This is a genomic window from Mycobacterium sp. UNC410CL29Cvi84 (assembly GCF_000686745.1).
GTDB lineage: Bacteria > Actinomycetota > Actinomycetes > Mycobacteriales > Mycobacteriaceae > Mycobacterium > Mycobacterium mucogenicum_B.
On sequence record NZ_JMLM01000003.1, the window covers coordinates 114355 to 499500 of the forward strand.

324 protein-coding genes, 6 tRNA genes, 1 other RNA gene and 2 pseudogenes (1 of these 333 only partly in view) are annotated in these 385146 nt (G+C 67.6%); 154 read left to right on the forward strand and 179 right to left on the reverse strand.

Annotated elements, in window-relative coordinates; translation table 11 throughout:
- Together BR47_RS0106755 and nth are read right to left on the reverse strand one after the other, a co-directional pair.
- A protein-coding gene (locus BR47_RS0106755; protein ID WP_029105114.1) for a TlpA family protein disulfide reductase crosses the window boundary here: on the reverse strand, nt 1-250 show its 5' end (the start). 404 nt of this gene lie to the left of the window's left edge; the window shows 250 of its 654 coding nt (coding positions 1-250); it begins with the start codon at nt 248-250; its stop codon lies beyond the left edge, outside the window.
- A complete protein-coding gene (gene nth / locus BR47_RS0106760; protein WP_029119001.1) occupies nt 247-933 on the reverse strand; it encodes an endonuclease III in 687 nt (228 codons plus the stop codon). The genes BR47_RS0106755 and nth overlap by 4 nt, the downstream gene beginning before the upstream one ends.
- Nucleotides 934-1098: 165 nt before the next feature.
- Here nth and BR47_RS0106765 point away from each other — a divergent pair, with 165 nt between their 5' ends.
- Entirely contained in the window at nt 1099-1449 is a 351-nt protein-coding gene (locus tag BR47_RS0106765) for a hypothetical protein (protein ID WP_020100981.1), read from the forward strand.
- A 103-nt stretch (nt 1450-1552) separates the two neighbouring features.
- Complete coding sequence (gene crp / locus BR47_RS0106770) at nt 1553-2227, forward strand: cAMP-activated global transcriptional regulator CRP (RefSeq protein ID WP_020100982.1); 675 nt, start codon at nt 1553-1555, stop codon at nt 2225-2227.
- A 60-nt stretch (nt 2228-2287) separates the two neighbouring features.
- On the opposite strand, the gene BR47_RS0106775 is transcribed toward crp, so the two are convergent.
- Genes BR47_RS0106775 through sp36 form a run of 3 tightly spaced genes read right to left on the reverse strand, consistent with a single transcriptional unit; the run spans nt 2288 to nt 3671 of the window.
- On the reverse strand, nt 2288-3061 hold the full coding sequence (locus BR47_RS0106775) for an MBL fold metallo-hydrolase (protein WP_029119002.1): 774 nt from the start codon (nt 3059-3061) through the stop codon (nt 2288-2290).
- Nucleotides 3058-3513 (reverse strand): RidA family protein, encoded by a 456-nt coding sequence (locus BR47_RS0106780; RefSeq protein WP_029119003.1) that lies wholly within the window; start codon nt 3511-3513, stop codon nt 3058-3060. The genes BR47_RS0106775 and BR47_RS0106780 overlap by 4 nt, the downstream gene beginning before the upstream one ends.
- Nucleotides 3510-3671 carry a Sp36 family protein gene (gene sp36 / locus BR47_RS29905; protein ID WP_090562576.1) on the reverse strand — a complete coding sequence of 54 codons (162 nt, stop codon included), beginning with the start codon at nt 3669-3671 and terminating at the stop codon, nt 3510-3512. The genes BR47_RS0106780 and sp36 overlap by 4 nt, the downstream gene beginning before the upstream one ends.
- Nucleotides 3672-3719: 48 nt before the next feature.
- Between sp36 and bagA the strand changes: the two genes are divergently transcribed.
- On the forward strand, nt 3720-4760 hold the full coding sequence (gene bagA, locus BR47_RS0106790) for an ATPase BagA (RefSeq protein WP_020100986.1): 1041 nt from the start codon (nt 3720-3722) through the stop codon (nt 4758-4760).
- Nucleotides 4757-5893: an ATPase BagB gene (gene bagB / locus BR47_RS0106795; protein ID WP_020100987.1), complete on the forward strand. Its 1137-nt coding sequence runs from the start codon at nt 4757-4759 to the stop codon at nt 5891-5893. Before bagA ends, bagB begins: the two co-directional genes overlap by 4 nt.
- A 64-nt stretch (nt 5894-5957) precedes the next feature.
- Here bagB and BR47_RS29910 read toward each other — a convergent pair whose 3' ends face one another.
- Nucleotides 5958-6263: a WhiB family transcriptional regulator gene (locus tag BR47_RS29910; RefSeq protein WP_020100988.1), complete on the reverse strand. Its 306-nt coding sequence runs from the start codon at nt 6261-6263 to the stop codon at nt 5958-5960.
- A gap of 341 nt (nt 6264-6604) precedes the next feature.
- Here BR47_RS29910 and ponA2 point away from each other — a divergent pair, with 341 nt between their 5' ends.
- The 6 genes from ponA2 to lfrA all read left to right on the forward strand — a co-directional run bounded on the left by ponA2 (nt 6605) and on the right by lfrA (nt 14096).
- On the forward strand, nt 6605-9040 hold the full coding sequence (gene ponA2 / locus BR47_RS0106805) for a transglycosylase/D,D-transpeptidase PonA2 (protein ID WP_020100989.1): 2436 nt from the start codon (nt 6605-6607) through the stop codon (nt 9038-9040).
- 103 nt (nt 9041-9143) lie between these two features.
- Nucleotides 9144-10094, forward strand: a complete 951-nt coding sequence (locus BR47_RS0106810) for a metallophosphoesterase (protein WP_020100990.1) — start codon at nt 9144-9146, stop codon at nt 10092-10094.
- Complete coding sequence (gene cds1 / locus BR47_RS0106815; RefSeq protein WP_020100991.1) at nt 10091-11191, forward strand: L-cysteine desulfhydrase Cds1; 1101 nt, start codon at nt 10091-10093, stop codon at nt 11189-11191. Before BR47_RS0106810 ends, cds1 begins: the two co-directional genes overlap by 4 nt.
- A 296-nt stretch (nt 11192-11487) precedes the next feature.
- Nucleotides 11488-11561 (forward strand) — tRNA-Pro (locus BR47_RS0106820).
- Nucleotides 11562-11956: 395 nt separating this feature from the next.
- On the forward strand, nt 11957-12532 hold the full coding sequence (locus tag BR47_RS0106825) for a TetR/AcrR family transcriptional regulator (protein ID WP_029119004.1): 576 nt from the start codon (nt 11957-11959) through the stop codon (nt 12530-12532).
- Between the two features lie 43 nt (nt 12533-12575).
- Nucleotides 12576-14096, forward strand: a complete 1521-nt coding sequence (gene lfrA, locus BR47_RS0106830; RefSeq protein ID WP_029119005.1) for an efflux MFS transporter LfrA — start codon at nt 12576-12578, stop codon at nt 14094-14096.
- Nucleotides 14097-14155: 59 nt separating this feature from the next.
- On the opposite strand, the gene BR47_RS0106835 is transcribed toward lfrA, so the two are convergent.
- Together BR47_RS0106835 and BR47_RS0106840 are read right to left on the reverse strand one after the other, a co-directional pair.
- Nucleotides 14156-15439 carry a hypothetical protein gene (locus BR47_RS0106835; RefSeq protein ID WP_141772190.1) on the reverse strand — a complete coding sequence of 428 codons (1284 nt, stop codon included), beginning with the start codon at nt 15437-15439 and terminating at the stop codon, nt 14156-14158.
- Nucleotides 15440-15941: 502 nt separating this feature from the next.
- Nucleotides 15942-17087 carry a cation:proton antiporter gene (locus BR47_RS0106840; protein WP_029119007.1) on the reverse strand — a complete coding sequence of 382 codons (1146 nt, stop codon included), beginning with the start codon at nt 17085-17087 and terminating at the stop codon, nt 15942-15944.
- 193 nt (nt 17088-17280) lie between these two features.
- On the opposite strand from BR47_RS0106840, the gene BR47_RS0106845 reads away from it, so the two are divergent.
- The 4 genes from BR47_RS0106845 to BR47_RS0106860 are packed head-to-tail and all read left to right on the forward strand — an operon-like array spanning nt 17281 to nt 20418.
- Nucleotides 17281-18069 (forward strand): PadR family transcriptional regulator, encoded by a 789-nt coding sequence (locus tag BR47_RS0106845; protein ID WP_029119008.1) that lies wholly within the window; start codon nt 17281-17283, stop codon nt 18067-18069.
- Nucleotides 18070-18084: 15 nt separating this feature from the next.
- The gene (locus tag BR47_RS0106850; protein WP_029119009.1) at nt 18085-18954 is read left to right on the forward strand and encodes an oxidoreductase; all 870 of its coding nucleotides are present in this window, start codon (nt 18085-18087) and stop codon (nt 18952-18954) included.
- Nucleotides 18951-19688: a class I SAM-dependent methyltransferase gene (locus tag BR47_RS0106855; protein WP_029119010.1), complete on the forward strand. Its 738-nt coding sequence runs from the start codon at nt 18951-18953 to the stop codon at nt 19686-19688. The genes BR47_RS0106850 and BR47_RS0106855 overlap by 4 nt, the downstream gene beginning before the upstream one ends.
- Nucleotides 19689-19722: 34 nt before the next feature.
- Nucleotides 19723-20418, forward strand: a complete 696-nt coding sequence (locus BR47_RS0106860; RefSeq protein WP_036426884.1) for a class I SAM-dependent methyltransferase — start codon at nt 19723-19725, stop codon at nt 20416-20418.
- 3 nt (nt 20419-20421) lie between these two features.
- On the opposite strand, the gene egtE is transcribed toward BR47_RS0106860, so the two are convergent.
- From egtE to BR47_RS0106910, 10 genes are all read right to left on the reverse strand, one after another.
- Complete coding sequence (gene egtE / locus BR47_RS0106865; protein WP_029119012.1) at nt 20422-21555, reverse strand: ergothioneine biosynthesis PLP-dependent enzyme EgtE; 1134 nt, start codon at nt 21553-21555, stop codon at nt 20422-20424.
- Entirely contained in the window at nt 21552-22547 is a 996-nt protein-coding gene (gene egtD / locus BR47_RS0106870; protein ID WP_029119013.1) for an L-histidine N(alpha)-methyltransferase, read from the reverse strand. The genes egtE and egtD overlap by 4 nt, the downstream gene beginning before the upstream one ends.
- A 14-nt stretch (nt 22548-22561) precedes the next feature.
- Nucleotides 22562-23245 (reverse strand): ergothioneine biosynthesis protein EgtC, encoded by a 684-nt coding sequence (egtC, locus tag BR47_RS0106875; RefSeq protein WP_029119014.1) that lies wholly within the window; start codon nt 23243-23245, stop codon nt 22562-22564.
- Nucleotides 23245-24552: an ergothioneine biosynthesis protein EgtB gene (gene egtB, locus BR47_RS0106880; protein WP_029119015.1), complete on the reverse strand. Its 1308-nt coding sequence runs from the start codon at nt 24550-24552 to the stop codon at nt 23245-23247. Before egtB ends, egtC begins: the two co-directional genes overlap by 1 nt.
- Nucleotides 24549-25835 (reverse strand): ergothioneine biosynthesis glutamate--cysteine ligase EgtA, encoded by a 1287-nt coding sequence (egtA, locus tag BR47_RS0106885; RefSeq protein WP_051634658.1) that lies wholly within the window; start codon nt 25833-25835, stop codon nt 24549-24551. The genes egtB and egtA overlap by 4 nt, the downstream gene beginning before the upstream one ends.
- Nucleotides 25836-26019: 184 nt before the next feature.
- The gene (locus BR47_RS0106890) at nt 26020-26664 is read right to left on the reverse strand and encodes a sensor domain-containing protein (protein WP_029119017.1); all 645 of its coding nucleotides are present in this window, start codon (nt 26662-26664) and stop codon (nt 26020-26022) included.
- 31 nt (nt 26665-26695) lie between these two features.
- Complete coding sequence (locus BR47_RS0106895) at nt 26696-27532, reverse strand: mycofactocin-coupled SDR family oxidoreductase (protein ID WP_029119018.1); 837 nt, start codon at nt 27530-27532, stop codon at nt 26696-26698.
- A gap of 12 nt (nt 27533-27544) precedes the next feature.
- A complete protein-coding gene (locus BR47_RS0106900) occupies nt 27545-28717 on the reverse strand; it encodes an NADH:flavin oxidoreductase (RefSeq protein WP_029119019.1) in 1173 nt (390 codons plus the stop codon).
- 44 nt (nt 28718-28761) lie between these two features.
- A complete protein-coding gene (locus tag BR47_RS0106905) occupies nt 28762-29934 on the reverse strand; it encodes an MCE family protein (protein WP_029119020.1) in 1173 nt (390 codons plus the stop codon).
- Nucleotides 29927-30952, reverse strand: coding sequence for an MCE family protein (locus tag BR47_RS0106910; protein ID WP_029119021.1), 1026 nt, complete (start codon nt 30950-30952; stop codon nt 29927-29929). Before BR47_RS0106910 ends, BR47_RS0106905 begins: the two co-directional genes overlap by 8 nt.
- Nucleotides 30953-31046: 94 nt before the next feature.
- Between BR47_RS0106910 and BR47_RS0106915 the strand changes: the two genes are divergently transcribed.
- On the forward strand, nt 31047-31664 hold the full coding sequence (locus BR47_RS0106915; protein ID WP_029105119.1) for a TetR/AcrR family transcriptional regulator: 618 nt from the start codon (nt 31047-31049) through the stop codon (nt 31662-31664).
- Between the two features lie 64 nt (nt 31665-31728).
- On the opposite strand, the gene BR47_RS0106920 is transcribed toward BR47_RS0106915, so the two are convergent.
- Complete coding sequence (locus BR47_RS0106920; protein WP_029119022.1) at nt 31729-32181, reverse strand: hypothetical protein; 453 nt, start codon at nt 32179-32181, stop codon at nt 31729-31731.
- Nucleotides 32182-32342: 161 nt separating this feature from the next.
- Here BR47_RS0106920 and BR47_RS0106925 point away from each other — a divergent pair, with 161 nt between their 5' ends.
- The gene (locus tag BR47_RS0106925; protein WP_029119023.1) at nt 32343-32813 is read left to right on the forward strand and encodes a guanyl-specific ribonuclease; all 471 of its coding nucleotides are present in this window, start codon (nt 32343-32345) and stop codon (nt 32811-32813) included.
- On the forward strand, nt 32810-33085 hold the full coding sequence (locus tag BR47_RS0106930; RefSeq protein ID WP_029119024.1) for a barstar family protein: 276 nt from the start codon (nt 32810-32812) through the stop codon (nt 33083-33085). Before BR47_RS0106925 ends, BR47_RS0106930 begins: the two co-directional genes overlap by 4 nt.
- A 9-nt stretch (nt 33086-33094) precedes the next feature.
- Here the strand turns inward: BR47_RS0106930 and BR47_RS0106935 are convergent, their stop codons facing one another.
- From BR47_RS0106935 to BR47_RS0106950, 4 genes are all read right to left on the reverse strand, one after another.
- On the reverse strand, nt 33095-34165 hold the full coding sequence (locus BR47_RS0106935) for a DUF4185 domain-containing protein (protein ID WP_051634681.1): 1071 nt from the start codon (nt 34163-34165) through the stop codon (nt 33095-33097).
- A gap of 50 nt (nt 34166-34215) precedes the next feature.
- Nucleotides 34216-35253 carry an aspartate-semialdehyde dehydrogenase gene (locus BR47_RS0106940; RefSeq protein ID WP_029119026.1) on the reverse strand — a complete coding sequence of 346 codons (1038 nt, stop codon included), beginning with the start codon at nt 35251-35253 and terminating at the stop codon, nt 34216-34218.
- A gap of 2 nt (nt 35254-35255) precedes the next feature.
- Entirely contained in the window at nt 35256-36521 is a 1266-nt protein-coding gene (locus BR47_RS0106945; protein WP_020101018.1) for an aspartate kinase, read from the reverse strand.
- A gap of 141 nt (nt 36522-36662) precedes the next feature.
- Nucleotides 36663-37163, reverse strand: a complete 501-nt coding sequence (locus tag BR47_RS0106950; RefSeq protein WP_225433761.1) for a hypothetical protein — start codon at nt 37161-37163, stop codon at nt 36663-36665.
- A gap of 252 nt (nt 37164-37415) precedes the next feature.
- Between BR47_RS0106950 and leuA the strand changes: the two genes are divergently transcribed.
- Entirely contained in the window at nt 37416-39239 is a 1824-nt protein-coding gene (leuA, locus tag BR47_RS0106955) for a 2-isopropylmalate synthase (RefSeq protein WP_029119028.1), read from the forward strand.
- Nucleotides 39240-39249: 10 nt separating this feature from the next.
- Here the strand turns inward: leuA and BR47_RS31945 are convergent, their stop codons facing one another.
- Nucleotides 39250-39903: a TetR/AcrR family transcriptional regulator gene (locus BR47_RS31945; protein ID WP_081633381.1), complete on the reverse strand. Its 654-nt coding sequence runs from the start codon at nt 39901-39903 to the stop codon at nt 39250-39252.
- Between the two features lie 138 nt (nt 39904-40041).
- On the opposite strand from BR47_RS31945, the gene BR47_RS0106965 reads away from it, so the two are divergent.
- The 5 genes from BR47_RS0106965 to BR47_RS0106985 all read left to right on the forward strand — a co-directional run bounded on the left by BR47_RS0106965 (nt 40042) and on the right by BR47_RS0106985 (nt 45256).
- A complete protein-coding gene (locus BR47_RS0106965; protein WP_029119029.1) occupies nt 40042-41877 on the forward strand; it encodes a hypothetical protein in 1836 nt (611 codons plus the stop codon).
- The gene (locus tag BR47_RS33475) at nt 41874-42047 is read left to right on the forward strand and encodes a hypothetical protein (protein WP_020101023.1); all 174 of its coding nucleotides are present in this window, start codon (nt 41874-41876) and stop codon (nt 42045-42047) included. The genes BR47_RS0106965 and BR47_RS33475 overlap by 4 nt, the downstream gene beginning before the upstream one ends.
- Nucleotides 42044-42457, forward strand: coding sequence for a hypothetical protein (locus tag BR47_RS0106975; RefSeq protein WP_020101024.1), 414 nt, complete (start codon nt 42044-42046; stop codon nt 42455-42457). The genes BR47_RS33475 and BR47_RS0106975 overlap by 4 nt, the downstream gene beginning before the upstream one ends.
- Nucleotides 42454-43734, forward strand: coding sequence for a hypothetical protein (locus tag BR47_RS0106980; protein WP_029119030.1), 1281 nt, complete (start codon nt 42454-42456; stop codon nt 43732-43734). The genes BR47_RS0106975 and BR47_RS0106980 overlap by 4 nt, the downstream gene beginning before the upstream one ends.
- A gap of 70 nt (nt 43735-43804) precedes the next feature.
- A complete protein-coding gene (locus tag BR47_RS0106985; protein WP_029119031.1) occupies nt 43805-45256 on the forward strand; it encodes a carotenoid oxygenase family protein in 1452 nt (483 codons plus the stop codon).
- Between the two features lie 75 nt (nt 45257-45331).
- On the opposite strand, the gene BR47_RS29920 is transcribed toward BR47_RS0106985, so the two are convergent.
- Together BR47_RS29920 and BR47_RS0106995 are read right to left on the reverse strand one after the other, a co-directional pair.
- Complete coding sequence (locus BR47_RS29920) at nt 45332-46735, reverse strand: HNH endonuclease signature motif containing protein (RefSeq protein WP_036426886.1); 1404 nt, start codon at nt 46733-46735, stop codon at nt 45332-45334.
- A 129-nt stretch (nt 46736-46864) separates the two neighbouring features.
- Nucleotides 46865-47863: a DEDDh family exonuclease gene (locus BR47_RS0106995; protein WP_029119032.1), complete on the reverse strand. Its 999-nt coding sequence runs from the start codon at nt 47861-47863 to the stop codon at nt 46865-46867.
- Between the two features lie 113 nt (nt 47864-47976).
- On the opposite strand from BR47_RS0106995, the gene BR47_RS0107000 reads away from it, so the two are divergent.
- The 5 genes and pseudogenes from BR47_RS0107000 to BR47_RS32450 form a co-directional block, all read left to right on the forward strand.
- Nucleotides 47977-49056, forward strand: a complete 1080-nt coding sequence (locus tag BR47_RS0107000) for an SDR family oxidoreductase (protein ID WP_225433782.1) — start codon at nt 47977-47979, stop codon at nt 49054-49056.
- Between the two features lie 55 nt (nt 49057-49111).
- Nucleotides 49112-50338: a Mur ligase family protein gene (locus BR47_RS0107005; protein ID WP_029119034.1), complete on the forward strand. Its 1227-nt coding sequence runs from the start codon at nt 49112-49114 to the stop codon at nt 50336-50338.
- A complete protein-coding gene (locus BR47_RS0107010) occupies nt 50335-51045 on the forward strand; it encodes a type 1 glutamine amidotransferase (protein ID WP_036426887.1) in 711 nt (236 codons plus the stop codon). Before BR47_RS0107005 ends, BR47_RS0107010 begins: the two co-directional genes overlap by 4 nt.
- A gap of 455 nt (nt 51046-51500) precedes the next feature.
- Entirely contained in the window at nt 51501-52031 is a 531-nt protein-coding gene (locus BR47_RS29925) for a chorismate--pyruvate lyase family protein (protein WP_036426889.1), read from the forward strand.
- A pseudogene (locus BR47_RS32450) lies at nt 52028-59926 on the forward strand (SDR family NAD(P)-dependent oxidoreductase); the annotation flags it as partial. The gene BR47_RS29925 and the pseudogene BR47_RS32450, both read left to right, overlap by 4 nt.
- Nucleotides 59927-61284: 1358 nt before the next feature.
- Here BR47_RS32450 and BR47_RS0107030 read toward each other — a convergent pair.
- From BR47_RS0107030 to BR47_RS0107050, 5 genes are read right to left on the reverse strand one after another with little or no spacing between them, the layout of a single operon-like run.
- On the reverse strand, nt 61285-62196 hold the full coding sequence (locus BR47_RS0107030; RefSeq protein ID WP_029119036.1) for a metal-dependent hydrolase: 912 nt from the start codon (nt 62194-62196) through the stop codon (nt 61285-61287).
- Nucleotides 62197-62230: 34 nt separating this feature from the next.
- Nucleotides 62231-62971 (reverse strand): GAP family protein, encoded by a 741-nt coding sequence (locus tag BR47_RS0107035; RefSeq protein ID WP_029105126.1) that lies wholly within the window; start codon nt 62969-62971, stop codon nt 62231-62233.
- Nucleotides 62972-63001: 30 nt separating this feature from the next.
- The gene (locus BR47_RS0107040; RefSeq protein WP_020101037.1) at nt 63002-64885 is read right to left on the reverse strand and encodes a propionyl-CoA synthetase; all 1884 of its coding nucleotides are present in this window, start codon (nt 64883-64885) and stop codon (nt 63002-63004) included.
- Complete coding sequence (locus BR47_RS0107045) at nt 64882-66207, reverse strand: aspartate aminotransferase family protein (RefSeq protein ID WP_020101038.1); 1326 nt, start codon at nt 66205-66207, stop codon at nt 64882-64884. The genes BR47_RS0107040 and BR47_RS0107045 overlap by 4 nt, the downstream gene beginning before the upstream one ends.
- Nucleotides 66208-66258: 51 nt before the next feature.
- Nucleotides 66259-67839: an APC family permease gene (locus BR47_RS0107050; RefSeq protein ID WP_029119037.1), complete on the reverse strand. Its 1581-nt coding sequence runs from the start codon at nt 67837-67839 to the stop codon at nt 66259-66261.
- A gap of 342 nt (nt 67840-68181) precedes the next feature.
- On the opposite strand from BR47_RS0107050, the gene BR47_RS0107055 reads away from it, so the two are divergent.
- From BR47_RS0107055 to BR47_RS0107065, 3 genes are read left to right on the forward strand one after another with little or no spacing between them, the layout of a single operon-like run.
- A complete protein-coding gene (locus BR47_RS0107055) occupies nt 68182-69198 on the forward strand; it encodes a phosphotransferase enzyme family protein (RefSeq protein ID WP_020101040.1) in 1017 nt (338 codons plus the stop codon).
- Between the two features lie 15 nt (nt 69199-69213).
- Nucleotides 69214-69990, forward strand: a complete 777-nt coding sequence (fabG, locus tag BR47_RS0107060) for a 3-oxoacyl-ACP reductase FabG (protein ID WP_029119038.1) — start codon at nt 69214-69216, stop codon at nt 69988-69990.
- A 24-nt stretch (nt 69991-70014) separates the two neighbouring features.
- Nucleotides 70015-70800 (forward strand): GntR family transcriptional regulator, encoded by a 786-nt coding sequence (locus tag BR47_RS0107065; RefSeq protein ID WP_036426919.1) that lies wholly within the window; start codon nt 70015-70017, stop codon nt 70798-70800.
- 51 nt (nt 70801-70851) lie between these two features.
- Here the strand turns inward: BR47_RS0107065 and BR47_RS0107070 are convergent, their stop codons facing one another.
- The 9 genes from BR47_RS0107070 to BR47_RS0107110 all read right to left on the reverse strand — a co-directional run bounded on the left by BR47_RS0107070 (nt 70852) and on the right by BR47_RS0107110 (nt 110206).
- Nucleotides 70852-72177: a 9-bladed beta-propeller domain-containing protein gene (locus BR47_RS0107070; protein ID WP_141772189.1), complete on the reverse strand. Its 1326-nt coding sequence runs from the start codon at nt 72175-72177 to the stop codon at nt 70852-70854.
- A 32-nt stretch (nt 72178-72209) separates the two neighbouring features.
- The gene (locus tag BR47_RS32950) at nt 72210-72965 is read right to left on the reverse strand and encodes a hypothetical protein (RefSeq protein ID WP_141772188.1); all 756 of its coding nucleotides are present in this window, start codon (nt 72963-72965) and stop codon (nt 72210-72212) included.
- Nucleotides 72966-73433: 468 nt separating this feature from the next.
- Nucleotides 73434-74144 carry an MBL fold metallo-hydrolase gene (locus BR47_RS0107080; protein WP_029119041.1) on the reverse strand — a complete coding sequence of 237 codons (711 nt, stop codon included), beginning with the start codon at nt 74142-74144 and terminating at the stop codon, nt 73434-73436.
- 9 nt (nt 74145-74153) lie between these two features.
- On the reverse strand, nt 74154-77111 hold the full coding sequence (locus BR47_RS29940) for an MMPL/RND family transporter (protein WP_231506674.1): 2958 nt from the start codon (nt 77109-77111) through the stop codon (nt 74154-74156).
- Entirely contained in the window at nt 77108-108046 is a 30939-nt protein-coding gene (locus BR47_RS0107090; RefSeq protein WP_029119042.1) for a non-ribosomal peptide synthase/polyketide synthase, read from the reverse strand. Before BR47_RS0107090 ends, BR47_RS29940 begins: the two co-directional genes overlap by 4 nt.
- A gap of 43 nt (nt 108047-108089) precedes the next feature.
- Entirely contained in the window at nt 108090-108314 is a 225-nt protein-coding gene (locus tag BR47_RS0107095) for an MbtH family protein (protein ID WP_020101048.1), read from the reverse strand.
- 377 nt (nt 108315-108691) lie between these two features.
- Nucleotides 108692-109303 (reverse strand): recombination mediator RecR, encoded by a 612-nt coding sequence (gene recR / locus BR47_RS0107100; RefSeq protein WP_029105128.1) that lies wholly within the window; start codon nt 109301-109303, stop codon nt 108692-108694.
- 1 nt (nt 109304) lies between these two features.
- Nucleotides 109305-109637, reverse strand: a complete 333-nt coding sequence (locus BR47_RS0107105) for a YbaB/EbfC family nucleoid-associated protein (protein WP_029119043.1) — start codon at nt 109635-109637, stop codon at nt 109305-109307.
- Between the two features lie 131 nt (nt 109638-109768).
- A complete protein-coding gene (locus BR47_RS0107110) occupies nt 109769-110206 on the reverse strand; it encodes an SRPBCC family protein (RefSeq protein WP_020101051.1) in 438 nt (145 codons plus the stop codon).
- 71 nt (nt 110207-110277) lie between these two features.
- On the opposite strand from BR47_RS0107110, the gene BR47_RS0107115 reads away from it, so the two are divergent.
- Together BR47_RS0107115 and BR47_RS0107120 are read left to right on the forward strand one after the other, a co-directional pair.
- Entirely contained in the window at nt 110278-111669 is a 1392-nt protein-coding gene (locus BR47_RS0107115) for an FAD-binding oxidoreductase (RefSeq protein ID WP_029119044.1), read from the forward strand.
- Nucleotides 111666-112970 (forward strand): class I SAM-dependent methyltransferase, encoded by a 1305-nt coding sequence (locus tag BR47_RS0107120; protein WP_020101053.1) that lies wholly within the window; start codon nt 111666-111668, stop codon nt 112968-112970. Before BR47_RS0107115 ends, BR47_RS0107120 begins: the two co-directional genes overlap by 4 nt.
- Here BR47_RS0107120 and BR47_RS0107125 read toward each other — a convergent pair whose 3' ends face one another.
- On the reverse strand, nt 112971-114974 hold the full coding sequence (locus tag BR47_RS0107125) for a DNA polymerase III subunits gamma/tau (RefSeq protein ID WP_029119045.1): 2004 nt from the start codon (nt 114972-114974) through the stop codon (nt 112971-112973).
- 138 nt (nt 114975-115112) lie between these two features.
- Here BR47_RS0107125 and BR47_RS34105 point away from each other — a divergent pair, with 138 nt between their 5' ends.
- On the forward strand, nt 115113-115391 hold the full coding sequence (locus BR47_RS34105) for a ribosomal protein bL12 (protein WP_029119046.1): 279 nt from the start codon (nt 115113-115115) through the stop codon (nt 115389-115391).
- Nucleotides 115392-115660: 269 nt separating this feature from the next.
- Here the strand turns inward: BR47_RS34105 and BR47_RS0107135 are convergent, their stop codons facing one another.
- On the reverse strand, nt 115661-116944 hold the full coding sequence (locus BR47_RS0107135; protein WP_020101056.1) for an aspartate aminotransferase type Ic: 1284 nt from the start codon (nt 116942-116944) through the stop codon (nt 115661-115663).
- Nucleotides 116945-116972: 28 nt separating this feature from the next.
- Nucleotides 116973-117069, reverse strand: an RNA gene (gene ffs, locus BR47_RS32455) — signal recognition particle sRNA small type.
- A 68-nt stretch (nt 117070-117137) separates the two neighbouring features.
- Between ffs and BR47_RS0107140 the strand changes: the two genes are divergently transcribed.
- From BR47_RS0107140 to BR47_RS0107155, 4 genes are all read left to right on the forward strand, one after another.
- Nucleotides 117138-117223 (forward strand) — tRNA-Ser (locus BR47_RS0107140).
- 80 nt (nt 117224-117303) lie between these two features.
- The gene (gene lucA, locus BR47_RS0107145) at nt 117304-118104 is read left to right on the forward strand and encodes a lipid uptake coordinator LucA (RefSeq protein ID WP_029119047.1); all 801 of its coding nucleotides are present in this window, start codon (nt 117304-117306) and stop codon (nt 118102-118104) included.
- Nucleotides 118105-118149: 45 nt separating this feature from the next.
- On the forward strand, nt 118150-119163 hold the full coding sequence (locus tag BR47_RS0107150) for a S1C family serine protease (RefSeq protein WP_029119048.1): 1014 nt from the start codon (nt 118150-118152) through the stop codon (nt 119161-119163).
- A 245-nt stretch (nt 119164-119408) separates the two neighbouring features.
- A complete protein-coding gene (locus BR47_RS0107155) occupies nt 119409-119672 on the forward strand; it encodes a hypothetical protein (protein WP_029119049.1) in 264 nt (87 codons plus the stop codon).
- A 10-nt stretch (nt 119673-119682) separates the two neighbouring features.
- On the opposite strand, the gene BR47_RS0107160 is transcribed toward BR47_RS0107155, so the two are convergent.
- Complete coding sequence (locus BR47_RS0107160; protein ID WP_029119050.1) at nt 119683-120903, reverse strand: oxygenase MpaB family protein; 1221 nt, start codon at nt 120901-120903, stop codon at nt 119683-119685.
- Nucleotides 120904-121049: 146 nt separating this feature from the next.
- Between BR47_RS0107160 and BR47_RS31955 the strand changes: the two genes are divergently transcribed.
- Nucleotides 121050-121439: a DUF3887 domain-containing protein gene (locus BR47_RS31955; RefSeq protein WP_029119051.1), complete on the forward strand. Its 390-nt coding sequence runs from the start codon at nt 121050-121052 to the stop codon at nt 121437-121439.
- A 3-nt stretch (nt 121440-121442) separates the two neighbouring features.
- Here the strand turns inward: BR47_RS31955 and BR47_RS0107170 are convergent, their stop codons facing one another.
- Genes BR47_RS0107170 through BR47_RS0107190 form a run of 5 tightly spaced genes read right to left on the reverse strand, consistent with a single transcriptional unit; the run spans nt 121443 to nt 127363 of the window.
- On the reverse strand, nt 121443-122486 hold the full coding sequence (locus BR47_RS0107170; RefSeq protein WP_029119052.1) for a zinc-binding dehydrogenase: 1044 nt from the start codon (nt 122484-122486) through the stop codon (nt 121443-121445).
- Complete coding sequence (locus tag BR47_RS0107175) at nt 122486-124066, reverse strand: dipeptide ABC transporter ATP-binding protein (RefSeq protein WP_029119053.1); 1581 nt, start codon at nt 124064-124066, stop codon at nt 122486-122488. Before BR47_RS0107175 ends, BR47_RS0107170 begins: the two co-directional genes overlap by 1 nt.
- On the reverse strand, nt 124063-124902 hold the full coding sequence (locus tag BR47_RS0107180) for an ABC transporter permease (RefSeq protein WP_029119054.1): 840 nt from the start codon (nt 124900-124902) through the stop codon (nt 124063-124065). The genes BR47_RS0107175 and BR47_RS0107180 overlap by 4 nt, the downstream gene beginning before the upstream one ends.
- Nucleotides 124899-125849 carry an ABC transporter permease gene (locus tag BR47_RS0107185; RefSeq protein WP_029119055.1) on the reverse strand — a complete coding sequence of 317 codons (951 nt, stop codon included), beginning with the start codon at nt 125847-125849 and terminating at the stop codon, nt 124899-124901. Before BR47_RS0107185 ends, BR47_RS0107180 begins: the two co-directional genes overlap by 4 nt.
- A complete protein-coding gene (locus BR47_RS0107190) occupies nt 125846-127363 on the reverse strand; it encodes an ABC transporter substrate-binding protein (protein WP_029119056.1) in 1518 nt (505 codons plus the stop codon). Before BR47_RS0107190 ends, BR47_RS0107185 begins: the two co-directional genes overlap by 4 nt.
- Before the next feature lie 195 nt (nt 127364-127558).
- Here BR47_RS0107190 and cspE point away from each other — a divergent pair, with 195 nt between their 5' ends.
- Nucleotides 127559-127762 (forward strand): transcription antiterminator/RNA stability regulator CspE, encoded by a 204-nt coding sequence (gene cspE, locus BR47_RS0107195; protein ID WP_020101067.1) that lies wholly within the window; start codon nt 127559-127561, stop codon nt 127760-127762.
- Between the two features lie 159 nt (nt 127763-127921).
- Here the strand turns inward: cspE and BR47_RS0107200 are convergent, their stop codons facing one another.
- The gene (locus BR47_RS0107200; protein ID WP_029119057.1) at nt 127922-128611 is read right to left on the reverse strand and encodes a GAP family protein; all 690 of its coding nucleotides are present in this window, start codon (nt 128609-128611) and stop codon (nt 127922-127924) included.
- A 216-nt stretch (nt 128612-128827) separates the two neighbouring features.
- Between BR47_RS0107200 and BR47_RS32955 the strand changes: the two genes are divergently transcribed.
- Nucleotides 128828-128974 (forward strand): hypothetical protein, encoded by a 147-nt coding sequence (locus BR47_RS32955; protein WP_155987059.1) that lies wholly within the window; start codon nt 128828-128830, stop codon nt 128972-128974.
- Between the two features lie 10 nt (nt 128975-128984).
- On the opposite strand, the gene ligD is transcribed toward BR47_RS32955, so the two are convergent.
- Nucleotides 128985-130010 (reverse strand): non-homologous end-joining DNA ligase, encoded by a 1026-nt coding sequence (gene ligD / locus BR47_RS0107210; RefSeq protein WP_029119058.1) that lies wholly within the window; start codon nt 130008-130010, stop codon nt 128985-128987.
- On the reverse strand, nt 130010-131062 hold the full coding sequence (locus tag BR47_RS0107215) for an ATP-dependent DNA ligase (RefSeq protein ID WP_029119059.1): 1053 nt from the start codon (nt 131060-131062) through the stop codon (nt 130010-130012). Before BR47_RS0107215 ends, ligD begins: the two co-directional genes overlap by 1 nt.
- A 58-nt stretch (nt 131063-131120) precedes the next feature.
- Between BR47_RS0107215 and gluQRS the strand changes: the two genes are divergently transcribed.
- The gene (gluQRS, locus tag BR47_RS0107220) at nt 131121-132002 is read left to right on the forward strand and encodes a tRNA glutamyl-Q(34) synthetase GluQRS (RefSeq protein WP_029119060.1); all 882 of its coding nucleotides are present in this window, start codon (nt 131121-131123) and stop codon (nt 132000-132002) included.
- Between the two features lie 195 nt (nt 132003-132197).
- On the opposite strand, the gene BR47_RS0107225 is transcribed toward gluQRS, so the two are convergent.
- Genes BR47_RS0107225 through tgt form a run of 3 tightly spaced genes read right to left on the reverse strand, consistent with a single transcriptional unit; the run spans nt 132198 to nt 135559 of the window.
- A complete protein-coding gene (locus BR47_RS0107225) occupies nt 132198-133037 on the reverse strand; it encodes an SDR family NAD(P)-dependent oxidoreductase (RefSeq protein ID WP_029119061.1) in 840 nt (279 codons plus the stop codon).
- A gap of 23 nt (nt 133038-133060) precedes the next feature.
- Entirely contained in the window at nt 133061-134290 is a 1230-nt protein-coding gene (locus BR47_RS0107230; protein WP_029119062.1) for a cytochrome P450, read from the reverse strand.
- Between the two features lie 42 nt (nt 134291-134332).
- Nucleotides 134333-135559 (reverse strand): tRNA guanosine(34) transglycosylase Tgt, encoded by a 1227-nt coding sequence (tgt, locus tag BR47_RS0107235; protein ID WP_029119063.1) that lies wholly within the window; start codon nt 135557-135559, stop codon nt 134333-134335.
- Between the two features lie 180 nt (nt 135560-135739).
- Here tgt and BR47_RS0107240 point away from each other — a divergent pair, with 180 nt between their 5' ends.
- Together BR47_RS0107240 and BR47_RS31960 are read left to right on the forward strand one after the other, a co-directional pair.
- Nucleotides 135740-136231 (forward strand): lipoprotein LpqH, encoded by a 492-nt coding sequence (locus BR47_RS0107240; RefSeq protein ID WP_020099430.1) that lies wholly within the window; start codon nt 135740-135742, stop codon nt 136229-136231.
- 142 nt (nt 136232-136373) lie between these two features.
- Nucleotides 136374-137912, forward strand: a complete 1539-nt coding sequence (locus BR47_RS31960; RefSeq protein WP_177127347.1) for a PE-PPE domain-containing protein — start codon at nt 136374-136376, stop codon at nt 137910-137912.
- A gap of 18 nt (nt 137913-137930) precedes the next feature.
- Here BR47_RS31960 and BR47_RS0107250 read toward each other — a convergent pair whose 3' ends face one another.
- Together BR47_RS0107250 and BR47_RS0107255 are read right to left on the reverse strand one after the other, a co-directional pair.
- Complete coding sequence (locus BR47_RS0107250; protein ID WP_036426894.1) at nt 137931-140681, reverse strand: LuxR C-terminal-related transcriptional regulator; 2751 nt, start codon at nt 140679-140681, stop codon at nt 137931-137933.
- 54 nt (nt 140682-140735) lie between these two features.
- The gene (locus BR47_RS0107255; RefSeq protein WP_029119065.1) at nt 140736-141017 is read right to left on the reverse strand and encodes a hypothetical protein; all 282 of its coding nucleotides are present in this window, start codon (nt 141015-141017) and stop codon (nt 140736-140738) included.
- 278 nt (nt 141018-141295) lie between these two features.
- Here BR47_RS0107255 and BR47_RS33985 point away from each other — a divergent pair, with 278 nt between their 5' ends.
- From BR47_RS33985 to BR47_RS0107270, 3 genes are all read left to right on the forward strand, one after another.
- Entirely contained in the window at nt 141296-143680 is a 2385-nt protein-coding gene (locus BR47_RS33985) for a hypothetical protein (protein WP_051634662.1), read from the forward strand.
- Nucleotides 143681-143897: 217 nt separating this feature from the next.
- Nucleotides 143898-145001 carry a helix-turn-helix transcriptional regulator gene (locus BR47_RS0107265; RefSeq protein WP_020099432.1) on the forward strand — a complete coding sequence of 368 codons (1104 nt, stop codon included), beginning with the start codon at nt 143898-143900 and terminating at the stop codon, nt 144999-145001.
- Between the two features lie 81 nt (nt 145002-145082).
- Nucleotides 145083-146603, forward strand: a complete 1521-nt coding sequence (locus tag BR47_RS0107270) for an FAD-dependent oxidoreductase (protein ID WP_020099433.1) — start codon at nt 145083-145085, stop codon at nt 146601-146603.
- Here the strand turns inward: BR47_RS0107270 and BR47_RS0107275 are convergent.
- From BR47_RS0107275 to BR47_RS0107285, 3 genes are all read right to left on the reverse strand, one after another.
- Nucleotides 146554-147900: an APC family permease gene (locus tag BR47_RS0107275; protein ID WP_036426895.1), complete on the reverse strand. Its 1347-nt coding sequence runs from the start codon at nt 147898-147900 to the stop codon at nt 146554-146556. The genes BR47_RS0107270 and BR47_RS0107275 overlap by 50 nt on opposite strands.
- Nucleotides 147897-148787 carry a carbon-nitrogen hydrolase family protein gene (locus BR47_RS0107280; protein WP_029119067.1) on the reverse strand — a complete coding sequence of 297 codons (891 nt, stop codon included), beginning with the start codon at nt 148785-148787 and terminating at the stop codon, nt 147897-147899. The genes BR47_RS0107275 and BR47_RS0107280 overlap by 4 nt, the downstream gene beginning before the upstream one ends.
- Before the next feature lie 116 nt (nt 148788-148903).
- Complete coding sequence (locus BR47_RS0107285; RefSeq protein ID WP_029119068.1) at nt 148904-149827, reverse strand: extracellular catalytic domain type 1 short-chain-length polyhydroxyalkanoate depolymerase; 924 nt, start codon at nt 149825-149827, stop codon at nt 148904-148906.
- Nucleotides 149828-149869: 42 nt separating this feature from the next.
- Here BR47_RS0107285 and BR47_RS0107290 point away from each other — a divergent pair, with 42 nt between their 5' ends.
- A complete protein-coding gene (locus BR47_RS0107290; protein WP_090562569.1) occupies nt 149870-150616 on the forward strand; it encodes a pirin family protein in 747 nt (248 codons plus the stop codon).
- Here BR47_RS0107290 and BR47_RS0107295 read toward each other — a convergent pair whose 3' ends face one another.
- The 3 genes from BR47_RS0107295 to BR47_RS0107305 are packed head-to-tail and all read right to left on the reverse strand — an operon-like array spanning nt 150617 to nt 155286.
- Nucleotides 150617-152032 carry a phytoene desaturase family protein gene (locus tag BR47_RS0107295; RefSeq protein WP_029119070.1) on the reverse strand — a complete coding sequence of 472 codons (1416 nt, stop codon included), beginning with the start codon at nt 152030-152032 and terminating at the stop codon, nt 150617-150619.
- A complete protein-coding gene (locus BR47_RS0107300; RefSeq protein ID WP_029119071.1) occupies nt 152029-153798 on the reverse strand; it encodes a DUF3556 domain-containing protein in 1770 nt (589 codons plus the stop codon). Before BR47_RS0107300 ends, BR47_RS0107295 begins: the two co-directional genes overlap by 4 nt.
- Nucleotides 153799-153825: 27 nt before the next feature.
- Nucleotides 153826-155286, reverse strand: a complete 1461-nt coding sequence (locus BR47_RS0107305; RefSeq protein WP_036420192.1) for a class I adenylate-forming enzyme family protein — start codon at nt 155284-155286, stop codon at nt 153826-153828.
- A gap of 105 nt (nt 155287-155391) precedes the next feature.
- On the opposite strand from BR47_RS0107305, the gene BR47_RS0107310 reads away from it, so the two are divergent.
- Both BR47_RS0107310 and BR47_RS0107315 read left to right on the forward strand, forming a co-directional pair.
- On the forward strand, nt 155392-156669 hold the full coding sequence (locus BR47_RS0107310) for a PucR family transcriptional regulator (RefSeq protein WP_029119073.1): 1278 nt from the start codon (nt 155392-155394) through the stop codon (nt 156667-156669).
- A gap of 227 nt (nt 156670-156896) precedes the next feature.
- Nucleotides 156897-157622: a hypothetical protein gene (locus BR47_RS0107315; RefSeq protein WP_036426896.1), complete on the forward strand. Its 726-nt coding sequence runs from the start codon at nt 156897-156899 to the stop codon at nt 157620-157622.
- A 116-nt stretch (nt 157623-157738) separates the two neighbouring features.
- Here BR47_RS0107315 and BR47_RS0107320 read toward each other — a convergent pair.
- The 3 genes from BR47_RS0107320 to BR47_RS0107330 form a co-directional block, all read right to left on the reverse strand.
- A tRNA-Ser gene (locus tag BR47_RS0107320) sits at nt 157739-157829 on the reverse strand.
- A 59-nt stretch (nt 157830-157888) separates the two neighbouring features.
- Entirely contained in the window at nt 157889-158347 is a 459-nt protein-coding gene (locus tag BR47_RS0107325; protein ID WP_029119075.1) for a nucleoside deaminase, read from the reverse strand.
- Nucleotides 158348-158367: 20 nt separating this feature from the next.
- Nucleotides 158368-158886, reverse strand: coding sequence for a tRNA adenosine deaminase-associated protein (locus tag BR47_RS0107330; RefSeq protein WP_029119076.1), 519 nt, complete (start codon nt 158884-158886; stop codon nt 158368-158370).
- 94 nt (nt 158887-158980) lie between these two features.
- Between BR47_RS0107330 and BR47_RS0107335 the strand changes: the two genes are divergently transcribed.
- Nucleotides 158981-159925, forward strand: a complete 945-nt coding sequence (locus tag BR47_RS0107335) for a prephenate dehydrogenase (RefSeq protein WP_029119077.1) — start codon at nt 158981-158983, stop codon at nt 159923-159925.
- Here BR47_RS0107335 and BR47_RS0107340 read toward each other — a convergent pair.
- Genes BR47_RS0107340 through BR47_RS0107360 form a run of 5 tightly spaced genes read right to left on the reverse strand, consistent with a single transcriptional unit; the run spans nt 159888 to nt 163857 of the window.
- Complete coding sequence (locus tag BR47_RS0107340) at nt 159888-160490, reverse strand: putative glycolipid-binding domain-containing protein (RefSeq protein ID WP_020099446.1); 603 nt, start codon at nt 160488-160490, stop codon at nt 159888-159890. The two genes, BR47_RS0107335 and BR47_RS0107340, sit on opposite strands and share 38 nt — an antisense overlap.
- A 4-nt stretch (nt 160491-160494) precedes the next feature.
- A complete protein-coding gene (locus tag BR47_RS29960) occupies nt 160495-161196 on the reverse strand; it encodes an ABC transporter permease (RefSeq protein WP_036420196.1) in 702 nt (233 codons plus the stop codon).
- Nucleotides 161193-161837 carry an ABC transporter permease gene (locus tag BR47_RS0107350; RefSeq protein ID WP_029119078.1) on the reverse strand — a complete coding sequence of 215 codons (645 nt, stop codon included), beginning with the start codon at nt 161835-161837 and terminating at the stop codon, nt 161193-161195. Before BR47_RS0107350 ends, BR47_RS29960 begins: the two co-directional genes overlap by 4 nt.
- Nucleotides 161834-162931, reverse strand: coding sequence for an ABC transporter ATP-binding protein (locus BR47_RS0107355; RefSeq protein ID WP_020099449.1), 1098 nt, complete (start codon nt 162929-162931; stop codon nt 161834-161836). The genes BR47_RS0107350 and BR47_RS0107355 overlap by 4 nt, the downstream gene beginning before the upstream one ends.
- Entirely contained in the window at nt 162928-163857 is a 930-nt protein-coding gene (locus BR47_RS0107360) for an ABC transporter substrate-binding protein (RefSeq protein ID WP_029119079.1), read from the reverse strand. Before BR47_RS0107360 ends, BR47_RS0107355 begins: the two co-directional genes overlap by 4 nt.
- Nucleotides 163858-163963: 106 nt before the next feature.
- On the opposite strand from BR47_RS0107360, the gene BR47_RS29965 reads away from it, so the two are divergent.
- The gene (locus BR47_RS29965) at nt 163964-164359 is read left to right on the forward strand and encodes a LapA family protein (protein WP_029119080.1); all 396 of its coding nucleotides are present in this window, start codon (nt 163964-163966) and stop codon (nt 164357-164359) included.
- Here BR47_RS29965 and BR47_RS0107370 read toward each other — a convergent pair.
- Together BR47_RS0107370 and BR47_RS0107375 are read right to left on the reverse strand one after the other, a co-directional pair.
- Entirely contained in the window at nt 164356-165375 is a 1020-nt protein-coding gene (locus tag BR47_RS0107370) for a phosphotransferase family protein (protein WP_029119081.1), read from the reverse strand. The two genes, BR47_RS29965 and BR47_RS0107370, sit on opposite strands and share 4 nt — an antisense overlap.
- A gap of 9 nt (nt 165376-165384) precedes the next feature.
- Nucleotides 165385-165993 (reverse strand): histidine phosphatase family protein, encoded by a 609-nt coding sequence (locus tag BR47_RS0107375; RefSeq protein WP_029119082.1) that lies wholly within the window; start codon nt 165991-165993, stop codon nt 165385-165387.
- A gap of 87 nt (nt 165994-166080) precedes the next feature.
- On the opposite strand from BR47_RS0107375, the gene BR47_RS0107380 reads away from it, so the two are divergent.
- Nucleotides 166081-166812 (forward strand): GntR family transcriptional regulator, encoded by a 732-nt coding sequence (locus tag BR47_RS0107380; protein WP_020099454.1) that lies wholly within the window; start codon nt 166081-166083, stop codon nt 166810-166812.
- A gap of 48 nt (nt 166813-166860) precedes the next feature.
- On the opposite strand, the gene BR47_RS0107385 is transcribed toward BR47_RS0107380, so the two are convergent.
- The 3 genes from BR47_RS0107385 to BR47_RS0107395 all read right to left on the reverse strand — a co-directional run bounded on the left by BR47_RS0107385 (nt 166861) and on the right by BR47_RS0107395 (nt 170277).
- Nucleotides 166861-168195 carry an MFS transporter gene (locus BR47_RS0107385; RefSeq protein WP_029119083.1) on the reverse strand — a complete coding sequence of 445 codons (1335 nt, stop codon included), beginning with the start codon at nt 168193-168195 and terminating at the stop codon, nt 166861-166863.
- A 194-nt stretch (nt 168196-168389) separates the two neighbouring features.
- Nucleotides 168390-169043 (reverse strand): phosphonatase-like hydrolase, encoded by a 654-nt coding sequence (locus BR47_RS0107390; RefSeq protein ID WP_051634683.1) that lies wholly within the window; start codon nt 169041-169043, stop codon nt 168390-168392.
- A gap of 88 nt (nt 169044-169131) precedes the next feature.
- Entirely contained in the window at nt 169132-170277 is a 1146-nt protein-coding gene (locus BR47_RS0107395; protein ID WP_029119085.1) for a TIGR03364 family FAD-dependent oxidoreductase, read from the reverse strand.
- A 187-nt stretch (nt 170278-170464) separates the two neighbouring features.
- On the opposite strand from BR47_RS0107395, the gene BR47_RS0107400 reads away from it, so the two are divergent.
- Complete coding sequence (locus tag BR47_RS0107400; protein ID WP_029119086.1) at nt 170465-171223, forward strand: SDR family NAD(P)-dependent oxidoreductase; 759 nt, start codon at nt 170465-170467, stop codon at nt 171221-171223.
- 1 nt (nt 171224) lies between these two features.
- On the opposite strand, the gene BR47_RS0107405 is transcribed toward BR47_RS0107400, so the two are convergent.
- Nucleotides 171225-171887 carry a TetR/AcrR family transcriptional regulator gene (locus BR47_RS0107405; RefSeq protein WP_029119087.1) on the reverse strand — a complete coding sequence of 221 codons (663 nt, stop codon included), beginning with the start codon at nt 171885-171887 and terminating at the stop codon, nt 171225-171227.
- Between the two features lie 70 nt (nt 171888-171957).
- Here BR47_RS0107405 and BR47_RS0107410 point away from each other — a divergent pair, with 70 nt between their 5' ends.
- Nucleotides 171958-173403 (forward strand): carotenoid oxygenase family protein, encoded by a 1446-nt coding sequence (locus BR47_RS0107410; protein ID WP_029119088.1) that lies wholly within the window; start codon nt 171958-171960, stop codon nt 173401-173403.
- Nucleotides 173404-173420: 17 nt separating this feature from the next.
- Here the strand turns inward: BR47_RS0107410 and BR47_RS0107415 are convergent, their stop codons facing one another.
- The 3 genes from BR47_RS0107415 to BR47_RS0107425 are packed head-to-tail and all read right to left on the reverse strand — an operon-like array spanning nt 173421 to nt 176826.
- Nucleotides 173421-175310: an alkyl/aryl-sulfatase gene (locus BR47_RS0107415; protein WP_020099461.1), complete on the reverse strand. Its 1890-nt coding sequence runs from the start codon at nt 175308-175310 to the stop codon at nt 173421-173423.
- Nucleotides 175311-175342: 32 nt separating this feature from the next.
- The gene (locus BR47_RS0107420; protein ID WP_029119089.1) at nt 175343-175834 is read right to left on the reverse strand and encodes a metallophosphoesterase family protein; all 492 of its coding nucleotides are present in this window, start codon (nt 175832-175834) and stop codon (nt 175343-175345) included.
- Between the two features lie 11 nt (nt 175835-175845).
- On the reverse strand, nt 175846-176826 hold the full coding sequence (locus BR47_RS0107425) for a phosphotriesterase family protein (protein ID WP_029119090.1): 981 nt from the start codon (nt 176824-176826) through the stop codon (nt 175846-175848).
- A 127-nt stretch (nt 176827-176953) separates the two neighbouring features.
- Between BR47_RS0107425 and BR47_RS0107430 the strand changes: the two genes are divergently transcribed.
- The 3 genes from BR47_RS0107430 to BR47_RS29970 all read left to right on the forward strand — a co-directional run bounded on the left by BR47_RS0107430 (nt 176954) and on the right by BR47_RS29970 (nt 180884).
- Nucleotides 176954-177418 (forward strand): hypothetical protein, encoded by a 465-nt coding sequence (locus BR47_RS0107430; protein ID WP_029119091.1) that lies wholly within the window; start codon nt 176954-176956, stop codon nt 177416-177418.
- Nucleotides 177419-177597: 179 nt separating this feature from the next.
- Nucleotides 177598-177996 carry an MmpS family transport accessory protein gene (locus BR47_RS0107435; protein ID WP_029119092.1) on the forward strand — a complete coding sequence of 133 codons (399 nt, stop codon included), beginning with the start codon at nt 177598-177600 and terminating at the stop codon, nt 177994-177996.
- A gap of 68 nt (nt 177997-178064) precedes the next feature.
- Nucleotides 178065-180884, forward strand: coding sequence for an MMPL/RND family transporter (locus BR47_RS29970; RefSeq protein WP_036426932.1), 2820 nt, complete (start codon nt 178065-178067; stop codon nt 180882-180884).
- Here BR47_RS29970 and BR47_RS0107445 read toward each other — a convergent pair.
- Nucleotides 180841-181629 (reverse strand): MBL fold metallo-hydrolase, encoded by a 789-nt coding sequence (locus BR47_RS0107445; protein WP_029119093.1) that lies wholly within the window; start codon nt 181627-181629, stop codon nt 180841-180843. The genes BR47_RS29970 and BR47_RS0107445 overlap by 44 nt on opposite strands.
- The gene (locus BR47_RS0107450) at nt 181626-182183 is read right to left on the reverse strand and encodes an ester cyclase (protein ID WP_029119094.1); all 558 of its coding nucleotides are present in this window, start codon (nt 182181-182183) and stop codon (nt 181626-181628) included. The genes BR47_RS0107445 and BR47_RS0107450 overlap by 4 nt, the downstream gene beginning before the upstream one ends.
- Before the next feature lie 100 nt (nt 182184-182283).
- Between BR47_RS0107450 and BR47_RS0107455 the strand changes: the two genes are divergently transcribed.
- Both BR47_RS0107455 and BR47_RS0107460 read left to right on the forward strand, forming a co-directional pair.
- Nucleotides 182284-182967 carry a TetR/AcrR family transcriptional regulator gene (locus BR47_RS0107455; protein WP_036426933.1) on the forward strand — a complete coding sequence of 228 codons (684 nt, stop codon included), beginning with the start codon at nt 182284-182286 and terminating at the stop codon, nt 182965-182967.
- Between the two features lie 7 nt (nt 182968-182974).
- Complete coding sequence (locus BR47_RS0107460; protein WP_029119096.1) at nt 182975-184312, forward strand: WS/DGAT/MGAT family O-acyltransferase; 1338 nt, start codon at nt 182975-182977, stop codon at nt 184310-184312.
- Here BR47_RS0107460 and BR47_RS0107465 read toward each other — a convergent pair.
- The 5 genes from BR47_RS0107465 to BR47_RS0107485 all read right to left on the reverse strand — a co-directional run bounded on the left by BR47_RS0107465 (nt 184267) and on the right by BR47_RS0107485 (nt 188949).
- A complete protein-coding gene (locus tag BR47_RS0107465) occupies nt 184267-185499 on the reverse strand; it encodes an adenylate/guanylate cyclase domain-containing protein (protein WP_051128387.1) in 1233 nt (410 codons plus the stop codon). The genes BR47_RS0107460 and BR47_RS0107465 overlap by 46 nt on opposite strands.
- Before the next feature lie 65 nt (nt 185500-185564).
- Nucleotides 185565-186029, reverse strand: a complete 465-nt coding sequence (locus BR47_RS0107470) for an SRPBCC family protein (protein WP_036420112.1) — start codon at nt 186027-186029, stop codon at nt 185565-185567.
- 9 nt (nt 186030-186038) lie between these two features.
- Nucleotides 186039-186905: an oxygenase MpaB family protein gene (locus BR47_RS0107475; RefSeq protein WP_029119097.1), complete on the reverse strand. Its 867-nt coding sequence runs from the start codon at nt 186903-186905 to the stop codon at nt 186039-186041.
- Nucleotides 186902-187522, reverse strand: a complete 621-nt coding sequence (locus tag BR47_RS0107480; protein ID WP_502685819.1) for a nuclear transport factor 2 family protein — start codon at nt 187520-187522, stop codon at nt 186902-186904. The genes BR47_RS0107475 and BR47_RS0107480 overlap by 4 nt, the downstream gene beginning before the upstream one ends.
- 98 nt (nt 187523-187620) lie before the next feature.
- Complete coding sequence (locus tag BR47_RS0107485; RefSeq protein WP_051634664.1) at nt 187621-188949, reverse strand: cytochrome P450; 1329 nt, start codon at nt 188947-188949, stop codon at nt 187621-187623.
- 182 nt (nt 188950-189131) lie between these two features.
- Here BR47_RS0107485 and BR47_RS0107490 point away from each other — a divergent pair, with 182 nt between their 5' ends.
- On the forward strand, nt 189132-189749 hold the full coding sequence (locus BR47_RS0107490) for a TetR/AcrR family transcriptional regulator (protein WP_029119100.1): 618 nt from the start codon (nt 189132-189134) through the stop codon (nt 189747-189749).
- A gap of 56 nt (nt 189750-189805) precedes the next feature.
- On the opposite strand, the gene BR47_RS0107495 is transcribed toward BR47_RS0107490, so the two are convergent.
- Both BR47_RS0107495 and BR47_RS0107500 read right to left on the reverse strand, forming a co-directional pair.
- Nucleotides 189806-189881 (reverse strand) — tRNA-Arg (locus BR47_RS0107495).
- A gap of 24 nt (nt 189882-189905) precedes the next feature.
- Nucleotides 189906-189997: transfer RNA gene (locus BR47_RS0107500), tRNA-Ser, on the reverse strand.
- A gap of 127 nt (nt 189998-190124) precedes the next feature.
- Here BR47_RS0107500 and hisC point away from each other — a divergent pair.
- Nucleotides 190125-191183 carry a histidinol-phosphate transaminase gene (gene hisC / locus BR47_RS0107505; protein WP_029119101.1) on the forward strand — a complete coding sequence of 353 codons (1059 nt, stop codon included), beginning with the start codon at nt 190125-190127 and terminating at the stop codon, nt 191181-191183.
- Here hisC and BR47_RS0107510 read toward each other — a convergent pair.
- Nucleotides 191161-191715: a TIGR03086 family metal-binding protein gene (locus BR47_RS0107510; protein WP_029119102.1), complete on the reverse strand. Its 555-nt coding sequence runs from the start codon at nt 191713-191715 to the stop codon at nt 191161-191163. The two genes, hisC and BR47_RS0107510, sit on opposite strands and share 23 nt — an antisense overlap.
- Before the next feature lie 43 nt (nt 191716-191758).
- Here BR47_RS0107510 and BR47_RS0107515 point away from each other — a divergent pair, with 43 nt between their 5' ends.
- The 4 genes from BR47_RS0107515 (at nt 191759) to BR47_RS0107530 (ending at nt 194587) form a co-directional block, all read left to right on the forward strand.
- Nucleotides 191759-192589 carry a crotonase/enoyl-CoA hydratase family protein gene (locus BR47_RS0107515; protein WP_029119103.1) on the forward strand — a complete coding sequence of 277 codons (831 nt, stop codon included), beginning with the start codon at nt 191759-191761 and terminating at the stop codon, nt 192587-192589.
- 6 nt (nt 192590-192595) lie between these two features.
- Nucleotides 192596-193498, forward strand: a complete 903-nt coding sequence (locus tag BR47_RS0107520; RefSeq protein WP_029119104.1) for an undecaprenyl-diphosphate phosphatase — start codon at nt 192596-192598, stop codon at nt 193496-193498.
- 117 nt (nt 193499-193615) lie between these two features.
- Complete coding sequence (locus BR47_RS0107525) at nt 193616-194245, forward strand: hypothetical protein (protein WP_029119105.1); 630 nt, start codon at nt 193616-193618, stop codon at nt 194243-194245.
- Between the two features lie 30 nt (nt 194246-194275).
- Nucleotides 194276-194587: a hypothetical protein gene (locus BR47_RS0107530; RefSeq protein ID WP_029119106.1), complete on the forward strand. Its 312-nt coding sequence runs from the start codon at nt 194276-194278 to the stop codon at nt 194585-194587.
- On the opposite strand, the gene BR47_RS0107535 is transcribed toward BR47_RS0107530, so the two are convergent.
- From BR47_RS0107535 to BR47_RS0107550, 4 genes are all read right to left on the reverse strand, one after another.
- Nucleotides 194588-195256: a sterol desaturase family protein gene (locus BR47_RS0107535; protein ID WP_029119107.1), complete on the reverse strand. Its 669-nt coding sequence runs from the start codon at nt 195254-195256 to the stop codon at nt 194588-194590.
- Entirely contained in the window at nt 195253-195978 is a 726-nt protein-coding gene (locus tag BR47_RS0107540) for a FadR/GntR family transcriptional regulator (RefSeq protein ID WP_029119108.1), read from the reverse strand. Before BR47_RS0107540 ends, BR47_RS0107535 begins: the two co-directional genes overlap by 4 nt.
- Nucleotides 195979-196094: 116 nt before the next feature.
- Complete coding sequence (locus BR47_RS0107545) at nt 196095-197153, reverse strand: hypothetical protein (RefSeq protein WP_029119109.1); 1059 nt, start codon at nt 197151-197153, stop codon at nt 196095-196097.
- A gap of 9 nt (nt 197154-197162) precedes the next feature.
- A complete protein-coding gene (locus BR47_RS0107550) occupies nt 197163-197633 on the reverse strand; it encodes a PPOX class F420-dependent oxidoreductase (RefSeq protein ID WP_177127346.1) in 471 nt (156 codons plus the stop codon).
- Nucleotides 197634-197763: 130 nt separating this feature from the next.
- Here BR47_RS0107550 and BR47_RS0107555 point away from each other — a divergent pair, with 130 nt between their 5' ends.
- Nucleotides 197764-198276 (forward strand): OsmC family protein, encoded by a 513-nt coding sequence (locus BR47_RS0107555; protein WP_020099488.1) that lies wholly within the window; start codon nt 197764-197766, stop codon nt 198274-198276.
- On the opposite strand, the gene BR47_RS0107560 is transcribed toward BR47_RS0107555, so the two are convergent.
- Entirely contained in the window at nt 198277-199290 is a 1014-nt protein-coding gene (locus tag BR47_RS0107560) for an AraC family transcriptional regulator (RefSeq protein WP_029119111.1), read from the reverse strand. It abuts the gene before it with no gap.
- A gap of 222 nt (nt 199291-199512) precedes the next feature.
- Between BR47_RS0107560 and BR47_RS0107565 the strand changes: the two genes are divergently transcribed.
- Nucleotides 199513-200289 (forward strand): SDR family oxidoreductase, encoded by a 777-nt coding sequence (locus BR47_RS0107565; RefSeq protein WP_029119112.1) that lies wholly within the window; start codon nt 199513-199515, stop codon nt 200287-200289.
- Complete coding sequence (locus BR47_RS0107570) at nt 200282-200692, forward strand: GlcG/HbpS family heme-binding protein (protein ID WP_029119113.1); 411 nt, start codon at nt 200282-200284, stop codon at nt 200690-200692. Before BR47_RS0107565 ends, BR47_RS0107570 begins: the two co-directional genes overlap by 8 nt.
- Before the next feature lie 419 nt (nt 200693-201111).
- Here the strand turns inward: BR47_RS0107570 and BR47_RS31965 are convergent, their stop codons facing one another.
- A complete protein-coding gene (locus BR47_RS31965; protein ID WP_029119114.1) occupies nt 201112-201522 on the reverse strand; it encodes a DUF6188 family protein in 411 nt (136 codons plus the stop codon).
- Nucleotides 201509-203602 (reverse strand): hypothetical protein, encoded by a 2094-nt coding sequence (locus tag BR47_RS32965; protein ID WP_141772186.1) that lies wholly within the window; start codon nt 203600-203602, stop codon nt 201509-201511. Before BR47_RS32965 ends, BR47_RS31965 begins: the two co-directional genes overlap by 14 nt.
- 418 nt (nt 203603-204020) lie before the next feature.
- Between BR47_RS32965 and BR47_RS0107595 the strand changes: the two genes are divergently transcribed.
- Nucleotides 204021-204332, forward strand: a complete 312-nt coding sequence (locus BR47_RS0107595) for a hypothetical protein (RefSeq protein WP_029119116.1) — start codon at nt 204021-204023, stop codon at nt 204330-204332.
- Between the two features lie 231 nt (nt 204333-204563).
- On the opposite strand, the gene BR47_RS0107600 is transcribed toward BR47_RS0107595, so the two are convergent.
- Nucleotides 204564-204653, reverse strand: a tRNA-Ser gene (locus tag BR47_RS0107600).
- A 64-nt stretch (nt 204654-204717) separates the two neighbouring features.
- On the opposite strand from BR47_RS0107600, the gene BR47_RS0107605 reads away from it, so the two are divergent.
- Together BR47_RS0107605 and BR47_RS0107610 are read left to right on the forward strand one after the other, a co-directional pair.
- Nucleotides 204718-205689 (forward strand): NAD(P)H-quinone oxidoreductase, encoded by a 972-nt coding sequence (locus BR47_RS0107605; protein WP_020099499.1) that lies wholly within the window; start codon nt 204718-204720, stop codon nt 205687-205689.
- A 156-nt stretch (nt 205690-205845) separates the two neighbouring features.
- Nucleotides 205846-206244 (forward strand): acyl-CoA thioesterase, encoded by a 399-nt coding sequence (locus BR47_RS0107610; protein ID WP_029119117.1) that lies wholly within the window; start codon nt 205846-205848, stop codon nt 206242-206244.
- Here the strand turns inward: BR47_RS0107610 and BR47_RS0107615 are convergent, their stop codons facing one another.
- The gene (locus BR47_RS0107615) at nt 206245-207441 is read right to left on the reverse strand and encodes a cysteine desulfurase-like protein (protein ID WP_020099501.1); all 1197 of its coding nucleotides are present in this window, start codon (nt 207439-207441) and stop codon (nt 206245-206247) included. It lies immediately after the preceding gene.
- Nucleotides 207442-207550: 109 nt separating this feature from the next.
- Here BR47_RS0107615 and BR47_RS0107620 point away from each other — a divergent pair, with 109 nt between their 5' ends.
- The 6 genes from BR47_RS0107620 (at nt 207551) to BR47_RS0107645 (ending at nt 213454) form a co-directional block, all read left to right on the forward strand.
- Nucleotides 207551-209512 (forward strand): DUF6541 family protein, encoded by a 1962-nt coding sequence (locus BR47_RS0107620; RefSeq protein WP_029119118.1) that lies wholly within the window; start codon nt 207551-207553, stop codon nt 209510-209512.
- 13 nt (nt 209513-209525) lie between these two features.
- Nucleotides 209526-210056 (forward strand): bacterial proteasome activator family protein, encoded by a 531-nt coding sequence (locus BR47_RS0107625; protein ID WP_020099503.1) that lies wholly within the window; start codon nt 209526-209528, stop codon nt 210054-210056.
- A 3-nt stretch (nt 210057-210059) separates the two neighbouring features.
- Nucleotides 210060-210863 (forward strand): galactan export ABC transporter ATP-binding subunit Wzt/RfbE, encoded by an 804-nt coding sequence (gene wzt, locus BR47_RS0107630; RefSeq protein ID WP_020099504.1) that lies wholly within the window; start codon nt 210060-210062, stop codon nt 210861-210863.
- 5 nt (nt 210864-210868) lie between these two features.
- Nucleotides 210869-211807, forward strand: a complete 939-nt coding sequence (gene glfT1 / locus BR47_RS29980) for a galactofuranosyltransferase GlfT1 (RefSeq protein ID WP_051634684.1) — start codon at nt 210869-210871, stop codon at nt 211805-211807.
- Complete coding sequence (gene wzm / locus BR47_RS0107640; protein WP_029119119.1) at nt 211804-212634, forward strand: galactan export ABC transporter permease subunit Wzm/RfbD; 831 nt, start codon at nt 211804-211806, stop codon at nt 212632-212634. Before glfT1 ends, wzm begins: the two co-directional genes overlap by 4 nt.
- A gap of 184 nt (nt 212635-212818) precedes the next feature.
- Nucleotides 212819-213454 (forward strand): hypothetical protein, encoded by a 636-nt coding sequence (locus BR47_RS0107645; RefSeq protein WP_029119120.1) that lies wholly within the window; start codon nt 212819-212821, stop codon nt 213452-213454.
- An 82-nt stretch (nt 213455-213536) separates the two neighbouring features.
- On the opposite strand, the gene BR47_RS0107650 is transcribed toward BR47_RS0107645, so the two are convergent.
- Complete coding sequence (locus BR47_RS0107650; RefSeq protein ID WP_029119121.1) at nt 213537-214988, reverse strand: hypothetical protein; 1452 nt, start codon at nt 214986-214988, stop codon at nt 213537-213539.
- Nucleotides 214989-215444: 456 nt separating this feature from the next.
- Nucleotides 215445-216074: a winged helix-turn-helix transcriptional regulator gene (locus BR47_RS0107655; RefSeq protein ID WP_029119122.1), complete on the reverse strand. Its 630-nt coding sequence runs from the start codon at nt 216072-216074 to the stop codon at nt 215445-215447.
- An 81-nt stretch (nt 216075-216155) separates the two neighbouring features.
- Between BR47_RS0107655 and BR47_RS0107660 the strand changes: the two genes are divergently transcribed.
- The gene (locus tag BR47_RS0107660) at nt 216156-217055 is read left to right on the forward strand and encodes an alpha/beta fold hydrolase (protein ID WP_029119123.1); all 900 of its coding nucleotides are present in this window, start codon (nt 216156-216158) and stop codon (nt 217053-217055) included.
- Here the strand turns inward: BR47_RS0107660 and BR47_RS0107665 are convergent.
- Complete coding sequence (locus BR47_RS0107665) at nt 217024-217506, reverse strand: carboxymuconolactone decarboxylase family protein (RefSeq protein WP_029104774.1); 483 nt, start codon at nt 217504-217506, stop codon at nt 217024-217026. The two genes, BR47_RS0107660 and BR47_RS0107665, sit on opposite strands and share 32 nt — an antisense overlap.
- 49 nt (nt 217507-217555) lie before the next feature.
- Here BR47_RS0107665 and pdxR point away from each other — a divergent pair, with 49 nt between their 5' ends.
- The gene (gene pdxR / locus BR47_RS0107670; RefSeq protein ID WP_029119124.1) at nt 217556-218977 is read left to right on the forward strand and encodes a MocR-like pyridoxine biosynthesis transcription factor PdxR; all 1422 of its coding nucleotides are present in this window, start codon (nt 217556-217558) and stop codon (nt 218975-218977) included.
- Here pdxR and BR47_RS0107675 read toward each other — a convergent pair.
- Nucleotides 218967-219590: an HD domain-containing protein gene (locus tag BR47_RS0107675; protein WP_029119125.1), complete on the reverse strand. Its 624-nt coding sequence runs from the start codon at nt 219588-219590 to the stop codon at nt 218967-218969. The two genes, pdxR and BR47_RS0107675, sit on opposite strands and share 11 nt — an antisense overlap.
- Nucleotides 219591-219636: 46 nt before the next feature.
- On the opposite strand from BR47_RS0107675, the gene BR47_RS0107680 reads away from it, so the two are divergent.
- Genes BR47_RS0107680 through BR47_RS0107700 form a run of 5 tightly spaced genes read left to right on the forward strand, consistent with a single transcriptional unit; the run spans nt 219637 to nt 227395 of the window.
- The gene (locus BR47_RS0107680; RefSeq protein WP_081831236.1) at nt 219637-220098 is read left to right on the forward strand and encodes a GtrA family protein; all 462 of its coding nucleotides are present in this window, start codon (nt 219637-219639) and stop codon (nt 220096-220098) included.
- Nucleotides 220099-220123: 25 nt separating this feature from the next.
- Nucleotides 220124-221536 (forward strand): decaprenylphosphoryl-beta-D-ribose oxidase, encoded by a 1413-nt coding sequence (gene dprE1 / locus BR47_RS0107685; protein WP_020099515.1) that lies wholly within the window; start codon nt 220124-220126, stop codon nt 221534-221536.
- Nucleotides 221537-221544: 8 nt separating this feature from the next.
- Nucleotides 221545-222324 (forward strand): decaprenylphospho-beta-D-erythro-pentofuranosid-2-ulose 2-reductase, encoded by a 780-nt coding sequence (dprE2, locus tag BR47_RS0107690; protein ID WP_029119127.1) that lies wholly within the window; start codon nt 221545-221547, stop codon nt 222322-222324.
- Nucleotides 222324-224186: a galactan 5-O-arabinofuranosyltransferase gene (locus BR47_RS0107695; protein WP_029119128.1), complete on the forward strand. Its 1863-nt coding sequence runs from the start codon at nt 222324-222326 to the stop codon at nt 224184-224186. Before dprE2 ends, BR47_RS0107695 begins: the two co-directional genes overlap by 1 nt.
- A gap of 11 nt (nt 224187-224197) precedes the next feature.
- Entirely contained in the window at nt 224198-227395 is a 3198-nt protein-coding gene (locus BR47_RS0107700; protein WP_020099518.1) for an arabinosyltransferase domain-containing protein, read from the forward strand.
- Between the two features lie 4 nt (nt 227396-227399).
- Here the strand turns inward: BR47_RS0107700 and BR47_RS0107705 are convergent, their stop codons facing one another.
- Genes BR47_RS0107705 through BR47_RS0107715 form a run of 3 tightly spaced genes read right to left on the reverse strand, consistent with a single transcriptional unit; the run spans nt 227400 to nt 230157 of the window.
- Nucleotides 227400-228224, reverse strand: a complete 825-nt coding sequence (locus tag BR47_RS0107705) for an ABC transporter ATP-binding protein (protein WP_020099519.1) — start codon at nt 228222-228224, stop codon at nt 227400-227402.
- Nucleotides 228221-229273 carry a taurine ABC transporter substrate-binding protein gene (locus tag BR47_RS0107710; protein WP_036426899.1) on the reverse strand — a complete coding sequence of 351 codons (1053 nt, stop codon included), beginning with the start codon at nt 229271-229273 and terminating at the stop codon, nt 228221-228223. The genes BR47_RS0107705 and BR47_RS0107710 overlap by 4 nt, the downstream gene beginning before the upstream one ends.
- Nucleotides 229270-230157, reverse strand: a complete 888-nt coding sequence (locus BR47_RS0107715) for an ABC transporter permease (protein WP_029119130.1) — start codon at nt 230155-230157, stop codon at nt 229270-229272. The genes BR47_RS0107710 and BR47_RS0107715 overlap by 4 nt, the downstream gene beginning before the upstream one ends.
- 210 nt (nt 230158-230367) lie before the next feature.
- Here BR47_RS0107715 and BR47_RS0107720 point away from each other — a divergent pair, with 210 nt between their 5' ends.
- Nucleotides 230368-233616: an arabinosyltransferase domain-containing protein gene (locus BR47_RS0107720; protein ID WP_029119131.1), complete on the forward strand. Its 3249-nt coding sequence runs from the start codon at nt 230368-230370 to the stop codon at nt 233614-233616.
- Nucleotides 233617-233636: 20 nt separating this feature from the next.
- Nucleotides 233637-236831 (forward strand): arabinosyltransferase domain-containing protein, encoded by a 3195-nt coding sequence (locus tag BR47_RS0107725; RefSeq protein ID WP_029119132.1) that lies wholly within the window; start codon nt 233637-233639, stop codon nt 236829-236831.
- Nucleotides 236832-236879: 48 nt separating this feature from the next.
- Here the strand turns inward: BR47_RS0107725 and BR47_RS0107730 are convergent, their stop codons facing one another.
- Nucleotides 236880-237356 carry a hypothetical protein gene (locus tag BR47_RS0107730; protein ID WP_138158618.1) on the reverse strand — a complete coding sequence of 159 codons (477 nt, stop codon included), beginning with the start codon at nt 237354-237356 and terminating at the stop codon, nt 236880-236882.
- 125 nt (nt 237357-237481) lie between these two features.
- On the opposite strand from BR47_RS0107730, the gene BR47_RS0107735 reads away from it, so the two are divergent.
- From BR47_RS0107735 to BR47_RS32970, 4 genes are all read left to right on the forward strand, one after another.
- A complete protein-coding gene (locus BR47_RS0107735; protein ID WP_029119134.1) occupies nt 237482-238282 on the forward strand; it encodes a DeoR/GlpR family DNA-binding transcription regulator in 801 nt (266 codons plus the stop codon).
- A gap of 78 nt (nt 238283-238360) precedes the next feature.
- Nucleotides 238361-239599, forward strand: a complete 1239-nt coding sequence (glgC, locus tag BR47_RS0107740) for a glucose-1-phosphate adenylyltransferase (RefSeq protein ID WP_029119135.1) — start codon at nt 238361-238363, stop codon at nt 239597-239599.
- Between the two features lie 53 nt (nt 239600-239652).
- Entirely contained in the window at nt 239653-240009 is a 357-nt protein-coding gene (locus BR47_RS32475) for a WhiB family transcriptional regulator (protein WP_404822241.1), read from the forward strand.
- A 43-nt stretch (nt 240010-240052) separates the two neighbouring features.
- A complete protein-coding gene (locus BR47_RS32970; protein WP_138158620.1) occupies nt 240053-240283 on the forward strand; it encodes a hypothetical protein in 231 nt (76 codons plus the stop codon).
- A 2-nt stretch (nt 240284-240285) separates the two neighbouring features.
- Here BR47_RS32970 and BR47_RS0107750 read toward each other — a convergent pair whose 3' ends face one another.
- Nucleotides 240286-241200 (reverse strand): LysR substrate-binding domain-containing protein, encoded by a 915-nt coding sequence (locus BR47_RS0107750; RefSeq protein ID WP_029119136.1) that lies wholly within the window; start codon nt 241198-241200, stop codon nt 240286-240288.
- A gap of 58 nt (nt 241201-241258) precedes the next feature.
- On the opposite strand from BR47_RS0107750, the gene BR47_RS0107755 reads away from it, so the two are divergent.
- The gene (locus BR47_RS0107755; protein ID WP_029119137.1) at nt 241259-242023 is read left to right on the forward strand and encodes an SDR family oxidoreductase; all 765 of its coding nucleotides are present in this window, start codon (nt 241259-241261) and stop codon (nt 242021-242023) included.
- Between the two features lie 13 nt (nt 242024-242036).
- Here the strand turns inward: BR47_RS0107755 and BR47_RS0107760 are convergent, their stop codons facing one another.
- The 5 genes from BR47_RS0107760 to BR47_RS0107780 all read right to left on the reverse strand — a co-directional run bounded on the left by BR47_RS0107760 (nt 242037) and on the right by BR47_RS0107780 (nt 250240).
- On the reverse strand, nt 242037-243434 hold the full coding sequence (locus tag BR47_RS0107760; RefSeq protein WP_029119138.1) for a nitrate/nitrite transporter: 1398 nt from the start codon (nt 243432-243434) through the stop codon (nt 242037-242039).
- A 127-nt stretch (nt 243435-243561) separates the two neighbouring features.
- Nucleotides 243562-244305 carry a respiratory nitrate reductase subunit gamma gene (narI, locus tag BR47_RS0107765; protein WP_029119139.1) on the reverse strand — a complete coding sequence of 248 codons (744 nt, stop codon included), beginning with the start codon at nt 244303-244305 and terminating at the stop codon, nt 243562-243564.
- Nucleotides 244302-244988 carry a nitrate reductase molybdenum cofactor assembly chaperone gene (narJ, locus tag BR47_RS0107770; protein WP_029119140.1) on the reverse strand — a complete coding sequence of 229 codons (687 nt, stop codon included), beginning with the start codon at nt 244986-244988 and terminating at the stop codon, nt 244302-244304. The genes narI and narJ overlap by 4 nt, the downstream gene beginning before the upstream one ends.
- Nucleotides 244985-246580, reverse strand: coding sequence for a nitrate reductase subunit beta (narH, locus tag BR47_RS0107775; protein ID WP_029119141.1), 1596 nt, complete (start codon nt 246578-246580; stop codon nt 244985-244987). Before narH ends, narJ begins: the two co-directional genes overlap by 4 nt.
- Before the next feature lie 12 nt (nt 246581-246592).
- Nucleotides 246593-250240 (reverse strand): nitrate reductase subunit alpha, encoded by a 3648-nt coding sequence (locus tag BR47_RS0107780; RefSeq protein ID WP_020099534.1) that lies wholly within the window; start codon nt 250238-250240, stop codon nt 246593-246595.
- A 403-nt stretch (nt 250241-250643) separates the two neighbouring features.
- Here BR47_RS0107780 and BR47_RS0107785 point away from each other — a divergent pair, with 403 nt between their 5' ends.
- Nucleotides 250644-251882: an HNH endonuclease gene (locus BR47_RS0107785; RefSeq protein WP_029119142.1), complete on the forward strand. Its 1239-nt coding sequence runs from the start codon at nt 250644-250646 to the stop codon at nt 251880-251882.
- Nucleotides 251883-252012: 130 nt separating this feature from the next.
- Here BR47_RS0107785 and BR47_RS0107790 read toward each other — a convergent pair whose 3' ends face one another.
- From BR47_RS0107790 to glf, 14 genes are all read right to left on the reverse strand, one after another.
- The gene (locus tag BR47_RS0107790) at nt 252013-252939 is read right to left on the reverse strand and encodes an alpha/beta fold hydrolase (RefSeq protein WP_029119143.1); all 927 of its coding nucleotides are present in this window, start codon (nt 252937-252939) and stop codon (nt 252013-252015) included.
- Entirely contained in the window at nt 252930-253352 is a 423-nt protein-coding gene (locus BR47_RS0107795) for an RDD family protein (RefSeq protein ID WP_020099537.1), read from the reverse strand. The genes BR47_RS0107790 and BR47_RS0107795 overlap by 10 nt, the downstream gene beginning before the upstream one ends.
- Nucleotides 253349-253795, reverse strand: coding sequence for a hypothetical protein (locus BR47_RS0107800; protein WP_020099538.1), 447 nt, complete (start codon nt 253793-253795; stop codon nt 253349-253351). The genes BR47_RS0107795 and BR47_RS0107800 overlap by 4 nt, the downstream gene beginning before the upstream one ends.
- A gap of 76 nt (nt 253796-253871) precedes the next feature.
- A complete protein-coding gene (locus BR47_RS0107805; RefSeq protein ID WP_020099539.1) occupies nt 253872-255446 on the reverse strand; it encodes an acyl-CoA carboxylase subunit beta in 1575 nt (524 codons plus the stop codon).
- A 10-nt stretch (nt 255447-255456) separates the two neighbouring features.
- Nucleotides 255457-260895 carry a polyketide synthase Pks13 gene (gene pks13, locus BR47_RS0107810; RefSeq protein ID WP_029119144.1) on the reverse strand — a complete coding sequence of 1813 codons (5439 nt, stop codon included), beginning with the start codon at nt 260893-260895 and terminating at the stop codon, nt 255457-255459.
- Between the two features lie 45 nt (nt 260896-260940).
- Nucleotides 260941-262824 (reverse strand): long-chain-fatty-acid--AMP ligase FadD32, encoded by a 1884-nt coding sequence (gene fadD32, locus BR47_RS0107815; RefSeq protein WP_020099541.1) that lies wholly within the window; start codon nt 262822-262824, stop codon nt 260941-260943.
- Nucleotides 262825-263065: 241 nt separating this feature from the next.
- Nucleotides 263066-264082: a carboxylesterase Culp6 gene (culp6, locus tag BR47_RS0107820; protein ID WP_029119145.1), complete on the reverse strand. Its 1017-nt coding sequence runs from the start codon at nt 264080-264082 to the stop codon at nt 263066-263068.
- A gap of 114 nt (nt 264083-264196) precedes the next feature.
- Entirely contained in the window at nt 264197-265066 is an 870-nt protein-coding gene (locus BR47_RS0107825) for an alpha/beta hydrolase (protein WP_177127350.1), read from the reverse strand.
- Nucleotides 265067-265310: 244 nt separating this feature from the next.
- A complete protein-coding gene (locus BR47_RS0107830) occupies nt 265311-266312 on the reverse strand; it encodes an esterase family protein (RefSeq protein WP_029104783.1) in 1002 nt (333 codons plus the stop codon).
- Nucleotides 266313-266475: 163 nt separating this feature from the next.
- A complete protein-coding gene (gene aftB, locus BR47_RS0107835) occupies nt 266476-268470 on the reverse strand; it encodes a terminal beta-(1->2)-arabinofuranosyltransferase (protein ID WP_029119146.1) in 1995 nt (664 codons plus the stop codon).
- Complete coding sequence (locus BR47_RS0107840) at nt 268467-269381, reverse strand: decaprenyl-phosphate phosphoribosyltransferase (protein ID WP_020099546.1); 915 nt, start codon at nt 269379-269381, stop codon at nt 268467-268469. Before BR47_RS0107840 ends, aftB begins: the two co-directional genes overlap by 4 nt.
- Complete coding sequence (locus BR47_RS0107845) at nt 269378-269917, reverse strand: phosphatase PAP2 family protein (RefSeq protein ID WP_029104784.1); 540 nt, start codon at nt 269915-269917, stop codon at nt 269378-269380. Before BR47_RS0107845 ends, BR47_RS0107840 begins: the two co-directional genes overlap by 4 nt.
- Nucleotides 269918-269952: 35 nt before the next feature.
- Entirely contained in the window at nt 269953-271902 is a 1950-nt protein-coding gene (locus tag BR47_RS0107850; RefSeq protein ID WP_020099548.1) for a glycosyltransferase, read from the reverse strand.
- 5 nt (nt 271903-271907) lie between these two features.
- Nucleotides 271908-273137: a UDP-galactopyranose mutase gene (gene glf / locus BR47_RS0107855; RefSeq protein WP_020099549.1), complete on the reverse strand. Its 1230-nt coding sequence runs from the start codon at nt 273135-273137 to the stop codon at nt 271908-271910.
- Nucleotides 273138-273338: 201 nt separating this feature from the next.
- On the opposite strand from glf, the gene BR47_RS0107860 reads away from it, so the two are divergent.
- Together BR47_RS0107860 and BR47_RS0107865 are read left to right on the forward strand one after the other, a co-directional pair.
- Complete coding sequence (locus BR47_RS0107860) at nt 273339-274337, forward strand: hypothetical protein (RefSeq protein ID WP_029104785.1); 999 nt, start codon at nt 273339-273341, stop codon at nt 274335-274337.
- A 155-nt stretch (nt 274338-274492) separates the two neighbouring features.
- Entirely contained in the window at nt 274493-276109 is a 1617-nt protein-coding gene (locus tag BR47_RS0107865) for an N-acetylmuramoyl-L-alanine amidase (RefSeq protein WP_036420122.1), read from the forward strand.
- Between the two features lie 10 nt (nt 276110-276119).
- On the opposite strand, the gene BR47_RS0107870 is transcribed toward BR47_RS0107865, so the two are convergent.
- The 3 genes from BR47_RS0107870 to BR47_RS0107880 are packed head-to-tail and all read right to left on the reverse strand — an operon-like array spanning nt 276120 to nt 278447.
- Complete coding sequence (locus BR47_RS0107870; protein WP_020099552.1) at nt 276120-276932, reverse strand: Cof-type HAD-IIB family hydrolase; 813 nt, start codon at nt 276930-276932, stop codon at nt 276120-276122.
- Nucleotides 276932-277669, reverse strand: coding sequence for a lysophospholipid acyltransferase family protein (locus tag BR47_RS0107875; protein ID WP_029119147.1), 738 nt, complete (start codon nt 277667-277669; stop codon nt 276932-276934). The genes BR47_RS0107870 and BR47_RS0107875 overlap by 1 nt, the downstream gene beginning before the upstream one ends.
- 4 nt (nt 277670-277673) lie before the next feature.
- The gene (locus tag BR47_RS0107880) at nt 277674-278447 is read right to left on the reverse strand and encodes a lysophospholipid acyltransferase family protein (protein ID WP_020099554.1); all 774 of its coding nucleotides are present in this window, start codon (nt 278445-278447) and stop codon (nt 277674-277676) included.
- Nucleotides 278448-278499: 52 nt separating this feature from the next.
- Here BR47_RS0107880 and BR47_RS0107885 point away from each other — a divergent pair, with 52 nt between their 5' ends.
- From BR47_RS0107885 to BR47_RS0107895, 3 genes are read left to right on the forward strand one after another with little or no spacing between them, the layout of a single operon-like run.
- A complete protein-coding gene (locus BR47_RS0107885; protein ID WP_029119148.1) occupies nt 278500-279177 on the forward strand; it encodes an aminoglycoside phosphotransferase APH(3') in 678 nt (225 codons plus the stop codon).
- 38 nt (nt 279178-279215) lie between these two features.
- Nucleotides 279216-280766: a Rieske 2Fe-2S domain-containing protein gene (locus tag BR47_RS0107890; protein ID WP_029119149.1), complete on the forward strand. Its 1551-nt coding sequence runs from the start codon at nt 279216-279218 to the stop codon at nt 280764-280766.
- The gene (locus BR47_RS0107895) at nt 280763-281134 is read left to right on the forward strand and encodes a hypothetical protein (RefSeq protein ID WP_051634668.1); all 372 of its coding nucleotides are present in this window, start codon (nt 280763-280765) and stop codon (nt 281132-281134) included. The genes BR47_RS0107890 and BR47_RS0107895 overlap by 4 nt, the downstream gene beginning before the upstream one ends.
- 20 nt (nt 281135-281154) lie before the next feature.
- On the opposite strand, the gene BR47_RS0107900 is transcribed toward BR47_RS0107895, so the two are convergent.
- Entirely contained in the window at nt 281155-281403 is a 249-nt protein-coding gene (locus tag BR47_RS0107900) for a hypothetical protein (RefSeq protein ID WP_110772322.1), read from the reverse strand.
- A gap of 69 nt (nt 281404-281472) precedes the next feature.
- Entirely contained in the window at nt 281473-282282 is an 810-nt protein-coding gene (locus BR47_RS0107905) for a DUF5718 family protein (RefSeq protein ID WP_029119151.1), read from the reverse strand.
- 105 nt (nt 282283-282387) lie between these two features.
- Between BR47_RS0107905 and BR47_RS29990 the strand changes: the two genes are divergently transcribed.
- Nucleotides 282388-283113 carry a hemerythrin domain-containing protein gene (locus tag BR47_RS29990; protein WP_036426902.1) on the forward strand — a complete coding sequence of 242 codons (726 nt, stop codon included), beginning with the start codon at nt 282388-282390 and terminating at the stop codon, nt 283111-283113.
- On the opposite strand, the gene BR47_RS0107915 is transcribed toward BR47_RS29990, so the two are convergent.
- Both BR47_RS0107915 and serS read right to left on the reverse strand, forming a co-directional pair.
- A complete protein-coding gene (locus BR47_RS0107915) occupies nt 283110-286427 on the reverse strand; it encodes an ATP-binding protein (protein WP_029119152.1) in 3318 nt (1105 codons plus the stop codon). The two genes, BR47_RS29990 and BR47_RS0107915, sit on opposite strands and share 4 nt — an antisense overlap.
- A 21-nt stretch (nt 286428-286448) precedes the next feature.
- Nucleotides 286449-287705 (reverse strand): serine--tRNA ligase, encoded by a 1257-nt coding sequence (gene serS / locus BR47_RS0107920; protein ID WP_029119153.1) that lies wholly within the window; start codon nt 287703-287705, stop codon nt 286449-286451.
- 122 nt (nt 287706-287827) lie between these two features.
- Between serS and BR47_RS0107925 the strand changes: the two genes are divergently transcribed.
- The 3 genes from BR47_RS0107925 to BR47_RS0107935 are packed head-to-tail and all read left to right on the forward strand — an operon-like array spanning nt 287828 to nt 289894.
- Nucleotides 287828-289294 (forward strand): septum formation family protein, encoded by a 1467-nt coding sequence (locus BR47_RS0107925; protein WP_029119154.1) that lies wholly within the window; start codon nt 287828-287830, stop codon nt 289292-289294.
- A gap of 2 nt (nt 289295-289296) precedes the next feature.
- Complete coding sequence (locus BR47_RS0107930) at nt 289297-289647, forward strand: metallopeptidase family protein (RefSeq protein WP_020099564.1); 351 nt, start codon at nt 289297-289299, stop codon at nt 289645-289647.
- 49 nt (nt 289648-289696) lie between these two features.
- Nucleotides 289697-289894: a hypothetical protein gene (locus tag BR47_RS0107935; RefSeq protein ID WP_020099565.1), complete on the forward strand. Its 198-nt coding sequence runs from the start codon at nt 289697-289699 to the stop codon at nt 289892-289894.
- Here BR47_RS0107935 and BR47_RS0107940 read toward each other — a convergent pair whose 3' ends face one another.
- Both BR47_RS0107940 and pheA read right to left on the reverse strand, forming a co-directional pair.
- Entirely contained in the window at nt 289895-290569 is a 675-nt protein-coding gene (locus BR47_RS0107940; protein ID WP_020099566.1) for a histidine phosphatase family protein, read from the reverse strand. It lies immediately after the preceding gene.
- Nucleotides 290566-291471, reverse strand: coding sequence for a prephenate dehydratase (pheA, locus tag BR47_RS0107945; protein ID WP_020099567.1), 906 nt, complete (start codon nt 291469-291471; stop codon nt 290566-290568). Before pheA ends, BR47_RS0107940 begins: the two co-directional genes overlap by 4 nt.
- A gap of 121 nt (nt 291472-291592) precedes the next feature.
- On the opposite strand from pheA, the pseudogene BR47_RS29995 reads away from it, so the two are divergent.
- The 3 genes and pseudogenes from BR47_RS29995 (at nt 291593) to BR47_RS0107960 (ending at nt 293927) form a co-directional block, all read left to right on the forward strand.
- Nucleotides 291593-292397, forward strand: a pseudogene (locus BR47_RS29995) (DUF2470 domain-containing protein).
- Between the two features lie 60 nt (nt 292398-292457).
- Nucleotides 292458-293225, forward strand: coding sequence for a CPBP family intramembrane glutamic endopeptidase (locus tag BR47_RS0107955; RefSeq protein ID WP_020099569.1), 768 nt, complete (start codon nt 292458-292460; stop codon nt 293223-293225).
- Nucleotides 293226-293378: 153 nt separating this feature from the next.
- On the forward strand, nt 293379-293927 hold the full coding sequence (locus BR47_RS0107960) for a ferritin (protein WP_020099570.1): 549 nt from the start codon (nt 293379-293381) through the stop codon (nt 293925-293927).
- 3 nt (nt 293928-293930) lie between these two features.
- On the opposite strand, the gene BR47_RS0107965 is transcribed toward BR47_RS0107960, so the two are convergent.
- The 3 genes from BR47_RS0107965 to BR47_RS0107975 are packed head-to-tail and all read right to left on the reverse strand — an operon-like array spanning nt 293931 to nt 296138.
- Entirely contained in the window at nt 293931-294785 is an 855-nt protein-coding gene (locus BR47_RS0107965) for a glycerophosphodiester phosphodiesterase (protein WP_029119155.1), read from the reverse strand.
- Between the two features lie 4 nt (nt 294786-294789).
- Nucleotides 294790-295776, reverse strand: coding sequence for a DUF4328 domain-containing protein (locus BR47_RS0107970; RefSeq protein WP_029119156.1), 987 nt, complete (start codon nt 295774-295776; stop codon nt 294790-294792).
- Nucleotides 295777-295796: 20 nt separating this feature from the next.
- The gene (locus tag BR47_RS0107975) at nt 295797-296138 is read right to left on the reverse strand and encodes a rhodanese-like domain-containing protein (protein WP_029119157.1); all 342 of its coding nucleotides are present in this window, start codon (nt 296136-296138) and stop codon (nt 295797-295799) included.
- Between the two features lie 396 nt (nt 296139-296534).
- On the opposite strand from BR47_RS0107975, the gene BR47_RS33480 reads away from it, so the two are divergent.
- From BR47_RS33480 to BR47_RS0107995, 4 genes are all read left to right on the forward strand, one after another.
- Nucleotides 296535-296690 (forward strand): hypothetical protein, encoded by a 156-nt coding sequence (locus tag BR47_RS33480; RefSeq protein WP_020099574.1) that lies wholly within the window; start codon nt 296535-296537, stop codon nt 296688-296690.
- Between the two features lie 144 nt (nt 296691-296834).
- Nucleotides 296835-297458, forward strand: a complete 624-nt coding sequence (locus BR47_RS0107985; RefSeq protein WP_020099575.1) for a superoxide dismutase — start codon at nt 296835-296837, stop codon at nt 297456-297458.
- A gap of 218 nt (nt 297459-297676) precedes the next feature.
- The gene (locus tag BR47_RS0107990; RefSeq protein WP_029119158.1) at nt 297677-298207 is read left to right on the forward strand and encodes a hypothetical protein; all 531 of its coding nucleotides are present in this window, start codon (nt 297677-297679) and stop codon (nt 298205-298207) included.
- Nucleotides 298208-298654: 447 nt separating this feature from the next.
- Nucleotides 298655-299053, forward strand: coding sequence for a helix-turn-helix domain-containing protein (locus BR47_RS0107995; RefSeq protein ID WP_020099577.1), 399 nt, complete (start codon nt 298655-298657; stop codon nt 299051-299053).
- A gap of 48 nt (nt 299054-299101) precedes the next feature.
- On the opposite strand, the gene BR47_RS0108000 is transcribed toward BR47_RS0107995, so the two are convergent.
- The 3 genes from BR47_RS0108000 to BR47_RS32975 all read right to left on the reverse strand — a co-directional run bounded on the left by BR47_RS0108000 (nt 299102) and on the right by BR47_RS32975 (nt 301703).
- Nucleotides 299102-300265, reverse strand: a complete 1164-nt coding sequence (locus BR47_RS0108000; RefSeq protein ID WP_029119159.1) for a hypothetical protein — start codon at nt 300263-300265, stop codon at nt 299102-299104.
- Nucleotides 300262-300753: an ImmA/IrrE family metallo-endopeptidase gene (locus tag BR47_RS0108005; protein ID WP_020099579.1), complete on the reverse strand. Its 492-nt coding sequence runs from the start codon at nt 300751-300753 to the stop codon at nt 300262-300264. Before BR47_RS0108005 ends, BR47_RS0108000 begins: the two co-directional genes overlap by 4 nt.
- Nucleotides 300754-300815: 62 nt before the next feature.
- Nucleotides 300816-301703, reverse strand: a complete 888-nt coding sequence (locus BR47_RS32975; protein WP_155987060.1) for a hypothetical protein — start codon at nt 301701-301703, stop codon at nt 300816-300818.
- 25 nt (nt 301704-301728) lie between these two features.
- On the opposite strand from BR47_RS32975, the gene BR47_RS32980 reads away from it, so the two are divergent.
- From BR47_RS32980 to rraA, 4 genes are all read left to right on the forward strand, one after another.
- Nucleotides 301729-301866, forward strand: coding sequence for a hypothetical protein (locus BR47_RS32980; RefSeq protein WP_155987061.1), 138 nt, complete (start codon nt 301729-301731; stop codon nt 301864-301866).
- 723 nt (nt 301867-302589) lie between these two features.
- Nucleotides 302590-303246 carry a DUF6474 family protein gene (locus tag BR47_RS0108015; RefSeq protein WP_020099581.1) on the forward strand — a complete coding sequence of 219 codons (657 nt, stop codon included), beginning with the start codon at nt 302590-302592 and terminating at the stop codon, nt 303244-303246.
- 20 nt (nt 303247-303266) lie between these two features.
- Complete coding sequence (locus BR47_RS0108020; RefSeq protein WP_029119161.1) at nt 303267-303710, forward strand: hypothetical protein; 444 nt, start codon at nt 303267-303269, stop codon at nt 303708-303710.
- A gap of 24 nt (nt 303711-303734) precedes the next feature.
- A complete protein-coding gene (gene rraA, locus BR47_RS0108025; RefSeq protein WP_029119162.1) occupies nt 303735-304214 on the forward strand; it encodes a ribonuclease E activity regulator RraA in 480 nt (159 codons plus the stop codon).
- A gap of 71 nt (nt 304215-304285) precedes the next feature.
- Here the strand turns inward: rraA and BR47_RS0108030 are convergent, their stop codons facing one another.
- The gene (locus BR47_RS0108030) at nt 304286-305755 is read right to left on the reverse strand and encodes a flavin-containing monooxygenase (RefSeq protein ID WP_029119163.1); all 1470 of its coding nucleotides are present in this window, start codon (nt 305753-305755) and stop codon (nt 304286-304288) included.
- Nucleotides 305756-305833: 78 nt separating this feature from the next.
- On the opposite strand from BR47_RS0108030, the gene BR47_RS0108035 reads away from it, so the two are divergent.
- Nucleotides 305834-306466, forward strand: coding sequence for a TetR/AcrR family transcriptional regulator (locus BR47_RS0108035; protein ID WP_029119164.1), 633 nt, complete (start codon nt 305834-305836; stop codon nt 306464-306466).
- 15 nt (nt 306467-306481) lie between these two features.
- Here BR47_RS0108035 and BR47_RS0108040 read toward each other — a convergent pair whose 3' ends face one another.
- From BR47_RS0108040 to BR47_RS0108050, 3 genes are read right to left on the reverse strand one after another with little or no spacing between them, the layout of a single operon-like run.
- Nucleotides 306482-307663 carry an FAD-binding domain gene (locus tag BR47_RS0108040; protein WP_029119165.1) on the reverse strand — a complete coding sequence of 394 codons (1182 nt, stop codon included), beginning with the start codon at nt 307661-307663 and terminating at the stop codon, nt 306482-306484.
- Nucleotides 307660-308169 carry a nitroreductase family deazaflavin-dependent oxidoreductase gene (locus BR47_RS0108045; protein ID WP_051634669.1) on the reverse strand — a complete coding sequence of 170 codons (510 nt, stop codon included), beginning with the start codon at nt 308167-308169 and terminating at the stop codon, nt 307660-307662. Before BR47_RS0108045 ends, BR47_RS0108040 begins: the two co-directional genes overlap by 4 nt.
- A 42-nt stretch (nt 308170-308211) precedes the next feature.
- The gene (locus BR47_RS0108050) at nt 308212-308838 is read right to left on the reverse strand and encodes a TetR/AcrR family transcriptional regulator (protein WP_029104791.1); all 627 of its coding nucleotides are present in this window, start codon (nt 308836-308838) and stop codon (nt 308212-308214) included.
- Nucleotides 308839-308913: 75 nt separating this feature from the next.
- On the opposite strand from BR47_RS0108050, the gene dinB reads away from it, so the two are divergent.
- Nucleotides 308914-310119: a DNA polymerase IV gene (gene dinB, locus BR47_RS0108055; RefSeq protein ID WP_029119167.1), complete on the forward strand. Its 1206-nt coding sequence runs from the start codon at nt 308914-308916 to the stop codon at nt 310117-310119.
- Between the two features lie 28 nt (nt 310120-310147).
- Nucleotides 310148-310579, forward strand: a complete 432-nt coding sequence (locus BR47_RS0108060) for a pyridoxamine 5'-phosphate oxidase family protein (protein ID WP_020099590.1) — start codon at nt 310148-310150, stop codon at nt 310577-310579.
- Here the strand turns inward: BR47_RS0108060 and BR47_RS0108065 are convergent.
- Genes BR47_RS0108065 through BR47_RS0108080 form a run of 4 tightly spaced genes read right to left on the reverse strand, consistent with a single transcriptional unit; the run spans nt 310576 to nt 312750 of the window.
- Nucleotides 310576-310998, reverse strand: coding sequence for a hypothetical protein (locus BR47_RS0108065; protein WP_177127345.1), 423 nt, complete (start codon nt 310996-310998; stop codon nt 310576-310578). The genes BR47_RS0108060 and BR47_RS0108065 overlap by 4 nt on opposite strands.
- Complete coding sequence (locus BR47_RS30000; RefSeq protein ID WP_081633308.1) at nt 310964-311284, reverse strand: DUF4333 domain-containing protein; 321 nt, start codon at nt 311282-311284, stop codon at nt 310964-310966. The genes BR47_RS0108065 and BR47_RS30000 overlap by 35 nt, the downstream gene beginning before the upstream one ends.
- A 28-nt stretch (nt 311285-311312) precedes the next feature.
- Nucleotides 311313-311735 carry a hypothetical protein gene (locus tag BR47_RS0108075; protein WP_029119169.1) on the reverse strand — a complete coding sequence of 141 codons (423 nt, stop codon included), beginning with the start codon at nt 311733-311735 and terminating at the stop codon, nt 311313-311315.
- A 10-nt stretch (nt 311736-311745) separates the two neighbouring features.
- Complete coding sequence (locus BR47_RS0108080; protein WP_029119170.1) at nt 311746-312750, reverse strand: PHP domain-containing protein; 1005 nt, start codon at nt 312748-312750, stop codon at nt 311746-311748.
- A gap of 72 nt (nt 312751-312822) precedes the next feature.
- Between BR47_RS0108080 and BR47_RS0108085 the strand changes: the two genes are divergently transcribed.
- Complete coding sequence (locus tag BR47_RS0108085) at nt 312823-313674, forward strand: LLM class F420-dependent oxidoreductase (protein ID WP_029119171.1); 852 nt, start codon at nt 312823-312825, stop codon at nt 313672-313674.
- A 531-nt stretch (nt 313675-314205) separates the two neighbouring features.
- Here BR47_RS0108085 and BR47_RS0108095 read toward each other — a convergent pair.
- Complete coding sequence (locus BR47_RS0108095; protein WP_029119172.1) at nt 314206-314997, reverse strand: polysaccharide deacetylase family protein; 792 nt, start codon at nt 314995-314997, stop codon at nt 314206-314208.
- Between the two features lie 248 nt (nt 314998-315245).
- Here BR47_RS0108095 and BR47_RS32990 point away from each other — a divergent pair, with 248 nt between their 5' ends.
- The 4 genes from BR47_RS32990 to BR47_RS0108110 are packed head-to-tail and all read left to right on the forward strand — an operon-like array spanning nt 315246 to nt 318807.
- Nucleotides 315246-316616: an EspA/EspE family type VII secretion system effector gene (locus BR47_RS32990; RefSeq protein WP_141772184.1), complete on the forward strand. Its 1371-nt coding sequence runs from the start codon at nt 315246-315248 to the stop codon at nt 316614-316616.
- On the forward strand, nt 316606-316932 hold the full coding sequence (locus tag BR47_RS0108100) for an ESX-1 secretion-associated protein (RefSeq protein ID WP_029119173.1): 327 nt from the start codon (nt 316606-316608) through the stop codon (nt 316930-316932). The genes BR47_RS32990 and BR47_RS0108100 overlap by 11 nt, the downstream gene beginning before the upstream one ends.
- Nucleotides 316929-317408, forward strand: coding sequence for a hypothetical protein (locus BR47_RS30005; protein ID WP_051634670.1), 480 nt, complete (start codon nt 316929-316931; stop codon nt 317406-317408). The genes BR47_RS0108100 and BR47_RS30005 overlap by 4 nt, the downstream gene beginning before the upstream one ends.
- A complete protein-coding gene (locus BR47_RS0108110; protein WP_141772183.1) occupies nt 317395-318807 on the forward strand; it encodes a 9-bladed beta-propeller domain-containing protein in 1413 nt (470 codons plus the stop codon). The genes BR47_RS30005 and BR47_RS0108110 overlap by 14 nt, the downstream gene beginning before the upstream one ends.
- Nucleotides 318808-318907: 100 nt before the next feature.
- Here the strand turns inward: BR47_RS0108110 and BR47_RS0108115 are convergent, their stop codons facing one another.
- Both BR47_RS0108115 and gltB read right to left on the reverse strand, forming a co-directional pair.
- Nucleotides 318908-320374 carry a glutamate synthase subunit beta gene (locus BR47_RS0108115; protein WP_020099605.1) on the reverse strand — a complete coding sequence of 489 codons (1467 nt, stop codon included), beginning with the start codon at nt 320372-320374 and terminating at the stop codon, nt 318908-318910.
- Nucleotides 320367-324974, reverse strand: coding sequence for a glutamate synthase large subunit (gene gltB / locus BR47_RS0108120; RefSeq protein ID WP_020099606.1), 4608 nt, complete (start codon nt 324972-324974; stop codon nt 320367-320369). The genes BR47_RS0108115 and gltB overlap by 8 nt, the downstream gene beginning before the upstream one ends.
- A 564-nt stretch (nt 324975-325538) precedes the next feature.
- On the opposite strand from gltB, the gene aqpZ reads away from it, so the two are divergent.
- Nucleotides 325539-326255, forward strand: coding sequence for an aquaporin Z (gene aqpZ / locus BR47_RS30010; protein ID WP_036426905.1), 717 nt, complete (start codon nt 325539-325541; stop codon nt 326253-326255).
- Here the strand turns inward: aqpZ and BR47_RS0108130 are convergent.
- The 3 genes from BR47_RS0108130 to BR47_RS32480 form a co-directional block, all read right to left on the reverse strand.
- Nucleotides 326252-327148: a DNA-3-methyladenine glycosylase family protein gene (locus tag BR47_RS0108130; protein WP_029119175.1), complete on the reverse strand. Its 897-nt coding sequence runs from the start codon at nt 327146-327148 to the stop codon at nt 326252-326254. The two genes, aqpZ and BR47_RS0108130, sit on opposite strands and share 4 nt — an antisense overlap.
- 9 nt (nt 327149-327157) lie before the next feature.
- Nucleotides 327158-327523 (reverse strand): DUF427 domain-containing protein, encoded by a 366-nt coding sequence (locus tag BR47_RS0108135; RefSeq protein WP_029104794.1) that lies wholly within the window; start codon nt 327521-327523, stop codon nt 327158-327160.
- Between the two features lie 99 nt (nt 327524-327622).
- Nucleotides 327623-328225, reverse strand: a complete 603-nt coding sequence (locus BR47_RS32480) for a hypothetical protein (protein WP_081831227.1) — start codon at nt 328223-328225, stop codon at nt 327623-327625.
- Between the two features lie 151 nt (nt 328226-328376).
- Here BR47_RS32480 and BR47_RS0108145 point away from each other — a divergent pair, with 151 nt between their 5' ends.
- Nucleotides 328377-328847 (forward strand): SRPBCC family protein, encoded by a 471-nt coding sequence (locus BR47_RS0108145; RefSeq protein ID WP_029119176.1) that lies wholly within the window; start codon nt 328377-328379, stop codon nt 328845-328847.
- 12 nt (nt 328848-328859) lie between these two features.
- Here BR47_RS0108145 and BR47_RS0108150 read toward each other — a convergent pair whose 3' ends face one another.
- The 3 genes from BR47_RS0108150 to BR47_RS0108160 form a co-directional block, all read right to left on the reverse strand.
- Nucleotides 328860-329681: a class I SAM-dependent methyltransferase gene (locus tag BR47_RS0108150; RefSeq protein WP_029119177.1), complete on the reverse strand. Its 822-nt coding sequence runs from the start codon at nt 329679-329681 to the stop codon at nt 328860-328862.
- A gap of 63 nt (nt 329682-329744) precedes the next feature.
- A complete protein-coding gene (locus BR47_RS0108155; RefSeq protein ID WP_029119178.1) occupies nt 329745-330764 on the reverse strand; it encodes an NAD-dependent epimerase/dehydratase family protein in 1020 nt (339 codons plus the stop codon).
- Nucleotides 330761-331273 carry a nuclear transport factor 2 family protein gene (locus tag BR47_RS0108160; RefSeq protein ID WP_029119179.1) on the reverse strand — a complete coding sequence of 171 codons (513 nt, stop codon included), beginning with the start codon at nt 331271-331273 and terminating at the stop codon, nt 330761-330763. Before BR47_RS0108160 ends, BR47_RS0108155 begins: the two co-directional genes overlap by 4 nt.
- Before the next feature lie 67 nt (nt 331274-331340).
- On the opposite strand from BR47_RS0108160, the gene msrA reads away from it, so the two are divergent.
- Entirely contained in the window at nt 331341-331844 is a 504-nt protein-coding gene (gene msrA / locus BR47_RS0108165) for a peptide-methionine (S)-S-oxide reductase MsrA (RefSeq protein WP_029119180.1), read from the forward strand.
- A 45-nt stretch (nt 331845-331889) separates the two neighbouring features.
- Here the strand turns inward: msrA and BR47_RS0108170 are convergent, their stop codons facing one another.
- Both BR47_RS0108170 and BR47_RS0108175 read right to left on the reverse strand, forming a co-directional pair.
- The gene (locus tag BR47_RS0108170; protein WP_029119181.1) at nt 331890-332708 is read right to left on the reverse strand and encodes an alpha/beta fold hydrolase; all 819 of its coding nucleotides are present in this window, start codon (nt 332706-332708) and stop codon (nt 331890-331892) included.
- A gap of 9 nt (nt 332709-332717) precedes the next feature.
- Nucleotides 332718-334061, reverse strand: coding sequence for a cytochrome P450 (locus BR47_RS0108175; RefSeq protein ID WP_029119182.1), 1344 nt, complete (start codon nt 334059-334061; stop codon nt 332718-332720).
- 101 nt (nt 334062-334162) lie between these two features.
- On the opposite strand from BR47_RS0108175, the gene BR47_RS0108180 reads away from it, so the two are divergent.
- The gene (locus BR47_RS0108180) at nt 334163-334789 is read left to right on the forward strand and encodes a TetR/AcrR family transcriptional regulator (RefSeq protein WP_020099618.1); all 627 of its coding nucleotides are present in this window, start codon (nt 334163-334165) and stop codon (nt 334787-334789) included.
- On the opposite strand, the gene BR47_RS0108185 is transcribed toward BR47_RS0108180, so the two are convergent.
- Nucleotides 334766-335335 (reverse strand): TetR/AcrR family transcriptional regulator, encoded by a 570-nt coding sequence (locus BR47_RS0108185; RefSeq protein ID WP_029119183.1) that lies wholly within the window; start codon nt 335333-335335, stop codon nt 334766-334768. The genes BR47_RS0108180 and BR47_RS0108185 overlap by 24 nt on opposite strands.
- Nucleotides 335336-335390: 55 nt before the next feature.
- Between BR47_RS0108185 and BR47_RS0108190 the strand changes: the two genes are divergently transcribed.
- Nucleotides 335391-335939 carry a nicotinamidase gene (locus BR47_RS0108190; protein WP_029119184.1) on the forward strand — a complete coding sequence of 183 codons (549 nt, stop codon included), beginning with the start codon at nt 335391-335393 and terminating at the stop codon, nt 335937-335939.
- On the opposite strand, the gene BR47_RS0108195 is transcribed toward BR47_RS0108190, so the two are convergent.
- Nucleotides 335936-336736 (reverse strand): enoyl-CoA hydratase/isomerase family protein, encoded by an 801-nt coding sequence (locus BR47_RS0108195; protein WP_029119185.1) that lies wholly within the window; start codon nt 336734-336736, stop codon nt 335936-335938. The two genes, BR47_RS0108190 and BR47_RS0108195, sit on opposite strands and share 4 nt — an antisense overlap.
- Before the next feature lie 55 nt (nt 336737-336791).
- Here BR47_RS0108195 and BR47_RS0108200 point away from each other — a divergent pair, with 55 nt between their 5' ends.
- The 5 genes from BR47_RS0108200 to BR47_RS30020 all read left to right on the forward strand — a co-directional run bounded on the left by BR47_RS0108200 (nt 336792) and on the right by BR47_RS30020 (nt 340345).
- Complete coding sequence (locus BR47_RS0108200) at nt 336792-337250, forward strand: MarR family winged helix-turn-helix transcriptional regulator (RefSeq protein WP_029119186.1); 459 nt, start codon at nt 336792-336794, stop codon at nt 337248-337250.
- Complete coding sequence (locus BR47_RS0108205) at nt 337247-338056, forward strand: ATP-binding cassette domain-containing protein (RefSeq protein ID WP_029119187.1); 810 nt, start codon at nt 337247-337249, stop codon at nt 338054-338056. Before BR47_RS0108200 ends, BR47_RS0108205 begins: the two co-directional genes overlap by 4 nt.
- Nucleotides 338057-338114: 58 nt before the next feature.
- Complete coding sequence (locus BR47_RS0108210) at nt 338115-338855, forward strand: ABC transporter permease (RefSeq protein WP_036426907.1); 741 nt, start codon at nt 338115-338117, stop codon at nt 338853-338855.
- A 66-nt stretch (nt 338856-338921) separates the two neighbouring features.
- Nucleotides 338922-339215, forward strand: coding sequence for an SDR family NAD(P)-dependent oxidoreductase (locus BR47_RS30015; protein WP_051634672.1), 294 nt, complete (start codon nt 338922-338924; stop codon nt 339213-339215).
- A 56-nt stretch (nt 339216-339271) separates the two neighbouring features.
- Entirely contained in the window at nt 339272-340345 is a 1074-nt protein-coding gene (locus BR47_RS30020) for a cellulase family glycosylhydrolase (RefSeq protein ID WP_051634673.1), read from the forward strand.
- On the opposite strand, the gene BR47_RS0108225 is transcribed toward BR47_RS30020, so the two are convergent.
- Nucleotides 340342-341607, reverse strand: coding sequence for a maltokinase N-terminal cap-like domain-containing protein (locus BR47_RS0108225; protein ID WP_029119189.1), 1266 nt, complete (start codon nt 341605-341607; stop codon nt 340342-340344). The genes BR47_RS30020 and BR47_RS0108225 overlap by 4 nt on opposite strands.
- On the reverse strand, nt 341607-343346 hold the full coding sequence (gene treS / locus BR47_RS0108230; protein WP_029119190.1) for a maltose alpha-D-glucosyltransferase: 1740 nt from the start codon (nt 343344-343346) through the stop codon (nt 341607-341609). Before treS ends, BR47_RS0108225 begins: the two co-directional genes overlap by 1 nt.
- Nucleotides 343347-343384: 38 nt before the next feature.
- Here treS and BR47_RS0108235 point away from each other — a divergent pair, with 38 nt between their 5' ends.
- From BR47_RS0108235 to BR47_RS0108265, 7 genes are all read left to right on the forward strand, one after another.
- The gene (locus BR47_RS0108235; protein ID WP_029119191.1) at nt 343385-344185 is read left to right on the forward strand and encodes a HugZ family pyridoxamine 5'-phosphate oxidase; all 801 of its coding nucleotides are present in this window, start codon (nt 343385-343387) and stop codon (nt 344183-344185) included.
- A 10-nt stretch (nt 344186-344195) separates the two neighbouring features.
- On the forward strand, nt 344196-344765 hold the full coding sequence (locus tag BR47_RS0108240) for an orotate phosphoribosyltransferase (RefSeq protein WP_020099630.1): 570 nt from the start codon (nt 344196-344198) through the stop codon (nt 344763-344765).
- 60 nt (nt 344766-344825) lie between these two features.
- Nucleotides 344826-345425: a hypothetical protein gene (locus tag BR47_RS30025; RefSeq protein WP_051634674.1), complete on the forward strand. Its 600-nt coding sequence runs from the start codon at nt 344826-344828 to the stop codon at nt 345423-345425.
- Nucleotides 345425-345826, forward strand: coding sequence for a TIGR03668 family PPOX class F420-dependent oxidoreductase (locus tag BR47_RS0108250; RefSeq protein WP_020099632.1), 402 nt, complete (start codon nt 345425-345427; stop codon nt 345824-345826). The genes BR47_RS30025 and BR47_RS0108250 overlap by 1 nt, the downstream gene beginning before the upstream one ends.
- A 70-nt stretch (nt 345827-345896) precedes the next feature.
- A complete protein-coding gene (locus BR47_RS0108255) occupies nt 345897-347945 on the forward strand; it encodes an elongation factor G (protein WP_029119192.1) in 2049 nt (682 codons plus the stop codon).
- Nucleotides 347946-348065: 120 nt separating this feature from the next.
- Nucleotides 348066-349871: a hypothetical protein gene (locus BR47_RS0108260; RefSeq protein ID WP_353582938.1), complete on the forward strand. Its 1806-nt coding sequence runs from the start codon at nt 348066-348068 to the stop codon at nt 349869-349871.
- A 98-nt stretch (nt 349872-349969) separates the two neighbouring features.
- The gene (locus tag BR47_RS0108265) at nt 349970-350839 is read left to right on the forward strand and encodes a type IV toxin-antitoxin system AbiEi family antitoxin domain-containing protein (protein ID WP_029119194.1); all 870 of its coding nucleotides are present in this window, start codon (nt 349970-349972) and stop codon (nt 350837-350839) included.
- A gap of 56 nt (nt 350840-350895) precedes the next feature.
- On the opposite strand, the gene car (BR47_RS0108270) is transcribed toward BR47_RS0108265, so the two are convergent.
- The 3 genes from car (BR47_RS0108270) to BR47_RS0108280 all read right to left on the reverse strand — a co-directional run bounded on the left by car (BR47_RS0108270) (nt 350896) and on the right by BR47_RS0108280 (nt 359131).
- Entirely contained in the window at nt 350896-354414 is a 3519-nt protein-coding gene (car, locus tag BR47_RS0108270; RefSeq protein WP_029119195.1) for a carboxylic acid reductase, read from the reverse strand.
- A gap of 172 nt (nt 354415-354586) precedes the next feature.
- A complete protein-coding gene (gene car, locus BR47_RS0108275; protein ID WP_029119196.1) occupies nt 354587-358108 on the reverse strand; it encodes a carboxylic acid reductase in 3522 nt (1173 codons plus the stop codon).
- A 99-nt stretch (nt 358109-358207) separates the two neighbouring features.
- A complete protein-coding gene (locus tag BR47_RS0108280; RefSeq protein ID WP_196809982.1) occupies nt 358208-359131 on the reverse strand; it encodes a DMT family transporter in 924 nt (307 codons plus the stop codon).
- Nucleotides 359132-359416: 285 nt separating this feature from the next.
- On the opposite strand from BR47_RS0108280, the gene BR47_RS0108285 reads away from it, so the two are divergent.
- Nucleotides 359417-360151, forward strand: a complete 735-nt coding sequence (locus tag BR47_RS0108285; protein ID WP_029119197.1) for an SDR family oxidoreductase — start codon at nt 359417-359419, stop codon at nt 360149-360151.
- Here BR47_RS0108285 and BR47_RS0108290 read toward each other — a convergent pair whose 3' ends face one another.
- The 3 genes from BR47_RS0108290 to mrf all read right to left on the reverse strand — a co-directional run bounded on the left by BR47_RS0108290 (nt 360152) and on the right by mrf (nt 363760).
- Nucleotides 360152-361201 carry a zinc-dependent alcohol dehydrogenase family protein gene (locus BR47_RS0108290; RefSeq protein ID WP_029119198.1) on the reverse strand — a complete coding sequence of 350 codons (1050 nt, stop codon included), beginning with the start codon at nt 361199-361201 and terminating at the stop codon, nt 360152-360154.
- 50 nt (nt 361202-361251) lie between these two features.
- A complete protein-coding gene (locus tag BR47_RS0108295) occupies nt 361252-362388 on the reverse strand; it encodes an esterase family protein (RefSeq protein WP_231506680.1) in 1137 nt (378 codons plus the stop codon).
- Nucleotides 362389-362572: 184 nt separating this feature from the next.
- The gene (gene mrf / locus BR47_RS0108300) at nt 362573-363760 is read right to left on the reverse strand and encodes a ribosome hibernation factor-recruiting GTPase MRF (RefSeq protein WP_020099642.1); all 1188 of its coding nucleotides are present in this window, start codon (nt 363758-363760) and stop codon (nt 362573-362575) included.
- A 105-nt stretch (nt 363761-363865) separates the two neighbouring features.
- Here mrf and rpmB point away from each other — a divergent pair, with 105 nt between their 5' ends.
- From rpmB to rpsR, 4 genes are read left to right on the forward strand one after another with little or no spacing between them, the layout of a single operon-like run.
- A complete protein-coding gene (gene rpmB / locus BR47_RS0108305; RefSeq protein WP_029119200.1) occupies nt 363866-364102 on the forward strand; it encodes a 50S ribosomal protein L28 in 237 nt (78 codons plus the stop codon).
- Nucleotides 364103-364267 (forward strand): 50S ribosomal protein L33, encoded by a 165-nt coding sequence (gene rpmG / locus BR47_RS0108310; protein ID WP_020099644.1) that lies wholly within the window; start codon nt 364103-364105, stop codon nt 364265-364267.
- 2 nt (nt 364268-364269) lie between these two features.
- Nucleotides 364270-364575: a 30S ribosomal protein S14 gene (gene rpsN, locus BR47_RS0108315; RefSeq protein WP_020099645.1), complete on the forward strand. Its 306-nt coding sequence runs from the start codon at nt 364270-364272 to the stop codon at nt 364573-364575.
- On the forward strand, nt 364575-364823 hold the full coding sequence (gene rpsR / locus BR47_RS0108320; protein ID WP_020099646.1) for a 30S ribosomal protein S18: 249 nt from the start codon (nt 364575-364577) through the stop codon (nt 364821-364823). Before rpsN ends, rpsR begins: the two co-directional genes overlap by 1 nt.
- On the opposite strand, the gene BR47_RS0108325 is transcribed toward rpsR, so the two are convergent.
- Together BR47_RS0108325 and BR47_RS0108330 are read right to left on the reverse strand one after the other, a co-directional pair.
- Nucleotides 364816-365652, reverse strand: coding sequence for a rhomboid family intramembrane serine protease (locus BR47_RS0108325; RefSeq protein WP_036420130.1), 837 nt, complete (start codon nt 365650-365652; stop codon nt 364816-364818). The genes rpsR and BR47_RS0108325 overlap by 8 nt on opposite strands.
- Before the next feature lie 22 nt (nt 365653-365674).
- A complete protein-coding gene (locus tag BR47_RS0108330) occupies nt 365675-366460 on the reverse strand; it encodes an acyl-CoA thioesterase (RefSeq protein WP_029119201.1) in 786 nt (261 codons plus the stop codon).
- A 56-nt stretch (nt 366461-366516) separates the two neighbouring features.
- Here BR47_RS0108330 and BR47_RS0108335 point away from each other — a divergent pair, with 56 nt between their 5' ends.
- The 3 genes from BR47_RS0108335 to lipE are packed head-to-tail and all read left to right on the forward strand — an operon-like array spanning nt 366517 to nt 368890.
- Complete coding sequence (locus tag BR47_RS0108335) at nt 366517-367143, forward strand: class I SAM-dependent methyltransferase (RefSeq protein WP_029119202.1); 627 nt, start codon at nt 366517-366519, stop codon at nt 367141-367143.
- A gap of 5 nt (nt 367144-367148) precedes the next feature.
- Complete coding sequence (locus BR47_RS0108340; protein ID WP_029119203.1) at nt 367149-367631, forward strand: peroxynitrite isomerase; 483 nt, start codon at nt 367149-367151, stop codon at nt 367629-367631.
- Entirely contained in the window at nt 367628-368890 is a 1263-nt protein-coding gene (gene lipE, locus BR47_RS0108345; protein WP_029119204.1) for a lipase LipE, read from the forward strand. Before BR47_RS0108340 ends, lipE begins: the two co-directional genes overlap by 4 nt.
- A 189-nt stretch (nt 368891-369079) precedes the next feature.
- Here the strand turns inward: lipE and BR47_RS0108350 are convergent, their stop codons facing one another.
- Entirely contained in the window at nt 369080-369499 is a 420-nt protein-coding gene (locus BR47_RS0108350) for an SRPBCC family protein (protein ID WP_020099652.1), read from the reverse strand.
- Between the two features lie 61 nt (nt 369500-369560).
- Between BR47_RS0108350 and BR47_RS0108355 the strand changes: the two genes are divergently transcribed.
- Nucleotides 369561-371105, forward strand: a complete 1545-nt coding sequence (locus BR47_RS0108355; protein WP_029119205.1) for an acyl-CoA carboxylase subunit beta — start codon at nt 369561-369563, stop codon at nt 371103-371105.
- On the opposite strand, the gene BR47_RS0108360 is transcribed toward BR47_RS0108355, so the two are convergent.
- Both BR47_RS0108360 and BR47_RS0108365 read right to left on the reverse strand, forming a co-directional pair.
- Nucleotides 371106-372206, reverse strand: coding sequence for an NAD(P)/FAD-dependent oxidoreductase (locus BR47_RS0108360; RefSeq protein WP_020099654.1), 1101 nt, complete (start codon nt 372204-372206; stop codon nt 371106-371108).
- Nucleotide 372207: 1 nt separating this feature from the next.
- Entirely contained in the window at nt 372208-372999 is a 792-nt protein-coding gene (locus BR47_RS0108365; protein ID WP_020099655.1) for an SDR family NAD(P)-dependent oxidoreductase, read from the reverse strand.
- 63 nt (nt 373000-373062) lie between these two features.
- On the opposite strand from BR47_RS0108365, the gene BR47_RS0108370 reads away from it, so the two are divergent.
- Together BR47_RS0108370 and BR47_RS0108375 are read left to right on the forward strand one after the other, a co-directional pair.
- A complete protein-coding gene (locus BR47_RS0108370) occupies nt 373063-373956 on the forward strand; it encodes a hypothetical protein (RefSeq protein WP_029119206.1) in 894 nt (297 codons plus the stop codon).
- A gap of 210 nt (nt 373957-374166) precedes the next feature.
- Nucleotides 374167-375603 carry an amidase gene (locus tag BR47_RS0108375; protein WP_029119207.1) on the forward strand — a complete coding sequence of 479 codons (1437 nt, stop codon included), beginning with the start codon at nt 374167-374169 and terminating at the stop codon, nt 375601-375603.
- A gap of 40 nt (nt 375604-375643) precedes the next feature.
- Here the strand turns inward: BR47_RS0108375 and BR47_RS0108380 are convergent, their stop codons facing one another.
- On the reverse strand, nt 375644-376339 hold the full coding sequence (locus tag BR47_RS0108380) for a FadR/GntR family transcriptional regulator (protein ID WP_020099658.1): 696 nt from the start codon (nt 376337-376339) through the stop codon (nt 375644-375646).
- Between the two features lie 303 nt (nt 376340-376642).
- Between BR47_RS0108380 and BR47_RS30030 the strand changes: the two genes are divergently transcribed.
- The 4 genes from BR47_RS30030 to BR47_RS0108400 all read left to right on the forward strand — a co-directional run bounded on the left by BR47_RS30030 (nt 376643) and on the right by BR47_RS0108400 (nt 381240).
- Entirely contained in the window at nt 376643-378043 is a 1401-nt protein-coding gene (locus BR47_RS30030) for an APC family permease (protein WP_020099659.1), read from the forward strand.
- 74 nt (nt 378044-378117) lie between these two features.
- On the forward strand, nt 378118-378402 hold the full coding sequence (locus BR47_RS0108390; RefSeq protein WP_020099660.1) for a hypothetical protein: 285 nt from the start codon (nt 378118-378120) through the stop codon (nt 378400-378402).
- 3 nt (nt 378403-378405) lie between these two features.
- Nucleotides 378406-379710 (forward strand): alanine racemase, encoded by a 1305-nt coding sequence (locus BR47_RS0108395; RefSeq protein ID WP_020099661.1) that lies wholly within the window; start codon nt 378406-378408, stop codon nt 379708-379710.
- Between the two features lie 9 nt (nt 379711-379719).
- Nucleotides 379720-381240 (forward strand): aldehyde dehydrogenase family protein, encoded by a 1521-nt coding sequence (locus BR47_RS0108400; protein WP_502685694.1) that lies wholly within the window; start codon nt 379720-379722, stop codon nt 381238-381240.
- Here the strand turns inward: BR47_RS0108400 and ilvD are convergent.
- Nucleotides 381224-383137 carry a dihydroxy-acid dehydratase gene (gene ilvD / locus BR47_RS0108405; RefSeq protein ID WP_051128408.1) on the reverse strand — a complete coding sequence of 638 codons (1914 nt, stop codon included), beginning with the start codon at nt 383135-383137 and terminating at the stop codon, nt 381224-381226. The genes BR47_RS0108400 and ilvD overlap by 17 nt on opposite strands.
- A gap of 83 nt (nt 383138-383220) precedes the next feature.
- Between ilvD and BR47_RS0108410 the strand changes: the two genes are divergently transcribed.
- Nucleotides 383221-384048, forward strand: coding sequence for a helix-turn-helix transcriptional regulator (locus BR47_RS0108410; protein ID WP_029119208.1), 828 nt, complete (start codon nt 383221-383223; stop codon nt 384046-384048).
- Here BR47_RS0108410 and BR47_RS0108415 read toward each other — a convergent pair.
- Nucleotides 384045-385034 carry an IS481 family transposase gene (locus BR47_RS0108415; RefSeq protein ID WP_029119209.1) on the reverse strand — a complete coding sequence of 330 codons (990 nt, stop codon included), beginning with the start codon at nt 385032-385034 and terminating at the stop codon, nt 384045-384047. The two genes, BR47_RS0108410 and BR47_RS0108415, sit on opposite strands and share 4 nt — an antisense overlap.
- Nucleotides 385035-385146 lie beyond the last annotated feature (112 nt).

Sequence of the window (385146 nt, forward strand, 5' to 3'; positions counted from 1 at the left end):
CCGTGATGCCCTGCAGGACTTGTGGTCCGGGGCCACCCTGCGGCGCCGGACAGGGCGGCAGGGCCGCCTTGGCCCGGGGCGCGGCCAGCGCGGCCGGGGTGTCGGCGTCACGATGGGCCCGGGCCTGGCCGGCCGGCTGGCCCGACGGCCCCGGACCCGACGGCTGCTCACCGAGCTGCCGCCACAGCGCCACCCCCAGCACGACGAAGACGGCCAGAACCACAACGGTCCAGCGGGCAGACCGACTCACTCGGTGATCCCGGCCAGCGCCAGCAGGTGCTCGGTCTCGGGTCCTCTGACCAGTGCCGCGGCGGTCGCCAGATCCGTCGGCCCGAGGCCGTAGGACGGGCAGTCGCGGGCCAGCACGCACACGCCGCAGGCCGGGGTCCGGGAATGGCAGACGCGGCGGCCGTGGAAGATCACGCGGTGCGACAGCAGGGTCCACTCCTTGCGCGGGATCAGTTCGCCGACGGCGTGTTCCACCTTGACCGGGTCTTCCTCGGCGGTCCAGCGCCAGCGTCGCACCAGCCGGCCGAAGTGGGTGTCCACCGTGATGCCCGGGATGTCGAAGGCGTTGCCCAGGATGACGTTGGCGGTCTTGCGGCCCACGCCGGGCAGTGTGACCAGCTCGTCCAGGGTGTCCGGCACCTCGCCGTCGAAGCGGGTGACCAGCTCCTGGCCCAGTCCGATGATCGACGTCGCCTTGTTGCGGTAGAAGCCGGTGGGCCGGATCAGCTCCTCGAGTTCGGTCCGGTTGGCCTGCGCATAGTCCAGCGCCGTCGGGTATTTGGCGAACAGCGCGGGCGTCGTGAGGTTCACCCTCTTGTCCGTGCACTGCGCCGACAGGATGGTGGCCACCGCCAACTCGAGCGGGTTGGTGAAATCCAGCTCGCAGTAGACGTGCGGGAACGCCTGCGCGAGTTCACGATTCATTCGCCGAGCGCGCCGCACCAGACCCAGGTGGGTTTCGTTGTCGAATTTTGCGGTGGATCGTCGCGCAGGCACGCCGGTAAGCGTACTGAGAGAAGTCGGTAAGGATACTTTGACCGGCGTCGTTTCGTGATCACCCTGAGACATTCGGCGTGTTTACTTCTGCGTGTGTCCTGGTTGCTCGTGGTGTGCATTCCCGGGTTGCTCATGCTGGCAACCTTCGGGTTGAGCCGCCTGGAAGCGATGCTCGATACGTCCAAGGAGACGTACACCGCGGCCGACGTCAAAGCCTTTGTCGACAAGGTCAAGACGGCGTGGTCGCAGCAGAGTGCACCCTCGGACACACTGCCGCACCGATCGGCGCCCCGATTCGAGGAACCTCGTGCACTGGCGGCCCCGTCGCCGACGCGCGACAACCCGCTCGGGGCCTTCGGTGAACCCGAATTACCCAGCCGCGCGTATGCCCACTATGCGAGCAATCCGCAATTTCGCGACACTCGCCATGCAAATCGTGTGTAGCGTGGCTGGTTGCGAAACGGCTTACCACTAGACTGACTTTGTTAACCAGTTCACTGGCTAGCTTGCGCGCGTTTTTTATCACTCACCAGCCTTAGGGAGCAACGTGGACGAGATCCTGGCGAGGGCCGGAATCTTCCAGGGTGTCGAGCCCACCGCGGTATCCGCACTGACCAAACAGCTGCAGCCTGTCGACTTTCCTCGCGGACACACCGTGTTCGCCGAAGGCGAGCCCGGCGACCGCCTCTACATCATCATCTCCGGCAAGGTGAAGATCGGCCGCCGGTCGCCCGACGGCCGTGAGAACCTGCTGACGATCATGGGTCCGTCGGACATGTTCGGTGAGCTGTCGATCTTCGACCCAGGCCCCCGGACGTCGAGCGCCATCACCATCACCGAGGTGCGCGCGGTCTCGATGGACCGCGAAGCGCTGCGGGCGTGGATCGCGGACCGCCCGGAGATCGCCGAGCAGCTGCTGCGCGTGCTCGCCCGCCGGTTGCGCCGCACCAACAACAACCTGGCCGACCTGATCTTCACCGACGTGCCCGGTCGTGTGGCCAAGCAGCTGCTGCAGCTGGCCCAGCGGTTCGGCACGCAGGAGGGCGGCGCCCTGCGCGTCACCCACGACCTGACGCAGGAAGAGATCGCCCAGCTGGTCGGCGCCTCCCGCGAGACCGTGAACAAGGCACTCGCCGACTTCGCGCACCGCGGCTGGATTCGCCTGGAAGGCAAGAGCGTGCTGATCTCCGACTCGGAGCGTCTGGCGCGCCGAGCTCGCTAGCAGTGACGCAGAGATGCCCCCGCACGCACAGCGTGTCGGGGGCATCTTGTATTCGTGGCGCTAGGCCGTCCGCAGGTAATCCAGCTGGGCCTGAACGGACTTCTCGGCGGCGTCCCACAGCTTCTGGTCGACGTCGGTGTAGACGTGCTCGACCACCTGCCGCGCCGACGCCTCGTCACCGAGCACCTGCAAGGCGCCGCGCACCTGGTCGAGCCGTTCCTCCCGGTGCGCGAGGTACATGGCGGCCACCGCCGACAGATCCGGTAGATCGGGTCCGTGCCCCGGCAGGACCGTCCGTCCGCGCAGCCCCTGCAGGCGCCGCAGCGATTCCAGGTAGTCGCGCAGGCTGCCGTCCTCGTTGTCGATGACGGTGGTGCCACGGCCCAGCACGGTGTCGGCGGTCAGGACGGCATCGTCGACGACGAACGACAGCGAATCGGCCGTGTGCCCCGGCGTGGCCAGGACCGTGATCCGCAGGCCCGCGGCGTCGATCACCTCGCCGTCGGTGAGCGGTCCGCCCAGCCCGCGCAGAAAACCACTGCCAACCGAGCGCACCACCGCCCCCGTCAGCGCGACGAGCTTGTCGATGCCGCCGGTGTGGTCGTCGTGCTTGTGACTGATCAGCACCAGCGGGATCTTGCCCAGTGCCGCGATCCGCTCGAGGTGCGCATCGTCGTCGGGTCCCGGGTCGACGATGACCATCTCGTCACTACCGCGCCCGCGCAGCACCCAGGTGTTGGTGCCGTCGAGCGTCATGATCCCCGGGTTGTCGCACAGCAGTACCGAGGCCGATTCGGTTACCGGCCTCAGCACGCCGTACGCCGGATGGGTCATCCGACCTCGACGATCAACTCCACCTCGACCGGCGCGTTCAGAGGCAACTCCGAGACTCCGACCGCCGAGCGGGCGTGCGCGCCGGCGGGGCCGAACACCTCGCCCAGCAATTCGGACGCACCGTTGATCACCGCGGGCTGGCCGTTGAAGCCCGGTGCCGAGGCGACGAAGCCGACGACCTTGACGATCCGCACCACCGAGTCGATGCCGACCAGCGCGTGCACGGCGGCCAGCGCGTTGAGACCGCAGAGCCGGGCCAGGGCCTTGCCGTCTTCGGCACTGACCTCGCCGCCGACCTTGCCCTCGGCCAGCAGACTGCCGGCCTGCATCGGCAGCTGTCCCGAGGTGTAGACGAGGTTTCCGGTCCGGACTGCGGGAACGTAAGCGGCAAGGGGCGCAACGACTTCCGGCAGCTCGATGCCGAGCTCGGCCAACCGGTCCGAGACGCTCACTTCGGCCGCTTCAGGTACGCGACGTGCTGCTCACCGCTCGGGTTGGCCAACACCGACACCAGCTCCCACCCGTCCTGGCCCCACTGGTCCAGGATCTGCTTGGTGGCGTGGATCAGCAACGGGACGGTGGCGTACTCCCACCGGGTCGGTTCGCTCATGCCGCCGAGCTTATCGGCCGAGGGGTACCGCATGGTTAACATGCTGGGGTGACCTCCGAATCGACGGGCCAAACCCATACCGGTTGGCCCGCGCGCCTGGACCAGGCGCGCCTCCATTTCGTCACCGGCAAGGGCGGTACCGGCAAAACCACCGTCGCTGCCGCGCTGGCGCTGGCGCTGGCCGCAGGCGGCCGCAGCGTCCTGCTGGTCGAGGTCGAGGGGCGGCAGGGCATCGCCCAGCTTTTCGACGTGCCACCGCTGCCGTACGGGGAGCAGAAGATCGCCACCGCCGAGGGCGGTGGGCTGGTCAACGCGCTGGCCATCGACACCGAGGCCGCGTTCCTGGAATACCTGGACATGTTCTACAACCTCGGCATCGCCGGCCGCGCCATGAAGCGCATCGGCGCGGTCGAGTTCGCCACCACGATCGCGCCCGGCCTGCGTGACGTCCTGCTCACCGGCAAGATCAAAGAGGTCGTCGTCCGCAACGGCAAAACCGCCAAGGAACTGAAGGGACAGCGGCCCTACGACGCCGTCGTGGTCGACGCCCCGCCGACGGGTCGCATCTCGCGCTTCCTCGACGTCACCAAGGCCGTCTCGGATCTCGCCAAGGGCGGGCCCGTGCACTCCCAGGCCGACGGCGTCGTGAAGCTGCTGCACTCGGAGCTCACCGCCATCCACCTGGTCACGCTGCTGGAGGCGCTGCCCGTGCAGGAGACGCTGGAGGCCATCGAGGAACTACGGGAGCTGGAGCTGCCGATCGGCAGCGTCATCGTCAACCGCAACATCCCGGCCTACCTGTCGCAGGACGATCTGGCGAAGGCCGCCGAGGGCGTCGTCGACGCCGACGCGGTGCGCGCGGGACTGGCCGACGCGGGAATCACGTTGTCCGACACCGACTTCGCCGGACTGCTGACCGAGACCATCCAGCACGCGACGCGCATGATGGCGCGCGCCGAGAGCGCCGAGGCGCTCGACGCCCTCGAAGTGCCCCGCCTCGAACTGCCCGCCCTGCCCGACGGGGTCGATCTGGGCAGCCTGTACGAACTCGCCGAAGCACTCGAACAGCAAGGGGTTGGCACAAAATGAGCGGCAAGCCCTTGAAGCTCGACATGCACGCGATCCTGTCGGACACCGCGAACCGCGTCGTGGTGTGCTGCGGCGCGGGCGGCGTCGGCAAGACCACGACGGCCGCCGCGATGGCGCTGCGGGCCGCCGAGTACGGCCGCACCGTCGTGGTGCTGACGATCGACCCGGCCAAGCGCCTGGCGCAGGCCCTCGGCATCAAGGACCTCGGCAACACCCCGCAGCGGGTGCCACTGGCGCCGGAGGTACCGGGTGAGCTCTACGCGATGATGCTGGACATGCGCCGCACCTTCGACGAGATGGTGGTGCAGTACTCCGGTGAAGACCGCGCCGACGCGATCTTGGAGAACCAGTTCTACCAAACCGTCGCGACGTCGCTCTCGGGCACGCAGGAGTACATGGCGATGGAGAAGCTCGGCCAGCTGCTGGCCGAGGACAAGTGGGATCTGGTCGTCGTCGACACCCCGCCGTCGCGCAACGCGCTGGACTTCCTGGACGCCCCGAAGCGCCTCGGCAACTTCATGGACAGCCGCCTGTGGAAGCTGCTGCTCGGACCGGGCCGCGGCATCGGCCGCCTCGTCACCGGCGCCATGGGCCTGGCGATGAAGGCACTGTCCACCGTGCTGGGTTCGCAGATGCTCTCCGACGCAGCCAGTTTCGTCCAGTCGCTGGACTCGACGTTCGGCGGTTTCCGGGAGAAGGCCGACCGCACGTACGAACTGCTCAAGCGCCCTGGCACCCGGTTCGTCGTGGTCTCGGCCGCCGAGCCCGACGCGCTGCGCGAGGCGTCGTTCTTCGTCGACCGGCTGTCGCAGGAGCAGATGCCGCTGGCCGGCCTGATCCTCAACCGCACGCACCCCATGCTGTGCGACCTCACCGCCGATGCCGCCGACGAGGCGGCGGGCAAGCTGGAGAAGTCCGGCCAGGACGCCGACGCGCTGGCCGCGGCGACGCTGCGGATCCACGCGAACCGCACCGTCATCTCCAAGCGTGAGGTGCGGCTGCTGTCGCGGTTCACCGGGGCCAACCCGCACGTGGCGTTGGTGGGCGTGCCGTCACTGCCGTTCGAGGTGTCAGACCTCGAGGCGCTGCGGGCCATCGCCGATCAGATCACCGGCGACATCGTCAAGGCGTAAAGCCCGAACCCGAACAACGGAAGTCCGCAGAAAACTGCGGACTTCTGTTGTGTCAGAAGGAAAATCAGACCGCGTTGCGGTGCTTGCGCTGGGTCGCGAAGAACTCGGCCCAGGACACCACCTCGGGGTGCTGCTTGAGAAGGGCGCGGCGCTGACGCTCGGTCATGCCGCCCCACACGCCGAACTCGACGCGGTTGTCGAGGGCGTCGGCGCCGCACTCGACGATCACCGGGCAGTGCCGGCAGATGACTGCGGCCTTGCGCTGTGCGGCGCCCCGGACGAACAGCTCGTCGGGGTCGGCCTGCCGGCATCGGGCCTGCGAAACCCAGGCGATCCTGGCTTCGGCTTCAGGTTGGACCACACCCTGCATCGCGCCGTTTCCGGCCTTGGGAGCGATTGTCGCGCGAACTACTGGCTGTGTACCTGTCACCAGCGATCCCTTCGTCACACCGTCTCCCGACGGCCGAGTCCTCCCGAGTAGGTCGCTGATGCGATCTACGCCACATTGCGGCTAGTAGTGTTACCTAGATCGCATTGTGTGTTCAAGTTAGGTGGTCAGGGGCCTATTGCGCAATGGGTCTGGGGCCGCTTTTTTGGGACGTGTGTCCAAACGTTAATTTTTGCCCGTGTCGCAGCCCCCTAGATGCCCTGGGGACGTGGTAATCGACCAGCACTCAGCTGCTGGCCACCACGGTCGCTAGGCTGTACCCCATGTCCGAGCGACCGCAGAACCGTCCGCCGACCGCGGTCACCGTCATCAAGTTGACGTGGTGCGTTCTGCTCGCTGCCGTGGTGCTTGCCGCGATGATGTTCCCGCTCATCGGGGGTGCCGGCCTGATGTCCAACCGGGCATCCGACGTCGTCGCCAACGGTTCGGCCCAGCTGGTCGAAGGTGATGCGCCCGCCGTATCCACCATGGTCGACGCCAAGGGCAACCCCATCGCGTGGCTGTATTCGCAGCGTCGCTTCGAGGTTCCGAGCGATCAGATCGCCAACACCATGAAGCTGGCCATCGTCTCGATCGAGGACAAACGGTTTGCCGAGCACAACGGGGTTGACTGGAAGGGCACGCTGACGGGCCTGTCGGGCTACATGTCCGGCTCCGCCGATACGCGTGGTGGATCGACCCTCGAGCAGCAGTACGTGAAGAACTACCAGCTGCTCGTGGTCGCGCAGAGCGACGCCGAACGGCGGGCCGCCATCGAGACCACCCCGGCACGCAAGCTGCGCGAAATCCGGATGGCGCTGACCCTGGACAAGACGTTCACCAAGTCCGAGATCCTGACGCGCTACCTGAACCTGGTGTCGTTCGGTAACGGCGCGTTCGGCATCCAGGACGCCGCCCAGACGTACTTCGGCATCAACGCCAACCAGCTGAACTGGCAGCAGGCCGCGCTGCTCGCCGGCATGGTGCAGTCGACCAGCGGACTGGATCCGTACGTCAACCCCGACGGCGCCCTGGCACGCCGAAACCTGGTGCTGGACACCATGATCCAGAACGTCCCCCAGGAAGCCGACGCCCTGCGCGCCGCCAAGGCCGAGCCGCTCGGCATCCTGCCGCAGCCCAACCAGCTGCCCCGCGGCTGCATCGCCGCCGGTGACCGCGCCTTCTTCTGCGACTACGTCCTCGACTATCTGTCGAAGGCCGGCATCAGCAAGGACCAGGTGGCCAAGGGCGGCTACCTGATCCGCACGACGATCGACCCCGACATCCAGAACTCGGTCAAGTCGTCGATCGACGGCATCGCGTCCCCGTCCATCGACGGCATCGCCAGCGTCATGAGCGTCATCCGCCCCGGCAAGGACAACCACCAGGTGGTGGCGATGGCCAGCAACCGGACCTACGGCCTGAACACCGCGGCCGGGGAAACCATGCAGCCACAACCGTTTTCGTTGGTCGGTGACGGCGCCGGCTCCATCTTCAAGCTGTTCACCACGGCCGCCGCCCTGGACATGGGCATGGGCATCAACGCGCAGCTGGACGTGCCCGGCCGGTTCGAGGCCAAGGGCCTGGGCAGTGGTGGCGCCAAGGGCTGCCCCAAGGACAAGTGGTGCGTCGAGAACGACGGCCGCTACCGGGGCAGCATGAACGTCACCGAAGCGCTGGCGTCGTCGCCGAACACCGGGTTCGCCAAACTCATCTCGCAGATCGGTGTCCCGCGGACCGTCGACATGGCGGTCAAGCTGGGGCTGCGGTCCTACGCCGCGCCGGGCACCGCCCGCCCGTACGACCCGAACAGCAACGAGAGCCTGGCCGACTTCATCAAGCGCCAGAACATCGGCTCGTTCACCCTGGGACCGTTCGAGGTCAACGCCCTCGAGCTGTCCAACGTCGCGGCGACGCTGGCGTCGGGCGGCACGTGGTGCCCGCCCAACCCGGTGGACAAGGTGTTCGACCGGCACGGCAACGAGGTCTCGGTGACCACCCAGACCTGCGAGCAGGCGGTCCCCGAGGGTCTGGCCAACACCCTCGCCAATGCGATGAACAAGGACGCCATCAGCGGCACCGGCGCCGCGGCCGCACAGTCGGTGGGCTGGACCTTGCCGGTATCGGGCAAGACCGGCACCACCGAGGCCCACCGGTCGTCGGCGTTCCTGGGCTTCACCAGTGCCTACGCCGCCGCCAACTACATCTACGACGACTCGCCCACCCCGTCCGACCTGTGCTCGTTCCCGCTGCGCCAGTGCGGCCGCGGTGATCTCTACGGCGGCCACGAGCCGGCCCGCACCTGGTTCACGGCGATGAAGCAGTTCACGCCACCCAACGTGGTGATGCCGCCGACCGACCCGCGCTATGTCGACGGCGGGCCGGGCTCGAAGGTGCCGAGCGTCGCCGGCATGGACCTCGACCTGGCGCAGAACCGCATCAAGGAAGCCGGCTTCCAGTTGTCCGCGCAGCCGTCGTGGGTCAACAGCACCGCGCCGTCGGGTCAGGTGGTCGGAACGTCGCCGTCGGGGCAGACCATCCCCGGCTCGATCATCACGATCCAGGTCAGCAATGGCATCGCGCCGCCGCCTCCGCCGCCACCGCCAGTGGGGATTCCGGGCCTCGACGGCCTGCCGCCGGTGCAGATCGGGTCGACGGTCGTGGAGATTCCGGGCCTGCCGCCCATCACCGTGCCGGTCCTCGGCCCCCCGCCCCCATAGGCCCGGCCGAAACCTCAGAACGACCTAAGCCAACCCTGTGGGCTTTCTAACGATGACCAGCGACAACGGGCCAACTCCCGCGGTGAGCAAGTAGGCTGCCTGCATGTCTGCCATCGCCCGCAACGCAGCCGTCACCGTCGCCGGAACCCTGGCTGCGGGCCTCGCCTACGCGTCGCTCATCGAGCGCAACGCGTTCGTGGTCCGCGAGGTCACCATGCCGGTGCTGACGCCCGGTTCGTCGCCGCTGCGGGTGCTGCATCTGAGCGATCTGCACATGATGCCGGCGCAGCGTCGCAAGCAGGCGTGGCTGCGCGAGCTGGCCCGCTGGGAGCCCGATCTGGTGGTCAACACCGGCGACAACCTCTCGCACCCGAAGTCGGTGCCGGCCGTGGTGCAGGCGATGGGCGATCTGCTGGCGGTGCCCGGTGTGTTCGTGTTCGGCAGCAACGACTACTTCGCGCCGAAGCCCAAGAACCCCGCCAACTACCTGTTCAGCAAGCACAAGCGGATCACCGGTCGGCCGCTGCCGTGGCAGGACCTGCGCGCGGCGTTCACCGAGCGCGGCTGGCTGGACATGACCCACACGCGGCGCGAGATCGAAGTCAACGGGCAGCTCATCTCCGTCGCCGGGGTCGACGATCCGCACCTCAACCGCGACCGCTACGACACCATCGCCGGACGTCCCAACCCGGCCGCCAACCTGTCGCTGGGCGTCACCCACGCGCCGTACACCCGCGTGCTGGACCGCTTCGCCGACGACGGCTACCAGCTGGTGCTGGCCGGCCACACGCACGGCGGGCAGCTGTGCGTGCCGTTCTACGGCGCGCTGGTGACGAACTGCGACATCGACACCTCCCGGGTGAAGGGCCCGTCCCGCTGGGGTGCCCACACGCAGCTGCACGTGTCGGCCGGTCTGGGTACCTCGCCGTACACGCCGGTCCGCTTCTGCTGCCGGCCCGAGGTGACGCTGCTGACGCTGGTGGCCGCGCCCACCGGCGGTGGGCACACCGGTATCGGCGCCGACATGACGCAGCCGGCCGTCTCGGCACGGTGACCTCGCCGGTGGCGGAGCGCAGCGTCGACCGCGGCTGGGTCGACAACGCGGTGCGCCTCATCGAGGCCGACGCCCGGCGCAGCGCCGACACCCATCTCCTGCGCTATCCGTTGCCCGCTGCCTGGAGCGCGAGCGTCGACGTCCAGCTGTATCTGAAGGACGAGAGCACGCACATCACCGGCAGCCTCAAACACCGGCTGGCCCGGTCGCTGTTCCTGTACGGGTTGTGCAACGGCTGGATCGGTCCGCACACGACGGTCATCGAGGCGTCCTCCGGGTCCACCGCGGTGTCCGAGGCGTATTTCGCGGCGCTGCTGGGGCTGGAGTTCATCGCGGTGATGCCGTCGTCGACGAGCGCGGCCAAGATAGAACTCATCGAAAATCAGGGTGGCCGTTGCCATTTCGTCGAGCAGTCGTCACAGGTGTACGACGAGGCGGAGCGCCTGGCGCGCGAGACGGGCGGCCACTACCTGGATCAGTTCACCAACGCCGAGCGCGCCACCGACTGGCGGGGCAACAACAACATCGCGGAGTCGATCTTCTCGCAGCTGCGCGACGAGGCCCATCCGATTCCGGAGTGGATCGTGGTCGGTGCGGGCACCGGCGGCACCAGCGCCACGATCGGGCGGTTCCTGCGCTACCGGCGCCATGCCACCCGGCTCTGTGTGGTGGACCCGGAGAATTCGGCGTTCTATCCGTCGTGGGCCACAGGCGACCGGGAGGTGTTCACCGGGGCGTCGTCGCGCATCGAGGGCATCGGCCGGCCGCGGGTGGAGCCGTCGTTCCTGCCCGGCGTCGTGGACGCCATGGTGTGCGTGCCGGACGCGGCCTCAGTGGCCGCAGCGCGGCACGTGAGCAAGGTGCTGGGCCGACGAGTGGGGCCGTCCACGGGGACGAACATCTGGGGTGCGTTCGGGCTCCTGGCCGAGATGGTGGCGCAGGGCCGCAGCGGATCGGTGGTGACGCTCCTCGCCGACAGCGGTGACCGCTACGCCGACACCTACTTCGACGACGCGTGGGTCAGCAGCCGCGGGCTGGACTCGGCCGACGCCGCAGCGGCGCTGGCGGAGTTCGAGCGCTCCGGCCGCTGGGAGTGATCCTGACGACCCAGCCAGGCCGCCCGGTAGTCAGAAGTCGCGAACAGCCACAGCGCCGCCAGACCGAAGAATCCGCAGTAGAGCAAAGCTCCCAATCCGGTCATGTTCGTTCCTCGCTTTCTGGCGTTCGGTTGCCGTTCATCAGAGTTACCCGTTTTAACGCACGTTGCGCAAAAATCCATCCCGTGAATGGACGTGATCTTCGCCGCTAACCCCGCCCACCAGCGGCTATCTCTCCCGGCTAGGGCCGTTTGGCTTCTGAGGGCACCCGTGCGATAGGCTGTCGAAGCTTCACGCGGGGTGTGGCGCAGCTTGGTAGCGCGCTTCGTTCGGGACGAAGAGGTCGTGGGTTCGAATCCCGCCACCCCGACAAGTGAGCAAGGCCCTGACCAGGGAAATCTGGTCGGGGCCTGCTTCGTTCCCGGGCTCGCCGTTCGGTTGCGGGCACCTGCCCAGCGACGAGGTCGGTCCGTGCCATCACCGGCGAATCCCGCCGGAAAAGTACGTGAGTGCAATCGTGACTACGAACTGCCCGTGGTTACCGCGCTCAGGGACCTCTGCCGCCCGAAATAAGTACCTGGGTTCAATCAGCGGAGGCGCATGCGCCTGATGGTTGACGCTACGCACTCCTCCGGCCCAGTCCGACCGAGTGACCCATGCGCAGCTCGTCACCACCGACGTCCCCGCCGCGACGTGATCACTCTCACGAGCCTCATATTGGGACATCAATGTCCCATTTTCGGCTAATCGTGCTACTTTTGACACATGGCTGAATTGAAATCGTTCGACACTGGCGTGCGGTCGCGCACCCGGAAGGCGATTCTCGATGCCGCCACCGCCGTCCTGGCGACCAATCCCGCGGCGTCGCTGACCGACATCGCCACGGCCGCCAACGTCGGCCGCAGCACGTTGCACCGGTACTTCCCCGAGCGGTCCGAGCTGATCCGCGCCGTCGCGCTGTACGTGCACGAGATGTGCAACGCCGCCATCGACAAGGCCGAACCGGCCTGTGGTCCCCCACTCGCGGCGCTGCGCCGGGTGGTCGAATCCCAGCTGGACCTCGGACCCATCGTGCCCTTCGTCTACAACGAGCCGACCATCGTGGCTGATCCGGAGTTGTCCGCGATCCTCGATACCGGCGACGAGGCGATAGCCGAAGTGCTGGCGCGGGTTTCGGCACGACCGCAGACGAGCCCACCGGAGTGGCCGCGCCTGGTTTTCTGGGCCCTGCTCGACGCCGGATATGAGGCACTGCGCCGGAACATCGCGCCGCGGGTCGAGATCGTCGACGCCATCATGGCCAGCCTGACGGCCGGCACCATCACCCCGGATCAGTCCTGATCCCCACGAATCTGCTTTCATCTCAACAAGTTAGGTAGTTCTCATGTCCACCAGTCTCGTCACCAACGAGGTGACGAACCGGACCCCGCAACGCCATTGGTGGGCGCTGGCAGTGCTGATGCTGCCCGTGTTGCTCGTCTCCATCGACAACACGGTGCTGGCCTTCGCGCTGCCCCGCATCGCCGAAGACTTCCGCCCGTCGGCCGCCACCCAGTTGTGGCTCGTCGACATCTATTCACTGGTGCTGGCAACACTTTTGGTGACCATGGGCAGCCTCGGTGACCGGTTCGGCCGGCGCCGGCTGTTGCTCATCGGCGCCGTCGGGTTCGCCGTCATCTCGGCTGCCGCGGCATTCGCGCCCAGCGCCGGGTACCTGGTCGCCGCGCGCGCCGCACTCGCCGTGTTCGGCGCCATGCTGATGCCGTCGACGCTGTCACTGATCCGCAACATCTTCACCGAGGCCACGTCGCGCCGGCTCGCGATCGCCATCTGGGCGTCGTGCTTCGCGGCCGGCTCGGCCCTGGGCCCGATCGTCGGTGGCCTGCTGCTGCAGCACTTCCACTGGGGCGCGGTCTTCATGATCGCCGTGCCGATCCTGCTGCCGCTGCTGGTACTGGCGCCCAAGCTGGTGCCGGAATCGCGGGACCCGAACCCGGGCCCGATCGACGCGCTGAGCGTGCTGCTGTCACTGGTGGCCATGCTGCCGATCGTGTGGGCGATCAAGACCTCCGCACATGACGGCGTCTCGGCGGTGACGCTGGCGGCCGTCGTCCTGGGCGTCGCTGCGGGCGTCTGGTTCGTGCGTCGGCAGAACAGCAGTGCCACACCGATTCTCGACATGCGACTGTTCCGAAACGGCCCGTTCACGGCGTCGATCCTGGCCAACTTCCTGTCGATGGTGGGCCTCATCGGGTTCCTGTTCTTCGTCTCGCAGCACCTGCAGCTGGTACTCGGACTGGCCCCGCTGACCGCCGCGCTGGTCATGTTGCCGGGAGCGGCGGCCTCGACCATCTCGGGCATCGCCGTCGTGCGGCTGACCAAGCGGTTCGCGCCGCAGACGCTGATGGTCACCGGTCTGCTCCTGGTGGCCGCCGGCTTCCTGCTCATCGTGCTGTTCCGTCACGACCTGACGATGGTCGGCGTCATCGCGTCGTTCACCGTGCTGGAGCTGGGTGTCGGTGTGTCGCAGACGATCTCGAACGACACCATCGTGGCGTCGGTGCCGCCGGAGAAGGCCGGCGCGGCGTCCGCGGTGTCGGAGACCGCCTATGAGCTGGGCGCGGTGATCGGCACCGCCGGGCTGGGCACCATGTTCACCGCGTTCTACCGCGCGAACGTCGAACTGCCCGGCGCCCTGTCACCCGCGCAGTCGGCCGACGCCGGCGAGAGCATCGGCGGCGCGATCTCGGTGGCCCGGACCCTGCCCGCCGAGCTCGGCAACCACCTGATGGAGTCGGCACGCGTCGCCTTCGATTCGGGGATCGGCGCCACTGCGGCAACCGCCGCGACGCTGGTTCTGATCGCCGCGGCGATCGTGGGCGCCGCCTTCCGCGCCCGGCAGTAAACCCTGAATGCACTGTGGCCCCATCGCCTTTCGGCGGTGGGGCCACAGTCGCGTAGGAGTTACTTGCTGCCGGATTCGCCCTTGGCCGCCTTGGGCGCCTTCGGAGCCTTGGTGGCGCCCTTGATGGCGCCTGCGATCGACTTCGCGACCTTGGACACGGGGTTCTGCGCCTTCTTGGTCTTGGGCGCGGTGTCCTTGGGCGTGGTCACGGTGTCGGCATCCTTGTTCGCACCCTTGGTGTCCGTCGCCTTGGTGTCGGCGGCCTTGGTCGCGCCCGTGGCGTCGGTGCCCTTCGCGTCGGCGCCCTTGGCATCGGCATCCTTGGCGTCCGCCGCCTTGGTGTCAGCAGCCTTGGTGTCAGCAGCCTTGACGTCGGCGTCCTTGCTGGACGTGTCCTTCGCCGCGTCGGTCGGCGGTGCTGCCTCGGTCGAGGTCGCCGCGGTCGCCGTCGCTGCCTTCTTCGTCGTCGCCGTGTCGGTCGAACCGGCGGCAGAGGACTCCGTGGCCGTCTTCGTGGTCTCGGCCGCCGGCGCCGCTGCCAGAGCGGCAGTTGTCGTTGCGGCGACGGGGACGGTGACGCCGCCCGGTGCGTTCGGGTTCACGTTCAGCGCCGTGATGATCCGGTTGACGATGTACGGAACAGTGCCGGTCTCAAAATCGGTGACATTCTTCTGAATGTTCTGCACCAGGCTCACCACGTTGTTGAGCACGCCGTTGTAGATGGTGCCCGGATTCAGAGTGAGCACCGACTGCAGGATTCCCGTCACGCTCTTGACCACCTGCTGCACCACCGGCGTGGTTCCGAGGCACGAGCCGCAGCCGATTCCGACGGTCGAGATCGCCAGGCCGGCGACCAGAGCGGTCACCGAATCCAGCACCGCGGGCACCATGGCCTCCGCCACGGCCAACGGTTGCTGCAGGATGTTCTGCACCGGCCCGTTGATGCCGGTGATCAACTGCAGCCCGCCCGGGAGCAGACCACCCACCAGCGAGTCGATGGCGCCGTTGACGTTGAGCGTGCCGAGGTTCCCCAACACGTTGACGAGGGTGCCCGGCAACGCGCCACCGAGGGTGAACGTCGCGCCGGTGATGTTGCCGATCAACTGCATGCCCTGCTGCACGCCGTAGTTGGCGTCGAGCACCACCTGGCGCACCAGCGGGTTCACGCTGGTCTCCACCATGTAGCTGGTTTGCCCGACGGTCTCGGCCAGCGCGTTGTAGATGTTGCCCAGTGCCACGATCGGGTTGACCAATGCCGTCAGCTGCACATCGGAAACCTGCACGTGCGGAACGGCCGGCAGATGCGTTGGAGTCTGCGGCACCACCGGCGCCACAGCAATCACGCTCGCTCCTGCGAGGGCAATGCCCGCAGTGACATACGGCTTCATTGTGAGCTGCATTTGAGTCCTCCCAGTTATCGCGACACCCGTGTGGCGCAGAAATTTACCCCTAGTAGATAGGCATTTTTAACGAACCTACACATTTCCCAGCTAACCAAAATCGACCCGTCAGGAAATTGTCAACCTCGTTAGATTGCTACTCCAGCGGGCAAGTTAGCTGCGCTACCAATTCAGCAAATTGGTTGAGGAGAACCGCCCAAATCGCGACCATTCACGGCACAACGAGTTCACAGCGTGAGGAGACCCACGTCACACCATGCAGCGAACGGATTGTCCAGCACGCCACAAACGCGGTGCGTCGATAAATTGCAGTTTCAGCAAATTACGCTACGCGTAACTTGCGCACGCGTCAGTCGTAGCCGCGGACAGCCCACCGCGAACGCCTCGCGCAGACCCGGCGTCCACATGGTGAGACGGTGCGTCGAGCCTGAGCGCGCCGCGGGATTCATGCGGCCGAAGTTTGCCGGCGGCGGGCGATCCCGCCGGCCACCGACGTCGCCACGACGGTCAGCAGCGCGCCGAGAATCAGCGCCGACGGCTCGCCGGGACTCAGCAGCTGCTGCTGGGTCCCCAACGTGGCGGCGGCCACCGGAACACCCAGTTGCGCGGCCGCCAGCACCGCGAGCGACAGCGGCTGCCCGAACAGCCGGCCACTGAGATGCGCCAGCACCGCTCCCACGCCCAGCGCCACACCCAACCCGATCAGGTCCGGGTGCGCACCGAGTTCTCGCACCTGCAGCGATGCGCCGAGCCAGACGAAGAACAACGGTGCGAAGAACCCCTCGGTGATGCCGAACAACTGGCGCGCCAGCCGGCGCGGCTCGCCGATCGCCGACAGGCACAGGCCCAGCGCAAAACCCGCGAGCATGATCGACACGTGCGTCGACTTCGCCAGCGCAGCCAGGCCGAACAGCACGATCAGGCTGATCCTCAGCTCGAGCGCCAGGTGCCGGCTGTGCGAGTACTTGTGCATCCGCTTGAGCCACCCGCGTTTGGCTTCGTACCGCAGGAAGAAGTACAGGAGGACCGCGCACGCGGCGATCGCGAGGACGCCCACCGCCGCGCGCGGGGCACCGGCCGGATTGATGACCAACGGCAACAACACGATCGACGCGGCGTCGGCTATCGCGATCTGCGCGGTGACCGACAGCACCGACGGTCCCGTCAACCCCAGGGACTGGATGACCGGCAGCGCCAGCGCCGCCGAGGACGACGCCATGAGGACCGCGTACAGCGGGGCGTGGCCCGTGCCGAACAGGTGGGCGATGACCGTGCCCAACGCCGCGGCGAACGCGCCCACCACGACCGCCCGCAACAGTGCTCTGGGGAGGTCACCCCGTAATGACTTGTCGCGCACCGGTACATGGGTCCCGACGATGAACATCACCAGCGCGAAGCCGATGTCCGCCAGCAGCACGAACGTCGGGTTGTCCGCGTCGACGATGCCGAAACCGGTGCGGCCCACGACGATTCCGGCCGCAAGTTCGCCGACGATCAAGGGCACCCGCAGCTTCGGCACGGCCGCCAGCAGGGGCCCCACGAGGCCGATGACGGCCACCAGCGCCAGGGCATGGAATCCGAAGTCGCCCATCGTCAGCCGGCTGCCACCTGGGCCGGCTCGTCCAGCCACGTCATCGCCATCGCCACACCCTAAACGCGGCGGCTCCGGGGCGGGCGTGACGCAGCCAACTCCCAGCGGACTGTTGCAACTCGATAGTTTACGATATATCGTTAATGCATCGGAGGCGCACAGAGCGCCTCCCGCCGAAAGAGAGAACACATCTATGGAAACCCCATTCACCCCACCCGGCCGCCCGTTCGACGGCGGCCCCTTCAATCATCCCTCCCACGGCGGTGGCTTCGGCTTCACGCCCGGCGACCGTTCGCCGTTCGTCGGTCCCGCCGACCGGCGCGCCCGGCACGACGAACGTCGCGCCGCCCGTCGGGAGATGCGCGAACAGTTCCGTGACCACGTGCGCGACCACCGCGGCGAGAGCGGCTTCGGATTCGGACCGGGCTTCGGCCCTGGTTTCGGTTTCGGACCTGGTTTCGGCCCCGGCTTCGGTGCCGGTCCCTTCGGACCGGGCGGCCCCCGCGGACGCCGTCACGGTGGCCGCGGACGTACCAGTGGTCGCAGCCGGCGCGGCGACGTGCGTGCCGCGATCCTGAAGCTGCTCACCGAGCGGCCGATGCACGGCTACGAGATGACGCAGGAGATCGCCGCGCGCAGCGACGGTCTGTGGAAGCCCAGCCCGGGCTCGATCTACCCGACCCTGCAATTGCTGGAGGACGAGGGCCTGATCAAGCCCGCCGAAAGTCATGGCAGCAAAAAGACTTTCGAGCTGACGGAGGACGGCCGCACCGCCGCCGACGCGATCGAGACCGCACCCTGGGAAGAGATCGCCGAAGGCGCCGACCCGGCCGCCTTGAACCTGCGCAACGCGCTCGGTCAATTGTTCGGCGCCGTCGCGCAGTCGGTGCACTCGGCGAATGCCGAACAGCAGCAACGCATCCTGGACATCGTGAACAACGCCCGCCGCGAGATCTACCAGATTCTCGGCGAGTCCGACTAGCGTTAGCCTGGCTGCATGACGACGTACGCGCTCGGTCAGCACCAGGTCCACCGGATCGGATTCGGGGCCATGCAGCTGCCCGGGCCCGGCGTTTTCGGCCCACCACGTGACCATGACCAGGCGCTCGCCGTGTTGCGACGCGCGGTGGAACTCGGCGTCAACCACATCGACACCGCGCAGTTCTACGGCCCCGACGTGGCCAACCAGCTGATCCGCGAGGCCCTGCATCCCTATCCGCAGGGCCTCGCGCTGGTCAGCAAGGTCGGCGCCTGCCGGGACGACGCCGGCGGCTGGCTCCCGGCACAGCAGCCCGACGAACTGCGGTCCGCGATCGAGCAGAACCTGGAAACCCTCGGCACCGACCGGCTCGCGGCGGTGAACCTGCGGGTCATGGGACCCGATGGCGATCCCAGCGCGCCGGGCGAGGTCGACCGAGAGCTGTTCGACCGTCAGCTCACCACCATGATCGCCGCGCGCGACGAGGGGCTGATCGGCGGCATCGGCCTCAGCAGCATCTCCCTCGGACACCTCGAGATAGCGCTGCAGCGCACCGACATCGTGTGTGTTCAGAACGCCTACAACCTCCTCGAGCGGTCCTCGCAGCCCGTGCTGGACGCCTGCGCCGCACGCGGCATCGCGTTCGTCCCCTTCTTCCCGCTGGGATCGGCGTTCAATCCGGAGAACCCGGTGCTCGGTCACCCCGAAATCCGCAAGGCGGCAAGCGAACTCGGCCGGACGCCGGCGCAGGTCGCGTTGGCCTGGACCCTGGCCGCGGCGCCCAACATGCTGCTGATCCCCGGCACGTCGTCCGTCACGCATCTCGAGGAGAACCTCGCGGTGGCCGACATCGAGGTGCCCGCCACGTTGACCGAGGCACTCCGATGAGTGCCGACATCGACCGCATGCCGCGCGGCGGTCCGCGCGCGTCATGCCTCGATCGCGCGCTCGAGACGGACCAGCCGGAATACCTCGACCGTGACGACGTCGACCCCGCGATCAAGCGCAGTGTCGTGCGCGCGCTGGAGCTCACCGGCAACTGGTTCGGCCTCCATGAGCGCTTCGCCTACATCGTCATGGACGAAGTCGCCGACGTCCCCGATCCCCGCATCCTCGAACTGGGGGCCGGGCACGGGGGTCTGTCGAAGAAGGTGCTGGAGATGCACCCCACGGCAACGCTCACGGTCACCGATCTCGAGCCGGACTCGGTCGCGGCGATCACCGCCGGTGACCTGGGTTCCGATCCGCGCGTGACGGTGCGCGGCATGGACGCGACAGCCATCGACGCCGCCGACAGTGCTTATGCCCTGGCTGTTTTCGCGTTGTCGTTCCACCATCTGCCGCCGTCCGCCGCCGTCCGGGTGCTTGCCGAGGGCACCCGGGTGGCGGACAAGTTGCTCATCATCGACCTGCCCCGGCCACCGTCGCCTCTGCATCTCCTGCGGCTGGCCACCATGCTGCCGCTGGCGCCGTTCGTGCCGTTCGTGCACGACGGCGTCATCAGCTCACTGCGGACCTACAGTCCGGCCGCGCTGCGGGCGCTGGCCGACGCCGCCGGCGTCGACATCGAGTTGCGCGGCGGCGTGTGCACGCCGCAGATCGCGGTCGCCACCCGACGTTAGATTTGCGGCCAATTCCGCGGCGTACTTTGGACCCATGACGGAATCCAACGAAGTGATGGACTGGGATAGCGCCTACCGGGAAGAGGGCGGATTCGATGGACCGCCGCCGTGGAACATCGGTGAACCACAGCCCGAGTTGGCCGCGCTGATCGCGGCGGGCAAGGTCACCGGCGACGTGCTCGACGCGGGCTGTGGCCACGCGGAGCTGGCCCTCGCGCTGGGCGCGGCGGGACACACCGTGGTCGGTATCGAACTCTCCCCCACCGCGGTCGCCGCCGCGAAACAGGCTGCCGCCGAACGGAACCTGACCAACGCGACATTCGTCCAGGACGACATCACGTCGTTCACCGGATTCGACGGCCGCTTCGACACCATCTTGGATTCGACGCTGTTCCATTCGCTTCCCGTGGAAGCCCGCGACGCCTACCAGCAGGCCGTGTTCCGTGCCGCCGCGCCTGGCGCCAAGTACTACATCCTGGTCTTCGCCAAGGGCGCGTTCCCCGCCGAGGCCGACCAGAAGCCCAACGAGGTCACCGAGGACGAACTGCGCGAGGCCGTCGGCAAGTACTGGGCCATCGACGAAATCCGCCCGGCCTTCATCCATGCCAACATGCCCGCGCGGCTGCCCAGCGGCCCCGACCAGCCCACCTTCGAGATGCCGCCCCACGGCCTCGACGAGAAGGGCCGCATGAAGATGCCGGCATTCCTGCTCACGGCGCACAAGGCCTGACGGTCAGGTCGACGCAGCAGTCAGCGCACCGGCGAAGGACTCCAGTTCGTCTTCGGTGACGTCGACATGCGGCGAGACCCGCAGCACCGGAATCTTCATCTCGAACGGCGCCCGCTCGACGCCGGCCACGGTCGTGACGACGTGGTGTTCGGTAATCAGCTTGGTGCGCACGGAGTTCGGGTCGGCGCCACGCGTCGGCTCGAGCGTGGTGATGGCCGTCGGCTCATCGACATCCTCGACCACGCGCCATCCGGACAATCCGGCCAGCGCGGTGCGTGTCAGGCGTCCCACCTCGGCCAGCCGCGCCCGCACCAGTTCCGGACCGGCCACCAGATGTTCTTCGAGGGCCTTCGAAAAGGCTACGCGGGCAGCCACATTGGCCTCACCGAGGTCAAGCCGTTTCAGCACCGGCAGCGGTGTCCCCCATTCCGGCAAGGGAATGCGCGGCCGAAGCCGGTGCGACACAGACGAACTGATCGCCAGCACCCCGACGCCGCGCGGCCCGGCCAGCCATTTCCGCGACGACGCGTAGATGACGTCGGGAGCCACCGCGCAGTCCAGATGACCCAGCGCCTGTGCCGCGTCCACCGCCACCGGCACACCGATCGCATGACACGCCGCCACGAACTCCGACAATGGCTGGGCCACCCCGCGGTGGCTGCCGAGCGCCGTCAGATGGGCCAGCGCCGGCGGGTCACCCTGCATCAGCGCGACCGCCACTTCGACGTCGAGACGCCCCTGGCCGTCGACGGGCAGCTCGCGGACGGTGAATCCGTTGGCTTCCATCACCACCAGGTTGGGGCCGTATTCGCCCGGCAGACAGGCGACGGTCTTCTCGCCGTCCCAACTGCTGAGCAGGAGGTTGAGCGCATTGTTGGAACCCGTGGTGAACACCACGTCGCCGGCGGACATCCCGGTCAGCGTGGCCACCGCCGCCCGGCCGCCCTCCAACACGGGTTCTGCGGATTCGGCGGCGACATAGCCGCCGACCTGCGCTTCCAGCCGGGCATGCTGGGCCGCCGCGTCGATGACGGCGAAGCTCTGCCGCGAGCAGGCGGCGTTGTCGAGATGCAGGCCCGCCGGTGTGGGCCGGGCAGCGCGCCACAGACGCGCGACGGCGGAGTCGGCCCCGGTCACGTCCGCAGGTCCGGCTTGACCGCCAGCGACAGCCCGAAGTCCCCGGCGGGGTCGGTCCACCAGTCGGTCTGCTGCAGCCCGGCGGCCGCCAACTCGGCCGCGACGCCCTCGGGGCGGAACTTGCACGACACCTCGGTCAACATCTCCTCACCCGCCTCGAACTCCACCGACAGATCCAGCTCACGTATCTGAATCCGTTGCGCGGCAACGGACCTCAGCCACATCTCGATACGCTCGTTTTCGGTGTTCCATCGTGCCACATGTTCGAAGCGGTCGAGATCGAAATCGGCATCCAGCTCCCGGTTCACCACCGCGAGGACGTTGCGGTTGAACTGCGCGGTGACCCCGGCGCTGTCGTCGTAGGCGGCCACCAGTCTGGCGGTGTCCTTCACCAGGTCGGTGCCGAGCAGCAGCGTGTCGCCCGGCCGCATCGCCGCGGCCAGGCTCGCGAGGAACTCCGCGCGCGGACCGGCCGTCAGGTTGCCGATCGTCGACCCGAGGAACACGATCAGCCGCCGGCCCACGACCGGCAACTCGCCCAGGTGCTGCTCGAAATCACCTCGCACGCCGCTGATCTCGACGCCGTCGTACTCGTCGGACAACTGGGTGAGCGCGGCGCTGAGCACGTTCTCGTCGACATCGAACGCCACGAACCGGCGCAGCGCCGCGGCGTCCCGGAACGCGTCGAGCAGGATGCGCGTCTTCTCCGACGTGCCACTGCCGAGCTCGACGAGGGTGTCCGCGCCGGAGGCCGCCACGATCGCACCGGCCGCCTCGTGCAGGATGTGCGCCTCGGTGCGCGTCGGGTAGTACTCGGGCAGGCGGGTGATCTGATCGAACAGGTCACTGCCGACGGCGTCGTAGAACCACTTGGGCGGCAACGATTTCGGCGACTGCGACAAGCCGTCCCGAACATCACGCCGCAGCGCACGCGGCGCCCAGTCGGCGGCGAGATGGTTGGTCAGCAGCGGTGCCGTCTTGCTCGGTGTCATCGTGGTCCTCTTCTTCAGGTCAATGGTGTCAGTGCGACGCCGGCGGCCGTCACCTCGACGAGGTGACGGTCTGGGATGTCCTGCCAGTCCGGGTGGTCGTCGTAGGGCTCACTGGCCAGCACCACCCCGTCGGGCCGCCGCAGAATCGACAGCGTGTCGCCCCACACGGTGGCCAGCATCCGGGAACCGTTGGCGGCCAGGATGTTCAGTCGTGCCGACGGATCGGACTCCCCGACCCGGCGCACGGTGTCGCCCAGGTTGTCCAGTCCTTCGGCGAAGATGTGGGCGGCCAGGATCGCGCTGTCGACGGTCGATTCCGCGGTCCGGGACACCGGCAGCACCGCCCGGTCGACGACGCCGTTGTGCGACAACAGCCACTGGCCGTCGGTGAACGGCGCCGACGCCGACGGTTCGATCGGCATCCCGACGGTGGCCGACCGGACGGCGGCCACCACGCACCGGCTGCGTAACGCGGGCGCCACCGACGCCAGCGACGCGTCACCCCACAAGGGGGCGGCGCTGCGCCAGCGGCGGGGTGTCTCACCGTCGAAGAAGCCGACGCCCCAGCCGTCGGCGTTGAGCAACCCGTGCTTCTGCCGGCGGGGCGAATACGACTGCACCAGAAGCCCATTCGCGGGTTCCAGGATCAGCGACGACACCGAGACCGGGTCGCCGAGCCAGCCCAGATGGCGACACATCAGCCGCGCTCCTCGTCACCCGACCAGGCCAGCCGCACACCGGAGAAGATCTGGCGGCGGATCGGGTGGTCCCAGTTACGGAAGCTGGGACGCAGGATGTCGCCCGCCACCGCCCAGGAACCACCGCGCAGCACCCGGTAGTCCCCGCTACCGGTGCCGTCGAAGAACGGCTGCGAATAGCGGTCGTAGATCATCGGTGTGAAGCCCGGCCACGGCCGCAGCGGCGAGGTGGTCCACTCCCACACGTCGCCGAGCAGCTGCTCGACGCCGTAGGCCGAGGCACCCTCCGGAAAGGCCCCCACCGGTGCCGGGCGCAGCGCATCCCCACTGAGATTTGCCCGGCTCGTATCCGGTTCGGCTGCGCCCCATGGGAATCGGCGCCGCACCCCGGCGACGGGATCCCAGGCACAGGCCTTCTCCCACTCCACTTCGGTGGGCAGCCGCGCGCCGGCCCAGGCGGCGTAGGCCTCGGCTTCGTAGAAGCTGACGTGCTGCACGGGCTCGTCGGGTGGCAGTTCCTCGACATGGCCGAACCGGACCCGCGTGGTGCCGTCGGCACTCCAGAACTGTGGCGCCACGAGATCTGCCTGCTTCCGATGCGCCCAGCCGGCCGCCGACCACCATCGGGGCTGCCGATAGCCACCGTCGGCGATGAACTCGCGCCATTCGGCATTGGTGACCGGCACCCGGCCGATCCGGAACGACGGCACGTCGACGACATGCGCGGGGCCTTCGTTGTCGAGCGCGAAAGGTTCGTCGGCCTCGTCGACGCCGAGTACGAACGGCCCGCCGGGCACCAGCACCGAGGTACCGGCGACGCCGTCACGCCCCCGCGGCAGGACGACGCCCGGCCCCAGCAACGGCGGGCCGCTGCGCAAATTCAGAGCCTGCAGCATGGTCTCGTCGTGCTGGTTCTCGTGGCTGATCACCAAGGCGAACGGGAACTGTGCACCGGCCTCGTCGGGCGCCCGGTCAAGGGCATCAAGGGCTTTGGACCGGATGGTGCGGCAGAAGGCGCGCGCATCGGTCGGCGGCAACAGCGGCAGGGACACCCGGCTGGCGCGCGAATGCACGAACGCGTCGTACAGGCTGTCCACGTCGGGCGGCAGCAGTCCGGGACGATTGAGGTCGCCGCCGCGCAGCAGCCACAGTTCTTCCTGCTGACCGATGTGCGCGAGGTCCCAGACCAGCGGGCTCATGAGCGGGTCGTACTGGCGCAGCAGTTCGGCGTCGTCGAACTCGACGAGGGCCAGAGTCCGGTCCCGGGCCCTGGTCAGCCCCCGGGCCAACAGCTCGCGCGTACTCACACCCCACCTTTCAGCCGGTCATCACATGCCAACCCGGTGATCGCCGAATCGATTCCGTGCGCGACGACCCGGTCCGCGAAATCATCGGCCGCGCTGCGCCCTTGCCGCACCTGCCGCAGCAGCCGGTCCATCGAGTCCGCCACGTCTGGCGGCGCGACCTCGGCGGCCGCTTCCACACACTGCACCGCGGCCGCCTGCAGCCGCGGATCGGCCAGTCCCACCCGCGCCGCCTGATCCCATGCGGTGGCAACCGATTCCGTTGCTTCCCAGGCGATCTTCGACAGCCGGGCATCGTCCAGCAGCGTCACCAGGGTGAACACCACAGCGGGCCACAGCTCGTCGGACACGGCGTCGAGGTAGCGGATCTCCAGCCAGCGCCGCGGCCGAACCGGTGGGAACAGCGTCGTGAGGTGGTAGTCGAGGTCGGCCTCGGTGGGGCGGCGGCCGCCGAGCAGCGTCCGCCCGTCCGCCCAGTCGGCGAACGGCACCCATTCGGTGACCGGTTCGGCCTCCGGAGTGTGCACGAGCATGACCGGCGCCTTGAGCGCGTAACGCGCCCAGTCGTTGGCGGGATCATCGCCGCTGGCGCCGAGAACCGGTCCGCAGCGGGCGGTGTCGAGCTGGCCCCAGATCCGCTGGCGCGTGCTCTGCCATCCGGTGAATTCGCCGCCCAGCATCGGCGAACTCGCCGACACCGCGATCATGGTCGGGCCCAGGGCGTGGGCCAGCCGAACGCGGTCGGCCCAGCCCTCGCGCGGGCCGGCGTCGACATTGATCTGCAGCGAGGCGGTCGACGTCATCATCGCGGCCCCGGCGGCACCGGTTCCGCCGGCCGCGAAGAACGCCTCCATGGCCCGGTACCGACCGCCGGGGTTGACCCGCGCCTGCGGCCGGAGCGGATCCGCGCCGACCTGCAGCAGGCCCAGCCCGCGGCCCCGCAACGATTCCCGCAGCACGGCCTGATCGGCCTGCATCGCCGCGATGGCGGCCCCGGCGCCGTCCAGCGGCGGACCCGACAGTTCGATGGCGCCGCCGGGCTCCATGGTGATCGTGCTGCCGCCGGGCAGCTGCGATACGGCCTCGACGGCTTCGGTCAGTTCATCCCAGCCGGGACGACGCGTCAGGTCGGACAGATCGAAGCAGTGCGCCTCGAGTTCGAGGCCGACGCGGCCGACCGGTCCGTCCCGCAGGCACCCGCCGCCGGCCAGCAGCGCGGCGCTGTACGCGCTCGACAACTCGGGGTATTCGGCGTGCGGACGACACATGGCGGTAGCGGTGCCCATCTGAACATCCCCTTCCGGGATCGGGGGCCTGTCCCCGCATCCGTTGGTTGGTGTTCCCGGACCAAGTCTGCGTTACACAAAGGCAGACGCGTCCCGAGCATTACGTGTTCGTCCGACGATGCCATGAGGCACCGACAAAAATCTGCGCAATATGTGTGCGATACCTGACTCACCCCGGGCATCGTCATTGCCCCAATGCGTTCTGCATGGCGCCGGCCAGCACATTGACCGCGAGACCGGCGTTGCCGGATTGGCAGACTTTCGCCTGCAGCAGAACGTTCTCCCGCAGTCGGGTCTGCACGAAACAGCGGCGATCGGTGTCCGCTTCCTGCTTGACCCACGCTGCGTCCGCCGGGCCGGCCTGCGCACCCGCGAAGCTCCAGACCTCGGTCCGGCCGTTCTCGAGGTGCATCGCCGTGGTCTGCCCCGCGCAACCGGTGGTCCGGTCGACGACCCGGTGAAATGCCCGCGACGCGGCCTCGGCGGTGGCGAACACGCCCACCACCTGCTTGGCCGCGTGGCTGTCATCGGTGGCCGTCGTCTGCGCCACGGCGCCGTTGAACGACGCCAGGTCCGGGTCGCCGTACACCTCGGGCAGGCCGATGTCGCCCCAGTTGTTGCACGCCGGGAGGTCGACGTAGAAGCCTTGATACGGCGCGGTGAACGTGGACTCCCAGCCCATGGGCGCGCCGATCACGTTGCCGACCGATCCCTTGCCGAGGACCGCGTACGACACCACGCCCGGGTCCGACGGTTTGGCGGCCGCGGCGGGCGCCAGGGCGAGTGCCGCGGTGACGCAGGCTGTGAACCAGATCGGGCGCGCAGTCATGGCTTCGATGATGCCAGTTGCGGCCCTCGTGTCAGCCGGTCAACCGGGCGGTAGCCCCCGCGTCGACCGGCAGGACCGTCCCGGTGATGTGGGTGCTGTCCGGGTGCGCCAGAAACATGACCGCGCGTGTGATTTCCGCGGGCTTCATGAAGGGCACCGGCTGTAGGTGCAACGACGCGAAAACCGATTCCACGTCGGCGAGCGTCGGTTGCTCCAGATCCGGCCGCATGGCACCGAACAGGGCGTCGTTGAAGGTCATTGGGGTTTCGACGTTGCCGGGCGCCACGGCATTGACGGTGATGCCGTATCCGGCCAGATCGTGCGCGGCGACCTTGGTCAGTCCGATGACGCCCCATTTGGAGGCCGCGTACGCGGCCTGACCGAAATTGCCGCTGCGGCCCAACATCGAGGACACCGTGACGATCCGCCCGAACCGGCGCGCGATCATCCCCGGCGCCACCGCGGCGATCGTGTTGAACGTGCCGGTGAGGTTGGACCCGATCACTTCATCCCACTGCGCCGATGGAACATCGGGCAGCATCGCGATGGCACTGACGCCGGCGTTGGTGACGGCGATGTCCACGCGCCCGAGCTCCACCTCGACGCGGGCCACGAACTGCTCCAGCGCACCACGGTCGGTTGTCGACAGTTTCGCTGTGACACAACGCCTTCCGATCGCCTCGACCATCTCGGCGGTGGTGGCCAGATCGGCTTCCGTCGCCAACGGGTACGCGATCTGGTCGTTGTTCTCGCACCGGTCGCAGATGGCGATATCCGCTCCCGCCTCGGCCAGCGCCACCGCGTGCGATCGCCCCATTCCCCGTGCGCCGCCGGTGATCAACGCGACGAGGCCGTCAAAGTCGGCCATACAGCTCCTATCTCAGTTCGGCTTGCCGGTGACCACACAGTGGGTCTGGCTGTAGATGGTGGGCATGCACAGATTGCAGTGTGTGCAGCCCGATTTCACCGTCCTGTCGGCTTGAATCCGGTTGAGCAGGTCCGGTTCGGCGAGCAGGGCCCGGCCCATCGCGACGAACTCGAAACCCTCGGCCATGGCCAGGTCCATGGTTTCCCGGTTGGTGATGCCACCCAACAGAATCAGCGGCATCGACAGCTCGGCGCGGAACTGGCGAGCCTGCTGCAGCAGGTAGGCCTCCTGGTAGGGGTACTCGCGGAAGAACCTGTGCCCACTCATCCGGATGCCCCAGCTGATCGGCGGTATGAAGTTCGCGGCGAACTCCTTGACCGGCGCATCGCCGCGGAACAGGTACATCGGGTTCACCAACGAGCTGCCGGCGGTGAGCTCCAGCGCGTCCAGCGCGCCGTCCTCTTGCAGCCATTGCGCGGTCTGCAGCGACTCCTCCATCGGGATGCCGCCCCGCACCCCGTCGCTCATGTTGAGTTTGGCGATCACCGCGATCTGATCCCCGACGGCCTCGCGCACCGCCTGCACCGTGCCGCGGGCGACCTTGGCGCGGTTGTACAGCGAGCCGCCGAACTCGTCGCGGCGCTTGTTGATCAGCGGCGACAGGAACGAGGACGCGAAGTAGTTGTGGCCCAGGTGCACCTCGACGGCGTCGAACCCGGCCTCGATCGCCAACCGGGCGGCGCCCGCGTGCGCGGCCATCACCGCGTCGATATCGGCGCGGGTGGCCTTGCGGGCGAACCGCATCGACAGCGGGTTGAACAACCGCACCGGCGCCAACGCGGTGGCCCTGTTGGTGCGCGCGTTGGCGACCGGGCCGGCATGCCCGATCTGCGCGCTGATCGCCGCCCCCTCACCGTGAACCGCCGTGGTCAACTTCTGCAGCCCCGGGATCGCCTCCGGTCGCATCCACAACTGCCACCCATCGGTACGCCCACCCGGGGACACCGCGCAATAGGCCACCGTCGTCATCCCCACCCCACCCGCGGCCGGCAACCGGTGATAGCGGATCAAATCGTCGGTGACCAGCGCATCCGGGGTCGCCGCCTCGAACGTCGCCGCCTTGATCACCCGATTACGCAACGTGATCGGACCGAGCTTTGCCGGCTGGAAGGGATCGGGTGCCATTCTGTCAGGGGTCCTTTCGGTAAGTCTTGATGCAGCAACGTCTTTCACGGTCTCGCACCGTGCTGGGTGGCAGTCCCGGGCGGGATCTTGAACGGGTCGGCGGCCTGGCCGGACAGGTTGGCGAGTGCACCCATCAGGAAATCCGGTGGATTGACGATCTCGGACAGCCGCGGCATGTTCGGGTCGAGCGCCGATGTGGTGAGCAGGTTTTCGCCCAGCCGCCGCAGGGTGAGGTCGAACGTCGAGAAGACGTTGAGGTAGTCGCCGCGAACGGCATTGCGCAGGTACTTCTGGGCGAACGGGAACGTGGGCAGGATTTCCAGATCGTGAATGAAATCGTCGGCGTTGTCGTTGAGGGCCTTGATGACGGGAAACGCGTCCTTGAGGTCGGCAGCGAAGTCGTCTTTGGTCTGCGACAGAACGCGTTCGGCCGTTGCGGCCAACCTGCGCAGTGCGCCGAACGCCGCGACGACGTCGGCGCGATTTCGGTTCAGGACATCGAGTGCGGCGGGCAGCATCTCCAGCGTCCGCCCCAGCGCATCGGCGTCCCGTGCCAATGCCGCCGCGGTCCGGTCGACGCCCTCGACCGCCGCGATGATGGTGCCGGTTTGCGTATCGAGGAAGCCGGTCAGCTCGGCCAGCTTCGCCACCAAACCGGTGAACGTCGCCGCGCGCCCGGCCACGGCCGCATAGGCTTCGTTCGTAATATCCTGCAGGGCACCGAGATTGCCGTTGTTGATGATGACGCCGATCGCGGCCAGCACCTCTTCGGTGGTGGGATAGTGACCCGCCCGGCCGATCCTGATGTGCGCGCCGTCGGCCAGTTTGGCGGGCACCGGCTGGTTCGGGGGCACCAGTTCGATGTGCTGGGAACCGAGCAGCGACGTCTGTCCCACTGTCACCGAGACGTTCGCGGGGAGATCCACCTGACGGTCCAGCGAAAGACGAACGGCCGCATACACCGTGCTGTCGGCTCGTTGCCTGACGGCGACCCCGGAGACGCTTCCCACCGTCACGTCTCCGACCTTGACCGGCGAATTCTGCGGTAGGCCAACGACGCTGTCCAGCTCAACGGTCACCTCGAATGAGCCCGGTCCGTGACCGGCCGTGCCCGGCAACGACAGCGAATTCAACCCGTCGAACTGGCACCCCGACACCGCGGCAGCAATACCGGCCAGGATCGCGCCGCCACGCAGCCCGACACGGCGATCACCCATTCTCCGAGCACCTGCCCTTCGAGGGGTCCGGTGCTCCGCCGATGGGAATGATGATGTCGCTGCCCGCGGGCCCGCTGAGCTTGATCCGGCTGGAGCAGAAGAAGATGTTGAAGAACGCCCCGTAGGCGCCGAGTGAGTTGAGCCGCAGGTAGCTCTCGGCGAGGGGCTCGATGGCGGCGTTGACCTCAGCCTTCCGCTCGTAGGCCCGCTGCGCGAAGGGGCGCACATTCTCGAGGACGCCCTGGACCGGCCGCCGCCCGCGCTCCAGCATTTGGGTCATCTCCACCGACGACGCGGCCAGCGGCGCGATGGCTCCGGCGAGAGAATCACGGTCGCGCGCCAGACCCGTCAGCAGCTGCTGGAGCGTGTCGATACTGGTGCCGAACTGCCGGCTCTTCGAATCCACAGTCCCGAGAACCACGTTGAGGTTGGTGACGACGTCGCCGATGAGCTGATCACGGCCGGAGAGGTTCTGCGCGAAGTTGCCCGTCGTCGAAAGTAGTTGGGACACAGCACCGCCCTGACCCTGAAGCAGATCGATGACGGCGGCGGTGATGGCGTTGACCTTGTCGCCGTCGAGACCCTTGAGTACGGGACGCAGACCACCCAGGAGCGCGTCGAGGTCTACGGCAGGCTGGGTATGGCTCAACGGGATGGTCGCCCCGGCCGCAAGCGCGTGCAAATCGCCTGCGGCGAAGGCCAATTCGAGATAGCGGTCGCCCGTCAGGTTCAGGTAGCGAATGACGGCCCTGGTCGACGTGTACAGGCGGTAGCGCGAATCGACACTGAAGAGCACGTCGACGGTGTTGTCGGCGCTCAGCGACACGCGGTCGACCTTGCCCACCGGCAACCCGGCCATCCGCACGTCCTGCCCGGCCGCCAGACGTGAGGCATCGGTGAACTGGGCGTGATACCGCTCGCCCGCCCCGAACCGGAACTGGCCGAACACCACCACCAGCGCGGCGGCGACCAACAACATCACCACGGTGAACGCAGTCACCTTCGCCCCGGCAGCCATCGCCAACCTCCTTAATTAGTGATCCAGTGGTACACTAATTACCGGGGTGACGTCAATGGCATCGCCGACAGTCGGGGGCTGTGATGATGGACCCGTGAGCAGTCAGTCAGGCCCGGGTCGGCCACGGGACGCGAGTATCGACGATCGTGTCCTCACGGCGACCCGGGAGCTCCTGTCCGAGGGCGGGTTTCAGGAATTGAGCATGCGCCTGGTCGCGCAGCGCTCCGGCGTCACGCGCGCCAGCCTGGCGCGGCGATGGCCGTCGAAGGCCGCGTTGGTCATCGATGCGGTGATGGGCGTGGCACCCGACCTGACGCCGTTCGATGGAACCGATGTCTACGGCTGGATAGATTTCGTCGTCCGCGGCAGCCGCGCCCTGTTCAACCGCCCCGACATGAAGGCTGCGGCACCCGACCTGACCCAGGCTTTGGTCGAAGACAAACAGCTGGGGCGGTCGCTGTGGAATCGGTTCACGGGACCGGCGGTCGAACTGTTCGCCGACGACGTCGGAGCACAGACCGCCGAGGAGCGGCGCAGTGCGGAACTGGACGCGCGCGCCGTCCTGATCATGGCGGCGGGTGCCGCCATGTACGTGTCCACCATCGCCGCCGACGACGACTCCGCCGAGCTCGAGGAACGGATCGTCGAACTGCTGACTGCCGGCTATCGAGCAGTGACCGCGAACCGGCCGGCGGCCGACGGACAGGCCTAGAACAGGCGACAGGCCGCACCCTGCGCGGGCACGGCCTGTCGTTTGATGCGGGACTGTGGTGAGGTCAGCGACCGGGCTGGGCCGGTCCGGGCTGGCCGGGCGCCTGCGGGCCGGGACCACCCGGGCCCTGTCCACCGGGGCCTCCCGGTCCCTGCCAGCCGGGGCCGCTGGGGCCCTGCCAGCCCGGACCACCGGGGAACATCGGGTGCCACATGCCGCCGCCGCGCGGTCCGTGCCCCTCGCGGAACTCAGCGGTGTCCTGTCCGCGGTGGTGCTTGTGCCAGCCGTGGTGGCCGCCGCCGGAATGCGCGCCGAGGACGAAGCCGGAGAAGAAGATCGTCGCGACGATGAACACGATGCCCGCGACGATGCCAACCCAGGCCAGCACCTTGTTGAGCTTGCTGGACTTGTGCTCGACGGGCGGTGCGGCCACCGCGGTGGCCGTTGCTACGGGCGGGAACGAGTCCGTCGGAGTATCCGGCGTCTCGGGCGTTTCTTTAGGGGTTTCGTCACTCATGTCATCGATGATCCGTCCGTCAACCACTGCGGTGGCTAGGTTGCGCGTAAGAATCAGCTATGAGGCGCGCGGCGCGGTAGCGTGGCCTGTGTAGCGGAGCTTCGGCCGGGCTTTGGGGGCCGGCCGACGCTCCGATATCAGCACGCGGCAGAAAAGGTGAGATGTCCAGAACCACCCTGCGCGCCGCGGCCCTTGCCTGCGGCACCGCGTTGCTCCTGACCCTCACCCCGGCGTGCGCGAAGCAGACCGCCGTGCTGACGGGCCCGGCGCCGACCGCGTCGCCGACGGCCGTCTCCCGTACCCAGGGGCCGGTGCCGACGACCAAGAGCAAGTCCGGGCTGGCCGTCTGCCAGCTGTCGTCGCTGCCACCCGAGACCACCACCACCGTCGACCTCATCCACCGCGGCGGGCCGTTCCCCTATTCGCGGGACGGCATCGTGTTCGGCAACTTCGAGCGCCGGCTGCCGAACCAGCAGCGTGGCTACTACCACGAGTACACGGTGCCCACGCCGGGCGCGAAGACCCGCGGCACACGGCGGGTCATCACCGGCGGTGAGCCGCCGACCAACCCACCGGAGTTCTACTACACCGGCGACCACTACGAGACGTTCTGCCAGATCGGAGGAGCGTGAAGACGTTCACCGTGCGGGGTGCGCGGATCCATTCCCGCGCAGACCTTTTCACCGAGCTGGGCCACGCGGTCAATGGCGCCGGCGGCTATTTCGGCAGCAATCTGGACGCACTGGCCGACTGCCTCGGCGGCGGCTTCGGCACGCCGGACGACGAACCGTTCCGCTTCGTGCTGACCGACAGCGCAAAAGCCAAGAAGGCCTTGGATTCTCACACCTGGTCCGGGTTGCTCGACGTGTTCGACAGCGCCGGGATCGACCTGGTGCTGCGCTGACGACAGCGCCTAGGGCTTCACCGGATTCACCGCGAACTGGATGACGCGGTACGGCGCGGTATCGCGCGGTGTGGTGTTCCACTGGCTGACCAGGATGCGCAGTTCATCGAGCGTCGAGCCCGGCGAGATGTAGCCACCGTACGGCTGCGCCAGCTGATTGTCTTGCGGCTCAGGCAGTTCGTCGGCCTGCTCCGGCCAGCCGCCGGCCACCACGACGGTCGTCACCGGCGCGGTGCCGAGTTCGGTCGGCGTGTTCGCCACGCGGACCTCCATGTTGCCGGTGCTGCTGTTGAAGTACGACAGCACCGTCTTGCCGTCGACCTGTTTCATGCTCATCTCGCCGATCAGGTCGCGCCACAACGGAGTTGGCGGTTTGCCCCAGCCCGCTGCGGCAGACCAGCCCTGCCAGCTGGACCGGTCCGTGAACGCCTGCGGCGTGGCCCGGTAGAGGTAGGCCGGGCTGCTGCGGTCGAAGTTGTTGGCGACCAGGTAAACCCAGCCACGCGGCGAGTCCGCGGTGGGCACCGGGTCGTAGTAGCCGGTGATCTGGCTCTGCGCTCCCCCGGCATATCCGGCCGGCCGCACAGACCCCGGCACGGTCGGCCACGCGCCGCGCGCCGGGTCGGCCTTGACCAGTCGCGAGCTCGCCGGTTTCAGATCGCGCGTGGTGGTGATCAACAGGTAGTTCTCCCGGTTGATGCTCACCACTCCGGCCGGAAGTTGCGACGTGCCAGGAATTTTGGCGTCGGCCAGCAGCGGCTTGTCGACGCCCATGACGCCGCGGTACCGCAGGCCGTCCGGGGAGTTGACGGAGTCGGTCTCGACGTGCAGCGCGACGGGCGCGTACCAGCCGCCGAATCCGACACCCTGCCCGGCGAAGCTGTCACCGCAGATCTGCAGGATGCCGCTCGGGAACTCCATGAACTCACAGAGGTCCGTCGCACCGATGCCGTAATCGGCTGTCGGCGTGCCGGTTCCGGCGACCGGACCGATACGGGTCACCTCGCCGACGACGAGCGGTTTGAGCACCGGGGTCGGTACCGGCGCAGGCGGATCGGCCTGCGCCGTCGGCACCCCCATGCCGAGCCCGAGCACCAGCGCCGCGACCGACGCTGCCCCCGCCCGCAAGATCAGCGCGCGGCGAGCAGTTCGGCGATCTGAACAGTGTTGAGCGCCGCGCCCTTTCGCAGGTTGTCGCCCGAGACGAACAGTGCGAGGCCACGACCGTCGGGCACGCCCGGGTCCTGGCGGATGCGGCCCACCAGCGAGTCGTCGGCACCGGCGGCGGCCAGCGGCGTCGGCACGTCGACCAGCGAGACGCCGGCGGCAGCGGCCAGCAGCTCACGGGCCCGCTCGACCGAAAGCGGCTGCGCGAACTCGGCATTGATCGACAGCGAGTGTCCGGTGAAGACCGGCACGCGCACGCAGGTGCCGCTCACGGCCAGCTCCGGGATACCGAGGATCTTGCGGCTCTCGTTGCGCAGCTTCTGGTCCTCATCGGTCTCACCCGAGCCGTCGTCGACGAGCGAGCCGGCCAGCGGGATGACGTTGAAGGCAATGGGCGCAACGTATTTCACGGGCGCCGGGAACTCCAGCGCCGAACCGTCGTGCACCAGCTGCTCGGCACCGCCGATGACGGCGCGGGCCTGCGAGGCCAGTTCGTCGACGCCGGCGAGTCCGGAACCGGACACGGCCTGGTAGCTCGACACGATGAGGCGGGTCAGTCCGGCCTCATCGTGCAGCGGCTTGAGGACCGGCATGGCGGCCATGGTGGTGCAGTTCGGGTTGGCGATGATGCCCTTGGCGAGCTGCTTGCCGCGGACGTCGCGGTCGAAGTTGACCTCCGAAACCACCAGCGGCACATCGGAATCCTTGCGCCACGCCGACGAGTTGTCGATCACCGTCACGCCGGCGGCGGCGAAGCGCGGGGCCTGCACGCGCGACATGGTCGCGCCGGCGGAGAACAGGGCGATGTCCAGACCCGACGGGTCGGCGGTCTCGCTGTTCTCGACCTCGATCTCCTGACCGCGGAACGTCAGCTTCTTGCCCTCGGACCGCGCCGAGGCGAAGAACCGCACCGAGGTCGCCGGGAAGTCGCGCTCCTCGAGAAGCTTGCGCATGACCTGGCCGACCTGGCCGGTCGCACCCACCACACCGATGTTCACCATGACTAACGCCCCGTTCCGCCGTAGACCACGGCGGCCTCTTCGCTGGCGAAGCCGAAGGCCTCGTGCAGCGCCGCGACAGCCTTGTCCAGCTCGGTGTCCTTGACCAGTACCGAGATTCGAATCTCGGAGGTCGAGATCAGGTCGATGTTGACGCCGACCTCGGCCAGCGTCTCGCAGAACTTGGCAGTGACGCCGGGGTGGCTGCGCATACCGGCGCCGACCAGCGACACCTTGCCGATGTGATCGTCGTAGAGAACCTGCGAGAAACCGATCTCGTCCTTGAGGGACGTCAGCTTCTCGACAGCGCCCGGGCCGTTCTCGCGCGAACAGGTGAAGGTGATGTCGGTCTTGCCGTCCTCCACCTTCGAGATATTCTGCAGCACCATGTCGATGTTGACGTCGGCGTCGGCGACCGCGCGGAACACCTTGGCGGCGTAGCCCGGAACGTCGGGCACGCCGACGACGGTGACCTTCGCCTCGCTGCGGTCGTGGGCAACTCCGGTGAGGATGGCGTCTTCCATGGGGATGTCCTCGATCGATCCTTTGACAATGGTGCCGGCCTTGTTGGAGTACGAGGACCGGACGTGAATCGGAACGTTGTAGCGGCGGGCGTATTCCACGCAGCGCAGCATCAACACTTTGGCTCCGCAGGCCGCCATCTCCAGCATCTCCTCGAAGGAGACGGTGTCCAGGTGACGGGCATTGGGGACGATGCGCGGATCGGCGGTGAAGATGCCGTCCACGTCGGTGTAAATCTCGCAGACGTCGGCGTTCAGCGCGGCGGCCAGCGCCACGGCGGTGGTGTCCGAGCCGCCACGGCCCAGCGTGGTGACGTCCTTACTGTCCTGGCTGACGCCCTGGAAGCCGGCGACCAGCACGATGAGGCCCTCGTCGAGGGCGTCGCGCAGGCGGCCCGGGGTGACGTCGATGATCTTGGCGTTGCCGTGCGTGCCGGTGGTGATCACGCCGGCCTGCGAGCCGGTGAACGACCGGGCCTGCGCGCCGAGGGACTCGATGGCCATCGCGACGAGGGCGTTCGAGATGCGCTCACCCGCGGTGAGCAGCATGTCCATCTCACGGGCCGGTGGCGCCGGGGATACCTGGCGGGCCAGATCCAGCAGGTCATCGGTGGTGTCGCCCATGGCCGAGACCACGACGACGACGTCATTGCCGGCCTTCTTGGTTTCGACGATTCGCTCGGCGACTCGACGGATTCGCTCGGCGTCAGACACCGAGGATCCGCCGTACTTCTGGACGACGAGCGCCACTGTTCGCGTTTCCTTCTCTGAATTGGCAGCAAGCATCTGCATCAATGCTGTTCCAAGGATAAGGGAGGGGTGAACCCGTTTTTGTTGCCCGGTCACCTGCCGGACCTGCAAGGCGGGAGACGTTCGTCACTCCCGCCCGGATCAGAAGATGTCGGTGAGCTTCCGCTGTGCCGGGCAGGCGTCGGTCAGCGCCTTCATCTGTTCCGTGATCTGCGCGTTGATCGCCGACAGCTGGTAGGCCTCGGTCGGTGCGGGGGCGCCGGGCGCCCGGCCCTGGGCGGCGATCCGGTACGCGTCCAGCGCCGAGGCGAACTGCGAGGCCAGCGTCGCCAGCTGCACGGCGTTGGCTGCGACCTTGTCGCCGGTGACCTTCTGGGCCCGCTCGGCCATGCCGTCGGCCCAGGCCCGGTAGGCGGTCTCCTCAGCGATGGTCGGGACGCCATTGTTGTTCTTGTCGATCTTCGACTCGATCTGCACGGCCTGCGCCTTGTTGTAGTCGAGCATGTCGCGCACCGGTTTGCACTCCGGCGTCGGCCCGCGGAACTCGGTCTGCCACACCACCAGGCCGATGACGACGGCGAGCGCGACCGCGATGCCGATCTTCCAGCTGCGGTCCAGGCTCAACAACCATCTCGTCAACACGGTCGAACTGTATCGGCACAGCCAGGGCCACGCCCATTACACCTGGCCAGGACGTTGTCACCCGACAGCCCAACCTCGTTTTGGCGATCTACCGGACGGGAGTAAACTCGTTACCGATGTATAGCGCGCGGGTGCTCCTCCTCGGACGCCGCGACGGGGTCTGATCCGACCGGCCTCCCGTCGCGGGGGTTTGAGATGCGCCGGTCCTGACCTTCTTCTAGGTCCCATCAAGACAGACCGGAGCAAAAAACCGTGACCACTTACTCCCCCGATTCTTCTGCCGACTCCTTCTCGTCGGTACGCGCCATCACCACCCCGTCCGGCCCGCGCCGCGAGGGCCAGCCGTCCTGGAACACCCAGCGCAATTCCGCGATGCCGGTCAGCCGCTACCGCAGCTTCGCCTTGGAAGTTCCGGGGGGAGAGCCGCCTGCGTCTTTCGACCGCACCTGGCCCGACAAGGTCGCCACCGTCGCACCCGGCTGGTGTGCGGTCGACCTGCGCGACGGCAACCAGGCCCTGATCGACCCGATGAGCCCCGAGCGCAAGCGCCGGATGTTCGACCTGCTGGTCCGCATGGGCTACAAGGAGATCGAGGTCGGCTTCCCGTCAGCCAGCCAGACCGACTTCGACTTCGTCCGCGAGATCATCGAGCAGGGCGCGATCCCCGAGGACGTCACCATCCAGGTGCTGACGCAGTGCCGGCCCGAGCTGATCGAGCGCACCTTCGAGGCCTGCAACGGCGCGCCGCGCGTGATCGTGCACTTCTACAACTCGACGTCGATCCTGCAGCGCCGCGTGGTGTTCCGCGCCGACCGCGAGGCCGTCAAGAAGATCGCCACCGACGGCGCCAAGCTGTGCGTCGAAGAGGCCAAGAAGTACCCCGGCACGCTGTGGCGCTTCGAGTACTCGCCCGAGTCCTACACCGGCACCGAGCTGGAGTACGCCGTCGAGGTGTGCAACGCGGTCGCCGAGGTCGTCCAGCCCACGCCGGACTGGCCGCTGATCGTGAACCTGCCGGCGACCGTCGAGATGGCGACGCCGAACGTCTACGCCGACTCGATCGAGTGGATGAACCGGCACCTGGCGCCGCGCGACTCGATCATCCTGAGCCTGCACCCGCACAACGACCGTGGCGAGGGCGTCGCGGCCGCCGAGCTGGGCTACCTGGCCGGCGCCGACCGCATCGAGGGCTGCCTGTTCGGCAACGGTGAGCGCACCGGCAACGTCTGCCTGGTGACGCTGGGCCTGAACCTGTTCAGCCGTGGTGTCGATCCGCAGATCGACTTCTCCAACATCGACGAGATCCGTCGCACGGTCGAGTACTGCAACCAGCTGCCCGTCGCCGAGCGCCACCCCTACGGCGGTGACCTGGTCTACACGGCGTTCTCCGGCAGCCACCAGGACGCCATCAACAAGGGCCTGGACCAGATGAAGGTGGACGCAGATGCTGCCGACGCCGACGTCGACGACATCCTGTGGCAGGTGCCGTACCTGCCCATCGATCCGAAGGACGTCGGCCGCACCTACGAGGCCGTCATCCGTGTGAACTCGCAGTCCGGCAAGGGCGGCGTCGCCTACATCATGAAGGCCGATCACGGCCTGGTGCTGCCGCGCCGGCTGCAGATGGAGTTCAGCCAGGCGATCCAGAAGATCACCGACGGCGAAGGCGGCGAGGTCTCCCCGAAGGAGATGTGGGACGTCTTCAACGAGGAGTACCTGTCGCCCATCACCCCGCTGGAGCGCATGCGGCAGCGTGTCGACGCGTCCGAAGAGGACGGCGGCACCGACACCATCACCGCCATCGTCAAGATCGACGGTGAGGAGCGCGAGATCGTCGGCGCCGGTAACGGCCCGCTGGCGGCCTTCACCGACGCACTGGGCGCCGTCGGCTTCCACGTCAACGTCCTGGACTACTCCGAGCACGCCATGTCGGCCGGTGAGGAAGCGCAGGCCGCGGCCTACGTCGAGGCGTCGATCGGCGGCAAGACGGTGTGGGGCGTCGGCATCGCGCCGTCGATCACCACGGCGTCGCTGCGCGCCGTCGTGTCGGCGGTGAACCGGGCCGCGCGCGGCTAGTCGCAGACCGTCAGCTCGGCGCGCCGGGTTCGCCGGACACCCGGAGAACCCGGGCGCACCAGCCGACGGCCTGCTTCGCAAAGTCTTGTGCGCTAACGGTTTTCGACTCGTCGAGCAGCCGCTCGTTGATCAGGGTGGCCACGCCGCCGACGCAGAACAGGGCGGCGTCGAAGCTCTCCTGATCGGCATCGCGGTCGGGCTGCAGCAACGCCAGAATCGCGGCAGCCACCCGGTGTTGTGCGATGCGGATGTGCTCGGAGACCGATTCGATGTGCCGGGCGTCGGTCAGGAAAATCCGGACGGCCAGCGGGTCACTCTCGGCGTGCTCGATGAACCCGGCCAGACCGAGCGTCAGCCGGGTTTGGACGGTGGCCTCTTCGGGCGCACTCCCCCCGGCCAGCATCGCGGCGAAGGGCCCCTCCAGCACGTCGTCGATGACGGCGCCGATCAGCGCACCGAGGCCGGCAAACTGCTCATAGAAGTAGCGGTCGGTGAGTTTGGCGCGGGCCGAGACCGCCCGGACGCTCAGTGCCGACAGCCCGCCTTCACGCCACAACGATTCGGCCGCATCCAGTAGCAACCGCCGTCGATCGGCCCGTCGCTCCTCCGCTGACCTGCCGGAGTACCTGCGCTGCGGCGCGCCGCTCGATCCGTCGTCAGCCATCTGGCGCAACCCCTCCCTCCGACTGCCACATGATGTCAAAATCCGAAGAAGGAAGACGGACACCGGTTTCAAACTCGGTCTTCTGGCAATATTACCGACGAGTAAGGTTCAGGGTTCATCTACATAGTGGGGTGGAACATGGCAGCACAGCTCGCCGAGCAGGTCACGTTGGTGGCCGCCGCCGGAACCGAAGGCGGGGGCGCTGCCCTCGACCAGGTGATCGGGATGTCCGTGGCCACGGGCATCATCACGGCCGGCCTGTTGTGGATCGGTTATCTGCACCGGCAACGCCGCATCACCTGGCTGAAAGACCTGGCCGACAAAGCCGGCCGCAAGATGAACCGACCCAGCTGGGTGGCGCTGCCCTCGCTGCTGTTCATCTCGACGATCATCTGCGCGATGTTCGGCTTCATCTGGGATGTCAGCCTGCACATCGGCAAGGGCCGCGACGCCGGCCCGCTGGCCAACCCGGCCCACTACTTCATCCTCGTCGGCCTGTTCCTGCTGTTCATCGCCGGCTCGCTGTCGATCATCCTGCCGTACGACAAACCCGGTCCGGCCGCCATCAAGATCACCAAAACCTGGTACGCGCCCGTCGGCGGCGTGCTGATGGCCGGTTGCGGCCTGTACGCGCTCATCGGCTTTCCGCTCGACGACATCTGGCACCGGATCTTCGGTCAGGACGTCACGCTCTGGGGCCCAACACATTTGATGCTCATCGGCGGCGCCGGTCTGTCGCTGGTCGCCACGCTGCTCCTCGAGCGCGAGGGTGATATCGCGATGGGCTCCGACGCCCCGGCCGCCCGCAACAAGGTGCTGCCGTACCTGGCCTTCGGCGGTCTGGTGATCGGTCTGTCGGTGTTCCCGGTCGAATACGACTTCGGCGTCGAACAGTTCCGGCTGGTGCTGCATCCCATGCTGATCGCCGCCGCCGCGGCCATGTCGCTGGTGGCAACCCGGCTCACGCTCGGACGGTTCTCCACCTTCGGCGCCATCGCCTTCTCTTGGTTCATCCGGGGCCTGGTCATCCTGGCGGTCGGGCCGATTCTCGGTTCTCCGTACAGCTGGTTCGCGCTCTACCTGGGTTCGGCCGTCGTCGTGGAACTGATCGGGCTGACACCCCTCGTCAACCGTCCGATCCTGTTCGGCGCGGTGGCCGGTCTGGGCGTGGGGACCGTCGGCATGTGGCTGGAATCGTTCTGGGTCGACTCCATGTTCCGCACGCCGTGGCCCAGCAGCATGTGGGGTGAGGCGCTGACGATGTCGACGCCCGTCGCCATCGGTATGGGTATGTGCGGCGCGCTCCTCGCCATCGTGCTGTCCGGTCAGCGCCTGCCCGCGCGGCCGATCGGTATCGGCATCGTGGTCGCCACTGTCGTGGTGATCGGCGCCGCCGTCACCAATGGCCTGAACGTCACGGTCCCGGAGCACGCCCGCGCGCAGATCACCCTCAGCGACGCACCGAGCCCGGCCGGCGAGCGCCTGGTGAACGCCGACATCCAGATCACGCCGGCCAACCTGGTCAGTGACGACCCGGAGTGGGTGACGCTGATGGCGTGGCAGGGCAAGCTCGCCAATGAGCGCGGCCTGGTCGTCGACCACCTGCAGCAGGTGGGTCCGGGCCACTACCGGTCCACCCGGCCGATCCCCGTCTGGGGCACGTGGAAGACCGTGCTGCGCGTGCAGGACGGCCGGACGATGGCCGCGGTCCCGGTGTATCTGCCGGCCGACCCCGGTATCGGTGCCGAGGAGACGCCCGCGATCTCGACGACCCGCGACTTCATGGAGGAGATCAAGGTCCTGCAGCGCGAACGCAACCTCGACGTGCCGTCGTGGCTGTACCCCGCGGCGTCGCTGATCGTGCTGGTCTGCTCGCTGATCCTGATCGCGTTGCTGAGTTGGGGTGCGGGACGGATCAATTCGCGTGAACAGTTCAGCGCCACCGAGACCAGGGAACCCGTCGGACAGCCGTGACCTATCTCGCCGACCACTCGCTATTGTTGGCACTGCCGGCGTTCGCTCCTGCTTTCGTCGTGGCCGGGGTCGTGGCCTGGGTTGCCATGAAAGACCGGCGCGCCGGCTCCGACGGTGACGAAACCGACTCGGAGACACCAGGTTCAACCGATGAGGACGGTTCCGCGTGACCTTTGTGAAGACCTTCGCCGTGGCCGGCGCTGTCGCCCTGGCGCTTGCCGGCTGCAGTAGCGGCAACGACAAGTCGACCGGCAGCTCACCGAGTGCCACCGCAAGTGCCACACCGCAGTTCACCAACCAGCAGGCCCCGCCGGCACGCGTCTACGTCGACGTGACCATCGCCGGCGGCACCGCCACGCCACTCAACCAGCAGGTGCAGGCCAAGCTCGGCGAGCCGATCATCCTGCGGGTCAACAGTGACGCCGCCGACCAGCTGCACGTGCACTCGAGCCCCGAGCACACCTTCGACATCAAACCGGCGAAGGATCAGCAGTTCCAGTTCACGGTGAGCGTGCCGGGCAAGGTCGATGTCGAGCTGCACCACCTGGACAAGACGGTCGCCACGATCACGGTGCAGTGACCTCTTCGGTCCTCGCGCACGGGCTGGGCGGATCGACTGATCTGCCCATCCCCGTGACGTACGCCCTGATCGGCGCGGCATGGGCGTTGACCTTCACCTTCGCGGTGGTGGCACTGGCATGGCGCAAGCCGCGGTTCGATCCAGAGGCGCCGGGACGCCCGTTGCCGCGCTGGTTGACGACGGCCGTCGACGCACCCACCACGCGCTGGGCGGTCGGGCTGCTCGCCCTGGCGTTCGCGGGATGGGTCGCGGTGGCGTCCGTCGTCGGGCCCACCGGGCCCGGCAACGCGCTGCCGGGTGTGTTCTACGTACTGCTGTGGGTCGGAATCGTCGCGCTCTCAGCGCTTTTCGGCCCGGTGTGGCGGGTGCTGTCGCCGGTGCGGACCATTGCCCGATTGCTGCGGCTGAGCCGGGACGCGTATCCCGTGCGGCTCGGCTACTGGCCGGCCGCGGCCGGGCTGTTCGCGTTCGTCTGGCTCGAGCTGGCCAGCCCAGACCCGGGTTCGGTTGGCGCCGTGCGTATCTGGCTGCTGGTCTACCTCTGTGTGACACTGGCCGGGGCCGCGGTGTGCGGCACCCGCTGGTGCTCGCATGCCGATCCGTTCGAGGTGTACAGCGTCGTGGCATCGCGGTGTGCTCCGGTGCGGCGCAACGCAGATGGGCAGATCGTCGTCGGCAATCCGTTCAATCACCTACCCACACTGCCGGTCCGGCCGGCCACGGTGACGGTGCTCGCAGTGCTGCTGGGGTCGACGGCCTTCGACAGTTTCTCCGCGACGCCGGCGTGGCGCGGGTTCGTGGAGGCGCACAGCAACGGCACCTGGCAGGCCACCGGACTGAAAACCGTTGGGCTGGCGGTGTTTGTCACGACCGTCGCGCTGTCGTTCAGCCTCGCCGCCCGCGCCACCGGCGGCGTGGACCGTGCGCGGCGCCGGGAGCTGCCCGGTTTGATGGCGCACTCCCTCATCCCGATCGTCATCGGCTATGTGTTCGCGCACTACCTGACCTATCTCGTGGAGAAGGGTCAGCAGACCGCCTTCCAGCTCCTGGGCCTGCACGATGCGCACGTGTACTACGTGCTGTCCATGCATCCGTCGGTGCTGGCCACGACCAAGGTGCTGTTCGTGGTGGCGGGGCACATCGCCGGAGTCGTCGCCGCACACGACTGCGCGCTGCGCATCCTGCCCAAGCGCCATCAGCTCACCGGGCAGCTGGCGATGATGCTGGTGATGGTCGGCTACACGTTCACCGGGTTGTACCTGCTGTTCGGCGGATAACCTCCGAATCCTTGACAGCCGCCGGGGCGCGGCGCAAAACTGAGGACATACGTCCTCAGATGGAGGTTGCATGACAGCCACAGTGCCCGCGGAACCGACGCTCAAGCAGCTGCACGGCCGCGCCTTCGCGTCCCTGTACGACGAGATGGACTATCAGGTCGCCCGCATCGACGGCACTCTCCCGCCCGAACTGACCGGCACGCTGTTCCGCATCGGCCCCGGCAAGTTCGAGGTCGGCGACACCGTCCTCAAGACCATGTTCGACGCCGACGGCATGGTGTCGCGGTTCGTCCTCGACGGACAGTCCGTGCGTTTCACCAACCGCTACGTGCGCACCAAGCAGTACCGCGGCGGAGACGTGATGAGCCAGCGCGGCATCACCACCAACGCGCCCACGCTGCGCGGCAATCTGCTGCCGCCGGCCAACACCGGCAACACCAACATGGCCACGATCTGCGGCGAACTCCTGGCCATGTGGGAGGGCGGCCCGCCGTACAAGATCGACCCGGACTCGCTGGACACGTTGGGCTACAAGCGCTTTGACGGTGACCGCCTCGGCTATCTCGGTTCCTTCTCCGCCCACCCCAAGTGGGATCCGCACACCGGCGACGTCTACAACTTCGGTCTCGACCTGCTGCCCACACCGCGGCTGCGCTGCTTCAAGGTGGACCGCACCGGGCGCAGCCACCAGATCAGTTCGCTGAAGTTGTGGGACATGGTGTGGAACCATGACTTCGCCCTCACCGAGACCCACATGGTGTTCGTGCTGGATCCGTTGCGCCCCAACATCCCAACGCTGTTGCGTACCCGATCACTCGCCAAAGCCCTGGAATACCAGACCCGCAACGGGTCGACGCGGTTTGCCCTGGTGCCGCGCGACGGGTCCAAGCCCCGCATCATCGAGCATGAGGCGCTGACGCACATCCACGTCACCAACGCCTTCGAGGACGGCTCCGACACCGTGGTGGAGTTCTTCCGCTTCGAGGACTCGGACGTCTTCGGCAAGCTCGGCAAGGCGTGGCAGGACCCGGCCGATCCCACCGATCCCCGTGCGCACCTGACCATCGATGAGTGGCCCCGCGGACACCTGTCGCGGTTCCGGATCAGCAAGTCCGGCCGGATCACCGAGACGGTGCTATCAGCAACAGCACCAATGGAATTCCCGCAGTACGACTGGCGCCGTTCGACGCTGGAACACAACGTCACCTACGCCTGCAAGGCCACCGAGGATGTGGGCCACTACAACGCCGTGACGCGCATCGACCACCGCACCGGCGTGCAGACCACGTTCGATTTCGGTCTGGCTCAGACGGGTGAACCGTTGTTCGTACCCCGCTCCCGCACCGCCGCCGAGGACGACGGCTGGCTGCTGGTGCTCAATCACGATCTGCGGAGCCATCGTTCGCAGCTGGTGATCTTCGACGCCCGCACCATTGAGGACGGCCCGCTGGCCACCGCGCATCTGGAACACCATCTGCCGATCGGGTTCCACGGCACGTTCAGTCGGCGTATCGCGGGCTGACCGCCCGCTTTCGGCACCGGCCCGAGCCCTGGGCAGCCTCGCGCCACGCCGCACCCGATCGGTGGTGGCGGTGACTCACCTTGCAGGACTGTCACTTTCACCATCGGAGTCTTCCCCCTCGGTCGGATACAGGGTGGGGTGGTGGTTGTGGTTGGTCCTTGGCTGGCCGACATCGAGCAGGGGTGGTGGGGTCCAGTGGGTTCTGCCGTCGGGGCCCATAGTGGTGGTCCAGCCGCCGGTATCGGCCAAGCGGTTGTCGCGCCCGCAGGCCAAGGTCATGGTGTCGACATTGGTCAGGCCGTTATCGCGCCAATTGGTCAGGTGATGCACCTGGCTCCGCGACGCCGGCGCGGTGCAATTCGGGCGGGTGCAGCCGCGGTCACGGGCGAACAACGCCAGCCGCTGTGCCGTGCTGGCGGTGCGGGCCGCCCGGCCCAGATACAAGGGTTGGCCGGTGTGGTCATCGAATACCGCAAGGTAGTTGTCTGAGCCTTGGGCGGCCATCCGAACCAGATCCTTGACCGGGAGCTTGGTACCGGTGTGGGTGAGTGCCATCCCGGTGCGTTTTTCTAGGTCGGTCAGGGTGCAGGTGGCGACCACCGCGACGGGGAAGCCGTTGTGCACACCGGAGGTCCCGGTGGCCAGCATCATCCGGCCCACGAATTTGAAGGCGTCGTACTGACGCTGCGCCAGGGTGCGCGTGTCGTTGTCGATCTGTTCCTGGGTCGGGGTGCCGGAGTAGCAGGGGTGCGGGTCGGCGGGGTTGCACATGCCCGGGGCGGCGTACTTGTCGAACAGCACGTCCCAGTAGGCACGGCCTTCCGGATCGAGTTCGGCGGTGACGTCGGTACGGCCGTCAGGGCGCTGCTTGCCCATCACGAACGACCGCTTCGGGTCGGGCTCAGTGTCGTCGGGTTCGGGCCCGTCCTGATCCAGCCGGTACAACAAATCCGCCGCAACTTTGCGCAGGTCCTCGGGGGTCTTGACCCTCGCGTCGGCCACCAGATCCGTTTCACACTGGGCCAGGGTGACCGGATCAGCCGCCCACAACGGGACCTTGCCGAAAAACCAGGTGATCACCGCGACGTGCTCGCCATTGATCGCACCCTCAGCCAGCGCCGCGGCGACCAACTCCCACACCGGGCCCAACGCCTCCCCCGTGATCGCCGAGCGCGGACCCACGTTGTCGCAGTCCCGCACCCGGCGACGGGCCTCCTCCCGGCTGATCCGCAGCCGCACATGCAACACCTCAGGCCAATCCTTGGCCCCGATCTCCTTCGCCGTCGCCTGGGTTTGGGCGGCCGCCAGGATCTGGTGATCGACCGCCTCGGCGGCGCACTTCAGGGTCTCGCGGCGGGACTGCAGCTCCAACAATGTCCGCACATCCAGGCCGGTGTAGTCCAGGGACGCCAGCCGAGCGTGCGCAGCTTCGTAGGCGGCGTACGCCTCCTCGACAACGGCTGGATCGGTCAATCCCATACTCGAACACTAGTTCGAACCACTGACAAGAAATCGACTGGAATGTGACCCTAGTTATCTACCGTGACCAGCGCGAACAAAGTGACCAAAGTTGTTGGCGAGCGCTTTACAGCAATCGGCGAGTGGCCGCTAGAACAACATGAACTGATCGCCGGCCGGAGTCCGGTCGACAAATTCCTCGACATCCGAGCCGCCGACCACATGGCCCAGCAGCGTCATGAATTCGGCGTCGGAGACCAACGGCACGCCGAGCTCACGAGCCTGGTAGCCCTTGCCCTGGGCGGGCGCCGGTTCGTTGCAGATGACCAGCGAGGTCTGGGCGTCGACGCTGTCGGAGTAGGACAGCCCGACGTGCACGATGCGCTCGATGACTTCTTCGTGCGTACGGACCATCTCGCCCGACAGCGCCACCCGCATGCCCTGCACCAACGGCTGCCCCGGCACGAACCGGCCCGGGTTGGCATAAGCACATGGCAGCCGGGACGCCAGCACCTTCAGCGGCCGGAGCTCGTCGTGCGTGATGGCGCCGCTCGGCCAACGCTTGCGACCCACGTTGCGGATGGGCAGCCAGCGCCGGTGCTCGCGCGCCGCGGCCAGCGCCGGTTTGAGGATCTGGGCCAGCACCATGGCGTCGTCGAGGGCGTCGTGCGGGCGAATCTGCGTCGCGCCGTAGTGCGTCGCCAACGTCTCCAGGCGCAGGTTCTCGGTGCCCAGGTTGAGCCGGCGGGTCAGCTCGACGGTGCACATGACGCTGTCGACGGGCAGCACCGCGCCGACGCGCTCGCACTCGGCGGCCAGGAAGGCGTAGTCGAAACCGGCGTTGTGGGCGACCAGGGTGCGGCCGGACAGGACGGCGGCCAGATCGCCGACGACCTCACCGAACGTCGGCTGGCCCGCCAGCATCTCGGAGGTCAGGCCGTGCACGTGCGTGGGGCCGGGATCGACGCCCGGATTGAGCAGGCTGCTGAATGAACGCTCGACGTTGCCGTCGTCTCCGAGGGCCAGTGCCGCAACGCTGATGACGCGCGCATGGCCGGGATCGAAGCCTGACGTCTCGACGTCGACGACAGCCCAACCCGCACCGGCATCGGTGGCCGGTCGGCCCCAGCCGAGGTTGGTTTCGCCCACGTGGCAAGGATGGCACGGACCCCTGACAAGATTCGGCGGGCACCACAGCGTGTCGCCGCCCGAATCAAGCGATGACCGCCCTCGGCGGGTTGCTCGACGCTATCGTCTCGGGCATGACCACGATCGACCCCGACGCCCCCGTCCTCGTCACGGGCGCCAGCGGGTATATCGGCAGCTGGATCGTCCGCTACCTGCTCGAAGCGGGGCACACCGTGCACGGCACTGTGCGCAATCCCCAGAAGCCGAAGGGCTTGGAACACCTGCACAAGCTGTCGGCCGATCACCCCGGCAAGCTCAAACTCTTCAAGGCGGACCTGCTCGACACCGGCAGCTTCGACGAGGCGATGGCCGGCTGTGAGCTCGTCATGCACACCGCGTCGCCGTTCCTGCTGCAGGGCGTCACGGACGCGCAGGAGTCGCTCGTGCGCCCCGCGCTGGAAGGCACCCGCAACGTGCTCGATTCGGTGAACCGCACCGAAAGCGTCAAGCGGGTGGTGCTGACCAGCAGCGTGGTGGCGATCTACGGCGACGCCCGCGAATCGCGCGACGTCCCCGGCGGCGTGTTCACCGAGGACCAGTGGAACACCACCAGCAGCGTCGACCACCAGCCGTACTCGTACTCCAAGACCGTGGCCGAGCAGGAGGCCTGGCGGTACCAGAAGGCGCAGGACCGCTGGGACCTGGTCACCATCCATCCGGGCCTGGTGCTCGGGCCGTCCCTGACCAGCGCCAGCGACTCGGCCAGCCTCGCCACCATGAAGCAGTTCGCCGACGGCACCATGCTGACCGGTGCGCCCGAGCTGACCATGGGTGTGGTCGACGTCCGCGATGTCGCCGACGCGCACCTGCGCGCCGGTTACACGCCCGATGCGCACGACCGCTACCTCGTCAACGCCGCCTCCCTGAGCCTGCTGGAGATCGGCCAGATCCTCCGCGGCAAGTTCGGCGTGCTGTATCCGTTCCCGTGGCTGAACGTGCCCAAGGTGGCGGTCAAGGCCGTCGCGCCGGTCATCGGGTTGACGCGCGAGTTCGTCGACACCAACGTGGGCTACCCGCTGGTCTTCGACGCGAGCCGCAGCCAGAGCGAGCTCGGATTGGTGTATCGGCCCATCGAGCAAACCGTCACCGACCACTTCCAGCAGATGCTCGACGACGGCATCGTGCGCAAGCGGCCGAGCATCCGGCTGCCGTAGTGGGCACCCTCACACGTGTCGTCACATTCGGGACGCCCCTCCTAGACTTCCGGGGATGATCACCGCACGAGGACGCGTCGCGCTGGGCGCGGGCGCCGCCGCCCGCTGGGCGTCGCGTGTGACGGGCCGCGGTGCCGGCGCCATGATCGGCGGGCTCGTCGCCATGAAGCTGGACCCGTCGATCCTGGGACAGCTGGGTTCGGGACGTCGCTCCGTCGTCGTCACCGGGACCAACGGAAAGTCGACGACGACGCGGATGACGGCGGCGGCGCTGGCGACCCTCGGGCCGGTGGCATCCAACAGCGAGGGCGCCAACATGGACGCCGGTCTGATCGCCGCGCTGGCCGGATCGCGCAAGGCGACGCTGGCCGCGCTCGAGGTCGACGAGATGCACGTGCCGCACGTCTCCGACGCGGTGGACCCGTCGGTGATCGTGTTGCTCAACCTGTCCCGCGACCAGCTGGACCGGGTCGGCGAGATCAACCACATCGAGCGGACCCTGCGCACCGGGTTGGCCCGCCATCCCAAGGCCGTCGTCGTGGCCAACTGTGACGACGTTCTGGTGACCTCGGCCGCGTACGACAGCCCCAACGTGGTCTGGGTCGCCGCCGGCGGCGGCTGGTCCAACGACTCGGTGAGCTGTCCGCGCAGCGGCGAGGTGATCGTCCGCGAGAACGGCCACTGGCATTCGACCGGTACCGACTTTTCCCGTCCGACCCCGCAGTGGTGGTACGACGAGACGAATATCTATGGGCCGGACGGCTTTACCGCCCCAATGACGCTGGCCCTGCCCGGCACGGTGAACCGCGGCAATGCGACGCAGGCCGTGGCTGCGGCGGTCGCGCTGGGTGCGTCGCCGGCCGCCGCGGTGGCCGCGGTGTCGACTGTCGACGAGGTCGCCGGCCGCTACCGGACCCTGCACGTCGGCGAGCACACCGTCCGCATGCTGCTGGCCAAGAACCCCGCGGGCTGGCAGGAGGCGCTGTCGATGGTCTCCAGTGATGTTGCGGGAGCAGTCATTTCAGTGAACGGCCAGGTGCCCGACGGCGAGGACCTGTCGTGGCTGTGGGACGTGAACTTCGAACATTTCGTGGACTTCCCGGCGCCCATCGTGTCGGCGGGCGAGCGCGGCACCGATCTCGCGGTGCGTCTCGGCTACGCGGGCGTCGACCACACGCTGGTGCACGACACGTTGGCCGCCATCAAGTCCTGCCCGCCCGGACACGTCGAGGTCATCGCGAACTACACGGCGTTCCTGCAGCTGAGCCGGGAGCTGGCATGAGCACGGTGCAGATCGGCCTCGTCCTGCCCGACGTGATGGGCACCTACGGTGACGGCGGCAATGCCGTCGTCCTGCGACAGCGCTTGCAGCTCAGGGGAATTGATGCCGAGATCGTCGAGATCACGCTCAACGACCCGGTGCCGGATTCGATGGACCTCTACACCCTCGGCGGCGCCGAGGACTACGCGCAGCGCCTGGCGACCCGCCACCTGCTGCAGTACCCGGGCCTGCAGCGCGCCGTCGAGCGCGGCGCTCCGGTACTGGCGATCTGCGCCGCCATCCAGGTGCTCGGCCACTGGTACGAGACATCGTCGGGTGAGCGCGTCGACGGCGTCGGACTGCTCGACGTGACGACCTCACCGCAGCCCGAGCGCACCATCGGCGAAGTGGCGTCGGTACCGGTGATCGACGGCCTCACCCAGAAGCTGACTGGCTTCGAAAACCACCGCGGCGGAACCGATCTCGGCCCCCTGGCCAAGCCGTTGGCGCGCGTGGAGAAGGGCGCCGGCAACCGCGCGGGATCCGGGTACGACGGTGTCGTGCAGGGCAGCGTGGTAGCCACCTACCTGCACGGCCCGTGCCTGGCCCGCAATCCGGAGCTGGCCGACTACCTGCTGGCCCAAGTGGTCGGCGAGCTGCCGCCGCTGGAACTGCCCGAGGTCGACCTGCTCCGCCGCGAGCGTCTCGCTTCGCCCCGCCGGGTTTGACCCCGCCGAATGCGCTTGAGCCCGTTGCTGTGAACTGACTGTCAACGCACACCGACGCGGTTTCACCGTTCGACAACCGGGTAGATACGAGCCACCACTGCCAGCTCGAGAGGTGTGCTCATGTTCGACTTCTTCTGCCCCCGGTGCGGCGACTTCACCTTCGAAACGGTCATCTGCCTACACTGCGACAGCTCGACGGCGCAGGAGCACGCCGAAGTAGCGTGAAAGAACTTGCGGTAGTGCAAATTTCACGCAGTGCGCCGCGCCGGCACGGCGGGTCGCTTGATTGGTTAGGCAAACCTTTCTGTATTGCGCAAAGCCATACACCCAGTTCAATTCTCGCGAGTTCGCCATGCACCGCACGCAGTCGTGGTGGATCATGAACCCCACGGTTCGGAGCCTCTCGCGAGCCGGCAGCACGTTGAGTATTGGCGTCTTCGATTAGGAACGGCGATATGTCCGAGTGCTTTCTGGCTGGCGAAGAAATCCACCAGCTCAATCGGGACCTGCGGATACTCATCGCGACAAACGGCACCCTTACGCGGATTCTCGGTGTCGTCACCGGCGAGGAAATCGTCGTGCAGGTCGTCGCGCAGCAGCTGCATCCGCACGGCGGCGTCCAGTCGGAGCAGCTGTCGGGCAGCAGGATTCTGCAACGTCGGGTCCTCCTCAACGGCCAGACCTCGGGCCGCCGATTCGTCGGGGCCGAGTCACTCATCGCCGTCGACCTGCTGCCCCCGACGATCGCGGCCGACCTGACGAGCACGAGTGCACCCATCGGCGAGATCATGGCTGCCAGCCGCCTCGAAACGTTCAAGGAGCCGGCCGACATCTGGGTGGCGGAATCACCTGACTGGCTCGCGGCCGCAACGGATCAGGCCGCGCAAGAGAGGACCGTCAGCCGCCGGTACCGCATCATCCTCGACGGCCGGCCCGTCATCGTCATCACCGAGTACTTCCTCGATTTCGAGACGACGGCCTCATGACGCTGCCCAATGGGAATGTGGCAGCGCTGCTCGCAGAACGTGCATCGGAAGCCGGGTGGCGGGACAGACCCGCCTACCATGCGCCGCACGTTGTCACCCATGGCCAAATCCACGATGGCGCAGCACGTTTGGGTACCATTCTGCAACGCCGCGGCCTGTCCACCGGGGATCGGGTCCTGTTATGCCTGCCCGATTCTCCCGAACTCGTCCAGCTGCTGCTGGCTTGCCTGGGTCGCGGCATCGTCGCGTTCCTGGCCAACCCTGAGCTCAATCGCCGTGACCACAGCTTCGCCGAAACCGACACGGACCCGGCGCTCGTCATCACGTCCGGCGCGCTCCTCGACCGGTTTCGCGAGTCAACCGTTGCTGACGCCGCCGAGTTGGTTTCCGAAGCGGCCGATGCCGATCCGGCCGGCTACGAGCCGCTGACCGGCGACGGTCATGCCTACGCCACCTATACCTCCGGTACGACGGGTGCGCCGAAAGCCGCCATCCATCGGCACTCCGACGTGTGGGCCTACGTCGAAGCGATGTGCGACCGGGCGCTGCAGCTCACCGCGAACGACGTCGGACTGTGCAGTGCGCCAATGTACTTCGCGTACGGGCTGGGAAACGCGGTCTGGTTCCCCCTCGCGACAGGCAGTTCCGCGGTCATCGTCAAACGACCGGTGACCCCGGAAGCGACGGCCGAGCTGAGCACCACGTTCGGCGCATCAGTGCTCTACGGCGTGCCAACGTTTTTCGCGCGCATCGTCGATGCCTGCTCTCCCGAGTCGTTCCGCTCGCTGCGCTGCCTGGTATCAGCCGGCGAAGCTCTGGACGTCCGGCTCGCCGAGCGAATGACGGAGTTCTTCGGCGGTATCCCGATACTGGACGGAATCGGCTCGACCGAGGTGGGGCAGACGTTCGTCTCGAACACCATCGGGGACTGGCGGCCCGGAACCATCGGAAAAGTTCTCCCGCCCTACCAGATTCGTGTCCTTACGGCGGAGGGCACGTCGGCGCCTCCCGGCGTGGTGGGCAACCTCTGGGTCCGGGGTCCGTCGATATCGCCGGGCTACTGGAATCGCCCGGCCGGAACTCTCGTGCGGGATGGCGACTGGCACGACACCCGCGACCGGGTGTCCGTCGACGCCGACGGCTGGGTGACGTACTGCTACCGCGCGGATGACACCGAGATCATCGGTGGCGTCAACGTCAATCCACGGGACATCGAGCGCCTCATCACCCAGGACGACAGGGTCGCCCACGCGGCGGTTGTCGGGGTGCGAGAGTCGCCCGGCGTCTCGGCGCTGCAGGCGTTCCTCGTCCCGGCCGAAAATGCCGTCGTCGACGAGTCCGTCTTCCGAGACCTCCACCAGCGCTTGATTTCTCAGCTGTCTGCAGTCCAGGTGCCGCACAGATTCGCCGTCGTCGAGCAGCTCCCCCGCACGTCGACCGGCAAGCTGGTCCGCCCCGCACTTCGCGCCGAAAGCCCGGCACCGCCGATCTGGGACTACCCCGCCGCCGAAACACCCTCGGATACACCGTCGCCCGCTCCCGAACGCACACCGAACCATGTGACGCTCAGTGACCGGGTCGCTGCCCTGCAGCAGGAACAGCACCGGCTCGTCGCCGATACGGTGTGCGCCGAGGTCGCGAAGATGCTGGGCCTGACGGACCCGCAATCATTGAACCGAGAGCTCGCCTTCTCTGAGCTCGGCTTCGATTCGAAGATGACGGTCGAACTCCGCAACCGGCTGACAGCCGTTACAGGACTTCAGCTTTCGGACACCGTCGGCTGGGATTACGGATCGATCGGACAACTGGCCCGGCATGTGGAAGCCCAACTGTCGTCCGGAAGCGGTCCGGCCGCAGCGGCCCCGCCAGCGGCGGCCGACGAGCCGATCGCCATCGTGGGCATGGGCTGCCGCTTCCCCGGCGGCGTGGATACGCCGCAGGGGCTGTGGGAACTGGTGGCGAACGCGCGGGATGTGGTGTCGGAGTTCCCCACCGATCGGGGGTGGGATGCGAACGGCTTGTTCGACCCCGATCCCGATGCGGCGGGCAAGACCTACACGCGCTGGGGTGGATTTCTCACCGATGTGGCCGGCTTCGACGCCGGCTTCTTCGGAATCGGCCCCAGTGAGGCACGGGCGATGGATCCGCAACAGCGGTTGCTGCTCGAATGTTCATGGGAAGCCTTGGAGCAGGCCGGAATTGATCCGGCTTCGTTGCACGGCTCCGCCACCGGGGTGTTCACCGGGGTCTTTGCGCAGCGCTACGGCGCCGCGGGAACCGACAGGCTCGAAGGTTACGGGCTCACCGGTTCGGCACTGAGTGTGGCCTCGGGCCGGGTGTCGTACGTGTTGGGGCTGCAGGGGCCCGCGGTGTCGGTGGACACGGCGTGCTCCTCGTCGTTGGTGTCGCTGCACTGGGCTGCGCAGTCGCTGCGGTCGGGCGAATGCGACCTGGCCTTGGCCGGTGGCGTGACGGTGATGACGTCGCCGGAGACCTTCATCGGGTTCAGCCGGCAGCGGGGTCTGGCCCCTGACGGCCGGTGCAAGGCTTTCGCGGGCGCCGCGGATGGAACAGCGTGGGGTGAGGGCGCCGGAGTGCTGGCGCTGGAGCGGTTGTCGGATGCCCAGCGGTTGGGACATCCGGTGCTGGCCGTGGTACGCGGCAGTGCCGTCAACCAGGACGGCGCCTCCAACGGCCTGACCGCGCCCAACGGGCCGTCGCAGCAGCGGGTGATCCGGTCCGCCCTGGCCAGCGCGGGGTTGACGGCGGCCGACGTGGATGTCGTCGAGGGTCACGGGACCGGCACCACGTTGGGGGATCCCATTGAGGCGCAAGCACTTCTGGCTGCCTATGGGCAGGACCGCCCGGCGGAGCGGCCGTTGTGGGTGGGCTCGATCAAATCGAACATGGGTCATACCCAGGCCGCCGCCGGCGTGGCCGGGGTGATCAAGATGGTGCAGGCCATGCGCCACGGCGTAATGCCGGCGACGCTGCACGTCGACGTCCCTTCCCCTCGCGTCAACTGGGACCGCGGCGCCGTATCGGTGCTGACCGAGGCCCGGCCCTGGCCACTCGACGGGCGCCCCCGCCGGGCCGGCGTCTCGTCGTTCGGCATCAGCGGCACCAACGCGCACGTGATCCTGGAGCAGGGTCCGACCGCCGAGCCGGAAAGCCCTGGGCCGACGAACCCGAGCGGGCCACTCCCGTGGGTCATTTCGGCCAAATCGGCCGAGGCGCTCAGCGCGCAGGCCGACCGCTTGTCGGCACATCTGCGCGCCCATCCGCAGCTCGAACCCGTCGACGTGGGGTACTCGCTGGCCCGACGTTCGACGTTCGAGCATCGCGCGGTGGTACTGGGTGCCGATCGTGCGGCGCTCACGGCGGGATTGGCCGCGTTGGCCGCCGGGGAACCGGATGCGGCGGTCGTGGCGGGCCGCGCCGGCGCGGTGGGCAAGTCGGTGGTCGTGTTTCCGGGGCAGGGCTCGCAGTGCCTCGGCATGGGCCGGCAACTGTACGACCAACTACCGCTGTACGCCAAGACTTTTGACGCCGTGGCCGACGAGCTGGACCGGCATCTGCGGCTGCCGCTGCGCGAGGTGCTCTGGGGCTCCGACAGCGGTCTGCTCGACAGCACCGAATTCGCGCAGCCCGCGCTGTTCGCGGTGGAGGTGTCGTTGTTCGCGGTGCTACGGAGCTGGGGCGTCGCTCCCGACTTCGTGCTGGGCCATTCGGTCGGCGAGTTCTCTGCGGCGTACGTCGCGGGGGTACTCACGCTGCCCGACGCCGCATTGTTGATCGCCGCGAGGGGACGCCTGATGCAGGCGCTCCCACCGGGCGGTGCGATGACGGCGGTGAGCGCCGGGGAACACACGGTGGCACCGCTGTTGGCCGACGGCGCGGTCATCGCGGCGATCAATGCGCCTGAGTCGGTGGTGATCTCGGGTCCGCAAGGCGCCGTCAACGCGACCGCAGATCGACTGGCCGGGCAAGGCCACCGGGTGCACCCACTCGCGGTTTCGCATGCCTTCCACTCGCCGTTGATGGAGCCGATGCTCGACGAGTTCGCGCGGATCGCCGCGCGAGTCGAACCGCGCCGGCCACAGATTCCGCTGATCTCGAATGTGACGGCCCAATCAGTCGGTGCAGACGGCGATTTCGGCTCGGCGAGGTACTGGGTGGAGCACATCCGCAAACCGGTGCATTTCGCCGATGGCATCCGGAACCTGCAGACCCACGGCGCGACGCACTTCATCGAGGTCGGTCCAGGCAGCGGGCTGACGGCCGCCGTCGAACAGTCGGTGTCACCGGCCGAACCCGTCACGGTGTCGCTGCTCGGCAAGGGCCGGCCAGAGACGACGGCACTGCTGCACGGCGCCGCCCGGTTGTTCACCACCGGCATGCCCATAGCGCGGCCGGCACTGTTCGACGGCTCGGGTGGACGCCGGATCGAGTTGCCCACGTACGCATTTCAGCGGCGTCGCTTCTGGACGATGCCGACCGCAGCCGGGCCCGCCGGCACAGCTGCGCTGGGCCTCGACGCGGCACACCACCCGTTGTTGAGCGCGGTGCTCGAGCGGCCCGATTCCGGCGGGGTGGTCTTGACCGGGCGCTTGTCCTTGGCGGAGCAACCATGGTTGGCCGATCACCTGATCGGCGGCGTGGTGCTGTTCCCTGGCACGGGATTTGTGGAACTGGCCCTCCGGGCCGGCGACGAGGTGGGCTGCGGAACCATCGAAGAGCTGGTGCTGGCTGCGCCCCTCGTCCTGGACGAGGACGCCGCGACGCAACTTCAGGTGGTGGTGAGTGCTGCCACGGAGTCGGGCAGCCGGGCGGTCTCGGTGTACGCACGTCGCGACGAATCCGATGCGGAGTGGTCACTGCACGCCGAGGGCACCCTGACCGCGCGTCCTGTGGAACATTCGGCAGACCTGACAGCGTGGCCGCCGCCCGGTGCTGTCCCCGTGGATGTTTCGGACGGCTACGCGCGGCTCGCCGAGCGCGGCTACGAATACGGGCCGGCGTTCCAGGGCCTCGTCGCGCTCTGGCGGCGCGGCCAGGAGCTCTTCGCTGAGGTCGCCGCACCCGATGAGGCGGGCGTGGTCGACACGATGGGCATCCATCCGGCAGTGCTGGATGCCGTGCTGCATGCCGCGGGACTTGCCATCGACACCGCCCAAAGGATGTTGCCGTTCTGCTGGCGCGGCGTGACGCTGCACACCGGCGGCGCCGTGCGGGTGCGGGCCCGCATCACCGTGCTGGGCGACGACGAACTGTCCGTGGAGGTTGCCGACGATGCCGGTTCGCCGGTGCTGACGGCGCGCTCACTGACCACCCGCCCGATCACCGCCGACCAACTCCCCGCCGCCGCTGGCGGACCACTGGAAGTGATCTGGACGCCAATATCGTTGAGCCCCAAGGTCGAACCCACGGATCGTGACCGGGTGGTCGTGTGGGAGTACGCAACCGCCGACGACGATGTGGTGGGCTCGGTGCATGCCGCCACCCGTGCCGCCCTCGAGGTGCTGCAGGATTGGTTGGCCGACGAGCGGGCCGGCACGTTGGTCGTGGCGACCCGTGGTGCGGTGGGGCCGGCCGGCGAGGATGTCAGCGATCTGGCGGCCGCGGCCGTGTGGGGTCTGGTGCGCTCGGCACAGGCCGAAAACCCCGGCCGGATCGTGCTTCTCGACACCGACGGCAGCGTGGACCCGACGGAACTGGTCGCCGCCGGCGAACCCCAACTCGTGATGCGGTCCGGCAAGGTGCACGCCGCCCGATTGGCCGCGGCCCCAGCACTTTTGGCGCCACTGGACGGTGCGTGGCGGTTGACCGTCGGCGGTGACGGCACGCTGGAGAATCTCGCCATCCGGGCCTGCCCCGAGGTGGAAGCCCCGCTGCAACCCGGCCAGGTGCGGGTGGCGGTGGCGGCGGTCGGGATCAACTTCCGCGACGTGATGGCGGCATTGGGCATGTATCCCGGCCAGTCCCCCGTGCTGGGCGCCGAGGGCGCCGGCGTGGTGGTGGAGACCGGTCCGGGCGTCTCGGGCGTCGCGGTCGGTAATGCCGTGATGGGACTGATGGCCGGCACGGGCCCGGTGGCCGTGGTCGATCACCAGCTGCTCACCACGGTGCCGGCGGGCTGGTCACTCGAGGAGGCTGCCGGGGTCTCAGTGGCATTCCTGACGGCGCTGTACGGGTTGGTGGATTTGGCCGGCATCTCTGCCGGGGAATCGGTGCTTGTGCACGCGGGTACCGGCGGGGTGGGCATGGCGGCGGTGCAGCTGGCTCGGCACTTCGGGGCGGACGTCTTCGTCACCGCCAGCCCCGGCAAGTGGAGCACGTTGCGCGCCATGGGTTTTGACGACGATCACATCGGCGATTCCCGGACCCTCGATTTCGAGGAGAAGTTCCTGGCGGTGACCGGGGGCCGCGGCGTCGACATCGTGCTCGACTCGCTGGCCGGTGAATTCGTGGATGCGTCGCTCCGATTGCTGGTCCGCGGTGGACGATTCATCGAGATGGGCAAGACCGACATCCGCGATGCCGAGGCGGTCGCCGCGCAGTATGCCAGTGTCCGGTACCAGGCGTTCGACCTCTCCGAGGCCGACCCGCAACGGATGCAGGCGATGCTGTGCGAACTGACCAAGCTCTTCGAAACGGAGCGGCTGCGACCCCTTCCCGTCACCACCTGGGACGTGCGCTGCGCACCGGAGGCCTACCGGTTCATCAGTCAGGCGCGCCATATCGGCAAGGTGGTGCTGACGATGCCGACGGCGCTGGCCGGCCGGCTCGCCGATGGCACGGTGCTGATCACCGGCGCGACCGGAATGGTCGGCGCGCATCTGGCCCGGCATCTGGTCGGCGCCTACGGCGTCCGGCACCTGGTGCTGGCCAGCCGGCGTGGGGATCGCGCCGAGGGCGCCGCCGCGCTGGCCGCCGAATTGGAAAGTGCCGGCGCGCAGGTGGATTTGGTGGCCTGCGACGTGGCCGATCCAGATGCGGTCGCCGCGATGGTGACGCAGTGCGGCCCAACATTGCGCGGAGTGGTTCACGCCGCGGGCGTCCTCGACGATGCGGTGATCGCCTCGCTGACCCCCGACCGGCTGGATGCGGTGTTGCGAGCCAAGGTGGACGCGGTCTGGAATCTGCACGAGGCCACCCGCCATCTGACTCTGGCGATGTTCGTGTTGTGTTCGTCGATCGCCGCCACGGTGGGCGCACCGGGGCAGGGCAATTACGCCGCCGCGAACGCGTTCCTGGACGGCTTTGCCGCCCATCGGAGAGCCCTGGGATTGCCCGGCACGTCGCTCGTGTGGGGATTGTGGGAACAGTCCGGTGGGATGACGGCCCACCTGAGCGACCGCGATCTGGCCCGGATCAGCAGCAGCGGGCTGGCGCCGATGACACCCGCACAGGCACTGCGGCTGTTCGACGACGCGCTGACGCACCAGCAACCCGTGATGGTGGCCGCCCGCCTGGACCAGGCAGCGCTGAACACCAAGGCCCGCAACGGAACTCTGCCGGCGTTGTTCAGCGGGCTGGTCCGCAGTCCCCGGCGGCGTCTCGCCAACGACGCCGGCGATGCCAACGGGTCGAAGTCAGCGCTGACGCAGCGTCTCAACGGCTTACCGCGCGACGAACAGCGCGCGCTCCTGACCGACATGGTGTGCGCGCAAGCGGCAGCGGTTCTCGGCCACCCCACGCCCGACGACCTCGACCGCGAGGCCACGTTCGAGGACCTGGGCTTCGACTCACTCACCGCCGTCGAACTACGCAACCGCCTCAAGACCGTGACGGGCCTGGCCCTGCCGCCGACCCTGATCTTCGACCATCCCAGCCCCAGCGCCCTCGCCACACACCTGGCCGGATCGCTCACCGACACCGATACTCCCGCGGCAGTGACGCACGTCGACGAGCCTGCCGGTCCTCCGGTGGACGACCGGCTCGCCTACCTGGACCAGGCCGCGTTCCTCGCGCTGCGCGCGAGCCACGGCACGGTGCTGCAGATGACCTGGATCTACGACCGGGCCGTCGACGTCGCCGCGTTGCGGCGGTTTCACCACAACCTCGACCATGGGTTGCTGGGGCGCCGGATCGAGCGGGCGGCAGTGCCGTTCGCGCGTGATCGCTGGGTCCGGTCTCCCGCGGCGCCCGACATCGACTTCGCCGCCGCGCCACGGCCGCGCGCCGAGGTGAGCGCATGGTCCGACGAACGCGCAAGGCTGCCGCTCGATCCCGAGCGGGGACCCGGATGGCACCTCGGGGTCCTCCCGCTCGACGGCGGCGCGACGGCCGTCAGCCTCGTGGCGTCGCATCTGATCGTCGATGCCATCGCCTTCGGGCAGGCGGTCGCCGACGCCGTCGAGGGCAGGACGCACGACCTCGGTTATCTGCCTCCGGCAGCACGGCCCCGCGGTCGCGCGCTGCGCGACGACCTGCGGCAGACGGTCAAGGACCTGCCCGACATGGCGCACGCCGTGGCCGCCGTGGCGCGGTTGGCCCGGCGCGAAAGCCCAGAGCTCCGGCCGCCGACGACGACAACGTCACCAAACAAGGCCGGCAGCAACCAGAAGGTCGACGTGCCCGGCCTCACCGCGCAGATCGACCTGGACGCCTGGGATGCCCGCGCGAAAAGCCTTGGCGGCGGCAGCAACTCGCTCATCGCCGGCATCGCGTGCCGGCTCGCGGTGGCGACCGGGCGCGTTCAGGAGGACGGGGCGGTCACCCTGCGCTTCGTGCTGTCGCGGCGGACCGAGGGCGATACCCGCGCCAATGCGCTGACGAGTGCCGACGTCGTGGTCGACCCCACGCACGTGGCGAAGGACCTCGCGGACATCCGCGCCAAGATCACGCGAGCCACCCTCGAGACCATCGAGAACCCTGACGACGAGGCCCTGGCGCCGACGGCCCTGGCGGCGATCACGCCGAAGTGGGCGGTCCGGAAGTTCGGCGCGATGGCAGCAGGCGGCGCCGTCCTGCCCGTCACGTGCTCCAACGTCGGTGACGTGCCGGCGGCGGTGAGCCGGCCCGACGGCACCGAGGCCGCCTACCTGTCGATGCGATCGGTCGAGCCCGACATCACGAGGGGCTTGCTCGAGGCCATGGGCGGGCAGATGTTCCTGTCGTCAGGGCGCGCCAGCGGGAAGATGTCGATCAGGATTTCCGCCTATCTCCCGGGCCGGCTCAATACCCGGGAAGCGTTGCGCGACAATGTGTCACGAGTTCTCGCCGAATTCGATCTGGATGCGCAGATCGACTACTGACCGCCTGCCGCGGCCTGTTCCCGGGCAGCACGGGCCACCGGCGAGTACTCCAGGTAGTCCAGTGCCATCTGTGTCGACGCTTCCGCGTTCGGGTGATAGCCGGGCCGGATGTAGCGGAACGGCACCGTCACCATGAGCAGCCAGGGACCCGGCACCCGGTACTCCCGTGAGGCGCGCAACCAATCGCGGAACCGCGGCTTGGCGGAAATGGTCGGGTCCGCGTTCATGAGGTACCGCATGCCTCGGTACCACGTGAGCAGGAAGCCGGGCGCGGTGAGCAGCATGGTGACTGCCCGCATGACGTAGTTGCCGCACAGATGCTGGTAGATGTCGAACACCAGCGCGCGGTGTTCGATCTCCTCGGCCCCGTGCCAGCGCAGCAGGTCCAGCATGGTCGGATCGGCGCCGGCGTAGTCGAGGCCGCGGTTCTGGATCGTCCACTGCCCCAGCGCGGCGTTGAACGGTTCCAGGGCGGCGGCCACCGCCAGGCGCTGGTACAGCGCCCACCGCTGCATCACCCGCGGCAATCGCGACTGTTTGGCAGCCGCCTTGTCGCCCACCGCGGGCAGTTCGGTGGACATCGTGCCGGTGAAGGGCGCGGTGTCGATGCCCTGTTCCACCAGATGCTGCAGCACCATCTGGTGCGCCTGGGCGTGCCAGGCCTCCTGCTGCACAAACGGCTTGATGGCGGCTTTCATCTCCGGGTCGTCGACGAGCGGTTCCGCCTCGTTGACGACCTGGATGAACCAGCGCTCACCGGCCGGCAGCATCAGATGCAGCACGTTCAGCATGTGGGTGGAAAACGGATCGCCGGGAACCCAGTGCAGCGGCGTGTCCGACCAGTCGAACCGGACCTTTCGGCGGTGGGTCGGATATCCGTCGTGGTGGACCTCGTGATCAGCCATGCCCACTCTTTTCCCAGTTGGAGGCGGTTCAACCCTACGCCAACAACCCCGCACCCTGCGCGATGAACGCCAGGCCGACGAGCGTCACGATCGCCACCACGATCTGCTGCCGGTAGCCGCCGACCCAGTCGTGCACTTTCCGCAGTGCCGCTTGGGTTTTCGCCGGTGCGACGACATTGCAGAGCAGCACCACCTCGACGACCGCGAGGCTCACCACGATGAACACGAGCGCGACGCCGATCTGCGTACCAATGGCGGCGCCCGACGCCAGGATCGTGGTCAGGGCGAACAGCACCAGCGACGGGTTCGGGCCGGCCCAGAAGCCGATCACCGCCGCGACCCACAGCGCCCCGCCCTCCCAGGCCCGCTGCGCACGCCCCAGCAATCCGCCCCGCGGCGGCGCGTCCGGGTCCCGGTGCAACAACTTCGAGATGGGTGAGACGTCGTCGCCCGGCGTGCGCCGGCGCGTCACCATCCGCACCGCCGTCACCGCCGCGATGACCAGAAGCAGCACGCCAACGGCCACCTGGAGGTGCCGCATCGTCGCGCTCGCGGTGGTCCGCGGATTGGCCAGGTCGTGCACCCACGCCAGGTCGGTGAAGTGCAACGCCAGCAGCGGAAGCATCAGCAGCATGACGCTCGCGGTCACGCAGCCGACCCAGTACACCAGCAGGTTCTGCGCCGGGCGCGGCCGGGAGATCAGCAACAGGTTGACGCCGAGGCGCACCGGATCGAACGCGATCGGCAGTGCCAGCACCGCCACAGAACCCCACATTGCCGCCAACTTACCGGGCGCGGCGCAGTGTCAGCTGGGCCGCAGCACCGGGATGAGCGCGTCGATCACCGAGCTGTCCTCGATGGTGGACGGGACGACGTAGTCGGTGCCTTCGGCGATCTGCCGCATGGTCTTTCGCAGGATCTTCCCCGAGCGGGTCTTGGGCAGCGCGCCCACGACCGTCACGTCACGGAAGGTGGCGACGGCGCCGATCTGGTCGCGCACCATCGCCGCGAGTTCCTGTTGCAGTACCCCGCCGTCGATGTCCGCCCCGGCCTTGAGCACGACATAGCCGCTCGGCCGCTGGCCCTTGAGATCGTCGTGGATGCCGATGACGGCGCACTCCGCGACAGCCCGGTGGCCGGCGATGACGGCTTCGATGCTTCCTGTCGAAAGCCGGTGCCCCGCAACGTTGATGACGTCGTCGGTGCGGCCCAGCACCGTCAGGTAGCCGTCGTCGTCGACGTAGCCGAAGTCACCGGTGAGGTAGTGGCCGGGGAACGCCGACAGGTACGACTGCACGAAGCCCTTGTCGTTCTGCCACAACCCGGCGAGGGTGCCGGGCGGCAGCGGCAGCTTGATGACGATGTTGCCCTCGACGCCGGGCGCGACCGGGTTGCCCGAGGCATCCACGATGCCGACGCGGTAGCCGGGTACCGGCACGGTCGGGGAGCCGGCCTTGATGGGCATGGGTTCGAGCCCGCGGAGGTTCGCGCAGATGGCCCAGCCGGTTTCGGTCTGCCACCAGTGATCGACGACGGGGCAGTGCAGCTTCGCCGAGGCCCACTCGTAGGTGTCGGGGTCCAGGCGCTCCCCGGCGACGAACAGCGTGCGCAGCGTCGAAATGTCATGGCCCGCAAGCATCGACGCTTCGGGATCAGCTTTGCGGATGGCACGCAGCGCGGTCGGCGCGGTGAACAGCGCTTCGACCCGATGCTGTTCGATGACCCGCCAGAAGGCGCCGGCGTCGGGGGTGCCGACGGGCTTGCCTTCGTAGAGCACCGTGGTGGCGCCGGCGATCAGCGGCCCGTACACGATGTACGAACTGCCGACGACCCACCCGATGTCCGAGGCCGTCCACATCACCTGGCCGGCGCTGATGTCGTAGACGTTCTTCATCGACCAGGCCAGCGCGACGGCGTGACCGCCGTTGTCGCGCACGACGCCCTTGGGCCGGCCGGTCGTGCCGGAGGTGTAGAGGATGTACAGCGGGTCGGTGGCAGCCACCGGCACGGGAGCGGCGGGCTCGGCCCCTGCGACCAATGCGTCCCAATCGAGGTAGCCCGGGTAGTCGGCGGCCTCTCCCGCGATCTCGCCGCGGTTCTTGACGATCACGGTGGCCGGCGCCGCGGTGGTCAGCGTCAGCGCCTTGGCGACGACGGGCAGGTACTCGACGGTGCGCCCCGGCTCCAGACCACCCGAGGCGGTCAGCAGCGCTACCGGCTGTGCGTCGTCGATCCGGGCCGCGAGTTCGTTGGCCGCGAACCCGCCGAACACCACCGAGTGGACGGCGCCGATGCGGGCGCAGGCCAGCATGGCGATGACCGCTTCGGGGATCATCGGCATGTAGATCACGACGCGGTCGCCCTTGGTGACGCCTTGTGCGGCAAGCACTCCGGCGAACCGCGCTACGCGGTCGAGTAGTTCGGCGTACGTGAAGGACTGTTGCACGCCGACCATCGCCGAGTCGTAGATCAGCGCGGTGCGGTCGCCGTTACCGGCCTCGACGTGGCGGTCGAGAGCGTTGTAGCAGGTGTTGAGCTGCCCGTCGGGGAACCAGCGGTAGTGCGGTGCCGCGGATTCGTCGAGCGCGCGGGTCGGCGCGACGGTCCAGTCGATGGCCTGCGCGGCCGTCAGCCAGAAGTCGTCGGGCCGCTCGGCGGCGGCCTCGAACGCCTCGCGATATGCGCTCACGCGATCTCCTTGACGACGGCGGAGAACACCGTCATGAACCAGTCGAGGTCCGACATCGAGAACACCAGAGGGGGTCGCACTTTGAGGATGTTGCCATGTCCGCCGCACACAGAGATCAGAACGCGGTTATCCCGCATCATGTCGACGATGCGCTGGGCGGTGCCCCTGTCGTGCTCCTTGGTGTCGGGGTCGGTGACGATCTCGATTCCGGTGTACAGCCCGGTGCCGCGGATGTCGCCGAGGAACGGGTACTCCTTGGCCAGGACGCGCAGTTCGGACCGCCATTGGTCGCCCACGGCCGCGGCGTGTTCGGCGAGCCCGTCGCCCTGGATGACGTCGAGGACGGCCTGCGCGGCGGCCATCGACACCGGGTTACCGCCGAAGGTGTTGAAGTACGGGGTTTCCCGCGCGAAGGCGTCGAGAATCTCCGGGCGGGCGGCCATCGCGGCGACGGGGATGCCGTTGCCCATGGGCTTGCCCATCGTCACCAGGTCGGGCACCACACCGTGCCGTTGGAATCCCCACATCGCCTCGCCGGTCCGCGAGAAGCCCGGCTGCACCTCGTCGGCGATGAACACGCCGCCGGCGCGGTGCACGACCTCGACAGCCGGCCCCAGGACCGACGGATCCACGTAGATGCCGTCGGAGGAGAAGATCGAATCCAGCAGCAGCGCACTGAACTTGTGGCCGTGCCGCTCGAGATCGGCGATCGCGGCGCTGATCTGGTCGGCGAACCAGCGGCCCAGCACCGCCGGATCGATGCGGTACGAGTCCGGTGCCGGCACCGTGCGCACGTTGGCGCCCAGTGGCACCCCGACACCCAGCGACGGTGACATCGCCGAGATCAGCGCACTGTTGCCGTGGTACGCCTCCGCGGTGACGATGACCCCGGTGCCGCCGCTGTACTGCTCGGCGACCCGGACCGCCAGGTCGTTGGCCTCGGATCCCGTGCAGGTGTACATGATCGACGAGATCTCCGCCGGGAACGTGGCCAGCAGTTGCTCGGAGTAATCGAGGATGCCGCCGTGCAGGTAGCGGGTGTGGGTGTTGAGTTCCGACATCTGTCGGGTGACGGCCTCGATGACCCGCGGGTTGCAGTGCCCGACGCTGGCCACGTTGTTGTAGGCGTCGAGGTACTTGTTGCCGTCGGCGTCATAGAGATGGGCGCCCGCGCCTTTGACCAGATGGACGGGCCGGTTGTAGAACAGCCGGTACGACGGACCCAGCGTCGATCGCCGCTTCTCGACCATGGCATCGGTGGTGGGGTCGAGCTCTTCCCCGCCGGTGTAGCTGTTGGAGTCCATGATTGTGGAGAAAGCCATGTTCGTTGTCCTTGCGGTAGAAAGCGATCGGCGCCGGGTCCGGGTTTGTTGTCAGCGTTCTTCGTCGAGCACGACGCGCCCCAATCGGTCGTAGCGCTGCGGGGACTGCGCCCGAAGTACCAGGGCGACAAGGATTCCGGCGATGGCGGTGCCGCCGACCACCCAGGGAATCGACGCGAACACGACGTCGTCCTTGGCCGTACCCGCTGCGAACGAGGCGTTCTTGATCAGCAGGTAGATGACGTACAGCATGCCGATGCCACCGAGCCCGGGAGCCACCAAGGTGCGGAACCAGTGCGCGGTCTCCGGATGCTGCTTGCGCACATGGAAGTACGAGACCACCGAGAACGCCGCCATCGCCTGCACGATCAGAATGGCGGAGGTACCCAGCAGCGCGGCAAGGCCGTAGAGCCCGCTGTAGGGATCGCGACCGGAGAACGCGAACCACAGCACGATCACCAGGGTGATGGCCGTCTGCACGAAGCCCGCGACGTGCGGGGAGCCGTGGATTTGGTGGGTACGGCCAATGGTTTTCGCGGTTCTGGGCAGGATGTCTTCGCGGCCGAGCGCGTAGATGTAGCGGGCTGCGCAGTTGTGGAAGGCCATGCCGCACGCGTAGGAGCCGGTGGTGAGCAGGATCTGGAACATGGTCACGGCCCAGCCGCCGAGGTGCTCGCGCACCGGGGTGAAGAAGATTTCACCGGCGGTGTTTGTATCCTGCGCCAGCGCAATGGATTTGCTGGGTCCGGTGCCCACGATCGCCAGCCACGACACCACGATGTAGAACGCCCCGATGCCGAGCACCGACGACATGATCGCGATCGGGATGATCTTCTTGGGGTTCTTGGACTCTTCGCCGTACATGGCACTGGACTCGAAACCGACCCAGGACCAGAAGGCGAAGAACAAGCCGATTCCGGCGGAGCCGACCACGGCCATGGTGCCCGCGCCGCTGACGTTCGGGACGACGGCGTCGAGCCCCTTGAGCCCGTTGATCGGGTTGAGTGATGACAGCGACCAGCCTTCCGGACCACCGCCGCTGACGACCACCGAACCAGCCATCAGCGTCAACATCACGATCTCGGTGATCAGCAGGCCGCCAAGCACTTTCGCGGCCAGGTTGACATCGAAGTAGGTGAGCACCGCGTTGGCGACGATCATCACGATGGCGAACAGCAACCACGGCAGGTGGACGTTGAACAGTGATGCGAACAAGTCCCGCGAGAAGAACGAGAAGATGCCGACCAGAGATGCCTCGAAAACCACGTATGCCAGGACCGTCAGGAAGCCGGCCGACAGACCGAGCACCCGCCCGAGTCCGTGCGAGATGTAGCCGTAGAACGCCCCGGTGGCGGTGATGTGCTTCGACATCGCCGCATAGCCGACAGCGAAGAGGCCGAGCACGATCGTCGCAATCAGGTACCCGGCGGGGGCTGCCGCACCGTTACCGGACCCGACGGCGATCGGGACGTTGCCGACCATCGCGGTGATCGGGGCGGCGGTGGCCACCGCCATGAACAGCACGCCGATCAAGCCGACGGCGTTGGGTTTGAGGCGCTGCACGCCGGGGCCGCCGTCGGGCGGCGCCGAAGTCAGCGGGGCGGTTCGTGGGTGGTCGTCGATTTCACTCATGGGTGCTAACCGATCCGATCTGATGGGAGATGAGTCCGGGCCACGCTGGCCGGTTTTGGGTTTATTTGGTCTGCTTCGTCGAGCGGCACTTCAGCTATCCGATGGACCAATGGACCCCCACGCCATCGGCACAGGGCTATTCGTACCAGACCGTCCCATAGCGGTCAATACCCGAACTACCTGCACACTTGCTGCGCGGTCTGCCGCAACGGCGCCATATTTCCGGCCCGTAAAGCTGTCGTTACCAATTTTCGGTTTTGGTTCACTTTCGGGCCAAAGTGCGCTACAACTGACCAGACCAAATAGTGACCGTGCCCACACCGCCAGTTCAGGAGAGCCACAATGAGCGACATGGCCGCCACCGACTACGAACGCTTCGCGCACGCCGCGCTCCCGCACTACGGGCTCGATTCGGCAACCGTGACGCTGCTGAGCTACTCGGAGAACGGCACCTTCCTGGTGGAATCGGGGACCGAACGCCAGGTCCTGCGCGTGCACCGGCCGGGCTACCACTCGCTGGCCGCCATCGAATCCGAACTCGACTGGATGGAGAGCCTGCGCCGCGACTCCGCCATCACGACGCCACAGGTGATTCCCGCCCCCGACGGGCGGCGCGTGGTGGAGGCCCGCATCGGCGACGAGAGCTGTCTCGTCGACCTGTTCACCTTCGTGGAAGGCACCATCGCCGAGGACGACGCCTCCGACATCAGCTTCAGCGAGTTGGGCGCGATCACCGCCACGCTGCACGAGCACGTCCAGCGCTGGCAGCGTCCGGAGGCCTTCACGCGCTTCCGATGGGACCTCGACACCATGCTCGGCGCCGCGGGCCGGTGGGGTGACTGGCGTGACGCGCCGGCCCTGTCCGCCGGCGATGCCGCCGTCATCGAAGAGGCCGAGCGCAAGGTCATCGAACGCCTCACCGACTACGGCATGGGCCCCGACCGTTTCGGACTGGTCCACGCCGACCTGCGGATGTCCAACCTGATGGTGCACAAAGGCAAGATCACCGTCATCGACTTCGACGACTGCGGCTGGTCGTGGTACCTCGCCGACCTCGGGGCGGTGGTGTCGTTCGTCGAGGACACCCCGGACGCCGCCCGCATCATCGACGAATGGCTCGCGGGCTACCGCAGCGTCCGCGACATCGCCGCCGCCGATCTCGCCGAAATCCCGACGTTCGTCATGCTGCGCCGCCTGATGCTCACGGCCTGGATCGGCAGCCATCCCGAATCGGAACCGGCACAGCGGCTCGGCCACCGATATGCCTCCGGCACAGCACAATTGGCGCAGGCCTACCTCACCGACCCATCGTGGTTCCGGGTCGATGTGCCCGCGACCGCTCCCACTCTCTCCCACTGACAGGACACGCGCACCATGTTCGATCTCACCAACAAGAACGTCATCGTCACCGGCGCCACCAAGGGCATCGGCTACGGCATCGCCGCGGTGTTCGCCACCGCAGGCGCCAATGTCGCCGTGGCGGCCCGCTCACTGCACGACCTCGACACCGCCGTTGCCGGCCTCGACGGGCTCGGGTCCGGCAAGGTCATCGGGGTCTCCGTCGATGTCGCCGATCCCCGGTCCTGCCAGGCGATGGCCGAGGCCGCCGTCGACGCCTTCGGCGGTATCGACGTGCTGTGCGCAAACGCCGGCATCTTCCCCGAGGCACCGCTGGCCACCATGACGCCCGACGATCTCGCCACCGTGCTCGACGTCAACGTCAAGGGCACCGTCTACAGCGTGCAGGCCTGTCTCGAGGCGCTCACCCGCAGCGGCGCCGGGCGCGTCATCATCACCTCGTCGATCACCGGTCCGGTGACGGGCTTCCCCGGCTGGTCGCACTACGGCGCGTCCAAGGCCGCACAGCTGGGCTTCATGCGCACCGCCGCAATCGAACTCGCGGCGAAGCACATCACCGTCAACGCCATCCTGCCCGGCAACATCCTCACCGAGGGGCTGCAGGAGATGGGCGAGGACTACATCGCCGGCATGGCCCGCTCCATCCCCGCCGGGACGCTGGGCACTCCGCAAGACATCGGTCACCTCGCCGCGTTCTTGGCCAGCGACGAGGCCCGCTACCTGACGGGCCAGTCGATCGTCGTCGACGGCGGGCAAATCCTGCCGGAATCGCTGGACGCCGTCGCCGGGTGACAACAGGTCGGTACGGTGAACGACATGGACGAGTCCGAAGGTGGCCCAGTAGCCGAGGATGTGCGGCGCCGCATCGTCAGCATGCTCGACGCCGGAACGCTCCGTCCCGGTGACCGTCTCGGTTCCGAACGCGAGATGGCCGAGCAGTTCTCCGTCTCGCGGGCGACGCTGCGCAGCGCCCTGGTGCCGCTGAGCCGTGCCGGCATCCTGGAACGGCGCAGCGGCCGCGCGGGCGGCACGTTCATCAAGACCGTGCTCGTGGAGCGCAACGTCGCCGAGCTGTCGGGCCTGCCGAATCGGCTCAAGCAGGGCGGTCATTCCACGACCCGCAGCCGGGTGTTGTCGACGGCCCTGCGCGGCGCCACGGCCATCGAGGCGCAACGCCTGGGCGTCGCCCCCGACACCGAACTCGTTGTCGTACAGCGCCTGCGCTACGCCGACGGCTTCCCGCTGTCGGTCGACTGCGCGCATTTCCCCGCCGACCTCGTGCCGGACCTGCTGGAGCAACCGCTCGGCGGGTCGCTCTACGACATCCTGGCGGTCCGCTACGACCTCAGGCCGGTGACGTCGGTCGAGAGCATCGAAGTCGTCAGCGCCAATCCACGCGAAGCATCCTGGCTCGAAATCCCCACGCGCACTCCCCTGCTGGCGATGACGCGCGTCGCCTCGGATGCGGGCGGGCGGCCGTTCGAATACTCCGAAGACCTGTTCCGCGCCGACCGGGTCCGGCTCGTCGCCAAGACCTCCGCGCTGGCCGAGCGCGAGACCCTCGGTACCGACGGGCGCGTCGAGCTGACCGTCACCGCCTAGCTGTCCCACCGAGCGCGCCGAGAATGCCCAGGGATTTCCACTAGCTCCAGCTCATTTAGGCTGCGGCACAAGTGAAAACAAGTCGTTCGCGCCGCGCCCCAACAGCGTGGTGTTGACCCTCCATACTTCCCGCACAGTCACGTCTGGGGAGCTTGTGCCTGGCATGGCCCACGCGGTTTCACATGTCGCCATATCCATGCCATAGGCGACCGGTGATGGCTCGCCCGTCAGGATGGCGATCGCGCCATCAGAGCCGATGTAGCTGGTGGACAGGCCTTCGGCATCGCAGGCCTTTCCCTTGGCGCCCGTTCGCAGGTCGAATTGCTGCCAACTTCGAAGCCGCTTGTCGGAGGCGACGTACAGGGTCGTACCGATGAGCCGTGCGTAGAGCCGTAACGTCGGCTTGGGGATTTCGAGCAGTTGCCGCCCACTCATCGTGACGACTCGAAGCTGCGACTCGTCCTCCACGATCGGCACGTCGGGCGAGGTATTCACAAGGCCTCCGGCCATCTGCGCCGATAACCGGCCGGATTCATCAAGCAGCGCAACGCGTTCCGTGCCGTCTTGATCGTGATAGCTGAACCCGAACCCACCGGCGTAGACGATGGCACCTCCGACTGATGCGTCACGCCCCGCTGAAGGCTTCACCGAGGCGCCGTCGGCAACCGAGAAAACGATGTCCGGCGCCCTGAATACACCTTGCGATGCAAAGTTCATCGGCTGAAGGTCCGAATTGGGTCCCGCAGAATCCCCGAGCAGACCATCGCCAGGGACAAACCATGTGAGCTCGGCATGCGGGCCGACCCCATGAACACCACTGTCCGGCACCGCGGCAACCACGTAGTCACCTACCTGGCTCAAGCGTGGTTCGGGACCTGATCCGTATGCTCGTAATTCTGTCGGGCCGTCGAACATCACGGCCCCAGTCTCGGTGTTGACGACCCACGCCCGCCGCGGCTGTCCCGAAGCCTCCCATACGCACAACACCGCCGCCGGCCCATTCACGAAACAGCGAGTACTGGCCGCGCGTGCGTTGGGGCCCAGCCGAACCGGAGCGAACAGCCGGTGACCATCCGCCACGTTGACCCCGACAACTCGCCACCCGTCGCTCGAGGCACCGAGAAAGAATCCACGGTCCCCCACATTGCCGGCCGGATGGATCATCGAATCTGCCGGCAGCCCCAGCTCGGCTGCCGTCACGTGCCAGCCGAACACCGGTTGCTTCCGCATCGACTGAGACAGCAACAACTGTTTGGGCAACCCCAACTGCTCTGCGGTAGCCAACGGTGGCGCAGACTGTGGCCTGCCGTCGACCGGACGCTGGACGACGATCACGGCAGCCACCACCGCAGCAACCAAAGCCAGCGCACCAGCCACCAGCCACCACTTGCGAAGCCCGCCTCGACGGATCATTCGACCGCGAAGTCCTGCGCCCGCAACCGTTCGATCGCCCGGCCATTGGCGAGCTCACCGCGGTTCTCCGGATACAGCCAGTAATGCCGGATAGCCCAGTAGAGCGCAGCTCCATTCGCCTGGTAGGTAGGCAAGCTGTTGATGGTCTGCGTTTCACCATCTCTCATCACCATCACCGCCGGACAGCTCACGGCCTTGCCCTTGGGCGCCTGGTCAATGACATCCACCACGTCATCCCACGCTCCACTGGCGGTCGTGGTTACGGAGTTTGAGACCTCAAACCCTTCCGGCGACAGTTTCAGATATCCCCAACCGTTCGACCTGCCTCGCAGGAGAAGGTAGGCAAACCAACACACCAGTCCGGCAACAATAATGGGGTAATAGATTTGCCTGGCCCCACCGATTCCGATTGCGAGCCGCCCGCTAGGAACGTAGCAAACAAAAGAAATTCCACTAACTATCGCACTGGCAATCGATAGCTCCAGGAACCGGGTCTTTGCGTGTGGCGGACGGAAATATGTGCCGTCGGCTTCACTGGTTGCCTGAGGAGCAACGCGACCCAGCCGAACCTGTAGTGCCAAAACAAGCAGAAACAGGAAACACAGTAGTAGTCCGACAGCGAATACAGAAGTTAGATAATCACGACGGCCAAGTAGATAGAGAACCCAGATGAGGCAAAGTGCAACGAGAACCGCAAAAACCGAGATAGAAAAATTCGCGGCCACTCTTGGATTTTTCCAGTGCTCGGGCATCTTTAATTCTATTTCGGGCAAAATGCACCACCAACCTGATTTCCTATCCACTCCATTCCCTTGCCCCCGCCGAACGCACCCCCGACCGCAAACACTGGCACTGTAAACGCCGCCACCTCGGGCCCAAACGGCGCACCGACTACGGCACCAAGCTTTGCACCGCCCCAGCCTCCGGCGTAATCGCCGCCAACCCCGAAAACCCCAGAGATGCCTGCGACACAGGCCTCATGCGGAGTCGGCGCAGCGGCAAACTTGTACATTGTTGTCAATAGTCCCAGAGCTGGCCCGCCGTATCTGGCAGCCTTACCGATGTCCTTGACGGAGTCCGGGGTCAGCCCCGGCAGGCTGCCGCCTCGGCCCACGTGTGCATCGAGGCCGGTGAGTGCCCCGCCGACCACCGTCGGCGCGTCGCTGGTGAAGAATGGATTGTCGGGCGGCAACGCTGTAGATGGCCTGCTGGCCGCAGATTCACGCGAACAGGTCGACGGCCGCGGCGATGCGTCCGGCGGCATCGCCGATGATCGCCTCGCCGTGGCCGAACCCGGCGATGCGGGCGCCGGTCGCGGCGATGGTGCCCGCGGCCCGGACCGCGGCGGGCCGGTCGGTGTTGAAGACGCCCACCGCCACTTGACCGTTCACCTCGGCGACGGCGTCGCCGGTGAGCACGGCATCGTCGTCCGGTAGGTACAGCGCGATACTGCCCGGGGTGTGCCCCGGTACGGCGATGACGCGGGCGCCGCCACCGAAGTCGAGGACGTCGCCATCGGCGACCGTGCGGTCGACACGGCAGGCCGGGCCGTGCGGTGCGGCGTCGAAGTCTGGCCGCAGTGTCCGTTCGGCATCGGTGAGAACCGGTATCGGCCCGTCGGCGGCACCTGTGATGTATGACGAATCACGCTCTCCGGCAATGACTTCGGCACCTGACCAGCCGGTGATCTCGGCGGCGCTGCCGCAGTGGTCCTCGTGAAAGTGCGTCAGCACAATGCGTTTCACGTCGGCGGCCCCGCGGCCCAGCGCGGCGAGGGCGTCGGCGATCAGCGCGGCGCTGTCGGGCCAGCCGGTATCGACGAGCGTCACGCCGTCGGGGTCGAGTCGCAGGTAGCAATTGAGCAGATGTGCACTCTCACCGGGGATCCGCAGTCGGTACAACGAGGGGGTCAGCGCGAGCAGATCGGCCATGTCCCCACGCTAGCTCAGGGCGGGCGCCGGGTTCCGCTTGGTCCGCGACGGCCACCAGTTGTACTTGCCGACCAGCACGGCGAGCGCCGGCACCGTGACGGTGCGGACGATGAGGGTGTCGATCAGCAGGCCCACGCCGATGATGAAGCCGCCCTGCACCATCGAGCCGATGCTGCTGAACAGCATGGCGAACATGGGTGCGGCGAAAATCATTCCGGCAGAGGTGATCACGCTGCCGGTGCTGCGCACGGTGCGGATGACGCCCGAGCGGATGCCGTTCGGGGACTCGTCTCGGATCCGGGAGATCAGCAGCATGTTGTAGTCGGCGCCGACGGCCACCAGCACGATGAAGGCCATGCCCGGGGTGCTCGCCGCCATGGGCTGACCGCCGAGGATCTGCAGCACGATGACGCCGATGCCGAGCGACGACAGGCACGAGAGGATCACGGTGCCAACGAGATACAGCGGCGCGACGACGGCCCGCAGCAGCAGCACCAGAATCAGGAAGACCACGATGACGGTCATCAGCACGATGTACCGCAGGTCCTTGTTGAAGTAGTCGCGCAGTTCCGCGTAGTACGGCGTCATGCCCGACATCGCGATCTTGGCGTCCGCCAGCGACGTATTCGCCTGGGCGCCTTGCGCGGCGGCGAGAATCGCCTTGACCTGATCCATGGCCTTGGTGTCGTACGGGTTGAGCTTGGACTCGACCAGGTACCGCGCCGAATGCCCGTCCGGCGACATGAAAACCCGGGCCAGATCCTTGAATTTGTCGTTGCCCAGGATTTCCGGGGAGATGTAGAAGCCCGCGGCTCCCGGCTCGGACGCGTGCAGTTTCATCGCCAGCAGGAATGCCGACGCGTGCGAAAGACCTTCGCCGAGCTGCTTGGTCTGATCGTCGAGGACGCGCAGCCCTTCGGCGATCTTGCGGCTGCCCTCGGCCAGGGCGTTGGCGCCCTCCTGCAGGGCGGCCATGTTCTGCTTCATGCCGCCCGGGCTGCTGGCGCCGCCACTGCCGCCGGCACCGCCAAGGGAGCGAAGGGCTTTGGCCGCGGAATCCAACGACGGCTGCATCTTGTGCAACCCGTCCGAGAGCCGCTGCAGTTGGTCGCGCTGCCCCGCACAATCCGGATCGGCATCGCAGCCGGGGTTGTCCTTGCGCTGCTGCAGCAGCGCATCGGCCATGGCGACCATGTCCTGGAAGTTCTGGCTGCCCGACCGCGGCGGGATGTTCGGCACGTCACCGGAATTGCGCACGCTGTCCAGCTGCCGCTGCGCGTCCTGGAATTCCTGCGAGCTCTCCAGCTGGTCCTTGATGCTCGCCATGCTCTTGTTCAGGTTGTCGAGCACGCCCATGGTCTTGGTCAGCTGTGTGCGCACGGTGGCCAGGCTGTCGGCGAGCTTGCCCGCGCCGCCGACCAGAGCCTGTCGTTGGTCGACACTGCCGTTGATCTTGTTGGTGGCTTCCGCGAGTTTGTCGCCGATCTCGCCGGCCTGGTAACTCAGCGTCGCCTGTTCCAACGGGGCGCCGGTGGGCCGGGTGACGCCGCGGACGGCGGCGATATCGGGCAGCTGCGCGACGCGCTGCGCCATCTGTTCGAGGTCGGCGAGGCCCTTGGTCGTCCGCAGGTCGTGCGGCGACTGGACGAAAAGGTACTGCGGCGCCGTCACACTCGCCGGGAAGTGCCGCTCGATGGCGGCCATGCCGATATTGCTCTCCGCCGACGCGGGCAGCGCCGTGCGGGCGTCGTAGCTGGTGTGCAGCCAGCCGACGCCGGCGGCGAGCGCGATCAGCACGACGAGGCTGCCGACCAGATGCACCACGGGGCGCCGCACGATGTTGATGCCGGACCGGTGCCAGAAGCGGCTGGTCAATTCCTTGCGAGGCCTGGCCCAGCCGCGCCGCCCGACGAGCGTCAGGATCGCCGGCAACAGCGTGATCGACGACAGGAACGCCACCGCGATCGTGACCGCCAGCGCCGGGCCGGTGGTCGAGAAAACCTTCAGGCTGGTGAAACTCATGCCCAGGAACGTCACCGCGACGGTGGCCGCCGACGCCGCGATCACCTTGCCGATGGCGGTCAGCGCCCGCGCCACGGCCTCATCGGAATCGAGTCCCTGCCTGAGGTATTCGTGGTAGCGGCTGATCAGGAAGACGGCGTAGTCCACGCCGGCGCCGATCATCATGGCGCTCATGAACACGACGGTCTGCTGCGAGATGGGCAGACCCCACGTCGCCAGGGCTGCCACGCCCTGTGTCGCGGCGGCCTGCGACACCGTGATGGTCGCCAGCGGCACCAGGATGGTGACGATATTGCGGTACACCACAAAGAGAATCAGCAGCACCATGACGACCGTGGCGGTCTCGATGACTCGCAGATCACGCAACCCGAGCTGTTCGCGTTCGGCGACTGTGGCCGTCAGGCCCGTCATGTGGACCGTCAGGGTCGAGCCGGAGACGGTGTGGTCGACGATGCCGACGACGCGTTTGTACGCCTCGCTGGACTCAGGCGACCCGAGCTCACCCCGGATACCGACCGGGATGAACCACGCCTTGTTGTCCTTGCTGGCCAACACTTCTCGCATCGGCGGCTGCGAGATGAAGTCCTGCACCATCACCACGTCGGCGGTGTCGCGGTGCAGGCTGTCGACCAGGGTGCGGTAGACGTCTTCGTCGGCCTTGGTCAGGCCGTTCTCGTCGGTGAGGACCACCAGCGCGATGTTCTGGATTCCGGGTTCATGGAACGCGGAAGTCATGTCCCGGGTCGCCGCCATGACCGCGGAATTGCTCGGCAGCAGCTCCTGGTTCCTGTCGCTCGCCAGCTTCATCAGCGGCGGCACGGCCGCCGACAGCGCCACGACGAGCAGCAGCCAGGCGCCGATCACGGCCCAGGGCCGGCGTAGCACCAATCGCGCCAGCAGCTCGAAAGCCCCGGCGAACACACCCTTGCCCGACCGAGCTATCACGTTGCCTCACCGCTCAGATACCTGCCGTACTCGGCAAGCGCTTCGACGGTCAGCATCTCATGGTGCCCGCGCCGCACCTCGTGCACCGTGACGGTGCCGGCCACGTGCGGGCGCCAGCTCTGTGCGAGGAAGGCGCCGCGAGCGTCGTCGCCTCGGGCGGCCGCGATCACCACGACATCTCCGTCGAACCGCCCGGCCTCGTGCTCCCGGTACAGCGCGACGTTGGTGTCGAAGTTGCGCACCAACAGGTCCATCAAGCCGTCGTCCACGATGCCGGCCAACTGGTCCCGGTCGACCGCCTGGTTCGCGACGCGCAGGCTCGGCTCGGCGTCGAGCAGTACCAACCGAGCGACAGGGACGCCGCGCCGCTGCAGCTCGACCGCGACGGCATGCGCGACGACACCGCCGAACGACCACCCCAGCAGGTGGTACGGACCGGACGGCTGTGCGGCCTGAATCCGGTCGGCGTACGTCGCCGCCATGTCCCTCAGCGATCCCGGGGTGTCCGTGGCCGGCTGCTGAATGCCGACGATCGGACCGTCGACGTAGCCGCCGAGCACCTGGTACGGCCAGCTGATGCCGCTGACCGCGTGCAGGCAGAACAGTGGGACGCCCGTACCGGTCCCCAGCACCTGCACCGGTGCGATCTCCGGCCCGGCCGCGCCGTCCTTCGTCAGCCGCTCGGTGAGCGCCTGCACCGTGGGTGCCTCGAACACCGTCGTCACCGACAGCTCGATGCCGAGGTCGGCGCGGACGGCCGCGACGAGGCGCATCGCCGAGATGCTGTCGCCGCCGAGGTCGAAGAACGACTCGTCCACGCCGACCCGCTCGACGCTGAGGACCCGGCCGTAGACGGCGGCCAGCGCGACCTCGGTGGCCGTGCGCGGAGCCAGGTGGGCGCCCGCGCGGTATTCGGGTGCGGGCAGCGCGCGGACATCGAGCTTGCCGTTGGTCGTGACCGGCAGCGCCGGCAGCGCGACGATGGCGGCCGGGACCGCATGGGCCGGCAGCAGGTCGGCGAGCTGAGCGCGCAATGCCGCGGGATCGGCGGTGCCGGTGATGTATCCGACGAGGCGTTTGTCGCCGGCGCGGTCCTCGCGCACGATCACCGCCACCTGGTCCACGCCGTCGAGCGCCGCCAAAACCGTTTGTACTTCGCCGAGTTCGATGCGGAAACCACGAATCTTGACCTGCTCGTCGGCCCGGCCGACGTAGTGCAGCCGGCCGTCGTCGTCCCAGCGCACGAGGTCGCCGGTGCGGTACATCCGCTCCCCCACACCGCGGAACGGGCAGGCGACGAACCGGCCGGCGGTCAGCTCCGACCGGCCGGCGTAGCCGACGCCCACGCCGGCACCCGCGACGTACAGCTCACCGACAATGCCCGCGGGAACCGGGCGCAACCAGCCGTCCAGCACGAACAACGCCGTGCCGGGTACCGGCGTGCCGATCGGTACCGAACGCCCGCCGGCTGTCAGCGGTTCGGTCACCGCCGCGTACACCGTGGTCTCGGTGGGGCCGTAGGCGTTGATCACGGTGTGCCCGCACGCCGTCCAGCGGTCGACCAGATCGGCCGGGCACGCCTCGCCGCCGAGCAGCAGAGCCAGTGGCGCCAGCGCGTCGGGCACCAACGCGCCTGCTGCGGAAGGGGTTTGGGTGAGCACGTTGACGTGCTCGGCCACGAGCAGGCGCTGGAATTCGTCCGGGCTCGCGGTCACGGCCTCCGGCACGATCACCAGTCGGCCGCCGTGCAGCAGCGCGGCCCAGATCTCCCATACCGAGAAGTCGAACGCGTACGAATGGCACTGCGTCCACACCGGGTCAGCAGGCAGGCCCGCGAGTCGTACCCCGAACTGCCGGGCCACGTTGCGGTGCGCCACCGCAACTCCCTTGGGCACACCGGTGGTACCGGAGGTGTAGATCAGGTACGCGATGCTGTCGGCATCCGGGTCCGGAAGCCTTGTGGCGGGCCCGTTTTCACCGGCGGAGCCGATGACGATCGGGCCGTGGAACGCGCCGAGCCGGCCGGCCAATTCTGCGGTGGTGACGGCGACGCTCGGTGCCGCGTCGGACAGCAGGAACGTGAGCCGCTCCGCCGGCAGTGCCGGATCGATCGGCAGGTACGCCGCCCCGGTCTTGAGGACCGCGAGGATCGCCACGACCGCGTCGATCGACCGGGGGAACAGCAGTGCCACGGTCTGGCCAGGACCGGCGCCGGCGTCGATCAGCCGGTGCGCCAACCGGTTCGAGGCCGCGTCGAGGTCGCGGTAGGTCAGCGCGCCGTCCGGTCCGGTGAGCGCGACAGCATCCGGGGTGCGGTCGACCTGGGCGGCGAAAAGTGCCGGAATCGATGCGGGTACGTCGGCTGTGGCGGCGCGGTTGCCGATCCGGTCCAGCTGCGAGCGCTCCTCGGCGGCAAGCAGATTCACCGACGCGAGCCGCCCGCTGGGCACGGTGGTCATCGCGACCAGCACGCGTTCGAACCGCTCGACGAGCCTGTCGATGGCGGCTGCATCGAATACCGCGGTGTCGTACTCGAGGCGCAGGCCGAGTTCTTCGCCCGGCATGGCCTGCACCGTCAACGGATAGTGGTTCTGCTCATGGCTGCTGAACTCGGTGATGGTCAGGTCCCCGACGCCGCCTGACGCGGCGGCACCCAGCGGGTAGTTCTCATACGCGAACAGCGTGTCGAAAAGCCGGTCCTGACCGGTGATCCGGTGCATCTCGGCGAGTGACAGATGCTGGTGGTCGAGCGTGCGGTTGTGCGCATCCTGCATCTGGTCGAGCAGTTCGGCCACGGTGGTGACCGCGGTCGCGGTGGCGCGTACCGGCACGGTGTTGATCATCAGGCCGACCATCTCGTCCGCCCCGGCCACGTCGGTCGGGCGGCCCGACACCGCGGTTCCGAACACCACATCGTGGCGGCCGGTCAGCTGCATGAGCAGCTGCGCGTAGGCGGCCTGCAGGACCACGTTGACGGTGGTGTGGCGCGCCCGCGCCAGTTCTGCGACGGCGTGTGTGGTTTCGGCCGACAGCGCAGCGGATTTCACGCCGCGACCACCCGATGCGGACCGCGCTGCGACCAGTGTCGGGGTGTCGACACCCGCCAGCACCTCGGCCCACGCGATGCGTGCGGCATCGAGATCCCGATCGGCGAGCCACGTGACGAAGCGGCGGTACGGAACCGGCGCAGGCAGCCGGTAACCGTGATAGCCCGCGAAGATCTCGCGAAGCAGGACCGGCAGTGACCAGCCGTCCATCACGACGTGGTGGTTGGTGAGCACCAACCGGTGCCGGTGTTCGCCGGTGCGGATCAATGCAACCCGGAACGGCGGCTGGTCGCTGAGGTCGCACACCGCGGCACGCTCGGCGGCGCAAATGTGCGTGACCTCGTCGTCGGCTGCGTCCAGCACCCGCCAGGCAACGTCGGGCGCCGCCGGGATGACCTGCACATCGAGTCCGGCGTAGAAACGGGCCGCGATGTTCGGGTGCCGCTGCACCACCGTCTGCACGGCGGTCCGCAGCTGCTCCGCGTCGAGGGGACCGGCGAGTGTCAGATCCAGTTGCACCGCATAGAGATCGGCGTCGGCGCCCAGCTGTGCGGCGTGGAAGAGCAGACCCTGCTGCAGCGGCGTCACCGGCAGGATGTCGGCGACGGGGTGCGTGCGCTCCAGCTCGTCGATCTGCTGCTGGCTCAGGCGGGCCGGTGCGATATCCGACGGCGTCAGACCGCCGCCGCCCGCACGCACCAGGGCGCAGATGCCGGTCAGCGCGTCGAACCACAGGCGGCTGAGCCGCTCGACCTGGTCGCCGTCGAGCGCCGACGGCGCCCAGGTCCAATTGGCGTGCAGCTGCGGGCCGGCGTCGGTGTCGACTGTGCCGGCGTTGAGCTCGAGAGTGTGCATCAGCGGCATCGGTACCGCGGTCGCCAGACCGGTGACCTCAGCTGCTGCCGCACCGTCCCGGCCGACCTGCCACAGCTCGTCGGACAGCTCGGACCCACCACCGAGGCGGCCCAGGTAGTTGAATCCGATTGCCGGGTCGTCGGTTTCGAGATCGACGTCGTCGTTGAGGTAGCGCAGCAGGCCGTAGGTCAGGCCGTCGGGCAGTGCGCGCAGCTGCTCCTTGGCGTCCTTGAGCACCGCGCCCAGGGCGGCATCACCGGAGGCCACCTGGGTCCAGGAGAGGTCCCCGACCGTGACGGCCATCGGGTACTTGGTGGTGAACCAGCCGACGGTGCGCGACAGATCGACGTTCTCGGTGATCTCGTCATGCCGGCCGTGGCCTTCCACGTCGATGCCGATGGTGCGGCCACTACCGGCGAATTCGGCTATCGCCAAGGCGAATCCGATCAGCAGGACGTCGTTGATGCCGGCGTGGAACGCCGCCGGTGCCTCCCGTAGCAGCGTCTGCACGGTGTCGACGTCGTCCAGCGTCACCGAGAGCTGCCCGGCCGTGGCGAAGGTGTCCCGCTCCGGCTGCACGGCGGGCAACAATGCGGGCGTCGCCGCTGCCTGTCGCCAGGCGTCCGCCTGCGCAACCACCTCGGGCGCCGCCGCGTGTTCGACGAGGACCTGCGCCCAGCGCTGGAACGACGTGCCGCTCGCCGGCAGTTCGACGGGCTGCCCCGCGCGGGACTGCAGCCACGCGACGTTCAAGTCCTCCAACAGGATTCGCCACGACACGCCGTCCACCGCGAGGTGGTGGATGATCAGCACGAGCTGACGCGCCGGCGCCACCCACAGCGCGCTGAGCATCACGCCGGCCGCCGGATTCAGCCGCGACCGTGCCGCGATGACCGCGTCTTCGGTCAGCTCGTCAACCGTGTGCAGGCAGTCCCTGGCATCGACAGCGCCCGCGTCGGGCACCTGCAGCGACCAGTCGGCGTCGGCCCGCAGCCGTAGCATGGCGTGCCGGTCCACCAAGGCCTGCAACAGGATTGCGACGTCGGCCTCGGTGACGCCCGCCGGGGCCTGCACCACCATGGTCTGGTTGAACTGATCCGTCGGCCCGTCCACGCGTGCCAGCCACCGCATGATCGGTGTGGGGACCACCGGGCCGACCCCGGCGTCGGCTACATCGGCAGTGTCGCCGACGGTTTCGACCACCAGGGCCAAGCGCGCCACCGTCTGCTCGACGAAGACGTCGCGCGGACGGCAGCTCAGACCGGCCGCCCGCGCCCGGGCCACCACCTGCATCGACATGATGCTGTCGCCGCCCAGTTCGAAGAACGAGTCGTCCACGCCGACCCGGTCGACGCCGAGGACGTCGGCGTAGACCGCGGCCAGCGTCTCCTCGACCGGGGTTCGCGGCGCCCGGTACTGATCGGCATTGCCGTACGTCGGGGCCGGGAGCGCGCGGCGGTCCAGCTTGCCGTTCGGCGTCAGCGGCAGCGTCGCCATCGCGACCACGACGGCCGGAACCATGTACGCCGGAAGATGTTTGGCCACCGCGGTCCGCGCCTCGGCCGGGTCGGCGGTACCGGTGATGTAGCCGACGAGTCGCTTGTCGCCGGGACGGTCCTCGCGCACGATCACCGCGGCCTGGCGGACGCCGGCGAGACCGGCTAGGGCCGTTTGCACGTCGCCCAGTTCGATGCGGTAGCCGCGAATCTTGACCTGTTCGTCGGCACGGCCGAGGTACTGCAGCTGGCCATCGGCGCCCCACCGGACGAGGTCGCCGGTGCGGTACATGCGTTGTCCCGGGGCGCCGAACGGGCACGCCACGAAGCGCGATGCGGTCAGCCCGCCGCGCCGCACGTATCCGGCCGCGACACCCGAGCCGGCGACGTACAACTCGCCGACCACGCCGACCGGTACGGGGCGCAGCCGCTCGTCCAGGACGAAGGACGCCGCGCCCGACACCGGCGTGCCGATTGGTACGACGGACGAACCCGCGGTGAGCGGCGCGCTGACCGCGGCGTAGATGGTGGCCTCGGTGGGGCCGTAGGCGTTGAGCATGACGCGGCCCGCTCGGGTGCCGTCGGTCGCCCACCGGTCGACGAGCTCGGGCGGGCAGGCCTCGCCCGCGACCACCAGCGACGTCGACTCCAGCCCCGCCGGCGACAACATCATTGCGGCGGAGGGGGTTTGCGTCAGCATCGTGACACCCTCGGTGACCAACAGCTCGTGCAGTTCTTCCGGCGAGCGGGCGACCGTCTCGGACACCACGACCAGACGCCCGCCGTGCAGCAGGGCCCCGAAGATCTCCCACACCGACACGTCGAAGGCCAGCGAGTGCCACTGGCTCCATACGCGTGCCGTCGGCAGTTGGTCTTTCAGCTCACCCAGCAGCCCCACCACGTTGCGGTGTGTGATGGCAACACCCTTGGGTACACCGGTGGTGCCCGAGGTGTAGATCAGGTACGCGACGTCACCCGCGTCCGGCGCCGGAGGCGTTGTGGCGGGCTGGTTCTCGATGTCGGTGTCGGCGACGTCGAGGACCGGCCGGTCGAATCCGGCCAAGCGCTCGGCCAGATCGCCGGTGGTGACGGCGGCGACCGGCGCGGCGTCGCCGAGCATGAACTCGATGCGCGCCGACGGCAGTGCGGGGTCGATCGGCAGGTACGCCGCCCCGGCCTTGAGGGCCGCGAGGATCGAGACGATGGCGTCGGCCGAGCGGTGGAACAGCAATGCCACCGTCTGTCCCGGACCGGCGCCGAGATCGATCAACCTGTGCGCCAACCGATTTGCCGCCGAGTCCAGTTCCGCATAGGTCAGGGTCCGGCCCTGCCAGGTGAGCGCCCCCGCGTCGGGTGTGCGGGCCACCTGGGCGGCGAAAAGCTCGGGGAGGGAGACGGCTGCCCCGGCCGGCGCGGTGAGCACCGCACGATGCCCGAGCTCGTCGAGGCGGTCCTGTTCGGCGGCGTCGACGAGACTCACCGACGACAGCGCCTGCCGCGGTTCAGCCGTCATGTCCGCCAGCAGCAGCTCCATCCGGTTGACCAGTGCGGCAACGGTTTCGGCGTCGAACACGTCGGTCCGGAATTCCACCTCACCGCCGATGCCGGCGGGTGCACCTGTCGCGGTCCAGCGTTCGGACAGCGAGAAGGTCAGGTCCATGCGGGCGGACTGGGTGCCCAGCGGGATCGACGTGACGTCGACACCCTTCAACCCGGAGCCGGCGGCGGGGTCGGTCAGGCCGGTGAAGTTCTGCCACGACAGCATGACCTGCACCAGCGGATGGTGGGTGAGGCTGCGGGCGGGGTTCAGCCGCTCCACCAACAGCTCGAACGGCACGTCCTGGTGCTCGAAGGCCTCCAGGCTGCGGCTGCGGACCTGGTTCAGCAGGTCGGTGAATGTCGGGTCGCCGGTCAGGTCGGCACGCAGCACGAGGGTGTTGACGAAGAAGCCGACGAGATCGTCGAGTGCGGGATCGCGTCGTCCGGCGATCGGGAAGCCCACGGCGACATCGGCATTCGCACTGACCTTGGCCAGCAGCGCAAGGAGCGCGGCCTGCACGACCATGAAGGTCGTCGCGTTGTGCTCCCGGGCCAGCCGGGCCACCTGCTCCTGCAACTCGGCGGGCCACTGCACGGCGACCGTGGCGCCGGCCATGTCGGCCACCAGCGGGTACGGCCGGTCGGTGGGCAGCTGCACGCGCTCGGGCAGTCCGGCCAGCGCGTCCTCCCAGTACGCCAGCTGCGCCGCCACCCGGCTGCCGCTGTCGTCGAGATGGCCGAATTGTGCGCGCTGCCAGAGCGTGTAGTCGATGTACTGCACCGGTAGCGGTGCCCAGTCGGGCGCCTGTCCGGCGCAGCGGCTGGCGTAGGCCAGTCCCAGGTCGGCGACCAGCGGCCGCAGCGACCAGCCGTCGGCGGCGATGTGATGCACCACGGCCACCAGGACGTGTTCGTCGTCCCCGACACGGAAGAGGCGCGCCCGCAACGGGATATCGACGGCCAGGTCGAAGGTGCTCCGCGCGGTCACCTCGAGGGCGTCGTGCAGCCGGGTCTCGGACCACTGCGTGGCATCGACGACATCCCAGCCGAAATCGGCACGCGCCGCGGGGATCACGACCTGCTGGGGCGTGCCGTCGGGCGCGGTGAGCAGCGTGCGCAGGCTCTCGTGGCGGCCGACGACGTCGGACAGCGCAGCGCCGAGGGCTTCGACGTCGAGTGGTCCATCGATCCGCAGGGCCGTCGCCATGTTGTAGACCGGCGAGGGTCCCTGCACCTGGTCGACGAGCCACAATCGGTTCTGCGCGAACGACAGCGGCACCACGTCGGGGCGCTCGGCCACAGTCAGCGGTTGCAGACCACGCTCACCCGTGACGATTCGCGGCGCCAGCTGGGCAATGGTGGGCGCCTCGAAGACCGCGCGGACCGGCAGGTCGACGTCCAGTGCGGAGTTGATCGCCGCGACCAGCCGCATCGTCGACAGTGAGTCGCCGCCGAGATCGAAGAACGAGTCGTCGACGCCCACCCGCTCGATGCCGAGCACCTGTGCGTAGACGCCGGCCAGGATCTCCTCGGTGAGGCTGCCCGGCGCCCGGTACACGCCCGCAACGTATTCCGGTTCCGGCAGCGCGCGGGTGTCGAGCTTGCCGTTGACCGTGACGGGAAGTTCCGGCAGGCCGATGACGGCCGCCGGGACCATGTAGCCCGGCAGGCGCTGCGCCAGCGCGGCGCGCACCCCCGCCGGATTCACCGACCCGACGACGTAACCGACCAGGCGCTTGCCGCCGGCCTCGTCCTCGCGGGTGATCACCACCGCCTGCTCGACACCGGCCACCGCCGCCAGGGCAGACCGCACTTCACCCAGTTCGATGCGATGGCCGCGGATCTTGACCTGTTCGTCGGCGCGGCCGAGGTAGCGCAGCTGCCCGTCGGGACCCCAGCTTGCCAGGTCGCCCGTCCGGTACATGCGCGTTCCGGGCGCGCCGAACGGGCACGCCATGAAACGTGTTGCGGTCAAGGCGGATCGGCCCCAGTAGCCGACCCCGACGCCGCGGCCCGCCACATAGAGTTCGCCGATCGCGCCCGGCCGCACCGGCCGCAGCCACTCGTCGAGCACGAACAGCGCGGCACCCGGGACCGGCGAACCGATCGGCGGCGCACCGGATCCCGGCGCCAGCGGCGTGCTCTTGGACACCCACATGGTCGTCTCGGTCGGCCCGTAGACGTTGAGCATGACGCGTCCCGGCGCCCACCGGTCCACCAGTTCCGGCGGGCACGCCTCGGCACCGATCAGCAGGGCCATCGACCCCAGGCCCTGCGGCGACAGCAGACTGACCGCGGACGGGGTCTGTGCGAGCACCGTGACGCCCTCGCGAACGAGCAAGGCGTGGAACTCATCCGGCGAGCGGACCACCGTGTCGGGCACCACCACCAGGCGCCCGCCGTGCAGCAGGGCCGCCCAGATCTCCCACACCGAGAAGTCGAACGAGTACGAGTGGAACTGCGCCCACACCTGCCCGGGTGCCAATTCGACCCCGATGTCCAGCCCCGCGAAGAGCTGCGTGACGTTGCGGTGCGTGACGGCGACGCCCTTGGGCTGCCCGGTGGTTCCGGAGGTGTAGATGATGTGCGCGATGTCGTCAGGGCGCGGTCCCGAAATCACTGTGGCAGTCCCGTTTTCCCGACCGGATACGGCCGCCGCATCCAGCACCGGCGTACCGAGACCTGACATGTCGGCGACCAGTTCGGTGGTCGTGAGCAGCAGCACCGGCGACGCGTCGGCGACCATGAACTCGACGCGTTCCGCGGGCAGTGCGGGGTCGATCGGCAGGTACGCCGCGCCGGTCTTGAGCACCGCGAGGATCGCGATGACCGCGTCGGCCGAGCGGGGGAACATCAGCGCCACGCTCTGTCCCGGGCCCGCGCCGCGGGCCGCCAACGCGCGCGCCAACCGGTCCGCGGTGTCGTTCAGCTCCCGGTACGTCCAGGCCGAGTCCTGGTAGGTCAGGGCCACCGCATCGGGGGTGCGAGCCACCTGCGCGGCGAACAGTTCCGGAACCGTTTGCCCGGCAACGGGTTCGGTCAGGACGGCGCGCCCGCTCCAGCGGTCCACCGTGGCCCGCTCGTCCGGCCCGAGGGCGTCGATCGCCGACAGCGGCCGGCCCGGATCGGCGGCCATGGCCGCCAGCGCGGTCTGCAGCCGCTCGACCATCGCCGCGATGTCGGCCGTATCGAACACCGTCGTGTCGTATTCGACGCGGATGGTCAGCTCGCGGCCCGGCTGCGCCTGCACGGTCAGCGGGTAATGCGTGGATTCGTGGGTGGCGACATCGGTGACGGCCAGCTCGGCATCGCTCGACAGGGCCGCGGTGTCGACGGGGTAGTTCTCGAACGCGAACAGCGTGTCGAACAGCTGGTCCTGACCGGTGATGCGGTGAATGTCATTGAGCGCCAGGTACTGGTGGTCCAGCGTCTCGTTGTATCCGTCCTGCAGCTGATCGAGCAGCTCGGCCGCCGTGGTGGTCGCGGTGAGGTTGGCGCGGACCGGGACGGTGTTGATGAACAGGCCCACCATCGATTCGACGCCGGAGACCTCCGCGGGTCGGCCGGAGACCGTCGTGCCGAACACCACGTCGTGGCTGCCGGTGAGCCAGCACAGGAGCTGGGCGTACGCGGCCTGCAGCACGGTGTTGACGGTGGTGTGCCGGGCCCGCGCCAAATCGGCCACCGCCGTGGCGATTTCCGCCGGGAGCGTGACGGTCTCGACGCCGCGCGGCCCCGATTCCGTGCGGCCGGCGGGGGCGACCAAGGTGGGCGTATCGAGGCCGCGGAGCAGCTCACCCCATGCCGCGGTGGCCGCGCCGTGGTCCCGGTCGGCCAGCCAGCCCACGTAGTTGCGGTACGGCGTGGCCGGCGGGAGCCGGTGACCGTGATAGCCGGCGAAGATCTCCGCCAGCAGGATCGGCATCGACCAGCCGTCGAGCACGATGTGGTGGTTCGTGAGCACGAACCGGTACCGGTCAGGTGCCACCCGGATCAACGCGGCCCGGAAGACCGGCCCTGCACCGAGGTCACATACCGCCGCACGCTCGGTCGCGCGGATGTGTGCCACCTGCGCGTCGCTGTCGAGTTCCAGGTATTGCCAGCCGATTTCGGGCTGGGCCGGGATGACCTGGACCGGCTGGCCGAACCTGGAATGGAAGCCCGCCACCAGATGCGGATGGCGGGCGACCGCGGCACACACGGCGGTGTGCAGCCGGACGGCGTCGAGCCGGCCGGTGACGCCGATGTCGAGCTGTCCGGCGTACAGGTCACCGCCACTCTGGGCGGTGGTTGCGTGGAAGAGCAGGCCCTCCTGCACCGGGGTCAGGGGCAGTACGTCGGCGACGCCGCCGCACCGTTCCAGGTCATCGAGCTGCTGCTGGTTGAGTCGGGCCGGCGCGATGTCGGACGGTGTCAGGCCACCGCCGCCGTCCGAGACGTGGGCGCAGATTCCGGACAGCGCCTCGAACCACAACCGGCTCAGGCGCGTCACCTGTTCCGCGTCGAGTGCCGACGGCGCCCAGGTCCAATTGGCATGCAGCCGTGGACCGTCCGGCGTCTCGGCGGCGCCGGCCCCCAGTTCCAGGGTGTGCATGAGCGGCATGGGGATCGCCATGGCCGCGGTGGACGTGCGGTCCCCGATGCGCCAGAGGTCCTCGGACAGTTCGGCGGTGCCACCCTGGCGCCCGAGGTAGTTGAAGCCGATGGCCGGATCATTGCCGTCCACAACGGGATTCAGGTACCGCAGCAATCCGTAGCTGAGCGGGTCCGGCAGTGCCCGGAGCTGCTCCTTGGCGTCCTTGATGACGGCGCCCAGCGCCGCGTCACCGGCGATCACCTGTGCCCAGCTGATGTCCCCGAGGGTGATCGAAACCGGGGACTTGGTGGTGAACCAGCCGACTGTGCGGGTCAGGTCGATGTCGGAGCCCAGGTCTTCATGACGCCCGTGCCCCTCGACATCGATGCCGATCGTCCCGCCGTGCTCTCCCGCGAATTCCGCCAGCGCCAAGGCGAATCCGATGACCAGGATGTCATTGATCCCGGCGTGGAACGCCGCGGGCACTGCGCTCAGCAGCGTCGTGGTGGTCTCGGCGTCGAGTTCGGCGGCCAGGTGTCCCGCGGCGGCAAAGGTATCGACAGCGGGCTGCACGGCGGGCAACACAGCCGGTGCCTGCGTGATCCGCTGCCAGGCCGCGGCGTGACCGGCGACGTCATCCGTGTGGGCGTGCTCGGCGAGCACCTCCGCCCACCGCCGGAACGAGGTGCCAACCGCCGGCAATGCCACGGGCTGTCCGGCCCGGTGTTGCACCCACGCGATGTTCAGGTCTTCCAACAGGATTCGCCACGACACGGCGTCGACCGCCAGGTGGTGGATGACGATCGCGAGTTGCCGGCTGTCAGCCACCCACAGCGCGCTGAGCATCGCCCCGGCAGCGGGATTGAGCTGCGCGCGCGCCGCGGCCAACGCGTCGTCGGACCAGGTGTCGGCGGTGTGCAGGCAAGCGCGTGCAGCCACGGCGCCGGCCTCGGCGGTGCTCAACCCGCCGTCCTCATCGACACGCATCCGCAGCGTGGCGTGGTGATCGAGCAGGGCCTGCAACAGGATTACCGCGTCCGCCTCGGTGGCGTGCGCCGGGGCCTGCACCACGACGGTCTGATTGAACTGGTCGGTGGGGCCGTCGACGGTGCGCAGCCATTCGATGATCGGGGTGGCCGGTAGCGGCCCGACACCCGAATCGGCTTCCGCGCCGGAGTTTTCGCTCACCTCGACCACCCGGGCCAGCCGGGCGACGGTCTGCTCGACGAACAGGTCCTTGGTCCGGCAGGTCAGGCCTGCCGCCCGCGCGCGGGTCACGACCTGCATCGACGAAATGCTGTCGCCGCCGAGGTCGAAGAACGAGTCGTCCACGCCGACACGCTCGACACCGAGCACCGCGGCGTAGATGCCGGCGAGTATTTCCTCGATCGCGTTGGCGGGCGCACGGTAATCACCCGTGGCGTATTCGGGCGCCGGCAGCGCCCGGACATCGAGTTTGCCGTTGGCGGTCAACGGCAGCTCCGGCACCACGACCACCGCGGCCGGAATCATGTACGCCGGCAACCGGTCTGCCAGCGCGGCGCGAACCGTCTCGGGCTCGGCCGAGCCGGTGAGATAGCCGACGAGTCGCTTGTCCCCCGGGCGGTCTTCGCGGGCGATCACCGCGGCCTGGTCCACACCGTCGACGTCCGCCAGTGCGGCCTGGATATCGCCCAGTTCGATGCGGTAGCCACGGATCTTGACCTGATCGTCGGCCCGGCCCAGGTAATCCAGTTGGCCGTCGGCACGCCACCGCACCAGGTCGCCGGTGCGGTACATGCGGGCCCCGGGCCCACCGAACGGACAGGCGACAAAGCGTCCGGCGGTCAGTCCGCCGCGGCGCAGATAGCCTGCCGCCACGCCGCCGCCGGCGAGGTACAGCTCACCGACGACACCGATCGGAACCGGCCGTAAATGGCTGTCCAGCACGAACGTTGCGCCGTTCGGCACCGGCGAGCCGATCGGCACCGTCGGCTCACCGGGCGTGAGCGGTGCGCTGATCGCGGCATAGATGGTCGCCTCGGTGGGTCCGTAGGCGTTGATCATCACGCGGCCGGCCCAGCGGTCGACCAGATCAGTGGGGCACGCCTCGCCCGCGACCACGAGGGTGACGCCGTCGAGGCCGTCGGCCGAAAGTGCGCCTGCCGCAGACGGAGTCAGGCTCAGTACGCTGACCCGCTCGGCCACCACGAGCGCGTGGAGGTCCTCCGGTGCCCGCGCCACCGACTCCGGCACGACGACCAGCCGGCCGCCGTTCAGCAGCGCACCGAAGATCTCCCACACCGAGACGTCGAAAGCCAGCGAGTGCCACTGGCTCCATACACCGGCGGTCGGCAGGCCCGAGCCTGGTGCGGCGATCAGCTGGGTGACGTTACGGTGCGCGACGGCAACACCTTTGGGGACACCGGTGGTGCCGGAGGTGTAGATCAGGTAGGCGATGTCGTCTGCGGCGGGCCCGGCCAGGGCGGTGTCGGGCTGGGCGGCCCCGGACGGATCGTCCACATCGAGCACCGCGATGTCGAGACCTGAGACCCGGTCCGCCAGGTCGCCTGTGGTGATCACCGCGACCGGCGTCGCGTCCGCGAGCACGAATTCGACGCGCGACGCCGGCAGTGCCGGATCCAGCGGCAGGTACGCCGCGCCGGTCTTGAGTACCGCCAGGATCGCCACGATGGCTTCCGCGGACCGCGGCAGCAGCAGTGAAACCGTCTGTCCCGGACCGGCGCCATGGGTGGCGAGCAGGTGCGCGAACTGGTTGGCCCGTTGATCGAGTTCGCGGTAGGTCAGGGTGTGGCCCGCGCAGCTGAGTGCCTGCGCGTCCGGCGTGCGCGCGACGACCGCGGCGAACAGTTCCGGGATCGACACGTCATGGGCGGGCCGTTCCAGTGCCGCGCGGTTGGCGAGTTCGTCGATGCGCGCGTGCTCGGCGTCGTCGAGCAACCCGACCCTGGACACCGGCGCGGTGGGATCGGCACTGACGGAGGCCAATACGCGCTGTAGCCGCTCGATCAGCGTCTCGATGCTCGCCGCGTCGAAAACGTCGGTGCGATATTCGACGGTCCCCGCGATGCCGGCCGGTGCGCCGTCGTCGGCCCAGCGCTCGCCGAGCGAGAACGTCAGATCCATGCGGGCGGTTTGGGTGTCGACCGGGACCGGCGTCACCTCCAGGTCACCGAGCGTCAGCCCGGCGCCGTGCGCCTGTTGGCCCGGGAGGTTCTGCCACGCCAGCAGCACCTGCACCAGCGGGTGATGCGTCAGGCTCCGCGCCGGGTTGAGCCGCTCGACCAACACCTCGAACGGCACGTCCTGGTTCTCGTAGGCCGCGAGGCTGCGCTGCTGCACCTGCGCCAAGAGGTCGGCGAACGTCGGGTCACCGGACAGGTCGACGCGCAACACCAGGGTGTTGACGAAGAAGCCGACGAGGTCGTCGAGCGCCGGGTCGGTGCGGCCGGCGATCGGGAAGCCCACGGCGACATCGGGGCTCGCGCTGACGGCGGACAGCAGCACGGCCAGGGCCGCCTGCACCACCATGAATCCGGTGGCGTTGTGGTCACGCGCCACCTGCGCGATCTGCTGCTGCAGCTCGGCCGGCCAGTCGATGGCGACGGTCGCGCCGTGCTGATCCGCCACGAGCGGGTACGGCCGGTCGGTCGGCAGTTGCAGCCGCTCGGGCAGCCCCGCCAACGCGTCCTGCCAGTAGTCGAGCTGCGCCGCAATCGGGCTGTCACCGTCGTGCAGATCCCCGAATTGCGCACGTTGCCACAGCGTGTAGTCGACGTACTGCACCGGCAGCTCCGACCACTGCGGTGCCAGTCCGGCGCACCGGCTCGCGTAGGCGACGCCCAGGTCGCGCGCCAGCGGCGTGATGGACCAGCCGTCGGCCGCGATGTGATGCACGGCGGCGACCAGGATGTGCTCGCCGTCGGCAACCCGGAACAGGCTGGCCCGCAAGGGAATCTCGGTGGCGATGTCGAAGGCGTACCGCGCCGCATCGGCTACCGCGGCGTCCAGCCGGCCCGTGGTCCAGCCGGTCGCATCGGTGCTCTCCCAACCGATGTCGGCCTGCGAGGCCGGCAGCACGACCTGCTGCGGTACACCGTCCGGGGCGACGAACACGGTCCGCAGCGCCTCGTGCCGGGCGACGACATCGACCAGCGCGGCGTGCAACGCGTCGGCGTCCAGGTCTCCGGTGAGACGCAGCACCGTGGCGAGGTTGTAGGTCGCGGACGGGCCCTGCAGTTGTTCCAGGAACCACAGGCGATTCTGCGCGAAGGACAACGGGATGACCGCGGGCCGCTCCCCTGCCACCAGCGGGTCCCGCCGCGGGGCGGACGCCCCGACCCGCGGCGCCAGCCCGGCGATCGTGGGCGCCTCGAACACGGTACGCACTGCCAGGTCCGTGTCCAGTGCCGCGTTGATCGCGGCGATCAGGCGCATCGCGGCGATGCTGTCGCCGCCGAGATCGAAGAACGAATCGTCCACGCCGACGCGGCTGTGTCCCAACAGATTCGCGAAGATGCCGGCCAGGATTTCCTCGACGGCGGTTGCCGGCGCCCGGTAGTCGCCCGCCACGTAGTCGGGCGCGGGCAGGGCGCGCGTATCCAGTTTGCCGTTGGCAGTCAACGGCAAACGGTCCAGCGTCATGATCGCCGTCGGCACCATGTAGCCCGGAAGCCGGTGCGCCAGTTCGGCCCGCGCCGCGGCCGGGTCGACCGTGCCGGTCACGTAGCCGACGAGCCGTTTGTCACCCGGCCGGTCCTCACGGGCGATCACGACGGCCTGCTGCACCCCGTCCAGGGCGGCCAAAGCTGTTTGCACGTCGCCGAGTTCGATGCGGTAGCCGCGGATCTTGACCTGTTCGTCAGCGCGGCCCAGATAGGTCAGCTGTCCGTCGGCACCCCAGCGCACCAGGTCGCCGGTGCGGTACATCCGCTGTCCGGGAGCTCCGAACGGGCAGGCCACGAAACGCGATGCACTCAGCCCGGCGCGACCCAGATAGCCGACACCCAGACCGGCACCGGCGACATACAGCTCGCCGATGACCCCGGGCGGCACCGGCCGCAGCGAATCGTCGAGCACGAACAGCGCCGCACCGCCCACCGGCGAACCGATGGGGACGACAGTGGCTTCCGACACCGACTCGGCCGTCAGCGGCGCACTGATCGCGACGCACATCGTCGTCTCGGTCGGCCCGTAGGCGTTGACCATGACGCGACCGCCGGTCGCCCAGTACTGCACCACCTCGGGTGGGCAGGCCTCACCCACCGCGACGAGCGCGGCGTGTTCCAGTCCGGCCGGCGACAATACCGCTGCCGCCGTTGGGGTCTGGGTCAGGACCGTGACGCCTTCGGTCACCAGAGTCTGGTGCAACTCCGCCGACGACCGGGCCACGTCGTCACCGATCACCACGACGCGGCCGCCGCGCAGCAGCGCGCCGAAGATCTCCCACACCGACACGTCGAACGCCAGCGAGTGCGCATGGCTCCACACCCCGGCGGCCGGCAGGCCCGCGTCGAGCGTGCCGAGCAGCTGCGTGACATTGGCGTGCGTCAGCCCGACGCCCTTGGGCACGCCGGTGGTGCCGGAGGTATAGATCAGGTAGGCGAGCGCATCGGCATTCGGCATCGGCAGCGCTGAATCAGCTTGTCCGGCAGCGTCCGCGACCGAGACGACGGCTCCGCTGAAGCCGGACAACAGATCCGGCTCGGTACTGATCGCCGCCACCGGTGCCGCGTCATCGAGGACGAACGCGATGCGCGCCGACGGCCACGTGATGTCGATCGGCAGGTACGCCGCGCCGGCCTTGAGCACACCGAGCATCGCGATGATGGCATCGGTCGAGCGGGAGAGCAGCAGCGCGACAACCGAACCCGGACCGACGCCGTGGTCGGCCAACAGGTGGGCGACGCGGTTCGACGCCACGTCCAGTTCCGCGTACGTCAGCACTGCGCCCGCGTCGGTGACCGCGACCGCATCGGGCACGGCACGGACGTGGGTGGCGAACAGCTCGGGGATCGAGGGCGGACTCGATGGCCGCGTCAAGACGTCCCGGTGGCCGATGGCCTCGATCCGGTCGCGCTCCTGCGGCGTCAGCAGGTCCACGGTCGACAGCGTTCGGCCGGGATCGGCGGTCATGGCCGCCAAGACGGCCTGCATCCGACGCACCAGTGCTTCGACGCTCGCCGCGTCGAACACGTCGGTGCGGAATTCGACGATGCCGCCGATGCCCGCGGGTTCGCCTGTGGCAGTCCAGCGTTCGGACAGCGAGAACGCCAGGTCCATGCGCGCGGCCTGGGTTTCCACCGGCAGCGGGGTGACCGTGAGGTCGCCCAGGGCCAGGCCACCCTCAGTGTCGGTGTGCTGCCACGGCAGGTTCTGCCAGCCGAGCATCACCTGCACCAGCGGGTGGTGCGACAGGGAGCGTGCCGGGTTCAGGCGTTCGACCAGCACCTCGAAGGGCACGTCCTGATGTTCGTAGGCCGCGAGGCTGCGGGCGCGTACCTGCGCCAAAAGCTCTGCAACGGTGGGGTTTCCGGAGAGGTCGACGCGCAGTACCAGGGTGTTGACGAAGAAGCCGACGAGGTCGTCGAGGGCAGGGTCGCGCCGTCCGGCGATCGGAAAGCCGATGGCGACATCGGAACTGGCGCCGAGCTTGGCCAGCATGACGGCCAGTGCGGCCTGCACCACCATGAAGCTGGTCGCGTTGTGTTCGCGTGCGACCCGCGCGATCTGCTGCTGCAACTCGGCGGGCCAGTCCACGTCGATCGTCGCGCCCTGCAGATCGGCGACCGCGGGGTACGGCCGGTCGGTCGGCAGGTCGATCCGGTCGGGGATGCCCGCCAGAGCCTCGGTCCAGTAGGTCAGCTGGGCCGAGACCTCGCTGTCGGGCGCGTCCAGATCGCCGAGTTGCGCACGCTGCCACAACGTGTAGTCGACGTACTGCACGGCCAGCGGCGTCCAGCCCGGCGCCTCCCCGGCACTGCGGCTGACATATGCCGTACCCAGATCGGTGACGAGCGGCTGCAGCGACCAGCCGTCCGCGGCGATGTGATGCACGACTGCCACCAGCAGGTGCTCATCGTCGGCGAGGCGGAACAGGCTGGCGCGCACCGGGATTTCGGTGGACAGGTCGAACACGTACTGTGCGGCCGCACGCACCGCGTCGGTGCGCTGCTCGTCGGTCCAGGCACCGGCGTCGACGACGTCCCAGCCGAGTTCCATCTGGTCGGCGGGAACGACCACCTGTTGGGGCGTGCCGTCGGTCGCCGTGAACACCGTGCGCAGGCTCTCGTGCCGGCCGACCACGTCGGCCAGCGCCGCTCGCAGCGCCGCGGCATCGAGCCGGCCCTGCAGCCGCAGCATCACCGGCATGTTGTAAAGCGCTGACGCACCCTGCAATTGGTCGACGAACCACAGCCGGTTCTGGGCGAAGGACAGCGGGATCGGGTGGGGCCGCTCGACCGCGACCAGTGGCGCGCGCCGCGTCGTACCGTCCCCGATGCGCGCCGCGAGCTGAGCCACCGTGGGCGCCTCGAAGACCACGCGCACCGGCAGCTCGACGTCGAGCGCCGCGTTGATGCCGGCGATCAACCGCATGGTGGACAACGAATCTCCGCCGAGGTCGAAGAACGAATCGTCCGCACCGACCCGCTCGACACCGAGAAGTTCCGCGTAGATGGCCGTCAGGGTTTCCTCGACCGGTCCGGAGGGGGCCCGGTACCGCGCGGCGTCCTGGTAGTCCGGCGCCGGCAGTGCCCGCGTGTCCAGCTTGCCGTTGACGGTGACCGGAAGTGCCGGCACCGCAATGACGGCGGCCGGCACCATGTAGCCCGGCAGCCGGTGCGCCAGCGCGGTGCGCGCATCGGCCGGGTCCGCCGGGCCGACGATGTAGCCGACCAGGCGCTTGTCGCCGGGACGGTCCTCGCGCGCGATCACGGCCGCGTGTTCCACGCCCGGCAGCTCGGCGAGCGCCGAACGGACATCGCCCAATTCGATGCGGTAGCCGCGTACCTTGACCTGCTCGTCGGCACGCCCGAAGTAGTCCAGCTGCCCGTCGGGTCGCCACGACACCAGGTCGCCGGTGCGGTACATGCGCGTGCCCGGTTCCCCGAACGGGCAGGCCATGAAACGCGTTGCCGTCAAGCCGGATCGGCGCCAGTAGCCGATGCCGACGCCGCGGCCGGCGAGGTACAACTCGCCGACGACGCCGGGCGGCACGGGACGCAGCGACTCGTCGAGGACGAAGAACGCCGCGCCCGCCGTGGGCGAGCCGATCGGCGGCGCCCCGGAGCCCGCGGTCAGCGGCAGGCTCTTGCACAGCCACATGGTCGTCTCGGTCGGGCCGTAGACGTTGACCATCGTCCGGCCGGGTGCCCAGCGGTCGACCATCTCGGGCGGGCAGGCCTCGGCACCGATGACCAGGTCGGCCGCGTCCAGCCCGTCGGTGGACAACACCGCTGCCGCCGAAGGGGTTTGGGTGAGGACGGTGACGCGCTCGCGCACCAGCAGGTCGTGGAAGTCGTCGGCGGAGCGCGCCACCGCGTCGGGCACCACCACGAGCCGGCCGCCGTGCAGCAGCGCGCCCCAGATCTCCCACACCGAGAAGTCGAACGCGTAGGAGTGGAACTGCGTCCACACCTGCTCCGGCGAGAGATCGATCCCGATCTCCAGGCCCTGGAACAACTGGACGACGTTGTATTGCGTGACCGCAACGCCTTTGGGTGTCCCGGTGGTGCCCGAGGTGTAGATCAGGTGTGCCACGTCGTCGGGCGCGGGGCCCCGCGGCGGGGTGCTGCGCACGTGAGGAGCAAGAAGGCCGTCAGGCTGCGTCGCCACCCGCGGATCGGCCACGTCGATGACCGTGACGCCGAATCCGTCGAACCGGTCGGCGAACTCGCCGGCCGTCACAACGGCGATCGGTGCGGCGTCACCGAGCATGAACTCGATGCGCGATGCCGGCAGCGCCGGGTCGAACGGCAGGTACGCCGCGCCGGACTTCTGCACCGCGAGAATCGCCACGATCGCCTCGGCCGAGCGCGAGAACAGCAGGGCGACAATCTGTCCCGGCCCGGCGCCCTGCTCGGTCAGCAGGTTGGCCAGCCGGTTCGACGCCTCGTCGAGCTCCCGGTAGGTCAGCGACCGGTCGCCGCAGACCACGGCGACCGCGTCGGGGGTGCGGGCGACCTGGGCGGCGAACACCTCCGGCACCGTCGTCACCACTGCCGGCTGACCCAGCACGGCGCGGTTGCCCCAGCGGTCCAATCGGGCCTGCTCGACGTCGTCGAGCAGATTCACCGACGACAGCCGCTGCTCCGGGTCGGCGCTGAACGCCAACACCATTCGCTCGAATCGGCCGACCAGTGCCTGGATGCTCTCCGCGTCGAAGATGTCGGTGCGGAACTCCACCATCACGTCGAGTCCGTCGGGCTCGCCATCGCCGTCCCAGCGCTCGCCCAGCGAGAACGCCAGATCCATGCGGGCGGTCTGGGTATCGACCGTCAGCGGCGTCACCTGCAGGTCGCCGAGGGCCAGCCCGGCCGCATCGCCGGCCTGCCAGGAGAAGTTCTGCCAGCCCAGCAGCACCTGGACCACCGGGTGATGGGTGAGGCTACGGGTGGGATTCAACCGTTCAACGAGCATCTCGAACGGCACGTCCTGGTGCTCGTACGCCGCCAGGCTCCGCCGGCGGACCTGCGCGAGGAGGTCGACGAACGTGGGGTCGCCGCCCGGGAACTCGCCCAGGTCGACGCGCAGCACCAGGGTGTTGACGAAGAAGCCCACCAGATCGTCGAGTGCGGCGTCGCGCCGGCCCGCGATCGGAAAGCCCACCGCTACATCGGAAGTCGAGCTGATCCGCGCCAGCAGTGCGGCGAACGCCGCCTGGATCACCATGAAGCTGGTCGCGTTGTGCTCACGGGCGACGCGGCGGATCTGCTGCTGCAGGGCGACCGGCCACTGCACCGTCACGCGGGCGCCGTGGTGATCGGCCGTCGGCGGATACGGCCGATCGGTGGGCAGGTCGAGGCGTTCCGGCAGGCCGGCCAGAGTGTCCTGCCAGAAGTCGAGCTGTGCGGCGATGGGCCCGTCGGCATCGTCGAGTTCGCCGAATTGCGCACGCTGCCACAACGTGTAGTCGACGTACTGCACCGGCAACGGCGACCAGTCGGGTGCCCGGCCCGCGCACCGGCTGGCATAGGCCAGGCCGAGATCGCGTACCAGCGGGGTGACCGACGAGCCGTCGGCCGCGATGTGGTGCACCACGACGACCAGGATGTGGTTGTCGTCGGTGACGCGGAAGAGCTTGGCGTGGAACGGAATCTGTGCCGACAGGTCGAACGTGTGCCGGGCTGCCGCACCCACGGCGTCGTCAACTCGATGCGCGGGCCAGCCTGCGGCGTCGATGGTCTCCCACCCGATGTCGGCCCGGTCCGCGGGGACGATCACCTGCTGGGGCGCGCCCTCCGGCGCCACGAACAAGGTCCGCAGGCTTTCGTGGCGGGCCACCACGTCGGCCAGCGCCCGGCCGAGTGCGTCGGTGTCCAGGCGGCCGCGCAGCCGCAGCGCCACGGCCAGGTTGTAGATGGCCGACGGACCCTGCAACTGGTCGAAGAACCACAACCGGTTCTGCGCGAATGACAGCGGGAGTACCTCGGGCCGGTCGCCGGCCTCCAGGGGAGCCAGGCGCGTCGCGTCGCCACCGACGCGCGGTGCCAGCTGCGCCACGGTGGGCGCCTCGAACAGGGCGCGCACCGAAAGGTCCACGGCCAGGCTCGAATTGACCGCACCGATCAGCCGCATCGCGGACAGCGAGTCGCCGCCCAGGTCGAAGAACGAATCGTCCACACCGACGCGCTGCACACCCAGCACCTGGGCGTAGATGTCCGCGAGGATTTCCTCCACCACACCGGCCGGAGCCCGGTAGCCGTCGGTGTCGGTGTATTCGGGCGCCGGCAGCGCCTTGCGGTCGAGCTTGCCCGACGTGGTCAGCGGCATCTCGTCGAGCACCACGATGTGCTGCGGCACCATGTAGTCGGGCAGCCACGCGCTCAGCCGGTTCCGGACGGCGCTGATCTTGGTGCTGCTGTGCGGTTCGTTGGCATGCACGCCGGTGTGCGCGAGCGGCCGGTAGAGGTCGGTCAGCGGAGTGTCACCCGGGCTGACGAAGATGGCGTCGACGCTGCCGGGAGCCGCACCCCACGTGACGGCGACCTGGTATCCCGCCTGCTCGCCGACGCGGTGCAGTTCTTCCGTTGTCGCCTCGGAGGTTTCGGCGTCCGTGGGGATTCCGGCGAGTTCCTGTTCCAGCCGGACGTCGATCCGCACGCCCGCGCGGGGAATGTCGGTGATGCGGATCGCCTCGGGCCGCAGGTCGGCCAGCCGGTGCTGCAGCCCGGCCAGGTCGGCACAGTCGTCCCACGTCCAGGTCGGTATGTCGGCCACTGACCGGCCGGCCGCGGGCGCCTTGTGGATGGTGACGTCGTACCGGTAGCGGTTGAGTTCGTTGTCCGCGGTACCGCGCTTGATCCGAATGGCCAGTCCGACAGCCGATTCCCGGCGCGCGGCCCAGGTCGTGAAGTACTCGGGCGCCAGGAGCAGCTCGGCTTCACCGAGTACGGCATGCTCGACGCGCTGCCGGAGCACCGCGGCATCGGTACCGGCGTTCTCGCTGCGTGCCAGCACGATGGCCGTTTGGAATGTGTGCTGCAGACTGTGATTACGGATGTCACCGAGGAACAGGGTGCCGCCGGGCGCCAGCAGTTCGACGGCCTTGTCGATGACTTCGGTCAGATACGCCGCATTGGGGAAGTACTGCACCACCGAGTTCACGATGATGGTGTCGAAATGACCGCGGGGCAGGCCGTCGGTGACGTGCGCCGCCCGGGCCATGAACTCGACCCGGTTGCGCCACGGAATCTCCAACTCCCGCAACGACTGTGCCAGCTTGTCCACTGCTGCCGACGACACGTCGGTCGCGACGTACTGCTCGCAGTGCGGTGCGATCTGGGACAGGATCAGGCCGGAGCCGGCGCCGATCTCCAGGACCCGCCGCGGACGCAGTTCCATGATCCGGTCGATCGTGGCGGCCCGCCACTGCTCCATCTCGGCCAGCGGAATCGGCTCGCCGGTGTAGCTGCTGTTCCAGCCCCGGAAGTCCGAACCGAACTCGGGCGCTTCACCTTCCGCGTCGGCGGCGGCGTACAGCTCGTCGTAGATGTCCTGCCACTCCCCGACGATCTCCGCGTCATGCTCGGTGTCGCGGGTGCCGTCGGTGGCGTGTTCGAACGTGATGTAGCCGACCAGTTGAGCACCGCCGGTGCCGTGGTGCACGGTGGCGGCCGCCTGGCTGACCTGGGGGCAGGCCAGCAGTGCGCTCTCGATCTCGCCCAGTTCGATGCGCTGGCCGCGCAGCTTGATCTGGGTGTCGGCCCGGCCCAGATAGTCCAGCGTGCCGTCGGCGTTCCAGCGCGCCAGGTCGCCGGTCCGGTACATGCGGCTGCCGGAATCACCGTGTCCACCATGCGGATTGGCGACGAATCGCTCGGCACTCAGCGTCGGCCGGCCCACATAGCCGAGCGCGATGGCGGGACCGGCCAGGTACAGCTCGCCCGTCACGCCGGGCGGTACGGGGTTGAGCTGCGCGTCCAGCACCAGGGTGCGGGTGCCCGCAATGGGCGTGCCGATGTTCACCGGACGGCCCGGCGTCAACGGGGTGCCGGTGGCCCAGATGGTGGATTCGCTGGGCCCGTACGCGTTGAACATGCGACGGCCGGGCGCCCAGGCCTGCACCAGTTCCTCGGGGCAGGCCTCGCCGCCGGTGATCAGTGTGGTCAGTCCGTCGAGCCGCGCCCGGTCCAGTGACGCCACCACCGTCGGGGTCAGCAGCGTCGCGCTGACCCGGTGGTGTTGCATCAGGTCGACGAGCGCCTCGCCGGCGTACACGTCCCGCGGCGCCACCACCAACGCGGCCGCCGCGCCGGTCGCCATGAGCATCTCGAACAGCGACGCGTCGAAGGTCGGGGCGGCGACCATCAGCACGCGCGCGTCGGCAGCCAGTCCGTACGAGTCGTGTTGTGCCGCAGCCGCACCCAGCAGTCCGGCGTGGCTGACGGCCACGCCCTTGGGCTCGCCCGTCGAGCCCGAGGTGAAGATGACGTAAGCGGTGTTGTCGACCGTCAGCGGCGCCGAGCGCTCGGCGTCGGTGATCGGTTCGGCGCCGTAACCCGACAGGTCGGCATCCGCCCGGAGTACCGGACGGGAGCCCGCGCCACCGATCTGGTCGGTGTCCCGGGTGAGCACGCACGTGGCGGCAACCGAATCCAGCACCGTGGCAATGCGTTCGACGGGGTGCGTGCGGTCCACCGGTACGTACACGCCACCGGCCTTGAGCACGGCCCACCACGCCACCACCAGTTCGGCGCATCGGTCCATCGCGACACCCACGGCGCGTTCGGGACCGACACCGCCGGCGATCAGCAAGCGCGCCAATCGATTCGAGGTTTCGTCGAGCTCGCGATACGTGAGGCTGCGGGCGCCGTCGATGACGGCGACGGCATCCGGATCGACCGCGACGGCCGCCGCCAACAGTTCGGGGCCGAGCCCGATCGGCGCCCGTACGCCGGCACCTGACCAGCGCCGCAACTCGGCCTGCTCGGCCGCGTCGAGCAGGTTGAGGGACAACAGCTTTCGCGCCGGGTCCGCGGTCATCGCCACCAACAGCCGGCGGAACCTGCCGATCAGCGAGTCGATACCGGCCGCGGTGAACACCTCGGTGTCGTATTCGATGTGCAGTCCGAGCTCATCGCCCGGGAACGCCTCGACGGTCAGCGGGTAGTGGTTGAACTCGCGGTTCGCGAACTCGGCGATGGCGAGGTCGTCGACCCCGACAGACATGCCGGCTTCGACCGGGTAGTTCTCGTACACGAAGAGCGTGTCGAACAGCTGGTCGTGGCCGGCGACGCGGTGAATCTCGCCCAGCGCCAGGTGCTGGTGGTCGAGGGTGTCGTTGTGCGCGGTCTGCAGCTGGTCGAGCAGGCCGGTGACCGTGGTGCCCGCCGTCAGGTTGGCGCGGACCGGCACGGTGTTGATCAGCAGGCCCACCATCGATTCGGTGTCGCCCGCATCGAGCTGGCCGAGCCGGGACCGGGCGGTACCGAACGCCACGTCGTGCCTGCCGGTCAAGGACGTCAGCAGCACGGCCCACGCGCCCTGCAGCACAGTGCTGACGGTGGTCTGGCAGGAGCGTGCCAGCTCACCGAGGGCGCGCGTGGTTTCCGCCGAAACCTGGAATGACGCAAAGCCGCGTTGTCCGCGCCCCAGCCGGTCCTGGAGCCGGTCCTGCGGACCCACCAGGGTCGGCGTCTCGAAACCGGCGAGCACCTCACCCCATGCCGCGCGCGCCGCATCGAGATCGCGGTCGGCGAGCCAGGTGATGAACTTCCGATACGACGCCGCGGGCGGCAACCGGTGCCCGGCATAGCCGGCGAAGATTTCCCGCAACAAGATCGGCAGCGACCAGCCGTCGAGCACGATGTGGTGATTGGTCAGCACGAACCGGTGGCGGTCCGCGGCGATGCGGATCAGCAGGGCCCGGAACGGCGGTTCACCCGCGAGGTCACCGACCGCGATGCGCTCGGCAGCACACAGCCGCTGAATCTCGTCTTCGTCGAGTACGCCCGTCGCAGCGAAATCGACGAATCGCCAGGCGATTTCCGGTTCGGCCAGGATCACCTGCACCGGCTCGTCGAACTGCTGGCAGAACGTGGCCGCCAGGTGGGGGTGCCGGTTGACGGTGCGTTGCACGGCATCGCGGAGCCGCTGCGGGTCCAGGGATCCGGTCAGCGTGAAATCCAGCTGCACCGAGTACATCTCGGCGGCGACGTCGGCGCGCTCATGCGCGGTGCTGCTGTGGAACAGCAACCCCTGCTGCAACGGCGTCAGCGGCAGGATGTCGGCGACCCGGTATTGCTGCTGCAACTGGTCGATCTGCTGCTGCCCCAGTTGCGCCGGCGCGATATCCGACGGCGTCAGGCCGCCGCCACCGGCCCGGACGTGTGCGCAGATGCCTGCCAGCGCCTCGAACCACAACCGGCTCAACCGGTTCAGCTGGGCGTCGTCGAGAACCGAAGTCGCCCAGGTCCAGTCGGCTTGCAGTTGCGGTCCGGCGTCGGTGTCGACGGTGCCGGCGTTGAGTTCCACGGTGTGGAACAGCGGCAGCGGGGCTGCGGCGCCGGCCAGGGACAGCTCTTCGCGGCCGAGCCGCCACAGTTCTTCGACGCCGGCGATCTGCGGGAAGCCCAGACGGCCGAGGTAGTTGAACCCGAGGCTCGGCTCCGCGCCGTCCAGATCGATGTTGTCGTTCAGGTACCGCAGCAGCCCGTAGGTCAGGCCCGCGGGCTGTGCGCGCAGCTGTTCCTTGGCCGCCTTGATGACGGCGCCGAGTGCCGCATCGCCCGAGGCGATCTGCGACCAGGTCAGCTCCCCCGTCGCCAGCGAAACCGGGTATTTGGCGGTGAACCAGCCGACGGTCCGCGACAGGTCGACGTCGTCGGCGATGTCCTCGTCGCGTCCGTGGCTTTCGACGTCGATGCCGACGGGAGCGCCGCCGGTGCCCAGGAACTCCGTCACCGCAAGAGCAAAACCGATCAGCAGGATGTCCTGCACGCCGGCGTGAAATGCCGCCGGTACCTCGCCGAGGAGTGCCCTGGTGTGCTCGGCGTCGAGCGTCACCGACAGCCGGCCCGCGGTGACATAGGTGTCGAGGGTGGGGTCCGCGGCCGGCAGCGCCGCGGGTACCGAGGCCGGCTGTTGCCAGGCCGCCGCCTGCGCCCGCACGTCCGGATGGTGTGCGTACTCGGTGAGCAGCGTGGCCCACCGCTGGAACGAGGTGCCCGTCGTCGTCAGCTCGACGGGCTGGCCGGCGCGATGCTGCGCCCACGCGATGTTCAGGTCTTCCAACAGGATTCGCCATGACACGCCGTCAACCGCGAGGTGATGGACGATCAGGACCAGCTGCCGGCTGGGGGCGACCCAGAGGGCGCTGACCACCACTCCGGAGCTCGGGTCGAGCCGGCGCCGCGCCGCGGCCACCGCGGCCTCTGACAGCTCGCCGACCTCGACGACGTAGTCGCGGGCATCGACGGAATCGGCCTCGGGTACCGACAGGGCCCCATCGGCGCCGACCCGCAGCCGCAGCATGGCATGCCGATTCATCAAGGCCTGCAACAACATCACCGCGTCGGCGCCGGTGGAGCCGTGCGGCGCCTGCAACACCAGGGTCTGGTTGAACTCGGCCGCAGCACCGGCCGGCGCATCCAGACTCGAGAACCACCGGATGATCGGGGTGGCCGGCACCGCTCCGATGCCCTCGTCGACGACGTCATCCGCGTCGTCGGTCACGGTCACCGTCTGCGCCAGGCGCGCCACCGTCTGTTCGACGAAGACGTCACGCGGGCGGCAGGCCAGGCCGGCGGCGCGGGCGCGTGCCGCCACCTGCATCGCGAGAATGCTGTCGCCGCCGAGTTCGAAGAACGAGTCGTCGACACTGACGGCCGCCGGCTCCAGGCCGAGGATCTCGGCATAGATGGCGGCCAGGATCTCCTCGACGGGGCTGTCCGGCGCGCGGTAGTCGTCGCCCGTGTACTCCGGGGCGGGCAGGCTGCGGGTGTCGAGCTTGCCGCTGGTGGTGAGCGGCAGTTCGGCCAGCGCCACCACCGCGGCGGGAACCAGGTACGCCGGCAGGCGATCCGCGAGCGCGGCCCGCACCTCGACCGGATCGACGGGGCCGGTGACGTAGCCGACGAGGCGCTTGTCGCCGGGGCGATCCTCGCGGACGATCACAGCTGCCTGCACGACGCCGTCGAGTGCGGCCAAAGCTGTTTGGACTTCACCCAATTCGATGCGGTAGCCGCGGATCTTGACCTGGGCGTCGGCGCGTCCGACGTATCGCAGTTGGCCGTCGTCACCCCAGTACACCAGGTCTCCGGTGCGGTACATCCGCTCGCCCGGCTTGCCGAACGGGCATGGCACAAAACGTGATCCGGTCAATGCGGTGCGGTGCAGATACCCGACACCCACACCGGCACCGGCGACATACAGTTCACCGACCACGCCGGGCTGCACCGGCCGCATCCAGCCGTCCAGCACGAACAACGCCGTGCCGCTCGGCGGCGCTCCGATGGGTGCCGCGCCGCCACCGGCCGCCAGCGGCGCACTGATCGCCGCATAGATCGTGGTCTCGGTCGGGCCGTAGCCGTTGACCATCGTGCGACCCGGCGCCCACTGCTCGACCACCTCGGCCGGGCACGCCTCGCCGCCCATCACCAGCGCGCACGACTCCAGGCCCGCCATGTCCAACATCCCGATGGCAGATGGGGTTTGGGTGAGGACGGTGACCTTTTCGGCGATCAGGAAGTCATGGAACTCGGCCGGATCAGCAGACACCGACTCGGGTACCACCACCAGCCGGCCGCCGCGCAGCAGCGCGGAGAAGATCTCCCACACCGAGAAATCGAAGGCGTACGAATGCCAATGTGACCAGGCCTGCTCGGACGGCAGGCCGGCATCCTGCGCGGCGATCAGCTGCGTCAGGTTCTGATGGGCAATCGCAACGCCTTTCGGCGTCCCGGTCGTGCCCGAGGTGTAGACGACGTAGGCGACGTCGTCGGGCTCCGGCCCGGCCGCAGCGGGCCAGTCGTCGGGCCCGTCGAATGGCTCCCGCACATCGATGACGACACCGTCGAAACCGTCGAACCGGTCGGCCAAGGCCGTGGTGGTGACGGCCGCGAACGGGGCGGAATCGCTCAGCATGAAGGCGATTCGGGATGCCGGCAGTGCCGGGTCGATCGGCAGGTAGGCCGCACCGGACTTGAGCACACCCAGGATCGTGACGATGGCCTCGGCGGACCGCGGCAGCATCACCGCGACGCGCCGCCCCGGACCCGCACCGCGATCGGCGAGCAGTTGCGCCACCCGGTTCGACGCGCCGTCCAGCTCCCGGTAGGTCAGCGGCCGGCCGTCGCCACTGAGCGCCACCGCCTCCGGCACGCGGGCCACCTGCTCGGCGAAGAGCGCCGGAATCGACAGCGGCCGGGCCGCTTCGGCGGCGAGCGCCGCCCAGTTGCCGAGCTCCGCCAGCCGGTCCTCAGCCGGTGTACCAAGCACCGGCAACGCCGACAGGCGTTGGGCCGGATCCGCCGCCATCGCCGTCAGCACGCGGTCCAGCTGGTCCGCCAGTTCCACGACGTCGAGCTGCCGGGTACCGAACGTCGTGACGGACAGCTCGTCGCCCGTACCCGAGAACGCCAGTCCGGAGCCACGTCCGAGACCCGAGATCAGTTGCGCTGCCGCGGTGGCCTCGCCCAGCGGCACGGTGAACCCCGACGGCAGAAAGTCCACCACGATCCGGTCCGCACCCGGGCCGTGCACCTTGCGTTCCAGGGCCTGGACGGGGAATCGCTGATGGCGCACCGCTTCTCGGGTGCGGGCGTGCACATGCGCACAGAATTCGGCGACCGTGGCGTCGGGGGCAACCTGCAGCACCAGGGGCACCACCCCGGCGACCATGCCGGGCAGTGTCTTCGAGACCTGCAGCACGCGCCGGGTCACCGGCAGGTCGAGCACCACCTCGTGCCCCTCGGCGGCCCGGCCACGCAGCACCAGTGCGCACGCGGCGATGAGCACCGTGGACCGGCGCACATCCCAGGCCGCACACAGTCGTTCGACCTGCGCCAGCAGCGCGGGGGCGAGCTGGATCGGGTCCGACGAGCCGTCCTCGGCGCCGGCGCCGTCATCAGGCGATAGTTCGCGCGTCGCCGCTGCCGGCAGGTTGGCCGTCCAGTACGCCTCGTCCTCGGCGTAGTCCGCGGAGGCTTCGTACGCCTGCTCGGACTCCAGCAGGTCCCGCAGCGAACTGAAATAGGACGGCTGAATCGAAACGCCCGCAACGGATTCCGAGTAGACCGCGGCGATGCGCTGCAGGACCAGCGCCAGTCCGATGCCGTCGGCGACGATGTGGTGGCAGCAGGCGAAGAAGTAGGACTCGTCGGTGCCGGCCCGGAAGTAGGCGAAGCGCAGCAGTGGGCCGTCGAGCGGCATGGGGGTGCGCTGCAGCGCCGAGGCCGTCGCGCGCGCCTCTGCCATCGGCTGGTCGGCCTGGGTCAGATCGTGAAAGGCCACCTCGATGTCGGCGACGTCGAGCAACCGCTGGCGCACCTGGCCATCGGACTCCGAGAACGTCGCCCGCACCGGATCGGCTTCGCCGACGACGTGGCGAATCGACCGCTCGAAGACCTCGAAGTCAACCGGTCCGTCAATCTTCACGAAGATGCCGAGCTGCCACTCCGCAGCCGACTGACCCGTTTCCTGCGCGAGCCAGATGTCCAACTGCCCACGCGTGACAGGCAACGACGAATCGCCGAGATCCATCCCAAACACTGAAATGTCGAACTACCCCTGAACTAACGAACGCTCAGAGTCGCTGGCCAACCGACAGTCGGTCACGCAAGCTCTTGGGCCGGATGTCGGTCCATTCCCGTTCGATGTACTCCAGGCACGAGGCACGGTCGGCTTCGCCGTGCACCACTCGCCAACCCTCGGGAACGTCCGCGAACGTGGGCCACAGGCTGTGCTGCTCCTCGTCGTTGACCAACACAAAAAAGGTGCCATTGTCGTCATCGAACGGGTTGGTGCTCATGGTGCTCCCCAAAAGAATTGACGCTCAAGATAATTGGGTCTTCCGATCCCACGGTTGGCCCGTGGGCGAATGCTACATGCCCACACTGTGTTCCCACACACGTGTTTGCCAACGGAACGCCGCGCGCCACATTCGCGCGATCGGCGCGAAATCCCCAAGGAAACAACAACTTTGGCGAAGTTATTTGCCCGATGCCGATAGCGGTACGGACTTCCCAGTACACACCCCGCGCGGACCGCGCCGGCTCGTTAGCCAAATCTGACGAAACGGTAATTTTGCAGGAAAAATGGGTGGAGAGGCCAGACCGAATGCGGTTTCGGCGAGGCGAGAGTTAAACCCGCACAGCCGTCTCGCGGATGAGGCCGCCGTGCCGCGCGTCAGACCATGGCGCGACGGCCGGCCAGGGCGCGGCCCAGCGTCAGCTCGTCGGCGAACTCGAGGTCGCCACCCATCGGCAGACCGGACGCGATGCGCGTCACCGTCAGCCCCGGGATGTCCCGCAGCATGCGCACCAGGTACGTGGCCGTGGCCTCGCCCTCGGTGTTGGGGTCGGTCGCGATGATCACCTCGACGATGTCCACACCGTCGACCCGCTGCCCAATCCTGTTGAGCAGCTCGCGAATTCGCAATTGTTCCGGCCCGACGCCGGACAGCGGATCCAGCGCGCCGCCCAGCACGTGGTAACGCCCGCGGAATTCACGGGTGCGCTCCACCGCCTGGACGTCCTTGGGCTCCTCGACGACACACACCAGGGAGCCGTCGCGGCGCGGGTCGCTGCAGATGCGGCACCTGTCGTCATCGGACACGTTGCCGCACACCGCACAGAACTTGACGCCGTCGCGCACCCGGTTCAGCACCGCGGTCAGCCGGTCGATGTCCGGCGGCTCCACCGACAGCAGGTGGAACGCGATGCGCTGGGCACTCTTCGGCCCGATCCCCGGCAGCTTGCCGAGTTCGTCGATCAAATCCTGTACGGGTCCTTCAAACACATCAGAACCCGGGCAGGCCCATGCCCTGCATGCCGCCGGCCAGCGGGCCGAGGCGCTGCTGCGCCATCAGCGTCACCTGCTCGGAGGCGTCGCCCAGGGCACCCACGATGAGGTCCTGCAGCGTCTCGATGTCGTCGGGGTCGACGACCTTCGGGTCGATGGTGAGCGCGGTGATCTCACCGCTGCCCATCATGGTGACCTTGACCAGACCGCCACCGGCCTGACCGACCACCGACGAGGTGGCCAGGGACTCCTGCGCCGCCATGAGCTGCTGCTGCATCTGCTGCGCCTGAGCGAGCAGCGCGGACATATCGGGCTGGCCACCGGGTTGCATGACGATCCCCTTGGTTTGATTCGCGGCTCAGCCGCGGTGTTTCGATGATCGGGTGTGCGCGCCAGCCTAGTCGCCCGACGGATCACCGGGCGACCGACTGGCCGCGAAAAGAATCTCCGTGCGCCGAAGGACTAGCCTTCGACAACCTTCTTCAGGTTGCCCAGGACCTCGTCCTGGATCTTGCGCAGACCCAGCGGGGCGAAGGTCTTCTCGAAGAAGCCACCGATACCGCCGGCGCCCTGCCACGCGGTCTTGACGGTGACGGTCGAGCCGGTGCCCGCCGGGGCGACGGTCCACGTGGTCACCATCGACGAGTTGGCGTCCTTCTCGATGACGCTCTTGCCGGCGACGTCGACCGTGGCCTTGACCTCACGCGAGCGCTTCTTGGTGGCCTGCAGCTTCCAGGTGGCGACGGTGCCGGCACCCTGTCCACCTTCGAGCACCTGATAGCCGCTGTAGTTCGACGAGAGGATCTTCGGGCGCACCGTCTGGTAGTCGGCGACTGCTGCCAGCACCTTCTCCGGCTCGGCGAGAATCAACACGGTGCTGGACGCACTGACCTGTCCCATCAGGTAAAACTCCTGTTCATACGGCTTCCCTTGCGGTCGCGAGGACCGCGGTCTCGGTCTAGCGTATATGTGTGACTGCTGTCGCGATCGACGCGACGGCCGCCCACGAGGCGGCCGTGCAGCGTCTCCTGGACAGCTACCGCGCGATCCCACGGGGCACGACGGTGCGGCTGGCGAAGCCGACATCGAACCTTTTCCGGGCGCGTGCGCGCACCAAGACCAAGGGGCTCGACGTCTCGGGGCTGACCGGCGTACTGGCCGTCGACACCGAGACCCGCACCGCGGACGTGCAGGGCATGTGCACCTACGAGACGCTGGTCGCCGCGACGCTGCCGTTCGGCCTGGCCCCGCTGGTCGTGCCGCAGCTCAAGACCATCACCCTCGGGGGCGCGGTCACCGGGCTGGGCATCGAGTCGACGTCGTTCCGCAACGGCCTGCCGCACGAGTCCGTCCAGGAGCTCGACATTCTCACCGGCGCCGGCGAACTCATCCGGGCATCACCGCACACCCACTCCGACCTGTTCTACGCATTCCCGAATTCCTATGGGACGCTGGGCTATTCCGTACGGCTGCGCATCGAGCTGGAGCCGGTGCGACCGTTCGTCAAGCTGCGGCACCTGCGCTTTCACCGGGTGGCCGATCTCGTCGACGAGCTGCAGCGCATTCTCGACACCGGCGGCTACGACGGCGTGCCGGTGGACTACCTCGACGGCGTCGTGTTCGGGCCCGACGAGAGCTACCTGTGCCTGGGCATGAAGACCGGAACCGACGGCCCGGTCAGCGATTACACCGGCCGGCAGATCTTCTACCGCTCCATCCAGCACGACTCCGGCGAGCGGCACGACCGGCTCACCACGCAGGACTACCTCTGGCGCTGGGACACCGACTGGTTCTGGTGTTCGGCGGCCTTCGGCGCGCAACGCCCGCTCATCCGGCGGGTGTGGCCCCGCCGGTACCGGCGCAGCAGCGTCTACTGGAAGCTGGTGGGCCTCGACCAGCGCTTCCGCATTGCCGACCGGATCGAGCGCCGCAGCCTCCTGGCCCCGAAACAACCGTTGCGCGAGCGGGTGGTGCAGGACGTCGAGGTGCCGGTCGAGCGCGTCGTCGACTTTCTCGAGTGGTTCCTGGCGCGCGTGCCCATCACCCCGATCTGGTTGTGCCCGTTGCGGTTACGCGGCGACACCCACTGGCCGCTGTATCCGATCCAGCCCCACCGCAACTACGTCAACGTCGGGTTCTGGTCGTCGGTCCCGGCCGGACGGGTGGCCGGCGAGACGAACCGCTTGATCGAGGACAAGGTCGACGAGTGCGGCGGCCACAAATCCCTGTACTCCGAGTCGTTCTACTCGCGCGAGGATTTCGACCGGCGCTACGGCGGCGCCGAATACCAGAAGGTCAAAGACGTTTACGACCCCGAATCGCGGCTACTAGGTCTCTATGCGAAGGCGGTACAACGGCAATGACGACAACTGACGACCGAGGGACGACCGACGGCAAGCTCACCCTGGCCGAGGTCCTGGAGAGCTTCTCGAGTGGTCGGCTGCCCCTCAAATTCGAGGCGTACGACGGCAGTTCGGCCGGCCCCGAAGACGCCGAACTGGGACTGAGCCTGCTCACCCCGCGCGGCACCACCTACCTGGCGACCGCGCCCGGCGACCTGGGTCTGGCGCGCGCCTACGTCGCAGGCGATCTGGCGCCTCTGGGCGTGCATCCGGGCGACCCGTACGAGCTGCTCAAAGCGCTGGCCGACAAAGTCGAGTTCAAGCGCCCGCCGATCCGGGTGCTGGCGAACATCGTGCGGTCCATCGGATTGGAGCACCTGCTGCCGATCGCCCCGCCACCGCAGGAGGCGTTGCCCAAATGGCGCCGGATGGCGGAAGGGCTGCGGCACAGCCGAATCCGGGACGCCGAGGCCATCCACCACCACTACGACGTGTCGAATGCGTTCTACGAGCGGGTACTCGGCCCGTCGATGACGTACACCTGCGCCTGCTACCCGAGCCCGGACGCCACGCTCGAGGAAGCCCAGGAGAACAAGTACCGGCTGGTGTTCGACAAGCTGCGGCTGCAGCCCGGAGACCGGCTGCTCGACGTCGGCTGCGGCTGGGGCAGCATGGTCCGCTACGCCGCCCGGCGGGGTGTCCGGGCCACCGGTGTGACGCTGTCTGCGGAGCAGGCCGCCTGGGCGCAGCGCGCCATCGCCGACGAGGGCCTGGCAGACCTCGCGCAGGTCCGGCACGGCGACTATCGCGATGTGCGGGAAGGGAACTTCGACGCGGTGTCCTCGATCGGCCTGACCGAGCACATCGGCGTCGCCAACTACCCGGCGTACTTCCGGTTCCTGCACGACCGGCTGCGCCCCGGCGGGCTGCTGCTCAACCACTGCATCACGCGGCCGCACAACCGTCCCGGGAACATCGGCGGGTTCATCGACCGCTACGTCTTCCCCGACGGCGAGCTGACCGGCTCGGGGCGGATCATCGCCACCGCCCAGGATGTGGGGCTCGAGGTGCTGCACGAGGAGAACCTGCGCCCGCACTACGCCCTGACGCTGCGCGACTGGTGCGCCAACCTGGTGCAGAACTGGGACGACGCGGTCGCCGAGGTCGGCCTGGCCACAGCCAAGGTCTGGGGCATGTACATGGCCGGGTCGCGCGTGGGATTCGAGACCAATGTCGTTCAGCTGCACCAGGTTCTGGCCGTCAAACTCGACGAGCACGGGGCCAACGGCGGGCTGCCGCTGCGTCCGTGGTGGACGCCCTGACTACTCCCCGATGGGCCGGGCGCCCAGCTCGCTCTTGAGCAGTTCCAGCGCCACCTCTTCAGGATCGCGCCGGGGCACGTCCGTACCCCGGTCGTTGGCGGCGTCGGCCAGCATGTCCTCTTCTTCGGCCCGCTCCACAGCGGCCTGCTGCTCGGGCGTCGGAGCCGCGGGGCGCGAAGCTGCCGCCGGAGCGGAACCGGCCGACGGGGCCCCGACCACCCCCGCAGGTGCGGCACCGGCGTCGCACCGCACCCGCCAGTTCACGCCGAGCGCGTCCTTGAGTGCCTCGCGGATGACGTCGGCGTTGTGCTGCTCGCTGAGGCGTCTCGCCAGCGGCGGGGCCGGGTGCGCCAACACCAGGGTGTCGGCCTCGATACCGCGGACCGTCGCCTCCATGAGCATGGCTTCCAGCGAGCGGCTGCGCATGCGGACCTTCTCGCGCACCGTCGTCCACATGGCCCGCACCGCGGCGGCATCGGGCTCACCGGGTGTCGCGGCGGCCGGCTGCACGGGCGCCGCGGCTGCCGGTGCGGGTGCCGGCGGGGCGACGGGTTCAGGTGATGTTTCACGTTGAACCGGCGCAGGTTCGGGGGCCGGACGCGGCTCGGGCCGCGATACCGGGGGTGCGGGCGGCGCCGGGGGCGCGGGCTCCGGTTCAGGTGCCGAAACTGATTGCGGTGCTTGGCTTCTCCGCATGAACTGCCGGCCGCCCGCCGCCGAAGACGGGGCAGCCGGAGCCGGCGGCGCCTCCGCGTACGACTCTGCGGCCGGTGCCGTGGCGGGGGCCGGAGCCGCCACCGCGGCGGGACGCGGGGCAGCCACGGTCCCAGCCTCCGAGGCCGGGATCGAGACGTTCATCCGGGTCTCGATGCGCTCGATGCGTTGCAGCAGAGCGGCTTCGGTGTCACTGGCCGACGGCAGCAGCAGCCGGGCGCACACCACTTCGAGCAGCAGCCGGGGTGCCGTCGCGCCCCGCATCTCCCCCAGCCCGGCGTGCATCACCTCGGCGTAGCGGGTCAGCGTGGCGGTGCCGATCTGCGCGGCCTGGTCCCGCATGCGCTCCAGGACGTCGTCCGGTGCGTCGACCACACCGCGGGCCGCGGCGTCCGGAACCACTTGCAGGACAATCAGATCCCTGAACCGCTCCAGGAGGTCGGTGCCGAAGCGGCGCGGGTCGTGCCCGGCGTCGATCACCGACTCCACGGCGCCGAACAGCGCCGCGCCGTCGCCGGCGGCCAGCGCGTCGACCGCACGGTCGATCAGTGCGAGGTCGGTCGCACCCAGCAGCGACAGCGCCCGCTGATACACGACGCGGTTCTGCTCGGCCCCGGCCAGCAGCTGGTCGAGCACCGACAACGTGTCGCGGGGCGAACCGCCGCCCGCGCGGATGACCAAGGGGTAGACCGCGTCGTCGACCTGTACGTCTTCTTGCGTGCAGATCTTCTCCAGCAGGCCGCGCATGGTCTTCGGCGGCAGCAGCCGGAACGGGTAGTGATGGGTACGCGACCGGATGGTCGGCAGCACCTTCTCCGGCTCCGTGGTGGCGAACACGAAGATCAGGTGCTCCGGCGGCTCCTCGACGATCTTGAGCAGCGCGTTGAAACCGGCATTGGTCACCATGTGCGCTTCGTCGATGATGAAGATGCGGTACCGCGACTGCGCCGGCGCGTAGAACGCCCGGTCCCGGAGTTCACGGGTGTCGTCCACGCCACCGTGGCTGGCGGCGTCGAGCTCGACGACGTCGATGTTGCCCGGCCCGTTCGGCGCCAGCGCCACGCACGAATGGCACTCGCCGCACGGATTGGCCGTCGGCCCCTGCTCACAGTTCAGTGAGCGGGCCAGGATGCGCGCCGACGACGTCTTACCGCAGCCACGCGGCCCGGAGAACAGGTAGGCGTGGTTGATGCGGCCCGATTCCAGCGCGTTGCACAGCGGCTCGGTGACATGCTCCTGCCCGACAACCTCAGCGAAACTTGCCGGTCGGTACTTGCGGTAGAGAGCCACGGGAGAAGGCTACCGAGCGGGTCCGACTCGTGCTCTGGTGCCCGTTGACTGCGAATCCACGCAGGCCGCTACTCGCACAAATGCGGCGTCAGTTCGCAGTCAACGCAAGAGCCGAGTCAATCCACCACACTGGCACGCATGGGACTGTTCGGACGCTCAGGCGACCTCTCGTACGACGATCTGCTGAACCGGCTCACCGAACTGGAACGCCGGGTGGCCGCTCTGGAACAGGCGGCCTACAGCGGCAACGCCGCGCCGGCGCCCCAGCCGCACCGGCAGTCTTACGGCGGCACCGGCGTCAGCCCTGAAGTCAGGCGACTGGCGGCGGCCGGCCAGAAGATCCAGGCCATCAAGCGTCTGCGCGAGGAAACGGGCCTTGGCCTGAAAGAAGCGAAGGACGTCGTCGACCGGCTGTAGGCCGGCTACCGGCCGGCTCAGCTTCCGCGAACCTGACGTGGTGGCCGAAGATCAGGCCGCAGATCGCCGTGCAGTCAGGCTCGGCGTACGCGACCACCGCAACTCGATTGACCCTGCATCTACGCACCCCGCTACTCGCACAACTGCGCCCTCAGTACAGAGTCAGCGTGGGGACGGCAGTGACACCCGTTGATCCTGACGCCACGGCGCACCGCACTCGCACGAATGCGCCCTGGGTACAGGGTCAACGCAGAGCGCAGGCGGGGACCTCAGTCCTTGAGCAGCACCTCGGTCGCGGCCAGCAGCGCGCACGTCGCCAGGCCGTCGATGGCGAGGCGCAGATCGGGCAGCGGCGGGAAGGAAGGCGCGATCCGGATGTTCTTGTCCTCCGGGTCCTTCTTGTACGGGAACGACGCGCCGGCGGCGGTCACCGCGATGCCGGCGTCCTTGGCCAGCGCCACGGTCCGCTTCGCGGTGCCGGGCCACACGTCCAGGCTGACGAAGTAGCCGCCCTTGGGGTCGGTCCACGACGCGATCTTCGACTCGCTGAGCCGGTCGTCGAGAATCTCGGCGACCGCCGCGAACTTCGGCGCCATCAGCGCCTGGTGCCGCTGCATGTGCAGCCGCACGCCGTCGGCGTCACCGAAGAACCGGAGGTGCCGCAGCTGGTTGACCTTGTCCGGGCCGATGGTCTTCTTCTCGGCGTGCTGCAGGTACCAGGCAATGTTGCCGAGCGAGCCGCCGAAGAAGCTGACGCCGGCCCCGGCGAAGGTGATCTTGGATGTCGAGGCGAACACGTACGGCCGGTTCGGGTTGCCCGCGGTGGCGGCCAGGCCGACGACGTCGACGTTCTGCACCGACTCGTGCGTCAGCGTGTGCACGGCGTAGGCGTTGTCCCAGAACAGCCGGAAATCCGGTGCCGCCGTTTGCATCTGCACGAGGCGCCGGGTGGCCTCCCAGGAGTAGGTGACGCCGGTCGGGTTACCGAAGACCGGCACGCACCACATGCCCTTGATCGCCGGGTCGGCGGCGACGAGTTCCTCGATGAGGTCGACGTCGGGGCCGTCCTCGAGCATCGGGACCGGGATCATCTCGATGCCGAAGCTCTCGGTGATCGCGAAGTGCCGGTCGTACCCGGGCGCCGGGCACAGGAACTTCAGGACGGGTTCTTGCACCCAGGGGCGCGGCGAATCGACACCGCCGTGCAGCAGCGAGAAGACGATGACGTCGTGCATCAGCTCGAGGCTGGCGTTGTTGCCGGCGATCAGGTTCTGCACGGGCAGGCCGAGCAGTTCACCGAAGATGGCCCGCAGCTCGGGCAGGCCGTGCAGACCGCCGTAGTTGCGGGTGTCGGTGCCGTTGCCGTCCAGGTACGAGGCCGGAGTGTCCCCCGGCAGGCTCAGCATGGCGTTCGACAGGTCGAGCTGCTCGGCCGACGGCTTGCCGCGGGTCAGGTCGAGCGTGAGGTTGCGGGCCTGCAGTTCGGCGTAATTGCGCTGTTGCAGATCGTGCTGGGCCTGCAATTCGTCACGGCCGAGGGACAGAAACGACACGGCGCGCCTTTCGCATCAGATCGCGAAAACATAGGGGACCCCGCGCACCCGCCAGAGCCCGTTGACCCTTGCTGCCTTCCGGCCCTGGGGGAGTTCACAGGATGGACGCCGCGCGGGGTCCGGCCACGAGTGTAGTACCCACCCAGTGGCACACGAGTAGGGCGTCGGATCTGGGTCGGGTACCCTTGTCGACGGAGGATTCGCCTAGTGGCCTATGGCGCTCGCCTGGAACGCGGGTTGGGTTAACAGCCCTCAGGGGTTCAAATCCCCTATCCTCCGCACTCGGTCCGGGGTGCGACCAGCTGACAAGCAGGTCGCACCCCGGCCCACTATCAGAGCGAAAACCCTCAAGGAGCAGTATGCGGCGGCCGGTAGCGATCATTTGGCACGCGTCGTTCCTCATCCTTGCCGGGCTGCTGTACTTCTTCTTCGCGCTGCCGCGCTGGAATGAGCTGACCGGCGACTGGTCGCACACCCTCGGCACCGCGATGCGCATCGTCTGCGGCCTGATCGTCGCGTTGTCGGCGCTGCCGGTCCTGTTCACCCGCCAGCGCACCGCCCTGCCGGAGTACGGCACCCCGCAGCTGGCGCTGACCCTGCGCACCTGGTCGATCGTCCTGCACATCGCGGCCGGCGTCCTGATCGTCGGCGCCGCGATCAGCGAGATCTGGCTGACCCTGGACCAGGCCGGCACCTGGCTGTTCGGCATCTACGGCGGCGCGGCCGGCCTGGCTCTGCTCGCCGCCCTGGCGTTCTACCTGGCCTTCGTCGCCGAACTGCCGCCCCCGCCGCCGGCCCCCCTGAAGGTCAACGACAGCAAGCGCCGCGGCCGACGCAAGGACGACAAGGCCGCCGATGAGGCCCCGGCCGTCGCCGCTGAAGTCGCCGAAGCCGGCGATGAGAGCGAGACTGAGACCGAAGCCGAGGCCGAAGAAGAGAGCAAGGACAAGGCCGAAGACGCGGCCGAGACCACCGAAGCCGACGATGCCGGTAACGCCGACGCCGCAGAATCCGATGAAGCGGCCAAGACGTCCGGCGAAGAGACCGCCGACACCAACGAGGACGAGGCGGAAGAAACGGCCACTGACGACGCCCCCGCCGGTAAGCTGCGCAACCGCCGCTCCGGCAAAGGTTCCGGCTTGTTCGGGCGCGGAGCCTAAGGGCCTACTTTCAGGGCCATCACCTCGCAGTCCGGAGGACAGCACATGGGCGGGTTCCGCTTCTGCCGTCGGCTCGGCACCGCGGTCACCGCGGTAGCCGTTGCCGCGGCCACCGTCAGCCTCGCCCCCGTCACCCATGCTGACGCGTCCCAGGCCGCAGCTGTCGTCGAACCCGCGACCGCGCGCGTCGACACCATCATCAACTACCAGCACGCCATCGGCGCCGGCACCGGCTTCGTCCTGGACGCGGGCGGCGCACTGCTGACCAACTTCCACGTCGTTCAGGGCGCCGACAAGGTGACCGCGACCGTAGGTGGGCGGCCGTACCGCGCCGACCTGGTCGGCTACGACCGGCACCATGACATCGCGGTGCTGCAGCTGCGCGGCGCAGCCGACCTGCCCGTCGCCCCGCTGGGCGATTCGGCGACGGTGGCCGTCGGCGACGAGGTCGTCGCACTGGGCAACGCCGACGGCAGCGGCAACTCACTGACCCACGAGGCCGGCCACGTCATCGGACTTAACCGCACCATCACCGCCAAGGACGAGTTGACGGGCAGTTCCGAGCAGGTGACGGGCCTGATCCAGTTCGCGGCCCCGGTCCGCGCCGGCGACTCGGGCGGCCCCTTGGTGTCGGCCGACGGTCGGGTAGTCGGGATGACGGTCGCGGCGACGCTGAACTTCCACATGGGTCCGGGCGGTGAGGGCTTCGCGATCCCGATCGACGAGGCGCTGGCGACGGCCGCGCAGATCCGCGCCGGTGCGGCGTCCAACAACATCCACATCGGGCAGCCGACGCTGCTCGGCGTCGGTGTCGGCGGCACCGACGAGCACTCGCAATTGCCCGGCGTGCTGATCCGCGACGTCATCAGCGGCGGCCCCGCGCAAATCGCCGGGATGGTCCCGGGCGACGTGCTGGTGAGCATCGACGCCGTCACGGTGAGCTCGGCGGGTGCGCTCACCAGCGTGCTGGACCGGCACTACCCCGGCGACGTCGTCGAGCTGTTCTGGATCGACCGCGCGGGCCAGCAGCACACCGCCAAAGCCGTCCTCACGTCCTGACACGTAACTTTCTGGCAAAAAAATCTACTAATCCGTAAAAGTAGCTGGATACCGGCGGTAACCGGGTACCGAGGGTTATGGCTATTTGCCACAGCGCCCTGACGTGCCGAAATGCCGTTTTGCTGGCCGGCGAAGCCCTTGGCGAGGGCATTTTCGCGAGTTAGATTGGCGACACATTCAGTTGCAAATGAGCCTTCGGTCACAGCTGTTCACGCGGCGGTTACCCGGTCAAAGGGAGTAGCCCAGTGGTCCACCTCTACGTGGAGGCCTACACAGCGATATGGGCTGTCGTGACCCTTGCGACGTATCTCCTCGGCCGCCGATTCAGCAACGACGAGCAGCCCGACCACCAGATCCTCACCAGCGTGCTGGCCGGCGCCATGTGGCCCGTCGTCGTGGTCGGACTGCTGGAGGCATTCACCGTGGCGTTGATGTCCGGCAGTCACGCCTGGCGCGACCCGGCGCCCGTGGAGCCGGCTTACGTCGCACCCGTCGCACCGCTGCCGTAGTACTCAGCCCTCACGCCACCCCACGCAGGTGGGACGCCGACGCCCCGATGGTCGCCTCATTCCCGCCGATCATGGTGCGCAGCAGAGCCTTCTGCTCACGAAAACCGCGGTCGGCGGCACGGTCCGAACCGCCCGGCAGACCCAGGGCCGCGATGCTGCGGAGACCGTTGACGGGGATGCGGAGCATCGGATACCACGGCGGCATGTAGGCCGGCAGCCCCAGCGGGCGCATCACCCGCGGGCCCAGGAAGGCCGTCGTGACCGACAGGTGCTGTGCCCAGGCCAGCCGCCGACGAAGGCCCGCCGCACCGCGGTAATGCCAGCTCAGCGGGTCACGCGCCATCGGAACGGACAGCTGTTTGGTGGTCTCGTCGGAGACGGCCAGCGCGGTGGACGTGTGATAGAGGATGCGGACGCTGTCCCGGAAGGACCGCGGCAGCCATTCATCCTGCACACCCATCAGCCAGCCCACGTACCGCGTGAGATGGGCGATGGCGCTCAGCTCGGCGGGCGTGGCGACGATGCCCATGGCCAGGCCGCCGAGCACCGGCGCGATCAGGGCGCCGACCAGCGTGGCCGCCATGTCGGTCTGATTGACAGGCAGACCCCACTGCTCGGCGCGCCAGTCCGGCATCGCCTGCACGTGTTTGCGCACCATCGCGTGCACGAAGCGGACGCGGACGGTGGACCGGTATCCGGAACCGAACTTCTCCAGCCCGCCGTCCTCGATCACGTCGAGCGCCCACTGCATGGTCTCGGCGAACCGCTGGTTGGAGCCTTTTTCCAGGGCTCCGGTGCGCAGCAGGGTCTGGTTGAAACCGGAGAACTGGTAGCCGCCCAGCAGCGCCACGTCCCGGGCGATGTACATGCCGTCGGCCCCGCCGCGGCGCAGCGTCCGCTGCCCGATCCGCAGCGCTTCAGGGTCGACCCAGTCCGGCGTGGCCTCAACCTCGTCGAAGAACCGACGCAGTGGCTCGGGCGCCTCCGGCACGCTGGCGATGCCGTCGGTGAGCGCACGGTCGAACAACGGCCGCAGTTGCTTCGTCCCCACCTCCGACATCCAGGCGACCAGGGAATCCATGGGTTCGTCGCCGGCGTTGAGGCGCTCGCCGAGCCGCTGCCACTGCGCCGCATCGGGTTTCCCGATGGCCAGCACGGTGGCGAACGAACTGATCGCCGCGGGTACCGGCTGCGGCCGGTCGGGATGACGTGCCGGGATCGGCAGGGACATCGTGCGCACTCCTTGTCACCGTTGACAACGTACGTAGTCAAAACTAGGCGGTACCCGGGGTCTCGTCAATGGCAAATGGGGCGCGAGCGCATAGGCTGGCCCTCATGTGGCGGGGAGAACAGTCCAAGCATCAGCGTCGGAGCACAGTGGCAGCCGCGATCACGGCGCTCGGAATCGGCGTCGCACTCGGCGCGGCACCAGTGGCGACGGCGGCTGACGCCCCCGACCAGGTGGCGCTGACCACCATCGACGACATCGCAGCGGGCAACTACGCCGCCGTCACCGCCCGGTTCGATCCGGAGCTGCAGAAGCGGTTGTCCCCCAAGGCATTACAACAGGTGTGGGACGGCTACCAGCGCACGTTCGGGACGTACCAGTCGCACGGCGGCCCCGAGGACACGCCGCGCGGCGACCTCACCGTGGTGAACGTCCCACTGCAGATGGACCGCATGCCCGGCCAGTTCCGGGTGAAGATTCACCCGGATGGCACCATCGCGGGCGTGTACTTCCTGCGCGAAGGTGTGCCGGTCCCCTGACCGTCACGCCAGGCGGGGGTCGATCAGCGTGACTCCCACGGGGCTGGCGGCGCCGAACTCCGGCAGCAGGCGCGCGCCTTCGGCTAGCCCCACCACCCGCTCGACCAACGCCTGCGGGCGCAACTTGCCCGCCGCAACCTGGCCCAGCATCTCGGGGTAGTCCGCGCTGGCCATGCCATGCGAGCCCAAAACATCCAATTCCCAAGCGATTACGCGATCCATGGGTACCTGCGGATGCCCGTCGACATTGGGCAGCAACCCCACCTGCACATGGCGCCCCCGCCGGCGCAGGCTGTGGATCGCATCGGCGCACGTCCCGGCGGTGCCCACCGCGTCGACCGCGACATGGCTGCCGCCGCCGGTGATCTCGTGCACCGCGGGCGCCACGTCGGCGCCGTTGGCGAGGACGGTCTCAGCCGCCCCGAGGCTGCGCGCGAGTTCCAGTGCGGCCGGGGTGCGGTCGACGGCGATGACGTTGGCGCCGGCGGCGGCCGCCACCTGGACGGCGCTGAGGCCCACGCCCCCGACGCCGATCACCGTGACCCACTCGCCGGGCTTGACGTCGGCACGGGCCCGCAGCGCGCGGTAGGCGGTGGCGAACCGGCAGCCCAGCGCAGCCGCTGCGGCATCATCGATATCTTCCGACACCGCAACGAGATTCGTGTCCGCCGCGTGCAGCGCCACGTATTCACCGAACGAGCCCCAGTGGGTGAAACCCGGCTGGGTCTGGTCGGGACACACCTGCGCCTGGCCGCCGGCACACCATTCGCAGGTGCCGCACCCGCACACGAACGGTGTGGTGACCCGGTCACCGACCTGCCAGCGCCGGACGTCGGCGCCGACGGCGACCACTTCTCCGACCAATTCATGCCCCGGCACGTGCGGGAGGGCGACGCCGTCGTCGTGCCCGGCCCAGGCGTGCCAGTCGCTGCGGCACAACCCGGTCGCGTGCACCTGCACCACGACACCGCCGGGCGACGGCGTCGGGTCGGCAACCGACCGGACGTCCACCGGCCCACCGAATTGCTCGAAGATCACCGCGCGCATCAGGTCATCGTTGCACGCCCCGGACGCGCCGGAGGCACAGCGGCGAGCAACGCGCGCGTGTACTCATGCTCCGGGTGCGCGAACAACTCGGCGGCAGAGCGGTATTCCACCGTTTCGCCCCCGCGCAGCACCAGGACGTCGTGGCTCATCCGCTCGATCACGGCCAGGTCGTGGCCGATGAACAGGTAGGTCAGGTCACGTTCCTGCTGCAGTCTCGTCAGCAGGTCCAGCACCTTGGCCTGCACCGAGACATCGAGTGACGCCGTGGCCTCGTCGAGGATCAACAGCTCGGGCGCCACGGCCAGCGCCCGGGCGATGTTGACGCGCTGCCGCTCACCGCCCGACAGTTCGTGCGGATACCGTGCCGCATAGTCCGCCGGCAGCTCGACGGAGTCCAGCAACTCACGTACCCGCGCCCGCCGGTCCCCTTCCGCCAAAGGCTCGGCGATCGAAAGACCCACCGGAATACGGGGATTCAGCGACGAGAACGAATCCTGGAAGACCAGACCGATCCGGCGGCGTACCGCCTTGCGGTCCCGGCGCTTGACCGTCAGCACGTCGGTGCCGTCGAGGAGTGCGCGACCGCCATCGGGCGCGACCAGACCGGTCAGCGCGGCCGCCACGGTCGACTTCCCCGAACCCGACTCCCCCACCAGCCCGAGCGTCGTCCCCCGGCGGATGCGGAACGACACGTCCTTCACCGCGTGGACCACCATCCGGCCCGTCGGCGTGCTCACGGGAAACCTGACATCCAGATCGGAGACGTCGAGCAGTGTCGGGGTGTCCGGGACGTCGCGGGCGGGATGCCCCAAAACCGGCCTGGCATCAAGCAATTCGCGGGTGTAGGCCTGCTGCGGCGCATCGAAGATCGCGTCGACCGGTGCCTGCTCGACGGCCTCGCCGCCGCGCAGCACGGTGACGGTGTCGGCGACCTCGCCGATCACCCCCAGGTCGTGACTGATCCACACCACCGCGGTGCCGAAGTCGCGCTGCAGCTCCCGCACCAGCTCGATGATCTGGGCCTGCGTCGTGACGTCGAGGGCCGTCGTCGGCTCGTCGGCGATCAGCAGCTCAGGGTCGCAGGCCAGGGCGATCGCGATCATCACCCGCTGACGCTGGCCACCCGAGAGCTGATGCGGATAGCTGCGCAGCCGCCGCCCCGGGTCGGGCAGGCCGACGGCCTCCAGGAGTTCCAGGGCGCGCCCGCCGGCGCGCCGGCGGGTCAGATGCCGATGTGTCTCAAGCGATTCGGTGATCTGCCGTTCGAGGGTCAGCAGCGGGTTCAGTGAGGTCCCGGGATCCTGGAAGACGAAGCCGATCCGGCCGCCGTGCACGCGCCGCAACGTCCGCGCCGGGGCGCCGACGAGTTCCTGTTGTCCGGCAAGGACACTCGAGCCGGCCACGCGCGCACCGGGTGCGTCGACCAGTCCGGTCGCGGCCAGCACCGTCGTCGACTTCCCCGAACCGGACTCGCCGACGATGCCGAGCGTCTGCTCGGGCTCGACCGCCAGCGAGACACCGCGCACGATGTCCCGGCGCCCGATCCGGACGGACAGGTTGTCGACCGACAGCACGCTCATGATCGCCGCCGTGCCTCGATCATGGTGCGCTGCTTGGGATCCAGGACATCGCGCAGCCCGTCTCCGAGCAGGTTGCACGCCAGCACGATGACGACGATCGCCGCGCCGGGGAACACCGCCATCCACCAGGCCAGGGTGACGAAACCCTGCGAATCGAAGATCATCCGGCCCAGTGACGGCTGCGGCGGCTGGATGCCCAGCCCGAGGAAGGACAGCGCGGCCTCGGACAGGATGGCGAACGCCAGCGACAGCGAGGTCTGGACGATGAGCGGACCGGTGATGTTGGGCAGGATGTGCCGGGCCAGGATGTAGGCCGTCCCGGTGCCCATCGTGCGCGACACCGCCACGTAGGGCTCCTCGCGCACCGCCAGGGTGCTGGCCCGCGCCACCCGCGCGAAGATCGGCACGTAGACAATGCCGATCGCCGCGATCGTCGTGCCCAGGCCCGGACCCAGCACCGCGACGATCGCCATGGCCAACAGCAGCACCGGGAACGCGAACATCACGTCGACGACCCGCATCACCACGGTGTCCAGCCAGCCACCGCGGTATCCGGCCAGGACGCCCAGCGCCGTGCCGACCAGGGCCGCGCACACCACGCTGACCACCGCGACCGTCATCGACGCCTGCAAGCCCGTCAGCACCCGGGACAACACATCGCGGCCCAGTTCGTCGGTGCCGAACCAGTGCGCGCCACTCGGCGGCCGCAGCGCCTGCGGTACGTCGACGTCGTTGATGCCGTACGGCGCCAGCCAGGTGGCACCCAGTGCGACCACGACAGCGACGACCACGATAGCGGCGCTGATCACCGTGACGGGATTGGTGGGCAGCCTCATGACAGCCGAATCCGCGGATCGACAAGCGCGTACAGCACATCCACCACCAGGTTGACGGCCAGGAACAGGACCGCGATCAGCAGCACGGCGCCCTGGATCACGGGGTAGTCGCGGGCGGCCACCGAGAGGTAGACCAGCCGGCCCAAACCCGGCCAGGCGAACACCACCTCGACCACGATGACGCCACCGAGGATCGTCGCCAGCTGGATACCGGTGATGGTGAGGATGGGCACCAGCGCATTGCGCACGACGTGCCGCAGCGTGATCACCCGTGGCGACAGGCCTTTCGAGCGCGCGGTCCGGACGTACCCCATCGCCGACACCTCCAGGACGGCGGAGCGGACGTAGCGCGTCATGATCGCCGCGGCCACCAGACCCACGGTCAGGCCCGGCAGGATCACGTGGCGCAACCAGCCCGTCGGATCGTCGAACAGCGGCCGGTAGCCCGATGTCGGCAACCAGCCCAGCGTCGTGGAGAACAGCGAGATGAGCAGGATGCCCAGCCAGAAGTCCGGCACGGACACCCCGAATTGGCTTGTGATCCGGACGATCACGTCGCTGAGCCGGCCCTCGTGCGCGGCGGCGTAGATGCCGGCGGGCAGCGCGATCGCCAGGGCCAGCACGATGCCGACCACGGCCAGGGAGACGGTGGCGGGCAACCGCTCGGCCAGCACCTGGGCCACCGGGTCGCCGCTGCGGAAGCTGACGCCGAGGTTGCCCGCCGCGGCATGGCCGAGGTAGCTGACGAATTGGGCGGGCAGTGGCCGATCCAGACCGCTCGCGTGGCGCAGGGCGTCGTACGCCTCGGGCGTGTACCGCGTCCCCAAGGCGATGCGCACCGGGTCACCGGGGACCAGATGGGCCAGGGCGAACACCACGATGAGTACGCCCACCAGGACCACCAGTGAGTAGACGAGCCGACGGGCCAGGAACCGCAGGATGGTCATGTCCGGTCACCGCCGAGGACCGCGTCCCGGAACCGAATCGCCTTGTCGCGCCTGGCCTCATAGCCGGTGAGCCGCGGTGACCACGCCTGGACCACCGCGGGGTTGTACAGGTAGAGGTAGCTCACCTGGTCCGCGATGAGCGTCGCCGCCTGCGTGTAATCCTGGTGCCGCGCTTGCTGATCGGTCTCGGTCCGGCCGGCGTCCAGCAGCGCGTCGACGCGCGGGTCCGAGAATTTCTGGGCATTGCTCGCACCGCCGGTGTGGTGCTGCGCGTAGTAGAAATCGTCGGGGTCGATGTTGCCGAGCCAGCCCATCATCAGCATGTCGAAGTGGCCGCTGTGTTGTTCGTCGAGCCACGTCCCGAAATCGACGGTGCGGATGGTGACCCGGATGCCCAGCGGCGCAAGGTTGTCGGCGATCACCTGGGCGGCGGTCACCGTCTGCGGGTACTCGCTGGTGACCAACAGGTCCATCGCGGCCGGCGCCGAGCCGGCCTCCCGCAGTAGCGCTTTGGCGTGCTCGATGTCGTAGCGGTACTTGTCGTAGGGCGTGTACCACGGGTTGCCCTGCGGGATCGCGAGCTGATTGGCCTGCGCCGCACCGTAACTGGTGGCCTGCACGATCGACGCCCGGTCGACGGCGTACGCGATGCCCTGCCGCACCCGGACGTCCTGCCACGCCGGCCGGGCTTCATTGAGCGCCAGGTACCAGTAATCATTGCTCGGCGTCACCGCGAGGTGGATCGAATCGTCGCCCCGCAGCTGGGCGACCCGCTGCGGCGGCACCGTGTCGGTCCAGTCGATCTCACCGGCCTGCAGCGCCGACAGCGCCGTCGACGGCTCGCTGATGAAGCGGAACGTCACACCCGGAATCCGCGGGGCGCCGGCCCAGTAGCGCGGATTTGCGCGCAGCGTGATCGCATCTCCACTGCGCTGGCTGACGAACGCGAACGGCCCGGTGCCGATCGGGTGGCTGGCGATCTGCCCGTCCTCGACATTGCGGCGCTGCACGATCGCCACACCCTTGAACCCGCCGAGATTGGTCAGCAGATTCGGCGTCGGGTGGGCCACGGTGATCCGGACCGTGTGGTCGTCGGCCGCCGCGACGTCGGTGACAGCGCTGAGCTTGTCGGCGTTGGCGAGCTTGCCGTCGATGATCCGCCGGTAGGAGTAGACGACGTCGGCCGCGGTGAGGGGGCTGCCGTCGTGGAACGTCACCCCGGGGCGCAGGTGGAACGTCCAGGTCCGCTGATCAGGCGTGACATCCCACGACTGCGCGAGGGCAGGCCGCATGGTCAGATCGGCGTCCGGCTCCACCAGGGTGTCGAAGACGTTCTCGAGAACCTCGAAGGAGAAGTACGCGCTGGTCTTCTGCGGGTCGAGTTGGTCGGGTTCACCGGAGATCGCCGCGATGAGGTATCCCGCGTCCCGGCCCAGGTCAACGCGCTGTGCGGGCGCGCAGGCCCCCGCCATGACGACGGAAACGACGGCGAGCACGGCTGCCACCAGTCGCATGTCCGTCACTTCCGTACCGGGGCCGGCATGAAGCGGAGGCCGGCGCACTCCTAGTGGTCCCGTACCCAGCGCGATGCCGGTTCACACCTGGCATCGATATGTGCAGTTCAGGGTGCGGAGCGATATCGAACTGAGCTACGATGCCCGCGGACGTTTTCTTCCTAACGTCCTGCTCTACATGAGAGAAGTTGGTATATGCCACAGGGAACTGTGAAATGGTTCAACAGTGAGAAGGGCTTCGGCTTCATCACTCCCGACGACGGCTCCAAGGATCTGTTCGTCCACTACTCGGAAATCCGTAGCAACGGTTTCCGCACCCTCGACGAGGGCCAGCGGGTCGAGTTCGAGGTCGGTCAGGGCAGCAAGGGCCCGGCCGCAACCGGAGTCACCGCGGTCTAACTAAGCCCGTAAAGCTCAGTGGGCTGGTGCGGAACGCTTCGCACCAGCCCACAAATCTTTCTTCACACTGTCGGCGGATGCTCAGCGATTTGACCTGAGCATTCGCTCGGCAGCGCGCACGGGGTTTCTCCGGCCCATTGCGGTTGAGCCGCGCGCTTCCTAGAGCCACCCGAGCGCACGCGCGCCGTTGTGGAGCACCATCGCCCCGATGACGACCATGATCACGGCCATCAACGCGGCGTTGTTCTTCTCCATCCAGTCTTTGAGTCGCCGCATCGTGTCATCGAGTCGGGCACCGGCGATGGCGTAGGCCAGTGTCGGGATCGCCACTGTCGACGCGGCGACGATCACGAAGAAGGCCGCAGCCAGCCAGTCACCCTCGATGCCGAGCCCCGCGGTGCCGATCGCCAATCCGGCTGGCACACAGATCAATACGACGTCGGGGCGCACCACGACCAGCGCCACGCCCATCGCCGCCGCACGGGCCGGGGTGACGGTCGCGATCTTCTTCATCCAGCCCGGTGAATCAGTGCTGTTGTGCCGGGTGAACCAGCGATAGACGCCGAAGACGATGAGCGCGGCGCCCAGCACCACCCGCAGCCACGAAGCCCATTCGGGCGGCGACTTGTGGTCATGGTGCGCGCCGCCGAGCAGATGCGAGGCCTGGACGCAGACGGCCGTCACCACGGCCAGCCCGACGGCCCAGCCGGCGAGGAACGCCAGACCTGTCGGCCGGGGTCGCGGCGCCTGCAGGACCAACACCGCCGGGATGACGGTGATCGGCGACAGCGCCACCACCAGTCCGAGCGGTACCAGCCCGGTCAACACGGTGCCCCAGCTTCCAGTCATGGGCAGCAATCTACCCAGTGGATGGCCTCGGGGCCCACACGAACGTCAATATGCGCAGACGCACGATCTCAGCGAACTTGTTCGGCGATTTTTGGCTACTAAACCGTGCCGACCGGTAGGGTGCCGGTTACCAGGTGATATTCATGCTTACGAGGTGGCATCGTGCGACAACAGCAAAATATTTCAGTTGGCGTCAGCGACTCGTCGGGACACCAGTTGAATAGTCGTTTTGCGCCCGGGAAACCGCTTCGCTACCTCGCCGTGCTGGCACTGATGGTCCTGGGAACGGCGCTCGGCTGCGGCACCGACGATCTGCAGGCACTGCCCAGCCCGCAGGGCGCGGCGCACACGTGTTCCCCGTGATCACCTCGCCCTAGGACCCCTTGAGGTCCCGGTCCTTGCTCGGCTGCACCCGCTTCGGCTCCCCCGGCATCTTGGGATAGTTCGGCGGATACGGCAGATCCCCCAGCCCCCGGTCCTCATCGGCCTGCACCATCTCGAGCAACGGCTCCAGGGAATGCGCCACGTCGTCGATGTGGGCCCACGGATCGTCACGCTCTGCGAGCAGCTTCGGCACGGTGGCCATCGTGTAGTCATCGGGATCGGCGTCGGCGAGCTCCGCCCAGGACAGCGGCGTCGACACCGTCGCGATGGGCGTCTTGCGCACCGAGTACGCCGAGGCGAAGGTCCGGTCCCGCGCGTTCTGGTTGTAGTCGATGAACAGCCGCTCGCCGCGCTCCTCCTTCCACCACGACGTCGTCACCGCATCAGGCGCGCGCCGCTCCACCTCACGGGCCAAGGCGATACCGGCCCGGCGCACGGCGATGAAGTCCCACTCCGGCTTGATCCGGACGAAGACGTGGACGCCGCGGCCGCCCGACGTCTTCGGATACCCGGTCAGGCCGAGTTCATCGAGGATCGGTTTGAGCACACCGGTCGCGATCTCCCGAGCCTCTTTGAACCCGGTGCCCGGCTGCGGATCGAGGTCGATGCGCAGTTCGTCGGGGTGCTCGACGTCCGGGCAGCGCACCTGCCACGGGTGCAGCGTGATGGTGCCCATCTGCGCGGCCCAGATGATGGCCGACGGGTGGGTCACCTTGAGCGCGTCGGCAGTGCGGCCCGACGGGAAGGTCACGGTGCAGGTCTTCAGATAGTCCGGATGCTTTACCGGAACGCGCTTTTGGTAGATCTCCTCACCCTCGATGCCGTCAGGGAACCGTTGCAGGTGGGTGGGCCGGTCCCGCAGCAGCGTGACCATCCGCTCGGCGACGGCGAGGTAATAGTCGACCATCGTGCGCTTGGTGCCCTTGCTCCCGAGCTGCGGGAAGTACACCTTGTCGGGGTTGGTGAACCGGACGGCGACGCCATCGACGTCGAGTTCTTCTGCGGCGCTTGCCATCACGAATTCTCCAGGACGTCATACAGGTCGTAGTTCAGCGGTACGTCGAGTTGGTCGAAGGTACAGCTCTGCGGGTCCCGGTCCGGGCGCCAGCGCCGGAACTTCACCGTGTGCCGGAATCGTCGGCCGTGCACGCTGTTTCCCTCCATCTGGTCGTATGCCACCTCGCATACCCGCTCCGGGCGAATCGGAATCCACGTCTTGTCGGCCGCCGAATTCCAGCGACTCGGTTCACCGTCCTGCGCGTCACCGGTGCGCAGTGGCTCCAGTTCCGCCAGCAGCGCGATGCGGTCCTTGACGGTGAAAGACGCTGCGCCACCGACCATGTGGAGATTGCCTTCATCGGTGTAGAGACCGAGGAGGATCGAGCCGATGCCCTCACCACTCTTGTGGATGCGGTAACCGATCGCCACGCAGTCCGCGTCCCGGGCGTGCTTGACCTTCACCATCTCCCGCTTGCCCGGCAGGTAGGCGCCGTCGAGGCGTTTGGCGATCACGCCGTCCAGCCCCGCACCCTCGAACGTGGTCAGCCAGTGCGCGCCCTGTTCGGGGTCCTCGGTGGCCCGCGTGACGTGACACCACTGTTTCTCGTTCACCAGGTCCTGCAGCGCGGCGCGGCGGACGCGGAACGGCTCGGCCAGCAGACTGCGGTTGCCGTCGGCCAGTGCGTCGAATCCGATGAAGTGCGCCGGCGTCTGCTCGGCCAGCATCTGCACCCGACTGGCGGCGGGATGGATGCGCTGGCTGAGCGATTCCCAATCGAGCCGGATGCGGCCGTTAATCTCCCGCGGCACCACCACCTCGCCGTCGAGCACACAGCGCGGTGCGATCTCGTCCTGCAGCGCCGCGAGCAACTCGGGGAAGTACCTGCCCAGCTCCTTACCGTTGCGCGACTGCAGCACCACCTCGTCGCCGTCCCGGAACACCAGGGCGCGGAACCCGTCCCATTTCGGCTCGTAGGACCACAGCCCCGCCTCGTCCGGTACCTTCACGGCGGCCTTGGCCAGCATCGGGTCTATCGGTGGCTGCACGGGTAGGTCCACGGTTTCCATACTCACGTAGACCGGCGCGGGTGGGCAATCTCATCGCGCGGCGCGTTACATTGCGGTCGTGTCCCATTCCCCCGCCGGCCGGTTCGCGCCGAGCCCGTCCGCCGATCTGCACATCGGCAACGTGCGGACCGCGGTGCTGGCGTGGTTGTTCGCGCGGTCCACGGGCCGGCGGTTCCTGGTACGCGTCGAAGATCTCGATGACCGCACGTTCCCCGATGTGGCGCAGCGGCAACTTGACGACCTGGCGGCCGTCGGGCTGACGTGGGACGAGCCGCCGGAATACCAGGCCTCACATGAGGGCCGGTATCTCGCCGTCGTCGACGAACTCACCGCCCGCGGCCTGACGTTCGAATGTTTCTGCAGCAGAAAGGACATCCTGCAGGCACCGCGCGCACCGCATGCGCCCGAAGGTGCATACCCGGGCACCTGCCGGAACCTCAGCGACGACGAGCGCGCCGAGCGCCGCGCCGCAGGCCGACCGCCGGCCATCCGATTGCGTTCGGACACATACGAATACACCGTCACCGACCTGCTGCACGGACCGTACACGGGCGTCGTCGACGACTTCGTGCTGCGCCGCGGCGACAACGTCCCGGCCTACAACCTGGCCGTCGTGGTGGACGACGCCGCCCAGGGCATCGACCAGGTGGTCCGTGGCGACGATCTGCTGCCGTCATCGCCGCGACAGGCGTATCTGGCTGCGCTGCTGGGTTATTCGCAGCCCGTCTACGCGCACGTGCCCCTCGTCCTCAACGCCGAGGGCAAGAGGCTGGCCAAACGCGATGGCGCGGTGACGGTTTCGGAGATCGGCGCGGGGGCGGCGTTGGCGCAGATCGCGGCGTCACTCGGCTATACCGCCACGACAATCGACGGCATGCTGGCGCAGTTCGATCCGCAACGTCTACCCCGCGAACCCTGGATCTTCCCCCAGCTCAGTTGACTGTGCGTCTACGCACATCGCTACTCGAACTTTTGCTGGGTCAGCGCAATCTCAACTGCCGCAGGGGAATTGCTAGTCAAATGCTCAGCGCGTGGGTGGGTAGACCAAGTACTTCTCGCGGACGTCAGAGGTCCCTGACTGCAACAACCGCCGACAGATCGCAACCACGATTGCAATCAGGTACTTCAGCAGGTCCTACACCCGGCGGGGCACTCCGAAGACCTTGGCCAGGATGAAACCGCGCACGGACGCCGGGATGTTCGTCATCAGGGCGGCTTGCAGCTTGGGCCCCAGCCCGACGATGTACCGCGCCCTGGGCCGCCGCGCGGTGAGCGCTTCCTCCACCACCGCAACGACTTTCGCCGGGTCGACGGCCATCTTCTGCGACAGCGGCACCATCTTCTTCATCCCGGCGATGTGCTTGCCGTACAGGGCCTGGTGCGCGGGCGAGACGCCGGCCTCGAGCTCGGTGACCATGTCGTCGGCCTTGCGCCACATGTCCGTATCGGTCTGCGCGGGCTCCACGACCACCACCGGAACGCCCCAGGGCCGCAGTTCGATTCGGAGCGCCTCGGCGCCGGCTTCCAGCGCGAACTTCGATGCCGCATAGGCACCGATCATCGGCGTCGACAGCTGACCGTTGACGCTGGAGATGAACACCACACGGCCTCGGGACTCCCGCAACTTGGGCAGCACTGCCGCCGTCACGGCGAACTGACCGACCACGTTGACGTCCAACTGCTTCCGCCAGTCCGCGGGGGTCAGCGTCTCGACGGGACCGGCGACGACGATGCCGGCGTTGTTCACCACGGCGTCGAGCCGGTCCGGCAACGCCGCCGACAGGGCCGCGACATCATCTTCGGAGGTGACATCGAGGATCACCGCCGAAATCCGTTGCGGAGCCAGCGCCACGACCGCGGCAGCGTCGGCCTTGCTGCGCACTCCGGCGATGACATCCCACCCAGTGGCGGCGAGGTGCTGGGTGATGGCCAGCCCGATACCGCGGCCGGCACCGGTGACGAGAACTGAAGGCATGTTCGCGAGAGTAATGGCCGGGATCAAACGGTGACGGGCAGGGTCGCCAGGCCCCGCAGCGTCAGGTTGGGCTTGTAGACAGGTTCACCCGCCAACTGCGCGTTCGGGAATCGCGCCGCCAGCGCCGAAAGCGCAACGGACGCCTCCAACCGGGCCAGCGGCGCGCCGAGGCAGAAGTGCGGACCCTTGCCGAAGGCCAGGTGCTTGATCACACCGCGGTCGGGGTCGAATTCGCCGGGCCGGTCGTACATGTGCGGATCCCGTTGCGCGGCAGCCAGAAGCAGCATCATGATGTCGCCCTTGGGCACCGCCACGCCACCGATCTCGATGTCCTCGACGGCGACGCGGCTGGTCAGCTGCACCGGCGGATCGAACCGCAACGTCTCCTCCACGATCGACGACGCCCGCGACGGATCCGTCGCCAGCGCCGCCCAGTGCCGCGGGTTCCGCAGCATTGCCAGGGCCGCGTTGGCGATCAGGTTCACCGTCGTCTCGTGCCCGGCGATCAGCAGCAGATTGCAGGTCGCCACGATCTCTTCGGAGGTCAGTTGGTCGCCGTCTTCTTCGGCGGCGATCAGCGCGGAGATCAGGTCCTCCCCCGGCGAACTGCGTCGCTGCTCGATGAGGTCCCGCAGATATCCGCGCAGCCAGAGACCGGCCTCCATCAGGTCGGTGTTGTCCTCGGCCGCCTCGTCGCCCGCTGCCACGAAGGGATCCAACCCACCGGCCAGCAGCGCCGACGCCCGGCTGAACAGCGGCTCGTCGGCCATCGGAACGCCGAGCAGCCGGCAGATCACCGCGACCGGCAGCGGGTAGGCCAGGTCGGCCACCACGTCCATCGTGCCCGTCACGCCCTCGAGCAGCCCGTCGACCATGGTCGCGATGTCGGCCTCGAGGGCCTTGATCACCTTGGGCGCGAACGCCTTCTGCGCCAGCCCGCGGAGCCGGGTGTGATCCGGCGGATCGAGGAAAAGGAAGCCCGGCTCACCGAACGGGCGGGCCGGCCGCTGGCCCGCGGCGATCTGCTTCTGCGTCACCGTCGACTTCAACCGGTCGTTGGCCGATGCCGGGTGCCGCAGCACCTCGTCGCACTCGGCAAAGCCGGGAAACACGACCAGGTTCGCATCGGGCAGCGCCAGCGGCCCGACCTCGAGGAATCGCTCGTACAGCGGGTACGGGTCGGCCCGGTTGCCCGGATCCATCAACCCGAGAAGCAGCGTTTGCGGGTCGATCACTCCGGGCGCTCCAGTCATACCGCCAATTGTGCACAGCTCGGGATCGTCGCAGGTGGCCCGCTATCGGGACCCGTAGTAGCGCCCCAGCACGTGGTCCCGCAGTTCGTCGAACTCACCGGCGATGATGGCGGCGCGGATCTGGTCGACGAGCCGGATGATGAACCGCTCGTTGTGGATGGTGCCCAGCGTGGACGCCAGGATCTCCTTGGCCTTGAACAGATGGTGCATGTACGCCCGCGTGTAGTTGGCGCACGTGTAGCAATCACATTCGGCGTCAATGGGATTGAAATCCCGCTTGAACCGCGCGTTGGTGACGTTGAAGCGGCCCGTGGCCGAGTACATCGCGGCGTTGCGGGCGACCCGCGACGGCGAGACGCAGTCGAAGGTGTCGGCGCCGGCTTCGATGGCGGCGAACAGATCATCGGGCTCACTGATACCGAGGAGGTGCCGCGGCTTGTCGTCGGGCAGTTCGTCGGTGACCCAGCCGACGATGGTCGCCAGGTTCTGTTTCTCGAGCGCACCACCGATGCCGTAGCCGTCGAAGCCGTGCCCGTCCTCGTCGACGATGCCGACGAGCCCCTTGGTGGCCTGCCGGCGCAGGTCCTCGTACTGCGCGCCCTGCACCACCCCGAACAGTGCCTGCGCCGGCTTGCCCGCGCGTTCGATCGTCAGCCGACGGTGTTCGGCCAAGCACCGCACAGCCCAGCGGTGGGTCCGTTCCACCGAACGTTCTTGATAGGCACGGGTGTTCACCAGGGTGGTCAACTCGTCGAAGGCGAAGATGATGTCAGCGCCGAGCTGGTGCTGAATGCCGATCGACACCTCCGGCGTGAACCGATGCTTGTCACCGTTGAGGTGCGAGCGGAACGTCACCCCATCTTCGTCGACGTGGGCCAGCCGCTCTTTTCCTTCGGCAATGATGTCGTCGGCCTGCAACCGGGCCGTGTCCATGGCCAGCACCTTCTTGAAGCCCACCCCGAGCGACATCACCTGAAAGCCGCCGCTGTCGGTGAACGTCGGCCCGGGCCAGTTCATGAAGGCGCCGAGCCCGCCCGCTTCGTCCACCACATCGGGCCCCGGTTGCAGGTACAGGTGGTAGGCATTGGACAGAAGTGCCTGCACCCCAAGTGATTTCATGGTCTCCGGCAGAACGCCCTTGACCGTCGCCGCGGTACCGACGGCGATGAACGCCGGCGTCTGGATGTCACCGTGCGGCGTATGGATCACCCCGGCACGGCCACGCCGATCCGGCAGCTGCGCGGTGACTTCGAAGAACTGCTGACTCACCGCTGTATTCAATCAATTCCCCGCGCCGACACCCGAATGCCGGCTAACTACGCGGAAACAAACAGGTCAGGACGGTTACAGGGATTTTCTGTGAATTTGGTGAACAGGCCGTTGGCGAACCCCATAATGCACTGGATGACCCGCCGTCCGGACGGTTCGCACAAATTAGGAGCACAAGTTATGAAGCGTGGTTTGGTTGTCGCGGTCGCAGGTGCCGCGGTTCTGGCCGCCGGCCTGACCGGCTGTTCCAAGGACGACAAGAAGTCCTCCGGCTCGTCGGCCACCGCATCGGCCTCCGCGTCGTCGGCTGCGGGTAACTCTTCTGCCGGATCGGGCACTGCGAAGGTCAGCATCGACGGTAAGGCCCAGGACGTCCAGGGCCAGATCGGCTGCACCACGGCAGCCGGCAACGTGGTCATCGCCATCGGCAACGCTTCGGGCGGGCTGGGCGTCACCCTGACCGACGCCGACCCGCCGGTCGTCAAGACCGTCGGCCTGGGCGCCGTCAACGGCGTCACCCTGGGCTACACCGACGGTGTCCCGGGCGGCGAAGCCAAGGCCACCAAGGACGGCAAGACCTACAAAATCAGCGGCACCGCCACCGGGGTCGACATGGCCAACCCGATGGAGCCCACCAAGAAGCCCTTCGAGATCGAGGTGACCTGCCCCTAGCGGGTCCCACACACCGACACGGGTGGTGTTCCGGATGCCGGAGCACCACCCGTTCTGTGTTCGGCGGAGAAGTTGCAAATTCCCGTCTAAAGGCCTGGTCGCGGGAGTACCGTCCGGTTCACGCCTAGCCGGGGGAGCGCCGATGTCAGTGCAGATGTGGCCAACCAGAAGTCCCGCCGTTCGCGGTGTGCCGCGCGTCTTCCTGTTGGTGGCGCTGTGCTGTGCACTGCTGGTGAGTCCCGCCACCAACATCACGTCGAGCTTCGTCGTCGGCCTGATGAACACGGTGATCGGCATCGGCGGGCGCGGCGACCCCACCTCCGCCAATATTCCGGCCAAGCTCAACCACACCGTGGTGCCGCCCGGCTACGCCTACCTGCCCATCAACTACCCGGCGTCGATCCAGCTGTCGGCGAGCACGACCGTCTCCGGGCCGAAGGTCTACAACGCCATCACGTCCCGGCCCGGCGAGCAGCTGATCGTCGCCGGCTACTCGGAGGGCAGTCTCGGCGCCGAGTGGGCCAAACGCCGGCTCCTGGCCAATGGCACCGGCCCCGCACCCTCGCAACTGTCGTTCGTGATGATCGGCTCGCCCTTCGCCGGCAACGGCGGCATCTTCGAGCGGTTCCCCGGCATGAATGTGCCCTTCATCGTCAACAACCAGGGCCCGTCCGCGCCGTCGCCCTACGACACCACGTTCTACACGCGTGAGTACGACCCCTACGCCGACTTCCCGGCGTATTTCAATCCGCTGTCGTTGGCGAACAGCCTGCTCGGCGTGATGTACGCGCACCCCGACGCGTACTACGACTCGTACATCCCCGGCACCACGCCCGCCATCATCACCGTCGTGCCCGACAACGGTGCGGGCGGGACGGACACCTACGTGTTCATCAAGACTCCCGACCTGCCGCTGCTGGTGCCGCTGCGCATCGGTGCCGGTGCCATCGGATTGACGCCGTTGGTCAAACCGCTGCTGGACGCTGTCGAGCCGCTGCTGCGGGTGTTGGTCGACATGGGCTACACCGACCGCGAGAACCTGAATCCGGCCAAGAAGACACCGTTCTCGTTGTTCACTCCGCTGTCGAAGATCGTCGAGACGCTGAACGCGATACCCGGTGCCCTGCAGGAAGGCGCCAACAACTTCGTCGACGACATCCGGTCCCAACTGCACCTGCCTCCGCTGGCGGCCACACCGACGGCTACTCCCCCCGTGACCACTCTGGACGCCTCCGCCAAGAAGACCGCGGCGCTGGCGCCGGTGGCGGCGACCGTCGAGGACAAGCCGGCGGCGAACACGAAGGTCGACGAGCCGGACACCAAGACCGACGTGAAGACCGACACCAAGTCCGACGTCAAGAGCGAGCCGGCGCAATCGCCCGCCGCGACGCCGGCCACCGACACCGATCAGAAGCCGGCAGACGCCACCGAGCCGGAGCCGAAATCGACCAAGCCCCAAGTAGATCCGGACACACCACCGGCCAAGTCGACGAAGCCGAAGACCGATCCCGACGCACCGCCGGTGAAGGTCACCAAGCCGAAGAAAAAGAAGAATGCGCCCACCACGGGCACGGATGCGGACACCCCGAACGACGCACCGAAGGCCGGGCCCAAGACAGGCACCAAGGCCGGACCAAAGGACGCCCCCAAGACGACCGAGTCCAGCCCAGCCGCAGCCTGAGTCGCGGGCAGGAGGTCATCACGGAGCCGGGCGAGTGATGCGCCAGCCGAGTTCGGACCGCGACCGGATACCCAATTTCCGGTAGATCCGGGACAAGTGGACCTCTACCGTCTTTGCACTGACGTACAACTTCGCGGCCACTTCACGATTGCTCATCCCCGACGCCACCAACTCGGCAATACGGCGCTCCGACGCCGTCAGCACCGCACCTCGGTCCGAACGCTCGTCGATACGGCCCAGCGCACGACGCGCCTGCTCGGCCCACAGCGGCGTGCCGAGCGCCTCGAACGCCCCCAAAGCCTCCTGCAACGTGGCAACCGCGACCGCCCGGCGACGTTGACGACGCTGCAACTGCCCCAACACCAGAACGGTGCGTGCCCGCTCGAATGGCATTGGCAGCCGGTCATGTTCGGCCAGCGCACGCCCGGCCACCGCGGTCGCCTCATCGACGTGACCTTGCGCACCCAGCAGCAGAGCCCGACACCGCCCACCCACCGCCAGCATCCACGCGCGGCCCAACCGGCTGCCATTGCCCTCCAGGGCGTCGACCAATGGCTCGGCCTCGGCCAGTCGACCCAGCCCGACCAATGCGTCGACCGCATCGGGCACCCACTCGGCGACGTAGATCTCCGTCGCCTCGCGCCGCTGCGAGAAGATCGACAACAACGGCTCGAGCGCTGCCAGCGCCGCCTCGTAATTGCCCAGCGAGACGTCCAGGAAGCCGAGGGCCATGATCGCCCATCCGGTCAAGATGAGGCACTCGGACAGTGGCACGGTGGCCCGGACTTGGCGGACTGCGTCGCGCGCCGTGTCCTCCCTACCTGAATATGCGGCGCACCGCGCTCGCATGACCAGGGCCGCGGTGTGGTGGAACCCGCCGAGATGCACGGCCCGTTCCATGGCGTCTTCTGCCAGCAGAGTGGCGGCGGCAAGGTCCCCGCGCCAGATCTCGTTGTGGACTGCGTTGATTGCGACGAAGTTCTGGTCGGTCTCCACTCCGCCGTCGATGCACTGCTGCCTGATGGCGCGGAACTCCGCGCGTGCCTCATCGAGCTTCCCGGTGCACGACCACAGGGTCGCCCTGTGCATACGCGGCAGGAAGAATGCCGAAATGGCCGGATCTCCGTCATCCAATTCGATTGCCCGCTGCAGGCTTTCCTCATCGACACCGCTACCCAGCCAGAATTGCACCAGTGTCCGCATGCTCAGCGCCTGACTCAGCAAGCCGGGCTGCGCGAGCCGGGTCGCACATTCGGTGGCTTCGTCAATTCTGTGTGCCGCCAACTCGTGCTGGCCGATGTTGTAGAGGGCGAACGACATCGGCACCGAGATCTGCACGCGCGCGGCCAGATCGGCTGCCGCCTCATCGAGGGCACGCTCGAGCAATCGAGCTGCCCCGCTGTGACTTCGATCGACGATTTCGATGGCGCCGAGCAAGCTGAACGCTTGCGCTCGAACCGGTCCCGGGAGATCTTCTCCCACTGTCCGATTGAGCAGTGCTCGAGCGCGGTCGGCATCACCGGCGTTGTAGTGGTGGTTCGCCTGGCGGATCCGGCGCTCCGGGGTGTCGCCGCCGAGTCCGGCTGCCAAATCGAGTAATTCGGCCGCGGCGGCCGGAGCACCACGGATGACCGCTCGCTCTGCGGCGATGTCCAACGCGCGCAGCGTGCCGGGATTGCCCCGGGTCACCGATAGCGCAAGATGCCGAGCGTGCAGCTCGGGATCGTCGATGGCCGCAGCCAGCCGCCGGTGCGTCGCGCGCCGTTGGGCCGGGGTTGCGGCAGCGTAGACCCCTGCCGCCAACAACGGGTGCGTGAAGCGAATCCGCTGACCGTCGATCCCGACGATCGAATTGCTCTCGGCATCCTCCAGCAGCGCCACGACACGGTCTCCTGCCGAATCCATCACGCGGGCAACAAGTTCCACCGATGGCGTAGCGGCGCAAGCCACCACCAACAACGCCTCGCGCGCGTCGGGACCGACCTTGCCGACCCGGCCCTGAACCAACTCGGCGAGTGTGCCGGGCCATGACATCTCATTCGTCGACGCCGGCGAACCGATCGTGCGTGCCAGCTCCAGCGCATAGAACGGGTTACCGCCGGAAATCTCGTGAATCCGGACCATGGTGGGCCGCGGCAGACTCAGCCCCAGCCGCTCGGCGAGCACGCCATGCAATTTGCCAAGACTCAAGGGCGACACCCGGAACCGGACGACCGCATCTGCCTTCGGCAGCTGGAGCCACGCTATCGCGGTACTGAGTTGAGGTTCGGTCCGGACCGTTCCCAGCAGGGCGACGCGTCCAGTCAGCCGCCGCGCTGCGAAAGCCACCACCTGCCGACTCGACGTATCCAGCCATTGCAGATCGTCGATCGCGATGATCACCGGAGAGTCATCGGCGAGTCGGTCGAGGACCGACACGAAGCCGGCCGCCACCGCGCGCGGATCCGTCGCCTCGTCATCATCACCCGCGCCGCGCAGCAACACCCGGTCCATCGCAACCCGCTGGGGGCCTGGCAAATCCGCCAACACCGCCGTTTCGACGTCGCGCAGCAGATCAGCAAGCGACGCATACGCCAACACCGACTCCGCCGCAGCCGTACGCGCCGACAGCACCCGCATCCCCAAAGTCCGCGCCTGATCGATCGCCGACAACCACAACGTCGTCTTCCCGATGCCCGCCTCGCCCTCCAGCACCAGGGCAGCGGGCCAACGTGACGGGGCCAGGAACTCGCCGATCACGGGCGACGCATCCAGGCAACTTCCCAGCACACCGCGATTATGCGCTGTGAGATTCCTTGGCGATACCCGTCCGGAAACTGCGCGTCAGCCGGGAAACTCGATGTCCGACGCAACACTGAGACGTTGCGCGGGAAACCCGGCTTGGTCGCAGGTTCTCGTCACCATGTCCGCCGAATCGGCCACGAAGACGCCGAACGCGACCTCGTCCTTGGGCACCGAAATCACGGTGGCCACCCGGACGGATACCCCGTCGGTCGACACTGACTCGGCGGCCGCGCCGAGCATCGCGGCCGCTTCAGCAAGCGTCGATCCGAAGAATTTCGGGTGGTACCACTCAACGAGGTAGCACGGTTCCACCGGAAGCATGAATGCAACGTATGGCATGGACCACGCCGGCGAAATAAGGGTTATCCCTAGCGTTGTGCGGCCGCCGTTGACTCCTGCGCACGACCAAGACGCACCCTAGGCCTGACCACGACCGGCAGCTGGATGCGCGACCTCCGCGGATTCCCGGCAAAGAGTAGGGATTTCCCTTATATCCCCCCAATCCAGTTCCTAAATACGGTCGTTCTGTCTGTCGGCGCTCGCTCGGACTCGGGGCAGCAATCGTCTCGAGCCGGCGGCATACCCAGGAGGGGACGATCATGAGCAACCATCGCCGGAACCGTGCGCGCAGCCCGCTGAGGTCGGTGGGATTCTTGGCCGCAGGCGCGGCGGGCGGTGCCGTCGCCACCGCGGGTTTGTTCTTGGCCATGCACCAAGATCCGAGGGCTGCCACCGCACAGCAGTCACAGCTGCGCGCGATCGAACTCACGGGAATCGAATTCGCTTTGAGCACAGGCGAATCCACAAATACATCGCCGGCCGACAAATCCGTGGGAGCGACGACCGCGAGTTCGGCTGCCACACAACCGAAGCCGACCGCCGCGTTGACAGCCCCGACGGCATCCACGCCCTCGACCCGGCTCGACCATCCCTGCGGATTGATCTGCAATGGCGCGCGAGGCACCGAGACCCACCCGAACGGTCAGCCCGGCGGCATCCTGTTCGGTAGCGGCGGCGCCGGAATCAACGGGGGCAACGGCGGAAACGCGGTCTTCATCGGCAACGGCGGCCGGGGTGGCGACGCAGTGACGCCCGGAGCGGCCGGCGGCACAGGCGGCCGTGCCGGTGTGGCATTCGGAACTGGCGGCGCCGGCGGCAACGGTGCCGCTGGCGGCGCTGGAGGCAAGGGCGGCAACGCCGGAATCATCGGCCATGGCGGACACGGTGGCCAGGGTGGCGTCGGCGGCCGCGGCGGCGCCGGCGGCCGAGGCGGCTCCCTCGCCGGCAACGGCGGCGGCGGCGGCGGCGGAAAAGGCGGTACCGGGGCCGATGGGGGCAACGGTGGCAGCGTCGGCCGCTATTCGGTTCTCGGCAATGGCGGAGACGGCGGAGCGGGCGGAGACGGATCGAAAGGCGCGACCGGAAGCACGGGCAGCAACGGATCAACCGGAAGCCAGGGGGAAAAAGGCGCAGACGGAGCCGTCGGTAAAACCGGCGATACGGGTAAAACCGGGGACACCGGCGCCACCGGGGAGACCGGCAGTACGGGTGGTCCGGGCCAGGGCGGCGTCAACTCCGAGACATACATATGGGCCAACCTTCCCGAGCCTCCGTACACCGATTTCTTCGCCGATCCGCACTACGGCGTACCCGGCTATGCCGGCGAAACCGGCCACCAGCCCGGCGGGAACGGTCAAAACGGTGGTGAAGGCGGCCATGCCGATGCGGTCCATGTTGCCTATGGCGGCATCGGTGGCGACGGCGGTGCCGGCGCACAGGGCGCCAGCGGCGGAGCCGGCGGCCAGGGTGGCACGGGCGGCCAGGGCGGCACCGGCGGTAATGGGGAGAAGGGCGGCACCGGCGGAACCGGCGGCAACGGCCTCACCGGCGGAACCGGCGGCGGCGGTACGGACGGCGGCCCGGGCGGTCGCGGTGTCGACGGCACCCCAGCCGGTCGCGGTGGCGATGGCGGCGCCGGCAGCCGGTTCGTCGGCACCGGAGGGCGCGGCGGTGCCGGCGGCGTGGGTGGCGACGGCGGTGATGGCGGCACCGGCGGGAATGCCGGCGACGGCGGCAAAGGCGGCACCGGCGGGAATGCCGGCGACGGCGGAACGGGCGGCACCGGCGGAGATGCCGGAAACGGCGGCCGCGGCGGCACCGGCGGCACCGGCGGAGATGGCGGCGCCGGCGCACAAGGTGGACCTGGTGGCGGCGCCGGCGCACAAGGTGGACCTGGTGGCGGCGGCGGTACCGGCGGATCTGCGTCCTCCGGCAGCGCTCCGAACAGCACCTATCCGGCCGGCGTTCTGGGAGCCTCAGTCGGTGGCCAAGGCGGCTTCGGTGGGCGCGGCGGCCAGGGTGGCACCGGCGGTGTGGGCGGCGCCGGCGGCGTGGGCGGCCCCGGCGGAGCGCCAGGTATTGCCGGCGGCGGCGGGCAGGGCGGCGACCCTGGTGCGGCGGGCACCGGTGGCGCGGGCGGTGGCGGCGGACATGGCGGTGCCGGTGGCGCAGGCGGTGCCGGTGGCGCAGGCGGTGCGGCAGGCAAGGGTGGTTCGGGAGGAATCTTGGGCGGTCGCGGGGCGGACGGCGTCGCCGGACAGAGCGGGCATCAGGGCGCGGTTGGGCTGAGCGGCGACGATGGCAAGGTCGGAGCTGTCGGCGACAGCGGCGCCGCGGGCGCCAAAGGCACCACCGGCGCTCCCGGGCATGCCGGCAACGTGGGCCCGACCGGTTTCACCGGTCAGAGCGGCAAGGGTGGACGTGGCGGAGCCGGTGGCACCGGCGGTACCGGCGGCACCGGTGGATACGCGTCCGCTCCCGACCCGACAGATCCCGCATGGGTGTCGAAGTATTCCTCCGGTGTGGCGGGCAACGCCGGCCAAGCAGGAGACGCAGGTTCGTTTGCCACCAGCTCGGCGGGTGGCGCCGGCGGCTCGGGAGGCGCCGGTGGAGCGGGTGGCGCCGGGGGCGTATCAGTGAGCTGATTGCCCGACGACAATGCGCACAGATCGCGATCCCCCGCTAATCGCGATCTGTCCGCACTCGTGGCGACGCTGATCCGACGCACAGCAACCACCAAGGGAACACTTTACATACCATTGGTCTTGAATTACGATTTCCGCAGCACCTGTCCATTTATGGGGGGATCACGTCGCGAAAGGCGCCAGACGTGACCGCAACACATCTCAGGGAGCGTCGGCCGTGGTCACGGTCGAGGACTTCTCACGCGTAGTCTCCTCGATCTACGATTCCGCGGTCCAGCCAGAGCACTGGACCGCGACCATGGTCGATCTCCACACCATGTTCGGGGCAACCGGCGGCGCAGCCCTGGTGTTGGCCGATGGCGTGAGCCGGGCACCCCAGAGCGTCACCATCCCGACCGACGCCCTGGCCGAGTACGCGGAGTACTACCGCCACATCGATTACCTCCTCGAAGCGGTCGAGAACGGGCCCGTCGGATATGTGCACAGTTGCCAGGGACTCGCCGAGCTGCAGCCGAAGGCAGAGTTCCGCATGGACTGGATGCGGCCGCACCGACTCGACGACGGGCTGTTCGTCCGGCTGACGGACGGGCCCACACCCGCCACCTGGCTGGTGGCCACCGAGAAGCGTTCCGATCCTTTCGACACCGCTGAACGGGTCCAACTGACCGAGGCGCTGGTCCCCCACTTCCAGCGCGCGCTGCGCATCCAGCACGATCTCAGCGCGGCGACCCATCAGATCCGCAACATCTCGTCAGCGATGGACAACGTCACGCGCATCGGGATGGCCGTCGTGGACTGCGCGTTGTCGGTGCGCTACCTGAACACCGCAGCGGAGAACATCGTCCGCCGGCACGACGGATTGACCATCCGGGATGGATCGTTCGAGTTTGCGCACCCGCCCGCCGACGCGACGCTGCGCCACGGCATCAACGCCGCACTCGGACAGACCGGGTCGGTGGTGCGCGGTGGCACGTCCCTGTTGTGCCCGCGCCCATCCGGCCTGCGCCCGTACGTCATTCACGTGCTGCCGTTCCAGCACGTGACGGCTCCGCTCGCCGAATCACGGGCACTGGTGCTCATCCTCGATCCCGAGCGACACCCGGAACCGGACACCGAAATGCTGCGCCGCCTGTACGGGCTGACGACGGCCGAAGCGGCAGTGGCCATCAGGCTGATACAGGGCGACGGCATCAAGCCCATCGCCGAGAGCATGTGCCTGTCCGCCGGCACCGTCAGAACCCACGTGCAACACATCTTCGACAAGACGGGCACCCACCGCCAGGCCGAACTCGTGCGCACACTGCTCGCCATATCCCTATAGTGCGCCAACGAAATACGCCAATCGGCTGATTGCACCGGCGGGTCCGATGCCGGAGCCTTTTTCCAAGGACAAGGAGGCCCCATGGGCAACGACACCACCGGACCCGGGATCCAGCGCTGCGACGTCTGCATCGTCGGGGCCGGGATCGCCGGCCTCAACGCGCTCTTCACGACCTCCCAGTACCTGTCGGCAGGCCAGCGGGTGATCCTGCTGGACCGGCGGCACCGCGCGGGCGGCATGTGGGTCGACACCTACGACTACGTGCGCCTGCACCAGCCACACCCGTTCTTCACCGTCGGGAACATCGGCTGGACGCTGGGCGCCGAACCGTCACACCTGGCCACCAAGCACGAGGTGCTCGCACAGTTCGACCATTGTCTCGACGTGCTGCGAGAGCGTATCGCGATCGACGAATACTACGGCTGGACAATGCAATCCGACGCTGAGGCCGACGGCGTGGTCCGCATCCAATGTGTGTCCGACGACGGGCGCACCATGGTGATCGAAGCCAAGCATCTGATCAAGGCCAGCGCCTCCGATGTCGAACCGAACGACCCACTGCCGGTGTCCAGCACGACCGTCCGCTCGGTGTCGCCGAACTACTGCGACATGCGCGCCGGTGACATCGATGACAGCAACGCTCCGGTGTGGATCATCGGCAGCGGCAAGACCGCGATGGACACCGCGTACGCGCTGATCACCCGTCACCCCGGGCGCGAGGTGAATCTGCTGGCGGGTTCGGGAACCTACTTCGCCCACCGCGACCGCCTGTTCCCCACCGGTGCCAAGCGGTGGTGGGGCGGGGTGACCTTCAACCCGTTCGTCGACGAGGTGACGCAACTGTTCGACGGCACCAACGAAGACGAAGTGGCCCGCCACTGGCGTGAGCGGTGCGGGGTCTGGGTGACGCCCAAGACCAACAACTTCCTGCTCGGGCTGCTGTCGACGGCGGAGCGCGACGCCATCGCCGCCGGCCTCAACGACATCGTGATGGACCATTTCGTAGATGCCGTCGACCACGACGGGCGGACCGAACTGCAGCTGCGCAGTGGCGCGGTCCAGGAGATCGCGCCGGACAGCTGGATCGTCAACTGCACCGGGTACCTGCTGAAGCGCTCGGGGCCGTACGAGCCCTACACCTCGCCCAGCGGCCGGGTGCTGTCGTTGAACGCTCGCGCGGCGACGCTGCATCTGACGACGTACATGGGCTACTTCCTGCCCCATCTGATGTTCACCGGTCAACTCACCCAACTGCCGCTGTACGAGCTCGACATGATCGACTTGCGCCAGAAGTGCAACGCGGCGTTCCCTCACACCTTGATGACGCTGGCGCTGCACAACCTCAGCCTCATGACAGATGTCCTGCCCACCAAGGTGTTTCGAGATTGCGGGCTGGACATCGCACGGTGGTATCCGATGCCGCGTCAGCTGCTCGGGACGGTCCAGTTCCTGGCGACCCATCACCGCCGGCGTCCGCACCTGCAGCGCACCCTGGACACCGTCGCGCGGCGTTTCGACGTCCACTGCGCTCCGCTCAGCACCAGTGGCGCGCCTACTCAGCCAGTGACAGCTCCGGCGGCGGGACGCGCAGGCCGCGGGTGAGGACCAGCAGGTACACCACGCCGATCGCCATCCAGATCACCCCGAGAGTCAGTGCGGCACTGCCGAGTTGGGTGAGCAGGTAGACGTCGACGACCGCGCCGATCAACGGAATCACCACGTACGTCAGCGGATTCAGCCGCGTCTCGTGGCGATGCCGGACGAAGTAGCCGATCACCGACAGGTTCACCAGCGTGAAGGCGGTGAAGGCCCCGAAGTTGATGAACGACGTCGACGTGGCGACGCTGAGGAACACCGCACCCAGCCCGATCAAGCCGCACAGCACGATGTTGAAGACGGGCGTGAAGAACCGGGGCGACACCTTGCCGAAAAATCTCTTGGGCAACACCGAGTCTCGGCCCATCGCATACAGCAACCGGGACACGCTCGCCTGCGCGGCCAGGCCCGAAGTGAACTGGCCGATGATCAGACCGGTCACGAAGAACGCGGCGAACAGCGCCCCACCGATGGTCCGCGCCGTGTCGGCGGCCAGTGAATCGGCGTTCGCGAATGTGCCGCCGGGCTGGACCAGCGTGAGGATGTACGCGACCGCCACGAAGACCACCCCGCCGATGAGCGCGACGAGCATGATGGCGCGCGGGATGTTCCGCTGCGGATTCTTGGTGTCCTCCGTGAGCGTGCTGACGGCGTCGAACCCGAGAAACGAGTACGCCGCGATGGCCGCGCCCGCGGCGATCGCCGGGAAACCACCGGTACCGGTGAACGGAGTGGCGGACAGCAGCGAGCCACCACCGTGGTGGGACACCATGTGGGCCACCGCGAAACCGACGAACAGGGCGATCACGAGGAACTGCAAGGCCATCAGGACCAGGTTGGCCTTGTCCGCCACCTTGAGCCCGAGGATGTTCAGCGCAGTCGTCAGAACGATGAAGAGCACGATCCACACCCACGCCGGTACCGACGGAAACTCGCCGGTCAGGTACGCGGCGCCGATCAACCAGATGACCAGTGGCAGGAACAGGTAGTCGAGCAGGATCGTCCAGCCGACCAGGAATCCGAGCCGCGAATCCAGCGCCTTGCGGACGTAGGTGTACGACGAGCCCGCGACCGGATAGTGCACCGACATCTTCGCGTAGCTCGCGGCCGTGAACAGCATGGCCACCGTGGCCAGGAGATACGAACCCGCGCTGGCGCCCGCGGACGCCTCGGCGATGACGCCGAAGATGCCCAGGACGATGATCGGCGCCATGTACGCGAGGCCGAACAGCGTCACGCCACCCAAGCCGAGGGTGGCGTTGAGGTGGCCGGCTTCGCCGGTCTGCTGGGCGGTTTCGGTCATGAGCGTCCTTCGGGGTCGGCGGTCTGCGGCTGCCACCGCTGGTGCATCAGTTGACCGCCGTAGACCGGCAGTTCGATGGGGTCGTCCTCGGCGTACAGCTGCTCCCACACCCGGTTGACGCCGGCGGTGCCGTGGGTCCGCACCGCCGTCACCCGGTCGAGGTCGATCGTCAGATACGTGACCTCCGGCTCGGCGTGGGCCGCCTCAGCAAGGACCTCGCCCTCCGGTCCGACGTAGATGCTCTGCCCGCGCCCGAGCGGCCCGGCGGCGTTGACGCTCAGGTAGTAGATCTGGTTCGTGATCGCGTTGGCGCGGGCGAGGACGAGTTCCTGCGCGCGGTCGTCGGACGTCGTCTTGACGATGTTCAACACGACCTCCGCGCCGAGCCACGCGATCTGCCGGGTCGCCTCGGGGAACCAGCTGTCGTAACAGATGTTGACGCCCATCCGGCCGACGCCGGGTACATCGAAGGCCGAGAAGCCGGAACCGGACGCCCATGGCTCGTAGGGGCGCCACGGGAACACCTTGCGGTACGACGAGACCAGACGGCCGGCTGGATCGAAGACCAGAGCCGTGTTGTACACCCGGCCGTCGTCACCGCGCTCGGCGATCGAACCTGGCACCAACCACACGCCGGCGTCGGCGGCCACGGCGCCGAGTCGCTGAACGAGCGGCCCGGTGAGCGGCTCGGCCACGGCGTCGAAGTAGGACCGGGTGTCGGCAGCGCCGTCGCTCGCACCCAGCAGGTGAATCTCGGGGAACACCACCATCTGGGTGTCCGGCCGGTCGGCGAGGATCGCGGCGAACTCAGCAGCCAGCTCGGCTACTGGATCGTCGCCTTGCAGGGGACTGGCCTGGACGAGGGCCACTCGCCATTGTCGACTCATCTCACCTCACTGCCGGCGGTCACGGCCCCAGTGTGCGCCAGGACACATCCGCCATGCTCAGACAATCCGGGGATTTTCCGTGTGATTATTCGACATTCCGTATATTCGCGCAGTTCTCAGCCACGGTGCGCGTTGAAGAACCGCCAGATGACGTCGGTCGCGTTCAGCGCAGTCGACGGCGGCGGCAGGTCGCCGAGTCGTTGTGCCAGCGGACTCGGGACACCGCCGGGCCACTGGTGGCCGGCGCCCGCGACGCTGATCAATTCGACAGTGCGGCCGCCGGGGCAGTCGGCCGTCTGTGTCGTCACGGCGCCGGCGGTCGAGGTCACCGCAGCTCCGCACACGTCGATAGCTCGCCACATCGCGTTCACCGCGGGCACCGACGGACCGTCGACATTGGGTGCGCCGCTGAGGGTTGTGGCCTTACCCGGCCCGCCGTCGAAGGGGACGCGATCGTCGGCGGTGCCGTGGATCTGCAGCACCGAGGTCGGCGCGGCGTGGGCACAGTCGGTCAACAGCGTCCCGGCGACAGGGGCGACCGCGGCGAACAGATCCGTCTGGCACGCGAGCCGCAGCGCCATCATGGCGCCGTTGGACATTCCGGTGACGTAGACGCGCGCCGGATCGATGGGCAGCTGCCCTTCGATCGCGCCGACCATGGCGGTGATGAACCCGACGTCATCGATGTTGCGGTTCTTCGGTATGCCGCAACAGGTTCCGGCGTTCCAAGCGCGATCCATGCCGTCGGGATACGCGACGACGAATCGGCCGGCATCGGCCTCGGCATCCCAGTTGTAGGCGCGCTCGGCCTGCGCCCCGTCGCCGTACCCGCCGTGCAGCATGACGACCAGCGGCGCTGGGCCGGTGAGCCCGTCGGGCCGGTAGAGGTGGAAGGTGCGGGTCACGCCGCCGGACTGCACCGATTGACTCGACGCGTCCGGCGGGGCGCCGGCGGCCCGGTGCCCACCGCAACCAGCGAGCGCCGGCAGCGCAAGGACGATCACCACGGCACTCAGTGCCCGCAGCAGCCGACGGCTCATGCCTCCATAGTGCACCGTGTGCCCGCCTGCCAGAATCGTGCGGTGACTTCCGGTATTCGCGTCATCCGCGCTGACGAACGCTGGCACTGGCGCAACGAGTGGCTGGAATCGTGGCAGTCGTTCCCCGCGACCGGCAGTTTCGATCTGGCGGCCAACGCCCACGGCCTGCTGATGATCAACAACGAAGACACCGTCACCCCCGGTGAAGGCTTCGACGCGCACGACCACCGGGATATGGAGATCATCACCTGGGTGCTGGAAGGCACACTGGTCCACAAGGATTCATTGGGCAACGAGAGCACCATCTATCCGGGCCTGGCCCAGCGGATGAGCGCCGGCACCGGCATTCGGCACTCAGAGCGAAACGGTGCCGGACGGCAGGAACGCCGGCCCCTGCGGGTCGTCCAGATGTGGATTCCGCCCGAAGAACTCGGCGGCGCTCCCAGCTACCAGGAAGCCGACATCTCCGCCGCACTCGCCGGAAATACGTTGATTCCCATGGCATCCGGCATGCGCAAGTACCGGGACGATGCCGCCATCACCTTCGGCAACAGCTACGCCGCGCTGCACGTCGCACGGTTGGACGCCGGTAGCGCGGTGCAGGTACCGGACGCACCGTACGGCCACGTCTTCGTCACCCGCGGTCAGGCCGAGTTCGAAGGCTCCGGTCCGCTGTCTACCGGTGATGCCGTGCGACTCACCGGCACCGGCGGACAACGCATCACCGCGGCCGACGAGGGCGCCGAAGTTCTCGTCTGGGAGATGCACACCATCGCGGTGAACGTGTAGCTAGCGCCCCAACCGGGCCAGTGCGACGGCCGCGGCATTGGCTCCGCACATGCCGTGCCCACCCGGTCCGGGAGGCGTGGCCGCCGAGCAGATGTACATACCCGGGACGCCGATGGTGTACGGCGACAGGGTGGTTCGCGGCCCGAAGGCGAGTTGCCGGACGTCCTTGGCGCCGGTATTGATGTCGCCACCGACGTAATTCGGGTTGTAGACCGACATTTCGGTGGTGGATCGCACGGCCTGTCCGACGATGCGTTCTCGGAATCCGGGGGCGAAACGCTCGATCTGCGCGATCATCGCCTCGGTGGCGTCGCCGCTGTAACCATTGGGCACGTGGGCATACGCGGAGACGGGGTTGAGGGTGCCGACCGAACGCCCCGGGTCGGCCAGGTACTGCTGGAACGCCAACACGAAGGGACGCTCCGGCATCCGGCCCGCGTGGATGTCCCGCTCGGTCGTGGCGATCTCGGCGAAGTCACCGCCCAGGTGCACGGTGCCAGCTCGACGCGCGGCCGCGTTGGTCCACGGCACCTCGCCCTCCACCGCGAAGTCGACCTTGAAAGCCCCTGGGCCGTAACGAAACCGGCCGAAAGCGCGGCGCACCCGCGTAGGCAGCCGGTCTCCGAGAATGCCCGCGATGGCGGTGGGTGACAGGTCGAAGACGGTGATGTCAGCGGGCGGCAACTGCGACGCCGCGGTGATCCGCACACCCGTCTCGATCTTGCCGCCCAGTTCGGTCAGCACGGCCTCGAAGGCGTTGGTGATTGCCTGCGACCCCCCGGCGGCCACCGGCCAGCCGTTGGCGTGCCCGGCGGTGATGATGCCCAGCCCGATCGCCGACGTGAGCGGATGGTGCAGCGGCTGAAAGGTATGTGCGGCAACGCCTCCGAACAGCGCGCGGGCCTGCGGTGTCCGGAAGACCCGGGCCAGCGCTGCCGCGGGCAGCACCGTCGGCGCCCCGAATCTGGCCAGCCCCAAGGGATGTCGCGGTATCCGCAGCAGCGGGCCCATGATGTCGTCAGACAGGGCATCGAACCGGCGCGACGGCCCGCCGAACAGCATTTTCCACCGTGCTCCGTCGGTCCCTAGCCCGGCGGCTGTGGTCTCGACCGAGCGGTAGAGGGCGCCGGCGGTGCCGTCGTCGAGCGGGTGGACGCAGTCGATGTCGGTCCACTTCCACTGCAGGCCATAGCGATCCAGGCCCAGGTCTTTGATGAACTTGGAGCCGGCCGGCATCACGTGGATGGCGGCGCAGTCGTCGAACACCAGGCCCGGGAGAATGTACTCGCTGGAGCGGATGCCGCCGCCGATGCGGTCGGCGGCCTCCAGCACCGTGACGTCGATTCCCTTGGCGGCCAGGGTGATGGCGGCGGCGAGCCCGTTGGGCCCGGCGCCGACCACAACCGCGGTATTCATCGGTGAAGGACTCCCGCCCGCTGCCACGTGACGTTGAGCGGGATCGGGCCGTTGGGCAGCCACGGCTGCTCGTCGACCAGGTCCTTCACATTCCACGTGCCACGCTCGATGACGCCCAGTGCCGCATCGATCACCTTGTACTCCTGCGTCATCTTGTGGATAGGCTGCGACTCCACCCAGGCGATGACGAACTCGCCCGGCTCGAACTGCGCCTCTGACTGGATGGCCCGGATCAGATCTTCATTGTGCAGGTGCCCGTCGCCGAAGTTGAAGCCGATGATGGTGTTGCACGACATCTCGCCTTCGCGCACCGTGCGGGTATCGATGTCGGGCAGGCATTTCAGCAGCACAGAGTACAAACCGCGGCCCTGGCTGTGCATGGCCCGCCACGCCGTCACCTGCTGCGTGAACACTTCGGCAGTGAGCGGATCCCATCCGAAGGCGACGTACTGGTCGGCCGAGTTGGGCGAGGACCGGGTGACGCGGTTCAGCTTCTGCTCGGCTCCGGGGGTGAAGGTCCACACCGCCGAGGCCCAGTTGCCGGCGTACTGGCGCATGGCCGGCAGGAACGACACGAGGTCCGGGCGCAGGTTACCGAGGATCGGGAAGAACGACAGCGCCGCGGCGAGCACGATGGCCAGCCAGCCCGGGTTCATGTCCCACACCGCGTAGCCGTCCCCGTTGGGGAAGCCCAGGAACAGGAAGAGCGTGGCGTACGCGAACAGCACGTTCCATTCCACCGGTACCGCCAGCGGGAACGTCGAGATGATGAACAGGTGGAAGCTGACCATGATGGCGGCGGCCGCGATGGACAGCCACGGCCACGGCGAGAACAGAAGTGCCAGTGGCGCAGCGATTTCCACGATGCTGCCCGGCCCGTGAGCCATGAAGGTGGCCAGGTGCGAGGGACGCAGGTCCTCGGGGAAGTTGCGGTAGTGGGCCCGCTTGAGCCACTTGAACGGGATCGCCGGGCTGTTGCTGACCATCGGCGGAATGACGTTGGTGAAGTGCAGGCCGAACTTCGAGACGCCGGCCCAGATCCAGACCGTGCCGATCAGCAGCTTGCCGGCGATGATCATGTTGACGAACGGCAGTGTGGCGAAGAAGATCAGCGCCGGCAGGTACTGCTCACCGCGGCCGGCCAGGAAGATCGTCTTGTCCCGCAGCCCGATCAGCACGAACAGGATGATCGGCGCGACGAACAGCGCCGGGTTGACCAGTCCGGAGGTGTTGTCCGGCAATGCTTTCGACAGCGATTCGCTGGGCACGCCGGGCAGCACCAGAGCCAGGAGCACCGTGGCCATCAGGGCGAGGTAGACGACGATGTCGAACCAGGTCCGCCGGTCGCCGTTGGTGAACGGCACCGCCTTCCACGGCCGCAGCCGAATGGTGTTGGGCTTGGCCCAGAATCGGAACCCGCCTGTCATCGGCTTGGTCTTGCCGGCCAGCGGTCCCCAGGAGCCGGCGAACCCGACGAGTTCCAGCAGGACCGTCCACAGGATCACCTTCTGGTACACGATCGGCTGGTCCCACCACTGCGAGACGTGCCAGAACGCCGGCAGGTGCGATGTCGCGGTCGCGATCGTGACTCCGCCGATCGCGTAGAAGACCGTGAGTTTGAGGATGTAGAGGACGTGGATCATGCGCGGTGCGCCGTACCCTTCGTCCACCCACTTGAGGCACATGATGCGGAGCCGCTCCTGCAGCGGCATGCGGAGAAACTCTTCCAGGTCGACCTTCGGCAAGGTCGGTTTGATGAATCCCATGATGTGAGCTCCTTTGCTGGTATCAGGCTAGATTCGCGGATCGGTGGCGGTGAGGGTTTTGCGCAGCGACGGCTTGTCGATCTTGCCGACAGGGTTCTTCGGCAGCGTCTCCAGAACCGTGATGTCCACGGGCAGTTTGTATTTCGACAGTGACGCCTGCAGGTGCGCGGCGATGTTGTCGACGTCGAGTTCGGCTCCTTGATGCGCGGAGACGAACAGCACCGGCTCTTCGCCGTAGAGCCCGCTCGCGCGTCCGACCACGGCGGCCTCGGCGACGCCGGCAACCTGGTGCACGACGGTCTCGATCTCCTTGGGGTAGATGTTCTCGCCGCCGCGGATGATCATGTCCTTGGCTCGGTCGACCAGGACCAGATATCCGTCCTCGTCGAACCGACCGACGTCGCCGGTGTGCAGCCAGCCGTCCTTCAGGGTCTTCTCGGTCTCCTCGGGCCGGTTCAGGTAACCGCGCATCACGTTGGGTCCCTTGATGATCACCTCGCCGAGTTCACCCTGGGGCACTTCGGCACCGGCCAGGTCGACGATGCGAATTTCCTGACCCGGCAACGGGATTCCGACGGTGCCAACCTTGCGCGGCCCGTTCAGCGGGTTGCCGGTGCTGGCGCACGATCCCTCGGACAGTCCATAGCCTTCGACGAGGGGAATGCCGTAGCGCTTTTCGAAGCCCTCCAGCAGTTCGATGCTGGCCGGTGCGGCGCCGCACACGGCGAACCGGACCGCGGAGGTGTCGGGCTGAACCTCGGGCGGCAGGCCCAGCAGCATGGTGTAAATGGTTGGCACCGCGGAGAAATAGGTGGCGCGGCTGGATTCCAGGCGGGTGAAGAAGGTCGCCGGATTGAACCGGCCGGCGATGGTGGTGTGGCCGCCGGCGAGCAGCGGCGACAGCACGCTGACGACGATGCCGTTCACGTGGAACAGCGGCAGGATGAGCAGGCTGTGGTCGGCATCGGTCAACTCGAAGCCTTCGATCACCATGGCGCACATGGCATTCAGGTTGGTGTTGTCGAGCATGACGCCCTTGGGCCGGCCGGTGGTGCCGCTGGTGTAGATCAGCAGGGCCAGATCGTCGTCGTTGCCGGCCACGGGATCGGCCGTGCGGGGCTCGCCACCCATGTCGTCGACGTGCAGCACCGTGACGTCGGAGTCGACGTCACGATCGACGACGAGCACGACGGCGCCGGCGTCGGCCACCTGGTAGGCGACTTCGGCGGGCACCAGGGTCGGGCTGATGGGCGTCGCGACGGCGCCGAGCCGCCACGTGGCGAACAGCGCGACGACGAATGCCGCGCGGTTCGGGAGCATGATGCCGACGACGTCGCCGGCGCGCACACCGCGCTGATGCAGAGCCCCGGCGGCGCGCTGGACGGCATCGAGAAATGCGGCGTTGTCGAGGTCGGTCTCGTCGTCGGCGACGGCCGGTGCGTGGGGCGCCGCGGCGGCGCGGCGGTCGGGCAGGGTGGCGAGGTTCATGTCATAAACGTAGGAGTTTGTGGTGTGCACCACTCCGTCGTGCGCCGATCAACTTTGTCGGACGATTTGTACGTTCGACACAAATTTTCGCTCTACAGTCGGCGCATGGATCCGGCGGTCAGCGAGGCCAACACCACCGTCATGACGCGTCTGATCGCTCGCCAGGATGAGGTTTCCCGCGCCGTCGGGAACCGCCTGGCCAGCGATATCACCGAACTACGTGGCGATCCCGAGATCATCGAGCTGCTCGGCGCAAGCGTTGCGGGCAATATCAACACCATCTTCCACGCCCTCCGCCACGACATATCTCTGGACAACATCGAAGCGCCGACGGCCGCCCTGGAGTACGCCCGCCGGCTCGCGCAGCGGGGGGTGCCGATGAACGCATTGGTTCGGGCCTACCGGATTGGCCACGCGATGGCGCTCGACGTCTGCGCCGAGGAGATCAACAATGCCGACTTCGCGCCGCAGACCAGGCTGGCCGTCTTCGAGCGGATAACGTCGGTGACGTTCCGCTACATCGACTGGATCTCGCAGGAGGTCGTCGGGGTTTACGAGGACGAGCGCGATCGCTGGCTCGCCAACCGCAACAGCACCCAAGCACTCCGGGTGCGGGAAGTGTTGTCCGGCAACGACTCCGACCCCGAGGCCGTGACCGCCGCGATCCGCTATCCGATGCGACGTCAGCATCTGGCCGTGGTGCTGTGGTGGCCCGGAGAAGACAGGCAGCCAGCGGGCCGTGCTATCGCCCACGACGATGCGCTGGCAAAACTCGAACAGTTCCTCCGGGCTGCCGCCGATCATGTCGGCACTCAGGGCAGTCCACTGTTCCTGGCCGCAGACCAGCGGACCGGCTGGGGCTGGCTGCCGCTGTCCGGCGCCACCGCGCCTGGCGCGTCCTCACAACTGAAGCGGTTCGCCGAGTCCTATCCGGGCGCCCCCGCCGTCGCCGTGGGCACGCCGCTACCCAGCGTCGAGGGTTTCCGGCAGTCGCACCGGCAGGCCCTTCGCGCACACGGCGTCGCGGTGACCGCCAACCTGACAGGCGTCACCGCAGCCGACGCGACAGGCTTCGCCGCCGCGGCGTTGATGGGCGAGAATCAGGACGACGCGCGGGAGTTCGTCCACACGGTTCTCGGGCCGCTGGCCGGGGCCGGCGCCAATGACGCCCGACTACGCGAGACCTTGCAGGTGTTCCTGCGGCACGGTGGTAGCTACACAGCCGCGGCCGATGAGCTGGTGGTGCACTTCAACACCGTCAAGTACCGCGTCGGACGGGCACTGGAGCGGCGGGGACGGCCCCTTGGCGACGACCGGCTGGACGTCGAGATGGCACTGCTGCTGTGCCACTGGTACGAAGCAGCGCTCCTGGCCGAGGAATAGCGGCCAGCTCGCCAGCAAGGTCACAGACAACGAAAATTGCCAGCATATTCCCAGAGTCAGTGATCAAACCGAGACTGATAGCAAATCGTGGCGTGTTAACCACCTGGTTCACTGCTGTAACGGATGCGCCGCGGCCGGCGATACCAGGGTAGTGGTCGGATGAACCGAGTACGACCCAGTAGGTTCACCTGGCCACACGCGAGAGAACCATGATTGGAGTATCACTAATGCGCAACTCAGGACGTTTGATCGGATTTGCTGCGGCATCGGCCCTGGCGCTGGTCCCGCTCGCCGTCGCGGCTCCGGCTTGGGCCGACGACGAGGTTTCCGGTGAAACCGGCGCCGCGGTCGCTACCCCGATCGGCAACGGCAACGCCGGTGGCGGCGCCGGCTTCGGCGTGGAGAACCCCTTCTGGCATCCCTTCGACGCATCGAGCAACGCGGGCGGCGGCGCCGGTGTGAACACCCCGCTCGGCGGCGGTGAGTTCAGCACCGCCACGGGCACCGACGCCGGCTTCGGTGGCGCGGGCTTCGACACCAACACCGGCGCGGCGATCAACACCCCGCTGGGTGGCAGCAACTTCAACACCGGTGCGTCCACCGATTTCAACGTGCCAAACCCGGCTGACTTCATCCCGAACTACGGCGGCGGCGCCAATGCCGGCGGTGGCGCGGGTGTGAACACGCCCTTCGGTGGCAGCGGCTTCAACGCCGGCGCCTCCAACGAGTTCGCCGCGCCCGCCCCGGCCGACTTGATCCCGACGTTCGGCGGCGGTACCGGCGGCGGTGCAGCCGTCAACACCCCGGTCGGCGGCAGCGGCTTCAACACCGGCACCTCCGGTGAGATCGGCCCCGACGGCGTTCAGGCCGGCACCAACTCCGGTGCAGGCGTCGCGACCCCGGTCGGCGGCTCCAACGTCAACGGCGGCTCGGCCTTCACCTTCGGCCGCTAGTTCCTGATCACATGGGCCAGGCACCCGAGATGGGTGCCTGGCCTTTGTGGTCTCCGGGGCCTATTCGAGCGGTCGCAAAAAAGCCCCTCACCTGCGGTGACAGGTGAGGGGCTCTATGGCGGTGGCGGAGGGATTTGAACCCTCGGTGGGGGGTTACCCCACACACGCTTTCGAGGCGTGCTCCTTAGGCCGCTCGGACACGCCACCGTGTGGCAGCTTACCGGCCACATGGTGTCTCGCCCTAATCGGGCTCTGACCAGGCCGTCCTACCGCTGCCGGGCGAAGAACCCCTCCATCAGCGCCGCGCACTCGGCCTCCAGCACCCCACCACGGACCTCGGGCCGGTGCGTCAGCCGCCGGTCACGGACCACATCCCACAGCGAGCCGACGGCGCCGGTCTTGGGTTCCCACGCCCCGAACACCACGCGGGCCACCCGGGACATCACCAGCGCGCCGGCGCACATGGTGCACGGCTCAACGGTGACGGCCAGCGTCGCACCTTCCAGCCGCCAGCCGTCGCCGTGGACCGCGGCGGCCGCGCGCAGCGCCAGGATTTCCGCGTGCGCGGTCGGATCACCCAGCGATTCGCGGGCATTGGCGGCCCGAGCCAGCTCCACCCCGTCGGCTGAGACGACCACCGCGCCGATCGGCACATCATCGGCCCCGGCGAGCTGGGCGGCCTCCAGCGCCAGCCGGATCAGCCGTTCGTCGCTGGAGCTGACAATCGGGTTGCAGTCGGCTGCGCTCACCGCCCCAGCTTGTCCAATACCGCCACGAGTTCGTCGTTGAATCCCATCTCCTGGGCGATGCGGCTGAGTTGTTCGTCGGCGTACTCGTCGTCGGCGAGGATCACGCCAAGCACCGCCTCGGGCAGGCCCAGGTCGGCCAGCAGCCCGAGGTCGCCTTCCTCGAACGGGTCGTCTTCCTCGAGCTCTTCGAGGCTCAGGTCGGCGTCCAGCTTCTCCAGCACGTCGGCCGCGATGTCGTAGTCCAGTGCCGCGGTGGCGTCCGACAGCAACAGCCGGGCCCCGGAGGGCGCCGGGCGGACGATCACGAAGAACTCGTCGTCGACGTTGAGGAGGCCGAAAACCGCCCCGGCGGAACGCAGTTCACGAAGTTCGGTCTCGGCGGCGGCCAGATCCACCAGCGCCGCGCGCTTCAGCGGGACGCAACGCCATGCGCCGTCCTCCCGGACGACCGCGACCCCGAAACCGTCGGGGAGATCGGCAACCTGCTGCTGTGCCTGCGCGCGCTGTACTCCCATGCGGATAACGCTAGTCCGCACTCTGCCACTTGACCAGCGGTCCCATATGTACCCCACCGGCGCCGTGTGCAAACCTTGCAAGGTGACAACTCCGGTGTGTGTGCTCGGTATGGGACTCATCGGCGGTTCGCTGATGAGGGCCGGGCAGGCCGCGGGCCGCGAGGTGTTCGGATACAACCGGTCGATCGACGCGGTCCGGTCGGCGACGGCCGACGGCTTCGATGCGAGCGAGGACCTCACCGCCGCTCTCAAACGCGCCGCCGACACCGAGGCGCTCATCGTCCTGGCGGTACCGGTCCCGGCACTGCCGATCATGCTCGAACGCATCCGCGATACTGCCCCGGATTGCCCGCTCACCGACGTGGTGAGCGTCAAAGGCAATGTGCTGCAACAGGTTCAGGAATTCGGCCTGCTCGACCGGTTCGTCGGCGGACACCCGATGGCCGGCACCGCGCATTCCGGCTGGGCGGCCGGCACCCCGGATCTGTTCGCCGGGGCACCGTGGGTGGTGAGCGTGGACGACCACGTCGACCCCCAGGTATGGGCCCAGGTGATGCATCTGGCGCTGGACTGCCGCGCGGTCATCGTGCCCGCGCGCTCCGATGAGCACGACGCCGCGGCCGCCGCGATCTCGCACCTGCCGCACCTGCTGGCCGAGGCGCTGGCCGCGACGGCCGGTGAGGTTCCGCTGGCATTCGCCCTGGCCGCGGGCTCGTTCCGGGACGGCACCCGGGTCGCGGCCACCGCGCCTGACCTGGTCCGGGCCATGTGCGAGGCCAACGCCACGGAGCTGACGACGATGCTGGACCGGGCCATGGAACTGCTGAGCCAGGCCCGGTCGTCACTGGTCGAGGCGCAATCGGTGGCCGAACTCGTGGAGAGCGGCCATGCGGCACGGGTCCGTTACGACAGCTTCCGCCGCCCGCAGATCATCGCGACGACCATCGGCGCCGACGGCTGGCGCGAAGAACTCGCCGCGCAGGGCCGCGCCGGCGGCGTGATCAGATCCGCTCTGCCAGTCCGGGGTAGCCGAGGATGAAGCCGTCGTCGTCGACGGTGATCGAGGTGTCTGCGACGGGCGAGTCCAGCTTGATCGGCTTGCCCGGGCCGGCACTGGTGTAGCCGATGGTGACGGCTTCCACCGTCAGGTCCGGCACCCGGACGTAGACGACGGGCAGCGACACCGACGCGGTGCGGTTGTGCAGGCCGGTACGCCGGATGGGCAGGGCGTTGAAGAACGGGCTGAAGACGACGTCGACGTCCAGGGCGCCGTTGTAGGCGGCGCGCCGGGCCTGGTTCTGATGGTCCTGCACCAGCCACATGTTCTCTTCGTCACGCGCGATGGACAGCTGCCGTTCGCGCTGCGCGAGGGTGACGGTGAGAGACAGGCGTTTGGTGGCGCCGCTCTCGTCGGTGACCAGGTCATACGACGCGCTGAACGCGGGATGAATCTCGGTGGCAGCGGCCACGATCCGGCCGTATGCCTTGATCCTGTTGCCGGACAACTGGACCCGGACCGACTCCATGCGCGACACATCCGGCGCGCGCCAGGTCAGAATCGCGGGCCAGGCGGGTTCGGTGACATCGGACTGGTCTGCGCTCACCCGTCTACCGTAGGCGACGGAGGCCCGCCTTCGTAGTCACGATTGAAACTCCGGACGGACCGGGCCGCGACGCCCGCACAGCCAACGCCAAGGCGGCGTCCAGAGCCAGCGCGAGCGCCGCCACGAGTAGCGCGCCGACCAACGCGAGATAGAACTGGCGCACTTTGATGCCGTCGATGAGGAACCGGCCCAGCCCGCCCAGGCTGGCGTACGCCGCGACGGTCGCGGTGGCGACCACCTGGAGCGTCGCGGTCCGCAACCCGCCGACGATCAGCGGCATGGCGTTGGGTACCTCGGCGCGCAGCAGCACCTGGCGCCCGGTCATGCCCATGGCGCGGGCGGCGTCGACCACCACCGGATCGACGTTGGCGATCCCGGCATACGTCCCGGCCAGCAGTGGCGGAATGCCCAGCAGCATCAGCGCGACGGTCGGCGGCACCAGTCCCAGTCCCCACAGCAGGACGCCGAGGAGCAGGACGCCGAGGGTGGGCAGGGCGCGCAGGGCGTTGACGCCGCCGACCACCAGGGCCGTGCCGCGACCGGTGTGCCCGACGTACATGCCCACGGGAACGGCGACGAGCGCACTGCACAGCACCGCGATGCCGGTGTACTCCAGGTGCTCGAGCATCCGCATGCCGAGGCCCGCCGGGCCGGTCCAGTTGGCCGCGGTGAAGATGTAGGCGATTGCCTGGTGCAGGAAATTCATGCCGGCGCCTTCGCCCGGGTCCACGGGGTGGCCAGGCGGCCCGCACTCAGGATGAGGAGGTCGACAACCACCGCCAGCACGAAGATGGCGATGATGCCGGCGATGATCTGGTCGCTCTTGTCGGCCTGATATCCCTCGGTGAACCAGGTGCCCAGCCCGCCGATGCCGATCACCGAACCGACCGACACCATCGAGATGTTGGTGACGGCGACCACCCGCATCCCGGCGGTGAGGACCGGAATCGCCAGCGGGAGTTCGACTCTCAAGAATCGGGTGCGTGGCCGATAACCCATGGCGGTAGCCGCTTCGCGGGTGTCCGCAGGAACGGCGTCGAGCGCCTCGGGCACCGTCCGCATCAGCAGCGCGACGGTGTACAGCGTCAGGGCGACCAGGACGTTGGCTTCGTCGAGAATGCGCGTCGGGATGATCAACGGCAACACCACGAACAGCGCCAGCGACGGGATGGTGAAGACGATGCTGGCGGTGATGGTGCTGAATCGGCGCAGCCGCGGCCGCGGTCGCACGTACGCGCCGAGCGGCACGGCGATGAGCACGCCGATGAGCAACGGCAGCAGGGCCAGCCGCAGGTGAATCTGCGTGAGCAGCCACGCCCCTTCCAGGTGGGTCAGCAGGTATTTCACTGTGCGCCCTTGCGACTCTTGATGATTGCCAGCACATCGTCGAGGCCCACCCCGCCGATCACGTGGCCTCGCTCATCGACCGCCACGCCCAGTCCGGACGGGGACGACAACGCCGAATCCAGCGCCAGCCGCAGCGTGCCGTCCGGCCGGAACAGCGAACCACCGGCGATGGTGCTGTCGTACAAGGACTTTCCGTGCCGGTGCAGACCGACGCCGTCGGCGTTGATCCAGGCGTAGGGGGTGCCGTCGGCATTGACGACCAGGGCCCATTGGCCGTCGGTCAGATCCAGTGCGTCGACCGCCGGTTCGGTGACGGTGCGGATGTCGCGGAGCCGCAGTCCGTCGGTGTCACGGAACTGCAGGCCGCGGTAACCGCGGTCGGCGCCGACGAAGCCCGCGACGAACTCGTTGGCCGGGTTGGACAGCAGCCGTTGCGGTGCGTCGTACTGCTGCAAGGTGCCGCCGGGTCCGAACACCGCGACGCGGTCACCCAGTTTGACGGCCTCATCGATGTCGTGCGTGACGAAGACGATGGTCTTACGCAGATCGCTTTGCAGCCGCAGAATTTCGGTCTGCAGGTCTTCGCGGACGACGGGGTCCACGGCGCTGAACGGTTCGTCCATCAGCAGGATCGGCGGGTCGGCGGCCAGCGCCCGGGCCACCCCGACCCGCTGCTGCTGCCCGCCCGACAGTTGGGCCGGGTAGCGATCGGCGAGCTTGACGTCGAGCCCGACACGCTCCAACACGCCCAGTGCCTTTTTCCTTGCACTGCGGCGTGATTCGCCCTTGAGGACCGGCACGGTGGCGACGTTGTCCACCACTTTGAGGTGCGGCATGAGGCCGGCGCTCTGCAGCACGTAGCCGATACCGAGGCGCAGCCGCACCGGGTCGACGGTGGCAACGTTGGCACCGTCGACGGTCAGGGTTCCGGAGGTGGGGTCGATCATCCGGTTGATCATTCGCATGGAGGTGGTCTTGCCGCACCCGGACGGCCCGACGAACACCGACAGCGTCCCCTCGGCGATCTCGAGGCTCAGTTCATCGACAGCGACCGCGCTGCCGTAGCTCTTGGTGACCTTGTCGAACGTGATCATCGGCTCACCGGCTTGTCGAATCCGTTGTCCTGGACCCATTTTCTCGCGGCCTGGTCGGCGTCGACGCCGCTGTTGCCGGAGACCGCGGTGTTCATGTCAATCAGTGCCTTCGTGGTGAGTTTTGCGCTGACAGAGTCGAGCACCGTCTTGAGCAGGTCGGACTTCTTCTGCGACGCCACCAGCGGCACCACGTTGGCGGCCAGGAAGTTGTGCTTCGGATCCTCGAGCACCACCAGGTTGTTCTGCACGATGGCCGGCGACGTGCTGAAAATATCTGCCGCGGTGACGGTTCCGTCGACCAGCGCCCGCACGGTGGCCGGTCCCCCGCCATCGCTGATGGCGATGAAGTTGGACGGCGCGATATCGAGGCCGTACTTGGCTTTCAATCCGGGCAGTCCCTCGGCCCGTTGCAGGAACTCCGACGGCGCACCGAATTTCACCTGGGCCGAGTGCTGGGCCAGATCACCGATGGTCTTGAGATTCCATTTCTTGGCGGTTTCCGCCGACACCGCGACCGTGTCGGTGTCCTCGGCCGGGGAGGGAGTCAGGATCGACAGGTCGCCCGGAAGCGCTCGCACGAGCGCCAATTCGACGTCACCGGCGGCGGTGGCCTTGGTCTTCGGATCGAAGTACTGCAGCAGGTTGCCGGTGTACTCGGGGATCAGGTCGATCGAATGGTCCTTCACCGCAGGGACGTACGTCTCGCGGCTGCCGATACCGAACTGACGGCCGACGGTAAAGCCGTTGGCCGCCAACGCCTGCGCATAGATCTCGGCGATGATCTTCGACTCGGGGAAGTCGGCGGACCCCACCACGATCGACTTGAGATCACCCGAGATACTGCCCCCACCGAGGGGATTCGCACTGCCGCAGCCCGTCAACAGGACAGCGAGCAGCAGGCCCAGAGCGGTCAGAATTCGCGCCACCCGAACATCCTTCCGGCGTCGTGCACTCAGGCCGACCCTAGCGTTATTCGAAAATTGGTGTCGGAGTTCCCGGCATCCGGCCCGCAGAACCGTCAAGATGGTCGGTATGAGTAGCGATCACGCGTCTACCCCCGAGCCGACCGGGTCAGCCCACGAAGCGGCGCCTACGCACACCGAACCGCCGGCACCCAAGTCCCCCAAGCCGGGCTCTCCAGACAAGAAACCGAAGACACCGGCATCGGCAGTGAAGTTCACCCGCACCGCGGCACTCTGGACGGCGCTGGTCCTCGGTTTCCTGATCCTGATCCTGCTGTTGGTGTTTGTCATCCAGAACGGCGACGACGTCACGCTGCGGCTTTTCGGGTGGCAGCTGACCATTCAAAAGGGTGTGGCGATCCTGCTCGCAGCCGTCGCAGGCGGTCTGCTGACCTTCGCAGTGGCGAGCATTCGGATTCTGCAGTTGCGGCTCGCCGCACGGAAGAACTTGAAGGCCGGACTTTAAATTACCGCGAGGCCGGCGGCGATGAGCGGCGCGACGGCCTCACCGACGGGGTCGTCGTGGCCGGCTTCGCCGGCGGCCATCCGGGCGCGGAAGTCGATGCCGGCGGCGATGATCGCGAGCTTGAAGTACGCCAGCGCCAGATAGAACTCCCAATGATTCAAAGGCTGCCCGGCCGCCACCGCGTACTTCTGGGCCAGCTGGTCCATCGACGGAATCTTGTCCGAGGACCACGCCGCGTCCGAATGCACCATCGAGAACATCGGGTGCCGGTAGACGCACATCAGCGCGGCGTCGGACAGCGGGTCACCGAGGGTCGACATCTCCCAGTCCAGTACCGCCAGCACCTTGGTCGCGTCGACGGCGTCGAGCATGGTGTTGTCGATGCGGTAGTCGCCGTGGACGATGGCGCTGCGGCTCTGCGGCGGCAGCTTCTCGGTCAGCAGGGCGTGCAGCCGGCGGACATCGTCATCGCGCGGATCATCCGGCAGCCGCACCAAGTCCCACTGCGAACCCCACCGCCGCACCTGCCGCTCGAGGTACCCGTTGGCCTTCCCGAAGTCCCCCAGCCCGACGGCTTCCGGGTCCAGGGCGTGCAGGGCGGCCAGCACCTTGATCAGCGCGTCCACACAGGCGTCGATGGTCTGCTGATCGCCCAGCGCGTCGAGCTCCGCCGAGTAGCGCACGACCCGGCCGGGCACGAATTCGACCATCTGGAACGGCGCACCCAGCACCGAGTCGTCATTGCGCATCGTCACCGGATGCGCCACCGGCACCGTTGTACCCTCAAGTGCCGCAACAACTTTGTACTCCCGCGCCATGTCGTGCGCCGACGGCGTGAGCCCGTGCAGCGGCGGCCGGCGCAGTACCCACTTGGCGGCGTCGTCGAACACCAGGAACGTCAGATTCGACCGGCCCCCGGCGATCAATTCGGCTCGCAGCTCACCGCTGCGGGTCACTCCGATGTCGCGTAGGTGTGCGTCGAGCGCCGTCAGATCCAAGCCGTCGAGAGATGCCACCCGATCTGTCTACCACCGCTGATTTCGCGGCAGCAGATCCCACACGTGTTCGACGCTGTTGACGCCGGCGACCGCCAGCCGGCCGCTGCGTGAGGCCAGCAGCCGGGTGATGCCGGTGTAGTCGACCTGGAACGACAGGATGCGCTCGGTCGGCACGATGTCGTGCAGCAGTCCGTTGATCACGCCGCCGTGGCTGAAGATCACGACGGTGTCGTCGGCCTCGGCCTCGCTCGCGATGTCGGTGACGGCCTCGGTGATGCGGGCGAGGAATGCCTCTTCGTCGACGCTGCTGGGCAGGTGGCCGGTCATGAGCCGGGCCATCTCCTCGGGATGCTCGGCCGCGATCTGCTCGATGGGGATGTACTGCGCCATGTCGCGGTCGTATTCGGCGAGCCGGTCGTCGATCTCGATGGGCAGCCCGAGCGCGTCGGCCACCGGCTGGCCGGTCTGGATGGCGCGCTTCTGCGGGCTGCTGAGCAGCCGCGTGATCGGGAACCGCTTGAGCGCGTCCGGCAGCCGGTTGGCCTGCGCAATGCCTTCCTCGGAGAGGTCGGGGTCGGCGCCCTCACCGGGCTCGTTGCGCAGCGGCAGGGCATGACGGATCAGAAGCAGTTGCATAGCGGTTTCCTCCACAGCGGTTGTGCGCTGACGGGCAATACTATGCAGCTAAGTTGTCATGACAAGACACCGAGAGGCGGTACACCGATGGTCGGCTCCCGGTCGCGCCATGAGCATGTCGCGGCGGTGCTGCGGCAGCGGATCACGCGGCACGAGTACCAGATCGGTGAGTCACTGCCCGCCGAGAGCGCGCTGTGCGCGGAGTTCGACGTATCCCGAGGTCCGGTCCGTCAGGCTCTCGCGACGCTGAAAAATGAAGGCCTGATCCGCATTTCGCGGGGGAAGCCGGCCACCGTCCGCAGCCACGACGTCCGCCAGACGCTGGACACGTTCACGCCGTTCACCCAGTGGGCCGAACGTAATGGCCGCACCGCGGGGAGCCGGACCCTGGAGATCTCGCGCAGACGCGCCAGCGAGACCGCGGCCACCGCGCTGAGCCTGACCACCGACGACTTCGTCGTCGAGGTGCTGCGCGTGCGACTGCTCGACGGTGAGCCGGTGATGATCGAGCGAAGCAGTTTCACCGACGCGGTGGGTTCGCTGCTGTTCGAATTCGACACCGACTCCGGATCGATCACCGACTATCTGACCGACCGTGGTGTGCAGTGGGACGCCATGGAGCACGTGCTGGATGCTGTCGCCGCGGACGACATCGACGCCGAGAACATGCACCTCGAACGGGGCAGTCCCCTGTTGCGCGAGCGTCGTACCTCACGTGATCAGTTCGGGGTGGCGTTCGAATATTCCGACGACCGTTACCGGCCCGACGTGGTGGCCTTCAGCATCGTCAACGCTCGCACCATCGACGTCCGCGCCTGACGCACGATCCCCCGCAAGCGAACTTCACGGGGGATCGCGCGCAGGTGGCTAGTCGGCCACCGGCATCCGGTTCCAGTAGGGAATCAACAGCAGCATGGCGATGAACGCGGCCCCGGCGAAGCCATAGAACAGTGCTGAGGTACCGAGGTAACCCGGCAGCAGACCACCGAGGATGGCGCCGACCGAGCCGCAGCCGTTGATCATTCCCGTCGCCGTACCAGCGTGCTTGGACGTACCGAAGTCGACGGCCGCGATACACGAGATCATGGCATCGGCGCCGTAGACGGTCAGGCCGATCAGGCCGAGGACGCCGACCATGATCCACACATTGCCTGTCGCGGTCAGCGGCCCGAACAGCATGAGCACCACAACCAGCACGGCCAGGCTGATCACGCTCGCCGGCACCCGGCGTGCCTTGAACACCTTGTCCGAGACGCGGCCAAGCAGGATCGGGGCGATGACGCCGGCGATGCCGAACGCGACCGGGACGGTCACCGCGGTGAACTTGTCACCGTCGTGCAGCTGTTCGGCAACGATCACCGGGCCCCACAGGAGGATGGCGTAGCGGGCCGGCTTGAGCAGAAAGTACGCTGCCCCAAGGGTTCTCACCATCTGATCCTTCAGCACCACGGCCAGGGACTCACGCCACGACGAAGTGGGCTCGGCGATGGCCTCGTCCGTGGCGGCGGCGTCGAGCTCGACGCCCTCCACGGAGTCCTGAGCCGCCCGGTACTCCTCGATCGGCGGCAGGCCGACGTCCGCGGGGCTGTTGCGCTGGAAGATGAAGAACAACACGAACACAACGGCGACGATGGCCGCACCGCTGAAGAACGCCGCGCGCCAACTGCCGAACAGGTCGTAGGCGAACCACCCGACCACCGGTGCGGCGACGAGGCCGCCGAAGGCGTAGTTGGTGCTCCACAGCCCCAGGACGTGGCCACGTTCCCCGACGGAGAAGAACTGCGACATGTTGCTCAACGTGCCCGACCAGCCCGTCGACTGAGCCAGGCCTTGCACGATCATCAAGGGCAGCAGGAAGACCACGGCCGGCAGCAGACCCATGAACAGGGTCGCGATCGCCGAGATGGCCAGGCCGCCGAGCACGACGACCCGTGGGCCGAACCGGTCGGAGACCTGGCCCCAGACGAATTGGCCGACGGCGTAGGCGGTGAGATACGCGGCGTCGAGGTTGGCCAGGACGCTCTTGGTCAGGTGCAGGTGCAGGATGGGGTCTTCGAGAATGCCGAGCTTGGCTACGGAGAACGTCTGACGGGTGAAATAGAAACCGGCATAGGCGATCCAGGTGATGGCGAAGATGCGGATACGCCAGCGTTCATACTTCGGATTGGTGGTGCGCGACTTGGACAGCAGGGTGTGCGACATGGCTGTTCACTTCCACTGGGTGCGGGGTAAGGGAGCGCGGAGCGAAGATGGGCCGACCACAGGCGCGGAAACGCCATCGAGATCGTCGGCAAGGCAAGGGTTTTGGCGCGAGGGCGCGAGAGGTTAGAGTGAAAAGCGCGGGGGCGGTCGGGCCGAGGGTGCGGCACCCGACCGCCGCGGAGTGCGTCGTCGAATCAGCCCAGGGTTGCCACCAAACCGGGCAGGTCGGCCACGCTGTCCAGGATGTGGGTGGCGCCGGCAGCGGAAAGCTGCGCAGCGTTGTGCGCGCCGGTCAGCACGCCGACCGAAGCGCGGGCTCCGGCACGCAGGCCGGTGATGACGTCCGACGAGGTGTCACCGACGACGACCATCGATTGCACCGACTCGGTCTCGGTCTGCATGAGGGCCGCGAGCGCCATGTCGGGGTAGGGCCGTCCGCGGACGCCGGCCGCGGGGCAGAGCACTGCGTCGGCGAGGTCCTGCCAACCCAGCGCCTCGATGATGGCCTGCTGGGTTTCCCGGGCGAAGCCCGTGGTCAGCGCGACCTTGATACCGCGCGATCGGAAAGATGTAATGACATGTTCGGCCTGCGGGATGGGGCTGCACTTGCCGTCTGCGACCAGCTGGGCGTAACAGCGCTCGAACTCCTTGTTGGCCGCTTGTGCCTGCTCCTCGTTGCCGCGGCTCAGGTGGCGGAACACGACGATCTTCGACTGCCCCATGGTGTCGGCGACGTAGCGCAGCATCTCCGCGCGGTCCGCATCGGTCTTCGACAGACCGGCGTGACTGTCGGCGGCCAGGAACGATTGCTGTACCAGGCCGGTGTCCTCGACCGTCGTACCGGCCATGTCGAACACGACCAGGCCGATTCCGGGTGCTGATTGACTTTCCACTTTTTCGTCCTCTTCCGTTGTGGTGGTTGGGTTTTGGTGTGACTCAAACAGTTGCGGGAATGCTCGTCGACGACAGCGCCCGCTCGACGGCGGCAGCCGCCAGGCCCAGGCCGGTGGTCATGCCGATCCCGGTGGTGACCGTCACGACGTGGGTGCGTGCCACCGGCTCCTCGATAAGGAACTCCTGCCCCGGCGCCGAGCAGTAGACGCCCTGCCAACGTTCGCTGACTTCGATGTCGTTGATGCCGAACAGTTTTCGGGTTTGGTCGAGCAGGATGTCGAAGCCCTGCTCGGACTGGAACGGCGTGGCCGTGACTTCCCGGATATGGGTGTCGCCGATCAGTAGCGAGCCGTCGGGCTGCGGCGTGAACATCAAGTGCAGGTCGATGTCCACCGCGGCGGGGTGCTCGTCCCGCAGTCGCTGTGCGACGGCACCGACGCTGGGCAGGTCCTCGAAACCCGCGTACCGCAGCAACGACCAACCGGTGAACAGCGGCGCCGGGAGCGTGAACGCCAGCGGCAGCCTGGCCCGGATCATGTGCAGCCGGCACCGGAGCAACCCGTCGCGCTCAGCCAGTTCGGGGAAGAGCCGGTCGATGTCGTAGTTGACGGCGATGAAGGTGGTCTCGGTGCGTATCGGCCCGCGCGAGGTATGCACGACACCCGGTTCGAAGCCGAAAGCCGCGGTACGCCAATGGAAGTCGACGCCTTGCGATTCCAGCCACCGCGCGATGGCCGGCACCGCGGTTCGCGGGTCGACCTGAAGGTCGCCCGGTAAGTACATGCCTCCGACGACGCGGGGATCACGCACCGGTACGCGGTCGACCATCTGCTGATGGTTGAGCAGGTGCACGTCACCACTGGGCCGGACGTCGACGAATTCACGCATGACGGCGAGTTCGTCCTCGTGGCGGGCCACACAGTAGGTGCCCGCCTGCTTCGACCAGAACCCGGCTTGCCGGGACAGGTCCAGCCAGTGCGCCCGGCCGGCCCGGGCGTAGTCCAGCGCGACACCGTTCTGCGCGGTGATGCACGCGTGGCCGAAGTTCTGCACCGACGCCCCGGCCACACCGGCGGCGTGATCGACGACGGCGACCGCCAGTCCGCGCCGGTGGGCGTGATAGGCGTGCGCAAGGCCGACGATTCCAGCTCCTACGACCACGACGTCGTAGCTCAGTTGATTTGGCATGGCATAACAGTGCGGCACGTCGCCATAGTTGTCAATACAAGTTATGGGCTAATTCAGTACTCGTATATATAAGTGTAACGGTGTGTGAACGTGCGGGAAACAATGCCGATGGCGCACTACGCAGCACGGGACGGTCGCCATGACAACATGGGCACCAGCACGCCACCCCAGCATCAAAGGAGCCGCCATGGGGTACGCCGACGAACTGTTCGACCTCACCGACCGGACGGTCCTGATCACCGGGGGCAGTCGCGGCCTCGGCCGGGAGATGGCGTTCGCGGCGGCCCACTGCGGCGCCGACGTCGTCATCGCCAGCCGGAACCTGGAGTCGTGTCAGACCACCGCCGACGAGATCGTGGAAGCAACCGGGCGGGCCGCGCTCGCCCACCAGGTGCACGTCGGCCGCTGGGACGAACTCGACGGCCTGGTCGACGCCGCATACGCGCGGTTCGGCAAGGTCGATGTCCTGGTGAACAACGCCGGGATGTCGCCGCTGTACGAGTCGTTGGGCTCGGTGCCGGAGAAGCTGTTCGACGCCGTGGTGAACCTGAACTTCAAGGGACCGTTCCGATTGTCGGCTCTGGTCGGCGAGCGGATGGTGGCCGACGGCGGCGGGTCGATCATCAACATCAGCTCGTCAGGCTCACTGCGGCCGGACGCCTACATGCTGCCGTACGCCGCCGCCAAGGCCGGATTGAACACGCTCACAGAGGGTTTCGCGAAAGCATTCGGCCCGACAGTGCGGGTCAACACCCTGATGGCGGGGCCGTTCCTCACCGACATCAGCAAGGCGTGGGGTGCGGATCCGTCGAGCGCCTTCCGCTCGTTGCCGCTGCAGCGTGCCGGCGATCCTCGCGAAATCGTCGGCGCCGCACTGTTTTTGATGTCTGACGCATCCAGCTTCACCACCGGTTCGATCCTGCGGGCCGACGGCGGTTTCGCCTAGCTCACAGGTGACCGCTCGCCACGAGCACCGCGGTCGCGGTGGCGAGTGATTCGTTGACGCGCTCTCGTTCGTCACCCATTCCGACGAGGAAATCGACGATCATCGGGGTGAGGATGTCCCGCAGCCCGTGGCCTTCCGCGCCGAAGAACCCGGCCATCTCGAGCATCACCGCACCGTGGCACATGCTCCAGATGCGGCCTGCGACAGCGGCTTCGCCGTCGTCCCGGATGCGCCCGGCCTCGGCCATCCGGCGGACCGAATCACAGAGCGTCTGGAAGGACGCGTCGCGCGACGTGGCATGACCGGTCACCGTCAGATCACTGCGGACGCTCGACAACGATGCCGGAACCGTCGTGCCGAACATCAACTGATAGTGCTGGGGATTCTTCAGCGCGAACCGGCGGTAGGCGGCGCCCATCGAGAAGAAGTCCGCCACCGGATCCTCTGTGTGCGGGATGGCCGCCAGCGCTGCGCCGAACCGCGCGAAGATCTCGGCCGACAGGGCGTCGACCACTCCGGTCATCGAGCCGAAGTGGGTGTACACAACCATGGTCGACGTGCCCACCTCGGCGGCGAGCTTGCGCACCGTCAGCGCCTGGAGACCATCGCGTTCGAGGATCACGATGCCGGCTTCGATCAATTGCCGGCGGATTTCTTCGCTCACCCTTGCAGTCCTCTCATAACAGTGTTATACCAGTAACCGCAGCCAATAACACTGTTATGGAGGTTCTGGGATGACCAACCGCTACCTGGAAGGCGCGTTCGCGCCACTGCACGACGAGTACACCCTGACCGACCTGTCCGTCACCGGCACGATCCCGGACTACCTGGACGGCCGCTATCTACGCAACGGCCCCAACCCGATCGGCGAAATCGACCCCGAGCTCTACAACTGGTTCCTCGGTGACGGCATGGTGCACGGCATCCGCCTCCGCGACGGCAAGGCCGAGTGGTATCGCAATCGTTGGGTGCGTGGGCCGTTGACGACGGCCGCGCTCGGCGAGGGCACGCCGGACGGGCACGGCAGCCCGTTCGGCATCGGTGCCAACACCAACGTGCTGGGACACGGCGGCAAGACCCTGGCGCTGGTCGAAGGCGGCGGGGCGAGCTACGAGCTGACCGACGAGTTGGACACCGTGGGCGCATGCGATTTCGACGGCACCCTCAGCGGCGGCTACACCGCACACCCGAAGCGTGATCCGGAAACCGGTGAACTGCATGCGGTTTCGTACAGCTTCACCCGCGGCAACACCGTGCAGTACTCGGTGATCGGTACCGACGGCCGGGCCCGGCGCACCGTCGACATCGAGGTCCACGGCAGCCCGATGATGCACGATTTCTCGCTCACCGAGCGCCACGTCATCTTCTACGACCTGCCCGTGAGCTTCGATACGAAAACCATCGCGGAAATGGCGGTACCGAAGGCACTGCGACTGCCGGCCCGACTGCTGTTGTCCTCGGTGATCGGCCGGGTCAAGATTCCCGATCCGGTCATCGCACGCCAGTCGAGCTTCCGATCGAATGACCGGCGCTTCCCGTACTCGTGGAACCCCAAGTACCCGGCGCGCATCGGCGTGATGCCCCGCGACGGCGGAAACGCCGACGTGCGCTGGTTCGACGTCGAACCGTGCTACGTCTTCCACCCGATGAACGCCTACGACTCCCCCGACGACAACACGATCGTCCTGGACGTGGTGCGGCACCCGAAGATGTTCGACACGGACCGCATCGGCCCCAACGAAGGGCCGCCGACGCTGGACCGGTGGACCATCGACCTCAGCGCCGGCAAGGTGCTCGAAGACCGCGTGGACGACCACCCCCAGGAATTCCCGCGCGTCGACGAACGCCTGGTCGGCAAGCGTCACCGTTACGGCTACGCGCCGACGATCAGCGAGGGCGCCGCCGGGAGCGACACGTTGCTCAAGCACGACTTCGTCGGCGGCAACACCGCCACGCGCTATTTCGGTGCCGGGAAAGGGCTGGGCGAGTTCGTCTTTCACCCGTCGTCGGCAACCGCCGCAGAAGACGACGGCGTGCTGATGGGCTTTGTCTACGACGCCCCGACCGACCGCAGCGAGCTGGCGATCCTCGACGCCCAGACACTGCAGGACGTCGCGAGCATCAAACTGCCGCACCGCGTGCCGGCCGGATTCCACGGCAACTGGGTGCCGACCGTCTGACGGGCCGGCCGGCCCGGCTACGGCGTGATGATGTTGAACGCCGGGTCGGGCCGGTCGATCGCGCCCAGCAGCGTGGGCAGGGCGGTGGCGTCACCGGTCACCTCGACACCCGGCGAGCTGGTATCGCCCGCGGCAAACGCCAAGAGCCGCAACTTGTTCGCCAGCGTGACGGTGGCCTGCGCGGTATCCGGGTCGGCGGCGACCTTGCGGTACACCAGCACACCGTTGCGCAGGCTCAGCCGGTAGTTGGTCGCGACGTCCTGGAACGTCACGTCGATGGCCAGATTCAGGTCCCACGCCCGCGGACCGTTGATGTTGATCGCGAAGGTGTCGAACATCTGCTCCGGGGTCAGCTGCGCGAGCAGTGTCGGCGAGGAACTCTGCGTCGGGGTGCCGAAGTTGCCGACCCGCAACTCCGTGGCGCCCGACAGGAAGAAGTTGCGCCACACGGCGTTCTCGGCGCCGTAGGCCATCTGCTCCAGGGTGTCCGCGTACAGCGTCCGGGCCGCGGCATGGTGCTCGTCGGTGAAGATCGCGTGGTCCAACAGGGTTACCGCCCAACGGAAGTCACCCTCGTCGAACGCGGCCTGCGCCAACTCGACGACCCGGTCGATGCCACCCATGGCCGCGACGTAGCGCGGCGCCGCGGCGGCCGGCGGGTGCTGCCAGAGCCGCCCCGGATTGCCGTCGAACCAACCCATGTAGCGCTGGTAGACGGCCTTGACGTTGTGGCTGACCGAGCCGTAGTAACCGTGCGTGTGCCAGGCCTTCTCCAACGCCGGCGGCATCTGGAAGGTCTCGGCGATCTCGATGCCGGTGTAGCCCTGGTTGAGCTGGCGCAGCGTCTGGTCGTGCAGGTAGGCGTATAGATCCCGTTGCAGCGACAGGTATTCGACGATGTTGTCCTGCCCCCACGTCGGCCAGTGGTGTGACGCGAAGACCACGTCGGCGCGGCCGGAGAAGGTGTCGATGGCCTCGGTCAGGTAGCCCGCCCAGCCGTGCGGGTCACGGACCAGCGCGCCGCGCAGCGTCAGCAGGTTGTGCAGGTTGTGGGTGGCGTTCTCGGCCATGCACAGCGCGCGGAATTGCGGGAAGTAGAAATGCATCTCGGCGGGTGCCTCGGTGCCGGGCGCCATCTGAAACTCGATCTCGACGCCGTCGATGGTGTGGGTTTCGCCCGTCACCTTGATGTCGAGCGTCGGCACGATCAGTGCCACCTCACCCGTCGACCCGACCTGTCCCAGGCCGCAGCCGACCTGACCCTGCGGACCTCGGTCGAGCGCGGCGCCGTACATGTAACCCGCGCGGCGTGCCATTGCCGTTCCGGCATAGACGTTTTCCTGCACCGCGTGCTCGGTGAAACCCTCCGGCGCAATGATTACGACGTCACCCGCATCGACCTCGCCCTGCGACGTCACGCCCAGCACGCCGCCGAAGTGGTCGGCGTGGCTGTGCGTGTAGATGACGGCCCGGACCGCACGATCGCCGCGGTGCGCGCGGTACAGCGCCAGCGCCGCCGCGGCGGTCTCCGTGGAGATCAGCGGGTCGATGACGATGATGCCGGTGTCACTCTCGATGAAGCTGATGTTCGACAGGTCCAGGCCACGGACCTGGTAGATGCCCGGCACCACCTCGTAGAGGCCCTGCTTCGCACACAACTGGGACTGCCGCCACAGGCTCGGGTGCACGCTGTCCGGTGCGTTGGTCGCTCCTGGCCCGAATAGGAACGAGTAGGAGTCGTTGTCCCACACCACTCTTCCGTCGGCCGCGGTGACGACGCACGGTTCCATGGCGGCGATGAAGCCGCGGTCGGCGTCCTCGAAGTCCCGGGTGTCCGCGAACGGGAGCGTCGCGGTGTGGGCGCGGTTGGCGGCGGCAATGGCATCGGTGGGCGGCTTCTGCTCCATGCCGACCAACCTAGCGTCAATTACCCCGCGGGCTAGAGCTTATGCAGCACCACATCCGACAAGGTGCCGCCACCGACGGCGGCCGTCATGTACGTGCAGTGCGGCTGACGCCGGCGGTCGGTCGGCGAGCCGGGGTTGAGCAGCCGCAGCCCGGTTGTCGCAGTGCTGTCCCACGGAATGTGGCTGTGCCCGAACACCAGTACGTCGGTGTCGGGGTACAGCCGGGCCATGCGCGCGTCACGTCCCGCGGACGCGCCGGTCTCGTGCGTGACGGTGAACCGGACGCCCTCGAGCGTCACGTCGGCCCGCTCCGGCAGACGGGCCCGCAGGTCCGCGCCGTCGTTGTTGCCCCAGCAGGCGACCAGCCGCGTCGCTCGCCGCTCGAGTTCGTCGAGCAGCGCCACGTCCACCCAGTCGCCGGCGTGCAGCACGACGTCGGCGCGGGCCACCTCGTCCCAGACCCGCGCCGGCATGTCACGGGCTCGTTTGGGCACGTGGGTGTCGGAGATCAGCAGTAGACGCATCTCGCTGCGGCTCAACTGATCTCGCCGCTGAAGTACCGGCGGGGATTCTCGACCAGCATGGTGGTGATCTGTTGGTCGGTGACGCCGCGTTCGCGCAGCGCGGGCAGCACGTCGTCACTGATGTGGGTCAGGTTCCAGTTGGGCACCGCGGCCAGTTTGCCCTCATGCGAGAACCAGTCGATGAAACACGAACTGTCATGCGCCAGCACCATCTTCTCGGCGTATCCGCGTCTGGCGAGCTCTGCCACGGTGTCGACCCGCTGCTCGAACGGCAGCAGGATGTCGAGCCCGAAGCGGTCCATGCCGAGGTACGAACCGGCGTCGGCGAGCGCACACAGGTAATCGAGATCGGTGCTGTCGCCCGAGTGCCCGATCACCACCTTGGTGAGGTCGACGCCTTCCTCCGCGAAAACCTTCTGCGCGACGAGTCCGGAGCGGCTGTGCACGTCGGTGTGCACGGTGATCGGCGCGCCGGTCTGCACGTGGGCCTGGCCGACGGCGCGCATCACCCGCTCGACTCCCGGCGTCAGCCCCTGATGCTCGATGGCGCACTTCAGGAACGCCGCTCGCACACCGGTACCGCCGATACCCTCCCGGATATCCCTGACGAACAGCTCGACCATCGGCTCCGGGGTGTCGAACAGCAGGCCCGGGCCGGTGTGCAGGAACTGGAACGGCACGTCGTTGTAGGTGTAGATGCCTGTCGCGACGACGATGTTGATGTCGACCTGCTCGTTGACCCGCTGGATCCGGGGCAGGTACCGGCCCAGCCCGATCACCGTCGGGTCGACGATGGTGTCGATGCCGCGTGACTTGCATTGGCGCAGTTGGTCTATCGCGTCGGCGACGCGGGCGTCCTCGTCCCACTGCGACGGATAGTCCGGGAAGTTCTGCCGGATCTCGTCGCCCAGGATGAACACGTGCTCATGCATGAGCGTGGCCCCGAGGCGGTCGACGGGCACCGGGCCCCTGACGGTCTGCACGTGCGTCATCACGGTCAGTCTGTGTCATGAGCGGTCGAGCATCAAGACCATATATCAATCGAGTTGACAAGTACCGTGTGTTGCCAGTTAGCTGAGGTAACGTCCCACCCATCTGCGAACTGCAAAGGAGTGCCCCATGGATTGGAACTTCCTCGGCACCGACTGGCACCTGTTCGGCAAGCTGGCCGACGTCGCCCTACTCACGCTGCTGTTCGCCGCGACCGTGATGTTCTTCTACATCCAGCGCCTGCGAAAACAACCACAGTTACCGATCGCCGAAAACGTCCGAGCCAAGCAGACGGTGCTGACGAAGGTCCGCAAGCGCCAGCCGATGACCGCCGAAGAGCTGGAATATGCCACCCAGGTGATCGACAATCAGCGGACGTTGATGACATTCGCGATTCCCCTCACGATCTTTTCGCTGGGGTGTTTCTACGTACTCGGCAGTCTCGAACAGCTCCACGGCGCAACCCCTTCGGAGCGAACCTTTCTCGGGGTCATCGCCATGATCTCGTCCATCAATGTGACCACCCAGATCTTCCGCGTGATCAAGCTGAAAAAGCGGCTCGGAAACGTCACCTTGGTGGATTCTGGGAATTAGCTGGACGCTCTCACCTCGCCTTTCTATTCCACGGAATATGTGGAAAGCCGCAGGCGTCCAATCACTGATAGTGTTTACGCCGATTCATCTCAAGTTAGTTGATATATAACTCGCCGACGTCGAAAGGTGATCGAGTGAGCCAACGCTCTACCGCCCGACGATTCCTCGCACGGGCCTGGATGCCGTTGATCGCCCTCATCGCGATCGGCGTCGGCGTGCTGTGCATGGTCAAGGTCCACGAATTCTCCGAGCCGGGACCGGTGCTGGCCGTCAACCCGCCGCAGGCGCCCCCGGAGTTCACGCCCAAGACGCTCACCTACGAGGTGTTCGGCACCCTCGGGTCCGGTGGCCTACTGTCGTACGTCGACATCAGCGGACACCCCCACAAGGTCGATCTCACCGAACTGCCGTGGTCGCATACCGAGACCACCACCCTCACCGTCGTCTCCGGCAGCATCTCGGTCCAGGTGCACGGCGGCACCGTCGGCTGCCGGATGAAGGTGAATGACGTTGTCCGCGACGAACAGTCCGACGAGCACGGCAACGCCGACGTCGCCTGCCGGGTGAAGTCCGCGTGACCGACACCGACACCGCCCCGATCGCCCGCCCGGCGCACAGCGCGGCCAAGCGCCCCTTCGTCCCCAGAATGGTTCGCCTGCTGGCGATTCCGATCATCGTCTTCTGGGCCCTGCTCGCGGTGGTCACCAATACCTTCGTGCCGAAGATCGAAGATGTCGCCGAGGAACTCGCCGGCCCGATGGTGCCGACCTACGCGCCGTCCCAGGTGGCCATGTTGGCCATCGGCAAGGAATTCCACGAGTCCACCTCCACCAGCCTGACGATGCTGGTGCTGGAAGCCGATCGCGGCCTGACCGAGCAGGACCGCGACTACTACGCGGGCCTGGTCCGCACGCTCAACGCCGACACCACGCACGTGCAGTACGTCATGGACACCTGGGGCAAGCCCATCACCGCCGCCGGTGCACAGAGCCTCGACGGCAAATCCGCCTACGTCCTGCTCCGGCTCGCCGGCGACATCGGTCAGATGGAGGCCAACAACTCGGTCGACGCCGTCCGGAAGATCGTCCAGAACTCCAATCCGCCTGCCGGCCTGAAGGTTTACGTCAGTGGCGCCGCACCTCTGGCGGCCGACACCGTCGAGATCGCCAACTCCAGCCTGAACAACATCACCATCGCGACGATGTTCCTGATCATCTTCATGCTGTTGCTGGTCTACCGCTCCGTCGTGACGATGCTGGTGCCGTTCTTCGGGGTCATCCTGCTGATGCTGTCGGTCAAGGGCGTCATCTCGGCGTTCGGGCACTACGGCTTCATCCCGCTGTCGTCGTTCGCCACCAACATGGTCATCTCGCTGACCCTCGGCGCGGGTACCGACTACGGCATCTTCCTCATCGGCCGATATCACGAAGCCCGCCTGGCCGGACAGAGTCGTGAGGACGCGTATTACACCGCCTACAAGGGCGTTTCGCATGTCATCGTCGGCTCGGGCCTGACCATTGCGGGCGCCTGCGCGTGTCTGACGTTCGCTCGGCTGAACTACTTCCACACCATGGGCCCCGCCGTCGCGGTGAGCATGCTGATCACCATCGCCGGCGCCCTGACCATCGGACCCGCCCTGCTCAGCGTCGGCAGCCTCTTCGGGCTCTTCGACCCGAAACAGGAAGTCAAGGCGAAGCTGTACCGGCGTATCGGCACCGCCGTGGTGCGCTGGCCCAAGCCGATCCTCGTCGCCAGTGTCGCCGTCGTCTCGGTGGGCGCGGTGTTCGTGCCGACCTACCGCGTCAGCTACGACGACCGCACCTACCAGCCGTCAGATGCCCCGGCCAACCAGGGCTTCCAGGCCGCCGACCGGCACTTCCCCAAGAGCAAGCTGTTCAGCGAGATGCTGATGGTCCAGTCCGACCACGACATGCGCAACTCCGCCGACTTCATCTCGCTGGACCGGGTAGCCAAGGCCCTGATCCGCTTGCCCGGCGTGGCGATGGTCCAGAGCATCACCCGCCCCATGGGCCGCGCGCTCGAGCACGCCTCCATCCCTTACCTTTTCACCACCCAGGGCAGCGGCAACGGACAGCAGCTGCCGTTCACCCAGCACAACAACGAGAACACCGCGAAGCAGGCCAAGATCACCGCGCACAGCATCGAGGTGTTGAAGAAGACGGCCGACCTGACTCAGACACTCGCCGACGAGCTGCACAACACGGTACTCACCCTCGAGGACATGGAGCAGGTCACCAACGACATGCGCGACGCCGTCGCCAACCTCGACGACTTCATGCGCCCGCTCCGCGCCTATTTCTATTGGGAACCACACTGTTTCGACATCCCGGTGTGCTGGTCGTTCCGGTCGCTGTTCGACGTGATCGACAAGGTCGACAACCTCGCCGCCGATATCGGCAAGGCCGTCGGATCCTTCGAGGTGATCGACAGCCTCATGCCGCAGATGGTGTCGCTGCTGCGGCAGACCGTGGCCGACAACCAGGCGCTGCTCGCGCTGATCGTCAACAACTACGGCCCGACCGACATTCAGAACAAGAACACCGACCAGACCTTCGACGACATGATCAACGTCGGCAACGACTTCGACGCGTCGCGCAGTGACGACTTCTTCTACATCCCCCGCGAAGCGTTCGACAACGACGACATCAAAACCGGTATGGCGCTGATGATGTCGCCCGACGGACATGCCGCACGCTTCATCGTCACGCACGAGGGCAACGCGATGGGACCCGAGGGCATCGAGCACGTCGAGCAGTTCCCCGACGCGATCAAGATCGCGCTGAAGGAGACGTCGCTGGCCGGGTCGAAGATCTACATCGGTGGATCGGGGTCCAACAACAAGGACATCCAGCTGTACGCCAAGAACGACCTCATGATCGCGGCCATCGCCGCCTTCGTGCTGATCTTCCTGATCATGATGATCATCACCCGATCGCTGGTGGCCGCCTTGGTGATTCCCGGCACCGTGGCGTTCTCCTATGCCGGCGCGTTCGGGTTGTCGGTGCTGATCTGGCAGCACCTGATCGGACTACCCCTGCACTGGCTGATCCTGCCGCTGACCTTCATCGTGCTGGTGGCGGTCGGCTCGGACTACAACCTGCTGCTGGTCGCCCGGCTCAAAGAGGAAATCCACGCGGGCCTGAACACCGGCCTCATCCGCGCGCTCGGCAGCACCGGCGGCGTCGTGACCTCCGCGGGCCTGGTGTTCGCGTTCACCATGCTGGCCATGCTCTCCAGTGATCTGCGGACCATCGGCCAGATGGGGTCAACGGTCTGCATCGGCCTGCTGCTCGACACCCTGGTGGTGCGGTCGTTCATCGTGCCGTGCCTGGTGCGGCTGCTGGGCCCGTGGTTCTGGTGGCCGACGTTCGTCCGGCAGCGGCCGCTGCAGCCGTACAAGCCTAGTTGGCCGCTTGCCACAGCAGCTGCGGATCGTGGGCATTGACCAGGAACAGACCGGGTTCGCCCGCAGCCCAAAGTTCGCTAAGGCGTTGATGATTGGCCTGGACCTTCGTCCAGTCGAAGGCAACTGAGCGTTCCATCAGACGCAGGGCCCGCGGCGCGGTGTCGCTGCCGTCGAGCTGGCCGCGATGGTAGAAGCTGTCACCGACGTGTAGGACCCAGCGGTCCCCGGCGTCGACGGCCACCGCGGCGTGCCCGCGGGTATGCCCCGGCAGGTTGATCAGGACGATGCCGTCGGCGATCTCGGTGAGCTCTTTCGCGCCGGGGAAGCCGCGCCACGACTCGGCGCTCGACGGTGCGTGCTCGACCAGGATCGGGCCGTGCGAATAGCCGGCCGGCAGGTACCGCTGCTTCTCGACGAGCGTCTTCGGATGCAACGCGGCGAACGCCTCGGCGTCAGTGAGATGCACTTGCGCCCAAGGGAAGTCCGCCAGACCTCCCACGTGGTCGGCGTCGAAGTGCGTCACGACGATGTGCCGCACGTCGCGGGGCTCGAAGCCGAGGCGGCGAATTTGGTTGATGGCGGCTTCGTTCGGATCGAAGACCGGGCGGACGTAGAAGCGGGCCGGGCCGAAGCGACTACCCGGCGACTCGGCATCCCGCAGCCCCAGCCCGGAGTCGACGAGCACGAGACCGCCCGGCGTTTCGACGAGCAGTACGTGGCAGACCAATCCGTCGGGCACGAAACGCGGGTGCATGGTGCCGCAGTTCAGGTGGTGGACCCTCATGTCAGGTCTGCCGGGGCCGTCTCGATGAGCCGGGCATCGGGTTGGCTGGACATGGCCAGCAGCCCCCGCAGCCCGCGGATGACGGTGGGCCAGTTTCGCGGATCCCGCAGATTCAGCCCTCCCACAAGCTGTTTCAGCATCGTCAGCGTGTCGAAGTAGATGCGTTCGGCGACCAGGTTCTCGTTCTCGTCGAACACGAAATAGGCCGTCATCCGGGTGCGGTGCCGCGAACCCGTGGCCGGGATGCCACCGAGCGGGCCGAGATGCGTTCCGAGGAGCCAGAATTCGACGATCACGGCATCGGCGCTGTGTCGCAGCGCGATGATCTCGTGGTCCTGATCGGGAAACGCGACGCGAGTGTCGTGGTAGTAGCCGCGCACATCGGCATCACCGTCGTGGACGGTGAGCGTCGGGATGATCTCGTAGTGCGGATGCGGAAAGGTCGCGAGCACGTCGTCCCAGTCCTGGCGGACCTCGTCGTGGAAGTGGTCGAGCACGAGCTTCTCGCGGGCCCGCAACACCTCGACGGAAGGGATGGCAAAGCGGTGCGTCATGGCGCCTCCTCGAACTGCACATTATTTCCACACCGTGGGATTATTATGACAATAATCCCACGGTGTGGAAATTTGCAAGGCTCTGGGCAACAATGAGGCCATGAACGCGGCCACCCCGACTCCCCGCCGCGGACGGCCACCGAAGGCGCTGGCACAGCTGACGCGATCCACGATTCGGGAAGCGGCGCTGACCGTCATCGACCAGGACGGCATCGCCGCGGTCAGCATGCGGTCCGTCAGCCGCCTGCTCGGCGTCGACGCCAAGAGCCTGTACCACCACGTCGCCGACAAGGACGATCTGCTGGACGCGGTCGCCGAACATCTCCTCGGGCAGCTGCGGCCACCGGCACCCACCGGCGAGCTGCGGACCGACCTGCGCGCCCTGGCCTACGAGTTCCGGCGCGTGACGCTCGCCCACCCGGAGGCCGCGACTCTCGTGCTGACCCGGCAGATGTCGACCCTCGCCGGACTCGCGCCCGTCGAGGCCCTCCTGTCGATCCTGCATCAGGCCGGCGCCGGCCCCGAGCTCGCCGTGCGACTCACCCGCGTCCTGGTCGCCGCCGTCGTCGGGATGCTGCTGCGCGAGGTCTCCGCCGGCCCCACCTTCGGCAGTGGAAAGCCCGCCGACATCGCCGCCCGGCAGGCCGAACTCGAAGATTCCGCGCTCCCGGAAGTGGTTGCGTGCGCACCTTTTCTCGCCCGGTTCGACCGGGACCAGGAATTCGCGTCGGGCGTGGACTTGCTCGCGGATTTCGCCGCATTCCAGCTGGTGAGCCTGACATAGTGCTGCCATGCGGTTGCTGAGTGCTGTCGACACGATGTTCTACCGAATGGAGTCCGACCGGACGCCCATGCACATCGGCGCCCTGCTGACGTTCCGGCTGCCCGACGGCGCGGGGCCGGACTACGTCCGCACCCTGTACAACGCATTCGCCGAACTGTCGTTCCTGCCTTTCCCGTTCGACAGTGCGGTCGTCGACGGCCTGCTGCCCGAGTGGCGCGCGGTCCGCCCGGACCCGGAGTACCACGTCCGACTGTCGGCGCTGCCGTATCCGGGGAGCGAGGCCGACCTGGGCGCCCTCGTCGCCCGGCTGCACGCGCACCCACTCGATATGCGCCGGCCGCTGTGGGAAGCGCACTTCATCGAAGGACTGTCCGACGGCCGCTTCGCCATGTACTTCAAGGCCCACCACTGTGCGGTGGACGGCATGGGCGCGATCAACACCATCAAGAAATGGTTGAGCACTGAACCGGACCGCTACGTGCCGCTGTCCGAAGCCGGACCGAAGGCCGAGGTGCCCGACCGCAACCGGGTCGCGTCGGTCGCCTACGAGCTGTGGAACCGGACGACGGACGGCGTCTCGGGTTCCGCCGAGCTGGTCAAGAGCCTGGTCGGCATGATCGGCGGCGACAACAGCCACGTCGGCGCCACGCTGGGTACGCCGCGGGCGCCGTTCAACGCGACCCTGACGCCACAGCGCCGGCTCGCCGTCGAGGTGCTCGAACTGGGCCGCCTCAAGGCGATCGCCAAGGCCACCGAGACCACCGTCAACGACGTCACGCTCGCCGTCTGCGGCGCGGCGCTGCGCCGCTACCTCGATGAGCAGGGCGAGCTGCCCGACCAGACGCTGACCGCCTCGGTGCCGGTGGGCTGGGAGCGTGACGAGGACACCCTGAATGCGGCCGCGGGCTTCGTCTGTCCTTTGGCGACAACAGAATCGGACCCGTTGCAGCGGCTGGCGGTGATCAACGCCTCGACCACTCGCGGCAAGAAGGAACTGCTCGCGATGTCACCGAACGCCCTGAATCACTACACGTTGATGGGGCTGCTGCCACTGACGATCGGCCAGAAAACCGGTGCGCTGACCAAGATTCCGCCGTTGTTCAACCTCACGGTGTCCAACGTCGTCCTGACCAGGGAACCGCTGTACCTCGGTGGCGCGCAGCTGGAGTTGATCGCTCCGGTCTCGTTCCTCTGCGACGGCTACGGACTGAACATCACCCTGGTCGGGTACACCGACAAGGTCATCCTCGGGTTCGTCGGCTGCCGCGACACCATGCCACACCTGCAGCGCCTGGCGGTCTATTCGCGCGAGGCGCTCGATGAATTGGAGCAAGCCGCCGCCTGAGACCGGCGACCGACCAGGTACCAGGTGTGCATCACGCCCTTACCTTTGACGTCGACGGGCCCACGCTCCTCCAGCACGAACAAGTCCTTGAGCCGCTCATAGACGTTCTGCGGCACCTGAATTCGCCCCACGACGTCGGTGGTCTCCATCCGCGCCGCGATGTTGACGGCGTCGCCCCACACGTCATAGAAGAACTTCCGCGCGCCGACGATGCCGGCGACCACCGGCCCGGCAGCCAGCCCGATCCGCAGCGGAACCGGTTGGCCGTTGGGATCTTTAAGCTCGGCCACTGCGTCGACCATGTCGAGGGCGAGGTCAGCCAGCGCCTCGAGGTGGTCCGGCCGTGGTTCGGGGACACCGCTGACGATCATGTAGGAGTCGCCGCTCGTCTTGATCTTCTCCAGGCCGTGGCGATCCACCAGGGTGTCCAGGTCGGTGTAGAGGCCGTCGAGGAACCTGACCAGCTCGGTTGGCGTGGTATCGCTTGCGCGCTGGGTGAATCCGGCGATATCGGCGAACAGCACCGACGCGTCGTCGTACCGGTCGGCGATGACATCCCGGTGCGGATCCTTCAACCGCTGGGCAACCTTCGCCGGCAGGATGTTGGCCAGCAGCGACTCGGAGCGAGCGTACTCGGCCGCCAAAGCGGTTTCCGCACGATTGATTTCGTGCATCGCGTACCAGATGGTCGCGACCACCAGGACCCATGAAGAAATCACCGCGACGACGAAGCCGACGGTCGTGACCCACTGCGGTTGCACTCCGGTGTCCACGGGCACGAGGTACTGCAGCGCAATGATGAGGCCCGCACCCACAGCCGCCACCGCAGACGCCAGCACGATGTGCTCGATCCCCAGGACCAGCACCACCAGTGAGGCGGCGACCAGAAAGTACAACTGCTGGCCGGATCCTCTTCCCACATAAGCGGTTACGAGCGTCGTCAAGGAATAGGCGATGCCGATGAAGGTCAATGGCGCGACGAGTTCCCCGTACCGGTACAGCCGGGGAATCACGAGATAGACCGGCGCGCACACGACGGCGAGCCCTCCGATCCAGAGGCCCGCCTCGCCGGCGAGCATCGACAACAGGCCGAGGAATGCCGCGACGACGGAGCCGATCCTGGCGGCCACCGTGAGCACGCGTCGGCGACGCGCCAGACTCTCGGCGGACGCAGCCCTCGGCGACATGTCCGGCAGCGTATCGCTGACGGCGCACGTCAGCTGCCAGTTCCGTCGCGAAACGACCCGCTGAGTCAGTCGGCCGCCAGGGCTCGATAGTGCGCGGTGACCTGTTCACGCAGTTTCGACTCGGTGTACTTGATACCGGGCTCGAGGATGGAATCGATGACCTTCGACAACGCGCGGCCGGTCAAACCGCTGCCGACGCGGTATCTGATCTCCGCTGAGGTCGAACATTGTTCGGAGTCAACCGCAGTCACGCCCCACACCACGGTCCCGGTGATGAGCCCGTCGTCGAGTGACAGGCCGATGACCCGGCCGGCGACGTAGTCGGAGATGTGACCGTTCAGCGCGAGCTTGATGGGCCCGAGTTGCATATGGAGAACAAAGCGAGCGCCCAGCCGGGGTTCTTCGGGCGTCACGTACTCAAATGATTTCGCACCGAAGACAAACCGCGGAACGTTGCCGGCGGCGTCGATGTACTCGAAGCACACGTCAGCGGGCACCGAGAGCTCGACATTGTGTTCAACTGTGGGCACGCCATGCTCCTAATGTGTGTGTCTGGCCCGCGTCCAACCGGTTCGCGCTTCTTGATGCCACCGCCACGACCAAGGCACCATCGGCCAGGCGCGCCGAATGGTCGCCCGGATGGCACGGTACGCCCGCTCATCGGTGCGGGTCCATCGAATCTCGAATCGGTCCCGCACGACCTCGGGCAACCCACCGAATATCGTCAACCGCATCGGTGGTGCCAACGCCATTCGCGTCGCTCGCATCGGCAGGAGCCGGTCGGTGATCGGATTCAAGCCGGGCAGCGCAGGGAAATACGGCGACGCGCTCATATCGGGTATCGCGTCGCGCTTGATGAAGGCGATCAGATAGTCCGACGCCGGATTCGGTTCGAGCACTTGGGTGCAATAGCGCTCGAACTCCGCCTCGAACGCCTGGCGGTCCGCGGGCAATGGTGCGTCGCTGACACCGTATCGCCGGTACCAGATGCAGCCTTCGGTATAGAGCTGTTCCGAATCGGCCTCGGTCAGCGGGTAGCTGTCCCAATAGGTCGCCACCCGGTCGACCATCCGCTGAAAGGTCGCGTGCGCCCACCAGTATGTTCTCGGATTCAGTGCGTGATATGGCTGTCCGCCGGGCATTTCGCCTTTGATGTCGCGATGGTAATCGCGGACTCCCACCCCGGTGGCGGCACCGTCGGCGTGGTAAACCGTGCCGAGAATTCCTGGCAGGGAACGAAATACCCGGTCCACCGGGTCGTCGAAGAAGTTGGAATGCTCGATCAGTGCATAACCGATCGCCGGATGCATCGTCTGCAGCAGCCCGGCCGCACCACCTTCGAACGCGATGCGCATGTCGCCGGCCCACCGCCACAGCAGCGAGCGCTGATCAAGCTCTGATGTCATCGGGTTGTCAGCCGGGTGAGCGCCCGTACGATCGGTGACGCCGCCGACGCGGCGCGAAGGCCGATCTTCTGCAGCCGCTCGTTGTGCACCAGAGCACCAAGCCCGGCGAGTTGCGCTGCGCCATAAAGCATGTCCCAATCGGTGTCGATATGACTGATCTTGAAGTCATCGGTGAGTGTATAGCGGTCGATGCCGATGAAGTTGAGGCAACGGCCCGTGCCCCGCAACTTCACGTCCAGACCGGGCACGGTGGTCTCACCAGTCATCCGGCCGATTCCTCGCCACGGGATGGTGATGCGCCACTGCCCTTCGAAATAGTCGGCGTACGGCAGCGATCGAACGGTGCCATCCTGCGGATAGAACGCAAAGTCCGGGAACACGTCAAAGCTGGCCTGGCAGTTGTCGATCGTGAACTGCCGACCTTCCTTGTTGACCTGGAATGTCGAACTGTCGATGTAGCTGCACTCGTCGGCGAGGCAGTAGTCGATCTTCTTGATGTCCTGCTCGGCCCATGCGGAGAACCAGACCTGCGCGAAGTCGAACATTCCTTCGGCGGGCAGGCCACGCTCGACCGCCAACGCCTCCTGCTTCGCGACGCGCTCCCAGAACTTGGGCATGAGCGCCTGGTGTTGGGCGTGCTCAGGAGACGGTCCGAGCTCACTGATCTTGGTCATGAAGGTGCTGCCTTTCAATGGTTTTGATGTGATGGGCGAATTCAGCGCGTGTGCAGGCGCACGGGTAGACCGCCCGCGAGGCCGGTCGAGACCCGCACCAGATGGCGCGGCGTCCAACCGTCACGTACCTGGAAAGTGAAGCGCTGCAAGATGGTTCCCAGAACCAGGGTGCCCTCGATGTAGGCCATTCGGGTGCCCATGCACTTGCGCGGCCCGATGCTGAACGGCACGAAAGCGTTCCTGTTGATCTTCTCGGTGAGAAAGCGGTCCGGCCAGAAGTCCACCGGCCTCGTCCAGAATCGCGAATCACGTTGGAGCGCATAGGGTGTGATCACGACCTGCGACCCTTTGGGAATGTGATACCCACCGATCTCGTCGTCCACGGCGGCCGTGCGAATGTTCGCCGGCGCGGCCTGGAACCGCTGCGCCTCATCGAAACAGGCGCGTAGATATGTGAGGTTCGGCAGGTCGTCGTAGGTCAGAGGCTCGCCGCCCAGCGCGTCCACCTCGGCGTAGGCCCGGCCCAGAGCGTTTGGGTTGCGGCACAACAACGCAATGGTCCACGCCAACGCCGCTGCGGTGGTTTCGAATCCGGCGAACACCAGGCCTGCGGCCTCTGATCGCCGCCGCCGGTCTTGCTGTTCCGGACACCCCTCGAACTCCATGCCGATCAAGGTGTCGACCAGGTCGGGCGCAGCGGATATGGGACAGCCCCGTCGTTCGTCCACGAAGCGGTCGAGCATGCCGAAGAGCTCGTCTTTCGCCGCTTCTCCGCTGCGCTGCAAGGGGTTTGGCACCCAGTTGGGTAGGTAGTGAAAGCCGACGCGGCTGATCACATACACGCCGTACTGCCGAGCACCGTCGACCGCGACGTCGATTTCCTCCGGAGTGAGTTCCACCTTGAACATCGAACGCATGAGACCGTCCATCACGACGGCACCCAGTTCGTGCTCGAGGTTGACCTCGCGCCCCTGCGCTGCATATCCGGCCCACGCGTCGACGCGTTCGGCGATTCCCGCCATCATCAGCGGGGTCGCGGCAGCCAGTGCTTTCTCCCCGAAGAATGGATTGAAGGTGGTACGCACCCGCTTCCACTCCGTGCCTTCGAGTAGCGGCAGGGCCGCCGGCTCTCCCGATACCAGCTCGTGCGCGGCCTCGTGCTTGACGTACCGGTCGTGATGCCGCGTGAAGACGTGATCGACGTAGTCCGGGTGGTTGATCAGCGTGACCGTGAACTCCGGCCGGCGAGAGGTGTGCAACCGCACCACATCGCCGTATTTCGCCGCGATCTTGGGCAGCAGTGTGTAGGGCAGGCGCAGCGGATCACCCGCGCACGACGCCGCCAGTTTGACCGCGTCCCATTTGGACAACGCCGGCGGATCGGGCGGCCGCGCTCCCGTGGCCGAGTCGACTGACCCATCTACCGCTGCTGCAACCACTCGAACTCCTATCTGTGACGCACATCGGTCGCACTCGGCGCCGCGCGTGCGCATCAGTGAATCAAAGATCGTTCATTGATTCAATAGCTCATTGATGGGCTACCCTCTGACGCATGGTTGACCTGCCGTCACTCGCGGCCGCGGTGCTGAGCGGCAGTCACGGCGAGGCGAACAGCGCCCGCGACCGGATGCTGGATGCGGCGCGCACCGAATTCGTCAACCACGGCATCGCACGCACTTCCGTCGCCACCATCGCGGCCAGGGCCGGGGTCTCCCGACCGACGCTCTACCGGCAGTGCGGCGACAAGGACCAGATCGTGGCGGCCGTCACGCAGCGGGAAGTGCTCGACTTCTTCACCCGCGGTGTCGCTGCCCTGGCGAGTCAGAAGACGGCCGAAGACAAGATGGTGGAGATCTTCGTCATGGGCATGCGGGAATGCCGTGAGCATCCGCTCGTGCGGGCGCTCAGAGACTTCGAGAACGAGGCGTTCACCAGCCGGCTGTTCAAGCTCGACGAGCCCGACTACCGCAGCATGCTCGGCATGCTCGCGATGTTCCTCGCCGATGGCGACTATCCGCCTGCTGCCATCGAACGCGCACTCGACTTCTCGCTGCGCGTCACCGCGACGATCCTGATCGCGCCGTCAGAACTACTGCCCACCGACGATGACGACAGCACCCGCGAATTCGCGCGCCGCTACTTGATTCCGGTACTGCAGGCCTCGCGCTGAGGGTTTGCGTATCAACGACAACAGGCCAGAAGCTTGCGCTTCTGGCCTGTTGTTTGTGGTGCGCCCGAAGGGATTCGAACCCCTAACCTTCTGATCCGTAGTCAGATGCTCTATCCGTTGAGCTACGGGCGCATTGGGTACAACTATTCAGTTATGTGGCGGAGGCGAGAGGATTTGAACCTCCGGTCCCCTGTAAGGGGGACAACTCATTAGCAGTGAGTCCCATTCGGCCGCTCTGGCACGCCTCCTGAACGATCCGAGGGTACCGGACTCTTGCACCCCGGAACCGCCGAGGGCATACGGTACACAGTCAACGCCCACAAAGGCAAAGCGCGACGCCAGAGCGCCATCTGCCGTCCACCTAGACTGTCCCGGGTGACCGCCCGCCTGCGCCCCGAGATGGCCGCGCTACCCGCCTACACCCCCGGCCGTACGGTTCCCGGCGCCATCAAGATCGCCAGCAACGAGACCGTCGACGGACCGCTGCCGAGTGTCCGCGAAGCCATCGTCAAAGCGATGGACAACATCAACCGCTACCCGGACAACGGCTACGCGGCGCTGCGTGAGCGACTGGCGGCCCATGTCGGGTTCGCGCCCAACCAGATTTCGGTGGGCTGCGGGTCGGTGAGCCTGTGTCAGCAGCTCATCCAGATCACCGCCTCGGTCGGCGACGAGGTGCTGTTCGCGTGGCGCAGCTTCGAGATCTACCCGCTGCAGGTCCGCACCGCCGGCGCGACGCCCGTGCCCGTCCCGCTGACGGACTACACGCACGACCTGGACGCCATGCTGGCCGCGATCACCGACCGCACCCGGCTGATCTTCGTCTGCAACCCCAACAACCCCACCTCGACGGTCGTCGACCCGGTCAAGCTCGCCGAGTTCGTCGCCGAGGTCCCGCCGCACATCCTGGTGGTCCTGGACGAGGCCTACGTCGAGTACATCCGCGACGGCCTGCTGCCGGACAGCCTGGCGCTGGTGCGCAAGCACCCGAACGTCGTCGTCCTGCGCACTTTCTCGAAGGCCTACGGGCTGGCCGGCCTGCGGATCGGCTACGCCGTCGCGCACGAGGACATCGTCACCGCCCTGGGCAAGGTGTACGTGCCGTTCACGGCGACCAGCGTCAGCCAGGCCGCGGCCATCGCCTGTCTGGATGCCGCCGACGAGCTGCTGGCGCGCACCGACGCCGTGGTGGCCGAGCGGGCCCGGGTCAGCGCCGCCCTGCGTGACGTAGGGTTCGAGCTGCCCGACTCGCAGGCCAACTTCGTCTGGCTGCCCCTGAGCCCGGAAGACACCGCCGACTTCGTCGACGCGGCTGCCGACAACAAGCTGCTGGTGCGGCCCTACGGCGGCGAAGGCGTCCGCGTCACCGTCACGGTGCCGTACGAGAACGATCTGTTCCTGGACTTCGCGGTCAAGTGGCGCGGCGGCCGGTGAAGCCGATCAGCTGATCGAGCGCACTCGCGTCAGCCGGTACGTCGACGGGGTCGTCGAACCCGACGGCAGCGCGCGCCGCGGGGCTGATTGCGGATCTGGTCTTGCCCAGGACGTACTCGGCCAGGTCGTCGGGCACGTCCACTTCGCGGCCGACGGCGGTGGCGTAGTCCCAGGCATGGACGAGGAATTCGAGCGGCAGGATGCCGGCGATCTGGGCGGCGGGCATCTCCCCCGGGCCCGCCGGGACGGTGCCCTCCAACCCCCTGCTGCGCCACGCGGCCAGAGCGGGCCGGGCCGCGGCGGTCACCTGATCGATGATCGGTGCCGTGGCGTCCCGCTCGGGGAGTTGCGCGCCGGCGATGCCGCCGATGACCGTGATCGAGTTCATCAGGTGATCGGTGAGGGCCGCCACATCGAACTCGGTGCACGGCGTCTGCCGCGTCGCATCGTCGGGCCCGATACCGGCCAACACCCGCTCGAGCACGTCCAGACTGGCCTCACCGGCCTCGATCACATCGGACGGAATGGTCATGGGCGAGACGCTACGCCCAGGTTGACCGGCTAGCCTGCCGATCATGGGTGAAACCTCGGGAAGCTTCGAATCGCTCTCCATTGAGACCAAGGACCACGTCGCACAGGTGGCATTGATCGGCCCCGGCAAGGGCAACGCCATGGGTCCGGCCTTCTGGGCCGAACTGCCGGTCGCCTTCGCCGCCCTGGATGCCGACCCCGACGTGCGGGCCATCGTGCTCACCGGGTCGGGCCGCAACTTCAGCTACGGACTGGATCTGCCCGCCATGGGCGGCATGCTGGCACCCATGCTCGGGGGCGGGCTGGCCAAGGAACGCGCCGACTTCCACACCGCGCTGCGGGCCATGCAGCACGCCATCACCGCAGTCGCCGACTGTCGCACCCCCACCATCGCCTCGATTCAGGGCTGGTGCATCGGCGGCGGTGTCGACCTGATCTCGGCGGTGGACATCCGCTACGCCAGCGCCGACGCCAAGTTCTCGGTGCGTGAGGTGAAGCTGGCCATCGTCGCCGACGTGGGCTCGCTGGCCCGGTTGCCGCTGATTCTGAACGACGGTCATCTGCGCGAACTGGCATTGACGGGCAAGGACTTCGACGCCGCCCGCGCCGAGAAGATCGGCCTGGTGAACGACGTCTACGCCGATGCCGAGGCCGCACTGGCCGCCGCGCACGAGACCGCACGTGAGATCGCCGCGAACCCGCCGCTGACGGTGCGCGGCGTCAAGGATGTGCTCGATGAGCAACGCACGGAACGGGTTTCGGCCAGCCTGCGGTATGTGGCGGCGTGGAACTCGGCGTTCATCGCGTCGAAGGATCTGAGCGAAGGTATCACCGCGATGTTCGAGAAGCGCGCTCCGGAATTCAAGGGCGAGTAGGGGCCGATCACCTTGAGCCTCAACTACATCGAAGCGATCGTAGTCGGCGCGTTCCAGGGTGTCACCGAGCTGTTCCCGGTGTCGAGCCTGGGCCACTCGATCCTGGTGCCGGCCTTGGTCGGTGGGCAGTGGGCCCAGGATCTGAGCATGACGGCCGAGAAGTCGCCGTACCTCGCGTTCCTGGTGGCCGTGCACGTGGCGACGGCGGTGGCACTGCTGGTGTTCTTCTGGCGGGACTGGGTCGCGGTTATCGGCGGGCTGGTCACGTCGATCAAGAACCGGAAGATCACCACCTCCGCCGAGCGACTGGCGTGGCTGCTGATCCTGTCGACCATCCCGGTCGGTATCGCTGGGCTGGCGCTGGACCATGCGCTGCGTACGTCACTGGGCAAGCCGGTGCCGGCAGCGGCTTTCCTGACGATCAACGGCGTCGTTCTCTTTGTGGGCGAACGACTTCGGCGCCGGACGGCGTCGGCAGTACCCGCCGCCGCGCATTCGGAAGGGCTCAACGACTCCGACGAACGACTGGCGCGTCTGCCCATTCCGGAGGCCATGGGCATCGGCGCGGCCCAGATTCTCGCCCTGCTGCCCGGCATCAGCCGCTCGGGCGCCACCATGGTCGCCGGCGTGCTGCGCGGGTTGTCGCATGAGGACGCCGCACGGTTCTCGTTCCTGCTGGCGACGCCGGTGATCCTGGCCGCTGGGGCGCTGAAGATTCCGGAGCTGTTCGGCCCTGCCGGTGACGGCATCGGCGGACAGGTGCTGGCCGGCAGTGCGGCGGCGTTCGTCGCGGCGTACCTGTCGGTGCGGTTCCTGGTGAAGTACTTCGAGACCCGCACGCTGACGCCGTTCGCGATCTACTGCGTGGTGGCCGGGCTGGGCAGTCTGGCCTGGCTGACGCTGCGCTGAGCGAGGTCCCGCACCTCCACCTCGAGACGAACTTGCCCTGGGGCTGTAACCCGGCTGCCTATCTGTCAGTGGCAGCCAGCCCCATGGCAATTCGTCTCGAGGTGAAAGAAAACCGCAGTGCCCCAACTCAATCGCGCGCGCGTCGCCACCATCGTGGTTGCGGGAGCCGGCCTCGCCTTGCTCGCCGCCTGTTCCCATGTCGACGCCGCGAAACCGACACCCACTCTCGACCCGACCACCTCGCCCGCGCCGGCCAAGCTGACGAGCGCGGACTTCATGGCCGTGTGCCAGGGCGCGACACAGTCACGCGCCACCGATTACCAGCCGGACACGAAGTCCCACAAGACGATTCTCTTCACTCCGCTGGTGCACGGACTCGTTGAGGACACCAGCACTCTGCCGTCGGACTGGACAGTGCAGTTCGATGCGGACCGCAACACCTACGCCGCGATCGACACGGTGGTGTGCGTGGAAACCAAAGACGAGCAGTCCCTCAAGGAATGCACCGGCTACCAGGACAACGGCCACTCGACCGCCAACAAGGTCGACCTGCGCGCCACCACCTACACCGTCACCGTCCGGGTGGCCACGACCGGTAAAGAGCTCGGCACCACCGAGCTGTCCGGTACGGACGACACCTGCCCGATGTTCATGTCCTTCGACGACGACACGCAGACCAAGCAGTACAACGTACCGCCACCCAAGGACGACCTGATCGCCTTCGTGAAGCAGTTCGTCCAGCCCTGAAATCCTCTGCAGCACAATCGGAGTACTCGCATGCCCAAAATCAGTCATGCAGTCATCGTCACTGCCGCGGGAGTCCTCGTCGCTTCGTCAGCGGCCGTGGCAGCATCGGCCCATGCCGTAGGTGGGCCCGGCGGCTTCGGCAACGCGCAGGACACCATCAATACGCTTCAGGCACAAGGGTTCACCGTGCTGATCAACGGCGCCGTCGTGTATCCGTTGTCGGGATGCAAGGTCACCGGCATCGAGGGGCTGCGCAACGACAATGTCGATTCCTCGGGCGCCATCATCGACCGGACGAAGATGACCGTTGTGTGGGTGGACATCTCGTGTAAGGGCGGCTAGCTACAGCCGTGACCCGTGCAGGTTCTTCGCCGTGGGGCTGGTCTCGACGGTGGCGGGGTCGGGGTAGGTGCCGAGCACCCGGTCGGACGTGCCCGACGTCGTGACCGAGAACCAGTAGTGCTCGTTCTTGAAGTGGTGCAGACGATGATTGCGCCACACCGCCTTGTAGAGGCGGTGGCGCGGCTTGTAGTCGGTGTGGACGAGGTAGTGCGTCCACTCGTAGCCCATCAGGATCAGCGACTCGACCACGATGAACGACAGCGTGGCCGACACCGGCGCGCCCACCAGGGCCCCGATGCCCAGGGGCAGCGCCACGATCGCCGCGATCAGCCACGGCAGCGTCGGGGTGGGGATGAACACCAGGTCGATGTCGCGGGGATTCGCGTGGTGCCGTCGATGGTCGCGGGCGACGAGAGTGTCCACGGTGACCGGGCCCAGTTTTCGCGGCCGCCAATGCAGGATGAAGACGTGAATCACCCACTCCACGAACGGGAACAGCAGCGCCAGCACCAGCGGCGCCCACAGGTCGCGTAGCGCCAGACCGCCGACGACGGTCCGCGCTCCGACCGCTCCGACCACGAGCGCCAGGATCATCCACGGCGTCGGATGGCGCCAGAACTCACGGGCCGTCTGGCCGAGGGTCACGCCCCGGGTGCTGGTGGTCGTCACTGCGCCTCCATCTGGTCGAGCAATTCGGTGAGCACCGTGGTGGCGCCACCGAGCACCGTCGACGCGGCTCGGCGCGCTTTCAGCGCGGCGCCCGACGTCACCGCTTCGGCGAGCTTGCGGTACCCGGCTACGGGTTCGGCGGCGGCCACCGCGTCGGCGACCGCGGCGAGCATCGGTTCGTACACCCGGCGCATCCCGTTGAAGATGAGCGTCATCGCGATCGAATCCGCGCCGGTCACAAGGCAGTCCCAGAAGTCGAGGGCGGCCAGCTGTTGCGTCTGGCCGCTCTGCGCGCGCTCGATATCGGCGAGGGCCCGCGCCAGTGGCTCGGCGAGCTTGCTCCCGGACCGCGCTGCCGCCCGTTCCGCGATCCACGGACCGAGGTATTCACGCACCTCCAGGACGCTGCGCACCACCGACGGGTTCACCATGGCCCCGTCGGGCGCGTCCACGAGCAGGTAGGGCAGCAGATCGAGCCCGCCGGTGCGCGTGATGTCGTTGACGACGGCACCGTCGCCTTGTCGGACGTCGAGATGCCCCGACGCGACCAGCCGCTGGATCGCCTCACGCACCACCGGCCGCGATACGCCCAGCACCTCGGCAAGTTTGCGCTCACTCGGCAGGCGTGAGCCCGGCGGCTGGGCGCCGGCGACGAGCTGCTTGAGCAGCTGGTCGTGCACCTCGTCCGCGGCCGAGCGCCGCTTGATCGACGTCAACTCCATGACGACGACACTAACCCGCCAAAGGTAAGAGGTCTAGTGGTATTACCAATATTGGTCATCACGACGTGCCGCGTCGTCTTCGCGGTGATCGATGACGAAGCGCAGCAGGTCCTCGGTCATGGGTAACTCAGCAGGACCATCACCCGACCATCCGGTGATGGCTCGGGAAACGCATCCACCTGAAAGCCGTAGTACTCCAACTGGGTGTCGGTGATGGTGTCGATGACCTTGCCCTGCGCCTTGAGCTTGCCGTCCTTGACGTCGCGCATCACACCGATGAAGTCGGGAACCGACATCGACTCGGCCAGCAGCAGCGCGTCACCGCCGGACGAAAGTTTCACCAGCACACCGGAACCCGCGTAGTTGTCGCCCCCGCGACCCGTCCCCCGGGGCGCCCAGTACACCGGGTCGGAGGCGACTTCGCCGTCGACACGGCGATACTGCCCGACGTTGTCGACACCGTCTTGCACGGAGACCACCGGCAGCGCGGCGATGGTCCGCTGCTCCTGGAACCACATCCAGCCGAGTGGGATACCGATGATGGCGTAGATCATCACCAGCAGCATCAACACCGGCTTCCACGCGATCTCCCACGCCTGCCGCGGCCCCTGTTTCTCCAGCTCCTTGCGGCCGAATCTGAAGACATACCAAGCCAATACGCGCGCCAGTGCCATCGCGGCCAGAATGCACAACCCGACGATGCCGGCCACCCGGAAGTAGAACGTGCTGCCGCCGTGGTCGATGGTCGCCAGCACCATCACCAACGGAATCGGCAGGGTGAGGAGCAGCAGCAGGGCATACGACGGATGGCTCGTCAGGTACTTGTACTCGACGGTCCAGCTCTTGACCCCGACGCCCACGGTGAAGTCACCGATGTCCGCGGTCGAGACCGGTGTCCAACTCCCGTCCACGATCCGGGGCCGGACCAATCCCTTGACGACGAAGAAACCCGCCAGCAGCGATACGGCCAGCGCGCCCCAGAACACGGCGGGCAGCGGCCCGCCGGTGCCCGGTACCCCGAATCCGCCACGGATGTCGATGATCTTGGCGATGAAGAACATCAGCGGAACGACGAAAAACAGCTCTCCGAGCCAGATTTGGATCAGTTGCGGAATGCGTTTGCCGACACGGTCAAACGCCAGTACTCCGCTCCAGATGAACCGCAGTACCCGCATGGACGGACATTAGCTGACAATCGTTGGCGCCGGGCTGATCTCGATGTAGGCCATCGGAATATCGAACGCGGAGCTGCTCTTGTCGAGCGTCCGCTCGAACAGCTTCATGGCCGGCGACCAGTTGGCGGCGATCACTGCGTCGGCGTGCGCATGCTCGGCCTCCGGCAGGATGCGGGCGATGCCGGCCGCCGGTTGCCCCGTCGGCTTACCCCGGAGATTGCACGGCACCACCACCACGCGCGGATCGTTGCGCAGCCGCTTCACCTTGCCCGTCGACGCGTCGGTGCGGACGTACAACTTCCCGTCGGCGACACCGTGATTGATCGGACTGGGCATGGCCTCACCGGACCGCTTGAACGTGACGAGCACGATCTGCCGCGCCCGGTCGAAGCCCGCGAAATCGGCGGCCGTCGGCTCACCGATATCGAAGGCCTCCCGGTGGCGCAGTTTATCCATGCCCCGAAACATCAACTTGCTCATGGCCGAAACCGCGTTACTGGGCATCTTCTCGTCCAATCTGAGCCGTCTTCGCCCAAGCCTAGTCCGGAGGTTGAACTCATCGTGGGCCCAACGGTCGAACCCCGACGCCGACGCAAATAAAGTCTCCGGCGTGACTGCTTCCGTGACTTCCCTCAACGCGATCACCGCTGCCACCCGTGCGGCCGTCTCCGACAATCCCGCCGCGGCCGCCGTGGTGTTCAAGGCCTCGGCGCAGCCGGAAGGCACCGTCGGCAGCGAGATCACGCTCGGCAAGTACCAGGTGCACGTCGACGAGCCGCCCGCCCTCGGCGGGCAGAACACGGCACCCAACCCGGTCGAGTACTACCTGGCATCGCTGCTGTCGTGCCAGGTGGTGACCTACCGGTTCTGGGCCGAGCGGCTCGGCATCCAGGTCGACGCCCTCAGCGCCAGCGCCGAAGGTGACCTCGATGTGCGCGGCTTCTTCGGGCTGGACGACAACGTCCGCCCCGGCTTTCAGCAGATCCGGGTGACCGTCAACGTCTCGGGCCCGGAGACCGCCGAGCGGTACCGCGAACTGCAGGACGCGGTGGATGCGCACTGCCCGGTGCTGGATCTGACGACCGCCACAACCCCGGTGCACACACAGCTGACCATCGGATGACTATCTGAGGGCAGCGCCTGTCGTCGCGCCCAGGCGCGTGGCGTCCGGTGTTGTGCCGGTCCACCCGCGGTAGGCGCGGTAGAAGGAACTGGTGTCCTTGTAGCCGACCAGCAGTGCGATCTGGGCCACGCTGGTATCGCCGGTGGTGAGGTAATGGCGGGCAAGGCTTTCCCGGGTTCGGCTCAGTGCGGCTTGGAAGCTGGTGTCTTCTGCTTGGAGTTGGCGCTGTAGCGTACGCGGACTCACCGCCAGCCGACGGGACACGCTCTCGATGTCGCCGTGGCCAGCCGGCAGGGCTTCGAGAAGCACTGTGCGCACCCGTTCGGTCATCGACGAGGATCGGGGTAGTTCGGACAGCCGGGCATGCAGTTGTGGCGAAAAGTACGACCACATTTGAGCGTTTTCGGTGACGAACGGCAGATCGGCGTCCGCATTGCTGAAGACGACCGCATCGTTTGTCCCGGCTTCGATGTCGACGCCGAGATACCCGCGGATGGTCGCGCTCGGCGGTGGCGGCTGGGTGGCCTGGACCCGCAGCGGTGTCACGGCCCGACGGGTGCCCAGTCGTGCCAGGGCCACCCAGAACAGCAACTCGACCGTGACGAATACCGGTGGCGGAGGTGTCGACGTCTGCCAGGTGTAGCTGACCGTCGTACCGTCACCGGTTCGGTCGACGGTGATTGCGATGGGTCCGATCAAAGGCTTGAACTGTGCGATGCGCTGCGCGGCCGTGATCAGGTTGGGGCTGCACAGGGCCGCGAAGATCGGCGGGTCGAAGCTCTCAGCGCTCAACGCTCCGGCTACCGCCACCGGTAGCGCGTCGCGGTCACTCTCCACCTCGAGGGCGCTCCAGAAGGCGAAATACTGCGCGCTGCTGAGCTCTCCGGTCCCGCGCGAGAAGAAGTCGTCCGGAAGGTGGGCACGGCGCAGGACCGCCTCGACCGACACGTTGAGATCGGTCAACAGTGAGCGCACCGCCGGGGTCAACACGAACATGCGTGAGCTGACGTCCATCCGGGCGAGTGTACGAGAGATTTCAGCGATGCAGATATGGCGTGATCCGCTACCGGATTGACGTGTTCCGCTAATGACGGCCCGGCACGGCCGCGCCTAGTGTTCGACCCGTCACGCAACCGATGGACTGAGTTCATCACTGGGAAGAGGGCTTTCGTGAACAAACACGCTTTCGTCCTCAGCCCACTCGCGTATCCACCACACCAAGATGTATAGGAAACGATGTCGAAGAAGATTCTGATCACCGGAGCCAGTTCGGGATTCGGTCGCGGAGCCGCGATCGAACTCGCCCGCCGCGGACACGAAGTCGTCGCAACCGCCGAGGCGTGGCCGCTGGTTCGCAGCCTTCGGGCCGACGCTGCCGCCGCCGGGGTCACGCTCGAGGTGATCAAGCTCAATCTGCTCGATGAGATCGACGTCGACCACGCGGGCAGCTTCGACCCGGACATACTCGTCCTCAATGCCGGGGTGATGGAGAGCGGATCTGTCATCGACATTCCGCTGCAGCGAGTGCGAGAGTCATTTGAGATCAACGTCTTTGGGCACCTGGCGCTGGCGCAGAAGATCGTGCCGAAGATGGTCGCGCGCAGATCTGGAAAAGTGGTGTGGACCTCATCGATGGGCGGAATCCTGGTCATCCCGTTCGTCGGCGTCTACTGCGCCACCAAGCACGCCATCGAGGGCATCGCCGGCTCGATGCGCGCCGAGCTGGAGCCCTACGGCGTCAAGGTCGCCACGGTCAATCCAGGCGTCTTCGGCACCGGATTCAACGACACCGGGGCTGAAAGCCACGTGCAGTGGTACGACGCCGAGAAGGCCGTCATCCCCATGCCGGACTTCGGTGACAGCCTCGCCGACCAGTACGACCCGCAAGAGATGATCGACGCGATGGTCGAGATCATCCCCGCCGAGGACCACCCGTACCGCACGATGCGTCCACTGGCCACGATCGACGTCGCAAAGCAGTGGCAGGAATCGGAGTGGACCCAGAATGCCTGAGCTCACCCTCGAATACGCGCATCGCCTCATCGCCCGAGGCTCCAATTCCGCGAAATCCAAAGGCATGCAGGCGGTTTTCGCCGTTCTGGACAAGGGTGCGAATCTGGTGGCCTTCTCCCGCATGGACGGCGCCTGGCTGGCATCCAATGAGCTGGCCATCGCCAAGGCACGTACTGCGGTGATGTTCCAGGCACCCACCGACGCCCTCAGCGCACCACTGCAACTCGGGGTGCCGCAGCTGCATTTCGACCACATCCACCACGGGGGGCTGCTTCTGGTCGGCGGCGGCGTACCGCTGTTCGACGGAGCCGGCGAACTGATCGGCGGCCTGGGCGTCTCCGGTGGCACACCGGAGCAGGACGCCGCCCTGGCCGTCACGACCGCAAACGGCGCAGGCGACTGATTGGCAGCCCCGGCTCGGGGGGTCCGGGGCTGCAACACGTTTCGCTACCGCCAAGGGGACCAGGCGGCCATGACGCCGACGTGGCCGACGCAGCGACCATTCGCGTGACAGCTACCGGTTACCGTTGAAACCGGTGTTGTCCGACAACAGATCCCGCAGTGCCTCACTGCCGTCACCGCAGTGCGGGCCGAGCGGGCTACCGGTTATCGGGTTAGTACCACCGCGCTGCGCCAGGCGTCGATGCCGCACCCCAAGACGCTCGCAGTTGTCTAAGCAGCTCGTCGAGCGCTTCCCATAGTTCGCCTTCGGGCGTAAACGTCGGCCAGCGCTGCTTCACCCACGGAATCTTCCATGTCTGGAGCCGCCCCAACAGCACAATAGAACCGCTGCCGGAACATACGAGCATCTGCTATCGCGTTTCAGCCACCGGCTGGGAACTCACCGTCGGCTATCGGAGCGATACCGCTCCATATCGCCAACTCGCCGCCAGCCATGCATACGATGACCAGGCCATCCGGGCCTGTCGCAGTCCAGGCCTCGTACTCCTTGTCAGGCTCAACCACAATCTGAGAACCGTCTTCAAATTCCAGCGAAAGCGACCCGTTATCGCTGATGCGAGATGTGGAAACGCGTTTCCCGACCAGGCTGTACATGGTTTCGAACGCTTCGGGCCGATCGGTGTCTGGTGTCAAGTACAGCGATTTACCTTGGGCGTCCAGGGTAAATGAACCTTCTATCCGTACGAAATGCTCTGCGGTGAAGTAGAGGCGTGCGGTGAAGTCAACGCACAGTTCGCTAAGAGTCAGCCCGCTGAAATCAATGTTGGACATCCCACCCCTTTGGTATCGGATATGAGCCATCTGGGTTACGCGGGATATGAGCTTCAGCTCTGTTCGCGGGCTTCCCGTCGAGCCCGATCGGCTGGTTGTACTGGTTCGTGAATTTTACGTACCCGTCGGGATACCTGGGGTCAGCGCCCGGGTCCATAACGCGGACAGAATTCGAATCCTGCGTCGAGCCGGGCTTTTGGTAGATCATGCCCTTCCCGTTGTTTGTAACTCGGGCATTCCAACCTGGTTGGGTACCGGCGGGGGGCTTACCTCCCGGACGTGCGGCACGCATCCCAGCGCCATCCTCGCCTTCCCCAGGGAGAACGTGGGCTCCTGTTTCCGGGTCCACCCCGTTCGGTGGCGTGCCGCCAGGGTGCATCACCATCGGTGCGTGATGATGGAGAGGATTGGGGTCGTCGAATTCAATGTCGGTCTTGAATAGGTCCCCAGACTGTTTTACAACTCGTGCGGACTCGTGTTCCTTGGCCGGGTCCTGAGCTCCTTGCTGTGCCGTTTGTGCGCCTTGCTGCGTCGCTTGCTGACCGGCTTGTTGGGAGCCGCGTCGGGTGGCCGCCGCCGCAAGGTCGGTGGGATCGACCGGGTTGTTGTCGGGCTCCTTCGTCGGCGTCCCGGGCTTCTGGTTCTGCGGCTGCTGCACCTGTTCGGCGGCATGCTGGTTGGCCGGGTTCGGGGATTGCTGCTGGCCCGGTTGTAGCTGGCTTTGGGACTGCTCCGCTGGCTGCTGTTGCGGGCCCTGCTGAGCCGGGACTTGTTGCACCGGCTGTTCGGGCGCTTGGGCGGGCTGCTGGGCCGAGCCTTGCTGAGGTGCAGGTGCCGAGTACTGAGGCGCGGGCGCCTGTGACGGCAGCGGAGCGTCATAGTCGGGTGGCTGAACACCGTTGGCCGGTGGACCGGGTTGCCCTTGCTGGGGGTAGCCGCCTTGTGCCGGGTAGCCACCTTGGCCCGACGACGGGTTATAGATGGATATGCCGTTGTTTTGGTCGGGACCGGGGTATCCGGAGTTCGCTCCCCCTTGGTATTGCCCTGGCGGGTCAGGCATTTGGGGCGGCTGGAACTGAGAGGGGTTGGGCCCGAACGAGCCTGATCCGCCGCTGCCGCCGCAGTCTGGTGGGCAGTCAGCACGCGCCCGGGGCATCGCGCCGGGTCCACTGTACGAGTCGGGCACGGCCAAACCGAACGCAGTAGCCGAGAACCACAGCAGCGCAACAACTGCGGCACCGGCACGCATCTGGCTCATCGGGGTGGCACCACCGCCAGGGGTGTGCGGGCGATGTGTCCAGGCCCACCACCCGGACAGGGCACCCCACCACCACGTGTTCGCCACAAGCCCGACAGCCAACAGTGCCACGATCGCGGCGAGGGCAGCGGCGGGGTCACCGCCGAGCAGCCACCCCGACACCCGAGGCACGACGTACTCGGACAGCGCCACCACCGCAGCGCCACCGGCCAACAGCATCACGCCCAGACCCGGATGCGACGACCACCATGATGCCCACCGATCACGGTGGTGGAGGCCGCCGTAGACCGAGCCACGGCGGCGGTCGCCCGAACGCGATAGCAGTAGCGCCGCAAGGTTTTTGGCACCACCGAACAACAGGGAGCCGGCCACAACGATCACCGCGACCTGCACCAGCGCCGACATCAGCATCGAGCCAGCGGCGGTGCTCGTGGCGTGGGCCCACCAGGTGGCCGCGTAGCCACGCATCACCCACCAGATGCCCACGGCGCCAACAGCTATCGCGGCCAGCGCCCGCACCAGCGGCGGAACCGCCGACATCGGCGCGACTGCAGCTGCGCTGAGTGGAGCCAACGCTCGCCGGATCAGGGTGATGCCTTTGCCCAGGGCTGTAAACGCGGCCAGCAGCAACACCACCGAACCTACCGATACGACGCCCGGCGAGAGGACGTGCAGACCCCACACCCCAGCCACCAGAAGCGCTGCCCCAGTGATGCCCGCGGCAAAACCGCTCAGAGGCGGTGGTGCGCTCAGTGCGGTCGACAGCGGCTCTGTGACCGATCCAGCGCTATCACGATTGGCACCGGTAATGGCGTTGCTCATGCTTTAGCCCTTCGTCACCGCAGGCAGTTGAGCCGGTCGGGCATCGGCGACCACGAGGTAAGCGTCGGTGGCGTTGGCATCCACCGATCGGGCATCGGCTGCGGATCGGCGACGGCCATACCCGCCGCGGATGCACATCCAGCAACAGATACAGCGAACACCACCGACGTCGCAGCCACACGCCGCGACGAACGTCCAAATACGACCATGCACGAGTCCCCCTGTGAAGACCAGCCTCAAGCCCCCCGGCTCGCTTGGTCTTTCACGTACTACGGCGAACAATCGCATAAGCTGACTGATGCGTCAACCCGTACGCGTACCCAAAAACGAAGCAAATCAGTTAATCGACCTAATGGAGATCGATTAACTCGACTCCTGTGTCACACTCGGTTCATCGCAGACTTCTGGGGAGGAAAATATGCGGACCGTGATGCGGGCTTGTGTGGTGATGTTGGGGGTGGCCGTCTCGGGGATGACCGCGCCGGTGGGGGCCGCGGCGCCCGGCGACCAAGGACCGGGGCTGGTGGCGGTGCAGTGCCAGGTGTGGGCGAGCAACGGCTTCGGGATGGGCGGCATGCCCGGTGTGGGCATGGGTTTCGGTATGAAGCAATGGGCGGGCACCGTCATCGGGCGGGGCCCCGACGAGGGTGCGGCACGCGCTGACGCCGAACGGCAAATGTGGGGTCCGTACGGGATGTCACCTGAGCTGCGCGATTGCGTGCCCGCATAGATTCGACAGCAGGGAGGCTAGCGCCGATTGAGTGTTGTTGCGGCGCAAACTGTTTGAGAGGGCCTGGTCAAGCCGTGGTTGTTTTTCGGTGGACACAATCACGATCCGGGCGTTGCTGTCACGCGGCGAGAAAAGCGCTCTACCGCAACAACGACGCCAGAACGCTGTCCTGATCAGTTTCAACGAGAAAAAATCGAACCCAGCTGACGCTGGGTTCGAAGGTCGAACGTTTGGCGGTGGCGGAGGGATTTGAACCCCCGGTTGGGTTTAACCAACTCTCGCTTTCAAGGCGAGTGCATTAGGCCGCTCTGCCACGCCACCGCCGAACAGCCTAAGGGGTCCGGGCCCGAACAACCTCAGAGGGTCCGTGTGTAGCGTTGCGGCTATGCGCGCCATCGTCGTCGAATCCCCAGGTCAGCTGGCATGGTCCGAGGTCCCGGACGTAACGGCCAAAGCGGGCGAGGTCGTCATCGACGTCGCGGCCGCCGGAGTGAACCGGGCCGACCTGCTGCAAGCCGCGGGCCTCTATCCCCCGCCGCCGGGCGCCAGCGACATTCTCGGGCTGGAGGTTTCCGGCGTCGTCTCCGAGGTCGGTGCAGGCGTCGGGAACTGGGCTGTCGGTGACGAGGTGTGCGCCCTGCTGGCCGGCGGCGGCTACGCCGAGAAGGTGGCCGTGCCCGCGGCCCAGGTCATGCCGATCCCCGCGGGGGTGAGCCTGCAGCATGCGGCCGGTCTGCCGGAGGTCGCCGCCACAGTGTGGTCCAACCTGTCCATGACCGCGCATCTGCGGTCCGGCCAGCTGGTGCTGCTGCACGGCGGCGCCAGCGGCATCGGCACGCATGCGATCCAGGTCACGCACGCACTGGGCGCCCGCGTCGCAGTCACCGCGTCACTCGAAAAGCTGGAGCTGTGCCGTGAACTGGGCGCCGACATCCTGATCAACTACCGCGACGAGGACTTCGTCGAGCGGATCACCGAGGCGGGCGGCGCCGACGTCATCTTCGACATCATGGGTGCGGCGTACCTGGACCGGAACATCGACGCACTCGCACCCGACGGCCGCGTGGTGATCATCGGCATGCAGGGCGGCGTCAAGGGCGAACTGAACATCGCCAAGCTGCTGGGCAAACGGGCCGGCGTCATCGCCACCGCGTTGCGCTCCCGCCCGCTCGACGGGCCGTCCGGCAAGGCTGCGGTGATTTCCGAAGTCGTGCAACATGTTTGGCCCATGATCGCCGACGGCCGGGTGCGGCCGATCATCGGCGCCGAGCTGCCCATCGAGCAGGCGGCGGCAGCCCATCAGCTTCTGCAGGCGGGCGCCGTGTCCGGGAAAGTGCTTCTGCAAGTCAGGGATTGAGCTTGCCGAAATTGACCCCAGGGCAGTTTCGAGGCCGGTTTTCCGCCACCAGGTCACGCACGCGGCGATACCCGCGCTGATTCAGCGGGCACGGCCAAAAGGCCGAAAGCGCAACGCCCTGAACGCAGCATCAATCAAGACAGATAAGTTGGCGCTGTGACGTTCACGTACACCGCGCCGGTCCGCTATCTCGAGGTCGACCAGCAGGGCGTGGTCTTCAACATGTGGTACCTGGCTTACATGGACGAGGCCTTCGGCGCGTTCATCGCGCAGACAGCGTCGTGGCGCGACATCTTCGAGGCGGGCGTCGACGCCCAGGTGGTGCACACCGAACTGGACTGGTCGGGCTCCCTGAAGTGGGGCGACCAGATTCACGTCGACGTCACGGTGCCGGCCCGGGGACGCACGTCGTTCACCGTCGAATTCCTCATCCACGCAGGCGATTCCACGCACCCGCTCGTCACCGCGCGGACCGTCTACGTCTGCATCGCGACCGACGGCTCCGGGAAGGTCGAACCTCCGCAGCTGCTGCTCGACGCGCTGGACTACGCGTAACTAGCCGAGCGACGCAAGCGCCCGGACGAGCTGGTCCACTTCGGCGGTCGTCGTGTAGTGACCGAGACCGACCGTCACGGCGCCGCCGATGTCATTGACGCCGATGGCCTCCAGCACCCGGGAGTTGCCGTCCGACACGGCCAGCACGCCGTTGTCGGCGAGCCGGCTGATCACGGTGTCGGCCGGCACACCCTGGACCGCGAAGCTCAGCACCGGAATGGCGGCCTCGGGTGCGCCGAGCACCATGACCAACGGCAACGACCGCAGCGAGTTGCGCAGGTACCCGAACACCCGGCCGAGATAGGCCTCCGCCGACTGCATGGAGCGCGCGAGCCGTTCGCGGCGCGTGCCGGTGGCCGCGTCGTCGAGGTTGGCCAGGTACTCGATGCTGGCGACGACGCCACCGAGCAGCCCGAACTGGTGCGCGCCGACCTCCAGGCGCGCGGCGCCCGTGGCGTTCGGATCCAGTGAAACCGTCGCCAAGGTGTCGATCATCGCGGGATCGCGGAACACCAGCGCACCGATCGGCGGGCCACCCCACGCGATCGCGTTGAGCGCCACCACATCGGCGTCGACGTCATTGATGTCCAGCAGGCGGTAGGGCGCGGCCACCGAGTGGTCGACGACGACCATGCCGCCGTTCTCGCGCGCCATCTTGGTCACGGGCCGCAGATCGGTGACGGTGCCGAGCTTCGACGACGCCGAGGTGATCGCGATCAACCGGGTCGGCCGGGTGATGAGCGTCTCCCACTGCCAGCTGGGCAGTTCGCCGGTCTCGATGTCGACCTCGGCCCACTTCACCTTGGCGCCATAGCGATTCGCGGCCCGCAGCCACGGGGCGATGTTGGCCTCGTCGTCCAGGCGGGTGACGACCACTTCGTAACCCAGGCCCGACCGCGACGCGGATGCCTCGGCCAGCGAGTTCAGGAGGACAGCGCGGTCCGCGCCGAACACCACGCCGCGCGGGTCACCACCGACGAGATCGGCGACCGCCTGTCGCGCGGCGGTCAGGACCGCGGCGCTGCGCTGCGCGGCCGGGTGCGGCCCGGCGGCCGACGACATGGATCCGCGGAAGGCGGTCGAAACAGTGGTCGCTACCGAGTCCGGCAGCAGCATGCCGGTCGGCGCGTCGAAGTGCACCCAGCCGCCGCCCAGTGACGGGTGCAGACCGCGCACCCGGGCGACGTCGTATGCCATGCCATGCCAACCTTCGAGCGATTCAGGCCTGCCAGCCAATTTTTTCCGGCGGGCGCGCCCCGCTGCACGCCGGCGAAAGCCGGGCCACCCGAACAGCCATACTAGTGCAGTGAGCTTGGCGTCCGGCGTCCTTGTCGCCCTGTTGATCATGGTGGTCCCTGGAGCAATCACCGCACGTGTAGCACAGCTAACCTGGCCCGTTGCCATCGCAGTCGGCCCCGCAGTGACCTACGGCATCGTCGCATTGGCCGTCGTCCCACTCGGTGCCGTCGGCGTTCCGTGGAACGGCTGGACGGCTTTGCTGTCATTCGTCATCGTGGTCGCAGTGGTGGCCGGACTTCGTCGTGCGCTGCGACGCTATCGGGACACCGCGGCCGAGGCCCTCGCGATCACCCGCGGCCCGGCCCTGTTCGTCGCGGCGGGCATCATCGTCGGCGCGACGGCAATCGCAATTTCAGCAATCCTCGGCATGCCACATTGGCAATCCATTCCGAGCACCTGGGACTCCGTCTGGCACGGCAACACCATCCGCTGGATTCTCGACGTCGGTCAGGCCTCGCCCACCCATATGGGTGAGCTTCGTAACGTCGAGACGCACGCGTTGCTGTACTACCCGTCGACCTTCCACGCCCTGGCCGCCGTCTTCTGCCAACTCACCGGCGCCGCCCCCGCGACGGCCTACACCCTGCACTCCCTGGCGGCCTCGATCTGGCTGTTCCCCGTCAGCGCGGCGAGCCTGACGTGGGCCATGGTCCGGCCCCACGCCTGCCAGCGCTGGAGCGCCGGAGCCGCCGCCGCGGCGGGCGCGCTGGCGGCGTCGTTCACCTCGGTTCCCTACGTCGAATTCGACGTCGCCGCCGTCCCCAACCTGGTGGCCTACGGTCTCGCCGGGCCGACGACCGTGCTGATCATGTCGTGCTTGCGGCACCGCGACCGGATCCCGGTGGCCGTCATCGCCCTGATCGGCGTGTTCTCCACCCACATCACGGGCGGCGTCGTCGTCGTCACGTTTGTCGGTGCCTGGTGGCTGTGCGACACCCTGCGGCATCCGGTGCGCGGCCGGCTCGCCGACTTCCTGACCCTGCTCACCGTCGCCGTGCCGTCGCTGCTGCTGTTGCTTCCCCAGTTCATCGGGGTGCTGGCGCAGGCCGACATCATCGTCGGGCACGCCTTCGTCACGCACCAGACCCGGCTCCGGGTGCTGTTCAACGCCATCGTGCAGCACACGCGCCACCTCAACGACTACCCGATTCAGAACATGCTGATCGCGCTCGGCGGCATCGGCGGTCTGATCCTGCTGCTCAAACGCGTCTGGTGGCCGGCGTTCGTGTGGGTGGTGCTGATGGTCGCGATCGTGCATTCCGGTGCGCCGTTCGGCGGCCCGATCGGCGCCCTCATCGGGTCGTACGCCGACCTCTACTACAGCGACCCGCGCCGGCTGTCTGCCGTCGTGACCCTGCTGATCACGCCGTTCGCCGGCATCGCGCTGTTCGCGATCATCAAGTTCGCCGTCGACTGGCTGCGGAAGCGGGCACCCCGCACCGAACGGTTCTGGGCCGTGGTGGCGGTGGCCCTGCTCGCCTTCTCGACCGTCGGCCTGGCCTGGCACTACTTCCCGCGGCACCGCTACCTGATCGGCCAGAAGTACGACCGGATCATGGTCAACGACAAGAATCTCGAGGCCTTCGCCTACCTGGCGACACTGCCCGGCGCCAAGGACACCTTGATCGGCAACGCGAACACCGACGGCACGTCGTGGATGTACGCGGTGGCCGGGCTGCACCCGCTGTGGACCCACTACGACTACCCGCAGCAGCAGGGCCCGGGCTACCACCGCTTCATCTTCTGGGCCTACGCCGACGACGCCGACACCGATCGGCGCGTCGCGGAGGCCGTGCACGCCCTGAACATCCGGTACGTGATCACCAGCTCGACCATCGTCAAGGGGTTCGTCATGCCCGACGGACTAGTGTCGCTGGATAAGTCGAAGTCGTGGGCGAAGATCTACGACAACGGACGGTCCCGTATCTACGAGTGGCGCGGCGACACCGCCGCACCGGCGAACAGATAGGAACACTGCAGGCATGACGCTGAAACCAGAAGACGACGACGACAACATCGAGGTCATCGGCGGGGACCTGGCGTTGGGCGGGGAACCGGGACAGGACCCCGACCACGGCGACGAAGGCAAGTCGCTGACCGACCTGGTCGAGCAGCCGGCCAAGGTCATGCGCATCGGCACCATGATCAAGCAGCTGCTGGAAGAAGTGCGCTCCGCGCCGCTGGACGAGGCCAGCCGGAACCGCCTGCGCGACATCCACCGGTCGAGCATCCAGGAGCTCGAAGACGGCCTGGCCCCGGAGCTGACCGAGGAGCTGGAGCGGCTGTCGCTGCCGTTCTCCGAGGACAAGGTGCCGTCGGCCGCCGAGCTCCGCATCGCGCAGGCCCAGCTGGTCGGCTGGCTCGAAGGCCTGTTCCACGGCATCCAGACTGCCCTGTTCGCGCAGCAGATGGCCGCCCGCGCGCAGCTCGAGCAGATGCGCCAGGGCGCCCTGCCGCCCGGCGCCGACGGTGGCCGCGGCCCGTTCCAGTCCGGCACCGGTCAGTACCTGTAGACCGTGTCCGAACCGCATATCTCCACGCAGAACGCGTGGGTCGAATTCCCGATCTTCGACGCCAAGTCCCGTTCATTGAAGAAGGCCTTCCTGGGCAAGGCCGGTGGCGGGATCAACCGCAACGAATCGAATGTCGTTGTGATCGAAGCGCTTCGGGACATCACGATGTCGCTCAAGATGGGTGACCGGGTGGGACTCGTCGGGCACAACGGCGCCGGCAAGTCGACGCTGCTGCGTCTACTGTCGGGCATCTACGAACCGACGCGCGGTTCGGCGACCGTCCGCGGCCGCGTGGCCCCGGTCTTCGACCTGGGTGTCGGCATGGATCCGGAGATCTCCGGTTTCGAGAACATCATCATCCGTGGCCTGTTCCTCGGGCAGACCCGCAAGCAGATGCTGGCCAAAGTCGACGAGATCGCCGAGTTCACCGAACTCGGCGAGTACCTGTCGATGCCGCTGCGCACGTACTCCACGGGTATGCGCGTGCGCCTGGCCATGGGCGTGGTCACCAGCATCGACCCCGAGATCCTGCTGCTCGACGAGGGCATCGGCGCCGTCGACGCGGAGTTCCTGAAGAAGGCGCGCACCCGGCTGCAAGCCCTGGTGGAACGCTCCGGAATCTTGGTTTTCGCAAGCCATTCCAACGAATTCCTGGCCCGGCTGTGTCAGACCGCGATGTGGGTCGACCACGGCACCATCCGCATGACCGGCGGCATCGAGGACGTCGTGCGCGCCTATGAGGGCGAGGACGCGGCCCGGCACGTGCGCGAGGTGCTCGAAGAGAACGAGCGCGAGCGCCAGGCGTGACCGACATGTTGTGCGCGGTGATCGTCACCCACCGGCGGCCGGAGTTGTTGGCGAAATCCCTTGCCGTGGTGTGCTCCCAGACGCGACTGCCCGACCACGTCGTCGTCGTCGACAATGACAACGACCCGGCGGTGCGGGCTCTCGTGGAGTCCCAGCCGGTCGCGACGACGTACCTCGGTTCGGCCCGGAACCTGGGCGGCGCAGGCGGTTTCGCGCTGGGCATCCTGCATGCCCTGGCCTTGGGCGCCGAGTGGGTGTGGCTCGCCGACGACGACGGACGCCCCGCCGATTCGTCGGTGCTCGCAACACTGCTGGACTGCGCGGACAAGCACGGCCTGGCCGAGGTGTCGCCCATGGTGTGCGACCTGAATGAGCCTGCCCGCCTGGCCTTTCCGCTGCGCCGTGGGTTGGTGTGGCGGCGGTATGTGTCCGAGTTGCAGGTCGACGCCGGATCTGGCCCTGGCGCCGGGGACGATTTATTACCCGGCATCGCATCGTTGTTCAACGGCGCGCTGTTCCGGGCCGCGACGCTGGAAGCCGTTGGCGTGCCGGACATCCGGCTGTTCGTCCGCGGCGACGAAGTCGAGGTGCACCGCCGGCTCGTCCGCTCCGGTCTGCCGTTCGGCACCTGCCTGAACGCGGTGTACCTGCACCCGCAGGGGTCCGACGAATTCAAGCCGATCCTCGGCGGCCGCATGCACACGCAGTACCCCGACGACGCCACCAAGCGCTATTTCACGTACCGCAACCGCGGATACCTGCAATCCCAGCCCGGTCTGCGCAAGCTGGTTCCCCAGGAGTGGGTGCGGTTCGGGTGGTACTTCCTGATCACCCGTCGCGATCCGGCCGGGTTGCGTGAGTGGATGCGGTTGCGCCGCTTGGGACGAGACGAGAAGTTCAGCAGGCCCGGTTCGGGCGGACCCACGACAGGAGGACAGCGATGACGTTCACCGACGCGGCCGCGCAGTCCAAGACGCTGCGCCGCGCCTGGGGCGATCTGGTGACCGGCTTCGGCAAGCGCGAGCTCTGGCTGCACCTGGGCTGGCAGGACATCAAGCAGCGCTACCGCCGCTCGGTGCTGGGTCCCATCTGGATCACCATCGCGACCGGCACCATGGCCGTGGCGCTCGGCGGCCTGTACTCCCAGCTGTTTCATCTGCCGCTGGCCGAGCATCTGCCCTACGTGACGCTGGGCCTGATCATCTGGAATCTGATCAACGCGTCGATCCTCGAAGGCGCCGACGTGTTCATCGCCAATGAGGGCCTCATCAAACAACTTCCGACGCCGCTGTCGGTGCACGTCTACCGGTTGGTGTGGCGGCAGGTGCTGCTGTTCGCGCACAACATCATCATCTTCGTGATCATCGCGATCATCTTCCCCAAGCCGTGGTCGTGGGCCGACCTGTCCGTGATCCCGGCCTTGGCGCTGATCGTGGCCAACTGCGTCTGGGTCGCGTTGTGTTTCGGCATCCTGGCCACGCGCTACCGGGACATCAGCCCGCTGCTCGCGAGCCTGGTGCAGCTGCTGTTCTACATCACGCCAATCATCTGGAACGACCAGACGCTGCGTCTCCAGGGCGCGGGCACCTGGTCGAAAATCATTGAGCTGAACCCACTTCTGCACTACGTGGACATCGTCCGCGCGCCGCTGCTGGGCGAGCCCCAGGAGCTGAGGCACTGGCTCGTGGTCATCACGCTGACCATTGTGGGCTGGGTCGTTGCGGCGATCGCGATGCGCCAGTACCGGGCCCGCGTGCCGTACTGGGTGTAGTCCAGAACTCGAAGGCTGTTGCACGCGACGTGGGGTTTCGGCGGCGCAATGTCGGGTAGGTCACTGCGCCGGGCTTAGCTCGTAGTCTGCGGGGCTCCGGCCGGTCACCTCAGCGTCACCTCGGGTTCGGTGGCGCGGAGTTCAATTGGGGCGACCGGCTTTCCGCGTTCCAACAGGAGCAACCATGACCATCACCGAAACCCCCACCACCAACGAAACCGCGAACGGGCAGGTCATCGAGGCCGAGCTCGTCGCGACCGCTGAGGCCGCCGCCGAAGAGGCGACCAACACCGGCCTCGCCATCCGCGAGGTGCTGAGCGGCGTGCTCGAGCGTCAGCTCGACGCCGGCCACAGCCTCACCCGCCAGCTGGTCAGCGCGACCTCCGCCGCCACCGAAGCGGTCGTCGAGTCGCCGGCCAAGGTCATCTCCTCCATCCGCGACGGCGCCACCCTGCCGGACGCGGTGAGCGAGACCGGCTCGGCCGTTCAGGACGTGCTGGCCGAGTCGGGCCGCGACATCCGCAGCGCCGTTGGCGAATACGTCGGCCGCAACGCCGTCGGACCCAACGCCATCATCGCCGGTGCATCTCAGGTGGCCGGCTCGCTGGTCCGCGCCCAGGGCGCCCTGACGGCGACCGCCGTGGACGGTCTGTTCACCGTCGCCGGCACCGCGGCCCAGGGTGTCGAGGATGTGCGCGAGGTCGCCACCCGCGAGTGGGGCGAGCTGCGCACCACCGCGACGTCGGCCCGCGAGGCCATCGAGGCGCAGGTTTCGGCCTCGCGCGAAAGCATCCGGGACGCTTTCGACACCACTGCTTGATCGACCGCGACGCTCGGGATCGGTCGGAGTACGGGCCGATCCCGAGCACCAGCGCGTCCAGGCTCAGGGCACCAACTGGCTGTTACTCACCGCCGGCCTTGGCCGAATGGCGATCGCTCTTGCCCGCACCCTGTGACTTGCCGGCCGAATCGCTCGAGTGACCGCTGTTGGCACCGGAGCCCGACGCGGCGTTGTCCGCGCCCTTCGCCTTCGCGTGGTCCCGCTTGGTTTTCGGGGTGCTCTTGCGAGTCGGGGTCGTCGTCCCGTCATCGGCACTCTTGGTCCCGTCTGCGGTGGACGCCCCGGTAGCGCCGTCCGCACTGCTCGACGACTTGGCACCGCGCGTCGGGCGATCCTGTTTCGCCGCGGGCGCGGCTGAGTCGGTCGCATCAGCCGCCGGAGCCGATGCCTCGCCCTTGTCGGACGCGGCGGGCTTGGTCGCGGACGTGGAGTCGGCGCCGGCGTCGGTCGCGGGTGCCGCAGCGTTGTCGTCAGCGGCCACCGCGGACTTGTCGGCCCCGGTCTTGTCGGCTGCGGTCTTGTCCGCACCGGTCTTCTCGGAGGCCGTCTTGTCCGGCGACGCAGTCGGAGCCACCGCGAGCGGACTCGCCGCCGCTGCCGGCTTGGCGGTCAGCGCCACCTTCGCGTCAATCGAGACGGAGACCGTCGCCGACGCCGGCGACGGAACACTGACTGCGGCGGCGGGCGGCGGAGTCACCGGCTTGATCGCGGTTGCGATGATGCCCAACGCATTCCGCAGGCCTTGCACGATGCCGTTCGGCCCGAGAATCCCCGCACCGTCGCCGTTGTAACCGTTGAGCAAGGCACCGGTGATGGACCCGGGCATCGCAACGATCGCGTTCACGACAGCACCCAGATTCTTCGCGCTGAACGCGTTGACCACGTTCTGCAGTCCGTCGCCGGTGGCGGTCACGACGTCACTCATCACCGCGAGCAACGGCAATCCGGCCGTCAGAACCCAACCCATACCGGTCGGTGAGGTGATGGCGGTGTCGATCACGTTCAGCATGTTCTGCACCGGCTTGCGGAATGCCGCTTGCACATCGGTGAGGATGCTGGTGGTCAGGATCGGCAGGACAAAGGGCGTGAGCACCGCGCTGTACAACGTCTGCACCGCGTCAGCGACATGCCCGGCGGCGAGCTGCTGGAAGGCCTGCTTCAAGGATTCCGGCGTAGAGCCCAACTGCTGACCGACCGCAACCAAGTAATCCCGCACGGATCCACCGACGGCGACGGCACTGGCGATCTGGTTCCGTACCACCTGGCCGAGGACGGGGGCCGGGTCTGCGATCACGTCGGTGACGATGCCCTTGGTGTTCTGCAGCGCCTCGGTGATGATCTGCCCCCACTGGGTGATCGGGTTCACCTGCGCAGCAAGTTGCACGGCACTTGCGTGCAGTGCCGGCAGGTGCAGATCCGGCACCGGCTGATGGGTTACCGGAGCCAGGGCGATGACCCCGGCGCCAATCAGTGCGACGCCCGTCGTGAGGCTGGAGCGAACTGCGATTTGCATGGTGCTTCCCCGAAGGTAGATGTGATATTGACCACAGCACCATAAATCCATATTGCCGCGCAGTTGCCAGAAATCGGCGAGTGGAACGTGTTTCATTTTTTGCGAAATGGCCACCCGGAGCGCCCATTTACGTGCAGGTTATTAGCTGGTCAGGCGCGGTGAAGGCCACAGTCGACACGCGTTAGATGTAGTAATAATTGACTATTTCGTCAGATATTTTGGACCGGGGCGGGCCCGAGGACGATTGCCACACAAATGGAAATATTGCTCAAGCTACTGGTCGCGGCACCGTTCACAGGCGACGCAGATTCGCCCCACCCGACCGAGGCGCGGTCCGAGCCCGCACGGCGCACAACGGCCGCTTTTGATCGCGTCACCCCTGCCTAAACCTGCGCCCGGGAGTTGCTGCGGGATCAGCGGCGAACTGAACCCCGATCAGCGGCGCGAGAGGTCCGGTCACGCACCGAGGGCTGATCTGATGGCGGCCTCATCGCCGTCCACGTCGACGAGCCCGAGCGCACGCGCGTCACCGAGGCTGAGTGCGCCCGCGGCGAGACCGAGGATGCAGGCGGGGATGGCGGTGACCGAGGCATCGAGCTTGTGGCCGTCGCGCGGGCCGACCTCGAAGCCCGAGCGCGTCGCACGCAGTTGGAGCGTCTGGTCGCCGATCACGAGGCCGATCGTCACGGCGGAGCGGACCTTCACCCGGCCGTCGAGCAGGGCCGGCACGGCGAGGGTCAGCCACTCCGGCCGGAAGGCGTCACCGCCGGCGGGACCGCTGATCATCAGCGGCGTGGACCAGCGGAGCAGGCTCTCGATCGGCTGGCGCAGCTGCGCGCCCCACGGGGTCAGGATGTACTCGACCGCACTCCCCTCGCCGGCCAGCCGTCGCTCGACGACGCCCGCGGCCTCGAGGTCCCGGAGCCGGTCGGCGAGCATGTTGGTTGCGATCCCCGGAAGATGGTCGATCAGGTCGCGATAGCGGGCGGGTGCGATCAAGAGCTCGCGGACGATCAGCAGATTCCATCTGTCGCCGACGATTTCGAGCGAACGGGCGAGCCCACAGTATTGGTCGTAGCTCCGCATCGCCCATCCTTCTGCTTGAGTTTCTCAAGTGACTGTGAGATGTTCAAGCATACCGGGAAAGCCGATCCGACAGGGGTTGCCATGACCAACACCGCTCAGACCACACGGCCCGCCTGGGTCGACGACGAACTGTTCCCGTTCGAGAGTCACTTCATCGAGATCGACGGCCACACCGTGCACTACGTGGACGAGGGATCCGGCCCCACACTGTTGATGCTGCACGGCAATCCGACCTGGTCATTCCTCTTCCGCGACGTGATCAGCTTGCTGCGCAAAGACTTTCGGTGCATCGCCCTCGACTACCCCGGCTTCGGGCTGTCGACGCCGAGGCCCGGCTATCGCTACCTGCCCGAGGAACACGCGGATGTCACCACCGCGTTCGTCGACGCCCTCGATCTGAAGGACGTCACGCTGGTCGGACAGGATTGGGGCGGCATGATCGGCCTTGCGGTGGCACAGCGGCGGTCAGGGGTCTTCCATCGGCTCGTGCTTGCGAATACTTGGGCCTGGCCGGTCAACGGAGAGCTGCACTTCGAAGCATTCGGCCGCATCATGGGCGGGCCACCGACGCGATTCCTGGTGCGCCAGTTCAATCTGCTTGTCAACGCGTTCATCCCCACCGGCCACCGGAGGCGGAAGCTCACCAACGCCGAGATGGACCACTACCGGCGGGCGCTGGACACCGCGGACCGGCGCCAGGCGTCGGCCGTACTTCCGGGCCGCGTGCTGGCGAGCCGGGACTTCTTCGCTGAGGTCGAGCGCGGACTGCCCGACCTCGCCCACCTGCCGACCCTGATCATCTGGGGCGACGCCGACATCGCCTTCCGCGCCCAGGAGCGCGAGCGGCTGGAAGCGACGTTCCCCGACCACACGACCGTCATCGTCGAGGGCGCCGGAACCTATGTCGAGTCCGACGCCCCCGAGGAATTCGCTTCTGCGATCCGCACATTCAGCGACGGCGCGGGACAGCCTTCCGCGTAGCGGCGTTCAGCCGGTTCCACGAGTTGATGACGGCGGCCATGCCGACGACGTGCGCGAGCTCGCGCTCGGTGAACACGGCGGCCGCCTGGGCGTAAACGTCATCCGGAACCGGGCCGCGGCTGAGATCGGTGATGGCCTCGGTGATGGCCAGCGCGGCCCGCTCGCGCTCGGTGAACAGGTCGCCGGCTTCCTCCCACGCCGCGACCAGGGCCAGGCGCTGCTCGGTCTCGCCGAAACGACGCGCGTCGTGGACGTGCATGTCGAGGCAGAAGGCGCAGTGGTTGATCTGTGAGGCGCGAATCTTGATGAGCTCGCCGATGGTCGAATCGAGCTCCTTGGACGCGGCGTTGCTGAAGGCCATCATCCCGGCGTACAGCTCGGGAGCGGCGTCGTAGATGTCGATGCGCTTGGTGTGGGCGGTGGTGGTGGGTGCATTCAGTGTCTCGGTCATGGCATCCACGCTAGCCACCAAAATCCCGTAAACATGGTTCAATTTCTACGTGGTTTCATGGGCCAATTCTGAGGCGAACAGCGCTGGACTGGACCTGCACCTGGACCTCGGTCAGACCGTCCAGCCGGGCCGACGGGGTACCCGTGACCAGCTGATCCGGGCGCTGCGGGACGCGGTCCGGTCAGGCCGGTTATCCGCCGGGACCACATTGCCGCCCTCCCGATCACTGGCGGCCGACCTCGGATTGGCCCGCAACACCGTCGCGGAGGCCTACGCCGAACTGGTCGCCGAGGGCTGGCTGGGCTCCCGCCAGGGCGCGGGCACCTGGGTCATCGGCGCGCACACCGAATCGGCGCCGGCCACCCAGCGCGCCCAACCGGGCACCCCTACCCACAACCTCATGCCCGGTTCGGGAAACGTCGCGGCCTTCCCACGGCAGGCCTGGCTGGCGTCGGCCCGACGCGCCCTGACCAACGCCCCGACCGAAGCGCTCCGAACGGGCGACGCCCGTGGCCGCCACGAACTGCGCACCGCACTCGCCACCTATCTGGCCCGAGCCCGCGGCGTGCGCACCACGGCCGAATCGATCGTCGTCTGCGCCGGGACCCGGCACGCCGTCGAATTGCTGTCGAAAGTGTTCGCGCCCAACACCATTGCGGTCGAGAACTACGGCCTGTTCCTGTTCCGGGACGCCATCGCCGCCAGCGGGGCCGCCACCGTGCCCATCCGGATCGATGATCACGGCGCCGTCGTCGGCGACCTCGAAAAGACCAGCGCCGCAGCGGTTCTGCTCACACCGGCGCATCACTTCCCGCACGGCGTGCCACTGCATCCCACGCGGCGCACCGGCGCCCTCGAGTGGGCCGTCCGCACGAAAAGCTATGTCCTGGAAGACGACTATGACGGCGAGTTCCGCTACGACCGGCAACCGATCGGCTCGATGCAGGGCCTGGATCCCGACCGGGTGACCTATCTCGGCTCGGCCAGCAAGAGCCTGTCACCGGTGCTGCGGTTGGGCTGGATGGTGTTGCCCGACAACCTGATCGACCCGGTGTTGGCTGCGGCGGGCGGGCAACAGTTCTACGTCAACGCCATCGATCAGCTGACCATGGCCGACTTCATCGAATCCGGCCAGTACGACAAGCACATTCGCCGGATGCGCAACAGCTACCGCCGGCGGCGAGATGCGCTGGCGGCCAAGCTGTCCGGGCTGGATGTCGAGATCAGCGGACTGTCCGCCGGGCTGCATGCACTGATCCGGCTGCCGGACGGGACCGAACACGAGGTCATGCGCCGCGCGGCCGACGCCGGGCTCGCGCTGTCCGGGCTGGCGCTGCTACGCCACCCGGATGCGGCGCCGGACACCCCGCACCAGGACGGCGTGGTGGTGAGTTTCGGTACGCCCGCCGATCACGAGTTCACCGCGGCGCTCGACGCATTGCACGACGTGTTGACGGCCGTCAGCCGCTGAGCGCCGCCAGCTCCGCCTTCAGATTGGTCCGAGCCGCGTCCTCCCACAGCCGCCGTCCCTCATCCGTTCGATACAGCGACGGCCCGGCCAGCATCGCCGCGATCATCCGGCCACGCCACAGGGCGAAATCCGCATCGCTGACGTGGCGATACTCGGCCCGCACCCGGGCGGTGTTGTCTTGGTAGTCGGCCGGCGGCACTGCCAGCACCGCCAGGTCGGCATCGGACAGCACCTGGCCGTTGTGATCGTCGGCAGCGGGATCGTGCGTGATGGTCACCCGCACCAAGCGGCCCACCTCCGCCACGAACGCCGGGGCCACACCCAGATCGGTGAGGTCCGCCTCCGCGAGCAGCGCGCTGTTCTCCTCGTCGTCGGACTGCCCCGCGTACACCGCGTCGTGGTACCAGGCCGCCAGGCGGACCGCATCGGGATCGTCCGCGAACTCCTCCAGGGCGTCCACTCCGGACAGGATGCCGCGCAGGTGACTCAGGTCGTGGTAACTGCGGTGCGGCTCGGCCCACCGGCCCAGCAGCGCCGCCCCGACGTCGTCGACCCGCGGCGACGACGAATGCCGCGCCAGCAGTGTGTGCCATGCCTGGAGCAAATCGGTCACGTGTCCATGGTGCACGTAAGCTGCCCGGGTGGCCGAGCCAGTGGAGATCCCCGCCGAACACGACGCCGAACACAGCGCCGAGAAGGCCGTCGAGGCGTCTCTGGGACTGGTGACGCAGGCGTGGCGCTTCGTGGTGACCGGCGGTCTGTCCGCGGTCGTCGACTACGGCCTGTACGCACTGCTCAGTGCCGTTTTCGTGGCCAACGGCATGCCCGACGCCCGCGCCACGCTGATCGCGAAGACGCTCAGCTTCATCGCCGGCACGACGACGGCCTATCTGATCAACCGGCGCTGGACCTTCCAGGCGGAACCGAGCCGGGCGCGCTTCATCGCGGTTGTGATCTTGTACGCAGTCACCTTCGGCCTGCAGGTCGGCATCAATCAGCTGTTCTATCTGCAATTCGCCGGCGAGTCCTGGCGGCGACCTGTGGCGTTCGTCATCGCCCAGGGCACGGCGACTGTCATCAACTTCGTGGTGCAGCGAGCCGTGATTTTCCGGCTGAAGTGACGTTGGCCGGTACCCTTTGACCGTTATGTCTACCCAGCCTGACGCCACGCTGCCCCTGACGCGCCGCGCCCTCACCGGGTTCGGCCGCACGGCACCGTCCGTGGCAAACGTGCTGTCCACACCCGATGTGTCAGTGATCGCCGAGGCGGTCAAGCGGGTCGCGGACGCAAACTCTTCCAGCCCCGCCCACCTGCGGCGAGGCATCCTCGGCCGCGGTCTCGGCCGGTCCTACGGCGACCAGGCGTGCAACGGCGGCGGCATCGTCGTCGACATGACGGCGCTGAACCGGATCCATTCGATCAGCTCCGAGACCGCCATCGCCGACGTCGACGCCGGGGTCAGCCTCGATCAGCTGATGAAGGCCGCGCTGCCGTTCGGGCTGTGGGTTCCGGTGCTGCCGGGCACCCGGCAGGTCACCGTCGGCGGCGCGATCGCGTCCGACATCCACGGCAAGAACCACCACAGCGCGGGCAGCTTCGGCAACCACGTGCTGTCGCTGGACCTGCTGATGGCCGACGGCGAGGTGCACACCATCACCCCCGACGGACCGGACAGCGAGCTGTTCTGGGCCACCGTCGCCGGCAACGGGCTGACGGGCATCGTGATCCGGGCGCGCATCAAGATGACCCGCACCGAGAGCGCCTACTTCATCGCCGACGGCATCGCCACGCACGATCTGGAAGAGACCGTGGCCGTGCACCAGGACGGCAGCGAGGACAACTACACGTACTCCAGCGCCTGGTTCGACCTCATCAGCCCGGAGCCCAAGCTCGGCCGCGCCGCCGTGAGCCGCGGCAGCCTGGCCAAGGTGGACCAGCTGCCCGCCAAGCTGGCCAAGGATCCGCTGAAGTTCACCGCGCCCCAGCTGCCGGCGATCCCGAACCTGTTCCCGGTCAGCTTCATGAACAAGCTCTCGCTCTCCATGATCGGCGAGGCGTTCTACCGCATGAGCGGCAACTACCAGGGCAAGATCGTCAACCTGACGCAGTTCTACCACATGCTCGACATCACCTCCGGTTGGCAATATGCCTATGGCCCAGCGGGTTTCGCGCAGCACCAGTTCCTGGTTCCGCCCGACGCACTCGAAGAGTTCAAGGGCATCATCCGCTGGATGCACACGCAGAAGCAGTACTCGGCGCTGAACGTCTTCAAGCTGTTCGGCCCGGGCAACAAGGCGCCGCTGAGCTTCCCGATGCAGGGCTGGAACGTCGCCCTCGACTTCCCGAACCGCCCGGGGGTCAACGAGTTCCTCAACGAACTCGACAAGCGCGCAATGGAATTCGGCGGTCGCGTGTACACCGCCAAGGACTCCCGCGTCAGCGCCGAGAGCTTCCACAAGATGTACCCGCGGATCGACGAGTGGATCGCCACCCGCCGCAAAGCCGACCCGAACGGCGTGTTCGCCTCCGACATGGCCCGCCGCCTCGAACTTCTCTAGGAGACTCAGTGATTGACGCAACCGGCAACCCGCAGACGATTCTGCTGTTCGGCGGTACCTCGGAGATCGGCCTGGCCATCGTCGAGCGCTACCTCAAGAACGCCAAGGCCCGCGTGATCCTCGCCGACCTGCCGAACGCCCCCAAGCGCGACGCCGCCATCGCGCAGATCGAGGCGGCCGGCGCCAAGGAGGTCGTGTACCTGGATTTTGATGCCTTGGACACGAAAAGTCACCCGGCCGTCATCGAATCCGCTTGGGAGCAGGGCGATGTCGACGTCGCGATCGTCGCCTTCGGCATCCTGGGTGACGCCGAGGAACTGTGGCAGAACCAGTCCAAGGCCGTGCTGACCGCCCAGATCAACTACACCGCAGCGGTTTCCGTCGGCGTGCTGGTCGGCGACAAGATGAAGGCGCAGGGCTTCGGGCAGATCATCGCCATGTCGTCGGTCGCCGGCGAGCGGGTCCGCCGCTCCAACTTCGTGTACGGCTCCACCAAGGCCGGCCTCGACGGCTTCTACCTGGGCCTCGGAGAGGCACTGCGGGAGTTCGGGGTTCGGGTTCTGGTCATCCGCCCCGGCCAGGTCCGCACGACCACGACGCTGGAGCACTGGAAGGCCACTGGCGCCAAGGAGGCGCCGTTCACGGTCGACAAGGAAGACGTCGCCAACCAGGCCGTCGCTGCCGCCGCCAAGGGTAAGGAGCTCATCTGGGCGCCCAATCCGGTGCGCTACCTGATGGCCGTCATCCGGCACATCCCGCGGTCGATCTTCCGCAAACTCCCGCTCTGATGCGCAGCGCGCTGGCCGCGAGCGCCAGGGTGAGCGGCCAGATGCTGGCCGCCATGGCGCTGGCGGTGATCATCGCGGTCGTTGCGCTGCAAGCGATTGCCCGCGTGCAGTGGCCGGCGTTCAACTCGTCGAACCAGTTGCATGCCCTGACCACCGCCGGCCAGTGCGCCGTGCTGATCGGGCTGCTGCTCGCGGGGTGGGCGTGGCGTCGCGGCTGGCGCAAGAGCGCCAAGGTCGCGGCCACGTCGCTACTGGCGGCGTTCTCGGTCGTCACCCTCGGCATGCCGCTGGGCGCGACCAAGCTGTACCTGTTCGGCATCTCGGTCGACCAGCAGTTCCGCACCGAGTACCTGACGCGCCTCACGGATACCGCTGTCCCCCATGACATGACGTACCTGGGGCTGCCGCCGTACTACCCGTCGGGCTGGTTCTGGCTCGGCGGCCGGGCGGCCGCGCTGACCGGCACGCCAGCGTGGGAGATGTTCAAGCCGTGGGCGATTGTCACGATCACCGCGGCGATCGTGGCGGCATTCGTGTTGTGGACGGCCATGATTCGCTTCGAGTACGCCCTGGCGGTGACGACCGCGACCGCGGCCGTCACGCTGGCGTACTCCTCGACCGAGCCCTATTCGGCTGTCCTCGTCGTCCTGCTGCCGCCGGTGTTCGTGCTGGCGTGGTCGGGGCTCAAAGCCACCGGCCGCGGCTGGGCCGCGATCCTCGGAACCGGGATTTTCCTCGGCATCGCCGCGCTGTTCTACACCTTGTTGTTCGGCTACGCAGCGTTCACGCTCACGCTGATGGCGCTGCTGCTCGCCGTGTCCCGGCGCCAAATCCAGCCGCTGATCCGGGTGGCCGTCATCGCCGTCATCTCCGGCGTCATTGCCGCCATCCACTGGGCGCCGTACTACCTCGCCGTGCTCAAAGGCCACCCCGCCGACAAGGGCACCGCGCAGCATTACCTACCGATGGCCGGTGCGCAGCTGACCTTCCCGATGCTCGACGCCACCCTGCTGGGTGTCATGTGCCTCGTCGGCACGCTGTGGCTGGTGGTCAAGGGCCGCAGCTCGACGCGCGCCGCCGCCCTCGGGATGGCAGTCGTATCGGTGTACGCGTGGTCGCTGCTGTCCATGCTGGCCACCCTCGCCCGCACCACGCTGCTGTCGTTCCGGCTGCAGCCCACCCTGCTCGTGCTGCTCGTCGCGGCCGGCACCTTCGGCTTCCTGGAGGCCGCCCGTGCGCTGGCGAACCGGTATGCACAGCCCACCACCAACCGGATCATCGCGGTGGCCGCGGTCATCGGTGCGATCGGCGCGGTGTCGTTCAGCCAGGCGATCCCCGACATCCTGCGGGCCGACATCGCCGTCGCGTACACCGACACCGACGGCTACGGCCAGCGCGCCGACCGTCGTCCCCCCGGCTCGGAACGCTTCTATCAGGAAGTCGACCGCAAGATCACCGCGGCGACGGGCAAGCCCCGCAACGAGACCGTCGTGATGACCGCGGACTACAGCTTCCTGTCCTACTACCCCTACTACGGGTTCCAGGGCCTGACGTCGCACTACGCGAACCCGCTGGCGCAGTTCAAGGAACGCTCCGACGCCATCGAGAGCTGGGCGACCATGACCAACCCCGACGCCTTCGCCAAGGCCCTCGACACGCTGCCCTGGCCGGCGCCGACGGTGTTCCTGATGCGCCACGGCGGCACCGGCACCTACACGCTGCGACTGGCCGAGGACGTCTACCCCAACCAGCCCAACGTGCGGCGCTACCAGGTGGCACTCGACGAGCGGCTGTTCGACAGCAAGCACTGGCAGGTCACCGATATCGGCCCGTTTGTGCTGGCCATCCGTAGCGGCCACTAACATCTAGGCCCGTGGCCGGGGAACCTGAGGTAGAGCGCAATCACCGCACAGCGCGGTGGATCGCGATCGTCGCCGGACTGCTCGGCGCGTTTTTGGCGATGGCGACGCCGCTGTTGCCGGTCAACCAGACCACGGCGCAGCTGAACTGGCCGCAGGCGGGCGTCCTCAAGAGTGTCGACGCGCCGCTGATCGGCTACGTCGCCACCGACCTGAACATCACCATCCCGTGTTCGGCGGCGGCCGGCCTCACCGGCCCTGCCACCACACTGCTGTCCACCGTGCCCAAGCAGGCGCCCAAGGCCGTCGACCGTGGCCTGCTGATCGAGCGTGTCGGCGGCGACCTGCTGGTGATCGTCCGCAACACCCCGGTGGTCAGCGCGCCGCTGACCCAGGTGCTCAGCCCCGCGTGCAAGGAACTGAAGTTCACCGCGCACGCCGACAAGGTCACCGGCGAGATCGTCGGCCTCGTGCAGGGACCGAAGGACAAGAACCCCGGCAAGCCGCTGCGCGGCGAGCTCAGCGGCTATGACTTCCGCCCGCAGATCGTCGGCGTCTTCACCGACCTGTCCGGCGCGGCCCCGCCGGGGCTGACGTTCTCGGCGACCGTCGACTCGCGCTACAGCACGTCCCCGACCCTGCTGAAGATGCTCGCGATGATCTTCGGTGTGGTGCTGACCGTCGTCGCACTCAGTGCCCTGCACGTGCTGGACCGCGCCGACGGCGTCCCGCACAAGCGGTTCCTGCCGTCGCGGTGGTGGTCGGTGAAGCCGCTGGACGGCGTCGTGATCACGACGCTGGTGTGGTGGCACTTCGTCGGCGCCAACACCTCCGACGACGGTTACATCCTGACCATGGCCCGCGTCTCCGAGCACGCCGGCTACATGGCCAACTACTACCGCTGGTTCGGCACCCCCGAGGCGCCGTTCGGCTGGTACTACGACCTGCTGGCACTGTGGGCGCACGTCTCCACGTCGAGCATCTGGATGCGCCTGCCCACGCTCCTGATGGCGCTGGCGTGCTGGTGGGTGATCAGCCGCGAGGTGCTCCCCCGGCTCGGCCACGCCGTCAAGAACAGCCGTGCCGCCGCTTGGACGGCCGCCGGCATGTTCCTGGCGTTCTGGCTGCCGCTCAACAACGGCATCCGGCCGGAGCCCATCATCGCGCTCGGCATCCTCCTGACCTGGTGCTCGGTGGAACGCGGCGTCGCCACCAGCCGGCTGCTGCCGGTGGCCATCGCCATCATCATCGGTGCGCTGACGTTGTTCTCCGGCCCGACTGGTATCGCCGCGATCGGCGCTCTGCTGGTCGCCGTCGGCCCGCTGAAAACGATTGTGGCGCGGCATACTTCGCGCTTCGGTTATCTGGCTCTGCTGGCACCGATCCTCGCCGCGGGCACAGTGACGGCGATCCTGATCTTCCGCGACCAGACGCTGGCCGCCGAGCTCGACGCCAGCTCCTTCAAGACCACCGTCGGCCCCGCACTGAGCTGGTTCGACGAGCACATCCGCTACGAGCGACTGTTCACCACCAGCCCCGACGGCTCCGTGGCCCGTCGGTTCGCGGTGCTCACGCTGCTGCTTGCCCTGGCGGTGTCCCTCGCAATGTCGTTGCGCAAGGGGCGAATTCCGGGCACTGCTGCCGGGCCGGCCCGGCGCATCGTCGGCATCACGATCATCTCGTTCCTGGCCATGATGTTCACGCCCACCAAGTGGACGCACCACTTCGGGGTGTTCGCCGGGCTGGCCGGTTCGCTGGGCGCGCTGGCCGCCATCGCGGTCGGCACCGTCGCGATGCGCTCCCGCCGCAACCGCGCGATGTTCGCCGCGACGGTTCTGTTCGTGTTGGCACTGTCGTTCGCCACCGTGAACGGCTGGTGGTACGTCTCCAACTTCGGTGTGCCGTGGTCGAACCAGTTCCCCGAGTGGCACTTCGGCTTCACCACCTTCCTGTTCGGCCTGTCGTTCCTGACGCTCCTGTGGGCGGCATGGCTGCACTTCTACGACCACGACCCCGAGCGTCCGGTCAGTCGCCGGATTCCTCAGGCGCCCTTGGCAATTGCGTCGTGGATCGTGGTGTTCTTCGAGGTGCTGTCACTGACCCTCGGTATGACGCAGCAGTGGCCGGCCTGGTCGGTGGGCCGCTCGAACCTGCAGGCGCTGACCGGTAAGACCTGCGGCCTGGCCGACGACGTCATGGTCGAACAGGACACCAACGCCGGCAAGCTCGTGCCGCAGTCCGGGACAGTCGGCGACGCCCTCGGCGCGGGCAGCGCAGAAGGCTTCACCCCCAACGGAATTCCCGCCGACGTCTCCGCGGACCCCGTCATGGAACCGCCCGGCGGCACCAACTTCGCCGACAACGACGGCGGCCCCGTCAGCGGCGCGGAGCCGGGCACCGAAGGCGGCACCACCTTTGCCGCGGGAGTGAACGGATCGAAGGCCCGCCTGCCCTACAACCTCGATCCGGCCACCACCCCGGTGCTCGGCAGCTGGCGCCCCGGCGTTCAGATCCCGGCGCGGATGCGCTCGGGCTGGTACAAACTGCCGCCGCGCGATCAGGCCGGACCGCTGCTCGTCGTCGCCGCCGCGGGCCGCTTCAACCAGGGCGAGGTCCGCGTCGAGTACGCCAACGACGCCCAGGCCGCGGCCGGCAAGATCGCCGGGGCCGTGGGCTTCGCCGACGTCGGTGCCGCACCCGCCTGGCGCAACCTGCGCGCCCCGATGGCCGCCATCCCGCCAGATGCCACCCTGATCCGCATCGTCGCCACCGACGACGATCTCGCGCCGCAGCACTGGATCGCCCTGACCCCGCCGCGCATCCCGAAGCTGCGCACGCTGCAGGACGTCGTCGGCTCGAAGGATCCGGTGATGCTGGACTGGCTCGTCGGTCTGGCGTTCCCGTGCCAGCGCCCGTTCGGCCACAACAACGGCGTCACCGAGGTGCCCAAGTGGCGCATCCTGCCGGACCGCTTCGGCGCCGAGGCCAACTCGCCCGTCATGGACTACCTCGGCGGCGGGCCGCTCGGCATCACCGAGCTGCTGTTCAAGGCCACCCCGGTGCCGACGTATCTGAAGGACGACTGGTTCCGGGACTGGGGCTCGCTGCAGCAGTTCACGCAGTACTACCCGGATGCGCAGCCGGCCCAGATCGACCTCGGGAAGGCCACGCGCAGCGGGCTGTGGGCCCCGGCGCCGTTACGGCACTCCTAGAAATTCAGCCGTGGGCTTCCAGGATGAGCCGGGCCAGTTCGGCTTTCAGCGCGGCGAATTCGGCCGTGCCCAGCACATCCACCGTCCGGGCGGCGCCGGGAACATCACCCGGTAGCCGCACCGGCCGGTCAGCGATCACCCGTCCGGGCCGCGCGCTCATCACCACCACGCGCGTCGCCAGGAACACGGCCTCTTCCACTGAATGCGTAACGAACAGCACGGTCTTGCGGTCCCGCTCCCAGATCGACAGCAACTCCACCTGAAGCCGCTGCCGGGTGAACGGGTCCAACGCGCTGAACGGTTCATCCATCAGCACGATGCCGGGGTCGCCGACCAGTACTCGTGCGATCTGCGCCCGCTGCTGCATGCCGCCGGACAGTTCGTATGGCCGTTTGTCGGCGAAATCGGCCAGCCCGACCAGTTCCAGCACCGACGCGGACCGCTCCCGCCGCTCCGCGCTGGGTACCCCTCGCGCGCGCAGACCGAACTCGACGTTCCCGGCCACCGTCAGCCACGGATACAGCGTCGGCGACTGGAACACCACCCCGCGATCCGGGTTGGGGCCGTCGATGGGGTGTCCACCCACCCGGGCGGTTCCCGTCGTCGGTGTGACAAATCCGGCCAGCGTCTGCAACAGCGTGGACTTGCCGCAGCCCGACGGTCCGACCACCGCGACAAACTCCCCCGGTTCGATGCTCAGCGTTGTCTCCGACAGCGCGATCACCTCACCGTCGGAGGAGGGGTAGACCTTGGTGATGGCGTCAAGTTCGATGCCCTCGGCCTCGGGTGCTGCCGTCGCTTCCGGTGCCACCGTCGTTTCCGATGTCATTGCGCCACTTCCTTTATCGCGTTGGGATACAGCGCCTGGCGATACCGCTCGGCCGGCGATACCCGCTCGACGTCGCCGTTGTTCCGGTTCAGGAATGTCGCGGTGCCGAGCAACGCTGCCGACAGCCCGCCACCGAAGTACTTCGCGTCGAGCTGCTGCCGCGCCGTCGGGTAGATGTAGCCGCCGAGTTGCGTCACCACCTGGTCGGGCGGCACCGCGAGCTGTGCAGCGATATGCCTGGCGGCGCGCTGCGGGTCCGACGCGATGAGCTCGGTGGCCCAGTTCTGCGCCGCGGTCCAGTACTTCAGGAACGGGCCGTTCGCGTTGACGAATTCACTACGCGCGCCTTCCAGGTCAAAGGTCGGCGAGCCGTCAGCCGCGGTTTGCGCCGAGTCGGCGATCACATGCCCCTTGGCGGCCAGTTTGGACAGCACCGGATCCCACACCCATGCCGCATCGATGCCGTTCCCCCATGCCGCCAGCATGGCGTCGGGCTGGGTGTTGATCAGCCGCACGTCGCCGGTGATCTTGGCACGGTCCAGCGCGGTCAGCAGGGACAGGTGCGACGTCGATGCGAATGGCACCGCGATCGACTTACCCTTCAGGCCCTGGATATCGGTGATCGCCGGGTCATGCACCACCAGCGATTCAGCTTTACCGATGACGTCGTGGATCCACACCACCCGCATATCGATGTCGAGCGGCTGCGACAGCGCGCGGGCCGCCGGCGCCGAGCCGAGCAGCGCGATGTCCAGCGAGCGGGCCCGGAACGCCTGCAGCACGTCGCCTCCGGAGGCGAACTTGCTCCACGTGATATTCGCCTTCGGCAGGCACGTGGCAAGCAGCGAGGTGTCCTTGACGATGAGGTCCCCGTTCGGGATCTCTTGATAGCCGATCCGCACCGTGCTGGTGATGTCCGGGTTGGGCGGCAGCGGGCACTCCACCTTCTCTGCCAGCGACCGGACCTGTTCGCCGCGGCCGGATTCCACGCAACCCGCGGTTGCCAGGACGACCAGCGCGGTAACCGCTATTGCTGCAACGCTTTTCATGCCTTCCCCTGCCAGGGTGTCGCAAGCTCGCCGAGATACTTGATGGCCGCGTCGAGCGCCAGGGCAGTGATGCCGATGACGATGATGCAGGCGATGGTCAACGGTGTGTTGGTCTGTTGGCCCGCGTAGAACGCGAGGCCGCCGATACCCGGGATGCCGTTGTTCAGCTCCGCCGCGACCACCGTGGTCCAGGCGAAGCCCACCGCCAGCCGGATGCCATTGACCACCGACGGCAGCGATGCCGGGAAGATCACATGCCACACCGTGTGCCAGCGAGTCGCCCCGAGCGAACTGGCGGCATTGACCCACCCCGACGGAACCGACTGCACACCACCCAGCGTCGAAACCGTGATCGCGGGAAATGCGGCCAGGAACAGCAGCCAGATCTTGGACGTGTCGCCGATGCCGAACCACACGATCAGCAGACCGATGTAACCCAGCGGTGGCAGCGCCCGCAGAAAGTTCAGGTACGGCTCCAGCGCGATCGTTATCGGCCGCACCGTGCCCATCAGAAAGCCCAGCGGCGGACCGACCAGAATCGCAACACCCACCCCGGCCAGGATCCGTTGCAAGCTGGCGATCAGGTGCTCCCACAGGAAGTAGTTCTGTTCGCCCAGCACCTCACGCGGCACGCCCGGCGCAATCTGGTGCCAGGAATTCGCCCGGACGAAGGCATCCCACACCGCACCCGGGCTGGGCAGGAACAGCGGGTCGATCAGCTTGGCGGCGGTGACGGCCCACCACGCCAGCAGGAAGGCGCCGAGCGCGACGGCCCGGATCAGCAGCGCTCGCACCAGCGGCGGGTAACTCTGCGGCAATCGCGGCAGCGGCAACGAGCCGGAGACGGGCTTGTCGGTTTCGGGTGGATCAACGGTGGTTGTCATGAACTGGCCTGAGTCGGAGGGGTAGGAAGGCGCCGCCAGTGAAACGACACACCGCTCGCACGCATGGCGTCCATCCGACAGACGGCGCGTCCAGACCACAAGGATTAAACGCAGCGTAAGTAAGAGTCAGGGTCACATTCCGGCCAACTACCTCGACATTCCCCGTCAGTGGCCCAGGCCACATATAACTGTCGCCTAGTCTTGAGCCTCGTGCCTGCCAGGACTGCCCGTCTCGTCGCGATCATCGCGGGCCTTGCCGGTCTGCTGCTCTGCGCGCTGACCCCACTGCTGCCCGTCAAGCAGACGACCGCGACCATCTTGTGGCCCCAGGCCCCCGGTGCCAGCGGAAACGTCTCTGACCTCACCGCCCCGCTCGTGTCGGGCGCGCCGCTGGCGCTGGATGTCTCCATCCCGTGCTCGGCCATCGCCACCCTGCCGGCGGCCGGTGGTCTGGTGTTCTCGACGATCCCGCCCGACGGCATCGACGCCAGCCGCAACGGCCTGTTCGTGCGGGCCAACGCCACCGATGTCGTCGTCGCTTTCCGCGACACCGTCGCCGCGGTCGCCAAGCGCGCCGACATCGGCAAGTGCAGCAATCTGCACCTCTGGGCGACCAACGGCGGTGTCGGCGCCGACTTCATCGGCCTGCCCGGAGCCGCCGGCACCGGCAGCGTGGAGAAGAAGCCCCAGGTGGCCGGCATCTTCACCGGCCTCAAGGTGCCCGCACAGCCCGGCTTGTCCGCGCGCGTCGACGTCGACACCCGGTTCATCGTGGTCCCGACGTTCGTGAAGTCGGCCGCCATGGCGCTCGGCGTGCTGCTGACGCTGGTCTCGATCGCCGCGCTGGCACTGCTGGACCGCCTGGACGGCCGCCGCGTGCACGACGGCTGGCAGCGCTTCTGGAAGGTCAGCCGCTGGCACTGGCTCGCGGACATCGCGGTGTTCGCCGGCCTCGCCGGCTGGCACCTGATCGGCGCCATCTCCTCCGACGACGGCTACAACCTGACCATCGCGCGGGTCTCCAGCCAGGCCGGTTACGTCGCCAACTACTACAGGTACTTCGGCACCTCCGAGGCGCCGTTCGACTGGTACCAGTCGGTGCTCGCGCATATGGCCGGCATCAGCACCGCCGGCGTGTGGATGCGGCTGCCCGCGCTGCTGGCCGGCATCGCGACCTGGACGCTGCTGTCCCGCTGGGTGCTGCCGCGGCTCGGCCCCGGCGCCCGCGGGGTGTCGTCCAACGTCATCGCGGTATGGACGTCTGCTGCAACATTCCTCGCGGCCTGGTACCCGTTCAACAACGGCCTGCGCCCCGAGCCGCTGATCGCCTTCGGCGTGATCGCGACCTGGGTGCTCATCGAATACGCCATCGCCACCCGACGTCTGGCGCCCGCGGCCGTCGCGATCATCGTTGCGGCATTCACCGCGACGACGGCGCCGCAGGGCCTGATCGCGCTGGCCCCGCTGCTCGTCGGCGCCCGAGCCCTGGTCCGCACGGTCCGCAGCCGCCGGGCCGGGACGGGCCTGCTGGCCCCCATCGCGACGCTGGGCGCGTCGGCGTCGCTGATCCTGACGGTGATCTTCCGAAATCAGACGCTCGCGACCGTGGCCGAATCGGCGCGCATCAAGTACACCGTCGGCCCGACTATCTCCTGGTACCAGGAATTCCTGCGCTACTACTTCCTCACCGTCGAGGACAGCGTCGACAGCTCCATGACCCGCCGGTTCTCGGTGCTGATCCTGCTGCTGTGCCTGTTCGCCACGCTGGCCCTGCTGCTGCGCAAGGGTCGCGTCCCCGGCCTGGCCAGCGGGCCGGTGTGGCGCCTGCTCGGCAGCACCATGCTCGGTCTGCTGCTCCTGCACTTCACCCCGACCAAGTGGGCAGTCCAGTTCGGTGCATTCGCGGGCCTCTCGGGCGCGTTCGGCGCGATCATCGCCTTCGCGTTCGCGACCGTCGGGCTGCACAGCCGACGGAACCTCGCGCTGTACGTGACGGCGCTGCTGTTCGTGCTCGCCTGGGCGACGTCCGGCATCAACGGCTGGTTCTACACCGGGAACTACGGCGTCCCGTGGTTCGACCGGCAACCCGTCCTGGCCGGCCACCCCGTCACCTCGATGTTCCTGGTCCTGGCGATCATCTCCGCGCTGCTCGCCGGCTGGCTGCACTTCCGCATCGACTACGCCGGGCACACCGAGGTCGCCGAGACCCGCCGCAACCGGGCGCTGGCGTCGACGCCGCTGCTGATCGTCGCGGTGATCATGGTCGTGCTCGAGGTCGGCTCGATGGCCAAGGGCTTCGTGCAGCGCTACCCGCAGTACACGACCGCACGGGCCAACCTCGACGCGCTCGGGTTGTCCGACAAGAGCTGCGCCATGGCCAACGACGTGCTGGTCGAAGCCGACACCAATGCCGGCACGCTGCAACCCGTCCCCGGCCAGACCTGGGGCAAGTACGGACCGCTGGGCGGCGAGAACCCGGTCGGCTTCACGCCGAACGGGATCAGTGACTCGCTCGCGCCGCCGCACCCGGTCGTCGCGAACCCCGGCACCGTCAACTCCGACGGGTCGCCCAACAAGCCCAACGTCGGCGTCGCCTTCGCGGCCGGCACCGGCGGCGGCTACGGCCCGACGGGCGTCAACGGCTCCAACGTGTTCCTGCCGTTCGGCCTGGACCCGGCCCGCACCCCGGTGATGGGCAGCTTCAAAGAGAACGGCGTCGCCGCCAAGGCCACCTCCGCCTGGTACCAGCTGCCGCCGCGCAGCGCGGACCGGCCGCTCGTCACCGTCGCCGCTGCCGGCGCCATCTGGTACTACGACGAAGAGCACGAGTTCCACTACGGCCAGTCGCTCAAGCTGCAGTGGGGCGTGCACCGGCCGGACGGCAGCTACCAGGCCCTCGCCGAGGTGCAGCCGATCGACACCTTCGCCCAATATGCCTGGCGCAACCTGCGATTCCCGCTCGCGTGGGCACCGCCGGAGGCCAACGTCGCCCGCATCGTCGCCGATGATCCGAACCTTTCGGAAGACCAGTGGTTCGGGTTCACGCCGCCGCGGGTGCCGACGCTGCAGACCGCGCAGCAGTTCCTGGGGTCGCAGACGCCGATCCTGATGGACATCGCCACCGCCGCGAACTTCCCCTGCCAGCGCCCGTTCTCCGAGCATCTCGGTGTGGCGGAGCTGCCGCAGTACCGCATCCTGCCCAACACCAAGCAGGTCGTGGTGTCGTCCAACATGTGGCAGTCCGCGCAGAAGGGTGGACCGTTCCTGTTCATCCAGGCGCTGCTGCGGACGTCGACCATCCCGACGTACCTGCGCAACGACTGGTACCGAGATTGGGGCTCGATCGAACGGTACGACCCGGTGGTGCCGCCGTCAGTGGCGCCGCCCGCAGCGATTGACCAAGGCACCATGACCGTCAACGGCTGGAGCCGCCGCGGCCCGATCAGGGCCCTGCCATGAAGCCCGATCAGGGTCTTCCTATGACCGGGACGGGAATGAACGCACAGCAAGTCAAGGTCACCCGGTGGGTGGCCATCGTCGCGGGCCTGGTCGGCTTCGTGCTGTCGGCACTGACGCCGCTGCTGCCGGTGGTGCAGACGACCGCGCAGCTGAACTGGCCGCAGCAGGGCCAGTTCGGCAACGTGACGGCGCCGCTGATCTCGCAGACGCCGGTCACGATGAAGGCGACGATCCCGTGCGACGTACTCCGGACGCTGCCACCCTCGGGCGGGCTGGTGTTCGGCACCGTGCCCAAGGACGGCAAGCAGGCCGCGCTGAACGGCCTGCTGGTCAACGTGTCCAGCAGCCGCGTCGACATCACCGACCGCAACGTGGTGATCGCCAGCGTCCCACGGCTGAAAGCCATTGGTAATCCCGGTTGTTCGCGTATCGAGATCATCTCCGACAAGAACGGGACGTTCGCGACGTTCGTCGGGCTGACCGGTACCGACGGCAAGGAACTGCGCACCGGATTCGCCGACCCGAACCTGCGGCCCACCGTCGTCGGTATCTTCACCGATCTGAAGGGCGCGGCTCCGCAGGGACTTTCGGTGTCGGCGACCATCGACACCCGGTTCATCAACCGGCCAACCGTCATCAAGTACACCGCCATGTTCGGCGGCATCGCGGCGACCATCGTTGCGCTGCTGGCCCTTTGGCGGCTGGACCGGATGGACGGGCGCCGCATGCAGCGGCTCATCCCCAGCCGCTGGCGGACCTTCAACGTCGTCGACGGCGTCGTGGTCGGCGGGTTCCTGCTCTGGCATGTGTTGGGCGCCGGTTCATCTGACGACGGCTACATCCTGGGCATGGCGCGCGTCGCGCCGCACGCCCAGTACATGATCAACTACTTCCGTTGGTTCGGCAGCCCCGAGGATCCGTTCGGCTGGTACTACAACGTGCTGGCCCTGATGACGCACGTCAGCGACGCCAGCATCTGGATCCGCTTGCCGGACTTGATCTGTGCGCTGATCTGCTGGCTGCTGCTGTCGCGCGAGGTGCTGCCCCGTCTCGGACCCGCAGTGGCCGGCAGCAAGTCCGCCATGTGGGCCGCGGGCCTGGTCCTGATGGCCGCCTGGATGCCGTTCGACAACGGCCTGCGCCCCGAAGGCCAGATCGCCACCGGCGCCCTGATCACCTACGTCCTGATCGAACGCGCCATCGGCACCAGCCGGCTGACCCCGGCGGCGCTCGCCATCATCAGTGCGGCGTTCACCCTGGGGATCCAGCCGACCGGCCTGATCGCCGTGGCAGCGCTGCTCGCCGGTGGTCGCCCGATCCTGCGCATCCTGGTGAAGCGGCGCCGCGAGGTGGGCACCTGGCCGTTGGTGCTCCCGCTGCTGGCCGCCGGTTTCGTCGTCCTCACCGTGGTGTTCGTCAACCAGACCGCAGCAGGTGTGTTGGAGGCCACCAGGATTCGCACCGCGATCGGCCCGAGCCAGGCCTGGTACACCGAGAACCTCCGGTACTACTACCTGTTCCTGCCGACGGTCGACGGCTCGATGACCCGGCGCTTCGGCTTCCTGCTGACGGCGCTGAGCCTGTTCACGTCGATGTTCATGATCCTGCGGCGCAAGCGGGTTCCGGGCATCGCCCGCGGGCCGGTGTGGCGCCTGATGGGCATCATCTTCGCCACCATGTTCTGCCTCATGTTCACCCCGACCAAGTGGGTGCACCACTTCGGTCTGTTCGCCGCCGTGGGCGCCGCGATGGCAGCGGTGGCCACCGTGCTCGTGTCGCGGTCGGTACTGAAGTCGGCGCGCAACCGCATGGCCGTCACCTCGGCGGTGCTGTTCCTGCTGGCACTGGTTTCGGCCACCACCAACGGCTGGTGGTACGTGTCCAGTTACGGCGTGCCGTTCAACAACGACATGGTCGCCGTCGGCGGAATCAAGCTCAGCACGATCTTTTTGACGCTGTTCTTCATCACCGCGGTGTGGGCGTTCTGGCTGCACTTCAACAGCGACCGACCCGAAGGCCGCCTCACCCGGCTGGTCACAGCGGCCCCGATTCCCCTGGCCGCCGCGTTCATGGTCGTGGTGTGCGTGGCATCCATGGCGATCGGTGCGGTGCGCGAATACCCGACGTACTCGAACCTGGCGAGCAACCTGCGGGCGCTCAAGGGCGGCTGCGGACTGGCCGACAACGTGCTCGTCGAGCCCGATTCGAACGCCGGCTTCCTGGTGCCGCAGGCCGGCGACTACGGCCCGCTGGGCGCGCTGGGCGGCGTCGAGCCGGTCGGCTTCACGCCCAACGGAGTCCCGGATCGCATTGTCGCCGAGGCGATTCGGCTCGACTTCCCGGTGTCGGGCACCGACGCGGACTGGGACGCCGCGGCGAAGCTCAAGACGCCGGGAATCAACGGGTCGACGGTGCCGTTGCCCTACGGCCTCGACCCCGCGCGGGTGCCGGTCGCCGGGACGTACACCACCGGCCCGCACTCGCAGGCCAAGCTGACGTCGGCCTGGTACGGGCTGCCCGCCGCTGATGCCGCGCATCCGCTGGTCGTCGTCACGGCCGCCGGGACCATCACCGGCTACAGCTCGCTCAAGGGCCGCACCGAGGGCCAGACCGTCGAGCTGGAATACGGCCGCACCGGCCCGGACGGTCGCCCCGTCGCGGGCGGACGCGTCGTGCCCTACGACATCGGCCCCACGCCGTCGTGGCGCAACCTGCGCTTCGACCGTCGCGAGATTCCGGCCGACGCCACCTACGTTCGCGTTGTGGCGGTGAACCTTTCGCTCAACGAGGGTGACTGGATCGCCGTCACCCCGCCGCGCGTGCCGGAGGTCAAGACCATCCAGGAATTCGTCGGCAAGACGCAGCCGGTGCTGATGGACTGGGCCGTCGGCCTGGCGTTCCCGTGCCAGCAGCCGATGCTGGTGCGCAACGGTGTGACCGAGGTGCCGAAGTTCCGCATCACGCCGGACTACACCGCCAAGAAGCAGGACACCGACACCTGGCAGGACGGCATCAACGGCGGCCTGCTGGGCATCACCGACGTACTGCTGAAGGCCCACGTGATGTCGACATACCTGTCCGACGACTGGGGCCGGGACTGGGGCTCGCTGCGCCAGTTCACGACCGTCGTGGATGCGACGACGGCCGAGCTGGACCTGGGCACCGCTGTCCACAGCGGGCTGTGGTCGCCGGGGAAGATGCGGATCAAGCCCTAGCTCACCGCACCGAATGGCCTGGGACACCAGGCCATTCGGCGTTCCGGGTCATTTCCCGCGCCACCAGTGGGTGTCAGGCTCACCGGCCTTGTCGACCGACTTGAGCGTGAACGCCGTCGGCGTCACCGACACTGGTTGCAGCACCCACTCCGACGGCGGCTCGATGGGTTTGTCCGACCTGCCCGCCACGAAGCCCACCGTCCACCGCATCCGCAACAAGCACGGACCACCGGGCACGCGCGGCTGGTAGCTCCAGGTTCCCCGCCGGCCGACCGCCCGTTCCTGTACGACGGCCGAGCCGTCCCTACCGAAGCCGACGACGCCGCTGCTGCCCGTCATCCAGCTGCCGATGAACTGCTCCACTGTCACCGGCGCATTGGCGCACGCTGGGCTGACATCGAGCTGTGCGGGCGGTTGCACGAACTCAGCGGTGACCGGGGTTCCGTCGATGGACCCGATGCCGCAGCCGACCAGGCCGACCGTCACGGCCGCGCAGATCACTGCGGGGCCTGCGCGTCTGTTCACCGTCTCCACGCTAGGGCAGGCGCCATGACGAAGGCGACAGCAAGCGCCCTTGACAGATTCCCAATAAAACACAATCATTAGCAATCAAATCCAAGTGGTGCAGATCACAGACCGAGGGAGGTGTCGTGGCATTCACAGGACCCGCTTCCCGCGATGCTGCGGGCGCTCTCTACGCCGACCAGCGCAAACAGCAACTACTCGAGATGCTTCGCCGCGATGGTCGAATCGACGCCGCCCGGACGGCGGCTGACCTCGGCGTGACGGGCGAAACCATCCGCAAGGACCTCATCCTCCTGGAGCGCCAAGGCTTGTTGCGGCGGGTGCACGGTGGCGCAGTGCGCGTCGACTACCTCTCCTACGAGCCTGCCGTCGAGACCCGGACCGAGTTCCTCTCCGAAAAGGCCCGCATCGCCAAGGCCGCGCTGGCACATCTTCCGGAACGTGGGTCGGTTCTGATCGACGCCGGGTCCACCACCGCGCAGCTGGTCGAGCAGTTTCCCGGCGACCGCGAACTCACCGTGTACACCAACTCGTTGACGCAGGCACTGACCCTGCTCAACCGACCACTGCTGACGGTCTACACTCTGGGCGGCCGGGTCCGGTCGAAAACCTTTGCCGAAGTGGATGATTGGGCTGTCCGCGCGCTCGCCGAGATCAACGTCGACGTCGCCTTCCTGGGCGCCAACGGTGTCAGCATCGACCGCGGGCTCACCACCCCCGCCCCGTCCGAAGCCGCCGTGAAGCGGCGCATGCTCGCGTGCGCGCACCGTCGCATCCTGCTCGCCGACCACAGCAAGTTCGGGGCCATCAGCGGCGCCCAGTACGGCCGGCTGGATGACATCCATCTGCTGATCACCGACACCGGCGTCGACAACCGGCAACTCTCCGAGCTCGCCGCCGCCGGAGTGACCGTGGAGCAGGCGTGATATCTGCCGATAGCGCAACAACTTTCGCCCATCCATAAGTTCACCAGCCGTCGCCCGCTGCCCAGAAGGAGAATCCACATGGCCGATCCGAAAATCCTCGGTCTGGTCCTGGCCGGAGGCGAGGGCAAGCGACTGTCCCCACTGACACTCGACCGGGCCAAGCCCGCGGTGCCGTTCGCCGGGCTGTACCGATTGGTCGACTTCGCCTTGTCGAATCTGGTGAACGCCGGAGTGCTGCGGATCGCGGTCCTCACGCAGTACAAGAGCCACAGCCTCGATCGCCACATCACCACGACGTGGCGGATGAGCAGCCTGCTCGGCAACTACGTCACCCCGGTGCCCGCCCAGCAGCGACTGGGGCCGCAGTGGTACACCGGCTCAGCCAACGCCATCCACCAGTCGCTGAACCTCATTCACGACGAAAAGCCCGATCTCGTTGTGGTTTTCGGCGCCGATCACGTGTACCGCATGGACCCGCGGCAGATGATCCAGCAGCACATCGACGGAGGCGCCGGCGCCACCGTCGCCGGAATCCGGGTGCCGCGTGGCGAGGCGAGCGCCTTCGGCGTGATCAAGACCGCAGCCGACGGACGCCAGGTCGAGGCGTTCCTGGAGAAGCCGGCCGACCCGCCCGGCCTACCCGACGCTCCCGACGAATCGTTCGTCTCGATGGGCAACTATGTCTTCTCGACCGAGGTGCTCATCGATGCGCTACACGCTGACGCCGCCGACGAGTTCAGCAAGCACGACATGGGTGGCGACATCATGCCGCTGATGGTCGAACAGGGCCGCGCCCAGGTCTACGACTTTCAGAGCAACCACGTCCCGGGCTCCCATGCCGAGAACAGTGGTTACTGGCGCGACGTCGGAACGCTGGACTCCTACTACGACTCCCACATGGACCTGTGCGCCGTGGTCCCGGCTTTCGACTTGTACAACAGCGCGTGGCCGATCCTGACGCACATTCCGCCCCACCCGCCGGCGAAGTTCGTCCACGACGACGGCGACCGGGTGGGCCGCGCCGTCAACAGCGTCATCTCCAACGGCGTGATCATCTCCGGCGCGCTGGTGCGCGAGTCCGTGCTGTCGCCGGGTGTCCGTGTGGAGGAATACGCCACCGTGGATCGCTCGGTGATCTTGGACAACACCGTGATCGGCGCACATGCCTTGGTACGCAACGCCATTGTCGACAAGAACGTCGTGATTCCGCCCGGCGCCCAGGTCGGCGTCGACAAAGAGCACGACAGGGCACGCGGCTTCGTCATCTCGGACGGTGGGGTGACGGTCGTCGGTAAAGGCCAACGGGTCACCGAGTGACCAACAACCGAGTAGGAAGCACGAGGTAGAACATGATCGGGAAGCGAACCGCGTTGCCACTGCCCGCACCGGCGATCCGGCCGGTGGCCGACGAATGGGAATGGCAGGAGTCTGCCCGTTGCCGTTCAATGGATTCCAGCATCTTCTTTCACCCCGACAACGAACGGGGCCGGGCGCGTAGACAGCGTGAACAACGCGCCAAAGAGATCTGTCGCCAATGCCCGGTGAAGGCCCCGTGCGCCGCCTTTGCGCTGCTGTCCGGCGAGCCGTACGGCATCTGGGGTGGGGTTTCTGAATCCGAACGTCTTTCCGCACTGGGTATTTCAGATCCGCGCGCGGCCGGGAACCTGAGTACGTCGAAGCGCCGGGAGGCCCGGCGGGCCGAACTGGCTGCCGCGAGCGGCGAATAGCCGCGGCACCCAAACAACTACTCACCAGCACAAGGAGCTACACATGTCCAACACAGCACAATCCACGTCGGTGGTCCGTACGGTCGCGGCGATCATCGGAGCCGGCGCCCTGGCGGTCATGGGAACCCTCGCGCTAGCGACCGCCCACCACGACCAAGCGGCCCTCCGAGCATCCGACGGACCGGCGACAGTAACCAGCACGACCCCGCCGTCAACTCCCCTGATCGCCTTCGCATCACCCACCGTGAAGGCGACGTACTCCGGGAAACACTGACGTCACTCGTGGTCGATGACGGCCCTGCGCACGCACTCCCGCAGCCATTGGTGGCGACGATCGAGTTCGAACGCAGGATGCCAGATCATCCGGTAGGGCATCGTCGCGATCTCGACCGGTGCGGGCAGCAAGCGTAGTTCTGAGCCGGCGATCCAAGCGTCGATGAATCGACCGGGAAGTGTTGCCACCAAATCGGTTCCATGAAGCATCGGAAGCGTCGCGGTGTGATACGGCACCGTGACCACCGCCCGGCGGGCCCTGCCCAGCTCCGCGAGGCGGTAGTCGATATCAGGCTGCTTCCCATCCGCCACATCCACGACCATATGACTGCATTCAAGATAATCCTCGAGGGTTACCGAGCCTCGCGTGGCCAGTGGATGCCCTTCTGAGACAACACACTTGAACTGCTCGGTGATGAGCTGCGTGGCGTTCAGGTCATCCGGCGTGTGACCCCCGTAGAGGCCCAGATCGACCGCGCCACGGCGGATCTGATCCTCGATCCCATCGGGGCGCCAACTGCGGAAACGTACCGCCGTGTCAGGCGACTGCGACCGGATCAGCCGAGCGATGGCGGGACCGTAAGTGTGGACAGCGTAGTCACTCCCGGCAACATTGACAGGCTGCGTCGATGCGCGAGGATCGAACTCCGCAGGCGACAGAAGGTTTTCGAGCAGCGGTATCAGCGTGGCGAGCTGACGATGAATGTCCTCGGCGCGGGCCGATAGTCGGAATCCTTCTGGATCACGAACCAGCAGCGGGTCATCGAGCAGTCTGCGCAGGCGCTGCAAGGCACGGCTCATGGCGGGTTGACTCAGCCCGACTCGGGACGCTGCGCGCGACACCTGTCGTTCCTCGAGCAGTGCGACCAATGGTGTCAGCAGATTCAAGTCTGCGCGCTCGGTATGCGTGGTGAGCATGCCGAACATCATAGATATGCATGTGACAGATGCTCACCGCGCGAGCAGGCTTGGAACCATGAAGATCTCCGGCAACACCATTTTCATCCCGGGTGCTACGAGCGGCATCGGCCTCGCACTGGCAATCGCACTGCGGAACAAAGGAAATAAGGTCATCATCGGTGGCCGTCGCGATCAGTTGCTACAACAGATCACCGCCGAACATCCCGGCATCGACGCCGTCCGTATCGACACCGCGGACGCCGACAGCATCCAGGCCGCCGCAGCGCAGGTGCTGGCCGAGCATCCCGATCTGAACGTGGTGATCACCATGGCCGGGGTGATGAAGATCGAAGACTGGCACGCTCCGCAGGGCTTCCTGGCCGCGGCAGAATCCACCATCACCACCAACGTGCTGGGCACGATCCGGCTCATCGCCGCATTCATCGAACATCTGCAGACCCAACCCGCTGCCACCGTCATCACCGTGTCATCAGGCCTGGGATTCACCCCGCTCAAGGTGACTCCGAGCTACAACGCTTCCAAGGCTGCCGTCCACCTGCTGACCGAGACACTACGGCTGCAATTCGCCGGCTCCGCAGTCGAATTCAAGGAACTCCAGCCGCCGGCGGTGCGGACCGATCTTGTCCCCGGGCAGCGCGACAGCGAGTGGGCGATGCCGCTCGACCAGTTCGTGAGTGAAGTCGTCGACATCCTCGAGAACCAGCCCGATGCCGACGAGATTCAGGTGGAGAACGTCAAGTTTCTACGCTATGCGGAAGTACGTGGTGAGTACGACCATGCAGTGGCCGTTCTGAACTCGGCCGACCCGCACAGCAACTAGCCAGACGGCCGACTCAGGCCACGCCGACCGCTTCGGCCTGCTGGGCGGGTGCGACCACAGGCAGCGGGGTCCGGATGTAGCGCGTCCAGGTCAGGGCCAGGGCGGCGACGTAGAAGGTGACAAAGACCCAGAACGCCGCAGTGGCAGAGCCGTTGGACAGGTAGGACTGCCGCAGCGCCAGGTTGATGCCCACACCTCCGAGCGCACCGATGGCACCGGCGAAGCCGATGAGGGCACCGGACATCCCGCGGGACCAGTTCTGCCGGTCGGTCTCGCTGCCCACCACTGAATGGCTGCGGGCCTCGAAGATCGACGGGATCATCTTGTACACCGAGCCGTTGCCGATCCCCGACAGGATGAACAGCGCGACGAAGCCGACGATGAAGCAGGTCAGGGTCGCTGCATCGACAGCACCGCCGGTGTGGTCGTGATAGGTCGACGCCAAGATCAGCAGCGCGCCAAAGAGAATCATGCCGGTGAAGGCCATCATGGTCACGCGGGCCCCGCCGATACGGTCGGCGAGCTTGCCACCGTAGACCCGGGCCAGCGAGCCCAGCAGCGGACCCACGAAGGCGATCTGCGCCGCGTGCAGTGCCGCCTGCGCGGCACTCTGACCACCGGCGACGAAGTTGATCTGCAGAATCTGACTGAAGGCGAACGAGAAGCCGATGAACGAGCCGAAGGTCCCGATGTACAGGAAGGCGACGCTCCAGGTGTCCGGCACCGTCAGGATGGAACGCATTGCCCCGGCGTCGATTCGATGCTGCGCGAGGTTGTTCATGAACAGCGCGGCGCCGACCGCCGCGACGGCCAGCAGAACCAGGTAGATCGCGCACACCCAGTAGGGCGCCCGGTTACCCGCGACGGCGATCACAAGCAGGCCCACCACCTGGATGGCCGGCACGCCGAGATTACCTCCACCGGCGTTGATTCCGAGCGCCCAACCCTTGAGCCGCTGCGGGTAGAACGCGTTGATGTTGGTCATCGACGACGCGAAGTTACCGCCACCGAGGCCGGCGAGTGCCGCGCACAACAGGTAGGGCCACAACGGAAGTCCCGGATGCGCCAGCAGCCACATGCTGCCCAGCGTCGGAATGAAGAGGACGAGCGCGGAGAAGACGGTCCAGTTACGGCCACCGAAGGTCGCGGTCGCCATGGTGTACGGGATGCGCAGGCAGCCACCGACGAGCGTCGCGGTGGCGGCCAGCAGGAACTTGTCCCCGGCGGTGAAGCCGTACACCGACTGCGGCATGAACAGCACCATGACCGACCACATGGTCCAGACCGACAGCCCGATGTGCTCCGCGATCACCGACCAGATCAGGTTCCGCCGGGCGATATTCTTGTTACCGGCCTCCCAGGCCACGATGTCTTCGGGGTCCCAGTCGGCGATGGTTCGTGATCGAAACATGTTGCAAACATAGAATTTTCATGTTTCCTCGAGGCTCCGGGCGATGACCCGGCAGTGACAATTCACTCACCCGCCTGCTGGTCATAGTGTGAGGCGTCCCGAACGCCGAACGACACAGCAGTAGGACCTAGACCCAACGGCTGCGCGGCGGCGGAGCCTGCGGCGTCACCCAGGCCTTTGCGTAGCGATTGTTGCTGGTGCGCTGCGGATCCCGGCTCCGGTAGACGACATATGGCCGCACGAGGTAGCCGACCGGGGCGCTGAACATGTGCACCAGCCGGGTGTACGGCCAGATGCCGAACAACGTCAACACGATGAGCACGTGCACCTGGAAGGACAGCGGCGCCGTCGACATCAACTCGGGCATGGGGTGCGGGGTGAAAAGGCGACGCAGCCAAGGAGACACCGTCTCCCGGTAGTTGTAAGCCGACACCGCATTGCCCAGGGTGTTGACCATGCCGGTGACCAGGGCACCGACCAGCAGCAGATACATCAGCTTGTCGCTGGTGGTGGTGGCAGCGCGCACCGCGGGCACTGTGGTCCGGCGGTACAGCAGGATGGCGGCACCGGCGATCACCGCGAACCCGGCCGGTGCGCCCATGCCGATCGCGATCAAGTGGTAGGTGTGCTCGGAGATGCCGATCGCCGAGGTCCACGCTTCCGGGATCAGCAGGCCGACAACGTGTCCGCCGAGCACACCGAGGATGCCGAAGTGGAACAGCGGGCTGCCCAGCCGCAGCAAGCGGCTTTCGTAGATCTGCGATGACCTTGTGGTCCAGCCGAATTGGTCGGTCCGGTAGCGCCAGATGTGGCCCAGAACGAACGACGTGAAGGCGATGTACGGCAACGTCATCCACAAGAGGTTGGTCATCGTCTGCCTCCAGTCATGGCGGGATCCATCATCATCGGATCCATGCCGAACGGGTCTAGACCCACGTCTTCCTCGGGCGGCCCGTCGGCAGCGAGTTCTGTGATGCGCCGGCGATCGGCGGTGTTGATGGGCGGCAGGGTCGCCAGGACCGCGGCCAGCAGGTCGACGTATGGAGAATTGCTGTCCTGCAACGAGAGCCGCAACAGTTCGAGAACCGGAACGTGCTCGGCCAGCAGGCGTTCGCCGCGCGCCTGGTCGACGGTGGCGGCGAATTCGAGCACCAGCGGCAGGTAGTCGGGCAGTTCTTCGTCGCCGATGGTGATGTCCGCCTGCCGGTAGGCATGCTTGAACCGCAACAGCGCCATCCCGCGCTTACGGGTGTCTCCGTAGGCGTAGTACGTCAGATGCAAGCTGGCCCGCCGGCGCATGTCGAACGTCTCGACGTAGCGCGTGGCGCGTTCGGTCGCGTCCGTTTCGCGGAAGTGCCGGATGAAGTCGGTCACGTGAGTGCGGATCGGCTCCGGTAGTTCATCTGCGGCCGCAGCCAGTTCGTCAGTGAGGGCGCATGTTTCGGCGGTCGGGTAGTCGAGCAACAGTGCCGTGATGCGCCACACCAGCCGTTGCTGATGATCGGTCAGGTCCGGACCGGTCGCCGTCCGGCGCCCCAGGGACAGGAGCTTCATCGGGTCGGCACCAGCCCGTCGGGACTGCGACCGTCCCAGTTGAGCAGGTTGACCCGTGTCGGATCATCCTTCGGCACAGCGCTGTTGGTGTCGACGAGGTGAAACTTGTCGGCCATGGCGTCGAAGGCCGTCATTCCCGGGCCACCATCGCCGTCGAGGCTACAACCGGTCGCGATCGCGTCGAGTCGGTGCGCGTCGGAACCCGCACCGCTCGGAATGACGTATCGGTCTTGGTATTTGGCGATGGCCAGCAGCCGGTACATCGACTCGATCTCCTCGCCGGTCAGGCACACTGACTCGGGGATGGTCTCGTCGAACTCCTCGCCGAGGTTGGCCGACCGCATGTAGGCGCGCATGGCGGCCAAGCGCTGCAAGGCCGCCCGGACGGGCCCGACCTCCCCCGCGGTGAAGAGCTCGGCGAGGTACTCGATCGGGATGCGCAGCGTGTCGATGGCCCCGAACAGGTTGTTCTTGTTCTCACCGTCGTGGCCGGTCTCCTTGAGGATGTCGACCACCGGGGACAGCGGCGGGACGTACCAGACCATCGGCATGGTGCGGTATTCCGGGTGCAGCGGCAGCGCCACCTGGTAATCGACGATCAGCCGGTACACCGGTGAATTCTGTGCAGCCTCAATCCATTCGGGCGAGATGCCGGCGCGCTCTGCTTCGGCGACCACCCGCGGGTCGTGCGGGTTGAGGAACACCCCGAGCTGCGACGGGTAGAGGTCCTGGTCATCGGTGACCGAGGCCGCCTCGAGCACCTTGTCGGCGTCGTACAGCATGACGCCGATGTAGCGCAGCCGGCCCACACACGTCTCCGAGCAGACGGTGGGGATGCCGACCTCGACGCGCGGGTAGCAGAAGGTGCACTTTTCGGCCTTGCCGGTCCTGTGGTTGAAGTAGATTTTCTTGTACGGGCAGCCGGTGACGCATTGCCGCCAGCCGCGGCACTTGTCCTGGTCGACCAGGACGATGCCGTCCTCGGCACGTTTGTAGATGGCGCCCGACGGGCAGGCGGCAGCACAGGCCGGGTTCAGGCAGTGCTCGCAGATCCGCGGCAGGTAGAACATGAACGTCTGCTCGAATTCGAGCTTGACCTTCTGGCTGACCTCTTCGACCTTGGCCAGCAACGGATCCCGGCCCACCTGTTCAGGTCCGCCGCCGAGGTCGTCATCCCAGTTGGCACCCCAGGTGACCTTGGTGTCCTGCCCGGTGATCAGCGACTTGGGCCGCGCCACGGGCGTGGTGTCCATCAGTGGCGACGACAGCAGGTTGTCATAGTCGTAGGTCCACGGGTCGTAATAGTCACTGACCGTGGGCAGGTCCGGGTTGGCGAAGATGTTCAGCAACCGCTTGAACCGGGAGCCCGATTTCAGCGTGAGCTTGCCGCGCTTGTTGAGCGTCCAGCCGCCCTTCCAGCGTTCCTGGTCCTGGTACTGCCGCGGATAGCCTTGTCCGGGGCGGGTTTCCACGTTGTTGAACCAGACATACTCGACACCACTGCGGTTGGTCCACGCCTGCTTGCAGGTGACGCTGCAGGTGTGACAGCCGATGCACTTGTCGAGGTTCATCACCATCGCAAGTTGCGCCATGACTCTCATAGGTCAGTACTCCACTTCTTGCGAACGGCGACGGATCGTCGTCACCTCGTCGCGCTGATTTCCGGTGGGACCGTGGTAGTTCAGCGCAAAGGACTGCTGGGCATAACCGCCGATCAAGTGCGTGGGCTTGATCATGATGCGGGTCAGGGCGTTGTGGATACCGCCGCGCTTACCGGTCTTCTCGGTACGCGGCACGTCGACCGCCTTGTCCTGGGCGTGGTACATGAAGACCAGGCCCTCGGGCATCCGGTGACTGACGATCGCGCGGGCGTTCACCACGCCGTTGCGGTTGGTGCACTCGATCCAGTCGTTGTCCTTCACCCCGATCTTGGCGGCATCGACATCCGACATCCAGATCGCCTGTCCGCCACGGGAAAGCGTCAGCATGTGCAGGTTGTCCTGGTACGCCGAGTGGATGGACCACTTGGAGTGCGGAGTCAGGTAACGGACGGTGATGCCACCAGTGGTGTCACCTACCGCCGGTTCGTCGAACAGCGCCGTCATGTCCAGCGGCGGACGGAACGTCGGCAGCTGCTCCCCCATCTCGTCCATCCAGTCGTGGTCTAGATAGAAGTGCTGGCGCCCGGTGAGGGTGTGCCACGGCTTGAGCCGCTCGGTGTTGATGGTGAACGGTGAATAGCGCCGGCCACCGGTCTCGGACCCCGACCACTCGGGTGAGGTGTTCACCGGCATCGGCCGGGACTGCGTGTCCGCGAAGGTGATTCGTTTGCCCTCGTTCTCGGCAGCCAGGTCGACGAGCTCCGTCCCGGTTCGGCGCTGCAGGGCCTCGAAACCCTCGACCGCCAGGCGGCCGTTGGTGGTGCCGGACAGTGCCAGGATCGCTTCGGCCGCGTGGGTGTCCTTGGCCAGTGACGGCCGTCCCGCCGCGACTCCGCGATCGGACACACCGTTGACGCCGGCCAGGTACTCGACCTCGGCGTCGGGGTGCGTGGTGACGCCCTTGACCGTCAGGCCGAGGGTCTCGACGAGGGGGCCGAGGGCGGCCATCTTGTCGGCCAGCGCCGGGTAGTCGCGTTCCACCGTCACCAGGCGCGGCATCGTCTTGCCTGGGATCGGTTCGCATTCACCGGCTTTCCAGTCCAGGACTTTTCCGCCGGGCTGGGCGGTGGCGTCGGAGCTGTCGTGTGCGAGCGGCATCGCGACGATGTCCTTGCGCTTACCCAAATGCTTCTCGGCGAGCCACGAAAAGCCACGGGCGATGCGGTGGAAGGCATCGAAGTCGGTCTTGGTTTCCCACGGCGGCGAGATGGCCGGCGAGAACGCATGGACGAACGGATGCATGTCGGTGCTCGACAGGTCGTGCTTCTCGTACCACGTCGCGGCCGGGAGCACGATGTCCGAGTACAACGTCGTGCTGGTGTTGCGGAAGTCCAAGGACAGCAACAGATCCAGCTTGCCGGCCGGGGCCTCGTCGCGCCAACGCACGTCCTGCGGGTGTACCCCGTCCTCGTCGCTGGCCGCCACGTTGTTGTCCGCGCCCAGCAGGTGCTTGAGGAAGTACTCGTTGCCTTTCGCCGACGAGCCCAACAGGTTCGACCGCCACACCGTCAGACAGCGCGGGAAGTTCTCCGGAGCGTCCGGGTCCTCGCAGGCGAACTGCAGGTGCCCGGACTTCAGGCCGTCGAGCACGTGCTGCGCCGCGTCCTTGCCCTGCCGCTCGGCCTCGTCGGCCAGGTCCAGCGGATTGCGGTTGAACGTGGGGTAACTCGGCATCCACCCCAGCCGGCTCGCGAGAGCGATGTTGTCGGCCGCCGTCCGGCAGGCCAGCGTGCCGGTGGCGAGCGGCGAGGTCATCGGCTCGGTGGTGAACCGGTCGTAGCGCCACTGGTCGGTGGCCAGGTACCAGAACACGGTGCCCTGCATCTGGCGCGGGGCGCGCTGCCAGTCCAGTCCGAATGCCAGTGTGCCCCAGCCCGTTACCGGACGGCACTTCTCCTGGCCTACGTAGTGCGCCCAGCCACCGCCGTTGACGCCCTGGCAGCCGGTGAGCATCACGAGAGACAGGAACGAACGGTAGATCTGATCCGAATGGAACCAGTGGTTGGTGCCGGCACCCATGAGGATCATCGAGCGCCCCTTGGAACGCTCTGCGTTGTCGGCGAACTCGCGCGCGATACGTTCGGCCGCCTGGGCCGGCACACCCGTGATGGCCTGCTGCCACGCCGGGGTGTACGGCTCGGTGGCGTCGTCGTAGCCGGTGGGCCAGGTGCCCGGCAGGCCATCACGGGCGATGCCGTACTGCGCCAACATGAGGTCGAACACCGTGGTGACGCGCTGTCCGGCAACGATTCTGGTCGGCACACCGCGTTCCAGGACACCGGGCTGATCAGTATCGAACCGAGGGAGTGCAACGGTAGCGACATCATTGGCGCCACCGTGCAGCGTGAGGAGGGGGTCGACCCCCTGCAGGTCCAGGTTCCATTTCCCTTCACCGGATGCGGTGAAGCGATGGCCCAGGGACCCGTTGGGCACCACCGGGGTGCCGCCAGCGTCGAGCAGTACCGGCTTGGAGACCGCGGCTTCGGTGTCGGCGTACTCGCCACCGAGATCCGCTGCGGTGAGGAACTTTCCGGGCACCAACCGGCCATCGCGCTCGGTCAGCGCCACCAGGAACGGCAGATCGGTGTACTTCTTGACGTAGTCGGTGAAGTACGGGGTGTTCTTCTCGACGAAGAACTCCTTGAGAATGACGTGGCCCATCGACATGGCGAGGGCGGCGTCGGTACCCGGGTGGGCCGGCAGCCATTCGTCGGCGAACTTGGTGTTGTCGGCGTAATCCGGTGACACCACAACAACTTTCTGACCGCGATAACGGGCCTCGGTCATGTAGTGCGCGTCGGGGGTACGGGTGACGGGGACGTTGGAGCCCCACATGATGAGGTAGCCGGCGTCGAACCAGTCGGCGGATTCGGGGACGTCGGTCTGGTCGCCGAACACCTGTGGCGATGCCACCGGCAGGTCGGCGTACCAGTCGTAGAACGACAGCATCGATCCGCCCATGAGCGAAATGAACCGTGCCCCAACGGCATGGCTCACCATCGACATGGCGGGGATCGGCGAGAAGCCCGCGACACGGTCGGGCCCGTAGGTCTTGACGGTGTAGACGTGGGCGGCCGCAGCAATCTCGGCGGCCTCCCACCATTCGGCGCGGACGAAGCCACCGCGGCCGCGCGCCGACTTGTAGGCCCTGGCCTTCTCGGGGTCCTCGACGACGTCGGCCCAGGCCAGCACCGGGTCCTGTAGCCGCTCCTTGGCTTCGCGGTAGTAGTCGAGCAGCAGACCGCGGACGTACGGATACCGCACGCGCGCAGGCGAATACGTGTACCAGGAGAACGAGGCACCGCGAGGACAACCGCGCGGCTCGTATTCGGGCTTGTCGGCGCCGATCGACGGATAGTCGGTTTGTTGCGACTCCCAGGTGATCACGCCGTCCTTGACGTAGATCTTCCACGAGCACGAACCGGTGCAGTTGACGCCGTGCGTGGAGCGCACGACCTTGTCGTGTGCCCAGCGGTCGCGATAGAAGTCGTCGGCCGAGCGTCCGCCGACCTTGTGGATCGTGCGCTGATCACCGGAGATTTCCCCGCGGTGAAAGTACTTGGACAACCGCAGCAACGCGTCGCCGGCCATCGCCGGGCTTCCTGCCAACTCGGCCACAAAGCCCTCCTTTCGAGCCGTCGGAACATGAGGCTAGAACCGGTCAGACGGCTGTCAAAAGAACGCACAGGACCACTCCGGGCCTGTGCGACCGCGTTAACAGGGCTGTCATGTCATGAAACAAGCGCGATTTCGGCATCGCGGTTCCTACCTGCGACGATTTGTTGATCGAGGCGAACGCGGAGCAGCGGCTGTGCGTCGCCCGTCACATTGCCGCAGCCGCGCGACCCGATTTCTTATCAGCGCGGTAACACACCGCAGGCCGTGCTCGGCTCGGCTGATTCTCTCCAAGGCAGACCACCAGCACCGTCACCGAGGTCCGGATACATAGCCAAAAATTCCTTGCAATTCGAACAGGTGTTCGATATTCTTGGGCATGGGAATCGCAACGGATCTCACCACCAGCCTCGACGCCCTCCGCGGCGTGCAGGTCCCCGACCACATGCCCCCGGACAGCGCGGTGGAGGCGATGACGTGCGTGGTGAAGCTGCGCAATGTGATCGATCATTTGGCGGCGATGCTGACCGGAGTGCTCGACCGCTGCGGGGCCGCGGCCGCGCAGGGCCGGACGCCGCGGGAGTTGTTGATGGCGTTGGGGTGTGCGCCGTCGGTGGCGCAGCGGCAGGTGCGTGTGGCGGGCGCGTTACCGGCGCTGCCCACCCTGGCGGCGCATGCTGCTGATGGTGTGATCTCGGGGGAGCATGTCGATGCGATCGTCAAAGGCATCAACCACATTCAGGCCCGCGCACCCGGCCCGGTGGATGAAGCCGCCCGGTTCGCGCAGGTGACCGATCTGTTGGGGCAGTTCTTCTCCGGAGCCACCCCCACCGACATCGGCAACCGAGCGCGGCGGCTCGGCAACCGGGTCGCCGCGGCCGAAGGTGGGCTGCCGGCCGCGGAGGATCGGTCGATCAACACCGCCGACCACCGCGTCACCAGCGACGGGCGGGTGCAGATCCGCGCGGACCTGGATGCCGAAGTCGGCGCGAAATACATCGCGGCGATGGAACAAGGGTCGGCGCCGCGGCCCGAACCCGACGGCAGCCCCGACACCCGCACCGCCTCGCGGCGGCGGGCTGATGCGTTGGAGGCGGTGTTGGATATCGCGGCCCGCGGCGGGGACGTCGCCTCCGCGCCGCGCACCCAGCTGCTGCTGACCGTGCCCGCCGACACCCCCGATTTGGCCACGCTGGAATTCATCGGGTCGATCAGCACCCTGACCCTGGACCGATTGACCTGCGACACCACCGTCACCACCATGATCATCGACGGCGAACAGGTACCCCTCGACATGGGCCGCGAGAAGCGGCTGTTCCCACCGCAGCTACGCAAAGCCCTGTATCACCGGGATCAGTGCTGCATCAAATGCGGCGCCCCACCGGGACGCACCCATGCCCATCACATCGTGCACTGGACCCACGGCGGCGAAACCAGCCTGAGCAACGGGTGCCTGCTGTGCCCGGCCTGCCACGCCAACATCCACCACGACGGCTGGGACGTCGTCATGGGCCTCGACAAACACCCCTGGCTCATCCCACCCGCCACCGTCGACCCACACCGAAAACCCATCCCCGCGCACAACCGCCGCACCATGCGACTCGACGCGGCCGCCTAGCTGCCGCACGCACTACTGAAACCTGCTGTGCACCTTGATAACTCAACAGTGTAGCCGACCCTGATGTTCGCGCGGCGGGTCGAATTTGCGTCCGCCGCGCGAACATCAGATCCCGCGATTCAGCAGCACCCTAGGGCGTTCCGATGAAATCAACGCCCGCGGTGATCGCCGGGCGGTGGCGCAGAATCCGGTAGTGCGCCAGCCGGCCCAGACCCTTGGTGGTTTCGAGCCGTGCGTCGGGCCAGACCTCGGCGATCTCGGTGCTGGACGAGTACGGGCTGTCCGGGTCGTCGGGGTCGTGGATGAGCAGCAGCGGCCGGTCGCCCGCGTGCGCGGCCGACGCGGTGATGTCCGTGTCCAGCAGCGGCATCCCGATCCGGCGGTCCAGGCGCCGGTGCAGGCGGTCGCGGATCCGCCGCCCGAAGTTGTGCCGCTCGGCGAAAGCGTCCAGGTACCACCTGAAATCGCCCATCGGCGCGAGGAACACCAGTCGCTTGACGTCGGCGCCCCGCGCCGCTGCCAGCGCGGCCGCCTTCGCCCCCAGGGAATGCCCGATGACCGCGTGCGCCGGACCGTGCTTCGCGATGACGGCCCGCACCGCTTCCGCGCATTCGACGATGGTGGTGCGGCCCGGTGCCAGTGCACCCGGCTCCGAGTCGTGATGGCTGGGGAGGTCGAAGGCGATGACCCGATATCCCGCTGCGACAAGGGGTTTGACGAACACCGCCATGTGCGCCCGGCACCCGCCCCACCCGTGCACCAGGTACACCAGCGGACCGGAGCCCCACGACTGCCCGGCGATCCGGTGCCCATCCCACGATGCTTCCAGCGGCGTGCTGTCCGGCAGGCCGGGCGGCATCTTGGTGCTGAGGTCGACATCGGGCACTGTGCACCACAATTCGGTGGCCCAGCGGGCGCCGATCGCCGGCGCAAAACGCTCGAGCCACCAGAAGGCCCGGCGCGTTCCGTCCGGTACCGGCGGCAACACCCCGGCATCGTTGTCGGTGACCGTTTCCCCGTTACGGGGCCGACCGGGACCCGATTCCGTCAATGCCATGCGTACACCACCTTGGTACGAAAAACTATGTCCTGCAGCGACCGTCGTCGACGATCCACCACTACCCACAACAAGCCCACCGGAAACAGCACACAGGCAACGGCCCGCAGGCAGGAACGTACCGGCGCGACCCGTTCCCCCCGCAGGCCGGTGACCCGCAATCCCATCACCACTGCGCCCACCGTACTACCCGACACCGCCCAGCACGCGGTCAGATACAGCACCGAGACGACGCACGTCGCCGCCGTCGAGTAGACGAAAGACAACGTCGGGACGTGGAACATGACGGGGCGAAACATGAACTCGCACAACCGCAATCCACCGTAGATCAGGCCAAGCAGCGCGCCGACCACCATCAGGTCGATGACGGCAGCCACGCCCCGGCTGACGATCCCGGCAGTGCGGTCGCTCATGTGCGGTCCCGGCCCAGCAGCCGGTCGACGAACCCGGAGATCGCGTCGTCCGCCCGCTCCCCCTGGCTGCGCACGTCCGACATGACCTCGTTGGTCATCGTGTCGGTGGATTCCCGGATGACGGACTGCAGGTCGATGCCGTCGATGACCTCGTTGGCCAGCCCGATCAGATCGACACGGCGGCGCACCAACTCGTTGAGGTCGAGTTCATCGAGGACCAGCTCGACAACCTGGGCTGCGACGTCCGCGATCAGCACCTTGATCGGCACCAGCGCCCGCTCACCGCGCGCCATCATGTCGGAACGGCTGCGGCGCAACAGATCCCCGAGGACCGGCAGCCGCTCCGCGCCGCGGTACACCGCCACCGCGCTGCCGACCGCCGTCGCCGCGACGCCGGCCGCGAGCAGCACGGCAGGATTCGGCGGCGGCCCGGGCTCAGTCATGCGTCACCACCCACCAGACGCAAATGTCCCCCAAACACGTTGTGTCGGGGGACATTTACGTCTGCTCGCGAGAGACTTACAGCGGGGTCAGGCCGTGCTTGCGGGCGATGCGGTCGTGCTTCTGCTTGTCGCGCAACAGCTTCAGCGACTTGCGCAGCAGCAGCCGGGACTCGTGCGGCTGGATCACGGCGTCGATGTAGCCCCGCTCAGCGGCGGTCCACGGAATCGCCATGTTGGCGTTGTAGCCCTCGATGAAGTCGGCCTTGATCTTCTGCACCTCGGGCGCCGTCGGATCGGGGAAGCGCTTCACCAGCAGCTGCGCCGCACCCTGGGCACCGATCACCGCGATGCGGGCGGTCGGCCACGCGAAGTTGAGGTCGGCCGACAGCTGCTTCGAGCCCATGACGGCGTAACCGCCGCCGTAGGCCTTGCGGATCACGAACGTCACCTTCGGCACGTCGGCCTCGACGATGGCGTTGAAGAAGCGGCCACCGCGCTTGATGATGCCGCCCGTCTCCTCGGCGACACCCGGCAGGGCGCCGGGGGTGTCGACGACGAAAACCAGAGGCAGGTTGAAGGAGTCGCAGAACCGGATGAACCCGGCCGCCTTGTCGGAGGCCTCGTTGCCGATCGCGCCGGCCATGAACAGCGGCTGGTTGGCGATGACGCCGACCGGCCGGCCGTCGACCCGCGCGAACGCGGTGATCATCTCCGGAGCGCGCTGGTCGGCGATCTCGAAGATGTCGCCGTCGTCGAACATGCGCAGCAGGATGTCGTGCATGTCGTAGCCGGCGTTGTCGGCGTCCGGCACGATCTTGTCCAGCTCGAAGTCGCTCGGCGTCAGCTCCGGCTCCAGGCCCGGGTTCACGATCGGCGGATCGTCCCAGGTGTTGGCGGGCAGGAAGCTCAGGTAGTCGCGGACGTACTGGAAGGCAGCCGCCTCGTCCTCGACGACCTTGTGGATGTTGCCGCGCTGCGCCTGGATGTCGGCGCCACCGAGCTCGTCGAACGTCACGTCCTCACCGGTGACGTCCTTGATGACGTCCGGGCCGGTGATGAACATGTAGCCCTGGTCGCGCACGGCCACCAACAGGTCGGTCTGGATCGGCGAGTACACAGCACCACCGGCGCACTTGCCGAGGATGATCGAGATCTCCGGCACCGTGCCGCGCAGCATCTCGTGGCGGCGGCCGAGCTCGGCGTACCAGGCCAGCGAGGTGACGGCGTCCTGGATGCGGGCGCCGGCGGAGTCGTTGATGCCGATGATCGGGCAGCCGACCATGGCCACCCACTCCATCAGCTTGGCGACCTTGCGGCCGAACATCTCGCCGACCGAGCCCTGGAACACCGTCTGGTCATGGCTGAACACCGCGACCGGGCGGCCGTCGATGGTGGCGTGGCCGGTCACCACACCGTCGCCGTACAGCGCGTTCGGGTCGCCGGGCGTCTTGGCGAGCGCACCGATCTCGAAGAAGCTGCCGGGGTCGACGAGCGCGTGGATGCGGGCGCGGGCCGACGGGATGCCCTTCTTGTCGCGCCGCGCCTTGGCCTTCTCGTCACCGGGATCGGCTGCCAGCTCCAGCTTTCGGCGAAGCTCTGCGAGCTTCTCTGCCGTCGTGGCAGGGCTGCGCTGTTCGGTAACTTCAGTCACGGTTCTCCTACTACTTCCCGGCCTGGATCTGGTTGATGGCCTGGCTCATGTGCGCCCCGACCTTGGCAATGTACGGCTCGTCGATGGCCTGGATGTGCTCGCCGCCGATATTCACGACCTCCAGATCGGGAGCGAACTCGCCCCACCCGCCGTCGGGCTGGCGGGTGGCGTACGCGGGTTCGAACACGATCGCATCGTCGTGGTAGCGGTCTGCCATGTAGAGCACGACGTGGCCGTCGTACGGCTGGATGTCGATGGTGTCCAGCGCACGGTTGTCGAGATACGACGTGCGCTGGTGCTCGATGATGCCGCCCGGAATCTGCACGCCGCTCTGCGCGACGATGTCCAGCACGAACTTCACCTGCCCCTCGTCGTCGAGCTTCTCCAGTTCCTCGTACGGAATCTCCGGAACCTCGACGTTGAAGGTGCGCTCGGCGAAGCGGGCGTAGCGATCCCAGCGGGCACGCATGCCGGCCTGGCTCTTGTCGATCGGCGTGCCGGGTCGCACGCAGTCGATCAACCCGACGTACCGGACGTCGGCGCCGGCCTGCTTGAGCCCGATGGCGCAGGCGTAGGCCAGGGCGCCGCCCAGCGACCAACCGGCCAGGACGAACGGGCCCTTGTGCATCTCCAGCAGCTTCGGCACGTACTCGGCGGCGCGCTCCTCGATGGAGCCCTCGACGCGTTCGATGCCGTAGACCGGGATGTCCTCGGGCAAGCGCTTCAACAGCGGTTCGTAGACCACCGTCGAACCACCGGCCGGGTGGAAGACGAACAGGGGTACCTGCGGCCCATCTTCTTTCGGTGCCCGCAGGGTGCGGACGAAGCCGTCCACCACGCCGTCTTCCAGCTGATCACGCACGATCGTGGACAGCTCTTCGATCGTCTTGGCCGCCCGCACCTGCTCGACCGTCACGATGCCCTCGGCGCGCTCGGAGAGCCGCTCGGACAGCTTGGTCGCGGTCGCGTCGTCGACGGCCGGCAGCTCGTTGAAGATGCCGCCCGGCGACTTGCCGGTGACGATCGCCCACGTCGCGAAGGTGACGCGCTCCGCCGCGTCGCGCGGTGGCACATCGGCGCCGAGCGCCTCGGTGACCGCCTCCTGTGTGAGGACCTTGGCGGCAGCCGCAGCAGCGGTGGCCTGGCTCGGTCCGGCCGGACCCGACGGGTTGGTCGGCGGCGGCGGGACGGCCGCCGGGCCGGCGGGGTTCGTCGGGGGCGGCGGAACCTCCAGTGCGACAGCGGAATCTGTCGCGATCTCGGCGGCCGCCGGCTTGGCGTCGTCCTTGTCGGCCAGCGGGTGCCCGGCCTCGGCCAGCTTGGCCTCCAGCTCGGCGACCGTCGTTGCGCCACCCATCAATTCGGCCTGCGCGGCGGCGATCTCCTCGGCCGTCTGCCCCTTCTGTGCCTCGGCGAGCTGACCGACCTCGTCGCGGTGCTCGATGGCGTAGTGGATCAGCTTCTCCACCGCGTACAGGTTGGCGTCACGCACCGCGGTCAGCTGGATCGGCGGCAGGTCGAAGTCGTACTCGACGCGGTTCTTGATCCGGACCGCCATGAGCGAGTCCAGACCCAGCTCGATCAGCGGGACCTCCCACGGCAGGTCCTCGGGCTCGTAACCCATGGCGCCACCGACGATGGCACCCAACCGGTCCGCGACAGTCTCACCGGAATCCGGCGACCACTTCTTGAAACCGGCGGCCAGGCCGGCGCCCGCGGTCAGGTTGTCCTGCAGGATCGCGGCATCGTCTTCGGGTTCCGGTGCGGCTGCGGCAGTTTCGGCCACCGATGCGCCGACGGCGGCCGGCAGCGCCGTGCCACCCATGGCGACCGGCAGGGCCGCACCATCGCCACCGCGGGTGACGACGGCGTCGTACACCAGCGTGAAGGACTCGCCCATGCGGGCGTGCACCTGCACCGTGCCGCCACCGGGGTGCCGGGTCAGCGTGGTGACCAGGCGCGAGCCCTCACCCGGGATGGCGCGCTGCTCGAACGCGGTCAGCGCCGCATCCGGAAGCACCTGCGCCGCAGCGGCTTTCACCAGCTTGGCCAGCGCCGCAGCGTCGACCTCGCCGCGCGGGGCGTACTCCCACACGTGCCGGCCGTCCGGGGTGGCGACGTGGCTGCCCGGCTCGATGGCCGAGCTGTCGGCGGTGAAGTGCGCGTCCAGCCAGTGCGGCTTGCGCTTGAAGCGCGTCGGCGGAATCGGCGCGTAGTCGACGGCCGGGTTCTCGGCCGGCGAGAACAGCGTCCGGAAGTCCAGGTCATGGCCGTGCACGAACAGCTGCGCCATGGCGTTGGTCATCGAGTCGACCTCGTCCTGCTTGCGGGCGAGGGTCGGGATCAGCTGACCGTCATGCAGGCCGGCCGACATGGTGGTGAGCCCAACCTGCATGAGCGCCACCGGGTTCGGCGCGAGCTCGAGGAAGGTCGTGTGCCCGTTGTCGACGGCGTTGCGGATGCCGTGGGTGAAGTAGACGCTGTGGCGCAGCCCCTTCTTCCAGTAGTCGACATCGTGGATCGGCTCGGCGCCGGCCCGGATCAGCTGACCCTCGTGCACCGTCGAGTAGTAGGCCGTCTGCAGCGGGTGCGGCTCGATGCCCTGAATTTCCGCGGACAGCTCGCCGAGCAGCGGGTCCATCTGCTGCGTGTGGCTGGCACCCTTGGTCTGCATCTTGCGGGCGAACTTGCCCTCGGATTCGGCGCGGGCGATGATCGCGTCGACCTGCTCCGGCGGACCGCCGATGACGGTCTGGGTCGGGGCGGCGTAGACGCACACCTCGAGGCCCGGGAAGTCGGCGAAGACCGTCTTGATCTCCTCGGCCGAGTACTCGACGAGCGCCATCAGGCGGATGTACTCGCCGAACAGCATGGCCTCGCCCTCACCCATGAGGTGGGCGCGCGAGCAGATGGTCCGGGTGGCGTCGGCCAGCGACAGACCACCGGAGAAGTAGGCCGCGGCCGCCTCACCGAGCGACTGACCAACGACCGCACCGGGTTTCGCGCCGTGCGCCTTCAGCAGCTCGCCGAGCGCGATCTGCAGCGCGAAGATCACGGTCTGGACGACCTCGATGGGGTATTCGCAGGTCTCGTTGGTGTAGTCGATGGCGTCATCGAGGATCAGCTCGACAACCGAGTAGCCGCGCTCATCCTGGATGTGGGCGTCGACCTTGTTGATCCACTCGGCGAAGATCGGATCGTTCAGGTACAGGCTCTTGCCCATCTTGCGGTGCTGCGCACCGAAACCGGCGAGCACCCACACCGGGCCGTTCGTGACCGGGCCGTCGGCGGCCAGCACCAGCGGGCTCTGCTTGCCCTCGGCCAGGGCCCGCAGACCCTTGACGGCTTCGTCGTGGTCGTGCGCGAGAACCACTGCGCGCGAACGGCCGTGGTTACGGCGCGACAGCGAGCGACCGATCGACTCCAGCGAGTAGGACCGGCCCTTCTCGCTGTCGATCCAGTCCGCCAGCTCCGCGGCAGCGGCCTTCTTGCGCGAGGTCAGGAAGCCCGAAACCGCCAGCGGCACAATGCGCTTGACCGGCTCGGCGGCTTCCAGCTCGGCGCGGCCGGCGTCGATCAGCTCCAGCGCCCGCTCGGTCAGACCGGGGAGCTCGGGCTCGTCGTCGGTCTCGTAGCCGTAGAACTCGGCGTCACCGCGCGTGTCGTTGTCGTCGTCGATGAACTCGCCGTACTCGTCCATCTTGACGCCACCGACGTAGACGGCACCCGCGTCCGAGGCCGGCTTCTCTTCGGCCACAACCTCTTCGGGCTCGGGCTCGACGAGGTCGCTGGGCAGCACCTGACGCATGACGAGGTGCGCGTTGGCGCCACCGAAACCGAAACCGGAGACACCGGCGATGGCGTGGCCGCTGTAGCGCGGCCAGTCCGACAGCTCGGCGTTGACCTTGAGGTGTTCCTTGTCGAAGTCGATGTACGGATTGGGGCCCGCGTAGTTGATCGACGCCGGCAGCTTGTCGTGGTACAGCGCCAGCGTCATCTTCGCGACGCTGGCCGCACCGGCAGCCGACTCCAGGTGTCCCACATTGGATTTCACCGCGCCCAGCAGCGCCGGCTTGTCGGCGGCGCGACCGCGGCCGATGACGCGGCCGAGCGCGTCGGCCTCGATCGGGTCACCCAGGATGGTGCCGGTGCCGTGCGCCTCGATGTAGTCGACGGTCTTGGGATCGATGCCGGCGTCCTTGTACGCCTTACGCAGCACCGCTTCCTGCGCGTCGGGGTTGGGGGCCAGCATGCCGTTGGAGCGGCCGTCGTGGTTGATGGCCGAACCGGCGATGATGGCGAGGATCTCGTCACCGTCGCGACGGGCGTCGGCGACGCGCTTGAGCACGACCATGCCGCCGCCCTCGGAGCGCGCGTAGCCGTCGGCGTCGGCGCTGAACGACTTGATGCGGCCGTCCGGCGCCAGGACGCCACCGACCTCGTCGAAACCGACCGTCACCATCGGGGTCACCAGGGCGTTGACGCCACCGGCGAGCACGACGTCGGCCTCACCCGACCGCAGCGCCTTGACGCCCTCGTGGATCGCGACCAGCGACGACGAACATGCGGTGTCGATGGCCATCGACGGCCCGCGGAAGTCGAAGAAGTACGACACCCGGTTGGCGATGATGCTGCTCGCGGTGCCGGTGATGGCGTACGGGTGCGTGATCGACGGGTCCGAGACCGACAGGAAGCTGTAGTCGTTGGTCGAGCTGCCGACGAACACACCGACCGACTCGCCGCGCAGCGACGACGCCGGGATACGGGCGAACTCCAGTGCCTCCCAGGTCAATTCGAGCGCCATCCGCTGCTGCGGATCGATGTTGTCGGCTTCCATCTTGGCCAGCGCGAAGAACTCGGCGTCGAAGCCCTTGATGTCCGACAGGTAGCCGCCGCGGGTGCGGGCCTTGGCCACGCGCTCGGCGATCCGGGGCTCGGAAAGGAACTCTTCCCAGCGGCCCTCGGGCAGATCGGTGATGGCGTCGCGGCCTTCCAGCAGCGCCTGCCACATCTCGTCGGGCGTGTTCATGTCACCCGGGAAACGGGTGGCCAGACCAACGACCGCGATGTTCATCGCGTCGTCGTCGGCGTCGCGGGACCAGTCCTCGGCATTCGCCGCGTCGATGTCTTCCTCGGGCTCACCCTCGATGATGACCTGCGCCAGCGACTCGATGGTCGGGTGCCGGAACGCCACCGTCGCGGTCAGCGTGACGCCGGTGAGGTCCTCGATGTCGGACGCCATGGCGACCGCGTCGCGCGACGCCAGACCGAGCTCGACCATAGGCACCGACTCATTGATGGAGTCCGCCGGCTGTCCGGTGGCATTGGCCACCCAGTTACGCAGCCACTCCCGCATCTCGGGCACGGACATGCCATTGGCCCGCGCGGGTTCCTGCCCCTCCTGCGGCGAAGTGTCGATTTCGTTCGAATTGTCTTCGGTGTCAGTCATTTTCACTGTTCACTTTCGCCGCCGGACAGGGGAGCCGGGTGAGGGTCAGTTCAGATCGTCGGGGAAGGCGTTGGCCACCTTGCCGCTGCGCAGCGTGCCGTCCAGGTACGCCGCACGGGTGGCCCGGCGGCCGATCTTGCCGCTGGAGGTACGGGGAATGGCGCCGGCCGCGGTCAGCAGCACGTCGCGCACGGTGACGCCGTGACGCACCGCGATGGCCGCGCGGATGTCGTCGACGATCGGTTGCGGTTCGAGCTTGTGCGCACCCGGGGCCCGCTCGGCGACGATGACCAGCTGCTCGGAGCTGTCGTCGGGATCGCGCTTGAGGCCCGAGTGGGCGTCGGCGAAGACCTGGTCCGGCAGTTGGTTGGCCGGCACCGAGAACGCCGCGACGTAGCCGACGCGCAGCGCCTTGCTGGCCTCCTGCGCCGAGTACTCGAGGTCCTGCGGGTAATGGTTGCGGCCGTCGATGATCACCAGGTCCTTGACGCGACCGGTGATGTACAGCTCGCCGTCGTGGTAGGCGCCGTAGTCGCCGGTGCGCACCCACGTGGCGTCGTCGGCAGCGCCCTCGGCATGCGACGGGTTGGTGCGCGACTTGAGGGTGTTCTGGAACGTCTCGACGGTCTCTTCGGGCTTGCCCCAGTAGCCGGTGCCCATGTTGGCGCCGCTGATCCAGATTTCACCGATCTGGCCGTCGGGCAGCTCGGTGGCGGTCTCGGCGTCCACGATGACGGCCCACTCGTCGACACCGATCTTGCCGGCGCCGGCCTGCGCGACCGCCTTCGGCGAATCGTCCGGGACCACCACGAAGGTGCCGGTGTTGAGGGCGTCGCGGTCCACCGACACGATGGTCGGCTCGTCGGACGACGGCGTGGTCGACACGAACAGCGTCGCCTCGGCCAGGCCGTACGACGGCTTGATGGCCTTGGACGGGAAGCCGAACGGGCCGAACGCCTCGTTGAACCGGCGCACGGTGGCGGCCGAGATCGGCTCGCTGCCGTTCAGCACGGCCTTGACGTTCGACAGATCGATCGGTTCCTTGGGCACGCCACGGGCGGCGGCGTGGTCGAACGCGAAGTTCGGGGCCACGGAGATGACACCGCCGGTGTCGCCTTCCTTGCGCGCCATCTCACGGATCCAGCGCTCCGGGCGACGGACGAAGGCGGCCGGGGTCATGAACGTGAAGCTGTGGCCGATCATCGGCGCCAGCAGCGCGGTGATCAGACCCATGTCGTGGAAGAACGGCAGCCAGGACAGACCGCGGTCGCCCTCTTCGCCCTCGAGGGCCTCGACGACCTGCACCACGTTGGTGGCCAGGTTGAGGTGCGTGATCTGCACACCGGTCGGGATGCGGGTCGAGCCCGAGGTGTACTGCAGGTAGGCGACGGTGTGCTCGTCGACGTCGTCGAAGGGGATCCAGGTCGCGGCAACCTCGTCCGGCACGGCGTCGACGGCGATGACACGGGGACGCTCGTTGGCCGGGCGGCTGCGGAAGAACTTGCGCACGCCCTCGGCGGCGGCGGTGGTGGTCAGGATGGCGGACGGCTTGCAGTCATCGAGCACGGCGTGCAGACGGCCGACGTGGCCCGGCTCCGACGGGTCGAACAGCGGCACGGCGATGCGGCCGGAGTACAGGACGCCGTAGAACGCCACGAGGTACTCGAGGTTCTGCGGGCACAGGATCGCGACGCGATCGCCGACCTGGGTGACCTGCTGCAGCCGCGCGGCCACCGCCTTGTTGCGGGCGCTGAACTGCGCCCAGGACAGGTCTTTGGCCTCGCCGTCACGCTCGATGGAGTAGTCCAGGAACCTGAAGGCCAGCCGGTCGCCGCGGACCTTCGCCCAGCGTTCGACGTGCTTCACGATGCCGGCGCCGTCCGGGAAGGTGATCTTCCCGTTCTTGACGAACGGGTTGTGGAACGCCATCAAAATCTCCTGTCACAGCCTGCCGCGCTGGTTACGTCGTATGCGGCCAGTCACGCCAAATCCCGGGAAATGGTACCGGGCGGTAGCGATAAGCCACCCCAAGATGCTCAGTCAATGATAAGACCGTGCTCTTAGCTATCTCTTAATGTTAGGTGACGCGTATTCGCAGGCCAAATCGCCCCACCGCTTCGGCGGGCCGAACATGGACCCAGTTGTACTCGTCAGTAGCCAACGCCTGATGTCAGCCGTGTTTGGGGTGCGGCGCGTTGTCGACGAGGTCCTTCGCCCAGTTCAGTGTCCACTGTGTCGAGGTCTGCCCGTCAAGGGTCCAGAACTGCGGCGTGTTGTACAGCGCGTGCACCGGTCCCGCCGCACTACCGGACAGGGTGGCCAGCGTGCTGGGCAGGTTCACGACGTTGAACGCCTCGGTCGGCGCGGCGCAGATCAGGTCGCCCTTACCGCAGATCTCGTTGACCCGGTCGTTGAGCGCACCGAAGCCGCCGACGCGCGGTCCGGTCATGTTGAGCCCGAGCATGCCGAGCGGCAGTTCGTGCAGCGTGATCTCGGCGCCCTGGCCGGGAGGGTTGGGGCCGATGTCCTTGCCCACGTCGGGCTGGCGGCGGCCGTCGGCGATCAGCGTCACGCCGAGCACCAGATCCTGGTCGATGGGACCGCGGCCGTTGCCGATGTCACTGGCGATGTCGCCGGCGATCACCGCGCCCTGAGAGAAGCCGATGATGACGAAGCTCGTCAGCGGGCACCGGTTGTTGATGTCCGTGATGGCTTCGACGGCCTTCTTCTTGCCCTCTTCGCGGCTGTCGTTGTACGACATCTGGTTGTCCGCGGCCAGCGGGTTATGGAACTGCGCGGTGTAGGGCACCGTGTACTGCGCCAACCGGTCGGCACCGAACTGCTGGCCGAGCGGGTTGCTGACGTTCAGCAGCAGCGCGATCGGGAACGACGGCGTCGGGTTCAGCGGGTCGAGCGCCCGCGAGGACTCCCAGGTGCCCGGGATCGAGATCAGCTGCACATCGGGGCAGTCGGCCGACTGGTAGGCCGGACGCGGCTTCGACGGCTTCGTGGTGGGACCGGACGTCGGCGGCTGCGCCGAGGGCGGCGTCGTCGGGCCCGGAATCTCACCGGGCTGACGCAGCCACACCACGATCGCGAAGGCGACCACGATGACCAGCAGTGCCACCGCACCCGCCGCGGCAATGGCGAGGATGCGATGGCGGCGGCGGCGATTGTTGGTGGCCATGTGGTGTGAGGTCTCCTGCGGGCTGAATCAAGCGGTTGTCATCCGAATCTAGTCAGCAGGCATCACGGACTGGTCACGCCGGCGGGTTCCGTCGGCAATATCACTCCGGTTGAGCTAGCGGATGACGCTCACCAATTCGCCCGACATGGCACCGAGCTGACCGCTCCAGCTGCCCCAGTCGTGCTGCGGGCCGTCCGGGAAGTCGAAGTGCCCGTTGTGGCCGCCCACGCTGCGGTAATGCGCGTAGAAGGCGCGGTTGCTGCCCTGCGCCTGGTCGCAGTAACCGATCATCGCGGCCGGGTCACTGCAGGTGACCGTCGACGGGCTGAACACCCAGACCCGGGTGTTGTTCTGGTTCAGCAGGCTCACGTGCACATCCGGGTCGTGCCACTTCCAGCGGCCCAGCTGCGGGGCGCCCCACATGCCGTAGGTGTCCACACCGCCGAACTCGCGCATGCCGGCGGTGATGGCGCCGTTGAACGTCGTCGAAGACGGGGTCAGGAATCCCGACAGCGAGCCCGCGAAGCGGAACCGGTCCGGGTGGAACTCGGCGAGGGCCAACGCGGCGGTGCCGCCCTGGGCCGCTCCGACGACACCGTGGCCGTTCGGGGCCAGGCCCTTGGTGGCGGCCAGATAGTCCGGCAGCTCCTGGCTCAGGAACGTCTCCCACTGCTTGCTGCCGTCCTGCTCCCAGTTGGTGTAGAAGCTGAACGCGCCACCGGCCGGGGCGACCACCGAGATGCCCTTACCGGCCAGCGTGCCCATGGCATTGCCTGCGGTGACCCAGTTGCTCACGTCCGGGCCGGCGTTGAAGGCGTCGAGGAGATACACGGCGTGCGGGCCACCGGCCTGGAACGTCACCGGGATGTCCCGGCCCATCGCGGCCGAGGGCACCATCAGCGTCTCCACGCCCGCGGCGTGCGCGGTTCCGGTACCCGTCAGGAGGCCGCCGGCCAGCACTACCGCCGCCGCCGTCGCGGCCATCGTCCGGAACATTGCCTGCAGCCCCATAACCAACCTCACCTGTTCGTGATCGTCGAGCGTCCTGAACCCGCGTTGTAGTGAACCACATCACCTCGACAGATGTCCCGGACAAAGGGAGGGAACGTTGCCAGCGGATGGGGTGATATTCGTCTACCCCTACGTAAACGACTGGCGGCGACGACCCGTGAAGGTCGCCGCCGCCAGTGCGAGTTGTTGCCAGAGGATTTACCTCAGGATCAGGTTGTTACGCCTGTCCCGAAGCACCCAGCACGCGCTGCAGGTCAGGCTTCATGGCCTGCAGCTGCTGGCCCCAGTAGCCCCAGTCGTGGGTACCGCTGTTGGGGAAGTTGAACACACCGTTGGTGCCACCGGCAGCCAGGTAGGTCTGCTGGAAGGTGCGGTTGGTGCGGATGGTCAGGCCCTCGAGGAACTTGGCCGGCACGTTGTCGCCGCCCAGGTCGCTCGGGTTGCCGTCGCCGCAGTAGACCCACAGACGGGTGTTGTTGGCGACCAGGGTGCCGATGTTCACGAACGGGTCGTTGCGCTTCCAGGCGTTGTTCGGGTCGCCGGTGGAGCCCCACATGTCGTCGGCCTTGTAGCCACCCGCGTCACCCATCGAGATGTTGACCAGGAACGGCCACCAGCCCTCGGACAGGTTCAGGAAGCCCGACATCGAGCCCGCGTAGATGAACTGCTGCGGGTGGTAGATGGCGAGGGTCATCGCGGCCGAACCGGCCATCGACAGACCGACAGCAGCGCCACCGGTCGGCTTGACCGACTTGTTGGCCTGCAGGTAGGCGGGAAGCTCCTGGGTCAGGAAGGTCTCCCACTTGTAGGTGGAGCAACCGGCCTTGCCGCAAGCCGGCTTGTACCAGTCGCTGTAGAAGCTGGACTGACCGCCGACGGGCATGACCATCGAGATGCCCGAGCCGTTGTACCACTCGAAGGCGGCGGTGTTGATGTCCCAGCCGTTGTAGTCGTCCTGCGCACGCAGACCGTCGAGCATGTAGACGGCCGGCGAGCCGGCGCCACCGCTCTGGAACTGGATCTTGATGTCGCGACCCATGGCCGCGGACGGAACCTGCAGGTACTCAACCGGCAGACCGGGACGCGAGAAAGCCCCTGCAGTCGCCGTTTCACCGACGACACCGACAAGACCGGGCAGCGCTGCCGCGGCAACGGCCGCAACCGCCATCCGGCGCGGCATGGCCTTGGCCATCGACCGCATCTTCCCAACGAAACTCATACCGCTCCCTAATCTTTCCTATGACGGCGTACGGACAACCCTCATCCCCGCCTCTGCCGTTGAGGTGACGATCAGGCCGGGCGCACACGCCCGAGTGGTTATCGCCGCATGGTTCACCGGCGTTACCTACGCTTCAGACCGTGCCAGCGCTCGTGCGCTGAAACTACGGACCGGTAGCCGGTAAGCCAGTGTAAGGGGTCGACAGCCTCGGAGGCACATCGAGCCCACAGCGGTGCAGCTCGTATAACGGCACGCGATCGATCCGGTAACGCGTAAATGTGAACGCGTGTACCAGATTTGACATGAACCGATGGAAGCCCATGGGAGCCCGCACCGAACTCAACATCGTCTCCGTCTCCGGGCACGTCAGCGCGACCGCCGCCTGCGCCACCCAGTCCTGGTCCAGATACGTCGGAATCCACGGTGGTTTGCGCAGGAACGGCCCCTCGGCGACGGCCCAGTCCGGGAACAGGTCCTTGTCGTGGCCGATGCGCGCGTCGTCCAGTCGTGCCGTGTGCGCGGCCAGCGGGTTGGCCAGCCCGATCTGGTCGATCACCCGGACCTCGAGCGGCAGGTTCATGCCCATCATGCCCAGGTTGGTGAAAAAGACTGTGTGTGGACCCTTTTCGAACCAGTTGGGCGGCGGCGGCGACGTCGGGTCCGGTACCGGCGGCGGCATGGCCGGAACCACGTCCCACTGGTCGTAGTTGCCCGACGGCAGCAGCAGTGCGCCGACCGGGGTGTTGTCGATGGCCGTCAGTACCGCCCGCATGCGCGGGTAGTCGAGGTAGTCGGCAGCCGTCAGCGGATGCGCGTGCCCGGTGGCCTGCGAGTAGAAGCGCCGTTCGTCGACGATGCCCGAGTAGGTCACCCGGGTGGCGTCGTACCCGAGCCCCGGTGAGTTGGCGGCCCACAGCGACCAGCCGACCACCGCCAGCCACAGGACCGTCGTCGTACCGGCCAGCGCGTAGCCGACCTCGCGGGCGATGTTCTTACCGTCGGGCAGCACGATCGGGATCACCGCCACCGGGATGACCAGGCAGAACAGCGGCACCAGCAGCACCCGGCCGTGCATGAAGTCACCGCCCTGGCGCAGCCAGTACAGGCCCTGCACCAGGCCGCTGCCGGCCATGAAAACAACTACGGCCGTGGGACTTTGAATCCGGCGGGCCAAAAGGCTGTAGCCGCGGGGCGCGGTCTGGCCCCACCACGGCCGGCTGTGAGTGACGAACAACACAATCGCCAGCGCCACGGTCAGCACCGCGGGGATCCACAACAGGTAGGGCCGGTTGAAGTTGCCGAGGTAGACGAAGCCCTGCTGCCACTTGGATCCGGTGGCGTCCTTGGCCAGCGCGGTGATGGGCACCAGCAGGCCGTAGTAGCCCATCCGGAAGATCTCGTAGGCGATCGGGAGCAGACCACCGGCCACCAGGATCACGACGCGGCGGCGCTTGCCCCGGGCCGCGACCAGCTGCATGACGAGCGCCACCCCGCCGATCAAGGCGAGTTCGGGGCGTACCAGGACCGACAGGCCGGCCAGACAGGCCAGGGTGCCGTCGAATCGGGCGCCGGTCGCGTTGGCATCGGCTTCGCGGGCCTCGGGTGGGGCCACGCGCAAGGCCTGCGACCAGCACACCATCATCCACCAGAGCAGCCCCAGGTAGGCCATGACGAGGCCGTTCTCCAGGCCCGACGTCGCGAAGTCACGCGCCGGCGGCACGGCCATGTAGACGAGGGCGCCGGCCGGCACCAACAGCGCGCGGCGGCCGCGCAGGCCGGGGGCGTACAGCCGGCCGGTGCCGAGCATCGCGAAGACCAGGCCCGCCACGCTCAGCGTCAGCGCCAACGCCAGGGCCACGTACTCGAGCTGCACCGAGCCACCGATCCAGGCACCGAGGGTGACCAGATAGGTCCACAGCGTCGAGGTGTTGGACTCGACGCGCTCACCGACGTTGAAGACGGGGCCGTTGCCGGCCAACAGGTTTCGCACCGTGCGCAGCACGATGAGGCCGTCGTCCGCGATCCACCGGCGCTGCCAGGCGCCCCAGCCGAACAACGCGGCGGACACCACGACGCTCAACCACAGGCTGATCCGCGCGGCCCGGCCATACGGGAAGACCGGCCCGCGCAGCAATTGCTGTGCGGGCGAATCGATCACCGGATCAGTCCGGGCAGAATCGCAGCGACGAGCGTTGCGACCAGGGCGACGCCCAGCAGCTGCAACACCCGGTCGTTCAGCACGATCTCCTCGGGTTCACCCGCCGCGCCGCTGTCGACGTCGACGGCATAGCGCAGGATCGCGACGGTGAACGGCACCATCGACACCGCGAACCACGGGCCCTTGTTGCCCTCGAAGGCCCACAGGCCGTAGCAGAGCACCACGGCGGTCGCCGACAGCGTCCAGACGAACCGCAGGTAGCTGCTGGTGTAGGACTCCAGCGCTTTACGGATCTTGGCGCCGGTGCGTTCGGCGAGTTGCAGTTCGGCGTAACGCTTTCCGGCCGACATGAACAGCGAGCCGAACGCGAACACCAGCAGGAACCACTTGGACAGCGGGATGCCGGCGGCCGCGCCACCGGCGATGGCGCGGATCAGGAATCCCGACGAATTGATGCAGATGTCCAGCACCGCTTGATGTTTCAGGCCGAAGCAGTAGGCCAGTTGCGTCGCGAGGTACACCGCCATGACGATCGCCAGGCTGGGCGTGAGCCACCACGAGATGGCCAGCGAGCCGACACCGAGCACGACGGCCAGCGAGTAGGCCAGCTGTACCGACACGACGCCGGCGGCGATGGGCCGGTACTGCTTCGTCGGGTGCACCCGGTCGGCCTCGACGTCACGGGCGTCGTTGATGAGGTAGATACACGAAGCGGCCATACAGAACACCACGAACGCGACACCGACGGCCTTGAAGACCTCGGTGTAGCTGTAGTGGGCCCCGACGCCGAGCGACGCCAGCGGTGCGGCCAGGACCAGGACGTTCTTCACCCATTGCCGCGGCCGCAGCGCCTTGACGATGCCGGCGGCCAGATTCTTCGGCGGCCCCAGCTCCTGCGTCTGTTCGGTCATACCCCAGCCTTCGGTTCGCGCTTGGCAGTTCGCTCCGAAACCGCCCCGACTGATTCGGCGACCACGGTTCCCACCACGACACCGGTGAGCACGTCACTGGGGTAGTGCACGCCGAGAACCAAGCGGGACAACGCCATCGGCGGTACCAGGAACCACGGCAGCGGCAGGCCCGTGGCCCGGCCGATGAGGATGGCCGCGGCGGTGGTCGACGTCGCATGCGCCGACGGGAAGCTCAGCCGGCTCGGGGTTCCGACATTGACGGCGATGGCCGGGTGTTGCGGGCGTTCACGTTTCACCACCCGCTTGATCAGGACGGCGGCCGCATGGGCGAAGAAGGTGCCGACACCTGCGGTCACCCAGGCCCGGCGGCGCTGCGGCTGCAGCAGCGCGCCCAGACCACAGACGGCGAACCAGCCCAGGCTGTGCTCACCGAAGTACGACAGCACGCGGGCGCCCGCGAGGACGCCGGGACGACCGGTCAGCGCGGACTGGACACCGACCAGGATGGCGTCCTCGCCGCGGGGGACGTCAGCAATGACGTCGCCCTCGATGCCTTCAGCGCCTTCGAGGCTCACCGGGCACCAGCCGACTCGGTCTGGGAGGCCAGAAGCACGGTCTCCCACTTCTCCTTGCTCGTCAGCTCCGGCAGTGCGTTGCGGTACACCTTCCGCATGCGGTTGAACTTGCGGGCCAGCAGCGCCTGGCGCTTGAGCGACTCACGCAGCAACTCGAACATCTTCTCGCGGTCGCGCTGGCGGTAGACGACGCCGCGACCGTCGGCGGTGGTGACGGTGACACCGTCGACCATGCACAGCGAGAACCAGCGGGCATCCTGCGTCGCGACGTTGATCTGCGGCCGCACATGGTGTTCCGGGTCGTGCGGCTTGAGCTGGTTCACCACGCCCCGCGTCAGCCGGATCGCGATGGCGGGCAGGCTGGTGGGAATCTTGACCTTCCGGCGCCACTTCTTGTCGGACGGCGCGGGCAGCGCGGTCGCGCTCTCCAGCACCACCGCGTCCGGGTACTCGGCACGCATGGCGCGCACGTCGGGCAGTGCGGACTCGAGGATGGTGAACAGGTTGTCCGGCCCGGCGAGGAAGTCGTCCATCGCCCGGTTCTGGATGGCCACCGTCGAATACTCAAGGCACAGAAGGTGTTTCATGGTCGCCTTGAAGTGGCTCGCCACCAGGCCACGGATGTTGCCGTCCCAGTGCAGCGCCGCCACCACGAGGCGGTTGCGCAGGTGGAAGTACGCCTGCCAGTCGATGGCGTCGTCCTTGTCGCTCCACGCCATGTGCCAGATCGCCGCGCCGGGCAGGGTCACCGTCGGGTAGCCGTGCTCGCCGGCGCGCAGGCCGTAGTCCGCGTCGTCCCATTTGATGAACAGCGGCAGCGGCTGGCCGAGTTCCTCGGCGACCGCGCGCGGGATCATGCACATCCACCAGCCGTTGTAGTCGACGTCGATGCGGCGGTGCAGGATCTTGCTGCGGTACTCCTCCTCGTCGGCGAGGGGATATTTCGCGAAGTTGTGGTCGTACTCGGCGTTGATGGCGTGCGTCCACATGAAGTTCGCCGAATCGACCATCTCACCCATGACGTGCAGGTGCGAGGGCTCCTGCAGGTTGAGCATCTGGCCGCCGACCAGGGTCGGGGTCTTGGCGAACCGGTTGAACGCCAGCGCCCGCAGGATCGAGTCGGGCTCGACACGGATGTCGTCGTCCATGAACAGAATCTGTTCGCAGTCAGTGTGTTTCAGCGCCTCGTACATGACGCGGCTGTAGCCGCCGGAGCCACCGAGGTTCGGCTGGTTGTGGATGGACAACCGGTCGGCCAGCGGGGCCGCGGCCGCCGCGAAGTCGGGGTGATCCTTGACCTTGTTGGCACCCTGATCGGACACGATGACCGCACCGATCACCTTGTCCACCAACGGATCCGACGTCAGCGCCGCGAGTGCGTTGACGGCGTCCGCCGGGCGGTTGAAGGTCGGGATACCGACCGTGATGTTCGCGTGGCCCGGCGCTTCCACGGGGGCGTACCACCCGGCGTTGTGCACCGTCACCGCGCTGTCGGTGGTGATGTCGAACCAGATCCAGCCGCCGTCCTCGAACGGTTCCAGGCCGATCTCGAACTCGACCACGGCCGGCAGACCGTCCTCACCACTGGCGATCTCGCTGCCGCCCACGGTGATTCGTGCGCCGGTCGCCTTCGACCGGTAGACGTCGACACGGGCGCTGCCGGTCAGCTCGACGCGCAGCACCACCGACGTCAGGATCGTCCAGCGGCGCCAGTAGCTGGCCGGGAACGCGTTGAAGTAGGTGGCGAACGAAACCTCGGACTCCCCACCGATTTCCAGCGTGGTGCGGGTCGGGGCGTGCGCGCGCCGGGCGTTGGTGGACGACTCCTCGATGTACAGCTTGCGGACGTCGAGGGGCTCACCCGGACGGGGCAGGATGACCCGCGACAGCAGGCTCACCGCACGGGATTCTCCCGACGCCAACGCGCCGGATGGGATGTCGCTCATGGTCTTCAGCTACTTTCTGCACCGGCGAGTGCCACGCCGTCACGAAGATGCGGCATCAGCACGTTGTCGTACATGTTCAGCGCACTGGCGATGGCCATGTGCATGTCGAGGTACTGATAGGTGCCCAGCCGGCCCCCGAACAGCACGCGGTTCTCCTCGGTCTCGGCCTTGGCCCTGGCGCGGTAGGCCGCCAGGATCGCGCGATCCGAATCGGTGTTGATCGGGTAGTACGGCTCATCGTCGTCGTTGGCGAAGCGCGAGTACTCCCGCATGATGACGGTCTTGTCCGTCGGGTAATCCCGCTCGGGGTGGAAGTGCCGGAACTCGTGGATCCGGGTGAACGGCACGTCGGGGTCGTTGTAGTTCATGACGGGCGTGCCCTGGAAGTCTCCGATGGGCAGCACTTCCATCTCGAAGTCCAGGGTGCGCCAGCCCAGCCGGCCCTCGGAGTAGTCGAAGTAGCGGTCGAGCGGGCCGGTGTACAGCACCGGGGCGCCGGGGCTCTCGGCCCGCAGGCGGTCGCGCACGTCGAACCAGTCGGTGTTCAGCACCACGTCGATGCGCTCGTCGGCGGCCATGTTCTCCAGCCAGGCGGTGTAACCGTCGACCGGCAGGCCCTCGTACGTGTCGTTGAAGTAGCGGTTGTCGAAGTTGTAGCGCACCGGCAGGCGGCTGATGATCGACGCGGGCAGGTCCTTGGGGTCGGTCTGCCACTGCTTGGCGGTGTAGCCCTTGACGAAGGCCTCGTACAGCGGCCGGCCGATCAGCGAGATGGCCTTCTCTTCGAGATTCTGCGCGTCGTCGGTGTTGATCTCGGCGGACTGCTCGGCGATCAGGGCACGGGCCTCGTCCGGGCTGAAATAGCGCCCGAAGAACTGCGACACCAGACCCAGCCCCATCGGGAACTGGTAGGCCTGGCCGTCGTACATGGCAAAGACGCGGTGCTGGTAGCCGGTGAAGTCGGTGAACTGCCGCACGTAGTCCCACACCCGCTGATTGGAGTTGTGGAACAGGTGGGCGCCGTACTTGTGCACCTCGATGCCGGTTTCGGGCTCGGCTTCGGAGTAGGCGTTGCCGCCGAGATGGTGACGGCGCTCGACGACCAGCACCCGCTTGTCGAGTTGGGTTGCCGCGCGCTCGGCAATCGTCAGTCCGAAGAATCCGGAGCCGACGACGATGAGGTCATAAGGGCCGGAGGACTGGCTCGCAGCGCCCCGGGAATCAGCGGAGGTCATCGGCGTTCAGGGTATCCGACAGAGGCCGTCCGGCCCGAAAACACCCGGTCGGGTCGGGCAGTGCGCGGGCCGGTCGCAATTCGCTCACGATTCCGCATCGTCACTCTAATCCCACTAATCACAGCTTTAACATCGATTGCGTCAGTACCGACGACTCAGCAAGCCAGCTCGAGCCGTACCCCACAGATTGAGGAGACTTCCGTGCCTAACCGACGTCGACGCAAGCTCTCGACAGCCATGAGCGCAGTCGCCGCCGTGGCCGTCGCAAGTCCGATCGCACTCGTGGCGGTCGCCGAGATGACCCCGGCAAACCCGACTCCGCAGCACCGGGAATTCGTCCAGGCCGCGCTCGTGACCGACCTGCCCAACGAGGTCATGTCCGCGCTGTCCCAGGGCCTGTCCCAGTTCGGCGTCAACCTGCCGAACCTCATGGGCGGAGCCGCGAGCTCCCCCAGCCCGCTGACCGGCGGCCTGACCCCGCAGACCGGCCTGACCCCCGGCCTGGGCACCACCCCCGGCCTGACGCCGCCGGCCGGCCTGACGCCGGCGGGTGGACTCACTCCGCCGGCCGGCCTGACCCCGGGCCTGGGCACCACCCCGTCGACCGGGCTCACCACGCCGTCGACCGGGCTGACCGCACCTGGCCTGACCCCACCGACCGGGGCGACCGCACCCGGCCTGACCCCGCCGGCCGGTCTGGGCGCCACCAGCCCGTCGTCGCTGACCCCGGGCCTGGGTGGCCTGCCCAGCGCCGGTCTGACGACCCAGGGCGCGACCCTCCCGAGCGTGAGCACGCCCGGGTTGACCGCTCCCGGCCTGAACGCCACGGGTCTGACGACGCCGTCGATCAGCGCGAACCCGGCCGGACTCGGTGCTGCCGGTATGCCGATGACCGATCCCAACGCGAGCCTGGGCCTCGGCCCCGGCCAGGGCCTCGGTGGCAGCTACCCGATCCTCGGTGACCCGTCGGTCGGACTGGGCGGCGGCGATGGCCTCGGCCTCGGCGCGGCCCCGAGCAGCGGTGGCGGCGGTCTGATCAGCGACCTGACCAGCGCGGCCAACCAGCTGGGTGCGACCCAGGCGATCGATCTGCTGAAGGGCATGGTCGTGCCGGCCATCACCTCAGCGGTGAAGTCCGCTCAGGCCGCCCCCGCGGCAGCCGCCGCGGCCGCACCCGCAGTGGCCGCTCCCGCGGTCTGACATCCGTCACACACAACTGAAGACCTGTAACCGAGACGGCACCGCAGAAGCCCCAAGGCTCTGCGGTGCCGTTGCGGCGTCTTGCAGAGAATTGACAGCACAGTAATCCGTGTCGAAACACGGGTAACACCTGACACATACGTAACATTCGCGCTGTGCCGCGCCGTCGTCCCGCACCGTCAATACTGTTGTCCGCCCTGGCGGCGACCGTCGTGATGGTGCCGTTGGCCGTCAGCGGCATCCCGGGCATCCCCGGTCTGACGGACGACAAGCCGTCGGCGCCCGAGCTCCGCACGCAGCCACTGGCCGGCGTCGGTGGCGGACAGACCGTCCGGGAAATCCACCAGGACACTCCTTTCTCTTTGGTCGCGCTCACCGCGTCCGACTTCACCGGAACCTCGGCCCGGGTACGCGCCCAGAAGGCCGACGGATCCTGGGGCCCGTGGTACGAGGTCGAGGCGCCCGACGGCGTCGGGGAAGCGCATGCCACCACGCGCGGCACCGAGCCCGTGTTCGTCGGCCGCACCAACACCGTCCAGATCGCGGTCACCCGGCCCGCCGAAGCCGCCGCCACGCCGCCCGCCGGCGACCGGCCGCAGGGTCCTGGCCTCGGGTACCGCCCCGTCGACGTCGAAAAGCCGTTGGGCCCCAGCATGAAGGCGGTGCTCATCAGCCCGCCGGAGGCACCGGCCGACGTGCAGTTCCAGCCGACCGCGGTGTCGGCGCCGAACCAGCCGCCGAACATCATCAGCCGAGCCCAGTGGGGCGCCAACGAGAGCGTCCGCTGCGGGCAACCGGTGTACGACCCGGGTGTGCGGGCAGCCATCGTGCACCACACCGCCGGCAGCAACGACTACGCGCCCGAGGATTCCGCGGGCATCGTCCGGTCGATCTACGAGTACCACACCCGCGAATTGGGTTGGTGCGACATCGCTTACAACGCGCTGGTCGACAAGTACGGACAGGTCTTCGAGGGCCGGTTCGGCGGTATGACGCGGCCCGTCGAGGGCTCGCACACCGGTGGCTTCAACGTCGACACCTGGGGCGTGGCCATGCTCGGTGACTTCGACGCCGTGCCCCCGACCCCGTTGCAGCTCAAGATGACCGGCCGGCTCATCGGCTGGCGGCTGAGCCTGGACCACGTCAACCCCCTCGGCAGCGTGGTGCTGACATCGGGCGGCGGCTCGTTCACCCACTTCCCCGCCGGCGCGACGCCGACGCTGCCGACGATCTTCACCCACCGCGACGTCGGCAACACCGACTGCCCGGGCAACGCCGCCTACGCCGCCATGGGCGAATTACGGGACATCGCAGCCTCTTTCACCGCCCCGCCCGGTGCCCTGAGCGCGATGGACATGCTGCGCGGCGGAGCCATCTTCGACAAGTGGCAGGCAATGGGCGGCGCGTCCGGCCCGCTCGGCGTCGCCACCTCACCGGAGGCCGCGGCCGACGGCCACACCCGCTACGCAACGTTCGACCACGGCGCCATGTACTGGTCACCGGCCACCGGCGCGCAGCCGCTCACCGGGGCGCTCTACGACGCCTGGGGCGCACTGGGTTTCGAACGCGGCGCCCTCGGGCTGCCGACCAGCGGCGAAATCGGCGAACCGCAGTGGATCGTGCAGAACTTCCAGCACGGCACCCTCAACTTCGACCGCGAGAACGGCACCGTGACGCGTGTCATCGACGGTGTGCCGCAAGAACTTCCACCGCCGCCGAAGCAGGAGCCGGTGCAGCTCGAGCGGTTCAGCCGGATCGAGATGCAGAGCTAACGGGCTCGGGCTAGAGCCACCAGCGTTCGAGCACCCGGGCCACCCCGTCGTCGCTGTTGGTCGTGGTGACCTCGTCGGCGGCCGCCAGGGCCTCCGGATGCGCATTGCCCATCGCCACGCCCAGTCCGGCCCAGGTCAGCATTGGGATGTCGTTGGGCATGTCGCCGAAGGTCACGACGTCCTCGGCCGTCAGACCCAACGGGCGGATGACCTCGGCGACCCCCGTCGCCTTGCTGATGCCCAGCGGCACCACCTCGATGAGCCCGTTGTTGGTCGAATAGGTCAGGTCGCCCGTGACGCCGATGTGCGGCGCCAGCGCCGCGGCCAGATCGGCGCTGTGCGCGCCCGCCTTGCGGATCAACAGCTTCACCGCCGGCACGCTGAGCATGTCCTCGACCGAGACCTCGGTGTTGTCCGGGTTGTGCCAGGCATGCTCGTAGCCCGGTGAACTCGCGAACTGCGGCATGGACTCGTCGAACGCGGTGCGGCCCACCCGTTCGACCGCCAGCCCGACACCCGGGATCACCCGGGTCGCGATCTCGGCCAACTCGCCCAACGCATCCGGGCTGAGGGTGTGGGCCGAGACGATCCGGTCGGTCGCCGAGTCGTAGAGCACCGCGCCGTTGGCGCAAACCGCCATCGGCGCGAGTCCCAAGGCGTCGACGACCGGAGGAATCCAGCGCGGCGGCCGGCCGGTGGCGAGCACGAACTTCGCGCCGTTCGCGACGGCGGCCTGCACGGCGGCGCGGGTCCGCGGCGTCACCCGCTCATGGGTGTCGAGCAGCGTGCCGTCGACGTCGGTGGCAATGAGTGCGGGCAGCATCACCGGCCCCCAGTTGCCCGGCGGGCCCGCTCGGCCTTCTCCAGCACTTCGGCCTCCTCGGGCGTCGGGGCGCCGCCGCCCAAGCGGCTCGGCACCCAGTACTCACCCGCCGGATGCGGGTACTCCTCCTGCACAGCGTGCAGCTGCTCGGTCATCGTCTGCTGCAGCGTCGCCATCAGCTGCGCGACGGGACCGTTCGCCTCGATCGGCGCGCCCACCCGAACGATGACCGGAATCTTCTTGCGGCCCAACCGTTTCGGGTGGTCCTTGGTCCACATCCGGTGCACGCCCCAGACGATCACCGGGATGATCGGCACCTGCGCGTCGAGCGCCATCCGCGCCACACCGGTCTTGAACTCCTTGAGTTCGAAGCTGCGGCTGATCGTGGCCTCGGGGTACACCCCGACCAGTTCCCCGGCGCGCAGCCGCTCCACGGCGATGGGATACGCGTCGCCGCCGGAGCTGCGGTCGACGGGGATGAGCCCGGCCCGCTTGACCAGGAAATTGCCCATCGGCACCTGCTGCACCTCGGCTTTGAGCATGAAGCGGACCCGGCGCCGCCGATGCGTGGCGGCCAGCCCGGCCGGCAGGAAGTCGACGTACGCGGTGTGGTTGATCGCGATCACCGCACCACCGGTATCCGGAATGTGTTCCAGCCCTTGGTAAGTGATCCGGGTTCCCGTGGCGGCGACGGCCGCCTTGGCGGCAATCTCGATGCCGCGGAAAACTGGCTCCATGGCGCTACTCCGGCGCACCTTCCGCCTGCCGCGCCGCCCGACGTGCCGCTTTCTCGCGAGCTTCGTCGAGGTCCATCTGGTCGGCCTCGGCCAGCGTCGGCGCCCCACCACCCAGCCGGTGCGGCACCCAGAACTCGCCTGCGGGATGTTCGGGATAGCGGTCCTGGACTTCCGACAGCAGGTGCTGCATGCGGGCGTGCAGCAGCGCCGTCAGCTCGGCGGCGGGCAACGTCGGGTAGATGGGCTCACCGACGTGGATGAAGATGGGCACCTTGGGACGACGCATGTTGCGCGGATGACCCTTGGTCCAGATCCGCTGGGCACCCCAGATGATGTGCGGGACGATCGGCACGTCGGCCTCGATGGCCATGCGGGCCGCGCCCGACTTGAACGCCTTGATCTCGAAACTGCGGCTGATGGTGGCCTCGGGATAGACGCCGACGAGCTCGCCTGCCTTGAGTTGCTTGACCGCCTCGGCGTAGGACTCGGCGCCGCTGCCACGGTCGACGGCGATGTGGCGCATCTTGCGCATCAGCCAGCCGCCGTACTTGTTGTCGAAGACTTCCTTCTTCGCCATGAACCGCACCTTGCGGCCGCGCTTCTGCATGACGGCGGGCAGCCCGGCGAACGTGAAGTCGAAGTAGCTGGTGTGGTTGATCGCGACCACGGCGCCGCCACTGACCGGCAGGTTCTCCGCGCCTGTCACGGTGAATTTCAGACCCTGCGCCCGCCACACCGTGCGCGCCAGCTTGATCACGGTGCCATATACCGGTTCCACGGGGATCAGCCTAGTGCGGACCGTCGGTACCGGGCGTGGAAAGGTCGGTCAGGTGACGTTTCCCAGTGGCCCCGTCCCCGTTCCCGACGTCGTCGACACACTGGCCGCCGGCCGTCCCGTGACCGCGGTCTGGGAGAACGAACTCGGCGGCGTGACGTTCGCCATCGGCGCGGGTGCCGAGTACGTGAAGACCTATCCCACCGAGCACGCGCCGCTGCTGACCGACGAGTCCGTCCGGCTGCGCTGGGCCGTTCGGTACATCGCCGTCCCGCACGTGCTGGGCGAGGGCCCGGGCTGGCTGCACACCGCGGGCCTGCCCGGGCGCTCCGCCGTCGACCCACTGTGGTCCGACGATCCCGAGACCGCGGCCCGCGCGATCGGCGCCGGCCTGCGGGCCATGCACGACGCGTTGCCCGTCGCGGACTGCGGTTTCGGTCGGCCCTCCTGGGTCTCCGACGTCCCAGACCCCGACCGGCTCGTGGTCTGCCACGGCGACGCCTGCGCGCCGAACACCCTGCTGAGCGACGACGGCGTGTTCGTCGGGCACGTCGACATCGGGGACCTCGGGGTGGCCGACCGGTGGGCCGACCTGGCGATCGCCACCATGTCCCTGGACTGGAACTACCCCGGCAACTACGAGGCCGCCCTGCTGGACGCCTACGGGGTGGCGCGCGACGACGAACGCATCGACTACTACCGCTCGCTCTGGGACGCTCCGGAATCCGGCTAGACTCGCTGGCGAACTCGTCACCGCCAAAAGGGGCATTAGTGCAGGTCACAAGCGTTGGACACGCCGGATTCCGGATCGATACCGCCGCGGGCAGCATTCTCTGCGACCCGTGGGTGAACCCGGCCTACTTCGCGTCGTGGTTCCCGTTCCCCGACAACAGCCAATTGGACTGGGACACGCTCGGCGACTGCGACTACCTGTACGTCAGCCACGTGCACAAGGACCACTTCGATCCGGAGCACCTGCGCGCCCACGTCAACAAGAACGCGACGGTGCTGCTGCCCGACTACCCGGTGCCGGACCTGCGTCGTGAACTCGAGGCGCTCGGCTTCCACACGTTCTTCGAAACCACCGATTCGGTGAAGCACCGCGTCAGCGGGCCCAAGGGTGACCTGGACGTCATGATCATCGCCCTGCGCGCCCCGGCCGACGGCCCGATCGGCGACTCGGGTCTCGTGGTGTCCGACGGTGAGACCGTCGCGTTCAACATGAACGACGCCCGCCCGATCGACCTGGACATGGTGGGCACCGAGTTCGGCGACGTCGACGTGCACATGCTGCAGTACTCAGGCGCCATCTGGTACCCGATGGTCTACGACATGCCGGCCCGCGCCAAGGAGGCCTTCGGCACCCAGAAGCGGCAACGGCAGATGGACCGCTGTCGCCAGTACATCGCGCAGGTGGGCGCCACCTGGGTGGTGCCGTCGGCCGGCCCGCCCTGCTTCCTTGATCCCGAATTGCGTTGGCTCAACGACGATCACGACGATCCGGCCAACATCTTCCCCGACCAGGCGGTATTCCTGGACCAGCTGCGCAGCCACGGCCACGACGGCGGCCTGCTGATGATTCCCGGCACGGTGGCGACGTTCACCGGCTCGACGCTCGACGCGCTCGTGCACCCGATTCCGGACGCCGAGGCCGAGGCGATCTTCACGACCGGCAAGGCCGACTATATCGAGGCCTACGCGCAGCGCATGGCACCGGTGCTGGCCGCAGAAAAGGCTTCGTGGGCACCGGCTTCCGGCGATTCGCTGCTGGAGCCGCTGCGCGCCAAGTTCGAGCCGATCATGGTGCAGAGCGACCAGATCTGCGACGGCATCGGCTATCCCGTCGAGCTGCGGATCGGCAGCGAGACCGTGGTGCTGGACTTCCCGAAACGGGCTGTGCGGGAAGCGATTCCGGACGAGAAGTTCCGCTACGGCTTCGGCATCGCACCCGAACTGGTGCGCACCGTGCTGCGCGACGACGAGCCGGACTGGGTCAACACCATCTTCCTGTCCACCCGCTTCCAGGCGTGGCGCGTCGGCGGCTACAACGAGTACCTGTACACGTTCTTCAAGTGCCTGACCGACGAACGCATCGCCTACGCCGACGGCTGGTTCGCCGAGGCGCACGACACGTCGGCGTCAATCGATATGGGCGGCTACGAGATTCAGCGCCGGTGCCCGCACCTGAAGGCCGACCTGTCGAAGTTCGGCATCGTCGAGGGCAACACACTGACCTGCAACCTGCACGGGTGGCAGTGGAACCTGGACAACGGCCGCTGCCTGACCTCCAAGGGTCATGAGTTGCGGAGCACCAAGCGGTGACGAGCGCCCAGTCCGGGCCGCGCTCGGACGCGCACTACGACGACGGCCAGATTTTCCTGGACCGGCAGGCGATCACGTTGCGCCGCTACCACTTTCCGTCGGGCACGTCGAAGATCATCCCGCTGAGCGCCGTCCGTGGCTACAAGGCCGAGTCGCTCGGCTTCATCATGGACCGGTTCCTGATCTGGGGCGGCACCGACCCGCGCCGGTGGCTGCCGCTGGACATCTGGCGGCCCATCAAGTCGACGCTGGTGACCCTCGACGTCGTCGGCACCACCCCGGCGCCCGCCTGTACCCCGTTGCGGCCCAAGGAGTTCCTGGCCACGCTCGACGAGTTATTGGGAGACCAGGCCGCTCGTCGCGGTTGACGAAATCTCAGCCGGTCGCGCTACCACCTGGTGCCATCGAGCCCGGGAATCACGCACCGCCCGTCCGCGGCGACGCGGCCGATGAGCATGCCGTCATAACCCGTACACGACGCGTTGAGCGGCTCGCACGTGTTGATGGACGTGATCACCTTGTCCTGGCCACACGGGGTGCCCGGACCGGGTGGATCGGCGGCGGCCACAGCAGTGCTGAAGCCCAACGCGAGCATTGCCGTGGACGCGAGGACGAGAGAGCGGGTCGAGTCGAACATCATGGACACCTCCGGCCGATGGCCCCGACGTGCACCAATGCTACGCCGAAATCCGGGAGGTGAACCAAGCTAATCGGCGGTCCGCACCGTCTGCAGCAACTCGGAGACGTCGTCGGAGGCGGTGTCGTACACGCGCACGATCGCCCGGTCGCCCGGCTTGAGGTACGTGGACTCCCCCAGCTCGGTGTAGCGCGTCGCGCCGATGCCGACGAGCAGGTGCGCCGGGCGTCCGCTGGCCACCATCAGGGCGCCGACATCCTCCAAAGGCGTGTCGTCCGAACCCTTCTGGTTCGCCAGCCGGTCCACGATCCAGTCCAGCAGCTGCGTGCCGTAATAGGAGTAGCCCAGCAGCGGGCTGTCCTGTCCGTACGCCTGCTCGACGCCGCTGCCGTCGTCGAGGAAGCTGGCCAACCGCAGCGACGACGTCGGACCGTCGGGGCTCAGGTCGTCGATCGCAAAGAACTGCGGGGCCACCCCCTTGGACGCCGGGCCCCAGTTCTTCTTGTGGCTGATCTTCGGGGCGTTCGGCCGGCGGATGGAGCAGTCGTTGAACGCGCCCAGCGCGAACGGCCGCAGCCCGACCACGCGGTCGCCCGACCACGACACCTCGCACGCCAGCCCGACCTCGGGCTCGATCTGCAGGTTCAGCGGGGTGTCACTGACCGGCAGCTGGACGGCATCGGTCGACAGCGGGAACTCGCCCAGAAACGTGTTGCTGCTCGGCGCGTACCACGGAAAAATACCCTTCGGCGCCCCGCCCTCGGACCGGACGTTGACGAAATCGACTGCCTCCCCGGCCTGTTCGAGATGGCCGGCGAAATTGCCCGCCACCCCGAAGCCGAACCAGCCACGCATGTCGTCCAGGTCGAGATCGATCATGGCTGCCACCCTACTGCGGCCGTGACCAGCGCCGACAAGCCACAACCAAGTCGCGCTTAAGTCACGGGCACCAGGCTGTGCACAACCGATCATGAGGAGTCTGCTGTGCCCACCTCCGTCCCCGTCGTCAGCGTCGCACCCCGCCAGGCCGGCGAGCCCAGGCCCGACCTGCTGGGCATCACGCTGGCGCACCGCGCCATGCTCGTCGACCTGGTCCGGCTCACCGAGCTCGCCAAGGCCGTGCGCGACCGCGACATCATCTGCACGCCCGCCCGGGCCCGCGCCATCTCGCAGTACATCGAGATGCTGTGCGACTCGATCCATCACCACCACAGCACCGAGGACACCGTGCTGTGGCCGGTCATCCAGGCCAGCGTCGGTGCTCACCTCGACCTGAGCGAACTCACCGACGATCACGCCGCGCTGGATCCGCGCCTGGATCAGCTGCGGGCCCGCGCCGCGGCGTTCCGGCTGTCCAACGGTGACCGCAAGGTCGCGTTCCTGATGGCGTTCGAACTGGCCGAACTCACCGCGCTGCTGACCGAGCACATCAACGACGAAGAACTCGACCTGTTCCCCCTGATCACCGAGCACGTGTCGGTGGACGACTGGGAGGACGTGGAGGCGGCCGCCCGCGCCGGCAGCCGGATGTCGTTCGACGGCCCGCGCTCGCTGGCCGTGATGACCGACGACGAGCGCGCCTCGATGGCGGGCAAGCTGAGCATCGGGTTGCGAGCCTTCCTCGCGGTGCTGATGTTCCGGCACCGGCGCGTGGTGCGCACCGTCTTCGGCGACCTCGCGGAGAGCCGGCTCGAGGCCCTGGCCGACTAGTCGATGAAACTCAGCGCCTCGGCCGCGAGCCGGGACCGCAGCGCCTCGGCGGCCTTGCGGTAGGCGCGGGCGTCGTCGGGCCGGCCCAGCGCCTCGGCGGCCGCGGCCAGCGCGTCGTCGACGGGCCCGACCATGAGCCCGTCGACCCCGAGCCCGGCGATGCTGCCGGAGTAGCGCTCGAGCTCGGCCGCGCGGGCCCGCACCTCGTCGAGGTCACCCATCGCCGCCGCGGCATTTACCCGCAGCACGGTGAACGGCACCCAGAAGTAGGCCCGCTCGATCGGCTTGCGGTCCGGCCAGAGCGCCCGGGCCTCGGCCTCGCGGCCCCGCGCGACCAACGCCAGTACCGCCGCGTCCAGCGCGGCGACCGATATCTCGCGGTAGAAGAACACCAGCTCGTCGGCCAGGGTGCCCAGGTCGCCGAGGCAGAACTCACCCGTCACCCGGCCGACCATCGCCAGCTTCGCGCCGTTGGCGGCGCCGTTTTCGGCCATCCGCGCGGCCAGGTCGGTGTAGGCGCTCACCGCCTCCTCCAGCCGGCCGGCAAGGAGGTACATCCGGGCCTGGAACAGGCCCAGCACACCGAGCAGATGGACCAGCTGGCCGGTGCTCGCGCGCGCCACCGCGAGGTCGACGTGGCGCTTGGCCGTCGCCAGGTCGGAGCGGTTGCCGGCGGCCAGCGACAGCAGCCAGTGCGCCACCGCCTGGTAGTCGGCCTGCTCGGCGGCCTCTGCGGTCTGCAGCAGTTCGGCGGCGAGGACGTCGCGCTCGGCGTCCAGGTCGGGGCCGAGAGCACAGAAGGCGTGCACGTTGAGCGCGGTGCACAGCAGCCGGCCCGTCCCCGGATCGTCGGCGAACACCTGCCGCGCCAGCGCGAGCATCTCGGTGCTGGCGGCCAACGCGCCCTCCGGGTCGTTGCCCTCCAGCTCGACGTAGAGCGCCTTCAGCAGCCGGATGCGGTCCGCGGCCGTCACCCCGGAGCCGGCCAGCACGTGCCGCAGCAGCCCGATCATCTGGCCGTCGGATTCGTCGTACTCGCGGTCGCGCCACACCAGCGGGGTGTCCCACGCGGTGAGGATGCGCACCACCAGATCGTCGCGCGACCGGCCCGACACCAGCTGCAGCGCGCACTTCATCTCGCTGCGCGCGGTGACGGCGTCGCCGGACTGCGCGAGCGCGGCGATCAGGCCGCAGCGGACCTCGATGTCCTGATCCAGCATCGCCACGCTCGGCGCGAGCTGCCGGCTGGCGGCGAGTTCGAGCATCTGGACCGCGGCGCGCCACTGCCGGGCCGCTTCGGCGTGGGCGCCGACCGAACCCGCGTCACGCGCCGCGGCGGTCGCGAAATCGGCTGCGGCCGAAGCGGTTTCCGCGGTTGCCGAGGCGACGGCATGGTGCGCCAGCGCGGCCTGGTCGACCGAGCGGCCGGGTGCGCGCAGCAGCTCCAGCGCCGCGGCATGCAGCCGGGACCGACGCAGTTTCGAGGTGTCCTCGTAGAGGGTGTCGCGGACCAGCCCGTGCGCGAACTGCAGCCGGCCGGGCGTCGGCTCGTCGAGCAGGCCCAGCAGCACGGCCGGTTCCAGGGCGTCGAGCAGATCGTCGGGATCACTCCGGCCCAGCTCGGCCAGCAGGTCGACGTCGATGTCGCGGCCCAGCACGGCGGCCTGGCGCAGTGCGGTGACCGTCGGGCCGGGCAGCCGGGCGAGCCGGCGCCGCAGCACGTCGCGCACCCCGACCGGCACCGACGCCCACACCGCGTCGGGCCCCTCGGCGGCCATCAGCCGGGCCAGTTCCCGCACGAACAGCGGGTTGCCGCCGGTCCGTTCGCGCAGCAGGCGAAGCGCCTCGCCGCTGGTCGTCAGTCCGCAGTCGGCGGCGACGGCGGCGGTGGCCGCGGCGTCCAGGCCGCCGAGGATCAGGTGCGCCGACGTGTGCACCGTCAGCGCCGCCCGCGCCACCTCGAGTTCGCCGCGATCCTCCGACGGGCGGTACGTCGCGATGACCAGCACGCGGCGGTCCTGGATGCGGTCGGCGACGAGGCGCAACAGCTCCAGCGTGAGGCCGTCGGTGCGGTGCAGGTCGTCGAGGACGACGGCCAGCGGCTGCTGGTCGGCGACGGCGCTCAGGGCGTCGGCGACCGCCTGCCCGAGCCAGAACGTGCCCTGATCGGCCGCGGCGCCGTCGTGCAGCAGCGGGGCCAGCGCCTGCCGGTCCTGGTCCGTCGCGTCGACCAGCTCCCGGAGCACCTCGGTCCACGCCCACCCCGCCGGCGCGCCGTGGACCTCCTGGCACCGGCCGTGCACGGTCCGCCAGCCGGCCGCGCGCAGCCGGGCCGCGGCGGCCGCCGCGAGCGTGGTCTTGCCGGAGCCCGCCTCGCCGCCGATCCACAGCACCGCACTGGCACCGGTGTCGACGCTGCGTGCCGCGGCGTCGATGGCCGCGAGCTCCTCGGCCCGGCCGTACGCGACGAGGCCCGCCGGTTCGCGCGGCGCCGCGTCCGGAACCTCCGGCGCCGTCGCCCGGAAGGGCGCGGGCCGCGACGGTTCCAGATGGTCGGCCTGCCGCAGGATGTCGCGCTCGAGATCACGCAGGGCGCGGCCGGGCTCGAGACCCAGCTCGTCGATCAGGTGCTCGCGGGTGCGCCGGAGCACCTCGAGCGCGTCGGCCTGCCGGCCCGTGCGGTACAGGGCGGTCGCCAGGACCGCGGCGGCGCCTTCCCGTCCCGGATGCGCGGCGACGTGCCCCTCCAACGCCGCGACCGCGGTGCCGTACCGGCCGAGCTCGACGTGCGCGGCCGCCTGACCTTCCACCGCGGCCGACCGGAGTTCGGTCAGCCGGGACACCTCCGGCACCGCCCACAAGGCGTCACCGGCCCCGGCGAACGGCTCGCCGGCCCAGCCGGCCAGCGCCTCGTCGAGCAGCTGGGCACGCCGCACCGGATTTGATTCAACTTGCGCCGCAGTCACTTTCGATTCGAAGAACCAGGCGTCGACGGCGTCGTCCGGCAACCGCAGGCAGTATCCGGGCGCGGCGCTGACCAGTATGCGGGCCGGAGCCCGGCGCTGCCGGCCGGGTTCGAGCACCCGGCGCAGATGCGAGACGTAGACCTGCAGCGCCGACAGCGCCTTGGGCGGCGGTTCGCCCTCCCACAGGTCGTGGATGAGCCGGTCGACCGACACCGTGTGCCCGCGGGCCGCCACCAACCGGGCCAGCAGCGCCCGCTGCATGCGCGCGCCCAGGTCCACCGGGTCGTCACCGACCCACGCCCGCACCGGACCGAGCACCGTCACCCGAACCGGTTGTGCCACCGTCATGCCCCCGCCGACGTGGTTCTCTTACTTGGGCTGTAACACCGAGGTGCCGACGTACGGCACCAACGCCTCGGGCACCCGGACACTGCCGTCGGGCTGCTGGTGGTTCTCCAGGATCGCGACCAGCCAGCGGGTCGTGGCGAGCGTGCCGTTGAGGGTCGCCGCCGTCTGCGGCTTGCCGTTCTCGTCGCGGTAGCGGGTGGACAGGCGCCGGGCCTGGAACGTCGTGCAGTTCGAGGTCGACGTCAGCTCGCGGTAGGCCTGCTGCGTCGGCACCCAGGCCTCGCAGTCGTACTTGCGGGCCGCCGACGAACCGAGATCGCCTGCCGCGACGTCGATCACGCGGTAGGGCACCTCGATCAGGGCCAGCATCTGCCGCTGCCAGGCGAGCAGCTTCTGGTGCTCGGCCTCGGCGTCCTCGGGCTTGCAGTAGATGAAGGCCTCGACCTTGTCGAACTGGTGCACGCGGATGATGCCGCGGGTGTCCTTGCCGTAGCTGCCGGCCTCGCGGCGGAAGCAAGACGACCAGCCGGCGTACCGCAGCGGGCCCGCGGACAGGTCCAGGATTTCGTCGGAGTGGTAGCCGGCCAGCGGCACCTCGGAGGTCCCGACGAGGTACAGGTCGTCGGCCTCGAGCCGGTAGATCTCGTCGGCGTGCGCGCCGAGGAATCCGGTGCCGCGCATGACTTCCGGGCGTACCAGCACCGGCGGGATCATCAGGGTGAACCCGTTCTCGGTGGCCAGCCGCACGGCGAGCTGCAGCAGGCCGAGCTGCAGCAGGGCGCCCTGGCCGGTCAGGAAGTAGAACCGCGAGCCCGACACCTTGGCGCCGCGCTCCATGTCGAGCAGGCCGAGGGCCTCGCCCAGTTCCAGGTGGTCCTTGGGGTTCTCGATCTCCGTCGGCGTGCCGACGACATCCAGCACCTCGAAGTCGCTCTCGCCGCCGGCGGGCACGCCGTCGATGATGACGTTGCCGATGGCCAGGTGCGCGGCGGTGAACGCCGCCTCGGCCTCGGCCTGACGGGCCTCGATGTCCTTGATCGCCGCGGACAGTTCCTTGGCCTTCTCCAGCAGTGCGGGCCGCTCTTCCGGCGAGGCCGCGCCGACGAGCTTGCTCGCCGACTTCTGGTTGGCCCGTGCGGTGTCCGCCTCGGCGATGGCGGCGCGCCGGGCCGCGTCAGCGTCCAGCAGCGCATCCACGAGGCCGGGGTCTTCGCCACGGGACCGCTGCGACGCCCGCACCCGGTCCGGATCTTCGCGCAACAGCTTGAGGTCGATCACGGGCGTCAGACTACTTTTGTCGTCGCGGCCGTGGAATGTCGAGGGCCATTAGCGGCGCCTGGCCACAACCACATAACGGTACAACTGCAACTCTTGTCACAGCTCCAGCAGCGGCTGTCACAATGGAACCGATGTTGGACGCACCCGCGGCAATCGAGCTGGGCCCGGACACACCCCCAGACGCGCCGAAGACGACGACCACCTGGCGGCAGCGCATGCACGGCATGCATGTCACCGGGACGCAGCGCGCGCTCGTCCTCACCGCGCTCGGCGGACTGCTCATCGCCGGTGTCCTCACCGTCATGCCGGAAGGTTCGCTCGGCCCGACCGGGCTCGGCTTCAACACCGGCCGCGTCAATGCCGGCCGCGTCAGCGACACCCTCGACCACGCCAAGCCCGGCGACTGCCTGAACTGGCCGGATCGCTCGCCGGACGCCGTCGAGATCGTCGACTGCAAGAACGAGCACCGCTTCGAGGTTGCCGAGTCCCTGGACATGCGGACGTTCCCGGGCAGTGAATACGGCCCCGATGCGGCGCCGCCGTCGGACGCCCGGATCAAACAGATCAGCCAGGAGCAGTGCCAGAACGCCGCACGCGACTACCTCGGCCCGCGCTACGACCCCAACGGCAAGTTCGCGGTGAGCCTGGTCTGGTCCGGCGACAAGGCCTGGAAGACCAAGGGCCAGCGCCGCATGCTGTGCGGCCTGCAGTTGCTCGGCCCGAACAGCCAGCAGCTGGCCTACAAGGGCAAGGTCGCCGACGTCGACCAGTCCAAGGTGTGGCCGGCCGGCACGTGCCTCGGCATCGACCCGGCGACCAACCAGCCCATCGACATCCCCGTCGACTGCTCGGCGCCGCACGCCATGGAGGTCACCGGCGCGGTCAACCTCGCCGACAAGTACCACGACGTCATGCCGGCCGAGCCCGACCAGCTCGCGTACATCAAGGACTCCTGCACCAAGGCCACCGATGAGTACCTGGCCCCGGTGCAGCTGCGCGCCACCACGCTGACGCTGATCTACAGTTCCATCGCGCTGCCCAGCTGGACCGCCGGCAGCCGTCAGGTGTCGTGCAGCATCGGGTCGTCGCTCGGCAACGGCGGCTGGTCGACGCTGGTCAACAGCGCCAAGGGACCGCTGCTGGTCAACGGGCAGTCGCCCGTCGCACCGCCGGCCATCCCGGAGGAACGACTGAACCTGCCGCCGATCCCGGTCATCGAACCGCCGGTGGACACGTCGTCGCAGAGCTCGTCGTCGTCCTCGTCGCAGGGTTCGCAGTCCGGTTCGTCCAGCCAGTCGGGCCAGAACCAGCGCGGCCAGCAGACCTCGCAGTCCCCGCAGGGCAACCAGCACATGCCGGGCCAGACGGACACCTCCAACCAGCACGGCAACACCACGCCCGGCACCCCTCAGCAGCAGCAGGGCAACACGTTCCTCAACGGCCCGCCGCCCGCTCCCGCGCCGCCGCCCGGTTTCGGCGCGCCGCTCGACGGCCCGCCGCTCGAAGAGGCGCCCGCCCCGGCGCCGCCGGCCGGACCTGTGGGTGCGGGTGCGCCCCCGGGACCGGCGGTGCCGGCGCCCGCTCCGTAGCCATGCCGGTCCGCATGGGGCAGCAGCGCTTCGAGGAACTGGTGTCCGACGCGCTCGACCTGATCCCGCCCCGGCTCGCCGCGGCGCTCGACAACGTCGTGGTACTCGTCCAGCCGCGCAACCCGGACGATCCCGGCATCCTGGGCCTGTACGAGGGCGTCGCCCTCACCGAACGAGATTCCTTCTACGCGGGCGCGCTGCCGGACACCGTCACGATCTACCGCGACGCCCTGCTCGACATGTGCGACTCCGAGGAGGAGGTCGTCGACGAGGTCGCCATCACGGTGATCCACGAAATCGCCCACCACTTCGGCATCGACGACGAGCGACTGCACGAGTTGGGCTGGGGCTGAGCAGCGCGGCACCGCGGGTTTGTCGGACCGCGGTGCTACAACAGAGTTCATGAGCACCACCTGCCGCAATTGCGTGGATGGGCTGGCGCACTGCCACGGCACGGTCATCGTGCACGTGGGCCTGCCGGCCGAATGCACCGACGAGACGTGCGCACTGCCCGAATCCGAACACACGCTGCGCATCGACTGCGACGTGATCGGGTGTGGCTGCGCGGAGCCCGCGATGGGCCTGCGCGCCGCGGGATAGTCAGGCCATCGGGTCGGGCGCCGGCGGCGCTTCGGGGTCGTGCCCCGGGTAGAACGGCGGCGTCTTCGCGCCCCACTGCACGCAGCTCCACCGTCCGTCGGTGATCGGGCTGAGCACCACGCATTCGGCGTTGAGCAGATGGTGCTCCAACGCGAAATCGGCGTCCACACCGGCCAATTGGGCCGCGACGAGCCGGATCGCCGCGCCGTGGCTCACCACGACGATGTCGCCGACCCAGTCGTGATCGTCGAGGCTGCGCACCCGCAGGTTCGTCAGTACCGGCACATACCGGTCCAGCACCTCGCGGCCCGTCTCGCCGCCGGGCATGGCGACATCCAGCTTGCCGCGCTGCCACTCCTCGTAGATGGCGTCGAACTGCTCGATGGCGGCCGCGTCGCTGCGGTCTTCCAGATCGCCGACCTGCACCTCGTGGATACCGTGCGCCTCGACCGGATCGAGGCCCAACCCGTCCGCGATCTCGGCGGCGGTCTGCTGGGCGCGCGCCGCGACCGAATGCACCACCAGGCCGACGGGATGTGCCCAGTCGATCCCGAAATCACGCGCCTGCTGCCGGCCGAGCTGGGTCAGCGCCGCCCCCGGCGGCCGGGTGTCCAGCCGCTTGGCGACGTTCGCCTCCGACTGCCCGTGCCGCACCAGAACCAAACGGCCACTCATCCGCGTTGCCCCTCTCTCAACCCCGCCAACCACTGCGTCGCCTCATCGGTGACCGGCGGCACCGCGCCGGCAGCCACCCCGGTCGGCCACGAACCGAGGTACCGCACGTCGGCCACGCGCCGGTGCAGCGCCTTCAGCGCCTCGGCGACCGGCGCGTCATCGATATGTCCGACACAATCCAGGAAAAAGATATAGGTGCCCAATTCCGTTCTGGTGGGCCGAGATTCGATGCGGGTCAGATCGATGTCGCGGATCGAGAACTCGGTCATCGCCGAGACCAGAGCACCCGGTTCGTTGCGCAACCGCAGGACGACGGACGTCCGGTCGGCGCCGGTGCGCGGCGGCGGCGGGCCGGGACGGCCGACGAGCACGAAGCGCGTTCTGGCGTTGGGCTCGTCGACCACACCGTCGGCCAGCGAGTCCAGTTTCCACCGCGCGGCCGCGAGGGCGGTACTGACGCCGGCGTCCACCAGACCCTCGGAAACCTGCTGCGCCGCACCGGCATTGGAGATCGCGGGGACCACGGTGGCGTGCGGCAACCGGTCGGCCAGCCAGCGGCGGACCTGGGCCGCGGCCACGGGGAACGCCGCGATCGTCGACACCGCATCGGCGGTTACCCCGGGCCGGACGACGATGCTGAACGCGACGTCGAGCGTGTGCTCGGCGAAAATCTGCACCCCACTGCCGGACGACAGGCTGTCCATGGTCGGCAGCACCGAGCCCTCGATGGAGTTCTCGATCGGCACACACGCGTAGTCCGCGGCGCCCGTCCGGACGGCTTCCACGGCCGCGCTCGAGCTGTCGCAGGCGACGGGTTCGAAATCCGGGTCGCCGGCGACCAACTGCAGCATGGCCGCTTCAGTGAAGGTGCCTTGCGGCCCGAGATAGGCGATGCGTGCCACGCCGCAACCCTACTGGCTGCCGGTCGGCCAGAGCCCGCGACGCGGTCCTTTCGATAGGCCTTGCGCCAACACCCAGCGATAGTTAACTTAGGCTTACCTCACTTACTAGCGAAGGCGGGACATGCGCGACCTCACGACGACAATCGCAGCACCGACCACGGCCGAACGCGTCCGCAGCGCGTGCGCTCGAGCTGCTGACGCGACGCTGGCCGCCGACGGCGTCACGCCGACCACCACGCCGGTGCACCACCTGCTGGCCGACGGCTCCGTCGTCCTGACCGTGCCGGCCGCGGGCCTGCTCGCCGCCACCGTCACGGCCGCCGGAACCGGTGGCGTCGCCGCCATGCTGGAGTTGACCGACCTGGCCGCCCTGCCGCTGCGCGAACGGGTGCGCTCCCTGGTCTGGTTCCGCGGCCGCCTCCACGACGTACCGTCGGCCCGCGTCCGGGCCATGCTCGACCTGGTCGCGTCCGAGCACCCGCACCCGGCATTGCTCCAGGTCAACACCGGATCAGGGGCCGGCGAAACCGACACGCCCTACACGCTGGGTCCGCCTCGAGATCGAGTCCGTCGTGGTGGCCGACGCCACCGGCGCCGAATCGGTGCCCGTCGGCGCGCTCCTGGAAGCCCGGCCCGACCCGTTCTGCGCCATGGAGTCGCACTGGGTGCAGCACATGGAGAGCGCCCACCGCGACATGGTCGACCGGCTCGCCAGCCGGCTGCCGGTGACGCTGCGCCACGGGCACGTGCGCCCGCTGGGCCTGGACCGCTACGGCGTGCAGCTGCGCATCGAACGCGAAGACGGCGACCATGACGTCCGGCTGCCGTTCACCAAGCCCGTCGACGACGTCACCAGCCTGAGCCGCGCCATCCGCACCCTGATGGGCTGCCCGTTCCTCAACGGGCTCCGCGCGCGCAAGATCTGAGCGCGCCGATGAGCCGTTCGCGCGAACAGCCTTAGACGAGCGCCGGTTACCGTAGCTGCGATGACCGGGCCGCAGCAGGAGCACACCGAACGTCGCGCGCTGCGCCTCGAGATCGCCGTGGTGCTGGCGGTGACGTTCGGCCTGTCGGCCTACACGGCCGTCGTGAGCCTGGCCGAGGCCGTCATCCTCGGGTTGTCCGGGCAGAAGGTCGCGCTCAACCGCCGCCGCTCCCCGATCGACTTCATCGACTTCCTGCTCAACCTCAGCCCGGTCATCACCCTGGTCGGCTGGGGCTTCCTGGCGCTGTACCTGTTGTGGCGCAGCGGCTTCCGGCCCGCCGCGATCGGGCTGGGGCGCTTCCGGTGGCGCCCCGATCTGCTGGGCGGCCTGGGACTGGCCGCACTGATCGGCCTGCCCGGGCTCGGGCTGTACGTGGCCGGGCGGGCGCTGGGCATCGGCGTCGACGTCGTGCCGAGCACGCTCGGCGACACGTGGTGGCGCATTCCGGTGCTGCTGCTGATGGCGTTCGCGAACGCCTGGGCCGAGGAGATCATCGTCGTCGGGTTCCTGCTGACACGCCTGCGCCAGTTGGACGTCTCCGAGACCAAGTCGCTCGTCCTGTCAGCTCTGCTGCGCGGCGCCTATCACCTCTATCAGGGGTTCGGCGCCGGGTTGGGCAACATCGCGATGGGCCTGGTGTTCGGGTACACCTGGCGGCGCACCGGCCGATTGTGGCCGTTGATCATCGGGCACGGCGTGATCGACGCGGTGGCGTTTGTCGGCTACGCGTTGGCCGCCCGCCATTTGGGTTGGCTTCATCCCGCGTAATTCCGCCGGATGCCAGCCAAGCCTTACCTCTATTCGCATTCAGCAATTCGAATTAATGGATATTGCATACGTCACATCGGGTAAGGATACGCTTTCCTGAATTAGGTTGACCTTGCATGACAAGGCCATTTGACCTGCACTATCTTCATTTTCATGACCGACGTGACGCGCCTCGAGACGAAATTCCACCAACTGCTCCAAGAACAGATTCGGAGCGAATTCGGCGCGTCTCAGCAATACATTGCGGTTGCCGTCTACTTCGATGGGGAAGACCTCCCTCAGCTCGCCAAGCACTTCTATGCGCAGGCCGTCGAAGAGCGCAATCACGCCATGATGCTGGTGAAGTATCTGCTCGACCGGGACATCGACGTCGAGATCCCGGGCGTCGACTCGGTGCGCAACAGCTTCGCCTCGCCGACCGAGGCCCTCAAGCTCGCGCTCACCCAGGAACGCGTGGTCACCGAGCAGATCAGCCGGCTGGCCAGCGTGGCCCGCGAAGAGGGCGACTACCTCGGCGAGCAGTTCATGCAGTGGTTCCTCAAGGAACAGGTCGAAGAGGTCGCGACCATCACCACGCTGGTGAAGATCGCCGACCGCGCCGGTGAAAACCTGTTCAACCTCGAGGATTTCGTCGCCCGTGAGCTGGCCGGCGCCGGTGCTGCCGACCCGACCGCGCCCGAGGCCGCCGGCGGCAACCTCTAGCCGTTACGCCTCGGCGTCCTGGCCGCTGTCCCGGCCCGCGCCGGTCAACCCGTTCTGCAACCAGTCCTTGGTTCGGCCCGGGTGATTGGTGGCAACCCACCCGACACCGAGATCCGCGCAGTAGCGCACGTCCTCGTAATGGTCGACGGTCCAGCAGTACAGCGCACGCCCGTGCGCGGCCGCATGGTCGACCAGTTCGGGGTGCTCGCGCAGCGTGGTGATGGACGGGCCCACCGCCGTCGCGCCGACCGTCGTCGCCGCGCTGCCGCCCAGGTACCGCGACGTCTCACCGAGCAGCACCGTCGGCAGCATCGGTGCGGCGCGGCGAATCCGCCAGACCGCCGCCGCCGAGAACGACATCACGACGGCGCGGGCGAGGTCGGCAGAGGCCGGCGCCGCGATGCCGTACCGGTGCAGCAGTGCGAGCACCTTGCTCTCGACGAGCGCGCCGTACCGCACGGGATGCTTGGTCTCGATGAACAGCTTCACCGGCCGCCCCCAGTCCAGCGCCAGCCGGATCAGGTCGTCGAGGGTGAGCAGTCCGGCTGAACTCTGGCCGCCGTCGGCCCGGCTGGGATGCCATGCGCCGTAATCCAATTCGCGCAGCTGCGCCAGGCTCATCTCGCTGACCAGCCCGGTGCTGTCGGACGTGCGGTCCACCTTGCGGTCGTGCACGCACACCAGGTGCCCGTCACGCGTCAGCCGGACATCGCATTCGAGGCCGTCGGCGCCCTGGCTCAGTGCGAGCTCGTAGGCCGCCAGCGTGTGCTCGGGCCGCTCGGCCGATGCGCCACGGTGTGCCACCACGAAAGAGCTGTTGCGTGTGCCGTCCGTCCCGCCAGTGCCGTCCACGCCCATGGTCCTATGCTGCCGGTTCCTCCGGCGTGGGCTCAACCGGAACCGCCGATTGGGCGCCTGATTCTTCGGCTTGCTCAGCATCCAGGACGACCCAGCGCGGTGCGGGCGCGTCAGCCTGTGTCCGCTCGAAGGCGTGATAGACGCGCAGGACCAATGCCAGCGACAGCATGCCCATCAGATACGCGATGACCGTCACCTCGGTGCTGTCGGCGATGCCCTGCGGGTCGGTCGCGAACATGCCCACGATGGACCACACGACAACCAGGCCGGACACGGCCCAGATCGCCCACCAGACGCCGATCGGGCGACGCAACGTTTTCACCCGGTTCTCGGCGGTGGCCATCTCGGTGACGAACACCGGCGCGAGGAACATGTTGACCACCGGCACGAGGCAGCCCACCCACAACACCCAGCGGCGGCGTGGCTCGGTGGTGCCCGCGCGGTGATAGGCCGCCGCGCGGCGGGCGATCAGCCAATTGGTGAAGACGATCGCCGTCGCCAGTACCGCGAACAACGCGACGACGCTGGCCGCGACGCCGAGCCAGCTGCCCGCGAGGGCCACCCACGGGTTGAGCAGCACGGTGCGGTTGATCAGCAGCAGGACGTAGCGCACGACGTGCATCAGCGCCGCGGCGCCGAGCGCGATCATCGTGATGGCCGCGACCGTCTGCACGACCGCGGTCGACGGTCCGCGGTGCGCCTGCTCCTGCTCGGCGGCCAGCTCGGGAGCCTGGGTGAACTCTTCGGTCAGGCCCCAGCGCGGAATGTGGTCGTAATGCGGGGTCGGCCCCAACGGCGGCTGGTGCCGCCGCGGCTTCGGCGCCGGACCCGGACGGACGGCGATCCAGCGATATCCGCGCGACGATTTCGTCTGCCCGGCCGGCGTCGGCGCGTCGGGTGCCAGCAGCGGACCACGGCAGCGCGGGCACCACTGACGCTGGCGATCACGCACGTTCCAACGCGTCGAGCACCGGGAACAGACCTGGATCACGGAACCAGCCTACGGGCCCGTCAGACGGCGCCGGGGGCGCCGTCGTCGGTGACGATCGCGCGACCGGCCCCGGCCCAGGCCAGCATCCCGCCGGTGACGTTGACCGGCTCGAACCCGTTGCGCGCCAGGTAGTGCGAGACCTTCAGCGACCGGCCGCCGGCATGGCAGATGACGTACAGCGTGGCGTCTCCGTCGATCTCCCCCAGCCGGGCGGGCACCTCGCTCATCGGGATGTGCTGCGCCCCTGCGGCATGGCCCCGGGCCCACTCATCGTCTTCCCGCACGTCGAGCAGAACCGCGGCCGAGTCGAACTCGGCGGGCAACTGATCGATGTCAATCTGCGGCACGTGCACATCGTCCATGCGTACATGCTGGCACGAGCAGCGCTCACGCCACCACAGCACACCATGACAGCAATCGCGGAACTATCCACAGTTTCCACAGGTTCATCCACAGGACGACGCGGCGACCGTTGCGGGTCTCACCGGCCACAGCGAGCCGAACGCATAATTGACTGGGGATAAACAAGAGGCCATTGGCCCCGGTTGATCAACAGGGCGACACGCGGCGTGAGCGAAAAAGCTTGCCGAGCTAAGTAACTTTGGGGCCGCGGATGCCGGCCCGCCGCCGATGGCGCCCGATTTCCCCGTCCCGCTGGCAAACGGTTATGATCGGCGTCACAACATCGGGTTGTGACAATCCTCACTCCGCTCGAAATCGGGAACTCAGGATTGTTCTGGCAGGTCAGGGAGTATGCAATGGCGGCACATCCGTTGCGTCCGGGCTCGGGCGCCTCGCCCGAGTGGCATTCGGCGTTCCCGTCCCGCACCCACAGCCAACTCGTCGCCTGCGTCCGCGCCGGCATCATCGCGCTGTTCCTGCTCGTCGTGCTCGTTCTGATCGTTCTGGTCTAAAGGCCCAACAGGCATCGATCCCACCCCTGTTACGGGGGTGTCCTTGCGGTGCGCGCAGCGATGGAGCAATGTGGTCTGGGATCTGTGGACGAACCCCAACTAGGGTCGTTGATCCCGCACGCGATCATCTAAGGAAGGAATCCTGTGGCTGAGTACACCCTGCCGGAACTGGACTACGACTACGGCGCTCTGGAGCCGCACATCTCCGGTCAGATCAACGAGATCCACCACAGCAAGCACCACGCGGCCTACGTCAAGGGCGTCAACGATGCGGTGGCCAAGCTTGAAGAGGCGCGGGCCGGCGACGACCACGCCGCGATCTTCCTGAACGAGAAGAACCTGGCCTTCCACCTCGGCGGCCACGTCAACCACTCGATCTGGTGGAAGAACCTGTCCCCCAACGGTGGCGACAAGCCGACGGGCGAGCTGGCCGCGGCCATCGACGACCAGTTCGGTTCGTTCGACAAGTTCCGCGCGCAGTTCACCGCGGCCGCCAACGGCCTGCAGGGCTCGGGCTGGGCGGTGCTGGGCTACGACAGCCTCGGCGGCCGTCTGCTGACCTTCCAGCTGTACGACCAGCAGGCCAACGTGCCGCTCGGCATCATCCCGCTGCTGCAGGTCGACATGTGGGAGCACGCCTTCTACCTGCAGTACAAGAACGTCAAGGCGGACTACGTCAAGGCTTTCTGGAACGTCGTCAACTGGGCCGACGTGCAGGAGCGCTTCGCCGCCGCCACCACCAAGACCAACGGTCTGATCTTCGGCTGATCTCGCGTTTCCGGGTAACGGGGCGTCGCGCTGTTGCGCGGCGCCCCGTTCTCGTTACCACTGAAGCTCTCACCCCGCGAGTCGGAAGCCACTCTCGGCTCACGTGACACTTCTGGCACTCGGGCCATCTTGCGTGCTAACCCGTCACTGCCGCACCCTGGAATCAGCGATCCACTGCCGTATCGACAGATTGCTGATTGAGGTACCGGAGGGCAGCCATGGAGAGGTCTGGGCCAGCCGTCGAGATTGCGCCGTTCCATTCTGGCGGCGCATTGAAGGGGTTCGTGGTGTCCGGGCGGTGGCCCGATTCCACCAAAGAATGGGCCCAGCTATTGATGGTCGCCGTCCGAGTCGCGTCACTGCCGGGGTTGCTGGCAACGACCACCGTCTTCGGCACACGGGAAGAACTGCCAGAACATCCACAGCCAGGCACCGTGGGCCTTGTTCTCGCGGAAGGCCCCGTTGTTGGCGAAGCAGCGGTGACACCCGGATACTTCGCCGACCATCAGCCGACTGCGCTGTTGATGCTCCACCCGCCCGCCGAGACGACGCCGTCGCTGCCGGAGTGCCGCGGCGCCGCGTCCGGGTGCCTGCTCCTGCCGGGACTGCCTTACCTGGGACTGGATCACCGGGCCGCGTGGGTGGAGGCAGAAGCAGACGGCACCATCACCTCGATGGTCAGCCGGGTCGGCGTCGATCCCATCAGCCACCCCGATACCGCCATTCTGGCGATGCTGCTTGCCGCCTGACCCAACAGTGGGTTAACAGCAAAGAATCGGCGAATTTCGCCACGTCACGGGCCGGCGAGCGAGGGCGCTCCACATCCAGCTCGCGCGGTTGCCGCATCCCGCCGCTCCGGTTAATCGTCGGTACGCTGATGGCAAACACTTCGGACGACACCGAGCGCCGCGCAGCCGGATTGCTGAATCGCCCACCACCCGACAGCGACTGTGACGCGACGTGCAGTCGAGGTCCGGGCAAAATAGCATACGCGTCAAAATTTGCCTCATCAGGCTACGGGCAGGCACTGGGATCCCCCCTCAGAACCGCAGCTCGGAGCCGTTTGAACCGATAAATCTGGTAGCTGGACCGAGTTTTCCGTGGTTTGCACTTGGCTCTCGGCGCAACTCTCGCTACGATAGTCAGCAAATAGTGACACTGACGCCTGCAGATATCGCTAAGTGGAGGAATAACCGATGAGCATGACGTTCGCCGCTCGGCTGAACCGGCTGTTTGACACCGTCTACCCGCCAGGACGCGGCGCTCACACATCTGCCGAGGTCATCGCCGCACTCAAGGCCGAGGGTGTGACCATGTCGGCCCCCTACCTGTCGCAGCTGCGTTCGGGCAACCGGACCAACCCGTCTGTCGCGACCATGGCGGCGCTTGCCAACTTCTTCCGGATCAAGCCGGCCTACTTCACCGACGACGAGTACTACGAGAAGCTCGACAAGGAACTGACCTGGCTGGCCAACATGCGCGATGAGGGCATCCGCCGCATTGCCGCTCGTACCGTCGGCCTGTCCCCCGAGGCCAAGAAGGACCTCGCCGACAAGGTTGACGAGCTGCGTCGCCAGGAGAACCTCGACAGCTGAACCGGTTAGCCCAACCGGGCTCGACCACATTACGACCAGCGGATTCCGTTAATCCGCTGGTCGTACTGCTTTCACCCGACCGACGGACGCCTTGGCGGCGGTTCCGGTCGCATCCGCCTTACCCTGCCGATCCAACTCGCGGTACTGCTCGGCAATCGCCAGGATCCACTCTCGGTCCGAATATGTCGCGGGCTGCCTGAGCCAGCCCGGCCCGGGGAACTTGGTCCGCGAACCGCCCTTCGGCCGGCCGCCGCGGCCGTCATAAATCCAGCTGGCCACGCGCCGCGCCTGCACATCGGGCGCCACATCGACGCCGCGCGAGTCGGAAACGTCGCCGCCGTCCAGGACTGCGGTGGCCTCCAGGTACAGCGCATCGGAGATCAGCGACATCTGCTCGGCCACCCGGAAGAGCAGCGGACCGCGGGGCCGCACACCGATGCCTATGTTCGGATGACGGCGGCTCAACTCGGCGAGCAACGGGGCGATGGTCCGCAGTTCGCGCCGCGCCCCGAACCAGTCCTCGACGCTGGGCAGCAGCGAGCCGCTGGCCACCACCAGCATGGCGCAGCCGAGAATGGTCGCCGCCGCGCCGACACCGACCAGCTGCGTGCTGCCCACCGCGCGCAGCAGGATGAAGGCGCTGGCCAGCACGATCAGCACGATGCCGACGCTGAAGACGAACAGGGCCCGGCCCCGCCGGGTGCGGTTCGAGTTACGCACACCGGCCCACGCGACCAGCGTCAGCGCCAGCAGCACGTACAGCAACGGCAGCAGCCACGACAACGAGTTGCCGCCCGAACCGAGATTTCTGCGCAGGTACTCCTCGGGCGCCATCTCCGGCTGCTGCGGGGTCAGGAAGAAGAGGACCAGGGTGAGCACCCCGATCGCCCCGGCGACGCCGTACTGGGCCAGGGCGATGCGGCGGATGACGAGCGGTTTACGACTCGACGAGGCCGACGTGATCATCACGCAACTGCCTGCGGCACAAGCGATCAGCGCCACCTGACTGAGCATGCTGGACACGTTCGGCCAATGCAGGATCGTGTCGAGCAGCAGCGTGAGCGGCTCCCAGTTCAGTGCCGCGACCAGGCCCAGACTGCCTAACGCGACGATCATCGCTGCGCTGACGAGCGACTGTTTGTTGACCAGTGCCCAACCGATACGGAGGCCGGTCGCCAGGCCGAGAAGGCCGGCGATAACCCAGATGATCAACCAAACGCCTCGCCGAGACGGATCTGGACGATCGACGAGCGGTCAGAAGGCAGCCGGCCCAGCCGGTGGATCAGCAACGCCGCGAAATCCTCGGCTTCCTGTTCGGCTTCCTCACCGGCCGGCCCCATACAACCGGTCCGCTGATTCAGCATGTAGCCGATGAGATCGGAACTCGCCAGTTCCATGGAGTCACGGGCGGCCTCGACGACGGAGACGCCCTCATGGCCGAGAACCAGGTGGCCGAGCTCGTGGGCCAGCGTCCGGTCTCCGGCCGGGAGTCCCTTTTGCAAGAGGAACACGTCGCGGTCGTTGTACTGGCGCCACTGTCCACAGACCCCGGCCGGGAGGTCGGCCATGGTCACCTCGATGGGGCGGCCACGATCCTCGCTGACGGCTTCGACGAGACGGGCAAGTGAGACCTCGCCACGTCGCGGGGCAAGATCCAGCACCGAATTGACTGCGCGTGTGACACGGCGGCTCGCGGGCATGCCGAACCCCCTTTCACTGCGATTGGCACGGTTGCCATCAATTGTGCCGCAGACCCATTGCCTCAGGTCATAAATCGTGCAGTGCCGCTGCGGCGGACCACGTGACCAGCGCGCGCCTGCCGGTAGCCGACCAGGCCACCGGCGCCCGTCAGGATGAGGATGCCGGTGAAGCCGGGGACGGCCACCGCGGCCACCTCGCTGAGACCGGCTGCACGCAGGTAGTCAGGATATCCGGCGCGGAACGCGGAGTCAGCGATGATCTCGTTCTTGGCGCCGAAAGTGGTCGGTTGCGGTGACCGCACCGCCGGGAGTTCTGTCGGGGCGCTGACGACGACCGGGTTGTCCAGTTTCAGCGCGGGAAACGCCGGCGTATCCAGTACCGGCGCCGCCGGCAGGATCGCAGCCGGCGCGGGCATGCGGTTCGGGCGCCCCGCATTCAAGTTCATGGTCGGGACGACCTGCCCGCTCAGCATCGACAGCGACGTCTGCATGAAGGGCAGCGACGTCGCGGCGTCGAGCGTCGCGTTGGTGAGCCCGGCGACGAAGTCATAGACCGGCTCGATGTGTGCGAGGACGAAGACCGGGATCGCGGCGAGCTGCGCCAGCACCGGAATGTTCGACATGTCGGGCAGCTGCGGGAGCTGATCCCATTTCGGCAGGCGCGGCACCAGCGACGCCAGCGGGATCTTCGTCAGATCGATGCTCTGCACGGCGCCGGTCGGCGACGTGTGGACCGCGGCGGTCGGCAGGGAGAACGTCAGACCCATCAGGTTGATGCTGGTGGTCGCCCCGGCCGGGGTGGCCTTGACCGGCGTCTTGGTGGGCGACGTGGACGGCGACGCGGGGCTGTCCGATCCGCTTCCCGGCTTGACGCCGCCTGCGGTGGGCAGGGCAGGCAGACCCGGCAGCTTGGGCAGGCCGGGAAGGCCCGGCAGGGACGGCAGGCTCAAGATGTTGGGCAGGCTCGGGAACCGGATGGCGGGAACGCCCGTCGTGGTCGCGGGCTCGGTCGACGTCGCGGGACCGATCGCGGCAGCCGGTTGCGGTTGGCTCGTCGCGCCCGTCGTCGCGGGCGCCGTGGTGCCGGTCGTCGTGCCGCTTTCGGTCTGCTGAGGCGACGAGCCGGCCGACTGCTGATGTTCGCCAGCGGCCCCGTTTGCCGTTCCGGAATCTTCGGACCGGCCCGGCGAAGTGGCATTGTTTTGTTTGCTGGGGGCATTGCTTTCGGACGTATTTTTGCCGGATTCACCGGTTTTGCCGGGGTCGTGAGCACCGGCTTCAGAACCACTCTTGGCAACGCCGCCGGACGCGCCGCGCTTATCTTTTTTCGTGCCCGAACCGGTGCCACCGATCGACGGCGTCTGCGACTGGCCGTCGGTGGGCTTGGTGGGCCGCGCGGGGGACTTGTGCCCGCCACCAGCGGTTGAGCCACCACCGGGCTTCGTGCCCTCGTGGGAAGCCCCGTCACCATGGCCACTCGAGCCACTACCGGAAGATGCCGTATCAGCGAAGGCGTTCGCGCCACCCAGGCCAGCGATCAACAGCCCAGATGCCATCAGAGCGGCAGCTGTAGCTATTCGTTGGCGTGGCGCCATCGTTCCCTCCGCTTTCATGGCATCAAAAACCCGCTCCGATGAATTCCGAATAATTGTCGCACAGCCGCCGGACTTTGTTTGCTGGATAAAGTAACGAGAAATGTGGGAAATTCCACCCTGGAATTGCGGCGCAATTCGAGCCGCGACCCGGTGCCCGATTGTGGCCCACGGACGATAAGGTGACGTCACCATCGCAGCAAGATCGTGCACACGTGTCGAGACGACCGGGAGGTCAGCCGGAATGGGCCTGTTCAAGCGACGCAAGAGCCGGGCAACCCGTCGCGCCGAGGCGAAGGCGATCAAGGCGAAGGCGAAACTCGAGGCACGGCTGTCCGCCAAGAACGAGGCCCGCCGCATCAAGGCGGACGGCCGTCGGCAAACTAAGCGGGACCGGGCCGGCGTCAAAGCCCAGCGGGACAGCGACAAGACGGCACTCAAGGTTGCTGAAGCGCAGCTGCAGGCGGTCCGTGAAGGCAAGCTGCTGTCGCCGACCAAGATTCGCCGGCTGCTGATGGTGTCGCGAATCCTCACTCCTGTTGTCGTGCCTGTGGCGTACCGGGCCGCGATTGCCGCGCGCGGTCTCATCGACCAGCGCCGCGCCGACCAGCTGGGTGTTCCGCTGAGCCAGATCGGCCAGTTCTCCGGCGCCGGCGGCGCGCTGTCGGCCCGGATCGCCGGCGCGGAGCGCTCGCTGCGCCAGGTGGCCGAGAACAAGCCCAAAGATGCCGAGACCAAGCAGTTCGTGGCGACGCTGTCGAGCAAGCTGGCCGACCTGTCCGCGGCGGTGACTGCGGCGGAGAACATGCCGGCCCCGCAGCGGCGGACGGCGCACGCCGCCATCGAGAGCCAGCTCAACGGCATCGACGCAGACGTCCTGGCCCGCCTCGGGGTGTCCTGACCGCCCGGAGGAGCATCCGCATGGCAGACGAGCAGAATTCCCCGGACAAGTCGCAACCCGGCGTTCCCGCGAATGAGACGCCGGCCGAGAAGGCACCTGCCAAAAAGGCGCCCGCCAAAAAGGCTCCGGCGAAAAAAGCTCCGGCCAAGAAGGCCGCAGTGAAAAAGGCGCCCGCGAAGAAGACGCCCGCCAAAAAGGCCGCGACCACCGCGCCCGCCAAGAAGGCGGCCGCGAAGAAGGCTCCGCCGAAGGTCGCGCCGCCAGCGCCACCAGCGCCCCCGGCTCCCGAATCTCCGGCTCCTCAGCCGCCGGCTCCCGACGCCCCGGCGCCCGCACCACTGCCCGTGCTCGACCTGGCTCCGCCCGTCCCGCAGCGCTCGCAGCTGCCGGTCACCGCGGTGATCGCCGCGAGCGTCCTGGCCCTGCTCGTCGTGCTGCTGGCCCGACGCCGCGCCGCTGACTGACTTCGCCCCTGAGATAATCGGCGGGTGACCATCGAACCCCGCGCCACCGCCGACCTCGTCGACGAGATCTATCCCGATGTCCGCAGCTGCGATCTGCAGCTGCAGAACTACGGCGGTCGAACCATGTTCGCCGGCCGCATCACCACGGTGAAGTGCTTCCAGGACAACGCCCTGCTCAAGTCGATCCTGTCGACGCCCGGTGACGGAGGCGTCCTGGTGGTCGACGGCGACGGCTCACTGCACACCGCCCTCGTCGGCGACATCATCGCCGGCCTCGCCCACGACAACGGCTGGTCGGGCGTCATCGTCAACGGCCCGGTGCGCGATGCGTCGACGCTGCGCACCATCGACGTCGGCATCAAGGCGCTGGGCACCAACCCGCGCAAGGGCACCAAGACCGGTGCCGGTGAGCGCGACGTCGCGGTGACCTTCGGTGGCGTCACCTTCATCCCGGGTGACATCGCCTACTGCGACGAGGACGGCATCGTCGTCGTGACACCGTGACCGTCGTGACACCGTGACATCAACACGGAAAAGCCCCCACCGCGAGGTGGGGGCTTTTCTCGTCTGACGGATCAAACCGTCACTGCGGCACGGTGTTTCGTGAACTGCAGAGCCTGCTCGTCGACCTTGCCGTACCGGATGGTCCGCATGTCGAAGAAGTAGTTCTGCTTGAGCTTCCACGGCGCTTCCGAACCCGACTTGGGCAGGCTGTCCATGGCCCGCTTGAAGTAGCCGGGGGTGAAGTCCATGAACGGCAGCTCGTCGACGCTGTCGCCCGGGTGCTGGGGCTCGACGCGGTCGAATCCGTTGGCGTCCATGTAGTTCAGCACGCGGCAGATGAACTCGGACACCAGGTCGGCCTTGAGCGTCCAGGACGCGTTGGTGTAGCCGAAGGTGATCGCCATGTTCGGCACGCCCGACAGCATGAGGCCCTTGTAGGTCATGCAGGACGGCAGGTCGATCGGCTCGCCGTTGCGGTTGGCAGTCGCGCCGCCGAACAGCTGCATGTTCAAACCCGTTGCGGTGACGATGATGTCGGCCTGCAGCTCCTCGCCGGAGGACAGCTTGATGCCGTTCTCGGTGAAGGTCTCGATGGTGTCGGTGACGACGCCGGCCTTGCCCGAGCGGATGGCCTTGAACAGATCGCCGTTGGGCGCCAAGCAGACTCGCTCATCCCACGGGTTGTAGCGCGGGCTGAAGTGCTTGTCGTAGTCGAAGCCCTCCGGCAGTCGGCGTTCAGCCATCTGGCGCAGCGCCTTCTTGAACACGGCCGGGAACTTGCGGGCGAGCTGGTACTGCGCGGTGCTGTAGCCGATCTGCTTCCAGCGGTTTGCGAAGTGAGCCAGGTGCTTCGGCAGGAACTTGTTGGTCTGCTTGGCCACCGGGTCCTCCAGCGGCAGCGCGCCGATGTAGGTGGGTGAGCGCTGCAGCATCGTCACGTGCCCGACGCCACCGTTCACCAGTGACGGGATCAGCGTGACAGCCGTTGCGCCGGAACCGATCACGACGACGTTCTTGCCGGTGTAGTCCAGGTCCTCGGGCCAGTGCTGCGGGTGCACGATCTGGCCCTTGAAGTCGGCCGCGCCGGGGAACTCGGGCGAGTAGCCCTCGTCATAGTTGTAGTAGCCGCTGCATACCGACAGGAACGACGCGGTGATCTGCTTTTCCTCGCCACCGGCGGTGATGTTGATGGTCCAGCGGTTCTCGGCGTCCGACCAGTCCACCGAGGTGACGCGCTGGCCGGTGCGGATGTGCTGGCGGATGCCGTTCTCGTCGGCGGCCTCGTTGATGTAGTTCCAGATCGACTGGCCGTCGGCGATCGACTTGGCCGACTCCCACGGCTTGAACCGGAAGCCGAGGGTGAACATGTCGGAGTCCGAGCGGATGCCGGGGTACTTGAACAGGTCCCAGGTGCCGCCGATGTTCTCCCGGCGCTCCAGGATCACGTAGCTCTTGGTGGGGCAGCGGTCCTGGAGGTGCCAGGCGGTGCTGATGCCGGAGATGCCGGCACCGACGATGACAACATCGAAGTGTTCGATCATGGTACCGACGGTATCAACATGGTGTTGAGTCGGTCAACGGTCTGTTGAGAAACTCGACAAACTGTTAGGCTCAGTTGCGTGAGTACCGCCGCACAGACCCGGTCCGCCCGGGGTCGACGCGCGGCCCGACCGTCGGGCGACGACCGCGAAGCGGCCATCCTGGCCACCGCGACCGCCCTGCTGCAGCAGCGCTCGTTCTCCGAGATTTCCGTCGATGACCTGGCCAAAGGCGCCGGCATCTCCCGCCCGACGTTCTACTTCTACTTCTCGTCCAAAGAAGCGGTGCTGCTGTCGCTGCTCGATCCGCTGATCAAGCGCGCCGACACCGGCTTCGACGGCGCGCTCGAAGACATGCCGTCAGACCCCAAGCAGGCCATCCGGCACGGCATCGAGATCTTCTTCAGCTCGTTCGGCTCGCACCCGGCCACCGCCCGGGCCGGCGTCGAGGCGGTCAGGACCGTTCCCGAGTTCCGCGAGTTCTGGGCCGGCCTCATGCAGAAGTGGATCAACCTGACCGCCGCACTGATCGCCGCGGAACGCTCACGCGGCGCCGCCCCGGACACCCTGCCCGCCCGGGACCTGGCGACCTCGCTGAACCTGATGAACGAGCGCATGATCATGGCCACCCTGGCCGACGAGCCGGGCGCCGTCGCGCACGACGACGTCGTGGACACCCTGACCCACATCTGGCTGACCAGCATCTACGGCTGAGCCGCCACTCCTGCGCTACGTCGTGTAGTCCGGCAATTCGATGTCGTCGCGGAATTCCCGCCGGATCGCCCAGGCCGCCAATGCCGGGATGTCCAGCAGCCGGCTGACGCGGTTGCGGGTCCACAGGCCGACCGAGGTCCGGGGTGCCAACGCGCCGGCGAAGGCTCGAGCCGACTCCTGTTTGCCCTCGATCAGTGGTCTGAGCAGCTGCTCGTAGCGGCGGAATGCGGCACGGTGGTCGCCGCGTGCCCTGTCGAGTTCCCCGGCGAGCACATACGCCTGGAGCATCGCCAGTCCGGTCCCCTCGCCGGCGAGCAACGACACGCATGACGCGGCGTCCCCGATCAGCGCGACGCGGCCCTGCGACCAGCGGTCGACCTTGATCTGGCTGACCCGATCGAAGTACAGGTCCTCGGCCCGATCCAGCGCGGCGAGGATCGCCGGGCACTCCCACCCGTCATCGCCGAACACCTGCCGCAACGCTCTCCTGACCTCGGCGTCGTCGGCCGGCTCCATGCCGGTCAGCTGATCGTCGGCGACCACGAACAGGAACATGGTCCGATCGTTCCGCTGCGCGAACCGGGCAACCAGGCGCCCGGGCTTGTTGTGGGCGAGGTAGACGAGTTCGTCGCGCGGGCGATATCCCCCGGCTTCGAACGCCGCGACCCAATAGCCCATTCGCCTCTGCAGCGCGGCAGCGCCGAAAGCCAGACCGCGCACCGCCGAATGGACGCCGTCGGCGCCGATCACCAGGTCGAACTCACGGCGCCCGCTGTGCTCGAACGCGACGTGCACGCCCTCGTCACGTTGATCGATCGCGGTGATCCGGTCGCCGAACACCGTCTCGACGTCGTCTCCGACTGCCTCGTAGATCAGCCTCGCCAGCTCGCCGCGCGGCAAGCTGATGTATCGCCCGTCGAAGACCCGCCGGAACGGGCTGACGGCGAACCCGCCTGTCTTGCGGCCGCGGCCATCGACCAGCCGGACCTGATCGATCCCGTAGCCTGCCCGCTGTATTGCGTCCGCCAAGCCCATCCGCTCGGCGATCGCGTAGCCGACGCCCCAGAAGTCGATGAGGTAGCCGCCGGTGCGCAGCTGCGGCGCCGTCTCGATCAGCACCGGGTCATGGCCGCTGCGGGACAACCAATAGGCCAGTGTCGGCCCGGCTATGCCCGCGCCACTGATGGCGATCTTCATGAGGTCGTGTCGAGCCGCAACTCGACCATCGGCAGCGCCGTGTGGGTTGGACTCACTTCGGTACCCAAGGTCTCGTCGAGGACGCCTTTGAGCCGGGCCCAGGCGCGCGGATGACGGTCGATGTACGCACCCAGTGCACGGTCGGCGTCCGACGGAGGCAGCACCCGCGCCGTCGCGACCGTCGGCGGACGGCTTCCGGCGTAGACCCGTACGCGCGGATTGGCCGAAATGTTGCGGAACCACTGGGCTTTCGTACCGAAGCCGGAAGCCACCACGTAGGTATCGGCCGACGGATGGTCGATGACTTCGAGGACGACGTAGCGGCGGGCCCCCGATGTGCGTCCGGTGTGTTCCAGCATCAGCATCCGCGAACCGAACAGCGCGCCCGCACGGGCCCGATAGATCCAGATCGGCGCGCGTACCAAGCGTCGGCACCGCAGCAGCCTGGCGCCGCCGGCCGCCAAGCCACCGGTATCACCGGAGCGTGGGTTGCAGGGCGTGGACATGGTTGTCTCCCTACCTTTCTCGTGCACTGTCGATGAGGCCGCTCACGTGGAGCCAGGCGATCCGGTCAGGCCATCGCGGTAGATGGCGAAGGCTTCGGTGGCCCAGCGCTCCATGCCGGCGGCGGTCAGCGGGTCGACCCCGAGTACTTCCGCAACGCGCCGACGCAGCATGAGCACCGCCAGGTCGTTGACCAACAAGAAGGCCGCGCGCACCGCCGGATCGTCGCCGGCGTCCGCCGTTCCGCCCGCCACCATCGCGCCGAGCGCGTCCTGGCTGATGGCGTACAGCCGGGCGAACAGGGCGGACCCCATTGCGCCGCCGGCGATGAGCGATCTGCCCAGGTAATCCGGAATCGGCGACTGCGGCGGCAGGTGGACGGCGAAGGCCTCGAGCAGCGTCGGCGTCGTGGAGGGCTGCGGGCCGTCTTGGACCGGTGCTGTCACCTCGGCCAGCAGCGCCTCCAGGGTCTGGACGACGTGGCTGTCGACCGCCTCCACCAGTCCGTCTTTCGAGCCGTAGTGCCGGACCAGCAGCGCGGGCGAGACACCAGCCGCGGCGGCGATGTCGCGCATCGTCACCGCATCGGCACCTCGCTCGGCGAACAGGCGCAGCGCCTCGTCGCGAATCCGTGCCCGCGCGGTCCGGTCGTCGACCAGAGGTGAATGCATGTTCACCAATGTAAACAATTGTTTAGTTGAGCGCCAGCCATTCGTCGATGCGAACATATGTGCGAAGATTGATGGGTGTCGGACGTTGAAGCAGCCGCGATCCTGCACGCCGACCTCGACTCGTTCTACGCATCGGTCGAGCAGCGTGACGATCCCGCACTGCACGGCCGGCCGGTGATCGTCGGCGCCGGCGTGGTGCTCGCGGCCAGCTACGAGGCCAAGGCCTTCGGCGTACGCACGGCGATGGGCGGACACCAGGCCCGCGGCCTGTGCCCGCAGGCCATCGTCGTGCCGCCGCGGATGTCCGCCTATTCAGAGGCGAGCCGAGAGGTCTTCAAGGTCTTTCACGACACCACACCGCTCGTCGAGCCGCTGTCGGTCGACGAGGCCTTCCTCGACGTCAGCGGTCTCGGCCGGGTGTCCGGCACCCCGGTGCAGATCGGCGCCGCGCTACGTGAGGCGGTCCGCGAGCGCGTCGGGCTGCCGATCACCGTCGGCATCGCCCGCACCAAGTTTCTGGCGAAGGTCGCGAGCCGCGAAGCCAAGCCCGACGGACTGCTGCTGGTGCCGCCGGACCGCGAGCTGGCCTTCCTGCATCCGCTTCCGGTGCAACACCTCTGGGGCGTCGGCGCCAAGACGGCGGAGAAACTGCGTGAACACGGCGTCGAGACGGTGGCCGATGTCGCGGCCCTCACCGAGTCGGCTCTGGGCGCCATGGTGGGCGCGGCCATGGGACGTCAGCTTTTCGCGTTGTCGCACAACATCGACCGCAGGCGGGTGACCACGGGCGTGCGACGCCGGTCCGTCGGCGCCCAGCGCGCGGTGGGACGGCGCGGAAACACCATGTCCGACAACGACATCGATGCGATGATCATCAACCTGATCGACCGCATCACCCGCCGCATGCGCAGCAGCGGACGAACCGGCCGCACGGTGGTCCTGCGGCTGCGGTTCGACGACTACAGTCGCGTGACGCGTTCGCACACCATGCACCGCACGACCGCGTCGACCGAGGAAATCCTCACGGCCGCACGCGGATTGGTGGCCGCGGCAGGACCGATGATCGCCGAACGCGGACTGACGCTGATGGGGTTCTCGGTGTCGAACGTCGACACCGCCGGCACCGAACAGCTCGAGCTACCCTTCGATGGCGAGCCCGACACTGCCGCGGTGGACTGCGCCGTCGACCTGGTGCGCCAGAAGTTCGGCAACGCCTGCCTGACGCGCGGGGTGCTGGTCGGCAAGGATCCCGGCTGGGAAATGCCGATGCTGCCGGAATAGCACGGGGTGACGCGGTGTTGGCCGGGTCATGCCGAGAAAGCTGACAGAAGCAGAGCGCGAGCAGTTCCTGGCCGACAAGCACGTCGCGGTGCTGTCCGTTGCCGCCGAAGACGGCCGGCCGCCGTCGAGCGTCCCCATCTGGTACGACTACACCTCCGATGGGTTGATCCGGATCAACACCGGTGCCGGCAGCCGCAAGGCGAAGCTGATCGAGCGGGCGGGCGTGGTGTCTCTGGTGGTCCAGAGGGAAGAGCCGCCGTACCAGTACGTGATTGTCGAGGGCTCGGTCGTCGACACCGCCACGCCCGCGCCGGACGACGCGCGTGAAGAGATCGCGATCCGGTACCTGGGCGAAGAGGCCGGGCGCGAGTTCGCCCGTTCGATGGCGGGCGTCGCCACCGTCCTGTTCACCGTCCGACCCGACCGGTGGCTCACGGCCGACTTCTCCGACGAGGTCTAACCCACGCGGTACGCCCATCCCGCGGCGGCGACACACTGCTGGATCGGGATCTTGATGTCGTCGGTCGTGATCAGGTGGTGCATGCAGTTCGAGTTGCCCGACCAGAACAGCTGCAGGTCGCCGGTGTCGTGACACTCGATCCACTGGCCTTCGGCGTCCTGGCGCCATTCGACCAGGTGATCCACCGCGTGCAGGAGCCGGTTCTCGGCATCCAGTCGTAGATGGATCTGGAAGGTCAGCGCCACCGCCAGATCTTCGAGTACCTGCCGCCAGTCCGGGTCGTCGGACTTCCACTCGGCCACCAGGTCGACGCCCTCGGGAGCGCCGTCACGGATCAGCCACGGGCGCGCTGGACTGTTCAGCTGCAGCAGGCAGCCGTGCAGTTCACTGTCCGGGGATGATTTCAATGCTGAGGGCAATGTTGGATCCCTTGACGTCGACGGCTCGCACCATCGCGCGGCGGGACTTCGCGCCGGTGACCACGGTGCAGGTCTGTGCCGCTCCCACCTTGCCCTCGAGACCGCCGTCGCACACCACGGAATCGATGGTTGAGCTGGTTTTGGTGCCCAAGTTGTTCTTGACCGCCGTCTCCAATTGGGCTTTCGACATGGTGGGGGCTCCGCCCCCGACGTGCACGGAGCACGACGTCAGCACGCATGCTGCGGCGAGCAGCGCAGCCCGTCGCAGCGTCGATCGACCGCCCATGCTGAATCAGTATGCCCGCCCGCGGAGTTCAGAATTGCGCAACCGCGAATCCCGACAGCAGCACCAAGAATCCGCCGACCTCTCCGAGGATCAGCGCCACCATCCCGGCGTGCAGACCACCACGGGGGTGCTCGAACTGGTTGGTGGTGTCCTGCCGGAGCCCATGATGGATGTACGCGGCGATTGCGACGACGAAGAAGAACACCAAAACCATTGCGGCCGTGAGGTTCACCCACGTCGGCCAGGAACTGAGCTGCACGAACACCGCCACCAGCAGGGTGGAGAACGAGTACATCAGCGCGGCCCGGTGCGCGATGTCGACGTAGGGGTGGGCCAGATGGTCGGGGCTGACGGCCATCTGCCGGTACTTCCAGATGCCGAGGATCAGGGCGAGCAGGAAGATCAGGCCGGCGGCGAAAAGCGTGATGACGGTTGCGGTACCGAGAACCATGCGCCAGACGCTACGCGGCGGCCCAGGACAGCAGTCGCTCGACCGGCCAAGTGTTGACGATCCGATCCTGCGGCACACCGGCATCCAGCGCCCGCTGCGCGCCGTAGCCGAGAAAGTCCAGCTGGCCGGGCGCATGCGCGTCGGTGTCGATCGAGAACAGACACCCGGTGTCCAACGCCAGGTTCAGCAGCCGGGTCGGCGGGTCGCGCCGTTCTGGGCGCGAATTGATCTCCACCGCAACATCATTGGCGGCGCACGCCGCGAACACCGCTTCCGCGTCGAACTTCGATTCCGGCCGGGTGCCGCGCGAGCCCTCGACGAGGCGACCGGTGCAGTGACCCAGCACGTTCGCCTGACCACCGGACACCGCGCTGACCATGCGCCGGGTCATCGCGGCGGCGTCCATGGCCAGCTTGGAGTGCACGCTGGCCACCACCACGTCCAGCCGCTCCAACAGCTCGGGTTCCTGATCCAGCGAGCCGTCCTCAAGGATGTCGACCTCGATGCCGGTGAGGATGCGCATCGGCGCGAACCGGTCCCGGATTTCGTCGATGACATCCAGCTGCTGACGTAACCGGTCCGCGCTGAGACCGTTGGCCAAGGTCAACCGCGGCGAGTGGTCGGTGAGCGCGCAGTACTCGTGGCCCAAACGCTGTGCGGTGGCCATCATTTCACTGATGGGCGCCGAGCCGTCGGACCAGTTCGAGTGCAGATGCAAGTCGCCCTTCAGTGCCGTGCGCAGCGCTCCCCCACCCAAATCGGCTGCCGCCGTGCGCAGTTGGACGAGCGCGTCAGGCTCCCGTCCGGCCCACGCCTGGGCGATCACGGCGGCGGTCTTGGGTCCGACGCCGGCGAGCGTCTGCCAGCTATTGGCCCGGCCCAGCTTCTCGCGTTGTTCGGGTGTCAGCGCCTCCACCACGTCCGCGGCTTTGCGGTAGGCCATGACGCGGCGGGACTCCTCACGTGCGCGGTCCTTGTAGAAGGCGATCTCCCGCAACGCGGCCACCGGGTCCATGGCGTCCAGTCTGCCAACGTGCGGAGGAAACTCACAGGAATTAGTAGCCGGTCGTGACTAGTTTCAGTAAGCGTGCGATTCGCCTTCAAAACCTCACCGCAAGACACCACCTGGTCGGACATGCTCGCCGTGTGGCAGGCCGCCGACGACATCGACGTGTTCGAGTCCGGCTGGACCTTCGACCACTTCTATCCGATCTTCTCCGACTCGTCCGGTCCCTGTCTGGAGGGCTGGGTCACGCTGACCGCGCTGGCGCAGGCCACCAAACGGCTGCGGGTCGGCGTTCTGGTCACCGGCATCCACTATCGACACCCGGCCGTGCTGGCCAACATGGCATCCGCGCTGGACATCGTCTCGAACGGCCGGCTGGAGCTGGGCATCGGCGCCGGCTGGAACGAGGAGGAGTCCGGCGCCTATGGCATCGAGTTGGGCTCGGTCAAGGAGCGGTTCGACCGCTTCGAAGAGGCCTGCGAGGTGCTCAAAGGCCTCCTCGGCCAGGACACCACGACCTTCGACGGCAAGTTCTATCAGTTGAAGGACGCCCGCAACGAGCCGAAGGGGCCGCAACAGCCGCATCCGCCGTTCTGCATCGGCGGTAGCGGCGAGAAGCGCACTCTGAAGATCACTGCCAAGTACGCCGATCACTGGAACTTCGTCGGCGGGACGCCGGAGGAGTTTGCCCGCAAGCGCGACGTGCTCGCCGCGCATTGTGCCGACATCGGCCGGGATCCCAAGGAGATCACCCTGTCGGCGCACGTCCGGCTCGGCCAGGACCGGGACTACCGCAGGGTGGTCGACGAGGCTGCGGGCCTGGGCGCTGAGGGCCTGGACCTGGCGATCATCTACATCCCCCAACCGCATGACCCGGCCGTGCTGGAGCCGTTGGCCGAAGCGATCCGGGACTCAGGGCTGCTGACCGCCTGAGATACGGCAACCGCCCGGAACCGAGAGTTCGGTTCCGGGCGGGCGTGCGTTCTTAATTATCGCGGAGGTCACAAATCGATAACGATCAGCAAAGCAGCTGACGTTACTGCCGATTACCGTCGGCCAGGGCGGTCGATCGAGCGCTAGGCGCCGAAGCGGACCATGTCCGCGGCGGTGACCAGGCGCTCGTTCTTCGCCGGAAACTCGCGGCTCTTGACCGGGTGCCGGAACAGGGACCAGGCAATACGTCCCATGCGCGAACGTGAGATCGGGTTGTTGTACACGGTGATCACTCCTGCGGTCGGCGATTGGTTGCACCGTGGGGCCAGACTATCGCACGGCCCTCGCGATTTCATTACAACGCCGGTCATCGGCAAACCTTTGGAGGCGCGCCGAAAGTAACAGCGGCGTGTCGGATGTGACTGGTGTGATTGTTGTTGCGGAAGAAGCCCTTAAAGCCCTCTTAATTTAAGAGAGTGGCAGCCGCGCAAGTGACCCACCAGACAATATGAGCTACGTCACTCACGCGGCTCAGACCGGAAGTTCACGCGGCTTCCGGAACACGTCGTCCAGCGTGACGGTGCGCAGGTTGCGTTCCTTCAACAGGTCGACCAGTTGGCCGTACACGTGCGTCACCGGCAGGTGGTTGAGGTGGCCGATGACCACCGTCTGCTCCGTGAAGTACTTGCCCGCCATCTTGAGGATGTAGTCCTCGGTGACGATGTTCTCGTCGCCCAGCGATCCCGTCCACATGGTCGGCGTCGAGTAGCCGAGCTCCGCGGCGATCTTGTCGACGATCGCGTTGTGGCTGCCATACGGCGGCCGGTAGTACGGACGGGAGTCGACCCCGAAGGTCGACTGCAGGAACTTGTGGTTGCGCTCCAACTGGTCGACGATCTCGTCCTTGGACAGTTTCGCCAGGTCCGGATGCGACCAGGTGTGGTTGCCCAGCTGAATCTGGCCCGACTCCACGAGCGGCAGCATCAGGTCCCGGTTCTCGGTCCATGACTGGTAGCGGCCGTTGACGAAATAGGTCAGCCGCATCCCGGTGTCCCGCGCGAGCTTGGTGTACGCGCGCACGACCTCGGAACTCACGCCGTCATCGAGCGTGATCGCCACACGATTGCCGGCCACGTCCGGCAGGCTGCTGAGCTCGCCGCCACCCGGCAACGCCAATCCCATGCCCCGCTGTACCGGTTCCTTCGGAGCCTTCGGCGGCGCCGCGGCCACGGTCGCAGCCGGCCCGTCGACAGCGCACCGCGCCAGGCCCACGCCGGCCACCACCGAGGCCGACAAACCCACGAGAAAACGTCGCCGGCTCAGCTCGGAGCCGGCGAACAAGGATCCGGGTGCAGTGGAGTAGTTCGCCATAGGTATTCAGTTCTGGTCGATCGGGACCCGAACCGATTTATTGTGCAACTCCAGTCACACCAGCCTCATGCGACACACCCGGCGGTATCGAGTCGTTATCAACGACGTCCGCGGTCACATCCAGCGGACACACAAGCTCCGTCAGATCACACCGCTGTCCGCAGCTACGCTGGACATGGGGAAATGCCGAAGGGGGGCTTGTGGGACTTTTCGAAAAAGTGACCGACATCGTCGAGGCCCCATTCAAGATTGCGAGCGGCGTCGTCAACGGCGTTATCGATACCACTCACTTCGTGGGTGACATCAGCCGTGGCGACTACACCACCGCGGCAAGCGATCTCACCAAGGTGATTGCGGACGGATCTGACATCGTGCAAGGACTCGGATCGCTCGGCGCATCGGTGGCACCAGTACCGGCGGGATATCAAGGCGCACAAGCGACGGACCCAAGCTCCAAGATCTTGTGGGGCGCCAAGATGGTCATCGAAGGTTTGGAGAAGGCCACAGGAACCGGGACCCCATATGACGGCGACGAGTTCCGTGAATCAAGCAAGCGTTTGGAATCGGTCGTCGAGACCCTGGTCGACGCAGCCCCACATACCGATCGATGGGACGGCACGGCCTCCCAGGTGTATACCGCAGTCAATGCCTCCCACCGGAGGGTTGCATCCGGCGTGCAAGCGTCCGACCTCGCGATTGCCGGAGTCCTCGATACAGAGGCCGGCCAGGTAACCCGGACTCGTAAGACTTTCGACGACGAAAAGGACTGGCTCGGAAAGTTCGACCTCATGACCGTCCATCTCAATGCGACCGGCCCGGGTCGAGCCATCAAGATTGCGCTTGATACCGCGGTAGCCGCTGTTACCGTCACCGCCGCAGGCACCGCTATGACGATTCTCGTGAAGAACAGTTTCGAGAACGCAGGGCGCATTCGCGAACATCTCGATGCGTACGAAACCGCACTGCGCGACACATCCGGAAAACCCGCGAGCAACGGGGTATTCCCACCCATCCCAGACGACGAGCTGCCACGCCGTGATACGAATCCGAATGGCACGACTCACATGCCAAATCCGGAGGACGGCACTACCGAGCCGAGACGCACGAAGGCCAACGAGCCATATACCGAGCCCAGCCCAGAAGAACCCGTCCCAAGCGGCCCGCCAGCCACTCCGTATGGCATGCCCACGTTGCCATACGCACCGTCAGCCCCTTCAACACCAACAACGTCACAACCAGCACCACCACCGCTCGCGACACCGATTCCGAGCGCCGCACCTACGACACCACTTGCGCCAGCGGCGTTCTCGCCACAGCCTCAGCGGACCGCGCCCTCCGCACCCGCAACGACTGCAGCATCGGCATTCACGGCTCCTATGCCGACATCGGCCAGTGCGCCGGTGTCGTCTCCAGGTTCTGCGCAGTCGGCCGCAGTATCGCCAACACAGGCCGCATCAGTTGCCGCCCCGGCGAATCCCGGCCCTCGCGCACCAATCAACGTGCCTACGGAAGAGGCTCAATCGGACGCCACCAAACCCGAACCACAAGGAACGAACCCCCATGGCAAGTGATCACGAAAGGAACCTCGTCGTCCTGACCGAACATCTCCTGCATCTGGCGGAAAAGCAGCGGAAAGCGTCGGATCAGATCGCCGGATCGACCAGGTCATTGGTCGATCCGGCACGTCAAGTGTCCGACACCCACGGGATAGCCTGCGAAGCAACTCATCTGGCGGTGTCGGCGGCGATCTCCGCCCGCCGCGCCGGCGGCAAGCAGATGCAGAAAGTGTCGAACGAGCTCGACCTCAAGCTTACCGACGCGTCTGCCTATTACGGCAACGCCGACGCCGCCGGAGCTCAGATGCTCAATCACCAAATGCCCAGATGAATACATCTGACGACGGCTGGGACGCTGGCACCAACGAAGACGAATCGATTCTCGACACCCTCTACGGCGGGGTGTTTCCGGTGACCAACACCGATGAATCTGCTTCGGCCGCAACATCAGACGGTGACCACGACACCGTTGAGTCACTGATTTTCACTGTGACGAATCCTCTCGGAACCGTCTCGGTAGCTGCACTTTCTAACGGCGCACCGTACCGAGTTGAACTCGCTCCTGAAGTCGCCAGGATGACGGAACATGAACTGATCGAAGAGATTTCGCTGATCGCGAGGCTAGCCCGACAGAACGCCCTGGCCGGACAGCACTTGATCATTTCGGGGATGCTCTCCAATTCCGGCCTCGACCGAGCGTTCGTCCGGAGCTACCTGGAGCGCGACCTCGGGCTTCCTTCAATGGAAGCCGCACTCGCCGACAAGGCTCGGATCTTCGCCACACGGTACGAACGTGAAGAGGACTGACGGCGTGCACGTCTCGCCACCGGCCGCGACTGCTCCGACTGTTCGACGACGCCGCTGGATACTGATCCTCGCCGCCATCACGACGCTGTTGGCAGTGGTCATTGGAGGCGGAATCTCGTGGTGGTTTCTCGGCGGCGCCGAGAAGTGGGCACGAACCCGATGGACCCCGCCCAAGCAGGATCTACTGTCGACACTGCGGCTGCGACCAACGCCAGGATGGCGGACCACTGTCACCGGCCTGGGGTTACCTGCCGAGGCGCGGATCAACGCTGGCAAAGACTCGTGGGAATACCCCATCATCAAGACGACTTCAAACCGCACGTACGTGCTAGCCAGTACGCCTGGGCCGCCGGAGCGATGGTGGCTTGCCGCGATTGACGGCGCCACCGGACGTCCACTCTTCCGAGCAGTGTCGATGGGCGAAAGTCGCCAGATACCAAGGTGTTTCCCCAACGGCATCGACGTCATATGCGTTTCGGACCACATCGTAGAGCCATCCACCGCGTGGGTCATCAACGGCCAGACCGGTGTCATGACCTATAGCGGGCCGACCGATCTCCGGTTGGCCAACGGCGCCCAACCGCAGGCACAAAGGACGCCCAACTACCTATTAGCCACCTACTTGGGCCTCGGCACCTACGGGATCGGGGCACGCGCAGAGCGGACCTGGCACATTCCCAATACGGGTGGGAGCGGCGGTGAGGTCAAGGATGACGTGACGTTCAGCGACCCAGACGGCGATGGACCAGATGGCACCGTGATGTTTTCGGTCAAAGACGGTCGTCAATGGACCCCGCAGTTTCCCACCGACGCAGACTTCACCGGGTGGGCTTTCTTCGACGGTGGCTTCGCGGCGCAGTTCAGTTCCAAGGCAGATCGCGAGTTCGTTCAACTCTTCGACCTCGACGGAAAGCCCCTCAGCACCAAACAGATCAAGGGGCACCTGACCGGAGTCGCCGGAAACCTCATCACCGTCTTGGATGCCCGCGCGACGTCGGTCTACGACCTCCGCGGAACCAAGCTTCTGGAGATCTCTGGGAACCGGTCGCGCCACTCCTACCTGGTCGGGACCACACTATGGGTTCGTGAGACCCGCGTTGACGAAGCGCCGCCCGTCTATCGGGCATACGACATGCGTTCCGGCGCGGCAGGCGCTACGTGCGCTTTGGACTTCTTCCGGTCGATCGGTACCGACGGCAGAGTGATCGTGCAGGCGCCCACTGATCGCTCCTCGCCTCAATGGAAGCTGCTTGCTCAGGCCTACGACCTCACCACCTGTGAAGTGGCGTGGTCGATCCCGAGACCGCCTGGCTCCCTTGGCACGGTGGCACGGCTCGGAGACACCCTCGTACAACTATCCGACGACGGCACCGAACTGATCTCGCTCGTCAACCGGTAGGGGGCGATACCCGCGAGGGAACCGAGTTGGTCACCCGGCTCAGATAGCAGTTCGCCGGCCCCGGGAAACCCGGGACCGGCGAACGAAGCCTTCTTACAGATCAGCGCTGCGGCGCAGCCGTCGGCTTGATCGGCTTCGGCAGCGCCGACTCACCCATCAGGTAGCGGTCCACGCCGGCGGCCGCGGCACGGCCCTCGGCGATGGCCCACACGATGAGCGACTGGCCGCGGCCCATGTCACCGGCGACGAAGACGCCCGGCACGGTGGTCTGGAAGTCGTTGTCCCGGGCCACGTTTCCGCGGTCGGTGAGCTCGACGCCCAGCTCGGTCAGCAGGCCTTCACGCTCGGGACCGACGAAGCCCATGGCCAGAAAGACGATGTCCGCCGCGAGTTCGAAGTCCGAACCCTCGACCTTCTCGAACTTGCCGGCCTTCATGACGACCTCGTGCACCTTCAGCGCCGAGACCTTGCCATCGGTGCCCAGGAACTCCTCGGTGTTGACCGAGAAGACGCGCTCGCCACCCTCTTCGTGTGCCGAGGACACCCGGAACATGAGCGGGTAGGTCGGCCACGGGGTCGACTCGGCGCGCTCCTCCGGCGGACGCGGCATGATCTCGAACTGGTGGACGCTCTCGGCACCCTGCCGGTGGGCCGTGCCCAGGCAGTCGGCGCCGGTGTCACCACCACCGATGATGACGACCTTCTTGCCCTTGGCCGTGATCGGCGGCTCGCCGTCGGGGCCGAGGACGTCGTCGCCGAGTTGCACCCGGTTGCCCCAGGGCAGGTACTCCATGGCCTGGTAGATGCCCTCGAGCTCACGGCCCGGGATCGGCAGGTCACGCCATGCGGTCGCGCCGCCGGCCAGGACCACCGCGTCGTAGTCTTCCTGCAGCTGCTCGACGGTGATGTCGACACCGACGTTGACGTTCGTCCGGAACTGCGTGCCCTCGGCCGCCATCTGCTCGAGACGACGGTCGATGTGCCGCTTCTCCATCTTGAATTCCGGGATGCCGTAACGCAGCAGACCACCGATGCGGTCGGCCCGCTCGAGGACGGTCACGTCATGTCCGGCGCGGGTGAGCTGCTGGGCAGCGGCCAGACCGGCCGGTCCGGAACCGACGACGGCAACCTTCTTGCCGGTCTTCACGTCCGGGATCATCGGCTTGACCCAGCCCTGGTCGAAGGCGTTGTCGATCAGCTCGACCTCGACCTGCTTGATGGTCACCGGGTCCTGGTTGATGCCGAGGACGCACGACGCCTCACACGGCGCCGGGCACAGCCGCCCGGTGAATTCCGGGAAGTTGTTGGTGGCGTGCAGGCGCTCGATGCCGTCGCGCCAGCGGTCCCGGTACACCAGGTCGTTCCACTCGGGGATCAGGTTCCCGAGCGGACAACCGTTGTGGCAGAACGGGATACCGCAGTCCATGCAGCGCGAGGCCTGGACCTGCAGGGTCTCCTTGGAGAACTCCTCGTAGACCTCTTTCCAGTCCTTGAGGCGCAGGTCGACCGGCCGGCGGACCGGGGTCTGGCGGTGGGTGTGCTTGAGGAAGCCGTTCGGATCAGCCACGAGCGGCCGCCATGATCGCTTCACTGACGTCCTCGCCGGCGGCCTCGGCCCCGGCGATCGCCTCCAGTACCCGCTTGTAGTCGCGAGGCATCACCTTGATGAACTGCTCCTTCTGATTCTGCCAATCGGCCAGAATCCGCTGTCCCACAGCCGATTCGGTGCCATCGACATGGGCGGTGATGATCTCGTGCAGCCACAGTTCGTCCGTGGCGTCCAGCGCATCGAGATCGACCATCTCGCCGTTGATGTTGCCCGGCAGGGCGCCCTTCGGGTCGTAGACGTAGGCCATACCGCCGGACATACCGGCGGCGAAGTTACGGCCGGTCTCACCGAGGATGACGACCTTGCCACCGGTCATGTACTCGCAGCCGTGGTCGCCTACGCCCTCGACGACCGCGACGGCGCCCGAGTTACGCACCGCGAACCGCTCGCCCACCACACCGCGCAGGAAAGCCTGCCCGCTGGTGGCACCGAACAGGATCACGTTGCCGCCGATGATGTTCTCCTCGGCCACATACCCGGCCGGCGCGTTCTTCGACGGGCGCACCACGATGCGTCCGCCCGAAAGACCCTTGCCGACATAGTCGTTGGCGTCGCCGTTCACCCGGAGAGTGATGCCCTTGGGCAGGAACGCGCCGAAGCTGTTGCCCGCCGAGCCGTCGAACGTGATGTCGATGGTGCCGTCCGGAAGACCCTGGCCGCCGTGAACCTTGGTGACCTCGTGGCCCAGCATGGTGCCGACGGTGCGGTTCACGTTGGTGATCTTCATGGCGAGGCTCACCGGCACCTTGGACTCGATGGCGTCCCGGCACTCGGCGATCAGCTGCTGGTCGAGCGCCTTGTCCAGACCGTGGTCCTGGCTCGACGTGCAGTACAGATCCTGCTTCATGAAGGCCGACTCCGGTTCGTACAGCACCGGGGTCAGGTCCAGCTTCTGTGCGCGCCAGTGTGCGACGGCCTTGCTGGTGTCCAGCGCGCCGACCTGGCCGACCATCTCGTTGATGGTGCGGAAGCCCAGCTGCGCCATGAGTTCGCGGACCTCTTCTGCGATGAACAGGAAGAAGTTCTCGACGAATTCCGGCTTGCCGGTGAACCGCTCGCGCAGCACCGGGTTCTGGGTGGCCACACCCACGGGGCAGGTGTCCAGGTGGCAGACGCGCATCATGATGCAGCCCGAGACCACCAGCGGTGCGGTGGCGAAACCGAATTCCTCGGCGCCCAGCAACGCGGCGACGACGACGTCGCGGCCCGTCTTGAGCTGACCGTCGACCTGCACGACGATGCGGTCGCGCAGACCGTTGAGCAGCAGGGTCTGCTGCGTCTCGGCCAGGCCCAGCTCCCACGGCGCACCCGCGTGCTTCTGCGAGGTCAGCGGGGTCGCACCGGTGCCACCGTCGTGCCCGGAGATGAGCACCACGTCGGCGTGCGCCTTGGAGACACCGGCTGCCACCGTTCCCACACCATTTTCGGACACCAGCTTCACGTGGATGCGGGCCTCGGGGTTGGCGTTCTTCAGGTCGTGGATCAGCTGCGCCAGATCCTCGATCGAGTAGATGTCGTGGTGCGGCGGCGGCGAGATCAGGCCGACACCCGGGGTCGAGTGCCGTACCTCGGCCACCCACGGGTACACCTTGTGCCCCGGAAGCTGACCGCCCTCACCGGGCTTGGCGCCCTGGGCCATCTTGATCTGGATGTCGGTGCAGTTCGTCAGGTAGTGCGACGTCACACCGAAGCGGGCCGACGCGACCTGCTTGATGGCACTGCGCCGCCAGTCGCCGTTGGCGTCCCGGTCGAAGCGCTCGACGTTCTCGCCGCCCTCACCCGAGTTCGACCGTCCGCCAAGGCGGTTCATCGCGATGGCCAGCGTCTCGTGGGCCTCGGCCGAGATCGAGCCGTAGCTCATCGCGCCGGTGGAGAACCGCTTGACGATCTCACTGGCGGGCTCGACCTCGTCGATCGAGATCGGTTCGCGCACACCTTCTTTGAAGGTGAACAGGCCACGCAGGGAGGCCATGCGCTCGCTCTGGTCGTCGACCAGCTTGGTGTACTCCTTGAACACCGAGTACTGCCCGGTGCGGGTGGAGTGCTGCAGCTTGAACACCGTGTCCGGGTTGAACAGGTGGTACTCGCCCTCGCGGCGCCACTGGTACTCGCCGCCGACCTCGAGTTCGCGGTGGGCCCACTCGTCGGGCCGGTCGAGGTAGGCAAGGCTGTGCCGCGCCGCGACGTCGGCCGCGATGTCGTCGAGGTCGATGCCGCCGGTCGGACAGGAGATGCCGGTGAAGTACTCGTCGAGCACGCGCTGGCTGATGCCGACGGCCTGGAACAGCTGGGCGCCGGTGTAGGAGGCCAGCGTCGAGATGCCCATCTTGGACATCACCTTCAGCACACCCTTGCCGGCGGCCTTGACGTAGTTGGCCTTGGCCTGGTCGCTGGTCAGACCGGTGATGACACCGCGGTCGACCATGTCCTCGACGGTCTCGAAGGCCATGTACGGGTTGATGGCGGCAGCGCCGACACCCACCAGCATGGCCATGTGGTGCACCTCGCGGGCGTCACCGGACTCGACCACCAGGCCGACCTGGGTGCGGGTGCGCTCCCGGACCAGGTGGTGGTGGACGGCTGCCGTCGACAGCAGCGACGGGATCGGCGCGAGCCATTCGTTGGACTCACGGTCCGACAGCACGATGATGCGGGCACCGTTGCGGATGGCCTGCGACACCTTGGTGCGGACGTCCTCCAGGGCGCGACGCAGACCCTCGCCACCGTCGGCGACGGGGTACAGGCAGCTGATGACCGCGGCGCGCATGCCGTGCTTGCGGCCCCGGATCTCGTGGTCGGGGTCGACGCAGATCAGCTTGGACAGGTCACCGTTGCGCAGGATCGGCTGCGGCACGACGATCTGGCGGCACGAGTTCTCGTCCGGGTTCAGCAGGTCACCCTCGGGGCCGATGACGCCCGAGAGGCTGGTGACGACCTCTTCACGGATGGCGTCCAGCGGCGGGTTGGTGACCTGGGCGAACAGCTGCTGGAAGTAGTCGTAGAGCATCCGCGGCCGCTGCGACAGCACAGCGATCGGGGTGTCGGTACCCATGGAGCCCAGCGCCTCGGCGCCGGTGCGGGCCATGGGCACGATCAGCTGGGTGACCTCTTCGTTCGTGTAGCCGAACGCCTGCTGACGCAGCACCACGCGGTGGTGCGGCATCTTGACGTAGTCGCCCGGGGGCAGGTCGTCGATGTGGAACAGGCCGTTGTCGAGCCACTCCTGGTAGGGGTGCTCGGCCGCCAGCTTGTCCTTGATCTCCTCGTCGTCGACGATCCGGCCCTCGGCCATGTCCACGAGGAACATGCGGCCGGGCTGCAGGCGCATCTTCTTGACGACGGTCGACGGGTCCAGGTCCAGGACGCCGGCCTCGGAGGCCATGACGACCAGGCCGTCATCGGTGACCCAGATGCGCGACGGACGCAGGCCGTTGCGGTCCAGTACCGCGCCGACGATGGTGCCGTCGGTGAAGCACACCGACGCCGGGCCGTCCCACGGCTCCATGAGCGACGAGTGGTACTGGTAGAACGCCCGGCGGGCGGGGTCCATGGTCTCGCTGCGTTCCCACGCCTCGGGGATCATCATCAGCACGGCGTGGTGCAGCGGACGGCCACCCAGGTGCAGGAGTTCGAGCGCCTCGTCGAACCGTGCGGTGTCCGAGGCGCCCGGCGTACAGACCGGGAAAATCTTGTTCAGGTCGTTGTGGAACCCGAACACGTCGGTGTGGATGAGCGCCTCGCGGGCCCGCATCCAGTTCTCGTTGCCGTTGACGGTGTTGATCTCACCGTTGTGGGCGACCCGGCGGAACGGGTGCGCCAGCGGCCACGACGGGAACGTGTTGGTCGAGAAGCGCGAGTGCACGATGCCCAGCGCGCTCTTCATCCGCTCGTCCTGCAGGTCCAGGTAGAACGCCTTGAGCTGCGGGGTGGTGAGCATGCCCTTGTAGACGATGGTCTTGCCCGACAGGCTCGGGAAGTACACCGTCTCGCGACCGGGGCCGTCCTGGCCCGGGCCCTTGGTGCCCAGCTCGTGCTCGGCCCGCTTGCGGATGACGTAGGCGCGGCGCTCGAGCTGCATGCCGTCGGCGCCGGCGATGAAGATCTGGCGCAGGGTCGGCATGGCGTCACGCGCCAGGGCGCCGAGCGACGACTCGTCGAACGGCACGTCGCGCCAGCCCAGGACCTGCAGGCCCTCGGCTTCGACGATCTTCTCCACGGCCTCGCACGCCAGCTTGGCGTCGCGGGCCGACTGCGGCAGGAAGGCGATGCCCGTGGCGTAGCTGCCCTCGGCGGGCAGCTCGAAGCCTTCCTCGGCGCACACGGCGCGGAGGAATTCGTCGGGAACCTGCAGCAGAATGCCTGCGCCGTCGCCGGTGTTCGGCTCGGCACCTGCAGCACCGCGGTGCTCCAGGTTCAGCAGTGCCGTGATCGCCTTGTCGACGATGTCGCGGCTCCGACGTCCGTGAATGTCCGCGACCATGGCGACGCCACAGGCGTCGTGCTCATTCGCGGGGTTGTACAGCCCGACCTTGCTGGGTCCGCCGTGCTGCGGCGCCATTCCCACCTAACCCTTCACCATCTTCTTTACGAAGCATCGCTTGACCGCCGCTTTCAACGGCGTCAGCGGACTGAGCGACGGTATGCCAGCGTGCAGCACTGAACGACGGGCCGTCCCGCTCGCCTCGATTGAGACAAAACGATATGACAAACCCGGCCTGACATGCCAACTTAGGCAGACCTAATGAGGTTGCTGCGACTACGTCTCGCAGCGCTCGAAAGCTACCGGTCGGTAGGGCCAATTTTATTGAAGCACTTGCGTTTTCGCCAATCGTTTCTGGTCACACCCAGACGGAGCCCACCTGCACCACTGGTCACCGCACCCGAATTTGTTTTGCTGCAAATCACATATTCACAGGTTGTTGCCAAATCGTTATTTGCTGCAAAGATTGCTCAGATTCTTAGATTCAGCGCTCGCCGCCGAGCAACCGCCGGTCACCTTTGAGCTGCTATTCAGCAACAGCGGGCCTCCCGGCCGACCAGCGGTGAGACGCTCGAAATGCTGTTTGCTGACCCGGCTTTTTCGACTGGAATTGGAGGGTTCGACCAAATGAGTGCTCCCACGATGACACACAAGCTGGCGGCGGAGGCCGTCGGCACCTTCTGGCTGGTGCTCGGCGGTTGCGGCGCCGCGGTCTTCGCCGCCAATCCCACCGAACACACCTCGATCGGCATCGGATTCCTCGGTGTCGCAATCGCTTTCGGCCTCACGGTACTGACGGGCGTATATGCCTTCGGCAGTGTCTCGGGGGGCCATTTCAATCCGGCGGTCACGCTCGGCGCCGCCCTGGCCCGCCGGATCGAGTGGAAGGCGCTGCCGGCGTACTGGATCGCCCAGGTCATCGGCGGCCTCATCGCCGGCGGGGTCATCTACTGGATCGGCAGCGGCCAGCAGGGCTGGTCGGCGACCGGCAACATGGCCGCGAACGGTTTCGGTGACCACTCACCGGAACATTTCGGCCTGGCGTCGGTGCTCATCACCGAAATCGTCCTGACCGCGATGTTCCTGTTCGTGATCCTGGGTTCCACCGACGCCCGGGCCCCGAAGGGCTTCGCCGGACTGTCCATCGGCCTGTCCCTGACCCTGATCCACCTGATCTCGATCCCGATCTCCAACACCTCGGTGAACCCGGCCCGCTCGACCGGCGTCGCGTTCTTCAACGGCAATGGGGCGCCGACGCAGCTGTGGGTGTTCTGGCTGGCGCCGTTGGTGGGAGCCGCCATCGCGGGCGTCGCCTATCCGCTGTTGTTCGGCACGGCCTCGGAACCCGATCGGGACTAGATCTTCTTCAGGTTCGGAATCGCCTGGCGCGCACCGAATCTCGGGTTGCGCGCCAGGCCACTGACCTCGAGCAGCCGCACCGCCCGGTGCCGGTGCGGCCGGAGCGGTTCCAGCAGTTCGATCATCGCGGCGTCGTCGATCGGGTGGCCCAGCAACGTCCAGCCGATCATCTTCGCGAGGTGATAGTCACCGACCGAGAGCGCGTCGGCATCGCCGAAGGCCCGCTGCACGGTCTCGGCCGCCGTCCACACCCCCACGCCCGGCAACGACATCAGCGCCGTCGTCGCGGTCTCGGCTGTCAACCGCTCGAGCGCGTCGGCCCGCTGCGCGCAGCCGACCAGGGTCCGGGCCCGGCCCGGATCCACGTTGGCCCGGTGAAATTCCCAGGACGGGATGCGCCGCCAGGCATCGGCGGTCGGGGGCAACCGCATCCCGGCCGGCGCCGGGCCCGGGGGCGGCGCGCCGTACCGCGTGGTCAGCGTGCGGAACGCACTCCAGGCGTCGATGCCGTGCACCCGCTGCTCGAGAATCGCCGGGATCAGCGCCTCCAACACCCGCCCGGTGCGGCATAAGCGCAGGTGTGGAACCCGGCGCCAGGCTTCGGCGACGGTCGGCTCCGCCGGGTCGAAACCCGTCGCGTCATCCTCGACACCGACCAGCGCGGGCAGGCGGTCCAGAAACTCGGCGGCGCCGTCACCCCACACCTCGCAGTCGACGGTCCTGAGGTCGGGCGAGCTGAGCCGTGCGGTGACCCCGCCGGTGCGCATCAGGCTCGTCCGCCAGATCACGCCGTCGACGGTCCGGAAGGTCGGATCGGTCCCGCCGCGGCGCAGCGGCGACAACGTCAGGCCGAGGCCGGCCGGGCCGTCCAGGGCCAGGCTGGCGGTGGGCACGGATTCAGGTTAGGCGGGACGCACCACGATGTCGGCCTTGTCCGGATAGAACGCCACCCGGCCGGCGATCTCCGCGACCGCCGGGTAAGGCTGCTCGTAGGTCCAGATGACGTCTTCGACGTCGCCGACGTGGTAGTAGCCGGCGTCACCCTTGTACGGGCAGTAGCTGGTGGTCGCGCTTCGGGTCAGCACCGCCCGGTCGACGTCGGCGAGCGGAACATATTGCACCGCTGGGTAATTCGACTCCTGCAGAGTCAGCGCATCACTGGTGTCCGCAACCACCCGGCCGTTGACCGTGACGGTCACGCGCCCGGCGGTCGGCGTGATGGTGATGGGGTGCGACGCACTGGGCGTGAGCACGGGACGCTCGGTCATGTTCAGTGCAACACCTTTCCCGGCGGTGACGATTCCCGACATGACGCTGGGCCTGTCACCAGTGACAGGCCCAGCCATCAGACGACAGCTACTGACGGATTACAGCGCAATCCAGATGCCGAAGAACCAGAAACCCCACGCCATGAAGCCTGGATCCCACACCGGGTAGACGGTGTAGCCCCAGTAGTCGAACGGCGGAGGCGGCGGTGCCCACGGCGGGGGCGCCACCCAGATGATCTGTGGTCTCGGCGGCGGGCCCCAGCCCCACGGCCCGGGTCCATGGCCCCACGGTGGCGGGCCACCACGCCAGTGCCAGTCGCCCGGTCCCGGGTCGCCCGGCCTGGGGTGCCACTTCCCCTGGTCACCGGGATGCCAATCCCCGCGGCCATTGTCGTTGTCACCCGGGTGCCAGTCACCGTGATCGCCCGGGTTACCGGGCGGTGGCCCGCCGGGACCACCCGGATTTCCAGGTGGATTACCCGGGTTTCCGGGCGGACCACCGGGGTTCCCGGGCGGACCACCGGGGTTCCCGGGCGGACCGCCGCCACCCGGACCGTGTCCATTACCCGGACCGTTGCATACCTGCATCGGCGGGCAGGGCGGGGCAGGCTTCGCCTGCGCGATATTGACTCCTAATCCCACAATCGCCGCGCTCACACCACTGGTGAGCGCGGTAGCTACCACAAACGTCTTTTTGCTCATATCAACCCAACTCCTTCGTTGGAAGGTGCCGTCACGCGGTATATCGCCGCGATACCCCCAAACGGTTACCCGTAACGGTCGAGCATTCTTGTTGCGCCACCGACAATTACCGCTTGCCCAACCCCTGGACGGCCTGTCTACGATCAGCCCCATGACCGCACAGGGACCCGCCTCCGTCACCGCCGCCATCGAGATCGCCGCCAGCCCGTCGGACGTCTACGCGTTGCTGACCGATCTGCCCACGTTGGCCTCGCTCGCCGAGGAGGCGCACACCATGGAGTGGCAGAAGGGCTCGTCGGCGGTACCCGGTTCGGTGTTCAAGGGACACAACCGCAACGGCTCGAAGACGTGGACCACGAGCTGCACCGTCACCGAAGCCGTGCCGGGTAAGACGTTCGGCTTCGCCGTGAAATCCTCGATCGTGCCGATCGCGCACTGGCGCTACGACATCACCGAGACGGCCGACGGCTGCCGCGTCGCCGAGTCCACGTGGGACAACCGGCCGGGACTGCTGAAGCTGTTCGCCGCCTCGCTCACCGGTGTCGCCGACCGCGACGCGGCCAACGCCGAGAACATCCGGCTGACACTCGAGCGGCTCAAGGCCCGCGCCGAAGCGGCGTAGCCTACGACGCCGTCAGCCCCACGAGTACCGGTGGTACTGCGACATGTGACGCATACCGGGCACGGCGCGCATGACGGCCGCCACGACCCGCAGCCCCGTCGGCAGCCGGTCGTAGCCGTCGGGGCCGAGGGCGGACTCCCACGACAGCAGTCGCAGCCCGGGCACCGCAGACAGGACGTCGTCCGGGCCGTCCATGGCCCACTTCAACGTCGCGCCCGACCGCCGCACGATGGAGTTCGTCCACTGCAGCTTCACGCCCAGGCGGCTGAAGGCATCGAATTGCAGTTCCCCACTTGGGAAATGCGCCACGATACGACGGAACAGGGCCTGGCCGTCGGCCTCGCTGAGGTACATCGTGAGACCTTCGGCGAGCATCAGCACCGGGCGGTCGGCCGGGATGTCGGCGAGCCACGCCGGGTCCGTCACCGACGCCGGCACGATGTGGCAGTGCTCGCGGGGCGGGTACAGCTGCCGGCGCAGCTCGGCGACCTCCGGGTAGTCGACGTCGTACCAGTCGACGCCGGGCCCGGGGTCCAGCCGGTAGTACCGGCTGTCCAGCCCGCAACCCAGGTGCAGCACAACGGCTTCCGGGTGCACGGCCAGGAACTGCCGGGCCGTCTTGTCGAAGTAGGCGGACCGCAACGTGATGCCCGGCGACCGGGCGGCCGTGACCGTGGTCTGCGACCAGTCGTAGTCGATGCGGGCGACGACATCCCGGGCGTAGGTGTCGTGCAGCACCGAATTCGGCAGGTCGGCGTCCAGGGCCTTGCCGTACAGCGTGGCCAGCATGGTCTGCGGCGCCCCGGTGAGGTCCACCTGCAATCTGTCCGTCATGGTTTCGACGCTAGCCGCGGTAGGCCTTGCCGCGCCATGACTTAACGCCGCACGGCGCGTTGTTCAGCCCGTGGATTTCTGGGCCTGGCGGGCCTTTCGCAGGCCCACCCAGAACCGCGCCGCCTCCCGCACCGCGTCCTCGACCGGCCTTGGCTCCCAACCCAATTCGGCTCTGGCCTTGCTGCAGTCGACGGGCGCCTCGGCGCGCATCAGCCGCAGGGACGCCAGCGACATGTGTTCGTCGGTGCCCTTGAACCGGCCTTTGACGGTGCCCATGGTGGCGAGCGCGTACGTCACCGGCAGCGGCAGCGACTTGGCCGGTGCCGGCACCCCCGCCTCGGCGGCGGCGATCCGCGCCACCTCGGCATTGCTGATCATCTTGTCGGAGATCAGGTACCGCTCACCGGGCCGGCCCTTGTCGGCTGCCAAGATCAGCGCGCGGGCGGCGTCGTTGACGTCGACCGCTTCCAATTCGATGCCGCTCATCACGAACGGCAGCTTCCCGAATGCGGCGCCGGCGATGATGGCGCCGTGCGGCGTGCGGCCCCAGTCCGTTCCGCCGTAGGTGGTGGACACACACATCGCGACGGCCGGCAGCCCGCGTTCCCGGGCGTACTGCAGCACCAGTTTCTCGGCCTGCACGCGCGACCGCACGTACGGCGGCAGGGTGCGCTCGTCGGCGATGTCGTCCTCGCTGGAGACGAAGCCGCGCTTGCGCCCCACCGTGGCATAGCTGCTCGTGAAGACGAATTTCTTGAGCCCCGAAGCGATTTCGGGTTCCACCGCGACGTCCAGCACGTTGCGGGTGCCCTCGACGTTGGTGCGGAACAACGGCGACGGGTCCCGGAGCCAGCCACGGGTGTCGACGACGCAGTAGTAGACGACGTCGGCCTCGGTCATCGCGGCGCGCAGGGTGTCGTTGTCCCAGATGTCGCCCTCGTAGCGGGTGACGTCGAGGTCGTCGATGCCGATGGTGTTGGCGCCGGCCCGGACCATGACCCGCACGTCTTCCCCGGCCGTCACCAGCTGCCGGGTGACGTGCGAGCCGAGGTAGCCGTTGGCCCCGATGACGAGGGCGGTCACCGACGTCCCCTGCCACCGACCTTGCGCATCCACTCCTCGGCCACGTCGGGCAGCGTGCCCAGCGCTTCGGCCTTCTTGCACCACGCCATGGTGGTCTCGAGGAATTTCATGGGGTTGTAGATGTCTTCCTGCTTGCTCCACAGGCCGTCGCCCGCGTACGTCATGATCGAGATGTTGGTGGCGCCGATGATGGTGCCGTCTCCCGGATCGCGCATGGGGTTGTCGAGTTCGCAGATGACGCGGCCGGTCCCCTCGTCGTACACCTTCCACAGCGACGGGAACGACGTCATGTAGCTGCCGGGGAAGTTCTCCATGGTGTTCCAGATCCAGGGCCGCACCTCTTCGCGGCCGTGCATGGTGCCCATGGCGTGCTCGATGTACAACACGTCCTCGGTGTAGTGGTCGGTCCACGGATCCCAGTCGCGCGTCTGGGCGGCGCGGTCCACGGTCTGCTCGAAGACGTCGAATGCCGCGATGAGTTCCTCACGGCTGAAGGTGTTGCCCGTCACAGGAAAACTAGAACACGTTCTAGTGGCGCTTGTCGAGCACTTGCATAATTGATTCGAGGAGGCGCACATGACAAACACCGAAACCGCGATCCTGGCCGGCGGCTGCTTCTGGGGGATGCAGGACCTGATCCGCAAGCAGCCGGGCGTGCTGACCACGCGGGTCGGCTACACCGGCGGGACCAACGATCACCCGACGTACCGCAACCACCCCGGCCACGCCGAGGCCGTCGAGATCATCTACGACCCCAGCCGGACCGACTATCGCGCGCTCCTGGAGTTCTTCTTCCAGATCCACGATCCGTCGACCGTCAACCGGCAGGGCAATGACGTCGGCACCAGCTACCGCTCGGCGATCTTCTACACCGACGACGAGCAGAAGCGCATCGCCGAGGACACCATCGCCGACGTCGACGCCTCGGGCCTGTGGCCCGGCAAGGTGGTCACCGAGGTGACGCCGGCCGTCCCGTTCTGGGAGGCCGAGCCGGAGCACCAGGACTACCTGGAGCGCATACCCAACGGCTACACCTGCCACTTCCCGCGGCCGGGCTGGAAACTGCCCAAGCGCCAGTGATTTGTGCACGATTTTCCGCGCCACCCGCGGAAAATCGTGCACAAATCACGCCGTGGCGGCTCGCTCGGCGATCAGCCGGGCGACCAGCTCGGGGTGCTGATCGGGTAGCCAGTGATTGGCGCCTTCGACGATCTCGAACTTGTACGGCGCGTGGACGAACTGCTCGGTGAGCAGGGCGCCCTTGCGGCCGAGGGCGATGTCGCCGTCGCTCCAGATGTAGGTGGTAGGCCGGGTCACCGGGGTGAATGCCGATTTCGGGTTCACGAACGGCATGGCGCGGTACCAGTTGAGTGCGGTGGTCAGCGCCCCGCTGTCGAATACCTCGGCCCGCGTGACGGCCAGCGCTTCATCGGTCATTCCGCTGCGCGGCATGGCCAGTTGCGCGAATCGTTCGCCGAGCCACGGCAGTTGGAAGATCAGCATGTAGTACGAGTGCAGCGCCTGCGTCCCGACGGCCATCGCCTTCAGGAAGGCGCCGGTGTGGGGCACCGACACGGCGGTCAGGGTGCGCACCAACTCCGGTTTCGTCGCCGCCAGCGACCAGGCGATCGCGGCGCCCCAGTCGTGCCCGACGACGTGCACCGGTCCGCCGACCAGGTCGATCAGCGCGGCAACGTCGTCGGTCAGTTTGGGGATCGTGTATTGCCGCCGGCCCTTCGGCCGGGCACCGGGCGAATAGCCCCGCTGGTTGGGTGCCAGCGTCCGGAAACCGTTGGCGTGCAACAGCTCCGACACGGCGGTCCAAGACTCGGCGGTCTGCGGGAAGCCGTGCAACAACACCACGACGTCGCCGTCGATGGGGCCGGAGTCGACCACGTCGAAGGTCAGTCCGTCATTGCGGTACTGCGTAATCCGTTCGGTCACGGCATGAACCTACAGCGGGGTGACCCGCCGGCGTAAGGTCATGCGGCCACCGTCTTTGGGCGTGTAGGCCACACCCCGCGAGAAGACCCGCTCCCCCGGCGCACTGGTGACCTGAATAGCGAAGTGCCGCAACACCGTCCGCAGCACGACGTCCATCTCGACCTGCGCGAACACCGCGCCCACGCAGCGCCGGGTACCGCCACCGAACGGCAGGAACGCCAGCGGCGGACGGCGCCCGAGAAACCGCTCCGGATCGAACCGCTCCGGATCGGCGAATTCCTTTGCGTCCTCGTGCATGTGGTCGATGGCGACGATCACCGAGAAACCCCGTGGAATGACCCATTCGCCGAGCTGGAAGGTCGGCGCGTACACGTGCCGGCCGGCGAAGTCGATGATGGTGCGGATGCGTTGTACCTCAAGGATGGTCGCCTGGCGGTACTCGTCGGTCTCACCGGCTGCCACCTCGTCCTCGAGGCGGCGCAGCACCTCGGGGTGGCGGGAGATCCGTTCGAAGACCCACGCCATGGTGGCCGCGGTGGTTTCGTGACCGGCCGCCAGCAGCGTCAGCAGTTCGTCGGCGATGTCGCTGCGGGACATCGCCGTTCCGTCCTCGTAGGTGCTGCGCAGCAGCAGCGCCAGCACGTCGTCGCGGCTCTCGAGCGCAGGATCGGCGGCGACCGTGTCGATGAGCCTGCCGACGACCTCGTCGTACCGGCGTCGGTACTCGGCGAGCCGGCCCCACGGTGTGAAGCGGCCGTACGTGCGCGGCGGCATGGGCAGCACCGCGAGCCGCGACCCCAGGGTGACCCACGGCGGGATGATCCGCCGCAGTTCGTCGAGGTGGTGACCGTCGGCGCCGAACACCGCGCGCAGGATGGCGTTGAGAGTGATGTGCATCATCGGCTCGAGCGTGGGGAACGACTTCCCCTCGGGCCAGGACGCCGCCGCACGCAGCGTCTCCTCTTCGAAGATGCGCTCGTAGTTCTTGATGCTCTTGCCGTGGAACGGCGGGGTCAGCAACTTACGGCGCAGCCGGTGTTCGGAACCGTCGAGCGCGAACACCGATCCGCTGCCGAGGACGCGGGATAGGTTCGGCTGGATGTTGCCGACGTCGGCCGGGTTCGCCGCGAACAGCTGCTTGGCCAGCTGCGGGTCGGTCACCATGACCGCGCGGCCGAAAACCGGTGCGTCACAGGTGAATACCGGACCGAGTCGCGGCACCATCCGGTTGACGAACCCGCGCCGGTTGGTCGCGAACGCGACGCCCTGGAGCAGCTTGGGGACTCCGGTCGCCGGCGGCAGGTGGATCGCCGGGGCGCGGTCGGTGAGTTCAGCGGTGACGGTTTCGGTCATGGCACACTCCAAGCCACTGATTACGCGGTACCACGGTGTACCACGCGGTTATCGGGTACGGTACCGGCTGGTACCACAGCTAGGCAAGGGTTCTGGGAGAGATGGCAGACGGCGAGGTCAACTCGGCACAATCGGCGGCACAGCCCTTCCGCGGGCGGCTGCTCGACGGGCTCGCCACCTCCCTGGAGACCCGGGGCTACCGCGACACCACCGTCGCCGACATCGTCCGGAACGCCAAGACGTCGAAGCGCACCTTCTACGACCAGTTCGCCAGCAAGCAGGAGTGCTTCGTCGAGCTGCTGCGCACCAACAACGACGACCTCATCGCCCGGATCCGCGCCGCCATCGATCCCGATGTCGACTGGGAGCAGCAGGTGCGCAACGCCGTGGACGCGTATGTCGCACACATCGCTTCCCGGCCCGCGATCACCCTGAGCTGGATCCGGGAAGCGCCGGCCCTCGGTGACGCCGCGCTACCGCTGAATCGCCATGCCATGGAGCAGCTCACCGACATGGTCGTCGACCTCAGCAGCGGCGCGGCATTTCAGCGCGCCGGCCTGTCCCCGGTCAGCCGGCCGGTGGCCCTGATCCTGCTCGGTGGCCTTCGCGAACTCACCGCGCTCCTCGTCGAGGACGGCCGCGACGTCGCAGACCTCACCGAGCCGGCTCTCACCGCCGCACTCGCGATGCTGGGCACCAGATCGTCAGCGCAACATCAGGCGCGCTGACTTCTCCAGCCGTTCGGCGATCTCGTCGTACGACGTGAATCCCATGCCGGCCCGGACCAGCGCGCCCGAATAGAGCATCTCCAGCGACTCGATGACGTCGTCGTCGACGTCCGGGCCGAGCGCCGCCGCCAGCCGCGCGCGGATGTCCCCGGCGATGCGCTGCCGCAGCACCTCGACATCCGGGTCGCGGCCGAGCAGCGCGTTGGTCACGGCGCCGGCGAACTCCGGCTCGTCGATCACCAGCAGCGCGATGTGCCGAAGCACCTCGGTCACCCGCGTGGCAGGATCGTCGGAGTCGTGCGCCGCGGGCGGCGAGGACGCCAGTCGGCGCCAGAACACCTCGGCGACCAGGTGTTCCTTCGACGAGAAGTAGGTGTAGGCCGTCGCCGCGCCGACACCGGCGTCGGCCGCGACCCGGCGGACCGTCAGTCCCGCGAAGCCTTCGCGGCGCAACAGGTCGAGCGCGGCACGGCTCAGCCGGTCGACCGTATCGGCCTGTTTGGCCGTCAACCGGCGCCGGGTGGGCTCAAGCGCCTGTTCGGACACGTGTCCGGACGCTACGGCAACGGGCGAACCGCAGCAAGCGGTCTACCGTGGACACATGCGGGCGTTGATCGTCGTCGACGTGCAGAACGACTTCTGCGAAGGGGGCTCCCTCGCGGTGTCCGGCGGCGGCGAGGTGGCCCGCGCGATCACCGGCCTGCTGGCCCGCCGCGAGTACGACCACGTCGTGGCCACGGCCGACCATCACATCGACCCGGGCGCGCATTTCTCCGACCAACCCGACTACGTGACGTCGTGGCCGCCCCACTGCGTCGCCGGGACACCGGGCGAGCAGTTCCACCCCGAGCTCGACGTGTCCACGGTCGAGGCGGTGTTTCGCAAGGGCCGGTACTCCGCGGCGTACAGCGGGTTCGAAGGCGAGGACGGCACCGGCACCGCGCTGGCGGACTGGCTGCGCACCCGCGGCGTCGACGAGGTCGACGTGGTCGGCATCGCCACCGACTACTGCGTCAAAGCGACGGCAGCCGACGCCGCCACGGCCGGGTTCCGCACCCGCGTCCTGCTCGACTACACCGCCGGGGTTTCGGCCGACGGCACCGCGAATGCCGTTGCCGCCCTGAAAGATTCCGGCGTGTCGGTGGTCTAGGCAGTCGGATCCACCGGTCGGCCCGACCACCGCGGCAGCCGCCCGGCCTGCAGCGCCCGCACACCCTCCTTGGCGTCGTCGTGCGCCATCACCGCGAGATGGATCTCCGTCTCCCGCTGCCCCACCTCGTCGCGCGACAGGTCGAACGAATCCCAGAGCAGCCGCTTGCTGGCCGCCACCGACATCGGTGCGGTGTTGTCCGCGATGTCATGGGCCACCGCCAGCGCGGCCGGCAGCACCTCGTCAGCGGGCAGCACGCGGCTCGCGATACCGAGCTCTGCCGCGCGGTGTCCATCGAAAGTCGTTCCGGTCAACAGGATTTCCGCGGCCCGCGCGATGCCGGCCAGCCGCGGCAACACCCAGTGGGAGTAGGCGTCCCCGACCACCCCGCGGCGCACCTGCACGACGCCGTAGCGGGCGTCGGCGGCGAAAATCCGGATATCGCACTGCAGCGCCAAGGTGAGCCCCAGCCCGATCGCGTGCCCGTTGACCGCCGCGATCACCGGCTTGCTCAACGACCACGCCGGAACCGGGATGCCGGCCGCACTGAACTCCGGGCCCGGCGCCGCGAACGTCTCGTCGCCCGCGCCCAGGTCGGCCCCGGCGCAGAACGCCGGTGGCGCCCCGGTCAGCACAATGGCCCGCACGTCGTCGGCCTCGTCGCTGCGGGTGTAGGCGTCGGCGAGTTCTTCCCGCATCCCGTCACCAAATGCGTTGCGCCGCTCGGGCCGGTTCAGCGTCAGCGTCACCACACCGCCGTCAAACCTGGTCAGCAGCGTGCGGTAGTCGGGGAACACCGCCCGAGTAAACCACGATGCTGCAATACCTCTGTAACAGAGCTATTATGGCGACGTGCCCGCACACACTGCCCCGACCTCCGATCTCAGCACCGACCTGTTCCACACCGTCGGCACGTTCCGTCGGCAGCTGCGCCGCACCGCCGGAGGGAGCTTCGCGGGCGTCACCCAATCGCAAGCCGAACTGCTCAGACTCGTCGGCCGCCGGCCCGGCATCTCGGTCCGGGAAGCCGCACAGGAACTCGGCCTGGCCGCCAACACCGCGTCGACCCTGGTCTCCAAGCTGGCCGCGGACGAACTCCTGGTCCGCACCGTCGACCCCGACGATCGCCGCATCGGCCGGCTCCGACTGACCGAACCCGCCCAGCAGCTCGCCGATCAGACCAGGGCCTCGCGCCGGGCCGCCCTCGATGTCGTCCTGAAGCAACTCAGCACCGAGCAAATCGACGATCTGACAAAGGGTTTGACCGTCCTGGCCGAGATGACCCGAATGCTCCAGGAGGGCCAACCATGAGTACTCCCGCCGTCGAATGCGACCACGTCACGCACCGCTACGGCGATTTCACCGCGGTCGACGACCTGAGCCTCACCGTCCAGGTGGGTGAAACCATGGGACTGCTCGGCCCCAACGGCGCCGGCAAGACCACCCTGGTGCGGCTGCTCACCACCCTGACGCCGGTGCAGCACGGGCAGGTCCGCATCTTCGGGCTCGACGCCGGCCACCGCACCATGGATATCCGCCAGAACCTCGGCTATGTGCCGCAACAACTCTCGATCGAGTCGGCCCTCACCGGACGCCAGAACGTCGACCTGTTCGCGCGCCTCTACGACGTGCCGCGCCGCGAGCGCCGCGACAGGGTCGACGATGCGCTGCGTGCCATGCAGCTGCTCGACGTCGCCGACCGGCCCGCGAAAACCTTCTCGGGCGGCATGGTCCGGCGACTCGAGCTGGCGCAGGCCCTGGTGAACCGGCCGTCGCTGCTGATCCTCGACGAACCGACCGTCGGCCTGGATCCCATTGCGCGCGACAGCGTCTGGGCCCAGGTGGCGAACATGCAGCAGGAGTTCGGCATGACGGTCCTGCTCACCACGCACTACATGGAGGAAGCCGACGCATTGTGCGACCGGGTTGCCCTCATGCACCACGGCGTCCTGCAGGCCGTCGGGTCGCCCACCGATCTGAAGGCGACGCTCGGTCCGGCCGCCACGCTCGAGGACGTGTTCCGGCACTACGCCGGGTCCGACCTGTCCGGGGACGACGACCGCCAGACCCTGAAGGACATCCGCGCCGGAAGGAGGACGGCCCGTCGTGTCAGTTGATGTCGAACTCGTCGCCGCACCCCGCGGTGCCAGGCGTATCGGCGGGCTCGCCCGCCGCATGGGCGCCTTCGCACTGGTCGAATTGCAGAAGCTGCGGTACGACCGCACCGAGTTGGTCACCCGGACGATTCAGCCCGCCCTCTGGCTGCTGATCTTCGGCCAGACCTTCTCACGGCTGCATGTCATCGACACCGGCAGCGTGCCGTACCTGTCGTTCCTGGCGCCGGGCATCATCGCCCAGTCGGCGCTGTTCATCTCGATCTTCTACGGCATCCAGATCGTCTGGGATCGCGACGCCGGCATCCTGGCCAAGCTGATGGTGACCCCGTCGCCGGCGTCGGCGCTGATCACCGGCAAGGCGTTCGCGGCGGGAGTCCGATCGATAGCGCAGGTGATCGGGGTGCTGGTGATCGCCCTGCTGATGGGCATCCATCTCAGCTTCAACCCGCTGCACATCGTGGCCGCCATGGCGGTGGTGATGCTCGGGTCGGCGTTCTTCTCTTGCCTGTCAATGACTTTGGCGGGGCTGGTGCGCAACCGCGACCGCCTGATGGGCATCGGCCAGGCCATCACCATGCCGCTGTTCTTCGCCTCCAACGCGCTGTACCCGGTGGACATCATGCCGGGCTGGCTGCACGCGCTGTCCACCGTGAACCCGCTGTCCTACGAAGTGAACGCGCTGCGCTCACTACTGCTCGGCACACCCGGCCACACCCTGCTGGACATCGCGGTCCTGACCGTCGCGGCAGTCCTGGGCATCGCCGCGGCGTCGGCCCTGCTGCGCCGCCTGGTCCGGTGACGAACGCAGTGCGGCTACCTAATCCGCTCTCATCTGACGCCTAGGCCACGGGCGTTGACTCGTCTCATGAAGCACAGCATCGTCGCGGTCGTCCTGGACGCCGGTACCGACGCCGGACTGGCCACCGCCCACAGCCTGCTGAGCGAGGGACACCGCGTGGTGGTGACGGCCCGGCAGGCCGGCCCGCTCGTCCGCATCAGCCATGGCTACCCCGCCGACCGCATCTACGCGCTCGCCGCCGACACTCACGATCGCAGCCAGTTCGACCAGGTGCTGGCCCTGACGCGCGCCCGGTTCGGCCGCGTCGACATGATCGTCGACCCCAAGCTGTATCGCTCGGTCCTCATGGCTTCGGCCTGAATTGCTGTTAGGTTCGAGCCAATCGGTCGATCACGGCCACAAGATTGGAGCGAACGTTGCGCAAGGTCCTCAAGATCGCTGCAGCAGTCTTCACCGTCGCGGCAGTTTCCGCCGCCGCCACCGAAACCTTGGTCAATTCCCCCGCCACCATTCCGTTCATCCCGACGGGCATCAGCCAGTCGGCCAGCAGCGTCGGCTTCGCCGACTCCGACGTCTACGGCATGAACGCCGACGACATCAACCACACCTTCGACCTGATGTCGGCGACGGGCGTGCGCACCGTCCGCATCATCATCCCGTGGGCCGGCATCGAGGGCACCCAGGGCAGCTTCAACTGGGGCCAGGTCGACACCGTCGTCGGGGCGGCCAACGCCCATCACATGTCGGTGGTCGGCGCCATCGTCGCGACGCCGGCCTGGGCCGTGGCACCCGGCGCCATCCCGATCAGCAGCCCGCCGGCCTCGGCCGCGGTGTACGGCGATTTCGCCGGCGCGGTCGCCGCGCACTACCGGGGCCGGGTGGACGCCTACGAAATCTGGAACGAGCCCAACGCCGTGATGTCGTGGACTTCCGGCCCGCAGGGCCCGGAGCCCGCCGTCTACGCCGACATGCTCAAGGCCTCGTACCCGAAGATCAAGGCCGCGGATCGCGGCGCCGTCGTCATCGGCGGTGTGGTCGGCGCGGTCGTGTCGTTCGGCTCGCTGACCCTGGACCCCGTCACCTTCGTCCAGCGCATGTACGGCGCCGGTGCGGCCGGGTCGTTCGACGCGCTGTCGTTCCACCCGTACCACTACAACCTGAAGTTCTCGGCCGGCGCCGGCGTGCCCAACTCGCCGCTGAGCCAGACCGAAGGCATTCACGCAGCCATGGCCGCCAACGGTGACGGCGGCAAGAAGATCTGGGCCACCGAGTACGGCGAGCCCAACTCGGCCGTCGACGAGGCCACCCAGGCCGACTACATCCGCGACTTCCTGGCCAAGTGGCGCACCCTGCCCTACGCCGGCCCGTCGTACATCTACACCACGCGCGACCGCGTCACCGGCAGCTCGAACCCCGAGGAATCCATCGGCGTCTACCGCTCCGACTGGACCCCGAAGCCGGCTCAGGCGGCCGTCAAGGCGATGGCCTAACCGCCGACGATGTTGGCGATCGCCCCCAGCGGCAGGTCGAGCCAGTGCGGCCGATGCCGGGCCTCGTACCCGGCTTCGTACACCGCCTTGTCGAGTTCGTAGGCGGCGAGCAGTTCCGCGTCGGCGTCGGTACCGCCGCCCTCGGCATAGCCATCGCAGAACGCCGCCCGGTTGCGGTCGGCCCATTCCCGCGCACGTGCGGCGAGCTGCTTGCGGCGCTGTTCGTTGCCGCCGCCCTCGGTGAGCCGCTGGAAGGCCGCGTACTGATAGGACCGCAGCATTCCCGCGACGTCCCGCAGCGGCGAGTCGGGTGCGCGGCGCTGATCGAGTGACTGCCCGGGTTCGCCTTCGAAGTCGATCAGCAGCCAGGTCTCGGGGGTGCGCAGCACCTGGCCCAGATGCAGGTCGCCGTGAATCCGCTGCACCGTGATCGGCTGTCCCTCGAGCGCGCGGTAGCGACTCTCGATGGCCGCGGCGTACTCACGCACCTGCGGCACCGACGCGGCCACCGCTTCGAGCCGCTCCAGCATGATCGCCACCGGGAACAGCGCCGTGGCCGTGCCGAGCTCGTCGGCCAGCGTCGCATGCACCGCGGCGACAGCCTGGCCCAGCCGCTCGGACTCCCCGGCGAAGTCGCCGCCTACCTCATTGGCGTACAGGTCACCTTCGGCGTACAGGTCACGTGTGCTGGCGACGGCCATGTCCCAGCCTTCGGCGGCGTTGTCGGCGAAACGGGCCAGCATGCCCAGCGCCGTCTCCGGGCCACCATCCAGCGACATCGTCCCCAGCAGCGGCGCCACATGCGGGCTACCGGCCCGGCCGAGAACCCGCGTGAGCTCGATGTCGGGATTCACGCCGGACGTGACGCGGCGGAACAGCTTCAGGATGGCGGCCTCGTCGAACACGACGCTGGTGTTGCTCTGTTCGGCACCCATCACGCGCGCCGTCTCGCCCGAGGGCAGCTCGGCGTCGGGCTCCGCGGCAAAGGAGACCGGACCGATCGTCGCCGAGTCGGCGATCAGGCCGAGCAGCAGGTTCGCGACTTCCGGATCGCCCAGGGCGTCACCGACCTCGCCTTCGCCCTGGCGCAGCACCAGCTGGTACCGCTCGCCGGGGCCGTCGTCGTAGCTGACGTCGAGCAGCACCAGGTCGACGTCGTCGCGCAATGCCACGACCAGCGCCGGTTCGGCGCCGGTCAACTCCCGGTTGCGGCCGGCGTACCAGCGCTGCTGGGTCAGATATTCGGTCAACTGTGGATCCATCACGGCTCCTCACCGACGGGCGCACGCAACGAGAACCAGTAGAAACCGTGCCCAGGCAGTGTCAACAGGTAGGGCAGTTCCCCGATGCGGGGGAACTCGACCTGGCCGGTCAGTTCAACCGGCGTGTAGCCGTTCCAATGCTGCAGGTTCAGCTCGATCGGCTGGGGAAAACGGGACAGATTGTTGACGCACAAAACAGTGTCAGCCTCACCGTCATCTCCCACGAGCTCGCGCACATACGTGAGCGCCGACGGATTGGAGCCGCCGAGTTCCCGGAAGGACCCGACGGCGAACGCGTCGTGCCGCCGTCGCACCGCGAGCATGGTGCGCGTCCAGTTGAGCAGGGAATTCGTGGTGTCGCGCTGCGCTTCGACGTTCACCGCCTGGTAGCCGTACACCGGGTCCTGGCTCGGTGGGACGTAGAGCCGGCCGGGGTTCGCGGTGGAGAACCCCGCGTTGCGGTCGGCCGACCACTGCATCGGGGTGCGCACGCCGTCGCGGTCGCCGAGCCAGATGATGTCGCCCATCCCGATCTCGTCGCCGTAGTACAGCACCGGCGACCCGGGCAGCGACAACAGCAGTGCGGTGAACAGCTCGGTCTGGTTGCGGTCGTTCTCGAGCAGCGGCGCCAGGCGCCGGCGGATGCCGACGTTGGCCTTCATCCGCGGGTCCTTGGCGTACTCGGCGTACATGTAGTCACGCTCTTCGTCGGTGACCATCTCCAACGTCAACTCGTCGTGGTTGCGTAGGAAGATGCCCCACTGCGCCATGTCGGGGATGGGTGGTGTCTGGGCCAGGATCTCCGAGATCGGGAACCGGGACTCCCGCCGGACCGCCATGAAAATCCTTGGCATCAGCGGGAAATGGAAGGCCATGTGGCATTCGTCGCCGCCGGTCTCCGGATCGCCGAAATATTCGACGACATCGGCCGGCCACTGGTTGGCCTCGGCCAGCAGGACCCGGCCCGGGAATTCGTCGTCGATCACCTTGCGGCAGCGCTTGAGGAAGGCGTGCGTCTCGGGCAGGTTCTCGCAGTTGGTGCCCTGGCGCTCGAACAGGTACGGCACGGCGTCCAGCCGGAAGCCGTCGATGCCCAGGTCCAGCCAGAAGCGCAGCACGTCGATCATCGCTTCCTGCACGGCCGGGTTGTCGTAGTTCAGGTCGGGCTGGTGCGAGAAGAAGCGATGCCAGTAGAACTGCTTGCGCACCGCATCGAACGTCCAGTTCGACTCCTCGGTGTCCACGAAGATGACGCGCGCGTCCTGGTATTTCTCGCTGGTGTCACTCCAGACGTAGAAGTCCCCGTAGGGCCCGGTGGGGTCGCGGCGGGACTCCTGGAACCAGGCGTGGGTGTCGGAGGTGTGGTTCATCACCAGGTCGGTGATGACGCGGATACCGCGCCGGTGCGCCGCGTCCAGCAGTGCGACGAAATCCTCGACGGTGCCGAACTCCGGCAGCACCTTGTAGAAGTCGCGGATGTCGTAGCCGCCGTCGCGCAGCGGCGAATCGTAGAACGGTGGCAACCAAATACAGTCGACACCAAGCCATTTCAAGTAGTCGAGTCGCTCGGTGAGACCCCGGAGGTCACCTGAGCCGTCAGCGTCTGAGTCGTAGAAGGCGCGGACCAACACCTCATAGAAAACCGCGCGTTTGAACCAAGTGCGGTCCTCTGGGAGGACTCGCGCGTGTCCGAAATCCGCGGCGCTTGGATGTTCCACGCCACCGTTGGAGGCGTCCATCGATCACCAACGTACCCGCGCCTGGGTAGGGTGCAAACGTGGCGACACGCGATCATGGCGACCCAGGTGATGCCCCGACGATCCCGCCGCCGTTGGCCGAAATCGTCAACGCGGCCCGGCCGTCGGCCGCGGAGGAGGCCCGCACCATCGCGGCCTCGACCAATACCGGGACCCTGGCGACCCTGACGGCCGACGGCGATCCGTGGGCGTCGATGGTCACCTACGGACTGCTCGGCGGGGCGCCGGTGCTGTGCGTCTCGAATCTCGCCGAGCACGGCCGCAACCTCGCCGGCGATCAGCGGGCCAGCATCTCAATCATCGCGGCCAGCACCGACAAGGACCCACTGGCCGGTGGCCGGGTGACCCTTGCCGGACGGGTGGCGCGGCCCGAGGGCGCCGAACGTGACGCGGCCCGCGATGCCCACGTCGCGGCGGTGCCGGCCGCCAAGTACTACATCGACTACAGCGACTTCGCCCTGTGGGTGCTGCACGTCGACCGGGTCCGGTGGGTCGGCGGCTACGGCCGGATGGATTCGACGACGGGCGCGGATTACGCTGCGGCCCAGCCGGATCCGGTGACGCCTGCGGCCGCGGGGGCGATCGCGCACCTGAACGCCGACCACGCCGACTCGCTGGCGGCCATGGCCCGGGTCCTCGGCGGCTACCCCGACACCGAGTCGGCGACCTGCACCGGTGCCGACCGCTACGGCCTCGATTTGCGGGTGAACACTGCCCGCGGCATGGCCTACACCCGGGTCGGATACCCGCAGCCCCTGCAGTCCATCGATGAATTACGTTCCGCGACAGTCGAATTGGCTCGACGGTCCCGCCAGGTTTAGGATTCGCATCATGTCTGATCGCCCCGCAAGCTGGGAAGCCGCCTTCGACCTGATCCGCACCCGCGGCTACGAGCGCCGTGAGGAGCCGTTCCGGCTGGCCAGCGGACAGCTCAGCCACGACTACATCGACGGCAAGTTCGCCATCGACAACGGCGTCAGCCTGACGACCGTCAGCAAGGCCGTGGCGGAACTCGCCGCCCTGAACGGCATCGAGTTCGACGCCGTCGGCGGTCTGACCATGGGCGCCGACCCACTCGCGCACGGCGTCGCGATGGTGACCGGCAAGGCCTGGTTCTCGGTCCGCAAGGAACAGAAGGCCCGCGGCCGTGAGCAGTGGATCGAGGGCACCCGCATCGAGCCCGGTACTCGCGTGCTGCTGGTCGACGACGTGATCAGCACCGGCGGCTCCACCGAGATCGCCTACGACCGCGTCACCTCCCTCGGCGCGGTGGTCACCGGCGTCATCCCGATGGTCGACCGCGGCGACATCGCCACCGGGCGTTTCGCCAAGCGCGGTGTGCCGTTTGCCGCGCTGGTCAGCTACCGCGATCTCGGCATCGAACCGGTCAAGGACGTCTAAAGCGCGGACACGCGCGCCGATACCGAGCAATTGGCGCGAGCCACCCCTAGCATCTGGGAGGTGGCTGACAGCGACGACCCAGAGCGCGATCTATCGCCGGGTGGCGTGCTGGAATCGTCCGCCGAGGAGCAGGACGACGACCCGGACACCGACCCGTTCCGCGCCGTCGACCCCGGCCCACACGGCACCGGACCGTTCGCCGGCCCGACGACCGGCTCGTTCGTCATCCCCGAACCGGAGCCGACCGGCGACACCTTCGACGCGTTCAACACCGACACCTGGCGGTTCCGTGAACCACCACCGCCCTGGTACCGCAAGAAGGACGCGCGGCTGCTGCTGATCGTCGTCGCGGTCGCGGTGGTCGCTCTCGTCGTCTCGCTGGTGGTCCTGGCCACGCGCCGGGATTCGGGCTCCGACGAGGCGCCGGTCGAGCCCACCCCCACGACGACCACCACCACGACGACGCACGCCCCGGTGACCTCGTCGACGCCCAGTCCGCCGCCGCCTCCCCCACCGCCGGCCGAACCGCCACCGGCCGCGGCGCCCCCGGCCTACCACGCGCCGGCCGCGCCGGCCGCGCCGCCCGCACCCACGCGTCCGCCGGAGATCAACGTGACGCGGATGCCCATGAGCGTCGCCCCGACCCCGCGGCATCGCTGATGTCCGATCCCGCCGCCCTGTTCTCCGCCGCGCCCGTGGCGGTGCTGGCCACGGTGTCCGCCGAGGGCCAGCCGCATGTGGTCCCGGTGGTCTTCGCGGTCAGCGGGGACCGGCTCTATACGGCGGTGGACGCCAAGCGGAAGTCGACGCAGCATCTGCGGCGGCTGGACAACATCGCAGCCAACCCACGAGTGAGCCTGCTGGCCGAGGAGTACGACGACGACTGGTCGCACCTCTGGTGGGCCCGTGCCGACGGCATCGCCACCGTGCACCCGAGTGGCGACGAGATGGCGATCGGCTACTCGCTGCTGCGGGCCAAGTACCACCAGTACGACCGCGTGGCGCTGGACGGCCCGGTGATCCGGGTCGCGATCAGCCGATGGAGTTCGTGGCACGCCTGAGCAGCTTGAGTCTTGTGCCGACCGTCGCGACAGGAGCATGGTGGACGTGAGTCGTCGATAGGGGCACGCCATGGCCGACAAGTCGAATAGCTCATCCGGCGCCGCGCCCAGCGTGGACAGTCCGGCCGCGATCCGAAATGTGGTCCTGGTCGGGCCATCTGGGTCCGGCAAGACCACGCTCGTCGAGGCACTGCTGCTCCATGCGGGCGTGCTGACGCGGGCCGGGACGGTGCTCGACGGCACCACGGTCTGTGATCACGAGCCCGCCGAAGTCGAGCAGCAGCGGTCGGTCGGCTTGGCGCTGGCATCGCTGCAGCACGGGCCGGTGAAGATCAATCTGCTCGACACCCCCGGTTACGCCGATTTCGTCGGCGAACTGCGCGCCGGCCTCCGGGCGGCCGATTGCGCATTGTTCGTGATGGCCGCCAACGACGTGGTCGACGCTGCCACCAAGGCGCTGTGGCGCGAATGCGCCGACGTCGGGATGCCGCGCGCCGTCGTGGTGACCAAACTGGACCACGCCCGCGCAACATTCGCCGGCGCGGTGGAGTCCGCGCAGGAGTCGTTCGGCGACAAGGTCATTCCGCTGTACCTGCCCGACGGGGACGGGCTGGTCTCACTGCTCGCGGACGACGCGACCCTGATCGAGGGCATCATCGAGGAGTCCGAGGACGAGACGCTGATGGAGCGGTACCTCGGCGGTGAACAGATCGACAACGCGGTGCTGGTTGCCGACCTCGAGCGCGCGGTGGCCCGCGGCTCGTTCTTCCCGGTGATCCCGGTGTGCAGCACCACGGGAACCGGCGCTGCCGAACTGCTCGATGTCATCGCGCGCGGATTCCCCTCTCCCCCAGAGCATGTGCCACCACAGGTGTTCACCCCGGCCGGTGTGGAAAAGCCCGCGCCCGCCTGCGATCCCGATGCACCGCTGGTGGCAGAGGTGGTGAAGACGACGTCGGACCCGTACGTCGGCAAGGTGAGTCTGGTCCGGGTATTTTCCGGCACCATCAGGCCCGACACGACGGTTCACGTGTCGGGCCATTTCAATTCGTTCGCCGATCCCGCCGCGGGGTGCGCCGAGCACGAGGACCACGACGAGGACGAGCGCGTCGGCGCACTGTCGTTTCCGCTGGGCCGCAAGCAACGCCCGGCGGCCGAGGTGATCGCCGGTGACATTTGCGCCATCGCCAGGCTGACGTGTGCCGAGACCGGGGACACCTTGTCGGACAAGGCCTCTCCCCTGGTGTGCCGGCCGTGGACGATGCCCGCGCCGCTGCTCCCCATGGCGATCGTGCCGCACGCCAAGACCGACGAGGACAAGTTGTCGGTGGGCCTGGCCCGGCTGTCCGCCGAGGATCCGACGCTGCGCATCGAGCAGAACCCGCAGACCCACCAGATCGTGTTGTGGTGCATGGGTGAAGCCCATTCCGCGGTGGTTCTGGACGCGTTGTCGCGGCGGTTCGGGGTCGCCGTCGACACCACGGAGCTGCGCGTCCCGCTGCGAGAGACGTTCGGCGGCAACGCAAAAGGCCACGGTCGGCACGTCAAGCAGTCCGGCGGGCACGGGCAGTTCGCGGTGTGTGACATCACGGTCGAGCCGCTTCCGGAAGGGGCCGGATTCGAGTTCGTCGACAAGGTCGTCGGCGGCGCTGTGCCGCGCCAGTTCATCCCGAGCGTGGAGAAAGGCGTTCGCGCCCAGATGGATCGGGGCATCTGCGGGTATCCGATGGTCGACATCCGCGTGACGCTGCTGGACGGCAAGGCGCACAGCGTGGACTCGTCGGACTATGCCTTCCAGCTCGCGGGCGGCCTGGCGCTGCGCGAGGCGGCCGCCGCCGCGTCGGTGAATCTGCTCGAACCCATCGACAGCGTGCACATCGTGGTGCCCGACGAAATGGTCGGTGCGGTGATGAGCGACCTGTCGGGCCGGCGTGGCCGCGTGCTGGGCACCGATACCGCCGGCGATTCCTGCACCGGCATCGACGCCGAGATTCCGGAGATCGAGCTGACCCGCTATCCGATCGAACTGCGGTCGTTGTCCCACGGTGCCGGGTCCTTCACCCGCACCTTCGCCCGGTACGAACCGATGCCCGAGGCGGTGGCGGCGCGGGTGCGCTGATCTCCGCGCAGTGATCCACGACTTTGGCAAACCTGATCGTGACTGACATCACCTGATGTCATAGTGTCGTCAGATTCGTGCGCGCGCGGGCGGGCACCAGGGATGTCAAAGGGGACACCGGTGGGGACACAGTCGGGGCTCAGTCTGCGTAAATCCGGTCGATACCGCCTGGCGGTGCTCGCCGCGGCGATGGGCATCGCGGCGGCGACCAGTCAGAACGTCGCCTGGGCCGAGACCGGGACGACCGATTCACCCGGCACCTCGGCCGGCCAGTCCGGGCCGCAGAAGCCCGGCCCCGCAAAACCCCAGCCGGCGAACACCGACAAGAAGGACAAGAAGAAGCCGGACAAGAAGGCCGGCAAGGCCGAAACAGGCGCGGACAAGTCCGACACATCCGACAAGTCCGGCACGTCCAGCACCAAGCCGGACGCCGCCACCGACACGTCGGTCACCGACCCCGAGCCAGGCGCGGATCCGGAAGCCAAACCGGACCCCAAGCCCGCGGCCAAGCCCGACGCCAAGCTGGCCGTCAAACCGGCGAAGAACGGCTCCGATTCGGTCAAGCCCGCCGGCGACGGCAAGAAGGCACCGAAGCTCCAGTCCGCCACCGCGAGCGCGCCGGCCAAGGACGCGACGGTCGGCTCTCCCGCGCCGACTCCGGCCGCTGACTCCAGCACGCCCGCGCCCGCAAAGGCGCCCGCGCCGACGAAGACGCCCGCGCCGACCACCCGGCTCGCGGCTCTGTCCACGACCAACAACACCGTCGGCACCCTGACGACGCCGACGCCACCGCAGCCGCTGAACCCGATCGCGAAGATCATCCAGCTGCCCGGCCGCATCATCAACACCGTCCTGCAGGTGCTGGATCTGACGGTCTCGCAGAGCGGCCCGAAGAGCCCGTTCAACTGGTCACCCATTTCCGAGGCGCTGTTCGCGGGCTTCCGCCGCATCGAGGACATGCTCGGGCTCAGCAAGACCCCCACCGCGACGCCCGTCATCCCGGAGCTCACCTACACCGGGCCGACCAGTGGCGACACCCCGACGGTGGAGCAGTTCCTGAACGCCTCGGCCAACGCCTACGTGCTCGGCGCCCAGCCGGGTGATCTGAAGCCGTTCACCGTCAACGGTTTTCAGATGCAGACGTTCAATCCGCTCTCCGGCGCCGTCGGCAAGGCGTGGGTGACACCCGAGGGCCAGGTCATCGTCGCCTACCAGGGCACGACGGGCGGCACCAACCTGCTGTTCCATCCGCTGATCGCGCTGTCGCAGATCTTCACGGACATGCAGGTCATCTTCACCCACACCACGCCGCAGGCGTTCTGGGACTCGCTGGCGTTCGAGCGGAAGGTCGAAGCAGCGGCCCTCGAGCAGGGCTACACCACCGACGACATCTTCGTCACCGGTCACTCGCTGGGTGGTTGGGAGGCCCAGTTCGTCGCGCAGAAGACGGGCCGCGGCGGCATCGGCTTCGAAGGACCGGGCCTCAACACCTCGGTCCCGGGCAACGGCGTCAACTCGAACTTCGTGAACATCGAGACCTACGGAGACACCGCGGCGTACTTCGCCACCGATCTGCCCGGGCTGCAGCCGTTCATGCCGGCCTACGATCCCACCGGCGGCAGCAAGCCGCACTACGGCAACATCGTCATGATCGGCGACCCGGATGCGGTCAACCCGCTGTTCAACGCGTCCGCGCTGTGGGGCCCGAACCCGATCAACGACATCATCTTCGCCGTCGACATCCTCGGAAACTTCTTCGAGCACCACCTGCCCGGCATGCAGGCCTACAACCTCGGCGTCGCACCGGATCCCGGTGTCGTGCCCTGGCTGGGCTCCTACACCGGTGCCATCAACGACTGGGGCGACCTCGACATCTACGAACTGCAGCAGGCCGCGTCCGACGCGGGTGTCCTCATCGCCCCGTAACCAGGGATTTGTGCACGATTTTCCGCGGCTATCGCGGAAAATCGTGCACAAATCCCCGTTGATGGAACCGCGGCGCCGCCGCATACGTCCGAATCTGTGTGCTTGACGACTTCCTTCGCCGCCACGATGGCGTAATCACCCGCGCCCAAGCCCTGACCGCGGGGATCAGCGATGACGCCATCAGCCGCCGAGTCCGCTCCGGCCACTGGCTTCGATGCGCCCCCGGAGTCTTCTTCGTCGACGACCGCGCATTCAGCGATGCGGCCCGCGTCCGCAGTGCAGTGTGGTCCTACGGCCCAGCCGCCACCGCCACCGGACTGGCCGCCGCGTGGTGGCTGGGTATCACTCACTACGCGCCCGAGACGGTGGAAGTCACCGTGCCGAAGGTCAGCAATCACCGCAAGCGCGACGGCATCCGAGTACGTCGCCGCGACTTGCTGCCACAGGACATCGTCGAACGCGGCGGACTACGAGTCACCGCACTCCCACTGACCGTCATCGAAGCCGCGACGCGACGCGGAGGTGGCGCCAGACTCATGGACACCGCGTTGCAGCGCCATGTCGAGCTGAAGAAACTCTGGGATGCGCACCTGCGCAACAAAGGACGACACGGATCGCCTGCGGCTCGGATTCTGTTGCTGGCCGCCGAAGACGGGGCCCGGTCGCAGGCTGAACGCCTACTCGTAAAACTCTTGCGCCGCAACAAGATAACTGGGTGGAAGACCAACTGGCCGGTCGCCGGATACAAAGTCGACATCGTGTTTCCGGCAGCAAAACTCGCCATCGAAGTCGACGGCTGGGCCTACCACAGCAGTGCTGACGACTTCGAGAACGACCGAAAGCGGCAGAACACCATCTCGCTGCTCGGTTACCAGATCTTGCGGTTCACGTGGCTCGACCTGACTGAATATCCCGACCGAGTGCTCGCCGAAATACGGAATGCCCTGCTGTCCAGGCACGCCGCCTGAAAATTTGTGCACGATTTTCCGCGGCAACCGCGGAAAATCGTGCACAAATCCCTGGGTCAGAGCAGGCCGAGCAGCTGCAGATCGGTGATGTACTTGACGATCACCGGCGCGGTGACATGCGGGATGTCCTTGTCCGGGCCCAGCTTTGCCTCTTGCACGGCCTCACGGAACACCACCACCGGGGCGATGGACCCGTTGTGCGGGTGCTCGGGCTTCTGGTAGTTGTGCAGCAGCGGCAGCAGTGACGCCTGGCGCTGCCGGTCCGGCAGGGCCCGCAGGGTGGTCTCGAACCGGGCCAGCCATTCGGCGTAATCATCAACGCGGGCAATGGAATACCCGGCCTCGATCAGCCAGTCGACGAACTCGTCCATGCCCAGGCCGTCCGAGTGCGGGTTCATCACGTGGTAGGTGACGAACTCGCCCGCGGGCCGCACACCGAGCGTGTCGATGGCCTCGGCGATGAACTCGACGGGCAGCCCGTCGTAGTGCGCGGCCTGCCGCTTGCCCTCGGCGTCCCGCTCGTAGAACGAGTACGGCGCGATGCCGGTGGCCACCAGCGAGAACATCATGCGGGTGAACATGTCGGGCAGGTTGAGCTGTCCCGCGTACGACGTGTCCGCGAGGATCATGTCGCAGCGGAACACCGAAACCGGCAGTCCGCAAAGATCATTCGCCTCGCGCAGCAGCACCTCACCGGCCCACTTGCTGTTGCCGTAGCCGTTGGCGTAACCGTCGTGCACGGCACGCACCGGGCTCATCACGCGCACGTCGGCCTCTTCGGTGAACGTGCCCGGCGCCAGCTGGTCACCGACGCCGATCGTCGACACATAGATGTACGGCTTCTGCCGGGTGGTCAGCGCGATCCGGATCAGCTCGGCAGTGCCCAGCGCGTTGGGTCCGAACAGCTCGCTGTAGGGCAGCACGTGGTTCACCAGCGCGGCCGGGTCGACAATGACGTCGACCTCGTCGGCCAGACGCTGCCAAACCTCCTGTGACAGGCCGAGATTCTCGTCGCCCTTGTCACCGGCGATGACTTCGAGGTGATCGGCGGCCAGTGCCTGGTAGTGCGCCAGCAGCTTCGGATCCCCCGAGTCGAACGTCGCATCGAGACGGGCCCGGGCCTCTTCGTCGGACTTGGCGCGCACCAGGGCGATCACCTTGCCGTCGACCAGGTCCATGCGCTCGAGCCATTCCAGAGCCAGGTAGCGACCCAGGAATCCGGTTGCGCCGGTGAGCAATACGGTCCGAACCTCGGCAGCCGGCCCCGGCAGCGACGGTGCGGCGGCCAACGTCGCCGCGTCGATGAACTTGTCCAGCGTCAGGTCCGCGGCCCGCACCTCGACGGCGTTCTTGCCGTGCACCGAGCTGAAGCTGGGACGCTTGGCGCCACCGCTGCGCTCGCTCTCGATGTAGGCGGCCAGCGCTGCCAGGTCGTTGGCGGGGCTGACGATGATGCCGACCTGGACCTCGACGCCAAAGATCTCCTCGAGCAGGTTGCCGAAAGTCAACGCGGACAACGAGTCTCCGCCGAGATCGGTGAAGTGGGCATCCGCCGATACCTCGCCGGATGCGCCGAGCAGCGCGCTCGCCGCACGGATGACGGTCGGCAGGGCCGGGCCCTCAGCGCCGTGCTGCCGCAGCTCACGGAGCTCATCGGCCTGTCCGGCAGCAAGACTCACGTACAGGTCTTCCAGCGCCGGGCCGTAGTGCGCCTTGAGCTTCGGCCAGGCCAGCTTGCGGATGCCGGTCAGCAGGCCGTTCTCCAGCGAGAACGGTTCGGTCTCGATGATGAAGTCGCGGGGGATCTCGTAGGACTGCAACTCGGCGGCCTTGGCGACCTCCTGCAGCGAGTCACTGATCCGCTGCTTCAGTTCGGCGGAATCCCAACGGGCCAAGGCATCTTCGGTCGGAACCACGACAGCCAGCAGGTACGGCTGCGCGCTGTTGCCGTAGACGTAGATCTGCCGGACCAGCGGGCTGTTGTTGCTGAACGCCGCCTCCAGCTTGGCCAGCGTGACGAACTCGCCCTGCGCCAGCTTCAGCACGTTGTTGCGGCGGTCGACGTACTGGATCTGGTCGGGGCCGATCTCGGCCACGACGTCGCCGGTGCGGTAGAAACCGTCCTCGTCGAAGACGCTCGCGGTGACCTCGGGCCGCTTGTAGTAACCCGGGAACAGGTACTGCGTCTTCACCAGCAGCTCACCGCGGGGGTAGGGCTGGTCGGTCAGGTAGTAGCCCAGGTCGGGCACGTCGACCAGCTTGTAGTCCAGGGTCGGCGGACGCTGGATGACGCCGTCGAAGAAGACCATGCCGGCCTCGGTGGAGCCGTAGCCCTCCAGCAGGTGGATGCCGAGGAACTTCTCGACCCACGTCTTGAGCTCGTCGGTGATGGGCGCCGACCCGGTCATCGCCTTGATGTAGCGGCCACCGAGCAGGTTCTGCCGCATGTCGGCCATCACCTGCTGCTCGATGTCGTCGCGCTCGGCCTCACCGGCACCGGCGGGCACCAGCTTGTCGACGCGGCTCTGGAATTCCAGGTACAGCATCTCCCAGACGCGGGGCACCAGGTTCAGCTCGGTGGGCCGCGCCAGCGCGAAATCCTCCAGCAGAGTGGACAAGTCGCTCTTGGCGGCGAAGTAGACGATGCCGCCGTTGGCCAGGCTGGAGTACAGGATGCCGCGGCCCATGACGTGGCTCATCGGCATGAACGCCAGGTTGATCGACGCCTCGCTGGGTCCGAACCACGCCGTGCTGGCCCGCCGCCAGAAGCTCGTCATGTTGCTCTCGGGGTACATCGCACCCTTGGGCGCACCCGTCGAGCCGGACGTGTAGATCAGCAGGGCCAGTGGGTCGGCCTCTTCGGAGACCGGGGTCGGGGCGTCCGGCAGTTCGCGGCCGCGGCTCAGCACGTCGCCGAAGGTCTCGACCGTGACGTTCAGGCCGGACAGCGCGTCGCGCGCCTGGTCGATGGCATCACGCTCGTCGTCGACCTCCGGGTGGTGGTCGAAGACCAGGAACCGGGCGGGTGCGGGGCCACCGACCGCGAGTTCGACGGCGTCGGCGACGTAGTCCGCGCTGGCGGCGATCAGCACCGGTTCGGTCTCGGCGACGATCGGCAGTAGCGACGACGCCGCGGAGCTGGTCTGCAGCGGCACCGAGACGGCGCCGATCTGCCCGAGCGCGGTGTCGATGACGGTGTAGTCGGTGCTGGTGAAGCCGAGGATGGAGACGCGGTCGCCGGCCTTCACACCGTCAGCATGCAGGGCGGCGGCGACGGCGCGGATGCGGTCCCACAGTTCGGCGTATGTGATGGTGTCGTACTTCGGCAGCAGCCGGGCCACGGTGCGGCCGTTCTCGGTGACGAACTCGACGGCGCGCTGCCCGAGGGCGGTCCGGTCGGCGTAGCCCTCGATGACGGTCTTCACGATCTCGTGCAGTCGCATGCCGGGCTTTTCGACCGACTCGGCGACCGACTGCAATGGCACGGCCGCGGCGAACTGCGGATCATTGGCGGACAATTCGGCGATCCGGCGGGCGAGCCCGTCGGCAGTGCTCTCGGCATGGTCAATCGACATGAAAAAACCTCACGAAAAATCGAAATCTCGAATGGGGTAGGCCCCGTTGCATCCCCACTAATTGAATGACGCTGGCGCGGCCGCCGTTGTTCCGGCGATTTCCTGCCAGTTCCCTGTGATTTGTGCACGATTTTCCGCGGCCATCGCGGAAAATCGTGCACAAATCCCTGGGTCAGAGCAGGCCGAGCAGCTGCAGATCGGTGATGTACTTGACGATCACCGGCGCACCGATGTGCGGAATATCTTTGTCCGCACCGATTTTCGCGTTCTGCACTGCGGCGCGGAACCGCTCGACCGGGGCGATGGACCCCGGCACCGGGTAGCTCGGCTGCTGGTAGTTGTGCAGCAGCGGCAGCAGTGACGCCTGGCGCTGCCGGTCCGGCAGGCCGCGCAGTGCCGTCTCGAACCGGCCGAGCCAGTCGGCGTAATCATCAACGCGGGCAACAGGATACCCGGCTTCGATCAGCCAGTCGACGAACTCGTCCATGCCGATGCCGTCGTCGTACGGGTTCATGACGTGGTACGTCTCGAACGTCGAGTCGGACTCGCCGGCCGCGACCTGCACGGCCAGGGTCGAGATGGATTCGGCGACGAACTCGACGGGCAGCCCGTCGTAGTGGGCGCGCTGCCGCTTGCCGTCGGCTCCGAGCTCGTAGAACGAGTACGGCGCGATGCCGCTGGCCACCAGCGAGAACATCATGCGGGTGAACATGTCGGGCAGGTTGAGCTGGCCCGCGTACGTCGTGTCGGCCAGGATCATGTCGCAACGGAACACCGAAACCGGCAGTCCGCAAAGATCATTCGCCTCACGCAGCAGCACCTCACCGGCCCACTTGCTGTTGCCGTAGCCGTTGGCGTAGCTGTCGTCGACCGACCGCACGGCGCTCATCACGCGCACGTCGGCGTCTTCCACGAACTGCCCCGGCGCCACGCCGCCGCCGACCGCGATGGTCGAGACGTAGGCGAACGGCTTGATCCGCGTGGTCAGGGCGATGCGGATCAGCTCAGCGGTGCCCAGCGCATTGGGTCCGAACAGTTCGCTGTACGGCAGCACGTGGTTCACCAGTGCGGCCGGGTCGACGATGACGTCGACCTCGTCGGCCAGACGCTGCCAAACCTCCTGCGAAAGACCGAGATTGGCCTCGCCCTTGTCACCGGCGATGACTTCGAGGTGATCGGCGGCCAGTGCCTGGTAGTGCGCCAGCAGCTTCGGATCCCCCGAGTCGAACGTCGCGTCGAGACGGGCCCGGGCGTCGGCGTCGGACTTGCCTCGGACCAGGGCGATCACCTTGCCGTCGACCAGGTCCATGCGCTCGAGCCACTCCAGAGCCAGATAGCGACCCAGGAATCCGGTTGCGCCAGTGAGCAATACGGTCCGCACCTCGGCGGCCGGCCCCGGCAGCGACGGCGCCGCGGCCAACGTCTCGGCATCGATGAACTTGTCCAGCGTCAGGTCCGCGGCCCGCGCCTCGGTGGCGTTCTTGCCGTGCACCGTGGAGAACGTCGGCCGCTTGCTACCCGGCGCGCGCTCGCCTTCGATGTAGGCGGCCACGCCGGCCAGGTCGGTGGCCGGGCTGACGATGACGCCGACCGGCACCTCGACCTCGAAGATTTCCTCGAGCAGATTGCCGAAAGTCAACGCCGACAACGAGTCTCCGCCCAGGTCGGTGAAGTGCGCGTCACCCGTCAGGTCCGAGCCGGCCGCACCCAGCGTGGCGCCGACAGCGCGCAGCACGGTTTCGAGCACGGGTGCGTCGGACGCGCGCAGGGAACGCAGCGCGCGCAGCTCAGCGGCCTGTCCTTCGGCCAGTTCGCTGTACAGCTGCTCGAGCTCGGTACCGTACCGGGCCTTCAGCTTGGGCCAGGCCAGCTTGCGCACACCGGTCAGCAGTCCGTTCTCCAGCGAGAACGGTTCGGTCTCGATGATGAAGTCGCGGGGCACCTCGTACGACTGCAGCCCGGCCTCGCGGGCCACCGTCTGCAACGCGTCGGCCAGTGCGGGACGCAAGGCTTCCGGACCGCCTGCGTCGCTCAACGCCTCCGCGGTAGGCACGATCACAGCCAGGAGATAGGAGCGAGAACTGTTGCCGTACACGTAGATCTGGCGGATCAGCGGACTGGTACCGAAGGCGGCTTCCAGCTTGGACACCGTCACGAACTCGCCCTGCGCCAGCTTCAGCACGTTGTTGCGGCGATCGAGGTACTGCAGATGATCAGGTCCGAGCTCGGCGACGATGTCACCGGTGCGGTAGAAGCCGTCCGCGTCGAACACATCGGCGGTGACGTCGGGCCGCTTGTAGTAGCCCGGGATCAAATCCGTTGACTTCAAGAGCAATTCGCCACGCGGGTGCGGGCGGTCGGTCGACAGGTAGCCGAGTTCGGGTACGTCGACCAGCTTGTAGTCGAGCACCGGGGGACGGCTCAGGTGGCCGCTGACCATGACGCCACCGGCCTCGGTCGAGCCGTAGGCCTCCAGCAACTCGAGCCCGAGGAACTTCTGCACCCAGGCCTTGAGCTCCGGCGAGATCGGCGCCGACCCCGTCATCGCGACCAGCTGCCGGCCGCCGATCAGGCTGCGGCTGCGCTCGTCGAGCACCTGCTGCTCGGGGACGCCGTCCAGGGCCCGGCGGTCGACCTCGCTCTGCACCTCCTGGTGGATCATCTCCCACACCCGGGGCACGAAGGTCATCTGCGTCGGCCGGACCAGTGCGATGTCCTCCAGCAGGGTGGACAGGTCGCTCTTGGCGGCGAAGTACACGGTGCCGCCGTGGGCCAGCGTGCGGTAGACGGTGCCGCGGCCCATCATGTGGCTCATCGGCAGGAAGCTCAGGACGATCGACGGCAGTGCGGGCTGCTGGTGCGTGAGGCCGGTCCGCCACGCGTTGGTGACGAGGCGCTCGGGGTACATGGCGCCCTTGGGGGTACCGGTGCTGCCGGAGGTGTAGATCAGCACCAGCAGCGGGTCCGCGTCCGCGGAAACCACCGGTTCGACGGCTGGCAGCGCGGCGCCGCGCGCGACCAGGTCCGCGAGAGTCTCGACGACGACACCGCGCTCGGCCAGTCGCGCGGCCGCCCGTTCGATGGCCTCGCGCTCGTCGTCGACCGCGGCTTGGTGGTCGAACACGACCATCCGCGTCAGTGCGGCGCCGGCGCCCAGAACCAGCTCGACGGCGTCGTCGAGGAACTTCACATCGGCGAACAGCGCGCGGGGTTCGGTCTCGTCAAGAATGGGGCACAGCTGCTCGGCGGGCGCGCTGGTCTGCAGCGGGACGGCGACGACGCCGGCCCGCGCCAGGGCGGTGTCGATGATCGTGAACTCGGCGCTCGTGAAGCCGAGCATGGCGACGCGGTCGCCGGGAGCGACGGCGTCGGGCCCGCTGAGCAGGGCGTTGTCGACGGCCTGGATCTGCTGCCAGACCTCGCCGTAGGTGATGGTGTCGTAGCGCGGCAGCAGCCGGGCGACAGTGCGGCCGTTCTCGACCACGTACTCGACGGCGCGCTGTCCCAGCGCAGGCCGGTCGGCGTAGGCGGCCATGACGGTGTGGATGATTTCGGGGAGCCGGATGCCGGGCTCTTCGAGGGCTGCGCCGACCCCGGCGAGGGGGCGCGCGGCGGCAAGTTGGGGGTCGGCAGCGCAGAGGTCAGCGATGCGCTGCGTCAGCTCGTCGGTAAATACGGTTTCTTCGTTCGACATAACAACCTCATCAATTGGTTCACCAGCGTCGCCAAATACAACGTTAGCAAAACTAACGATATGCCCGGTGTGGCTGTGGGACAAACCACACCGATCAGGTCAGCGCTCGGAGGTCGATGGCACCTGCGGCGCCGCGAGGGGCGGAGCCACCTTCGCTCCCGCCTGCGTCTCGTACGCACCCTCATCACGCCCGAGGGCGATGGTCGCCGCCGCCATGGCACCGATGGACACCACGAGCGCGACGGCCTCGGCACCGGTCGTGTCGAAGCCCTCGCCGAGCACCAGGGCGCCGAGCACGACGGCCACCACCGGCTCCAGCACGAGCATGGTCGGCACCGACGTCTGCAGGGCGCCGGCATGGAACGCCGACTGCTGCAGCACAGTCGCGACGGCGCCCAAGATGATGAGCAGATACGGCGCCGGCGTCGTCAGTAACCCGAGCCAGCCCCGGTGTTGCAGGATCGCCATGAAGATCTTGGTGACCACCGCGACGACACCGAACAGCACGCCGACGCCGACGGCCAGCAGCACCGCGCGAGCCCAGCCGCTGCACCGCAGCGCCAACAGCACGCAGCCGATGATCACCGCGGCACAGACCGCGGCGACCAGCACGATAACCCCAGGTGAGGCCAGGTGTTCGTCGCGTTCAGGCCGCGCCAGTACGACGAACCCCGCCAGCCCGATGGTCAGCAATCCGGCCCACAACCACTCACCGCGCGTCACCCGGCGGTGCGCCTGGCGGGCGCTCAGCGGCAGCGCGAACAGCAATGCCGAGACCAGCAGTGGCTGCACCACCAACAGGGATCCATGGGCCAACGCCAGCGCCTGGAAGACATAGCCCGCGACGGCCGCGCCGGTCCCGGCCCACCACAGCCGGCGGCTCAGCAACGTCGACAGCATGACGATGCTGACGCCGTGTTCGGGCGGCACATCGATGGTCGCGCGCTGGCGCACCACGATGCCGACGGCGGCGCAGACGGCCGCGCACAGGGCGAAAAGCACCACAAGTCCGTGTTGGATCAACGGAGGCGTCCGATCAGCGTGGCCGCGTATCGCGCCACAGGGCTCACCGGAAACATCACGCCCAAAGGGTAGTCGAGCGGGACTATCTGTCCCACTCGCGAACCGCGCCACCACCGACGCGAGCGACGGTTCGCTCCGCCGAGCGTGGGACTCGGCGCGCCTCAACTCGGCATGTCGCCTCGTCAGGCCACCCGCTCGGCACAGCCCGCACGCGCCGCGCCGCACCAACTTACCGAAACCTTAAATATCTCTTATTTTTCTTAAACTTGAGGTACGGTCGATGCCATGAACACCAGGATCGCTCTTGTCACCGGCGCTTCCCGCGGCATCGGAGCCGCCGTGGCCCAGCAGCTCGCCGCGCCGGACACCCACGTCCTGGTGAACTACCGCGAGAAGGCCAAACGCGCCAACACCGTCGTCGACGGCATCCGCGCCGCCGGCGGGCAGGCCTCGGCGATCGGCGCCGACGTGTCCGACGCTGCCGCGGCCAAAGCCATGATCGACCGGATCGACAGCCGGTTCGGGCGCCTGGACATGCTGGTGCTCAACGCGTCGGGCGGCCTGGAGTTCGGTGCCGCACCCGACTACGCGATGCGCCTGAACCGCGACGCGCAGCTGCGGCTCGTCGACCTGGCGCTGCCGCTCATGCCCGCCGGCGCGCAGATCGTGTTCGTCACGAGCCACGAGGCCCACTGCTACCCGCACCTGCCGGTACCCGACGCCTACGCCCCGATTGCCGCCAGCAAGCGCGCCGGCGAAGACGCGCTGCGGGCACTCCGCCCAGAGTTCGACCGGTGCCGAATCGGATTCACCATCGTCTCGGGCGACATGATCGAGGGCACGATCATCGCCAGGTTGTACGAGCGCCGCGATCCAGACGCGGTCGGGGCGCGCCGCAGCCGGGGGCCGCTGCCCACCATCGAGGAGTTCGCGTCCGCCATCACCGTCGCCGCCACCGGACGCGATCTGCGTGACACCGTGTACGTCGGCGGCGAGGACCATCTGGTCCGGCCGGCGTGATCAGGGCTCGAGAATCACTTTGATGGCCGTGCGCTGGTCCATCGCCGTGTACGCGTCGGCGACCTGAGCCAGCGGCAGCGACAGGTCGAACACCCGACCGGGCTCGATCGCCCCGGACAGCACGTCGGGCAGCAGTTCATCGAGGTACGGGCGGACGGGCGCGATACCGCCGGCGACGTGGATGTTGGTGCTGAACAGTTGCTGCATCGGCAATTCGGGGGCGCCGGCCGGCACCCCGACGAACCCCAGAGAGCCACCGGGGCGGACCGCCCCGAGTGCCTGGTGCATCGAATCCTTGGTGCCGACGCACTCGAGTACGGAGTCGGCGCCGACGCCACCGAGCAGTTCCTCGATGGCCGCGATCCCGTCATCACCGCGTTCGGCGACGATGTCCGTGGCCCCGAACGCCCGTGCCAGACGCTGCCGGTCTTCGTGCCGCGACATCGCGATGATCCGCTCGGCGCCAAGGCGTTTCGAGGCCAGCACGGCGCACAGCCCGACGGCGCCGTCGCCCACGACCACCACGGTGGCACCGGGTTGCACATTCCCGGATCGCGCGGCGTGGTGACCGGTGGACATGACGTCGGCCAGGGTCAGCAGGTGCGGGAACAGTTCTGCGTCAGGCGATTCCGGCACCGTGACGAGAGTGCCGTCGGCGAAGGGCACCCGGACGTACTGGCCCTGGGCCCCGTCGAGCGGCTCGCCGGTCTTGGCGGTGCCGCCCCAGACCCCGAAGTTGACGCACGAGGTGGTGATCCCGTTGCGACAGTGCACACAGGTGCCGTCACTGTCGGTGAACGGCGAGATGACGAAATCCCCGACGCGGACATTCCTGACCTCGGCGCCGACAGCTTCGACGATCCCGATGAACTCGTGTCCGATCGGGTGCGGCGCAGGCGTCGGGCGCACCCCGCGGTACGGCCAGAGGTCCGAACCGCACACGCAGGTCCGCACCACACGGACCACCGCATCGCCCGGTGACTGAATCTGCGGATCGGGGCGGTCCTCGTATCGAATGTCGCCCGGCCCGTGGATGATCGTGGTCTGCACGGCTGTCCCGCCCTTTCAGGTGTCGAATCCGACCCCTGAGTCTTGCCGATTTAGCCCGTCGGCGCGAGGACCAGTCCGCCGGTGGCGGCCGGCGCGGGTGCCACCGGCGCCGGAACCGCAGCGGGCGCAGCGGCAGGCAACGCTGCGGGGACCGCGGCCGGAACTGCTGCCGGAACGGCGGCGGGCACCGCGGCCGGAACCGCGGCCGCGACGGGAGCGGGAGCCGGCAACGCGACGGGAGCGACGGCCGGGGCGGGCACCGGAGCAGGCGCCGGGGCGGGCGGCGGCACCGGCGCACCCACGCCGAGCACGCGCAGCAGGTCCGGCTTCATGGCCTGCAGCTGCTGGCCCCAGTAACCCCAGCTGTGGGTGCCGTCCGTCGGGAAGTTGAAGACCGCGTTGCGGCCACCGGCCTGCTGGTACACCTTCTGGAAGTCCCGGTTGGAGCTGATGGTCAGGTTCTCCAGGAACTGGGCGCTGTAGAGGATGCCCAGGTCGCCCGGGGTATCGAGGTCGGACGGCGTGCCGTTGCCGCAGTACACCCAGACGGCGGTGTTGTTGGCCACCAGCTGCCGGACGTTGACGGTCGGGTCGTTGCGCTTCCAGGCCGGGTCGCTGGCGATACCCCACATCTGGGTCGGGTTGAAGCCGCCGGCGTCCTTCATCGCGAAGCCGATCAGCGTGGGCCACAGGCCCTGCGACGGATTGAGGAAGCCCGACAGCGAGCCCGCGAAGATGAACTGGGCCGGGTGCCAGATCGCGAGCGTCAGCGCCGAGCCGCCCGACATCGACAGACCGACGACGGCGTTGCCGGTCGGCTGCACACCCCGGTTGGCGGCCAGCCAGGCCGGCAGCTCCTGGGTCAGGAACGTCTCCCACTTGTAGGTGATGACGCCATTGTTGTTGGTGGCCGGCTGGTACCAGTCGCTGTAGAAGCTGGACTGCCCGCCGACCGGCATCACCATCGAGACGCCGGACTGGTAGTACCACTCGAACGCGGCGGTGTTGATGTCCCAGCCGCTCGCGTCGTCCTGGGCGCGCAGCCCGTCGAGCAGGTACACCGCGTGCGGTCCGCCGCCCTGGAACTGGACCTTGATGTCGCGTCCCATCGCGGGCGACGGAATGTTCAGCACCTCAACCGCTTTCGCGGCCGCATGCGCCTGCGGGGCCACCGCGGGGATCGCCATCGCCGGAACCGTCAGAGCAGCGACAGCCGCCACCGCGAGCCGCCGCAGTTTCGCGCCGTAATTCTTGCCAACCAGAGTCGCCAACACGAGTGAAAACTAACGCCGTGCCGCGCCGGGCCGTTCGACCAACGCGCGGCGTGATCGCCTCGTTACCAAGGCGTTTGGCTATCGAGTCCAGAACCTCTCACGCCGCGCCGTGATCGGTGCCGTCGCTGACGACCGTCACGTCGTCGCGGGTGCACGGTTCCTGGTGCCAGTCCCCGAACGGATCCGGGTAGCCGGCCCACGTGTCGCGCGCCGCGAATTCCTCGTCGGTGAGCAACGCGTCATTCAGGGCGGCGGTGACGTCGTCGGGCCGGGCGCCGCACACGAGGATCGTCATCGCGGTGTGCCTGTCGCCGAATTCGTTGTCCCACATGAGGTCTGCGAGGGCGCGGCGTTCGCGGTCCAGGTAGGCGGCTTCACTGACGGTCATCGCGGCGATCCACCGGCCGGCGTTGCTGACGCGCAGGCCACCGCCGGCCGACTCGAGCCACATGACATGGCCGGGCCGGTTCGCCAGCCACATCCGGCCGCGCGTCCGGATCACGCCGTCCAGGAGGTGGTCGATGGCATCGTGCAGACGTTCGGGGTGGAACGGCCGGCGCGCGTTGAACTCGACAATCTGAACGGGCCCTTCAGGTTTCAGGCTGGGTTGCCCCGCGAGCAGCGGCCCGTGCGGCTCGTCGGCGCGGCCCAGGCGGGCGTCGGGCCACAGCGTGCGCAACGCGTCCTCGACGAGGTCGGGCCCGGTGACGAGCTGAGCGCGTGGCGCCAGCCGGCGGCATACCGCGAGCAGCACAGGTTCGGCGTGGGTCACGACGAGGACGTCGGCGAACTCGGTCTGCCCCACCGCCACCTGCGCGACGGTCCGGCCGTCGGGCAGTTCGTCGTCGCCCAGCGCGTCGGTGAGCCAGTCGCCGGCTTCGATGCACGTCACCACGCCCGCGATCGCGACGTCACGGGCAGCAGGTCCGTCGATGTACCCCGGGCCCACCCGAACCCGAACATGGTTGATGGCCCAGCAGATCGGCTCCGGTTCCATCCACGGTTCCAGGTGGACGACGATTCGGTGGACGTCATCGCGCCGGTGCAGCAGGCGCAGATAGATCAGCAGGTCATTGCGGACGGTGCAGGACACGCAGCCGTGGGCCAGTTCGAGCGCCGCCTCGGTTGCGGTGACGATGCCGTGCGGCGCGGTGACGGTACGACGGCGCACGACGTGTCCGTCGAACTGGTGCTCCACGAGCACCGTGCCCGGCGCCTTCAGTAGTTCCTCGGTCACGTATCCGGTCGGTCCCTGACCAGCCACGACGATCACCGGCGTCCGCATCGCCACTCCTTATCGACAATCATTTTCAAATCTGTCGACCGTCACGCTACAGTGGCAACCGGCAACTTGTCGAAAACGATTTTCATTAGCGATAGGGCGAAGGACATGTCAGCGCACTGCCAGGTCACCGGGCGCAAGCCAGGCTTCGGCAACACGGTTTCCCATTCGAATCGGCGCACCTCGCGCCGGTGGAACCCCAACATCCAGAGCAAGACCTACTACCTGCCTTCCGAAGGCCGGCGCATCCGCCTCCAGGTGAGCGCCAAGGGCATCAAGGTGATCGACCGGGACGGCATCGAGGCCGTCGTGGCGCGGCTGCGCCGGGACGGGGTGCGAATCTAGATGTCCCGCACCGATATCCGCCCCGTGGTGAAGCTCAAGTCCACCGCGGGCACCGGCTACACGTACGTCACCCGCAAGAACCGGCGCAACGATCCCGACCGCATGGTGCTGCGCAAGTACGACCCGATCATCCGCAAGCACGTCGACTTCCGAGAGGAGCGCTGAGCATGGCCAAGAAATCCAAGATCGCCAAGAACGAGCAGCGCCGGCTGACCGTCGCCCGCTACGCCGAGCGCCGGGCCGAGCTCAAGGCAATCATCAAGTCCCCGTCCCGCAGCCTCGACGAGCAGTCGGCCGCCATGCGGGAACTCGCCCGCCAACCGCGCGACGCCAGCGCGGTGCGGGTGCGCAACCGGGACGCCGTCGACGGCCGTCCGCGCGGCCACCTGCGCAAGTTCGGCCTGTCCCGAGTTCGGGTACGCGAACTGGCCCACGAAGGACAGCTGCCCGGAATCCGGAAAGCGAGCTGGTGATGGCGAAGCGCAAGCCCGCCCGGCGCCCGGCCGAGGCCAAGCGACCGGTCAAGAACATGCTGACCAAGCTCGGCGTGGAGTACCTGGACTACAAGGACACCAACAACCTGCGGTTGTTCATCTCCGAGCGCGGCAAGATCCGGTCCCGCCGCGTGACGGGCCTGACGGTCCAGCAGCAGCGCCAGGTCGCCACCGCGATCAAGAACGCCCGCGAGATGGCGCTGCTCCCCTACTCCGGGATCAGCTGAACATCGTCAGCAGGGCCTGAGTCCGCCACATCGTCAGCCCGGCGAACAGCACCAGCAGCACCGCCGTCACCGAGATCAGTGCCAGGAGCCGTTGCCGCGCAGGCACATACGCGAAGACCGCCGCCACCACGGTGCCGGTGACCAACCCGCCGACGTGCCCCTGCCAACTGATCTCCTGGGAGCTGACGGCGGGCAGCACGAAGGTGATCACCAGGTTGATGACGATCAGCCCGACGATCCCGCGGACGTCGAGCTGCAGCCGGCGGAACAACACGAACGTCGCGCCGAAGAGGCCGAAGATCGCACCCGAGGCACCTGCTGTCGCCGAGTTCAGCGGCGACAGCAGGTACACCAGCACCGAGCCGCCCAAGCCGCTGAGGCCGTACAGCACCCCGAATCGCAACCGGCCCAGCCACTGCTCCAGCTGCGGGCCGACGGCCCACAGTGCCCACATGTTGAACACGATGTGGGCCAGGCCGTAGTGCAGGAAGGCCGACGACGCCAGACGGTAGTACTGGCCATCGGCGACGGCGGGCGGCCACAGCACCAGGTCCTGCTGCATCTGCACCGAGGTGTGCTGCAGCACGAACATCACCACGTTGACCGCGATCAGCGTGTAGGTGACCAGCGAGCCCTTGGAGATCCGGCCACCGAAGTGCGTCCGGGCCTGCCGCACCGTTCGCTTGCCTTCGTTGACGCACTCCGGGCACTGCTGACCCACGGCGGCCGCGGTCATGCAGTCCGGGCAGATCGGACGGCCACACCGGCTGCAGCTCACGTAAGTCGGGCGGCTGGGATGCCGATAGCAGGTCGGCGTCGGGACGGTCATCAGTGAGAGTGATCTTCCGGGACTACAGCCGCCACAGGGCTTCCTGGCTGGTGCTGGCGATCAGCACCCCACCAGTGTCATACAGGGCTCCGGCGACCAGCCCGCGGGAGTCCGTGTTGTTCAGTCGGGTGACCTCGTACCGGTGCCAGTCGCGCGGCACGAACGGCCGGTGGAACCACACCGCATGGTCCAGGCTGGCCGCGAATCCGTCACGCAGGCTCGCACCGTCGGGCCGCGCGACGGGCACCGGCCCGAAGTCGGACATGAAGGTCAGCGTGCAGGCCCGGATCAGCGCATCGTCCTCGATCTCGTCCTTGGTGCGGATCCAGAACGGGGGCACGGCAAACGCACCCACATCTTCCGGCCGCACCCGGATATCGAAGAAGTCGGCGGCGGTGAGGCTCGTCGCCTTGGGCACCGCGGCGTCGAGTTCGAGGCCGCGCACCTCGGGGCGCTGCCAGTCGGCGCCGGCTTCGGGCACATGGAACGACGCGATCATCTCCAGGATCGTCTTGCCGTTCTGCTTCGCGGTGACGCGCCGCGTATCGAAGGACCGGCCGTCCCGGGTTCGTTCCACGTGAAACTCCACGTCGACGCCGTACTGACCACCGCGGACGAAGTAGAGGTGCAGTGACTGCGGCAACTTGTCGGGCTCGACGGTGCGACCGGCCGCACCGAGCGCCTGCGCGGCGATCAGTCCACCGAACAGGGACCGCCCCGGCCCTTCTGTCGGTTGCGGCGCGATGAAGGTGTCGCCGTCGCGCGCGAAGTCCAGGAGCTGGGCAATCCAGCTGAGCGTAGAACTCATAAAGCGGCAGCGTATCGATCGGCATCCGGCCGGCGCCGCCGCCTAGGCTGAAGCGCATGGTTCAACGCCGGGGATTCAATGACGCCGTCACCCGTTTCTGGGGCTTCGCCGCTCCCGCCTACGACACCCAGGTACTGCAGCGCTGGGTCTACCAACCTGCCCAGGACGAGGTCCTGGCACAGCTGCGGGCACACGACTCCCTGACCATCGCCGATATCGGCTGTGGCACCGGTATTTTCGCCGACCGGATCCAACGTGAGCTCAATGCCGTCGTGACCGGGGTGGACATGTCCGAGGGCATGCTGGCCCAGGCCAAGGCGCGGTCGTCGAACGTCACCTGGCTCACCGCACCGGCCGAGGACCTGCCGTTCAACGACGGCGCACTCGATGCGGTGGTGACGACGTCGGCGTTTCACTGGTTCGATCAGCCCGCCGCGCTGCGCGAATTCCATCGGGTGCTCAAGCCGGGCGGCATCGCGGCCGTCACCACCATCAGCCCGCGGCAGGTCCTGCCGCTGCACGCGCTGTCGTCGCACATCCTCAATCCCGCCCACAATCCGTCCCCCGCGGAGATGAAGAAGCTCTTCGAGGACGCCGGGTTCACGGTGTCCGAGCAGCACCGGGTGAAGCGGCCGGCGTGGACGCTCATCGTGTCCGACCTGCTGACCGTGGGAACGAAGTAGCCGACATGCCCGATCTGCACCCCGACGTCGCGGTCCTGGCGCCGCTGCTGGGCACCTGGGCCGGCACCGGCTCCGGTGAGTACCCGACCATCGCCTCGTTCGACTACCTCGAAGAGGTCACTTTCGGCCACGTCGGAAAGCCCTTCCTGGCCTACAGCCAGCGCACCCGTGCCGCCGATGACGGCCGTCCGCTGCACGCCGAGACCGGCTACCTGCGAGTGCCCGCGCCCGGGCGCATCGAGTGGGTGCTGGCCCACCCCACCGGCATCACCGAGGTGCTGCAGGGCACCATCAGCACCGACGGCGAGTTCGTGCTGGATCTGGCCACCACCGACATCGGGCGTACCGACTCCGCGAAAGAGGTTGACGCCCTGCGTCGTTGGTTCCGGCTCGACGGAGACACGTTGAGCTACAACGTCCGAATGGCTGCCGTGGGCATCCCGCTGCGCCACCACCTCGCGGCTGTGCTGCATCGGAAGGACGCATGACGGAACCACAAACCGGCCGGATTCGGGTCCCCGCCGACCTGGACTCGGTCACAGCCACCGGCACCGGCACCGGCACCGGCACCGAAGACCACACCGACGTCGATCCGCAAGCGGTAGAACGGATTTGGCAGGCAGCACGACACTGGTACGCCGCCGGCATGCACCCGGCCATCCAGGTCTGCCTGCGCCAGAACGGCCGGGTCGTGCTCAACCGCGCGATCGGCCACGGCTGGGGCAACGGGCCGGACGACCCGGTTGACGCCGAGAAGATCCCCGTCGGCGTCGACACCCCGTTCTGCGTGTACTCGGCCGCAAAGGCCATCAGCACCACCGTCGTGCACATGCTCGTCGAACGCGGCGAGCTCGACCTGGACGCCCGCGTCTGCGACTACCTGCCGACGTACACCAGCCACGGCAAGGACCGCACCACCGTTCGGCACGTCGTCACCCACAGCGCCGGGGTTCCGCTGGCCACCGGGCCACGGCCGGACCTCAAGCGGATGAACGACAGCGAGTACGCCCGTGAGATGCTCGGGAATCTGCGGCCGATCTACCGGCCGGGCCTGGTACACATGTATCACGGCCTGACCTGGGGCCCGCTGATCCGCGAGATCGTCTCAGCCGCAACGGGTCGCAACATCCGCGACATCCTGGCCACCGAGATCCTCGAGCCGCTGGGCTTCCGCTGGACCAATTACGGCGTCGTGCCGGAAGATGTTCCGCTGGTCGCGCCGAGTCACGTCACCGGCAAGCCACTGCCGGCGCCCATGGCGGCCGCGTTCAAGAAAGCGGTCGGCGGCACCCCGAACCAGATCATCCCGTTCAGCAACACCCCGGACTTCCTGACCAGCGTGGTGCCGTCGTCGAGCACGGTCTCCAACGCCGTCGAGCTGTCGCGCTTCGCCGAAATGCTCTGCCGCGGCGGGGAACTCGACGGGGTTCGGATACTGCGACCGGAAACCCTGCGCGCCGCGGCCGCCCCGTGCCGGCGCCTGCGGCCCGACATCGCGGTCGGACTCCAGCCGATGCGCTGGGGCACCGGATACATGTTGGGCTCCAAGCGTTTCGGCCCGTTCGGCAAGGGCGCTCCGGCCGCCTTCGGGCACACCGGACTGACCAACATCGCGGTGTGGGCCGACCCGGCCCGGAACCTTGCCGCCGCCGTGGTCAGCAGCGGCAAGCCCGGCGGTCATCCCGAGGCCAACCGGTATCCGGCGCTGCTCGACACGATCGCCCGGGAGATTCCGCAGTCCGGGTAGCGGCGAAAAGTACGTGAGCTCAGTAGCGATGGCGATCTGCCGTCGGTTATTGAACTCAGGGACTTCTCAGAGCCGCAGAAGGTGCCTGCGTTCAATTGCATTGCGCATGAGCGCGTTCTGATTGACGCCACGTACTTTCGCTGCCGCGGCAGCTCTCCCTGCGACCGATCGAAGCACCGGAGACGTGGGTTACGCCTTCGACGCAGCCTTCGCGAACAGGCGCAGCAGCACCTGGTTGATGGCGACCAGCGCCAGCTTCACCGGCGGGAACGACGCGGTCGAGGTCAGCGAGTAGTCGATGCGCGTGCCCGAGCCCTCGGGGGTCAGCCGCACTTCGCCCGCGTAGCCCGGGAACGGCACGCCGGAGCGGGCCTTGTAGCCGAACACGTTGGGGGCGTCGAACGTCACGACCTCTTCGACGATCGCCGGCGCCGGCCCGGGGGCCGAGATGCGGCGGACCGCGCCCAGGCCGTTCGGCGCGGGGGTGCCGGGTTGGTCGATGGTCACGCTGATGCCGGGACCCCAGTTGGCCATGCCTTCGTGGTCGATCAGGGTCGCCCAAACAACGTCGATCGGGCGGGCAACAGTGGTGGTTGCAGTCGATTGCATGGACCGATCATGCCGCACCCCCATCCAGGGCGCCTGGCAGGCTGTCCCCATGCCCGGCCCAATGCCCGAAGTACCGTTCCGCGACGACCACATCGAGCTCCTGCGCCGGCGGGCGCTCACCGAGGACGCCGCCCGACCGGACGCCGTCCAGCGCCGACATGACGCCGGCGGACGGACGGCCCGCGAGAACATCCTCGACCTGGTCGACGACGGCAGCTTCGTCGAGTACGGCCGGTTCGCCATCGCCGCCCAACGGGCACGCCGGGAGCTCGACGACCTGATCGCGCGTACTCCGGCCGACGGCCTGGTGGCCGGGACGGCCCACGTCGACGGCCACCCGTGCGCAGTGCTGTCGTACGACTACACCGTGCTGGCCGGTACCCAGGGCGCCCTCGGGCACCTCAAGAAGGACCGGTTGTTCGAGCTGATCGAGCGCATGAAACTGCCGACGGTGTTCTTCGCCGAGGGTGGCGGCGGACGGCCCGGCGACACCGATCATCCGACGGTGTCATCGCTGGATGTCCGCGCCTTTGCGCTGTGGGCCGGGTTGTCGGGCGTCGTGCCGCGCATCGCGGTCGTCAAGGGCCGCTGTTTCGCAGGCAATGCGGTGATCGCGGGCTGTTCGGATCTGATCGTGGCGACCGAGGACACGTCGATCGGCATGGGTGGCCCGGCGATGATCGCCGGCGGCGGACTCGGCGACATCGCGCCCGATGCCGTCGGCCCGATCTCGGTGCAGGCGCCGAACGGCGTCGTCGACGTCGTGGTGCCCGACGAGGCTGCCGCGGTCTCGGTCGCCCGCCAGTTACTCGGCTACTTCCGCGGACCCACCACACCCGGCACCGCGCCGGATCAAACCGCCTTGCGCACAATCGTTCCCGAGCGCGCCCGCCGCGCGTACCAGGTCGCGCCGATCATCGAGACGCTCGCCGACGACGGCTCCGTCACCTTCCTGCGGCAGAAGTTCGCCCCGGAGTTGGTGACCGCACTGGCCCGGATCGAGGGCCGGCCGGTCGGGGTGCTCGCCAACAACACCATGGTCATGGCCGGTGCCATCACCGCGGCGGCGTCCGACAAGGCGGCCCGCTTCCTGCAACTCTGCGATGCCTTCGGGATTCCCGTGGTGTCCCTCGTCGACTGCCCGGGCTTCATGGTGGGACCCGCTGCGGAGGCCGAAGCGCTGGTCCGGCGCGGGTCGCGGCTGCTGGTCGCCGGTGCGGCGCTGCGCGTCCCCTTGATCGCGGTGATCCTGCGCCGCGGTTACGGCCTTGGCGCACAGGCGATGTGCGGCGGCAGCCTGCATGAGCCCCTGCTGACGGTGGCCTGGCCGGGGGCACACCTCGGACCGATGGGACTCGAGGGCGCGGTGCGGCTCGGGCTGCGTAAGGAACTCGAGGCGATCGCCGACGATGAAGCCCGCGAGCAGGCGGTGCGGGACGCCACCGCCGCCGCGCAGGCCAACGCCGCCGCACTCAACTCCGCGTCGATGTTCGAGATCGACGACGTCATCGATCCAGCCGAGACCCGGTCGCTCATCGCCGCGACGCTGGCGACCGCGGCGCCCGCGGGGCTGCCGCCGCGCCGGAGCTTCGTCGACACCTGGTGATCAGTCCCGGACGCCCCGGTACAGCTGACGACGCACCACGAAGCGTTGCAGCACTCGGTCGACCGTCCACGCCGGGAATCGGACGGCCTGTCCCCATGGGGTGAACACCTCCAGTCCGTCGGGCTGCGGTCCGAGCACCGAACCCCACCGCACGGCCGGTGGCCGGTAGCGGCGCAGTTTGCGGGACTTCAACTGGGCCAGGATGTTTCGCGCGACCAGCGCACCGCCACCGTTACGCGCCGAGGTGCGCAGCGGATCGGTGGCGGCGACATCGCCGACCGCGAAGACGCTCGGATACCCCGGCACCGTCAGTTCCGGGGTGACGCGCACGAAGCCGTCGTCGTCGAGGATGTCAGTAGGCAGCCACGCCGTGTTGGGTCGGACGCGCCCGACGGCCCACAGCACGGCATCGGCTTCCCCGTCCGGCTGGCCGGTGCTGAATTCGATTGGCCCAGTGGTGATCTCGTTGCGATTCGGTGGCAGCACCGCGCGGTGCCCGAGATGCAGCCGGACCCCGAGCTCCGCCAGTCGCTGGGCGACGCGCACCTGGGTTCCGGAATGGTAGCCCGGAAGTATCTGCGCGCCAGGGAAATACAGGTCGACGACCTTGTCGGGCCAGCTGCGCGCCAGATTCCCGGCACTACTCACCGCCGTGGCGCCGCCACCTACGACCGCGATGCGCTGCGCGCGCGCCAGTCGTTCGTGGGTGGCGTGCAGATCTGTAGCGACGTCGTCGGCCGTCTGCAGCGTCGGGCGGCGCCAGAACCCGTTGGTCGTCCCGGTCGAGATCACCAGCACGTCGAACGGCTCGACGGTCTCGGTTCCGTCGGCCGCCACGACCGTGACCGTGCGGGCGTCGAGGTCGGCACTCGTCAGGGCCCCGTGCACGATCCGTACCGCATCCAGGCCACGGAACCGCCGGAAACCGATGAAGTAGTCCCGCGCCCAGGCGTCGGGCCGCGCGACGCGCATGCCGAGTTCCTGCCCGCTGACCAGGCCGTCCTTGACCGAGATGCCGACCACGTCGGCGTGCGGGGCCAGGCGGACAGCGGCGAGGATGCCGCTGTCCCCCAGCCCGGCGATGACGACGCGCTTGCGCACGTCAGGGCAGGATCGAGTCGACGTAGCCGCCGTCGGCGCGCACCGCGGCGCCGGTGGTGGCCGACGACTGCTCCGAGCTGAGGTACACCACCATGTTGGCGATCTCCTCGGGCTCAATCAGCCTGCGCAGCAACGATTGTGGGCGGTATTTGATCATGAACTCGCGCTGCGCCTCGTCCCACGGCAGGTTCTTGTCGACCAGCTGATAGACGAAGTCCTCGACGCCGCCGGTGTGCGTCGGGCCTGCGATCACCGAGTTCACCGTCACGCCGGTGCCTGCCGCATCCTTGGCGAAACCGCGGGTCACCGCGAGCAGCGCGGTCTTGGACGTGCCGTAGTGGATCATCTCTTCCGGGATGACGATCGCCGAGTCGCTGGCGATCTGAATCGCGCGGCCCCACCCGCGCTCGGTCATCCCCGGCAGGTAGGTGCGGATGAGCCGCACCGCGGACAGCACGTTCACCTCGAAGTACCGCCGCCACTCGTCGTCGGTGATCTCCTGCGCCGGCGTCGACCCGAAGATGCCGAGGTTGTTGACCAGGATGTCGACATCAGGAAGTTGTCGGGTGAGTTGGGCCACGCCCTCTTCGGTCGTGACGTCGGCGGCGACGCCGATGACGTCGGCGAATCCCTTGCCGGTGAGTTCGGCGACGGCCGCCTGGACGCGTTCGTCGCTGCGTCCGTTCACCGCGACGCGGGCCCCGCTGGCAGCAAGCCCTTCGGCAATGGCCAGCCCGATGCCCTGCGTAGAACCGGTTACCAGGGCGGTTTTGCCGGTCAGATCAATGTGCACAATCAGCCTCCAATGAATGTTCCGGTCACACAACGCTAGCGACCCCGCTGAATAATCCGTGGCATGACCGAACTATTGGTGCTGCACATCGCCAAGCGGGAGATCCTGGCCGTGTCCCTCGACGGTTCACGGGTCCGGACGCTGGTCGCCGACGTCGACGAGACGCCCGACGGCATCGTCGTCGACCAGGCCCGGGGCCACATCTACTGGACCAACATGGGCACTCCGGACCCCGGCTCCGGACGCGGAGCCTTCTCCACCTTCTTCACCCGCAACGGATCGCTCGAGCGGGTGAATCTGGACGGTTCGGACCGGCGGACCATCGTGCCGCGGGGAACGTTCACCACGGGCAAGCAGCTGACGGCCGACTTCGACGCGGGGTTGCTCTACTGGTGCGACCGCGAAGGCATGCAGGTGCTGCGCTGCCGGCTCGACGGTTCGGGTTTGGAGACGCTGGTGGTGGCGGGCACCGACGCGCAGGACGAGCGCAATCACTGTGTGGGTATCGCCGTCGACCCCGTCAATCGCCTGGTCTACTGGACGCAGAAGGGCGCGCCCGACGGCGGGCAGGGCCGAATCTTCCGGTGCGGCACCGAGATTCCCGCGGGAAAGACGGCCACCGACCGCGACGACATCGAGCTGCTGTGGCGCGACCTGCCCGAGCCCATCGACCTCGATCTCGACGGTTCCGGGAACCTGGTCTGGACGGACCGCGGCGCCGAGCCGGACGGCAACACGCTCAACCGTGGCCGGGTCCAGCCTGCGGTCGGGACGTACGACATCGTGTCCCGCGGCTATCAGGAGGCGATCGGTCTGACCACCGCCGATGACACGACGTACTACGTGAGCGAGCTGCGCACCGGCGGCATCCGCGTGGTGAACCTCGCCGACGGGACCGACCGCGAGCTGACGCAACTGGGTCCCGGCGTCACCGGGGTTGCGCTGGCCGACTCCTAGCCCGCTCCCGACTCTGACCGAAATCCACTATTTCCCATCACCTTTCACCGATCTGGAAAGCTCCGCGGATTTCTGCGGGGTCAGGCGTTCTCCGCGGCCGGCTCCGATGTTTCGCCGCCGGCGCCGACCCGTAGCACTTATCAGGTTGTCAGATAAGTTGTAGGCTCCGGATTGCAGGCCTGCCCAATCAACCGCTGGAAAGTGAGGGCCATGTCCGATTACGAAGAGCTGTGCTGGATGCCCGCCGTGGAGTTGTCGCGGAGGATCAGCGACCGGGAGGTCACCCCGGTCGACGTCGCCGAGGCCGTACTGGGCCGGATATCCGATGTCAATCCGCAACTCAATGCGTTCGTGTACCACGATCCCGATCAGGTGTTGGCCGATGCAAAGGAGCTCACCGAACAGCTTGTGGGACGGCGACCGCTGCGACCCCTGCACGGCATCCCCTACAGCGTGAAAGAGGTGTGCGCTGTGGCGGGAACGCCCGTGACGTCGGGCGTCGTCCCGTTCAAGGACGCGGTCGCCGAGCACGACGAACCCGTGGCGGCACGGCTACGGGCGGCGGGCGGGCTGTTTCTCGGCAAGACCAACAGCGCCGAGGGCGGCTACAAGGCGACGTCGTCCAACCATCTGTACGGCACGACCCACAATCCGTGGCACCACGATATGACGGCGGGCGGCTCCAGCAGCGGCGCCGGGGCAGCGGTGGCAGCCGGGATGGGCCAGCTCGCACAGGGCACGGACGGCGGTGGGTCCGTGCGCATTCCCGCCGCGGTGAACGGTGTCGTCGGCTTCAAACCAGCGCTGGGCCGCATTCCGCAGACTCGGCTCGCCGGCCGGTTCCATACCTTCGCCTACCACGGGCCGATCACCCGCACGGTGGGCGATGCCGCGCTGATGCTCAACGCCATGGCCGGGTTCGATCCGGCGGACCCGCTGTCCTTGCCGTCGGACCACGTCGACTACGTCGCGGCGCTGGATCGTGACATCGATGGCGCGCGCTTTGCGTGGTCTCCGAATCTGGGGTTCGCCACCGTCGACCCCGAGATCGAGGAGATCTGTCTACGCGCGGTCTCGGCGTTCACGGAGCTGGGCTGCACCGTCGACGAAGCCGATCCCGGGTGGGGCAATCCCGAGCAAGCCATGTGGGAAGGCGTGTGGGCACCGGTGTATTCGTCGATGCTCGATGCCGCGGACTGGGATGCGCACTCTGGCGAGGTCGATGACCAGTTCGTCGAATTGATCCGGTCAGGAGCGCGGCTGACGGCTCGCGAAATCCAGCGAGCCGACGCGGAACGCGGCCGCATGGTCGATCAGATGACGGCGTTCATGTGCGACTTCGACTTTCTCGTCACACCGGTCACCACTCAGCCCACGTTCGCCGCCGACGCGTTCTGCCCCGACAGCCTGTCCGGTGCGCCCCTGCCGCACCAGCTGATGGGCTGGGTCCTGACCTATCCCTTCAACATGACGACCAACCCGGCCATCTCCGTGCCTGCCGGATTCACGTCCGCCGGAATGCCGGTCGGGCTGCAGATCATCGGCGGACTACGTGCGGACGCCCAGGTGCTCAGCGTGGCCTCGGCGTACGAACGAGCCCGGCCGTGGTCTCATCACCGGCCGAATGTCCTTGCAGTTCAACGCTGATGTATTCGGCGTTGCCGTCTCGCCGGCGGCAACGCCGAACTCACTGCGTATCTGTGACGGCTCGTTCGTTTCCGCGGCGGTCGGATTCCAGCTGCCCCAGCATGGCCGCCATGGCGCCCGCGGGATCGCGTCGCCGGATCGCGTCCAGAATCTCGGAATGGACCGCCTGATCATGCCGGTACCGGTCGTCGGGCGCGAGCTGCAACATGTCGACCATCGCCGTACGCACCCGCGGCGCAAAGGATTCGAAGAGTTCTGACAGCACCGGGTTGTGTGCCGCACGCACCACGGTGCGATGGAACTCAAGGTCGGCGTCCACGAGTTCGGTGTCCGATCCACCATGCTCGGCATCCGCGCGTTTCTTCAGCGTCGCCCGGAGCCGGGCGAGATCCCCTGAATCCCGACGGGTGGCGGCCAAGCTCGTGGCCGCCGTCTCGATGGCCTCCCGAACTTCGAGTACATCGTCGATATCAGCGCGGCGCAGGACCACTTCCCAGTCTTCGGAGCGCTCGAGCGCAGTGACATACACGCCGGAACCCTGACGAGCCTCGACCAGGCCTCGACCGCGAAGCTCCTTGATCGCCTCGCGCACAGTGGATCTACCGACACCGAGCTCACCGGCCAATGCCGACTCGGCGGGAAGCTTGGCGCCGATCTGCCACTCGCCCGCCGTGATACGCGCCGCGATCTGGTCCGCCGCCTGCTCTACGAGCGAAAACCTGCGAAGCACTGCCATGCGCAAACGCTAACAGGTTGTCTGACGAGTGGACATTTCCCCGGGCGCACGCCGATGCCCAGTCGCCTCCAGTCTCGTGATGTTGGCCAACTCACATTCAGCACTTGTCAGGTTGTCTGATGACTTATACGCTACTGCCTGCCGGTGAAATCGGCATCGCCTCTCTGCCAGCGGCCCCGAAGGACTACGCCGCACAACCTCTCAGCACTTCACACCAGAAAGTTGGCCAGCATGGCTCTCTCGGACCGCAACCCTCCCCCGCGCCTACGCTCAGGCCAGATCGGCACGGGGGCAATCGTTTTCATGGTCGTGGCTGCAGCATCGCCGCTCGGGGCGATGTTCGTCGGGGCCGGCGCATCCATCGGACACGGCAACGGCATCGGCACTCCGGGCATCTACGTGATCGCAGGCATCACCCTGGCCCTGTTCGCCGTCGGATACGTGGCCATGAGCCGTCATGTGGTCAGCGCCGGCGCGTTCTACGTGTACATCACACGCGGACTGGGACGTGCCTTTGGGATGGGGGCCGCCATGATCGCACTGATCTGTTACAACGCCTACGTCGTCGCCCTGATCGCCTTCGTCGGCATCTCGACCCAAGGTGCCGCATCGGCCGACCTCGGTATCGAACTGCCCTGGCAGGTCTGGTCGTTGCTCGCCTACCTGGTACTGGTGACGCTGTCGTACTTTCGGATCGAGCTCAGCGCGAAGGTGCTCGGCGTGCTCCTGGCGGCGGAGTTCGTCATCCTCGGATTGCTCGACGTGATGGTCCTGGTCAAAAACGGACCAGGAGCTTTCCCACTCGAATCATTCGCTCCGAGTTCGGTTTTCACCGCCACGATCGGCGTGAGCGTCGTGTACGCGTTTTCCTCGTTCACCGGATTCGAAGCGACCGCGATCTACGGCGAGGAGGCGCGCGAACCACGCCGCACCATTCCGCGGGCCACCTACGTCGCGCTGGCACTCATCACGGGGTTCTACGTGATCACCACCTGGTCACTGATCGCGGCATTCGGACCGCAGGGCGCGGTCCAAGCGGCACAACAGGATTCGGACTTCGTCTTCAAGGCCAACAGCTTGTACGTCGGCGGGATATCCGACCACATCATGCATCTGCTGGTGTGCACCAGCCTGTTCGCCGCCCTCCTCGCCTTCCACAACGCCACCGCTCGGTACATGTTCGCGCTGGCACGCGACGGCGCGCTGCCGCGCGCGCTCGCCCGCGTCCACGACCGGCACGGTTCACCCCACATCGCGAGCCGGACTCAGCTCGGATTCGCCGGCGTGGTTCTGGTGCTCATGGCCCTCACGCGACTCGACGTGGAAGACATCGCGGCCGGCTTCCTCGGCCTCGGCGCTCTGGGGATGCTGTGCCTCCAGGGACTTGCCAGTTGTGCGGTGGTCGGGTTCTTCGCACGACGCCCCGATCGCGAACTGTGGCGCACGACCATCGCCCCCATTGCCGCAGCACTGCTCCTCGCAACCGGTATCGGGTTGTCGGTGTGGCACTTTCCGGCGCTGACGGGCGCGACGTCGAACCTGATGAATCACCTCTGGGTGCTGCTGCCCGTCGCTTTCGGAATCGGGCTCCTCGGTGCGTATTACCTACGCCGAACCCGGCCCGACAGCTACGCCGACTTCGGCTATCTCGAGCCCGCAACCGGCCACGACACCACAACCATCGCGACCAGCCCGGCCAAATGAAAGGAAACCACATGTCCCCCACCTGCCTTCATCTTCCGATTCTCGCGGGCCAGACGCCACGCACCGAGGTATTCATGGCCGAACTGGCCGGCCCGCGTGCGGAGGCCTACGGCGAATCACAACGCGAACTCGAAGTGACCAAAGAAGCGTGGTTCATCGTCCGATCCGGCGCCGGCGACATCCTCGTGGCCTACCTGGAATGCGTCGACTTCGCCCTGGCGCTCGGCCGAATGAGCGTATCGGCACGACCGTTCGACCGGTGGTTCAAAGATTCGCTGCGCGCCTGCACCGGACTCGATCTCGACAATCCGCCGGCCCTCTCACTCCCGGAACTCGCCGCCTACTACACCGAAAGCTGAAACATGAGAACACTTCTCGACCGCGCCTTCGCACTCAACCCGAACATGCTCGCTGCAGCCATCAAGCTGCATCAGGCAGGCGCGGTGCCATCGGCCACGCAATTGATCGACCTTGACATGATCGCCCAGAACGCGCGCCGCACTGCCGCGGCCGCCGAGAAACACGGGCTGCGCGTATACGCCATGACCAAGCAGAACGGTCTGAACCCCTTTATGACCAAGGTGATGCTGGAGTGCGGTATCCCGTCCACCTGTGCGGTGGAAACGCTTCAGGCACACCGGATTCACCGCTATGGATTCCCCCTCGGAAACGTCGGCCACATCCAGAACGTCCCGGCCGCGCAGGTTCCCGCGGTGGTCGCGATGCGCCCCGAATTCATCACGGTCTACACCTACGAGGCTGCTGCGCGGGTCTCCGCCGCGGCTGCGCGGCTCGGCGTCACGCAGCGGCTCTACGTGCGGGTCACCAACCAGGCACCGACCGGAACACCGATCGTCGGCGTCGACGACGGCGCGTTCAGCGGGCTTGTCGGCGGGTGGACCGAGGACACCTGTGTTGCCGGAATCCGACCGCTGCTGGACCTTCCGAACGTCGAGGTCGCGGGATTGACCCAATTCTCCGCCATCAGCTACGGGGAAACCGGTGATCCGTCGGTGGTGAAACCGACCGAGGCGTTCTTCACCATGCTGCGCGCCAAGGAACTGCTGGAAAGAGAACTTGGTCTGGCCGATCTTCATCTCAACGTCGGCGGCAACGCCAACGTCGGAACGTTTCCCGTCCTCGCGAGCTACGGCGTCACCGAAGTGGAGCCCGGGGTGTCGCTGGCCGGGTCGGGCGGCTTCCATGCCAAGCAGGACATGGCCGAACGACCGGCACAAGTCGTGGTCACCGAGGTCAGCCACTACTGGGGCGACAATGTCTACACCGCGGGCGGTGTGTTCAACTTCGTCTCCGATCTGTATGACCCGGAGCCCATGTCCGCTGCGGCCGGAACCGATCTCGACTCCGCGAGGGGCTGCCGCATTCCGTATCTGTACAACGAAATGGTTGACGCCCACGGGGTATTCGGCCCGGGTGAGCCGATGCCGGCAATCGGCGACACCGTCCTGGTGGTGCATCACCCCCAGGCATTCCTCGAGCGTGGTTACACCGCTGCCGTCAGCGGCATCGCCACCGGTAACCCGCGCGTCGAGGGCGTCTTCGATGCCGCGTGCAACCAACTCGACGAGTCGTTCAACGTGCTTCCACTGCAGCACACACTCGACCGTCTCGACGCGGTCGGCCGCTCCTACCGCGGCGAGAGCTGAGGCACAGCCATGACATCCACGACAACCGATGCGATGACCGTCGCCGGCCACACCGTTCTCCCCGCGGTCACCCGCTTCCTACGCAGGCCCAAGCGGCTGCTCATCGGCGACGAGTGGACCGAACCCGACGCGGGCCGGATGTTCTCGACCACGGACCCGGGCACGGGTCTGCGCCTCGCCGAGGTCCCCCGCGCCGATGCGCAGGACGTCGACCGCGCCGTGCGAGCCGCCCGCCGCGCATTCGACACCGGAGCCTGGCCATCGCTCAAACCCAATGAGCGCGAACGCCTCTTGTGGCGAGTCGGTGATCTGCTCTCGGAGCGCGCCGAGGAGATCGGCCAGTTGGAGGCCCTCGACAACGGAAAGTCCGCCGCGGTCGCCGCGGCCGTCGATGTGGCATGGGCGGCCGACGTCTTCCGCTACTACGCGGGCTGGTGCACCAAGATCGAGGGCACGACGGTCGACGTGTCCATGCCGTTCGTTCCCGGCGGCCAGTTCCACGCCTACACCCTGCGTGAGCCCGTCGGTGTCTGCGGACTCATCGTGCCGTGGAACTTCCCGATCCTGATGGCGGCGTGGAAGCTGGCCCCGGCCCTGGCCGCCGGCAACACCGTCGTCCTCAAACCGGCTGAGCAGACGCCTCTTTCGGCGCTGCTGCTGGGCGAGCTCTTTCTGGAGGCGGGTTTTCCGCCAGGCGTGGTCAACGTGGTGACCGGCTTCGGTGATGCGGGTGCGGCACTGGCCGCGCACGAGGGCGTGGACAAGATCGCATTCACGGGTTCCACCGAGGTCGGCAAGCGGGTGTTGGCCGCGGCCGGCGGCAACCTCAAGAAGGTATCGCTCGAGCTGGGTGGCAAAAGCGCCAACATCGTGTTCGCGGATGCCGATTTCGATGCCGCCGTGACCGGTTCACTCAACGCCTGGCTGTTCAACCACGGTCAGTGTTGCGTCGCCGGAACGCGATTGTTCGTCGAGCACCACATCTTCGACGAGTTCACCGCAGCGGTGGCCGACGCCGCGTCCCGAGTGACGATCGGCCACGGCCTCGATCCGGCCACGCAGCTCGGTCCGCTGGTCTCACAGAGCCAGTTCGATAAAGTCACCGATTATCTGGCAGCAGGACTGACAGACGGCGCACGCGCCCTGTGTGGTGGAAAACGCTGGGGCGACCAAGGTTTCTTTGTCGAACCGACCGTATTCGTCGATGTACAGCCGCAGTTCCGCGTGGTGGCGGAAGAGATCTTCGGCCCGGTGGTGGCGGCCATGCCGTTCCGAGCAGATGACGACATCGCCGCTGCCGCCAACGACTCGATCTACGGGCTGGCCGCCGGCATCTGGACGCGTGACATCTCCAGGGCGCACCGGCTGGCCCGGCAACTGCACGCCGGATCGGTCTGGGTCAATCAGTACAACGGCTTCGACACCGCGATGCCGTTCGGCGGCTACAAGCAATCGGGATGGGGCAGGGAACTGGGTGCAGGGGCCATCGACCTCTACACCCAGACCAAAGCCGTCAACGTTGCGTTGTAGCGGCACCAGCCGCCGCGAGCCGAGCCTGCGCCCCGGCGGCTCGGCTCGCGGCCTCGATCCCCGACACGTCGCGCACCGCCCCCTGGTCTGCCGACAGGGCCATGGCGGCGTAGGCCCGCAGCGCGGGCGACACCTCACGGTCCCGGTGCTTCGGCCAGTACCCGCCGCCCTGTTCCAGCCGATGCCGGCGGGCGTCGAGTTCGGTTGCGTCGACGCCCAATTCGATGCGGCGGCCCGGGATGTCGATGTCGATGCGGTCCCCGTCCTGCACCAGGGCGATGACGCCTCCGGCCGCTGCCTCCGGCGAGATGTGGCCGATCGACAACCCCGAGGATCCGCCGGAGAACCGCCCGTCGGTGATCAGCGCGCACACCTTCCCGAGCCCGACACCCTTGAGATACGAGGTGGGATAGAGCATTTCCTGCATCCCGGGCCCACCGCGGGGGCCCTCGTAGCGCACCACGACGACGTCGCCGGGCTGCACCCGGCCGCTCAAGATGACGTCCTGTGCCTCCTCCTGGGATTCGACGACCACGGCGGGGCCGCTGAAGCGCAGGATCGAGTCGTCGACGCCGGCTGTCTTGACCACGCACCCGCCCTCGGCGAGGTTTCCGCGCAGGATGGCCAGCCCGCCGTCGGCCGAATACGCATGCGCGACATCGCGGATACAGCCTGACACCGCGTCGAGGTCGAGGTTCTCCCAGCGGCAGGACTGCGAAAACGCAGAACTGGACCGCACCCCGCCCGGCGCGGCGAAAAACAGGTCCACGGCCGCGTCCGAGACCTTGGGAGATCTCGTGTCCCACGTCTCGAGCCACGAGGTGAGCGAATCAGCATGGATCGCATGCACATTGGTGTCCAGCAGGCCCGCACGCAGCAGCTCTCCCATCACGGCGGGGATGCCACCGGCCCGGTGCACATCCTCCATCAGGTACTTGCCGTTGGGGGCGACCTTGCAGATGCACGGAATCCTGGTGGAGAGCGCTTCGATGTCGGCAAGATCGAAGTCCACCTCCGCTTCACGTGCCGCCGCGAGCAGATGCAGGATGGTGTTGGTTGACCCACCCATCGCGATGTCGACCACCATGGCGTTGGAAAACGCTGCGGCAGAAGCAATGTTGCGGGGTAGCGCGCTCTCGTCGTCCTCGTTGTAGTAGCGCCGGGCCAGAGCCATGACGGCCGCACCGGCGTCCTCATAGAGCGCGCGACGCGCCGTGTGGGTCGCCAGCGTCGTGCCGTTGCCCGGCAGGGCCAGCCCGATCGCCTCGGTGAGACAGTTCATCGAGTTCGCGGTGAACATGCCGGAGCACGACCCGCAGGTCGGGCACGCCGCGGCCTCGACGCGCTCGAGGTCGGCGTCCGAGACCTCGGGAGCGACCGCGTCGGTCACCGCCGAGATCAGGTGCAGGCCGGTGCGCACCGTGCCGTCGACGAGCGTCGCCGTGCCGCCTTCCATCGGCCCGCCCGACACGAACACCGTCGGCACGTTCAACCGCAGCGCGGCCATCAACATGCCGGGAGTGATCTTGTCGCAGTTGGAGATACAGACCAGCGCATCCGCGCGGTGCGCATTGACCATGTACTCGATCGAGTCGGCGATCAGGTCGCGGGACGGCAGCGAGTACAACATGCCGCCGTGCCCCATGGCGATGCCGTCATCGACAGCGATGGTGTTGAACTCCCGCGCTATTCCGCCGGCAGCCTGCACCGCGTCGCACACGATGCGGCCCACCGGCTGCAGATGGGTGTGGCCGGGCACAAACTCGGTGAAACTGTTGGCCACAGCCACAATTGGCTTGCCGAAGTCGGCGCCGGACACACCGGCGGCGCGCAGCAACGCCCGCGCGCCGGCCATGTTCCGGCCGTGGGTGACGGTCCTGGATCTCAATTCGGGCATGGCACCCATGCTTGTGGACGGCGCGCGACAGGCGAAGACGGTGCTGCCTCTAGTACTGCCACTACCAGCCTTAACATTGAGCGATGTCCAACCAGGCCGCCCGCGCAGAGCTGGGCGGATTCCTGCGGATGCGCCGGGAGGCGGTCGACCGCGCCGAGCACGATCTGCCGCCGATCCGGGGCCGCCAGAACGGCCTCCGCCGTGAGGAAGTGGCGTTCCTGTCCGCCATCAGCGTCACCTGGTACACGTGGCTGGAGCAGGGCCGTGACATCAACCCGTCGCGGCAGGTGCTCGACGCCATCGGGGAAACGCTGCGGCTCTCCCCTGCCGACCAGACGTACCTGCTGTCACTCGCCGGTTTCTCCCCGGGCGGCGCGCAACTCATGCCGGATACCGGCGAACCGCCTGATCATCTGCTCCGGCTTCTGGAGGCGTTCGGCCGCTCGCCGGCCTTCGCGATCGATCTCGACTGGGAGATCACCGCATGGAATCGCGCCTACGCGGCGCTGTATCCGCGGGTGCGGACGGTCGCTCGCGAGGATCGCAATCTGTTGTGGCTGGTGTTCACCGATCCGTCGATCCGGCAGCTGATGCCGGACTGGGACGTGGAGAGTCGGCGCTTCGTTTCGGAGTACCGCATGCAGAACGGCGCCCGACTCGGCGAGCCCGCGGTGGTCGAACTACTCGACCGATTGCGCGCGGACAGCCAGGAATTCGACCGCGTCTGGAACGACCACACCATCGAGGGTTTTCAGACCCGGATCCGTCGGTTCGCCCACGAGGCACTCGGCGATATCGAGCTGGAGTATCACCGGCTGGCCCCGGCTGACCTGCCGGATCTGAACATCGTCGTCTACACCCCGGCCACCGCGGAGGCGGACCGGCAGCTCGACCGTATCCGGGGCGGCTAGCTGTACTGACCTGAGAGGTTGGGTACGCGGGTAGCGGGTGGTTGACCGTTGAGTGCGGTGTGGCCGCGGTGGTGATTGTAGGTGTGTAGCCATTGGGGGTACTCGGCGCAGCGTTCGGCGTCGCTGGTGTAGAGGCGGGCGTAGGCCCATTCATCGGCCAAGGTGCGGTGGAATCTCTCTACCTTGCCGTTGGTCTGGGGCCGGTAGGGACGTGTTCGGCGGTGTTCGATGGCCCCGAGTGCGTCACGGAACGCGTGAGATCGATAGCAGGATCCGTTGTCGGTCAACACCTTCGATACCGTGAACCCGCATTGGTTAAACCATGCATTGGCCCGGGCCCAGAACGCCGATGCGGTCTCCTTGCGCTCGTCGGCAAGGAGCTCGGAGTAGGCCAGCCGTGAGTATGCATCGATTGCGGTGTGCAGGAAGTGATGGCCCTTGATCGGGTGACCGTGCTTGCTGATGCGGCCAGAACTCTTATCGGCGCGCGTGTTGTGGTTGCCTGCGGTTCTGCCCAGCATCCGCCATCCCCCGCCGGCAGGAATCTTGCCCAGCTTCTTTACGTCAACATGCACCAACTCGCCGGGTTGTGCGGCGTGAATTCTGCGGATCACCGTGCCGGTGGGTCGGTCGAGCCAACGCAGTCTGGCCACTCCGTAGCGGGTGAGTACCCGGTGCACGGTCGAGGGATGGATTCCTAGCAGATACCCGATTCGTGCTGGCCCCCAACGCCGGATGACCCGCACTTTGATGATCCGGCGCTCGGTACGAGTCGGTGTCTGGTTGGGGCTTCGCTGTGGACGTGAGCTGCGATCGACCATGCCGGCCGGGCCCTGCTCGCGGTAGCGGCCTGCCCAGCGTGCCGCTGTGGTGACCGCGACCTGGAATCGCTCGGCTGCGCGGCGCAGCGACCAGCCTTCATCGACGACACAACGGGCCAATCGCAGACGACCAGTTTCTGACAGCGGGGCATTACGGTGTGACACGAAGACCTCCGAGAGGGTTGGTGCGTTCCTAGACAGCTCGCACTTCACTCGGAGGTCTTCTTCATGTCACCACGCCACGCCGTACCTAACGTCCGTGGTCAGTACAGCTAGC

Bases quoted from the DNA above. Each gene is read 5' to 3' on its own strand.
- BR47_RS0107460 (WP_029119096.1), top strand. From the start codon at position 182,975: ATGCGGTTGCTGAGTGCTGTCGACACGATGTTCTACCGAATGGAGTCC.
- BR47_RS33480 (WP_020099574.1), top strand. From the start codon at position 296,535: ATGGCGGCACATCCGTTGCGTCCGGGCTCGGGCGCCTCGCCCGAGTGG.
- fadD32 (WP_020099541.1), bottom strand. From the start codon at position 262,824: ATGGCGTTCCACAACCCGTTCGTCAAGAACGGGAAGATCACCTTCCCG.
- BR47_RS0108005 (WP_020099579.1), bottom strand. From the start codon at position 300,753: ATGCCCGCGAGCCGCCGTGTCACACGCGCAGTCAATTCGGTGCTGGAT.
- BR47_RS0107240 (WP_020099430.1), top strand. From the start codon at position 135,740: ATGAAGCGTGGTTTGGTTGTCGCGGTCGCAGGTGCCGCGGTTCTGGCC.
- BR47_RS0107825 (WP_177127350.1), bottom strand. From the start codon at position 265,066: ATGGCCGCGACGGCGGCGGCGGTAGTGCTGGCCGGCGGCCTCCTGACG.
- BR47_RS0108145 (WP_029119176.1), top strand. From the start codon at position 328,377: ATGACCGCACAGGGACCCGCCTCCGTCACCGCCGCCATCGAGATCGCC.
- BR47_RS31960 (WP_177127347.1), top strand. From the start codon at position 136,374: ATGTCAGTGCAGATGTGGCCAACCAGAAGTCCCGCCGTTCGCGGTGTG.
- narJ (WP_029119140.1), bottom strand. From the start codon at position 244,988: ATGAAGCTCCTGTCCCTGGGGCGCCGGACGGCGACCGGTCCGGACCTG.
- BR47_RS0107480 (WP_502685819.1), bottom strand. From the start codon at position 187,522: ATGCCCAAGTTCTGGGAGCGCGTCGCGAAGCAGGAGGCGTTGGCGGTC.
- BR47_RS0107790 (WP_029119143.1), bottom strand. From the start codon at position 252,939: ATGGCATTGACGGAATCGGGTCCCGGTCGGCCCCGTAACGGGGAAACG.
- ligD (WP_029119058.1), bottom strand. From the start codon at position 130,010: ATGGCAAGCGCCGCAGAAGAACTCGACGTCGATGGCGTCGCCGTCCGG.
- BR47_RS0107190 (WP_029119056.1), bottom strand. From the start codon at position 127,363: ATGCGACTGGTGGCAGCCGTGCTCGCCGTCGTTTCCGTCGTCATGGCG.
- BR47_RS0108015 (WP_020099581.1), top strand. From the start codon at position 302,590: ATGGGCCTGTTCAAGCGACGCAAGAGCCGGGCAACCCGTCGCGCCGAG.
- BR47_RS0107180 (WP_029119054.1), bottom strand. From the start codon at position 124,902: ATGAGGCTGCCCACCAATCCCGTCACGGTGATCAGCGCCGCTATCGTG.
- BR47_RS0106925 (WP_029119023.1), top strand. From the start codon at position 32,343: ATGTCCAGAACCACCCTGCGCGCCGCGGCCCTTGCCTGCGGCACCGCG.
- pks13 (WP_029119144.1), bottom strand. From the start codon at position 260,895: ATGACTGACACCGAAGACAATTCGAACGAAATCGACACTTCGCCGCAG.
- lfrA (WP_029119005.1), top strand. From the start codon at position 12,576: ATGTCCACCAGTCTCGTCACCAACGAGGTGACGAACCGGACCCCGCAA.
- BR47_RS0107830 (WP_029104783.1), bottom strand. From the start codon at position 266,312: ATGAGTTTCGTTGGGAAGATGCGGTCGATGGCCAAGGCCATGCCGCGC.
- BR47_RS0106935 (WP_051634681.1), bottom strand. From the start codon at position 34,165: ATGGGGGTGCCGACGGCGCAGGCCGATCCGCCTGCGCCGGTACCGACC.
- BR47_RS0107415 (WP_020099461.1), bottom strand. From the start codon at position 175,310: ATGGAGCAGAAGCCGCCCACCGATGCCATTGCCGCCGCCAACCGCGCC.
- BR47_RS0107380 (WP_020099454.1), top strand. From the start codon at position 166,081: ATGGTCGGCTCCCGGTCGCGCCATGAGCATGTCGCGGCGGTGCTGCGG.
- BR47_RS0107960 (WP_020099570.1), top strand. From the start codon at position 293,379: ATGACCGACGTGACGCGCCTCGAGACGAAATTCCACCAACTGCTCCAA.
- BR47_RS0107465 (WP_051128387.1), bottom strand. From the start codon at position 185,499: ATGTCGCCGAGGGCTGCGTCCGCCGAGAGTCTGGCGCGTCGCCGACGC.
- BR47_RS0107280 (WP_029119067.1), bottom strand. From the start codon at position 148,787: ATGAGTCGACAATGGCGAGTGGCCCTCGTCCAGGCCAGTCCCCTGCAA.
- BR47_RS32980 (WP_155987061.1), top strand. From the start codon at position 301,729: ATGGCGGGAACGCCCGTCGTGGTCGCGGGCTCGGTCGACGTCGCGGGA.
- narH (WP_029119141.1), bottom strand. From the start codon at position 246,580: ATGGCGCAACTTGCGATGGTGATGAACCTCGACAAGTGCATCGGCTGT.
- BR47_RS0107090 (WP_029119042.1), bottom strand. From the start codon at position 108,046: ATGGATCTCGGCGATTCGTCGTTGCCTGTCACGCGTGGGCAGTTGGAC.
- BR47_RS0107760 (WP_029119138.1), bottom strand. From the start codon at position 243,434: ATGTTTCGATCACGAACCATCGCCGACTGGGACCCCGAAGACATCGTG.
- BR47_RS0108060 (WP_020099590.1), top strand. From the start codon at position 310,148: ATGCCGAGAAAGCTGACAGAAGCAGAGCGCGAGCAGTTCCTGGCCGAC.
- BR47_RS0106940 (WP_029119026.1), bottom strand. From the start codon at position 35,253: ATGGTGAACATCGGTGTGGTGGGTGCGACCGGCCAGGTCGGCCAGGTC.
- BR47_RS0107430 (WP_029119091.1), top strand. From the start codon at position 176,954: ATGGATTGGAACTTCCTCGGCACCGACTGGCACCTGTTCGGCAAGCTG.
- BR47_RS29965 (WP_029119080.1), top strand. From the start codon at position 163,964: ATGAGTAGCGATCACGCGTCTACCCCCGAGCCGACCGGGTCAGCCCAC.
- BR47_RS29925 (WP_036426889.1), top strand. From the start codon at position 51,501: ATGTCCGAGTGCTTTCTGGCTGGCGAAGAAATCCACCAGCTCAATCGG.
- BR47_RS0107715 (WP_029119130.1), bottom strand. From the start codon at position 230,157: ATGACAACCACCGTTGATCCACCCGAAACCGACAAGCCCGTCTCCGGC.
- BR47_RS0107915 (WP_029119152.1), bottom strand. From the start codon at position 286,427: ATGACGGTGGCACAACCGGTTCGGGTGACGGTGCTCGGTCCGGTGCGG.
- bagB (WP_020100987.1), top strand. From the start codon at position 4,757: ATGAGCGGCAAGCCCTTGAAGCTCGACATGCACGCGATCCTGTCGGAC.
- BR47_RS0107010 (WP_036426887.1), top strand. From the start codon at position 50,335: ATGAGCACGGTGCAGATCGGCCTCGTCCTGCCCGACGTGATGGGCACC.
- BR47_RS0107570 (WP_029119113.1), top strand. From the start codon at position 200,282: ATGCCTGAGCTCACCCTCGAATACGCGCATCGCCTCATCGCCCGAGGC.
- BR47_RS0106810 (WP_020100990.1), top strand. From the start codon at position 9,144: ATGTCTGCCATCGCCCGCAACGCAGCCGTCACCGTCGCCGGAACCCTG.
- BR47_RS0106775 (WP_029119002.1), bottom strand. From the start codon at position 3,061: ATGACCCATCCGGCGTACGGCGTGCTGAGGCCGGTAACCGAATCGGCC.
- BR47_RS0107185 (WP_029119055.1), bottom strand. From the start codon at position 125,849: ATGACCATCCTGCGGTTCCTGGCCCGTCGGCTCGTCTACTCACTGGTG.
- BR47_RS0107565 (WP_029119112.1), top strand. From the start codon at position 199,513: ATGTCGAAGAAGATTCTGATCACCGGAGCCAGTTCGGGATTCGGTCGC.
- BR47_RS0107530 (WP_029119106.1), top strand. From the start codon at position 194,276: ATGCCCAAAATCAGTCATGCAGTCATCGTCACTGCCGCGGGAGTCCTC.
- BR47_RS0107710 (WP_036426899.1), bottom strand. From the start codon at position 229,273: ATGAAAAGCGTTGCAGCAATAGCGGTTACCGCGCTGGTCGTCCTGGCA.
- narI (WP_029119139.1), bottom strand. From the start codon at position 244,305: ATGACCAACCTCTTGTGGATGACGTTGCCGTACATCGCCTTCACGTCG.
- BR47_RS0107930 (WP_020099564.1), top strand. From the start codon at position 289,297: ATGCCGGTCCGCATGGGGCAGCAGCGCTTCGAGGAACTGGTGTCCGAC.
- BR47_RS0108340 (WP_029119203.1), top strand. From the start codon at position 367,149: ATGCCCGATCTGCACCCCGACGTCGCGGTCCTGGCGCCGCTGCTGGGC.
- BR47_RS0107615 (WP_020099501.1), bottom strand. From the start codon at position 207,441: ATGGCATACGACGTCGCCCGGGTGCGCGGTCTGCACCCGTCACTGGGC.
- BR47_RS0107435 (WP_029119092.1), top strand. From the start codon at position 177,598: ATGCCGTTGATCGCCCTCATCGCGATCGGCGTCGGCGTGCTGTGCATG.
- sp36 (WP_090562576.1), bottom strand. From the start codon at position 3,671: ATGAGCGAACCGACCCGGTGGGAGTACGCCACCGTCCCGTTGCTGATC.
- BR47_RS0107650 (WP_029119121.1), bottom strand. From the start codon at position 214,988: ATGCAAATCGCAGTTCGCTCCAGCCTCACGACGGGCGTCGCACTGATT.
- BR47_RS0107605 (WP_020099499.1), top strand. From the start codon at position 204,718: ATGCGCGCCATCGTCGTCGAATCCCCAGGTCAGCTGGCATGGTCCGAG.
- BR47_RS0107935 (WP_020099565.1), top strand. From the start codon at position 289,697: ATGAGCACCACCTGCCGCAATTGCGTGGATGGGCTGGCGCACTGCCAC.
- BR47_RS0108190 (WP_029119184.1), top strand. From the start codon at position 335,391: ATGCGGGCGTTGATCGTCGTCGACGTGCAGAACGACTTCTGCGAAGGG.
- BR47_RS0107200 (WP_029119057.1), bottom strand. From the start codon at position 128,611: ATGACTGGAAGCTGGGGCACCGTGTTGACCGGGCTGGTACCGCTCGGA.
- BR47_RS0108210 (WP_036426907.1), top strand. From the start codon at position 338,115: ATGGGCGCCTTCGCACTGGTCGAATTGCAGAAGCTGCGGTACGACCGC.
- BR47_RS0107175 (WP_029119053.1), bottom strand. From the start codon at position 124,066: ATGAGCGTGCTGTCGGTCGACAACCTGTCCGTCCGGATCGGGCGCCGG.
- BR47_RS0107900 (WP_110772322.1), bottom strand. From the start codon at position 281,403: ATGTTCGACTCGACCCGCTCTCTCGTCCTCGCGTCCACGGCAATGCTC.
- BR47_RS30005 (WP_051634670.1), top strand. From the start codon at position 316,929: ATGAATACATCTGACGACGGCTGGGACGCTGGCACCAACGAAGACGAA.
- BR47_RS0107005 (WP_029119034.1), top strand. From the start codon at position 49,112: ATGATCACCGCACGAGGACGCGTCGCGCTGGGCGCGGGCGCCGCCGCC.
- BR47_RS0107055 (WP_020101040.1), top strand. From the start codon at position 68,182: ATGAGCGACATGGCCGCCACCGACTACGAACGCTTCGCGCACGCCGCG.
- BR47_RS0107455 (WP_036426933.1), top strand. From the start codon at position 182,284: ATGAACGCGGCCACCCCGACTCCCCGCCGCGGACGGCCACCGAAGGCG.
- BR47_RS0107940 (WP_020099566.1), bottom strand. From the start codon at position 290,569: ATGAGTGGCCGTTTGGTTCTGGTGCGGCACGGGCAGTCGGAGGCGAAC.
- BR47_RS0107450 (WP_029119094.1), bottom strand. From the start codon at position 182,183: ATGACGCACCGCTTTGCCATCCCTTCCGTCGAGGTGTTGCGGGCCCGC.
- BR47_RS0107905 (WP_029119151.1), bottom strand. From the start codon at position 282,282: ATGATCGATCTCGACCTGGACGACATGCGTGGCTGGTTCGGCTTCGGG.
- BR47_RS0108050 (WP_029104791.1), bottom strand. From the start codon at position 308,838: ATGCATTCACCTCTGGTCGACGACCGGACCGCGCGGGCACGGATTCGC.
- BR47_RS0106920 (WP_029119022.1), bottom strand. From the start codon at position 32,181: ATGAGTGACGAAACCCCTAAAGAAACGCCCGAGACGCCGGATACTCCG.
- BR47_RS0107120 (WP_020101053.1), top strand. From the start codon at position 111,666: ATGACGACAACTGACGACCGAGGGACGACCGACGGCAAGCTCACCCTG.
- culp6 (WP_029119145.1), bottom strand. From the start codon at position 264,082: ATGGCCACCAACAATCGCCGCCGCCGCCATCGCATCCTCGCCATTGCC.
- BR47_RS0107170 (WP_029119052.1), bottom strand. From the start codon at position 122,486: ATGCGCGCGGTGATCTTCGAGCAATTCGGTGGGCCGGTGGACGTCCGG.
- BR47_RS0107045 (WP_020101038.1), bottom strand. From the start codon at position 66,207: ATGGCTTTCTCCACAATCATGGACTCCAACAGCTACACCGGCGGGGAA.
- BR47_RS0107925 (WP_029119154.1), top strand. From the start codon at position 287,828: ATGGAACCGATGTTGGACGCACCCGCGGCAATCGAGCTGGGCCCGGAC.
- BR47_RS0108080 (WP_029119170.1), bottom strand. From the start codon at position 312,750: ATGGACCCGGTGGCCGCGTTGCGGGAGATCGCCTTCTACAAGGACCGC.
- BR47_RS0107800 (WP_020099538.1), bottom strand. From the start codon at position 253,795: ATGACTGAGCCCGGGCCGCCGCCGAATCCTGCCGTGCTGCTCGCGGCC.
- BR47_RS0107475 (WP_029119097.1), bottom strand. From the start codon at position 186,905: ATGACATCAGAGCTTGATCAGCGCTCGCTGCTGTGGCGGTGGGCCGGC.
- BR47_RS0106905 (WP_029119020.1), bottom strand. From the start codon at position 29,934: ATGGGTGATCGCCGTGTCGGGCTGCGTGGCGGCGCGATCCTGGCCGGT.
- BR47_RS0107750 (WP_029119136.1), bottom strand. From the start codon at position 241,200: ATGCTCACCACGCATACCGAGCGCGCAGACTTGAATCTGCTGACACCA.
- BR47_RS0107050 (WP_029119037.1), bottom strand. From the start codon at position 67,839: ATGAGTGAAATCGACGACCACCCACGAACCGCCCCGCTGACTTCGGCG.
- BR47_RS0107595 (WP_029119116.1), top strand. From the start codon at position 204,021: ATGCGGACCGTGATGCGGGCTTGTGTGGTGATGTTGGGGGTGGCCGTC.
- BR47_RS0107510 (WP_029119102.1), bottom strand. From the start codon at position 191,715: ATGACCATTCCGTCCGATGTGATCGAGGCCGGTGAGGCCAGTCTGGAC.
- rpmB (WP_029119200.1), top strand. From the start codon at position 363,866: ATGTCAGCGCACTGCCAGGTCACCGGGCGCAAGCCAGGCTTCGGCAAC.
- BR47_RS0108285 (WP_029119197.1), top strand. From the start codon at position 359,417: ATGAACACCAGGATCGCTCTTGTCACCGGCGCTTCCCGCGGCATCGGA.
- BR47_RS0107965 (WP_029119155.1), bottom strand. From the start codon at position 294,785: ATGGGCGTGGACGGCACTGGCGGGACGGACGGCACACGCAACAGCTCT.
- rpsR (WP_020099646.1), top strand. From the start codon at position 364,575: ATGGCGAAGCGCAAGCCCGCCCGGCGCCCGGCCGAGGCCAAGCGACCG.
- egtC (WP_029119014.1), bottom strand. From the start codon at position 23,245: ATGTGTCGCCATCTGGGCTGGCTCGGCGACCCGGTCTCGGTGTCGTCG.
- BR47_RS31965 (WP_029119114.1), bottom strand. From the start codon at position 201,522: ATGTCCAACATTGATTTCAGCGGGCTGACTCTTAGCGAACTGTGCGTT.
- BR47_RS0108375 (WP_029119207.1), top strand. From the start codon at position 374,167: ATGTCCGATTACGAAGAGCTGTGCTGGATGCCCGCCGTGGAGTTGTCG.
- BR47_RS0107385 (WP_029119083.1), bottom strand. From the start codon at position 168,195: ATGTCGCACACCCTGCTGTCCAAGTCGCGCACCACCAATCCGAAGTAT.
- BR47_RS0107550 (WP_177127346.1), bottom strand. From the start codon at position 197,633: ATGAGCAAGTTGATGTTTCGGGGCATGGATAAACTGCGCCACCGGGAG.
- BR47_RS0106825 (WP_029119004.1), top strand. From the start codon at position 11,957: ATGGCTGAATTGAAATCGTTCGACACTGGCGTGCGGTCGCGCACCCGG.
- BR47_RS0108040 (WP_029119165.1), bottom strand. From the start codon at position 307,663: ATGAAGATCGCCATCAGTGGCGCGGGCATAGCCGGGCCGACACTGGCC.
- wzm (WP_029119119.1), top strand. From the start codon at position 211,804: ATGACGTTCACCGACGCGGCCGCGCAGTCCAAGACGCTGCGCCGCGCC.
- BR47_RS0107285 (WP_029119068.1), bottom strand. From the start codon at position 149,827: ATGAGCCGTCGGCTGCTGCGGGCACTGAGTGCCGTGGTGATCGTCCTT.
- BR47_RS0107095 (WP_020101048.1), bottom strand. From the start codon at position 108,314: ATGAGCACCAACCCGTTCGATGACGACAATGGCACCTTTTTTGTGTTG.
- BR47_RS0106985 (WP_029119031.1), top strand. From the start codon at position 43,805: ATGACAGCCACAGTGCCCGCGGAACCGACGCTCAAGCAGCTGCACGGC.
- BR47_RS0107300 (WP_029119071.1), bottom strand. From the start codon at position 153,798: ATGGGATTCATCAAACCGACCTTGCCGAAGGTCGACCTGGAAGAGTTT.
- msrA (WP_029119180.1), top strand. From the start codon at position 331,341: ATGACAAACACCGAAACCGCGATCCTGGCCGGCGGCTGCTTCTGGGGG.
- BR47_RS0107755 (WP_029119137.1), top strand. From the start codon at position 241,259: ATGAAGATCTCCGGCAACACCATTTTCATCCCGGGTGCTACGAGCGGC.
- BR47_RS0108325 (WP_036420130.1), bottom strand. From the start codon at position 365,652: ATGACCGTCCCGACGCCGACCTGCTATCGGCATCCCAGCCGCCCGACT.
- BR47_RS0108135 (WP_029104794.1), bottom strand. From the start codon at position 327,523: ATGACCGAGCGTCCCGTGCTCACGCCCAGTGCGTCGCACCCCATCACC.
- BR47_RS0108175 (WP_029119182.1), bottom strand. From the start codon at position 334,061: ATGACCGAAACCGTCACCGCTGAACTCACCGACCGCGCCCCGGCGATC.
- BR47_RS0108395 (WP_020099661.1), top strand. From the start codon at position 378,406: ATGAGAACACTTCTCGACCGCGCCTTCGCACTCAACCCGAACATGCTC.
- BR47_RS0107955 (WP_020099569.1), top strand. From the start codon at position 292,458: ATGACCGGGCCGCAGCAGGAGCACACCGAACGTCGCGCGCTGCGCCTC.
- BR47_RS0107215 (WP_029119059.1), bottom strand. From the start codon at position 131,062: ATGGAAACCGTGGACCTACCCGTGCAGCCACCGATAGACCCGATGCTG.
- BR47_RS0107995 (WP_020099577.1), top strand. From the start codon at position 298,655: ATGAGCATGACGTTCGCCGCTCGGCTGAACCGGCTGTTTGACACCGTC.
- egtD (WP_029119013.1), bottom strand. From the start codon at position 22,547: ATGACACCGAGCAAGACGGCACCGCTGCTGACCAACCATCTCGCCGCC.
- BR47_RS0107305 (WP_036420192.1), bottom strand. From the start codon at position 155,286: ATGAACCTCGCCACCCTGCCCGACCGCCGCGCCGCCGCGGCGCCCCAC.
- car (WP_029119195.1), bottom strand. From the start codon at position 354,414: ATGTCGATTGACCATGCCGAGAGCACTGCCGACGGGCTCGCCCGCCGG.
- BR47_RS0107515 (WP_029119103.1), top strand. From the start codon at position 191,759: ATGGGTGAAACCTCGGGAAGCTTCGAATCGCTCTCCATTGAGACCAAG.
- BR47_RS0108335 (WP_029119202.1), top strand. From the start codon at position 366,517: ATGGTTCAACGCCGGGGATTCAATGACGCCGTCACCCGTTTCTGGGGC.
- BR47_RS0107445 (WP_029119093.1), bottom strand. From the start codon at position 181,629: ATGAGGGTCCACCACCTGAACTGCGGCACCATGCACCCGCGTTTCGTG.
- BR47_RS0107705 (WP_020099519.1), bottom strand. From the start codon at position 228,224: ATGACATCGGAAACGACGGTGGCACCGGAAGCGACGGCAGCACCCGAG.
- BR47_RS0107850 (WP_020099548.1), bottom strand. From the start codon at position 271,902: ATGAGCGACATCCCATCCGGCGCGTTGGCGTCGGGAGAATCCCGTGCG.
- BR47_RS0107490 (WP_029119100.1), top strand. From the start codon at position 189,132: ATGGTTGACCTGCCGTCACTCGCGGCCGCGGTGCTGAGCGGCAGTCAC.
- BR47_RS0107870 (WP_020099552.1), bottom strand. From the start codon at position 276,932: ATGCTGCCCGCACTCATTGCCACCGACGTCGACGGCACGCTGCTCGAC.
- BR47_RS0107375 (WP_029119082.1), bottom strand. From the start codon at position 165,993: ATGCAACTGCTTCTGATCCGTCATGCCCTGCCGCTGCGCAACGAGCCC.
- BR47_RS0107030 (WP_029119036.1), bottom strand. From the start codon at position 62,196: ATGGCTGATCACGAGGTCCACCACGACGGATATCCGACCCACCGCCGA.
- BR47_RS0108380 (WP_020099658.1), bottom strand. From the start codon at position 376,339: ATGGCAGTGCTTCGCAGGTTTTCGCTCGTAGAGCAGGCGGCGGACCAG.
- BR47_RS30015 (WP_051634672.1), top strand. From the start codon at position 338,922: ATGAAGCACAGCATCGTCGCGGTCGTCCTGGACGCCGGTACCGACGCC.
- BR47_RS0108150 (WP_029119177.1), bottom strand. From the start codon at position 329,681: ATGACGGACAGATTGCAGGTGGACCTCACCGGGGCGCCGCAGACCATG.
- BR47_RS29910 (WP_020100988.1), bottom strand. From the start codon at position 6,263: ATGCAGGGTGTGGTCCAACCTGAAGCCGAAGCCAGGATCGCCTGGGTT.
- BR47_RS0107225 (WP_029119061.1), bottom strand. From the start codon at position 133,037: ATGCCTTCAGTTCTCGTCACCGGTGCCGGCCGCGGTATCGGGCTGGCC.
- BR47_RS33985 (WP_051634662.1), top strand. From the start codon at position 141,296: ATGAGCAACCATCGCCGGAACCGTGCGCGCAGCCCGCTGAGGTCGGTG.
- BR47_RS0107540 (WP_029119108.1), bottom strand. From the start codon at position 195,978: ATGGAGTTGACGTCGATCAAGCGGCGCTCGGCCGCGGACGAGGTGCAC.
- BR47_RS0107315 (WP_036426896.1), top strand. From the start codon at position 156,897: ATGCGCAACTCAGGACGTTTGATCGGATTTGCTGCGGCATCGGCCCTG.
- BR47_RS0108225 (WP_029119189.1), bottom strand. From the start codon at position 341,607: ATGGATCCACAGTTGACCGAATATCTGACCCAGCAGCGCTGGTACGCC.
- BR47_RS0108250 (WP_020099632.1), top strand. From the start codon at position 345,425: ATGTCCGATCCCGCCGCCCTGTTCTCCGCCGCGCCCGTGGCGGTGCTG.
- BR47_RS0108410 (WP_029119208.1), top strand. From the start codon at position 383,221: ATGTCCAACCAGGCCGCCCGCGCAGAGCTGGGCGGATTCCTGCGGATG.
- BR47_RS0107795 (WP_020099537.1), bottom strand. From the start codon at position 253,352: ATGAGCGACCGCACTGCCGGGATCGTCAGCCGGGGCGTGGCTGCCGTC.
- BR47_RS0107665 (WP_029104774.1), bottom strand. From the start codon at position 217,506: ATGACCGAGACACTGAATGCACCCACCACCACCGCCCACACCAAGCGC.
- treS (WP_029119190.1), bottom strand. From the start codon at position 343,346: ATGGACGCCTCCAACGGTGGCGTGGAACATCCAAGCGCCGCGGATTTC.
- BR47_RS0107840 (WP_020099546.1), bottom strand. From the start codon at position 269,381: ATGACCGAACAGACGCAGGAGCTGGGGCCGCCGAAGAATCTGGCCGCC.
- BR47_RS0108045 (WP_051634669.1), bottom strand. From the start codon at position 308,169: ATGTCCACGCCCTGCAACCCACGCTCCGGTGATACCGGTGGCTTGGCG.
- egtA (WP_051634658.1), bottom strand. From the start codon at position 25,835: ATGGGCACCGCTACCGCCATGTGTCGTCCGCACGCCGAATACCCCGAG.
- BR47_RS0106840 (WP_029119007.1), bottom strand. From the start codon at position 17,087: ATGGGCGACTTCGGATTCCATGCCCTGGCGCTGGTGGCCGTCATCGGC.
- BR47_RS0106895 (WP_029119018.1), bottom strand. From the start codon at position 27,532: ATGGCCGACTTTGACGGCCTCGTCGCGTTGATCACCGGCGGCGCACGG.
- car (WP_029119196.1), bottom strand. From the start codon at position 358,108: ATGTCGAACGAAGAAACCGTATTTACCGACGAGCTGACGCAGCGCATC.
- BR47_RS0108295 (WP_231506680.1), bottom strand. From the start codon at position 362,388: ATGGCGATCCCCGCGGTGGCCCCGCAGGCGCATGCGGCCGCGAAAGCG.
- BR47_RS0108355 (WP_029119205.1), top strand. From the start codon at position 369,561: ATGCCCGAAGTACCGTTCCGCGACGACCACATCGAGCTCCTGCGCCGG.
- BR47_RS0108330 (WP_029119201.1), bottom strand. From the start codon at position 366,460: ATGAGTTCTACGCTCAGCTGGATTGCCCAGCTCCTGGACTTCGCGCGC.
- BR47_RS0106900 (WP_029119019.1), bottom strand. From the start codon at position 28,717: ATGGCACCCGATCCCTTCCAGCCGGCAAAGCTCGGTCCGATCACGTTG.
- BR47_RS0107400 (WP_029119086.1), top strand. From the start codon at position 170,465: ATGGGGTACGCCGACGAACTGTTCGACCTCACCGACCGGACGGTCCTG.
- BR47_RS0107270 (WP_020099433.1), top strand. From the start codon at position 145,083: ATGGGCAACGACACCACCGGACCCGGGATCCAGCGCTGCGACGTCTGC.
- BR47_RS29970 (WP_036426932.1), top strand. From the start codon at position 178,065: ATGGTTCGCCTGCTGGCGATTCCGATCATCGTCTTCTGGGCCCTGCTC.
- BR47_RS0107660 (WP_029119123.1), top strand. From the start codon at position 216,156: ATGACCAACACCGCTCAGACCACACGGCCCGCCTGGGTCGACGACGAA.
- BR47_RS0107625 (WP_020099503.1), top strand. From the start codon at position 209,526: ATGACGCTGAAACCAGAAGACGACGACGACAACATCGAGGTCATCGGC.
- BR47_RS32480 (WP_081831227.1), bottom strand. From the start codon at position 328,225: ATGAGCAAAAAGACGTTTGTGGTAGCTACCGCGCTCACCAGTGGTGTG.
- BR47_RS0107420 (WP_029119089.1), bottom strand. From the start codon at position 175,834: ATGCGTCTACTGCTGATCTCCGACACCCACGTGCCCAAACGAGCCCGT.
- BR47_RS0107395 (WP_029119085.1), bottom strand. From the start codon at position 170,277: ATGCCAAATCAACTGAGCTACGACGTCGTGGTCGTAGGAGCTGGAATC.
- BR47_RS0107080 (WP_029119041.1), bottom strand. From the start codon at position 74,144: ATGGCCGATCTGCTCGCGCTGACCCCCTCGTTGTACCGACTGCGGATC.
- BR47_RS0108255 (WP_029119192.1), top strand. From the start codon at position 345,897: ATGGCCGACAAGTCGAATAGCTCATCCGGCGCCGCGCCCAGCGTGGAC.
- BR47_RS31945 (WP_081633381.1), bottom strand. From the start codon at position 39,903: ATGGCTGACGACGGATCGAGCGGCGCGCCGCAGCGCAGGTACTCCGGC.
- BR47_RS0106860 (WP_036426884.1), top strand. From the start codon at position 19,723: ATGACGGAATCCAACGAAGTGATGGACTGGGATAGCGCCTACCGGGAA.
- BR47_RS0107990 (WP_029119158.1), top strand. From the start codon at position 297,677: ATGGAGAGGTCTGGGCCAGCCGTCGAGATTGCGCCGTTCCATTCTGGC.
- glgC (WP_029119135.1), top strand. From the start codon at position 238,361: ATGGCCGATCCGAAAATCCTCGGTCTGGTCCTGGCCGGAGGCGAGGGC.
- nth (WP_029119001.1), bottom strand. From the start codon at position 933: ATGAATCGTGAACTCGCGCAGGCGTTCCCGCACGTCTACTGCGAGCTG.
- BR47_RS32965 (WP_141772186.1), bottom strand. From the start codon at position 203,602: ATGAGCAACGCCATTACCGGTGCCAATCGTGATAGCGCTGGATCGGTC.
- BR47_RS0108205 (WP_029119187.1), top strand. From the start codon at position 337,247: ATGAGTACTCCCGCCGTCGAATGCGACCACGTCACGCACCGCTACGGC.
- BR47_RS0107560 (WP_029119111.1), bottom strand. From the start codon at position 199,290: ATGGACGTCAGCTCACGCATGTTCGTGTTGACCCCGGCGGTGCGCTCA.
- BR47_RS0108240 (WP_020099630.1), top strand. From the start codon at position 344,196: ATGTCTGATCGCCCCGCAAGCTGGGAAGCCGCCTTCGACCTGATCCGC.
- BR47_RS32970 (WP_138158620.1), top strand. From the start codon at position 240,053: ATGTCCAACACAGCACAATCCACGTCGGTGGTCCGTACGGTCGCGGCG.
- BR47_RS0107390 (WP_051634683.1), bottom strand. From the start codon at position 169,043: ATGGCCGGTACGACGGTCGAGGACACCGGCCTGGTACAGCAATCGTTC.
- BR47_RS0107255 (WP_029119065.1), bottom strand. From the start codon at position 141,017: ATGCTTCCGGTGGAACCGTGCTACCTCGTTGAGTGGTACCACCCGAAA.
- BR47_RS0108400 (WP_502685694.1), top strand. From the start codon at position 379,720: ATGACATCCACGACAACCGATGCGATGACCGTCGCCGGCCACACCGTT.
- BR47_RS0107410 (WP_029119088.1), top strand. From the start codon at position 171,958: ATGACCAACCGCTACCTGGAAGGCGCGTTCGCGCCACTGCACGACGAG.
- lucA (WP_029119047.1), top strand. From the start codon at position 117,304: ATGCGGCGGCCGGTAGCGATCATTTGGCACGCGTCGTTCCTCATCCTT.
- cspE (WP_020101067.1), top strand. From the start codon at position 127,559: ATGCCACAGGGAACTGTGAAATGGTTCAACAGTGAGAAGGGCTTCGGC.
- BR47_RS0107160 (WP_029119050.1), bottom strand. From the start codon at position 120,903: ATGTCCCTGCCGATCCCGGCACGTCATCCCGACCGGCCGCAGCCGGTA.
- BR47_RS0107975 (WP_029119157.1), bottom strand. From the start codon at position 296,138: ATGGACGATGTGCACGTGCCGCAGATTGACATCGATCAGTTGCCCGCC.
- BR47_RS0108350 (WP_020099652.1), bottom strand. From the start codon at position 369,499: ATGCAATCGACTGCAACCACCACTGTTGCCCGCCCGATCGACGTTGTT.
- lipE (WP_029119204.1), top strand. From the start codon at position 367,628: ATGACGGAACCACAAACCGGCCGGATTCGGGTCCCCGCCGACCTGGAC.
- dprE1 (WP_020099515.1), top strand. From the start codon at position 220,124: ATGTCTACCCAGCCTGACGCCACGCTGCCCCTGACGCGCCGCGCCCTC.
- BR47_RS0106855 (WP_029119010.1), top strand. From the start codon at position 18,951: ATGAGTGCCGACATCGACCGCATGCCGCGCGGCGGTCCGCGCGCGTCA.
- BR47_RS0107295 (WP_029119070.1), bottom strand. From the start codon at position 152,032: ATGAATACCGCGGTTGTGGTCGGCGCCGGGCCCAACGGGCTCGCCGCC.
- BR47_RS29920 (WP_036426886.1), bottom strand. From the start codon at position 46,735: ATGGGATTGACCGATCCAGCCGTTGTCGAGGAGGCGTACGCCGCCTAC.
- BR47_RS0106845 (WP_029119008.1), top strand. From the start codon at position 17,281: ATGGAAACCCCATTCACCCCACCCGGCCGCCCGTTCGACGGCGGCCCC.
- BR47_RS0108370 (WP_029119206.1), top strand. From the start codon at position 373,063: ATGACCGAACTATTGGTGCTGCACATCGCCAAGCGGGAGATCCTGGCC.
- BR47_RS0107065 (WP_036426919.1), top strand. From the start codon at position 70,015: ATGGACGAGTCCGAAGGTGGCCCAGTAGCCGAGGATGTGCGGCGCCGC.
- BR47_RS0107785 (WP_029119142.1), top strand. From the start codon at position 250,644: ATGGGAATCGCAACGGATCTCACCACCAGCCTCGACGCCCTCCGCGGC.
- BR47_RS0107780 (WP_020099534.1), bottom strand. From the start codon at position 250,240: ATGGCCGGCGACGCGTTGCTGCGGTTGTCCAAGTACTTTCACCGCGGG.
- BR47_RS0106890 (WP_029119017.1), bottom strand. From the start codon at position 26,664: ATGACTGCGCGCCCGATCTGGTTCACAGCCTGCGTCACCGCGGCACTC.
- BR47_RS0107545 (WP_029119109.1), bottom strand. From the start codon at position 197,153: ATGCGGGTACTGCGGTTCATCTGGAGCGGAGTACTGGCGTTTGACCGT.
- BR47_RS30030 (WP_020099659.1), top strand. From the start codon at position 376,643: ATGGTCGTGGCTGCAGCATCGCCGCTCGGGGCGATGTTCGTCGGGGCC.
- BR47_RS0107425 (WP_029119090.1), bottom strand. From the start codon at position 176,826: ATGACGCACGTGCAGACCGTCAGGGGCCCGGTGCCCGTCGACCGCCTC.
- glfT1 (WP_051634684.1), top strand. From the start codon at position 210,869: ATGTTGTGCGCGGTGATCGTCACCCACCGGCGGCCGGAGTTGTTGGCG.
- BR47_RS0107310 (WP_029119073.1), top strand. From the start codon at position 155,392: ATGGATCCGGCGGTCAGCGAGGCCAACACCACCGTCATGACGCGTCTG.
- fabG (WP_029119038.1), top strand. From the start codon at position 69,214: ATGTTCGATCTCACCAACAAGAACGTCATCGTCACCGGCGCCACCAAG.
- BR47_RS30000 (WP_081633308.1), bottom strand. From the start codon at position 311,284: ATGGGCGGTCGATCGACGCTGCGACGGGCTGCGCTGCTCGCCGCAGCA.
- BR47_RS0107875 (WP_029119147.1), bottom strand. From the start codon at position 277,669: ATGGAGCCAGTTTTCCGCGGCATCGAGATTGCCGCCAAGGCGGCCGTC.
- BR47_RS34105 (WP_029119046.1), top strand. From the start codon at position 115,113: ATGGGACTGTTCGGACGCTCAGGCGACCTCTCGTACGACGATCTGCTG.
- ponA2 (WP_020100989.1), top strand. From the start codon at position 6,605: ATGTCCGAGCGACCGCAGAACCGTCCGCCGACCGCGGTCACCGTCATC.
- rpmG (WP_020099644.1), top strand. From the start codon at position 364,103: ATGTCCCGCACCGATATCCGCCCCGTGGTGAAGCTCAAGTCCACCGCG.
- BR47_RS0107695 (WP_029119128.1), top strand. From the start codon at position 222,324: ATGCGCAGCGCGCTGGCCGCGAGCGCCAGGGTGAGCGGCCAGATGCTG.
- gltB (WP_020099606.1), bottom strand. From the start codon at position 324,974: ATGGCGCCGCAGCACGGCGGACCCAGCAAGGTCGGGCTGTACAACCCC.
- BR47_RS0108075 (WP_029119169.1), bottom strand. From the start codon at position 311,735: ATGGTTCTCGGTACCGCAACCGTCATCACGCTTTTCGCCGCCGGCCTG.
- BR47_RS0106910 (WP_029119021.1), bottom strand. From the start codon at position 30,952: ATGGCTGCCGGGGCGAAGGTGACTGCGTTCACCGTGGTGATGTTGTTG.
- BR47_RS0107330 (WP_029119076.1), bottom strand. From the start codon at position 158,886: ATGGGAGTACAGCGCGCGCAGGCACAGCAGCAGGTTGCCGATCTCCCC.
- BR47_RS0107725 (WP_029119132.1), top strand. From the start codon at position 233,637: ATGACCGGGACGGGAATGAACGCACAGCAAGTCAAGGTCACCCGGTGG.
- BR47_RS0106965 (WP_029119029.1), top strand. From the start codon at position 40,042: ATGGCAGCACAGCTCGCCGAGCAGGTCACGTTGGTGGCCGCCGCCGGA.
- BR47_RS0108030 (WP_029119163.1), bottom strand. From the start codon at position 305,755: ATGATCGAACACTTCGATGTTGTCATCGTCGGTGCCGGCATCTCCGGC.
- BR47_RS0107110 (WP_020101051.1), bottom strand. From the start codon at position 110,206: ATGGGACAGGTCAGTGCGTCCAGCACCGTGTTGATTCTCGCCGAGCCG.
- BR47_RS0106850 (WP_029119009.1), top strand. From the start codon at position 18,085: ATGACGACGTACGCGCTCGGTCAGCACCAGGTCCACCGGATCGGATTC.
- BR47_RS29960 (WP_036420196.1), bottom strand. From the start codon at position 161,196: ATGAATTTCCTGCACCAGGCAATCGCCTACATCTTCACCGCGGCCAAC.
- rpsN (WP_020099645.1), top strand. From the start codon at position 364,270: ATGGCCAAGAAATCCAAGATCGCCAAGAACGAGCAGCGCCGGCTGACC.
- BR47_RS0108100 (WP_029119173.1), top strand. From the start codon at position 316,606: ATGGCAAGTGATCACGAAAGGAACCTCGTCGTCCTGACCGAACATCTC.
- BR47_RS0108020 (WP_029119161.1), top strand. From the start codon at position 303,267: ATGGCAGACGAGCAGAATTCCCCGGACAAGTCGCAACCCGGCGTTCCC.
- BR47_RS0107355 (WP_020099449.1), bottom strand. From the start codon at position 162,931: ATGATCACGTTCGACAAGGTCACCAAGAGCTACGGCAGCGCGGTCGCT.
- BR47_RS0107655 (WP_029119122.1), bottom strand. From the start codon at position 216,074: ATGCGGAGCTACGACCAATACTGTGGGCTCGCCCGTTCGCTCGAAATC.
- ilvD (WP_051128408.1), bottom strand. From the start codon at position 383,137: ATGCCCGAATTGAGATCCAGGACCGTCACCCACGGCCGGAACATGGCC.
- BR47_RS0107150 (WP_029119048.1), top strand. From the start codon at position 118,150: ATGGGCGGGTTCCGCTTCTGCCGTCGGCTCGGCACCGCGGTCACCGCG.
- BR47_RS0107645 (WP_029119120.1), top strand. From the start codon at position 212,819: ATGACCATCACCGAAACCCCCACCACCAACGAAACCGCGAACGGGCAG.
- BR47_RS0107000 (WP_225433782.1), top strand. From the start codon at position 47,977: ATGACCACGATCGACCCCGACGCCCCCGTCCTCGTCACGGGCGCCAGC.
- BR47_RS0108180 (WP_020099618.1), top strand. From the start codon at position 334,163: ATGGCAGACGGCGAGGTCAACTCGGCACAATCGGCGGCACAGCCCTTC.
- BR47_RS32950 (WP_141772188.1), bottom strand. From the start codon at position 72,965: ATGCCCGAGCACTGGAAAAATCCAAGAGTGGCCGCGAATTTTTCTATC.
- BR47_RS0107275 (WP_036426895.1), bottom strand. From the start codon at position 147,900: ATGACCGAAACCGCCCAGCAGACCGGCGAAGCCGGCCACCTCAACGCC.
- aqpZ (WP_036426905.1), top strand. From the start codon at position 325,539: ATGACACACAAGCTGGCGGCGGAGGCCGTCGGCACCTTCTGGCTGGTG.
- BR47_RS0107105 (WP_029119043.1), bottom strand. From the start codon at position 109,637: ATGCAACCCGGTGGCCAGCCCGATATGTCCGCGCTGCTCGCTCAGGCG.
- BR47_RS0107230 (WP_029119062.1), bottom strand. From the start codon at position 134,290: ATGACTGGAGCGCCCGGAGTGATCGACCCGCAAACGCTGCTTCTCGGG.
- mrf (WP_020099642.1), bottom strand. From the start codon at position 363,760: ATGCGGACGCCGGTGATCGTCGTGGCTGGTCAGGGACCGACCGGATAC.
- glf (WP_020099549.1), bottom strand. From the start codon at position 273,137: ATGACCTCCGCTGATTCCCGGGGCGCTGCGAGCCAGTCCTCCGGCCCT.
- BR47_RS0107035 (WP_029105126.1), bottom strand. From the start codon at position 62,971: ATGTGGGGTTCTGTGGCGGTGCTGGCACTGCCGATCGCGTTCGATCCG.
- BR47_RS0108390 (WP_020099660.1), top strand. From the start codon at position 378,118: ATGGCCGAACTGGCCGGCCCGCGTGCGGAGGCCTACGGCGAATCACAA.